Source organism: Mitsuaria sp. BK041 (assembly GCF_014193085.1).
In the GTDB taxonomy this organism is placed as follows: domain Bacteria; phylum Pseudomonadota; class Gammaproteobacteria; order Burkholderiales; family Burkholderiaceae_C; genus Roseateles.
Window position 1 is genome coordinate 2,641,376 of record NZ_JACHYT010000001.1, and the last position, 457,241, is coordinate 3,098,616.

Annotated in this window: 377 protein-coding genes, 3 tRNA genes, 2 pseudogenes and 1 riboswitch (2 of these 383 running past the window's edge); of the genes and pseudogenes, 189 read left to right on the plus strand and 193 right to left on the minus strand. The window is 70.6% G+C overall.

The window, feature by feature from the left end; all coding sequences use genetic code 11:
- Positions 1 to 161: the 5' end (the start) of an MFS transporter gene (locus FHT38_RS11180; RefSeq protein WP_183491805.1), read on the minus strand. The gene continues 1,321 nt to the left of window position 1, outside the view; only the first 161 of its 1,482 coding nucleotides appear in the window; its start codon is at positions 159 to 161; its stop codon lies beyond the left edge, outside the window.
- 59 nt (positions 162 to 220) lie between these two features.
- Positions 221 to 1,009: an inositol monophosphatase gene (locus tag FHT38_RS11185; protein ID WP_183491806.1), complete on the minus strand. Its 789-nt coding sequence runs from the start codon at positions 1,007 to 1,009 to the stop codon at positions 221 to 223.
- Between the two features lie 133 nt (positions 1,010 to 1,142).
- Between FHT38_RS11185 and FHT38_RS11190 the strand changes: the two genes are divergently transcribed.
- Together FHT38_RS11190 and FHT38_RS11195 are read left to right on the plus strand one after the other, a co-directional pair.
- Positions 1,143 to 1,535, plus strand: coding sequence for a FlxA-like family protein (locus FHT38_RS11190; protein ID WP_175538287.1), 393 nt, complete (start codon positions 1,143 to 1,145; stop codon positions 1,533 to 1,535).
- A gap of 64 nt (positions 1,536 to 1,599) precedes the next feature.
- Positions 1,600 to 2,034 carry a response regulator gene (locus FHT38_RS11195; protein ID WP_091724820.1) on the plus strand — a complete coding sequence of 145 codons (435 nt, stop codon included), beginning with the start codon at positions 1,600 to 1,602 and terminating at the stop codon, positions 2,032 to 2,034.
- A 40-nt stretch (positions 2,035 to 2,074) separates the two neighbouring features.
- Here the strand turns inward: FHT38_RS11195 and FHT38_RS11200 are convergent, their stop codons facing one another.
- From FHT38_RS11200 to scpA, 5 genes are read right to left on the minus strand one after another with little or no spacing between them, the layout of a single operon-like run.
- Entirely contained in the window at positions 2,075 to 2,593 is a 519-nt protein-coding gene (locus FHT38_RS11200) for a VOC family protein (RefSeq protein ID WP_183491807.1), read from the minus strand.
- Between the two features lie 11 nt (positions 2,594 to 2,604).
- Positions 2,605 to 4,698, minus strand: coding sequence for an acetyl-CoA carboxylase biotin carboxylase subunit (accC, locus tag FHT38_RS11205; RefSeq protein ID WP_183491808.1), 2,094 nt, complete (start codon positions 4,696 to 4,698; stop codon positions 2,605 to 2,607).
- A gap of 23 nt (positions 4,699 to 4,721) precedes the next feature.
- The gene (locus tag FHT38_RS11210; RefSeq protein WP_183491809.1) at positions 4,722 to 6,254 is read right to left on the minus strand and encodes an acyl-CoA carboxylase subunit beta; all 1,533 of its coding nucleotides are present in this window, start codon (positions 6,252 to 6,254) and stop codon (positions 4,722 to 4,724) included.
- Positions 6,247 to 7,278, minus strand: a complete 1,032-nt coding sequence (meaB, locus tag FHT38_RS11215) for a methylmalonyl Co-A mutase-associated GTPase MeaB (RefSeq protein ID WP_255488789.1) — start codon at positions 7,276 to 7,278, stop codon at positions 6,247 to 6,249. Before meaB ends, FHT38_RS11210 begins: the two co-directional genes overlap by 8 nt.
- Positions 7,279 to 7,331: 53 nt before the next feature.
- Positions 7,332 to 9,539 (minus strand): methylmalonyl-CoA mutase, encoded by a 2,208-nt coding sequence (scpA, locus tag FHT38_RS11220; protein ID WP_183491810.1) that lies wholly within the window; start codon positions 9,537 to 9,539, stop codon positions 7,332 to 7,334.
- 80 nt (positions 9,540 to 9,619) lie between these two features.
- Here scpA and FHT38_RS11225 point away from each other — a divergent pair, with 80 nt between their 5' ends.
- From FHT38_RS11225 to FHT38_RS25635, 7 genes are all read left to right on the plus strand, one after another.
- Positions 9,620 to 10,297 carry a GntR family transcriptional regulator gene (locus FHT38_RS11225; protein ID WP_147241804.1) on the plus strand — a complete coding sequence of 226 codons (678 nt, stop codon included), beginning with the start codon at positions 9,620 to 9,622 and terminating at the stop codon, positions 10,295 to 10,297.
- 612 nt (positions 10,298 to 10,909) lie between these two features.
- Positions 10,910 to 20,365, plus strand: a complete 9,456-nt coding sequence (locus FHT38_RS11230) for a hypothetical protein (protein ID WP_183491811.1) — start codon at positions 10,910 to 10,912, stop codon at positions 20,363 to 20,365.
- A 125-nt stretch (positions 20,366 to 20,490) separates the two neighbouring features.
- A complete protein-coding gene (locus FHT38_RS11235) occupies positions 20,491 to 25,035 on the plus strand; it encodes a heme utilization protein (RefSeq protein ID WP_183491812.1) in 4,545 nt (1,514 codons plus the stop codon).
- A 79-nt stretch (positions 25,036 to 25,114) separates the two neighbouring features.
- Positions 25,115 to 26,269: a glycosyltransferase family 4 protein gene (locus FHT38_RS11240; protein ID WP_183491813.1), complete on the plus strand. Its 1,155-nt coding sequence runs from the start codon at positions 25,115 to 25,117 to the stop codon at positions 26,267 to 26,269.
- A 1-nt stretch (position 26,270) separates the two neighbouring features.
- Positions 26,271 to 27,029, plus strand: a complete 759-nt coding sequence (locus FHT38_RS11245) for a DUF5672 family protein (RefSeq protein WP_183491814.1) — start codon at positions 26,271 to 26,273, stop codon at positions 27,027 to 27,029.
- 61 nt (positions 27,030 to 27,090) lie between these two features.
- Positions 27,091 to 28,098 (plus strand): hypothetical protein, encoded by a 1,008-nt coding sequence (locus FHT38_RS11250; protein ID WP_091724829.1) that lies wholly within the window; start codon positions 27,091 to 27,093, stop codon positions 28,096 to 28,098.
- Between the two features lie 111 nt (positions 28,099 to 28,209).
- Positions 28,210 to 29,778, plus strand: a complete 1,569-nt coding sequence (locus FHT38_RS25635) for a methyl-accepting chemotaxis protein (protein WP_183491815.1) — start codon at positions 28,210 to 28,212, stop codon at positions 29,776 to 29,778.
- 87 nt (positions 29,779 to 29,865) lie between these two features.
- Here the strand turns inward: FHT38_RS25635 and FHT38_RS25325 are convergent, their stop codons facing one another.
- On the minus strand, positions 29,866 to 32,349 hold the full coding sequence (locus tag FHT38_RS25325) for a glycosyl hydrolase family 95 catalytic domain-containing protein (protein WP_255488658.1): 2,484 nt from the start codon (positions 32,347 to 32,349) through the stop codon (positions 29,866 to 29,868).
- A gap of 194 nt (positions 32,350 to 32,543) precedes the next feature.
- On the opposite strand from FHT38_RS25325, the gene FHT38_RS11265 reads away from it, so the two are divergent.
- Complete coding sequence (locus FHT38_RS11265) at positions 32,544 to 35,306, plus strand: TIM-barrel domain-containing protein (RefSeq protein ID WP_183491816.1); 2,763 nt, start codon at positions 32,544 to 32,546, stop codon at positions 35,304 to 35,306.
- A 79-nt stretch (positions 35,307 to 35,385) separates the two neighbouring features.
- Entirely contained in the window at positions 35,386 to 35,610 is a 225-nt protein-coding gene (locus tag FHT38_RS11270; protein WP_147241610.1) for a hypothetical protein, read from the plus strand.
- A gap of 88 nt (positions 35,611 to 35,698) precedes the next feature.
- On the opposite strand, the gene FHT38_RS11275 is transcribed toward FHT38_RS11270, so the two are convergent.
- The 5 genes from FHT38_RS11275 to FHT38_RS11295 form a co-directional block, all read right to left on the minus strand.
- Positions 35,699 to 36,982 carry a patatin-like phospholipase family protein gene (locus FHT38_RS11275; protein ID WP_255488659.1) on the minus strand — a complete coding sequence of 428 codons (1,284 nt, stop codon included), beginning with the start codon at positions 36,980 to 36,982 and terminating at the stop codon, positions 35,699 to 35,701.
- Between the two features lie 120 nt (positions 36,983 to 37,102).
- Positions 37,103 to 38,143, minus strand: a complete 1,041-nt coding sequence (locus FHT38_RS11280) for a TRAP transporter substrate-binding protein (protein WP_183491817.1) — start codon at positions 38,141 to 38,143, stop codon at positions 37,103 to 37,105.
- A 53-nt stretch (positions 38,144 to 38,196) separates the two neighbouring features.
- Positions 38,197 to 39,489, minus strand: a complete 1,293-nt coding sequence (locus tag FHT38_RS11285; protein ID WP_147241587.1) for a TRAP transporter large permease — start codon at positions 39,487 to 39,489, stop codon at positions 38,197 to 38,199.
- Between the two features lie 18 nt (positions 39,490 to 39,507).
- A complete protein-coding gene (locus FHT38_RS11290) occupies positions 39,508 to 40,047 on the minus strand; it encodes a TRAP transporter small permease subunit (protein WP_183491818.1) in 540 nt (179 codons plus the stop codon).
- On the minus strand, positions 40,044 to 40,538 hold the full coding sequence (locus tag FHT38_RS11295) for a gluconokinase (protein WP_183492464.1): 495 nt from the start codon (positions 40,536 to 40,538) through the stop codon (positions 40,044 to 40,046). The genes FHT38_RS11290 and FHT38_RS11295 overlap by 4 nt, the downstream gene beginning before the upstream one ends.
- Positions 40,539 to 40,885: 347 nt before the next feature.
- Here FHT38_RS11295 and FHT38_RS11300 point away from each other — a divergent pair, with 347 nt between their 5' ends.
- Positions 40,886 to 41,908 carry a LacI family DNA-binding transcriptional regulator gene (locus tag FHT38_RS11300; protein WP_183491819.1) on the plus strand — a complete coding sequence of 341 codons (1,023 nt, stop codon included), beginning with the start codon at positions 40,886 to 40,888 and terminating at the stop codon, positions 41,906 to 41,908.
- Positions 41,909 to 41,996: 88 nt separating this feature from the next.
- Here the strand turns inward: FHT38_RS11300 and FHT38_RS11305 are convergent, their stop codons facing one another.
- From FHT38_RS11305 to surE, 9 genes are all read right to left on the minus strand, one after another.
- Positions 41,997 to 45,269: an efflux RND transporter permease subunit gene (locus FHT38_RS11305; RefSeq protein ID WP_183491820.1), complete on the minus strand. Its 3,273-nt coding sequence runs from the start codon at positions 45,267 to 45,269 to the stop codon at positions 41,997 to 41,999.
- A 153-nt stretch (positions 45,270 to 45,422) separates the two neighbouring features.
- Entirely contained in the window at positions 45,423 to 46,577 is a 1,155-nt protein-coding gene (locus FHT38_RS11310; RefSeq protein ID WP_183479898.1) for an efflux RND transporter periplasmic adaptor subunit, read from the minus strand.
- A gap of 268 nt (positions 46,578 to 46,845) precedes the next feature.
- Positions 46,846 to 48,081, minus strand: coding sequence for an MFS transporter (locus FHT38_RS11315; protein ID WP_183491821.1), 1,236 nt, complete (start codon positions 48,079 to 48,081; stop codon positions 46,846 to 46,848).
- A 55-nt stretch (positions 48,082 to 48,136) separates the two neighbouring features.
- The gene (aroC, locus tag FHT38_RS11320; protein WP_183491822.1) at positions 48,137 to 49,255 is read right to left on the minus strand and encodes a chorismate synthase; all 1,119 of its coding nucleotides are present in this window, start codon (positions 49,253 to 49,255) and stop codon (positions 48,137 to 48,139) included.
- Between the two features lie 101 nt (positions 49,256 to 49,356).
- Positions 49,357 to 50,817: a 23S rRNA (uracil(1939)-C(5))-methyltransferase RlmD gene (gene rlmD / locus FHT38_RS11325; protein ID WP_183491823.1), complete on the minus strand. Its 1,461-nt coding sequence runs from the start codon at positions 50,815 to 50,817 to the stop codon at positions 49,357 to 49,359.
- A 55-nt stretch (positions 50,818 to 50,872) separates the two neighbouring features.
- Positions 50,873 to 52,006: an RNA polymerase sigma factor RpoS gene (gene rpoS / locus FHT38_RS11330; RefSeq protein ID WP_183491824.1), complete on the minus strand. Its 1,134-nt coding sequence runs from the start codon at positions 52,004 to 52,006 to the stop codon at positions 50,873 to 50,875.
- Between the two features lie 24 nt (positions 52,007 to 52,030).
- Complete coding sequence (locus FHT38_RS11335) at positions 52,031 to 52,912, minus strand: peptidoglycan DD-metalloendopeptidase family protein (RefSeq protein WP_183491825.1); 882 nt, start codon at positions 52,910 to 52,912, stop codon at positions 52,031 to 52,033.
- A 55-nt stretch (positions 52,913 to 52,967) separates the two neighbouring features.
- Positions 52,968 to 53,813 carry a protein-L-isoaspartate(D-aspartate) O-methyltransferase gene (locus FHT38_RS11340; RefSeq protein WP_091724845.1) on the minus strand — a complete coding sequence of 282 codons (846 nt, stop codon included), beginning with the start codon at positions 53,811 to 53,813 and terminating at the stop codon, positions 52,968 to 52,970.
- Positions 53,810 to 54,565: a 5'/3'-nucleotidase SurE gene (gene surE / locus FHT38_RS11345; protein WP_183479922.1), complete on the minus strand. Its 756-nt coding sequence runs from the start codon at positions 54,563 to 54,565 to the stop codon at positions 53,810 to 53,812. The genes FHT38_RS11340 and surE overlap by 4 nt, the downstream gene beginning before the upstream one ends.
- Before the next feature lie 107 nt (positions 54,566 to 54,672).
- Between surE and FHT38_RS11350 the strand changes: the two genes are divergently transcribed.
- Together FHT38_RS11350 and FHT38_RS11355 are read left to right on the plus strand one after the other, a co-directional pair.
- Positions 54,673 to 55,650 carry an NADPH:quinone oxidoreductase family protein gene (locus FHT38_RS11350; RefSeq protein ID WP_183491826.1) on the plus strand — a complete coding sequence of 326 codons (978 nt, stop codon included), beginning with the start codon at positions 54,673 to 54,675 and terminating at the stop codon, positions 55,648 to 55,650.
- An 82-nt stretch (positions 55,651 to 55,732) separates the two neighbouring features.
- On the plus strand, positions 55,733 to 56,476 hold the full coding sequence (locus tag FHT38_RS11355; RefSeq protein ID WP_091724848.1) for a response regulator transcription factor: 744 nt from the start codon (positions 55,733 to 55,735) through the stop codon (positions 56,474 to 56,476).
- Positions 56,477 to 56,519: 43 nt separating this feature from the next.
- Here FHT38_RS11355 and FHT38_RS11360 read toward each other — a convergent pair whose 3' ends face one another.
- The 8 genes from FHT38_RS11360 to FHT38_RS11395 all read right to left on the minus strand — a co-directional run bounded on the left by FHT38_RS11360 (position 56,520) and on the right by FHT38_RS11395 (position 69,989).
- Complete coding sequence (locus FHT38_RS11360) at positions 56,520 to 58,913, minus strand: TonB-dependent siderophore receptor (protein WP_183491827.1); 2,394 nt, start codon at positions 58,911 to 58,913, stop codon at positions 56,520 to 56,522.
- A gap of 85 nt (positions 58,914 to 58,998) precedes the next feature.
- Entirely contained in the window at positions 58,999 to 59,424 is a 426-nt protein-coding gene (locus tag FHT38_RS11365) for a DUF1828 domain-containing protein (RefSeq protein WP_183491828.1), read from the minus strand.
- 117 nt (positions 59,425 to 59,541) lie between these two features.
- A complete protein-coding gene (locus FHT38_RS11370; RefSeq protein ID WP_183491829.1) occupies positions 59,542 to 60,153 on the minus strand; it encodes a GNAT family N-acetyltransferase in 612 nt (203 codons plus the stop codon).
- Between the two features lie 56 nt (positions 60,154 to 60,209).
- Entirely contained in the window at positions 60,210 to 61,442 is a 1,233-nt protein-coding gene (locus FHT38_RS11375; RefSeq protein ID WP_183491830.1) for an MFS transporter, read from the minus strand.
- Between the two features lie 286 nt (positions 61,443 to 61,728).
- Positions 61,729 to 63,804, minus strand: a complete 2,076-nt coding sequence (locus FHT38_RS11380; protein WP_183491831.1) for a S9 family peptidase — start codon at positions 63,802 to 63,804, stop codon at positions 61,729 to 61,731.
- Positions 63,805 to 63,970: 166 nt separating this feature from the next.
- Entirely contained in the window at positions 63,971 to 65,452 is a 1,482-nt protein-coding gene (locus FHT38_RS11385) for an efflux transporter outer membrane subunit (protein ID WP_183491832.1), read from the minus strand.
- Positions 65,453 to 65,469: 17 nt separating this feature from the next.
- Positions 65,470 to 68,676, minus strand: a complete 3,207-nt coding sequence (locus FHT38_RS11390) for an efflux RND transporter permease subunit (RefSeq protein ID WP_183491833.1) — start codon at positions 68,674 to 68,676, stop codon at positions 65,470 to 65,472.
- Complete coding sequence (locus FHT38_RS11395) at positions 68,676 to 69,989, minus strand: efflux RND transporter periplasmic adaptor subunit (RefSeq protein ID WP_255488661.1); 1,314 nt, start codon at positions 69,987 to 69,989, stop codon at positions 68,676 to 68,678. Before FHT38_RS11395 ends, FHT38_RS11390 begins: the two co-directional genes overlap by 1 nt.
- Positions 69,990 to 70,133: 144 nt before the next feature.
- On the opposite strand from FHT38_RS11395, the gene FHT38_RS11400 reads away from it, so the two are divergent.
- On the plus strand, positions 70,134 to 71,525 hold the full coding sequence (locus FHT38_RS11400; protein WP_183491834.1) for an ATP-binding protein: 1,392 nt from the start codon (positions 70,134 to 70,136) through the stop codon (positions 71,523 to 71,525).
- The gene (locus tag FHT38_RS11405; protein ID WP_255488662.1) at positions 71,518 to 72,264 is read left to right on the plus strand and encodes a response regulator; all 747 of its coding nucleotides are present in this window, start codon (positions 71,518 to 71,520) and stop codon (positions 72,262 to 72,264) included. The genes FHT38_RS11400 and FHT38_RS11405 overlap by 8 nt, the downstream gene beginning before the upstream one ends.
- 75 nt (positions 72,265 to 72,339) lie before the next feature.
- On the opposite strand, the gene FHT38_RS11410 is transcribed toward FHT38_RS11405, so the two are convergent.
- Both FHT38_RS11410 and FHT38_RS11415 read right to left on the minus strand, forming a co-directional pair.
- Complete coding sequence (locus tag FHT38_RS11410; RefSeq protein WP_183491835.1) at positions 72,340 to 74,205, minus strand: GDSL-type esterase/lipase family protein; 1,866 nt, start codon at positions 74,203 to 74,205, stop codon at positions 72,340 to 72,342.
- 137 nt (positions 74,206 to 74,342) lie between these two features.
- Positions 74,343 to 74,822, minus strand: a complete 480-nt coding sequence (locus tag FHT38_RS11415; RefSeq protein ID WP_091724858.1) for a VOC family protein — start codon at positions 74,820 to 74,822, stop codon at positions 74,343 to 74,345.
- Between the two features lie 266 nt (positions 74,823 to 75,088).
- Here FHT38_RS11415 and FHT38_RS11420 point away from each other — a divergent pair, with 266 nt between their 5' ends.
- On the plus strand, positions 75,089 to 77,332 hold the full coding sequence (locus FHT38_RS11420; protein ID WP_183491836.1) for a TonB-dependent siderophore receptor: 2,244 nt from the start codon (positions 75,089 to 75,091) through the stop codon (positions 77,330 to 77,332).
- Positions 77,333 to 77,521: 189 nt separating this feature from the next.
- The gene (locus tag FHT38_RS11425; RefSeq protein WP_183491837.1) at positions 77,522 to 78,565 is read left to right on the plus strand and encodes a GAF domain-containing protein; all 1,044 of its coding nucleotides are present in this window, start codon (positions 77,522 to 77,524) and stop codon (positions 78,563 to 78,565) included.
- Positions 78,566 to 78,598: 33 nt separating this feature from the next.
- On the opposite strand, the gene FHT38_RS11430 is transcribed toward FHT38_RS11425, so the two are convergent.
- Positions 78,599 to 79,603 (minus strand): tripartite tricarboxylate transporter substrate binding protein, encoded by a 1,005-nt coding sequence (locus FHT38_RS11430; protein WP_183491838.1) that lies wholly within the window; start codon positions 79,601 to 79,603, stop codon positions 78,599 to 78,601.
- 623 nt (positions 79,604 to 80,226) lie between these two features.
- A pseudogene (locus tag FHT38_RS11435) lies at positions 80,227 to 81,555 on the minus strand (acyclic terpene utilization AtuA family protein); the annotation flags it as partial.
- A 145-nt stretch (positions 81,556 to 81,700) separates the two neighbouring features.
- Here FHT38_RS11435 and FHT38_RS11440 point away from each other — a divergent pair.
- Complete coding sequence (locus tag FHT38_RS11440; RefSeq protein ID WP_183491840.1) at positions 81,701 to 82,732, plus strand: LysR family transcriptional regulator; 1,032 nt, start codon at positions 81,701 to 81,703, stop codon at positions 82,730 to 82,732.
- A 108-nt stretch (positions 82,733 to 82,840) separates the two neighbouring features.
- On the opposite strand, the gene FHT38_RS11445 is transcribed toward FHT38_RS11440, so the two are convergent.
- From FHT38_RS11445 to bluB, 3 genes are all read right to left on the minus strand, one after another.
- A complete protein-coding gene (locus tag FHT38_RS11445; protein WP_221213760.1) occupies positions 82,841 to 83,629 on the minus strand; it encodes a MipA/OmpV family protein in 789 nt (262 codons plus the stop codon).
- Positions 83,630 to 83,771: 142 nt separating this feature from the next.
- Positions 83,772 to 84,179: a hypothetical protein gene (locus FHT38_RS11450; RefSeq protein ID WP_091724865.1), complete on the minus strand. Its 408-nt coding sequence runs from the start codon at positions 84,177 to 84,179 to the stop codon at positions 83,772 to 83,774.
- A gap of 135 nt (positions 84,180 to 84,314) precedes the next feature.
- Positions 84,315 to 85,040 carry a 5,6-dimethylbenzimidazole synthase gene (bluB, locus tag FHT38_RS11455; protein WP_183491842.1) on the minus strand — a complete coding sequence of 242 codons (726 nt, stop codon included), beginning with the start codon at positions 85,038 to 85,040 and terminating at the stop codon, positions 84,315 to 84,317.
- An 87-nt stretch (positions 85,041 to 85,127) separates the two neighbouring features.
- Here bluB and FHT38_RS11460 point away from each other — a divergent pair, with 87 nt between their 5' ends.
- Complete coding sequence (locus FHT38_RS11460; RefSeq protein WP_255488663.1) at positions 85,128 to 85,682, plus strand: GNAT family N-acetyltransferase; 555 nt, start codon at positions 85,128 to 85,130, stop codon at positions 85,680 to 85,682.
- A 16-nt stretch (positions 85,683 to 85,698) separates the two neighbouring features.
- Here FHT38_RS11460 and FHT38_RS11465 read toward each other — a convergent pair whose 3' ends face one another.
- On the minus strand, positions 85,699 to 86,499 hold the full coding sequence (locus FHT38_RS11465; protein WP_183491843.1) for a DUF4239 domain-containing protein: 801 nt from the start codon (positions 86,497 to 86,499) through the stop codon (positions 85,699 to 85,701).
- A 250-nt stretch (positions 86,500 to 86,749) separates the two neighbouring features.
- Here FHT38_RS11465 and FHT38_RS11470 point away from each other — a divergent pair, with 250 nt between their 5' ends.
- Positions 86,750 to 87,079, plus strand: a complete 330-nt coding sequence (locus FHT38_RS11470) for a DUF4148 domain-containing protein (protein ID WP_183491844.1) — start codon at positions 86,750 to 86,752, stop codon at positions 87,077 to 87,079.
- 64 nt (positions 87,080 to 87,143) lie between these two features.
- Here FHT38_RS11470 and FHT38_RS11475 read toward each other — a convergent pair whose 3' ends face one another.
- Complete coding sequence (locus FHT38_RS11475; protein ID WP_091724869.1) at positions 87,144 to 88,073, minus strand: LysR family transcriptional regulator; 930 nt, start codon at positions 88,071 to 88,073, stop codon at positions 87,144 to 87,146.
- A gap of 111 nt (positions 88,074 to 88,184) precedes the next feature.
- Between FHT38_RS11475 and FHT38_RS11480 the strand changes: the two genes are divergently transcribed.
- Positions 88,185 to 88,958, plus strand: a complete 774-nt coding sequence (locus FHT38_RS11480; RefSeq protein WP_183491845.1) for an SDR family oxidoreductase — start codon at positions 88,185 to 88,187, stop codon at positions 88,956 to 88,958.
- 79 nt (positions 88,959 to 89,037) lie between these two features.
- Here FHT38_RS11480 and FHT38_RS11485 read toward each other — a convergent pair whose 3' ends face one another.
- On the minus strand, positions 89,038 to 89,343 hold the full coding sequence (locus FHT38_RS11485; protein ID WP_091724871.1) for a YMGG-like glycine zipper-containing protein: 306 nt from the start codon (positions 89,341 to 89,343) through the stop codon (positions 89,038 to 89,040).
- A 91-nt stretch (positions 89,344 to 89,434) separates the two neighbouring features.
- Here FHT38_RS11485 and FHT38_RS11490 point away from each other — a divergent pair, with 91 nt between their 5' ends.
- Complete coding sequence (locus FHT38_RS11490) at positions 89,435 to 89,899, plus strand: hypothetical protein (RefSeq protein WP_255488664.1); 465 nt, start codon at positions 89,435 to 89,437, stop codon at positions 89,897 to 89,899.
- 9 nt (positions 89,900 to 89,908) lie between these two features.
- Here the strand turns inward: FHT38_RS11490 and FHT38_RS11495 are convergent, their stop codons facing one another.
- The 3 genes from FHT38_RS11495 to FHT38_RS25640 form a co-directional block, all read right to left on the minus strand.
- Complete coding sequence (locus FHT38_RS11495; RefSeq protein ID WP_183491846.1) at positions 89,909 to 90,202, minus strand: hypothetical protein; 294 nt, start codon at positions 90,200 to 90,202, stop codon at positions 89,909 to 89,911.
- A 500-nt stretch (positions 90,203 to 90,702) separates the two neighbouring features.
- Complete coding sequence (locus FHT38_RS11500) at positions 90,703 to 92,934, minus strand: RHS repeat domain-containing protein (protein WP_183491847.1); 2,232 nt, start codon at positions 92,932 to 92,934, stop codon at positions 90,703 to 90,705.
- 3 nt (positions 92,935 to 92,937) lie between these two features.
- Positions 92,938 to 95,442, minus strand: coding sequence for an RHS repeat domain-containing protein (locus tag FHT38_RS25640; RefSeq protein WP_183491848.1), 2,505 nt, complete (start codon positions 95,440 to 95,442; stop codon positions 92,938 to 92,940).
- A 373-nt stretch (positions 95,443 to 95,815) separates the two neighbouring features.
- On the opposite strand from FHT38_RS25640, the gene FHT38_RS11510 reads away from it, so the two are divergent.
- From FHT38_RS11510 to FHT38_RS11530, 5 genes are all read left to right on the plus strand, one after another.
- Entirely contained in the window at positions 95,816 to 96,703 is an 888-nt protein-coding gene (locus FHT38_RS11510) for a DUF2272 domain-containing protein (protein ID WP_183491849.1), read from the plus strand.
- Complete coding sequence (locus tag FHT38_RS11515; protein WP_091734210.1) at positions 96,700 to 97,311, plus strand: hypothetical protein; 612 nt, start codon at positions 96,700 to 96,702, stop codon at positions 97,309 to 97,311. The genes FHT38_RS11510 and FHT38_RS11515 overlap by 4 nt, the downstream gene beginning before the upstream one ends.
- A 150-nt stretch (positions 97,312 to 97,461) precedes the next feature.
- Entirely contained in the window at positions 97,462 to 98,388 is a 927-nt protein-coding gene (locus tag FHT38_RS11520; RefSeq protein WP_183491850.1) for a sensor histidine kinase, read from the plus strand.
- Positions 98,389 to 98,465: 77 nt separating this feature from the next.
- Positions 98,466 to 99,152: a response regulator transcription factor gene (locus tag FHT38_RS11525; RefSeq protein WP_183491851.1), complete on the plus strand. Its 687-nt coding sequence runs from the start codon at positions 98,466 to 98,468 to the stop codon at positions 99,150 to 99,152.
- Entirely contained in the window at positions 99,143 to 99,991 is an 849-nt protein-coding gene (locus FHT38_RS11530; RefSeq protein WP_183491852.1) for a DUF4239 domain-containing protein, read from the plus strand. Before FHT38_RS11525 ends, FHT38_RS11530 begins: the two co-directional genes overlap by 10 nt.
- A 14-nt stretch (positions 99,992 to 100,005) precedes the next feature.
- On the opposite strand, the gene FHT38_RS11535 is transcribed toward FHT38_RS11530, so the two are convergent.
- The gene (locus tag FHT38_RS11535; RefSeq protein ID WP_183479983.1) at positions 100,006 to 100,485 is read right to left on the minus strand and encodes a hypothetical protein; all 480 of its coding nucleotides are present in this window, start codon (positions 100,483 to 100,485) and stop codon (positions 100,006 to 100,008) included.
- A complete protein-coding gene (locus FHT38_RS11540; protein ID WP_183491853.1) occupies positions 100,482 to 104,009 on the minus strand; it encodes a winged helix-turn-helix domain-containing protein in 3,528 nt (1,175 codons plus the stop codon). Before FHT38_RS11540 ends, FHT38_RS11535 begins: the two co-directional genes overlap by 4 nt.
- Positions 104,010 to 104,286: 277 nt before the next feature.
- Between FHT38_RS11540 and FHT38_RS11545 the strand changes: the two genes are divergently transcribed.
- From FHT38_RS11545 to trxB, 25 genes are all read left to right on the plus strand, one after another.
- Positions 104,287 to 104,865 carry a DUF4255 domain-containing protein gene (locus FHT38_RS11545; RefSeq protein ID WP_183491854.1) on the plus strand — a complete coding sequence of 193 codons (579 nt, stop codon included), beginning with the start codon at positions 104,287 to 104,289 and terminating at the stop codon, positions 104,863 to 104,865.
- 17 nt (positions 104,866 to 104,882) lie between these two features.
- Positions 104,883 to 105,740 (plus strand): hypothetical protein, encoded by an 858-nt coding sequence (locus FHT38_RS11550; protein WP_183491855.1) that lies wholly within the window; start codon positions 104,883 to 104,885, stop codon positions 105,738 to 105,740.
- A gap of 18 nt (positions 105,741 to 105,758) precedes the next feature.
- Positions 105,759 to 107,378 (plus strand): phage tail sheath C-terminal domain-containing protein, encoded by a 1,620-nt coding sequence (locus tag FHT38_RS11555; protein WP_183491856.1) that lies wholly within the window; start codon positions 105,759 to 105,761, stop codon positions 107,376 to 107,378.
- Positions 107,379 to 107,452: 74 nt separating this feature from the next.
- Positions 107,453 to 107,911, plus strand: a complete 459-nt coding sequence (locus tag FHT38_RS11560; RefSeq protein WP_091734226.1) for a phage tail protein — start codon at positions 107,453 to 107,455, stop codon at positions 107,909 to 107,911.
- Between the two features lie 11 nt (positions 107,912 to 107,922).
- On the plus strand, positions 107,923 to 108,441 hold the full coding sequence (locus FHT38_RS11565; protein ID WP_255512067.1) for a phage tail protein: 519 nt from the start codon (positions 107,923 to 107,925) through the stop codon (positions 108,439 to 108,441).
- 34 nt (positions 108,442 to 108,475) lie between these two features.
- Positions 108,476 to 108,643: a DUF5908 family protein gene (locus tag FHT38_RS11570; RefSeq protein WP_183491857.1), complete on the plus strand. Its 168-nt coding sequence runs from the start codon at positions 108,476 to 108,478 to the stop codon at positions 108,641 to 108,643.
- A 1-nt stretch (position 108,644) separates the two neighbouring features.
- Complete coding sequence (locus FHT38_RS11575) at positions 108,645 to 109,376, plus strand: peptidoglycan-binding protein (protein ID WP_183491858.1); 732 nt, start codon at positions 108,645 to 108,647, stop codon at positions 109,374 to 109,376.
- A 1-nt stretch (position 109,377) separates the two neighbouring features.
- Positions 109,378 to 111,171, plus strand: a complete 1,794-nt coding sequence (vgrG, locus tag FHT38_RS11580) for a type VI secretion system tip protein VgrG (RefSeq protein ID WP_183491859.1) — start codon at positions 109,378 to 109,380, stop codon at positions 111,169 to 111,171.
- Between the two features lie 13 nt (positions 111,172 to 111,184).
- Positions 111,185 to 111,484 (plus strand): PAAR domain-containing protein, encoded by a 300-nt coding sequence (locus tag FHT38_RS11585; protein ID WP_091734234.1) that lies wholly within the window; start codon positions 111,185 to 111,187, stop codon positions 111,482 to 111,484.
- A 48-nt stretch (positions 111,485 to 111,532) separates the two neighbouring features.
- Positions 111,533 to 111,958, plus strand: coding sequence for a GPW/gp25 family protein (locus FHT38_RS11590; protein ID WP_091734236.1), 426 nt, complete (start codon positions 111,533 to 111,535; stop codon positions 111,956 to 111,958).
- Complete coding sequence (locus FHT38_RS11595; protein ID WP_183491860.1) at positions 111,955 to 115,884, plus strand: hypothetical protein; 3,930 nt, start codon at positions 111,955 to 111,957, stop codon at positions 115,882 to 115,884. The genes FHT38_RS11590 and FHT38_RS11595 overlap by 4 nt, the downstream gene beginning before the upstream one ends.
- A complete protein-coding gene (locus FHT38_RS11600; protein ID WP_183491861.1) occupies positions 115,881 to 116,681 on the plus strand; it encodes a hypothetical protein in 801 nt (266 codons plus the stop codon). Before FHT38_RS11595 ends, FHT38_RS11600 begins: the two co-directional genes overlap by 4 nt.
- The gene (locus FHT38_RS11605) at positions 116,678 to 119,443 is read left to right on the plus strand and encodes a hypothetical protein (RefSeq protein ID WP_183491862.1); all 2,766 of its coding nucleotides are present in this window, start codon (positions 116,678 to 116,680) and stop codon (positions 119,441 to 119,443) included. The genes FHT38_RS11600 and FHT38_RS11605 overlap by 4 nt, the downstream gene beginning before the upstream one ends.
- Entirely contained in the window at positions 119,436 to 121,376 is a 1,941-nt protein-coding gene (locus FHT38_RS11610) for a contractile injection system tape measure protein (RefSeq protein WP_183491863.1), read from the plus strand. The genes FHT38_RS11605 and FHT38_RS11610 overlap by 8 nt, the downstream gene beginning before the upstream one ends.
- Positions 121,360 to 122,826, plus strand: a complete 1,467-nt coding sequence (locus FHT38_RS11615; protein WP_221213761.1) for an ATP-binding protein — start codon at positions 121,360 to 121,362, stop codon at positions 122,824 to 122,826. The genes FHT38_RS11610 and FHT38_RS11615 overlap by 17 nt, the downstream gene beginning before the upstream one ends.
- Positions 122,827 to 122,831: 5 nt before the next feature.
- Positions 122,832 to 125,759 carry a putative Ig domain-containing protein gene (locus FHT38_RS11620; protein ID WP_183491864.1) on the plus strand — a complete coding sequence of 976 codons (2,928 nt, stop codon included), beginning with the start codon at positions 122,832 to 122,834 and terminating at the stop codon, positions 125,757 to 125,759.
- A 115-nt stretch (positions 125,760 to 125,874) separates the two neighbouring features.
- Positions 125,875 to 126,441 (plus strand): DUF4157 domain-containing protein, encoded by a 567-nt coding sequence (locus FHT38_RS11625; protein ID WP_255488665.1) that lies wholly within the window; start codon positions 125,875 to 125,877, stop codon positions 126,439 to 126,441.
- Between the two features lie 121 nt (positions 126,442 to 126,562).
- Positions 126,563 to 126,961 (plus strand): type II CAAX prenyl endopeptidase Rce1 family protein, encoded by a 399-nt coding sequence (locus FHT38_RS11630; protein ID WP_183491865.1) that lies wholly within the window; start codon positions 126,563 to 126,565, stop codon positions 126,959 to 126,961.
- Positions 126,962 to 126,974: 13 nt separating this feature from the next.
- Positions 126,975 to 129,062, plus strand: a complete 2,088-nt coding sequence (locus FHT38_RS11635; protein ID WP_183491866.1) for a choice-of-anchor D domain-containing protein — start codon at positions 126,975 to 126,977, stop codon at positions 129,060 to 129,062.
- Between the two features lie 41 nt (positions 129,063 to 129,103).
- Positions 129,104 to 129,664 carry a TlpA disulfide reductase family protein gene (locus FHT38_RS11640; RefSeq protein ID WP_255488666.1) on the plus strand — a complete coding sequence of 187 codons (561 nt, stop codon included), beginning with the start codon at positions 129,104 to 129,106 and terminating at the stop codon, positions 129,662 to 129,664.
- 144 nt (positions 129,665 to 129,808) lie between these two features.
- Positions 129,809 to 130,069: a DUF4266 domain-containing protein gene (locus tag FHT38_RS11645; protein ID WP_091734254.1), complete on the plus strand. Its 261-nt coding sequence runs from the start codon at positions 129,809 to 129,811 to the stop codon at positions 130,067 to 130,069.
- Positions 130,056 to 131,282, plus strand: coding sequence for a DUF3570 domain-containing protein (locus FHT38_RS11650; RefSeq protein ID WP_310737371.1), 1,227 nt, complete (start codon positions 130,056 to 130,058; stop codon positions 131,280 to 131,282). Before FHT38_RS11645 ends, FHT38_RS11650 begins: the two co-directional genes overlap by 14 nt.
- Before the next feature lie 10 nt (positions 131,283 to 131,292).
- Positions 131,293 to 132,372, plus strand: a complete 1,080-nt coding sequence (locus FHT38_RS11655) for an FAD:protein FMN transferase (protein ID WP_255488667.1) — start codon at positions 131,293 to 131,295, stop codon at positions 132,370 to 132,372.
- Complete coding sequence (gene dsbD / locus FHT38_RS11660) at positions 132,369 to 134,288, plus strand: protein-disulfide reductase DsbD (protein ID WP_183491867.1); 1,920 nt, start codon at positions 132,369 to 132,371, stop codon at positions 134,286 to 134,288. Before FHT38_RS11655 ends, dsbD begins: the two co-directional genes overlap by 4 nt.
- A 16-nt stretch (positions 134,289 to 134,304) precedes the next feature.
- Positions 134,305 to 135,264 carry a thioredoxin-disulfide reductase gene (gene trxB / locus FHT38_RS11665; RefSeq protein WP_183491868.1) on the plus strand — a complete coding sequence of 320 codons (960 nt, stop codon included), beginning with the start codon at positions 134,305 to 134,307 and terminating at the stop codon, positions 135,262 to 135,264.
- Positions 135,265 to 135,274: 10 nt separating this feature from the next.
- Here the strand turns inward: trxB and FHT38_RS11670 are convergent, their stop codons facing one another.
- Positions 135,275 to 135,955, minus strand: a complete 681-nt coding sequence (locus FHT38_RS11670) for a hypothetical protein (RefSeq protein ID WP_147240563.1) — start codon at positions 135,953 to 135,955, stop codon at positions 135,275 to 135,277.
- A 133-nt stretch (positions 135,956 to 136,088) separates the two neighbouring features.
- Here FHT38_RS11670 and FHT38_RS11675 point away from each other — a divergent pair, with 133 nt between their 5' ends.
- The 3 genes from FHT38_RS11675 to FHT38_RS25645 are packed head-to-tail and all read left to right on the plus strand — an operon-like array spanning position 136,089 to position 138,970.
- Positions 136,089 to 136,709, plus strand: a complete 621-nt coding sequence (locus tag FHT38_RS11675) for an RNA polymerase sigma factor (RefSeq protein WP_091733763.1) — start codon at positions 136,089 to 136,091, stop codon at positions 136,707 to 136,709.
- On the plus strand, positions 136,706 to 137,449 hold the full coding sequence (locus FHT38_RS11680) for a hypothetical protein (protein WP_183491869.1): 744 nt from the start codon (positions 136,706 to 136,708) through the stop codon (positions 137,447 to 137,449). The genes FHT38_RS11675 and FHT38_RS11680 overlap by 4 nt, the downstream gene beginning before the upstream one ends.
- A 3-nt stretch (positions 137,450 to 137,452) precedes the next feature.
- On the plus strand, positions 137,453 to 138,970 hold the full coding sequence (locus FHT38_RS25645; protein ID WP_183491870.1) for a S8 family serine peptidase: 1,518 nt from the start codon (positions 137,453 to 137,455) through the stop codon (positions 138,968 to 138,970).
- A 59-nt stretch (positions 138,971 to 139,029) separates the two neighbouring features.
- Here the strand turns inward: FHT38_RS25645 and FHT38_RS11690 are convergent, their stop codons facing one another.
- From FHT38_RS11690 to uvrC, 12 genes are all read right to left on the minus strand, one after another.
- On the minus strand, positions 139,030 to 139,476 hold the full coding sequence (locus FHT38_RS11690) for an SgcJ/EcaC family oxidoreductase (RefSeq protein WP_091733912.1): 447 nt from the start codon (positions 139,474 to 139,476) through the stop codon (positions 139,030 to 139,032).
- Positions 139,477 to 139,730: 254 nt separating this feature from the next.
- On the minus strand, positions 139,731 to 140,420 hold the full coding sequence (locus FHT38_RS11695; RefSeq protein ID WP_091733757.1) for a response regulator transcription factor: 690 nt from the start codon (positions 140,418 to 140,420) through the stop codon (positions 139,731 to 139,733).
- Positions 140,417 to 142,048 carry a cell wall metabolism sensor histidine kinase WalK gene (locus FHT38_RS11700; protein WP_183491871.1) on the minus strand — a complete coding sequence of 544 codons (1,632 nt, stop codon included), beginning with the start codon at positions 142,046 to 142,048 and terminating at the stop codon, positions 140,417 to 140,419. Before FHT38_RS11700 ends, FHT38_RS11695 begins: the two co-directional genes overlap by 4 nt.
- Positions 142,049 to 142,078: 30 nt before the next feature.
- Entirely contained in the window at positions 142,079 to 143,587 is a 1,509-nt protein-coding gene (locus FHT38_RS11705) for a YXWGXW repeat-containing protein (RefSeq protein ID WP_183491872.1), read from the minus strand.
- A gap of 454 nt (positions 143,588 to 144,041) precedes the next feature.
- On the minus strand, positions 144,042 to 144,554 hold the full coding sequence (locus FHT38_RS11710) for a hypothetical protein (protein WP_183491873.1): 513 nt from the start codon (positions 144,552 to 144,554) through the stop codon (positions 144,042 to 144,044).
- A gap of 66 nt (positions 144,555 to 144,620) precedes the next feature.
- A tRNA-His gene (locus FHT38_RS11715) sits at positions 144,621 to 144,696 on the minus strand.
- A 116-nt stretch (positions 144,697 to 144,812) separates the two neighbouring features.
- Positions 144,813 to 146,723 carry a peptidylprolyl isomerase gene (locus tag FHT38_RS11720; protein WP_183491874.1) on the minus strand — a complete coding sequence of 637 codons (1,911 nt, stop codon included), beginning with the start codon at positions 146,721 to 146,723 and terminating at the stop codon, positions 144,813 to 144,815.
- 147 nt (positions 146,724 to 146,870) lie between these two features.
- Positions 146,871 to 146,946 (minus strand) — tRNA-Val (locus FHT38_RS11725).
- Positions 146,947 to 146,955: 9 nt separating this feature from the next.
- The gene (locus FHT38_RS11730) at positions 146,956 to 147,228 is read right to left on the minus strand and encodes an HU family DNA-binding protein (protein ID WP_067270581.1); all 273 of its coding nucleotides are present in this window, start codon (positions 147,226 to 147,228) and stop codon (positions 146,956 to 146,958) included.
- Positions 147,229 to 147,343: 115 nt separating this feature from the next.
- Positions 147,344 to 147,910 carry a CDP-diacylglycerol--glycerol-3-phosphate 3-phosphatidyltransferase gene (pgsA, locus tag FHT38_RS11735; RefSeq protein ID WP_091733749.1) on the minus strand — a complete coding sequence of 189 codons (567 nt, stop codon included), beginning with the start codon at positions 147,908 to 147,910 and terminating at the stop codon, positions 147,344 to 147,346.
- A 48-nt stretch (positions 147,911 to 147,958) separates the two neighbouring features.
- Positions 147,959 to 148,501, minus strand: a complete 543-nt coding sequence (locus tag FHT38_RS11740; RefSeq protein WP_091733747.1) for a hypothetical protein — start codon at positions 148,499 to 148,501, stop codon at positions 147,959 to 147,961.
- 29 nt (positions 148,502 to 148,530) lie between these two features.
- A complete protein-coding gene (uvrC, locus tag FHT38_RS11745) occupies positions 148,531 to 150,681 on the minus strand; it encodes an excinuclease ABC subunit UvrC (protein WP_183480044.1) in 2,151 nt (716 codons plus the stop codon).
- A 32-nt stretch (positions 150,682 to 150,713) separates the two neighbouring features.
- Between uvrC and earP the strand changes: the two genes are divergently transcribed.
- Positions 150,714 to 151,820 carry an elongation factor P maturation arginine rhamnosyltransferase EarP gene (gene earP / locus FHT38_RS11750; RefSeq protein WP_255488668.1) on the plus strand — a complete coding sequence of 369 codons (1,107 nt, stop codon included), beginning with the start codon at positions 150,714 to 150,716 and terminating at the stop codon, positions 151,818 to 151,820.
- 146 nt (positions 151,821 to 151,966) lie between these two features.
- On the plus strand, positions 151,967 to 152,521 hold the full coding sequence (efp, locus tag FHT38_RS11755) for an elongation factor P (RefSeq protein WP_091733741.1): 555 nt from the start codon (positions 151,967 to 151,969) through the stop codon (positions 152,519 to 152,521).
- Positions 152,522 to 152,622: 101 nt separating this feature from the next.
- On the opposite strand, the gene FHT38_RS11760 is transcribed toward efp, so the two are convergent.
- The 6 genes from FHT38_RS11760 to FHT38_RS11785 all read right to left on the minus strand — a co-directional run bounded on the left by FHT38_RS11760 (position 152,623) and on the right by FHT38_RS11785 (position 157,971).
- Positions 152,623 to 153,054 carry a hypothetical protein gene (locus tag FHT38_RS11760; RefSeq protein ID WP_183491875.1) on the minus strand — a complete coding sequence of 144 codons (432 nt, stop codon included), beginning with the start codon at positions 153,052 to 153,054 and terminating at the stop codon, positions 152,623 to 152,625.
- Between the two features lie 90 nt (positions 153,055 to 153,144).
- Complete coding sequence (locus FHT38_RS11765; RefSeq protein WP_091733737.1) at positions 153,145 to 154,005, minus strand: 2OG-Fe(II) oxygenase; 861 nt, start codon at positions 154,003 to 154,005, stop codon at positions 153,145 to 153,147.
- A 53-nt stretch (positions 154,006 to 154,058) separates the two neighbouring features.
- Entirely contained in the window at positions 154,059 to 154,844 is a 786-nt protein-coding gene (gene yaaA, locus FHT38_RS11770) for a peroxide stress protein YaaA (RefSeq protein WP_147242482.1), read from the minus strand.
- A 120-nt stretch (positions 154,845 to 154,964) separates the two neighbouring features.
- On the minus strand, positions 154,965 to 156,317 hold the full coding sequence (locus FHT38_RS11775) for a TolC family outer membrane protein (RefSeq protein ID WP_091733733.1): 1,353 nt from the start codon (positions 156,315 to 156,317) through the stop codon (positions 154,965 to 154,967).
- Positions 156,318 to 156,573: 256 nt separating this feature from the next.
- Positions 156,574 to 157,227, minus strand: coding sequence for a protein-L-isoaspartate O-methyltransferase (locus FHT38_RS11780; protein ID WP_091733731.1), 654 nt, complete (start codon positions 157,225 to 157,227; stop codon positions 156,574 to 156,576).
- Positions 157,228 to 157,275: 48 nt separating this feature from the next.
- Complete coding sequence (locus FHT38_RS11785; protein WP_183491876.1) at positions 157,276 to 157,971, minus strand: TetR/AcrR family transcriptional regulator; 696 nt, start codon at positions 157,969 to 157,971, stop codon at positions 157,276 to 157,278.
- Positions 157,972 to 158,234: 263 nt separating this feature from the next.
- Between FHT38_RS11785 and FHT38_RS11790 the strand changes: the two genes are divergently transcribed.
- The 4 genes from FHT38_RS11790 to mnmH all read left to right on the plus strand — a co-directional run bounded on the left by FHT38_RS11790 (position 158,235) and on the right by mnmH (position 163,746).
- Positions 158,235 to 159,062: an undecaprenyl-diphosphate phosphatase gene (locus FHT38_RS11790; RefSeq protein ID WP_147243002.1), complete on the plus strand. Its 828-nt coding sequence runs from the start codon at positions 158,235 to 158,237 to the stop codon at positions 159,060 to 159,062.
- A gap of 113 nt (positions 159,063 to 159,175) precedes the next feature.
- Positions 159,176 to 159,994, plus strand: a complete 819-nt coding sequence (gene map / locus FHT38_RS11795; protein ID WP_091733726.1) for a type I methionyl aminopeptidase — start codon at positions 159,176 to 159,178, stop codon at positions 159,992 to 159,994.
- Between the two features lie 16 nt (positions 159,995 to 160,010).
- Positions 160,011 to 162,674 carry a [protein-PII] uridylyltransferase gene (locus FHT38_RS11800; RefSeq protein ID WP_183491877.1) on the plus strand — a complete coding sequence of 888 codons (2,664 nt, stop codon included), beginning with the start codon at positions 160,011 to 160,013 and terminating at the stop codon, positions 162,672 to 162,674.
- Between the two features lie 4 nt (positions 162,675 to 162,678).
- Entirely contained in the window at positions 162,679 to 163,746 is a 1,068-nt protein-coding gene (gene mnmH / locus FHT38_RS11805) for a tRNA 2-selenouridine(34) synthase MnmH (protein ID WP_183491878.1), read from the plus strand.
- Between the two features lie 201 nt (positions 163,747 to 163,947).
- On the opposite strand, the gene FHT38_RS25340 is transcribed toward mnmH, so the two are convergent.
- From FHT38_RS25340 to FHT38_RS11820, 4 genes and pseudogenes are all read right to left on the minus strand, one after another.
- Entirely contained in the window at positions 163,948 to 164,295 is a 348-nt protein-coding gene (locus FHT38_RS25340) for an FKBP-type peptidyl-prolyl cis-trans isomerase (protein ID WP_147241905.1), read from the minus strand.
- A 33-nt stretch (positions 164,296 to 164,328) separates the two neighbouring features.
- Positions 164,329 to 164,673: pseudogene (locus FHT38_RS25345) on the minus strand (FKBP-type peptidyl-prolyl cis-trans isomerase); the annotation flags it as partial.
- A 125-nt stretch (positions 164,674 to 164,798) separates the two neighbouring features.
- Positions 164,799 to 165,791 carry a tRNA glutamyl-Q(34) synthetase GluQRS gene (gene gluQRS / locus FHT38_RS11815; RefSeq protein ID WP_183491879.1) on the minus strand — a complete coding sequence of 331 codons (993 nt, stop codon included), beginning with the start codon at positions 165,789 to 165,791 and terminating at the stop codon, positions 164,799 to 164,801.
- Positions 165,788 to 166,750 (minus strand): LysR substrate-binding domain-containing protein, encoded by a 963-nt coding sequence (locus FHT38_RS11820; RefSeq protein ID WP_091733716.1) that lies wholly within the window; start codon positions 166,748 to 166,750, stop codon positions 165,788 to 165,790. Before FHT38_RS11820 ends, gluQRS begins: the two co-directional genes overlap by 4 nt.
- A 122-nt stretch (positions 166,751 to 166,872) precedes the next feature.
- Between FHT38_RS11820 and FHT38_RS11825 the strand changes: the two genes are divergently transcribed.
- Both FHT38_RS11825 and FHT38_RS11830 read left to right on the plus strand, forming a co-directional pair.
- Positions 166,873 to 167,595, plus strand: coding sequence for a pirin family protein (locus FHT38_RS11825; RefSeq protein WP_183491880.1), 723 nt, complete (start codon positions 166,873 to 166,875; stop codon positions 167,593 to 167,595).
- A 61-nt stretch (positions 167,596 to 167,656) separates the two neighbouring features.
- Positions 167,657 to 168,367, plus strand: a complete 711-nt coding sequence (locus tag FHT38_RS11830; protein ID WP_091733712.1) for a DUF599 domain-containing protein — start codon at positions 167,657 to 167,659, stop codon at positions 168,365 to 168,367.
- Positions 168,368 to 168,422: 55 nt separating this feature from the next.
- Here FHT38_RS11830 and clpB read toward each other — a convergent pair whose 3' ends face one another.
- From clpB to FHT38_RS11850, 4 genes are all read right to left on the minus strand, one after another.
- Positions 168,423 to 171,035, minus strand: a complete 2,613-nt coding sequence (gene clpB, locus FHT38_RS11835) for an ATP-dependent chaperone ClpB (RefSeq protein WP_091733710.1) — start codon at positions 171,033 to 171,035, stop codon at positions 168,423 to 168,425.
- 97 nt (positions 171,036 to 171,132) lie between these two features.
- Positions 171,133 to 172,161 carry a S66 peptidase family protein gene (locus FHT38_RS11840; protein WP_183491881.1) on the minus strand — a complete coding sequence of 343 codons (1,029 nt, stop codon included), beginning with the start codon at positions 172,159 to 172,161 and terminating at the stop codon, positions 171,133 to 171,135.
- Positions 172,158 to 172,538, minus strand: coding sequence for a fluoride efflux transporter CrcB (gene crcB, locus FHT38_RS11845; protein WP_183491882.1), 381 nt, complete (start codon positions 172,536 to 172,538; stop codon positions 172,158 to 172,160). Before crcB ends, FHT38_RS11840 begins: the two co-directional genes overlap by 4 nt.
- The gene (locus FHT38_RS11850; protein WP_183491883.1) at positions 172,535 to 173,029 is read right to left on the minus strand and encodes a molybdenum cofactor biosynthesis protein MoaE; all 495 of its coding nucleotides are present in this window, start codon (positions 173,027 to 173,029) and stop codon (positions 172,535 to 172,537) included. Before FHT38_RS11850 ends, crcB begins: the two co-directional genes overlap by 4 nt.
- A gap of 208 nt (positions 173,030 to 173,237) precedes the next feature.
- On the opposite strand from FHT38_RS11850, the gene FHT38_RS11855 reads away from it, so the two are divergent.
- Positions 173,238 to 173,747, plus strand: coding sequence for a hypothetical protein (locus tag FHT38_RS11855; protein ID WP_183491884.1), 510 nt, complete (start codon positions 173,238 to 173,240; stop codon positions 173,745 to 173,747).
- 142 nt (positions 173,748 to 173,889) lie between these two features.
- Positions 173,890 to 174,615 (plus strand): glutamine amidotransferase, encoded by a 726-nt coding sequence (locus FHT38_RS11860; protein WP_183491885.1) that lies wholly within the window; start codon positions 173,890 to 173,892, stop codon positions 174,613 to 174,615.
- 91 nt (positions 174,616 to 174,706) lie between these two features.
- Here the strand turns inward: FHT38_RS11860 and FHT38_RS11865 are convergent, their stop codons facing one another.
- The 11 genes from FHT38_RS11865 to FHT38_RS11915 form a co-directional block, all read right to left on the minus strand.
- The gene (locus tag FHT38_RS11865; RefSeq protein ID WP_183491886.1) at positions 174,707 to 175,594 is read right to left on the minus strand and encodes an RNA ligase family protein; all 888 of its coding nucleotides are present in this window, start codon (positions 175,592 to 175,594) and stop codon (positions 174,707 to 174,709) included.
- A gap of 347 nt (positions 175,595 to 175,941) precedes the next feature.
- Entirely contained in the window at positions 175,942 to 176,214 is a 273-nt protein-coding gene (locus FHT38_RS11870; RefSeq protein WP_147241639.1) for a hypothetical protein, read from the minus strand.
- Positions 176,215 to 176,310: 96 nt separating this feature from the next.
- A complete protein-coding gene (kdpE, locus tag FHT38_RS11875; protein WP_147241638.1) occupies positions 176,311 to 177,006 on the minus strand; it encodes a two-component system response regulator KdpE in 696 nt (231 codons plus the stop codon).
- Entirely contained in the window at positions 177,003 to 179,747 is a 2,745-nt protein-coding gene (locus FHT38_RS11880; protein WP_183491887.1) for a DUF4118 domain-containing protein, read from the minus strand. The genes kdpE and FHT38_RS11880 overlap by 4 nt, the downstream gene beginning before the upstream one ends.
- A 36-nt stretch (positions 179,748 to 179,783) precedes the next feature.
- The gene (locus FHT38_RS11885) at positions 179,784 to 180,632 is read right to left on the minus strand and encodes a TorF family putative porin (RefSeq protein WP_183491888.1); all 849 of its coding nucleotides are present in this window, start codon (positions 180,630 to 180,632) and stop codon (positions 179,784 to 179,786) included.
- Positions 180,633 to 180,637: 5 nt separating this feature from the next.
- Complete coding sequence (kdpC, locus tag FHT38_RS11890) at positions 180,638 to 181,228, minus strand: potassium-transporting ATPase subunit KdpC (RefSeq protein ID WP_147241470.1); 591 nt, start codon at positions 181,226 to 181,228, stop codon at positions 180,638 to 180,640.
- A 16-nt stretch (positions 181,229 to 181,244) separates the two neighbouring features.
- Positions 181,245 to 183,476, minus strand: coding sequence for a potassium-transporting ATPase subunit KdpB (kdpB, locus tag FHT38_RS11895; protein WP_183491889.1), 2,232 nt, complete (start codon positions 183,474 to 183,476; stop codon positions 181,245 to 181,247).
- A 16-nt stretch (positions 183,477 to 183,492) separates the two neighbouring features.
- Positions 183,493 to 185,286, minus strand: coding sequence for a potassium-transporting ATPase subunit KdpA (gene kdpA / locus FHT38_RS11900; protein WP_183491890.1), 1,794 nt, complete (start codon positions 185,284 to 185,286; stop codon positions 183,493 to 183,495).
- A 1-nt stretch (position 185,287) separates the two neighbouring features.
- Positions 185,288 to 185,377, minus strand: a complete 90-nt coding sequence (kdpF, locus tag FHT38_RS11905) for a K(+)-transporting ATPase subunit F (protein WP_091733683.1) — start codon at positions 185,375 to 185,377, stop codon at positions 185,288 to 185,290.
- A 200-nt stretch (positions 185,378 to 185,577) separates the two neighbouring features.
- The gene (locus FHT38_RS11910) at positions 185,578 to 186,750 is read right to left on the minus strand and encodes a hypothetical protein (protein WP_183491891.1); all 1,173 of its coding nucleotides are present in this window, start codon (positions 186,748 to 186,750) and stop codon (positions 185,578 to 185,580) included.
- 43 nt (positions 186,751 to 186,793) lie between these two features.
- Positions 186,794 to 187,474 carry an AraC family transcriptional regulator gene (locus FHT38_RS11915; RefSeq protein ID WP_183491892.1) on the minus strand — a complete coding sequence of 227 codons (681 nt, stop codon included), beginning with the start codon at positions 187,472 to 187,474 and terminating at the stop codon, positions 186,794 to 186,796.
- A 155-nt stretch (positions 187,475 to 187,629) separates the two neighbouring features.
- On the opposite strand from FHT38_RS11915, the gene FHT38_RS11920 reads away from it, so the two are divergent.
- On the plus strand, positions 187,630 to 188,301 hold the full coding sequence (locus tag FHT38_RS11920; protein WP_147241475.1) for a hemolysin III family protein: 672 nt from the start codon (positions 187,630 to 187,632) through the stop codon (positions 188,299 to 188,301).
- A 43-nt stretch (positions 188,302 to 188,344) separates the two neighbouring features.
- Here the strand turns inward: FHT38_RS11920 and FHT38_RS11925 are convergent, their stop codons facing one another.
- Complete coding sequence (locus FHT38_RS11925) at positions 188,345 to 189,019, minus strand: TetR/AcrR family transcriptional regulator (RefSeq protein ID WP_183491893.1); 675 nt, start codon at positions 189,017 to 189,019, stop codon at positions 188,345 to 188,347.
- Between the two features lie 125 nt (positions 189,020 to 189,144).
- Here FHT38_RS11925 and FHT38_RS11930 point away from each other — a divergent pair, with 125 nt between their 5' ends.
- The 14 genes from FHT38_RS11930 (at position 189,145) to FHT38_RS11995 (ending at position 202,968) form a co-directional block, all read left to right on the plus strand.
- Positions 189,145 to 190,338, plus strand: a complete 1,194-nt coding sequence (locus FHT38_RS11930; protein ID WP_183491894.1) for an MFS transporter — start codon at positions 189,145 to 189,147, stop codon at positions 190,336 to 190,338.
- A 119-nt stretch (positions 190,339 to 190,457) separates the two neighbouring features.
- Positions 190,458 to 190,865, plus strand: coding sequence for a DUF2147 domain-containing protein (locus tag FHT38_RS11935; protein WP_255488669.1), 408 nt, complete (start codon positions 190,458 to 190,460; stop codon positions 190,863 to 190,865).
- Positions 190,866 to 190,889: 24 nt separating this feature from the next.
- Positions 190,890 to 191,810: a TorF family putative porin gene (locus FHT38_RS11940; RefSeq protein ID WP_183480082.1), complete on the plus strand. Its 921-nt coding sequence runs from the start codon at positions 190,890 to 190,892 to the stop codon at positions 191,808 to 191,810.
- Positions 191,810 to 193,414: an FGGY-family carbohydrate kinase gene (locus FHT38_RS11945; RefSeq protein WP_183491895.1), complete on the plus strand. Its 1,605-nt coding sequence runs from the start codon at positions 191,810 to 191,812 to the stop codon at positions 193,412 to 193,414. Before FHT38_RS11940 ends, FHT38_RS11945 begins: the two co-directional genes overlap by 1 nt.
- Positions 193,411 to 194,073, plus strand: a complete 663-nt coding sequence (locus FHT38_RS11950; protein ID WP_183491896.1) for a class II aldolase/adducin family protein — start codon at positions 193,411 to 193,413, stop codon at positions 194,071 to 194,073. Before FHT38_RS11945 ends, FHT38_RS11950 begins: the two co-directional genes overlap by 4 nt.
- 149 nt (positions 194,074 to 194,222) lie before the next feature.
- Entirely contained in the window at positions 194,223 to 195,653 is a 1,431-nt protein-coding gene (locus FHT38_RS11955; RefSeq protein ID WP_255511997.1) for an aspartate aminotransferase family protein, read from the plus strand.
- On the plus strand, positions 195,650 to 196,333 hold the full coding sequence (locus FHT38_RS11960; RefSeq protein WP_183491898.1) for a hypothetical protein: 684 nt from the start codon (positions 195,650 to 195,652) through the stop codon (positions 196,331 to 196,333). Before FHT38_RS11955 ends, FHT38_RS11960 begins: the two co-directional genes overlap by 4 nt.
- 119 nt (positions 196,334 to 196,452) lie before the next feature.
- Positions 196,453 to 197,505 (plus strand): SPFH domain-containing protein, encoded by a 1,053-nt coding sequence (locus tag FHT38_RS11965; RefSeq protein WP_091733659.1) that lies wholly within the window; start codon positions 196,453 to 196,455, stop codon positions 197,503 to 197,505.
- 32 nt (positions 197,506 to 197,537) lie between these two features.
- Positions 197,538 to 199,139 carry a DUF4178 domain-containing protein gene (locus tag FHT38_RS11970; protein WP_183491899.1) on the plus strand — a complete coding sequence of 534 codons (1,602 nt, stop codon included), beginning with the start codon at positions 197,538 to 197,540 and terminating at the stop codon, positions 199,137 to 199,139.
- A gap of 117 nt (positions 199,140 to 199,256) precedes the next feature.
- Complete coding sequence (locus tag FHT38_RS11975) at positions 199,257 to 199,481, plus strand: DUF350 domain-containing protein (RefSeq protein ID WP_091733655.1); 225 nt, start codon at positions 199,257 to 199,259, stop codon at positions 199,479 to 199,481.
- Between the two features lie 91 nt (positions 199,482 to 199,572).
- The gene (locus tag FHT38_RS11980) at positions 199,573 to 200,364 is read left to right on the plus strand and encodes a hypothetical protein (protein WP_183491900.1); all 792 of its coding nucleotides are present in this window, start codon (positions 199,573 to 199,575) and stop codon (positions 200,362 to 200,364) included.
- A gap of 280 nt (positions 200,365 to 200,644) precedes the next feature.
- Positions 200,645 to 201,412, plus strand: a complete 768-nt coding sequence (locus FHT38_RS11985) for a hypothetical protein (RefSeq protein ID WP_183491901.1) — start codon at positions 200,645 to 200,647, stop codon at positions 201,410 to 201,412.
- Positions 201,413 to 201,557: 145 nt separating this feature from the next.
- The gene (locus FHT38_RS11990) at positions 201,558 to 201,995 is read left to right on the plus strand and encodes a PA2779 family protein (protein ID WP_183491902.1); all 438 of its coding nucleotides are present in this window, start codon (positions 201,558 to 201,560) and stop codon (positions 201,993 to 201,995) included.
- A gap of 7 nt (positions 201,996 to 202,002) precedes the next feature.
- The gene (locus tag FHT38_RS11995; RefSeq protein ID WP_183491903.1) at positions 202,003 to 202,968 is read left to right on the plus strand and encodes a PA2778 family cysteine peptidase; all 966 of its coding nucleotides are present in this window, start codon (positions 202,003 to 202,005) and stop codon (positions 202,966 to 202,968) included.
- A gap of 75 nt (positions 202,969 to 203,043) precedes the next feature.
- Here FHT38_RS11995 and FHT38_RS12000 read toward each other — a convergent pair whose 3' ends face one another.
- A complete protein-coding gene (locus FHT38_RS12000; protein ID WP_091733647.1) occupies positions 203,044 to 203,301 on the minus strand; it encodes a hypothetical protein in 258 nt (85 codons plus the stop codon).
- A 473-nt stretch (positions 203,302 to 203,774) separates the two neighbouring features.
- Between FHT38_RS12000 and FHT38_RS12005 the strand changes: the two genes are divergently transcribed.
- Positions 203,775 to 204,506, plus strand: coding sequence for a PEP-CTERM sorting domain-containing protein (locus FHT38_RS12005; protein ID WP_091733645.1), 732 nt, complete (start codon positions 203,775 to 203,777; stop codon positions 204,504 to 204,506).
- A 39-nt stretch (positions 204,507 to 204,545) separates the two neighbouring features.
- Entirely contained in the window at positions 204,546 to 204,773 is a 228-nt protein-coding gene (locus FHT38_RS12010) for a hypothetical protein (protein ID WP_091733643.1), read from the plus strand.
- A gap of 53 nt (positions 204,774 to 204,826) precedes the next feature.
- On the opposite strand, the gene FHT38_RS12015 is transcribed toward FHT38_RS12010, so the two are convergent.
- Complete coding sequence (locus FHT38_RS12015; RefSeq protein WP_091733641.1) at positions 204,827 to 205,519, minus strand: glutathione S-transferase N-terminal domain-containing protein; 693 nt, start codon at positions 205,517 to 205,519, stop codon at positions 204,827 to 204,829.
- Between the two features lie 85 nt (positions 205,520 to 205,604).
- Here FHT38_RS12015 and FHT38_RS12020 point away from each other — a divergent pair, with 85 nt between their 5' ends.
- Positions 205,605 to 206,351: a hypothetical protein gene (locus tag FHT38_RS12020; protein WP_147242151.1), complete on the plus strand. Its 747-nt coding sequence runs from the start codon at positions 205,605 to 205,607 to the stop codon at positions 206,349 to 206,351.
- Between the two features lie 63 nt (positions 206,352 to 206,414).
- On the opposite strand, the gene FHT38_RS12025 is transcribed toward FHT38_RS12020, so the two are convergent.
- Complete coding sequence (locus FHT38_RS12025; protein ID WP_183491904.1) at positions 206,415 to 209,999, minus strand: UvrD-helicase domain-containing protein; 3,585 nt, start codon at positions 209,997 to 209,999, stop codon at positions 206,415 to 206,417.
- Complete coding sequence (locus FHT38_RS12030) at positions 209,996 to 212,704, minus strand: PD-(D/E)XK nuclease family protein (RefSeq protein WP_183491905.1); 2,709 nt, start codon at positions 212,702 to 212,704, stop codon at positions 209,996 to 209,998. Before FHT38_RS12030 ends, FHT38_RS12025 begins: the two co-directional genes overlap by 4 nt.
- A gap of 329 nt (positions 212,705 to 213,033) precedes the next feature.
- Here FHT38_RS12030 and trxA point away from each other — a divergent pair, with 329 nt between their 5' ends.
- From trxA to FHT38_RS12050, 4 genes are all read left to right on the plus strand, one after another.
- Positions 213,034 to 213,363: a thioredoxin TrxA gene (gene trxA / locus FHT38_RS12035; protein WP_088383781.1), complete on the plus strand. Its 330-nt coding sequence runs from the start codon at positions 213,034 to 213,036 to the stop codon at positions 213,361 to 213,363.
- Between the two features lie 236 nt (positions 213,364 to 213,599).
- Positions 213,600 to 214,862 (plus strand): transcription termination factor Rho, encoded by a 1,263-nt coding sequence (gene rho, locus FHT38_RS12040; RefSeq protein ID WP_091733634.1) that lies wholly within the window; start codon positions 213,600 to 213,602, stop codon positions 214,860 to 214,862.
- Between the two features lie 141 nt (positions 214,863 to 215,003).
- Complete coding sequence (locus tag FHT38_RS12045) at positions 215,004 to 215,267, plus strand: type B 50S ribosomal protein L31 (protein WP_091733632.1); 264 nt, start codon at positions 215,004 to 215,006, stop codon at positions 215,265 to 215,267.
- Positions 215,268 to 215,512: 245 nt separating this feature from the next.
- Positions 215,513 to 217,162 carry a hypothetical protein gene (locus tag FHT38_RS12050; RefSeq protein WP_183491906.1) on the plus strand — a complete coding sequence of 550 codons (1,650 nt, stop codon included), beginning with the start codon at positions 215,513 to 215,515 and terminating at the stop codon, positions 217,160 to 217,162.
- Between the two features lie 22 nt (positions 217,163 to 217,184).
- Here the strand turns inward: FHT38_RS12050 and phoR are convergent, their stop codons facing one another.
- From phoR to FHT38_RS12110, 12 genes are all read right to left on the minus strand, one after another.
- Positions 217,185 to 218,564, minus strand: a complete 1,380-nt coding sequence (phoR, locus tag FHT38_RS12055) for a phosphate regulon sensor histidine kinase PhoR (RefSeq protein WP_183491907.1) — start codon at positions 218,562 to 218,564, stop codon at positions 217,185 to 217,187.
- 10 nt (positions 218,565 to 218,574) lie between these two features.
- Entirely contained in the window at positions 218,575 to 219,276 is a 702-nt protein-coding gene (gene phoB / locus FHT38_RS12060) for a phosphate regulon transcriptional regulator PhoB (protein ID WP_091733626.1), read from the minus strand.
- 83 nt (positions 219,277 to 219,359) lie between these two features.
- Entirely contained in the window at positions 219,360 to 220,067 is a 708-nt protein-coding gene (gene phoU / locus FHT38_RS12065; RefSeq protein WP_091733624.1) for a phosphate signaling complex protein PhoU, read from the minus strand.
- Between the two features lie 19 nt (positions 220,068 to 220,086).
- Positions 220,087 to 220,872 carry a phosphate ABC transporter ATP-binding protein PstB gene (gene pstB / locus FHT38_RS12070; RefSeq protein ID WP_091733906.1) on the minus strand — a complete coding sequence of 262 codons (786 nt, stop codon included), beginning with the start codon at positions 220,870 to 220,872 and terminating at the stop codon, positions 220,087 to 220,089.
- A 72-nt stretch (positions 220,873 to 220,944) separates the two neighbouring features.
- A complete protein-coding gene (gene pstA, locus FHT38_RS12075; RefSeq protein WP_183491908.1) occupies positions 220,945 to 221,805 on the minus strand; it encodes a phosphate ABC transporter permease PstA in 861 nt (286 codons plus the stop codon).
- A complete protein-coding gene (pstC, locus tag FHT38_RS12080; RefSeq protein ID WP_404935706.1) occupies positions 221,802 to 222,824 on the minus strand; it encodes a phosphate ABC transporter permease PstC in 1,023 nt (340 codons plus the stop codon). Before pstC ends, pstA begins: the two co-directional genes overlap by 4 nt.
- Before the next feature lie 87 nt (positions 222,825 to 222,911).
- The gene (gene pstS / locus FHT38_RS12085; RefSeq protein WP_147240352.1) at positions 222,912 to 223,946 is read right to left on the minus strand and encodes a phosphate ABC transporter substrate-binding protein PstS; all 1,035 of its coding nucleotides are present in this window, start codon (positions 223,944 to 223,946) and stop codon (positions 222,912 to 222,914) included.
- Between the two features lie 352 nt (positions 223,947 to 224,298).
- On the minus strand, positions 224,299 to 225,633 hold the full coding sequence (gene glmM / locus FHT38_RS12090; RefSeq protein ID WP_091733620.1) for a phosphoglucosamine mutase: 1,335 nt from the start codon (positions 225,631 to 225,633) through the stop codon (positions 224,299 to 224,301).
- Positions 225,634 to 225,781: 148 nt separating this feature from the next.
- Complete coding sequence (gene folP, locus FHT38_RS12095) at positions 225,782 to 226,630, minus strand: dihydropteroate synthase (RefSeq protein ID WP_183491910.1); 849 nt, start codon at positions 226,628 to 226,630, stop codon at positions 225,782 to 225,784.
- Positions 226,631 to 226,849: 219 nt separating this feature from the next.
- Complete coding sequence (ftsH, locus tag FHT38_RS12100) at positions 226,850 to 228,754, minus strand: ATP-dependent zinc metalloprotease FtsH (RefSeq protein WP_183491911.1); 1,905 nt, start codon at positions 228,752 to 228,754, stop codon at positions 226,850 to 226,852.
- Between the two features lie 242 nt (positions 228,755 to 228,996).
- Positions 228,997 to 229,671, minus strand: coding sequence for an RlmE family RNA methyltransferase (locus FHT38_RS12105; protein ID WP_147240355.1), 675 nt, complete (start codon positions 229,669 to 229,671; stop codon positions 228,997 to 228,999).
- A gap of 92 nt (positions 229,672 to 229,763) precedes the next feature.
- Positions 229,764 to 230,582 carry an alpha/beta fold hydrolase gene (locus FHT38_RS12110; protein WP_183491912.1) on the minus strand — a complete coding sequence of 273 codons (819 nt, stop codon included), beginning with the start codon at positions 230,580 to 230,582 and terminating at the stop codon, positions 229,764 to 229,766.
- Positions 230,583 to 230,839: 257 nt separating this feature from the next.
- On the opposite strand from FHT38_RS12110, the gene FHT38_RS12115 reads away from it, so the two are divergent.
- Positions 230,840 to 231,517: a type III effector gene (locus tag FHT38_RS12115; RefSeq protein ID WP_183491913.1), complete on the plus strand. Its 678-nt coding sequence runs from the start codon at positions 230,840 to 230,842 to the stop codon at positions 231,515 to 231,517.
- A gap of 52 nt (positions 231,518 to 231,569) precedes the next feature.
- On the opposite strand, the gene FHT38_RS12120 is transcribed toward FHT38_RS12115, so the two are convergent.
- On the minus strand, positions 231,570 to 232,535 hold the full coding sequence (locus FHT38_RS12120; RefSeq protein ID WP_183491914.1) for a GlxA family transcriptional regulator: 966 nt from the start codon (positions 232,533 to 232,535) through the stop codon (positions 231,570 to 231,572).
- Positions 232,536 to 232,643: 108 nt separating this feature from the next.
- Here FHT38_RS12120 and FHT38_RS12125 point away from each other — a divergent pair, with 108 nt between their 5' ends.
- Both FHT38_RS12125 and FHT38_RS12130 read left to right on the plus strand, forming a co-directional pair.
- Complete coding sequence (locus tag FHT38_RS12125; RefSeq protein ID WP_183491915.1) at positions 232,644 to 232,955, plus strand: putative quinol monooxygenase; 312 nt, start codon at positions 232,644 to 232,646, stop codon at positions 232,953 to 232,955.
- Positions 232,956 to 233,005: 50 nt separating this feature from the next.
- Entirely contained in the window at positions 233,006 to 233,650 is a 645-nt protein-coding gene (locus FHT38_RS12130; RefSeq protein ID WP_183491916.1) for a YbhB/YbcL family Raf kinase inhibitor-like protein, read from the plus strand.
- Positions 233,651 to 233,725: 75 nt separating this feature from the next.
- Here the strand turns inward: FHT38_RS12130 and FHT38_RS25085 are convergent, their stop codons facing one another.
- A complete protein-coding gene (locus FHT38_RS25085) occupies positions 233,726 to 235,117 on the minus strand; it encodes a pectate lyase (protein ID WP_255488670.1) in 1,392 nt (463 codons plus the stop codon).
- Between the two features lie 226 nt (positions 235,118 to 235,343).
- Between FHT38_RS25085 and FHT38_RS12140 the strand changes: the two genes are divergently transcribed.
- Positions 235,344 to 238,505, plus strand: a complete 3,162-nt coding sequence (locus FHT38_RS12140; protein WP_183491917.1) for a hypothetical protein — start codon at positions 235,344 to 235,346, stop codon at positions 238,503 to 238,505.
- Between the two features lie 67 nt (positions 238,506 to 238,572).
- On the opposite strand, the gene FHT38_RS12145 is transcribed toward FHT38_RS12140, so the two are convergent.
- Positions 238,573 to 240,039: a pectate lyase gene (locus FHT38_RS12145; RefSeq protein WP_183491918.1), complete on the minus strand. Its 1,467-nt coding sequence runs from the start codon at positions 240,037 to 240,039 to the stop codon at positions 238,573 to 238,575.
- A 238-nt stretch (positions 240,040 to 240,277) separates the two neighbouring features.
- On the opposite strand from FHT38_RS12145, the gene FHT38_RS12150 reads away from it, so the two are divergent.
- On the plus strand, positions 240,278 to 240,916 hold the full coding sequence (locus FHT38_RS12150; RefSeq protein ID WP_183491919.1) for a GNAT family N-acetyltransferase: 639 nt from the start codon (positions 240,278 to 240,280) through the stop codon (positions 240,914 to 240,916).
- Positions 240,917 to 241,142: 226 nt separating this feature from the next.
- Positions 241,143 to 241,781 carry an OmpW family protein gene (locus FHT38_RS12155; protein ID WP_183491920.1) on the plus strand — a complete coding sequence of 213 codons (639 nt, stop codon included), beginning with the start codon at positions 241,143 to 241,145 and terminating at the stop codon, positions 241,779 to 241,781.
- 12 nt (positions 241,782 to 241,793) lie between these two features.
- Here the strand turns inward: FHT38_RS12155 and FHT38_RS12160 are convergent, their stop codons facing one another.
- Positions 241,794 to 242,186, minus strand: coding sequence for a helix-turn-helix domain-containing protein (locus FHT38_RS12160; RefSeq protein ID WP_183491921.1), 393 nt, complete (start codon positions 242,184 to 242,186; stop codon positions 241,794 to 241,796).
- Positions 242,187 to 242,270: 84 nt separating this feature from the next.
- On the opposite strand from FHT38_RS12160, the gene FHT38_RS12165 reads away from it, so the two are divergent.
- Together FHT38_RS12165 and FHT38_RS12170 are read left to right on the plus strand one after the other, a co-directional pair.
- A complete protein-coding gene (locus FHT38_RS12165; RefSeq protein WP_221213763.1) occupies positions 242,271 to 242,678 on the plus strand; it encodes a DoxX family protein in 408 nt (135 codons plus the stop codon).
- A 180-nt stretch (positions 242,679 to 242,858) separates the two neighbouring features.
- Positions 242,859 to 244,238, plus strand: a complete 1,380-nt coding sequence (locus FHT38_RS12170) for a TAXI family TRAP transporter solute-binding subunit (protein ID WP_183491923.1) — start codon at positions 242,859 to 242,861, stop codon at positions 244,236 to 244,238.
- 252 nt (positions 244,239 to 244,490) lie between these two features.
- Here FHT38_RS12170 and FHT38_RS12175 read toward each other — a convergent pair whose 3' ends face one another.
- From FHT38_RS12175 to FHT38_RS12185, 3 genes are all read right to left on the minus strand, one after another.
- A complete protein-coding gene (locus FHT38_RS12175; protein ID WP_310737372.1) occupies positions 244,491 to 246,248 on the minus strand; it encodes a UvrD-helicase domain-containing protein in 1,758 nt (585 codons plus the stop codon).
- Positions 246,249 to 246,252: 4 nt separating this feature from the next.
- Positions 246,253 to 248,073, minus strand: coding sequence for an ATP-dependent endonuclease (locus tag FHT38_RS12180; protein ID WP_183491924.1), 1,821 nt, complete (start codon positions 248,071 to 248,073; stop codon positions 246,253 to 246,255).
- A gap of 276 nt (positions 248,074 to 248,349) precedes the next feature.
- A complete protein-coding gene (locus FHT38_RS12185; RefSeq protein ID WP_183491925.1) occupies positions 248,350 to 248,871 on the minus strand; it encodes a GNAT family N-acetyltransferase in 522 nt (173 codons plus the stop codon).
- Between the two features lie 148 nt (positions 248,872 to 249,019).
- Here FHT38_RS12185 and FHT38_RS12190 point away from each other — a divergent pair, with 148 nt between their 5' ends.
- Both FHT38_RS12190 and FHT38_RS12195 read left to right on the plus strand, forming a co-directional pair.
- Complete coding sequence (locus tag FHT38_RS12190; RefSeq protein ID WP_183491926.1) at positions 249,020 to 249,655, plus strand: hypothetical protein; 636 nt, start codon at positions 249,020 to 249,022, stop codon at positions 249,653 to 249,655.
- 595 nt (positions 249,656 to 250,250) lie between these two features.
- Positions 250,251 to 251,552 carry a right-handed parallel beta-helix repeat-containing protein gene (locus FHT38_RS12195; RefSeq protein ID WP_183491927.1) on the plus strand — a complete coding sequence of 434 codons (1,302 nt, stop codon included), beginning with the start codon at positions 250,251 to 250,253 and terminating at the stop codon, positions 251,550 to 251,552.
- Positions 251,553 to 251,620: 68 nt separating this feature from the next.
- Here the strand turns inward: FHT38_RS12195 and FHT38_RS12200 are convergent, their stop codons facing one another.
- Positions 251,621 to 252,235 carry a TetR/AcrR family transcriptional regulator gene (locus FHT38_RS12200; RefSeq protein ID WP_183491928.1) on the minus strand — a complete coding sequence of 205 codons (615 nt, stop codon included), beginning with the start codon at positions 252,233 to 252,235 and terminating at the stop codon, positions 251,621 to 251,623.
- A 142-nt stretch (positions 252,236 to 252,377) separates the two neighbouring features.
- Here FHT38_RS12200 and FHT38_RS12205 point away from each other — a divergent pair, with 142 nt between their 5' ends.
- Both FHT38_RS12205 and FHT38_RS12210 read left to right on the plus strand, forming a co-directional pair.
- On the plus strand, positions 252,378 to 253,340 hold the full coding sequence (locus tag FHT38_RS12205) for an alpha/beta fold hydrolase (protein WP_183491929.1): 963 nt from the start codon (positions 252,378 to 252,380) through the stop codon (positions 253,338 to 253,340).
- Positions 253,341 to 253,378: 38 nt separating this feature from the next.
- Complete coding sequence (locus tag FHT38_RS12210) at positions 253,379 to 254,389, plus strand: NADP-dependent oxidoreductase (RefSeq protein WP_183491930.1); 1,011 nt, start codon at positions 253,379 to 253,381, stop codon at positions 254,387 to 254,389.
- 125 nt (positions 254,390 to 254,514) lie between these two features.
- Here FHT38_RS12210 and FHT38_RS12215 read toward each other — a convergent pair whose 3' ends face one another.
- The 3 genes from FHT38_RS12215 to FHT38_RS12225 all read right to left on the minus strand — a co-directional run bounded on the left by FHT38_RS12215 (position 254,515) and on the right by FHT38_RS12225 (position 258,453).
- A complete protein-coding gene (locus tag FHT38_RS12215; RefSeq protein ID WP_183491931.1) occupies positions 254,515 to 255,870 on the minus strand; it encodes a glycoside hydrolase family 27 protein in 1,356 nt (451 codons plus the stop codon).
- Between the two features lie 287 nt (positions 255,871 to 256,157).
- Positions 256,158 to 257,966 carry a type III effector protein gene (locus FHT38_RS12220; protein WP_221213764.1) on the minus strand — a complete coding sequence of 603 codons (1,809 nt, stop codon included), beginning with the start codon at positions 257,964 to 257,966 and terminating at the stop codon, positions 256,158 to 256,160.
- Position 257,967: 1 nt separating this feature from the next.
- Positions 257,968 to 258,453: a type III effector protein chaperone gene (locus FHT38_RS12225; RefSeq protein WP_183491932.1), complete on the minus strand. Its 486-nt coding sequence runs from the start codon at positions 258,451 to 258,453 to the stop codon at positions 257,968 to 257,970.
- A gap of 326 nt (positions 258,454 to 258,779) precedes the next feature.
- On the opposite strand from FHT38_RS12225, the gene FHT38_RS12230 reads away from it, so the two are divergent.
- On the plus strand, positions 258,780 to 260,006 hold the full coding sequence (locus tag FHT38_RS12230; RefSeq protein WP_183491933.1) for a hypothetical protein: 1,227 nt from the start codon (positions 258,780 to 258,782) through the stop codon (positions 260,004 to 260,006).
- A gap of 167 nt (positions 260,007 to 260,173) precedes the next feature.
- Here FHT38_RS12230 and FHT38_RS12235 read toward each other — a convergent pair whose 3' ends face one another.
- A complete protein-coding gene (locus FHT38_RS12235) occupies positions 260,174 to 261,868 on the minus strand; it encodes an HrpF/NolX family T3SS translocon protein (protein WP_183491934.1) in 1,695 nt (564 codons plus the stop codon).
- Between the two features lie 238 nt (positions 261,869 to 262,106).
- On the opposite strand from FHT38_RS12235, the gene FHT38_RS12240 reads away from it, so the two are divergent.
- The 9 genes from FHT38_RS12240 (at position 262,107) to FHT38_RS12280 (ending at position 273,648) form a co-directional block, all read left to right on the plus strand.
- Entirely contained in the window at positions 262,107 to 265,943 is a 3,837-nt protein-coding gene (locus FHT38_RS12240) for a hypothetical protein (RefSeq protein WP_183491935.1), read from the plus strand.
- A 186-nt stretch (positions 265,944 to 266,129) separates the two neighbouring features.
- Complete coding sequence (sctU, locus tag FHT38_RS12245; RefSeq protein WP_183491936.1) at positions 266,130 to 267,287, plus strand: type III secretion system export apparatus subunit SctU; 1,158 nt, start codon at positions 266,130 to 266,132, stop codon at positions 267,285 to 267,287.
- A gap of 24 nt (positions 267,288 to 267,311) precedes the next feature.
- A complete protein-coding gene (gene sctV, locus FHT38_RS12250) occupies positions 267,312 to 269,366 on the plus strand; it encodes a type III secretion system export apparatus subunit SctV (RefSeq protein ID WP_183491937.1) in 2,055 nt (684 codons plus the stop codon).
- 21 nt (positions 269,367 to 269,387) lie between these two features.
- The gene (locus tag FHT38_RS12255) at positions 269,388 to 270,062 is read left to right on the plus strand and encodes a type III secretion HpaP family protein (RefSeq protein ID WP_183491938.1); all 675 of its coding nucleotides are present in this window, start codon (positions 269,388 to 269,390) and stop codon (positions 270,060 to 270,062) included.
- The gene (locus tag FHT38_RS12260; RefSeq protein WP_183491939.1) at positions 270,059 to 271,168 is read left to right on the plus strand and encodes a FliM/FliN family flagellar motor switch protein; all 1,110 of its coding nucleotides are present in this window, start codon (positions 270,059 to 270,061) and stop codon (positions 271,166 to 271,168) included. Before FHT38_RS12255 ends, FHT38_RS12260 begins: the two co-directional genes overlap by 4 nt.
- Before the next feature lie 50 nt (positions 271,169 to 271,218).
- Positions 271,219 to 271,827: a type III secretion system export apparatus subunit SctR gene (sctR, locus tag FHT38_RS12265; RefSeq protein WP_404932682.1), complete on the plus strand. Its 609-nt coding sequence runs from the start codon at positions 271,219 to 271,221 to the stop codon at positions 271,825 to 271,827.
- A gap of 100 nt (positions 271,828 to 271,927) precedes the next feature.
- Positions 271,928 to 272,188 (plus strand): type III secretion system export apparatus subunit SctS, encoded by a 261-nt coding sequence (sctS, locus tag FHT38_RS12270; RefSeq protein WP_091733548.1) that lies wholly within the window; start codon positions 271,928 to 271,930, stop codon positions 272,186 to 272,188.
- On the plus strand, positions 272,185 to 273,189 hold the full coding sequence (locus FHT38_RS12275; protein WP_183491940.1) for a hypothetical protein: 1,005 nt from the start codon (positions 272,185 to 272,187) through the stop codon (positions 273,187 to 273,189). The genes sctS and FHT38_RS12275 overlap by 4 nt, the downstream gene beginning before the upstream one ends.
- Positions 273,190 to 273,192: 3 nt before the next feature.
- Positions 273,193 to 273,648 carry a CesT family type III secretion system chaperone gene (locus tag FHT38_RS12280; RefSeq protein ID WP_091733544.1) on the plus strand — a complete coding sequence of 152 codons (456 nt, stop codon included), beginning with the start codon at positions 273,193 to 273,195 and terminating at the stop codon, positions 273,646 to 273,648.
- Positions 273,649 to 273,655: 7 nt separating this feature from the next.
- Here the strand turns inward: FHT38_RS12280 and FHT38_RS25650 are convergent, their stop codons facing one another.
- Complete coding sequence (locus tag FHT38_RS25650) at positions 273,656 to 274,459, minus strand: response regulator transcription factor (protein WP_091733542.1); 804 nt, start codon at positions 274,457 to 274,459, stop codon at positions 273,656 to 273,658.
- A 474-nt stretch (positions 274,460 to 274,933) separates the two neighbouring features.
- Here FHT38_RS25650 and FHT38_RS12290 point away from each other — a divergent pair, with 474 nt between their 5' ends.
- The 5 genes from FHT38_RS12290 to FHT38_RS12310 all read left to right on the plus strand — a co-directional run bounded on the left by FHT38_RS12290 (position 274,934) and on the right by FHT38_RS12310 (position 279,494).
- Positions 274,934 to 275,446, plus strand: coding sequence for a hypothetical protein (locus tag FHT38_RS12290; protein WP_175538481.1), 513 nt, complete (start codon positions 274,934 to 274,936; stop codon positions 275,444 to 275,446).
- A 1-nt stretch (position 275,447) separates the two neighbouring features.
- A complete protein-coding gene (gene sctT / locus FHT38_RS12295) occupies positions 275,448 to 276,275 on the plus strand; it encodes a type III secretion system export apparatus subunit SctT (RefSeq protein WP_217648510.1) in 828 nt (275 codons plus the stop codon).
- 122 nt (positions 276,276 to 276,397) lie between these two features.
- The gene (locus tag FHT38_RS12300; RefSeq protein WP_183491941.1) at positions 276,398 to 277,207 is read left to right on the plus strand and encodes a hypothetical protein; all 810 of its coding nucleotides are present in this window, start codon (positions 276,398 to 276,400) and stop codon (positions 277,205 to 277,207) included.
- 76 nt (positions 277,208 to 277,283) lie between these two features.
- Positions 277,284 to 277,742, plus strand: coding sequence for a hypothetical protein (locus FHT38_RS12305; RefSeq protein ID WP_091733537.1), 459 nt, complete (start codon positions 277,284 to 277,286; stop codon positions 277,740 to 277,742).
- A 264-nt stretch (positions 277,743 to 278,006) separates the two neighbouring features.
- Positions 278,007 to 279,494, plus strand: a complete 1,488-nt coding sequence (locus tag FHT38_RS12310) for a helix-turn-helix transcriptional regulator (protein WP_183491942.1) — start codon at positions 278,007 to 278,009, stop codon at positions 279,492 to 279,494.
- A gap of 33 nt (positions 279,495 to 279,527) precedes the next feature.
- Here FHT38_RS12310 and FHT38_RS12315 read toward each other — a convergent pair whose 3' ends face one another.
- Genes FHT38_RS12315 through FHT38_RS12325 form a run of 3 tightly spaced genes read right to left on the minus strand, consistent with a single transcriptional unit; the run spans position 279,528 to position 283,410 of the window.
- The gene (locus FHT38_RS12315) at positions 279,528 to 282,251 is read right to left on the minus strand and encodes an ankyrin repeat domain-containing protein (RefSeq protein WP_183491943.1); all 2,724 of its coding nucleotides are present in this window, start codon (positions 282,249 to 282,251) and stop codon (positions 279,528 to 279,530) included.
- 6 nt (positions 282,252 to 282,257) lie between these two features.
- Positions 282,258 to 282,983, minus strand: a complete 726-nt coding sequence (locus FHT38_RS12320; protein ID WP_147240156.1) for a lytic transglycosylase domain-containing protein — start codon at positions 282,981 to 282,983, stop codon at positions 282,258 to 282,260.
- 13 nt (positions 282,984 to 282,996) lie between these two features.
- The gene (locus FHT38_RS12325; RefSeq protein WP_183480182.1) at positions 282,997 to 283,410 is read right to left on the minus strand and encodes a hypothetical protein; all 414 of its coding nucleotides are present in this window, start codon (positions 283,408 to 283,410) and stop codon (positions 282,997 to 282,999) included.
- Positions 283,411 to 283,673: 263 nt separating this feature from the next.
- On the opposite strand from FHT38_RS12325, the gene FHT38_RS12330 reads away from it, so the two are divergent.
- The 16 genes from FHT38_RS12330 (at position 283,674) to FHT38_RS12405 (ending at position 297,163) form a co-directional block, all read left to right on the plus strand.
- On the plus strand, positions 283,674 to 283,904 hold the full coding sequence (locus tag FHT38_RS12330) for a hypothetical protein (RefSeq protein ID WP_091733528.1): 231 nt from the start codon (positions 283,674 to 283,676) through the stop codon (positions 283,902 to 283,904).
- Positions 283,904 to 285,799 (plus strand): type III secretion system outer membrane ring subunit SctC, encoded by a 1,896-nt coding sequence (sctC, locus tag FHT38_RS12335; protein ID WP_183491944.1) that lies wholly within the window; start codon positions 283,904 to 283,906, stop codon positions 285,797 to 285,799. Before FHT38_RS12330 ends, sctC begins: the two co-directional genes overlap by 1 nt.
- 40 nt (positions 285,800 to 285,839) lie before the next feature.
- Complete coding sequence (hrpD5, locus tag FHT38_RS12340) at positions 285,840 to 286,913, plus strand: HrpD5 family protein (protein WP_183491945.1); 1,074 nt, start codon at positions 285,840 to 285,842, stop codon at positions 286,911 to 286,913.
- A 52-nt stretch (positions 286,914 to 286,965) separates the two neighbouring features.
- Positions 286,966 to 287,226 (plus strand): hypothetical protein, encoded by a 261-nt coding sequence (locus FHT38_RS12345; RefSeq protein WP_147240388.1) that lies wholly within the window; start codon positions 286,966 to 286,968, stop codon positions 287,224 to 287,226.
- A gap of 16 nt (positions 287,227 to 287,242) precedes the next feature.
- A complete protein-coding gene (locus FHT38_RS12350) occupies positions 287,243 to 287,665 on the plus strand; it encodes a hypothetical protein (protein ID WP_183491946.1) in 423 nt (140 codons plus the stop codon).
- Positions 287,666 to 287,761: 96 nt separating this feature from the next.
- Complete coding sequence (locus tag FHT38_RS12355) at positions 287,762 to 288,031, plus strand: hypothetical protein (protein WP_091733518.1); 270 nt, start codon at positions 287,762 to 287,764, stop codon at positions 288,029 to 288,031.
- A gap of 80 nt (positions 288,032 to 288,111) precedes the next feature.
- Positions 288,112 to 289,563 carry an HrpF/NolX family T3SS translocon protein gene (locus FHT38_RS12360; RefSeq protein WP_183491947.1) on the plus strand — a complete coding sequence of 484 codons (1,452 nt, stop codon included), beginning with the start codon at positions 288,112 to 288,114 and terminating at the stop codon, positions 289,561 to 289,563.
- Positions 289,564 to 289,602: 39 nt separating this feature from the next.
- Positions 289,603 to 290,403, plus strand: a complete 801-nt coding sequence (locus FHT38_RS12365; protein ID WP_141225464.1) for a hypothetical protein — start codon at positions 289,603 to 289,605, stop codon at positions 290,401 to 290,403.
- A gap of 120 nt (positions 290,404 to 290,523) precedes the next feature.
- Entirely contained in the window at positions 290,524 to 290,994 is a 471-nt protein-coding gene (locus tag FHT38_RS12370) for an HrpB1 family type III secretion system apparatus protein (RefSeq protein ID WP_091733512.1), read from the plus strand.
- 37 nt (positions 290,995 to 291,031) lie between these two features.
- Positions 291,032 to 291,427, plus strand: coding sequence for a hypothetical protein (locus FHT38_RS12375; RefSeq protein WP_183480192.1), 396 nt, complete (start codon positions 291,032 to 291,034; stop codon positions 291,425 to 291,427).
- 57 nt (positions 291,428 to 291,484) lie between these two features.
- On the plus strand, positions 291,485 to 292,369 hold the full coding sequence (sctJ, locus tag FHT38_RS12380; RefSeq protein ID WP_183491948.1) for a type III secretion system inner membrane ring lipoprotein SctJ: 885 nt from the start codon (positions 291,485 to 291,487) through the stop codon (positions 292,367 to 292,369).
- Between the two features lie 101 nt (positions 292,370 to 292,470).
- On the plus strand, positions 292,471 to 293,112 hold the full coding sequence (locus FHT38_RS12385) for a type III secretion protein HrpB4 (RefSeq protein ID WP_183491949.1): 642 nt from the start codon (positions 292,471 to 292,473) through the stop codon (positions 293,110 to 293,112).
- The gene (gene sctL / locus FHT38_RS12390) at positions 293,109 to 294,038 is read left to right on the plus strand and encodes a type III secretion system stator protein SctL (RefSeq protein WP_183491950.1); all 930 of its coding nucleotides are present in this window, start codon (positions 293,109 to 293,111) and stop codon (positions 294,036 to 294,038) included. Before FHT38_RS12385 ends, sctL begins: the two co-directional genes overlap by 4 nt.
- Positions 294,039 to 294,050: 12 nt before the next feature.
- On the plus strand, positions 294,051 to 295,373 hold the full coding sequence (gene sctN / locus FHT38_RS12395; protein WP_091733502.1) for a type III secretion system ATPase SctN: 1,323 nt from the start codon (positions 294,051 to 294,053) through the stop codon (positions 295,371 to 295,373).
- 75 nt (positions 295,374 to 295,448) lie between these two features.
- On the plus strand, positions 295,449 to 296,108 hold the full coding sequence (locus FHT38_RS12400) for a hypothetical protein (RefSeq protein WP_183491951.1): 660 nt from the start codon (positions 295,449 to 295,451) through the stop codon (positions 296,106 to 296,108).
- A gap of 56 nt (positions 296,109 to 296,164) precedes the next feature.
- Positions 296,165 to 297,163, plus strand: coding sequence for a tripartite tricarboxylate transporter substrate binding protein (locus tag FHT38_RS12405; protein WP_183491952.1), 999 nt, complete (start codon positions 296,165 to 296,167; stop codon positions 297,161 to 297,163).
- A gap of 61 nt (positions 297,164 to 297,224) precedes the next feature.
- Here the strand turns inward: FHT38_RS12405 and FHT38_RS12410 are convergent, their stop codons facing one another.
- From FHT38_RS12410 to FHT38_RS12435, 6 genes are all read right to left on the minus strand, one after another.
- Positions 297,225 to 299,693 (minus strand): hypothetical protein, encoded by a 2,469-nt coding sequence (locus tag FHT38_RS12410; RefSeq protein ID WP_183491953.1) that lies wholly within the window; start codon positions 299,691 to 299,693, stop codon positions 297,225 to 297,227.
- Between the two features lie 7 nt (positions 299,694 to 299,700).
- A complete protein-coding gene (locus tag FHT38_RS12415; protein WP_183491954.1) occupies positions 299,701 to 301,485 on the minus strand; it encodes a hypothetical protein in 1,785 nt (594 codons plus the stop codon).
- Positions 301,486 to 301,499: 14 nt separating this feature from the next.
- Positions 301,500 to 302,543, minus strand: coding sequence for a type III secretion system chaperone (locus tag FHT38_RS12420; protein WP_183491955.1), 1,044 nt, complete (start codon positions 302,541 to 302,543; stop codon positions 301,500 to 301,502).
- A gap of 161 nt (positions 302,544 to 302,704) precedes the next feature.
- Positions 302,705 to 303,292, minus strand: coding sequence for an RNA polymerase sigma factor (locus FHT38_RS12425; RefSeq protein ID WP_183491956.1), 588 nt, complete (start codon positions 303,290 to 303,292; stop codon positions 302,705 to 302,707).
- Positions 303,289 to 304,584 (minus strand): esterase-like activity of phytase family protein, encoded by a 1,296-nt coding sequence (locus FHT38_RS12430; protein WP_183491957.1) that lies wholly within the window; start codon positions 304,582 to 304,584, stop codon positions 303,289 to 303,291. The genes FHT38_RS12425 and FHT38_RS12430 overlap by 4 nt, the downstream gene beginning before the upstream one ends.
- Positions 304,581 to 306,875 carry a TonB-dependent receptor gene (locus tag FHT38_RS12435; protein ID WP_183491958.1) on the minus strand — a complete coding sequence of 765 codons (2,295 nt, stop codon included), beginning with the start codon at positions 306,873 to 306,875 and terminating at the stop codon, positions 304,581 to 304,583. The genes FHT38_RS12430 and FHT38_RS12435 overlap by 4 nt, the downstream gene beginning before the upstream one ends.
- A 238-nt stretch (positions 306,876 to 307,113) precedes the next feature.
- On the opposite strand from FHT38_RS12435, the gene FHT38_RS12440 reads away from it, so the two are divergent.
- From FHT38_RS12440 to yhbY, 9 genes are all read left to right on the plus strand, one after another.
- A complete protein-coding gene (locus FHT38_RS12440; RefSeq protein WP_091733484.1) occupies positions 307,114 to 307,866 on the plus strand; it encodes a GntR family transcriptional regulator in 753 nt (250 codons plus the stop codon).
- A gap of 35 nt (positions 307,867 to 307,901) precedes the next feature.
- On the plus strand, positions 307,902 to 309,002 hold the full coding sequence (locus tag FHT38_RS12445; protein ID WP_183491959.1) for a BMP family protein: 1,101 nt from the start codon (positions 307,902 to 307,904) through the stop codon (positions 309,000 to 309,002).
- Positions 309,003 to 309,058: 56 nt separating this feature from the next.
- Entirely contained in the window at positions 309,059 to 310,855 is a 1,797-nt protein-coding gene (locus FHT38_RS12450) for an ABC transporter ATP-binding protein (protein ID WP_221213765.1), read from the plus strand.
- Positions 310,852 to 312,039, plus strand: a complete 1,188-nt coding sequence (locus tag FHT38_RS12455; RefSeq protein WP_183491960.1) for an ABC transporter permease — start codon at positions 310,852 to 310,854, stop codon at positions 312,037 to 312,039. The genes FHT38_RS12450 and FHT38_RS12455 overlap by 4 nt, the downstream gene beginning before the upstream one ends.
- The gene (locus tag FHT38_RS12460) at positions 312,036 to 313,019 is read left to right on the plus strand and encodes an ABC transporter permease (RefSeq protein ID WP_183491961.1); all 984 of its coding nucleotides are present in this window, start codon (positions 312,036 to 312,038) and stop codon (positions 313,017 to 313,019) included. Before FHT38_RS12455 ends, FHT38_RS12460 begins: the two co-directional genes overlap by 4 nt.
- A gap of 14 nt (positions 313,020 to 313,033) precedes the next feature.
- On the plus strand, positions 313,034 to 314,119 hold the full coding sequence (locus FHT38_RS12465; protein WP_183491962.1) for an ADP-ribosylglycohydrolase family protein: 1,086 nt from the start codon (positions 313,034 to 313,036) through the stop codon (positions 314,117 to 314,119).
- Entirely contained in the window at positions 314,112 to 315,029 is a 918-nt protein-coding gene (locus tag FHT38_RS12470; protein WP_183491963.1) for a carbohydrate kinase family protein, read from the plus strand. Before FHT38_RS12465 ends, FHT38_RS12470 begins: the two co-directional genes overlap by 8 nt.
- A 387-nt stretch (positions 315,030 to 315,416) precedes the next feature.
- On the plus strand, positions 315,417 to 320,219 hold the full coding sequence (locus FHT38_RS12475) for a hypothetical protein (RefSeq protein WP_183491964.1): 4,803 nt from the start codon (positions 315,417 to 315,419) through the stop codon (positions 320,217 to 320,219).
- 89 nt (positions 320,220 to 320,308) lie between these two features.
- A complete protein-coding gene (gene yhbY / locus FHT38_RS12480) occupies positions 320,309 to 320,785 on the plus strand; it encodes a ribosome assembly RNA-binding protein YhbY (protein WP_099861797.1) in 477 nt (158 codons plus the stop codon).
- 86 nt (positions 320,786 to 320,871) lie between these two features.
- Here yhbY and FHT38_RS12485 read toward each other — a convergent pair whose 3' ends face one another.
- From FHT38_RS12485 to FHT38_RS12505, 5 genes are all read right to left on the minus strand, one after another.
- Positions 320,872 to 321,309 carry a DUF4149 domain-containing protein gene (locus FHT38_RS12485; RefSeq protein ID WP_183491965.1) on the minus strand — a complete coding sequence of 146 codons (438 nt, stop codon included), beginning with the start codon at positions 321,307 to 321,309 and terminating at the stop codon, positions 320,872 to 320,874.
- An 11-nt stretch (positions 321,310 to 321,320) separates the two neighbouring features.
- Positions 321,321 to 321,800, minus strand: coding sequence for a transcription elongation factor GreA (gene greA, locus FHT38_RS12490; protein WP_091733466.1), 480 nt, complete (start codon positions 321,798 to 321,800; stop codon positions 321,321 to 321,323).
- Between the two features lie 83 nt (positions 321,801 to 321,883).
- On the minus strand, positions 321,884 to 325,150 hold the full coding sequence (gene carB, locus FHT38_RS12495) for a carbamoyl-phosphate synthase large subunit (protein ID WP_183480236.1): 3,267 nt from the start codon (positions 325,148 to 325,150) through the stop codon (positions 321,884 to 321,886).
- A gap of 18 nt (positions 325,151 to 325,168) precedes the next feature.
- Positions 325,169 to 326,329, minus strand: coding sequence for a glutamine-hydrolyzing carbamoyl-phosphate synthase small subunit (carA, locus tag FHT38_RS12500; RefSeq protein WP_091733463.1), 1,161 nt, complete (start codon positions 326,327 to 326,329; stop codon positions 325,169 to 325,171).
- A 432-nt stretch (positions 326,330 to 326,761) separates the two neighbouring features.
- Positions 326,762 to 327,163: a heme-binding protein gene (locus FHT38_RS12505; RefSeq protein WP_091733461.1), complete on the minus strand. Its 402-nt coding sequence runs from the start codon at positions 327,161 to 327,163 to the stop codon at positions 326,762 to 326,764.
- 105 nt (positions 327,164 to 327,268) lie between these two features.
- Between FHT38_RS12505 and FHT38_RS12510 the strand changes: the two genes are divergently transcribed.
- A complete protein-coding gene (locus FHT38_RS12510; protein WP_091733890.1) occupies positions 327,269 to 327,964 on the plus strand; it encodes a Bax inhibitor-1/YccA family protein in 696 nt (231 codons plus the stop codon).
- 67 nt (positions 327,965 to 328,031) lie between these two features.
- On the opposite strand, the gene FHT38_RS12515 is transcribed toward FHT38_RS12510, so the two are convergent.
- A complete protein-coding gene (locus FHT38_RS12515; RefSeq protein ID WP_183491966.1) occupies positions 328,032 to 328,451 on the minus strand; it encodes a hypothetical protein in 420 nt (139 codons plus the stop codon).
- Positions 328,448 to 328,570 (minus strand): hypothetical protein, encoded by a 123-nt coding sequence (locus FHT38_RS25355; protein WP_255488672.1) that lies wholly within the window; start codon positions 328,568 to 328,570, stop codon positions 328,448 to 328,450. The genes FHT38_RS12515 and FHT38_RS25355 overlap by 4 nt, the downstream gene beginning before the upstream one ends.
- Before the next feature lie 328 nt (positions 328,571 to 328,898).
- On the opposite strand from FHT38_RS25355, the gene FHT38_RS12520 reads away from it, so the two are divergent.
- Positions 328,899 to 329,171 (plus strand): hypothetical protein, encoded by a 273-nt coding sequence (locus tag FHT38_RS12520; protein ID WP_310737373.1) that lies wholly within the window; start codon positions 328,899 to 328,901, stop codon positions 329,169 to 329,171.
- Positions 329,172 to 329,261: 90 nt separating this feature from the next.
- Positions 329,262 to 329,477, plus strand: coding sequence for a CsbD family protein (locus tag FHT38_RS12525; RefSeq protein ID WP_091733455.1), 216 nt, complete (start codon positions 329,262 to 329,264; stop codon positions 329,475 to 329,477).
- 168 nt (positions 329,478 to 329,645) lie between these two features.
- Here FHT38_RS12525 and FHT38_RS12530 read toward each other — a convergent pair whose 3' ends face one another.
- Entirely contained in the window at positions 329,646 to 330,944 is a 1,299-nt protein-coding gene (locus FHT38_RS12530; protein ID WP_091733453.1) for an MFS transporter, read from the minus strand.
- Positions 330,945 to 331,089: 145 nt separating this feature from the next.
- Between FHT38_RS12530 and FHT38_RS12535 the strand changes: the two genes are divergently transcribed.
- Positions 331,090 to 331,569, plus strand: coding sequence for a carboxymuconolactone decarboxylase family protein (locus FHT38_RS12535; protein ID WP_183491967.1), 480 nt, complete (start codon positions 331,090 to 331,092; stop codon positions 331,567 to 331,569).
- A gap of 206 nt (positions 331,570 to 331,775) precedes the next feature.
- Here the strand turns inward: FHT38_RS12535 and FHT38_RS12540 are convergent, their stop codons facing one another.
- From FHT38_RS12540 to mltG, 11 genes are all read right to left on the minus strand, one after another.
- Positions 331,776 to 332,324 (minus strand): hypothetical protein, encoded by a 549-nt coding sequence (locus tag FHT38_RS12540; protein ID WP_147239700.1) that lies wholly within the window; start codon positions 332,322 to 332,324, stop codon positions 331,776 to 331,778.
- A 64-nt stretch (positions 332,325 to 332,388) separates the two neighbouring features.
- On the minus strand, positions 332,389 to 332,550 hold the full coding sequence (locus tag FHT38_RS12545) for a DUF1328 domain-containing protein (RefSeq protein WP_091733447.1): 162 nt from the start codon (positions 332,548 to 332,550) through the stop codon (positions 332,389 to 332,391).
- A 303-nt stretch (positions 332,551 to 332,853) separates the two neighbouring features.
- The gene (locus FHT38_RS12550) at positions 332,854 to 333,558 is read right to left on the minus strand and encodes a hypothetical protein (RefSeq protein WP_183491968.1); all 705 of its coding nucleotides are present in this window, start codon (positions 333,556 to 333,558) and stop codon (positions 332,854 to 332,856) included.
- A gap of 27 nt (positions 333,559 to 333,585) precedes the next feature.
- The gene (locus FHT38_RS12555) at positions 333,586 to 334,251 is read right to left on the minus strand and encodes an OmpA family protein (RefSeq protein ID WP_183491969.1); all 666 of its coding nucleotides are present in this window, start codon (positions 334,249 to 334,251) and stop codon (positions 333,586 to 333,588) included.
- A gap of 173 nt (positions 334,252 to 334,424) precedes the next feature.
- Positions 334,425 to 334,691 (minus strand): hypothetical protein, encoded by a 267-nt coding sequence (locus FHT38_RS12560; protein WP_091733441.1) that lies wholly within the window; start codon positions 334,689 to 334,691, stop codon positions 334,425 to 334,427.
- 198 nt (positions 334,692 to 334,889) lie between these two features.
- Complete coding sequence (locus FHT38_RS12565; RefSeq protein ID WP_183491970.1) at positions 334,890 to 335,675, minus strand: ankyrin repeat domain-containing protein; 786 nt, start codon at positions 335,673 to 335,675, stop codon at positions 334,890 to 334,892.
- Between the two features lies 1 nt (position 335,676).
- Positions 335,677 to 336,462, minus strand: a complete 786-nt coding sequence (locus FHT38_RS12570; RefSeq protein ID WP_183491971.1) for a TatD family hydrolase — start codon at positions 336,460 to 336,462, stop codon at positions 335,677 to 335,679.
- 133 nt (positions 336,463 to 336,595) lie between these two features.
- Positions 336,596 to 336,985 carry a PilZ domain-containing protein gene (locus FHT38_RS12575; RefSeq protein ID WP_091733888.1) on the minus strand — a complete coding sequence of 130 codons (390 nt, stop codon included), beginning with the start codon at positions 336,983 to 336,985 and terminating at the stop codon, positions 336,596 to 336,598.
- A 65-nt stretch (positions 336,986 to 337,050) separates the two neighbouring features.
- Positions 337,051 to 338,115, minus strand: coding sequence for a DNA polymerase III subunit delta' (locus FHT38_RS12580; RefSeq protein ID WP_183491972.1), 1,065 nt, complete (start codon positions 338,113 to 338,115; stop codon positions 337,051 to 337,053).
- Positions 338,109 to 338,720, minus strand: coding sequence for a dTMP kinase (tmk, locus tag FHT38_RS12585; protein WP_091733433.1), 612 nt, complete (start codon positions 338,718 to 338,720; stop codon positions 338,109 to 338,111). The genes FHT38_RS12580 and tmk overlap by 7 nt, the downstream gene beginning before the upstream one ends.
- Positions 338,721 to 338,759: 39 nt before the next feature.
- Positions 338,760 to 339,755, minus strand: a complete 996-nt coding sequence (mltG, locus tag FHT38_RS12590) for an endolytic transglycosylase MltG (RefSeq protein ID WP_147242492.1) — start codon at positions 339,753 to 339,755, stop codon at positions 338,760 to 338,762.
- Positions 339,756 to 339,865: 110 nt separating this feature from the next.
- On the opposite strand from mltG, the gene FHT38_RS12595 reads away from it, so the two are divergent.
- From FHT38_RS12595 to FHT38_RS12645, 11 genes are all read left to right on the plus strand, one after another.
- The gene (locus FHT38_RS12595) at positions 339,866 to 340,843 is read left to right on the plus strand and encodes a folate-binding protein YgfZ (protein WP_091733431.1); all 978 of its coding nucleotides are present in this window, start codon (positions 339,866 to 339,868) and stop codon (positions 340,841 to 340,843) included.
- The gene (locus tag FHT38_RS12600; protein WP_183480258.1) at positions 340,840 to 341,184 is read left to right on the plus strand and encodes a DUF4936 family protein; all 345 of its coding nucleotides are present in this window, start codon (positions 340,840 to 340,842) and stop codon (positions 341,182 to 341,184) included. The genes FHT38_RS12595 and FHT38_RS12600 overlap by 4 nt, the downstream gene beginning before the upstream one ends.
- A complete protein-coding gene (gene ybaL, locus FHT38_RS12605; protein ID WP_091733427.1) occupies positions 341,184 to 342,917 on the plus strand; it encodes a YbaL family putative K(+) efflux transporter in 1,734 nt (577 codons plus the stop codon). The genes FHT38_RS12600 and ybaL overlap by 1 nt, the downstream gene beginning before the upstream one ends.
- 128 nt (positions 342,918 to 343,045) lie before the next feature.
- Complete coding sequence (locus FHT38_RS12610; protein ID WP_183491973.1) at positions 343,046 to 344,293, plus strand: hypothetical protein; 1,248 nt, start codon at positions 343,046 to 343,048, stop codon at positions 344,291 to 344,293.
- Positions 344,294 to 344,336: 43 nt separating this feature from the next.
- The gene (locus FHT38_RS12615) at positions 344,337 to 344,867 is read left to right on the plus strand and encodes a GbsR/MarR family transcriptional regulator (protein WP_091733423.1); all 531 of its coding nucleotides are present in this window, start codon (positions 344,337 to 344,339) and stop codon (positions 344,865 to 344,867) included.
- 66 nt (positions 344,868 to 344,933) lie between these two features.
- On the plus strand, positions 344,934 to 345,536 hold the full coding sequence (locus FHT38_RS12620; RefSeq protein WP_183491974.1) for a thiol-disulfide oxidoreductase DCC family protein: 603 nt from the start codon (positions 344,934 to 344,936) through the stop codon (positions 345,534 to 345,536).
- Positions 345,533 to 346,414 (plus strand): NAD-dependent epimerase/dehydratase family protein, encoded by an 882-nt coding sequence (locus FHT38_RS12625; RefSeq protein ID WP_183491975.1) that lies wholly within the window; start codon positions 345,533 to 345,535, stop codon positions 346,412 to 346,414. Before FHT38_RS12620 ends, FHT38_RS12625 begins: the two co-directional genes overlap by 4 nt.
- A complete protein-coding gene (locus FHT38_RS12630) occupies positions 346,396 to 346,785 on the plus strand; it encodes a DoxX-like family protein (RefSeq protein WP_091733417.1) in 390 nt (129 codons plus the stop codon). The genes FHT38_RS12625 and FHT38_RS12630 overlap by 19 nt, the downstream gene beginning before the upstream one ends.
- A gap of 62 nt (positions 346,786 to 346,847) precedes the next feature.
- Positions 346,848 to 347,324, plus strand: a complete 477-nt coding sequence (locus tag FHT38_RS12635; protein WP_183491976.1) for a DUF2269 domain-containing protein — start codon at positions 346,848 to 346,850, stop codon at positions 347,322 to 347,324.
- Positions 347,325 to 347,415: 91 nt separating this feature from the next.
- The gene (locus tag FHT38_RS12640; protein WP_404935707.1) at positions 347,416 to 347,931 is read left to right on the plus strand and encodes a GAF domain-containing protein; all 516 of its coding nucleotides are present in this window, start codon (positions 347,416 to 347,418) and stop codon (positions 347,929 to 347,931) included.
- Between the two features lie 20 nt (positions 347,932 to 347,951).
- Positions 347,952 to 349,895, plus strand: coding sequence for a bifunctional 2',3'-cyclic-nucleotide 2'-phosphodiesterase/3'-nucleotidase (locus FHT38_RS12645; protein WP_183492477.1), 1,944 nt, complete (start codon positions 347,952 to 347,954; stop codon positions 349,893 to 349,895).
- A 39-nt stretch (positions 349,896 to 349,934) separates the two neighbouring features.
- Here the strand turns inward: FHT38_RS12645 and FHT38_RS12650 are convergent, their stop codons facing one another.
- From FHT38_RS12650 to sbcB, 3 genes are all read right to left on the minus strand, one after another.
- Entirely contained in the window at positions 349,935 to 350,240 is a 306-nt protein-coding gene (locus FHT38_RS12650; RefSeq protein ID WP_091733411.1) for a flagellar basal body protein, read from the minus strand.
- Between the two features lie 213 nt (positions 350,241 to 350,453).
- Positions 350,454 to 351,383: a sensor domain-containing diguanylate cyclase gene (locus tag FHT38_RS12655; RefSeq protein WP_091733409.1), complete on the minus strand. Its 930-nt coding sequence runs from the start codon at positions 351,381 to 351,383 to the stop codon at positions 350,454 to 350,456.
- Positions 351,384 to 351,499: 116 nt separating this feature from the next.
- On the minus strand, positions 351,500 to 352,957 hold the full coding sequence (gene sbcB / locus FHT38_RS12660; RefSeq protein ID WP_183480267.1) for an exodeoxyribonuclease I: 1,458 nt from the start codon (positions 352,955 to 352,957) through the stop codon (positions 351,500 to 351,502).
- A 122-nt stretch (positions 352,958 to 353,079) separates the two neighbouring features.
- Here sbcB and FHT38_RS12665 point away from each other — a divergent pair, with 122 nt between their 5' ends.
- The 4 genes from FHT38_RS12665 to FHT38_RS12680 all read left to right on the plus strand — a co-directional run bounded on the left by FHT38_RS12665 (position 353,080) and on the right by FHT38_RS12680 (position 358,570).
- Positions 353,080 to 353,958, plus strand: coding sequence for a CPBP family intramembrane glutamic endopeptidase (locus tag FHT38_RS12665; protein WP_183491977.1), 879 nt, complete (start codon positions 353,080 to 353,082; stop codon positions 353,956 to 353,958).
- Between the two features lie 200 nt (positions 353,959 to 354,158).
- Positions 354,159 to 356,624 carry a penicillin-binding protein 1A gene (locus FHT38_RS12670; RefSeq protein WP_255488673.1) on the plus strand — a complete coding sequence of 822 codons (2,466 nt, stop codon included), beginning with the start codon at positions 354,159 to 354,161 and terminating at the stop codon, positions 356,622 to 356,624.
- 25 nt (positions 356,625 to 356,649) lie between these two features.
- Positions 356,650 to 357,456 carry a transporter gene (locus FHT38_RS12675; RefSeq protein ID WP_183491978.1) on the plus strand — a complete coding sequence of 269 codons (807 nt, stop codon included), beginning with the start codon at positions 356,650 to 356,652 and terminating at the stop codon, positions 357,454 to 357,456.
- A gap of 91 nt (positions 357,457 to 357,547) precedes the next feature.
- Positions 357,548 to 358,570: a ribonuclease T2 family protein gene (locus FHT38_RS12680; RefSeq protein WP_183491979.1), complete on the plus strand. Its 1,023-nt coding sequence runs from the start codon at positions 357,548 to 357,550 to the stop codon at positions 358,568 to 358,570.
- A gap of 17 nt (positions 358,571 to 358,587) precedes the next feature.
- On the opposite strand, the gene FHT38_RS12685 is transcribed toward FHT38_RS12680, so the two are convergent.
- From FHT38_RS12685 to FHT38_RS12695, 3 genes are all read right to left on the minus strand, one after another.
- On the minus strand, positions 358,588 to 361,758 hold the full coding sequence (locus FHT38_RS12685) for a response regulator (RefSeq protein ID WP_183491980.1): 3,171 nt from the start codon (positions 361,756 to 361,758) through the stop codon (positions 358,588 to 358,590).
- A 14-nt stretch (positions 361,759 to 361,772) separates the two neighbouring features.
- Entirely contained in the window at positions 361,773 to 362,786 is a 1,014-nt protein-coding gene (locus tag FHT38_RS12690) for a substrate-binding domain-containing protein (RefSeq protein ID WP_183491981.1), read from the minus strand.
- A gap of 113 nt (positions 362,787 to 362,899) precedes the next feature.
- Positions 362,900 to 364,021: a beta-ketoacyl-ACP synthase III gene (locus FHT38_RS12695; RefSeq protein ID WP_183491982.1), complete on the minus strand. Its 1,122-nt coding sequence runs from the start codon at positions 364,019 to 364,021 to the stop codon at positions 362,900 to 362,902.
- A 246-nt stretch (positions 364,022 to 364,267) separates the two neighbouring features.
- Between FHT38_RS12695 and FHT38_RS12700 the strand changes: the two genes are divergently transcribed.
- Positions 364,268 to 365,245, plus strand: coding sequence for a GMP reductase (locus FHT38_RS12700; protein ID WP_183491983.1), 978 nt, complete (start codon positions 364,268 to 364,270; stop codon positions 365,243 to 365,245).
- Between the two features lie 268 nt (positions 365,246 to 365,513).
- Here FHT38_RS12700 and metE read toward each other — a convergent pair whose 3' ends face one another.
- Positions 365,514 to 367,850, minus strand: coding sequence for a 5-methyltetrahydropteroyltriglutamate--homocysteine S-methyltransferase (gene metE, locus FHT38_RS12705; protein WP_183491984.1), 2,337 nt, complete (start codon positions 367,848 to 367,850; stop codon positions 365,514 to 365,516).
- A 96-nt stretch (positions 367,851 to 367,946) separates the two neighbouring features.
- Here metE and FHT38_RS12710 point away from each other — a divergent pair, with 96 nt between their 5' ends.
- Positions 367,947 to 368,870 (plus strand): LysR family transcriptional regulator, encoded by a 924-nt coding sequence (locus FHT38_RS12710; protein WP_183480283.1) that lies wholly within the window; start codon positions 367,947 to 367,949, stop codon positions 368,868 to 368,870.
- Between the two features lie 98 nt (positions 368,871 to 368,968).
- Positions 368,969 to 369,244: riboswitch (cobalamin riboswitch) on the plus strand.
- A gap of 69 nt (positions 369,245 to 369,313) precedes the next feature.
- Positions 369,314 to 371,206, plus strand: a complete 1,893-nt coding sequence (locus FHT38_RS12715; RefSeq protein ID WP_183491985.1) for a TonB-dependent receptor domain-containing protein — start codon at positions 369,314 to 369,316, stop codon at positions 371,204 to 371,206.
- A gap of 188 nt (positions 371,207 to 371,394) precedes the next feature.
- Here the strand turns inward: FHT38_RS12715 and FHT38_RS12720 are convergent, their stop codons facing one another.
- From FHT38_RS12720 to prpC, 5 genes are all read right to left on the minus strand, one after another.
- Positions 371,395 to 371,829: a hypothetical protein gene (locus FHT38_RS12720; RefSeq protein ID WP_183491986.1), complete on the minus strand. Its 435-nt coding sequence runs from the start codon at positions 371,827 to 371,829 to the stop codon at positions 371,395 to 371,397.
- A gap of 160 nt (positions 371,830 to 371,989) precedes the next feature.
- Entirely contained in the window at positions 371,990 to 372,853 is an 864-nt protein-coding gene (locus FHT38_RS12725) for an oxaloacetate decarboxylase (protein ID WP_183491987.1), read from the minus strand.
- Positions 372,854 to 372,935: 82 nt separating this feature from the next.
- Positions 372,936 to 374,195: a PrpF domain-containing protein gene (locus FHT38_RS12730; protein ID WP_183491988.1), complete on the minus strand. Its 1,260-nt coding sequence runs from the start codon at positions 374,193 to 374,195 to the stop codon at positions 372,936 to 372,938.
- The gene (gene acnD / locus FHT38_RS12735) at positions 374,192 to 376,894 is read right to left on the minus strand and encodes a Fe/S-dependent 2-methylisocitrate dehydratase AcnD (protein ID WP_183491989.1); all 2,703 of its coding nucleotides are present in this window, start codon (positions 376,892 to 376,894) and stop codon (positions 374,192 to 374,194) included. The genes FHT38_RS12730 and acnD overlap by 4 nt, the downstream gene beginning before the upstream one ends.
- Complete coding sequence (prpC, locus tag FHT38_RS12740; RefSeq protein WP_147242378.1) at positions 376,891 to 378,045, minus strand: 2-methylcitrate synthase; 1,155 nt, start codon at positions 378,043 to 378,045, stop codon at positions 376,891 to 376,893. The genes acnD and prpC overlap by 4 nt, the downstream gene beginning before the upstream one ends.
- Before the next feature lie 283 nt (positions 378,046 to 378,328).
- Here prpC and FHT38_RS12745 point away from each other — a divergent pair, with 283 nt between their 5' ends.
- Positions 378,329 to 379,816, plus strand: a complete 1,488-nt coding sequence (locus tag FHT38_RS12745; protein ID WP_183491990.1) for a short-chain fatty acyl-CoA regulator family protein — start codon at positions 378,329 to 378,331, stop codon at positions 379,814 to 379,816.
- Positions 379,817 to 379,828: 12 nt separating this feature from the next.
- Here the strand turns inward: FHT38_RS12745 and mmsB are convergent, their stop codons facing one another.
- The 7 genes from mmsB to FHT38_RS12780 all read right to left on the minus strand — a co-directional run bounded on the left by mmsB (position 379,829) and on the right by FHT38_RS12780 (position 387,194).
- Complete coding sequence (gene mmsB / locus FHT38_RS12750; RefSeq protein ID WP_183491991.1) at positions 379,829 to 380,800, minus strand: 3-hydroxyisobutyrate dehydrogenase; 972 nt, start codon at positions 380,798 to 380,800, stop codon at positions 379,829 to 379,831.
- A gap of 124 nt (positions 380,801 to 380,924) precedes the next feature.
- On the minus strand, positions 380,925 to 382,067 hold the full coding sequence (locus tag FHT38_RS12755; RefSeq protein WP_255488674.1) for an enoyl-CoA hydratase/isomerase family protein: 1,143 nt from the start codon (positions 382,065 to 382,067) through the stop codon (positions 380,925 to 380,927).
- A gap of 10 nt (positions 382,068 to 382,077) precedes the next feature.
- Positions 382,078 to 382,881 carry an enoyl-CoA hydratase gene (locus FHT38_RS12760; RefSeq protein WP_183491992.1) on the minus strand — a complete coding sequence of 268 codons (804 nt, stop codon included), beginning with the start codon at positions 382,879 to 382,881 and terminating at the stop codon, positions 382,078 to 382,080.
- Positions 382,882 to 383,118: 237 nt separating this feature from the next.
- Positions 383,119 to 384,279: an acyl-CoA dehydrogenase family protein gene (locus FHT38_RS12765; protein WP_183491993.1), complete on the minus strand. Its 1,161-nt coding sequence runs from the start codon at positions 384,277 to 384,279 to the stop codon at positions 383,119 to 383,121.
- Between the two features lie 13 nt (positions 384,280 to 384,292).
- The gene (locus tag FHT38_RS12770) at positions 384,293 to 385,801 is read right to left on the minus strand and encodes a CoA-acylating methylmalonate-semialdehyde dehydrogenase (RefSeq protein WP_183491994.1); all 1,509 of its coding nucleotides are present in this window, start codon (positions 385,799 to 385,801) and stop codon (positions 384,293 to 384,295) included.
- A 183-nt stretch (positions 385,802 to 385,984) separates the two neighbouring features.
- The gene (locus FHT38_RS12775) at positions 385,985 to 386,608 is read right to left on the minus strand and encodes a phosphohydrolase (RefSeq protein ID WP_183491995.1); all 624 of its coding nucleotides are present in this window, start codon (positions 386,606 to 386,608) and stop codon (positions 385,985 to 385,987) included.
- A 118-nt stretch (positions 386,609 to 386,726) separates the two neighbouring features.
- Positions 386,727 to 387,194 carry a hypothetical protein gene (locus FHT38_RS12780; protein ID WP_183491996.1) on the minus strand — a complete coding sequence of 156 codons (468 nt, stop codon included), beginning with the start codon at positions 387,192 to 387,194 and terminating at the stop codon, positions 386,727 to 386,729.
- A gap of 197 nt (positions 387,195 to 387,391) precedes the next feature.
- Here FHT38_RS12780 and FHT38_RS12785 point away from each other — a divergent pair, with 197 nt between their 5' ends.
- Positions 387,392 to 388,393, plus strand: a complete 1,002-nt coding sequence (locus FHT38_RS12785) for a family 43 glycosylhydrolase (RefSeq protein ID WP_183491997.1) — start codon at positions 387,392 to 387,394, stop codon at positions 388,391 to 388,393.
- Positions 388,390 to 389,337, plus strand: a complete 948-nt coding sequence (locus FHT38_RS12790) for a hypothetical protein (protein ID WP_183491998.1) — start codon at positions 388,390 to 388,392, stop codon at positions 389,335 to 389,337. The genes FHT38_RS12785 and FHT38_RS12790 overlap by 4 nt, the downstream gene beginning before the upstream one ends.
- 30 nt (positions 389,338 to 389,367) lie before the next feature.
- Here FHT38_RS12790 and FHT38_RS12795 read toward each other — a convergent pair whose 3' ends face one another.
- Positions 389,368 to 390,396, minus strand: a complete 1,029-nt coding sequence (locus tag FHT38_RS12795; protein ID WP_183492480.1) for a threo-3-hydroxy-L-aspartate ammonia-lyase — start codon at positions 390,394 to 390,396, stop codon at positions 389,368 to 389,370.
- Between the two features lie 76 nt (positions 390,397 to 390,472).
- Positions 390,473 to 390,871, minus strand: coding sequence for a hypothetical protein (locus FHT38_RS12800; protein ID WP_404935727.1), 399 nt, complete (start codon positions 390,869 to 390,871; stop codon positions 390,473 to 390,475).
- A 37-nt stretch (positions 390,872 to 390,908) separates the two neighbouring features.
- Here FHT38_RS12800 and FHT38_RS12805 point away from each other — a divergent pair, with 37 nt between their 5' ends.
- The 4 genes from FHT38_RS12805 (at position 390,909) to FHT38_RS12820 (ending at position 394,157) form a co-directional block, all read left to right on the plus strand.
- Entirely contained in the window at positions 390,909 to 391,439 is a 531-nt protein-coding gene (locus FHT38_RS12805; protein WP_183491999.1) for a gamma carbonic anhydrase family protein, read from the plus strand.
- A gap of 89 nt (positions 391,440 to 391,528) precedes the next feature.
- Positions 391,529 to 392,782, plus strand: a complete 1,254-nt coding sequence (locus tag FHT38_RS12810; RefSeq protein ID WP_183492000.1) for a phosphotransferase — start codon at positions 391,529 to 391,531, stop codon at positions 392,780 to 392,782.
- Between the two features lie 136 nt (positions 392,783 to 392,918).
- Positions 392,919 to 393,521: an alpha-ketoglutarate-dependent dioxygenase AlkB gene (locus FHT38_RS12815; RefSeq protein WP_183492001.1), complete on the plus strand. Its 603-nt coding sequence runs from the start codon at positions 392,919 to 392,921 to the stop codon at positions 393,519 to 393,521.
- Positions 393,522 to 393,737: 216 nt separating this feature from the next.
- On the plus strand, positions 393,738 to 394,157 hold the full coding sequence (locus tag FHT38_RS12820; RefSeq protein WP_091733330.1) for a VOC family protein: 420 nt from the start codon (positions 393,738 to 393,740) through the stop codon (positions 394,155 to 394,157).
- On the opposite strand, the gene FHT38_RS12825 is transcribed toward FHT38_RS12820, so the two are convergent.
- Both FHT38_RS12825 and FHT38_RS12830 read right to left on the minus strand, forming a co-directional pair.
- Positions 394,145 to 395,290 (minus strand): alpha/beta hydrolase, encoded by a 1,146-nt coding sequence (locus FHT38_RS12825; protein ID WP_183492002.1) that lies wholly within the window; start codon positions 395,288 to 395,290, stop codon positions 394,145 to 394,147. The genes FHT38_RS12820 and FHT38_RS12825 overlap by 13 nt on opposite strands.
- Positions 395,291 to 395,586: 296 nt before the next feature.
- Positions 395,587 to 396,456, minus strand: a complete 870-nt coding sequence (locus FHT38_RS12830; protein WP_183492003.1) for a hypothetical protein — start codon at positions 396,454 to 396,456, stop codon at positions 395,587 to 395,589.
- Positions 396,457 to 396,784: 328 nt separating this feature from the next.
- Here FHT38_RS12830 and FHT38_RS12835 point away from each other — a divergent pair, with 328 nt between their 5' ends.
- Both FHT38_RS12835 and FHT38_RS12840 read left to right on the plus strand, forming a co-directional pair.
- A complete protein-coding gene (locus FHT38_RS12835; RefSeq protein ID WP_183492004.1) occupies positions 396,785 to 397,153 on the plus strand; it encodes a DUF1428 domain-containing protein in 369 nt (122 codons plus the stop codon).
- 158 nt (positions 397,154 to 397,311) lie between these two features.
- A complete protein-coding gene (locus FHT38_RS12840) occupies positions 397,312 to 398,061 on the plus strand; it encodes a hypothetical protein (protein ID WP_183492005.1) in 750 nt (249 codons plus the stop codon).
- Positions 398,062 to 398,682: 621 nt separating this feature from the next.
- Here the strand turns inward: FHT38_RS12840 and FHT38_RS12845 are convergent.
- Positions 398,683 to 400,461, minus strand: coding sequence for an ATP-dependent endonuclease (locus FHT38_RS12845; protein ID WP_183492006.1), 1,779 nt, complete (start codon positions 400,459 to 400,461; stop codon positions 398,683 to 398,685).
- A gap of 362 nt (positions 400,462 to 400,823) precedes the next feature.
- On the opposite strand from FHT38_RS12845, the gene FHT38_RS12850 reads away from it, so the two are divergent.
- From FHT38_RS12850 to FHT38_RS12860, 3 genes are read left to right on the plus strand one after another with little or no spacing between them, the layout of a single operon-like run.
- A complete protein-coding gene (locus FHT38_RS12850; RefSeq protein ID WP_183492007.1) occupies positions 400,824 to 402,638 on the plus strand; it encodes an ATP-dependent endonuclease in 1,815 nt (604 codons plus the stop codon).
- Complete coding sequence (locus tag FHT38_RS12855; protein WP_183492008.1) at positions 402,635 to 403,912, plus strand: ATP-dependent helicase; 1,278 nt, start codon at positions 402,635 to 402,637, stop codon at positions 403,910 to 403,912. The genes FHT38_RS12850 and FHT38_RS12855 overlap by 4 nt, the downstream gene beginning before the upstream one ends.
- Before the next feature lie 30 nt (positions 403,913 to 403,942).
- Positions 403,943 to 404,530: a hypothetical protein gene (locus FHT38_RS12860; protein ID WP_183492009.1), complete on the plus strand. Its 588-nt coding sequence runs from the start codon at positions 403,943 to 403,945 to the stop codon at positions 404,528 to 404,530.
- A gap of 217 nt (positions 404,531 to 404,747) precedes the next feature.
- Here the strand turns inward: FHT38_RS12860 and FHT38_RS12865 are convergent, their stop codons facing one another.
- From FHT38_RS12865 to FHT38_RS12915, 11 genes are all read right to left on the minus strand, one after another.
- The gene (locus tag FHT38_RS12865; RefSeq protein ID WP_404935708.1) at positions 404,748 to 407,165 is read right to left on the minus strand and encodes a diguanylate cyclase domain-containing protein; all 2,418 of its coding nucleotides are present in this window, start codon (positions 407,163 to 407,165) and stop codon (positions 404,748 to 404,750) included.
- On the minus strand, positions 407,162 to 407,599 hold the full coding sequence (locus tag FHT38_RS12870) for a DUF1801 domain-containing protein (RefSeq protein WP_183492011.1): 438 nt from the start codon (positions 407,597 to 407,599) through the stop codon (positions 407,162 to 407,164). Before FHT38_RS12870 ends, FHT38_RS12865 begins: the two co-directional genes overlap by 4 nt.
- 12 nt (positions 407,600 to 407,611) lie before the next feature.
- The gene (locus tag FHT38_RS12875; protein WP_147240479.1) at positions 407,612 to 408,025 is read right to left on the minus strand and encodes a VOC family protein; all 414 of its coding nucleotides are present in this window, start codon (positions 408,023 to 408,025) and stop codon (positions 407,612 to 407,614) included.
- A gap of 76 nt (positions 408,026 to 408,101) precedes the next feature.
- Positions 408,102 to 408,551, minus strand: a complete 450-nt coding sequence (locus FHT38_RS12880) for a helix-turn-helix transcriptional regulator (protein ID WP_091733320.1) — start codon at positions 408,549 to 408,551, stop codon at positions 408,102 to 408,104.
- Positions 408,552 to 408,642: 91 nt separating this feature from the next.
- Positions 408,643 to 410,160, minus strand: coding sequence for an ATP-binding protein (locus tag FHT38_RS12885; RefSeq protein ID WP_183492012.1), 1,518 nt, complete (start codon positions 410,158 to 410,160; stop codon positions 408,643 to 408,645).
- Positions 410,144 to 410,827, minus strand: a complete 684-nt coding sequence (locus FHT38_RS12890) for a response regulator transcription factor (RefSeq protein WP_183480343.1) — start codon at positions 410,825 to 410,827, stop codon at positions 410,144 to 410,146. Before FHT38_RS12890 ends, FHT38_RS12885 begins: the two co-directional genes overlap by 17 nt.
- A gap of 131 nt (positions 410,828 to 410,958) precedes the next feature.
- On the minus strand, positions 410,959 to 411,597 hold the full coding sequence (locus FHT38_RS12895) for a hypothetical protein (RefSeq protein ID WP_147242869.1): 639 nt from the start codon (positions 411,595 to 411,597) through the stop codon (positions 410,959 to 410,961).
- A gap of 235 nt (positions 411,598 to 411,832) precedes the next feature.
- The gene (locus FHT38_RS12900) at positions 411,833 to 413,155 is read right to left on the minus strand and encodes a cell wall metabolism sensor histidine kinase WalK (RefSeq protein WP_255488675.1); all 1,323 of its coding nucleotides are present in this window, start codon (positions 413,153 to 413,155) and stop codon (positions 411,833 to 411,835) included.
- Positions 413,152 to 413,883: a response regulator transcription factor gene (locus FHT38_RS12905; RefSeq protein ID WP_183480347.1), complete on the minus strand. Its 732-nt coding sequence runs from the start codon at positions 413,881 to 413,883 to the stop codon at positions 413,152 to 413,154. Before FHT38_RS12905 ends, FHT38_RS12900 begins: the two co-directional genes overlap by 4 nt.
- Entirely contained in the window at positions 413,861 to 414,217 is a 357-nt protein-coding gene (locus FHT38_RS12910) for a 4Fe-4S binding protein (RefSeq protein WP_183492013.1), read from the minus strand. The genes FHT38_RS12905 and FHT38_RS12910 overlap by 23 nt, the downstream gene beginning before the upstream one ends.
- Positions 414,217 to 414,972 carry a hypothetical protein gene (locus FHT38_RS12915; protein WP_183492014.1) on the minus strand — a complete coding sequence of 252 codons (756 nt, stop codon included), beginning with the start codon at positions 414,970 to 414,972 and terminating at the stop codon, positions 414,217 to 414,219. The genes FHT38_RS12910 and FHT38_RS12915 overlap by 1 nt, the downstream gene beginning before the upstream one ends.
- Before the next feature lie 281 nt (positions 414,973 to 415,253).
- Here FHT38_RS12915 and FHT38_RS12920 point away from each other — a divergent pair, with 281 nt between their 5' ends.
- The gene (locus tag FHT38_RS12920; RefSeq protein WP_183492015.1) at positions 415,254 to 418,112 is read left to right on the plus strand and encodes a valine--tRNA ligase; all 2,859 of its coding nucleotides are present in this window, start codon (positions 415,254 to 415,256) and stop codon (positions 418,110 to 418,112) included.
- Here the strand turns inward: FHT38_RS12920 and FHT38_RS12925 are convergent.
- Complete coding sequence (locus tag FHT38_RS12925; protein WP_091733303.1) at positions 418,054 to 419,028, minus strand: D-isomer specific 2-hydroxyacid dehydrogenase family protein; 975 nt, start codon at positions 419,026 to 419,028, stop codon at positions 418,054 to 418,056. The genes FHT38_RS12920 and FHT38_RS12925 overlap by 59 nt on opposite strands.
- 84 nt (positions 419,029 to 419,112) lie before the next feature.
- Between FHT38_RS12925 and galU the strand changes: the two genes are divergently transcribed.
- Entirely contained in the window at positions 419,113 to 419,982 is an 870-nt protein-coding gene (gene galU, locus FHT38_RS12930) for a UTP--glucose-1-phosphate uridylyltransferase GalU (RefSeq protein WP_091733299.1), read from the plus strand.
- A 98-nt stretch (positions 419,983 to 420,080) separates the two neighbouring features.
- Here galU and FHT38_RS12935 read toward each other — a convergent pair whose 3' ends face one another.
- From FHT38_RS12935 to cysM, 3 genes are all read right to left on the minus strand, one after another.
- Positions 420,081 to 420,308, minus strand: a complete 228-nt coding sequence (locus tag FHT38_RS12935; RefSeq protein WP_091733295.1) for a sulfurtransferase TusA family protein — start codon at positions 420,306 to 420,308, stop codon at positions 420,081 to 420,083.
- A gap of 57 nt (positions 420,309 to 420,365) precedes the next feature.
- Positions 420,366 to 420,893 (minus strand): NUDIX domain-containing protein, encoded by a 528-nt coding sequence (locus FHT38_RS12940; RefSeq protein ID WP_091733292.1) that lies wholly within the window; start codon positions 420,891 to 420,893, stop codon positions 420,366 to 420,368.
- 95 nt (positions 420,894 to 420,988) lie between these two features.
- Complete coding sequence (gene cysM / locus FHT38_RS12945; protein WP_091733289.1) at positions 420,989 to 421,918, minus strand: cysteine synthase CysM; 930 nt, start codon at positions 421,916 to 421,918, stop codon at positions 420,989 to 420,991.
- 150 nt (positions 421,919 to 422,068) lie between these two features.
- On the opposite strand from cysM, the gene FHT38_RS12950 reads away from it, so the two are divergent.
- Together FHT38_RS12950 and FHT38_RS12955 are read left to right on the plus strand one after the other, a co-directional pair.
- Positions 422,069 to 422,153, plus strand: a tRNA-Leu gene (locus FHT38_RS12950).
- Positions 422,154 to 422,416: 263 nt separating this feature from the next.
- A complete protein-coding gene (locus FHT38_RS12955) occupies positions 422,417 to 423,004 on the plus strand; it encodes a rhomboid family intramembrane serine protease (RefSeq protein WP_091733286.1) in 588 nt (195 codons plus the stop codon).
- A gap of 43 nt (positions 423,005 to 423,047) precedes the next feature.
- On the opposite strand, the gene FHT38_RS12960 is transcribed toward FHT38_RS12955, so the two are convergent.
- Positions 423,048 to 423,971: an NAD-dependent epimerase/dehydratase family protein gene (locus tag FHT38_RS12960; protein ID WP_183492016.1), complete on the minus strand. Its 924-nt coding sequence runs from the start codon at positions 423,969 to 423,971 to the stop codon at positions 423,048 to 423,050.
- A 154-nt stretch (positions 423,972 to 424,125) separates the two neighbouring features.
- Here FHT38_RS12960 and FHT38_RS12965 point away from each other — a divergent pair, with 154 nt between their 5' ends.
- The 6 genes from FHT38_RS12965 (at position 424,126) to FHT38_RS12990 (ending at position 438,645) form a co-directional block, all read left to right on the plus strand.
- Positions 424,126 to 425,163, plus strand: coding sequence for a CDP-6-deoxy-delta-3,4-glucoseen reductase (locus tag FHT38_RS12965; RefSeq protein ID WP_091733282.1), 1,038 nt, complete (start codon positions 424,126 to 424,128; stop codon positions 425,161 to 425,163).
- Positions 425,164 to 425,250: 87 nt separating this feature from the next.
- Positions 425,251 to 425,997, plus strand: coding sequence for a 2OG-Fe dioxygenase family protein (locus FHT38_RS12970; protein ID WP_183492017.1), 747 nt, complete (start codon positions 425,251 to 425,253; stop codon positions 425,995 to 425,997).
- 441 nt (positions 425,998 to 426,438) lie between these two features.
- Positions 426,439 to 427,821, plus strand: a complete 1,383-nt coding sequence (locus FHT38_RS12975; protein ID WP_183492018.1) for a TolC family protein — start codon at positions 426,439 to 426,441, stop codon at positions 427,819 to 427,821.
- Between the two features lie 116 nt (positions 427,822 to 427,937).
- Positions 427,938 to 435,011: a C2 family cysteine protease gene (locus FHT38_RS12980; RefSeq protein WP_183492019.1), complete on the plus strand. Its 7,074-nt coding sequence runs from the start codon at positions 427,938 to 427,940 to the stop codon at positions 435,009 to 435,011.
- A gap of 92 nt (positions 435,012 to 435,103) precedes the next feature.
- A complete protein-coding gene (locus tag FHT38_RS12985) occupies positions 435,104 to 437,305 on the plus strand; it encodes a type I secretion system permease/ATPase (RefSeq protein WP_183492020.1) in 2,202 nt (733 codons plus the stop codon).
- Complete coding sequence (locus tag FHT38_RS12990; protein ID WP_183492021.1) at positions 437,302 to 438,645, plus strand: HlyD family type I secretion periplasmic adaptor subunit; 1,344 nt, start codon at positions 437,302 to 437,304, stop codon at positions 438,643 to 438,645. The genes FHT38_RS12985 and FHT38_RS12990 overlap by 4 nt, the downstream gene beginning before the upstream one ends.
- Positions 438,646 to 438,674: 29 nt before the next feature.
- On the opposite strand, the gene FHT38_RS12995 is transcribed toward FHT38_RS12990, so the two are convergent.
- From FHT38_RS12995 to FHT38_RS13005, 3 genes are read right to left on the minus strand one after another with little or no spacing between them, the layout of a single operon-like run.
- Positions 438,675 to 439,919: a hybrid sensor histidine kinase/response regulator gene (locus FHT38_RS12995; protein ID WP_183492022.1), complete on the minus strand. Its 1,245-nt coding sequence runs from the start codon at positions 439,917 to 439,919 to the stop codon at positions 438,675 to 438,677.
- Positions 439,916 to 440,341 (minus strand): response regulator, encoded by a 426-nt coding sequence (locus FHT38_RS13000; protein WP_091733268.1) that lies wholly within the window; start codon positions 440,339 to 440,341, stop codon positions 439,916 to 439,918. The genes FHT38_RS12995 and FHT38_RS13000 overlap by 4 nt, the downstream gene beginning before the upstream one ends.
- Before the next feature lie 4 nt (positions 440,342 to 440,345).
- Positions 440,346 to 441,794 (minus strand): PAS domain S-box protein, encoded by a 1,449-nt coding sequence (locus FHT38_RS13005; RefSeq protein ID WP_310737374.1) that lies wholly within the window; start codon positions 441,792 to 441,794, stop codon positions 440,346 to 440,348.
- A 235-nt stretch (positions 441,795 to 442,029) separates the two neighbouring features.
- Here FHT38_RS13005 and FHT38_RS13010 point away from each other — a divergent pair, with 235 nt between their 5' ends.
- Positions 442,030 to 443,136, plus strand: coding sequence for a Glu/Leu/Phe/Val dehydrogenase dimerization domain-containing protein (locus tag FHT38_RS13010; protein ID WP_091733266.1), 1,107 nt, complete (start codon positions 442,030 to 442,032; stop codon positions 443,134 to 443,136).
- 46 nt (positions 443,137 to 443,182) lie between these two features.
- On the opposite strand, the gene FHT38_RS13015 is transcribed toward FHT38_RS13010, so the two are convergent.
- Positions 443,183 to 443,662, minus strand: a complete 480-nt coding sequence (locus tag FHT38_RS13015) for a GNAT family N-acetyltransferase (protein WP_183492023.1) — start codon at positions 443,660 to 443,662, stop codon at positions 443,183 to 443,185.
- 192 nt (positions 443,663 to 443,854) lie between these two features.
- Here FHT38_RS13015 and FHT38_RS13020 point away from each other — a divergent pair, with 192 nt between their 5' ends.
- A complete protein-coding gene (locus FHT38_RS13020; protein WP_183492024.1) occupies positions 443,855 to 444,691 on the plus strand; it encodes a hypothetical protein in 837 nt (278 codons plus the stop codon).
- A gap of 40 nt (positions 444,692 to 444,731) precedes the next feature.
- Here FHT38_RS13020 and FHT38_RS13025 read toward each other — a convergent pair whose 3' ends face one another.
- Positions 444,732 to 445,352: an MliC family protein gene (locus FHT38_RS13025; RefSeq protein ID WP_183492025.1), complete on the minus strand. Its 621-nt coding sequence runs from the start codon at positions 445,350 to 445,352 to the stop codon at positions 444,732 to 444,734.
- Between the two features lie 53 nt (positions 445,353 to 445,405).
- Positions 445,406 to 448,336 (minus strand): di-heme oxidoredictase family protein, encoded by a 2,931-nt coding sequence (locus tag FHT38_RS13030; RefSeq protein WP_310737375.1) that lies wholly within the window; start codon positions 448,334 to 448,336, stop codon positions 445,406 to 445,408.
- Positions 448,337 to 448,882: 546 nt separating this feature from the next.
- Here FHT38_RS13030 and FHT38_RS13035 point away from each other — a divergent pair.
- The gene (locus FHT38_RS13035; RefSeq protein WP_183492027.1) at positions 448,883 to 451,108 is read left to right on the plus strand and encodes an ATP-binding protein; all 2,226 of its coding nucleotides are present in this window, start codon (positions 448,883 to 448,885) and stop codon (positions 451,106 to 451,108) included.
- A 25-nt stretch (positions 451,109 to 451,133) separates the two neighbouring features.
- Here FHT38_RS13035 and FHT38_RS13040 read toward each other — a convergent pair whose 3' ends face one another.
- The gene (locus FHT38_RS13040; protein WP_183492028.1) at positions 451,134 to 452,072 is read right to left on the minus strand and encodes an AraC family transcriptional regulator; all 939 of its coding nucleotides are present in this window, start codon (positions 452,070 to 452,072) and stop codon (positions 451,134 to 451,136) included.
- Positions 452,073 to 452,223: 151 nt separating this feature from the next.
- Between FHT38_RS13040 and FHT38_RS13045 the strand changes: the two genes are divergently transcribed.
- Entirely contained in the window at positions 452,224 to 452,796 is a 573-nt protein-coding gene (locus FHT38_RS13045) for a carboxymuconolactone decarboxylase family protein (RefSeq protein WP_183492029.1), read from the plus strand.
- 86 nt (positions 452,797 to 452,882) lie between these two features.
- Here FHT38_RS13045 and FHT38_RS13050 read toward each other — a convergent pair whose 3' ends face one another.
- From FHT38_RS13050 to FHT38_RS13070, 5 genes are all read right to left on the minus strand, one after another.
- Positions 452,883 to 454,322: a catalase gene (locus tag FHT38_RS13050; protein WP_183492030.1), complete on the minus strand. Its 1,440-nt coding sequence runs from the start codon at positions 454,320 to 454,322 to the stop codon at positions 452,883 to 452,885.
- A 131-nt stretch (positions 454,323 to 454,453) separates the two neighbouring features.
- Positions 454,454 to 454,831, minus strand: coding sequence for a response regulator transcription factor (locus tag FHT38_RS13055; protein ID WP_183492031.1), 378 nt, complete (start codon positions 454,829 to 454,831; stop codon positions 454,454 to 454,456).
- Positions 454,832 to 454,971: 140 nt separating this feature from the next.
- Complete coding sequence (locus FHT38_RS13060; RefSeq protein WP_183495083.1) at positions 454,972 to 455,967, minus strand: PAS domain S-box protein; 996 nt, start codon at positions 455,965 to 455,967, stop codon at positions 454,972 to 454,974.
- A gap of 63 nt (positions 455,968 to 456,030) precedes the next feature.
- Positions 456,031 to 456,546, minus strand: a complete 516-nt coding sequence (locus tag FHT38_RS13065) for a pyridoxamine 5'-phosphate oxidase family protein (protein WP_091733865.1) — start codon at positions 456,544 to 456,546, stop codon at positions 456,031 to 456,033.
- A 26-nt stretch (positions 456,547 to 456,572) separates the two neighbouring features.
- Positions 456,573 to 456,902 carry a hypothetical protein gene (locus FHT38_RS13070; protein ID WP_255488676.1) on the minus strand — a complete coding sequence of 110 codons (330 nt, stop codon included), beginning with the start codon at positions 456,900 to 456,902 and terminating at the stop codon, positions 456,573 to 456,575.
- Between the two features lie 71 nt (positions 456,903 to 456,973).
- Between FHT38_RS13070 and FHT38_RS13075 the strand changes: the two genes are divergently transcribed.
- On the plus strand, positions 456,974 to 457,241 hold the 5' portion of the coding sequence (locus FHT38_RS13075; protein ID WP_183492033.1) for a DUF72 domain-containing protein. The gene runs 488 nt beyond the window's last position; the window shows 268 of its 756 coding nt (coding positions 1–268); it begins with the start codon at positions 456,974 to 456,976; its stop codon lies beyond the right edge, outside the window.

Here is a 457,241-nt window from a genome sequence, read left to right on the forward strand (position 1 = left end):
GGTCGCTCCAGCACGGCGCCGACGGAGCCGACCAGCGTCACCTCCAGGCCGTCCAGCACCCAGGCCACGCCCAGCGCGAGCACCACGCGCCAGTGCCAGCGTGACCAGGGCAGCCGATCGAGCCGGCGGGCGATGTCCAGGGAAGCGAGCGAGGCCGTCATCGACGGGTGATGCGGCAATCGGCGTTCCCCGCTCGGGGTGTTCGACGGCGCAGGCTCGGTCAGACCTTCCAGGCCGCCGCGGCTTCGTCCCACACCTCGGGGCTGCGCGCCACGAGCAACCCGGGCTCGCGGTCGCCCGCGCGGTACGGCGCGCCGTCCAGCCGCGCGGCGACGCCGCCGGCCTCGGTAACGAACAGCGTGCCGGGCGCGTGGTCCCAGGCGAGCTTGCGCCAGTAGAGCGTCGCATCGAAGGCGCCCTCGACGAGCGCGGGGTATTCCGCACCCGCGCAGTTCAAGCCCGGCAGGATCTCGACGCCTTGCCAGGTCGCCACACGGGCCTGGTGTTCCTGCGGCAGGAAGCGCGTCTTGACGACCGCGCGGCGCAGCCCGGGTCCCGGCGCCGCCTTCAGCCGCTCGCCCTCGCGCCAGGCGCCCTGCCCGCGCCGCGCGTGATGCAGCACGCCGCCGATCGGATCGAGCATCCAGGCGCCGACCGCCACGCCATCCTCGAGCAGCGCCACCATCGACGACAGCGGCTCGCGCCCCGAGATGAAGTTGAAGGTCCCATCCAGCGGATCGACCAGCCACACCTGACCCTCATCGAGCTGGTCCAGCAGCTCCGGGGTCTCCGCGCACTGCTCTTCCCCGACCACGCGCGAACCGGGCACCAGCGCGCGCAGCTCGGGGGTCAGGAAGGCCTCGACCTCCCGGTCCACCGTCGTGACCCATTCCCCGGGCGCCTTCTGCATCACGTCGCCATCCGCCAGGCGGCGGAAGCGCGGTGCGATGTAGGTGGTGGCGGCGTGCCGCAGCAGCTCGGCGACGGGATCGGGACGGGTGGCGCTCATCCGGCGATGCTACCCGCACGGGCTTGCCCCTCGCGGCGACAGGCGCGCCGGCACGCTGCGCGGCATGCGCCCGGACGACGCTCAAGACCTGCCCCCGGCGGTCGATATCCCGAGGGTTGCCGAAGGAGTTTCCATGCATGTCGCCGTTCCCACCGCCGCCGCCCCCGCCGGATCGTCCACGTCCGCGCCTTCGGGGTCGGGCAGCGATGCGCAGATCGCCCGCCTGCAGGCCCAGCTCAAGCAATTGCAGAAGCAGATGAAGGACCTGGCGACCGATTCGACGATGGACGCGTCCGCCAAGGACAAGCGCCAGAAGCTGCTCCAGACGCAGATGCAGATGGTGATGGAGCAGATCGCGCAGATCCAGAAGGCGGCCGCGGAAGCCGCCCAGGCGAAGGCCGCGGCCCGCAGCGCCCCGCCGACGGCACCGACGGCACCGACGACGGCTCGCGCCGAGGAGGAGCCGGTGGGCCGGCGCTCGCCGGCGACGTCGATGCTGGGCGCGCTGCTGGACGAGGTCGCCTGACGCGCGCCGGGCGCTCGGGCGCGGATCCTGCCGCGCTACGATTCCCCGCCTGAAGAGGTGTCAGATGGTCACGACGATCAAGCGCGAAGAATTCTGTTTCCTGGTGGTCGACGACTTCTCGACCATGCGCCGGATCATCTCCGGGCTGCTGCGCGAGCTCGGCTTCAAAAAGATCCTGGAGGCCGAGGACGGCAAGGCGGCGCTGCGGCAGCTGGAGCTGTCGGCCGAATCCGGCGAGCCGGTGCACTTCGTGCTCAGCGACGTCAACATGCCGGTGATGAACGGCTTCCAGCTGCTGGAGGCGCTGCGCACCAAACCCGAAGGCGACGCGCTGCGCACGATCCCGGTGCTGCTGGTCACCGCCGAGGGCCGCAAGGAAGACATCATCCGCGCCGCGCAGCTCGGCGCGACCGGCTACATCGTCAAGCCGTTCAACAAGGACACGGTCGGCGACAAGATCCACCTGACGCTGAAGAACCGGAACATCCTGGTCGATTGAGTCGCTCCGGCTGACGCCGGGCCGGCCGGGTCCGCCGCGCTCAGCCCCCTCCCAGCGCCTTCACCACGTCCTCCGGCGCCTGCACCAGCTCGATCAGCACGCCCTCGCCCCCGATCGGGAACTCGTCATTGCTCTTCGGATGGATGAAGCAGATGTCGTGGCCGGCCGCGCCCTTGCGGATGCCGCCCGGCGCGAATCGCACGCCGTTGGCCGTCATCCACTCGACCGCCTTCGGCAGGTCGTCGACCCACAGGCCGACGTGGTTCAGCGGCGTCGCATGCACGGCCGGTTTCTTCTCCGGATCCAGCGGCTGCATCAGGTCGACCTCGACCTTGTGCGGCCCGCTGCCGATGGCGCAGATGTCCTCGTCGACGTTCTCGCGCTCCGAGACGAAGTTGCCGGTGACCTGCAGCCCCAGCACGTCCACCCACAGCCGGCGCAGCGCCGTCTTGTCCGGGCCGCCGATCGCGATCTGCTGGATGCCGAGGATGCGGTAGGGCTTCGCCGCGGCGGTCGTGGATGCGGTGGTCGTTGCGGTCGTCGTTGCGGATGCGGTCATGGCCTGCCCCTTCATTCGAAACGCACGATCGGCTGGTCGACCGCCAGACTCTCGCCCACCTTGGCCAGCACCTCGGCGACCTTCACGTCCTGCGTCGCGGTGAGGATGTTCTCCATCTTCATCGCCTCGATCACCGCCAGCCGTTCGCCGGCTTGCACCAGTTGCCCCGGCTGCACGGCGATGTGGACCAGCAGCCCCGGCATCGGCGACAGCAGCAGCTTGCTGGTGTCCGGCGGCGCCTTGTAGGGCATCAGCCGGTGCAGCTCGGCCGCGCGCGGCGACAGCACCGTGACCTCGATCGCGCGCCCGTTGTGCTGGATGCGATAGGCCAGCGGCGCCCTCGGCGTGCCGCGCTCGGCCTGGGCGACGAAGGGCCGTCCGTTCACGGTGCCGAAGAGCCGCGTGTCGTTCAGCCGCGAAGTGCTGACCATGCGGTAGGACTTGCCGCCGCCCTGCGCCTGGCCGCGGCCCTCGACGCCATCCGCGCCCTCGGCGCCGACGCGGATCAACGCCTCGCCCTGCGCGCCGACGTACTCGGTGATGTTGAGCGGATACCGCCGGAAGCTGCCCTGCCCTTCGTTGACCACCGCGACGTAGTCGTGCTCGATGCGGACCTCATGCCCCGGCAGCTGGCCGGTGATGCCGGCCTCGCGCTCACGGGCCTTGCGGCGGATGAAGCCGGCCAGCGCCACCAGGAAGTCCGGATCGTCGTGCGGCACGTCCTCGGCGTGGAAGCCGCTGCCGTAGTGCTGCGCGATGAAGCCGGTGTTGAAGTCGCCCGAGCGGAAGTCCGGATGCGCCAGCAGCGCCGACTGGAACGGGATGTTGCTCGAGATGCCGCGGATCACGAAGCCGTTGAGCGCCTCGCGCATCTTGGCGATCGCGTCGTCGCGGTCGCGGCCGTGCACGATCAGCTTGGCGATCATCGAGTCGTAGAACATCGGGATCTCGCCGCCGTCGAAGACGCCGGTGTCCACGCGCACGCCGAAGCGCGCCTCGCCGGCCGCCTCCATCGAGGTCTCCGGCGGCTGGTACTTCACCAGCCGGCCGGTCGACGGCAGGAAGTTGCGGAATGGATCCTCCGCGTTGATGCGGCATTCGATCGCCCAGCCCTCGCGCCTGATCTCGTCCTGCTTGAACGGCAGCGGCTCGCCCGCGGCGACGCGGATCATCAGCTCGACCAGATCCAGCCCGGTGATGCACTCGGTGACCGGATGCTCGACCTGCAGCCGCGTGTTCATCTCCAGGAAGTAGAAGGACTGGTCCTTGCCGACCACGAACTCCACCGTGCCCGCGCTCTGGTACTTCACCGCCTTGGCCAACGCCACCGCCTGCTCGCCCATCGCGCGGCGCGTGGCCTCGCTGATGAAGGGCGACGGCGCCTCCTCGATCACCTTCTGGTGGCGGCGCTGGATCGAGCACTCGCGCTCCCACAGATAGACGACGTTGCCCTGGGCATCGCCCAGCACCTGGATCTCGATGTGGCGCGGCGACTCGACGAACTTCTCCATGAACACGCGGTCGTCGCCGAAGCTCGCGCGCGCCTCGTTGCGGCAGCTGGTGAAGCCGTCGTGGCAGTCCTTGTCGTTGAACGCGACGCGCAGCCCTTTGCCGCCGCCGCCCGCGCTCGCCTTGATCATCACCGGGTAGCCGATGCGATGGGCGATGGCCACGGCCTCGTCGGGTGATTCGATCGGCTGGTTGTGGCCGGGGATGGTGTTGACCTGCGCCTCGCCCGCGAGTTTCTTGGAGGCGATCTTGTCGCCCATCGCCGCGATCGAGTAATGCTTGGGCCCGATGAAAACCAGGCCTTCCTCCTCCACGCGGCGCGCGAAGTCCTCGTTCTCCGACAGGAAGCCATAGCCGGGATGGATGGCCTGGGCGCCGGTCTGCTTCGCCGCGGCGATGATCTTGTCGGCCACCAGGTAGGACTCGCGCGAGGGCGCCGGGCCCAGCAGCACGGCCTCGTCGGCCAGCTCCACGTGGCGGGCGTCCTTGTCCGCCTCCGAATACACCGCCACCGTGGCGATGCCCATCTTCTTCGCCGTCTTGATCACGCGGCACGCGATCTCACCGCGATTGGCGATCAGGATCTTCTTGAACATGTTCTGCGTCTCCTGCGCGCCGGTCAGAGGGGGATGTTCCCGTGTTTGCGCCACGGGTTCTCGAGCTGCTTGTCCTTGAGCATCACCAGCGAGCGGCAGATGCGCTTGCGCGTCTCGTGCGGCTGGATGACGTCGTCGATGAAGCCGCGCGCCCCGGCCACGAACGGGTTGGCGAAGCGCGCCTTGTACTCGGCCTCGCGCGCGGCCAGCTTGGCCGGATCGTTCTTGTCCTCGCGGAAGATGATCTCCACCGCGCCCTTGGCGCCCATCACCGCGATCTCGGCATTGGGCCAGGCGAAGTTGACGTCGCCGCGCAGGTGCTTGGAGCTCATCACGTCATACGCGCCGCCATAGGCCTTGCGCGTGATCACCGTCACCTTGGGCACCGTGCACTCCGCATACGCGTAGAGCAGCTTGGCGCCGTGCTTGATGATGCCGCCGTACTCCTGCGAAGTGCCCGGCATGAAGCCCGGCACGTCGACGAAGGTGATCACCGGGATGTTGAACGCATCGCAGAAGCGCACGAAACGCGCCGCCTTGATGCTGCTCTTGATGTCGAGGCAGCCCGCCAACACCAGCGGCTGGTTGGCAACGATGCCCACCGTCCGCCCCTCCATGCGGGCGAAGCCGGTCAGGATGTTCTTCGCGTTCTCGGCCTGCAGCTCGAAGAAGTCGCCGTCGTCCACGACCTTGAGGATCAGCTCCTTCATGTCGTAGGGCTTGTTCGGGTTGTCCGGCACCAGCGTGTCGAGCGAATGATCCAGCCGCGCGCCGGGATCGCCGCTCGGGCGGCACGGCGCCTTCTCGCGGTTGTTCAACGGCAGGTAGTTGAAGAAGCGCCGCAGCATCAGGATGGCCTCGACGTCGTTCTCGAAGGCCAGATCCGCGACGCCGCTGCGCGCCGTGTGCGTCGAGGCGCCGCCCAGCTCCTCGGCCGTCACTTCCTCGTGCGTCACGGTCTTCACCACCTCGGGCCCCGTGACGAACATGTAGCTGCTGTCCTTGACCATGAAGATGAAGTCGGTCATCGCCGGCGAGTACACCGCGCCGCCGGCGCAGGGGCCCATGATCATGCTGATCTGCGGGATCACGCCGGAGGCCATCACGTTGCGCTGGAACACCTCGGCGTAGCCGCCCAGCGAGGCCACGCCCTCCTGGATGCGCGCGCCGCCGGAGTCGTTCAGGCCGATCACCGGCGCGCCGACCTTCATCGCCTGGTCCATCACCTTGCAGATCTTCTCGGCATGGGCCTCGGACAGCGCGCCGCCGAAGACGGTGAAGTCCTGGCTGAAGGCGAAGGCCAGCCGGCCGTTGATCATCCCGTAGCCGATGACGACGCCGTCGCCCGGGATCTTGTTGTCCGCCATGCCGAAGTCGACGCAGCGGTGCTCGACGAACATGTCCCACTCCTCGAAGGTGCCGTCGTCGAAGAGCAGGTCCAGCCGTTCGCGCGCGGTCAGCTTGCCCTTGGCGTGCTGGGCCGCGATGCGCTTTTCGCCGCCGCCCTGGCGCGCCTGCTCGCGCTTGTCCTCGAGCATCTGTTGGATGTCATGCATGTCGTTGGTCCTTTGAATCCTCGGGATTCCTGTCTCCGGAAAATCTCGCCAGCAGCTCGCGCGCCGCCGTCGACGCCGCGAGCTGCCCGCCGAGCACCCGCGCCGTGATGTCCTCGAGCGCGCCGCGCACCGCGGGCGCTGCCTTGAACTGCTGCTTCAGGCCCGACTGGATGCGCTCCCACATCCACGCCAGCGCCTGCTGCTGGCGTTTCTCCTCGAAAGCGCCGTTGGCCTGCTGGAGCGCCTGGAACTCGGTCACCGCGCGCCAGAAGGCGTCGACGCCCTCGCCCTTGAGCGCCGACATCCGCATCACCCGCGGATGCCAGATCGCCGTGTCGTGATGGGCGTGGTCGGGCCGGCCATGCAGCCCGTACAGCCGCAGCGAGGACGTGATCTGCGCCTGCGCCCGCGTCGCCGCGGCGTCGTCCAGGTCCGCCTTGTTGATCACGACCAGGTCGGCCAGCTCCATCACGCCCTTCTTGATCGCCTGCAGGTCGTCGCCGGCATTGGGCAGCTGCAGCAGGCAGTACATGTCGGTCATGCCCGCCACCGCCGTCTCGCTCTGGCCGACGCCGACCGTCTCGACGATCACGATGTCATGGCCGGCGGCCTCGCAGACCAGCATCGCCTCGCGCGTCTTCTCCGCCACGCCGCCCAGCGTGCCGCTGGACGGACTGGGCCGGATGTAGGCGCGCGGATCCATCGAGAGCCGCTCCATGCGCGTCTTGTCGCCCAGGATGGAGCCGCCCGACACCGTGCTCGACGGATCCACCGCCAGCACCGCGACGCGATGGCCGCGCGCGATCAGGTCCAGGCCGAGCGCCTCGATGAAGGTGCTCTTGCCCACGCCCGGCACGCCCGAGATGCCCAGCCGCAGCGAGCGCCCCGTGCGCGGCAGCAGCCCGGTGAGCAGCGCGTCGGCCTGCGCGCGGTGGTCGGCGCGGGTCGACTCCAGCAGCGTGATGGCCTTGGCCATCGCGCGGCGCTGGGCCGGTCCGGGCTCGCCCAGCAGCGGCGCGGCCAGCGGGTGCTCCGGGAGGTCGGAAGGGAGCGGCGCGTTCACGCGGTCCGCTCCGCTCAGGCCGCGACCGTCTTGCGGATCTGCTCGAGCACGTCCTTGGCGCTCGCCGGGATCGGCGTGCCGGGCCCGTAGATGCCCTTGACGCCGGCCTCGTAGAGGAAGTCGTAGTCCTGCGCCGGGATCACGCCGCCGACGAACACGACGATGTCATCGCCGCCCTGCTCCTTGAGCGCCTGGATGATGGCCGGCACCAGCGTCTTGTGGCCGGCCGCCAGCGTCGACACGCCGACGGCGTGCACGTCGTTCTCGATGGCCTGGCGCGCGCATTCCTCCGGCGTCTGGAACAGCGGCCCCATGTCGACGTCGAAGCCCAGGTCCGCGTAGGCCGTGGCGACAACCTTCGCGCCGCGGTCATGCCCGTCCTGGCCGAGCTTGGCGATCATCACCCGCGGCCGGCGGCCCTGCTCCTCGGCGAAGGCGGCGATCTCGTCCTGCAGCTTGGCCCAGCCTTCGGCCGAGTCATAGGCCGCCGCGTAGACGCCGGTGACCTTCTGCGTGTCGGCGCGGTGCCGGCCGAAGACCGCCTCCAGCGCGTCCGAGACCTCGCCCACCGTCGCCCGCAGCCGGATCGCCTGGATGCTCAGGTCCAGCAGGTTGCCGGTGCCCGAGCGCGCGGCCTCGGTCAGCGCCGCCAGCGCGGCCTGCACCTTCGCGCCGTCGCGCGTGGCCTTGATCTTCCGCAGGCGCGCGATCTGGCTGTCGCGCACCTTGACGTTGTCGACCTCGAGGATCTCGACCGGGTCTTCCTTCGCCAGCCGGTACTTGTTGACGCCGACGATCACGTCCTTGCCGCTGTCGATGCGCGCCTGCTTCTCCGCGGCGCTGGCCTCGATCTTGAGCTTGGCCCAACCCGAGTCCACCGCCTTGGTCATGCCGCCCATGGCGTCGACCTCCTCGAGGATCGCCCAGGCCTTGTCGGCCATGTCCTGGGTCAGCGACTCCATCATGTAGCTGCCGGCCCAGGGGTCGATCACGTTCGTGATGTGGGTCTCCTCCTGGATGATCAGCTGCGTGTTGCGCGCGATGCGGGCGCTGAACTCGGTGGGCAGCGCGATGGCCTCGTCCAGCGAGTTCGTGTGCAGCGACTGCGTGCCGCCGAACACCGCCGCCATCGCCTCGATGGTGGTGCGCACCACGTTGTTGTAGGGGTCCTGCTCGGTCAGGCTCCACCCGGAAGTCTGGCTGTGCGTGCGCAGCATCAGGCTCTTGGGGTTCTTCGCGCCGAAGCCCTTCATGATCCGGCACCACAGCAGCCGCGCGGCCCGCATCTTGGCGATCTCCAGATAGAAGTTCATCCCCACCGCCCAGAAGAAGGACAGCCGGCCGGCGAAGTCGTCCACGTCCATGCCCTTGGCGATCGCGGTCTTGACGTACTCCTTGCCATCGGCCAGCGTGAAGGCCAGCTCCAGCGCCTGGTTCGCGCCCGCCTCCTGCATGTGGTAGCCGCTGATCGAGATCGAGTTGAACTTCGGCATGTGCGAGGCCGTGTACTCGATGATGTCGCCGATGATGCGCATCGACGGCTCGGGCGGGTAGATGTAGGTGTTGCGGACCATGAACTCCTTGAGGATGTCGTTCTGGATGGTGCCGCTGAGCTGGTCCTGCGCGACGCCCTGCTCCTCCGCCGCGACGACGTAGCCGGCCAGCACCGGCAGCACCGCCCCGTTCATCGTCATCGAGACCGAGACCTTGTCCAGCGGGATGCCGTCGAACAGGATCTTCATGTCCTCCACCGAGTCGATCGCCACGCCGGCCTTGCCGACGTCGCCCGTCACGCGCGGATGGTCGGAGTCATAGCCGCGGTGCGTCGCCAGGTCGAAGGCCACCGACACGCCCTGCCCGCCCGCGGCCAGCGCCTTGCGGTAGAAGGCGTTGCTCTCCTCGGCGGTCGAGAAGCCGGCGTACTGACGGATGGTCCAGGGCCGCACCGCGTACATCGTGGCCTGCGGGCCGCGCAGGAAGGGCTCGAAGCCGGGCAGCGTGTCCGCGTACGGCAGGTCGCGGGTGTCGGCCGCGGTGTACAGCGGCTTGACCACCAGCCCTTCGGGGGTGTGCCAGTTCAGTTTGGCGGGGTCCCCGCCGGGCGCGGACTTCGCCGCCGCTTTGTGCCATTGCTCCAGCGTCGCCGGCGCGAACTCCGGGGGAGTGTTCGTCCCGCTTGTGGCGGACGGCGCGGCGGAGGGGACCTTGTGTTCGTTCGACATGGGGGACTCCTGGAAGCGGCGGATCATAGCGTGGCGCGAATTCATAATTATGAATTTCGGATTCGCTACACTCCCGCGCCATGCCTGTCACTGGCCCGCTCACCGCCCCGCTCGCTCCCCGCGCCCCGCTTTATGAGGAGGTCGCCGAGCGGCTGCGCCAGCGCATCTTCGCCAAGGAGCTCGAACCGGGCAGCTGGATCGACGAGCTCAAGCTCTGCGCCGAGCTCGGCATCAGCCGCACCCCCATGCGCGAGGCGCTCAAGGTGCTGGCCTCCGAAGGGCTGGTCACGATGCGGGTGCGCCGCGGCGCCTACGTCACCGAGATGTCCGAGCGCGACGTCCGCGAGGCCTACCAGCTGCTGTCCCTGCTGGAGAGCGACGCCGCCGCCGTCGTGGCCCGCACGGCGACCGACCCAGAGCTGGCGGAACTTCGCCAGCTGCACCAGGCGCTCGAGGAAAGCCTGGCCGCCGGCGAGGCCGGCCGGGAGCACTTCTTCGCCGCCAACGAGCGCTTCCATCTGCGCATCATCGAGATCGACGGCAACCGCTGGCGGATGCAGATCATCACGGACCTGCGCCGGGTGATGAAGCTCAACCGCCACCACTCGCTGTTCAAGCAGGGGCGGCTGCAGGAATCGCTGCAGGAGCATCGCGACATGCTGGATGCCCTGCTCGCCCGTGACCCGGAGCGGGCGGCGAGGCTGGTCCGGTGTCACTTCGACAATGGACTCAAGGCCACCGGCCGCGCTGCCGATTAGGCGCGCGCACGAACCGGGGCCGCCGCGAAAATCCCTCGGCATTAATTCACCGGCGATATTCCCGGTGTATTTGAGATAACTCCCGAAAACCACTTTCCGGGCCCTCGGAAAACCCGTGAACTTGTCACGGACGACACCTTCCGCGTCCTCGGCACCCCCGCCCGGGCCCACCCGCCAGCGGTGTTCGTTCACACGGCTCACATCTTGTTGCAGCCACCCACGAGGCTCACGCCGGCCTCACCACCGCGGCAAACCCGGGCTCCGCGTGCTTCAGAGTCGCGCCTAAGTGCCGATCACCATTGGATGTCCCGGCCGCGACAAGTGAACGACCGTTCGCTCATTGGCCGCCGGAACCTTGCCCCGGCAAGCATCCCATCCCCCGCGTTCACGGGCTTTACGCGCCGTCTGTAACCGTGAACTGAGGCCGACTCCCGGCCCTTTTGTTCCGTTCAGGTTAAGCGGGGGGCAAATAACATTTCTGGGCTAGCTCAAGTTCGTCATTCCGCGTCCGAAAACCGGATGACGGCATCCGGAAGTCGGGTGCCAAAGCTGACCCAAATCCCCTCGCGCCTATGGGCGCATCCGCCCCCATAGGTTCACGGAGTTCCAAAGATGGCATCGCTGATTACCAACCTGACGACCGACCAGATCGCCGCCCTCACGTCGACGACCCTGGCGCGCCTGACCAGCGAAGACTGGGCAGCGTTTTCCACCGAACAGTTCCAGGCGCTGACGACCTCGCAGTTCGCGACGCTCGGCACCCGGGCGGTGTCGTTCTTCACGACGACCAACATCGCCGCCATCGAGTCCGACGACCTGCGCGCCCTGTCGACGGCCGCGGTCCAGACCTTCACCAGCGCGCAGCTCAATGCGCTGGGCTCCGACCAGTTCGGCGCGATGACCACCCGCCAGGTCGGCGCGATGACCACCCAGCAGGTCCGCAACCTGGAGTCCGACGACCTGAATGCGCTGGCCTCGGACCAGATCCGGGCGCTGAGCACCCAGCAGGTGGCCGCCATCTCCACCAGCCTGATCAACAGCCTGGCCTCCGATGACCTGCAGGCGCTCAAGACCGAGCAGATCAAGGCCCTGAGCTCCCAGCAAGTCGCCGCCCTCGCCACCGAGGGCGTCGCCGCTCTGGGCACCGGCCAGGCCGCCGCGCTGACCAGCACCCAGACCGCCGCGCTGAATTCCGACCAGGCCGCCGCGCTGACCTCCGACGCCGTGCACGCGCTGAGCACCGCCGCCGTCAAGGCGCTGGGCACCGATCAGGTCGCCGCGCTGAACTCGGACCAGGTCGCCGCGCTGACGACCGCCCAGATCAACGCGCTGTCCACCCAGCAGATCCGCCAGCTGGCCAGCGATGAAATCGCCGCGCTGGACACCAACCAGATCCGCGCCATCACCACGCAGCAGATCGCCGCGCTGACCACCGACCAGCTGGCCGGCGTCGACAGCGCCGACGTGCAGGCGCTGTCCACCGCGCAGGTGCGCGCGCTGAGCTCCGCCCAGATCGGCGCGCTGAGCTCCGATTCCATCGAGGCGATGAGCTCCGGCCAGATCGGCGCGCTGACCTCGACCCAGGTCAAGGGCCTGACCACCGACCAGATGGCCGCGATCAGCTCCGACGACATGAAGGCGCTGTCCACCGCCACCGTGCGCGCGCTGTCGACCGACCAGGTCCAGGCGCTGAACTCGGACCAGGTCGCCGCGATGTCCAGCAGCCAGATCGGCGCGCTGACGACCGGCCAGGTCGCCGTGCTGTCCACCGATGAGCTGAACGCGCTGAGCAGCAGCCAGATCCGCGCGCTGGGCACCGCCCAGATCGCCGCGCTGTCGACCGACCAGGTCCAGGGCATGGAGTCCGCCGACGTCCAGGCCTTCACCACCGCCCAGATCGCCGCGCTGAGCTCGGCCCAGATCGCCGCGCTGTCCACCGACGCGATCGTCGCGCTGAGCTCGGCCCAGGTCGCCACCCTCACCTCCCGCCAGCTGGCCGGTCTCTCGACCGACCAGATCGCCGCCATCGAGACCGGCGACCTGCGCGCGCTGTCCTCGACCGCGATCCGCTCGCTGACCACCGACCAGTTCGACGCGCTGAGCTCCGACCAGGTCGGCGCGCTGACGACCGGCCAGGTCGCCGCGCTGACGACCGGCCAGGTCCAGGCGATGGCCAGCGACGACCTGAACGCGCTGGGCTCGGCCCAGATCCGCGCGCTGGGCACCGCCCAGGTCGCGGCGCTGTCGACCGCCCAGGTCAACACCATGGAAAGCGCCGACGTCCAGGCGCTGAGCACCCAGCAGGTGCAGGCGCTGAGCTCGGCCCAGGTCGGCGCGCTGTCCACGGAAAACGTCGCGGCGCTGAGCTCGCAGCAGGTCGCCGCGCTGTCGACCCGCCAGATCGCGGGTCTGACGACCGACCAGATGGGCGCGATCGAGACCGGCGACCTGCGCGCCATGTCCACGGCCGCGATCCGCTCGCTCACCACCGACCAGTTCGACGCGCTGAACTCCGACCAGGTCGGCGCGCTGACGACCGGCCAGGTCGCCGCCCTGACCACCGGCCAGGTCCAGGCGATGTCCAGCGATGACCTGAACGCGCTGGGCTCGGCCCAGATCCGCGCGCTGGGCACCGCCCAGGTCGCCGCGCTGTCGACCGCCCAGGTCAACACCATGGAAAGCGCCGACGTGCAGGCGCTGACCACGCAGCAGGTCGCCGCGCTGGGCTCGGCCCAGGTCGGCGCGCTGTCGACGGACAACGTCGCCGCGCTGAGCTCGACCCAGGTCGCCGCGCTGTCGACCCGCCAGATCGCGGGCCTGACCACTGACCAGATGGGCGCGATCGAGACGCAGGACCTGCGCGCCATGTCCACCGCCGCGATCCGCTCGCTGACCACCGACCAGTTCGACGCGCTGGGCTCGGCCCAGGTCGCCGCGCTGACGACCGGCCAGGTCGCCGCGCTGACCACCGGCCAGGTCCAGGCCATGTCCAGCGACGACCTGAACGCGCTGGGCTCGGCGCAGATCCGCGCGCTGGGCACCGCCCAGATCGCGGCGCTGTCGACCACCCAGATCGCCAACATGACCAGCGAGGACGTGCAGGCGCTGAGCTCCGGCCAGATCGCCGCGCTGAGCTCCGACCAGATCGGCGCGCTGTCGACCGAGAACATCGTCGCCCTGACCTCCTCGCAGGTCGGCGCGCTGTCGACCAAGCAGGTCGCGGGCCTGACCACCGACCAGATGGGCGCCATCGAGACCGGCGACCTGAAGGCGCTGGGCACCGCCGCCGTGCGCGCGCTGACCACCGACCAGCTCGGCGCCCTGGGCTCCGACCAGGTGGCCGCGCTGTCGACCCAGCAGGTGGCCGCGCTGTCGACCGCCCAGGTCAGCAACCTGAGCAGCGATGACCTGAACGCGTTGACCAGCGGCCAGATCAAGGCCCTGTCGACGCAGCAGGTCGCCGCGCTGACGACCGCCCAGGTCAACACGATGGAAAGCGCCGACGTGCAGGCGCTGTCCACGCAGCAGATCGCCGCGCTGAGCTCCGACCAGGTCGGCGCGCTGTCCACCGAGAACATCGCCGCGCTGAGCTCGCAGCAGGTCGCGCCGCTGTCGACCAAGCAGGTCGGCGGCCTGACGACCGACCAGGTCGGCGCCATCGAGACGGTGGACGTCCGCGCGCTGACGACCAACGCGCTGCGCGCCCTGACCACCAGCCAGATCGACGCCCTGAGCTCGGACCAGATCGCCGCGCTGACGACCGCCCAGGTCGCCGCGCTGACGACGGCGCAGGTGCAGGCGCTGGCCAGCGACGACCTGAACGCGCTGGGCTCGGCCCAGATCCGCGCGCTGTCGACCGCCCAGGTCGCCGCGCTGACCACCGGCCAGATCAACGGCATGGAATCGGCCGACGTGCAGGCGCTGTCGACCCAGCAGGTCGCCGCGCTGGGCTCGGCCCAGGTTGGCGCGCTGTCGACCGAGAACGTCGCCGCCCTGACCTCCGCCCAGGTGGGCGCGCTGACGACCAAGCAGGTCGCCGGCCTGACCACCGACCAGATGGCCGCCCTGGAAACGGGTGACCTGAAGGCGCTGTCCACCGCCGCGCTGCGCGCGCTGGGCACCGACCAGCTGGACGCGCTGGGCTCCGACCAGATCGCCGCGCTGTCGACCCAGCAGGTCGCCGCGCTGTCGACCGCCCAGGTCGCCAACCTGTCCTCCGACGACCTGAACGCGCTGACCAGCGGCCAGATCAAGGCGCTGTCGACCGCGCAGGTCGCCGCGCTGACGACCACGCAGGTCTCGACCATGACCAGCGACGACGTCGCCGCGCTGACCACGGCGCAGCTGCAGTCGCTGGGCTCGGCCCAGATCGGCGCGCTGAGCACCGAAGCGATCGTCGCGCTGGGCTCCGCCCAGGTCGGCGCGCTGACGACCAAGCAGGTCGCGGGCCTGACCACCGACCAGATGGCCGCCATCGAGACCGGTGACCTGCGCGCGCTGAACAGCGCCGCGCTGCGCGCCCTGTCGACCGACCAGCTCAATGCGCTGGGCTCCGACCAGGTCGCCGCGCTGAGCACCGTCCAGGTGGCCGCGCTGACGACCGCGCAGGTCGCCGGCCTGACCAGCGACGACCTCAACGCCCTGGGCAGCGCCCAGATCAAGGCGCTGGGCACCGCGCAGGTCGCCGCCCTGACGACCGCCCAGGTCAACGCGATGGAAAGCGCCGACGTGCAGGCGCTGTCCACCCAGCAGGTCGCCGCGCTGGGCTCGGCCCAGGTCGGCGCGCTGAGCACCGAATCGGTGGTCGCGCTGACCTCCAACCAGGTCGCCGCGCTGAGCAGCAAGCAGGTCGCGGGCCTGACCACCGACCAGATGGCCGCCCTGGAAACGGGTGACCTGAAGGCGCTGTCCACGACCGCCGTGCGGGCGCTGGGCACCGACCAGCTCGATGCGCTGAACTCCGACCAGGTCGCCGCGCTGACGACCCAGCAGGTCGCCGCGCTGACGACCGGCCAGGTCAGCAACCTGTCCTCGGACGACCTCAATGCGCTGACCAGCGCGCAGGTGAAGGCGCTGTCGACCCAGCAGGTCGCCGCGCTGACCACCGGCCAGGTCAACACCATGGAGTCCGCCGACGTGGCGGCGCTGACGACCCAGCAGGTCGCCGCGCTGAGCTCGTCGCAGGTCGGCGCGCTGAGCACCGACTCGATCATCGCCCTGAGTTCCGGCCAGGTCGCCGCGCTGAGCAGCAAGCAGGTCGCGGGCCTGACCACCGACCAGATGGCCGCGCTGGAATCGGCCGACCTGCGGGCGCTGTCCACGGTCGCCCTGCGCGCCCTGACCAGCGACCAGCTCGAGGCGCTGAGCTCCGACCAGGTCCAGGCGCTGACGACCCAGCAGGTCGCCGCGCTGACGACCGCGCAGGTCAGCCAGCTCGCCACCGATGACGTGGGCGCGCTGACCTCCGGCCAGCTGCGCGCCCTGGGCACCGCCCAGGTCGCCGCGCTCGGCACCGCCCAGCTCGACGCGCTGAACAGCGACCAGGTCGCCGCGCTGACGACCCAGCAGGTCGCCGCGCTGACCACGGCCCAGGTCAGCAACCTGTCCAGCGATGACCTGAACGCGTTGACCAGCGCCCAGATCAAGGCGCTGACCACGCAGCAGGTCGCCGCGCTGACGACCGGCCAGATCAACACGATGGAAACGGCCGACGTGGCCGCGCTGGCCACCAACCAGATCGCCGCGCTGAGCTCGTCGCAAGTCGGTGCGCTGAGCACCGAGGCCATCGTCGCGCTGACCTCCTCGCAGGTCGCCGCGCTGACCACGAAGCAGGTCGGTGGCCTGACGACCGACCAGATGGCCGCGATCGAGACCGGCGACCTCAAGTCGCTGTCCAGCGTCGCGCTGCGGGCCCTGGGCACCGACCAGCTGGATGCGCTGGGCTCCGACCAGATCGCCGCGCTGTCGACCCAGCAGGTCGCCGCGCTGACGACCGGCCAGGTCAGCAACCTGTCCAGCGATGACCTGAACGCGTTGACCAGCGGCCAGATCAAGGCGCTGACCACGCAGCAGGTCGCCGCGCTGACGACCACGCAGGTCTCGACCATGACCAGCGACGACGTCGCCGCGCTGACCACCGCGCAGGTGCAGGCCCTGGGCTCGGCCCAGGTCGGCGCCCTCGCCACCGACGCGATCGTCGCGCTGGGCTCGGCGCAGGTCGCCGCGCTGACCACGAAGCAGGTCGCCGGCCTGACGACCGACCAGATGGCCGCGATCGAGACGGGCGACCTCAAGTCGCTGTCGACCGCCGCGCTGCGTTCGCTGGGCACCGACCAGCTCGACGCGCTGGGCTCCGACCAGATCGCCGCGCTGACGACCCAGCAGGTCGCCGCGCTGTCGACCGCCCAGGTCAGCAACCTGAGCAGCGATGACCTGAACGCGTTGACCAGCGCGCAGATCAAGGCGCTGTCGACCGCGCAGGTCGCCTCGCTGACGACCACCCAGGTCTCGACCATGACCAGCGACGACGTCGCCGCGCTGAACTCGGCGCAGGTCGCCGCGCTGAGCTCGGCCCAGGTCGGCGCGCTGAGCACCGACGCCGTGGTGGCCCTGAGCTCCGCCCAGGTCGCCGCGCTGAACAGCAAGCAGGTCGCCGGCCTGACCACCGACCAGATGGCCGCCCTGGAAACGGGCGATCTGAAGGCCCTGTCCACCAACGCCCTGCAGGCGCTGACCTCGGCCCAGCTGGAAGCGCTGGGCTCCGACCAGATCGCCGCGCTGTCGACCCAGCAGGTCGCCGCGCTGACGACCGGCCAGGTCGCCAACCTGACCAGCGATGACCTGAACGCGCTGACCAGCGGCCAGATCAAGGCGCTGTCCACGCAGCAGATCGCCGCGCTGACGACCACCCAGGTCGCCGCGATGGAGTCCGCCGACGTGCAGGCGCTGGCCACCAACCAGGTCGCCGCGCTGAGCTCGGCCCAGGTCGGCGCGCTGAGCACCGACGCCGTGGTCGCCCTGAGCTCCGCCCAGGTCGCCGCGCTGAGCAGCAGGCAGGTCGCCGGCCTGACCACCGACCAGATGGCCGCGATCGAAAGCGGTGACCTGAAGTCGCTGTCGACGCTCGCCCTGCGCGCGCTCAGCAGCGACCAGCTGGAAGCGCTGAGCTCCGACCAGGTCCAGGCGCTGACCACCGCGCAGGTGGCCTCGCTGACGACCACGCAGGTCAGCCAGCTGGCGACGGACGACTTCGCCGCGCTGACGACCGGCCAGCTGCGCGCCCTGACCACCGGCCAGATCGCCGCGCTGGGCTCGGCCGAACTGGAAGCGCTGGGCTCCGACCAGGTCGCCGCGCTGACGACCCAGCAGATCGCCGCGCTGACGACCAGCCAGGTCGCCAACCTGACCAGCGACGACCTCAACGCGCTGACCAGCGCGCAGGTCAAGGCGCTGAGCACCGCCCAGGTGGCCGCGCTGACCACCGCGCAGGTCAACACGATGGAGACCGCCGACGTGGCCGCGCTGGCCACCAACCAGGTCGCCGCGCTGAGCTCCGACCAGGTCGGCGCGCTGACCACCGAAGCGGTCGTGGCGCTGAGCTCGACGCAGGTCGCCGCGCTGACCAGCAAGCAGGTCGCCGGCCTGACCACGGACCAGATGGCCGCCCTGGAATCGGGTGACCTGAAGGCCCTGTCGACGGTGGCGCTGCGTGCGCTGACCAGCGACCAGCTGGGCGCCCTGGGCTCCGACCAGGTCGCCTCGCTGACGACGACGCAGGTCGCCGCGCTGACCACCGGCCAGGTGAGCACGCTCGCCAGCGACGACCTGAACGCGCTCACCAGCGCACAGGTCCGCGCGCTGACGACGCAGCAGGTCGCCGCGCTGACGACCACGCAGGTCGCCACGATGGAGAGCGCCGACGTCGCGGCCCTGAGCTCGCAACAGGTCCAGGCGCTGAGCTCGGCCCAGATCGGCGCGCTGAGCACCGAGGCGGTGATCGCGCTGAGCTCGGTCCAGGTGGCCGCGCTGAGCTCGGCCCAGGTCAAGGGCCTGACGACGGACCAGATGGCCGCGCTGGAGACCGGTGACCTGCGCTCGCTGTCCACGGTCGCCCTGCGCGCCCTGGGCACCGACCAGATCGAGGCGCTGGGCTCCGACCAGATCGCCGCGCTGACGACCGTCCAGGTCGCCGCGCTGTCGACCGCGCAGATCGCCAACCTGAGCAGCGACGACCTGAACGCGCTGACCAGCGGCCAGATCCGCGCGCTGGGCAACAGCCAGCTGCAGGCCCTGACGACCACGCAGATCTCGACGATGACGACGGACGACGTCGCCGCGCTGAGCTCGGCGCAGCTGCAGGCCCTGGGCTCGGCCCAGATCGGCGCCCTGAGCACCGACGCGATCCAGGCGCTGAGCTCGTCGCAGGCGGCGGCCCTGAGCTCGGCCCAGGTCGACGGCCTGACCACCGACCAGATGGCGGCCTTCGAGTCGGCCGACCTGCGCAGCCTGAGCACGCTGGCGATCCGCTCGCTGGACAGCGCTCAACTGGAAGCGCTGGGCTCCGACCAGATCGCGGCGCTGAGCACGCAGCAGGTCGCCGCGCTGAGCACGCTGCAGGTGAGCCAACTGGCCACCGACGACGTGCAGGCGCTGACCTCGACGCAGGTCGTGGCGATGAGCTCGGCCCAGCTGAGCGCCTTCACCACCGACCAGGTGCAGGCGATCGACACCGGTGACCTGGCGGCGATCGCCAGCGGCAACCTGGTGGCCTTCGGCTCGGCGGACTTCGAGGCCTTCAGCTCGGATCAGATCCACGCGCTGACCTCGCAGCAGTGGAGCGCGGTGAGCGCGACGCAGGTGGCGGGCATCGAGACGGCCGACATCGCCTCGATCTCCACCGCTGGCATCCACGCGCTGAGCACCGCGGCGATCCACGCCTTCAGCACCGACCAGATCGCGGCACTGACCAGCGACCAGGTCCATGAATTCAGCACCGCGCAACTGCGCGCGCTGGGCACGGACCAGATCGCGGCCATCACCACGGACGACATCGGCGCGCTGACCAGCACGCACTTCGGGACGATGACCTCGTCGCAGCTGCATGCGTTCACGACCGACCAGATCCTGGCGCTGGACTCGAGCGACATCCACGCGCTCACCTCGGTGCAGATCCAGGGCCTGTCGACCGACCAGATCGTGGCGATGACCTCCGACCAGTTCATCGGCTGGGACACGCAGGACCTGGCCAGCATGAGCATGGAGCAGGTGCTGGCGATGACCTCCGACCAGAAGGCCGGCTGGAGCGACGAGCAGATCAACGCCCACTTCATGGCCACGCCGATCATGCTGGACCTGGATGGCAACGGCATCCAGACGCTGGCGGCCAAGGACGGCGTGCACTTCGACCTCAACGCCACCGGTCACAACGACAAGTGGGGCTGGGTCGGCGGCAACGACGGCCTGCTGGTGATGGATCGCAACGGCAACGGCACGATCGACAGCGGCGCCGAGCTCTTCGGCTCGGGCACCACGGTCAACGGCCGCAAGGGCCTGGACGGCTTCGCCGCCCTCGCCTCGCTGGACGCCAACCATGACGGCCACATCAACGCCAAGGACGCGGACTTCAGCCACCTGCAGGTCTGGGTCGACGCCAACCACGACGGCAAGACCGACGCGGGTGAGCTCAAGTCGCTGACCGACCTGGGCATCGTCGACCTGAACCTGGGCGCGACCAAGGGCACGGACGTCGATCACGGCAACCTGATCGGCCTGGTGTCCAGCTACACCAAGGCGGACGGCACGACGAGCGAGATGTCCGACGTGTGGTTCACCAAGGACGGCGCGACGCAGCAGGTCCATGGCACGACGCGGGAAGCCGCGCCGCAGCTGGGCGACCTGCTCGCCCAGCCGGAAGCCAACCTGCTCGGCGGCGCGACGGCGCACACCGCGACGGCGGCCACGGCGGCCACCACCGCGGCGTCCACCGACGCGGTCAACCACGACGTGCTGAGCGCGGCCTACAAGAAGCTGCATGACGACGACCAGAACGGCGCTGTTCCGCTGATCTAAGCGGCAGTCCGGAACCGGGGGCCTCGCGCCCCCGGTTTGCCGTTTGCGGCCCTCGCCCGCGCGCCCCGCCAGCGTGGGCCGCAAACGACAGACCGCCAGGTTCCAGCAGTACCCTCCCATCCCCCATGGCCACCTTCGACGTCGGATCGCTCACTCCCGAGGAGATCGCAGCCCTCACCACCGCGCAGCTCGCCACGCTGACCGGGCCGGAGTGGGCCATGCTGAGCGCCGCCCAGGTGGTGGGCCTGACCACGCTGCAGGTGCATGCGCTGACCGCGCGGCAGCTCAACTACCTGGCCTCGGGCCAGCTCGCGGCGCTGGAGCTGCAGGACGTGCAGGCGCTCAACACCGGCGCGCTGCGGACACTGACCACCGCCTCGCTGGCCGCGCTGACCACCGACCAGATCCATGCGCTGACCACCGCGCAGATCCCGGCGCTGACGGTGGACCGGCTGCGCCGCATGGACAGCGACCAGTTCAGCGCGCTGGACAGCGCGCAGATCGCGGCGCTGTCCTCGGTGCAGGTGCGCGGCCTGGGCAGCGCGCAGATCGGCCTGCTGAGCACCGAGGAGGTGGCCGTGTTCAGCACCGCCTCGATGCAGGTGCTCAACACGGTGCAGATCGGCGCGCTCAGCGTCGACCAGCTCAACGCCTTCAGCACCGCCCAGATCGGCGCGCTGCGCGGCAACCAGACCCGCGGCCTGAGCGGCGACCAGCTCAGCGCGCTCGGCACCGACGCGCTGCAGGCGCTGAGCACCGGCGCGATCCGCGGGCTGACCACGGCCGCGGTGTCGCAGCTGTCCTCGGACGCGGTGCAGTCGCTGGACAGCCGCCAGATCGCCGCGATGACCAGCCAGCAGTTCCGCACGCTGGGCACCGACGCGCTGGTGGCGCTGACCACCGAGCAGGCCGGCGCGCTCAACACGCTGCAGATCAAGTCGCTGAGCACGGCCCAGGTGGCCGCGCTGGAGGGCGAGGACCTGGCGGCCATCGGCACCAAGGGCCTGCGCGCGCTGAACTCGGCGCAGCTCGGCGCGCTGTCGTCCGACCAGTTCGACGCGCTCAGTTCGCGCCAGGTGCAGAGCCTGACCTCGACCCAGCTGATCGGCGTGGGCAGCGAGCAGCTGCCCGCCTTCAGCACCGACGAGCTGCGCCTGCTCAGCAGCAGCGCGCTGATCGGCCTGAAGCCGGAGGTGCTGGGCGCGATGAGCGCCGAGCAGCTCGGCGCGCTCAAGACCCTGCAGATCGCGATGCTGACCACGCGCCAGCTGGCCGCGCTGGACACCGACGACCTGGCCGCGCTGTCGACCGCGCAACTGGCCGCGCTGAGCTCCAAGCAGCTGCAGTCGCTGACGACCGAGCAGTTCCACTCGCTGGGCACCGAGGACCTGGCCGCGCTGAGCAGCGCGACGCTGCGCGGGCTCACACCGGCGCAGATGGCCTCGCTGAGCTCCGAGCAGTTGGCCGTGCTGAGCGGCGCGCAGACCGGCGCGCTGACGACGGCGCAGCTGCGCGACCTGAGCGACGAACAGCTCGCCGCGCTGGGCACCGGCGCGATCCAGGCGCTGTCCACCCGCGTGATCGCGACGCTGACCGACCACCAGCTCGGCGTGCTGAGCTCGGACCAGCTGCAGGCGCTGACCAGCAGCCAGATCCGCGCGCTGGGCACGGCGCAGCTCGCGGCGATGAGCCCGGAGGACCTGAACGCGCTGAGCACCGCGCAGTTCGCGACGCTCACTTCGGCGCAGTTCCGCGGCCTGACGACCGACCAGGTGGCGCAGCTGGAGCCCGAGGATTTCGGCGCGCTGAACGCGACGGTGATCCGCTCGCTCAGCGGCGCGCAGGTGCAGGCGCTGGACGTCACCCTGGTGGCCGCCTTCAGCACTGGGCAGACCGGCGCGATGACCGCGGCGCAGGTGGCGGCGCTGACGCCGGCCCAGCTGCAGGTGCTGGCCCCGGCCTCGCTGCAGGCCATCAGCACGCTGGCGATCCGTGGCCTGAGCGCCGACCAGCTCGACGCGCTCGGCCCGACCGGCCTGGCCTCGCTGCGCGACGGTCAGCTCGCCGCGCTCAGCACGGCGCAGGTGCGCACGCTGGACCATGACAGCCTCAATGCGCTGGGCACCCATTTCGCCGCGCTGACCTCCTTCCAGTTGGCGGCGATCTCGACCGACGAGATCGGCGCGCTCGATCCGGCGCTGCTGGCCGCCGTCAAGCCGATCTACCTGAGCGCGCTGAGCACCGAGCAGATCCATCTGCTGAGCCGCGAGCAGGTCGGCGCCTTCGGCAGCGCGCAGACCGCGCTGCTGGGCACCGGCCAGGTCGCGGCGCTGACGCCCGCCCAGATCGACGCGCTGTCCACCGACGGCGTGCGCGGCCTGAGCGTCCAGGCCCTGCAGGGCTTCACGACCGAGCAGCTGAACGCCCTGGTGCCCGACCAGTTCGCGGCGCTGCGCACCAACCAGGTCGCCGCGCTCACGACGACCCAGATGGCCGCGCTGGAACAGGTCGACCTGAACGCCCTGGATTCGGCGCAGTTCTCGGTCTTCTCGTCCCGGCAACTGGCGGCGCTGGGCACCGACCAGATCGCCAACCTCGAGTTCCAGGACGTGGTGGGCCTGACCACCCGCGCCCTCGCCGGATTGAGCTCGACCCAGATCGCCGCGATGAACGGCGACAGCATCGCCTCGCTGAGCAACGCCCAGCTCGCGGCGCTGAACTCCAAGCAGCTGATGGGGCTGACGGCCGACCAGATCGACCGGCTGGGCACGGCGCAGCTGGCCAGCCTGGGCTCGCAGGCGCTGCTGGGGATGAGCAGCGACCAGTTCGGCTCGCTCGACCTGGACCAGATCGGCGCGCTGTCGGTCAAGCAGATCGCGGCGCTGAACTCGCTGCAGATCGCGGCGATGGATCCGACCGCGCTGGCGTCGCTGACGACGCTGCAGTTCGCGGCGCTGCGCTCGTCGCAGCTGGCGGGGCTGAACGCCACGCAGCTCGCGGCGCTGGAGACCCAGGACCTGGCGGTGCTGCACACGACGGCGCTCAAGGCGATGGGCTCCGACCAGATCGCGCTGCTGAGCGTCGACCAGGTGGCGGCGCTGCGGCCCGACCAGGTCGGCGCGCTCAGCTACCAGCAGGCGGCGGCCATGACCACCGAGCAGATCCAGGCCCTGGGCACCGCCCAGATCCTGGGCCTGACCAACGTGCAGGTGCTGGCCTGGACCAGCGACCAGATCGCCGCGCTGGACGCGCAGGACGTGGCCCTGCTGCCCGGCCGCGCGATCCGGGTGATGGACGCCGGCGACTTCGCCGGCCTCACCACCGATCAGGTCCACGCGATGACCAGCCTGCAGCTGGCCGAGATGACGACGGCGCAGCTGGCCGGCTTCGGCACCGAGGACTACGCGGCGCTGAGCTCCTCGGCCTTCCGGGCGCTGGGGACGGCGACGCTGAACGCGCTGTCGACCGAGGTCTTCGCCTCGCTCGGTTCGGACCAGGTCCACGGGCTGTCGACGCAGACGCTGCGCGGGCTGCACACCGAGGCCCTCGCGGCGATGAACTCGGACGCGATCGCGGCGCTGGACAGCCACCAGGTCGCCGCGCTGAGCTCCCAGCAGGTGGCGGCGATCTCGTCCGAGGGCTTCGCGGCGATGTCCAGCGAGGACCTGGCCGCGCTGGGCCGCGACCAGGCCCGGGCGCTGACGCTGGACCAGATCCATGCGATCGGCACCGACGCGATCGTCGGCTTCGAGACCCGCGACCTGGCCGCGCTGAACATGGACCAGGTGCTGGCCTTCAGCACCGAGGCGCTGCAGGCGATGAGCGGCGCGCAGCTCGACGCGCTGTTCCTGGCCACGCCCATCCTGCTGAACCTGGACGGCCACGGGCTGGGCACGGTGTCCGCGGCGCAGGGCGTCAGCTTCGACATGAACAACACCGGCCATGCCCAGCAGTGGGGCTGGATGGCGCAGGGCAACGGGCTGCTGGCCCGCGACCTGAACGGCAACGGCCAGATCGACTCCGGCGGCGAGCTCTTCGGCAGCGGCACCGTGCTGGCCAACGGCCATCGCGCGGCCAACGGCTACGAGGCGATGCAGGCGCTCGACGCCAACGCGGATCACGTCCTCAATGCGCAGGACGCCGCCTTCTCGCAGCTGCGGATCTGGGCCGACGCCAATGGCAACGGCAAGACCGACGCGGGCGAGTTGAAGTCGCTGTCGGAGCTGGGCATCGTCGAGCTGGACCTGGCCGCCCGCTCGAGCGCGACCGTCGATCACGGCAACCTGGTGGGCCTGATCTCGGGCTACAAGACCGCGGACGGCGTGACCCACCAGATGGGCGACGTCTGGTTCGCCAAGGCCAGCGACGGCACGGCGGACGCCGCGACCGAGGCCACGGGCTCGGCCGCCCGGGCCCACCTGGCCGCGGAGGACCTGCTGGCGGCGCCCTCGGCGTCCACCACCGCCCTGCTGTCCGACGCCGCGCACACGGCCGCGGCGGCCGCCGCGGCAAGCTCGGCGACGGTCGCCCCAGGCGCCGCGGCCGGGGCGGCGCCTGGGGCGGCGGCAGCGCCGGACGAGACCGCCGCCACGGTCCACCACGCCGCGATGGCGGCCCTGCAGGCCACCGCCCGGCGACTGGAAGAGGACGGCGCGGTCCCGCTGCTCTGACCCCTGAGCGCGGGACTGGGCCGGAGCCATCCCCCTTATCGGCGCATGGCCCCCGGGACGAGGGGACACAATCGGCCGGATGAAGACACTCTGCATCGAGGGCTGGCGGGGGGTGAACCACTCCATCGCGATGGTCAACCAGAACCAGATCCTGGAGATGGTGAAGGACCCGCGGTTCGAGCTGTTCCACCGGGACGCGCCCTTCTTCATGCCGCACTGGGACAAGGGCAAGCTGGACTCGGGCTTCGCGCCCGAGGAGCGCGCCATCATCGACGCCCTGCCCGACCCCGGCGACCGGGTGATGGACGTGCGGCTGCGCATCGCCTCGCCGGTGCGGCTGGGCGATCCGGCCGCCGCGCGCCGCAACGCGACCTTCGTCGTCACCGAGTTCGGGCTGTCCGGCAAGAGCTTCGACCCGCCCGAGATGCCGCCCGCCGCGCTGACCCAGGGCGACGACTTCGTCGTCACGCCGACCCGCTGGTCCAAGGCGCGGCTGGTGGACTACGGCTTCGAGGCCGACAAGGTCCTGGTCGTGCCGCACGGCTACAAGACCGACACCTTCTTCCCGATGACGCCCGAGCAGCGCCAGGCTGCCCGCGCGGCGCTGGGCATGCAGCCGCACGAAACGGTGTTCAGCAACGTCGGCGTGGCGACCTGGAACAAGGGCATCGACCTGCTGCTGCTGGCCTTCGCCGAGCTGCGCCTGCAGGGCCTGCCGGTGCGGCTGATCCTCAAGGACCACCAGGGGCTGTACGGCATCGGCGTCGAGCGCCTCTTCGCCGAGCTGGCCACGCGGGCGCCGGCGCTGAACGCGCCGCAGGTGCGCGACGGCATCTCCATCCTGTCCACCAGCCTGAACCTGCCGCAGCTGCGCTCGCTGTACGCGCTGTCCGACGCCTATGTCTCCCCCTACCGCGCCGAAGGCTTCAACCTGCCGGTGCTGGAGGCCATGGGCTGCGGCACGCACGTGATCGTCAGCGGCGGCGGCGCCACCGACGACTTCACCCCGCCCGAGCTCTGCCACCGCCTGCACAGCCGTCCCGGCACCGCGGCCGACGCGCCGCAGCCGGTCGGCGCCTTCGTCGTGCCCGACCTGGACGACCTGCGCGAGGCCATGCTGCAGGTGGTCGAGCAGCGCCTGACTCCGGCGCCGCGCCGCGAGGCCGCCCGCCAGCGGCTGGCGCAGCGCTTCTCCTGGGGTACGGTCACGAAGCAGCTGCTGGACCTGATGTGACATGAGCACTGCCAAGCCCAGCATCGCCGTCGCCATCGTCGACACCGACCTGCATGTCCTGGCGCGCCAGGCGCTGCTGCACAGCATGCGGCAGATGGAGCTGCAGGGCCTGCCCTTCAGCCAGGTGCTGATCTATTCGGACAAGCCGGAGCTCTGGCCCGGCCTGCCGGTGATCCCGGTGCCGACGCTGCGCTCGATCGCCGAGTACAACCTGCTGATCACCCGGGAACTGGCCAAGCACCTCAGCGCCGACCATGTGCTGGTGATCCAGTACGACGGCTTCGTGCTCAACGCCGACCAGTTCTCGCCGCACTTCCTGCATTACGACTACATCGGCGCGCCCTGGCCCAACTACGAGGTCAACGAGGTCGGCAACGGCGGCTTCTCGTGGCGCTCCCGGCGGCTGGTGCATGCGGTCGCCCGGCTGGACTACCCGGACCCGACCGAGGCCGAGGACCTCTACATCTGCCGCACCATGCGCGAGACGCTGGAGCGCGCCGGCTGCCGCTTCGCGCCCAAGGCGATCGCCTCGCACTTCTCCGTCGAGTTCCCCGCGGTGCCCTACCCGACCTTCGGCTTCCACGGCATCTTCCACCTGCCGACGGTCTACCGCGAGATGCCGGACTTCCTGCTGGACCACCTCTCCGACCGCATCGTCAAGACGCGCAGCGGCTTCCTGCTGCCCGGCTTCCAGTCGGTGTCCCCGGCCACGGCCGAGAAGCTCCAACAGCGCCTGGCGGCGTTGAACGCGGCGTCCTGAACGCCCGCGCCCTGCCCCGCCTCTTTTCCCCAAGAACGACACGAGACCCACAAGGCCACCGATGAACGCGAAGCAGCAGATCGTCATCCTGATTCCCCACGGCGTGCAGACCGGCGGGCCGGAGGCCTTGCACCAGCTGTCGGACTCGCTGATCCGCCAGGGCCATGACGCGCGCGTCTGGTACGTGCTGCCCACCGACCTGCCGGCCGTCGACGACCTGTTCCGCCGCAACGGCCTGGGCGCCGGCACGGTGCTCAAGCTGCAGCCGCGGCCCAACACCGTCGCCGACTACGAGAAGTACCAGGTGCGGCTGGCCGAGGAGATCGCGATGACGCCGGACACCTGCGTCGTCCTGGCCGAGACCTATGTGCACTGGCTGCGCTACTTCCAGCCCTGCAAGCCGATGGTCTGGTGGCTGAGCATCGACAACGCCTTCGAGTACCTGTCGGTCAACAAGATCAACCTCAACCTGCTGCGCAGCGAGCGCGTGCTGCACACCTACCAGTCGGGTTACGCGCGCGACGTCATCCAGGCGCTGGGCTGCACCCGCACGCTGCCGCTGTCGGACTACACGCCCGGCAAGCCGGTGCCGGCCGCGGGCGAGCCGGTCTTCGAGACCGCCGCCAAGACCGACATCGCGCTCAACGCCAACCACAAGGTGGTCTACGACGTCGGCGCGATCGCCGCCCGGCTGGAGCGCGAGAACGGCTGCAAGGTCCACCTGATCCGCGGCCTGACGCGGGCCCAGGTCTACGAGGCGCTGGGCCGCAGCAAGCTCTTCATCGACCTGGGCACCTTCCCGGGCAAGGACCGGCTGGCGCGCGAGGCGCTGATGCGCGACTGCTGCGTCTTCGCGCTGGACGTGGGCGCCGCGCGCGACTATGCGCTGCCCGACGAGTGCTACTTCAAGCCCGACCAGGTGGACCAGGTGTTTGCCGGCGCGGCCGGGCTGATGCGCGATTTCGAGCTCTACCTGGAGCTCTCGCGCCCGGCGCGGCAGGCGGTGCTGCGCGAGCGCATGGTCTTCGAGCGCGAGGTGGCCGGGCTGGCCCACGCCTTCGCCGTGTAGGCAATCGCCTCACACCGGCTTTCGCCGGTCGCGCCTTGAGAAGTCGCGACGCACCGCCGAAGATCTGACAGGCCGCCGTAGCGGCCGGGGTACCCATCGGGAGGAACACCAATGAAGCTTTCGGATCTCAAGGTCAAGACCAAGCTGTGGGCGGGCTTCGGCGTGATGGCGCTGATCGTCGCCGCCGTGTCCGGCGCGGCGCTGTACTGGCTGAACCAGTCGAGTTCGCGCGTCGAGGACTACCTGCAGGGCGTGGCCGCGCGCGAACGACTGATCGTCGAGCTGCAATCCGCGGCGAAGTCGCGGGCCATCGCCGCGCGCAACCTGGTGCTGGTGAGCACGCCGCAGGACCGCGCGACGGAGCTGGAGGCCGTCACCCGCTCGCATGAAGCGGTGCAGCAGTCGCTGGACCGGCTCAAGCGGCACCTGGCCGCCGCGGCCGACGCGACCACGCAGGACCGGGCCCTCTTCGACAAGGTCGATGCGATCGAGCAGCAGTACGGCCGGGTCGCGCTGGCGATCGTGGGCCTGGCCAAGGACGGCCAGCGCGACGAGGCCATCAGCAAGATGAACGCGGAATGCCGGCCGCTGCTGGCGGCGCTGCTGACGGCCACCGGCGACTTCATCCGCTACGAGGACGAGCGCTCGACCGCCGACAGCCGCGCCGCGACCGAGCTGTTCGCGCACGACCGGCTGCTGCTGATCGCGACCGCGCTGCTGTCGGCCGGCGTGGCGGGGCTGCTGGGCTGGCTGATCAGCCGCGCGGTCACCCGGCCGCTGAACCGCGCGATCCAGGTCGCGCAGTCGGTGGCCGACGGCGACCTGCGCGACGAGATCCAGGTCGAGGGCCGCGACGAGCTGAGCCAGCTGCTGACGGCGCTCAAGGCGATGAGCGGCAACCTGTCGACGATGGTCACCAACGTCCGCCAGGCCGCGGACGGCATCGCGACCGCCTCGACGCAGATCGCCACCGGCAACCAGGACCTGTCCAGCCGCACCGAATCGCAGGCCGGCGCGCTGCAGCAGACGGCGTCCTCGATGGCGCAGATGACGGAGACGGTGCAGGTCAATGCGGAGACCTCGCGCAAGGCCACCGGCCTGGCGGACGCCGCCGCGCAGGTCGCCGGCCAGGGCGGCGAGGTGGTGGACCGGGTCATCACCACGATGGCGGCCATCACCGGCTCCAGCAAGCGCATCGGCGACATCACCGGCGTGATCGACGGGATCGCCTTCCAGACCAACATCCTGGCCCTGAACGCCGCGGTGGAAGCCGCGCGCGCCGGGGAACAGGGCCGCGGCTTCGCGGTCGTGGCCAGCGAGGTGCGCGCGCTCGCGCAGCGCAGCGCCCAGGCGGCCAAGGAGATCAAGACGCTGATCTCGGACAGCGTCGAGAAGGTCGACGCCGGCGGCGAGCTGGTGCAGGAGGCCGGCCGCACCATGGGCGAGGTGCTGTCGCAGGTGCGCAAGGTCACCGACCTGATGGGCGAGATCAACGCCTCCACCGAGCAGCAGACCCAGGGCATCGTGCAGGTGAACGAGGCAGTGGCGGCGATCGATCGCGGCACGCAGCAGAACGCGGCCCTGGTCGAGGAAAGCGCCGCGGCGGCCGAGAGCCTGCGCCAGCAGGCCCTGGCGCTGACGGAGGCGATCGCGCGGTTCAAGGTGGCCACGCCGATCTAGGCGCCGCGGCATCAACCTGCCCCGCTTCCGCGGGATGCGAACCGGCATCGCCATGCCGCTTCGCACCTGGGCGGCTGGGCATCTGGACTAGCCGATCCCCGGTGGCGACTCGCGGGAAAACGCCCCGACGTCGAGGGTCGCCCGCCCTCGGTGATCCAGCACCACCGTCATCCGGCGACCTCCGTGGCGCAGCAGGACCTTCGTACCGGCCGGCCCCCGAAGCGACAGCCGAACGGGACGGCTGTCGCGCCATTCGATGTCCAGGTCCAGGCCGCCGCGCACGCGCATGCCACGCACGGTGCCCCGGGGCCACGCCTGGGGCAGCGCGGGCAGCAGGTGGACCTCGCCGCCCCACGACTGCACCAGCATCTCGAGCATGCCGGCGGTGCCGCCGAAGTTGCCGTCGATCTGGAATGGCGGATGCGCGTCCAACATGTTGGGGTAGGTGCGCTGCGGCCCGAGCAGCGTCTTCAGCACCTGGTGGGCATGGTCGCCTTCCCCCATGCGCGCCCACAGGCACAGCCGCCAGGCCGTGCCCCAGCCGGTCGCCAGGTCGCCACGCTGTCGCAGGCTGGTCTTGGCCGCGTTCAGCAGCTCGGGGGTGTCGCGCGGATTGATCTGGCTGCTCGGATAGACGGCATACAGGTGCGAGACGTGGCGATGCTGCTGGTCCGGCGCGCCGGCATCCCAGTCCTCCAGCCACTCCTGGAGCTGCCCCTGCCGGCCGATGCGGTCAGGAGCCAGCGCGGAGCGCGCGGCAGCCACGCGGTCCAGGAAGTCCACATCGGCGCCCAGCAGCCGGCCGGCATGCACGGTGCGGTCAAACAGGTCGCGCAGGATCTGCCGGTCCATCGCCGGGCCGGCGCACAGCGATGAGCCGTGCGGGTGCCAGTTCTCCGGCGAGATGGACGGCGAGGTGACGAGGCCGCGGCCCGCCTTGTCTTTCACGAGCGTGTCCAGGAAGAACTGCGAAGCGCCCTCCAGCAGCGGGTACAGCCGCTTGAGCAGCGCCGCGTCGCGCTGGTGATCCCAGTGGTCCCACAGCGTGTTGCACAGCCAGGCGCCGCCGCAGGGCCACAGGCCCCACAGCGGGCCGTCGATCGGGGCCGCGGCCCGCCACAAGTCGGTGTTGTGGTGCGCCACCCAGCCACGCGCGCCGTACATCGTCCTGGCGGTCTGCGCGCCAGTGACGGCCAGTTCCTCCACCATGCGCAGCAGCGGCTCCACGCAGTCGCCCAGCGCCGCCGCGTCGGCAGGCCAGTAGTTCATCTCGGTGTTGATGTTGATCGTGTACTTGCTGCCCCAGGGGGGATTCACGCCCTCGTTCCAGATGCCCTGCAGGTTGGCCGCTTGCGTGCCGGGGCGCGATGAGGCGATCAGCAGATAACGGCCGTACTGCAGGTACAGCGCGGCCAGTGCCGGGTCGTCGGACTTCTCCGCGGCGGCGATGCGCTCATCGGTGGGCCGCCCTGCGGCGGGCGTGCGGCCCAAGTCCAGCGTGAAGCGGCGGTACAGCGACTGGTGGTCGCGCACGTGGTCGCGGCGCAGCGCGGCGTAGGGCCTGGCGGCTGCGGCCTCGGTGTGTCGGCGCACCGTGGCGACGGGATCGCCGCTGGTGTCGCGGAAGTTGACGTAGCTGGTGGCGGCCGCGATCAACAGCGTCACGTTGCGGGCACCGCTGACGCGCAGCCGGCCCTCGGGTGTCACCTCGACGCGGCCGTCGGTGACGACCTTCACGCGCATCGCGTAGGTGAGTCCCGGGGCCGTGTCGGGGCCGGCCTCATTGCGGCCGGTGACGAGCAAGGCCCCCTGGTCGTCGGCAACTTTCACGTGATCGGGTTGCTCGAAGCCAGCCTCTTGGCGCTGCATCCAGTCGACCGGCTGGTCCGCCACCAGCACCGTCGCGGAGCCCTGGTAATCGGGGCTGGCGTACGTCGCCTTGCGCGGCCCGCGGCAGGCGAGTTCGAAGGCGATGCGCCCGCGCGCGGCCTGCAGGTTCAGCACCACGACCTGATCGGGCGCGGACACAAAGGCCTCGCGCCGCATCGAGACGCTCGCGCTCTCGTGGCGCAAGGTGGCGATGGCGGTGTCCAGATCCAGCTCGCGGTGGTAGGTGCGCGGCGCCTCGGCGCCGTCGAAGTCGAGCAGCAGGTCCCCCAGCGAGCCATAGGCCATCTGCCATAGCGGTCGGGCCATCATCCTGGCGCTGGCCAGGTCCGTGGCCTCCTTGTAGCGGCCTTCGTCGAGCAGGCGACGCACCTCGGGCAGCGCGGCCAGGGCCTCGGGGTTGTCGGGCGTGTACGGGGCCCCTGCCCACAGCGTGTCCTCGTTGAGTTGCAACCGCTCCTGGCCCACGCGGCCGAAGACCATCGCGCCGAGCCGGCCGTTGCCCAGCGGCAGCGCCTCCTCCCAGCGCGTGGCGGGACGTCGGTACCAGAGCAGATGGTCGGCCCGCTCCTGCGCGCGCCGCGGCGCCGAGGCGGTCAGGCCAGAAGCGCCAGCGAGCGGCACGGCTACAGCGGCGGCCAGCATGCTGCGGCGGGTGAAAAGGGGGCGTCGTGAGAGGGTCATGTCGTGCTCAAGGGGGTGCGGTTGCGGAGTGATCGGCCCCGGCAGGATGACCGCGGATCCCACCGCGCTCCCTAGGTGTTTGTATTGGTAAGGCCAGATAACCAATTTTCGTACACTGGTATTACCAATCCAACTACAGAGTCCATGGCCGGCGGTGCCGCGCGCCCCGGCTTGCCGCTGAATCGAAGCGCGTCATGAGCGACCACAAAACCAAGTTGTCACGGCGCCAGGCGCTGCAAGCCGCCCTGGCCGGGCTCGCCGTCCCACTGGCCAACGCCTCCGGCGCAGTGGCCGCCGGTGTCCCGGTGTCCGCCGGTGCCGCCCCCGCCTCCCTCCAATCGGACCGCGTGCCTGAATGGGTGTTGACCACATCGCAGGGCACCTTGCGGATCAGCGCGCTCAGCGATCGCGCGCTGCGCGTGCGCTTCCTGCCGACGCAATCCGCGGCGCAGGTCGCCCCGCCCAGCCTCGCGCTGCTGCCCAACCGCACGGCGCCGCTCATGACGCAGGCGCCGGGTACGGCCGTCACCCGCCTGGAGCTGCCAGGCATTCGCTGTGAGATGGACCACGCGACAGGCGCATTGCGCTTCCTCGACCGCCATGGCGCCGTGCTGCTTGGCGAAGCCGCGGGCACCCGGCGCCTCACGCCGTCGCGGCTGGGCGACGAGCCCGTCTTCATCGCCGAGCAGGGCTTTGACTCGCCCGCGGATGAGCGGCTCTACGGCACCGGCTGCTTCCAGGATGGCGCCATGGACCTGCGCGGCCTGCCGCGCCGCCTGACGCAGGTGAACACGCAGATCAGCCTGCCCTTCATGCTGTCCAGCCGCGGCTATGGACTGCTGTGGCACAACAACGGCATGGCCGAGCTGAACACGCCGGAGCAGCGCGTGGCGCTGAACCGCATCAACGCCGAGAGCAAGGCCGAGGTGGTGGACGTGACCACCACCGCCGGCAACGCCCAGGTCGTGCGCAACGTGACGCGCTTCGAAGGCAGCTTCCGCACCGACACCGCGGGGCGTTTCGCCTTCCTGCTGGATGTCGGCCGTCCGATGGGCTCTCGCCATTCGGTGGAGATCGACGGCAAGTCCTGTGTCGAAGTGGCCAATCAATGGCTGCCACCGACGGTGGGCTTTGTCGTCGAGCTGCCGGCGGGCGAGCACCGCGTCCTCGTGCAGGCCGACGAGCACGACGCGCCATCGCTGCAGTTCGGTGCCGTGCAGGCCCGCACGACCTGGCGTTCGCCGGTGGCCGACGCCATCGATTACGTCGTGATCGCCGGCCCCAGCGCCGACGAGGTGATGGCCGGCTACCGCGAGATCTCCGGTGCCACGCCCGTGATGCCGCGCTGGGCGTACGGCTACATCCACTGCCGCGAACGCTTCCATTCGTCGGAAGAGATCGTCGACACGCTGCGCGAGTTCCGCCGCCGCAAGCTGCCCGTCGACGTGATGGTGCAGGACTGGCAGTACTGGGGTCGCCACGGCTGGAACGCGATGCGCTTCGACGAGGATCACTACCCGGACCCCGCGGCGCTGGTTCGCGACATTCACGGCCTGAAGGGCCGGCTCATGCTGTCGGTGTGGGCCAGGATCGCCCGCGATACCGAGCTCGGCCGCAGCGCCGCGGCGGGCGGCCACTACATCGACCAGACCGACTGGGTCGACTTCTTCAACCCGAAAAGCGCCGCCTTCTACTGGAACAACCAGCGCGACCGCCTTCTCAAGCTCGGCATCGATGCCTGGTGGCAGGACGCGACGGAGCCGGAGAACGACGACCTCGCCGGCCGGCGCACCACGGCCGGGCGCGGCGAGCGCGTGCGCCTGGCCTACCCCTGGCATGTCACCCGCACCGTCTACGAAGGCCAACGCCAGGCCCTGCACCACCAGCGGGTGATGATCATGACGCGCTCGGCCTTCCCCGGACAGCAGCGCCACGCTTCGGCCACGTGGTCGGGCGACATCGGCAACGACTGGGACACGCTCAAGCGGCAGATCCCTGCAGGCCTGAACATGTCGGCTGCCGGCTACGCCTACTGGACGGTCGACGCGGGCGGCTTCTTCCGGCCGGGCGACGGCCAGTACACCGACACGGCCTATCACGAGCGCCTGATCCGCTGGTTCCAGTACGCCACCTTCCTGCCGCTGCAGCGCGTGCATGGCTACATGACCAACACCGAGTTCTGGCGCTATGGCGACCGGGTCGAGGCCGTGGCCCGCCAGTACCTGGAACTGCGCTACCGGCTGCTGCCCTACCTGTACAGCGTGGCTCACGAGGTCCATGCCAAGGGCTCGCCCATCATGCGCCCGCTGGTCTTCGACTTCCCGGACGATCCCCAGGCGCTGGACCAGGCGCACAGCTACCTGTTCGGCCGCGCGCTGCACGTGGCCCCGGTCGTGGCACCGCAGGCGTCGACCTGGCCGGTGTATCTGCCGCAGTCCGCGGGCGGCTGGGTGGACTTCTGGACCGGCGAGCGCCGCGCCGGGGGTCGCACGCACGACGTGGCTTCGCCGCTGGAGCGGATTCCCCTGCACCTGCGCGCGGGCAGCATCCTGCCGCTCGGGCCGGTGCTGCAGTCCACCGCGGACGCCACCGGCGAGGTGCTGGACCTCTACGTCGTGCCTGGCCGCGACGGTGCCTTTGACCTCTACGAGGACGGCGGCCTGGACTACGCCTACGAGCGGGGCGCGCGCAGCGTGGTCCGCATGACCTGGGACGACCGCCGCGGCGTGCTGCGTCTGTCGTCGCGCACGGGGCGCTTCGCTGGCATGCGCACGACGCAGCGCCTGCGCATCCACCGCCTCGGCGACGGGCGGCCGGCGCTGCAATCCACCCCGCTGCGCGAGGTGGTTTACACCGGCCGTGCGATCGAAGTAAAGCTGGCTCAGCAGCGACCGACGCCGGCAATCGACACTGGCCACAGCATGCCGGCAGGTGCGGTGACCGAACCCAAGTCATGAAATGCCAGGGTCAAGCCCTTGCACTTGCTGCGATGCCGCATAAAGTCGCGCCGTGTTCGTCCAGCTCGTGAGGTCCAGCATGAGTTCGATCGCCATGACCGTGTTCCTCGACTCGTCCCCCGGGGAACTTGTCGACCTGCCACACGCCGGCTCCGGCCTGGAGCATCCGCTGGTCTTCGACAGCGCCGCGCGCGAGATCCGCCAGCTCGCCGCCGACGGCCGCGTCGAGGTGGTCGAGCAGCGCGTCAAGACGGTGGGGAACGACACGCTGATCGAGGAATTGCGCTTTCGGCGGTTGAGCTGATCTCGAAGGCCTCGCGGCGGTCGCGGTGTCGCGCCGCGGACGGCAAAGTCCGCCGCCGCCGGTCGACCGTCGACCCTGCGTCCCAGGGTCAGGCCTTGCCGCCCTTACCCGCCCTGCCCGGCGCCTTCGCCACTGCCTTCTCCGGCGCCTTCACTGGCGCCTTGACCGCCGGCCGCGCGTTGCGCACCCGGTTGGCCAGGAACACCTCGCCGATGTCCAGTGTGCTGTCGTGGCCGACGTGCCGCGCGCAGGTCGTCAGCCATTTGTCGGCGGCCTCGCGGCCGAGCACGAACAGCGTGGTCAGCAGCCGCGGGTCGGTGTTGAGCTTGCTCGACGCGCCGAAGGGCGCCAGGCCGTCCTCGTCGGCAATGCGGTGCAGCCGCATCTGCTTGTAGCGCGTCGGATCGATGCGCCGGTCGCGCAACAGCCGCTGCACGAAGGCGATCGCGCGCAGCTCCGCCACCAGGCTCGCGTTGAAGGTGATCTCGTTGATGCGGTCGTCGATCTCGGACGCGGTGCGGGGAATGCCCGCGTGCTCGCGCGGATTGATCTGGATCAGCAGCACGTCGTCGGAGTGGGTGCCGTAGACCAGCGGCCACAGCGCCGGGTTGCCCGAGAAGCCGCCGTCCCAGAAGGGCTCGCCGTCGATCACCACCGTCTGCGCGCTGTGCGGCAGGCAGGCCGAGGCCATCAGCGCCTCGATGCCCAGGTCCTCCCCGCTGAACACCCGCGGCTGGCCGGTGCGCACCGAGGTGGCGGTGACGAAGACCTTGATCGGTCCCTCGCGCAGCGCGTCGACATCGACATGGCGTCGCACGATGTCCCGCAGCGGATCGAGGTTGAAGGGATTGAGCTGGTAAGGGCTCCACAGCCGCAGCCAGGCGTCCCAGGCCGCCATGCCGGGCCAGGCGCTGCGGTTGAAGACCCAGGCCGGCGTCTCGCGCCGCGCGGCCTCCTCCGGGCCCTTGGTCTCGCCGACGACGCCGAAGCAGGCCGGCACGCCCGAGACGTCCTGCCAGAAGCGCGACAGCGCCTGGCGCGCGCCGAGCGCCCCGCCGTGGGCGAAGCCGGTGGCCATGACCGCGGCGTTCATCGCGCCGGCGCTGGTGCCCGACACGCCGTCGATGCGCAACCGGCCATCCTCGAGCAGCCGGTCCAGCACGCCCCAGGTGAAGGCGCCGTGCGAGCCGCCGCCCTGCAGCGCGAGGTCGATGGAACGCGGCGCCTCCTGGGCCGGGACCGGCGCGCGCGTGGGCATCGGGACCTCGAGGACGCCCTCGGCGCCGGCACCGCCGGCAGGGTCGCTGCCGCCAGGAACGGCGGCGGGCAAGGCGCGGGAGCCGCGGCGGCGCGGGCGGGAAGACGTCGTCATGGATGAAGCGGTCGGGAAGCGACGCCGGTCGCGTCGGAACCCGCAGCCTATACCGTGACGAGCCGTCCTTGGGCGCTCAGCTGCCGCTCACCCGCCGCTCACGCGCTGCCCACGTGGCGTTCACTTGCCGCCGCGCAGCTTGGCCAACTGGCCCTGGGTCTCGTTCCACAGGTCCATGCCGACCTGCGTCGCCACACCGGCATTCACGCGGGTCAGCTTGTCGCGCATGCGGGCGGTCTCCGCCGGGCTCAGCTCGTTGACCGCCATGCCCTTGGCCTTGAGCTCGGCCAGCGCCTTGGCGGCCTCGTCGCGGGTGTCCTTGCGCTCGAAGTCGCGGCTCTTGATCGCCGCCTGCTGCAGCACCGCCTGTTCGTCCTTGGACAGGCCGTCCCAGAACTTCTTCGACACGGTCACGATCCACGGGCTGTAGACGTGGTTGGTCACCGTCAGGTACTTCTGCACCTCGTAGAACTTGGCCGACAGGATGGTGTTGTACGGGTTCTCCTGGCCGTCGACCGCCTTGGTCTCCAGCGCCGAGAACAGCTCCGAATACGGCAGCGGCACCGCGTTGGCGCCCAGTTGCTTGAAGCTGTCCAGGAAGACGTTGTTCTGCATCACGCGCAGCTTGATGCCGTCCAGGTCCTCCAGCCGGTTGACCGCGCGCTTGCTGTTGGTCAGGTTGCGGAAGCCGTTCTCCCAGTACACCAGGCCGACCATGCCCTTGTCGGCCAGCTTGCCGCGCACCTTGTCGCCGACCGGGCCGTCCAGCAGCGCGTCGGCCTCGCGCACGTTGTTGACCAGGAAGGGCGTGTCCCACAGCGCCATCTCCTTGGCGATGCCCACCAGCGTGGCGGTCGAGCCGACCATCATCTCCTGCGCGCCGCCGATCAGCGCCTGCTGCATCTGGGTGTCCGGGCCGAGCGCGGCGCCGCCGATGGCGCGCACCTTCATCTTGCCGCCCGACAGCCGCGCCACCTCGTCGGCGAAGACCTTCACCGCGCGGCCCTGGTTGCTGTTCTCGGCCAGGCCGTAGCCGAAGCGGATCAGGCGCGGCTTGATGTCGGCGGCCCGCGCCGATGACACGGGCAGCGCCGCGCTCAGCGCGACGGCGGCCAGCGCGACGGCGGCGGCCAGGGTGTTGCGGCGGGTCTTGAAGCTCATGGTTGTCTCCTGGGTACGAGGGTCGCTGAGGATCAGGGAAGGGTCGCGGCCGGTCAGCGCATCCACTTGACGGGCGCGATGACCAGCTCGGGGAACACGGTGAACAGGACGAGGATCAGCGCGTAGGTCAGCAGGAACGGATTCACGCCCTTGATGACCTGGTGCATCGACAGCCGGCCCACGCCGGCCACCACGTTGAGGACCGTGCCCACCGGCGGCGTGATCAGGCCGATCGCGCCGTTGAGCACGAACATCAGCCCGAAGTACACCGGGTCGATGCCCGCCTTGACCGCGATGGGCAGCATCACCGGCGCGAAGATCAGGATCGTCGGCGTCAGGTCGAGCGCCGTGCCGATCACCACGAGGATCAGCATCATCAGCGCCATCAGCAGCCGCGGCGACTCGATCAGCCCGCCCAGCCAGCCGGTGAGCACGCCCGGCAGGTCCGCCAGCGTGATCATGTAGCTCGCCACCTGCGCGCCGGCGCACAGGAACATCACGATCGCCGTCGTCTTGGACGCCCGCACCAGCACGCCGTGCAGGTCACGCAGGCCCATCTCGCGGTGCACGACGAAGCTGATGACCAGCGCGTAGAACGCGGCCACCACCGCGGCCTCGGTCGGCGTGAACACCCCGGTCTTCATGCCGCCGATGATGATCAGCGGCATCAGCAGCGCCCAGAAGGCCTGGGCGGTGGCCTTGAGCCGCTCGCGCATCGGCAGCGCGGTGCCCGGCGGCAGGTCGATCCTGCGCAGCTGCAGCTTCCAGGCGACCAGCAGTCCCAGGCCCATCACCAGCCCGGGCACGATGCCCGAGAGGAACAGCGCCGAGATCGAGGTGTTGGTCGTCACGCCGTAGATCACGAACGGCATCGACGGCGGAATGATGGGCGCGATGATGCCGCCCGAGGCGATCAGCCCGGCGGAGGTCGCCATCGGATACCCATGGCGTCGCATCATCGGCAGCAGGATGGTGGCCAGCGCGGCGGTGTCGGCCAGCGCCGAGCCGCTCATGCTGGCCATCAGCACCGAGGCGCCGATCGCCACGAAGCCCAGCCCGCCGGGGATGTGGCCGACCCAGGCCTGCGCCATCTGGATGATGCGGCGGCTGATGCCGCCCGCGTTCATCAGCTCGCCGGCCAGGATGAAGAAGGGCACGGCCAGCAGCGGGAAGCTGTCGATGCCGGCCACCAGGTTCTGCGCCAGCAGCTGGGTGTCCCAGAACTCCAGCGCCCAGGCCATGCCGGCGCCGGTCAGCACCAGCGCGAAGGCCATCGGGATGCCGATGCCCATCAGCAGCACCATGCCGCCGACGAAGACGATGAAGGACAGTGCCTCGTTGCTCATGATCGACCTGCCCTGCCCTTACTCGACGTCCGACTCGTGCTCGAGGTCCAGCGGCTTGCCGCGGACCAGTTCCCAGGCCGCCATCACGGCGATCGCGGCGCAGGACAGCAGCGCGGGCAGCGGCAGCAGCGCGGTCGGATACCCCAGCACCACCGAGCGGCTGTCCATGCCGACGACCACCTGCTGCCAGGCGCCCCAGCCCACCAGGCCCGCCGCGGCGATGACCGCGACGCGGATCACCCCGGTGACCGCCCGCAGCGCGCCGGGCTTGCCGCGCAGCGGCAGCAGCAGGCTGGTGAAGGCCATGTGCTCGCCCAGCGGATAGGCGGCGGTGGCGCCGATGAAGACCATCCAGACGAAGAGCAGCCGCGACAGCTCCTCGCTGGCCGCTATGCCGCCGCCGAAGCCGTAGCGCAGCACGACGTTGACGAACACCGCCAGCGCCATCACGCCCAGGCACAGCGCCATCGCGGCCTCGCCGGCCAGGAGCAGGCGCGAGCGCGGCGCGGTGGCGTCCGCGCCGGCGGTGGACGAAGGATCGTGGTCGGACAGGCTCATGCGTCGGTCTCCTGGGAGGGGGGCACGGCGAGCAGCGCCAGCGCGCGCCCGACCTGCTCGTCCAGCGGCAGCGCCGCCGGCACGGTCACGACGCCCGGCTCGCCGGTCGGCGGCTCGAGCGTGGCGAACTGGCTGTCCACCAGCGTCGCCGAGAAGAAATGGCGGTCGGCCCGCGCCGCCACGCGCTCGAGCGCCAGCGGCTTGTCGATGTCCATGTAGACGAAGCGCACCGCCGGGCAGGCGGCGCGCAGCCGCTCGCGGTAGGCGCGCTTGAGCGCCGAGCAGCTCAGCACCACCGGCGCCTGCGTGCGCAGCATCTGCCCGAGCTGGTCCAGCCAGCCCCAGCGATCTTCGTCGGCCAGCGGCTGGCCGGCCTGCATCTTGGCGATGGAGGCCGGCGCGTGGTGCGCGTCGCCCTCGATGAAGCCCCAGCCCAGCGCGCGGGCCAGCGCCTCGCCGACGCTGGTCTTGCCGCAGCCCGCGACCCCCATGACGACAAGGGCCGTGGCCGGGATCGGGCCCGGGATCGAAGCGGCGGTGGCGGTCGGCGAAGTCATTGGATAGCGCTATCCCACTGGCTGAAAAGAGACGGCGAGCGGTGGTCCGGTATCGCCGTCGGTCCTCGTCACGCAAGGAAATTTCCCGGTCCGGCAGGCGCCACGGTGGGCCGTCCGACGGTTGGGATAGCGCTATCTTAGGTGGTGCATCCAGGCACCAGGAGAGGGATTACGCGTAGTTTCGGGGCGCGTCGATCGATGCGCGGCCGCGGTTCGCCGGGCCACAGGCCTCGGGTCCGACCCGGCTGGCGACGCAGGGGGATAGCGCTATCCTCCCGCCGATGAACCCGCCCTCCTCCAAACGCCGCCGCGCCACCGGCCGGGCCACGCTGCAAGACGTCGCCCTGGCCGCCGGCGTGAGCCCGATCACCGCCTCGCGCGCGCTGCGCGGCGAGCGCAGCGTGGCGGCGGAGCTGGTGCAGCGCGTCACCGCGGCCGTCGCCCAGCTCGGCTACGTGCCGGATCCGGCGGCCCGGGCGCTGGCATCCTCGCGCAGCAACCAGGTGGTGGTGCTGATCCCGCTGCTGTCGAACGCGCTGTTCGTCGACCTGCTGGACGCGGCGCAGCGCACGCTGCTGGCCGCCGGCTACCAGAGCCTGATCGGCGTGACCCACTACCACCCCGAGGAAGAAGAGGCGCTGCTGCGCACCTACCTGATGAACCGTCCGGCGGGGTTGCTGGTCACCGGCTTCGACCGCACCGACGCGGCCCGGGCGCTGATCCACGGCAGCGGCGTGCCCTGCGTCCACGTGATGGAGAACCGCGGCGAGCCGGGCCTGTATTCGGTCGGCTTCTCGCAGCAGGCGGCCGGTCACGCGATGACGGCCGAGCTGATGCGGCGCGGTTATCGCCGCATCGCCTTCGCCGCAGCGCAGCTGGACCCGCGCACGCTGCAGCGCGCGCAGGGCTATCGGGAAGCGCTGGGCGCGGCGCACGATCCGGCGCTGGAGTTCATGGACGCGGCACCGTCGTCGTTCGCGCTCGGCGCGGCGATGTTCGAGCGCGTCCTGCAGGCCGTGCCCGATGTCGACGCGATCTTCTTCAACAACGACGACCTGGCCCAGGGCGCGCTGCTGCAGGCGCTGCGGCTGGGGATCCGGGTGCCCGAGCGCGTCGCCGTCGCCGGCTTCAACGACCTCACCGGCGGCGGCCAGATGCTGCCGCCGCTGAGCACCGTGCGCACGCCTCGCGGCGAGATCGGCCTGGAGGCCGCGCGCATGCTGGTCGCGCTGATGCGCAACGAAGCGGTCCCCGAGCCCTGCCTGGACCTGGGCTTCGAGCTGGTCTTGCGCGAGAGCTGCTAGGCGCCGACATGAACGACAACGCCGGATCGTTGCCGATCCGGCGTCCGTGTCATCGACGACGGGCGCCTGGCCCGTCGCGCGTGCGGCCTCAGTCGGCGATGCCTGGCGTCGGCGTGCCCGGGCCGATCGCCGGGCCTGCCGGGCGCTCGTCCGCCGTGGCGTCGAGGTCCGCATCGGACGGCGTCGACGTCGCCGCGAAGGTCTTGCGGCCCTTCACCAGGTAGGAATAGATCACCGGCACCACGACCAGCGTCAGGATCGTCGAGGTGATCACGCCGCCGATGATCGCGCGCCCCATCGGCGCCTGGATCTCGCCGCCCTCGTTGAGCGCGATCGCCATCGGCAGCATGCCGAACACCATCGCCGCGGTCGTCATGATGATGGGCCGCATCCGCGTCAGGCCGGCCTGCAGCAGCGCCTCCGGCACCGACAGCCCCTGGTCCTTGCGCGCATGGTTGGCGAAGTCCACCAGCAGGATCGCGTTCTTGGTCACCAGGCCCATCAGCATCACCAGGCCGATCATCGAGAACACGTTCAGCGTCGTCTTCCACAGCAGCAGCGCCAGCATCACCCCGATCATCGCCAGCGGCAGCGAGGCCATGATCGCGATCGGCTGCACGAAGCTGCCGAACTGGCTGGCCAGCACGATGTAGATGAAGATCAGCGCCAGCCCCATCGCGATCAGCAGGCCGTTGAAGGCCTCCGCCTGCTGCTTGCCGTCGCCGTCGACCATGAAGCTGATGCCCGGCGGCAGCTGCGTCTCCTTGATCAGCTTCTGCACGTCGGCATTGACGTCGCCACCGGGGCGGCCCTGCACGCCGGCGTAGACCGCCTCGCGGCGCTGCAGGTTCTGGCGACGGATCACCTCGGGGTTGAACACCGGCTCGATGGTCGCGACCTGCTCCAGCGCGATCGGCGAACCGTCGCGGGCGAAGGCCACCGGCAGGTTGCGCATCTGCTCGATGCTCTGGCGCTGCGCCTTGGGCAGGCGCAGCAGCACCTCGACCTGGTTGCCGTCGGGCGTGGTCCAGTAGGTCGCGATGTCGCCGTTGACGTAGGCCCGCAGCGAGGACGCCACCTGCACCGCGTTGAGCCCCAGCTCGCGCACCGCCGAGTCCTTGAGCTTGACCGCGTAGGCCGGCAGCCCCGGCTTGACCGTGGTGTCCACGTCCACCGCGCCCTTGATCTTCTTGACCTTCTCGGCGAAGTCCTTGGCCACCTGGGTCAGCACTTCCGGATCGGAACCGAGGATGGTCACCCACACCGGCCGGTTGAAACCGACGCTGACCTCGACGCCGGGGATGCGCGCGATCTCGGCGCGGATCGCGTCCTCCACCTGCATCTGGGTGCGCTTGCGCAGCTTGCGGTCGACCAGCGCGATGTCCAGGTTGGCCTGGTTGCGGCCGGTGGCCATGCCCTCCCCGCTGCTGCCCACGACGGTCGCGACGGTCTTGATCTCGGGGAAGGTGGCCAAGATCTCCTCGACCTGGCGCACCTTGGCCTCGCCACGCTCCAGGCTGGTCGCCACCGGCATGCGCAGCGTCAGGTGGGTGAAGCCCTGGTCGATCTGCGGCTGGAACTCGCTGCCCACCGCCGGCACCAGCAGCAGGGCCAGCACGAAGCTGCCGACGCCCGAGCCGGTCACGATGCCGCGCGGCGTGATGGTGGCCAGCCGCAGGCGGCGCGGCGCGCTCGTCAGGCGCTGGCCGTCCGGCCCGAACGGGCGACCGAAGGCCGGCAGCGGCGGCACCAGCATCCGGTAGCGGCGGCCGGAGAACACCCAGCGCAGCGTCTTCTCGTAGACGTCGTGGAGCAGGTCCATGCCGCGGTCGGTCGCGCGCACCAGGTGGCCGATGACCGGCACCTTCTTGATGTAGGTGCTCGGCGGATCGGGCCAGACCGAGGACAGCATCGGGTCCAGCGTGAAGCTGACGAACAGCGACACCAGCACCGCCACCGCGACGGTGATGCCGAAGGGATAGAAGAACTTGCCGACGATGCCGCCCATGAAGGCGACCGGCACGAACACCGCGCAGATCGCGAAGGTCGTGGCCATCACCGCCAGGCCGATCTCGTTGGTGCCGTCCTCGGCCGCGCGGTGGTGGTCCTTGCCCATGCCGACGTGGCGCACGATGTTCTCGCGCACGACGATGGCGTCGTCGATCAGCAGGCCGATGCACAGGCTCAGCGCCATCATCGTCATGAAGTTCAGCGTGAAGCCGAAGGCATAGATCGCGATGAAGCTGGAGATCACCGAGATCGGCAGCGTCAGCCCGGTGATGATGGTCGAGCGCCAGCTGTGCAGGAACAGGAACACGATGGCGATGGTCAGCAGCGCGCCCTCGATCAGGGTGTGGCGCAGGCCGTCCAGCGAATGCTTCACGAAGTCGCTGTTGACGTAGACCAGCCGCAGCTCCATGTCCTTGGGCAGCGTCTTGCGCATCTCCTCGACCGCCGCCTTGACCGCCTCGCCGGTGGCGACGATGTTGGCGTCCTGCTGCTTGAAGATGTTGAAGGTGACGGCGGGCTGGCCGTTGATGCGGGCGATGCTGTCGAGCTCGCGTTCGCGCTCGCTGAGCGTGCCCAGGTCACCCAGCGTCAGCGGCAGGTCGCCGCGGCGGCCGACAACGACATTGGCGAATTCCTTCGGATCCTTGACCTTGCCCTCGACGCGCAGCATCGCGTCATCGAAGCGGTTGGAGATCAGGCCCACTGGCGCGTCGGTGTTGGCGGCGTTGAGCGCCGCCGAGATCTGCGCCGGCGTGATGTTGAAGGCGCGCAAGCGGGTCGGGTCCAGGTCGATGCGGACCTCGCGCACCGCCATGCCGCCGACGTCCACCTTGGCCACGCCCTCGACGCGCCCCAGCCGCTTGGAGACGGTCAGGTCGGCCATCATCGACAGCTCGCGCAGCGTGCGGTCCGGGCTCATCAGCGCGGCCACGATGATGGGCTGCGCGTTCTCGGTCTGGAAACGCTGCACCATCGGCGGCTTCACGTCGCGCGGAAACTGCGCCTGGGCCTGCGCCACGCGGTCGCGGATCTCCTGCATGCCGCGGTTCATGTCGGCGTTCAGCGAGAACTCGACCGAGGCCTGCATCCGGCCCTCGAAGCTGCGCGACTGCACCCGCTCCACGCCGGCGATGGTGTTGAGCGCCTCCTCGAGCGGCTTGGCCACCTCGCGCTCCACCGCCTCGGGCGAGGCGCCGGGGTACTGGATGTCGATCTGGGCACCGGGGAAGGTGATGTCGGGCGACTGCTCGACGCCCAGCTTGGAATAGGCGACCAGCCCCAGCACGCACAACGCGACCATGACCATGGTGGCGAAGACGGGGTTGCGGATCGAGACACGGGTCATCCACATGGGAAGCTCCCTTCGAGGGTTCGGTTCGGTCGTGGCCGGTCGGGCCGGTCGGGCCAGGCAGACGCGCGCGGCACCGGCGGTCGGCCGTTCTTGTCGTTCTTTCCGCCAGGCCCCGGGCGCGGCAGCGCCGCCGCCGCTGGGCCCGGGCGGCGATTACTGGGCGGTCGCGCCGCTCGCGGCGACGCTGGCCATGCTGGCCTTGGGCGCGCGGATCTCGGCGCGCTCGCCTTCCTTGAGGTTGTCGAAGCGCGCGCCCAGCACCTGCGACTGCGGCGTCACGCCGGCCAGGATCTCCACGCGCCCTTCGCGCGGATCGCGCCGGCCGGTGGTCACGATGCGGCGCACCAGCATGCCTTTCTCGATCAACCAGACATGTTCCTGGCCGGACACCGCGCCCACCGCCGTGGACGGCACCGTCAGGCGCGGCTTGTCGTCGGGCAGCTCGACGCGGGCGACGGCGTACTGGCCGGCACGGAAACGCTCGCCGGTGTTGTCCAGCGTCAGCGTCACGCCGATCGAGCGGGTGCCGGGCTCGGCGGCCGGCGCGATGCGGGCGATGCGGGCCGTCACCGGCTCATCGCTGCCCTCCACCTTGACCTGCACCGTCATGCCGGGCGAGAGCTTGCCCACCTCGTGCGTGCCGACCAGGCCGGCGAGCTCCAGCTTGGACAGGTCGACGATGGTCAGCACCTGCTGCTCCGCGGCGACCTTCTCGCCGGGCAGCGTGTGCCGCTTGGCGACGATGCCGTCGATCGGCGAGATCAGCGCGGCCTGGCGCAGCAGGACCTCGCTGGTGCCGAGCTGCGCCTGCGCGGACAGCATCTGGCCGCGCGCGGACTCGAGTTGCGCGCGGGAGTTGTCCAGCGCCGTCGGCGCGATGAAGTTCTGCGAGGCCAGGCCCTGGTTGGCCTTGTACTGGCGCTCGGACTGCTCGTACATGGCGCGGGCCGATTCGACGCTGGCATTGCGCTCGGCCACCTTGTGGCGCAGTTCCTCCAGGTCCAGCTGGCCCAGCGACTGGCCGGCCTTGACCCGGCTGCCCTCGCCCACCGTCAGGCGGTCCAGGCTGCCCGAGGCCTTGGCACGGACGATCACGGTATTGGGCGCGACCAGCGGGCCGGAGAACTCGATCAGGCCCGGCATCGGCGCCATCGTCGGCTTGATGACCTCGCCCGCCTGGAACTCCAGGGCCGGCTTGGCCGCGTCCTTCTTCGCCGCCGGAGCGCTGCTCCCGCTCGTGGCGTACACGCCGGCGCCGCCCGCCAGGACGGCCACCGCCACGCCACCCAACCACCATTGCTTGCGCATGATCTCCCCCATCCGTCGACACGGGATCACCGGTTCGATGATCCTTGAATGCGGCGGAGTGTAGGAATCCCCAAATTGATGCGGGAGACAGACGCGACGAACTGCTGTTTGTGCGTCATGGCCTGCTTATCTCTGGGACTGAAATCGGCCGTCTCAACGACAAATTGCTAGTCGGAGCGACGAAAGCACAGAAGGAGGCGAGGGCGCTCGATTGCCTTTTGGCTTTCAGAACCGGCGAGGCCATAGCGCCGGACCAGGCGGGCGGCGCTCAGGCCGGCTGCAGCGGATCGCGCTTCGCGCAGCGCCAATGACAGACCGCACCGACGAGCGCGAAGGCCGACGCGGCCCAGAAGCAGGCCGCGTAGCCATGACTTTCGGCGAGCCAGGCGCCGCCCAGGCTGCCCAGCACGCCCGAGACCCCGTAGCCCAGCACCGCGTACAGCGCCTGGCCGCGGCCCTGCAGCCGGCCGGGGAAATAGCGCCCGATCAGGCCGATGCAGGCGGTGTGCTGCGCGGCGAAGGTGACCGCGTGGCAGCACTGGAGCAGGACCATCGCCACGAGACTCGCGCCCAGCCCGGCGGTGCCCGCCAGCCGGAACGCCGCCAGCAGCGCCGCGACGATGAGCCAGTGATGCAGGTGCTGCTGCCGGACCCAGCGGCCCTGGAAGGCGAACCAGGCGATCTCCGCCGCGACCGACACCGCCCACAGCGCCCCCACCTGCCCCTTCCCGTAACCGAGCCGGTCCAGGTAGAGGCTGTAGAAGGCGTAGATGGCGGTGTGCGCCAGCACGGTGAAGAACATGCCGAGGAAGAACCAGCCGACTTCCGGTCGGCGCAGCGTGGCGGCGATGGAGACCGGCGCCGCCGCGTCGTGCTGGACGGCGGCTCTGCGCGGCAGCCGCCAGGCGGCGATCACCAGCGTCGTGAGCCCCGCGACGATGGTCCACGGGAACACCGCCATGCCGGCCGCGTCGAACCACCAGCCGCCGCCGACGACGGTCGCCAGGAAGCCGACCGAACCCCACAACCGCACACGGCCGTAGCGCTTCGGATCCATGCCGACGCTGGTGGCCAGCTCATGCGCGATCAGCGCCTCGTTGAGCGGCGTCACGCAGGCGTTGAAGAAGTACATGAGGAACACGACCAGCGTCAGCCCGAGCACCGACGCGCCACTGCCGCTGCCGCTTGGCGACACCAGCAGCAGGCCGCAGGCGCTGATCCAGCAGGCGAGCGCCGCGGCCCGGATCAGCTCGACGCGCCGGCCGCTGCGGTCGGCCACCAGGCCCCACAGGTAGGGCGCGAACAGCCGGGTCCAGCTCTGCATCGACACCAGCAGCCCGATCGCCACCACCGGCAGGCCGAGCGACTTGTACCAGAGCGGCGCGAACGGGTTGAACAGGCCGATGCTGCCGTAATAGGCGCAGCCGAGCAGCGCGCTCGCGCGCAGCACGCGGGCGTCGTCCGGCGTCGCCGGGACGGCCGACGGGGCGATGGATCGGGCCATGAGGCAGTCGGGGGGCGGACGGGGACCGCGCCGGCGTGCGGGCCCGGTCGCGGCTTCAGCCCGCGTCGGGGTGACGCGGAGCGACCGCGGCGATTGCAGGGATGGGCAGCTCGACGTCGCCGCACTGCGCGCGGTCCATCAGCACGTGGTCCATGACGACCAGCGCCAGCATCGCCTCGGCGATCGGCGTCGCGCGGATGCCGACGCAGGGATCGTGGCGGCCGAAGGTCTCGACCGTCGTGGGCTCGCCGGCGCGGTTGATGGATGCCTTGGGCGTGCGGATGGAGCTGGTGGGCTTGATCGCGATCGACACGCGCAGGTCCTGGCCGCTGGAGATGCCGCCCAGCACGCCGCCGGCGTTGTTGCTGGCGAAGCCCGCCGGCGTCAGCTCGTCGCCATGCTGGCTGCCGCGCTGGCGCACGCTGTCGAAGCCGGCGCCGATCTCGACGCCCTTGACCGCGTTGATGCCCATCATCGCGTAGGCGATGTCGGCATCGAGCTTGTCGAACAGCGGCTGGCCCAGGCCGGCCGGCATGCCGGTGGCCTCGACCATCAGCTTCGCGCCGACCGAGTCGCCGTCCTTGCGCAGCGCATCCATGTAGTCCTCCAGCGCCTGGATCTGCGAGGCGTTGGCGGCGAAGAAGGGGTTCTGGCCGACGTGCTCCCAGCCCTCGAAGGCCAGGTCGATCTCGCCCAGCGCCGTCATGCAGCCGCGGAACCGGACGCCCAGTTCCTGCTTCAGCCATTTGCGGGCGACGGCGCCGGCGGCCACCATCGGCGCGGTCAGCCGGGCCGACGAGCGCCCACCGCCGCGCGGATCGCGCAGGCCGTACTTGCGCCAGTAGGTGTAATCGGCGTGGCCGGGGCGGAAGGTGTCGAGGATGTTCCCGTAGTCCTTGCTGCGCTGGTCCACATTGCGGATCAGCAGGCAGATCGGCGTGCCGGTGGTCAGGCCCTCGTAGACGCCGGACAGGATCTCGACCTGGTCGGGCTCCTGCCGCTGCGTGACGTGGCGCGAGGTGCCGGGGCGGCGGCGGTCCAGCTCGGGCTGGATGTCCTCGACCGACAGCGCCAGCCCGGGCGGGCAGCCGTCGATCACGCAGCCGATGGCCGGGCCGTGACTCTCGCCGAAGTTGGTGACGCGAAACAAGCTGCCGAAAGTGCTGCCGGACATCTGGAGAACCTGCCGAGGCGAGAAACCGAAGCTGCCGATTCTACGAGCGCGCCCCGGGTCGAGGACTCATGCTGCGCCCGCGCCGCCCGCCGCCAGCCTCATCAAGCGATGAAGCCAGCGCTCGGCGGCGGCGAGGCGTCGCCCTGCGCCGCGGTCCGGGCCTGGGCCTGGGCCTGGGCCTGCGCTTGCGCCTGCGGATCCCGCTCGAAGACGGCGATCGATTCCACGTGCGCCGTGTGCGGGAACATGTTCACCGCGCCGGCCTGCACGCAGCGGTAGCCGGCGACGTTGACCAGCAGCCCCGCGTCGCGCGCCAGCGTGGCCGGCGCGCAGGACACGTAGACGATGCGCTCGGGCGGCGTCCAGCCGGGTGCCAGCGATGGGTCCTGGACCAGGTCCGCCAGCGCCTTGACCAGCGCGAAGGCGCCTTCGCGCGGCGGATCGATCAGCCAGCGGTCGGCGGCGCCGTCGGCCACCAGCAGCTGCGGGGTCATCTCGAACAGGTTGCGCGCGACGAAGCTGGCCTTGTGGTCGAGCGCATTGCGCTTGGCGTTCTCCCGCGAGCGCTGCACCAGCGCCTCGCTGCCCTCGATGCCGAGGACCTCGCGCGCCTGCGTCGCCAGCGGCAGGGTGAAGTTGCCCAGGCCGCAGAACCAGTCGATGACGCGCTCACCGGCCTGCACGCCCAGCAGCCGCAGCGCGCGGCCGACCAGCACCGTGTTGATGTGGTGGTTGACCTGGGTGAAGTCGGTCGGCTTGAACGGCATCACGACGCCGAACTCCGGCAGCGTGTAGGCCAGCTCCGGTCCGTCCGCATCGAGCAGGTGCACCGTCTCCGGCCCCTTGGGCTGCAGCCACCATTGCACCCCGTGCTCGGCGGCGAAGGCGCGCAGCCGGGCGACGTCGCCCGCGCTCAGCGGCTCCAGGTGGCGCAGCACCAGCGCGATCACCTGCGTGCCGCCGTTGTCGCCGATGGCCAACTCGATCTGCGGCAGGCGGTCGCGGCCGTCCATCGCGCCGATCAGCTCGCGCAGCGGCAGCAGCATCGCGCTGACCTTCTCGGGCAGCACCTTGCAGACCTGCATGTCGGCGATGTAGCGGCTCTTGCGCTCATGGAAGCCGACCAGCACATGGCCCTTCTTCGGCACGTAGCGCACCGACAGGCGGGCGCGATAGCGGTAGCCGGTGGCCGGCCCCTCGATCGGGCGCAGCAGCGCCTCGGCCTTGACCTTGCCGAGGTGCCACAGGTTGTCCTCGAGCACGCGCTGCTTGACCGCCACCTGGGCGCCGGGATGCAGGTGCTGCATCTTGCAGCCGCCGCAGGCGCCGGCATGCAGCCCGAAATGCGGGCAGACCGGCCGCACCCGCTGCGCGCTCTCGCGGCGCATCGCGACCATCGCGGCCTGCTCCCAGTTGTTCTTCTTGCGGCCGACGGCGACCTGGACTTCTTCGCCGGGCAAGGCGCCCTCGATGAACACGACCTTGCCTTCGCTGTTGTGGGCGACGCCCTGCGCTTCAAGGTCCAGCGACTCGACCTTCAGCCATTCCGATACATCAGTCATGGGCGCGCATTATCCCAGCGACGTCCGGCGCGGGCGTCACGGCGAGCGCCGCGAATCAGAAGATCGAATCCCGACTGATGCCCTGCCGCATCATGTTGCGCTTGAGCTTGGCCAGCGCCTCGATCTGGATCTGCCGGATGCGCTCGCGGGTCAGGCCCAGCCGCACGGCGAGGATGTCCAGCGTCTCCGGCTCGCGGTCGGCCAGGCCGTAGCGGCCGGAGAGCACCTCGCGCTCGCGGTCGCTCAGCGAGGCCAGCCCGCTCTTGAGCAGGTCCTCCAGCTCATGGCTGAGCCGGTGGCCCGCCGGGTCGACCGCCTGCTCGTCGGCGACCAGGTCCAGCATCGATTCGCCGCCGTCGCCATTGCGGTCCACCGGCGAATCGAGCGAGCTGGGCAGTTCCGCATAGGCGAGCAGCTCGGCGATCTCGTCGACCGGGCGACCGAGCGCTTGCGCGACATCCTCGGCGCGCACCGCGCCTTCGCCGCCGCGCTGCGCCGCGAGCGCCTCCAGCGCGCGACGCGCCTTCAGCACCTGGTTGAGCTCGCGCACGATGTGCACCGGCAGCCGCACCAGCCGCGCCTGATGCATCAGCGCGCGCTCCACCGCCTGGCGGATCCACCAGCTGGCGTAGGTCGAGAAACGGAAACCGCGCTCGGGCTCGAACTTGCCGATCGCGTGCATCAGGCCGAGGTTGCCTTCCTCTATGAGGTCGCTCATCGGCAGGCCGCGGCCCAGGTAGTTCTTGGCGATGCTGACGACCAGCCGCAGGTTGTGCTCGATCATCGCCTGGCGCGCCTCGAAGTCTCCGGCGCGCGCCTTGACGGCGGTGTCGTACTCCTCCTGAGGCGTCAGCAGCGGGGTGCGCCGGATGTCGCGCAGGTAGGCCTGCAGCGCGTTGGTCGCGTCGCCGTCGGCGGGACCCAGGTCGCCCTTGCCGTTCCTGGACTTGCTCTTGCCGTCCTCGGACTCGGCGCTGCGCAGCGCGCGGACTTCATCGTCCTCGTCGGCCACGACCTCGGGACTGTCCGCCGCATCGCCCTCGGCCGGCGCGGCGGCGTCATGGTCGTCAGCCGGCTCGGCGGACTCGGCCGCCAGCTCGGGCGGCAATCTGAAACGGCCTGGATGACCGGGGCGGTCCAGGCCGTCGGGCGAGAGTCCATCTGACGAAGAGGCGCGTTGCAAGGTCATGTTGCGGCGCCTCCTTGAGCGCCCTCAGCGCGCGGGCAACAGCTTCGACGGATCGATCGGCTTGCCCTGCTTGCGCACCTCGAAGTGCAGCTTCACCGAATCCGCGTCGCTGCTGCCCATCTCGGCGATCTTCTGGCCCTTGCGCACCACCTGGTCTTCCTTCACCAGCAACGTCTGGTTATGCGCGTAGGCCGTCAGATAGTTCGTGCTGTGCTTGATGATGATCATGTTGCCGTATCCGCGCAACCCCGCGCCCGCGTACATCACGCGGCCATCGGCGGCGGCGAACACCGGGTCGCCGGGCTTGCCGGAGAACGCCAGGCCCTTGTTGCGGACTTCGTCGAAGCCCGCGGCCACCGGGCCGGAAGCGGGCCAGCCCCAGCTGATGTCGTCATCGTCGCGGGTGGCGGGTGCGGGCGTCGCGGCGGCGGCGGCGGGCGCCGAGGCGGCGGACGCGCTGCCCGTCGCCGGAGCCGGGGACTTGCCATCCAGCGGCCGGGTCTCGACTTTCGAGCTCGCCAGCGGCTTGGTCGTCACCGCGGTCGGATCCACGCCCGGGGGCGCCACGCGCAAGACCTGACCCACTTCGATCAGGTTGGGGTTGTCCATGCCGTTCCAGCGCGCCACGTCCTTCCAGCCCTGGCCGTTGTCCATGGCGATGCGGATCAGCGTGTCGCCGGGCTTGACGGTGTAGTAGCCGGGCTTGCCGGCGTTCTCGGCGCCGGGCAGCGGTTTCGATTCCGGCGCGGGCGTCACCGCGGTGCCCGGGATCGCGGACTGCGCGGACGCGCCCTTGCCGACGGCGCGGTCCTCCACCGGCGCGCGATGCGGTGTGTTCTGGCAGCCCGTGAGCGCCAGCACCACCACGGAGACCCAAAGCAGCGGAGAACGGAAGAGATGTTGCATGCGCGCGTGTTTGTCGTTGCGAAAGCCGAAGCGCGGGAGCCGTGAGGCTGCCGCGCTACAGGACCCCCGATTTTAGGGGCACGAACAGGACCGCTTCGTGCAGGCTGCGCACGAAGCGCGAGCCCGCCGCGTCACGGACGTGGTCGATGAGCACCAGCACCTGGCCGCGGCCGCTGGGCGCGGTCATCGGCGCGACCAGCCGGCCGCCCGGCGCGAGCTGGTCCAGCCAGGCCTTGGGGATGTCGTCGCCGCCGGCGGCCGAGATGATGCTGTCGTAGGGCGCGGACGGCGGATGGCCCAGCATGCCGTCGCCGTAAACCAGCCGCACCTGGTGGTGGCCGACCAGGTTCGCGCGGGCCTTGTCGTGCAGCGGCCGCAGCCGCTCGACCGACACGACCTGTTTCGACACTTGCATCAGCAGCGCCGCCTGGTAGCCGCAGCCGGTGCCGATTTCCAGCACCTTGCCGAGATGGCCGCGCTGACGCGCGCCCGGCGCGTCCAGCATCAGCGCCATCATCCGACCGACGACCGACGGCTTGGAAATGGTCTGGCCGTGCCCGATCGGCAGGCTGGTGTCCTCATAGGCCTGCGTCGCCAGCGCGGAGTCGACGAAGGCATGCCGGTGCACCGTCGCCAGCGCCTGCAGCACGCGCTCGTCCGTCAGGCCCTCGCGGCGCAGGCGGTCCACCATGCGCTGGCGGACGCCGGCGGAGTCCAGCCCCAGGCCGATCGGCGTCGTCTGCCGCGCCTTGATGGCGGCGGCCTGCTGCCAGTGGCCCTGCGGCTTGAGCGGCTCGCGGGCCTCGGCGGCCGCGGCCGCGGACGGCGCGCCCGGGCGCGCCGGGGCGAGCTTGTCCAGCGACAGCGGGAAGCGCTTGGGCCGGGGCGGCAGCGAGGTCATGGACGGCCGGCGGTCTGCAGCCGCTGGCGCCAGTCGTCCAGCGTCGCGTGTTCGGTGAGGTCGACCTGCAGCGGCGTGATCGAGACGGCGCCGTTGCCGGTGGCGTGGAAGTCGGTGCCCTCGCCGGCCTCGCGCTCGGCGCCGGCCGGGCCGATCCAGTAGATCATGTCGCCGCGCGGGCTGCGCTGCTGGATGGTGGCCTCGCTGGCGTGGCGGCGGCCCAGGCGCGTGATGCGGCGCGGCAGCGCGGCGGCGTCGGCGCGGTTGGGGATGTTCACGCTCAGCAGGAAGGGCCGGTCCAGTCCGCCGGCGATCACGTCCTGGACCAGCGCCCGGACCACGGCGGTCGCGGCGTCGAGGTGGCCCCAGCCCTTCTCGACCTGCGAGAACGCGATCGAGGGCACGCCGAACAGGTAGCCCTCTGTGGCCGCGGCGACGGTGCCGGAATACAGCGTGTCGTCGCCCATGTTGGCGCCGTTGTTGATGCCCGAGAGCACCAGGTCGGGCTTGTAGTCGAGCAGGCCGGTCAGCGCCAGGTGGACGCAGTCGGACGGCGTGCCGTTGACGTAGCGATAGCCGTTGGACGCCGTGTAGACCGACAGCGGCCGGTGCAGCGTGAGCGAGTTGGACGTGCCGCTGGCGTTCTGCTCGGGGGCGATGACTTCCACCGTGCCGAGCCCTTCGCAGGCGCGGACCAGGGCGGCGATACCGGGGGCCAGGTAGCCGTCGTCGTTGGCGATGAGGATGCGCATGGGGCGGCATTGTAGGCAGGCCGTCACCCCGGCGACGCGGGCCGCGCGGCGCGCTGCCTATCATGCGCCCCGACCCTCCGCCGGAGGCCTGGACAAGGAGACGAGAGATGAAGGCTTGGCTGTGCGAGAACCCCGTCGGCGTCGAGGCGCTGCAATGGAAGGAGCTGCCGTCTCCCACGCCCGGGCCGGGCCAGCTGAAGGTGGCGATCAAGGCGGCGAGCCTGAACTTCCCCGACCTGCTGATCATCCAGAACAAGTACCAGATGAAGCCGCCGCTGCCCTTCGTGCCGGGCACCGAGTTCGCCGGGATCGTCGAGGCGGTGGGCGACGGCGTGAGCGGCTTCAAGCCGGGCGACGCGGTGGCGGCCTTCACCGGCACCGGCGGCTTCGGCACCGAGGCGCTGGTCCCGGCCGCGCTGGCCATGCCGCTGCCGCCGGGTTTCCCCTTCGAGGACGCGGCCGCCTTCATCTGCACCTATGCGACCAGCCACCATGCGCTGATCGACCGCGCCGCGCTGCAGCCGGGCGAGACGGTGCTGATCCTGGGCGCGGCCGGCGGCGTCGGGACGGCGGCGATCCAGATCGCCAAGGCGGCCGGCGCGCGGGTGATCGCGGCGGCCTCGTCCGACGAGAAATGCGCGCGTTGCCGGGAGATCGGCGCCGATGCCACCATCAACTACACCCAGGGCTCGCTGCGCGACGAGATCAAGGCCCACACCGAGGGCCGCGGCCCCGACGTCATCTACGACCCGGTCGGCGGCGACCTGGCCGAAGCGGCCTTCCGCTCGATCGCCTGGCGCGGCCGCTACCTGGTGGTGGGTTTCGCCCAGGGCGCCATCCCGGCGCTGCCGCTGAACCTGGCCCTGCTCAAGGGTGCGTCGCTGGTGGGCGTGTTCTGGGGAGAGTTCGCCAAGCGCGAACCCAAGCGCAACGCCGCGATGATGGCGACCCTGGCGCAGTGGTATGCCGCCGGCAAGATCCGGCCGGTGATCGACAAGGTGCTGCCGATGACGTCGCTGCCGCAGGCCTTCGAGCGCATGGCCTCGCGGCAGGTGGTGGGCAAGCTGGTCGTCGTCAACGGCTGACCGCCCGTCGACACCCTGTTTCACGGGGCATGCAAGCCGGGGGGCCGCTGCTAGGATGCGGGCAGCTTTTGCTCCCCACACCATGGCCGTCAAAGTTCTCATCGTCGAAGACAACCCCGTCGCCCGCAGCTTCCTGTGCCGCGTGGTGCGTGAAAGCTTCAGCGATGGCATGGAGATCACCGAGGCCGGCGACCTGGAAGGCGCCCGCCGGCAACTCGCCAAGGTCGAGAGCGACGGCAGCGCCGGCAACGGCTACAAGCTGATCCTGATCGACCTGGAGCTGCCGGACGGCAACGGCATGGAGTTCCTGGGCGAGCTGTCCGGCAAGCCGGCGGTCAAGATCGTCACGACGCTGTACTCGGACGACGACCACCTCTTCCCTGCCCTGCAGCGCGGCGCGGACGGCTATCTGCTGAAGGAAGACCGCTTCGAGGTGCTGGTCGAGGAACTGCAGCGCATCGTGCGCGGCCAGCCGCCGCTGTCGCCGGCGATCGCGCGGCGGCTGCTGTCGCATTTCCGGCCGGGCTCCACCGGCGATTCAGGGCCGATGGGACTGAACTCCGGCTTCGGCAGCCTGACCTCGACGGCCACGCCCAGCGGGCGCGGCGTGACGCTGGATCCGGTGCCCGAATGGGAACGCCTGACCCCGCGCGAGAACGAGGTGCTGACCTACCTCAGCAAGGGTTTCACGATCAAGGAGATCGCGAACCTGATGGGCATCAAGTGGTTCACCGTCAACGACCACATCAAGTCCATCTACAAGAAGCTCAACGTCTCCAGCCGCGCCGAGGCGGCCGTGCTGGCGAGCAAGCAGGGGTTGGTCTGAGGCCCGCGGCCGGCGCTCGCCGGCCGGTTCCGCGCCAGGTGGATCACCACCGATAACCCACCTTCGCGTAGTACTGCCGCCCATTGAAGCCGAAGGGCGAGAACTGGTTGTAGGCCAGGATCCCGCCGATGGCATTGGCGGCGATGACCCGGTCCGGATAGCGGTCGGTGAGGTTGTCGACACCCGCGCTGACCTGCCAGGCGCCCTGCTCCCATCCCGCCGACACGTCCAGCAGCCAGGCCGCGCCGAAGGTCTGGTCGTTCGCCGCGTTGGACTGGCGGATGACGAAACTGCCGTAGCGGCTCGCGGCCACGCGGCCGCTCCACGGTCCCCAGCGATGTTCCGCGCTCGCGACCAGCTTGTCCTTGGGCGAGCCGACCGTCGCCCGCGCCAGCGTCACGCGATCGATCAGCGTCAGGTTGTTGGCGCTCAGCAGCGCCGGGTTGTCGTCGACGTGGCGCACCGAATTCCTGTTGTGGTTGTAGGCCAGCGTGTACTGGCCGCGGCCGGCACGGCCCCAGTCCTGCTGCCAGGTGCTCACGACATCGACACCGCGGGTGCGCGTATCCAGCGCGTTGGTGAAGTAGCGCCCGGCGCTCACCAGCACGCCCTGCGCGGCCAGCTGGTCCCGCAGCGCGGTCGGCAACGAGAGGTTGGCCGACAGCAGGATGCGGTCGTCGATGTCGATCTGGTAGACGTCCACTGTGGTCTGCCACTGCGCCAGCGGCTGCAGCAGCAGGCCCAGGCTGAGGTTGCGGGACTTCTCCGGCTTCAGCGGCTTCGCGCCCAGGGCCGCGGCGGCAGCGGACTCGACCGGGAAGGTGCCCGCTTCCACCAGCGCGCCGTTGATCAGATTGGTCGAGGTGGTGGCGAAGAACCGCTGCGCCAGCGACGGCGCCCGAAAGCCGGTGGACACGGTGCCGCGCAGCGCCACGGCCGGCGACCAGGCATAACGGCCCGACAACTTGGCCGAACTCGCGCCGCCGAAGTCGTCGTAATGCTCGGCCCGCAGCGCGGCCGAGGCGCTGAAGGCCTGCGTCACCCGGCCTTCCAGGCTGGCATAGGCCGCCACGTCGCGGCGCGCATGCGCGCCGGCATTGCCAGGCTGGAAGCCGGGGAAACCCGACGCGCCGCCGCTCTGGTACGACGCGGGCTCGCCGGCGTCGATCTCGTAGCGCTCGCGGCGGGCCTCCGCGCCCAGGGCCAGCGTCCACGGCGCGGCGAGGCCGAGGTCGAGCTCGCGCGAGAGGTCCAGGTTGAGCACCGTCTGCTGGTTGCTCAGCCGGCCCGCATCGAAGCGCGTCGGGCTGGCATTGCCCAGCGAGTAGTTCGCGGTGTCGGTGACGTCGATGTCGAAGCGGTTGCGGCCGTGGTTGAGGCTCGCATCCCAGGACCAGCCGGCGAGTTCGCCCCGCACGCCGGCGATCAGGCCGACGTCGACCGTGGTGCTGCGCTGCAGCGGGAGGAAGCCCTCGGGATACAGGCCGGCGACGTTGTTGGCCACCGCGGTGGCGCGGGTGCGCCAGAAGGCGGCGGACACCGTGTCGCGATGGCTGAGCGTGGCGACGGCATAGGCCTGCAGCGCGCCGGCCAGCGGCAGCTCGGCGTTCAGCACGGCGGCCTGCTGATGGCTGTCCGGATCGCCGAGCCGGTTGTTGACCTGCCCGAAACGCGGCTCGGTCGCTGCCTCACGGGTGTCGACGCCGGCACGGTTGGTCCGCTGCTGATGGCGGTTCTCGAGCGCGAAGCGGATCCATCCGTCCGGCCCCAGGGCGAATCCGGCGCTGGCGGACTCGGTGTGCCGCAAGCCGTCGCCGGCATCGGTCTGGCCGAGCTCGGTATTGACGCCGCCGCCGCGCGCGCCCTTCTTCAGAACGATGTTGATGACGCCAGCGATCGCGTCGGACCCGTACTGCGCCGCAGCGCCGTCGCGCAGCACCTCGATGCGCTCGATCGCGGCCAGCGGAATGGTGTTCAGGTCCACCGGCGCGGAACCCCGGCCCTGCGTGCCGTTGATGTTGACCACCGCGGTGGTGTGGCGGCGCTTGCCGTCGATCAGCACCAGCGTCTGGTCGGGCGAGAGCCCGCGCAGCTGGGCGGGCCGCACCGCGTCGGAGGCGTCGGTCAGCGACGGGCGTGGGAAGTTCAGCGATGGCAGCAGCTGCCCGAGCGCTGTCGCAAGCTCGGTGGTCCCGGTGCGCTGCAGGTCCGCGGCGCTGAGGACGTCGACAGGCGACTCGGACTCGGCGACCGTGCGATTGACACGGCGCGTGCCGGTGACGACGACCTGCTGGAGCTGATCCGCCGATGCCGCCGCCGAAGGCGACGAGCTTTGAGCATGCACCGACGGCGCGAAGCTGGCGATGGCGGCGAGCGCGACGACGCTCAACGGGATGGCGTGGCGGTACGGCGAAGGAAATGGCGAGCGAAGGACCATGGGGCTTTCAAGGATTCATCGATCAAGACAGTTCCGTAGCCTGCGTGAGCCGGCATGCCCGGACAAAGAAGCTCGGCGCAGATGCTCATGCGGAGGGAGTACTCGACAGTGCGAAATCGCGGCCACGGCTTCTAAGCCCTAAATCTTCCAGCCGGCAGATGCACCGCACCAACCGGAACAAGCCTCGCACCAGATCGTTGACGCCAACGATGACGACCAGCTCTCCGTCGTGATCCGAGACACCGCACTCTCGAAGCACCCGCTGAAAATGCTCGCCACATGAGCCGCTGAGAAGCTCCATCAAATCGTTCTCGTAGCTGAGGCGCATCAGCGTATTGGCCGAGTCGCTCAATCGCCAGCCTTCGTTCTCCCGTGCGAGATGGATGACAGGGCTATCGCCGTCCCGCCCTTCGAAAGGCAGCGACACCACAAACTGCCCCCTTCGCTCGACGACGTTCACCTCCCGATAGAACATCGCGAACAGCTGCTGCTCAAAATCGCCTGGTTCCATTGACCACGCCCTCGCTTCACCTGAGACCGAAGGCCAGTCTAGGCACGCTCCAGCAGGTCGATTTCAAGCGAGTTGGCATGAACGCAACGCTTCACAGCGCGCCGGCCGGACTGCCGCTCACGCCACCGGCCGCTGCGTCTCCCCCCACCCCGGATTGATCAACGCGAAGGTCTCGTGGTCGCGCCACGCGCCGTCGATGAACAGGTAGCGCGGGCTGAAGCCCTCGCGCCGGAAGCCCAGGCGTTCCAGCACACGGCGGCTGCGCGCGTTCTCCGGCCTCACCGACGCCTGCACCCGATGCAGCGACACCGCCGGCCCGAAGGCCTGGTCGAGCAGGCACTTCAGCGCCTCCTGCATCAGGCCGCCGCCGACGCAGCCCTGGTCCAGGCTGTAGCCCAGCATCGCGCTCTGGAACACGCCCCGCACCACGTCGGAGAGCGCGCACTGGCCGATCACGCGATCCGGCGCCTCGTGCAGCGACAACCAGAAGCGCCAGATCGTGCCGGCCTCGAAACCGGCCTCCTCGCGCGCCAGGCGTGCGCGAGTGGGCTCGAGGTCCCAATGATCGGCCGGCCGCGTCGGGTCCCAGCGCGCGAAGTGCGCGGCGTTGCGGGACTGGTAATCGATGATGGCTTCGGCCATCGCGGGCGCCGAGGCGCGCATCAGCAGGCGCTCGGTGCGCAGCCGCTTGAGCGGCGATCCGGCTTGGGGTTGGGGTTCGGACGACATGCCGCGACTGTAGGGCTTCGCGCCACGGTCCTCACCGCGAAGCCAGCGACCCAGGCTCAGCGCGGAGGCGTTGCCGACGCTGCCGCGTTTCGCGCCGGGATCCACACGCCCAGCATCCCGGCCGCCAGCAGCGCCAGCCCGCCGGTGACCGCGATGCCGCCGGCCAGCGACGCGGTCGCCACCAGCGCCGAGAGCAAGGCCGGACCGCAGGAGCCGCCCAGGTCCGAGAGGAAGCGCCACACCGCGAGGAAGTAGGCGCGGCCGTGGCGCGGGGCGTGGTCGGCGCCCAGCGTCATGATCAAGCCCGACCCGATGCCGTTGCCCAGGCCGATCGCCGTCGCCGCCGCCAGCAGCGAGACGAACCCGGTGCTGAACGGCATCGCCAGCAGGGCCAGGCCGATGAGGGCCATCGACGGCACCGCCACCCAGCGCCGGCCCTTGAGGTCCATCACGCGTCCGGCCGGATAGAACAGCAGCATCTCGATGCCGCCGGAGATGCCGTAGATCAGCGAGGTCACCGCCGGCGCCAGCAGCAGGTGGTCCGCCCACAGCGGGATCACCGCCTGGCGCGAGGCCCGCACCGCGCTGACCAGCAGCACGCCCAGCCCCAGCGTCAGGAACACGCGGCGATGGTCGGCCAGGATGGCGCCGAGCGTGACCGGCGCCGGCGCGCTCGCGCCCGCCAGGTGCGGCGGCAGCTCCAGGTCGGGCAGCCGCGCGCCGATGGCTGCCGCCGCCAGGACGCCGGCGATGCCCACGCCGAAGGCCGCCGACAGGCCGAAGGCATGGACCGCCGCGGCCGACAGGAAGGGGCCGATGAACATGCCGATGCGCATCACGCCGCCCAGCGTCGACAGCGCCCGCGCGCGATAGACGGCCGGCACCGCCTCGGTGAGATAGCTCTGGCGCGCCAGGTTGTAGACCGCCTGCGACATGCCCACCATGAAGCAGCCGATCGCCAGCGGCACCACGCCCGGCAGCAGCACGCACAGCGCCATGCCGAGCGCGCTCCACACGCCAGCCGCCACGATGGCCCAGCGCTCGCCCCAGCGCATCGTGATCAGCGAGGCCGGGATGTTGTTGAGCAGCGAGCCCAGCCCGATCAGCGTCACCACGAAGGCCGCCATCGACACCGAGGCGCCCAGCTCGCGCGCCATCAGCGGCACGATCGGCAGGATGGCGCCCTCGCCCAGGCCGAAGAGCAGCGACGGCCCGAAGGCCGGCACCGCGATCCGTCGGAACGAGAAGCTGGCGGCGGGATCGGCGTTGGGGGTGGGCGTGGGCGGCATGGCGGAGACGTGCTGCGAGGTCCGGGACGACGATAAGCGAGGTCGGTCCGCACCGATGCCGCCACTCGCCCGTCCCGCGCCGGCCGCCCGGACATCGCACAGCCCTGCGCACCGAGGGCCACGCCAATGGCCATGAACTGGCCGATGGCTTCGCCTACGACGACGTCGGCAGCTTCAGCCCCTCGCCGCACACGAACGCGCCGACGACGGTGACCTGCACCATCGGCTGGTAAGCCGCGCCGCGCCGCGCGGGCACCGGCCTCGCCTCCCGGCGAGGCCGGGCGTCTCACTGCGCGCTGGTCGGGGTCGCGGGATCCCTCGTGGCGAGGTGCTTGGCGAGGAAGCGCTCCATCCGTCCGAAGAAGTCGACGTCCGTGGCCAGCATGCGCCAGCCGTGGCCTTCCCCGTTGTAGGTGACGTACTCGACGTCCTTGTGGCCGGCCCGCTCGAGCGCGCGGCGGAAGTCGGTCGCGTGGTCGATCGGCACGCGGCGATCGTCGATGCCGTGGGCGATCAGGACCGGCGCCTTCAGGTCGGCCGCGCGGCGCAGCGGCGAGGTGCGCCGCAGCCGCTCGGCCTCCTTGACGCGGTCGCCGATCATCGCGGTCATGCCGAAACGGCGCGAGGCATCGCTCGCGTCGCTCCAGTCCAGGGTGAAGAGGTAGTCGAGGTCGGTCACCCCGGCCCAGCTCACGCCGCAGCGGTACTGCCCCGGGTCCTTGATGAGCGCCATCATCGACGCGTAGCCGCCGTAGCTCGCGCCCGCGATGCAGACCCGCTTCGGATCGACCAGGCCCTGCTTGACGGCCCAGGCCAGCGCATCGCTGAGATCGTCGATCATTCCCTCGCCCCATTGCCGCCAGCCGGCACGGAAGAGCCGGTCGCCATAGCCGCTGCTGCCACGGAACTCGGGTTCGATCACGACATAGCCGCGCGAGGCCAGGAACTGCGGCAAGGCGTTCCAGCCCCAGGAGGTGCCGCGCACGAAGGGCCCGCCGTGCACCAGCATGACGGCCGGACGCGGGCCGGCCGCGGCACCGCGGGGCTTGGTGACCATCACCGGGAATTCGAGCCCGTCGCGGGCGCGCACGCGCGACAGGTCGACCTGCGCCATCTCCGCGGCGCGGATCCACGGCCGCGCGGCGCCGAAGGCCAGCAGCTTGTGGGTCCCCTGGTCGTAGAGGAAGTACTCCGGCGGCTGCGTGTCCGACATCGAGGTCACCATCACCCGACCCGTCTTGAGGCAGCGCCGGCAGGCCAGCCGGTTGATGCGGCCCGGCAGCGCGCCGTCGACCTCGGCCTGCATGCGCTTGAGCGTCGGGTCGAACCAGTGCGTCGACGGCGCGTCGTTTTCATAGTGCAGGCCCAGCAGGCGCCGACTCTCGGCGTCGAAGACCGCCTCGCCCTGGAAGTCGTAGCCCTGCACCGAGACCAGCGGCTCGTCCTCCTGCTTCAGCGTCTTGGGATCGATGCGGTACAGCGCCTGCGTGCCCGCCGGCGTGCCGGCCACCACCAGGCGCAGGCCGCGGCCGTCGGAGGCCAGCGGCTCCGCCGTGGGCGAGTTGACCCAGTCGCCGGACTGCGCCAGCGTCCAGGCGCCCTCGGCCGTCTTGAAGTACAGCGCCTCGCGGTCCTCGTCGTGGGTCTGCAGCGCCCAGGGCTCGCCGCCGGGGTCGAGTTCCCAGCGGACCACGTTGGGCGGCGACTTGGCCTCCAGCGTCCGGCGTTGCTGCGTCTCGATGTTCAGGCGAGCCAGTTGGACCGACTTCAGGTCCCAGCGCGCGTCGTAACGGCCGTAGCCGACGATGACCTCACCGCTGTCGTCATCGGGCACGTCATAGAGGAACCATTCGAAGGGCAGCGCGCGCGTGATGATGCGCGACTCGAGCCGGCTCTCCTGCGCGTAGCGCGTCAGGATCAACTGCCGGCGCTCGCTGCCGTCGCGCTTGACGGTCCACAGGCCGGCGCTGTTGCCGTCGCGCCGCCTGCCGGCCTCGTCCTTGCCGGAGGTGTAGACCAGCCGGTCGCTGCCCACCCAGTCGAAGAAGGCGATGTCGGAGTCCGTGAAGCTGGCCACCACCGTGATGCGGTTGCCCTGGTCCGGCTCGATCACCGCGAGCGCGCTGCGCTCGCTCTCCGAGTTGCTGACGATCATCGCGACCGCGCGGCCATCCGGCGACAGCTTGGGGCGACGCACCTGCGGGTCGCGGAAGAAGTCGGCGATCGGCGGTGGTGAGGCGGCCGTCGTGGCCGCCGTGGCCTGCCCTGCGGGCGCGCCTTGCGCCGTTCCCATCAGGCCCAGCGCGGCCAGCGCGCACAGGCTCGCCCAGGCGGTCAGCCGCCCTGCGCGAATTCGATTCATCCCTCGCTCCCTGAAACAAGAATGGTGTGGTTCGTGTCCCCGCATTCTTGGCCAGTTCGCTCCGGCGCGGCACCGGGTCGATCCATGAGGGAAAAGCCTCGGTCGTGATCGACACGACCGGGCCCGCGTCACCACCGCATCACCACCGCGTCACCGCGTCACCTCATCAGGGCGTCCACCGGCCGCCGAGCGCGCGCAGCAGCGCGACGCGATTGACCTGCTCGGTCTGGCGCAGCGTGACCAGCGCGCGCTGGGCGGTGGTCAACTGCCGCTGCGCGTCCAGCAGCTCCAGTTGGCTGCTGCCGCCGAGCCGGTAGCTGCGCTCGGCCAGGCGCAGCGACTGCGCCGCCGCGTCGACCTGCGCCTGCTGCGCATCGAGCCGCTCGGCCAGTTGATCGCGCACCGCGAGCGCGTCCGCGACCTCGCGGAACGCGGACTGCAGCGCCGACTCGTAGTTCGCCAGCGCCTCGCGCCGGCTGGCCTCGCTGACCTCGACTTGAGCGCGCCGGGCTCCGCCATCGAACAGCGGCAGGTCGATCTGCGGGACCAGGCTCCACACGCCGCTGCCGCTCTTGAACAGGCCATCCAGGTCGGGACTGCGCGTGCCGGCGCTGGCCGTCAAGGTCAGGCGCGGGAAACGCGCGGCGCGTGCGGCACCGACGTCAAAGGCCGCCGCGCGCAGGCGCTGCTCCGCGGCGCGGAGGTCGGGGCGCTGCAGCAGCACCTCGGCGGGCAGGCCGCCCGGCAGCTCCGGCAGCGCGGTCACCGTGGGCAACGCGGGCTGCGGGGTCGGCAGCAGGCGATCAGGCACCGGCTGCCCGACGAGCAGCTCCAGCTGCAGCCGTGCCTGCGTGACCGCGCCGACGCTTTCCGCCGCATCGCCCCGCGCCGATTCGAAGGCGGTGCGCGCCCGCGCGCGGTCGAGGCCGGACGCCGCGCCCAGCGCGTACTGCCGCTCCGCCAGGTCGAGGGAGCGCTGCTGGCTGTGGCGCAGCGCCTGGTTGAGCACCAGTCGCTGCTGCGCCGCCGCCAGCGACAGCCACGCGGTCGCGACTTCCGCGGCCAGGCTCAGCCGCGCGCTGCGCTGCGTCTCCTGCTCGGCGAGGAAGCGCGACAACGCCGCGCCCTCGAGGCTGCCCAAGCGGTTGAACAGGTCGATCTCGTAGCTCGCCAGGCCGAGGTTGACGCCGTAGGTGGTTGTCGCGCCCTCGCCGTTGATCGTGCGCTGGCGCGTCGCGGAAGCGCCCAGGCCGATCTCCGGCAGGCGATCCGCCGCCGTGATCCGGTACTGCGCCCGCACCCGCTCGACGGCGGCCGCGCTCGCGCGCAGGCTGCGGTTCTGGTCGAGCGCGAGCGCCACCACCTCGTCCAGCCGAGCGTCGGCGAAGAAGCCGCGCCACTCGTGCGCGGCGGCGGTCGATGCCTCGGTCGAGGCCGCGTTCGCGGTCGGGGTCGCGGTGGGCGTCGCGGCCGAGGCCAAGGCCGAGCCGGCGCCCGATGCCGCGGATGTCGGGGCGGACGCTGCGGACGCGGGACGGAAGTCCTCGCGCAGCGGCGGACGCGGTGTATCGGTCGACGGCACCAGGCTGCCGCAGGCGCCCAGGCCCAGCAGCAGCGCGATCGCCGCGCATCGGGTCGTCAAGCTCATGGATGCACGCGCGCGCCTCATGTCCGCGCCTCCGGCCCGGCCGCATCGCCAGCGGCGTGATGGCCCTCGTCGGTCGGCCTCGTCCCGGCGTCGCCGGCGGTCCCGGTCTTCGTCATGCGGCTGAAGCGCTGCTTGACCCACAGGTAGAACAGCGGCACGAAGAAGATGCCCAGCAGCGTCGCGCTGCCCATGCCGCCGAGCACGCCCACGCCGATCGCGCGCTGCGAGCCCGAGCCCGCGCCACTGGCGTAGGCCAGGGGCAGCACGCCCATCATGAAGGCGAGCGAGGTCATCAGGATCGGCCGCAATCGCTGCCGGCAGGCCTTGAGCGTCGCGTCGAGCAGGCCCATGCCCTGCGCCAGCAGGGTCTCGGCGAACTCGACGATCAGGATCGCGTTCTTCGCCGACAGGCCGACCGTCGTCAGCAGGCCGACCTGGAAGAACACGTCGTTCATCTGCCCGCCGAGGTGGCTGGCCGCGAGCGCGCCGATGATGCCCAGCGGCACCACCAGCATCACGCTGAAGGGCACCGACCAGCTCTCGTACAGCGCCGCCAGGCACAGGAAGATGAACAGCACCGAGACCGCATACAGCATCGGCGCCTGGTCGCCGGAGAGCCGCTCCTGGTAGCTGCGGCCGGACCACTCGAAGCCGATGCCCGGCGGCATCTCGCGCAGCACCTGCTCCATCGCGGCCATCGCGGCGCCCGAGCTCACGCCCGGCGCGACGTCGGCCTGGATCTCATAGGCGGCACTGCCGTTGTAGCGGACCAGCTGGCGCGGACCGTTGGTCCAGCCCGCCTTCGCGAAGGCGCTGAAGGACACCATCTCGCCGCTGGCGTTGCGCACGTACCAGAAGCGCAGCGCCTCGGGATCGGCGCGGTAGGCGCCCTCGCCCTGCACCAGCACCCGCTTGACGCGGCCGCGGTCGAGGAAGTCGTTCACATAGCTGCTGCCCAGCGCGATCGACAGCGTGTCGTTGATCGTCGAGGTCGTCACGCCCAGCGTGCCCGCCTTGTGGTCGTCGATGTCGATCTGCAGCTGCGGCGTCTCGGTCAGGCTGTTGGTGCGGGCGCGGCTGAGTTCGGGCCGCTGGTTGGCCAGGTCGATGAGGCGGTCGCGCGCGGCGATGAGCGCCTCCGAGCCGACGCCGCCCAGGTCCTGCAGGAACAGCTGGATGCCGGCGCTGCCGCCCAGGCCGCGCACCGTCGGCGGCTGCACGACGAAGATGTTGGCGTCGCGCACGCGCTTGCCGAGCTCGCGGCTGAAGCGCTCGGCCAGCGCGCCTGCGCCCTGCGCCTTGCCGGTCCGCGCGGACCAGTCGGTCAGGCGGATGAAGCCCTGCCCCGAGCCCTGGTCGCCGCCGGCGCCGCGCACGATGTTGTAGAACTGGACTTCCTTCTGGTCGGCCAGGTAAGCCTCGATGCTCTGCGCGACGGCCTCCATCCGCTCCGCCGTGGCGCCCGGCGCCATGCGCACCTGGATCTGCAGGCCACCCTGGTCCTCGTCCGGCAGGAAGGAGGTCGGAAGCGTCTTGTAGAGCGCCGCCAGCCCCGCGATCAGCAGCAGGTAGACCATGAAGCCGCGCACGCCGCGCGCCGTCAGCCAGCGCACGCGCGACACATACCGCTCGGTGAAGCGGTCGAAGCCGCAATTGAAGCCGCCGAAGAACCAGTCCAGCTGCTTGCCGAAGGGCCCGCCATGCGCGGCATGCTCGCCCTTGTGGACCGGCTTGAGCAGCGTCGCGCACAGCGCCGGCGACAGGCTCATCGCCACCAGCACCGACAGCACCATCGCGCTCACCACCGTGATCGAGAACTGGCGGTAGATCACGCCGGTGGAGCCGCCGAAGAAGGCCATCGGGATGAACACCGCCGACAGCACCACCGCGATGCCGACCAGCGCGCCGCTGATCTCCTTCATGCTGGCGCGGGTCGCGTCGCGGGGGCTCAGGCCCTCCTCGCGCATCAGGCGCTCGACGTTCTCGACCACCACGATCGCGTCGTCGACCAGCAGGCCGATGGCCAGCACCAGGCCGAACATGGTCAGCGTGTTGATCGAGTACCCCGCCAGCGCCAGCACGCCGAAGGTGCCCAGCAGCACCACCGGCACCGCGATCGCCGGCACCAGCGTCGCCCGCAGGTTCTGCATGAACAGGTACATGATCACGACCACCAGCACCATCGCCTCGATCAGCGTGTGGACCACGCCCTCGATGGAGACGCTGATGAAGGGCGTCGTGTCGTAGGTGAAGGTGACCTTCATGCCGTGCGGGAAGAAGGGCTCGAGCTCCTTGAATTTGGCCTTGACCAGCTCGGCGGTCTTGAGCGCATTGGCGCCGCTGGCCGGCACGATGGCCATGCCGGCGGCGGTGACGCCGCTGCTGCGCACGTTGGTGGTGTAGCTGTCGCGGCCGAGCTCCACCCGGGCCACGTCCTTGAGCCGCAGCGCGGAGCCGTCCGGCTGCACGCGCAGCACGATGTTGCGGAACTGCTCCGGCGTCTGCAGCTTGGCGCGCGCGGTGATGATCGCGGTGAGCCGCTGGCCCTCGGGCACCGGCTGCGCGCCAAGCTGGCCGGCCGAGACCTCGGTGTTCTGCGCCAGCAGCGCGTTGCGGATGTCGCCCGGGACCAGCGCGTAGCGCTGCAGCCGCGCCGGGTCCAGCCAGATGCGCATCGCATAACCGGAGCCGAAGACGTTGATGTCGCCGACACCCTCGATGCGGCTGATGATGTCCTGCAGCGTGCTGGACAGGTAGTCGCCGAGGTCGGCGGAGCTGACATTCGGATCGTCGCTGGTGAGCATGACCACCATCAGCGGCTCGGAGCCCGCCTTGGTGACGCGCACGCCCTGCGCCTGCACCGCCTGCGGCAACCGCGAGAGCGACTGCGAGACCTTGTTCTGCACCTGCATCTGCGCCAGGTCGGGATCGGTGCCGGCGACGAAGCTCAGCTGCGTGTTGGCGCCGCCGGAGGCATTGCTGGTGGACTCGATCGAGAACAGGCCGTCGATGCCCTTGAGGTTCTGCTCGATGACCTGGGTGACCGAGTCCTCGATCGCCTTGGCCGAGGCGCCGGGGTAGCTGGTGTTGATCGAGATGCGCGTCGGCGCGATGTCCGGATAGCGCTCCAGCGGCAAGCCGAGCACCGCGGCGATGCCGGCCAGCATCACGACGATGGCCAGCACCCAGGCGAAGATCGGCCGGTCGATGAAGAAGGCGGCCATCAGAGGCTCCCGCCCGACGCCGGGCCCGAAGCCGCCATGGACGCGGGGACAGACGCGGGGACGGACGCCGCGCTGGCCGCACCGCCGGCCGGGGCGCCCGGCTGCTCGCCGCCCTTCTTCTTGCCGGCGCCGGCTGGCACCGGCGTCACCACCTGGTTGGGCCGCACGCGCTGCAGGCCCTCGACGGCGAGCTTGTCACCCGGCTTCAAACCGCTGGCGACGACCCACTGGTTGCCCATCGCGCGCTTGAGCACGAGGCGGCGCAGCTCGGTCTTGTTGCCCTCGCCGACGACCAGCGCGGTCGCCTCGCCGGTCGGCGACCGGGTGACGCCCTGCTGCGGCACGACGATCGCGTCGCGGTCGACGCCCGCCAGCAGCTGCGCGCGCACGACCATGCCGGGCATCAGCATGCCCTGCGGATTGGGCACGACCGCGCGCAGCGTCACCGCGCCGGTGCCGCGGTCGACGGTCACGCCGCTGACCTGCAAGGTGCCGGGACGGGCGTACACGGTGCCGTCCTCGAGCACGACGCGGATCTGGCGGCTGCCCTGGCCGTTCGGGCCCTCGCCCTCGAGCTGGCGGCGCAGCTGCAGGATCTCGGCGCTGCTCTGGACGATGTCCACATGCATCGGATCGAGCTGCTGCACCGTGGTCAGCGCCTGCGTCTGGTTGGCGGTGACCAAGGCGCCGGCGGTGACGGTGGAGACTTCGATGCGGCCGGAGATCGGCGCCGCGATGCGGGTGCGGTCCAGCTGCACGCGCGCGGCGTCGAGCGCGGCGCGGGCCACGGCCACGTCGGCCTGGGCCTGGCGCAAGGCGCTGGCGCTGTCGTCGGCGCTCTGGCGGCTGAGCGCGTCGGCCTTGAGCAGCTCGGCGTCGCGCTCGGCGCGGGTGCGGGCGACGGCCACCTGGGCCTCGGCCTTCTGCAGCGCGGCCGCGGCGCGCGCGCGCTCGGCCTCGTAGCTGGCGGCATCGAGCTGGTAGAGCGCCTGGCCGGCGCGCACCGTCGTGCCTTCCTCGAAGAGCCGCTTCTGGACGATGCCGCTGACCTGCGGGCGGATCTCGGCGACCTGGCTCGCCGACAGGCGGCCAGGCAGCTCCAGCGCCAGCGGCGCATCCTGCGTCGCGACGATGACCACGCCCACTTCGGGCGGCGCGGGCGCGGCGGCGGCGGTCTTCTTCTCGCCGCAGCCGGCGGCCAGGACAGCCGCGAGGACGGCCGCAAAGGCGACCAGCAGGGACAGCGCGGCGGGACGCGGCATCGACGCGCGCGGACCGGCCGCCCGCGCGCAGGGTGTCAGAATCTTCGGCATGGCGGCGGATGCTGGCCCACGAATGTGGAGACACCTTGAAGATCGCATCCGCCGCGCGGGCTCCGCCCAGACGGCTTGCCTGCCGCACGCGGCGCCGGTCATCATGCGGCCCGCCCCACTCCACTCGCCGCCCCGTTCTCCTGGATGAAGCTCCCGTTCACGCTCACCGCCCGGCTGTTCATCGCCGTCTTCAGCACCGCCATGGCGGTCGCGCTGGCGATGGGCGTGTTCTCGCACATCAACCTGAACCGGGACTTCATCGGCTACCTCAACGAGCAGGCGGTCAACCGGCTGGAACTCGCGCGCACCAGCGTCACCGCTGGTTATCGGGAGAACGGCCGCAGCTGGGACTTCCTGCGCCAGAAGCCGGAGCTGTGGGGCCGGCTGCTGCGGCCGCTGGTGCCGGAGGCGGAGATGCCGGCGGTCAAGCACGGGCCGGCCGACCTGACCGGCGCGACGCGGCGCTTCACGCTCTTCGACGAGAACCGCGAGCGGGTGGCCGGTTATGCCGGCCCGGTCGAGCCGACGATCGAGCGGCCCATCATCGTGGATGGCCTGACCGTGGGCTGGCTGACACTGACCCCGATCGAATCGGTCAGCCCGGGCGCGGAGAAGCATTTCTACGACGCGCAGCTGCGCTCGGCCTGGGTGGTGGGCGGCGCGGCGGTGCTGCTGGCGGCCGGGGTGGCGTACTGGATCTCGCGCCGGCTGCTGCAGCCGGTGCGGCGCGTGGCGGACGCGACGCACCGCCTGACCGCCGGCGACTTCGGCGTGCGGGTGCGGGAGACGCGCGGCAACGACGACATCGCCGGCCTGCAGCGCGACTTCAACCAGCTGGCGCTGACCCTGCAGCGCAACGAGGCGATGCGGCGCGAGTTCCTGGCCGACGTCTCGCACGAGCTGCGCACGCCGCTGGGCGTGCTGCACGGCGAGCTGGAGGCGCTGGAGGACGGCGTGCGCAAGCTCGACGCGCAGGCGCTGCGCTCGCTGCAGGGCGAGGTCGCCATCCTGCACAAGCTGGTCGACGACCTGCACGAGCTGTCGATGGCGGACGTGGGCGCGCTGGCCTACCGCAAGTCCGAGGTCGACCTGCGCGAGCTGATCGGCGTGACGGCCGGCGCCTTCGGCGAGCGCCTGCACGGCAGCGGCCTGTCGCTGCGGCTGGACCTGCCCGAGCAGCCGCTGCGGGTCTTCGGCGACGAGCGCCGCCTGCGGCAGCTGCTGGGCAATCTCTTCGAGAACAGCTGCCGCTACACCGATGCCGGCGGCGCGCTGAGCATCAGCGCCCGGCGCAGCGGCGAGCATGCGGTGATCGACGTGCAGGACACCTCGCCCGGCGTCGGGCCGGAGCACCTGCCGCGGCTGTTCGAGCGCTTCTTCCGCGTCGATGCCTCGCGCAGCCGGCGCGGCGGCGGCTCCGGGCTCGGGCTGTCGATCTGCCAGCGCATCGCCGAGGCCCACGAGGGCCGCATCGAGGCGCGTCCCTCGCCGCTGGGCGGCCTGTGGATGCGGGTGGAGCTGCCGGTCCATGGCTGAGCGCGCGGCAGGCCTGGCGCCGATGCCGATGGAACCGGGGCCCTCGCGGGTGCTGGTGGTGGAGGACGAGCCCAAGCTCGCGGCGCTGCTGGCGGACTACCTGCGCGCGGCCGGGCACGAGCCCGAATGCGTGGCCGACGGGCGCGAGGTGATCCCGGCCTGGACGGCGCGGCGGCACGACCTGATCCTGCTGGACCTGATGCTGCCGGGCATCGACGGGCTGACGCTGTGCCGCGAGCTGCGCGCGGTCAGCAGCGTGCCCATCCTGATGCTGACGGCACGGGCGGACGAGTCGGACCGGCTGGCCGGCCTGGAGACCGGCGCGGACGACTACATCGCGAAGAACCCGTTCAGCCCGCGCGAGGTGATGGCGCGGGTGAAGGCGGCGCTGCGCCGAAGCCGCGCGCACGAAGTGGAAACGGCGGCCGCGGTGGCCGCCTTCGCGGCGGGCAGCGAGCCGCTGTCCATCGATGAATCCGGCTGGAAGGCGAGCTGGCGCGGCCAGCCGCTGGACCTCACGCCGATCGAGTTCCGGCTGCTCCACATCCTGGCGACGCAGCCGGGGCGCGTCTACGCGCGGACCCAGCTGCTGGACCTGCTGCACGTGGACGGCCGCGAGGTCACCGAGCGCGCGGTCGACAGCCACATCAAGAACCTGCGCCGCAAGCTCGAGAAGGCCGGCGCGGGGACGGACCGCATCCGGTCGATCTATGGGGTGGGATACCGGTTCGAGCGATGAAAGGTGGAAGGGCCCCCGAGTCGCCTCAGGAGCCCCGCGCCGATCGCCCCCTCGGGACCGCGCTCGCGACTCGCCTTACTGCTTGTAGAAGGTCACGTCATCGACGTTGAGCCAGCCGGTGCCCGTCGAGTCGCTCGTCCAGAACCCGATCTCGGCGTTCCCGTTGCTCACGTTGATGTTGCTGAGAGTGAGCTGCGTGTAGCCATCGGACGCCACCGTGGCGACGGCCACCTGGCTGCCGCCGAAGTTCTTCACGTACAGCTGGTGTCCGGCCGTGCCTCGCACCCAGGCCTTCACCGTGTACAGCCCGTTCGGGAGGCCCGTGAGGGTCTGGGCGGTGTAGGCCCAATACGCCCCCGTGCCGCTGTGCACCAGGTGGGATGCGCCGGAATTGGGCCGCGTCGTGGCGGTGGACACCGCGCCCGCTTGCGACCCCGTGAACCAGCCGCCCAGCCCGTTCTCGAAGCCAGCGTTGCTCAGCAGGTTCACGCCACCGTCGATCACGTCCACGCGGTCGGCCGTGACGAAGGTGTTCGACGCGCTGGCGTTCTTCATGCCGGTGGCCCGCACCTTCAGCGTGTGGCCGCCCGCCGCCAGCACGGGGCTGCTCCACAGCAGCACGTCATCCTTGCGAGCGGCCGAGTAGGTGTCGATGGCGACTTCCGCGCCGCCGTCGATGGACACCGCGGCGATGCCGTGCGCCGGCGCCTGACCGCCATACAGCTTGACCTGCGTGCCGTTGAAGGGCACCTGGTAGTAGGCGCTGGTCAGCCCGGACCAATGGTTGTCGTTCTGGTAGGCGCCGGTCTGGCTGCCACTGGGCCAGTTCGCGGTGTTGTCGTAGCTGAAGCTCGTGTCGTTGCGCGTCACCCGGCCCAGGTAGGGCAGCAGGATCGGCAGCAGGCGGTTGCTCACCTTGACGTGGCCGGTGTCGCTGGGGTGCAGGCCGTCGGTGAAGTCGGTGGACCCGCTGGACGAATCCAGCCAGCCGGTGGTGTCGATGTAATGCACCTTGGCATCGCCCGCATTGACGCGCGCGGTCACCGCCGCCTGCGTCTCGGCCTGGTAGAAGCCGCCGAAGGTGCGCAGCGCGAAGATGTCCGCGTTCGGATACTTGGCCCGGATGTTCTGCAGGAAGCCGGTGTAGCGGCTCTGGAACGTGGCCGTGGGCACCGAGTTGAACGAGTCGTTGCTGCCCAGGTTCACGACGACCAGCCTGGCCGTGTAGTTGGCGAAGTTCCAGGCCGGGTTGCCGGTGCACGCGACGTCGGGACAGCGGTTGGCCTGCCACAGCTTGAAGTACAGCGACTCCATGCCTGGGAAGGTGTTGTCCGAGTAGTGATACCCGTCCGACAGGGTGATCCCGGGATAGGAGACCTGCGTGTGATCGGCGGCCATCCGCTCGCCGGTGAGCCAAGCGTAGTCCGAGACCGCGACGTCGGTCGTCGTCACGCCGGAGGTGATGGAGTCGCCGACGAACTCCACGAGCGGGAGAGCGTCGGGCCGCACCGTGACGGCGCCGGCGTCCAGCACCAGGCCCTGGAACGGCAATTCCGTCTTCTCGTACTTGGCGACGATCTTGAGCGAGTGCGTTCCGTTGGCCAGCGGCGTGGGTGTCAGGTTGATGGTGCCGACGGCATCCCAGTAGGTGGTGGGAACGCCGTCCACGATGGCCATGAAGACGGTCTTCTCGGCCAGCTTCACCTTCACCGTGGTGCCGGTGAACCTGGTGGACAGGTACGAGCCGTTCCAGTAACTGCGATACGTGGCGCTGCTGCTCTTGTCCCAGCGTCCGACGTAGTTGATGTTGGTGTCCGTGGGGTCACCGTTGCCGGTGGCGGCCAGAACGGAAGCGCTGCAGGAGAACGCCATCCCCATCAGCGCCAGACGAAGGAAATGCGGGGGCGCGATCGCCCGGACTGAACCACGATGACCGGTCATGTCTCGAAACCTTTCAACGCAACGCGCCATCACTTCGGAGTTGATTTAGCGCTAAATCCCGGTGGCATCCTAATTCATGCACCCCACGAACTATCTAGGGAAACACCTGACCGAGGCGTGGGAGGCGCAGCTGTGCCTCAACCGCGCCGCGCCGCCTCGATCTTCGCGATGTCGATCTTCCCCATCTCCATCATGGCGGCGAAGGCGCGCTGCGACGCGGCCCGGTCCGGATCGTGCAGCGCGTCGGTCAGCACGCGCGGCGTGATCTGCCAGTTCACGCCCCACTTGTCCTTGCACCAGCCGCAGGCGCTCTCCGCGCCGCCGTTGTCGACGATCGCATGCCAGAGGCGGTCGGTCTCGGCCTGATCGTCGGTCGCGATCTGGAAGGAAAAGGCCTCGGTCTGCTTGAACTGCGGCCCGCCGTTCAGGCCGATGCAGGCCACCCCGCAGACGGTGAACTCGACGACCAGCACGTCGCCCTGCTGCCCCGACGGGAAGTCGCCCGGCGCCCGCGTGACGCGGCCGACGTGGCTGTCGGGGAAGGTCTTCGCATAGAAGCGCGCGGCCTCCTCGGCGTCGCGGTCGTACCAGACACAAATGGTGTTCTTCGCAAGCATGGGGATCTCCATCAAGGGATTGCAACGAGGATCGGCGAGACATCGTCCGCGGCGCCGGTCGGTCGGGCAACCGGCATACCCCTGGCGAGGCCTCGTCTCCTCCCCCACGACGAGCGGCCGCGTGCCATTTCGACAACAGCTCGCACGCCTCGTCACGCGCTGCGCACGCCCCAAATGAGAATGTTCTCAAATAGGAACTACTATCAACAACTTACCCATTTCCTGACGCCTGCCGGCCGACAAGGCTGGCGAGGCCTCCTGTTGCCATGCGAATCCGATCCCTCCCGCGCCTGGTCCGGCGTCCTGCTGCGCGTTCGAGCTTCCGCCATGCCGGCATCGCCGCGGCGGCGTCCCTGTTCGCGGCGGCCGTCGCCGCCCAAGGGTCGGCCGCTGGCGCCGCCGCCTCGACGGCATCGGCCGCGCCCGCCGATGACGCCGACAAGCCCGTCACCATCGCCCCGGTGACCGTCAGCGGACAGCGCGCCGAAGGGTATGCCGCCTCCGAGACCGCCTCGGCGACCAAGCTGACGCTGTCGCCGCGCGAGACGCCGCAGTCGATCACGGTCATGACGCGGCAGCGCCTGGACGACCAGAACCTGACCTCGCTGCGGCAGGTGCTGGACGTGACGCCCGGCGTCTACTCCAACGCCTACGACACCGAGCGCGTCCTGTTCTACGCACGCGGCTTCCTCGTCGACACCCTGATGCACGACGGCGTGCCCGCCCACACCAACTTCAGCACCGGGTCGGTGGACGAGACCCTGGACACCGTGCTGTACGACCGCATCGAGGTCGTGCGCGGCGCCACCGGCCTGATGACCGGCGCCGGCAATCCGGCGGCGTCGATCAACCTGCTGCGCAAGCATGCGGACAGCCGCACGACCACCGCGTCGCTGAAGCTGACCGCCGGCTCCTGGAGCAACCGCCGCGCGGAACTCGACGCCTCCACCCCGCTGACCGCCGACGGCCGCATCCGCGCCCGCGGCGTCGCGGTGGTCGAGAGCACCGACAACTACCAGGACCTCTATCACAAGCGCCGCAACGTGCTCTACGGCGTGGTCGACGCGGACCTGACGCCGGCCACGCGCGTGTCCGCCGGCTTCGAGTACCTGGAGAACAAGCCGCGCGGCAACACCTGGGGTTCGTTCCCGAAGTTCTTCTCCGACGGCACGCAGGCCGACTGGCCGACCTCGGTGACCACGGCGCCGGACTGGTCCTACTGGGACCGCAAGACGCAGACCGTCTTCGGCGAGCTGCGCCACCAGTTCGGCAACGGCTGGACGCTGCGGTCGTCGCTGAGCCGCCGCGTCTACAAGGAGGACGTCAAGCTGTTCTACGTCTCGGGCTGGCCGGATCCGACGACTGGCGAAGGACTGGCGCCCTGGGCCTACCGCAGCAAGGGCAAGATCACCGAGACCGCGCTCGACGTCCACGCCTCCGGCCCCTTCGAGCTGCTGGGTCGCCAGCACGAGCTGGTCCTCGGCTACAACGGCTCGCGCGCGAAGAACACCGGCACCGAGCAGGCCGTGGCCGGCGACCTGGCCCCGGTGGGCAACTTCTTCGAATGGAACGGCAGCTACCCGGAACCTGCCTGGGCCGATCCCACCCCGCTGAACAACATCAAGACCGACCAGGACGCGGTCTACGCCGCCGCGCGGCTGTCGCTGACGGATTCGCTGAAGCTGATCGGCGGCTCGCGCTACGGCCGCTGGAAGATCGATTCCTTCTACGTCTACGACTCGCCGACGACGTCCAAGTACGACTACACCAAGGCCATCCCCTACGCCGGCCTGGTGTGGGACGTGCTGCCCGAGTTCTCGGTGTTCACCAGCTACACCGGCATCTTCAAGCCGCAGAGCAGCCGCGACGTCAACGGCCATTACCTCGACCCGATGGACGGCAACTCGGTGGAGGTCGGCATCAAGGGCGAGCACTTCAACAAGCGCCTGAACACCTCGCTGACGCTGTTCAAGACCAAGCAGGACAACGTCGCCGCGCCGGTGCTCGACCCGGTGACCGGCGCGCCGGTGCTGCTGCCGGACGGCACCACCGCCTCGCAGGCCATCGACGGCACACGCACCCGCGGCTTCGAGTTCGAGCTGTCGGGCCGGGTGGTCGACGGCGTGCAGGCCTCGCTGGGCTGGACGCGCTACATCACCAAGGACGGCGACGACCAGACCATCCGCACCTTCATCCCGAGCACGATGGTGCGGCTGTTCGCGACCTGGGACGCGGCCCGCTGGGTGCCCGGCCTGACGCTGGGCGGCGGTGTCAACTGGCAGTCGTCCAGCTCGGCGGCCGTCGGCACGCCCGGCGGCGGCACGACGCTGCGCCAGGGCAGCGTGACCAACCTGTCGCTGATGGCGCGCTACCAGGTTTCGCCCAAGGTGTCGGTGCAGCTCAACGGCAACAACCTCCTGGACCGCAAGTACTTCGTGCTGGACCAGTACGACAACACCTACTACGGCGCGCCGGCCAACTACTCGGTCTCGCTGCGGCTCGCGTACTGAGGCGGCTTCGGCGGCGGGCGCCTCCTCTGCGCGGCGGCAGGCCACCCGGCCGCCACGCGCGTCCATCCCGGGATCGGGTGACGCGCGGATGCCGCGCACCGGGAACGGACAGGGATACTCGACGGGCGACCGCGAGCCGGTGAATCACCGGTGGCGGTCGCCCGCCCTGCCCGCTTCCGAAGGAATCCCATGAGTGCAGCGTCACTCCTCGTCCTGCTGTTGGCGGCCTGCATCGCGGGCCTGCTGTGGGGGCTCGCGCGTCAGCGCCGTGCACACCGTGCGGCGCTGGCCCAGGCCGAACGCATGGGCCGCGTGCTGCTCACCATGGCGCGTGCGAATCGCCTGGTGCTGCGCATCGACGATGAACGCGCCCTCTTCCACGAGGCCTGCCAGATCTGCGTCGATGCCGGTGACGCCGCCCTGGCCGCCGTCTACCTGCGCGACGGCGAGCTGGCGCACCGCGTGGCCTTCGCCGGCCCGGCGGCGCAGGTGCTGCGCAACGTGCCGGACCCGCTGGACCTGCGCCTGCCGGAGGTCCAGGGCACCTACACCGCGCGCGTGCTGCGCGACGGCCGCAGCGCCGTCAGCAACAACTACGTGCTGGACGCGCAGGCCGGCCGCTGGCGCGAGGAGGCCGTCGCCCAGGGCATCCGGGCGATCGCCTGGATCCCGATCCGCCGCGCGGGCGAGGTCGCCGGCGCGCTGATGTTGTGCGCGCGCGTGCCCGACTTCTTCGATGACGAGCTGATGGCGCGGCTCGAGGAACTCGGCGCGGACCTGTCGTTCGCGCTGGACAGCGTGGACAGCCGCCGCGCGCGCGAGGCCGCGCTGCGCGAGATCGAGGCCGGGCGGGACCGCTTCCAGCGGCTCTTCGACGCGGCGCCGGTGCCCATGGCGATCGTGTCGGTGGAGGACCGCCGCATCGTCGAGGCCAACCAGGCGCTGTGCCGGCGCTACGGCAAGACGGTGCAGGAGGTGGCCGGCACGACCACCGCCTCGCATGCCTACGGCGTGATCGCCGAGGACCGCGATGTCTTCTACCGCGTGCTGGGCAGTCAGGGCCGCGTGACCGACATGGTGGTCCGGCTGCGCGACGCCGCCGGCGCCATCCATCCGGCCGTGCTCAATGCGGTGCCGCTCGAGTACATGGGGCGCCCCTGCTGTCTGATCATCACCCTGGAGCTGCAGCACCTGCCTGGTCCGGGATGGCCGGAGCAGGCGCCAGCGCGCTGAAGGCGCCGCGATCGACGCGCCCGTCGCCTCGCCTCATTCCGGCTCGATGCCGGCGGCCTTGATGATCTGGCCCCACTTGCGCGTCTCGGCTTCCTGGAAGGCGCGCAGCTCTTCCGGCGTGCTGGACCACGCATCGACGCCGGCGCTCTCGAAGAAGGCCTTCGCCGGCGCGCTGCGCAGCGCCGCGCCGAGCAGCTCGCGCAGGCGCTGGACGACCGGCGCGGGCGTGCCCGCCGGCACGTAGGCGGCGAACCAGTAGCTCATGTCGTAGCCCTTGACGCCGGCCTCGTCGAGCGTCGGCACATCGGGCAGCAGCGGCGAGCGGCGCGTCATCGAGAAACCCAGCGCCCGCACCTTGCCGGCCTTGATCTGCGGCAGGCCGGTGGCCGTGTCGGTGATCATGAAATCGACCTGGCCGCCGATCAGGTCGGTCAACGCGGGCGGATTGCTCTTGTAGGGCACGTGCAGCAGCTGCGTGTGGGACAGCTGCTGGAACTGCTCGCCGGCGACGCGGCTGGAGGCGCTGCCGCTGCCGAAGCTGACCTTGCCCGGCTCGCGCCTGGCGCGCGCGATGACATCGGCGACGCTGCGGTACGGGCCGTCGGCCTTGACCACCATCACCTGCCCGCCCTTGCCCAGGCCGGTGACCGGCGCGAAGTCCTTGACCGGGTCGTAGGACAGCTTGCGGAAGAGATGCGGATTGGCGGCCTGCGTGGTGTTGGTGGCGATCAGCACCGTGTAGCCGTCGGGCGCGGCGCGCGCGACCTGCTGCGCCGCGATCATGCCGCTGGCGCCGGCCTTGTTGTCGACGACGACGGCAATCCGCGTCTGCTCGGTGATCGCCTGGCCCAGCGCCCGCGCCAACTGGTCCGTCGCGCTGGCGGCGGCGAAGGGCACGAGCAGCGTGATCGGCTTGCTCGGATAGGCCGCGGCGCCGGTCTGCGCCTGCGCGAGGCTGGTCCATGCGAGGGTCGCGGCGCATGTGGCGGCGGCGACCAACACCGCCCGGCGGCGGGTCGTCGGTTTCAAGACAGTCATCAAGCAGTCTCCATCGTCTCGTTGTGATCCATGCCCGGGCCTCGCAGCCACGGGACCAGCGTCTCCGGCACCATCAGCGGCATCGCCAGCACGACGAAGGACAAGGCCTTGCCGTGGCTGTCCAGGTTCAGCGCATCATTGACGCCACCGTCGAGCACGCCATCCAGCACGAAGTTGATCGCGCCCAGGCGCGGCAACAGGTGGCGCGTCACCCGCGTCGGGCGGCGGGACGCAAACTGGCGCGCGACAGCATCTTCGGTCAGTTGCTCAACCAGCAGCGGATACAGCGCCGGGTGCCAGGCGATCACGCTGATGTTGGAACGGTCGCCCTTGTCGCCGGTGCGGCCGTGAGCGGCAGCGCGGAGTTCGACTTGGCGGGTGGGGGTTGAGGGCTCCGGTGCTGGGTGTGCTGCGTGTGACGTGGGCGCTGCGGAGGCCGCAGGTCGGGAGGCCAAGCGCGGGCTCTCCACGGGGCATGGGGGATCCCTCCTGGACCCCCAAGCCCCATTCCGGCCCCACCCTCCCTCGCTGCCAGCGGAAGACCGCGTGATCACGCCCTCGCTGCCATCGGGAGACTGCGTGACGGCGCCCTCGTTGCCATCGGACGACAGCGTGACGGTGGCGGGCGCATGTTCTCGGGGGAACAGGCAGGAACGCAGACCGAGGCGGGGGCGGAGATTCGTGCGGACACCGCCACCGCCCGCAGGACCACAGGTGTAGAGCGCGGTGACCTCGCGGGTCAGGCGGTCGGCTCCGGCACGGTCGGGATGGTTCGCGGCGACACGCAGGCGCACGTCGCTGGCGTCGCCCGGCGCGCGCCGCCGCAAGGCATCGCCGGCGTCATCGCCGAGCACGCTCGTCACTCCAATCAGGTCGATCCGCAACGGGCCCTGCCGGTCGCGTGCATCCAATCGCGCTCGAAGCACCTCGCCGGCGAGCCGCGCGCGCGCCTCGGCACCGGGCCCCGCATAGGAAATCTCACCCTCCGCCAACCAGCCGTTGGCGAAGAAGACATTCGCCTTGAAGGTCGCCGGGCGCGGATGACCCCGCACACCATCCAAGCGCACCGCGTCCGGGCCAACCGGCGTCACGCTCGCGGCGCTGATGTCGGCGACGACGTCCGGCGTCAGGTAGGCGGCCGGATCGTGCAGCTCATACAGCAGCTGCTCCTTGACCGTGTGCGTGTCGAGGCGACCACCCGTGCCATCGGCCTTGAAGATCGTGCAGGCGCCGTCGGCGTCGATCCTCGCGATCGGGAATCCGACGCGGCTGAGGTCCGGCACGTCCTTGAAGCCCGGATCGGCGTAATAACCGCCGCAGACCTGGGCGCCGCACTCGAGCAGGTGACCGGCCATCGTCGCGCCGGCCAGCCGGTCCCAGTCATCCAGCGCCCAGCCGAAATGCGCGAGCGCCGGCCCCACGGTCAACGACGGATCGGCCACCCGCCCCGTGACCACGACGTCAGCGCCCCGCCGCAAGGCCTCGGCGATGCCTTCGGCACCGAGATAGACATTGGCGCTGGCGATGGCGCCGTCGGGCAGCGGCGGGCCGTCCTCCTTGAGCGCCGCGGCGAGCCGCGCGCGCTGGTCCGGCGACACCAAGGCATCGCCGGCCACCACCGCCACGACCGGCGGCCGCAGGCCGAGCTCGGCCGCGATCGCGGCCACCCGTCGGGCCGCCGCCGGCGGATTCGCCGCGCCGAAATTGCCGACGATCGGAATGCGATGCGCCAGGCAGTCGGCGAGCACCGGCCGCAGCATCTCATCCAGCAGCGGCTCGTAGCCGGCCTCCGGATCCCGTTGGCGCGCGAGTTGAGCCAGCGCGAGCGTGCGCTCGGCCAGCGTCTCGAAGATCAGTACGGCAGGACCACCGAGCCGGATCAAGGTGTCCACCACCGGCCGGGCGGCGTCGGTGCGGTCCCCGGAAAAGCCCGCCGCGCAACCGACCAGCAAGCCACCAGCGTCGGAGGTCGCGACGGTCGAGAGTGTCGGATCGGTGGCGCTGGTCGTGTCCTGGCGGGTGTCCATGTGGGCGACTCTAGTCGTGCCGGCCTTATCGGAGAATTCGATTGTTTGGATTCATTCATCGAGATTGCCAATGAATCAGCCCGACCCGCTCTCACCCTCCGCGCCGGATTTTCCGCTGGCCAACCTGTCGGCCCGACAGCTCGCGGCCTTTGTCGCGCTGGCGGAGGAACGCAGCTTCACCCGCGCGGCCGCGCGTTGCCATCTGTCGCAGCCGGCCTTCAGCGCGCTGATCCGGACGCTGGAGGACGGCCTGGGCGCGCGGCTGTTCGACCGGACCACGCGCACGGTCGAGCCCACCGCCGAAGGCGCCCTCTTCCTGGAGCCGGCCCGGCGCCTGCTGCAGGACATGCGGCTCGCGGCCGACGACCTGCGCGACCAGGTCGCGCGGCGCCGCGGCCGGGTGGCGCTGGCCGCGTTGCCAGCGCTGGCGGCGGGCTGGCTGCCGCCGCACCTCGCGGCCTTCCGCCGCACCTATCCCGGCATCGAGCTGGACCTGGCCGACGTGCTGTCGGAAAGCTGCGTGGAGCGGGTGCGCTCCGGCCGCGCCGACCTGGCGCTCGCCGCGCTGCGCGCCACCGCGCCGGAGCTGTCCGTGGAGCCCTTCCTGTCGGATGTCTTCTTCCTGGTCTGCCGGCGCGACCACCCGCTGGCACGACGCCGGAGGCCGTCGCTGGCCGAGCTCGAAGGCCAGCCGCTCATCGGCCTGGCGCGGCACAGCAGCGTGCGGCAGGCGCTGGACGCGGCGCTGCCGGGCCGGCCGCTGACCCCGGTACTGACTCTCGAGCAGTTGAGCTCGGTGGCCGGCATGGTGATCGCCGGACTGGGCGTGACGCTGGTGCCGGCGCTGACGCTGTTCCACTTCGCCCATCCGGACCTGGTCGCCCGCCCGATCGCCGAGACCGGATTGCAGCGCCACATCTACCTGATCCGCCGCCGCGACCGCGCGCTCTCCGCGGCGGCCGAGGCGATGGCGCAGTCGCTCTGGCGCTGGGCCGGCGAGGGACCGCGTCGACCGGGCATCACGGTGCATGCGGCGCCAGCGTCGACGCCCGCCCGCATGACCGTCGGGCCGGCTACGGCAACGCCGGGCCGGCGCGGGTGACGACCAGGCGCAGGCCGGGATCCTCGGGCTCCGCCGACAGCGTCCAGCCATGCGCCTCGGCGATCGATGCGGGTTGACGCCCGGCCCCCGGTCGCACGCGGCGCGGCATCAGAAGCGGTACAGGTAGCCGACGAAGACGCGATTCTCGGTCGAGCCATCCACCAGCGGGCTGTCCTTGATGCCGCTGCCCAGGCTCGTCACGCCGACGTCGACGAAGACCGCGTTCTTCGGATTGAACAGGTAGGTGCCGCGCAGGCCCAGCTCGGCGTTGACGGTCGACTTGCCCTGGTAGGCGGCCCGCGTCGCGGTGACCTCGCTCGCGCGGACGCCGTAGTAGTAGTCGACGTATTTCTTGTCGACCCACTGCGCCCCCAGGCGCGGCGTCAGCATGACGTGCTGGCCCAGGCGCCAGGAGCGCTCCAGCGTCAGCGCCAGGCGCTGGCCCTTGCTGTGGCCGGAGGCATCGGCGGTCCACTCGGCGCCCAGCTCGGCGATGTCGCTCTTCCAGCTCGCCTTCGCGCCGGCCCACAGGCCGCCCTTGCGCTCGGCCATGCCGTTCAGGATGGGCGCGTCGCCGGCCTCGTAGCCGCTGCCGTCCCACTTGGCCACGAGGCCGAAGTCGACCTGGTGGCCCGGCGCGACCTGCCAGCGCGGCAGCTTCACCGTGAGGCCCGGACCGAAGACGCGCACCCAGCGGTTCTCGTACTGGATCATCGGCAGCGCCCTGTTCTCGCGGTCGATGTCCTTGTAGGCCTTCTGGGTGCTCACCACGCCCACGCCCAGGCCCCAGGAGGAAGACTCGCCCTCCTGGCCCGCCGGACCGCCGGGCCCCGCCGCCAGCACACCCGACGGGGCCGCGGCGCAGATCACCGCGGCGGAGGACAGGGAGGCGCGCAACAGCGCCGTGCGAACGTGCGGACCTGCAAGCGATCGGGCGAGCGAGAGGAGTCGTTTCTGCGTGAGCATGAGGGTTCCCGGGAGGGCGGTGAAAGGAGGCCGCATCCTCGAAGGGCACGTCTTACTGCGCACTTACCAACGATCACGCGCGCGGGCCCGGCGCGACCGTCCCCACCGCCTTGAGCGCCGCGATGGCTGCCGTATGCGCATGCACCAGCGGCGGCGACTGGTCGAAGCGCTGCGCATACCGCTGCTTGAACGGATCGGCGCTGTCGCGGTCCAGTCCCAGCAGGTCGCGCGCGCGCTGCGCCACCGCCCGCGGCGTGGCGGCCGCGTCGGCGGCGCCGTCAATGGCTTCGTCCAGCATGGTGATCAGCCGGCTCAGCGGCTCCAGCCAGCGCATGTCCTCGCTGAAGGCCATCACCTGCAGGAACTCGCCCGCGCTCTGCGGACCATGCTGTTTCTCGAAGTCGCCGCGCTCCAGGTCGACCAGCGCGCGGTGGAGGTCGAGCAGCGCGCGGCGCAGCTGCTGGCAGGTATCAGTGGTCATGGGGCCGTCCAGTCATGGGAAGGCGCAAGCCTACAGGGGCTTGCGGCGCGGCGCCTGTCCCCTTTGGCAGACGCTTGGCAGAACGCTCGGCGGACGGCTTCGCAGACGGCTTCGCAGCAGGCTCGGGCCGGCGCCTCAGGGCGCCGGCGGCTCCATCAGCATCTCGCGCAGCGGCCGTGCCTGGCGCCAGCCGGTGGCCTCGAGCATCGGCTGCTCGTAGAAGTCGGGGACCGGGCCGAGGCACAGCAGCCCCAGCGGCTCCGCGCCCTCGGGCAGGGCCAGCGCCTGGCGCAGCGCCGCGGGGTCGAACATCGAGACCCAGCCCAGGCCCAGGTGCTCCGCCCGCGCGGCGAGCCACAGGTTCTGGACCGCGCAGGCCGCGGAGCACCAGGCCATCTCGCGCGGCAGGCTCCGGCGGCCGAAGACGGTGCCGTCGTCCGGCGCCAGCACGATGGCCAGCAGTTCGGCGCAGTCGCGCAGGCCTTCGACCTTGAGCCGCAGGAACTCCGCGCCGCGCTCGCCCAGCGCCTGCGCGGTGCGCCGGCGCTCCGCCTCGACGATGGGCATCAGACGCTCGCGCCACGCGGTCGTGCTCAGCCGCATGAATCGCCAAGGCTGCATCAGCCCGACCGACGGCGCCGCATGCGCCGCCTGCAACAGGCGCTCGAGCTGCTCGTCGGGCAAGGGCGCGGACGGCGTGAAGTGGCGCATGTCGCGACGCAAGGCGATCGCGCGATAGACGGCGGCGCGCTCGACGTCGTCGAAACGATGCTGCGGGTCCGGCGCGGCGGTCGGGGTCGCGGATGAAGTCGGGGAAGAGCTCGAGTGGCGCGGCGAATCGGCGGAGGACGGCGGAGTCATGCCGCGATTGTCGGCCGGCGCGCGAGCCATACTGTCGGCCGCTTTGACAAATCCGCGCTGCCGGTCCCGGCTTGCGTCTTTTCCCGAATGCCCGTTTCACCGCCATCGCCCGAGTCCACCGCGTCGACCCTGCGCGGCCCGCTGCGCCTGTCGCCGCTCATCGACACCGACCTCGACGCGATGGCCGCCCTGCTGTGGGACGAGCGCGTCTACCAGCACATCGGCGGATTGCCGGACTCCCCGGCGCTGGTCGCGCTCGGCCTGCGCCGGGCCCTGGCCGGACCGCCCGACGACCATGCCGACCAGCGCTGGCTCAACTACGCGATGCGCCTGGCGGCGACCGGCGAGCTCATCGGCCGGCTGGAAGCGACGGTCCACGACGGCATCGCGGAAGTCGCGTTCCTGCTGGGGACCGCGCACTGGGGCCGCGGCCACGCGACCGAAGGCCTGCGGTGGCTCCACGAGGAAATCGCCCGCGTCAGTCCGGGCGTCGCGTTCTGGGCGACCACGCTGCCGGAGAACGCGCGCAGCGCCCGCCTGCTGACGCGCTGCGGCTACGTGCCGGGGGATCCGGCGACCGCGCCACCGCTGCTGACCTACGACGACGGCGACCTCGTGTTCCGGCGCCCGGCTGCGGAGTGACGTCGGCCCGGGCCGATCAGCGCGGCCCCTGGTCCCAGCTCTCCATGCCCGACAGCGTCCGCTCGTAGGGCCGCGGGCTGATGCTCAGGTCGCCGACGAAGGGCCGGTCCATCTGGGCGATGAAGAAGAACACCAGCCCGGTCGAGAAGGACAGGAAGATCACCGCGGCCCGGTTGAACACCGTGGCCGGCAGCACCAGCAGCGGGATCAGCGACATGACGCCGCCCGCGATCACGACGAACCAGAGCGATGCCGGCACGGTCGACTCGCTGGCGCTGACCCGCTCGCGCCGGAACTTCAGCATCTCGTTGGTGCGGGCCCAGATCTCGTGCAGCAGCGCCTGCTGGGCGGCGGTGCCGGGCTCGATGCGCTGCACCGCGCGGAAGATGCGGTTGACGTGCAGGCCGCCGCCGGCGATGCCAGTGCCGCCGGGCGTGCCCTGCATGTCCTGCCACTCCTCGTCGAGGATGGACCGCGTGTACGCGCGGACCCGCTCGCGCGCCTCGAGCGCCGGCGGCGTGCCCATCACGGCCAGGTCGCGGGACAGCGCGCTCAAGGTCACCGCCTCGTTGCTGACCGCGGAGTCGGCGCTGCGGAACGACTCCCACACGGACACCGCGCAGAAGGCCAGCAGCAGCGAGTTCAGCGTGGCCACCAGCGCCAGCAGCGTCAGGGCCAGGCCCTTGTCCGTGTCATCGAAGCGCGGCTTCCACAGGCGGTGCACCAGCTCGAAGCTGGCGAGCGCCGGGATGATCCAGCCGGCGAGCAGCAAGGATCCGAACTGCCAGACCGGCAGGTGATAGAGCCACAGCGGCATGGGGGGCCTCGCGAAGGATGGTGATGGCCTTCAGCGTAGGAATGCCGCGCGCTCGCGGCCATCGGCAATCGGCGGAAGCGGCGGGGACAAATGACGGAGGGCGGCGATTGTTGCGCCATGCACAACGGCACATTCCGGAGTCCGCCATTTATGCGATCCGGGGCACTGCCTACTCTTCGTCCATCGGCAAACGCAACAGCGAACCGAACGACGACACCCCGATCCACCGCTCTCCTGGAAGGACACCATCATGAATGCCAAGACCCTGATCGCCTCCGCCCTGATCGCCCTGTCGACCGCCGCCGTGCCGGCCTTCGCGCAGAGCTACAGCCACCTGGACCCCATCACCCCGAGTCAGAAGAGCCGCGCCGAAGTGCTGGCCGACCTGGCGATCTATCGCGAGTCCGGCCTGGCCGCCGTCGACCGCACCGAGGACTTCGCGCTGAACGCCGGCCAGCGCGCCCAGGCCGAGGCCCGCTACGCGGCGCTGAAGGCTTCACCCAAGTACGCCGAGCTGGTGCAGCGCTTCGCCGCCAAGGACGCCAAGGGCGCCGCCACCGAAGGCGTCTCGGCCCGCTGATCCCTCGGCCGCGACGATCCGCGGCCTCGGCAGGCCAGTGCCCTGCCTCGTCGCCGCCTCGCGTTCAGCCGGCGGCGAAGCGCTCGGCGTGACCCCGCGTGCGGAATTCCTCGATGACGTGATCGACGAACACCCGCACCTTGGCCGGCACCAGCTTGCGGCTGGTGTAGTAGATGGACAGCGGCCGCGAATCCGCGGACCAGTCGGGCAGCACGCGCACCAGCTCGCCCCGCTCCAGCAGCGGCAGGGCATGCGGCCGCGGCAGCATGGCGATGCCCATGCCGCTGGCCGCCGCGCGCGCCAGCGCCTCGGGATCGTCCAGCACCATCACCGGCCGCACGCTGGCCACGACCTCCTCGCCGGCGCGGCTCTTCAAGGCCCACGGCAGCAGCCGCCCCGAACCCAGCGAGCGGCGCAGCAGGCCGCGATGACGCGCCAGCTCCGAGGGATGCGTCGGCGCCGGATGCGCCGCCAGGTAGCCCGGCGAGGCCACCAGCACGATGCGCAAGCGCGCCAGCTCGCGCGCGATCAAGGCGTCGGTCAGCTCGATGCCACCGCCGATCGCGACGTCGAAGCCCTCGGCGACGAGGTCCACCTGCCGGTTGTCGAAATGCAGGTCGGGCACCACGTCCGGATAGCGCCGGACGAAGCTCTCCATCATCGGCACGAAGTACTCGCGCCCCACGGTGTAGGCCAGCGCGACCTTCAGCGTGCCGGCCGGTTTGCCGGCCCCCTGCCGCAGGTCGGTCAGCGCATCGCCGATCTCCGCCCATGGCAGCCGGACCTGGCCGTACAAGCGCTCGCCGTCGGTCGTCAGCGCCAGCCGGCGCGTGCTGCGCTGGAACAGGCGCACGCCAAGGCGCGCCTCGAACTGGGCCACGCTCTTGCTGACGGCCGCGGGCGTCAGTCCCAGGCGGCGCGCGGCTGCGGAGAAGCTGCCGTCGTCCGCCGCGGCGATGAAGGCGTCCAGGTGGCTGCGAAGTTCGGTGGACATGGGATTCGATAGGAATGGTTGAAGCTGAACGACCCGTTCCGAGACTACCGGAATCAGGTGGCAGCGACCAGACTTCGTTCATCCCAACTCCCTTTTCATAAGGACGACGCCATGAGCACCTCGACTTCCACCTCCGCTTCCACCTCCACGCCGCTGGCCGGCAAGGTCGCTTTCATCCACGGTGGTTCGCGCGGCATCGGCGCCGCGTCGGCGCGCCGGCTGGCGCGCGAGGGCGCCACGGTCGCGATCGGTTATGCGTCCTCGGCGATCGCGGCCGAGGCGCTGGCGGAAGAAATCCAGGCCGCGGGCGGCCGGGCGATCGCCATCAAGGCGGACGCCACCGACGCGCAGGCCCTGGCGGCCGCGATCGACGGCGTGGCCGAGCGCTTCGGCCGCCTGGACATTCTGGTCAACAGCGCCGGCGTCCTGCACGTCGCGCCGACGGAAGACTTCTCGCTGGCGGACTTCGACCGCACGCTGGCGGTCAACGTGCGCTCGGTCTTCGTGGCCTCGCAGGCGGCCGCCCGGCACATGCGCGAAGGCGGCCGGATCATCAACATCGGCAGCACCAACGCGCAGCGCATGCCCTTCGCCGGCGGCGCGGCGTATGCGATGAGCAAGTCGGCGCTGATCGGCTTGGTCAAGGGCATGGCGCGCGACCTGGGGCCGCGCGGCATCACGGTGAACAACGTGGCGCCGGGGCCGGTCGACACCGACATGAACCCGGCCGACACGGATTTCGGCGCCGGCCTGCATGGCCTGATGGCCGTGCCGCGTCACGCCAAGGCGGACGAGATCGCGGCGATGGTGGCCTATCTGGCCGGACCGGAAGCCGGGTTCGTCACCGGCGCCGACCTGCTGATCGACGGCGGATTCGCCGCCTGAGGCGGAGGGCGCCAGTCAAGAGATCGACAAGTCGACGGACCGACGGACCGCCGGACCGCCGGACCGTCGGTCCGTCGGATCAACGGACCGTATGGCGCCGGCCGTCCTCGTCGACCCAGTAGCGGCCGCCCTGGCCATCCGAGTAGACCTGGCGCTCGCGGCCGTCGACGACCAGCCGCCCGATGAGCGCCCCGGCGACCGCGCCGACCGCCGCGCCCGTGAGGGCGTTGCCGCCGGTCGCGGCGCCGATGACGGCGCCGCCCACCGCGCCCACGGCCGCATTGCGCGCGTCGTCACGACGCTGCTGCCGGTCGGAAGCGCAACCGACGCTCAAGGCCGCGCAGGCGATGACCAGCGCAGCGGTGCTGAAGGGGGAGGTATTCATGAGAAGTCTCCTGAAGGGTGATGTTCGTCCGCCCTCCTCCGGCGCGACGAGACCACCGCCTCATCGCGCGGCGGAGGGCAGCGCGCGACTGATGCATCACGCCATGAGCGGCAAGGGGCATGCCCTGTCGGCGGCAGTAGCCGGAACGGCACGGGCGGCAAGGCGTAGCGAGAAGCAACGAGCGGCGGCGGTACGGCGATTGCCGCGCCTGGGTATCCCACTTCAGGAGATCGCCATGCCTCGCGGAGACAAATCCTCCTACACGGACAAGCAGAAGCGTCAGGCCGAGCACATCGAAAGCGGCTATGAGCACCGCGGCGTGCCCAAGGACGAAGCCGAACGCCGCGCCTGGGCCACGGTCAACAAGGAAACGGGCGGCGGCAAGAAGTCGGGCTCGGGCCGCGGCCAGGCCGAGAACCACGAACCCTCGCGCAAGGGCGGGCGCCTGGGCGGCAAGGCCGCGGCGAGCCGCACGGCGGCGGAGCGCTCAGCCTCCGCGAAGAAGGCCGCGGCGACCCGCAAGCGCAATGCGGCGGCGCGCGCGGCCCATCATTGAGAACGAGGGTCAGCGGTCCTCGCGGGAGGAATCGCTGTCCTCACTGCGGTCGTCACGGGACGCCTGGTTGCGCTGGCTGCCGGGCGACTGCTGGCTGGACGGCTGCTGCGAACGCTGGTTCAGCTGTCCCTGCTGACCGCCGGGCTGGCTCTGCTGGGACTGCTGGCGCTGGCCTTGCGAGCCGCCGCCCTGCTGCCCGCCAGGCTGGTTCTGCTGCCCTTGCTGCCCCTGCTGATGCTGGTTCTGCTGGCTGGAACCGCCCTGGGGTTGCGGCGATGACTTCGTGTTGGGTTGCTGGGCCATGGTGATCTCCATGTTGAGCACGCCGGCAACTTCGCCGGCAGCTTGGATGGGCAATGGTCATGCCGGGCGGGGGTGCGCGACAGATCGGCGCGGGCCGCGCCTGTCACGGCAGAGGCTCCATCCCACCCGCCCTGCTAGCAACAGGGCGCGAGGCGCCTTCTTCTGCAGTCACGGGCATGTCACGAGCGCCTTAGGAACGGGTTGGGATCAACAGACTTTCCAGAACGCGTACGGCCCAACGGCACGCCGCTTTGAATAGCTAGCTCCGGCGCGAGATCAACCTTAGATTTTGCTCAGGGGCACTGTAATGGATCAAGCCCAGCGCTTCAAAGAGAATTAGTACGCCACCATTTAGGTGCGCCCAATCATCTCTGGAGTACTCTTCCGAGTACTCGGAGGTATCTATCGAGCACACCAGGATTCCATAGATATCCGCCCCCAGGCAGACGCGATCTCCCAACCTTGCAGTTTGACCGTCGGGATACATCATCACCATTCTCCTAGTTGACGAAGGGTTCAATTGGAATTGCATCCGAAGGAAGGTCACTCGGTCTAACGGCTCCTATTGATTGCCAAAAGCATTGGCAATTTTTTGGATTCTGGTTCGCCTTGTAAATGTTGTAGTGTGGACCGACAATGCCGTGCTCCGGCTTCGAAGGGTTGTCCATGGGCCGATAAGAGATTGTCCCCACTGAGATCACCTTCCCGCTTACTGTTTTGCATGGTGAACAACCAACACAAGCATCAATGATGCTTTTTATTCCTCGCCAAGTACTACTGACGAAGGCGTCGTTTGCAGGAGTGCCAGGAATGAAAATATCAAAGGGGCCCGGCATTCCGGGTGACGGCGCAGGTCGGTCGTAAGGGTCTAAGCCGAAGTGATCGGTTAACGCGGTTGGACGCCCAATGGCATAGGCATACGTGTTGATGCCGCCTTCCAACCCAATCGGGTCGCTTTGCACGTATCTCCCCGTCGTCCCGTCATAGTCCCGGAAGTAGTTGTAGTTCAACCCGGACTCGCTGTCATAGTACTGCCCCGGGAAACGCAGATTGAACGTGATCGGTGAGAGCCCCGCCGGGGCCTGCTCCGGCTGCGTCGTGCCGAAGGGCTCGCTGATCCAGCGCCAGCGCGCGGCTTCGGTCTTGTCGATGAGCACGCGCGGCGCGTTCAGGTGATCCGCGTACGCGAGCAGCGGCAGCGGTGACGCCACCGATCCAACGATCACCGCCACGGGCGTGTCGCCCAGCCAGACGAACTCCTGCACGACGCCCGAGGCGTTGTACTCGCCCAGCAGATGCCCTTCTTGGTCGTACACGAAGTCCCGCAGCCCCGCGCTGTGCTCCTTGTGCACCCGCTGCCCGCCCGCGTCGTATTGATAGGTCGTCGTCAGGCCGTTTTTGGTGAGCGTGCCCAGCCGGTTGTCCAAGCGGTATGTCGTCGTGTACGCCAGGCCCGTGTCGCTGAGCGTGTTGCCCGCCGCGTCGTAGCCGAAGCTGCGCGTGGGATTGGCAACGCTGGTGAGCCGGTTGCTGGTGCTGGCCGTCGTGTAGGTCCGCGTCGTGGCGTTCAGCTTGACGCTGGTCCGGTTGCCGTTGGCGTCGTAGCCGATGGTCCAGGAGTTGGCCGGCGTGACGATGCTGGTCAGGCGCCCCAGCTCGTCATAACCGAAGCTCTGGTTCATCGCCTGCGCGGCGGCGGTGGCTTCACCGGTGCTCGCATCCAGGTGCGTGTAGCTGACGATCCGGTCGGCCGCGTCGTAGGTGATGTCGCGGACGATGGCGCCCAGCGGATAACGGACCAGACGGCCGTAGGCGTCGTACACCCGCTCCTGCAGCTTCGTGCCGCTGTTCATCTGCATCTGCCAGCTGCGCGCGCCGCCGAAGGGCTCGAACTGGATGCCGCTGATCAGCGGCTGTGCGGCGCTCGAGGCGTCCTTGGCCAGGCTCATGCTGACCGGCAGTCCCGCCTCGTACTGGATCGTCAGCACGCGGCCGGATGGGTAGGTGATGCGGGTGATGTGACCGGCGGGGTCGTAGCCGTAGCGCGTGGTCAGCACCGCCGTGCCCACCGTCTGGATGGCCGTCGTCAGTCGCCCGAACGCGTCGTACCCGTACTTGGTGTTGCCCGATGGACTTGTGGCTGTCGTGAGCCGGCCGATGCCGTTGGTGAACTCCCCGCCGGTCTGGTCGTAAGTCCAGCTGTAGTTCAGCGCTGCCTGGCCGCTCTGCGTGTAGATCGCGGAGCTCACCCGGTTGAGGTCGTCGTAGGTGTAGGTGGCCAGCACGCCGCGGCTGTCCAGCCGGGTGAGCAGGTTGCCGTTGGGGTCGTAGGTGCTGGTGGCCGTGCCCGTGTCGGGGCTGGTGAGCTGCGTGAGATCCCCCAGTCCGTTGCGCTGATAACTCGTCACCAGGTTGCGAGGATCCGTGACCTGCTTGAGCTGATCGATGCCGTCGAAACCCAGCGTGGTCACGCCGCTGCGAGCGTCGGTGTTGGTCTTGACGCGGTCCAGCGCGTCGTAGGCAGTGCTGGAGGTGAAGCCGAAACCCGCCACGCCTTTGGCCTTGATGACCTTGGTGGGATTGCCCTTGGCGTCGTACTCGTAGTCGGTGACGGGTGCCGGGGACACCGGCGGAGGCGGTAGCGTCGCTGCGTGCGCGCCGATCCCCAAGCACGCGGCTATCGCAGCCGCGAGTGCGCTCCGGCACTGCCAGTGCCATTTCTTGCCTTGCATGAATTACTCCCTGCCTGTTGTTTGTTGTGCCCGGCCCAGCGCATCGAAGACGCGGCTCATGGTCCGCTTGAGCGCGCCTTGCGGGTCTTTGGCTTGTTCCGCGATCCGATTGCCGCTCTGGTCCAGCGTGTACTCGATGCGATTGCCTTGGCCATCGGCCACAGCGGTCAGGCGATGCGCGTCGTCGTACTCGTAAGTCACGACCGCGCCATCGGGCTGTGTCGTTTTCTTGAGCAGCCCGGTGGGCCAGTACTCGTAGCTGGTGGTTGAACCGCCGGTGGAGGCCGAGGTCAGACGCTGACGCGCGTCATAGCCGTAGGTGGTCGAGACCAAGTTGGCGTCGATGACCTCCAGCGGCTTGCCATAGGCGTTGTAGCGCGGGAACTGCGTCAGGTGGCCGGCGCTATTTGTCGAGGACTTCAAGTCGCCCTTGGTGTGGTCGGCCGTCGTGTCGGTGTAGTACTCGTTGGTCACAACCACCTTGCCGCGCGGATCGGTCTCGGTGAGCACCTGGCCGGTGGCGTTGTAGGTCCAGCTCGTCGCGCGAGCCGGCACGCCGGACTGCAGCGTCGCATCGAAGCCTTGCGCGCCGGTCTCGTCGGTCGTTGCCTGCTCCACGCGTTTGCACAGCACCACGATGGGCTTGCCATCGGGCAGCAGCGCGCTGGCCGGCGCGCAGCTCGCCACCGCATTGCCGTTGAAGGGATCGGGCTGTCCGTTGTAGACGAGCGTCGTGACGCGGCGAGGCTCAGCGGTCCGGATGGTCATTCGCCAATCGGGGTGCCACTGCGAACTGACCATCCGTGCGCCTGCCGGCAGCGACGCCACTGTCACCGACTCGCACGCCGTTGCTGATGACAGGCCTTCGATGCGCTGCGTCTCCACGTTTCGCGCCGGGTCATAGGCCATGCAGCTGCGGTTGCCGTTGAAGTCGTCTCGCTGGGTCGCGTTGCCTGCTGCGTCGTGGACCACTGTCGACGTCGCGGGCTCGCAACCCGCGCCAGCGGGCTGCGAACTCGCAGCCAGGTACGCGGAACTGCCCACAACGACGCTGTCCAGGTCCATCTCCCGTCCGTCGGGTGCGGTGACCCGCGCACGAAGCGGCAGAGGCCGCGGGTACTCGCGAATCACGACATCGAGTTGCGGGTCGTAATACTCGTTGGGCGCGATGTTCGGCCTCTCCGTTCCCCAGGTCGCCGTCCATCCGGGAAGGGAGCCTGTCCGGGTGAGCACCGCATTCCCCGAATCGTCGTACGCGTAGGTACCCACCCGCCGGCCCGATTCATCGATGCGGCCCGTCAGCAGATGCTTCCTCTGCGCATCCTCGTAAACGAACCCGACGCTCGACTGGTCCGTGAAGGTCAGCGTCTCCAGGTGGCCGCCTGCGTCATAGTCCATCGACAGCACGCGCCCCGCAGGATCAGTAACCGAGCGGATGGCAATGTACTTGTCGTCGATCTTCGTGTACTCGAACGAGACGATCCTGCCGCTCTCGTCCTGGATGGCATTCACCTGTCGGCCGTAGGCCAGCGGGTAGCCATTGCCTTGCATGGCGACGCTCGTGTAATCGAGCCGACGCCCATCGGCATAGACGATCGAGGCCAGACTGCCGTCCTCGCGATACATCTCGATGGCTCTCGCGGCCTCGTCGCGATACAGGATGTATGGGGAGGAGTCGGCCCATCGCGGGGGCGGATCTCGCTCGCTGAGGTCGGTACTGGGGCCGTTGCTCGGGAATTGCTTCCAGACGCCGTCCCCGCGCTGAAAGAGTCGCTGCGAGGGGTCGGTTCTCCACGCCATCATCTGACGATGCAGATTGCTGGACCACCAACGTCCGAAGGACTGCGCCCCGCCATCCTCGATCGGATTGCTATCCGGCTTCGGGCGGCTGACGTAGGTCAAGGACAGCGAGTGCCCGCGACCCCAGGTCAGCAACTGCTCGTGCTGCCGCTTGATGCCGGTGAGTGGCTCGATGGGATTGCCGAACCGCGGACAACTTGGCGGACCAGGCGGCGTTTTCGTGCGAATGCCTTTGCAAGTCGCAGGGGAGGATCCGATGGGCGTTGTGTTGAGTGCCGCGCCGCAGGGCATCTGCAAGTCCACGGACGTTTGGCCCGTTTCCGAGGTCACCCGACCGTCGTTCCAATGGAATGTCGCGGTGTAGTTGTACTTGCAAGTCATCCAAGGACTGCTGCCCCACAAGCCCCTGCTGACGCAACCCGTGAAGCTGAGCGCGTACACGGAGCTATACCGCTCCGTTACCGAGGCAAGAACGGGTTCGGCAATCGACTGGACCGGCGCAACCGCCTCTGCAGGGGAATCCTTGCATTCGAAGTGGAGCGGGTTCAGCGCATCGTCCGCCCATCGAAGAATGCCCTCTGTGTCCCAGACGATCCAGCAGTCCCTGGCCGCCATGGCCGGCAGTGCGCAGAGGCCGAGCCCAAAGGCTATCAGCAGATGCCGGATGGCCTTCGCGGCCGAGAAGAATCGATGCGTCGGGTCGCTCACGCGAGAACTCCCTGATGTGGTTTGGCAAGCCATCAGGAAGTCGCACACGCCCCAGGGGAAACCCCTGCGGCCGCACAATGGTCCAACCGGCAAGCGTCTGTCGCGCTCAAGGCCAGGTCGGTCTCACTCCCTGATTCAGGGCGGCGATTCTCCATGATGAAGATGTCGATTGCAGGAATCGCTCCGGACAGTTGCAGGTCTCACCACGGCATCACAGGCATGCGGCTCTCGCGAAGACCAGACCAGCCAGCGAAAGCACGATGCCCGCCTCCGACATTCCTCCCCCCAAGCTCAGCCCCGCGCCGATGCCCTGATCGCCACCGCGCCCCGACGATGAGCGCTCCACGCCGCCCTTGCGGACGCAGGAGCCCGCATGTCCTCGCGCATCCTTCGCTTCCCTCGCCTCCTTGACCACCCCGGCATCGCCGGCCTGGCGCTGCGGCTCCTGGCCGCGCTGTCCATCTCGATCCTGCCCGGCTGCGCGGCGCTGCAACCGCCGCCTGCCGAGCGATGGCCGGCCACGGATCCCGCGCCGGTCTACGCCGTCGAGGACATCCGCCCCGCGCCCGGCCTGGGCGGCGAGCCCGCGCCCGACCCTGCCTCGACCGAGCGCCTGCTGGCGCTGGCGCTGCAGGAATGGCAGCTCTGGGGCCGGGGCCGCTGGGACGCCGCCACCAACCTCACCGAACGCCGCCTCGACGAGCCCCGCGGCCTGGAGGCCGAGCCCTACCTCCACGCCCGGGTGCTGCTGTACTGGCTCGGCGTCAAGGGCGGCGACTTCCCGGTCCAGCGCACCCGCCACGAGGACGGCTCGCTGCGCCCCTGGAGCGCCGTCTTCATCTCCTGGCTGATGCGCGGCGCCGGCTTCGGCGAGCGCCAGTTCGAAGCCGCCGAACTGCACTGGCAGTACATCCGCGCCGCGCTGGACAGCGGCGTCCGCGCCGGCTTCGAGGCCCGCGACGCTGCCGCCACCGCCCCTCGCCCCGGCGACCTGATCTGCGCGCCGCGCGACGCGGCCCCGGACGCGCCGTCGGGTTTCGCCCAGTGGAGCGCCCTCGCCCGCCCGCTGCGCGCCCGCGCCTGGCCCTGGCACTGCGACCTGGTCGTGCAGGTGGACGGTGCCGAGCTCGGTGCCATCGGCGGCAACGTCAGCGACAGCGTCACCTGGACCCGCACGCCGCTGGACGCCGACGGCAGGCTGGTGCCCACGCCCGAGCGGCCCTGGACCGTCGTGCTGCGCCAGAAGGGAGCCCCGCCATGAGCGCCGCGCTGGACGGCCCGCCACCGCGCGGGCGGCGGGCCGCGGTGCTCGGCTTCTGGCAGGGGACGGTCGGCGTGGCCACCGGCCTGAGCGTCATCGCCGGCGTGCTGATCTCGGTGACGCAGCTGGTCGAATGGGTCGACGACAGCAAACGCGCCAACCTGACCGGGCGCCTGCAGTCGCTGCAGCACGTGGCCCACCTGCTCGAGCGCGACGAGCGCATCCGCCTGCGCGCCCGTGCCTTCCTCAAGGAGCGACTGCCGGAGATCCTGCCGCGCCTGGACGAGCTGATCCGGCGCGCCGGCTCCGGCGAGGACCTCTACCTGAGCCAGGACATGGAGGACTACGCCGCCGTCCACTTCCATTACGAGCAGCTCGGCGCGCTGGTGAAGCTCGAGTACATCGAGTTCCCGCTGGTCTACGAGGTCATCCCCTTCCCAGACGACTACCTGGCGGCCGTCGAGCCGCTGCGCCAGGCGCTGGCCGACAACTGGAAAGGCCCCGGACGGCCGCTGCCGGATCTGGGCGCCAACATCGTCTATCTGAAGCGTTGTTACGCCTTCAGCCGCGCGCATCCGGACCAGATGGCGCGATGTCCGCCGCCCTGAGCGGTCGCGCCGGACGCGGCGAGGCGGTCCGCCGGCCTCCGGAAGGTTTCCGGAAGGTCGCGCTCCCCGGTCCCGCCTACCGTTGACGGCACCGATCCCCGGATCGTCCCTTCGACACGACGACGCCGCCATGGCGCACAGGGAGCTCCCATGAACCTCACCCCGCACCGTTGCCCTCCCCCCCCGGCCTCGCCCCCCGCGGGCCGGCCCCGCCAGGGCGGCCTGCCGGCCCGGCTGGCCGCCGAGCACCGGCTGCAGCGCCTCACCCGGCTGCAGGCCACGCTCGCCGAAGCCCACGCCGAGGCCGAGCGCCGCGAGCGCGAGCGCATGGCCCAGCTGCTGCACGACCAGGTCGGCGGGCTGATCGTCCGCCTGCGCCTGGCCCTGGGCGACTGGCGCAGGACGCAAGCGGACGGAGTCGGTGCTGATGCGAGTTGCGGCTCGGGCTCGGACGCCGGCTCCCATGCGGACGCGGCCTCGAGCGCCGTCCGTGGCCTCGGCGGCTTCGGCGGCCGTGACGCCGCGCCGGCGCACCCGGCGACGCGCTTCGGCGAGTTGCTCGGCGAGCTGTCCGAGACGGTGCGGACGCTGGCCTTCGCACTGGCGCCGCCGGACTGGCACGGCGACCTGCCGACGGCGCTGGAAGCGGTGGCGGTGGAACTGGGCCTGCGCGGCACCCTGGAGGTGCGCATCGACGGCCGCGCGCTGTCGGCGGCCGACACCGTCGAGGTGCCGGATGCGCAGCGCGCCGCCGCCTGCCGGGTTGTGCGCGAGCTCTGCCTGAACGTGCAGAAGCACGCCCGGGCGACGCGGATCGAGATCACGCCCAAGATCCGGCAAGGCTGGTTGAGCGTGCGGGTGCGGGACGACGGTCGCGGCCTGCCGGCCGCGCCGCGCGGCGCTCACCGTCCGGAGCAAGCCCGCGAGGACGACTGGCACGGAGCCGCCGATGGCCACGGCCTCGGCCTGGGCGGCGCTCGCGCGCAGCTGCAGGCGATGGGCGGCGCGCTGGTGCTGCGCTCCGAGCCGGGCCGCGGCACCAGCGCCACGCTGCTGCTGCCGCTCGCACCCAAGTGAGGCGACCGCCGGGCGCGGCCACGACGCCCGCGCCCCGTCGCCATCCCCTGCCTTCCCCATTCACCGAGGAGACTCCCATGTCCCTGCGCATCGTCCTGGCCGATGACCACCAACTCGTGCGCGAAGGCCTGCGCGCGCTCCTGTCCCGCGATGCGGCGCTGGACGTCGTCGGCCTGGCCGAGGACGGCGCCGCCGCCGTCAAGCTCGTGCGCCACCTGCAACCGGACCTGCTGATCACCGACATCGCCATGCCCGGCCTCAACGGCCTGGAGGCGACGCGGCGCGTGCGCGCGCAGCATGCGGCGGTGCAGGTGATCTGCCTGTCGATGCACGGCGACCAGCGCAGCGTGGTCACCGCGCTGCAGGCCGGCGCTTCCGGCTACGTGCTCAAGGACGCGTCCAGCGAGGAACTGCTGCGCGCGGTGCGCGACGTGGCCGCCGGCCGCATCTACCTCAGCCCGGGCCTGATGGGCGGCCTGGTCGACGAGATCCGCACGCGCCAGCGCCTGCCCGACGGCGCCGCGTCCGCGCCGGCCGGTCCCGCGCTGACCGCGCGCGAGCGGGAGATCGCCCAGCTCTTCGCCGAGGACCTGAGCACGCAGGAGATCGCCGACCGCCTCAAGCTCAGCGCGAAGACGGTCGCCACCCACCGCGAGAACGTCACCCGCAAGCTGGGCGTGCGCGGCGTCGCCGGCATCACCCGCTACGCCCTGGGCGAGGGCCTGAGCGACGGCGCGCCCCAGGGAGCCGGGTCATGCCGCTGATCGTCCACGCGTGGCCGGCCTGGGTCCTGGGCGGCGCGCTGGTGCTGGCCTGGATGGCGATCGGGCTGGGCGCGCAGGCGCTGTTCCCGCGCCGCTGGCGCGAACGGGCCACCGCGATCGACCACCGCGTCGCGCTCGCGTCGCTGGGCGTGATCGTGACGGTCAACGTGCTGCTGCTGGCGGTCTCGGCGTTGTCGGTCCGGGACGCCTTCAGCGCCGCCGAACAGGCGGTCGAGCGCGAGGCCACGGCGATGGCGCAGCTGGCGCGCTCGCTGGCGGTCTACGGCACGCCCGAGTCGCGCCTGGCGCGCGAGCGGCTGCGCGGCTACGGCCGCAGCGTGATCGGCAAGGAGTGGATCGCGATGCAGCGGGACCAGGCCAGCCTGCCGACGCTCGATGCCTTCGACGACCTCTACCGCACGCTGGGCGACCTGCATCCCGCGGCGGCCTCGGAGGCTGCCCTCCTCGCGCAGATCTGGACCCAGGCGAACGAGCTGCTGAGCCAGCGCCGCGCGCGGCTGATGGCCGCCCGCGACCAGGCGCCCGCGACGCTGTGGGCGGTGGTGCTGGCCAGCTCGCTGCTGACGCTGGCGCCGGTGGCGGCGCTGCCGGTCAGCGCCTGCAGCCGCGGCGCGATCGTGGTGCTGGCGCTGGTGCCGGGCCTGGTCTTGCCTGTCGTCGTGGCGATGGACCGGCCCTTCCTCGGCGCTGGGCGGGTCAGCGCGACGCCGATCGAGAACGCGCTGGCCCACATGCAGCGCTGGGATGCCCGGTGGAGCGCCGATGCCCCGTCGTCGTCGTCGTCGCCATCGCGGCCCGGCGCGGTGCCCCTGCGCTGATGGCCGCGCGACGATCAGTCGTCGCTGCTGCTGCCGTTGCGGATCTCCGGATCGGAGGTCGCGATCAGCGTCTGCGCGTTGCCGGAGGCCGGGCGGCGGAACACCAGCACCACGCCGCGCCGCGTGCCCGGCCCGACCGGCACGGTGACCGTGGTCGCCTGGTCCAGGCCGGTCGCGACGAAGGTGTTGGGCAGCCCGCTCGGCTTCTCCAGGGTCTTGGCCACCGCGACGAACAGCGTCACGCTGGTGTCCGGCTTGCTGTTGCCCAGTTGAGCGAGCACGTCCGGCGACAGCCCCACGGACTGCTGCGCGAACATGATCGCGTTGGTGTTGACGGTGTCCAGCGGCTTGGGACTCGGGATGCGCTCCCAGCGCGCATTGAAGTAGGCGCAGGGAATCACGTTGTCGGCCGGCCCGATCAGGGGCACGACGAAGTACAGCGTCGATTCTTCGGCGTCGGCGCGCGCGAGCGCAGCGGCAGTGAGGTCGTTCATGAGGGTCGCCTTCCTTTCAGGGAGGGAGTTGGGACATCAGCGAAAAGGGCCGCGTGGGCCGGCACGTAGCCGCCCGCCGTCAGCCGCCGGGTCCAGCCGTCGTCCGGCGCCTGCGGGCTCGCGCAGGCGCGCAAGGCCAGCCAGGCCTCGAGCACCAACCCGGCCTGCCCGGCGTCGACCGCCGGCTGGATCTGGTCGCGTTGCCGCGCGCAGCGCGCGCGATCGGGCCCTGCGCCGGCCGCATCGGCCCGCAGGCCCAGCAGCGCCCGGCGCGCCTGCAGTTCATGGTTCTGCCAGTGATGCGGCCGCAGACGCAGCAGCGTCGCCATCGCCTCCTCGGTGGCCGCCAGCCGCGTGCGCACGCCAGCCCAGTCGCCGGCGCGCACGGCGGTCCCGGCCTCGGCCAGCGCCACCCGCATGAGGGCCTCGCGCCGCAGGAAGTCCCGCGCCGGATCGCTGCCGGCGGTGGCCGGCTCACCGGCCAGTTGATCGCGCAAGGCCGCCAGCGCCGCGTCGACGGCCTGACCGGCGTCCAGACGCGCCAGCAGCAGGCTGCCCTCGGCGTGCTGGCGGTCGGCGCGCCAGTAGCGGTTCTCCGGATCGTGCCGCTCGGCCTGGCGCAGCCGCGCGACGCCCTCGGCCATCGTCGCCGCCGCCTCGCCGAGACGCCCCGCCGCGCGCAGCGCCTCCGCGCGGCGCAGCTCCAGCGTGCCCAGGTCGCGCAGGCGCAGCTGCTCGTCGGGGTGGGCGGCCGCCTGCGCCATGCGCTCCGCGCGCGCGGCGTCCAGCGCCGCCAGGGCCTCGATCGGCCGACCCCGCACATGCGCCACCAGGCCGAGCCAGGTCCGCGAGGTCGCGACGCCGTCGCGCAGGTCGGCGTCCGCGGGCGAACGCGCCAGTGCCTCGAGCTTGAGCGCCAGCGAGGCCTGGAACCAGCGCTGCGCGTCCTCCCAGGCCCCGCGCCGGAACGCGATCGAGCCCAGGCTGTTGAGCGCGTAGCCCAGTTCCCCCTGCGCGGTCGCGTCCTCGGGCGCCTGCTGCCGCCAGCGCTCGCTGGCGACGCGGTAGCGGTCCATCGCCCGCGCCGCCGCGTCGAAGTCGCCGGCGTCGAAGGCGATCTGGCCCAGCCAGAACGAGGCCGCGCCGAGGGTGCGGTAGTAGTCGCCGGCGCTGACGCCCGGCACGCGCTCCAGCGGCTCGAGCGGCGCCAGCAGGCGCAGCGCCGCGTTCAGCGCGTCGATGGCGATGTCGGTGCGACCCTTGCCGCGGCTGCTGTTGACCTCGCCGATCACCACCAGCGCCTTCGCGCGTCCCAGCGTGTCGGCGCCATTGGCCACGGTCGCGGCGGTCGCCGCGGTCGCCAGTTCGGCCTCCGTCTCGCCGCCCTCGGCCGGACCGAGCAGCCGCAGACCCTGCTCGCCGATGCGTCCCAGCAGGTCCAGCTTGCCGATCGGCCGCAGGCCGTCCGCCAGCTCGCCGAGCATGAAGGACGCCAGTTGCCGGCTCTGGCGCTCGCGCTCCGCGGCGACCTCGGCCTGCCGCGCATAACCGATCGCCGCCACGCCCGCGACCGCCGCCAGCAGGAAGGCGCCAGCGCTGGCCGCGCCCAGCCCCCAGCGTCGCAGGCGCAGCCGGCGCTGCGAGCGCGCGATGAAGTCGCGGGCCTCGTCGCCGAGCAGCCCGGGCGCCTCGGCCAGGATGCGCGCGGCGTTCCACAGCGTCGTGCCGCGCGGCAGCAGCAGCGCGCTGGCCTGCCCTGCCTCGCGCCAGCGCGCGACCCAGGGGCGCAACTCGTCGCGCGCCGCCAGCGCGGCGCGGTGCTGCGCCACCCAGGCGGTGACCCGCGGCCAGCGCCGCAGCAGCGCCTCGTGGGCGACGCGGTAGCCGTTGACGCCGCCCGCGTGGTCCGCCACCAGCAGCCGGGCCTCGACGAAGGCGGCGACCAACGCGCGCTCGGGCGCGTCGCTCAACTCCGCCGCGGCGACCCAGCGGCCGGTCGGCGACGCTTCCTCGCCGGCCAGCGCCACCAGCCGCGGCAGCAGCCGGGGCAGCGCCTCCTGCTGGTCCGCCGGCAGCTCGCCCAGCAGCGCCTCCGCGCGGCGGCCGATCGCGCCCTCCAGGCCGCCCAGGTCCTCGTAGGCCGACCAGGCCAGCACCTCGCCCGGCGCCCGGTGCAGGTAGAGCTGCTGCAGCGTGTACTGCAGCAGCGGCAGCGCGTCCGGCGCCTGCATCGCGTCGGCGCAGAGCCGGTCGTCGAGCCGGTTCAGCCCGCTCGCGTCGGCGCCATAGCTCAGCCCGGCGGCCCGCGCCGGCAGCCGGATCATCTGCGCGATCGCCGACGCGGCGGGCGGCGCCAGGTCGAGGTGGGCGCCGCTCTCCTTGCCGCGCATCAGCAGCGGCCGCCGCGCCATCGCCGGGTAGAAGTCGTTGCGGCAGACCGCCAGCACCACCAGCCGCGCGCTGCGCACCAGCCGCTCCAGCGCGTCGAACCAGGCCGCGGTGCGCGCGTCGTCCTCCTGCAGCAGGGCCTCGAGCCGGTCCAGCACCAGCAGCGGCGGCGCCTCGGCGCCGCCGCGCAGCGCGCGCGTCGCGTCCAGGCCGATCGCGAGCTGGCGCAGCACCTCCTCCGGCGCCTCGCGCAGCGCCACCGACAGCGTGTCGATGCTGTGGCCGGACAGCAGCGGCACGCCCTGGCAGTCCCAATCCAGCATCGCGCCGGCCAGGCCCGCCCAGGCGTCAAGGCCGCCCAGCGCGCCCAGGTCGACGCTGGCCGCGGCGCAGACGCGCAGGCGGGGGACGTCGCCGTCCACATCGCCGCCCCCATTGCCGCGGCCTTCGTCGACAGGCGGGCGCGCCAGCGCCGGCACCAGTCCCGCCTGCACCAGCGAGGTCTTGCCCGAGCCGCTCGGCCCCAGCAGCAGCACCAGCGGATGACCCAGCCGCCATTGCCGCGTCAAGCGCGCATGCAGCGCGGCGACGGCCTCGTCGCGGCCGAAGAACACGCTCGCATGCGCGGCGTCGAACGGCTCCAGGCCGCGGAACGGCGACTGTCCGCGCCAGCCGCCGGCATGACTGCGCGGCCCCTGCGCCGACAGCACGCCCAGGGGCGCCACCACGCGGTAGCCCTCCTTGCGGATGGTCTCCAGGTAACGCGGCGTCGCGGCGCTGTCGCCCAGCGCGCGGCGCAGGCCGGCCACCACCTTGTGCACCGGGTTGTCGCCCAGCGTCGTCGCCTCGGGCCAGCAGTCCTGCAGCAGCGCCTCGGCGGACACCACCTCGCCGGGCTGGCGGCACAGCGCGACCAGCACCGCCATCGGCCGCGGCTCCAGCACCACGGTCTCGTCGCCGCGGCTCAGCCGCCGGGTCCGTACCTCCACGCGCCAGTCGCCGAGCAGGAACTCGCGCGGCGCGGCGGCAAGCACGCCGCCGGCGACCGATCCGTCCGCACCGGCGACCTTCGGCCGCGATGGCGCGGCCAACGCTGGCATCGCGGGCACCGAGCCCCCGCCGCTGCTCCTGTCCATGGTGATTGCTCCCTGCGACACGCCTCTGCGGGCGTGTGATGGCGCGGAGTCTAGAAGCGCCGGCCGAGCGCGTCAGCCCCTGCGCCCCGGCAGGGTTGACAGCTTGACAGCCGCGCCCGCATCGACATGCCAATACCGAGGCGGATCTCGGCAATCGGGACGGCCAACATCCGCATCCGCCGGATGGGCCGCGGCGGGGCGCGCTCCTATCGTTCATCCCATCGACCCTCCGGCGCCTCGCGGCGTCCGAACCTCCCACCCGCCCTCGGCCCCCACCATGATCGACGCCGTCCTCCTCCACCTCGCCGGCCACCTCAACGCCGTGCTGCGCCGCTCGCACCAGTCGGCGGAGGACCTGGTCGCGGTGACCGCGCTGCACGAGGCCGACGGCGGACCGGCGGCCGGCGCCTCGCACCGGCTCGCGGCCTTCCTGGTGAACCTGGAGCGCGACCCGGTCGCCAGCCTGCCGGCCCAGGCGCTGGGCAGCGGCGAGCGCCTGGCCCGCTCCGCCCCGCCGGTGCAACTGAACCTGCTGGTGATGTTCGCCGCCAACTACGGCGGCACCACCTACCCGGAAGCGCTCAAGCTCATCGCCAGCACCATCGCCTGCTTCCAGGCCACGCCGGTGCTGGACACGCAGAACTCGCCCGGCATGGATCCGCGCCTGGACAAGCTCACGTTGTCCATCGAGCCGCTGAACCTGAACGAGATGGCGACGCTGTGGGGCGTGCTCGGCGGACGCTACCTGCCCTCGGTGCTGTACCGGGTGCGCCTGCTCACCATCGACGCCCGCCAGTCCGATGCCCAACTGCCGTCGGTGCGCACGCCGGGCGTGGGCGTCGGGGCCCGCGGCTGACCGCGAAGGAGCACCTCATGGGCCCCTACCTTCCCCTGCTGCGCATCGACGTCGAGCACGGCTACTACGCCGATGGACGCTGCCGCGGCCTGCGCTTCGTCCCCGCCGGCACGACCGCCGAGCGGCTGCGCCGCGCCGACGCGCTGGTGCGGGCCGACGGCGGCACGCTGCTCGTGCACGGCCCGGCCGAGGCGGTCGAGCGGCTGCGCGCCGACACCGATCCCGACGACGGCGAGGCCGCGCTGGACTGGCTGGTGCATGCGACCGACGACGACTTCGCCTGCGGCACCGAGGACCCCGCCGACCGGCCGCGCGAGCTGCTGTGGGTCGCGCCCGCGGCGCCGGGAGCGCTCGGCGCCGACGACGCGACGCTCGTCGCCTCGCCCAAGGCGCTGGACGCGCCCGAGGTGACGGCGCTGCTCGCGCCGGGCGACCGCTGGCTGCCGCCCTTCGCGCTGCTGCACCTGCCGCTGTCCAGCCTGCCGGCGCATGGCCCGGCCGACGATGCCACCGCCTGGCCGGTGCATCGCCGCTGGCCGCTGGCGCCGCGCGCCACCGTCTGGAAGTACTGCCTGTTCGGCGACTGGCCGGAACCGGCGCTCACGGTCGTCGACCTGGCCGGCGAGACCGAGTTCAGCGCGCCCGCCCCGGACCGCCTGGACAACGGCACGCCGATGCTGGCCATCCGTTCCCGCGTCCGGTTGCCGCTGGCCCAGCGCTCGCCGCGACGTTTCCAGCTGCGCAGCCGTCCCGACGGCGCCGGCAGTCCCAAGGTGCTGATCCGCCGCCTGCCCACCGCGGCGGCGCAACTGCTCGCCCGCGAAACGATCGACGGCCAACCGACGATCGTCTCCGAGATCCACGTGCATCGATAACCCGCAGAGGAGGCCGCCATGGCTATGAAGACACCCGGTGTCTATATCGTCGAGAAGAATGCGTTTCCCAACTCGATCGTCGAGGTGGCCACCGCGGTGCCGGCCTTCGTCGGCTACACGCGCCGCGCCGAGAACGGCGGCAAGTCGCTGCTCAACAAGCCATGGCGCATCAGCTCCATGGCGGAGTACCACACCTACTTCGGCCACGGGCCCGATCCGCGCCTGACCATCACCGAGGCGCCCGCCCCCGCCCCGTCCGACTTCCGCGCCGACGGCAAGGACTACGCGCTGACGCAGGCCGACGGCGCCGACGGCGGTCGCTTCCTGCTGTACCGCGCGATGGTGCACTTCTTCCAGAACGGCGGCGGCCCCTGCTACATCGTGTCGGTGGGCGGCTACGGCGGCCAGGTCGAGGCGCCGGCGCTGGCCGGCGGCATCGAGGCCCTGATCAAGGAACAGGAACCGACGATGCTGGTCATCCCCGACGCGGTGCTGCTGCCGCGCGCCGACTGCGTCTCGGTGCAGCAGGCGATGCTGCAGCACTGCGGCGGCAAGATGCGCAACCGCATCGCGATCCTGGATGTCTGGGGCGGCTACCTGGACCGCAAGGACCCGGCCGGCGATCCGGTCGAGGCCTTCCGCAACGACCTGGGCGTCAACTACCTGGACTTCGCCGCGGCCTACTACCCGTGGGTCAACACCACGGTGGTCCAGGACAAGGACCTGGACTACACCCGCATCGCCAATCCCGCGCTGCTGGCCACGCTGCTGCGCGCCGAGCTGTCGCTGCCCGAGAACGTCGACCCCAGGACCACGCCGCCGCGCATCGCGCAGCAGGCCCAGGCGGTGGCCGACATCCTCAAGACCGACGACGACTGGACCCAGTACGTCACCGGCCTGGTCAACGCCTCGACCAAGACCGACGAGGAAAAGCAGAAGGCGCTCACGCCGGCCGCGCTGGCGGTCGCTGTGGAGACCCACAAGTCGCTGCTGCACAAGAGCCTGGTGTCGATGAGCCCGCTCTACAACGCGGTGATGACCGAGGCGCGCAACCGGCTCAACCTGCTGCCGCCCTCGGCCGCGATGGCCGGTGTCTACACCATGGTCGACAACAGCCGCGGCGTCTGGAAGGCGCCGGCCAACGTCAGCCTCAACGGCGTGGTGTCGCCGCAGGTGGCGATCTCGCACGAGGACCAGGAGGACCTGAACGTCACCACGCAGGGCAAGTCGATCAACGCGATCCGCTCCTTCATCGGCGAGGGCGTGCTCGTCTGGGGCGCCCGCACGCTGGACGGCAACAGCCTGGACTGGCGCTACATCAACGTGCGCCGCACGATGATCATGCTGGAGGAGTCCTGCCGCCTGGCGGCCAAGGCGATGGTCTTCGAGCCCAACGTGGCCAACACCTGGGTGACCATCAAAAGCATGATCGCCAGCTTCCTCACCGGCATCTGGAAGCGCGGCGGCCTGGCCGGCGCGGTCCCCGACGACGCCTTCAGCGTGCACGTCGGCCTGGGCGAGACGATGACGCCCGAGGACATCCTCGAAGGCGTCCTGCGCGTGACCGTGCTGGTGGCCATCAGCCGCCCGGCCGAGTTCATCGAGATCACCTTCCAGCAGCAGATGCAGAAGTCGTGAGGCCGGCCCGGCCCGCGGCCGGCGTCCCGACCCACGACCCCGATTTCCATCCATAACCCTCGCGGAGGCAGGCAATGGCAGACGACGGATCAGCGCAATCGACCACGGTGTGGCCGCTCCCCAAGTTCCGCTTCGAAGTGAAGTGGGACTCGGCGGTGATGTCCTTCCAGGAAGTGTCCGGCCTGGACGTGGAAGCGCAGCCCATCGAGTACCGGCACGGGGACAGCCCCGCGTTCTCGGTGCTCAAGATGCCGGGCATGAAGAAGTACAGCGACGTCACGATGAAGAAGGGCGTCTTCAAGGGCGACAACAAGTTCTGGGACTGGTTCAACGAGATCAAGATGAACACCATCAAGCGCAAGCCGGTGACCATCAGTCTCCTGGACGAAGCCGGCAAGCCGACCATGGTCTGGACCCTGGCCAACGCCTGGCCGACCAAGATCACCAGCACCGACCTGAAGTCCACCGGCAACGAGGTGGCGATCGAGACCATCGTCATCGCGCACGAAGGCCTCACCATCGCCAACGCCTGATGCCGCCGCCCGTGACACGTTCCGCGTCGGCGTCGGCCCCGGCCCCGGGCCCGGCCCGGGCACCGGACGCGCTGCGGGCGCAGCTGCTGTATCCGCCGCCGGCCTTCCACTTCGCGGTGACCTTCGGATCCAACGCGAAGGACCGCGACGGCGCCTTCCGCGAGGTCACCGGGCTGGGCCCGGAGCTGGAGACCGAGACGGTGGTCGAAGGCGGCCAGAACGCCTTCGTGCACCTGCTGCCCAAGGCGGCGAAGCATCCGAAGCTGGTGCTCTCGCGCGGCATCGCGACGATGGAGTCGCGGCTGCTGCTGTGGTGCCAGGCGGTGCTGGAGGGCGGCTTCGCGCAGCCCATCGCGACGCAGCAGCTGCATGTCTTCCTGCTCGACGGCGATGGCGCCCCGCTGCGGGTCTGGGCGGTGAGCAACGCGTATCCGGTGAAGTGGTCGGTCGAGGCCTTCCAGGCCACCCGCAACGAGGTCGCCATCGAGCGCATCGAGCTGGCCTACGCGGGATCGAGCCGGCTGGTGTGAGCGTCACAGAGGACCAGGACCGAGGACGACGAGCATGAGCATCGAAGTGAGACAACTGCTGATCCGCTCCCAGGTGACGCCCGCGCCGGCCCCGCCGGCGCCCGCCCTGGCGCAGCGCGAGCTGCTGCGGCTGCGCGAGCAGCTGCTGGCCGAATGCCGCGCCTGGCTGGTCGACCGGCTGCGCGCGCAGCGGGAGCGCTGAGATGCCGGCCTCCTCCCCCTCCGCCTCGGGCGGCGGCGCCGACGGCGCCTCCACCGAGCTCACCCGGCTGCTGCTCACCCGCTACAGCCTGAGCCGCACCGGCACGGTCCAGCTGGACAAGGCCACCAGCTTCCAGGCGCAGATCAACCCGGCCGAGTTCAGCCACAGCTTCGGCATCCGCTACGACAAGACCAAGGCGCAGGGCTCGTCCGGCGTCGAGCCCAAGTTCAGCACGATGGACGACGAGCGCGTCGCCTTCAACATCGTGCTGGACGGCACCGGCGTCGTGCCGCCGGTGCCCGGCCAGCCGCCCGACGTGAAGGGCCAGCTGGCGCAGCTGAGCAAGGTGGTCTACGAATACGTGGACCTGCGCAGCGAGCCGCCCTACGTGCGGGTGCTGTGGGGCACGCTGATCTTCTTCGGCCGGCTGGAATCGCTGAAGGCGCAGTACACCCTGTTCAAGCCGGGCGGCGACCCGCTGCGGGCCAAGGTGGACCTGAGCTTCGTCGGCGCGATGAGCAAGGAGGAGGAACGCCGCGTCACCCAGCGCGCCAGCACCTCCGAGCAGACACGCACCGTGCGGATGTACGGCAACGAATCGATCGGCCAGGTCTGCGAACGCATCTACGGCGATCCCTCGGTCTTCATGAAGGTCGCCCGCTTCAACGGCCTGACCGACTTCCGCAACATCCCGCCGGGCACCGTGCTGCGGTTCCCGCCGATGGAGAAGTGACATGCCCGGCGTCTCCCCCAACCAGGACACCGTCGGCGTCGTCACCCTGGCCGTGCTCGCGGACGGGCAGCGGCTCGAGGCCAGCGCCGACCTGATGTCGGTGACCATCCGGCGCGCGGCCAACACCGTGCCGTCGGCGCGGCTGGTGTTCAACGACGGCGACATGCCGGACCGCGACTTCCCGCTCAGCGACTCCGCGCACTTCAAGCCCGGCGCCCGGTTGACGATCCGGGCCGGCTACGGCCAGCAGGAGGACACGATCTTCGAAGGTCTGGTCGTGCGCCACGGGCTGCGCGTGCAGGGCGACAACGACGCGCGCCTGGTCGTGGACTGCCGCGACGCGGCGGTGAAGATGACCATCGGCCGCCGCAACGCCAACTACATCGACCAGCTCGACAGCGACATCATGAGCACGCTGGCCGGCGCGCACGGGCTGTCGGCGCAGGTCGACGCCACCACCGTCACCCATCCGGAGCTGGTGCAGCACTTCTGCAGCGACTGGGACTTCCTGCTGACGCGGGCCGACGCCAACGGCCTGCTGGTGATCGCCACCGATGGCGCGCTGGCGGTGACGGCGCCCGCGGCCGAGGGCGAACCGGCCCTGGCGGTCACCTACGGCATGGACCTGATCGACTTCGAGGGCGACGTCGACGCGCGCCACCAGTACGGCAGCGCGATGGCGGTCTCCTGGGACCCGAAGGCGCAGGCCGCGCTCGAAGGCAGCGCCGCCGATCCCGCCACGCTGCCCGCGCAGGGCGACCTGGACAGTACGACGCTGTCGGCCGTCATCGGCCTGGAGAGCTTCCGGCTGCAGGCCGGCGCGCCGCAGTCCAAGGACATGCTGACCCAGTGGGCGAAGGCGCAGCAGGTCAAGTCCGGCCTGGCGCGGATGCGCGGCCACCTGAAGTTCCAGGGCAGCGCCAAGGCGCGCGTCGGCGGGCTGATCGCGCTGCAGGGCGTCGGCGCCCGCTTCAGCGGCACTGTCTTCGTCACCGGGCTGCGCCACCACATCGAGGACGGCGCCTGGACCACCGAGGCCGAGTTCGGCCTCGATCCCGACTGGTTCAGCGCGCGGCCCGACGTGCCGGCGCAGCCGGCGGCAGGCCTGCTGCCGCCGGTGCCCGGCCTGCAGGTCGGCGTGGTGCTCAAGCTCGACGGCGACCCCACCGGCGAGCCCCGCATCCAGGTCAAGGTGCCGGTGCTGCAGGCCGAGACCGAGGGCGTCTGGGCCCGGCTGCTGCAGGGCCACGCGAGCAGCGGCTTCGGCGCCTTCTTCCTGCCCGAGGTCGGCGACGAGGTGGTGCTGGGCTACTTCGCCGGCGACCCCTCGCACCCGGTCGTGCTGGGCAGCCTCTACAGCAGCGGCCGCACGCCGCCCTACGCGCTGGCCGCGCCCAACGACACCAAGGCCTTCGTCACGCGCTGCGGCCACAAGCTGGAGTTCGACGAGAAGGACCAGGTCATCACCGTCGCCACGCCGGCCAACAACCGCATCGTGCTCAGCGACAAGGACAAGTCCATCCGGCTCGAGGACCAGAACGGCAACACCGTCGAGCTCAAGCCCGGCGGCATCGCGCTGGACAGCCCCAAGGACATCACCGTCACCGCGCAGGGCCGCATCGCGCTGGACGCGGTCGGCGCGGTGAGCATCAGCTCGCAGGCCGACGTCCAGGCCACCGGCCTGAACGTCAACTGCGAGGCCCGGATCGGCTTCACCGCCAAGGGCAATGCCGCCGCGGAGCTCTCGGCCTCGGGCCAGACCGTGGTCAAGGGCGCGATGGTCATGATCAATTGAGCAAGGAGCCACCATGCCCCCCGCCGCCCGACTCACCGACCTGCATGTCTGCCCCCTGGTCACGCCGGGGCTGCCGCCGGTGCCGCATGTCGGCGGCCCGGTCATCGGCCCGGGCGTGCCCACCGTGCTGATCGGCCTGCTGCCCGCCGCGGTGCAGGGCGACAACGCGACCTGCGTCGGGCCGCCCGACGCGATCGTGATGGGCTCCACCACGGTGCTCATCGGCGGCCGGCCGGCGGCGCGCGTCGGCGATGCCACCGCGCACGGCGGCAACGTCGCGCTGGGCCTGCCGACCGTGCTGATCGGCGGCTGACGCGCCCCACGACGCCCCTTCACCGCCCCACCCCTCACGGACCTCGACATGGACGGCGAACTCGACTTCCTCGGCACCGGCTGGGCCTTCCCGCCGGCCTTCGACCGGCGCACCCGCGGCGCGGTGATGGTCTCCGGCGTGGCCGACGTCGAGGAGAGCCTGCGCATCCTGCTGACCACCACGCCCGGCGAGCGCGTCATGCATCCGAGCTACGGCTGCGGCCTGCGGCGCATGGTCTTCGAGACGATGAACGACAGCACGCTCACCGAGATCCGCAGCCTGATCGAGAAGGCCATCCTGTTCTTCGAGGCCCGCATCGCGCTGAACGCCGTCGACATCGACACCTCGGGCCTGTACGACGGCGTGCTGCGCATCCGGCTGGACTACACGCTGCGCAGCAGCAACAGCCGCCACAACCTCGTGTTCCCGCTCTACCTGCGCGAGGGCGAGGTGCTGGGGAGCGAACCCGCATGACGACCGGCACCGAACAGCGCGAGCGCTTCCCGATGGCCCTGGAGCCCGGCTACTTCAGGCCGGACGACCTGAGCTTCGAGCAGCGCGTGGACATGATGGCGCGGCTCGCGGAGCAGCTGCGCTTCATCGACCTCGACGACCAGGAGGACGGCGACTGGCGCGGGCTCTTCGCCACCGACCCGACGCTGGTGATGGCCGGCATCGCGGCGCTCGATCCCTGGCCGCTGCAGCAGCAGTTCGGGCGCGACGCGGACTCGGCGCCGCTGGAGCTGCTGGCGCGCCAGGTGCTGGGCCTGGCGGCGCGGCTGGACCACTGGTGGCGCGCGCTCGCCGGCATCCATGACGACGCGCCGCGCGTGCTGCGCGAGCGCATCCAGCAACTGGTGGAGCAGCAGCTCGCCGCCGATCTGCGCTGGGTGGAACGTCGCTTCCTGCGGCGCGGCGACGAGGCGGCCGCGAGCCGGCCGACCGGGCCGGTGGAGCGCGACCTGTCGCGGATGTGGCATCGCACGATCGGCGAAGAGCCGGCGGCCGATGCCGCCGCCGAGCGCGAGGACCGCGAGCGGCTGCGGGAGCGCTTCTTCGCCTTCCTCAGCGCGGTCGAGGAGGTCCGGCGGCTGGCGCGCGAGCTGCTGCCCGACAGCATGGCCACCGCCAACCACGAGCCGGCGGCGGCCTTGTTGATCGCCTTCCTGAAGGTCTGCGACACCGCGCAGCGCGAGGTCAACCGCCTGCCGGCGCGCCACACCGCCTTCTACTACCGCGATTGCCTGGGCTTCGGCCCGGCGCCAGCGCACGCCGACCGCGTCCACCTGGCCTGCCAGCGCGACCCGCGCGCGCCGGGCGACCTGACGCTGCCCACCGGCACCGCCTTCGAGGCCGGCAAGGATGCCGCGGGCCGGCCGGTGCGTTTCGTCAGCGAGGCGCCGATCGCCGTCACCGACACGCGGCTGGCCGCGCTGTGCACGCTGCGGCTGGAGCGGGACCCGCTGATCGCGCCGGAGCGCGACCTCCATTACGTCACCCGCGCGAAGGTGGCGCGTCCGGTCGCGGACGGCCGCACCGTCTGGCCGCTCTTCGGCGCCGCCGGCGGCGCGGGCGCGGAGGACGCGCGCATCGGGCTGGCGGTGGCGTCGCCGCTGCTGGCGCTGCGCGAGGGCGATCGCGAGATCCGCGTGATCCTGCGCCAGACCTCCTCCGGCGCCGCGCCGGACCTGCGCGGCCTGCGCGACGCGGCGCTGCGGGCCGAGTCGGCGTCGGCCTTCCGCGACGCCTTCGGCGACCTGCTGCCGCAATGGCTGCTGGCCGACGGCGCGGACAGCCCGGCGGCCAGCGCGAGCAGCGCGAGCGCCACGACCGGTACGGGCGTGAGCGGCATCGAGATGGACGTCGACGACCTGTCGGAGGCCGACTGGACCGCGCTGCGCCATACCGCGCATCGCCTGACCGGCAACGGCCTGCCGGCGCTGTTCAACGGTCCCGGCCGGCCTCATCGCGCGCTGGTCTTCGACCGGCTGCTGCAGGGCGCCTTCCGCGTCAGCCTGAGCACGCCGTCGGGCTGGCACGCCGTCGAGGCGCGGCTCGAACGCGCCGCCGGCGCCGGCCTGTCGCTGTTCATCCGGCTGCGCGCCGACGCGCCGCCGGTGACCGGCTGCGACCCGGTGGTGCATGGCGCCGAATGGCCCACGCGGCTGCCGGTGCTGCGCCTGGAGCTGGCCACGCAGGCGCGGCTCTATCCCTACTCGCTGCTGGCCCGGCTGCCGCTGGCCGAGGTCGACCTGCGGGTGAAGGCGCGCGGCGTGCGCGACGTGCGGCTGGCCAACAACCTCGGCCGGCTGGATCCCTCGAAGGCCTTCGCGCCCTTCGGCCCGCTGCCGGGCCTGTCGTCCTACCTGGTCGTCGGCTCGCCCGAGGCCGCGCGCAAGACCCTGGACCACCTCTCGCTGGACCTCGAATGGGGCGGCCTGCCCAACGAGCCGGGCGGTTTCGACACCCACTACGCCGGCTACGCCGGCCCGGCCGGCAAGGAGCTGCGGCAGGGCCAGTTCAGCGTCGAGATCGCCTGGCTGCGCGACGGCCAGTGGCAGGACTGCGCCAACCGCTCCGCCCGGCAGCCGCTGTTCGCCGGCACCAATGCCGCCGGCGAGCTGATCGCGACGCAGCACATCGAGCTCGATCCGGGCTCGGTGCGCAAGCTCAGCCGCGCCACCGAGGAGGACTGGTCGACGATGGCGATGCCGCGCAACGGCCTGTGCCGGCTGCAGCTCAGCGGCCCGCGCGCCGCCTTCGGGCACACCGCCTACCCGATCGAGCTCGGCGCGACGGTGGCCGCCAACGCGCGCACGCGCCGGCCGCGTCCGCTGCCGAACCCGCCCTACACGCCGGTGATCGAGCGGCTCTCGCTGAACTACGAGGCGGCCAGCGTCATCGCACTGGACCGCGACGACGACCCGCCCGAGGGCGTCGACGGCGAGCGCCTCTTCCACCTGCATCCCTTCGGCCTGCAGACGCTGCTCTCGGCCGTCTCCGGCGGCGGACACGGGCTGCTGCCGCGGCTGGGCGCCGACGGCAACCTCTACCTCGGACTGAGCGGCTCGGACCCGGGCGGCGTGCTGACGCTGCTGTTCCAGCTGCGCGAGTCCTCCGCGCGCGGCCCCCTCAACGGCGCCCGTCCGCGCGCGCTGCAGTGGTGGACGCTGGCCGACGACGACTGGCGCCCGCTGCCACCGACCCGCGTGCTGGGCGACACCACGCACGGCGGCCTGACCTCCGGCATCGTCACGCTGGACCTGCCGCGCGACATGAGCACCACCCACACCGTGATGCCGGCCGGGCTGTACTGGCTGCGGCTCTCGGCGACGAGCGACTTCGACGGCTTCGGTGGCCTGGTCTCGGTGCGCACGCAGGGCCTGCGCCTGCGTCGCGAGCTGCCCGGCGACGCGGGCGCCCCGCCGCGCGCCACCGGCGCGCCGGCCGCGCCGCCGCAGCCGTTGGTGGACGGCGTCATCACCCGCCCCACCGCGACGCTGGCCGGGCTCGCGTCGGTCGCGCAGGTGGGGCGCTCCTTCGGGCTGCGCGCCGCGGAGGACGAGCGCGCGCTGATCACCCGCGCCGGCGAGCGCCTGCAGCACAAGGGTCGCGCCTCGCTGGGCTGGGACGTCGAGCGACTGCTGCTGGCGCGCTTCCCCGAGGTGCTCAAGGTCCGCTGCCTGCCGGCCCAGGACGGCAGCGGCGGCGTCACGGCGGTGGTCCTCCCGACGCTGCCGCGCAACCTGCCCGCCCTCGCCTGCGCGGCGCCGCGCTTCAACGCGATCGAGCTGGCCCGCATGGCCAGCGCGCTGCGCGAGATCGGCTCGCCCTTCGCGCGCTTCCAGGTCCGCAACCCGGCCTACGACCGGCTGCAGCTGCGCGCCACCATCGGCCTGGCGCGCGGCGCGCACGAAGGCGCCACGCTGCGCCGCGTCAACCAGGAGATCGTCGAGTTCCTCTCGCCCTGGTTCGACGACGGCTACGGGCCGCGCTTCGACTGGCTGGTGCGCAGCGAAGACCTGGAGGCGCGGCTGCGCGGGCTGGAGGGCGTGAGCTTCGTGACGCGCTTGTCGCTGATCACCGTGGCCTGCGACGACCACGGCGTCTACACGCTGGCCGACACGGCGCGCGCGGAGATGGTCGCCGACCTGCCTGACCAGCCGCCCGCCATCGGCGCGGCCCATGCGCACGCGCGGCTGCCGTGGAGCATCGCGCTGCCGATGCCGCAGCACATCCTCACCGCGGTCGACCGCTTTCCGCAGACGGTGGCGCCCAGCGCCACCGGCGTGGACCGGCTGGCGGTCGGCAGCACCTTCGTCATCGGCGGACCGGCCGGACAGGACGCCTCGGGCGTCCCGGCCGGCCCCGCCTTCGTGATCGGCAGGGGCGCGCCATGACGACCCGCAACCGCGACACGCTGAAGCAGTTCTTCCAGGAGGGACGGCTGCCCACCAGCGACCACTTCGGCGACCTCATCGACTCGATGCTCAACATGAGCGACGAGGGTTTCCGCAAGACGCCGGAGAACGGCCTGGAGGTCTCGGCGCCGGTCAGCCACGACGCGCTGCTGAGCTTCTACCGCGAGCAGAGCGGCCGCGAGGCGATCTGGTCGATGAACTACGGCGGCGACAGCGACCAGCTGATGTTCCATCACGGCGACGCGCGCGCCGCCGCGGCGCAGGCGCCGGTGCTGGCGCTGGACACCGCGGGTCGCGTCGGCATCGGCACGGCGCGGCCGCGCCAGACGCTGGAGGTGGCCGGCGTGGTGGCCTCGTCCGGGCGGCTGGGCGACCTGCGGCGCGCCGACCAGAAGGGCCATCCGCTCAAGGCGGACGGCGAGTGGCACGACCTGACCGGCCCGCTGGGCGGCTGCCAGGCCTTCGAGGTGATGGCCGGCGTCGGGCAGAAGGACGGCGGCCGCTTCGCGATGCTGCATGCGATCGCGATGAACACCTACAACCCGCTGCCGGGCTGGCTGGAGTTCCTCTCGCCGCGCAAGCGCATCCGCAGCCAGCACGCGTGGTACGGCCGCCGCTGCGACCGGCTGCAGCTGCGCTGGGCCGGCGACCACGGCCGGCGCGCCAGCTACCGGCTGCAGATTCGCACGCAGTGCGACTACGGCGAGGACAAGCTGATCCAGGCCGCGGTGACGCAGCTGTGGTTCGACCCCGAGATGACCGGAGGCACGCCATGAGCAGCGGCGGCGCGATGCGCAAGCACCCGGTCTTTCCGTCCGACCTGCCGGGGCCGGTGGCCAATCCCGCCGTGCCGGAGATGCCGGTCCGGCTCTCGCCGCCGACCGGCGAGGAGCGCGAACTCGGCTTCGACGGCCTGCGCGCGCGCGGCCTGGAGTGGCTGCAGGCGCTCGGCGGTGGCGTGTGGACCGACCACAACCTCCACGACCCCGGCATCACGCTGCTGGAGCAGCTGTGCTTCGGCCTCACCGACCTGGTCTACCGCGCCGGCTTCCCGGTGGCCGACCACCTGACCGGGCCCGACGGCACGATCGACTACGCCGGCCTGTCGCTGCATCCGCCGGCCGAGGTCTTTCCCTGCCGGCCGACGACGCCGGCGGACCATCGGCGCCACCTGCTCGACGCCGTGCCCGGGCTGGACGACGCGACGCTGATGCCGGACGCGGACAGCGGGATGTACCGGCTGCGGCTGAAGCTGTCGCAGGACGGCGGCGGCGCGCCCGGCACGGCGCCGTCGCTGGCCGCGGACCGCATCGCGGCGGCGCGCGCGGCCTACTTCGCCCGTCGCAACCTGGGCGAGGACCTGGCGCCGGACATCGTGCGCCTGCGCGACGTGCCCTGCGAGCTGCATGCCGACATCGACATCGCCGGGCCGCGCGACGGCGTGGACATCCTGGCCGAGGTCTACGACCGCTGCGCGCGCCACATCGCACGGGCCGCCGTCTCGCGCACGCTGGACGAGCTGCTGCGCGAGGGCCGGTCGCTGGAGGACATCTACACCGGTCCGGCGCCGCGCCATGGCTTCATCGAGGACGCGCCGCCCTCCGAGGCCGGCCACGCGGCCGAGCGGCTGTTCCTGTCCGACCTCACCGCCGTCGTGCTGGCGGTGCCGGGCGTGGTCGACGCGCGCGTGATCGCGCTGCGCGCCGAAGGGCGCGAGGCGACGGCGGGTTCGGTCGAGTGGCGCGGCGAGGACTGGGCGCTGGCGCTGCGGCTGCCCGACCGCGACCAGCCCTCGACGATCACCGTGCGCCGGCGCGGCAATGCGGTGCCGGTGGCCTGGAACGACCTGCGCCGGCGGCTGGAGGACCTGCGCGCCGCCGGCCGCGCGCACCAGGCGCGCGGCCAGGCCGGGCATGCGGCGCGCGCGGCGGCGCTGCTGCCACTGGGCGTGCACCGGCGGCTGGACACCTACGTGTCGGTGCAGGACCACCTGCCGGCGATCTACGGCCTGGGCCGCTACGGCGTCCCGGCCTCCGCGCCGCCGCAGCGGCAGGCGCGGGCCAAGCAGCTCAAGGCCTACCTGGTGATGCAGGAGCAGGCGATCGCGCAGGGCCTGGCCCAGCTGCAGCACCTGCGGGCGCTGTTCTCGGTGGCACCGGGCGCGCGCCAGGGGCTGTGGTCGCAGCTGATCGGACCGGACGCGGTGCCGGCGATCGACCGGCTCTACCGGCAGCCGCCGCAGGCGGTGATGGACACGGTCTACCGGCCCTTCGACCGCTCCGCGAAGCGCAAGAACCGGGCGCTGGACCACCTGCTCGCGCTGCATGGCGAGACCTACACGCAGAACTCGATGCGGCAGTTCCTGGGCCACCTCGGGCCCGAGGAGGCGGAGACGCTGCTGCTCGAGAACAAGGCCACCTGGCTGCGCGACATCGTGACGCTGACGCGCGACCGCGCCGGCGGGTTCGACCCGGGGCGTCCGTCCTGGGACGCGCCGGACAACTGCGGCGGCCTGCAGCGCCGGGCCAGCCTGCTGCTGGGTTTCCGCCTGTGGCACGACCGGCCGCTGACGCGCGTGCTGCGCGAGCAGCGCTTCACGCTCGTCGAGCATCCGGGGCCGGCGCACCAGCCGTGGTTGCTCGATCCGGACGACGACGCGGTGCGCCTGGCGCCGGCGGCCGGCCAGGCGGTGCAGCCGGCCGACCGGGCGCAGGTGCTGGCGGACCTGCAGCGCATGCCCTGGCTGCGGCTGCCGCTGCCGGCCGGCCTGCTGCGCGCCGGGCAGCACGGCGCGCGCTACCGCCTGCTGCCGGGAACGGGCGGCGGTGTCGGCGGTGTCGGCGGTGTCGGCAGCAGCGGCAGCGGCAGCGGCAGCGGCGAGCATGGTCCGCGTCGGCTCGCGCTGGGTCCCGACGAACACGGCCGCTGGTGGCTGCTGGGCGAGTTTCCGGATGCCGACGCCGCGCGACGCGGCGCGGCCAGCCTGCGCCTGTACCTGCGCCACCTGGACCAGGAAAGCGAAGGCCTGCACGTGGTCGAGCACCTGCTGCTGCGGCCCACGCAGCCGGGCGGCCCCGCGCATGCGCGGCTGAGTCTGCCGGAAGACTTCCACCGGCTGCGCGTGACGGTGGTGCTGCCCGGCTGGACGCAGCGCTGCTCGCAGCCGGCGTTCCGGAACTTCGCGGAGGAGACCTTGCGCATCAGCTGCCCCGCTCACCTGACGCTGCGCTGCCTGTGGCTGGACGCGGCGCCGATGCAGCGCTTCGAGGAGGCGTATGCCGCCTGGCTGGAGGCGCGCATGGCCTGGGTCGCGTCGCCGGACGCGGCATCGGCGCAGGCGCTCGCGGACGAGGCGGCCTGCCGCGTGATCGAGTGCCTGCCGCTGCCGCCCGATGAAAAAGCAGCCACCGCGCGCGGCAACGGCAACGGCAACGGCAACGGCAACGGCAACGGGAGTAGCGGTCGCGGGCGCGGGAGTAGCGGCAGCGGCAGCGGCGACAGCGACGGCGACGGACCGGTGGTGCAAGGCCATGCGTGACTCGACCGCACCCATTACGCACCTCGTCGAGCGCCTGACGGTCGACGCCGGCTTCGGCGCGGGCATCGCGCCCGGCGACGCGGAGACCCGCCTGGTCGCGTGCGCCCAGGGACCGCTGCTGCGCGTGATCGACGAGGTGTTCGATGCCTGCTGCCCGCTAGACGAGCAATGGCGGCTGGATGAACTGGAGATCGACCTGGGCGAGCTGCCCGCCGCCGATTGGGAGACCGAGGCACCGCGCCTGCTGCGCGAGCGCCTGCGCCGCGTGCTGGAGGAGCTGCGCGCGCCGGGCGGCGTCAGCGCCAGCGGTCGCGCGACCGGCCTGCGGGTCCGCACGCGGCCCCAGGCGCGGCTGGACGCGCTGCTGCACTTCCTGCGCCACGGCCGCCTGCCCTGGCAGGGCCGCGGCGACGACCCGGCCGCGCTGATGCGCGACGCGCTGCGCGAGGACCCGACCGCCCTCGCCGCCGGGCTGCGCGCCGCGCCGGACCGCGCCGCGCTGCTGCGGCGACTCGCCGCGCAATTCGACGAGGACACGCTGGCCGCGGTGGCCCACGCCTGCATGCCCGGCGAACCCGCCGCCGCGGCGCGGCTGCTGGCCATCGTCGCCCAGGCGCGCCGCGACGGTCGATCGCCGCGCACGCTCGCCGCGCTGTGGGAATCGGTGCTCGGCCAGGCGATGGACCATGCGGTCGCGCCACGTCCGGCGGCGCTGATGCTGCTGCGGGCGCAGCTGCTCGCGGCGCTCGACACGGACGGCAACGCCACGGCCGGCAGCGATCCGCTGCAGAGCGTCGCCCACGCCTGGGCACCGCTGCTGCGCGAGGACCGGGACTGGCTGCGCGCGACATTGCAGCGCGCGGCCGAGACGGTGATGCTGCGCGAGCGCCTGTCGCAGACGCTGCCGGAAGCGCTGCTGCCGCGACTGCTCGCCCTGTGGATGACCGAGCCCGAAGTGCGCGCCGTCACCGACTGGATCGCCGCCGTGGCGGCCGGCGACACGGCAGCGATGTCCATGGCCGCAAGTGCGTCGAGCGCGGCAGGTGCGAGCAGCGCGGCCGGGACGATGGCGGCCGGAGCGACAACGACAGCGACCGCCACGGCGACGCTCGTCGCGGCCCGGCGGCGTCGTCTGTGGCAGGCGACGCTGGGCCACGCCGCCCGGCATTCGTCCGCGAGCTTCGACGCGATCCGCTACGAGACGCAGGTGCGCGAGGACCTGACGCGCCATGCCGGCGCCGGCACCGAGCCGCCGGCGCGCTGGTACGACCGCGCCGTGCGCCAGGCCACCGCGGTGCTCGCCGCGGCACTCGGCGCGCTGCGCCTGCCCTGGCGCAAGGCCGCGCCGCCCGCGGCCACGGCCACGGCCGGTGCGTCCGGGACGGCGACCCAAGCCGCCTCCCCCGCGACCGCCACCACCGAGCCGCTGCCGGAAGTGATCGCCGTCGACAACGCCGGACTCGTGCTGCTGTCGCCCTACCTGCCGCGGCTGTTCTCGATGCTGGCGCTGGCCGACGACCAGGCCTTCACCGGGCCCGAGGCCGCCGCCCGCGCCGCGCTGCTGCTGCAGGCGCTCGCCACCGGCGAGGCCGCGGCGCCCGAGCCGGCGCTGGTGCTCAACAAGCTGCTGTGCGGCGTCCCGCTGGACGCGCCGCTGCCGCGCGAGATCGCGCTCACCGAGGCCGAGCGCACGGCGATCGACGGCCTGCTCGGCGCGGTGATCCAGCACTGGCGGATCCTGGGGTCGACCTCGCCGGCCGGGCTGCGCGACACCTTCCTGCACCGCGCCGCGCGCCTGGAGCGCCGCGACGACGCCTGGCAGCTCGCGGTCGAGCCCGGGCCCTTCGACATGCTGATCGATCAACTGCCATGGGGTTACGCGACGCTGCGGCATCCGTGGATGGAAAGGGTGATTCATGTGGACTGGCGCTGACCCCTCGCCACGCGCGGCCATCAACGCGCGGGCCCTGGAGGCCGAGCTGCGCTGGCTGGACCGCGCGCTGCAGCTGCGACTGGCCGGGCATTTCGGCCACGAGGAGGCCGCGGGCGGGACGCTGCTCCCGACCGCCGCGAGCGGCGCGATCTGCGCGACCGGAGCGACCGCCGCGAACGGCACGACCGCTGCGACCGCCGCGATGGCGCCCCTGCCCGATCCTCCCGCCCTGCCCCGCGAAGGCGCGGCCGACGACCACGACCTCGCGCGCCTGATCCGCCAGGGCGGGCTCGGGCCGGCGGAGCGGCTGGTCCTGGCGCTGGCGCTGGCGCCGCACCTGCGGCCGCAGCTGCTGGACCTGCTGTTCGTCAGCAACCGCAACCTGGATCGCGGCTTCTGCGAATTCGGCGGCTGGAAGGGGCGGCACCACGGCGGCTTCCTGCCGACGGTGGAGACGGCGGCCTTCCTGGTCGCCGGCGAGGACCTGGCGCGGCGCTTCGAGCTGCGCCGCATGCTGGACGAGGCCGCGCCGCTGCGCCGGCTGGGCCTGGTGAGGCTGGTGCACGAGTCGCCGGGCGAGCCGTGGTACGGCGCGGCGCTGGTGGCCGGCGCCGACACGCTGGACCTGTTGTGCACCGGCGAGGCGCACAAGCCTGACTACAGCGCGCAGTTCCCCGCCAAGCTGATCGAGACGCAGCTGGATTGGGATGACCTGGTGCTGGACGCCGAGGTGATGGACGAGGTGCAGGCGATCACCACCTGGGCCCGTCATGGCGAGACGCTGATGCGCGACTGGCGCCTGGAGAAGTCGCTCAAGCCCGGCTACCGCTGCCTGTTCTTCGGGCCGCCCGGCACCGGCAAGACGCTGACGGCGACGCTGATCGGCCGGCAGGTGCAGGCGGACGTCTACCGCATCGACCTGTCGATGGTGGTGTCCAAGTACATCGGCGAGACGGAGAAGAACCTGGCCCAGGTCTTCGACCAGGCGCAGCACCGGCGCTGGATCCTGTTCTTCGACGAGGCCGACGCGCTCTTCGGCAAGCGGACCGCGACCTCCAGCAGCAACGACCGCCACGCCAACCAGGAGGTCTCCTACCTGCTGCAGCGGGTGGAGGACTTCCCCGGGACGGTGATCCTGGCCAGCAACCTCAAGGGCAACATCGACGACGCCTTCGCGCGGCGCTTCCAGTCGGCGGTGTACTTCCCGATGCCCGATGCCGAGCAGCGACTGCGGCTGTGGGAAGGCATGGTGCGGCACACCGGCCGGCTGGACGCCGAGGTGGACCTGCGCGAGCTCGCCGAGCGGCACGAACTGGCCGGCGGCGCGATCGCCAACGTGGTGCGCTTCGGCGCGATCAACGCGATGCAGGCGGGACGCGAACGCATCCTGGCCGCCGACCTGCGCAAGGGCATCGCCAAGGAACTGCGCAAGGAAGGACGCACGGTGTAGCCGCCATGGGGACACGCTCCTTCTTCAGAATCCCACGACTCCCGCGCGCGTGGCGCGCGACCGATGAATGGGCCGGCGCTGCCGGTGACGCGGGCCTCGGCGCGAGGGTCGACGCGGAAGTCGCCACGACACGCGCCGCGCCGGCCGCGGGCGCGGGCTGCCGCCATTGCGCGCGGCTGCGCTGGTTCGTCGGCGGCTCGCTGCTCGCGGCGGGGCTCGTGATCCTGCACGCGGCGGCGCAGGCACCGGCCGGTGGGTCGGCCTCCGCGACGCCGGCGTCGGCCGCCGCCGACAAGGCCGGTGGCAAGAATGGCGGCAAGGGCTCGCCGGTCTACATGGCCAAGCCCGCCGCGCCGCCGGCATCAACGGCATCAACGGCATCGTCAGCGGCATCAACAGCCTCCGCCACCTCCGACGCGACGCTCTACGTCGCGACGCCACGGCCGCTGCCTGAGCGCCCCGAGCGCCCCTGGACGGCGACGGCCGTGCTGGACGCGCCGGCGCCGGCGCCAGCGGCGACGGCCTCGGCGCCCGCTCGCGACGACCTGATGTGGCTGGTCTACCAGACGGTGCCGCTCCCCAACGCCCGGCTCCACCAGCCCTACAAGGCCCGCGACGTGGTGCGCGGCGGCCGCGCGCCCTACCGCTTCAGCGTGGACGGCGCGCTGCCGCCGGGCATGTTCCTGGAGGAGGACGGCGTGCTGGCCGGCACGCCCACCGCCACCGGCACCTTCCGCTTCCTGCTGACGGTGCGCGATGCCTCGCGACCGCCGCACCTGGACCAGGCGATGTACGTGCTGCGTGTCGTCGATCCGAAGCCGGCCGCGGCGACGCCTGCCGCACCACCGGCGACCAAGCCGGCGGCCGCTGCGGCGCGTCCTGCCAAGAGCCGGCCGGACAACACGCTGAAGTCGGTGACCGAGGACCAGACCAACCTCACCGTGCCGCGCGATCCGCCGCTGCCGATGACCTATGTGCTGACGGCCGCGAAGCTGGAGACGATCTTCAAGAACGCCGAGGCCTCGATGGGCGAGTCGCTGATGACTGCGGCCAATGCCGCCAACGCGGCCGACGCCACCGACGGGACCACCGTCGGGAACGAGGCGTCCGCGCCCCGCCCGCTGGCGGTGAAGCCGCCGGTGCTCGGCCCGACGCTGGACCAGCTGCGCGAGATGCTGACGCCGCTGCAGGACGTCGAGCATCCGACGCGCGCGGTGTTCCAGGACTCGCTGCGGGCGCGGCAGTGCGAATACTTCCTGCGCCACGTCAACGCGTTGGCCCTGGAGCAGCACAAGGACGCGATCCGTCGCTGCCCGCGCCGGGAGGACCTCGCCGAGACCGATCGACCGCACCTCGCGGCGAGCGGCAGTGCCGCCACGGTGAAGGCGACGAAGGCGGCCAAGCCCACCTCGCCCACCATGCCCAACTCGGCGCTCGCCCCCGGCAGCCTGCCGGTGATGACCTTCCTGGACATGCTGATGCCGCCGCATCTGCTGGAGGAGATCACCGACGTCGCCGGCACCGAGCATCCGCTGTCGCAGGCGCGGCCGCTGCGGCTCAAGCCCGATGGCTGCGGCTGCAGCCTGCAGGACATCGAGAACGACGTCTTCGGCTTCCTGCCCTACTGGATGGGCGGCGAGACCGACGCGCCCATCCCGGTGCGCTTCGACAAGTTCACCCGGCTGCAGTACATGGGCGTCCTGCTGCGCAACAACGGCGAGTACCTGCGGCCGGCGGGCTGGGACAGCCCCGGCGGCGGCTTCGCGCGGCGGGTGGACCAGCATGGCGTCGGCCTGGACCTGGTGCTCTACCGCCGCGACTTCCGCGCGCTGATGCGCCTCACCGACGAGGAGCGCAAGACGGTGCTGGACACCACCGCGGCGCAGGTCGGCGAGATGCTGGACCTGCGCCACGGCGACCTGCAGGGTGGGCTGGAGGCGCTGCTGCCGCCGGGCTGGCGCGAGGAGGCGCATGTCTACGACGGCCTGACCGTGTTCTTCGAACCCACCGACGACGAGGCCGCGGACCCGCGCTTCGAGCAGTTCCTGCTCGCCTACCTGCATCGCCTGACCGAGACGATGCAGGCCCGCGGCACGCGCGCCTTCCACCTCAACCTGGTGATTCCGCAGCACCTGCTGGGGGAGACGTCGACCGCGTTCCGCTTCAGGAACCTGCTGGCCATCATGAAGGCGGCGGAGCGCCAGCGCGGCGTCGGCGACGACAGCGGCCGCAAGGAACGCAGCGCCGCGGCGGCGACCTACAAGTCCTCGCCGGACTACGTCGGCACCAGCGACATCACGGTGAGTTTCCTCGCGCCACTGGGCACCGGCTCCGACATCGGCAAGATGCAGCTGCGCTCGCGCACCGACTTCAACGACGAGCTGGCCGGCCAGGACCGCATGGCGGTGCTGGGCAGCGTGGTGCCGGTGCTGCTGCACCCGGGTGGCAAGCCCGAGGCGCTGGCGCCAGAGGAGCAGGAGTCGCTGGACCGCGACCTGGTCTACATCGGCTGGTCCTTCGGCGGCGTCGCGCTGTGGCCGCTGCCGGTGGCGGGCCTGGGCGCGGGCGAGAGCGTGCTGACGGCGCTGGACCATCGCTTCTGGTCCTTCCTGGACCAGGACACCGGCTTCTGCCGCATCGTCTGCCCGATGCGCATGCCGCTGCGGCTGGCGCTGGAGGCGCTGATGGTGCTGGTCGGCACGGCGCTGCTGGTCTACGGCTGGAACTGCCGGGTGCGGCGGATGGGCCGCGTCATCCTGATGGGCCTGTGGGCCGGCGCGATCGCCACGCTGGCGGTGGCCTTCGCGATCTTCTCCTGCGACCCGTCGCTCAACGAGCTGCGCAAGGGCAACACGCTGCTGGTCGCGATCATCCTCATCCTGGTGGTGGGCGGACTCGTCGTCACCTTCAAGCCGAGGGTGGAGCCGCCGTGAACGCGACGGGCACCGCCAGCGCCAGAAACGCCAGAAGCACGGAAAACGCGGGAAACGCCGGGCATGCCAAGCGCGCTGCCCCGCGGCGCATCGATCACCTCATGGGGAGCAGACGATGAAGGACTCGACCACGGACAGCGGCACGCGGGAGCACGAGCCCGCGGCAACGACGACGGCGCAGCGGCGCGCCGGGATGGAGGGCGGTGAGCTGTCCGAGGCCATCGACGCATCGCCTCGGCAACTGGCACAGCGGCGGCGGATCGACGCCACCTTCGGGCCGGTGGCCCAGCGCGCGACCGACGCGCTGGAGGAAGACGAAGCGGACACCGCGCAGGCGAAGGCCGCGCCGGTACAGTGGCAAGAGAACCGCACCGGCATGCCGGACGGCCTCAAGGCCGGCATCGAAGCGCTGTCGGGCACCGACCTGTCGGACGTGCGGGTGCATCGCAACTCGGCGCAACCGGCGCAGCTCAACGCGCTGGCCTACGCGCAGGGCAACGACATCCACCTCGGCCCCGGCCAGGACCATCACCTGCCGCACGAGGCCTGGCACGTCGTGCAGCAGCGCGAGGGCCGCGTGCAGCCGACGATGCAGATGGCCGGCGTCGACATCAACGACGACGCCGGCCTGGAGGCCGAAGCGGACCGCATGGGCGACGAGGCGCTGCGACACGGCGGGTGACGCGTCCAGCGCGGGCGTCGCCCCCATGGCGGTGCTCGGCCGTCTGATTCATTTTTTTACGACAACCTTTTTCGAGCCCCCCGGAACACACGCAGAACGTCACCGACTTCCGCCTGTGTCCATGCCGACCTTCCTCCTCGCACTGCCCCCCTGGGAGACGCTGCTGCGGCAGTTGCTGCTGGCGCCGTGTCTGGAGGAGATCCTCTTCCGGCTCGGCCTGCAGGACCTGCTGGCCAACTCCCGCGCCCTCGCGGCGCGCCGTCACGCGGTCACGCTGACGGCGCTCGCCTTCGGCGCCGCGCACGCGCTCGCCCTGCTCGTCGCCGCGGCGCCCGGCCCCTGGCCGACGCTCCCCGCGCTGCTGCTCGCGCTGGCCACCGCCGCACCGGCCTGGTGGATCGGCCACGGCTATCGCCGCCATCGCTCGCTGCCACGCTGCATCGCCTGGCACCTGCTCTTCAACGCCTGCTGGCTGCTGCTTGCGGCGCCCGTGGTCCTTCCGCTTCTCTCCACCTCCTGACGAGGCTCGCGCCATGATGACCCTGCCCCGCTCCCGCGCCCTCCCCGGCGCCCGCTCCGCTGTCGCCACTTCCTCCACGCTCGCCGTCATCGCCGGCGCGCTGCTGGCCGCGCCCGCGTTCGCCGCCGACCCGGTCGCCGGCCAGACCCGGTTCTCGCAGGTCTGCGCGGCGTGCCACACCGTGGCCTCCACCGCCGTGGTCGACCGCGGGCGCAACAACCCCGCGATGATCCAGAACGCGATCAACACCATCCCGGCGATGACCGCGGCCGTCTCGGGCAACGTCAGCGCCACGGACCTGGCCGACATCGCCGCCTACCTGGGCAACTCGCCGGCCTCGATCAGCTTCGCGCAGACCACCGTCGGCCAGACCAGCGCCGTCTCCACCGTCACCATCAGCGCCAGCCGCCTGACCGCGCTGAGCAGCCTCACCGCCGTCGCCAGCGGCGACTTCGCCGTCCAGGGCGGCAGCTGCGGCACCAGCGTCCCCGCCGGCACCAGCTGCACCGTCGGCGTCGTCTTCAAGCCGACCGCCGCCGGCGCGCGCAGCGGCGCCTTGACCATCACCCACAACGGCATCTCGACGGCGATCCCGATCGCGCTCAGCGGCACCGCCAACGGCGCGCTGCAGGCCGGCCTGTCCGCCGACGCCAGCAGCGTCGACTTCGGCACGCAGACCGTGGGCGTCGCCTCCGCCGCGCGCACCGTCACGCTGACCAACACCGGCACCGCCTCGCTGGACTTCGGCAGCATCGGCGTCAGCGGCGCCAACGCCGGTGACTTCACCCGCGGCGGCAGCTGCGCCGTCGGCACGCCGCTGGCCGTCGGCGCGACCTGCACCGTCACCGCGACCTTCTCGCCGGCCGCCGCGGGCGCCCGTTCCGCCTCGATCGCCGTGGCCGCCACCGCGCCGGCCGCCGGCGGCGCCGCCGCCAACGTGAACCTCGCGCTGAGCGGCACTGGCCAGATCGCGGCCGCGCCGGTGTCCAGCCTCTCGGCGACCTCCCTGAGCTTCGGCACGGCCACGGTCGGCACCACGACCGCCGCGCAGACCCTCACCGCCACCAACACCGGCAGCGCCGCGCTGAGCTTCAGCGCGATCGCGGCCAGCGGTCCTTTCGCGGCCACCCACACCTGCGGCGCCAGCATTCCCGCCGCCGGCACCTGCACCGTGTCGGTCACCTTCACGCCGACCGCCGCCGGCGCGGCCACCGGCGCGCTGAGCCTGACGAGCAACGCCGCCGGCTCGCCGCAGAGCGTGGCGCTGGCCGGCAACGGCGCGCTCGCCAACACGGCGATCCTGGGCTGGAGCCCGGCGGCCGGCGCCGACTTCGGCACCGTCACCGTCGGCGCCGACGGCGGCCTCAAGCACTTCACGCTGAGCAACACCGGCACCGCCGCCGCGACGCTGGGCAGCTTCAGCCTGGCGGGCGCCGCGGCCGCGGACTACCGCGTCGACACCGCCTCCACCTGCGTCGCCGGCGCTTCGCTGGCCGTGGGCGCGAGTTGCGACCTGGCGATCGGCTTCAGCCCGCGCGCCGTCGGTGCCCGCGCCGCCACGGCCAATGTCGTCGCCGACAACGCCACGCTGCCCGCCGCGCTGGCGCTCAGCGGCACCGGCCAAGGCGCGCCGCAGCCGGCGCTGCAGCTGTCGGCGACCTCGATCGACCTGAGCGCGGCCGACACCGCCGGCCGTCCGCTGACGCTGACCAACAGCGGCAACGCGGCGCTGCACATCGCCTCGCTGGCGATCAGCACGGCGCGTTTCTCGATCGACGCGAGCGGCACCGGCAGCTGCGGCGCGGCACCGTTCACCGTCGCGCCCGGCGCGAACTGCCAGGTGACCGTGCGCTGGCTCGGCGCGGGCGCGGCGGCCTCCGACGCCGCGGCCACCGACACCGCCACGCTGACGCTGCAGGGCGACATGTCGCCCGCCACGGCCACCGTCGCGCTCAGCGGCTCGGCCGGCAACACGGCGATGTCCAACAGCGGCGGCGGTGGTTGCACGATCGGCGCCGGCACCGGCGCGGCGGATCCGCTGCTGCTGCTGATGGCCGGACTGTCCGGACTGATCCTGTGGCGCCGTCGCGCACGCCGCTGAACACGGCCGCGATCTCCCACCCTCAACGCCCTGGAGCCCCGATGTCCACTCGCCCAACTCCCTCCCACGATGCCGAGCGCCGCGGCGCGTCGTCGCGCGCCCTCACCGCGATCGCCTCGCTCGGCGCCGCGCTCTTCATGACGCTGTCGCCGGTCCACGCCGCCGATGTCGGCCAGGCGCTGCCGGTCGCGAGCGTCCCCGGCGCCGACGGCGCGCCGGTGCCGCTGTACGACGGCAAGGCCAAGCTCACCTACGTCGACTTCTGGGCCTCGTGGTGCGGCCCCTGCCGCGAGTCCTTCCCCTGGATGAACGAGATGCAGGCCAAGTACGGCGCGCAGGGCCTGCGCATCGTGGCGGTCAACCTCGACGCCCGCCGCGACGACGCCCAGGCCTTCCTCAAGGAGGTGCCCGCCAAGGTCGCGCTGGCCTTCGATCCGAAGGGCGGTTCCGCGCAGCGCGTCGGCGTGCGGGCGATGCCGAGCTCGGTGGTGCTGGGCCCCGACGGCCGCGTGCTGATGGAGCACGCCGGCTTCCGCGCCGAGGACAAGGCCGAGCTCGAGGCCCGCATCGCCGCCGCATTGAAGGCGGCCAAAGCGCCCTGAGCGCCATGAATGCCGCCCTGAGCGCCCGAGCTTCCCGAGCGTCCTGAGCGCGCGATGGCGCCCCCCGGCGCCGCGTCCCGACACCCACCGGCGCGGCCACCCGCGCTCCGCCGCTCCCCCTTGCTTTCACCCTGGAGTCCCACGATGTCCCTGCCTCCGACGCCCCGCCGCCGCGCCCCGCTGGCGACGGCCGCCCTGGTCGCCGGCGCGACGCTGCTCGCGTTCGCGACCACCGGCTGCGCGATCCAGCCCCCCAAGCCCTGGGAGAAGGGCGCGCTCGCCCGCCCCGAGATGACGATGGGCGGTGACGTGCTCGGCGACCGTTTCGCCCAGCACATCTACACCAGCAAGGAAAACGCCTCCGGCGGCAACGGCGTGGGAGGAGGCGGTTGTGGCTGCAATTGAGTTCGAACGCGTCCCTGCTGCGGGAGCCGTCGACGCGCCCGCGACGCGCGATGCCGGCGGCCCCGCTGCCGACACGACCGCGGCCCGCGCCGGCGCCTGGGGCGGCGTGCTCGCCGCGGCGCTGCTGCTGCCGGGACTGCAGCCGGCGGCGCAGGCCGAAACCGCGCCCGAACAGGCCGAGGTCGCCGTCAAGCTGCTGTCCTACCGTGACCGCCAGCCCGGCTTCGACCGCATCAAGGTGACCGCGCCGTCGGTCTACCTGATGGTGCCAGTGGCCGGCCGCTGGTCGGTCGAGGGCTCGCTGGTGACGGACAGCGTCTCCGGTGCCTCGCCGCGCTTCCACAGCGCCGTCTCGGGCGCCTCGCGGCTGGACGAGGAACGCAAGGCCGGCGACATCCGCGTCACGCGCTACAACGACCGCGACGCGTGGTCCGTCGGCGCGGCCTACTCGACCGAGCACGACTACCGCTCGCGCACGGTCTCGGCCGACTACCGGCGCTCCAGCGAGGACAACAACACCACCTGGAACATCGGCGCCGCCTTCGGCGACGACTGGATCGGCTCCTCCAACGACCCGACGCTCAGCCGCGGCCGCAACACCACGCAGCTGACCGCCGGCGTGACCCAGGCCTGGACCGCGGTGGACCTGGTGCAGCTGAGCCTGGGCGCGAGCTGGGGCCACGGCATGTACTCCGACCCCTACAAGTTCCCGGACCGCCGCCCGGACCGGCGCGAGCAGTACACGGTGATGGCGCGCTGGAACCATCACTTCAGCGACTGGCGCGCGACGCTGCGCAGCAGCTGGCGCTATTACGCCGACAGCTTCGGCGTGCGCGCCAACACGGTCGAGACCGCCTGGGTGCAGCCGCTCGCCGGCGGCTGGACGCTGACGCCGATGCTGCGCTACACGACGCAGCGCGCGGCCAAGTTCTATTACGACCCGGTCTACGACCCCGCGCTCGGCGCGCCCTTCCCGCCCGGCTACACCGCCACCTCGCCGCAGTACCTGTCCGGCGACCAGCGCCTGTCGGCCTTCGGCGCGATCACCGCCGGGCTCAAGGTCGCCTACGAGTTCGCGCCGCGCTGGACCGCCGATTTCAGCCTCGAGCACTACGAGCAGCGCGCCGCCTGGCGCCTGGGCGGCAGCGGCTCGCCAGGCCTGGACCGCTTCCAGGCCGACTGGCTGCAGATCGGCCTCTCGCACAAGTTCTGAGGCCACGACGATGCTGCGCGACGCCACGACCTCGCCGCCCTCGGCGGCGGCCCCGGCGGCTCCCCTGCCGCCGGACGGCCCCGCCGAACGGGAGCACCGCCACGCCTTCACGGCGATGGCCTCGCCCAACGAGATCGTGCTGGCCGGCGTCCCGCCGGCGCAGGCCGCCGACGCCTGCGCCTTCGCCGAAGCCGAGGTCCGCCGCATCGAGCGCAAGTACTCGCGCTACCGCGACGACAGCGTGATCTCGGCGATCAACGCGCGCGCAGGCCGCGGCGGCGTGACCGTCGACGCCGAGACCGCCCACCTGCTCGACTTCGCCGCCGAGCTGCATCGCCAGAGCGACGGCCTCTTCGACCTCACCAGCGGCTGCCTGCGCCGCGCCTGGGACTTCAAGGCCGGCCGCGAGCCCTCGCCCGACGCGCTGGCCCTGCAGCTCGCGCGCATCGGCTGGCAACGCGTGCAGTGGGACGGCCGCGCGATCGCGCTGCCGCAGGCCGGCATGGAGATCGACTTCGGCGGCATCGGCAAGGAATACGCCGCCGACCGCGCCGTCGCGGTGCTGCGCGAACTCGGCTTCCGCCATGGCTTCGTGAACCTGGGCGGCGACCTGCGCGTGCTCGGCCCGCGTCCGGACGGCCAGCCCTGGGTCTTCGCCATCCGGCATCCGCGGCGCGGGCACGAGGTCTGCGCGCGCATCGCGCTGGGCAGCGGCGCCCTGGCCACCAGCGGCGACTACGAGCGCTTCTTCATCGCGGCCGACGGCCGGCGCTGCTGCCACATCCTCGATCCGCGCACCGGCCAGCCGGTGCGCCACTGGCAGGCCGTCAGCGTGGTCGCGCCGCTGTGCATCGCCGCCGGCGCCCTGGCCACGATGGCGATGCTGATCGGCGCGCCGGCCGCCACACGGCTGAGCACGCCGGGCGTGGGCTTCCTGCTGATCGATGCCGACGGCCACCGCCACACCCACGATCCGCAGCAACTCCTCCACACCCCGGCCGCGGGCCTGGCGACGCCGCCGTCGAACGCGTCCGCGCCGGCCCTGCACGCCACTTCCCTCCCTTCCTCCACTTTCTCCACGCCGTCATGAGATTCCTCGCCTCCTTCCTCGCCGGCGCCGCGACCGCGATCACGCTGGTCCTCGCCGCGCCGGGCAGTGCCCGCGCCGCCACCGATCAGCCGCCCTTCCTCGACGTCGTGCACGCCTTCCCCGGCCAGGCACGCGTCGAGGACGCCGGGCGCGGCCCGCTGCTGGTCCAGTTCGACGTCGCCCCGGGCTACCACCTCTACCGCGAGCGCTTCGCGATCGAGGCCGAGGGCGCAACGCTGCCCGCGCCGAGCCTGCCCGAGGGCAAGGCCGAGTTCGATCGCAACTTCAACAAGACGATGACGCTGTGGGCCGGCGCGGTCCGCATCGCACAGCCGCTGCCCGCCGGCGCGCTGCCCGCATCGTTGACGGTGCGCTTCCAGGGCTGCGCCGACCGCGGCCTCTGCTATCCACCGCAGCAGGCGCTGGTGCACCTGACGCGCGGCGGTGATGGCGCGGTGACGGCCCGCTGGGAGTCGCAGCCCGATGCGCTGACGGCGCCGGTCGATGAGCCGTCCACGTCAGCCGCACCCGCCGCTTCGGCGTCGCCCGCACCGTCCGGCGCCACGACGACGACGGCGACCGGAGCCGCACCGGCCACCGCAGCCGCCTCGGCGGACGCGCCCGTCGACCGCAGCGCCGCCGCGCTGCAGTCGGGCAGCCTGCTGCGCGTCATCGGCATGTTCCTGCTCGGCGGCCTGCTGCTGTCCTTCACGCCCTGCGTGCTGCCGATGCTGCCCATCCTGTCGTCGATCATCGTCGGCCAGGGCGCGCCGGTCTCGCGCGCCCGCGGCTTCACGCTGGCGCTGGCCTACTCGATGGGCATGGCGATGGTCTACACCGCGGCCGGTGTCGTCGCCGGGCTGCTGGGCTCGGGCTTCGCCGCCGCGCTGCAGAACCCGTGGGTGTTGGGGTCCTTCGCGCTGCTGCTGTCGGTGCTGGCGCTGTCGATGTTCGGCGTCTGGGAATTCCAGATGCCCGGCTTCATCCAGGACAGGGTCAACAACGCGTCCAACCAGCTCAAGGGCGGTCGCCACATCGGCGTGTTCCTGATGGGCGGGCTGTCGGCGCTGCTGGTGGGCCCCTGCGTCGCGGCGCCGCTGGCCGGCGCGCTGGTCTACATCAGCCAGACCCGCGACGTGGTGCTGGGCGGCTCGGCGCTGTTCGCGCTGGCCTGCGGCATGAGCGTCCCGCTGCTGCTGCTGGGCCTGTCCGCCGGCACGCTGCTGCCGCGCGCCGGCCGCTGGATGGAGCACGTCAAGACCTTCTTCGGCGTGGTGCTGATCGCGGTCGCGCTGTGGCTGGTGTCGCCGGTGCTGCCGACCGGCGCGCTGATGTTCCTGATCGGCGCCGCGGCGCTGATCCTGGCGATCTGCCTGGGCGCGTTCGAGGCCGGCAAGCCCCGCGCGCTGAAGGCCGGGGGCGCGCTGGTGGCGCTGTGGTCCATCGCGATGATCGGCGGCGCGCTCTCGGGCGGCGACAGCGTGCTGCAGCCGCTGCGCCACCTGGCGCGCGGCACCGGGTCCGCGCTGCCGATGGCCAGCGCGGAGGCGGCCGCCGCCACGCCCACGTTCGAGCGCATCACCACTGTCGCGCAGCTGGACGCGGCGCTGGCCTCGACGGACCGGCCGGTGATGCTGGACTTCTATGCCGACTGGTGCGTCGCCTGCAAGGAGATGGAGCACCTGACCTTCGCCGATCCCGCGATCGCCGCCCGGCTGCGCCAGGCGCGCCTGCTGCAGGCCGACGTCACCGCCAACAGCGCGGACGCCAAGGCCCTGCTCAAGCGCTTCCAGCTGTTCGGGCCGCCGGGGATCCTGTTCTTCGACGCCCAGGGCCGCGAGCTCGCCGCCGCGCGCACGATCGGCTTCCTGCCGGCCGATGAATTCGCCCAGCGCCTGGACCGCGCCAAGCTGTGAATCGACAGGACACCCCATGAGCACCGCCACCCGCCACACCGCCCTCCTCATCCTGGGCTCCGGCCCCGCCGGCTACACCGCCGCCCTCTACGCGGCCCGCGCCAACCTCAAGCCGCTGCTGGTCACCGGCATGGCGCAAGGGGGCCAGTTGATGACGACCACCGAGGTCGACAACTGGCCCGCCGACGTGATGGGCGTGCAGGGTCCCGAGCTGATGCAGCGCTTCCAGCAGCATGCCGAGCGCTTCCAGACCGAGATCGTCTTCGACCACATCAACAGCGTCGACTTCTCCAAGCGCCCCTTCACGCTGACCGGCGACAGCGCCGTCTACACCGCCGACACGGTGATCCTGGCTACTGGCGCCTCGGCGCAGTACCTGGGCCTGCCGTCCGAGGAGTCCTTCATGGGCCGCGGCGTCAGCGCCTGCGCGACCTGCGACGGCTTCTTCTATCGCGAGCAGGAGGTCTGCGTGGTCGGCGGCGGCAACACCGCGGTCGAGGAGGCGCTGTACCTGTCCAACATCGCCAGCAAGGTCCACCTGATCCACCGCCGCGACAAGTTCCGCGCCGAGCCCATCCTGGTCGACAAGCTGATGGACAAGGTCCGGGCCGGCAAGATCGAGCTGCACCTGTTCCACACGCTGGACGAGGTGCTGGGGGACGCCAGCGGCGTGACCGGCGTGCGCATCAGGAGCACGCAGGACGGCGCGACCACCGACGTCAAGCTGCAGGGCTGCTTCATCGCCATCGGCCACAAGCCCAACACCGAGATCTTCCGGGGGCAGATCGAACTGCGCGATGGCTACGTGCTGACGCGCAGCGGCTCCGAGGGCTTCGCCACGATGACCAGCGTGCCCGGCGTCTTCGCCGCCGGCGACGTGCAGGACCACGTCTACCGCCAGGCCATCACCAGCGCCGGCACCGGCTGCATGGCGGCGCTGGACGCGCAGCGTTTCCTGGAGCAGCAGGCCGGCTGAGCGGCCGCGGTCAGAAGGACCAGGCCACGCCGGCGACCCAGCGCTGCTGTGGTGGCACCGAGCTGTAGAGCCGCGACACGGTGAAGCGCCAGGCGCCGGCGGTGTAGCTCAGGCCGCCGTTGGCGAAGCGGTAGGAGCTGCCCTCGCCGCCCCAGGGGCTGACGATGCCCCAGCCCACGTCGGCGGCGAGCGCGCCCCACAGGCGCCGATGCCAGGTCAGCTCGACGATGGTCGCGCCGGGATGGCCGACGGCGTATCCCCGCGAGGACGACGCGGCCAGGTCCGGCGACAGCGACACCGTGCCGCCCCACTGGCCCCAGGCGCCGCCGTCCCAGAGGCTGCCGATGGAGATTTCGCTGTAGCGCAGGCGGCCCGCGCCGGGGCCGGTGTAGTCGTAATAGGCGCCGGACAGCGTCAGCGTCCGGTGGTCGTCGACCTGCCACCAGCGCGTCGCCGACACGATGGCCTCGGCGGTCGCGCCGCCGTCGGGATTGAGCGTACCCAGGCCCAGGCCCAAGGCCCAGTTGCGGTCGTCGCGGTAGAAGAAGTCGGCGGTCGCGCCGGGATGGTCGCCGCTCAGGCTCAGCCCGCGCGAGACCCGCTCCGACACCACCGACAGCGTGCCGCCCCAAGTCTGTGCATCGGCGGCGCCGGGCACCGTGGCGACGGCGGCCAGCGCGGCGATTCCCACCGCCAGCGGCCGGTCCCAGACCCGGGTTCTCCCTCTGACAAGCAGGGCGGTGACGACATTTTTAGGGGGCTCGACAACCATCGGCGGCGATTGTGGCACCCATGAACGACACTTCTGCAGAATTCGTCGCCCCATGTTTCCATCTGTTCCCAATGAGTCGGACACGGCCCTCGAGTCGCGTCTGCGCACCTGGCTGCAGGCCGCCGCGGCCGGCGACCGGTCCGGCTTCGAGCAGCTCTACCGGCATTGCCAGCCGCGCCTGTCGCGCTTCGTGCTGCGCTGCTGCGGCCGGCCCGACCTGGCCGACGAGGTCGTCAACGACGCGCTCTGGATCGTGTGGCGCAGCGCCGGCAACTTCCGCGGCGAGTCGCGCGTCTCGACCTGGATCCATGGCATCGCCTACCGCTGCATGCTCAAGGCGCTGCGCGACGGCGTGACGGCCGAGGAGATCAACGCCTCCGCCGTCCACGAAGCGGAGCTGGCCTCGGCGGAACCCGCCTTCAACGAAGCCGCCGACCGCGAGCAGCGCGACTGGGTGATGCGCGGCCTGGCGACGCTGCCGACGGAGCAGCGGGTGACGATGGAGCTGGCGTATTACCTGGGCGAGACCTGCGAGGACATCGCCCGCATCATGAATTGCGCCACCGGCACCGTGAAGGCGCGCATGTTCCACGCGCGGGTCCGGCTGCGCAACGTGCTGCCCGAGCTGGGCGGCCTCCCCCGACCCGCCAGCGGCACCGAAGGACAGCCATGAGTTCCCACGACACCCCCTCCGACGCCGGCAAGGCCAGCACCGACGCCAGCCCCGTGACACCGAACGAGCACCGCCAGGTCTGGGACACGATCGCCTGGGTCGTCGCGGGCACCGCGACGCCGGAGCAGCAGCGTCTGGTGCAGGCCCACCTGCCGCACTGCGCGCATTGCCGGGACGAACTCGCGCTGCAGCAGCGCATCCACGCGGCGATGCAGGATCCCGCGGGCATGGGCAGCGCTGGCGCCACGGCGGACGCTGACGCGATCCAGGCCGGCCTGGATCGCCTCTGGGCGCGCGACCGGGAGGCCGGACCCACGATGCCGGTCCAGGGGTCACGGGGCCGGGCCGCCAATGACGGCGGCCGCCTGACGCGCTGGCTCAGCGCCGCGGTGGCGGTGCAGGCGGTGGCGCTGTGCGTGCTGGGCCTGCGGATCTGGCCGGGCGAAGCGCCCGCCTCCGACTACGTCACGCTGAGCCAGCCGTCGACGCTGCCTTCCGGCGCAGTCGTGCGGCTGGTGCCGGAAGAGCGGGTCGACATGGGCCGGCTGCGGCAGATGCTCGCGCACCACGGGCTGCGCATCGTCGGCGCGGACGAGGACGCGAGCAGCCTGCTGCTGGCGCCCGCCATGCCCGCGGCATCGGGCGCCTCGATGCCGGCGCACGCGCTGGTGCAGCAGCTGCGCGCGGAACCCGGCGTGCTGCTGGCCGAGCCGGTGGGCAGCGCGGTCGCGGAGCGCTGAGCGGTGGCTGGAAATCGCAAGTACGCGCGACGCGGCGGCGTCGCACGCCAGCTCGTGGCGCTGGCCTCGCTCGCCGTGATGGCCGCGCCGGCCTTGGCGGCCTTGGCGGCCACACCAGGCGACGAGACCCCGCTGGCGCCGTCCACGGAGACGGTCGCGCCCGATGGCCCGTCGGCCGCGGCGAGTGCGCCGCGGGCCGAAACGCGCCGCGTGATCCTGGCCGTCGAGGACCGGGGCGAGCCCTTGTCCGGCGCGGGCGGATCGCCGCGCGGCGACTACCGCCGCATGGCCGGCTACGCGGGCAGCGCCCGCGCTTCGGCGTTGTCGGAAGCGCTGGCGCGCGACTACCACCTGCACGAGGAAGCCGCGTGGACCATCGCGCCGCTGAACCTGCGCTGCATGCTGTTCACGCTGACCGGCGACGACGACGTGGGCGCGCTGCTGACGCGCGTGCGACGCGACGCGCGCGTGAAGCTGGCGCAGCCGCTGAACGAGTTCGAGACGCTGGCCGGGGGGCCGCAGGGCGGCGAGGCCGCGACGCGGCCGGGTGCGACGGGTGGACCGTCGATCGATCCGGGCACGGCCTCGGCGTCCGCCGCGGCAGCGACCTCGCCCGGCACCACGCTCGGCACGCCCGGAGCGCCCTACAACGACCCCTACTTCGGCCTGCAGAAGGGCTTCCAGCAGATGTCCGCCGCCGCGCTGCAGCAGATCAGCGTGGGCGCGCGGGTGAAGGTCGCGGTGATCGACACCGGCGTGGATGCGCGCCATCCGGACCTGTCCGGCCAGGTCGCGCGGCAGCGGGACTACGTCTCCGGCGGCGGTGCGCTCGTCGAGGGCGTGCCCGAGCGCCACGGCACCGAGGTGATGGGCCTGATCGCCGCGCGCGCCAACAACCGCCAGGGCATCGTCGGCCTGGCGCCCGGCGCGGTGATCACCAGCTACCGCGCCTGCTGGACCGAATCGCGCGCGGAGCGGCCCGGGCCGGGCACGGCGCGCTGCAACTCGTTCACGCTGGCGCAGGCGCTGGGCGCCGCCATCGCGGACGGCGCCGACGTGATCAACCTCAGCCTGGGCGGCCCCAGCGATCCGCTGCTGACCCGCCTGGCGCGCCATGCGCAGTCGCGCGGCGCGGTGCTGGTCGCCGCGGCGCCGCCGGAGCGGCTCGGCAAGGGCTTTCCCAGCGAGGTGCCCGGTGCGCTGGTCGTGGCCAGCGCCGGCGATGCGGCCGAGGCGGACGCGGACGGCTGGCTGGTCGCGCCCGGGCGCGCGGTGCTGACGACGGTGCCCAACGGCGGTTACGACATGGACACCGGCAGCTCGCTCGCCGCCGCGAACGTCACCGGCGTCGTCGCGCTGCTGCGCGCGGCCGACCCGGTGGCCGATGCGCCGCGCCTGCGGCGCGCGCTGCTGGGTTCGATGAGCGCGACCGGCGGCATCAATGCCTGCGCGGCGGCGCGGATGCTCGGCGTGTCCGGGCTGCGCTGCGACGGCGAGGCCGCCGCGACGGCAGCCCGCTGAGCGCACTCGCCGCGCGAGGCGCCGCGCCGCTCAAGGCCCGTTGATCACGGGCTCGTCGATCAGGGACGCGTCGCCTCGGGCATCGCCGACGAGTGGTGATGCGCGATCAGCCATTGCCCGTCGCGCCACTGGTACACATAGGTGTAGCGCGCCTTGACCGAGCTGCCGTCGGCGAAGCGGAAGGTGTAGGTGCCGACGTCCTGCGCGACATTGCAGTCGATCTTGATGACGCGCTTGTCGATCGTTCCCTGCGGCTTGTTCTTCAGGAACTTCACGAAGTAGTCACGGATCTCGGCCGGCGTGGTGCGCGGCTCATTGGTGACGGTGGGCAGCAGCACGGCATCGGGCGCGTAGTTGGCGGTGACGCGATCGGGACTGCCGGTGGCCAGCGACGCATTCCAGCGGTCGAAGAGCGCCGCGATCTGCGCCCGGTCCGCGGCAACGCAACTGGCGGTGGACGCGGCCCGGTCCTGGGCCGAGGCGGTGCCGGCGGCGGCGCCGAGCATCAGCGCGGCCAGCGTGGGCACCCAGCGGGCGCGGGACAGCGGCCCCGGGCTCGAGCGGACAGCGGAGGCATCGCGGAGATGGGCGGTGACGGTCATGTAGGAAGGCTCCAGATCGATCGTTGAGAGAAGCGCCTGCTCGGCGCCGCGCCGGAAGACCCGGCGCAGGATCGATTCTGGAAAGCCCGCATGAACCCGAGCCGCACGGAAGATGAACCGAAGCGGCGATCCAGATGAACCGCAGATGAACGGGCCGGCTACTCGGCCGCGTCGTCCATCCGGTAACCCAGGCCCCGCACCGTCTTGAGCAGCGGCAGCGCGTGCCCCTCGTCGATCTTCGCGCGCAGCCGGCGCACGTAGACGTCGACGACGTTGGTGAGCGGATCGACCTGCGCGCCCCACACGTTGGCCAGGATCCGTTCACGGCTGAACAGCCGGCCCGGCGCGCTCATCAGCAGCTCCAGGAAGGCGAGCTCCTTCGCGGTCAGCGTGATGGGCCGGTCGGCGCGGCGCACCTGCATGCGCTCGCGATCGAAGGTCAGGTCGGCCACGCGCAGCACGGCGGCCTCGACCCGCTGCTCGCGCCCGCGGCGCTGCAGCGCGACGAGCCGCGCGAGCAGCTCCTCGAAGTCGAAGGGCTTGACCATGTAGTCGTCCGCGCCCAGGCGCAGGCCGCGGACCTTGTCGGCGGTGCTGTCCATCGCGGTCAGCATCAGGATGGCCGCGTGATGACCCTCGGCGCGCAGCGTCTGGCACAGGTCCAGGCCGCCCAGGCCCGGCAGCATCAGGTCCAGGATGATCAGCGCCGCCTCGCCGGTGCGGGCGCGGGCCAGGCCCTCGGGCCCGGTCGTCGCCACCTCGACCACGTAGCCCTCGGCGCTCAGCCCGCGGCGCAGGAAGTCGGCGATGCGGGCATCGTCCTCGATGAGCAGGATCTGTCGGTTCATTCGTCGTGGGCACCGGCTGTCACCAGCGGCGCGTCGTGGGAGTCGGGAAAGATGAGGTGGACGGTGGTGCCGGCGCCGACACGGCTCTCGATCTCGAGCGCGCCGCCGTGCGCGGTCAGGATGGACCGGGCGATCGACAAGCCGATGCCGGTGCCGTCGGCGCGATGGTCGCGGGCCAGCCGCCCGCGCATGAAGCGCTCGAACACCAGCGGCAGTTCGTCCTCGGGAATGCCGATGCCGGAGTCGATCACGCTGATCCGGTGCTGGCCCTCGCCAGCGGTCCAGGCGACGTGCACCGTGCTGTCCGGGCGGGAGTAGCGGATCGCGTTGTCGATCACGATGACCAGCGCCTGGCGCAGCCGGGTCTCGTCGACATGCACGTCGATGCCATCGGGCACCTCGTCCACCGCCAGCGTCAGGCGATGGACCGCGGCCAGCGCCCTCGCCTGCGCGATCGCGCCGTCCAGCAGCGTCCCCAGCGGCAGCCAGTCGCGCGCGATGTCGAGCTCGTTCGCCTCGGCCCGCGCGATCAGCAGCAGGTCGTCCACCAGGCCGGTCAGCTGCTTGACGGCGGCGACGATGCGCTGGAGCGCCAGCCGGTAGTCCTCGACCGGCAGCGCGGCCGCGCGCAGCGCGACGTCGGCCTCGCCGCGGATCACCGTCGCGGGCGTGCGCAGCTCGTGGCCGAGGTCGGCGAAGAGCTGCCGCCGGCGGTGGTCCAGCTGCTGCAGCGACTGATGCGCGCGCTCGAGTTCGCCGGTGCGGGCGCGCACCTCGTCCTCCAGGCCGCGCCGCACGGCCTCGGCGGCCTCGCGGTGCTGCTGGACCTCCTGGGCCATCGCGTTGAAGCGCCGGGCGACATGGTCGAACTCGTCGCCGCTGCCGACGGGGATGCGGTGATCGAGCCGACCGGCCTGCACCGCCTGGGCGCCCTCGAGCAGCGCATCCAGCGGCCGCTTCAGGCGCCGGCTCAGGTGCAGGCTGAGCAGGACCGCGAGCGCGAAGGTGATGCCGACCATCGCCACCGCCTGCAGCCGCAGCCGTTCGATGCCCTGCTCGGTGGCGGCGCGGGCGATCGGGACCGCCTTGCGCTGGCTCTCGATCGCACCGTTGAGCAGGTCGCGCAGGTCGCGACCGTGGGTCATGTCGAAGACCTGGTTGAGCTGGCGCCAGACGGCCTCGAAGCCTTCCCGGTCCTGGTGCGGCGTCAGCGCGCGCAGCTGGCGCCGCAACTCGACAAGGCTCTCGCCGAGCAGCGCGCTGATGTCCACCAGCTGCGTGGCCTCCGCCGGGACGGGGACGCCGTCGCGCTCGGCGATGTCCTGCCAGGACTCGAGATGGCGGCGCGTCACCTCGTCCAGGCGCCGCACGCTGGCATCCATCGCATCGAGCAGGCGCTCGCGCGCGGCGTCGGTGGCGCCCGCCCCCATCACCTGCTGGGCGGCCCAGTTGCGCAGGCGCTGCTTGTTGGCGGAAAGGTCCAGCAACTCCGACAACAGGTCGCTGGTCAGACGGCTGTGGCGCGCGTAGCCATCCACGCGCACCGTGCCCAGGTAGACGAAGCCGGCCTGGAGGCAGACCAGCGCCAGCATGGCGGACAGCGCGAGCGTGAGTCGGAGTCGGTACATGCGGCGCGATTCTAGGGATGCGCGCGCGCGTCAGCGGTCGCGGTCCTTCTCCTTTTCCTTCTCCTTCTCTCGTTCCTGCTCACGCGACCGGTCCTGCCCGTGGGCGTGCGCCCGTTCGGCGTCGCGGGCATCGCGGCGGTGGTCGTCCGGGCGACCGGCCTCGCGCGACGGCGCACTGGCCGGCGGGCGATGCGGCGCCGCGTTGCCGTCGCGTGCGTCCTCATGGCCCTGCTCGCGCGCTTGCGCCCGTTCCCATTGCTGGCGCTGCTGCTGCTGCTGCTGCTGCTGCTGCTGCAGGCGCTGCTCCTGCAACTGCCGTTCGCGTTGCTGCTGCTCTTGTTGATGCGCTTGTTGCTGGCCCCACTGCTGTTGGCGCTCTTGCTGCTGACGCTCCTGTTGCTGACGCTCCTGCTGTTGGCGTTCTTGCTGTTGGCGCTCCTGCAGCAGGCGTTCTTGTTGCTGGTGCTCCTGCTGCTGACGTTCCAGCAATTGCAGGTCGCGCTCATGCTGCAGGGCGGCGGGATCCGATGTCGGCCGCGTTGATGGCGGCAGGCCGGTCGCTGCAAGCGGCGGTGCCGGATGGCCCGGTGGCATCGGCGTTGACGCCGAGGTCGGCATGGCCTGTGGCGCTGCCCCGAAGGCGGCAGGACGTCCGCCGTTGGCAGTGGGCAGCGGCGGCGTGCTCACAGGCGGCGGCGTGGCCGCGCGGACATGCCCGAAGGTCGGCATGGCCGCGGCCAGGTGCGAGGCCGCGGGCACATCGCCATGGAAGGCCTTGCCGTCGGCGGTCGATCCGGGCGGCGCCACGATCGTGACGTTGGTGATGTTGGTGACATTGCGAACGTTGTTGACGTTCGTCGTGTTGTTCACCGTGTTGTTGATGACCGTGTGATTGATCTGCGTGGTGTTGTTCTGGATGCGCATGCCGATGTTGGTCACCGGCGGCGCGCTGACGACGACCGCCGGCGGCGTGCCGATCGGCGCCGGCACGATGAGCCCCGGACGCGACCCGGGCGGCGGCGGCACGAACACGCCCATCGGGCCGACGGGGCGGGTTCCTCCGCCGATCGCGACCTGGATCGAGAGATGCAGTCCCGGCGGCGGCGGCACGAAGGCCACGCCGCGCGCCGCCCAGAAGCCGGAGACGAACACGACGGCGCCATCGCGATGCTCGTAATAGGGCTGGACCCAGACGTCGTCGGCGCGCGGCGGCGATGCCCACCGCCCCGCGCACCAGACCCAGCGGCCTTGCCAGCCCCAATAACCGCCGGTCCAGACGGCACCGGGATAAGGCTGGGGCGGCGGCACTTCCACCAGCATCGGCGGCGGCGCGACGTCGACGAGGACGGGCGCCGGCTGCACCAGCGGCGGTTCGACCTGGACGCTGATGACGGGTTCCGGAGGGGGCGGTGTCCAGACCGGCGCGACGCGGTAGGAGGCATCGGCATGGACGACGGTGTGCGACGGCGCGACGCATCCGGCGAGGAGCGTGGCGAGCGCCGCGGTCGCCAGCGCGGTGAGACGGAAGGAGATGCGCATGGAGGGACATCCAGGGTGGCTGTGATGTCCCGCCAACGGGGGGTGGGTGCCAGTCGTTGACCCTCGAAATGGCGTTTGGTATCGGGCTGTTAGCCAGATCAAGAGGGGGTCAAGCGGGGGTCGCGCAAGCCTCAGGAAGTCGTCATGCGAGCGCGAATTTCACTTCAATGAAGCGTTGATGAGCGACTTCGCGCGCCAGCGGCATCGGGGCGCCGAAGCGAGGTCGCAATTCCGCAAGATGCAGCCGCGCCACACGAAGTGCGGAGCGCGGAGCATCCCCCTGAATTGGCGATCACGCCCCGCTGATGCCTCCGCTACATTCCTCCGCACAACAAGGTGAGGGATGGACGTATGTCGGGATGGAGCGCGTTGCTCGTGTGCGGTGGAGCGGCCGTCGTGTTGATCGGCCTGTTGGCGTTGAGCGTGCGTCGCGCGGCGCGACATGACCTGAAGCTCAGCGAGGAGGAGTTGATCCAGCGCGACAAGGACGACGCCTGGTAATCCAGGCCGCGGCCCGCTGTATCGCCGGCCGCGGCTTCGTCCGAAGCGTCAGCAGTGCCGACAGCATCGCGACCGGCACCAGGGCAATGAACAGTCCCAAACCGTAGGGCGCCAGGTCAGCGAGCTCCGGCGCGTGCAGCTGGCTGCCGTCCGGGGAGCGCCACACCTCGATTTCGGCGCCAGGGGCGTGCCGGTCGACGAAGGCCTGCGCCCGTTCCAGGTCACGGTCGACGATCCGCAACGCGTGCTGGCCGTCGACCGCGATGACCTCGAGCGCACGAGCACGGCTGCCCTTGCCTTTTCCGAAGGTCGTTTGGATCTCGATCCAGTTGGATTGAATCAAATGAACCTTGCGAAGCCGGAATGACTCCGATCGCGAGACGTGGAGGAACGCGACGATGGCCGTCATGCCAAGCATGACGACGAGCAGAAATGCCAGCAGTCTTCGAAGCGGAATGGAATTCACGGAATGACGAGCACAAAACAAAACGCCCGCAGGACTTGCGTCTTGCGGGCGTTTTCTTCTATTCGGTGGGGTGGCTGATGGGACTCGAACCCACGACAACCAGAATCACAATCTGGGACTCTACCAACTGAGCTACAGCCACCGGAGAAGCCTTAGATTATGGCTGAATTTCTCCTCTGTGGGAAGCACTTTCTGCGATTCTTCTGAAAATCATTCGAATCGCGCGAGTGCCGCCCCGATTCATTCAGCGCGACGCCCTCAGTTCGTCGGCGCGGAGGCCGCCGTCGCCGCCAGCGCCGACGGCTTGATCGTGGCCTTGTACTCGCTCTTCAGCACGTTGTAGTAGCCCGCCATCTCGGCGGCACTCCACGCCCGCGCGTACTGCTCGGCCGCGCGCTTGGGATCGATCAGCGCCGGATCGCGCGGCAGCACCTTCTCGATCTTGACGACCAGGTAGCTGCCATCGCCGACGTCCACGCCCGCATAGGCCGGCAGCTTGGACGCATCCGCGCGCAGGACCTGGTCCAGCGCCTTCTGCGGCAGCACGCCCGGCTTGGCGCGCGACACCGTCACCGGCTCGCCCAGGCCCTTCGCGTCGCCGCCCTTCTGCAGTTCGGCCAGGCGCGTCTCGCCCGCCTTCTTCGCGGCCGCCGCCGACTGGTCCTGCACCCAGGCCGCCGCGACTGCCGCCTTGACCTCGGCCAGCGCCGGCACGCGCGCGGCGTTGTACGCGACCACGCGCGCCGACACCAGTTGGTTGCCGCCCGCCTCGATCGCCGAGGTGTTGCGCTTGTTCTTCAGCGAGTCGGCATCGAACACCGCCTCCAGCAGCTTGGCCGAGGCCAGCGGGCCGGTCGCGTCCGGCGCGGCCTTGCGGCGCACCGTCGCCTTCTGGATGGCCAGCTTGAACTTGTCGGCCGCCGGCTTCAGCGAATCGCTCTGCTCATACACGGTGTTGCCGAAGTCCTCGGCCATCTCCGTGTAGCGCTTCTGCGCCAGCTGCTTGCGAAGCTCGGACTCGATCTCGGCCTTGACCGTCTCGAACGGGCGCACCTGGCCGCCGCGCAGGTCGGTCAGCATGATCACGTGGTAGCCGAAGTCGGACTGGACCACATTGCTGATCTCGCCCTTCTTCAGCGCGTACACCGCGTCCTCGAAAGGCTTGACCATCGCGCCCTTGCCGAAGAAGTCCAGGTCGCCGCCATTCGCGGCCGAGCCCGGGTCCTCCGAATTCTTCTTCGCCAGTTCGGCGAAGCCGGCCGGGTTCTTGCGTGCCTCGGCCAGCAGGGCCTCGGCCTTGGCCTTCGCCTTGGCCTTGTCCGCCGCCGACATGTCGGCACCGGCCTTGATCAGGATGTGGCTCGCGCGGCGCTCCTCGTCGCTGGTGAAGCGCGCCTTGTTCTGCTCGTAGAACTTCTGCACGTCGTCGGCGCTGACCGTCACCCCGCCCTGCAGCGCGGCGGCGTCCAGCACGACGTATTCGATGTCGGCGCTTTCGGGCAGCTGGAACCTGGCCGAGACCTTGGGGTCCTTGTAGTAGGCCTCCAGGTCCGCGTCCTTGGGCACCAGCGTCGCGGCGAAGTCCTTCGCGGCGAAGTTCTGGAAACGCAGCTCACGCTGCTGCAGCAGCGCGTCGAAGGCCAGGCCGGCGCTCGCCTGCGTGGGCAGCGCGCTCTGCGCGATCGGGCCCAGCACGCCGTTCATCTGCAGCTCCTGGCGCAGGCGCTGCAGGAAGCCGTCCACCGTCAGGCCCTGCTGGGCCAGGATCTGCTTGGCTTCCGGGCCGCGCAGCGGCGCCAGCTGAGGATCGGTGCGGACGATCTCCTCCAGTTGCGCGTCGGTGATGTTGCGGTGCTCGTCGGTCACGACCGCAGCCAGCACGCGCTCGCGCAGCAGGTTCTCCAGCACGTCCTTGCGCACTTCCGGCGAGTCGAAGACCTTCGGGTCCATCGTCGGCGCCTGCTGGCGCATGCGCTCGACCTGCTGGCGCAGCGCCGCGTCCCATTCCGCCTGCGTGATCTTGTGGCCGTCCACGCTCGCCACGGCGGTGTTGCCCCCCTCCATGAAGCGGCTGTAGCCCTCCACGCCCACCAGCACGAAGGACGGCAGGATCACGATCAGCAGCAGGAACTGGAGCAGCCGCGTGTGCTTGCGTACGAAATCAAACATCAACAACCTCGGGTCATCTCGGAAGGGTCGACGCGCACGGGCCGGTGCAGGGGCCGGCCTCGCGTCTGGCCGCCCATCGGGCGGCGTCACATACGACAAAGGCGAACCGGGGTTCGCCTTTGCGCCGCGGCATTCTAGCCTCGGGTTTGGTGGGCGCTGACGGTCTCGAACCGCCGACCTACTCCGTGTAAAGGAGCCGCTCTACCAACTGAGCTAAGCGCCCGGGAACTGGTCAGTTCACGGCGTCCTTGAGGGCCTTGCCCGGACGGAACTTCGGCACCTTCGCCGACTTGATCTTGATCGCCTCGTTCGTGCGCGGGTTGCGGCCGGTGCGCGCGGCGCGCTTCGTGACGCTGAAGGTGCCGAAGCCCACCAGCGACACCGTCCCGTTCTTCTTGAGCGTGGTCTTCACACCGCCGATCACGGCTTCCAGCGCACGCCCCGCGGCGGCCTTGGAAATGTCCGCCTGCTTGGCGATGTGCTCGATCAATTCGGACTTGTTCACGAAGGTACCCCCTCATTGGTTTGCCAGGCCGCCGAACGGCGCGGGAAGCGGATTCTAGACGCATTGCCCTCGGGCCCCGACAAGGGGGAAGTCCCGATACAAGCGGGGGGATGGCTCAGCGCACCTTGGCGCGGATCTCGGGCAGCGCCTTCTGCAGGTAATAGACCATCGACCAGATGGTCAGCACCGCGGCCAGGTAGATCAGCCAGGTGCCCCACGCGGCGGTGTTGATCACGCCGAACAGCGTGCCGTTGAAGAGCAGGAAGGGAATGGCCACCATCTGCACCGTGGTCTTGAGCTTGCCCAGCATGTGCACGGCCACCGAGCGCGACGCGCCGATCTGCGCCATCCACTCGCGCAGCGCGGAGATGGCGATCTCCCGCCCCACGATGACCAGCGCCACCAGCGCGTCGACGCGGCCCTGCTCCAGCAGCACCAGCAGCGCCGCGCAGACCAGGAACTTGTCGGCCACCGGATCCAGGAAGGCGCCGAAGGACGAGGTCTGGTTGAGCTTGCGCGCCAGGTAGCCGTCCGCCCAGTCGGTCAGGGCCACCGTGATGAACAGGACGGTGGCCAGCAGGTTTTGATGGGCGGGCGTCATCTGCAGGTGGAACACCCCGACGATCAGCGGGATGGCCACGATGCGGGCCCAGGTCAGCAGGGTTGGCAGCGTCCAGAACATGGGCGGCATTGTGGCCCAGGTTCCAGGCGGCGAACCGTGGGCTGTCGCTTAATCGTCCAGCGTGCGCGGCTTGAAGCGGCGGTCGTCGTCGAAGAGGAAGACCTCGACGAACTTCCAGGGCTTGGGTAGCCGGCTCACGTCGCCGAAAGGCGCGGCACGGCGCACGGCCGCGATGGCGACCTCGATGGTGTCCTCGGCCTGGCTCGGCTTGCGCAGCACGCGGATGTGCCGGATGGAGCCGTCCTGGTTGAGCTCGATCTCCAGCACCGGGATCGCCAGCAGCTGGGGCGGCACCTCGCCCATGTAGGTGCCATCTGGGTTGGCGGCCACCATGCGCTCGGCCGCCTGGCGCCGCAGCGCCTCGTGCGAGCTCACCGCGCGCGGCGCGGGCAGCGGCAGTCCGCGGCGCGCGACCGGCGCGGCGGGCGTCACCACGGCCTCGGGCGCCGGCGCCGCGGCCGGCGGCTGGGCCGGGGGCCGCGACGGCGCCTGCGGCGCGGGCGCCCCGCAGGCGGCCAGCATCAGCGCGAGCGCCACCTTGGCGCCCCAGCGCGCCGCGTCCCTCCCGGGGATCCGATCGATCGTTGTCATGACTCCATTCCCAACCCACCGCGCCGCATTCAATGCAGCGCGCGATAAATGTCCTCGGCGAGCTCGCGCGAGATGCCCTTGACGCTGCACAGCTCCTCGACGCTCGCCCCCGCCACGCCGCGCACGCCGCCGAAACGCTGCAGCAGCTGCGCGCGCTTCTTCGGCCCCACGCCCGGCACGTCCTCCAGCCGCGAGCCGCCGGTGCGGATCGACGCCCGCTTGGCCCGCATGCCGGTGATGGCGAAGCGGTGGGCCTCGTCCCGGATCTGGGCGACCAGCATCAGCGCCGCCGAATCGCGGCCCAGGTAGACCTTCTCCCGCCCGTCGGCGAAGACCAGTTCCTCCAGCCCCACCTTGCGGCCCTCGCCCTTCTCGACGCCGACGATCAGGCTCAGGTCGACGCCAAGTTCCTCGAAGACCTCGCGCGCCATCGACACCTGGCCCTTGCCGCCGTCGACCAGGACCAGGTCCGGCAGACGACCGGTGCCATTCTGTGCGGCCTCGGCCATCTTGCTGTAACGGCGTGTCAGCACCTGCCGCATCGCCGCGTAGTCGTCACCGCCGGTGATGCCCTCGATGTTGAAGCGCCGGTACTGGCTGCTCTGCATCTGGTGGCCCTCGAAGACGACGCAGGACGCCTGCGTCGCCTCGCCGGCGGTGTGGCTGATGTCGAAGCACTCGATGCGGAACTTGTCGAGCTCGGTGACGCTGAGGTCCAGCGCGTCCACGAGCGCGCGGGTGCGCGCCTGCTGGGAGCCCTCCTCCGACAGCAGCCGCGCCAGCGCGATCTCGGCGCCCTTGACGCACATCTCCTGCCAGATGCGGCGCTGGCCGCGCGGCTGCGCCTGCGTGGTGACGCGGTAGCCGGCCTGCGCGCTCAGCGCCTCGGCCAGCGCCGGATCGACCGGCTCCGACAGCACCAGCAGCGAGGGCACTGCCATCTCGAGGTAGTGCTGCGCGATGAAGGCCTCCAGGACCTGGCGCTCCGGGCTCGGCGGCGTGGGGCGCGTGACCGCGGCACCAGCGGCGCCCTCGCCCGCCGCCGAAGCGTCCAGCTCCGGCAGGTCGTCGTCGTCGAGCAGTTGAACCGCCGTCGCGTCGTCGACGTGTTTCGGGAAGTAGGCCCGGTCGCCCAGATGCCGACCGCCGCGCACCATCGCCAGGTTCACGCAGGCGCGTCCGCCCTGCAGCTTCACCGCCAGGATGTCGACGTCGCGATCGCGGCCGGTGGCGCTGTTCTCGTCGACGGCCTGCTGCTGCAGCACCTTCGACAAGGCGGTGATCTGGTTGCGGATGCCGGCGGCCTGCTCGTACTCGAAGCGCTCGGCGTGGCTCATCATCTGCGCCTGCAGCGCGTCCAGGACCTCCTGGGTCTCGCCGAGCAGGAAGCGCTCCGCGTTGCTGACGTTGCGGCGGTAGTTGTCGTTCTGGCCCTCGGGCACGCAGGGCCCGGTGCAGCGGTGGATCTGGTGCAGCAGGCAGGGGCGGCTGCGGTTGTTGAAGACGGTGTCCTCGCAGGTCCGCAGCTGGAAGACCTTCTGGATCAGCTGGATCGATTCCTTCACCGCCCAGGCGCTGGGGAACGGGCCGAAGTAGCGATGGCGCCGGTCGACCGCGCCGCGGTAGTAGCTGATGCGCGGCCAGGCGTGGCCGGACAGGCGCAGGTAGGGATAGCTCTTGTCGTCGCGGAACAGGATGTTGAACCGCGGGTTGAGCGCCTTGATCAGGTTGTTCTCGAGCAGCAGCGCCTCGGCCTCGGTACGCACCACCGTGGTCTCGAGCCGCGCGATGCGCGCCACCATCATCCCGATGCGCGTGCCGCCGTGATCCTTCTGGAAGTAGCTCGAGACGCGCCGCTTCAGGTTCTTGGCCTTGCCGACGTAGAGCACGTGGTCCTGCGCGTCGAAATAGCGGTAGACGCCCGGCAGCGCCGGCAGCGCCAGCACCTCGGCCAGCAGCCGGTCGCGAACCGCGCGGGCGGCGCGCTCCATGTCGGCGACGCGGCGGGACTCGGCCGCCTCGATGGCTTCGGACTGGGCGTTCCACGCCTCGGCGTGGGACGGCGGCGCCGCGTCGGGCGCATCGGTTGCAGCCGGCGCATCGGCGCGCGGGGGCTCCGCGGGGACGGTCGGGGAAGAAGGCTCCGGCACTTCGCTGGCGCCGGCGGGGGTCGTGCTCATGGGGCGCGATTGTGCCGCCGGATAATTCCGCGATGCCCGACGCCCTCGCCGAATCCGCTTCCCCCGCGCAGTCTCCTGACACGATGACCTGGGACATCTTCTGCCGCGTCATCGACAACTACGGCGATCTCGGCGTCTGCCTGCGGCTGGCGCGCGACCTGGCCCGGCGCGGCGAGCAGGCGCGGCTCTGGTGCGACGACTTGTCGCCACTGGCCTGGATGCAACCCGAGGCTGTCCCGGGCCTGAGCTGCCGGCCCTGGGACGAGAGCGTGGGGGCGGCACCGGGCGACGTCGTTGTCGAGACCTTCGGCTGTGAACTGCCCGCGCCCTTCGTCGCCGCGATGGCCGCGCGGCCCGTCCGGCCGGCGTGGATCAACCTCGAATACCTCAGCGCCGAAAGCTACGTCGAGCGCAGCCATGGACTGAAGTCGCCGCAGTTCTCCGGACCGGGCGCAGGACTCGACAAGTGGTTCTTCTATCCCGGCTTCAACGATCGCACCGGCGGCCTTCTCCGGGAGCCGGGACTTCTCGACGCCGTCACCGCGCATCACGGCGACGCCTGGCGCGCGGCGCGCGGCTGGGGCCGCCGGCCCGGCGAGCGGGTGCTGAGCCTTTTCGCGTATCCGCAGGCGCCGCTGGCGCCCTTGCTCGAGGCGCTCGGTCCCGGCTGGCTGCTGCTGCTCTGCCCCGGGGCGGCCCAGAGCGCCGTGCCGGCCTTGCTGCGCGACGGGCAGCGCGCGCTCGCGCTTCCTCATCTGACGCAGGACGGTTACGACCAGTTGCTCTGGTCCTGCGATCTCAACCTCGTGCGCGGCGAGGACTCCTTCGTGCGCGCGCAATGGGCCGGCCAGCCGATGCTGTGGCAGATCTACTTCCAGGACGATGGCGCGCACGGGCCGAAGCTGGAGGCCTTCCTGGACGCCGCGCTGGCGGGCGCCGAGGACCGGTGGGCCGCGAACTGGCGCGCCCTGTCGCGCGCGTGGAACGGGCTCGGGCCGTGGACGCCGGCCTGCGCCGAGGCCCTGCGCGAACGGCCGGCCGCCGTCGCGCAGGCGCGCGCATGGCGTGCCGAATTGGCGGCGCAAGTGGATTTGACCTCGCGGCTACAGGCCTTTGCCCGGCGTGCGAGTGGCGCGTGACAGGCCTTTCGAGCTAGAATGCGCGGCTTTTCGCGTTCTGAACGCGCGGTTCCCCGAACCAGCGCCGAACGCCTCACACCGCCGGAACAGTTCGGATCTCCAAGCATCCAAGTGACTGTGCCCGGACCCAATCTCCCGGAATCATCATGAAGATCGCTCAAGAAATTCGCGCCGGCAACGTGATCATGCACGGCAAGGACCCCATGGTCGTGCTGAAGACCGAGTACAGCCGCGGTGGCCGCAATGCCGCGACGGTGCGCATGAAGCTGAAGAGCCTGCTGAACAACTCCGGCACCGAAGTCGTCTTCAAGGCCGACGACAAGATGGACCAGATCATCCTCGACAAGAAGGAGTGCACCTACTCCTACTTCGCCGACCCGATGTACGTGTTCATGGACACCGAATACAACCAGTTCGAAGTCGAAGCCGAGAACATGGGCGACGCCATCAACTACCTGCAGGACGGCATGGAAGTGGAAGTGGTGTTCTACGACGGCAAGGCGATCTCGGTGGAACTGCCCACCAGCGTCGTGCGCGAAGTGACCTGGACCGAGCCGGCCGTCAAGGGCGACACCTCGGGCAAGGTCCTGAAGCCCGCCAAGATCGCCACCGGTTTCGAGATCCCCGTGCCCATCTTCGTGGCCCAGGGCGACAACATCGAAATCGACACGCGTACCCACGAGTACCGCAAGCGCGTCTGAGCGATGCCGGAGCCGGCACCGGCTCCTCGCCCAACGAAAAAGCAGCCCGAGGGCTGCTTTTTTGTTGCCGCGTCGCGGGTCGTCCCGGTCGACCGCCAGGCTCAGGCGGCGGCCAGTCGCGCCTTGCTCTTCTTCGACTTGGCCGTGGCCAGCTTCTTCGAACCGGTCTTGCCTGCCGACGAAGCGTGCTGCGCCGTCTGCTTGGTACCGGACTTCTTGGCGCCCGACTTCTTCGCGGTGGCGTGCGACTTGCCGCCGGACTTCGCCGTCTTGCCGGCAGTTTTGCCAGCCGTCTTCCCCGTGGCCTTCCCCGCCGTCTTGTGCCGGGTGCCCGACTTCGTGGAAGTCGCGGACTTGTCCGACTTCGCAGCCGTGGCGGCGGGCGCGGCGGCCGGCGCGGCCATGTCGGCGTGCGCGGCGGGGATCGGCGCCGTGGCCGGCGGGACCGGCTGGGGCTGCGTCTGCGGCTGGCCTTGCGCCTGCGCGAGGGTGCTCAGCAACACGGTGCCCAGGGCGGCGATCAACGACTTCATGAAGTGGTCCTTCTTCGAGGCGCGCCGGCGCGCAGGCCGGCGCTCATGGGAATGATCAGCGAGTCTAGCCGCGCGCCGGTCAAGGCCGCGTCAAACGAACTCACCCCGACGTAACCATTTGGTGGCGACCCACTTCTCGCCCTCGACGACCGGCGCGCCGCCATGCAGCGTCAGCGTGCTGGGATCGGGCCGGTCGTAGCTGAAGAAGACCGCATTGCCCTTCTGGGCCATGACGTCGAGCTTGATGTCCGGGAAGACCGTCGCGCCGCCGCGCGCCGGCGTGTTCAGGTACATCACCAGCGTCGCGACGCGCTGGCCGCCGCGCTCCAGGATCGCCTTGCTGCTGGCGTGCCGCGGGTCGAAGTAATCGTAGTGCGGCTGGTATTCGGCGCCGACGCGATAACGCAGCACCTGCAGGCCCTCGCCGTTGCGCAGCGGCCAGTTCAGCAGCGTCGCGATGCGGCGCTCGATGCGGGCGACGACCTCGTTCTCGCCGCGCTCGAAGAACATGCCCTCGCTGGTACGCGCCGAGTTCACTTCGCTGCCCTCGCGCTGCGCCGCCACCGTCTCCGAGCGCGCCAGCCGGGCACCCGCCGAGGCGACCATCGCGTCGCATTCCTGGGCGCTCAGCAGGTTGCCGAACACGATCACCCGTGGCCGCTGCAGCGCCATCAGGATCTCGACGCGGTGGCCGTCGGGCAGCAGCACGCTGCGCTGGTCGGTCAGGTCCGGTTCGGGCAGCGAGCCCGGCTCGATCGCCGGCTCGGGCAGCTCCGGCAGCGTCAGCGGCGGCTCGAAGGGGCGGTGCTCGGCCAGCGCCTGCTGCGCCATGTCGGGCTGCCAGCCGCTGGTCAGCATGGCCTGGTACAGCGCCTCGCGTGTGATGCCGTTGCGCAACTGCGCGGCCACCCAGTCGCGCAGTTCGGGCGTGAGGTATTGCGAATTGCTCATGGCCGCAACGGTATCAAACTGATCGGTGTCTGCCTGTATCCCGGTGTGCCAGCTCAGTCGGCGACGCGGCGGCGGAACACCAGCCGGTCCGGCTCGCTGGCCTCGGGCGCGTAGGCGTAGCCGTCGACCGCGAAATCCTGCAGCCCCGCCGGCGTGCCGATCCGGTGCTGGATCGCATACCGGGCCATCAGGCCGCGCGCGCGCTTTGCAAAGAAGCTGATGATTTTGTAGCGGCCGCCTTTCCAGTCCTCGAACTGGCACTCGATGACCCGCGGCTTCAGCACCTTGCGGGCGGCGGCCTTGAAGTACTCCTGCGAGGCCAGGTTCACGATCACCGGCGCCGACAGCTGCGCGCACTGTGCGTTCAGGTGTTCGGCGATGGTGTCGCCCCAGAAGGCGTAGAGGTTGCCGCCGCGCTCGTTCTTCAGCGCGGTGCCCATCTCGAGCCGGTAGGGCTGCAGCCGGTCCAGCGGCCGCAGCACGCCGTAGAGCCCCGAGAGGATCGCCAGGTGGCGCTGGGCCCACTGCAGATCGTCGACCGACAGCGTCGCGGCCTGCAGGCCGTCGTAGACGTCGCCATTGAAGGCGAGCACGGCGGGCTTGCTGTTCCTGTCGGTGAAGCGCGTCGACCACGCGTGGTAGCGGGCCACGTTCAAGGTCGCGAGCGCCTCGGAGATGTCCATCAGGCCGCCGATGTCGGCCGCCGTCTTCGTTTTGAGGACCCCGATCAGCTCGGCCGCCTGGGACACGAAGTGGGGACGGCCCGCCAACGCGGCCAGCGCCTCGGGCGTGGGGGTGTCGTAGTCCAGGGACTTCGCGGGGGAGATCACATACAGCATGGGGGCGGATTGTCGCGCGTCCGGGGCGCAAGACCTGTCACCAGGCCGCCGGATGAACGAAGGCCGCCCTGGGGCGGCCTTCATCGGTGGTTCGCGACGCCTTGCGACGTCCCGCGACGCTCAGCGGGCGAGCAAGGCGTTGATCGCGGTCACGTCCTCGGGGCGCAGTTGGCCGGACGCCTGGCGCAGCTTGAGGCTATTCACCAGCACGTCATAACGGGCCTTGGCCAGGTCGCGCTGCGTCGTGTAGAGCTGGGTCTGGGCGTTCAGCACGTCCAGGTTGACCCGCACGCCGACCTTGTAGCCCAGTTGGGTCGCCTCCAGCGCCAGCTTCGACGAAGCCTCGGCCGCCTCGTAGGCCTTCACCTGCGCCTGCAGCGACTGCACGCCGAAGAACGCGCGCTTGGTGCCTTCCTCGACGCTGCGGCGGGCGAAATCCAGGTCGTTGCGGGACTTCTCCTCCAGCGCGACCGTCTCCTTGATGCGGTTGGTGATCGCGCCACCGCTGTAGATCGGCATGTTCAGCGCGACGCCGACCGACGCGTTCTTGAGGTTGCCGGTGTACTGCACGCCCTCGCCGGTGGAGCGCTGCACGCCGAGCTGCGCGGTCAGGTCGACCGTGGGCAGGCGCGCGCCCTTGGCGCGCTCGATCTCGTAGCGGGCGATGTCCAGGCCCAGTTGGGCCTTGCGGATCGCCGGATGACCGCCTTCGGCCTGGCTGACCCACGGATCGACCGTCGACGGCGCCACCGGCGGCAGCACCACCGGCACGGCCAGCGGCCGCGGCTCGACGCCGACACGCCCCACCAGTTGGTCCAGCGTGACGCGCTTGACGCGCAGGTCGTTGTCGGCAGCCAGTTCCTGGGCGGTCGCCAGGTCGTAGCGGGCCTGCGCCTCGCGGGTGTCGGTGATGGTCGCGGTGCCGACCTCGAAGTTGCGCTTGGCCGAGGCCAGTTGCTCCGCGATCGCGGCCTTGTTGGCGCTCGAGGTCGAGAGCGTGTCCTTGGCCGCCAGCACGTCGAAATACGCCTGCGCGACGCGGACGATCAGGTCCTGCTCGGCCGTGGCGAGGTCCGACTCGGCCACGTCGACGCCCAGTCGGGCCTGGTCGATCGAGCCCTGGTTGGGACGGTTGAAGACGGCGTACTTGGCGTTCAGGCCGGCATTGGTGACGGTGTTGCCGAAGCGGTCGCGCTGCACGCCGCTGCCGGGCGGGTCGAGTTCCGAGCGCGTCGAGCTGACGCCCACGCCGACCGAGGGACGCGCCAGCGCCAGCGCCTGGCCGTAGCGGTATTGCGCCGATTCCGCCGTCGCCCGCGCCGCCAGGTAGGTGGCGTCGTAGGCGCGGGCCGCGTCGTACAGCTCTTGCAGGCTCTGCGCCTGGGCCGCCCCGGCCATCAGCGCGAGCGCCGCGGCCAGGAGCGAGACCCGCGGCAGGCGGGAGATCGGAGACGTACGGCGTTCAGCGGCCATGAGGCTTCCTCGTATCGATGTGGTGTTCTTCGGAGCGATCCAACTGCGGACCGGCCGCGGACGTGCCGCGGCCGGTATCCAGGTCCAGGGCACCCGCCGGTCGATCGCCGCCGACCCGGCTCCGGTGCCGGGCGAGGTTATAGATCACCTCGCCCCCCTGTCTCGAAAGAAATGCGACGACTTGCAGTCTTCGCACCCCGTGACGGCAATAACGCGCGATGGGCTGCCAGCGCCCCGCCCGCCGCGCGCCTTCCGCTCAGAACGTGAAATGCGATCCGGTGTCGAAACCGTCCAGGCGCTGGACGACGGTCTCGAACAGGTTCTTGGTCGTGAACTCGCGCTCGCCGGTGCGCGTGATGATGCGCGCGCTCATCGCGGGCTCGTCGCCGACGATCACGCCCATGCGGCCGCCGATCTTGAGCTGGTCCAGCAGCGCCTGCGGCGCCTGGGGCACCGAGCCGGACAGCAGGATCACGTCGAACGGCGCCTCGCCGGGCAGGCCCTTGACGCCGTCGCCCTCGACCACCGTCACGTTCAGCACGCCATTGCGGCGCAGCGCGTCGCGGGCGGCGCCGGCCAGCGCCGCGTCCTTCTCGACGCTGAAGACCTGCTGCGCCTTGTGGCCCAGCAGCGCGGCCATGTAGCCGCTGCCGGTGCCGATCTCGAGCACCTTCTCGTGGCGCTCGATCTGCAGCTCCTGCATCCAGCGGGCCTCGACCCGCGGGGGCAGCATCTTCTGGCCATTGGCCAGCGGCAGCTCGACGTCGGTGAAGGCCACGTTGCGGTAGGCGGCGGGCACGAAGTCCTCGCGCTTGACCACGGCCAGCAGGGCCAGCACCGAGGGATCCAGCACATCCCACGGGCGGATCTGCTGTTCGATCATGTTGAAGCGGGCTTGTTCGAAGTTCATGTTCAGTCCTCTGGCGGCCCCCTTGGCGCGCCGAATGCGGGCAGTATTCTAGGCGGGCGACCGGGGTGGGGCCGGATGGCGCGGGCGGTTGAGGAGTCCCTCGAACATCAGCTCGAGCTGCAGCGACAGCACCTGCTCCGGCGTGCACTTGTGGTCGTGGGTCACGCCGGCCGCGCCGATCGAGTGCTCATGCAGCACCAGGTGCAGCATCGGCCCGATCAGCACCATCACCGCCGCGTCCGGATCGACCTCCCGGAACTCGCCCGAGGCGACGCCGCGGCGCACCACCTCGGCCAGCAGCTCGCAACAGGGATCGATGACCTCGTCGTTGTAGAACGCGGCCAGCTCCGGGAAGTTGCGGGCCTCGCTCATCATGATCTTGTGGATGCCGCCGGCCGGCGTCCGGCCCAGGCGCTCCCACCAGGTCCACAGCATCCAGGTCAGCAGCTCCGCCATCGAGCCCTGGTGCTTGGCGAGCTCGGAAATCCCTTCCGCGATCTTGCTGCCCAGGGCCTCGCGCACCACCGCCTTGAAGAGCTCCTCCTTGGAGGGGAAGTAGAGGTAGAGCGTGCCCTTGGAAACCCCCGCCTTGGCGGCCACTTCCTCCGAACGGGTGGCGGCGAAGCCCTTCTCGACGAACAGCGACAGCGCGGCTTCGAGCAGCTCCTGCGGGCGCGCCTCCTTGCGCCGCTGTCGGGCGGAGGACGGCGCGGAGCTGTCGGTCTTGGCGGAAGCGCGAGACATGGGGGATGGAGGACTGCTAACTGACTAACCGGTCAGTAATGTAGCGGCGCGCTTTCAGCCCGGTCAAGCCGGCAGTACCCGCCGCGCGCGGCGTCCCCTGGCCAGGCGACGCCCCGCATGACGACGTGGCGGCACCGTCACGCGCCCCTCACGCCGGAGCGCCCACATCGATGCTGCGCTGCGGCAAACCCTTCCCGAGCCAGGGCTATGATCCGCGCCGACCGCCTCCGGACCCGAGCGAGGCGGCATTCTGGAGTCGTAGTTTGGACACTGTGCTGCTGATCAAGGCCGCGATCATGGGGATCGTGGAGGGCCTGACCGAATTCCTGCCGATCTCGTCGACCGGCCACCTGATCCTCACGGGCGCGCTGCTGGGCGGCTTCGAGGATGCGCGGGGCAAGGTCTTCGACATCGCGATCCAGACCGGCGCGATCCTGGCCGTGATCATCGTCTACTGGCAGCGCCTGCGCGACACGGCCGCCGGACTGGGCAGCGACGCCCGCGCGCGCCGCTTCGTCCTCAACGTCGCGATCGGCTTCCTGCCGGCGGTGGTCCTGGGCCTGCTGTTCGGCAAGGCGATCAAGGAACACCTGTTCACCCCGGTCGTGGTGGCCAGCACCTTCATCATCGGCGGCGTGATCATCCTGTGGGCGGAACGCCGCCAGCAAAGCGCCGTGCGCATCCACGAGGTCGACGACATGAGCCCGCTGGACGCGCTCAAGGTCGGCCTGGTGCAGTGCCTGGCGATGGTGCCGGGCACCAGCCGCTCGGGCGCGACCATCATCGGCGGCATGCTGCTGGGCCTGTCGCGCAAGGCGGCGACCGATTTCAGCTTCTTCCTGGCGATCCCGACGCTGATCGGCGCCGGCCTGTACAGCCTCTACAAGGAGCGCTCGGTGCTGTCGACCGGCGACATCCCGCTGTTCGCGGTCGGCCTGTTCTTCTCCTTCGTCAGCGCCTGGATCTGCGTGCGCTGGCTGCTGCGCTACATCGCCAGCCACAGCTTCGTGCCCTTCGCCTGGTACCGCATCGCCTTCGGCATCGTGGTGCTGGTCACCGCCTACACCGGCCTGATCGTCTGGGCCGAATGAGCGCCGCCCGGCCCGGCGCGCCGCGAAGCTGACGCCCCGATGACGCGTTCCCCCGGATGGGGAACGCGTCCACCCCTGCGGGGGGATGGCCGAACGCCTAAAATGCCGGCCTTATGACCATCACGATCAAGACCGGCGCCGACATCGACGCCATGCGCATCGCCGGCCGTCTGGCGTCCGAGGTGCTGGACATGCTGACCCCGCACGTCAAGCCGGGCGTCACCACCGACCACCTCGACAAGCTGGCCCACGACTACATCGTGAATGTCCAGCAAGGCATCCCCGCCCCGCTGAACTACCAGCCGCCGGGCTACACGCCGTACCCGAAGTCGATCTGCACCTCGATCAACCACCAGGTCTGCCACGGCATTCCCAACGACCGCCCGCTGAAGAACGGCGACATCGTGAACATCGACGTCACCGTCATCAAGGACGGCTGGCACGGCGACACCAGCCGGATGTTCGTCGTCGGCGAGGGCTCGATCGCGGCCAAGCGGCTGTGCTCCTTCACCTACGACGCGATGTGGAAGGGCATCCAGAAGGTTAAGCCGGGCGCGCGCCTGGGCGACATCGGCCATGCGATCCAGACCTTCGCCGAGAACGCCGGCTTCAGCGTCGTGCGCGAGTTCTGCGGCCATGGCATCGGCCAGAAGTTCCACGAGGAGCCCCAGGTGCTGCACTACGGCCGCCCGGGCACGCTCGAGGAACTGGTGCCGGGCATGGTCTTCACCATCGAGCCGATGATCAATGCCGGCCGGCGCGAGATCCGCGAGATGGGCGACGGCTGGACCATCGTCACCAAGGACCGCTCGCTGTCGGCGCAGTGGGAGCACACGGTGCTGGTCACCGAGACCGGCTTCGAGATCCTGACGCAGTCGGCCGGCACGCCGCCGCCGCCGGCCTTCGTCGCGCCGCAGGCCGTCCCGGCCTGATCGCGGCGGACCGCGCATGAACGCCAGGACGCCGGGCGAGGCCGGCGCATCGCCGGCCGCGGCGCCCTCCGACGCCGCCCCGCTGACCGTCGCCGACCTGCGCCAGCGCTTCAAGGCCGGCAAGCAGCAGCTGCTGGAGGACTTCGCGGCCGCCAAGGCCAGCGTCGCCGCCGCCACGCGGCTGATGCGCCTGCTGGCCCGGCATGTCGACGGCACGCTGCAGGCGCTCTGGACGCATTCCGGCATCGCCGCCGCGGCGCCGGAGGCCGCGCTGGTCGCCGTCGGCGGCTACGGCCGCGGCGAGCTGTTCCCGCATTCGGACGTCGACGTGCTGGTGCTGCTGCCCGATGCGCTGCCGGGCGGTTTGACGCCCGACCAGCCCGGCCCGCTGAAGCAGGCGATCGAGGCCTTCATCACCGCCTGCTGGGACATCGGGCTGGAGATCGGCTCGTCGGTGCGCACCGTGCGCGAGTGCCTGGACGAGGCCGCCGGCGACGTCACCATCCAGACCGCGCTGCTCGAGTCGCGCTGGCTGGCCGGCTCGCGGCCGCTGGTCAAGCGCTTCGACCAGGCCTTCCGCGAGGCGGTCGATCCACGCGCCTTCATGCGCGCCAAGACGCTGGAGATGCGCCAGCGCCACACGAAGTACGAGGAAACGCCCTACGCGCTGGAGCCCAACTGCAAGGAAAGTCCCGGCGGCCTGCGCGACCTGCAGGTGCTGATCTGGATCGCGCGCGGCGCGGGCCTGGGCCGGACCTGGTCGCAGCTCGCGGCCAAAGGCCTGATCACGCCCTTCGAGGCCCGCCAGCTGCAGCGCAACGAAGGCGTGCTCAAGAGCATCCGCTGCCAGCTGCACCTGGCGGCGAAGCGGCGCGAGGACCGGCTGGTCTTCGACCTTCAAACGGCGGTGGCGGAGCGCTTCGGCTACGAGTCCACCCGCTCGCTGCGCGCGTCCGAGAAGCTGATGCGCCGCTACTACTGGGCGGCCAAGGCGGTGACGCAGCTGAACCAGATCACGCTGCTCAACCTGGAAGACCAGATCAACGGCACGCGGGGCAACGAACCGCGCCCGGTCAACGACCGCTTCCTGGAGCGCAGCGGCATGCTGGAGATCGCGGCCGACGACCTCTACGAGCGCGAGCCGCACGCCATCCTCGAGACCTTCCTGATCTACCAGCAGACGCCCGGCATCAAGGGCCTGTCGGCCAAGACGCTGCGCGCGCTCTACAACGCGCGCGGGCTGATGAACAGCGCGTTCCGGCGCGATCCGGCCAACCGCGCGATGTTCATGCGCGTGCTCGAGGAGCCGCAGGGCCAGACGCACGCGTTCCGGTTGATGAACCAGACCTCGGTCCTGGGGCGCTACCTGTGGGTGTTCCGGCGCATCGTCGGGCAGATGCAGCACGACCTGTTCCACGTCTACACGGTGGACCAGCACATCCTCATGGTGCTGCGCAACATCCGCCGCTTCTTCATCCCCGAGCACACCCACGAGTACCCCTTCTGCTCGCAGCTGGCGGCGCAGTTCGACCGCCCTTCCCTGCTCTACATCGCGGCCCTCTTCCACGACATCGCCAAGGGCCGCGGCGGTGACCACTCCGACCTGGGCGCGGTCGAGGCGCGGCGCTTCTGCCGCGCGCACGGCCTGCCGAAGGCGGATGCGGCGCTGGTGGTGTTCCTGGTCGAGCATCACCTGACGATGTCGCGGGTGGCGCAGAAGGAGGACCTGTCGGATCCCGAGGTCATCCAGCACTTCGCGCAGCTGGTGAAGGACGAACGCACGCTGACGGCGCTGTACCTGCTCACCGTCGCCGACATCCGCGGCACCGGCCCCAAGGTCTGGAACGCGTGGAAGGGCAAGCTGCTGGAGGATCTCTACCGGCTGACGCTGCGTGCGCTGGGCGGCGCGAAGCTGAACATGGCCGCCGAGATCGAGGCCCGCAAGCAGGAAGCGCGGCAGGAGCTGGCCCTGAAGGCGCAGTTGCCAGGCACCGAGGACGCGCTGTGGAAGACGCTGGACCTGAGCTACTTCGCGCGCCATGACGCACCGGACCTGGCCTGGCACGCGCGCGCGCTGTGGCGCCATGTCGCGAGCGCCGAGCCGGTGGTGCGGGCGCGCCCGTCGCCGGTCGGCGAGGGCCTGCAGGTGCTGGTCTACGCCAAGGACCAGCAGGACCTGTTCGCGCGCATCTGCGGCTACTTCGACGGCGCGGGCTTCAACATCCTGGACGCCAAGGTGCACACCACGCGCAGCGGTTATGCGCTGGACACCTTCCAGGTCATCGCGCCCGAGCTGGACCTGCACCACCGCGACCTGACCGCGCTGGTGGAATCCAAGCTCGGCCAGGCGCTGGTCGCGCAGGGCCCGCTGCCGGAGCCGCGCAAGGGGCGGCTGTCGCGCCGGGTGAAGAGTTTCCCGTTCACGCCACGCATCTCGCTGCGCCCGGACGAACGCGCGCAGCGCTGGCTGCTGTCGGTCAGCGCGACCGACCGCGCCGGCCTGCTGTACGCGATCGCGCGGGTGCTGGCGCGGCACGGCATCAACCTGCAGCTCGCCAAGGTCTCGACCCTGGGCGAGCGGGTCGAGGACACCTTCCTGCTCGACGGCGCGGCACTGCAGCAGAGCCGGATGCAGCTGCAGATCGAGAGCGAGCTGCTGGACGCGCTGTCGGTGCAGTGAGGCGATGAGCCAATACCACGTCATTGCGTCGGCCGAGGCTTTCGCGCGGCTCGACGGTTTCAGCACGGTCATCGACGTGCGCTCGCCGGCCGAGTTCGCCGAGGACCGCCTGCCGGGCGCGGTGAACTGGCCGGTGCTGGACAACGACGAGCGCCGCATCGTCGGCACGCTCTACAAGCAGGATCCGCTGGAGGCCCGCAAGGTCGGCGCCGCGATCGTGGCGCGCAACATCGCCGCCCACCTGGACGCGAACCGGGCGCTGATGCAGAAGCATTGGCGGCCGCTGGTCTATTGCTGGCGGGGCGGGCAGCGCTCGGGGGCGATGAACTGGTTCCTGAACCAGATCGGGTTCAAGTCGCTGCAGCTGGTGGGGGGCTACAAGGCCTTCCGCGGCGAGGTGATCCGGACGCTGGCCGAGCTGCCGGCGCGCTTTGATTTCGTGGTGCTGTGCGGGCGGACCGGCTCGGGCAAGACGCGCTTGCTGCAGGCGCTCGCGGGCGCGGGGGCGCAGGTGCTCGACCTGGAGGCGCTCGCGCGTCATCGCGGATCGGTGCTCGGCGCCCTGCCCGACCAGGCGCAGCCGAGCCAGAAGGCCTTCGACACGGCGCTGTGGCAGGCGATGGTCCGGCTCGACCCGGCGCGACCGGTGTTCGTCGAAAGCGAGAGCCGCAAGATCGGCGGCGTGCAGTTGCCGGAGCCGCTGCACCTGCGCTTGCGTCAGCAGGGGCGCTGCGTGTGGATCGACATGGCGGAGGCCGGGCGCGTGCAGCTGCTGCTGGAGGACTATGCGCACTTCCGGTCCGACGCGGAGGGCTTCAATGCGCTCATCGCGGGTCTGGTGACGCTGCGCGGTCGCGAACGCGTGGAGCGCTGGCAAGGGATGGCGCGGAGCGGGCAATGGGCTGAGCTCTTCGGGGAGCTCATGCGCGATCACTATGACCCTGGCTACGAACGGTCGCTGACCAACCACTTTCCGCAGTTGAGCTCGGCGCCGCGCATCAGCCTGGAAGACAGCGGCCCCGGCAGCACCGGTCAGGCGGTGCAGGCCCTGCTGGCCATTGCTGGCGCATGACCCTCTCTCGCGGCCTGCGATGAGCCCCCTCACCCTAACCCTCTCCCCCTCGCGGGGGCGAGGGGATGACTCACCCTCGCAAAAGGATGGTTCGCGAGGGGATCACTCGGGAAAGGGATAGCTCGCGAGGGGCTGCTGCGTGCCGAGCACTCCCTCGCCCCGCTTGCGGGGAGAGGGCGGGGGTGAGGGGAAACCGTGCCGTCAGACGGCCAGCAGTTCCACCTCGAACAGCAGCGTCGCGTGCGGGGGAATCACACCGCCGGCGCCATACGCGCCATAGCCCAGTTCCGACGGAATCACCAGGAACCGGGTCCCGCCGACCTTCATGCCCTGCACGCCCTCATCCCAGCCCTTGATGACTTCCCCGGCTCCGAGGTGGAAGCGGAACGGATCCCGACGGTCCTTGGACGAGTCGAACTTGCGCCCACGCTGCCCGTCCTTGTAGAGCCAGCCGGTGTAATGCACGGTCACGCGCTTGCCGGCCTCGGCCACGGCGCCCTCGCCGGTAGTGACGTCCTCGAACTCGAGGCCGCTGGCGGTCTTGGTCAGCTGGTTGAGGGTGATCGGCTCGGCGCCGCCGGAGACGCCCAGCAGTTCCACCTCGAACATCAGCGTCGCGTTCGGCGGAATCACGCCACCGGCGCCGCGCGCGCCATAACCGAGTTGCGGCGGGATCACCAGAACCCGGGTGCCGCCGACCTGCATGCCCTGCACGCCTTCATCCCAGCCCTTGATGACCATGCCGCCGTCGAGCTCGAACTCGAACGGCTCGCCGCGGTCCTTGCTGGAATCGAACTTGGCGCCCTTCTGGCCGTCCTTGAACAGCCAGCCGGTGTAATGGACCTTCACGTCCTGGCCGGCACGGGCCGTGGCGCCGGTGCCCGGCGTGGTGTCGTCGTATTGCAGGCCGCTGTCGGTCGTTTTCATCAAAGGATTCCTTGAAAGGGGATGTCCGCGGACATCGGGAACGCAAAGGCGTGATCATGCCAGCCGTCGGGCCGCCCGCCCGTGCCACGGGTTCACGCACCGGTTGGACGCGGCGCGGCGGCGCCTCAGGGCTGGCGGGCCGGCCACGCGGCCACCGCGCGCTCGAACCACTCGGGCATCGTCCGCGCCGCCAGGGCCGGCAGGCCCAGGCGCTCGCCGGCACGGCGCAGCGCGGCAAGCGGGTCGCCCAGGTCCAGCGCCCGGGCGCCGTTCTGCTTGGACAGCTTCTCGCCGTTGTCGCCCAGCACCAGCGGGGTGTGCAGGTAGCGCGGGCGCGGCAGTCCCAGCAATTCCTGCAGCCGGATCTGCCGGGGCGTGTTGTCGGCCAGGTCCTCGCCGCGGACCACGTCGGTCACGCCCTGCCAGCCGTCGTCGACGACGACCGCCAGCTGATAGGCCCACAGCCCGTCGGCGCGCTTCAGGACGACATCGCCCACCTCGTCCGTCAGGTCCTGCGACTGCGGCCCGAGCCGGCGGTCCTGCCAGGCGATGCGCAGCGGCACCGGCGCCTCGCCCGCCTGACCGACCTGGGCCGTGCTGCGCAAGCGCCAGGCGCGCGCCGGCTTGCCGTGCAGGCCCTGGCGGCAGGTGCCGGGATAGACCAGTTCCCCGTGGCGCTCCCGCCGCCCGCCTCGGGCCGCGATCGCCTCGGCGATGTCCTTGCGCGAGCAGCCGCAGGGGTAGGCCCAGCCGGCGGCGACCAGCCGGTCGAGCGCCGCCTGGTAGGCCGCACCGCGCCGGGACTGCCACACCGGCGGCGCGTCCGGCAGCAGCCGCACCTGGGCGAGCTGCGACAGCACCATCGCATCGGCGCCGGCCGGACAGCGCGGCCCGTCGACGTCCTCGATCCGGATCAGCCAGCGGCCGCCATGCGCCCGCGCGTCGAGCCAGCTCGCCAGCGCGGCGACGAGCGAGCCCTCATGCAGCGGCCCGGTCGGCGACGGCGCGAAACGGCCGACATATCGGCCTGCGCGCCGGCCATCGCCGTGATCGCCGTGATCGACGCCAACATCGGCGGCTTGCGCCTCGCCGCTGCCCGAGCGCCCCGCATCGCTCACAGCAGCAGGCCCTCGTGCTGCTCCAGCAGCGAGCGCCGGGTCGCCTCGCTCTTGAGCCGCTCCAGCCACCAGGCCAGCGCCTTGGCGGGCCGGTGGCCGGTGTTGCGCCACGCGTAATGCATCGGCGAGATCCGCTTGCCCTGGAAGGTCTCCTTCCTCACGAGCCGACCGGCGTCGATGTGGCGGCGCACCATCGGCGTCGGCAGGAACCCCACGCCCAGGCCGCGCAACATGGCCTCCAGCTTGGTCGCCATCGAGGGCACGGTCAGCACCTCCTGCCCGGGCACCACCCCCACCGTCATCGGCGCGAGGCTGCGCGCCGTGTCCGCCACCGCGACGATGCGGTGGCGCGCGATCTCGGCCGAGGTCAGCACGCCCTCGAACTCCGCCAGCGGATGGTGCGGCGCGACGCAGAACACCATCTCCATCGGCCCCAGCACCTCGCAGACCACCGAGCTGCCCGGCGGCTGCGCGCTGGTGCCGATGGCCAGGTCGGCCTGGCCGGAGATCAGCGCCTCCCAGGTGCCCGACAAGACCTCGGTGCGCAGCTTCAGGCGGGTGGGCGGCGGCTTGCCGTCCTCCTTCTCCTGGTAGAAGGTCTCCATCAGGTCGAAGATCGCGCGCCGGGCGACCGCGTCGTCGAAGGCGATGGTGAGCTCGCTCTCCCAGCCGGTGGCCACGCGCTTGACCCGGTTCGCGACCGCGTCCATCTCCTGCAGCAGCCGCCGGCCCTCGGTCAGCAGCTCATGGCCGGCGGCGGTCAGCACCGCCTGGCGCGAGCTGCGGTCGAACAGCAGCACGTCCAGCGCCTCCTCCAGCTGCCGCACCGAGTAGGTCAGCGCCGACGGCACCTTCCCCATCTCCCGCGCCGCCGCCGCGAAGCTGCCGCTGCGCGCGATGCTGTCCATCATGGCCAGCGCCTCCGGCGTCAGCACCCGTCGTTTGTCTTGCTGTGACATTCCTTCATCTTATTTGAACGGTGGCTTCAAGCCCCCTCCCCCTCGGCAGAGGCCCTCATCCCTACAGTGAACCCATCGCAACACAACGGCCCGCCACCACAGGCCAGCAAAGGAGCATTCAAATGCGTGAAGTCATCAAGTCCTCGGACCGCGGTTATGCCGATCACGGCTGGCTCAAGAGCTTCCACAGCTTCTCGTTCGCGGACTACTACAACCCGCGCCGCATGGGCTTCGGCCCGCTGCGGGTGATCAACGAGGACCGCATCGCCGGCGGCACCGGCTTCGGCACGCACGGCCACCGCGACATGGAGATCATCAGCTACGTGCTGAGCGGCGAGCTGGCGCACCAGGACAGCATGGGCAACGGCAAGCCGGGCGGCGCGAACGCCGGCGTGATCCGCCCGGGCGACGTGCAGCGCATGAGCGCCGGCACCGGCGTGATGCACAGCGAGTTCAACCATTCCAAGGACGGCGAGACCCACTTCCTGCAGATCTGGCTGATGCCGGACCGGCAGGGCGTGACGCCCGGCTACGAGCAGAAGCACTTCGCCGAGGCGGACAAGCGCGGCCGGCTGCGTCTGGTCGCCTCGCCGGACGGCGCGCAGGACTCGGTGTCCATCCACCAGGACGCGCGCCTGTACGCCGGCCTGTTCAACGGCGATGAACGCGCCGAGCTGCCACTGGCGCCGGACCGGCTCGCCTACGTGCATGTCGTGCGCGGCCGGCTGAGCGTCAACGGCGAGGCGCTGGGCGCGGGCGACGCGCTGCAGCTGGCCAAGGAAGCGGCCATCACGCTCGAGGCCGGCGAGGACGCCGAGGTGCTGGTGTTCGACCTGCCGGTCTGACGCCCGCCGGCGGCGGGGCCGTCCCGGTCCCGCCGCGCACCCCGGCCTCTACACTCGCGCGATGCAATCGCTCCGACAACTGCTGACCGCGCTGCCGCTGCTGGACTGGGCCGCCCTGGGCCTGTACTTCCTGACCTGGGTCGCCTACGCCCACTTCTCCAAGCACCATGCGGAGGGGCAAGGTTCGCTGCTCGCGATCACGAACCGGGTGCGTCGCCAGTGGATGCTGCAGCTGACCTACCGCGAGATGCGGGTGCTGGACGGCGCGGTCAGCCAGGCGCTGCTATCGAGTCCGTCCTTCTTCGCGTCGACGACCATCCTGATCATCGGCGGCCTGCTGGCCGCGCTGGGCGCGAGCGAGCAGACCAGCGCGATGGTGCTGGAGCTGCCCTTCACGGTGAAGACCAGCACCCTGGTCTTCGACATCAAGCTGGCGCTGCTGACCGGCATCTTCGTCTACGCCTTCTTCCGCTTCACCTGGAGCATGCGGCAGTACACCTTCGGCGCGCTGCTGGTGGCCTCCGCGCCGGAGGCGGGCCAGTTCGAGCAACAGGGGCCCGAGGCCCGCGAGCAGTTCGCCGACCGCGCCGGCGCGGTCGTGGGCATGGCCGCCGAGGCCTTCAACGACGGGTTGCGCGGCTACTACCTGGCCTTCCCGGTCGTGGCCTGGTTCTTCTCGCCCTGGGCGCTGATGCTCGCCACGGCCGGCGTGGTCTACGTGCTGTACCAGCGCGAGTTCCGGTCCGAGGTGCTGGAGAAGCTGCGGGCCTGAAACAGGCGCGGGGCGCCTGGGCGCCCCGCGGTCGTTCCGGCGCCCGCCGGCGCGATCAGTGGACGACGCGTCCGAACGAGAACTCGCCCGGCTCGCCGCCGATGGCGTGCTCGACACCGACCGGGATCACGTCCTTTGGACCGAAGCGGCCCTGCAGGATCAGCTTGGACAGCGGGTTCTCGATGCGCTGCTGGATCGCCCGCTTGAGCGGCCGCGCGCCGAAGACCGGATCGAAGCCGACCTTGGCCAGCTCGTCGAGCGCCTCGTCGCTGACGTCGAGCTTCATCTCCAGCTTGTCCAGCCGCTGTTCCAGCTGCCGCAGCTGGATCTTCGCGATCGACTTGATGTGCGCCTGGCCCAGCGCATGGAAGATCACCGTCTCGTCGATGCGGTTGAGGAACTCGGGGCGGAAATGCGCCTTGACCTCGCCCCACACCGCGTCGCGGATCACCTCGTCGGACTCGCCCTGCAGCGCCATGATGTGCTGCGAGCCCAGGTTGGACGTCATCACGATCACGCAGTTCTTGAAGTCCACGGTGCGGCCCTGGCCGTCGGTCAGGCGGCCATCGTCCAGCACCTGCAGCAGCACGTTGAACACGTCCGGATGCGCCTTCTCGACCTCGTCCAGCAGCAGCACGCTGTAGGGCTTGCGGCGCACGGCCTCGGTCAGGTATCCGCCCTCGTCGTAGCCGACATAACCCGGAGGCGCGCCGATCAGGCGGCTGACCGAGTGCTTCTCCATGAACTCGCTCATGTCGATGCGGACCATGTGGTCCTCGCTGTCGAACAGGAAACCGGCGAGCGCCTTGCACAGCTCGGTCTTGCCCACGCCCGTCGGGCCCAGGAACAGGAAGCTGCCCAGCGGCTTGTTCGGGTCGGACAGGCCGGCGCGCGAGCGGCGGATCGCATCCGCCACCGCGACGATGGCCTCGTCCTGGCCGACGACGCGCTCATGCAGCTTCGCTTCCATCTGCAGCAGCTTGTCGCGCTCGCCCTGCATCAGCTTGGACACCGGGATGCCGGTCGCGCGCGAGACCACCTCGGCGATCTCCTCGGCGCCGACCATCGTGCGCAGCAGTTGCGGTACCGACTTGTCCTTGGCCTTGCCGGCCTCCTTGGCCTGGGCTTCGTTCAGGCGCTTCTCCAGCTCGGGCAGCTTGCCGTACTGCAGTTCGGCGACCTTGTTGAAGTCGCCCTTGCGCTTGAGTTCCTCGATCTGGAACTTGATGCGGTCGATCTCTTCCTTGACGTGCGCGGAGCCCTGGGCCTGCGCCTTCTCGGCGGTCCAGATCTCCTCCAGGTCGTTGTATTCGCGCTGGAGCTTGAGCAGCTCTTCCTCGATCAGCGTGAAGCGGCGCTGCGAGCCCTCGTCGGTCTCCTTGCGCACGGCCTCGCGCTCGATCTTGAGCTGGATCATGCGGCGGTCGAGCCGGTCCATCGCCTCGGGCTTGGAGTCGATCTCGATCTTGATCTTGGCGGCGGCTTCGTCGATCAGGTCGATGGCCTTGTCGGGCAGGAAGCGGTCGGTGATGTAGCGGTGCGAGAGCTCGGCCGCGGCGACGATGGCCGGGTCGGTGATCTCGACGCCGTGGTGGACCTCGTACTTCTCCTGCAGGCCGCGCAGGATGGCGATCGTCGCTTCGACGCTGGGCTCGTCGACCAGCACCTTCTGGAAGCGGCGCTCCAGCGCGGCGTCCTTCTCGACGTACTTGCGGTACTCGTCCAGCGTGGTGGCGCCGATGCAATGCAGCTCGCCGCGCGCGAGCGCGGGCTTGAGCATGTTGCCGGCGTCGATGGCGCCCTCGGCCTTGCCGGCGCCGACCATGGTGTGGATCTCGTCGATGAAGAGGATGATGCGGCCCTCGTCGGCGGCGACTTCCTTGAGCACGGACTTCAGGCGTTCCTCGAATTCACCGCGGAACTTGGCGCCGGCGAGCAGGCCGGCCATGTCCAGCACCAGGACGCGCTTGTCCTTGAGGGACTCGGGCACCTCGCCGTTGACGATGCGCTGGGCCAGGCCCTCGACGATCGCGGTCTTGCCGACGCCGGGCTCACCGATCAGCACCGGGTTGTTCTTGCTGCGGCGCTGCAGCACCTGGATCGCGCGACGGATCTCGTCGTCGCGGCCGATCACCGGATCGAGCTTGCCGGCGCGGGCGCGCTCGGTCAGGTCGAGGGTGTATTTCTTCAGCGCCTCGCGGTTGCTTTCCGATTCCTGGCTGTCGACCTTCTGGCCGCCGCGGACCGCCTCGATCGCGGTTTCCAGGGCCTTGCGCGTCAGGCCGTGGCCGCGCACGACGCCGGCCAGGTCGCTCTTCGCGTCGGCCAGGGAGAGCAGGAACATCTCGCTGGCGATGAAGTGGTCGCCGCGCTTGGCGGCCTCCTTCTCCGCGGCCTGGATCAGGCCGATCAGGTCGCGGCTGGGCTGGACCTGCTGGCCCTCGCCCTGCACCTGCGGCAGGCCGGTGAGGATCGCGTCGACGGCCGCCTTCAAGGCCGGCACCTTCACGCCGGCCCGCTCCAGCAGCGCCTTGGGGCCCTCGTCCTGGGCCAGCATCGCGCCCAGCACGTGGGCGGGCTCGATGTAGGGGTTGTCGCGCGTCACCGCGAGGCTCTGGGCCTCCGCCAACGCTTCCTGAAACCGGGTGGTGAGCTTGTCGACTCGCATGGGAAAAACCTCCGTTGCGACCCCAACTGGGAGTGTGTCCCCATATTTCAAGATGCCGGGATCGTGGCAAGGCGGGTGCCCAACGGCGGCAGGCGCTTCAGATCAATCTCTGCTCCAGCACCAAGCGGCCATCCGCCCAGTGCAAGCGGGTGGAAGCACCCTGCACGATCGACCACTGCGGCGCCACGTGGCCGATGTCCATGTCCACCAGCACCGGGCAGCTCAGGCCGCCGAGCGCGCGCCGCAGCGCATCGCGCTCGGTGAAGTCGCCGGCCGACGCGACCGCCTCCGGCACCGCGCTGCGCCCCAGGACCACGCCCGCCGCGTCCTCGAACCAACCCGCCAACCGCAGGCCATGCAGTGCCCGCGCCAACTCGAAGGGCGGCAGCTCGGCCACCTCGAAGAACAGGATCGGCCGCTCGCCGGCGCCGCAGGCGGCCCGGAACGCCCGGATGTCGCCGAACGGCGTGCCCGCCAGCCTCGACACCGAATCCAGGCAGCCGCCGATCATCCGGCCCTCGATGGTCAGCGGCCCGGCGCCATCGTCCAGCGCACGGACAAGCGTCCCCGGTGCCTGCGGCTGCGCCAGTTCGGCGCCGGCGCCACTGGCCCAGGCATCGAAGATCCGTGCCGACACCGCATCCAGCGCCGGATCGGCCAGCTGCATGAGATTCGGCCCATGCAGCGATGCCCAGCCCGCCCGGACCAGCAAAGGCAGCTGGATCGTCGACAGGTCCGAGAAGCCGCTGAACCACTTGGGCGGCGCCGCACGCAGGCGGTCGAAGTCGAGGTGCTCCAGCACCTCGATGGCCAGTTCCCCACCCCAGGGCGGGATGACCGCCGCGACCGTGGGGTCGAGCAGCGCCGCCATCAATTCCGCCGCGCGCTCGGGACCACTCGCGCTCGCGCCCTGCTCCTGCCGGCGCAGCGAGCGGCCCTCGCGGACCTCGAACCCCTTGCCGCGCAGCAACGCCAGCGCCGCATCGAGTCGCTCATGCATCGCGGGCCGGACGCCGGACGACGGCGCCATCACCGCGACGGTGTCCCCCGGCCGCAACGCGCGAGGGAAACGCGGGCGCCCGGCGCTCACGGCGTTGGCTGCGTTCAAGGTGCTTGCAGCGCTCATGCCGAAGTCAGCATCTGCATGAGCTTGAGCCCCGCTGCGGCCGCGGCCAGCGCACCGACGACATGCGCGGCCGAGTGCGACAGCGCCATCAGGAACTCGCCGCGCTGCAGCAGCGACAGCGATTCGCCCGAGAACGAGGAGAAGGTGGTGAGGCCGCCCAGGAAACCAGTGACCAGCAGCAGCTTGAGCAGGTCATCGGGATAGCGGCCGAACCACTCGAGCGCCATGCCGATCAGGAAGCCGCCGACCAGGTTCACCGCCAGCGTGCCCAGCGGAAAGCCCTGCCACTTCGTGTTCAGCCACAGGCCCGCGCCCCAGCGCGCCAGCGCGCCGCCCGAGGCCCCGACGGACACCGCCGCCACTTGCAACCAGCTCATCGACCATTCCCCTCCACATGGATGCCCCACCGGGCGAGCGCCTCGTCGTCGGCGACGCGGGCGTCGACCCAGCGGGCGCCGTCCGGTCCGTGCTCCTTCTTCCAGAACGGCGCCTGCGTCTTCAAGTAGTCCATCAGGAACTCGCAGGCCTGGAAGGCCTGGCCGCGATGCCGCGCGCTGACCAGCACCAGCACGATCTGCTCACGCGGCCGCAGCGGGCCGACGCGGTGAATGACGCGCGCGCCCCGGAGGTCGAAGCGGCGGAAGGCCTCGTCGATCATGGCCTCGATCGAGGCCTCGGTCATGCCGGGGTAATGCTCCAGCTCCATCAGCGACACCGGCGTCCCGTCCGCGCCGTCGCGGACCGTGCCGACGAAACTGACGACGGCCCCGACGCCACCATCCGCGGCGCGCAGCGCGAGCGTCTCGGCGCTGAGGTCGAAGTCTTCGGTCTGGACGGTGACGCGCGGCGTCGCGGCGGGCGAGTTCATCCCGCCATTCTGGCCCATGGCCCGCGGCGCCCACCGGCCCGGCAACCGGCCACCGGGCGGGCAGCGGCGCAGGCGCGTTCCTGGGGAAAACCCACCCCACCGCATCCCCCATCCGATCGATGCGCGTACCGCACCCGCCCTCTAGCTTTGAACCTGGAGTGCGCCGCGCTCCGGCCCGCCGCGCCGATGCGGCCCTGCAGGAGCATTCATGTTCGGTCTGACCCTTCTCGGCGCCGTGCATACGGCCTTCGCGCTGGTGGCCCTCGTGGCCGGCTACGCGATGCTCTTGCGCCACGGCCGCATCGACGGCGCGTCCACCTGGGGACGCCTCTACGTCTGGTGCACCGTCGTCACCTGCCTGACGGCCTTCGGCATCTTCCGGCACGGCGGTTTCAACATCGCGCACACGCTGGCCATCGTCACCCTGGTCACGCTGGCGATCGCCGCCGCCGCAGCCCGCACGCGCTTCCTCGGCGGCTTCTCGCCGTACGCGGAAACACTGGGTTACTCCGCCACGCTGTTCTTCCACATGATCCCGGGGCTCAACGAGACCTTCACCCGCGTGCCCGTCGGCGCGCCGCTGTTCACCGGCCCCGACGACCCGGCGCTGCAGAAGGCCATCGGCGTGGTGCTGCTGCTCTTCCTGATCGTCATGGCGGCGCAGGCCTGGCGCATCCGCAAGGGCCCCGCGGCCGCACGGCAGCCGCATCCCGCCTGAGCGCAGCCGCCAAGCCTGAAGCGCCCATCGGCGAGCCTGTACGAATGGATAGGTCGTCTGGACGATCAGACGATGGCCGGGGCCGGGTGGGCACGGATACTCGGCGCTTCCCCTCCTCCCGCGCGCCGGCCGCGCCCTCACCATGTCCACGCCCAAGACCGTCCTGGCCCTGCGCCACCTGGCTTTCGAAGACCTCGGCCTGCTCGCGCCGGTGCTCGAGGCGCGCGGCTTCACGCGCTTGCTCACGCGGGACGCCGGCGTGGACGACCTGCGGGACGTGGACCTGGACGCGGTCGACCTGCTCGTGGTGCTCGGCGGCCCGATCGGCGCGTATGACGACGCGCTGTATCCGTATCTGAACGACGAGCTCGCGCTGATCCGCCGGCGCCTCGCCGCGCGGCGGCCGCTGCTGGGCATCTGCCTGGGCGCGCAATTGATGGCGCGGGCGCTCGGCGCATCGGTGCGGCCGATGGCGCATGGCCGCAAGGAAATCGGCTTCGCGCCGCTGACCTTGACCGATGCCGGCCACGAATCGCCGCTCGCGCCGCTGTCACATGGCCAGCCGGTGCTGCACTGGCACGGCGACCAGTTCGAGATTCCCGCCGGATGCGCGAGCCTCGCGACGACGCCGCTGTGCCCGCATCAGGCCTTCGCGGTCGAGGACTTCGCGCTCGCCCTGCAGTTCCATCTGGAAAGCGATCCGGCGCGGCTGGAGCAATGGCTGATCGGGCATGCCGGCGAACTCGCGCAGGCGCGCGTCCCGCTGGATGCGCTGCGCAGCGACGCGAAGGCGCACGGGCCGGCGCTGCGCGCGGCTTTGGGCGATGTGATGGACCGCTGGATGGCGGGCTGGCGCGGCCACGCCTGACGCACCGGTCGGGCAGACCATCCACCGAGGCCTCCAACGACGCGCTGCGGGTGCATCATCTGCAGCGCCGGCATCGTCCGCATCGCCGGCATCAGGCGCATCGCCGCTCGGGCGCGCCGGCGGACAGCGCTCGCAGCGCGCCCAGCGAGCGCAGCGTCTTCAGGCCGAGGTCGCGCCAGTGCACCGTCGGCTGAGCCGCGAACAGGTCCGCGCCGCCGGCCAGCGCGTTGGGCAGCAGCGAAAGCAAGGGGCTCGGGCCCTCGTCCGCCGTCTGCACCAGCCGGTAGCGCGCCAGCACCTGCCGGTCGTCCTCGACCTTGACGATCAGCCCCGCCGCCGGGCCGCTGCGGTCGGCGCGCGACTGCCACAGCGCCGCCGGCAGCGACTCGCGGATCGCCACCGCCTCGAAGGCGCGGCGCCAGTCGGTCGAGGCCGCGAGCGACGCGCGCAGCAGCGGCTCCAGCCAGTGCGGGTGGGTCGGCATCGGCCCCGCGTAGAGCACCGGCGCGCTCAGCACCGGTGAGCCCTCGAGCAGCGCCAGCCGACGCGATGTCGACAGGCAGTGGCCGCTGTCGCGATCGACCAGCTCGGTCGCGATGAAGTAATGCGGCAGCCGGTCGTACCAGACGCGACGCATCGCGTAGGTCCAGGCGCCGTGCAGCGCGAGGCGGTCGCCGAGCCGCTCCATCAGCCGATGCTCGTGGGCCAGGGCCCAGATCTTCAGCGGGATGAAGGGGCGCTCACCGAAGCCGCCGGCCAGGGGACGGCCCTTCGAAGCGAGCCGCAGCTCGCCGCGCGCGTCGAAGCCCAGTTCGGCATCGGCCCCGTCGAAGGCTTCCTCGATGACGACTTGTTGCCCGGCCAGCGTCGACAGCGGCAGCCGCTCGACGCTGGGGCCCGTGGGGTCAGGCAGCGGGCTCGGGCCCGCAGGGGTCGCCGCGCGCGCCGAGGGCGGCAGCGGCAGGGAGATGAGATGCATGGATCCGTCGGCCTGTCGCGTTGTTGGCGCGAGCAGGACCTCATGAGGTCAGGGGACCGACGGGGAGCGGAAGGTGGCGCGCCATGCGGCACCGGCATCAGGACCGGTGGGGGCATCGCGGCGAAGGAATCGGAAGGATCCGGACAGCCGTCGGCGATCAGCGAAGGGTGAACGTCGGGTTCTTCATCGGGCACCTCCTGGATGGCAAAGAGGTTGAGGGAGCGCGCGGGCGGTGGGCCTCGGCGGCGTGGGCGCGATTCTTCCACCGCGGCGATGACGGCGTCAACCGCGCGTGACGCCCCTGCTCGCCGCAGGGCCGGGGACGCGGCCACGACGGCCGCGCGGGCTCACTTGCCCTTCTTCTGCACCAGCTTGGCGTAGTCCGCCTGCAGCTTGGTCATGAAGTCGACCGTCGCGCGGAACTGCTGCTCGTGGAAATCGATGAGCTTCTGGAACTCGTCGGCCGCGACCTCGAAGGGCGTGCCCGCCGCGCGCATCGATTCCATGATCGCCTTCTGCGACGCGAGCACCGTGCTCCACGCCGCGTAGTTCTGCTCGAACGCCTTCTTCGACTGCTCGAAGAAGGTCTTGGCGAGTTCGACCTGGGCCTGCTGAATCATGAGATCTCTCCTGTTGAGCGTGTTGTCGAGCCAGCGCCCGGGGCGGGCGTGCGGGCAATGCTACAGGGGACGCGGCCCGCGCGGGACCGCCGGCGCTCAGGGCATGAGCCGGTAGCCGACGCCGGTCTCGGTCAGCAGGTGCCGCGGGCTGGCGGGCTCGGCCTCCAGCTTCTGGCGCAGGTTGCCCATGTAGACGCGCAGGTAGTGGTTCTGCTCGACCTGCGACGGCCCCCACACCGCCTTCAGCAACTGGCGGTGCGTCAGCACCTTGCCGGCGTTGCCGATCAGGTGGCTGAGCAGGCGGTACTCGATCGGCGTCAGGTGCACGTCCTGCGCCGCGCGGCGCACGCGGCGCGCGGCCAGGTCGACCTCGACCTCGCCGAAACGGAACACCGGGTCCTGCTGCTCGCTGGCCCGCGCCTGGCTGCGGCGCAGCGCGACGCGCACCCGCGCCATCAGCTCGCCGACGCCGAAGGGCTTGCTCAGGTAATCGTCGGCGCCATGGTCCAGCGCGGCGATCTTGTCGTCCTCCGCGCCGCGCGCGGACAGCACGATCACCGGCACCTGCGACCAGGCGCGCAGGTCGCGCAGGAAATCCTGGCCATCGCCGTCCGGCAGGCCCAGGTCGAGGATGACCAGGTCCGGCCGCCGGGTGCCGGCGTCGATCAGGCCCTGGCGCAGGGTGCCGGTCTCGTGCACGGACCAGCCTTCGCCTTCCAGGGCCAGCCGCACGAAGCGGCGGATGTTCGGTTCGTCCTCGACGATCAGCGCGATCGGCTGCGGCTCGCTCACGGCAGCGGTTCCCCGTCTTCTTCGAAGGCCGGCAGCGCCGGCGATTGACCCAGGCGCAGCGAGAGGCTGAAGCGCGCCCCGCCCTGCGGCGTCGCGCGCTCGGCCCGGATGCTGCCGCCGTGGGCCTGCATGATGGCACGGCAGATCGCCAGCCCCAGGCCGACGCCCGGCAGGTGCGACTCGGCATGGCCGCGCGCGAATTTCTCGAACAGCGCCTCCTCGCGACCGGGCGGCAGCCCCGGGCCGTTGTCCTCGACGGACAGGCGCATCTCGCCCTCGCCCGCCTGCAGCGCGCGCGCGTCGCCGATCGCGCGCGCGATCACGCGGATCTCGCTGCCCGGCGGCGTGTACTTCGCCGCGTTCTCCAGCAGGTTGACCAGCACGCGCTCGATCAGCACCGCGTCCAGTTCCACCATCGGCAAGGTCGCCGGCACGTCCAGGACGACGCGATGTCGCGCCAGCGTGGTCCCCATCAGCTGGAGGCTGCTGCCCACCACCTCGTCCACCGGCTGCCATTGCCGGTTGAGCTTGAGCGCGCCGCTCTGCAGCCGCGCCATGTCCAGCAGGTTGTGGACCATCGCGTTGATGCGCAGCGACTGCTGCTCGATCGCCCGCGCGGTCTCGGCCGCGCCGGCATCGAGCTCGCGCCGGGCCAGCGTCTCGGCCAGGCCCTGCAGCGCCGCCAGCGGCGTGCGCAGGTCATGCGACAGCGCCGACAGCAGCGAGTTGCGCAGCCGTTCCGACTCGATCTGCAGCAGCGCCTGCTGCGCGACCTCGACGTAATGCACCCGCTCCAGCGCCTGGCCGGCGATGCGCGCGGCGGTCTCGAGCTGCGCGCGGCGCTCGGGCAGCAGCAGCGTGCGCGCGTCGCCGGGGCGCAGCGCCAGCACGCCGCGGGTGCGCATCGGCGCGCGCAGCGGCAGGTAGAACCACTGGCTGCCCGGCAGCGTATCCGTGCCCAGTCCCGCCGCCTGCTCGTGGTCGAGCGCCCAGCGCGCCGTGCCCGCGTCGGAGCGCTCGCCCGGCGGCAGCGCCTGCTCGGTGGGCGACGGCTGCAGTCGGTCGTCCTCGTCGAGCACGTGCAGCAGCGCCTGTCCGCCGAATTGCTGCGCGATCTGCTGCTCGGCCGTCGCCACCACCTGCTCGGTCTGCAGCGCGCCGGCCAGCTCGCGGGTGAGCTCGAACAGACCGCGCGCCCGCGCCTCGCGCTCGGAAGAGACGCGCGCCTCGTAACGCAGCCCCGCCGTCAGCTGCCCGGTGACCAGGCCGACGGCCAGCATGACCGCGAAGGTGATCACGTATTGCACGTCGCTGACCGCCAGGCTGAGCCGGGGCGCGACGAAGAGGAAGTCGAACAACGCGACGCTCAGGAAGCTCGCCAGCACCGCCGGCCCGCGGCCCCAGCGCATCGCCACCCCGACGACGCCAAGCAGGAACAGCATGACGATGTTGTCGTTGGCGATCCGGTGCGACAGCGGCCAGCAGGCCAGCGCCACGCCCACGCAGGCCAGCGTGGCCCAGAGGTAGCGACGCGGCGCGGCGCCGAAGCCGGGGCCGCGCTCGTCGGCGCTGCTGCGCTGCGTGGCCGATGCGCCGACCTGGATCAGGTCCAGCTCCGGCGCGGCGCCGCCCAGGCGGGCCGCCACACCGCGGCGGCCCCAGCGCCGCGACGAGGGCGCGCCGCGGCCCATCAGCAGCTTGGACAGGTTGTGCTCGCGCGCGTACTCGGCCAGGGCCGGCGCCGGGTCCTGCCCCGCCAGCACCGCCGTCGTCGCGCCCAGGTCCTGGGCAAGCCGCACCGCGCGCAGGGTGCGCTCGCGCCGCGCATCCGGCAGCCGGTGCAGCGCCGGCGTCTCGACATGGATCGCATGCCAGCTCACCGCCAGCTGCTGCGCCAGCTGCGCGGCGCTGCGCACCACCGATTCCGCCTCGTCGCCCGGTCCGATCGCGCAGAGGATGGCCGCCTCGGTCTTCCAGACCGGCGCGATGCGCTCGTTGCTGCGCCAGGCCTGCACATCGTCCTCGACGCGATCGGCGGTGCGGCGCAGCGCGAGCTCGCGCAGCGCCATCAGGTTGCCCTTGCGGAAGAAGTGCTGGCCGGCGCGCTCGGCCTGCGCGCCCTGGTAGACCTTGCCGGCCTTGAGCCGCGCGAGCAGCTCGTCGGCGGGCGTGTCCACCAGCACCACCTCGTCCGCGCGGTCGAAGAAGGTGTCGGGCAGCGTCTCCTGCACCCGCACCCCGGTGATGCCGCCGACGACGTCGTTCAGGCTCTCCAGGTGCTGGACATTGACCGTGGTGTAGACGCTGATGCCGTTGGCCAGCAGCTCCTCGACGTCCTGCCAGCGCTTGGGATGCCGCGAGCCGGCGACGTTGGAATGCGCCAGCTCGTCCACCAGGATGAGCGCGTCCGGCTGGCCGCGCAGCCGCTCGAGCGCGCCGTCGAGGTCGAACTCCGGCAGCGTGCGGTCGCGGTAGGCCACCTGCTGCATCGGCAGCCGCGGCAGGCCGTCGAGCAGGGCGGCGGTCTCGGCGCGGCCATGGGTCTCGACGACGCCGACCAGCGGCGCGCGGCCCTGCCCGGCCAGATGCCGCGCCGCCTGCAGCATCGCGAAGGTCTTGCCCACCCCGGCCGAGGCGCCGAAGTAGATGCGCAGGCGACCGCGCGACGCCGCCTCTTCCTGCTGGCGGAGCTGCGCCAGCAGGCTGTCGGGGTCAGGTCTCTCGTCGGGGGCGCTGGGCATCGGGCGATTCTCTCCCTGGATGGCGGGCCGCGGCGGTCAGAAGGTCCGGGAGACGCTCAGCACGACGCCCGTATCGCCCAGCCGTTTCGCGCGCTGCGCCGCGCTGTCGCCCGCCTGGTAGAACGCCGGGTCCGCGTCGGTGCCGACGACGGTCAGCGCCAGCGTCAGGCCCCCGAGCTCCGGCAGCGCCTTGCTGACCGAGAGCTTCCAGTCGGTGTAGGACAGCTCGCCGTAGCGGCGCACCCACAGGCGGCCCAGGTGCAGGCCGGCGCTGACGCCCTGCCCCAGCTCGAGCCCGTAGTTCAGGTCCAGGTAGGCCGTGCCGCGGGACGAGCCCTGGGCGGGCAGCGGGCTGAAGTAGGCATAACCGGCGGTGGCGCCGTCCAAGCCGAAGTAGTCGGTCGCGGCGACCGAGAGCTTGGCCGAGAACGCGCCGGCGGTGACGGCGGCGTAGACGTCGACGTTGTCGTACTTGTGCGCGCTCGGCTGGCCCGGCGCGGCGTTCAGGCGCGCGCCGGGATAGACGTAGGCCAGCGCGCCGAGGTCCAGCGTCACCGCTTCCGCCAGCGGCAGCCTGTAGCCGCCGTACAGGTCCCACTCCAGGCCGGCGCCGTTGTTGTAGCTGTTGCCGGAGACGCTCGAGGCCCAGGTGCCGGCGTACAGGCCGCTGGCGTGGGCGTAGTCGAAGCCGGCCTGCACGGCCGGGCGCTTCCAGGTCTGGCTGATGCCGCGGAAGCGGTAGTCGGACACGAAGGCGACGTTGCCGGTGAATGTGTGCTCCGGTGTCGGAGCCGGCACCGCGGCGGGCGCCTCGCCTTCGGCGCGCGCGGCGGCGTGCAGGCAGCAGGACGAGATCAGGATCAGGGACAGCAGTCGGATCTTCATGACATTCAATGAGCGGATGGCGCCTTGTCGAGAGCGAGGTTGAGCTTGAGCACGTTGACGCGCGGCTCGCCGAGCACCGCCAGGTCGCGGGCCTCGGTGTTCGCCTGGATCAGGCGCTGGACGGCCTCGACCGGCAGGCCGCGCTCGCGCGCGACGCGGGCGGCCTGGTAGCGGGCGGCGGCCATGCTGATGTGCGGATCCAGGCCGCTGGCCGAGGCGCTGACCAGGTCGACCGGCACCGGCGCGCGGTTGTCCGGGTCGGCGGCCTTGAGCGCCTCGACGCGCGCCTTGACCGCGTCGACCAGCGCCGGGTTGGTCGGTCCCTGGTTGGAGCCGCTGGAGCCGGTCGCGTTGTTGGCCATCGGCGCGGTGGCCGACGGACGGCCCCAGAAGTAGCGCGGCGACGAGAAGCTCTGGCCGATCAGCTCGGAGCCGATCACGCGGCCGTCGCGCAGCACGAGGCTGCCTTCGGCCTGGAACGGGAACAGCGTCCTGGCCACGCCGGTGACCGCGGCCGGGTACAGCAGGCCGGTGACGGCGCTGAGCAGCGCGAAGCCGACCAGCGCCGGACGCAGCATCTTGAGAGTCGAATTCATGGTGAGTTCCTCCGCGTCACACGAGACGCAGCGCGACCAGCAGCAGGTCGATCGCCTTGATGCCGATGAAGGGCACGATCAGGCCGCCCAGGCCGTAGATCCACAGGTTGCGCCGCAGCAGCGCGGCCGCGCCGATGGGGCGGTAGGCCACGCCCTTCAAGGCCAGCGGGATCAGCGCCACGATGATCAGCGCGTTGAAGATGACCGCCGACAGGATCGCGGACGCCGGGCTGTGCAGGCCCATCACGTTGAGCGCGGCCAGCTGCGGGTACACGCCCAGGAACATCGCCGGGATGATGGCGAAGTACTTCGCGACGTCGTTGGCGATCGAGAAGGTGGTCAGCGAGCCGCGCGTCATCAGCAGCTGCTTGCCGGTCTCGACGATCTCCAGCAGCTTGGTCGGATTCGAATCGAGATCGACCATGTTGCCGGCCTCCTTCGCCGCCTGCGTGCCGCTGGCCATGGCCACCGCCACGTCGGCCTGCGCCAGCGCGGGCGCGTCGTTGGTGCCGTCGCCAGTCATCGCCACCAGCCGGCCTTCGGCCTGGTAGTCGCGGATCAGCTTGAGCTTGGCCTCGGGCGTCGCCTCGGCGAGGAAGTCGTCGACGCCGGCCTCGGCCGCGATCGCCGCGGCGGTGAGGCGGTTGTCGCCGGTGATCATCACCGTGCGGATGCCCATGCGGCGCAGCTGCGCGAAGCGCTCCTTGATGCCGCCCTTGACGATGTCCTTGAGCTCGACGACGCCCAGCACCCGCGCGTGGCCGTCGGCCAGGTCGGCCACCACCAGCGGCGTGGAGCCGCGGCGCGCGACCTCCTCCGCCACCGCGGTGACCTGCGCCGGCATCTGGCCGCCGTGCTGCTCGACGAAGCGACGGATCGCGTCGACCGCGCCCTTGCGCAGCTGGCGCTTGGGATGCTCGGGATCGCCGAAGTCGACGCCGCTCATGCGGGTCTGCGCGGTGAACGGCACGAAGTGCGCCTGCAGCGCGGCCAGCTCTCGCTCGCGCAGGTTGAAGCGCTGCTTGGCCAGCACGACGATGCTGCGGCCCTCGGGCGTCTCGTCGGCCAGCGAGGCCAGCTGCGCGGCGTCCGCCAGCGCCTGCTCCGGCAGCGCGGGCGCCGGCAGGAAGGCGCTGGCCTGGCGGTTGCCCAGCGTGATCGTGCCGGTCTTGTCGAGCATCAGCACGTCGACGTCGCCGGCGGCCTCGACCGCGCGGCCGGAGGTGGCGATCACGTTGGCCTGCATCAGCCGGCTCATGCCCGCGACGCCGATGGCCGACAGCAGGCCGCCGATGGTGGTCGGGATCAGGCACACCAGCAGCGCCACCAGCGCGGTGATCGACACGACGGTGCCGGCGCCGGCCGCCTCGACCGCGAACAGCGAATACGGCAGCAGCGTCACGGTCACGACCAGGAACACCAGCGTCAGCGCGACCAGCAGGATGGTGAGCGCGATCTCGTTGGGCGTCTTCTGGCGCTTGGCGCTCTCGACCATCGCGATCATGCGGTCGAGGAAGGCCTCGCCCGGATTGACGGCGATGCGCACGACGACCCAGTCCGACAGCACCCGCGTGCCGCCGGTGACGGCCGAGAAGTCGCCGCCCGATTCGCGGATCACCGGCGCGGACTCGCCGGTGATGGCGCTCTCGTCGACGGAGGCGACGCCCTCGATGACCTCGCCGTCCAGCGGCACCAGGTCGCCGGCTTCGACCAGCACGACGTGGCCCTTGCGCAGTTCCTCCGAGGCCACCGGATGCCAGGACGAGCCATGGCGCGGCGCTTCGAGCTTCTTCGCCCAGGTCTTGGCCTTGAGGCCGCGCAGCGAGGCGGCCTGCGCCTTGGAGCGGCCCTCGGCCAGCGCCTCGGCGAAGTTGGCGAAGAGCACGGTGAACCACAGCCACAGCGCGATCGCGAGCATGAAGCCGGGGCCCTCCGCGCCCGCCAGCGCGGGCTGGGCGAAGCTCGCCAGCCACAGGCCGGTGGTGAGGAGGCTGCCGGCATAGACGACGAACATCACCGGGTTGCCCAGCTGCACCGACGGCGCGAGCTTGGCGAAGGACTCGCCGATGGCCGGCTTCACCAGCGCGGGATCCCACAGGCCGCCGTTCCCGCCGGAACGTGACGGTGCCGGGGGTGGATCGTGCGGTGCCGGACCGGAGGGCGTGGCGCCGCCGAGGACCTCGGCGCGCGTCGAGGTCGGCACCGAAGTCGGCGCCGAGGGGTGAACTGTCTTGAGGGGTTGGGTCATGTCAGGCTCCGAAGCTTCACTTCCAGAGCATCAGGTGCTCGACGACGGGGCCGAGCGCGAGCGCGGGCACGTAGTTCAGCAGGCCGACCAGGAGGACGGTGCCGATGAGCAGGACGACGAACAGCGGGCCGTGCGTGGGCAGCGTGCCTTCGCCGACGGGGATGCGCTTCTTGGCGGCCAGGCTGCCGGCGATGGCCAGCACCGGCACGATCACCAGGAAGCGGCCCAGCCACATCGCGATGCCCAGCAGCGTGTTGTAGAAGGGCGTGTTGGCGGACAGGCCGGCGAAGGCGCTGCCGTTGTTGTTGGCCGCGGAGGTGAAGGCGTAGAGGATCTCGCTGAAGCCATGCGCGCCGGGGTTGGCGATGCCGGCCTTGCCGTCGCCCGACAGCACCGCGATCGCGGTGCCCGCCAGCACGACGATGGGCGTGACGAGGATGGCGACGGCGCTCATCTTCATCTCGAAGGGCTCGATCTTCTTGCCCAGGTACTCGGGCGTGCGGCCGATCATCAGGCCGGCGATGAAGACGGCGAGGATCGCGAAGATCAGCATGCCGTACAGGCCGGTGCCCACGCCGCCGAAGACGACCTCGCCCAGCTGCATCATCACCAGCGGCACGGCGCCGCCGATCGGGGTGAAGCTGTCGTGCATCGCGTTGACCGCGCCGCAGGAGGCGGCGGTGGTGACGACCGCGAAGAGCGCGCTGGCCGAGATGCCGAAGCGGGTCTCCTTGCCTTCCATGTTGCCGCCGGCCTGCAGCTCGGAGGCCTGCAGATCGACGCCCTGCGCGGCCACCAGCGGATTGCCGGCCTGCTCGGCGGGCGTGGCGACCAGCACACCGGCGATGAACAGCGCGCTCATCGCGGCCAGGATCGCCACGCCCTGACGGCGATCGCCGACCAGTTGGCCGAAGCTCAGGCACAGCGCCGCGGGGATCACGAAGATCGCCACGATCTGCAGCAGGTTGGTCAGCGGCGTCGGGTTCTCGTAGGGATGCGCGGAGTTGGCATTGAAGAAGCCGCCGCCGTTGGTGCCCAGCATCTTGATGGCCTCCTGCGACGCGACCGGGCCCATCGCGAGCTGCTGTTCGCCGGTGCGTTGGTGCTCCATCACGGGCTGGCCCTGGGCGTCCTTGAGCGGCTGGCCGCCGGCGTCGAGCTTGGGCGTCTGGTAGTCCTGGGCTTCGATCGTCTGCACGGTCTTGTAGCCGTCGAAGTTCTGGATCACGCCCTGCTGGACGAAGACGACCGCGAGCAGGAAGGACAGCGGCAGCAGCAGCCAGAGGGTGCAGCGGACGATGTCGGCCCAGAAGTTGCCGACGTGGCCGGACAGCCGGGAGGCGAAGCCGCGGATGAGCGCGAACACCACGGCGATGCCGGTCGCGGCGGACAGGAAGTTCTGCACCGTCAGCGCCAGCATCTGGGTGAGGGTGCTCATCGTCGACTCGCCGCCGTAGCCCTGCCAGTTGGTATTGGCGACGAAGCTGATGGCGGTGTTGAAGGCCGAGTCGGGCGTCACCGCGCCCAGGCCCTGCGGATTGAGCGGCAGCACGCCTTGCAGGCGCTGCAGCGCATAGACCGCGAGCACGCCGATGAAGTTGAAGACCAGCAGCGCGACGGCGTACTGCTTCCAGCCCATGCCTTCATCGGGCCGGATGCCGGCCAGGCGGAACAGCGGGCGCTCGATGGCGGCGATCCAGCGCGGCACGCGGCCCTGCGCGAGCGCGGTGATCCAGCGGGCGAGCGGCCAGGCCAGCAGCAGCGTGACGGCGAGGTAGAGGGCCAGGTTGGCCCAGGCGAGGTTCGTCATGTCAGAACTCCTCGGCGCGCCAGAGCGCGATCAGGAGATAGACGAACAGACCGGCGCTGAGGAGTCCGGTCAGCCAGTAGAGCGCGTTCATGGCCTGCTCCCCAGCCGGTCACTGGCGACCGCCAGCCCGATAGCGACGAGGAACAGGACCACGCTCAATCCGAGAAAGAGTGCATCCATTTTTTTGAGGTCCCATGCCCTCTGGATTGAGGGCGGGATGGGATGGATGGACTCTAGGAATCAGCGGGTCAAGGGCGTGTAGAAGGTCGGGGCCCGGGTATCAAGATCTCATCAAGAAGACGGTTTGGCCGCCACCACCGGCCACAGCGCATCGACCGGCCGCTCCAGCACCCGCGCCGCGACGGGATGGAACGCGGCCGGAGCCAGCCGGCCGTCGCGGACGGCCCCGGCGAGCCAGCGCTCGATCGACCCGCCCTGCTCCACCCATCGGTCCTGCCGCAACAGGCCGTAGAGCCCGGCGGCGATGACGTGCATGCCGTCATCGGCCTTGCGCCAGCGGTCGGCCGGATTGCGGGCGACGCCCAGGGCCTCGCTGATCAACTGGTCCAGCGCCTGGACCAGGTCCTCGTTCACCAGGCCCTCCAGCGTCGTGTAGCCCCAGCGCGGATCGTGGTCCCGCACGATGCGCATGATCAGCGGATCGCGCTCGAAGGCGGCCAGCGCGGCGGTCGCGGCGGGGCCGTCCATCGGCACCGGCGGATGGAGCATCTCGTGCGCGGCAATGCGGACGGTGGTGGCCGTGTCGTAGTCCGCCGATTGCAGGAAGGTCTGCCCCTGCACCTTGATGCCGTGCGGCTTCGCGAACTGCAGCAGCACGATCTGGATCTCCGGATCGAAGCGCCGGCCGGTCAGCTTTTCCTGCCAGGCGATCACGTCGAAACCGGCCAGCGCGCGGCCGACCTCGGCGATGCGGCGCTCCAGGTCGCCGATCCGCTCCTTGCGGAAGGCCGCGAAGCCGGCATCCCGCAGGCCGACCAGGATCGCCTCGATCCGCGGCGCCGCGCGCTCGAACCAGGCCCAGTCGGCGTCGCTCCAGTAGCTGCTCGCCCGATAGCTCGGGAGGATGGCCGTCCGCCGTGACCGCAGCGCGGTCAGCAAGGTGTCGAGCGTGGCGTCGTTGCCGTCGGCCGAGAACAGCACCTGCAGGTTGGGGCCGAGCAGGCCGAAGCCGTCCTTCGTCGCTTCGTTCCACAGCCGCGCCACGTCGTCCCGGACCGCCGCCGGCAACCGCGGCGAAAAGGCGGCGGCATCGGCTGCATAGAAGTCCAGGTAGAGCTGCGTGCCCGACAGCGGACCGAGGAAGGCGATCGCATCGGCGCCTTCGGAGCCGCGCACCCGCCACCGGGTGCGATTGGGCTTGGTCTGCGCTCGCGCGCGCAAGGCGGGCAGCAGGGACGCGAGGCCCACGATCGCGGGCGCGGAGAGCAAGGTGCGGCGTTTCATGCCGCGATGCTAGGTGGCCGGCCTCGCCCGCTCTTGAACGGACTTAACCCACGAGCCGCTTCGGTGTCTGGCCCGTCAGGGCGACGATGGCGCGCGTGAAATGGGCCTGGTCCGCGAAGCCCGTCTCGGCGGCAAGCGCCGCCAGCGATCCGCGCCAGCCGGGCAGCCGGCGCAAGGCCTGCAGCGCACGCAGCTCCAGGCGGTATCGCTTCGGGCTGATGCCGTAGGCGAGACGGAAGCCTCGGCTGATCGACTGCGGCGCGAGGCCCATCGCATCGGCCCAGTCGGCGATGCCGAGCGCCGGATCGTCCGCCAGCGCCTCGGCCAGCAGGTCGGGCCAGTCCTGGAGCCTGGACTTCACGGGACGAAAGCTGCGCCGCAGCAGATCGGCGGCCTGGACCGGATCCCGCTCGGCGAGGCGGGCGATCGCGTCAACGTCGTCGACATGGCCCAGCGCGTCGCCTCGGGCATCGCTCGAGGCCACCGCGGGCCAGCCCATTTCCGCGATCGGCAGGTTCAACACCCGCGCCCCGCGACCGGAGAACTCGTTGCGATGCGATTCATGCGCCCCGTGGCACACGGCCTGGCCGGCCTCGACGCGGAGCCGGCCCCGGTCGCCGGCTTCCACGTATCCGCCCTCCAGCACGAGCGCGACATAGCCGTGATCGTGGCGGTGCCGGGGCATCCGCTCGAAGGCGCTGTGCATGGAGATCACGGTCGTCATGGGCTGTCCCTCTGGCCAGATCGCAAATCGCGGCGCCGCGCAGCGGACGGCCGAGGCGGTGGAGTATCGCCGCCCGCTCCCGCGCGTGGACAATCGCCCGATCGCCGCCCCCGTCACGCTCACCCGTCACGCTCACCCGTCACGCCCGCCTCGCCATGACCGCTCGCACCGTCCCCGCCGACCGTCCGCAGACCCGCGGCGAAGAGATCGCCAATGCCATCAGCCACGGCCTGGGCGCCCTGCTGGCCGTGGCCGCCCTGCCCATCCTCGTGACGCGCGCGATGGGGCACGGCGAGGTCGCGGACGTGGTGGCCGCCGCGATCTTCGCCTCCACCGGCATCCTGCTGTACGGCATCTCCACGCTGTACCACGCGCTGCCGGCCTCCCTGGCCAACGGCCGGGTCAAGGCCTGGCTGATGCGCCTGGACCACGCCGCGATCTACGTGTTCATCGCCGGCAGCTACACGCCCTTCACCCTCGGCGTGCTGCAGACGGGCCCCGGCGTCACGCTGCTGGTCGCCGTCTGGGCCGCCGCGGCCTTCGGCGTGACGATCAAGCTGCTGAACCGGCTGCGCCACCCGCTGGTGTCCACCGCCCTGTACCTGGCCATGGGCTGGGTGGTGGTCTTCGCCATCGGCCCCCTCGTGGAGCGCACGCCCGGCCCGGGCCTGGCGCTGCTGGTGGCCGGCGGGCTGAGCTACACGCTGGGCGCGGCGGTCTTCCTGCTCGACAACAAGCTGCGCTACGCGCATTTCGTCTGGCATCTGTTCGTGCTCGGCGGCAGCGTCTGCCACTTCTTCGCGGCGCTGTTCTACGCCTACCGCTGAGGACCGCGCCCGGCCAGCGGCCGGCGGCCGCGGCGCGGCGCGCTCAGGCCTTCACCTTCGCCAGGTGGCTCGCCAGCATCCCGGCGGTGATGCGCGCGACCTCCTTGGGCTTGAGGCTCTCGTCGAAAAGCATCTCCACCGTCGCGTAGATCAGCTCCACGACGATGCGGCTCGCCAGCTTGAGCTCCGCGCGCCGGGCCCCGGGCAGCGCCTGCACCAGCAGCTGGGTCTGCGCCTCGGTCACCGCCGCGTGCGAGGCCAGCCGCACCTCCTGCAGCGCCGGCACCGCCCGCATCGCCCGCATGATCCACACGCCGCCGGCGGTCGCGCGCGTCGCCTCGTAGGTGTCCAGCAGCAGGCCCGCCAGCGCCTGCTCCAGCGCCGGCACGCCGCCCTGGATCACCGCCACCGACATCCACTTCGCGACGCATTCGTTCTGGCGCTGCATCAGGCGCTGGCCCAGCTCATGCAGCAGCGCGTACTTGTTGGGGAAGTAGCGGTACAGCGCCGGCGGCGACACCCCGGCGCGCTCGCACACCAGGTTGGTGGAGAGCCGCTCCACGCCCACCTCGATCAGGGTCTGCGCCGCGGCCTCGAGCACCCGCTCGTAGGTCTCGGCGGCGCGCTGCTGCGCCGGCAGCTTCTTGGCCGCGAGCGCTGGCGCGGCGGTCGTGGGCGTGGGCGGAGGAGCGGCGGTCTTGCGGCGGGCAGTGGGCATGGGAATCGAAATGGCGAGGCAACGGCAGGAAGGCTGCGGGATTGTTCCAGGGCGCGAGGCACCCCAGAACGATAGCCATGACTATAAGATCGCCAGCCATCATCCACCGCTCCGCTTGCGCCGAAATGACACACACGCTGCCTCCCGGCCCGACGTCTCCCAGCGCCCGCGGCGCGCAGGTGCTGGCGATCCTCGTCGGCTCCGTCGCCCTGCTGATGCTGGGCCTGCAACCGCTGCTGCTGGGCGCGCTGCTGGAGGGCGGCCAAGTGACGCTGGAGGGCGTGGGCCTCGTCGCCATGGGCGAGATCGTGGCCCTGGGCCTGGGCGTGCTGATCGGCGACCTCTGGTTGTCGGTGCGCTCGCTGCGCGCCGACACCGCCCTGGCCGCGCTGGCGGCCGCGGCGCTGGACCTGGCCACCACGCGGGTCGGCGGCGACCTGGCGCTGGGCCTGGTCCGCGCGGCGGCCGGCATCGCCGAGGGCCTGATGGTCTGGAGCACCACCGCCGTGATCGTGCGCGCCGCCGTGCCGGAGCGGCTGGCGGGCCTCTTCTTCGTCGTGCAGACCCTCGCGCAGGCGACGACCGGCCTGGTGCTGGCGCACCTCGTGCTTCCCGTCGCCGGCTGGCCCGGCGGCTTCGCGCTGCTGGCCGGCCTGTGCGCGCTGGCGGCCCTGCTCGCGGCCCGCTTCGCGCGCCCGCTCGGTCCGCTCACGCCCACGGTGAGCCAGGCCGGCGTGGGCATGCGCTGGACGCGGCCCCGCATCGGCACGCTGCTGCTCGTCTTCCTCCAGCTCGCGACGCTGGGCGCGCTGTGGGCCTATGCCGAGCCGCTCGGCACCCGCGCCGGCTTCTCGCCGACGGCGGTGCAGACGCTCATCGCGGCCGGGCTGGGCATGCAGGTGCTCGGCGGCAGCGTCGGCACCTGGCTGGTCCGGCGCGCGCCGATCCGGCCGGTCCTGCTCGGCTGCTGCCTGGTGCTGGGGCTGAGCGCGCTGGGCATCGCGCGCACCGCCCAGGGCGGGCCCCTGGCCTTCGCCGCGCTGTGCGGCCTGTTCACCTTCACCTGGCTGTTCATGCTGCCCTTCCAGATGGCATTGGCCTTCCGCGTCGACGGCAGCGGCCAGGTCGCCTCGCTGGTGCCGGCGGCGCAGCTCTTCGGCAGTGCCTTCGGGCCGCTGATGGCCTCGCTGGTCGTCACCGGCGAGGCGGTCGCGCCGGTGCCCTTCGTGGCCGCCGGCTTCGCGCTGCTGGCCATGCTCGCGCTGCCGCTGACCCGCGGCGCGCCGCGCCAGGGTTTCTCCGAGCGTCAATTTCGGTAGTCATCGCTATACCATAGCCATCACTATCAACTTGACGCGAGGGCACGCGCCCCTCCGGAAAGCAGGCGATGGCTTCACGACTGGTCCCTCCGCGACGCCGCTGGCCGATGGCCAGGGCCATGGTCGCCCTTCTGTGCGTGGCGGCGCTGTCCGCGCCGGTGCTGGCCGCCGGCCCTGACGACGCCAAGGGCCTGTGGCTGAGCGCCGACGGCGGCGCGGTGATCGAGTTCAAGCCCTGCGGCGACAAGCCGTCCGCGCTGTGCGGTCGCATCGTCTGGGACAAGGACGCCGGCCAGGCCAATGACACCTGCGGCATCCAGGTCGCGCAACTGGAGCGCTATGACAACGAGGCCTGGCGCGACGGCTGGGTCTACGACCCGCGCGACCGGAAGAAATACAAGGGCGCGCTGCGCGTGAAGGGCGGCGACCTGTACCTGCGCGCCTTCATCGGGACCGAGATCCTCGGTCAGACCGAGCAGATGAAGCGCGTGGCCGCCCTGCCGGCGACGCCGGTCTGCAAGTCCTGAACAGCCCTGACGAGGAGACCCGAGATGACCCGCACGACCTCCGCCCCCGCGACCCGACCGGTCCTCGCCGCCTACGCGGTGTACGCCGCATTGGCCGCCCTGGCCGCGCTCGGCCCCTCCGGCGCCCGCGCCGACGACGCCGGCGTGGCCACGATGGCGATCGACACCGAAGTGAAGCTGCTCTCGGACCTGCGCAACCGCGGTGTCTCCGACTCCGGCCGCAAGCCCTCGCTGCAACTGGGCGTGCAGCTCGCCCACGAGTCCGGCGTCATCGGCCTGGCGCAGCTCTCCACCGTCAGCAAGAAGGCCTTCACCGACGGCGACGGCGTCAACCTGCTGCTGGGCACCGGCTACCGCTTCGGCGATCCGGACGCCTGGCACTTCGGCGTCGGACTGGCCAAGGAATTCTTCCCCGGCGCCAAGTTCGACGCGCCGCACGGCATCGACCTGGAAGCCGGCGTGCCGGTGGACTTCCGCCGCACCCGCTACGACACCGCCTACGCGGTGCTGGAGATCGGCTGGGGCCGGCTCGAGGGCCGGGTGCTGCACGTGCTCTCGCGCACCTACCGCGGCGCGGACACCGGCGGCGTCTGCGGCCAGATCCTCGCGGCCGCCGTCGACCCGACGCCGGCGCTCGAGTGCTACGCGCGCGGCGACCAGAACTCGCGCGGCAGCATGCTCTACGACCTGAGCTATCGCCACCCGCTCACGCCGACGACCACGCTGAACCTGCATGCCGGCACCCAGAAGATCCGCCATTTCAAGGAGGCGGACTTCAGCGACTACTCGATCGGCGTCACCCATCAGCGCTGGGGCTTGAACTGGACCGCCGAATGGGTGGCCACCCGCACCCATCGGCCCGAGCTCTTCATGATCCCCGACGGCGACGGCTGGAAGCGGCAGGACAACAACACGCTGGTGGTCTCCGTGTCGCGCAAGTTCTGATGACCACGCCGGGCACTGCGCCGCTGGTACTGGCGGTGGACCTGGGCACCAGCGGCTGCAAGTGCGCGCTGGTGGCGCAGGACGGCACCGTGGTCGCCTGGGCCTTCCGGCCGGTGGCGCTTCATGTCGAGGGCGTGCGGGCCGAGCAGGATCCCGAGGCCTGGTGGCAGGCGCTGCTCGAGGCCGCCGGCGAGGTGCTCGCGGCCGACGCCGGCCATCGAGGCCGCGTGTCGGCGGTGTGCTGCTCCACGCAGACCGAGGTGACCGTCTGCCTGGGCCGCGACGGCCGCGCGATCGGCCGGGCCTTCAGCTGGCTGGATGCGCGCGGCGCCGCCGCCGTGGCCCGGCGCGTGCGCGGCCGCTGGCTCAACATCGAGGGCTATGCGCCGCTCAAGCTGTGGCGCTGGCTGCGCCTGACCGGCGGCGCGCCGTCGCTGACCGGGCGCGACGCGGCCGGCCACATGGCCTTCATCCGCGACGAGCAACCCGCCGTCTACGAGGCCACGCGCTGCTTCCTCAACGCGCTGGACTACCTCAACTTCCGCCTCTGCGGCCGGCTCTGCGCGACGCAGGATTCCATCCTCACCAGCTGGGTGACGGACAACCGCGATCCCTCGCGCATCCGCTACGACGACCGCCTGATCCGCGCGCTCGGGCTGGACGCCGGCAAGCTGCCCGCGATCGTGCATTCCACCGACGTGCTGGGGCCGCTGCTGCCGGCGGTCGCCCATCAGCTGGGCCTGCCGGCCACGACGCCGGTGGTGGCCGGCGCGGTGGACACCTCGGCTGTCGCGGTCGGCGCCGCGGTGCCGGACTACGAGACCCACCTGTACCTGGGCACCTCGTCCTGGCTGGGGGCGCATGTGCCGGGCATGCGGACCGACGTGCGCCACAAGATCGCGGCGGTGCCCTCGGCGGTCGATGGCCGCTACCTCGCGCTGGCGCTGCAGTCGACGGCGGGCGCCAACCTGTCCTTCCTGCGCGACCGCATCCTCTATCACCCCGACGAACTGGCCGCCGACGAGGAGCATCCCGCCGTCTACGAGGCGCTCAACCGCATCGCCGCGCGCGTGCCGCCGGGCTCGCGCGGGCTGATCTACACGCCCTGGCTCTTCGGCGAGCGCACGCCGGTGGACGATCCGCTGCTGCGCGCGGGGCTGATCAACCTGTCGCTGGAGCATTCGCGCGAGGATATCTTCCGGGCCTTCCTCGAGGGCGTCGCGCTGAACACGCGCTGGATGATGGAGCCCTTCGGGCGGCTGCTGGGCCGGTCGCCCGGCACGATCGCGGCGGTCGGCGGCGGCGCGCAGAGCGACGTCTGGTGCCAGATCCTCGCCGACGTCACCGGCCAACCGATCCGGCAGCTGGCGCATCCGATCCAGGCCAACGCGATCGGCGCGGCCTACCTCGCCGGCGTGGGCACCGGCGCGCTTCGTTTCAGCGACCTGCCGGCGCTGCGCCGCACGCGCCGCCTCTACGAACCCGCCGCCGCGCTGCGTCGGCTCTATGGCGACAAGTTCGAAGCCTTCAAGGAAGTCCGCGCGCGCCTGGCGCCGCTGTACCACCGCCTCAACCGCGTGCCCGCGACGGGAGCTGCCGCATGAAGCACGCAGCCGAACGGCGGCAGGTGGTGGCGCTGTGCCTGCGTTTGTCCGAGCGCGGGTACTTCGCCGGCACCGGCGGCAACCTGATGCTGCGCATCGACGACGAGCGGGTCGCGGTGACGCCGTCGGCGACGGACTACCTCGTCATGCGGCCGGAGGACGTCTGCGTGCTGCGCCTGGCCGACCTGGCCGTCGTCGACGACGCCAGCGACGGCGCCCGCCGGCCTTCGGTCGAGACCGGGCTGCATGCGCGGGTGCTGCGGGCGCGGCCGGACGTCGGCTGCAGCATCCACACCCACCAGCCGCTGGCCAGCGCCTGCGCGCTGATCGGCGAGCCGCTGGCGGTGCCGCCGGCGCTGCGCGGCTGGCTCGGCGACGAGGTGCCGGTGATCGGGTATGCGCCGTCGGGCACCGCCTGGCTGGCGGGCAAGCTCGGCAAGGCGGTGCGCCCCGGACGCCAGGCTTACCTGCTGCGCAACCACGGCATCCTGTGCTGCGCCGCGGACAGCGACACGGCGATGGCGGCCGTCGAGCGCCTGGAGGACCTCGCCCGTGACCGCCTCGCCGCGCGCATCGACGAGCGCGTCCGCCGCGCGCCCGATCTCCGGGATCGCCTCGCCCCGGTGCGCGACCTGCTGCTTCATCTCAAGGGACCGTGATGTCTTCGCTCGCCTCTTCCTCGTCTTCCCCGCCTTCTCCGTCTCCCTCGGCGGCGTCGTCGTCCGCGTCGTCCGCGTCGTCGTCAGCCACGCCGTCGCTCGCGACGGACGGTCCCGCGCGAGAGACCGCCGACGCGGACCTGCCCGCCGTGCCCACCTGGCCCGACACGCACGCGCTCTACGAGCGCTTCGCCGCGCTGGTCAACCAGCCGATGCGCCCGATCCGTCCGGACGCGATGCCCAAGGTGCTGCGCTGGTTCGACGAGCACTGCGCCGGCTCCAAGCGCCTGGCCGAGCGCGCCGCCACCGTCATCCCGGGCGGCGTCCAGCACAACCTTGCCTTCAACCATCCCTTCCCGCTGGCGATCGCGCAGGCCCGCGGCGCCCACCTCACCGACGTCGACGGCAACCGCTATATCGACTTCCTGCAGGCCGGCGGTCCGACGCTGCTGGGCAGCAATCCGCCGGCGGTGCGCGAGGCGGTGCAGGCGCTGCTCGACGACTGCGGCCCGGTCACCGGCCTGCTGCATGCCTACGAGGTCGAACTGGCCGAGCGCGTCTGCCGCCACATGCCGGGCGTGGAGATGCTGCGCATGCTGGGCTCGGGCACCGAGGCGGTGATGGGCGCGGTGCGGCTGGCCCGCACCTTCACCCGGCGCCAGCGGGTCATCAAGATCGGCGGCGCGTACCACGGCTGGAGCGACCAGCTGGTCTACGGCATGCGCCTGCCCAAGACCGGCCGCATGGAGGCCACCGGCATTCCCCGCGGCGCGACGGCGCACACGCAGGAATGCCTGCCCAACGATCCGGAGGCGCTGCGCCGGCTGCTGCGCTGGAACCGCCTGCGCGGCGGCACGGCGGCGGTGCTGCTGGAGCCCTTCGGGCCGGAGAGCGGCACGCGGCCGGTGCATCGCGAGTTCAACGCCCAGGTGCGCGCGCTCTGCGACGAGTTCGGCGCGCTGCTGATCTTCGACGAGGTGGTGACCGGCTTCCGCGCCGGCCTCGGCGGCGCGCAGGCCTACTTCGGCGTGACACCCGACCTGACGGTGCTGGGCAAGTGCCTGGCCGGCGGCTACCCGATGGCGGGGGCGATCGGGGGGAAGCGGGAGATCATGATGTCGCTCGTCGGCGGGATCGGCACCACCTCGCGGCGGGCCTTCGTCGGGGGGACGCTGTCGGCCAATCCGCTCAGCTGCGTGGCGGGTTACCACGCGCTGCTCGAGGCCGAGCGGACCAACGCCCCCGGCGTGGCGGCCCGTGCCGGCGATCGCCTGCGCCGCGGGCTGGAGGAGATCATCGAGCGCCGCGGCCTGCCCTACGTCGCCTACAACATCGGCTCGATCGTCCACCTGCAGACCTCCGGCGTGCTGCTGCTCGACACCAGCAGCCTGTGGAAGCTGTTCCGCCTGAAGGACGAGGCGCGGCGGCGCAAGCACATGATGGAAGAGATGGGCGCGGCCTTCACCGCGCATGGCCTGATCTCGGTGGCGGGCAGCCGGCTGTACACCAGCCTGGCCGACACCGACGCGGTGATCGACGACGCGCTCAACCGCTTCGACGACGTGATGGCGCTGACATGAGCGAAGAGCACCTGCTGCGCGATACCTGGCTCGGGCTGCGGCGGCGGCTGCTGGCGCGGGGGCTGATGCCGGGCGCCGTGGACAGCCTGTCGCTGCGCGATCCCGCCAGCGGGGCGATGGCGTGGGGGACGGCGGAGGATGCGCTCGCGCTGGTCGAGCCCCTGGCGCCGGCGACCGGCGCCCGCAGGGAGGGCGCGGACGGCCCGGACCGCGTGGACGGCCACCTGCCCGCGATCGCGCTGCACCGCGCCGTCTACGCCGCGCGGCAGGACGTCTGCGCGGTGCTGATCGGCGGCGGCGCCTTCGGTCGCCAGCTGCAGGCCTTCGGCGGCTGGATGCCGGCGGTCTTCGACGAGCAGATCCGCCAGCTCGGCCACATGGGCCGGCCGACCGAGGCGCTGGCGCGATTGCCGCAGGCGCTGTCCAAGGGCGGCAACGTCACCCTGCATGCGGGTCGGCTGATCGTGCTGGGTATGACGCCGTCGCGGCTGGCGCTCAATGCGGAGCTCTTCGAGAAATGTGCGAAGGCCTGGGTGCCGGCCGTGGCCGGCGGCGCGGCGGTGAGCCTCCTGCCCTGGCTGGTGCGCCACATCGCCAACGGCCGATTGAGGAAGGAACAGGCCCAGGCCCGCGAGCAGGTGCGCCAGGGCCGCTGGCCGGCGGAGACGCGGGGGTACTGACGGGGGTGCGGACGAGGCTATGGAATCTCCCCCCTCGGGGTGACCAAGGTCGTCGCCTCGCTGAGGGATACTCGCCCGCGGCGGTCGGTTTGGATCGCATCTTTTTGTGGAGCTGCGCCATGGGCCTGATGGATTTCATCAAGAAACAGTTCATTGACATCATCCAGTGGACCGAGGACGACAACGGCGTCCTGGCCTACCGGTTCCCGATGCAGGACTTCGAGATCCAGTACGGCGCCTCCCTCACCGTGCGTGAATCGCAGATGGCCGTCTTCGTCAACGAAGGCAAGGTGGCCGACGTCTTCGGCCCCGGCATGTACAAGCTGACCACGCAGACGCTGCCGGTCCTCACCTACCTCAAGAACTGGGACAAGCTCTTCGAGTCCCCCTTCAAGAGCGACGTCTACTTCTTCTCCACCCGCCAGCAGGTGGACCAGCGATGGGGCACCACCCAGCCCGTCACCATCCGCGACAAGGACTTCGGCGCGGTGCGCCTGCGCGCCTTCGGCAACTACAGCTACCGCGTCGTCGACCCGAAGAAGTTCCACACCGAGATCTCCGGCACCCGCGAGCGCTACACCGTCACCGAGCTCGACGGCCAGCTCCGCGGCCTGATGCTGCAGCACATCTCCGACGCGGTCGCCCAGTCCGGCATCCCCTTCCTGGACCTGGCGGCCAACCAGGTCGAGTTCGCCAAGGCGCTGCAGGAAGCCACCCAGCCGGCCTTCGACGCGCTGGGCCTCAAGCTCGAGATGGTCACGCTGCAGAACGTCTCGCTGCCCGAGGAACTGCAGAAGATCCTCGACCAGAAGATCGGCATGGGCATGATCGGCCAGAACATGGGCCAGTTCATGCAGTACCAGACCGCGCAGGCCATTCCCAAGCTCGCCGAGGGCGTGGGCTCGGGCGGCGGCGGCGTGGCCGGCGACGCGATGGGCCTGGGCGCCGGCCTGGCGCTGGGCCAGACCATGGCGCAGCAGCTGCAGCAGGGTCTGACCGGTGCCAATCAGGGCGCCCAGCCGGCCGCGCCGGTTCAGCCGCAACCGGTCAGCCAGGGCGCCGACGAGGTTCTGCTGCTGCTCGAGAAGCTCGGCGACCTCAAGGCCAAGGGCATCCTCACCGACGAGGAATTCGCGGCCAAGAAGGCCGAGTTGCTGAAGAAGCTCAGCTGACGCCGCCAGGCGTGCTCCGCCCCGGGTCCTGATTGGCTACCGCTTCCCCCCAGCGCCGCTGGCAGGCGCAGTGCCCCCATTGCGGCGCGCCGGTCGAGTTCGCCTCGGCCGCGTCGGCCAGCGCCGTCTGCAGCTATTGCCGCTCCACGCTGCTGCGTGAGGGCGACGCGCTGCGCCGCATCGGCACCAGCGCCGAGGTCTTCGAGGACTACTCGCCGCTGCAGCTCGGCAGCGCCGGGCGTTATGCCGGCGCGGGGTTCGTGGTCGTCGGCCGGCTGCAGATGTCCTATGCGGACGGCGGCTGGAACGAGTGGCACCTGCTCTTCGACGCCAGCGCCGACCAGCCGCCCCGCAGCGGCTGGCTGGCCGAGGACAACGGCAGCTTCGTCATCAGCTTCGAGGCGCCGCTGGCCGAGCGCGCGCCCGATCCCGCCACGCTGCGCCCGGGCGGACTGCAGATGCTGGCCGGCTCGGCCTGGCAGGTGGCCAGCATCGTCGACGCGACCGTGGCCGCGGCCCAGGGGGAACTGCCCCATCCGCCGCGGCTGGCCAGCAGCTATCCGGTGGTCGACCTGCGCAACACCGCCAACGAGGTCGCCTCGCTCGAGTACAGCGACCCCGCGCAGCCCAGTTGGTCGGTCGGCCGCCCGGTCAAGCTCGCCGACCTGCAGCTGACCGGCCTGCGCGCCGAGAGCGGCGCGACGCTGCAGTCCAAGGCCCTGCCCTGCCCGAACTGCGGCGCCGCGCTCGAACCGCGGCTCGACACGACGCAGTCCATCGTCTGCGGGCAGTGCAAGTCGGTCGTCGACATCTCCAAGGGGGCCGGCGCGGAGCTGGCCGCCTACCGGCAGAACACCGGCGGCGAGCCGCAGATCCCGCTGGGCACGACCGGCCAGCTCGCGATCTCCGGCGGCGCGCCGCAGCCGTGGCAGGTGGTCGGCTACCTGGAGCGCTGCGACCTGCCCGAGTCCGCCGAGGACGAACAGACCTTCTGGCGCGAGTACCTGCTGTTCAACCGCATGGAGGGCTTCGCCTTCCTCGTGGACACCGAGGACGGCTGGAGCCTGGTGCGCCCGATCACCGGCGCGCCGGCCAATGCGGGGGCGAAGTCGGTCAGCCACCAGGGCAAGGACTTCAGGCACAAGTGGACCTACACCGCCAAGGTCACCTACGTGCTGGGCGAGTTCTACTGGCGCGTCAAGCGCGAGGAACGCGCGCTGGTGCGCGACTACGAATGGCGCAACGGCACGCGGCTCGAGCTGCTGAGCAGCGAGCAGACCGGCAACGAGGTCACCTGGAGCCACGGCCGCGCGATCGACGCCGCCGAGGTGCGGCGCTTCTTCTCGCTGCCCGAGGACCGCATGCCCGCGCTGCAGCGCGATGTCTCCTCCGGCCTGGATCAGGGCAAGCTGCTGCGCAACATCATCATCGCGATCTTCGTGATCGCGGTGCTGTTCGCGCTGCTGCGGGCCTGCAGCAGCGACGACTGCGACCGCTACAAGGACAGCTACGGCGAAAGCAGCGCCGAGTACCAGCAGTGCAAGCGCAGCAGCCGCGGCAGCGGCGTGGGCTACGTCGGCTCCAGCGGCGGCTCGTATGGCGGCTACAGCAGCGGCGGCGGCGGTCACAAGTAGTCGCCATCGTCCCGCCGCCCCGTCCGCATCCACGCCGACTTCCCCGCGACAATCGCCGGCCCGCGCCACCCCCAGACCTTCACCCCCACCGAACGACCGACCGACCAGGAGAACGAGATGGAAGGATTCGAATGGCTCAAGCCCGCCATCGTGCTGGGCTCCATCCTGTATGCCGTCATCGGCGTGCTGGTGTTCTGGATCAGCTTCGTCATCATCGACAAGCTCACCCCCTACAAGCTGTGGGAGGAGATCGTCGAGCACAAGAACATGGCGCTCGCGGTCGTGGTCGCGGCGATGTGCATCTCCATCGGCCAGATCGTGGCTGCGGCGATCCACGGCTGAACGGGCCATGCCGATGCGTCGATCCGCGCGACTGTCCGCCCGCCTGCCCGCCCCCCTGCCCGCTCGCCTCTGCGCCCTCGCCACCTTTTCCGTGCTGGCCCTGACGGCCGCCGGCGGCGTCGCACTGGCCCAGACCCAGCCCTACAAGCCGCCGCCGCCCGCGCGGCCCACCGGTATCGCGCCCAAGGGCGACTTCACCAAGGGCCTCGAGGTGGCCCGGCCCGAGCTCGATCCCGGCCAGGCCGCCGGCAGCGAGGGCTCCGACGAGGCCTTCCGCGCCAAGGCCGAGGCCGACGCGATCCGCAAGGCCAACGTCGGCGGCGGCCACGTGCTCATCAAGCGCGCCGGCTCGCGCCTGATGCTGCCGACCGGCTCCGGCCGGCCCGAGGTCTTCGACAGCGTCTGGCCCAATGCCTCGGGCAACAACGAGGGAGCCTACGAGGATTACCGCTTCGACGGCCTGTCCCCCGACCGCGAGTTCTTCGTCGTCCGCGCCACCTTCTACGAAGGCAGCAATGTCTACTGGGTCTCGCGCAAGGACGGCACGCGCTACACGATGCACGGCGAGGTGCGCCCGTCGCCGGACGGCCGCTTCCTGGTGATGGCCAACGCCTCGGTCGCGCACGACTTCAACGGCATCGTGGTCTGGGAGAACCTCGGCGGGCGGCTGGTCGAGCGTTTCCGCTTCTCGCCCCCGCTGAACGGGATCTCGTTCTACCGCTTCATGCGCTGGAAGGACGGGCGCACGGTGGAACTCGAGCACACCGCCCTGGGCGACGAGATCACCTGCCGCGACGGCACGCAGGAAGCGCTGGCCGTGCTGACCCGCGATGGCGAGCAGTGGGCCGTCAAGGACGTGACGGCGTCGCGCTGCAAGCGCTGACCCGGCAGCCGCATCCCGCCCGCCGAGACCGCTCCGACGGTCGACCTCACGCCACTCTTTCGCTCTCCGCCGTTTCGCTCCCGCGCTTCCGCTCTTGCCCTTCCGCCCGATGACCGCCCGCTCCTCCGCGCGTCCCGACGCCCTGCCCCTCTCCGTCGCGCCTGGCATCGCGCGTCCCATCGTTCTTCGCACGGCGTGGCGCACCGCCCTTCGCCTCGGCCTTCGCATCGCCCTTCGCAAAGTGCCGACCGATCGCCTCGGTCGCGTCCTGAGGCTCGGCGTGACCACCCTCACGCTGTGCGCCGTGATGGCGGGCGAAGCGGCCGCAATCGCACCGCCGCCCCCCCCTGGCCCCGCCGTGCCCCAGGGCATCGCGCCGCGCGGTGCGCTCTTCACGGCGGAGACGGCGCCCGAGGCCGCCGCGGGCGCCGATGAGGACTCCGACGAGGCCTTCCGCGCCCGTGCCGAGGCCGAGGTGCTGCGCCGCGTCGGCGCCGGGGTGCGGCGCGAGGACCAGCGCCTGTGGCTGCCCATCGCCAAGGGACGGCCGGTCGTCCTGGACAGCCGGCGTGCCGATCCGTCCGACCCGGCCTCGCCCGAGGTCGACTTCCGCCTGGACGGCCTCTCGCCGGACCGCGAGTTCTATGTCGTGCGCGCAACGCTCGCCGCCGGCAGCGAGCTGCTCTGGATCTCCCGCGCCGACGGCACCCGCTACGCGATGCACGGCAACGTCCATCCGTCGCCGGACGGGCGCCATCTGGTCGTCACCCATGCGTCGCCGGGCACGGAATTCAACGGCGTCGTCATCTGGCGCCGCGAGGAAGGTCGCCTGGTCGAGCGCTACCGCTTCCAGCCCACGCCGGACCAGACGGCCGTCAGCTTCCGCTTCCTGCGCTGGCGAGACGCGGACACCATCGAACTGGCGCAGTTCGCCGAGGTCGATCCAGCCACCTGCGGCCTGGGCACGCTGAGCGCCACCGCCCTGCTGTCGCGCAAGGGCGAGCGCTGGATCCTGCGCAGCGCCAGCGCCCCGCGCTGCGAGCCCTGACCCCGCGAGCGCGGCAGGCTTAACACGTTCTTCAACTCCCGTCGGACAGCCGAATTGCATCCGATGTGACGCTCGGTAATCGAACTTGTAACAGCGCCGAGGGCGGACCTAGGATTTCATCGATCCTTCAATTTCAGGTCCGCTCATGAACCCACAAGCCTCCCGCCAAGACGCCGTCCGCCCCTCGCTGGCCAAGCGCGCGATCGCCTCGACGCTGATCGTCTCCTGCTCCCTGATGGCGCTGCCGATGCACGCCAGCGCCCAGGTCGTGCCCACCGACGCCCTGGCGCAGCAGGACGCGCCCGCCGGCACCGCCGCCGACAGCCGCGTGCGCGTCAACGCCTTCTTCGCCCGTGAGGACGTGCGCCAGGCGATGGTCAAGGAAGGCGTGAACCCGGCCGACGCCCAGTCGCGCGTGGACGCGATGTCCGATGACGAGATCCGCGCGCTCGACGGCCGCATCGCGCAGGCCCCGGCCGGCGGCGACGTGCTGGGCGTGATCTTCGCGGTCTTCGTGATCCTGCTGGTGACCGACATCCTGGGCTTCACCAAGGTCTTCCCGTTCACCCGCTCGATCCGCTGAGGTCCGCATGCGCGTCGTCCGGTCGTCCCGGTCCCTGCTCCCGCTGGCCGCCCCCGCGCTGGCGCTGGCCCTGCTGCTGGGGGGCTGCGCGAGCACGCCGCCGCAGCTGAAGGCGCTGGAAGCGCAGTGGCCCGCGGACCTGCCGGCGCGCGTGGACCTGTCCGCGAAGACGCCCTTCATCGCGCAGGACGACTATGAATGCGGACCGGCCGCGCTCGCGATGCTGCTGCGCACCGCCGGCAAGACCGCGACCGTGGAGCAGCTCAAGCCGCAGGTCTTCCTGCCGGGCCGCAAGGGCTCGCTGCAGACCGAGATGCTGGTGGCCACGCGCCGCCAGGGCCTGCCCGCCTACGTGCTGCCGCCGCGGCTGGACGCGCTGCTGGCCGAGCTCGCGGCCGGCCATCCGGTGATCGTGTTCCAGAACCTGTCGCTGGACCTGGCACCGGTGTGGCATTACGCGGTCGCCGTCGGCTACGACCGCCAGCGCCGCACCGTCCTGCTGCACAGCGGCAAGACCGAGCGGCAGGAGGTCGAACTGCCGGTCTTCGAGCGCACCTGGGCGCGTGGCGACTACTGGGCGATGACGACGCTGCCGCCGGACCTGCTGCCGGCCTCGCTGGACGGCGCGCAGACGGGCGCGGCGCTGGCGGCGCTGGAGCGCCTGAATCCGGCCGCGGCGCGCAAGGGGTACTCGGCCGCGCTCACGCGCTGGCCCGGCGAGCCGGTGCTGCTGCTGGGCGCCGGCAACACGGCCTACGCCGCCAAGGACCGCCGCACCGCGGCCCGCCATTACGCCCGGCTGACCGACGTGCGCCCCGACCTGCCCGAGGGTTGGAACAACCTGGCGCAGGTGCTGATGGAACAGGGGCAGCGCTACAAGGCCTCGCTGGCGATTGAGCGCGCGGTCGCGCTCGGCGGCCCGCGCCTGGACCAGTACAAGGCGCTGCAGAAGAAGATCACCACCGGCATGTGAGCCGGGCCGGCCCCGCTGGGCGCCCGGTGCCTCAGGGCCTCAGGGCCTGACGACGCTGCTTGGGTCCCTGGGACCTCAGGGCCGGAAGTCGATCGTGCGCTGCGCTGCCTCGAGCGCGGCATCGGCCGCATAACTCCAGGTGTCGAAGCTGCGCTCCAGCTCATGCCAGTAGCCGTTGAGTTCCGGCTGCCCACCCGCTGCCGGATGCGCAGCGATCACCAGGTAGCGCGCCCGGAATGGCGGCGCCTCGCCGACGACTTCACGGACGAACCAGCGCCCGTTGTGACTCTCGACGCCGCCGACGGCATCGGTATGGTCTGGCTTGGCTGACATGGACGCTCCTTTTCGCGTTGTGGCCGCAACCGCGGCCAGAGGATCGACGGGCCGCGCGTTCAGCGCCTGGGCAAGTTTCCCTCCAAGCGTCGTCCGGCGCCACGCGCGCCGACGATGTTTTACCCCCGCATTACAAGGTCACCCGCCAGGGCGATGTACGAAGCAACTTCCGCACCGCCGGTGTCGGGATTCATTACACCGCCTGACCCCTTCTCGGGGGACAGGCCTTGCAAGTGCTTGAGCCAGCGGGACATCCTGCCCCGTGGCTTGGATGTTGCTTCCCCGAGCCGCTTCCGGCCGCGCGCCGGATGTCGCCCGGCCTCCCGCCCAGGGCCTCCACAAGAAATACCGCCAGAGAGATCCCGATGAAGCGCTCGCCCCTCGTTCCCCGACTTCTTTCCTGCCTTCCCCGCCTCCGTGCCTCCCTCGCTGCCGCCGCGCTGTGCGCCCTCGGCGGGGCCGCGCAGGCCTCGGTGCTGATCCTGGGCGCGACGGGCCAGCCCGGCGGGCTGACCGACGTGCAGTCCAAGATCGCCGCCACCGGCGTGGTCAGCGGCACGGTGGACGTGTTCAACGCCAACACCGGCACGCCCACGCTCGCGCTGCTCAAGAGCTACGACGCGGTCCTGGTGTTCAACGACACCTTCAACAAGCCCTTCGCCAGCGCCACGCAGCTGGGCAACGTGCTGGCGGACTACGTGGATGCCGGCGGCGGTGTCGTCGAGGCCGGCCTGTCCCACGCGACCATCCCGTTCGGCGGGCTCACCGGCCGCTTCGTGACCGGTGGCTACGACGTCTTCAACGCCAACAACAACCAGAACTCGTGCGGCAGCCTGGGCCGGGTCGCGGATCCGCAGAGCCCGCTGATGCGCGACATCGACAGCTTCAGCGGCGGCCTGTCGGCGCTGTGCTACCGCGTCACGCCCAAGGCCGGCGCGAGCGTCGTCGCCTACTGGACCAACGACAAGCCGCTGCTGGGCTATCGCACCGACCACAAGGGCATCGTCGTCGGGCTGAACATGTTCCCGGTCTCCGGCGACGTGCAGGCAGGCCTGTGGGACAGCAGCACCGACGGCGCGCGGCTGATGGCCAACTCGCTGGCCTTCGCCGCGGGCGAGCTGCCGGAGCCGGGCTCGCTGGCGCTGCTGGGCATCGCCGCGGTGGCGGCGGGCGTGGCGGGCCGTCGCCGCGCGCGCCGCGCCTGAGCACGCATCGCCTCGCGGGCCTGAGGGATACTTCCGCGCATGTCCACGCCGCCGACCTTCAAGTTCCCCGTTCCGCCTCCCGATCTGGTGATCACCGACGAGGAGCGCGCCGCGCTCTACTTCATCCCGCAATCGCCGGGCGGCATGCCGGTCAGCGAGGAGATGCAGCAGCGGCTGCAGGACAAGGGCCTGGCCACGCCGATCCGCGAGGACGGCCGGCGCTGGCTGACGGAACTCGGCGACCGCGCGCGACTGGGCAAGATCTGACCCCGTGCCGGTGGACGCCGGCAGGCCCGGTGCCCGCGCAGGCGCCTGGCGGCTCAGCGCCGGTCGTACTGGGTCTTGCCGAACAGCACCTCGCGGGCCTTGTCGTCGACCAACGGCCGGCGCTTCTCGGCCAGCACCTCGACGGCGCGCATCACCGCCGGGCGGGCCGCGATCTCGTCGAACCAGCCCTTGAGATGCGGGAAGTCGGCCATCTCCACGCCCTGGTTCTTCGCGCCCCGCAGCCACGGGAAGATCGCCATGTCGGCGATGCCGTAGGCGGGGCCGGCGATGTAGCGGCTGCGCGCCAGGCGGCGGTCGATGACGCCGTACAGCCGCTTGGCCTCGTTGGTGTAGCGGTCGATGGCGTACTCGATCTTCTCGGGCGCGTACATCCGGAAGTGATGGGTCTGGCCCAGCATCGGCCCGACACCGCCCATCTGGAACATCAGCCACTGCAGCGCCTCGTAGCGTCCGCGGGTGTCGGGCGGCAGGAACTGCCCGGTCTTGCCGGCCAGGTACAGCAGGATCGCGCCGGACTCGAACAGCGACATCGGCTGGCCGTCCGGCCCGTCGGGATCGACGATCGCGGGGATCTTGTTGTTGGGGCTGATGGCCAGGAAGCTCGCGTCGAACTGCTCGCCCGCGCCGATGTCCACGGGAATCACCCGGTAAGGCAGCCGGCATTCCTCCAGCATGATGTGGACCTTGTGGCCATTGGGCGTGGGCCATGAATACACTTCGATCATCACGCGTTCTCCCTAGGGGCGCGGGGCCCCGGTCGCCGACACCTCAATGCACGGACACCAGGCCGCTCGCGCATCGTCCCGCCTCATGGTAATCAAACAAATCAAACAGTGGTTGACCGCCCGCGCCAACTCGGCCCGGTGGCGCCCCTTGAGCGAATGGGCCGCTGAACGCGGCGGCCAGTTGCGTCACGCCCGCGACGGCCGCGGCTTCGTGATCGACCTGCCGCGCACCCTGCCCGGCCTGACCCGCATCGAATGGGGGCCCTCGCAACGCAGCTACATCGAGGGCTTCGAGCTGCGCATGAGATGCGAGCTCAAGGTCAATCCCGACATGCAGATGATGCTCATCGAGCGCAAGCTGATGGAGCGCCTGGAGAGCAGCGTCTTCGAGGCCTACACCGACACGCTGCGCACCCGCGTGGACACCGACACGCCGGAGGAGATGCGCTGGCTGGTGATGTTCCCGAAGCAGTCGCAGATCGAGTCCAAGCTCGTGCGGCAACGCTTCGGCGCGGTCGGCATCAATCGCGAGCTGATCATGGCCTGGCTCGACAAGGACCTGTCCGAGCGCCTGGCCCAGGCGACGCAGGACGTGCTCATCGAGGGCCGGCCCTTCGTGCTGCTGAGCCTGCGCGGCAACGTCTATCTGCGCACCGCGATGCCCGAGCCGGCACTGGCCGAGGTCGAGGCCCTGACCCGCGTGCTGGACGCCGCGGCGGGCAGCGCGCTGGCGGTGCACCAGCGCATCGGGGATGGCGGTCCCTGGCCGACGACCACCTCGGTGGCCTGGCACAGCCGGCCGTCCGAAGGCGACTACGGCGCGCCGGTCTGAGCCGCCCTCGCGGCCTGGCCGACGACGGCGGCGCATGCCCCACGGCGGCCCGCGCCGCGCACTTCAGGCGAAGAGATCCGCCGCGCCGGCCACCGCCTCGGTGCAATCGATCAGCCGGCCCTGGCCCGTGATGAAGGCGCAGCGCACCGGCTCGCCGGGCTGCAGCGCCATCACCGCCTCGCGATAGCGCCACAGCTGCTGCAGATAGTCCGGGTTGCGCTGCGGCACCGGATTCAGCTTGTAGTCGAGCACCCACCAGGTCCGCGCGCCCGCGGCGTCCTGCCGGCAGACGAGCCGGTCCAGGCGCATGTCGTGCCCGTTCCAGCTCAGCGGCACCTCGTTGCCGTGCCATACCAGCGCGTCGGCATCGAAGAAGGCGGCGCAGTCGGCGCTGCCCAGGATCGCCTTCACGCTGCGCTGCAAGCGCTCGTCGCGACGCGCGTCGAGCCCGTACATCTGGGCCGCCGCCGCCATCAGGCGCTCGAGCGTGTGATCGCGCCCTCGCGGGCCGCTGTGCCACTCCAGCACGCGGTGCAGCGCCTCGCCGAGCGCGGCGCTTTCGTCGACCTCGTCCGGGCTCTGGCCGACCTCGGCGCCCACCCCATCGACCGCCTCGGCGGGCAGCGGCGCGACGCGCGGCAGCACCTTCAAGCGGGCCACGGCGGCAACGCCATCGGCATGCGAGGCGACAGCGGCACGAGCGGCACGAGCGGCATCCTCAGCGTTGGCGGCATCGACATCCACACTCGCGTCGAGCTCCGGCACCGCCAGCGGCGCCGCGTGCGGCTGCACCCGCGCCCACCAACTCGCCGATGCGCTCTGGCGCTTGGCCGGCGTGCGGCTCAGCAGCAGCCGATGACGCGCCCGGGTCATGGCGACATAGAGCGCGTTCAGCTCCTCGCGCTGGCGCTGCTCCTTTTCGTCGTCGAGCAGCGCCTGCAGCGACGGCGGCGGTTTCGCCTCCGAGACGATGAAGGCCACAGTTCGCGGCACCGGCTCCTGCACCGGCCATGAGATCGCCAGCGCCATGCTTTCGGCGCGCGCCGGCCCGGCTTCCGCGTCCATCAGGACCACGACCTTGGCCTCCAGGCCCTTGGCGCCATGCACCGTCAGCAGCTGCACCGCGTCGGGCTCGGCGGGCGCGGCCAGCTTCAGCGCGCGGCTCTTCAGCGCGCGCACGAAGCCGTACAAGCCGGCGTAGCGCCCGCCGTCGAGCTCCAGCGCCAGCGCCAGCAGCGCCTCGACCGCATGCAGCCGCGCACGGCGCTCGCTGGCCGGCACGGCGGCGGCCAGGCGAGCCATCAGGTCGCCCTCGTCGACGATCGCATCCAGCAGGTCGTGCGGGCTGCGCAGCGCGGCTACCGACGCCCAGCGCGACAGCAGGCCCTGCGCGCGTCGCAGCGCCTCGCTCAGCGACGCCGGCTCGGCCTGCAGCAGGACCTCCCACCAGGAGCGCGTGACCGGCCACGTCGAGCTGACTGCGGATTCGTCACTGTCCGCCGAGCCGTTCGGCGGCGCGTCGTCAGCCAGAGGCGCTTCATCGACCGCGGGCGTCGACCGGCGCGCTTGCGGCGGCTCCTGGCCGAGCCAATGCGCGGAGCGCGACGCGGCCGCGAGCCACAGCAGGTCGGCCTCGGTGGCGCCGAACAAGGGGCTGCGCAGCGCATGCGCCAGCGACAGCTGATGCCCGCTGGACGCCAGCGCATCCAGCAGCGCGAGCAGGTCCCGCACATCCGGCGCGTCGAGCAGCGCCATGTCCTCCGGCGCCGCATGCGCGATGCCCAGGCCCTTGAGCACCTGCGCCAGCACCCGCAGCCCTTCGCGCTTGCGCGCCAGCACGAACACGTCGCCCGGCTGCACCTGGCCGTCCCTCAGCAACGCCGCGATGCAGGCGGCGATGCGCTGGGCCTCCGCTTCACGGCGATGCAGTTCCGGCTCGCGCCGCGGCTCGGTCAGGCTCGGGCGCCAGGTGTCCGCGTCGCGCGTGGCCGCCGCGGATTCCGCGTCGTCCGCCTCGTCGCCCGCGATGAAGTGGACGCCATCCAGCGGATCGCCGCCGCCCGCCTCGGTGGTGTGGGCCCGGAAGCCGGTGTACTGCTGCGCCAGGCTGGCCTGCTCGAACACCGCGTTCACCGCCGCCAGCACCGGCGCCGAGTTGCGCCGCGTGTGATCGCAGGCCAGCAGCACGCCGTCCAGGCCTTCGCGCACGAAGTCCCGCGCCGCGGCGAAGACGCGCGGTTCGGCGCGTCGGAAGCGGTAGATGCTCTGCTTGGGATCGCCCACGATGAACACCGAGGGCGGCCGTTGCCCGCTGGCGCCGCCCCCGGCGCCGACATAACCCGACAGCCACGCGTACAGCGCGTGCCACTGCAGCGGGCTGGTGTCCTGGAATTCGTCGATCAGCAGGTGTCGCACCTGGCTGTCCAGCCGCTCCTGCACCCAACCCGACAGCTCGGCGTCGCCAAGCAGCGCCAGCGCACCGCGCTCGAGGTCGTTCATGTCGACGAGGCCGCGCTCCCGCTTCAGGCGCTCGAAGGCCTCCAGCAGCGTCAGCGCGAGCCCGCACATCTGCTGGTGCCAGGCGCGCGCGTCGGCCTGGTCCAGCGCCAGCTGCAGCCGGGCGAGCCGGTCGCCCAGCTCGAGCAGCAGCGGCGAATCGCCCAGCGCCTTCACCAGCGTGCCCTTCTGCGTGAACAGCTCGGCGCGCACGGCGGCGAGCGCGCGGGCTTCAGCCTGCGGCTCGTCCCGGGGCGCCGACAGCGCCGCCTCCAGCGCCAGCGCCGCGGCCTTCTGCGTCTTGTTCCGCCCTTGCCCCAGCTCGGCGGCGAGCGCCTGCAGCTCGCCGCGCATCGCGGTGAAGGCGTCGATCGGCTCGCCGAACGCGGCCAGTTCGGGCACCACCTCGGCTGCCGTGGGCACGCTGTCCATCAGTCGTCCGTGCGCCTGCGCCAGGCGCAGCTCGACGCGCTTGTCGAAGGCCGCCATCAGCCAGTCCTGCAGCTTGTTGCGGCCGTGGACCAGGCAGAGCTCGCGATAGACCGCCAGCAGCGATTCGTCCGCCAGCACGGCCGCGTGGAAGCGCTGCCACAGCTCGGGCATCAGGTCGGTCTCGTCCTCCAGCAGTTGCAGCTCCGGCGACAGCCCCTGCGCGCGCAGCAGCTCCAGCGGCGCGGCGCGCAGCAGCTGGGAGAACCAGGCGTGGAAGGTGCGGATCTCCACCGGCCGCGCTTCCTGCAGCAGGCGCTGCTGCAGCGTCGCCAGCCGCGGAGCGAGCGCCTCGGCCTGGGCCTGCGGCAGGCCGCGCTGGCGCAGCGCGAGCACGCGGCCCGCGTCGTCGCAATGGGCGAATTCATGCAGCCACTCGTTCAGGCGGGCGCGCATCTCGCCGGCCGCCTTGCGGGTGAAGGTGATCGCGACGATGTCCTGCGGCCGGGCGCCGTCCAGCAGCGCGCGCAGGATGCGCGACACCAGCATCCAGGTCTTGCCCGCACCGGCACAGGCCTCGACGACGACGCTGCGTGCCGGATCGCAGGCCAGCGCGTAGAAGCGCTCGCGCGCGACCGGCGCGCCATCGAGGGTGTAGGCGGCCGCGGTGCCGGCGAAGGCGCCGGTCGCGATGTCGGTCGTCATGTCCGTCGAGCCGGTCACGGCGCGGCTCCTTCCCAATCGTCGCGACGGCACAGGCCGCGCATCTCGCAGTAGGCGCAGGCGACGCCCTCGCCCAGCGCGGGCAGCGGATCGCCCGCGTGGATGGCCATCAGGTCGCCGCGCAGGCCGTCCAGCATGACGGCGGCGGTGGTGGCGACGTCCTCGTGCTCGATCGGGGTGATGCCCTTTGAATCGTCCAGGGCCAGGTATTGCGCGCGGAGCGGTGCGTTGGAGCCCGAATGCCCCATCAATACGGCATAAACGGCGAGCTGCGTATCCTCGAGCGGATTCGCGACCTTGTCCTTGAGGCCCTTGACGCTGCCGGTCTTGTAGTCGACGAGCAACTGCCCCTCGGGCGACTCGTCCACCCGGTCGATGCGGCCCAGCAGCGCCAGGTCCTCCAGCGCCGGCTCGATCCCGGCCCACGGACGCACGCGGCGATCGACCTCGCCGCGCTCGAAGCGCTGTCCCTCGGACTCCCGCTCGGCCAGCCAGTCCAGGTAGGCCGGCAGGAAGCGCGCGAAGCTCGCCGAATACGGCAGGAACTCCGCCGGCGCCAGCCCCAGCTCGCGCATCTGGTCCTGCGCCGCGCGCTGCAGCCGCGCGGCGTCGTCGAGCGCCGGGTCGAGTCCCTCCACCCGCTCGGTGTGGAACTGGTGCAGCACCGCATGCAGCCAGGTGCCGTAGTCGCGCTTGTCGGCCTGGACCTCGAGCTCGTTGGCCTCGCGCAGCCCCAGCAGCACGCGGGCGAAGAACTGGTACGGGCACTGGCGCAGCGCCTCCACCGCGCTGGCGCTCAGCGCCGCGGGCAGCCGCCCGCCGGCGCGCGCCGCGGCGCGGTCCGCCGGCGCGGCCTGCACGGCCACCTCGATGCGAGGATCGCGCCACGCCGGCAAGCTCGCTCCCACCGCCCGCAGCGCCAGTTCGAGCCGCTCCAGCAGCGGACTGGCCGCCAGCGGCTCGCTGCCCAGGTGACCGCGGCGCAGCAGCGTCACCGCCGGCGCCCGCAGCAGCTGCGCGAACTGCCAGGCGAGCGCCTGGCGCTTGTCCTCGGCCGTCGGCAGGCCCAGCTGGCGCGCCAGCCCGTCGCCGATCAAGGCCGGCCCGGGCGGCACCGGCCCGAGCGTCGCGGCGTCCGCGCCGGGCAGCACGATGGCGCCGAACGGGCGCAGCATCGTCCGCGCGAGCGGCGTGATCATGACCTGCAGACCGCCCTCCAGCGGCGGCTTGTACTCGCCCGCCTCGAGCGTCTGCGACACCCAGTCGACGAACTCCGCCGCGCTCAGCTGCGCCTCGCGCAGCACCGCTTCGTGCCCGGATCCCGGCCAGGGCGTCTTGCTCAGCCAGAGCGCATCCAGCACCTGCGGCCCGCCGGCCGGCTGGCGCTTGAGCTGCTCGTCGGCGCCGAGCTGCTGCAGCGTCTGCGTCAGCGCGGCGATCCATTGCTCGAGCGCCTGCGCGCCGCGCAGCTGCAGCGGCGCCAGCGCCTCGCGCGCGGCCGTCCACAGGCGCGCGCTGCCGGCGGGCAGGCGTTCGGCGCGCACCGCCTGCGGCGAGGACCAGCCACGCTTGCGGCAGTGGCCCTCCAGCGCGCTCAGCGACGCGCTGCCGCCGTGTTCCCGCAGCGACGCGGCCAGCGGCGTCTTCAGCCAGGCCAGCCACTCGTCGACCGTCGCCTCGCGCCGCGCCGCGCGCAGCAGCGCCATCAGCTGCGCGGCCGGCGCGGTGGTGGCGAGCGTCCAGCCGGTCTCGTCCTTGATGCCCAGGCCCTGCCGCTCCAGCAGCGCGCGCACCCGGCGCAGCAGCACCCGGTCCTGCGCGATCAGCGCGACCGGCGCGCGCCCGGCCTGCAGGTGGTCCAGCACCGAAGCGGCGCTGCACTGCGCGAGGTCCTCGAAGTCCTCGCAGACCGCCTGTTCCAGCCGCCCGACCGGCGCGCCGCCGTCGAAGGCCGTGTCCAGCGGCAGGTCGGCGTTCAGGCGCAGGCAGGGGATGCCGGCCGCCTCGGCGCTGGCCAGCAGCGCCTCGGCCAGCGCGTCGGGCCCGCCGCATTGCAGGTGGAGCCAGGCGCTGGGGCGCAGGTGGAAGAGCGCATCGGTCGCCGGCGCGCGGCCGTCGGCGGCCGCCCATTCGAGCGCGACCGCCAGCAGCGCGCGCTCCAGGTGACCGACGCCGCCCTGCTGCGCCAGCGCGAGCCGGCCGTCGTCCCAGAACGCCGCGCGCCGCGCCGGATCCCGCAGCGTCGCCTCGCGTGCCAGCGCATGCGCGGACTCGACCAGCCGCAGCACCGCCGCGTCGTGGGCCCGCGGGTCCTGCTCGCGCAGCGCCTCGGCCCAGCTCTGGCTTCGCAGCAGCGCGCGCGCGGCCAGGGCGTCGATGGCGGCGTCGCCGGTGATCTGGCGGGCCTGCGGGAGCGGGCTCGGGCCCAGCGCCGAAGCCAGGCTGCGGGTCGTCTCGATGCGCGGCTGCCAGCGCGAGAGCTTCATCCAGGCCAGCCGCGCGGGCTGCAGGTGCTGCGCGAAGGGCAGCAGCAGCACCGCGTCGCGGGCCGCCAGGCCGTTGGCCTCCAGCCACTGCGCCGCGCGGCGCGCGACGCCGTCCCAGATCGCGGCACTGGTGTGGGCAGGCAGCAACGGGAAGTCGACGGTCGCCGTCGCCCGCAAGTGCGACGGCGGCAGGTCCGGGGCGGACGTCGTCCGGAGCATCGACGATGGCGACGAAGGCTGCTGGGGCGGCGGAGGCGACTGGGGCGTCAAGGCGGTGGCGGGCTCTGGCGAATGAGGGACGGCGGTGGGGGTGGCGGAATTCCGCGAATCGCGACGATAGCGAAATCCTCGGCCCCCGCGCCTTGAGATCCGCCCTGCGCACCGTCATGTGGCTGGAGCGCCTACTCGGGCCGAGGTTTCCGGGCTTGTGTGAGAATCGTCGCTCGCCCTGCAACCCTGGGGCACCCGAGGCGGCACATATTGTCGCCCGGCCGGCCGCCCATCCCGAGGCATCCGCCCGACAGGGACATCACGCAAGGACCATCTCCATGAGCAGCGAACAGATCAAACACATCTCCGACGCCTCGTTCGACAGCGACGTCATCCAGTCCGACAAGCCCGTGCTGGTGGACTACTGGGCCGAGTGGTGCGGCCCCTGCAAGATGATCGCCCCCATCCTGGACGAAGTGGCCAAGGACTACGGCGACCGGCTGCAGATCGCCAAGCTCAACGTCGACGACAACCGCGAGGTGCCCGCCAAGTTCGGCATCCGCGGCATCCCGACGCTGATGCTGTTCAAGGGCGGCCAACTCGCCGCCACCAAGGTCGGCGCCCTGTCCAAGGCCCAGTTGACGTCGTTCCTGGACGCCCACCTATAATCATCCGATCCGCCGGGGCCCATGCGGCTCCGGTGGACAACTTGCCAACACGCCCTCCCGGGCAGCGCGGCGTCCTCGGACGCCGTCGACGTTCCGGGTGAGCGCGTGGACTCGGCGCCCAAGTCTCCACGCATCCTCTCCGTCCGCAGCAACGCGGCAGCGCGTCCCTTGGGCTCGCCGTTGTTTGTGTCCCTGGCCTTGGCAGGCCCTGGACGACAGACCGGGTCAACCCCCCCATGCATCTTTCTGAACTGAAGGCGCTTCACGTCTCCGCCCTGATCAAGATGGGCGAAGAGCTGGAGATCGACAACGTCGCTCGCATGCGCAAGCAGGAGCTGATGTTCGCGATCATGAAAAAGCGCGCCAAGGCCGGCGAACAGGTCTTCGGCGACGGCGTGCTGGAAGTGCTGCCGGACGGCTTCGGCTTCCTGCGCTCGCCCGAGACCAGCTACATGGCGTCCACCGACGACATCTACCTGTCGCCGAGTCAGATCCGCCGCTTCAACCTGCACACCGGCGACATGATCGAAGGCGAGGTTCGAGTCCCCAAGGACGGCGAGCGCTACTTCGCGCTGGTGAAGGTGGACCGCGTCAACGGCCTGACGCCGGAGGAGTCCAAGCACAAGATCATGTTCGAGAACTTGACGCCGCTCTTCCCGAAGGAGCAGTTCAAGCTCGAGCGCGACATCCGCGGCGAGGACAACATCACCAGCCGCATCATCGATCTGATCGCCCCGCTCGGTAAGGGCCAGCGCGCGCTGCTCGTCGCGCCACCCAAGTCGGGCAAGACGATGATGATGCAGCACCTGGCGCACTCGATCGCGGCCAACTATCCCGACGCCCACCTGATGGTGCTGCTGGTGGACGAGCGCCCCGAGGAAGTGACCGAGATGCAGCGCACCGTGCGCGGCGAGGTCATCAGCTCCACCTTCGACGAACCGGCCGCCCGCCACGTGCAGGTCGCCGAGATGGTCATCGAGCGCGCCAAGCGCCTGGTCGAGCTGAGAAAGGACGTGATCATCCTGCTGGACTCGATCACCCGACTGGCCCGCGCCTACAACAACGTGCTGCCCAGCTCCGGCAAGGTGCTGACCGGCGGCGTGGACGCCAACGCGCTGCAGCGCCCCAAGCGCTTCTTCGGCGCGGCGCGCAACATCGAGGAAGGCGGCTCGCTGACCATCATCGGCACCGCGCTGGTGGACACCGGCTCCAAGATGGACGAGGTGATCTACGAAGAGTTCAAGGGCACCGGCAACTGCGAGATCCACCTGGATCGCCGCATGGCCGAGAAGCGGGTCTACCCGTCGATCCTGCTGAACAAGTCGGGCACGCGCCGCGAGGAACTGCTGCTCAAGCCCGAGATCCTCCAGAAGGCCTGGATCCTGCGCAAGCTGCTCTACCCGATGGACGAGATCGAGGCGATGGAGTTCATCCTCGACAAGATGAAGTCCTCGAAGAACAACCACGACTTCTTCGACATGATGCGCAGAGGCGGCTGATACCGCCCCTGGCAAAGGACTTCTCGGAAGCCGCCCTCTGGGCGGCTTCCTTCATTTCAGCTATACTCCGCGTTTTTCCGCTGTCGACAAGTGCACTGCAAGGGGCGGTGTGGCTGGCGGCACTGCAGCGAGGTAAGCGAGATGGCCAAAGAAGGCATTCACCCCAACTACCGTGACGTGGTCTTCGTGGACCAGTCCAACGGCGCCCAGTTCATCATCCGCTCGACGGTGGTGACCAAGGAATCGATCAAGCTGGACGACGGCCGCGAACTGCCGCTGGTCAAGCTGGAAACCTCCAGCGAATCGCACCCGTTCTACACCGGCACGCAGAAGAGCGTCGACAGCCTGGGTGGCCGCGTCGAGAAGTTCCGCAACAAGTTTGCGAACCTGCGCAAGAAGGCCTGAGCGCCCTCCCCGACCGGATGCTCATCCGGTCCCCGCGAAGAAGGCAGCCACACCGGCTGCCTTTTTTCATGGCGCCGCGCGGCGTCACGCCTTCCGGCCCGCCGGCGCCGCGTCGCTCCAGCACGGGACAGCGCGTCGCGGCCCTCGAGCCCTTTACCGTGCGCTGTCAGCAGAGTCGTCCCGAGGGCACCGAAGCTGCGGCATGATGCGCACCGGCATTCACAACGACAACGAGACAGACGCGCATGAATCTGCCCACCCCGGCCGTCGTGGCCGAGCGCAGCACGCACCCGATCCCTCGCTGGGCCCTGCTGCTGCTGTGCGCGGCCTACGTGCTGCCCGGCCTGTTCGGCCGTGACCCGTGGCGCAACGCCGATCTCACCGCCTACGGCTTCATCGCCAGCATCGCGCAGGGCCACGCGCCGTGGCTGCAGCCGGCGATCGCCGGCCTGCCTGCGGATGGCGGCCTGCTGCCCTACTGGGTCGGCGCGCTGGGCATCAAGCTGCTGCCCTTCCTGGAACCCTCGGTGGCGGCACGCATCCCCTTCGGTCTGATGCTGGCGGCGGTGCTGGCGCTGGCCTGGTACAGCTGCCTGCACCTGGCCCGCACCGAGGCCGCCCAGCCGGTCGCCTTCGCCTTCGGCGGCGAGGCCCATGCGGTTGACTACGCCCGCGCCATGGCCGACGGCTGCCTGCTGGCGCTGATCGCCAGCGTCGGCCTGCTGCGCCTGGGCCACGAGATCACGCCCGAGATCCTCCAGCTGCTGGGCATCACCCTCTTCGTCTACAGCCTCGCGGCGCTCCCCTTCCGCAGATGGAAGGCGCGCGCCGCGATGTTCACCGCGCTGCCGGTGCTCGCGACCAGCGGCGCGCCGGCCGTCGCGCTGGCGCTGTCCATCGGCGCGCTGTGGCTGTGTTACCGCTCGACCTACGAGGACGCCCGCAAGTTCCTGCCGTGGATCCTCGGCGCGATGGCGTTGGCGGCGCTCGTGGCCTGGCCGATGCATGGCTGGGCCTGGCGCGTCAAGGCCAGCGAACGCAGCGTGCTGGACTGGCTGCGCCTGCTGGGCTGGTTCTGCTGGCCGGCCTGGCCCCTGGCGGCCTGGTCGCTGTGGCGCTGGCGCTCGCACCTGATGCGGCGCCACCTGTCCGTGCCGCTGTTGGCCTCGCTGGTACCGCTGCTGACCAGCCTGCTGATGGGCGCCGACGACCGCGCCATGCTGCTCGCGCTGCCGCCGCTGGCGGTGCTGGCGAGCTTCGCGCTGCCGACCTTCCAGCGCAGCGCGAGCGCGCTGCTCGACTGGTTCTCGGTGTTCTTCTTCACCGCCGGCGCGATCTTCCTGTGGCTGTACTACACCGCGCTGCAGGTTGGCTGGCCGGCCAAGTTCCTGGCCAACGTCCGCAAGCTGGCCCAGGGCTATGAGCCGGAATTCAGCCTGCTCACCTTCGTGCTGGCCCTGCTGGGCACCCTGGCCTGGTTGTGGCTGGTGCGCTGGCGCACCGCCCGCCACCGCCACGCGATCTGGAAGAGCCTGGCGCTGCCGGCCGGCGGCGTGGCGCTGGCCTGGTTGCTGGCGATGACCCTGGGCCTGCATCCGCTGAACTACGCGCGCAGCAACAAGCCGCTGGTCGACCGCATCGCGGCGCACGTGCCGAGAGATGTCGACTGCATCGCCGCGCCGAGCCTGCCGACGCATGCGCTGGCCGCGCTGGAGTTCCAGGGCCACTGGCGCGTCGATGCCACCCAGAACCTGGCCGCCACCGCCTGCTCGATCGCGATCTCGGTGCAGGCCGAAGGCACGCCGACGCCGCCGAGCGGCTGGAAGGTCCTGGGCGTCGTCCGCCGCCCGACGGACCGCTTCGCCACCTACCTGGTCATGCAGAAGGACCGCTGAGCCTTCCCGACGCCGCCGCGCCTCAGAGCCCTTCGCCGCCCGCCAGCGCCGCCGGGGCGGCCTCATCCCCCATCGCCGGCGAATCCGCCAACCGGACGCGCGTGGCCGGGAACTTGAGCCGGAAGCTGGAGCCCTTGCCCGGCTCGCTGTCGATGCGCAGTTCCCCGCCATGGCGCTGGACCACGTGCTTGACGATGGACAGTCCCAGCCCGGTGCCGCCGGTATCGCGCGAGCGGCTGCCGTCGACGCGATAGAAGCGCTCCGTGAGCCGCGGCAGGTGCTCGCGCGCGATGCCGGGACCGTTGTCGATCACCGAGATCTCGCCGCCATGGTCCTGCGTCCAGCGCCATTGCAGCTCGATGCGCCCGCCTTCCGGCGTGTAGCGCACCGCGTTGCTGACCAGGTTGGCGATCGCGCTGAGGATTTCGGTCTCGACGCCCGCCAGCTCGACGCCAGTCTGGCGCTCGCAGACCAGTTCATGCCGCCCGCTGGACAGCGCCTGCGCGTCGGCGCCGACGCGCGCCAGCAGCGGATCCAGCGCGATCCAGTGATCGGCGGCCGGCCGCGGACTGCCCTCGAGTTGCGCCAGCGTCAGCAGGTCACCGACCAGGGTCTGCATCCGCGTCGTCTGCTGCTGCATCAGGTGCAGCACGCGCTTGCGCTCGGCTTCGGTCAACTGCAGGCTGGCCATGGTCTCGATGAAGCCGGCCAGCACCGTCAGCGGCGTGCGGATCTCATGCGACACGTTGGCCACGAAATCACGCCGCATCGCCTCGTTGCGCTCGCGGTCCGTCACATCCAGCGACAGCACCAGCTTGCGCGACTCCCCGCCGACGCCGTAATCGCGCACCAGCACCTGCAGCGTGGATTTCGCGCGGGTGTTGGTCAGCGTCAGCGGCTGCTGGAAGTTGCCGTTCTGCAGGTAGGACACGAAGGCCGGATACCGGACCAGGTTGGTGATCCGCTGCAGCTTGTCGCGTTGCGGGTCCAGCGAGAAATGGTCGCCGGCGACGACGTTGCACCATTGGATGTGGTCCTGGCCGTCGAGCAGGATCACGCCATTGGGGGAAGCCTCGATCGCCAGCAGGAACTGCTCGAGCTGCTGGCGCTCGCGGTCGTAGCGGCGCTCCCTGTCGCGCAGGCCGCGTTCGACGCGGTAGGCCATCTCGCCCCACAGGCCGCCAAGCCGGGGCGCGTCGTCGTTCTGGTCGCCGCGCAGCCAGGTCACCAGCCGATGCGCCCGCGCCGCGTCCCAGACGGCCATCAGGATGACGGCCGCCGCCGCGGCCAGCGCCGCCGCCAGCTGCGGCATCCGCATCCATTCCCCCAACCAGTAGCCCAATCCCCCCGCTACGCCGGTGCCCAGCACCAGCATCAGCACCCGCGACAACATCCATGCCATGGACGCGTCCTCAGGCCGACAGGGCGCTGCTCTGCTGGGTCAGTCGGTAGCCGGCGCCGCGCACCGTTTCGATCATGCGGGCGCAGCTGACCTTCTCCAGCGCCTCGCGCAGGCGCTTGACGTGGACGTCGACGGTGCGTTCCTCGATGAACACGTGGTCGCCCCAGACGCGGTCCAGCAACTGCGAGCGGCTATGCACGCGCTCCGGGTGCGTCATGAAGAAGTGCAGCAGGCGGAACTCGGTCGGGCCGAGCTTGACCTCCACGCCCTCGCGGCTGACGCGGCGCGTGCCCGGGTCCAGCACCAGGCCGCCGACCTCGACCGCGGTGTCCAGTGCCTCGGGCGCCTTGCGGCGCAGCACCGCGCGGATGCGGGCCAGCAGCTCGTTGGTGGAGAACGGCTTGGTCAGGTAGTCGTCGGCACCGGCATCCAGGCCGGAGACCTTGTCGACCTCCTCCGCGCGCGCCGTCAGCAGGATGATGGGCAGCTCGCGGGTGCGGGTCGCGCCACGCCATTGGCGCGCCAGCGCCAGGCCGGTCTGGCCCGGCAGCATCCAGTCGAGCACGACCAGATCCGGCAGCACGCGGTCCACTTCCAATTGCGCCTGCTCGGCATTGCCGGCCAGCGTGACCTCATAACCGGCGTGGCGCAGGTTGATGGAGATCAGTTCAGCGATGGCGGATTCGTCCTCGACGACCAGGATGCGACTCATGCGGGGTAACTCCTCTTATTCGGTCCCGCCGGTCCTGGCACCCCGATCGGGGCCGGGCCGCACGGGAGGATCGCGATCGGTGCTCAGCGCACCATGTGCTCGACGGCGTCGGGCGTGTTGTGGCGGACGTCGGTGCCCTTGACCACGTAGATGATGACCTCGGCCAGGTTCTTGGCATGGTCGCCCACGCGCTCGATCGCCTTGGCCACGAAGACCAGGTCGATCGACGACGAGATGGTGCGCGGGTCTTCCATCATGTAGGTGATGAGCTTGCGCATCAGGCCGTCGAACTCCTTGTCGATCTGGTCGTCGGCCTTGAGCACCTCCAGCGCGCGGTCCACGTCCAGCCGCGCGAACGCGTCCAGCGCCTTGCGCAGCTGCGCGGTGGCCAGTTCGGCCTCGTACGACAGGTCCGACATCGGCAGGCGCAGGCGGCTGGACACGCCAGTGTTGATCAGGCGCTGCACGGTGCGGGCGATGCGGGCGGCCTCGTCGCCGACGCGCTCGAGGTTGGCGATCGTCTTGGACACGGCGATCAGCAGGCGCAGGTCGCGCGCGGTCGGCTGGCGACGGGCGATGATCGTCGACAGGTCGCGATCGATCTCGATCTCCATCGTGTTGACGATCTCTTCCTGCTTGAGGACGTGGCTGGCGATGTCGCCGCTGAAGGTGCCCAGCGCCTCGACGGCCTGCGCGACCTGCGATTCGACCAGGCCGCCCATCTCGAGCACGCGGGTGGAGATGCCGCTGAGTTCGGCGTCGAATTGGGTGGACAGATGCTTGTCAGTCATGGTCTTCGCTCCCCTCTGATTAACCGAAACGACCCGTGATGTAGTCCTCGGTGTCCTTGCGCTTGGGCTTCATGAAGAGCTCCGCGGTCGGTCCGAATTCGATCAGGTCGCCCAGGTACATGTAGGCGGTGTAGTCCGAGCAGCGGGCGGCCTGCTGCATGTTGTGGGTCACGATCGCGACGGTGTAGTCGTGCTTGAGCTCGTGGATCAGCTCCTCGATCTTGCCGGTCGAGATCGGGTCCAGCGCCGAGCAGGGCTCGTCCAGCAGCAGCACTTCCGGCTTGATGGCGATGCCGCGCGCGATGCACAGGCGCTGCTGCTGGCCGCCCGACAGGCCCGAGCCGCTCTGGTTCAGCTTGTCCTTGACCTCGTTCCACAGCGCGGCCTTCTTCAGCGCCCATTCGACGCGCTCGTCCATCTCCACGCGCGACAGCGTCTCGAACAGGCGCACGCCGAAGGCGATGTTGTCGTAGATCGACATCGGGAACGGCGTCGGTTTCTGGAACACCATGCCGACCTTGGCGCGGATCAGCGACACGTCTTCCTTGCTGGTGAGGATGTCCTCGCCGTCCAGCAGGATCTGGCCTTCGGCGCGCTGCTCCGGATAGAGCTCGAACATCCGGTTCAGCGTGCGCAGCAGCGTGGACTTGCCGCAGCCCGACGGCCCGATGAAGGCGGTGACCTTGTTCTCGGGGATGTCCAGGTTGATGTTCTTCAGCGCGTGGAAGCTGCCGTAGTAGAAGTTCAGGTTCTTCACCGAGAGCTTCGCCTTCTCGGTCACCGGCATGTCGACTTTGACGTCCATGTTGTTTCTCGATTCGTGGGATTCGTTGATCGTGAGGCGCCGGAGCCTGCGGCTCCGGCGGCAGTCAGCCGGTCAATGCTTTTCCTTGAACAGCACGCGGGCCGCGATATTGAGCAGCAGCACGCCGATGGTGATGATGAAGACGCCGGCCCAGGCGAGCTTCTGCCAGTTCTCGTAGGGGCTCATCGCGAACTTGAAGATGGTCACCGGCAGGCTGGCCATCGGGCTGCCTAGCGAGCTGGTCCAGAACTGGTTGGACAGCGCGGTGAACAACAGCGGCGCGGTCTCGCCCGAGATGCGGGCCAGCGCCAGCAGCACGCCGGTCACGACGCCCGCGCGGGCGGCCTTGAGCGTGACGGTCAGGATGACCTTCCACTTGGGCGTGCCCAGCGCGTAGGCGGCTTCGCGCAGCGCATTGGGGATCAGGCTCAGCATGTTCTCGGTGGTGCGGATGACCACCGGGATCACGATCAGCGCCAGCGCCAGGATGCCGGCCAGCGCCGAGAACGACTTCATCCGCGTGACGACGACCGTGTAGATGAACAGGCCCACGACGATCGACGGGGCCGACAGCAGGATGTCGTTGATGAAGCGCACGCAGGCGCCGAGCCAGGTCTTCTGGCCGTACTCGGCGAGGTAGACGCCGGCCAGCACGCCGATCGGGGTGCCGACGCAGGTGGCCAGGCCGACCATCAGCAGCGAGCCGTAGATCGCGTTGGCCAGGCCGCCCTCTTCCGCCATCGGCGGGGGCGTCATCTGGGTGAAGGTCGCGATCGTCAGGCCGCCGACGCCCTGGATCAGCGTCTCCAGCAGGATCCAGATCAGCCAGACCAGGCCGAAGCCCATCGCGGCCAGCGACAGCGTCAGCGCGATCCGGTTGACGCGCTTGCGCTTGTTGTACATCGCCAGGCGCTTGGCGTTGGTGGCGCTCATGTGCGGGCTCCCTCGTTCTTCTTGAGCTTGTTGAGCAGGACCTTGGAGAACGCCAGCACCACGAAGGTGATGAAGAACAGCACCAGGCCCAGGTAGATCAGCGAGGCCTGGTGCAGGCCGGCGCCGGCTTCGGCGAATTCGTTGGCCAGCGCCGAGGTGATGCTGTTGGCGGCCTCGAAGACCGACAGCGAGTTCAGCTGGTTCATGTTGCCGATCACGAAGGTGACCGCCATGGTCTCGCCCAGCGCGCGGCCCAGGCCCAGCATGATGCCGCCCACGACACCGGTCTTGGTGTACGGCAGCACGACCTTCCAGACCACTTCCCAGGTCGTGGAGCCCAGGCCGTAGGCCGATTCCTTGAGCATCGCGGGCGTGACCTCGAAGACGTCACGCATCACCGAGGCGATGAACGGGATGATCATGATGGCCAGGATGATGCCGGCCGAGAGGATGCCGATGCCCACCGGCGGGCCGAACACCAGCGCGCCCAGGTAGGGCACGCCGCCCAGCAGGGACTGCAGCGGCTGCTGCACGTAGGTCGCCAGGATCGGCCCGAACACCAGCAGGCCCCACATGCCATAGACGATCGACGGCACCGCGGCCAACAGCTCGATGGCGATGCCCAGCGGGCGGCGCAGCCAGCCCGGCGCGAGCTCGGTCAGGAACAGCGCGATGCCGAAGCTCACCGGCACCGCGATCAGCAGCGCGATCAGCGAGGTCATCAGCGTGCCGTAGATCATCACCAGGCCGCCGAACTTCTCCTGCACCGGATCCCAGTCCGCGGTGATCAGGAAGTTCAGGCCGAACTGCTTGATCGCGGGCGCGGCTCCGATCAGCAGCGAGCCGATGATGCCGGCCAGCAGCGCCAGCGTGAGCCAGGCCGCGCCGTGCGTCAGCGCCGAGAACACGGTGTCGGCCCAGGGCGCGACGCGTCGGCGCTGCGGCGGACGACCGTCGGGCTGGGCGCGCTCCTGGCCGCGATCTCGGTCGATGGAATTGGCTGGAAGTATTGCGGCCACGGGGCCTCCGCTGGGAGTGTCTGGAATTCTTGTGCGAAAGCCCGGTGGCCGCGACGCGGGTCACCGGGCTGTGTCGTCAGGCGAGGATCACTTGAAGCTGACGGCCTTGCCCGAACCGTCCTTCACGTGATCGGCCCACTGCTTGCGGACCAGGTCCTTGACGGCGGCCGGCAGCGGCACGTAGTCCAGCTCGTCGGCGGTCTTGTCGCCCTGGGTGTAGGCCCAGTCGAAGAACTTCAGCGCGGCGGCGGCCTGGGCCGGCTTGTCCTGGGCGGCGTGCATCAGGATGAAGGTCGCGCCGGTGATGGGCCAGCTGTCCTTGCCGGCCTGCTCGGTCAGCACCTGGTAGAACGATTCGTTCCACTTGGCACCGGCGGCAGCGGCCTTGAAGGCGTCGTCGCTGGGGCTGACGAAGTTGCCGGCGGCGTTCTTCATCAGCACGTAGGTCATCTTGTTCTGCTTGGCGTAGGCGTACTCGACGTAACCGATCGAGTTCGGCAGGCGGGTCACGAAGGCCGACACGCCTTCGTTGCCCTTGCCGCCAGCGCCGGTGGGCCAGTTCACGGCGGTGCCTTCACCGACCTTGGACTTCCACTCGGCATTGACCTTGGACAGGTAGTTCGTGAACAGGAAGCTGGTGCCCGAGCCGTCGGCGCGGCGAACCACGGCGATGGCGGCGTCCGGCAGCGCCACGCCCGGGTTCAGGGCGGCGATGGCGGGGTCGTTCCACTTGGCAACCTTGCCCAGGTAGATGTCGCCCAGGATCTGGCCGTTGAGCTTGAGCTGACCGGGGGTGATGCCCTTGACGTTGATGACCGGCACGACGCCGCCGATCACGGTCGGGAACTGGACCAGGCCGTCCTTGGCCAGTTGCTCGTCCTTCAGGGGGGCGTCCGACGCGCCGAAGTCGACGGTCTTGGCCTGGATCTGCTTGATGCCGGCGCCAGAACCCACCGACTGATAGTTGATGCGGACGCCGGTGGCCTTGTTGTAGGCGTCAGCCCACTTGGCGTACACGGGGGCCGGGAAGGAGGCACCCGCGCCGGTCACCTCTTGAGCATGGGCCACGGAGAACATCGCGGCGCAAGCGGCGAACAGCAGGCCAGCACGCAGTTGATTCATGGTCATTCAGTCCTATCGCTTGGTTGGTTGGCGAACGGAGCGGATGCTATGACCTCAATGTGACACATCCGTGACGCTGACCCCGGGTCGGAAAAATCTCGTTACGGAGAGCGCCTCAGAGGAGAAATGGCGCTTGGGCGGCCGGGTCGCGGCCATTGTCATATTCGATTCACCCCGCTGTCATCTTCGTTCCAGGGCCCGCCAGACCGCGCAGAAAACCCTTTCGACGACGGTGTGGGCCCGTGCTGGGGCGATGAGTCGGAAAAAAGCCGCCGACGCTTTCGCGCCGGCGGCTCTCTTTTTCACGTTCCGGACTGCCCGGAGCGGCGCGTGCCGCCCAGGCTTACGAGGCTCAACTGCGGATCGCGTCGGCCAGACGTTCCGCGCAACGTTGCGCCAGCCCGGCATCGCTCGCCTCGACCATGACGCGCAGCAGCGGCTCGGTGCCGGACTTGCGGATCAGCACCCGGCCACGATCGCCCAGTTCGGCCATGACTTCGGCCTCGGTGCGGGCGAGCGCCGGGTTGCTCTTCCAGTCCTGCTGGTCGGCCTGCAGGCGCACATTGATCAAGGTCTGCGGGAACAGGGAGACGCCGTCCAGCAGGTCGACGAGGCGACGGCCGCTGCGGCAGACGGCTTCCAGCACCAGCAGGCTGCTGACGATGCCGTCACCCGTGGTGTGACGGTCCAGCGCCAGCAGGTGACCGGAGCCCTCCCCGCCGAGCTGCCAGCCGCGGGCGGCCAGCTCCTCGAGCACGTACCGGTCGCCCACCTTGGCGCGCACGAACTCGACATCCCGCTGGCGCAGCGCCAGCTCGACCGCCATGTTGGTCATCAGCGTGCCGACGGCGCCCGGGACGCGCTCTCCGCGCGCCAGGCGATCCGCCACCATCACGTACAGCAGCTCGTCGCCGTTGTAGAGACGGCCGTCGCCGTCGACCATCTGCAGGCGGTCGGCATCGCCGTCCAGCGCGATGCCGTAGTCGGCCTGATGCTCCTTGACGGCGGCGACCAGGGCCTCGGGCGCCGTGGCGCCGACCTTGTCGTTGATGTTGTAACCGTCCGGCTTGTTGCCGATGGTGATCACTTCCGCGCCCAGCTCGTGGAACACGGACGGGGCTACCTGGTAGGCGGCGCCGTGCGCGGCGTCGACCACCAGCTTCATGCCACGCAGGCTGAGGTCGCCGCTGAAGCTGGCCTTGCAGAACTCGATGTAGCGGCCCTGTGCGTCGTCCAGGCGGCGCGCCCGGCCGAGGCTGGCGGAATCCACCCAGACCGGCGGCTCGTCCAGCACGGCCTCGACGTCGAGCTCCCAGGCATCGGGCAGCTTCTCACCCTTGGAGGAAAAGAACTTGATGCCGTTGTCGGCGAAGGGATTGTGGGAGGCCGAGATGACCACGCCCAGGTGCTGCCGCAGCGCCCGGGTCAGGTAGGCGACGCCCGGGGTCGGCAAGGGACCGGTCAGGAGGACGTTGACGCCGGCGGAGGCAAAGCCCGCCTCGAGCGCCGACTCGAGCATGTAGCCGGAGATGCGGGTGTCCTTGCCGATCAGGACACTGGGCTTGGCATAGCTGCGCTTGAGCACCCGGCCCACCGCATGGCCCAGCCGCAACATGAAGTCAGGCGTGATGGGGGTACGGCCAACGGTCCCGCGGATGCCGTCGGTCCCGAAATACTTGCGGCTCATTGAAGCAACCTCCTGAGACTTCCCAATCGTGAATCCGCGGATTGTCGCCGAAGCCGTATCGGGCCCTCCTCGCCCAGGATGGGGCCCGCAATCGGGGGGATGGGGGATGCGGGATGGGGGGGGGTGGACCGGGAACGGCGCGGGCCGTTCATCCTTGTGGGGCGCCGAAAGCCTGCCAGACCTTGAGCGCGTCGACCGTGGCGCCGACATCGTGGACGCGCACGATCCGCGCGCCCAGGGCCACCGACGCCAGCGCCGCGCCAATGCTGGCCGGCAGGCGCTCGTCGACGGCCCGCCCCGTCACGGCCCCCAAGGTCGATTTGCGCGACCACCCCACCAGCAGCGGCCGCCCCAGCGACAGCAGCTCGCGCTGCCGGCACTGCAGGCTCAGGTTCTGGTCGACCGTCTTGGCGAATCCGTATCCCGGATCGAGCGTGATCCGCTCGGCCGCGACGCCCTGCGTGATCAGATGCCGCATCCGTTCATCCAGGAACGCCGACACCTCGGTCACGACATCCGCGTAGTCGGTCAGCTGCTGCATGCCGGCGGGCTCGCCGCGCATGTGCATCAGGCAGATGCCGGCGCTGCCATGTTCCGCGAGCAGCGCATCGGCGCCCTCATCCCGCAGCGCCTGCACGTCGTTGATGATGTCGACGCCCAGGTCCAGGGCCCGGCGCATCACCTCGGTCTTGCAGGTGTCGACGGAGACGGGGACGCCGAAATTCAGCACCGCCCGCATGACCGGCTCCAGGCGACGCCATTCCTCGTCGGCGTCGAGCCGGGGAGCGCCGGGCCGCGTCGATTCGCCGCCCAGGTCCAGGATGTCGACGCCCTCGCCCAGCAGCCGCTCGCAGAAGTCGATCGCCTTGGCCGCCTCGGCATGCTGACCGCCGTCGGAGAACGAATCGGGCGTCACGTTCACGATGCCCATCACCAGCGGGCGCTCCGTCAGGTCGAGATCGAAGCGGGTGGTTTTCCAGATCGAGGCAGCAGTCATGGGCGGCAGGACATCGGGCGCGCGGCGGCACGCTAGATCGCGCTGGGAACTGCCACGCCAAGCGGACAGTATGACGGAAGCTGCGGAGGTGCGGCGCTAACGGTCCGCTAACGGCCCGCCAATGGTCCGTCGTGAATTTCGCCGGGCTGAAAGCAGAAAGGCCGGTCTCTCGACCGGCCTTTCAAAGGGATATCCCCTGGTGCGCTGACTGCCCGACGATCAGGCGGCGGCGGGAGCGCTGCCCGTGTTCACCGCGGGGGAGCCGCCGCTGTCCGACTTGTTGGCCGGCGGCGTCCAGTCCTTGGGCGGACGCGGGGGGCGGTTGTCCATGATGTCGTCGATCTGGTCGGCGTCGATGGTTTCCCATTCGAGCAGCGCCGTCGCCATCGCGTGCATCTTGTCCTTGTGCTCCTCGATCAGGTTGCGAGCGATGGTGTACTGCTCGTCGATGATCTTCCGGATCTCCTGGTCGACCTTGCGCATGGTCTCTTCCGACATGTTGGTCGTCTTCGTCACCGAACGGCCGAGGAACACCTCGCCTTCGTTGTCCGCGTAGACCATCGGGCCCAGCTCATCGGTCATGCCGTAGCGGGTGACCATGTCGCGGGCGATCGCCGTGGCGCGCTCGAAGTCGTTGCTGGCGCCGGTCGTCATCTGGTTCATGAAGACCTCTTCCGCGATGCGGCCGCCGAACAGCACCGAGATGGTCGAGAGCATGCGCTCCTTGTCCATGCTGTAGCGGTCGCCTTCCGGCAGCTGCATCGTCACGCCCAGCGCGCGGCCGCGCGGGATCACCGTCACCTTGTGGACCGGATCGGTCTTGGGCAGCAGGCGCGCCACCAGCGCGTGGCCGGCTTCGTGATAAGCGGTGTTCTTGCGCTCTTCCTCGGGCATGACCATGGACTTCCGCTCGGGGCCCATCATGATCTTGTCCTTGGCCTTCTCGAAGTCCTGCATGTCGACCACCCGGCCATTGCGGCGGGCGGCGAACAGCGCGGCTTCGTTCACCAGGTTGGCCAGATCGGCACCGGAGAAGCCCGGGGTGCCGCGCGCCAGGATGTCGGCGCGGACGTCCTGGCCGACCGGCACCTTGCGCATGTGCACGTTCAGGATCTGCTCGCGACCGCGGACATCCGGCAGCGTGACGTACACCTGACGGTCGAAGCGGCCCGGACGCAGCAGCGCCGGGTCGAGGATGTCCGGACGGTTGGTCGCGGCCATCACGATGACGCCCAGGTTGGTGTCGAAGCCATCCATCTCGACCAGCATCTGGTTGAGGGTCTGCTCGCGCTCGTCGTTGCCACCGCCCAGGCCGGCGCCGCGATGGCGACCGACCGCGTCGATTTCGTCGACGAAGATGATGCAGGGCGCGCTCTTCTTGGCCTGCTCGAACATGTCGCGCACGCGGGCCGCGCCGACGCCGACGAACATCTCGACGAAGTCCGAACCGGAGATCGTGAAGAACGGCACCTTGGCTTCACCAGCGATGGCCTTGGCCAGCAGCGTCTTGCCGGTGCCGGGAGGGCCGACCAGCAGGACGCCGCGCGGGATGCGGCCGCCCAGCTTCTGGAATTTCTGCGGGTCCTTCAGGAAGTCGACGAGCTCCTTCACTTCCTCCTTGGCCTCGTCGCAACCGGCGACGTCGGCGAAGGTGGTCGTGTTGTTGGCTTCGTCGAGCATGCGTGCCTTCGATTTGCCGAAGCTGAACGCACCGCCCTTGCCGCCGCCCTGCATCTGGCGCATGAAGTACACCCAGACGGCGATCAGCAGCAGCATCGGGCCCCAGCTGAGCAGGATGCTCATCAGGACCGACGGCTCTTCGCGGGGCTTGGCGTCGAACTTGACGCCGTAGTTGATCAGGTCGCCGACCAGGCCGCGGTCCATGTAGGGCGCGGTGGTGCGAAGCTTGTTGCCGTCACCGGTCGTTGCCTGGATCTCGGTGCCGGCAGGGGTTTCCTGCAGCACCACCTGCTTGATGCGCTTGGCGCGGACTTCTTCAAGGAAGTCCGAGTAACCGATCTGAGTCCCCTGGGTTGCGCTGCGATCGAACTGCTTGAAGACGGTGAACAGCACCAAGGCGATCACCATCCACACAGCCACTTTCGAGAACCACTGATTGTTCACCGCGACTCCTTTGTCATTCCATCACCGCCGACCCATGGAAACAGCCTCGGGCAGCGGACTTTCACGGCATATGGGGCGGATTCTAGGCCAGTCAAGTCCCACGACTTGATTGGCATTCCCACACGCCACGATAGATATTGCCATGCATGCCTCAAGGCAAGCGCCCGAAGCGGCCCCGACTTTGACGCTTGATCGCGGCTTCAGCCGGGGCCGAACCGGCCCGCACGGCCGCTTGCGCCCGCTCAGCCCTTCTTCAGGCCGATGCCGACCAGGAAGTTTTCCGCGGATTTGTCGCGGGAGGCCTTGGGTTTGGCGGTCTTCACGCGCTTGAATTGCGCCCGGAAGGCGTGCACCAACTGGTCATAGCCACTGCCGTGGAAGACCTTGGCAACCAGCGCGCCTTCCGGCTTGAGGTGCTGCTGGGCGAAATCCAACGCCAGTTCGATCAGGTGTTCCATCCGCGCCGCGTCGGTGCTTTCGATGCCCGACAGATTGGGCGCCATGTCGGAGACCACCAGGTCCACCTTCGCCCCGCCCAGCGTCGCCTCCAGCTGCGCCAGCACCTCCTGCTCGCGGAAGTCGCCCTGGAGGAACTCCACGCCCTCGATCGGTTCGAAGTCCAGCAGGTCGAGCGCGATGATGCGGCCGTTCAGCGCGCCCACCGCCGCGCCGCCGGCGCCCGCCTCCTTGGGCGCGAAGCGCCGGCGCAGGTACTGGCTCCACGCGCCGGGCGAGGCCCCCAGGTCCACGACCACCTGCCCGGGCCGGATCAACTGGAATTCCTCGTCGATTTCCTTGAGCTTGTAGGCGGCGCGCGACCGGTAGCCCTCTTTCTGGGCCTGTTTCACGTAGGGATCGTTGACATGGTTGTTCAACCACGCCTTGTTCACCTTCTTGCTTTTGGTATCGACTTTCATGGCACGGATCACGGCAGCTTCCGGCGGGATCGCCTGGACGCAGGCCGCACCATATCACCTCGGATACGTATGCCTGGACTGCACGGCGCCCATCAACGCCCGATCTGCCGCTCCAGCCAAGCCTCCAGTGCCCGCGTGACGAACGCGGGTTGTTCGAGATTCGAGATGTGACCCGCGTCGGGCACGATGACCTGCTCGCAGCCGATGAGTTCGGCCATCCGGGTGGTTTCGGCCGGCGGACGGGGGATGTCCAGCGCGCCGCACATCAGCAAGGTGCGGTCCGGATCGAGCGCCGCCAGGCGCGGCAGCGCCTCCGGACGGCCGAAGATCAGCCGGCCCAGCGGCACGATGGCGTTGCGCAGCTGCTCGGTGGAGAAACCCTCAAGCGCGCGCCGGAAGGCCGTCGGCAAGGGTCCGCCCAGGTCGGCGCCACTGCGGAAGAACAGCGGGACCACCGCATCGAGGATGGGCGGTGGGAACCGGCCCAGCGACTCGATCGTGTCCAGCATCTGGAAGTAGCGCGCGCGGGTCGCCTCCGGCTCGGCGCCGAGGTAGGTGTCCATCAGGACCAGCGCGCGGACCCGCTCCGGTTCGCGCAGGGCGAGCTCGGCGCCCCACATGCCGCCGACCGACAGGCCCACCACCGCGCATTCGCGGATGCCCAGCGCGTCCAGCAGCAGCCCGGCCTGCGCGGCGAGGTCACCGAGCGTGCGTGTGCCCTCGGGCGGCGCATCGGATCGTCCATGCCCCCAGAGGTCCGGCGCGATGACGCGATAGGACCGCGACAGCGCCTCGATCTGCGGCGCCCACATGGCGGAATCCCACAGGTAGCTGTGTCCGAGCAGAAGCGGGAATCCGGTGCCGCGGTCCTGGAAGTGCAGGGAACGGCCGGCGATGTCGATGACAGGCATGGGTGTACGAGGAAAGATCGGGGGAAGGTCGGCGGAGGTGCCAGGTCTTGCCCGCCACCGCGCAAGGCCCGGGCGGAATTGTAGGAAGCGCACCGGAGGCCCCGGAGCGCAGCGTGCGAAGGGCGGTGCGCGGGAACGAAGCCTTTCGCCCTGCCCTGCTCCGTTTCGCACCGGGCGTCGCATCGGGACTCGCCCGCCCTAGATTCGGCGGACAACCACAACCACAACCATAACCACAACCGCGACAGGAGACACCCGTGTGGAGACGCCCCCTCACCAATTCGCCACCGATCCGCGCCGCGCTGGGATCGGTCCGCGACAACGCCGGCAAGTCCGGCGCCGAGTCCACGTCCACATCCAACCTGCCCAGCGGGGCGCTCGCGGACCTGCCGCAGCGGGGTTCCCGCCCCATCTCGACGGTCATCGACCCCACGCGCACGCGCGAGGCTGACGGAGAGACCAAGATCCTCACGCCGGGCCATGTGCAGTTCCAGCCATCGGCCGAGGATCTGCGGCTCAATCCGAGACTGGCGCCTGCGCTCGGGCATTCGCCACAGTTCGTGGCGGGCCAGCGACCAGACTCCTTCCTCGTGCAGGGTGAATTGAGCGATGGCCGCAAGTTCAAGGTCATGGGCGTGCGCGCGGAGGCGAAGCTCGCCGGCGAGGACAAGCCGCTTCCCATCGGCCCGTCGACGCTGGTGATCGACCACGGCACGATGACGCCAGAGCAGTCGCGTCTCTACGAGACCATGCAGGCGGGCACGGTCTTTCCGCGCTACGAGACCAGCGGCCTGGAGGGCAGCAACTGCGTGCATGCCCATGCCGAGAACGTGAGGCAGCTCCTCGACCACGATGTCGGCCCGCTGCCGGCGCATCTGATGCCGCAGGAAATGCAGCCGCTGCTGAAGGACGTCAAGACCGAGCCGGAGCGCTGATCGCCGGAGCCTCCGGGGCGGAGGACCGCCCGCAAGCACCACCGCGAAGGACTCAGTCGCCCGGCCGTCGCAGTTCCCGCACGCCGCGTCCCAGCTTCCTGCGCAGCAGGGTGCGAAGGGTCACGCCGTCGGCGTAGCCCACTTCGGCGGCGATGGCCTCCAGATCCTGCCGGCTGGTGCGCAACAGGTGCACGGCGCGTTCCACGCGCAGGTCCTGGAAATACGACAGCGGGGATTTGCCCAGCACGGCTTCGATGCGCCGCTGCAGCGTGCGCTTGCTGGTGTGCATCGCCGCCGCCGCAGCGTCGAGCGAAAACCCATCCCGCAACCGGCCGCGGGCCCAGCCCTCGAACCGCTGCACCAGCGGGTCCGCTTGCGCCAGATGCACCGGGATCATGTAAGGCGCCTGCGACGGGCGGGTGTCCACGAGCAGGTAGCGCGCCGTCATGTCGGCCAGCGCGGGACTGCTCTGCCGGACCAGCCACAAGGCCAGCTCCAGATGCCCCATCGCCGCGCCCGCGGTCACCAGCCGGCCGGACGGCACCAGCATCCGCTGCTCGTCGAGCCGCACCTCGGGGTAGCGCTGGCGGAACAGCGGGCCGAGCCACCAGGCGGTCGTGGCCTCATGCCCGTCGAGCAATCCGGACTCCGCGAGCAGGAACCCGCCGATGCAGGCAGCGCCGATGCGGGCGCCACCGGCATGCCAGCACCGCAGCTGCTCCGCCGCGTCCTGCGCTTCCCGCCGCCCCAGCGCCTCCTGCAGGGGCTCCGGCATCTTGGTCCCCAAGGCCGGCACCACGATCCAATCGGGCCGCCTGAGCGTCGATACCGCCTTCACCGGCACCCGCAGGCCCAGCGACGTGCGCACCCTCTTGCGCACGCCGACAACGTGGACCTCGAAGCGCGGCGACGGCATCCGCTGCAGCTCGGCCAGTTCGTTGGCCGTGGCGAAGGTGTCCAGCACGGCGGCCAGGCCGGTATCGAAGACGCCGTCGACGGCAAGCACCGAGATCCTCATGGCGCGAATGATATCGATGTTGTCATTCGCGGCAATACGCCACCACGCGGTGAAAACCTACATTGGCCGCTGTCGGATGTCCGGCATCAACCGAAGAGGTGTCCCACCATGATTCAGTTTGCACTTTTCGCGCGTCTCGAAGCCAGGCCCGGCAAGGAAGCCGAAGTGGCCGAGTTCCTGCGCGCCGGCCTGGCGATGGCCCTGGACGAGCCATCGACGCCGATCTGGTTCGCGCTGCGGCTGTCCCCCACGAGCTTCGGTATCTTCGACGCGTTCCACGACGAGGCGGGCCGGCAGAACCATCTGGCCGGCCCGATCGCGCAGGCACTGATGGCCCGGGCGGACGAGTTGTTCGCGGTGCCGCCGTCGATCGAATCGATCCAGGTGCTGGGCCTGAAGAACGCCCCGGTCCCGGCCTGATGGACAAGTCCTCCCTCCTTCCCCATTCATCCCTGCCGACAAGGAAGTCCATGTCTCCGAATGTCTTGCCCCGCCGGTCGCTGCTCGCGACCTGCGCCGCCGCCCTGGCCTGCGTCGCGTCCCTGCCCGCCACCGCCCGGCCGGCGGCCGCCCCGCCAAGCGACGGGTTCTCGCTCTCCAGCCCGGACATCGCGCCGGGCGGCGGGATCGACAACCGGTTCGTCCTGAGCGGCTTCGGCTGCTCGGGCGACAACGTCTCCCCGGCGCTGGAATGGAGGAACGCCCCGGCCGGCACCAAGTCCTTCGTGGTGCAGGTCTACGACCCGGATGCCCCGACGGGCAGCGGCTTCTGGCACTGGACCGTCTACAACATCCCGGCCTCGGTCACCCAGTTGCCGCGCGGCGCGGGCAACGCCGCGGCACGCCTGCCCGCCGGCGCCCATGGCGGCGCCAACGACTTTCTCGACACAGGCGTCACCGGCGAGAACGGCAACTACGGCGGCCCCTGTCCGCCAGCGGGAGAGAAGGCGCACCGCTACGTGTTCACCGTCTACGCGTTGGCCGTGGCGGACATCGACGCGGCCGCCGGCGTCCCGAAGACCGGGACCGCGGCCCTGCACGGCTTCGTGCTGAACCGGGGGCTGGGCCGCAAGATGCTCGGGAAGGCCTCGTTCACCGCGCTGTACGGTCGCTGACGCGCCGGCGCGGGCCATGCCGAGGTTGAGGACGACCGCCCGCCGGCGGTTCGTCCTCGTGGCCATGGCGCCGGCTCAGTCGTTGCCGCCCGCCGGGCTGGAGGACGGCATCACCACCGTCGCCCCGCTGGCATTGGCCGGCGTGCCCATCATGACCTGGAGGCGTCCCGTGTCGGTGCTGACGTTCGGACCGAGCCGCAGCGTCGAGTCGCGATCGTCCAGCCGCACCAGGTGCGAGCGCACGCCGCTGAACTGCGAGTCGTCGATCGACACGTTGGCCTTGATCGGCTGGCCGCCCAGCGTCACCAGCAGCTGGCCGACGTCCTCGGCGTAGACGCCGCTGAGCTTCACGTTGGCATCGCCGTTGACCTGGATCGCCTTGTCATGCGAGTGCCGGAACGAGGAATTCCTGATCTCGACCTCGGCGGGCCGGTCGTTGGGAATCGACGCCGGGGAGATCCCCGCCAGCTGGGCGTCGTGGGCGCGGTTGCCGGGCCCGTCGATGGTGATCATGTCGTCCGGGCCGCCGTGCACCGCGTGCACGTTGTCGATCTTGGCGTCGCCCAGCAGGTGCACGCCGTCACCCCCCTGGAACTGCACGTTCTTGAGCGTGGCGCCCGGGCCGAGGATGAAGACCGGCTGGTACGTCTCGGCCGAATTGCCGCTCAGCCCCGACCCGGCGGTGAACAACTGGTTCTTGCCGTCGAAGGTCTCGCCCGGGCCGACGACGATGGGCTTGTTCACCACGACCTCGCCGCGATGCGGCGGCAGCACCGAGGTCGCGGGGGTACTGCTGGACACCGGACCCGCGTCGTCGGGCTTGGCGGGAGCGCCGACCGAAGGTGCCGGCGCCGGTGCGGGCGCGAGCAGCGGATCGGGCGTCGCCGGAGCCGGGGCATGGCCGTGATGGTGGTGGTGATGGCCATGAGCTGGAGCTGGAGCGGGCGCGGCACTCGGGCTCGGGCTCGGAACAGGACTTGGACTCGGAGCAGGACTCGGACTCGGACTCGGGCTCGGAGCAGGACTCGGCTCTGGGGAAGCGGGCGCCGGCGCAGGCGGAGCCTCACCGAAGCCGCCGAGGCCTGGACTCCCGCTCCCCGCGCCACCGAAGCCGCCGGCGGGACCGAATGGATTGCCTCCACCGCCGCCTGGCCCGCCACCGGCGGCGAACGGGTTCCCGCCTCCGCCGCCGGGCGCTCCGCCGAGCCCCCCGCCCGCGCCGCCGCCTCCGCCGGGGATGCCCTGCTGCCCTTGCTGCCCCTGCTGCTGGGCCTGCAGCGACTGCAGGAGCTGCTGCACCAGCATCGCGATGATCTGCTGGACCAGCATGGTCATGAGCGGCGCGATGACGTTGGCCGGGGATGCGGGCTGCGGGTCCGCGTAGAGCTGCTGCTGGTACAGCTGCTGCATCGGCGACAGGCGCGGGCCGCTGCCGTTGAGGGAAGAGATCGGATCGATGGCGCTCATGGACGATTCCTGTGCGAGGACATGGGGATTCACCCCTGACTCTCGGGACCGGACCCGGGCGACGGTCGACAGCCGCCGAACCGCCGTCCGGCGAAGCGAAGACATCGCCTTCCGCGGCGGCATGCGCCCGTCGCGCCGGCGCCCCTTCGCGCCCGACGCCAGTCCTTCGCCCCGGCGCGGCTGGCCGTCATGACCGCTCGCCACGATCGGGACGAAGGAGCAGTCCATGTCCTTCACCACTCGAATCGCGCGCCAACTCGGCCTCTCTCGTGTCGCCATCGACACGCCGCTCTCCCAGGAACAGCGCACGCCGCTGCTGCCCAGCACAGCAATCCGCCCGCTGGATGCTCCGCCGGCCCGGCCGCAGCCGGAGTCCGCCACCGCGCCGCGCGCTGCGCTGCCGGCCCGGCCGGTCGAGGCCGGCGACGCCGCCGCGGCCGCCGTGTCGCCGCCCGAGACACCGTCCCGCGCCGCACCCACCGGCGCGGTGCTGCTGGACACGATGCGCGTCGACCGGCCCGACCTGGCCCCGCTGATCGCGACGCTGTTCACCCGCGACGGCACGATGCCGGAAGACCTGGCGCGCCTGTCCGGCCAGTTGTCGCGCCTGGACCTGTCCGGCGTGCCGCCCACGCCCGACCTGCCGTCCGCGCCGGTGGTGCTGCTCGCGCAGTCGCTGGCCGCGGCCTGCGATGGCGACGCGCGGCTGGCGCTGGACGCCCTGGACTCGCTGGCCGCGCTCGACGCGGAGGCGGAACTGATCGCGGCCTGGCAGGCGGGTGCGAACCGCACGCCGGCGGGATCGCCGCTGCTGTCGGCATCGGCGTCGCCATCGGCCGCGCTGCTTGGCAGTCCCGGTCGGCTCACCGACGTCGGCCGTCGCCGGCGCCAGGACGGGCTGCGCAACAACCGGCTGGGCTGGGGGCCGATGCTGATCGAGCACGCGGCGGCGGACGAGCTCGCCGCCCGGCAGGCCGCGTGGCGGACCTCCTCCGCGCTGGGCGGCACGCCGGCCGGCATGGACGTGCTGATGGCCGTCACCGCGCGACCGGTCGATCCCGCGCGGCGACGCGATTTCGCGCTGCTGCTGAAGGCGTCCGAAGGCGCGCCGCGCGGGCTCGATCACCACGGCGATCCAACGGCGCTGCTGCGTGATCCGGCCACGTTGCGGACGCTCACCGGCGAAGCGGTCTTCTGCGCCGCCGCGCGGATGGCGGGCGACGTGGCAGCCGCGGAGCCGCATCGATGGGCGCTCGCGGCGGTGCGCAACGACCTGCACGAGACCGGTCCCGGCACGCGGTTCGCGGCGCTGGACGCACGGCTGATGAAGATGGGCCGCTGGATCGACCGCGCCGCGCCGCGCGGCGCGCTGCGCCCGCGCAATCCGTTGATCGGCAAGTCGCCGTTCCGCGCGCTGCGGCACGGCGTGCAGGGCGTGGAACGCGGGCCGGCCGCGGCGCGCCATCGCCCGGCGCGCGAGCGGGCCCTGACCGAAGCCGCGAGCGCGCTGCGGGACGGGCTGCTGGGGGCGTCGGCGGGCCGGTCGAGCGGCCCGGCCGCGGTGCCGGCCCACCTGTTGCGCGCCTCGGTCCTGTCGCACTGCCTGGAGGAGGCCGGCCCGTCCTTCGAGCGCGTGGGCTTCGATGCCGACGCGCGCAAGGCGATCGGGGAGCGGCTGGCGCGACTGATGCTGTCCGAGGCGGCCGCCGCGGATCCGCCGGTGCTGAGCGCCCTCGCCCGCCGCCTGGACGAATTGCCCGACCTCAAGGCGTTGGCCGGCTTGCGACTGGACGCCGCGACGCTGGCGGACTGGGTGGCCGACGCGCGCTCACAGGGCGCCAGCGGAGCGCCCCCGGCGCGTCCGACCGACCTGGCCAACCCGGCCAACGCCGGCAACGCCGACGTGACCAGCGCCGCCAACGCAGCGCCGGCGAGCTCCGCGTCCCTGCTCCTCACCGCGTCGGCCGCGCTCGCCCGTGCCGAGGACGAGGCCAACGGCCGCGACACGCGCGTGAAGGCGGTCGACCGCGAGACGCTGCGGACCGCGCTGAAGGACATCGTCGCCAACATCGAGGGCTCCTCGCGGCTGCGCTTGACCGGCGGCGGCATCGCCGGCGTCGGGCTGCGGCAGATCACGGCGTCGATCAGCGCGGTGGCCTCGGCGCTGTTCGTGCGGGGACGCGTCGATGCACGCGCGCAGCGGGCCCGGCATGCCGTCTTCGAGATCGCCATGCCGCCCTACGACATGGAGATCGTGCTCGGGACGCAGCGCCAGACCACCGGCCAGGTGGGGCTGGGCGTGAGCGTGGGGCCGGACCTGGGCGCGTTCAAGGTCGGCGGCAACGTCGACGCGCTGCTCCTCGGCCACGACCGGTCCGAGATGCAGGGACTGTCGCTGCGCCTGCCGCGCGTCGGCCGGCCCGTGTCCGAGCTGCGCGGAGACTTCTCGCGCCTGATCGACCGGATCATCGACCACAGCGCCGGCGGTGCCGCCCGCAACCCCGGGGATCCGCCGCTGCTGCGCCAGCTGCTGCAGGAATTTCCGGATGTGACCATCAACGAGATCGGCGACGCGGGGGACGCGCGTCGGCGGCACGGCCTGGGGGCCGACGTCACGGCGTCGCTGGGCAAGTGGCGGCTCAAGGCGACGGCCAGCGCGGGCGGCTACGTCGAGACGCAACGCGACGTCACGCGCCGCTACGGCGATGCCAGCGGCGCGATGCGTGTCGAGCGCCGCATCGACGGCCACGCCAGCCGCGCCGGCGTGGCGCTGCGGGCCTCGCTGGGCGCGTCGCAGACGGTGGCCGGCTCGGTCGGCGATGCCGGCAAGGCCGACCTCACGATAGGCGCGCTGCAGGCGGGCCTCGGCGCGGAGCGCATCCTGGGCGGCGTCTTCGAGCGGCGGGAGGCCGTCTACGAGGACGGCCGCCTGCATCCGCTGTCCTTCGTCGAGACCGAGTACCAGGACCTCGACGCCTTCGCCGAGCAGGTGAAGCCGCAACTCGGCGACTGGGTCGCGGCGGGCGCGGACCGCCAGCGGCTGGAACAGCTGGTGACCGACATCCAGCGCCATGCCAGCCCGAATCACAGCGCCGCGGCGCGGGTGGTGGTCGGCACGGAGATGCGATTGCGCGACGACGCCTACCGCTCCGCGATCGCGCTGTGCGAGCGGCAGCCCGGCGGCCTGCCAGCGGAAGCGGCCGCGCTGGAACGCGAGATCGAATCGCAGTGGCGGGATTCCGCGGCGATGCGGCCTTACTCGATGCGCTCCTACGAGCGCAACATGGCGCAGCGCACGCACGGGCTGGACCTGGTCGTCCAGCTTGGCAGCGTGACCGCGGCCGAGGCCTCGCACATCGACGCGCGAGTCGACGTGCCGGCGCGCTGAGACCGCGCGCCTTCCTTCGAGAGCCTTCGTGCGCGAAGCCCCGGCGCCAGGCCGGGGCGGTTCGCGATCAGCCGCTGTAGGGCTTGTATTCCCAGGCGCCGACGCCTTGCACGTCGGCCGTCGGGGGCGCGAGCACCTTGTGCGGTGTGTTCTCGATCACCACGTCCGAGGCGATGTTGATCTTCGCGTCCTTGGCATCGCTGCGCACCACGGCCTCGTCGCCGTTGCGGAAGACCGAGTTGCGGATGTCGATGCTGATCGGGAAGTCGTGCCCGCCGTTGGTGCGCACCGCCTTGCCGAAGCCGTCCGCGGTGAAGCCGTCGATCGACAGCGAGCCCGGCGCATTGATCTGGAAGATCTTGTCGGTGGCCGCGTAGGCGCCGCCGCCGATCACCTTCACATTGCCCGGCCCCTTCATCGTCATCGCGTCCTCGCCGACGTCCTTCCACCAGACGTCCTTGAGCGTCGCGTCGCCGCGGGTGTGGATGCCATCGCCGCCAGCGACCTGCACGTTCTCCAGCTTCGCGCCGGGCTCGAGGATGAAGACCGGCTTCTGGGTCTCGCTCTGGCCGCCGTCGCCCAGCGACGGGCCGGCCTGGTAGAGCTTGCCCTCGCCGTTGAAGGTCTGGCCGGCCTTGACGACGATGGGCTCGTTCACGATCACCTTGCCGGTCGCCGGCGGGATCTCGGTCGGCTTGCCCGCGCCCGAGGCCGGTGCGGTTCCGGAGGACGAGGACGGCGAGGACGGGGACGGCGGCGCGGACGGCGCACTCGGCGCCGACGGCGCGGACGGGCTGGCCGGCGTCGAGGGTGCGCTCGGCGAGGACGGCCCGGACGACGGCACCGACGGGGTCGAAGGCGTCGACGGCTTGCCCGGTGGTGATGACCAGGGCGAGAAGGGATCGGACTCCGGCGAGGAAGGCATCGACGGGATCGAAGGGATGGACGGGGCCGAGGGCATCGACGAGAACGGCGAGCCGCCGCCCGGTCCACCCGCGCCCGGGCCCATCGACGGTCCGCCCATGCCACCCATGCCGCCCATGCCACCGAATGGCGAGCCGCCACCGCCACCGCCGCCGCCCGCTCCGCTACCGAAGCCGCCGCCTCCACCCCCGCCGCCACCGCCGAACTGGTTGGCCAGCTGATTGGCGGCGCTGGTGGGCTGCAGGCCGTTCTGCGCGAGCGACTGCAGCAGCGGCAGCAAGGCCTGCAGCAGCTGGAGGATGCTGTTGATCAGCGCGAGCTGGCCGGCCTGCGGGTTGTTGCCCGCGGTGCCCGGGCCCATCGGCCCGGCCGGGCCGGCGGTCGATCCGGGGCCGGCGGCGGTGTCGGGCCAGGGGCTGCCGCCGCCTTGCTGCGGCTGGGCGGCGGCCATGAGGCTGTAGACCAGCATGGCCATCAGCTGCTGGCCGGGCGACCCACCGCTGGCGGGCCCTTGCGGCTGCGCCATGGGCGCGTTGAGGAACTGGTTGTAGAGGTCGAGCGCCGAGGGGCGCTGCACGGACGAGGGACGATCGATCGCATCGATGGACATGGCTGCTCCTGGGTAAGGCCGGGATGGCGCGGTGCGCCGCGTGTTATCGATTGGTGAGGGTAGGCATCGCCCTGCGCCCGGCGCGCCCCTGGGCGAAGCGACGTGCCCGGCCGCGAAGCGCCGCGCGGGGCGGACTTCGTTCCCTTCGCGCGTCGGCGCGCCGCTTCGCGATGCGTGCCATGACGGCTCCCGGTCCTTCCTAGATTGCGGTCATCCCAGACTTCAGCGCCGAACCGCCATGACTGCGACGACCGATGCCCTGCCCGCCTCCACCGCGTTCACCGTGGCCCTGGCGGCGATCACGGGCGAGCCGCCCATCGCGGCTGCGACAGCGATCGCGATCCGTCCGGCGCTGGACGGCGACCTCGCGGCCATCACCCGGATCTACAACGAGTCGCTGCCGCCATTGCCCACGCCGCTGCCTGGCGTCGATGCGCGCGCCGGCGGCCGGCCGGTGCTCGGCAGCTGCCTGGCGCAGTTGCCGGCCGACGGCCTCGCGAACTGGATGGCGTCGCATCGCGCCAATGGCCGGCCGCTGTGGGTCGCGCAGGCCGGCGTGGAGGTCGTGGGATGGCTGAGCCTGCTCGGCTTCGCCGACCGGCCCGCCTGCATGCCGGCGGCGGAGGTCGCGATCTACATCGCCAGCGGCTGGCGCGGATGCGGCGTCGGACGGCGCCTGCTGTCCCACGCGCGGATCGAGGCGCCGCTGTGGCACATCGACCGCCTGATGGCCTTCATCTGGCACGACAACGCGGCCAGCCTGACGCTGTTCCGCGCGCAGGGCTTCAGCGCCTGGGGACGCCTGCCGGGCATCGTGTGGGCGGACGCGAAGAGCCGGGACATGGTGATCCTCGGCCAGGTGCTGCAGGCGGGCTGAGGCCGGGCCGGACCGGGCTCTCGCGCTCAGCGCATCCGCTCACGCCGCGGCCGGCGCCGCGAGCTCGCGAGCGTCGCTTGCGTCCGCGTTCATGTCCTGTTCATCGTCCCGCGAGCGTTGCATTCATTCCCGCCACGGAGAATTTTTCGCACGCCGCCATCCACCGGCCACGGCGGCGCGGCGTCCGGTCTGGACGCCTGGCTTCTCCCATGAACACAAGGTTTCCATGACCGATCGCGCTTTCGCTCTCCCGACCCGCCCCGTCCTTGCCGCCGCGTCGCTCGCGGCGCTCCTGGCCGCCACCGCGATGCCGGTCCAGGCGCAGGATTCGCCCTGGCAGCTGCGCGTGCGCGCCGTGAAGATCGACCCGGCCGACAAGGACCGCACCGGGCTTGGCCTGTCGCTGAGCCAGAAGACGATTCCTGAAGTCGACATCAGCTACTTCCTCACGCGCAACATCGCGGCCGAGCTGGTGCTGACGGTGCCGCAGCGTCACACGCTCTACAGCGAGGGCACGCGCATCGGCAGCGTCAAGCAGCTGCCGCCGGCGCTGCTGGCGCAGTACCACTTCAACCCGGAAGGCAGCTTCCGTCCCTACCTCGGCGCCGGCCTGAACTACACGCTCTTCTCCGGCGTGAACTTCGATCCCGCGGTGCAGGCGGCGCTGCAGCCGAGCATCAAGACGCACAGCGTCGGCCTGGCCGCGCAGGCCGGCTTCGACTACATGCTGGACAAGCGCTGGTCGATCAACGTCGACGTGAAGAAGATCCAGATGTCGACGGACGTCCGGTCGGCCGGCGCGTCGGTGGGCAAGTTCAAGATCGATCCGCTGCTGGTGGGCGTGGGCGCGGGCTACCGGTTCTGATCGGCTCCGGTCTCACGGCGCTGCGGGGCCGGGCCTTGCCGGGCGGCCTCGCGGCGGCCCCTTGACCGGCACGCTGTCGCCGTACTCCGCCCACCAGGCCTGCAAGGCCGCCATCATCGGACCCAGCCCGCGCGCCTTCGGCGTGATCTCGTATTCGACGCGGGGCGGCACCTCGGCATGAACCGTCCGGGAGACCAGCCCGTCCGCTTCAAGCTCTCGAAGTTGAACGGTCAGCATGTGCTGCGTGATGCCGGGAATGGCCTTGCGGAGTTCGCCGAAACGATGCATGCGCTGGTTGAGCAGCCACATGATCTCCAGTTTCCATTTGCCCGAGAGCAGCGCGAATGCGCGCCGCATCTCCTCGTGCATGTTGACGCCGCTGCGGTCATTGGTCTGCATTTCCATACTGGCCCCGACGAATTCATCCTACTTGCGCGCTTGATGGCTGGCCGACATTCTCCCGGCTCCCGATTCACCCTGGAGAAGCTTTTGACCGCATCCACCGCTTACTGGATCAGCACGGCGCTGTTGTCCCTGCTCTACCTCAGCTCCGCGACGCTCTACCTGCTCAAGACCGCCTGGGTGAGGACCCAGCTGTCCGCGCTCGGTTATCCCGGCTACCTCGTGCCGCTGCTCATCGTGCTGAAGGTGCTGGCGGTCGTGGCCGTCCTGTCGCGCATCAACACGCCATTGAGCGACCTGGCCTATGCCGGCATGTTCTTTCATCTGCTGCTGGCGGCGATCGCGCATGCCGGTGCCGGCAAGCCGAAGGACGCACTGCCGGCCGCGATCGGCCTGATCCTGCTGGTCGCCTCATTCGCCACGCAGAACGTGGCTCGAGAGATTCCTTCTCCCCATGGCGACGTCCAGGCATGGACCCGGGCGGCCTCTCATTGATTCCGGCCCGCGCGCCTCGAATACGATGCGCCGTTCCTCCATCGGCAAAGACAAGCCCATGCGACGCGCCGGCATCACGATCATCTTCACCCTCGCCGCCACCACCCGTGCGGATGCCCTGGACCGCGAACGACGTCGCGGCGCGCAGACCCGGAACTCTCGCGCACAGGGCGGCCGGCCATGACCCCGATCCAGCAATGGCATGCCACCCGCAGCCTGCGCCTGCTGCTGCAGACGCTGCGCGACATGATGGTCTCGATGGGGCCGCTGCTTCTGCTCGGCGGCGGGTTGCTGATCGCGGCCTACTGGTGGCTGGACCCGCAGCCGCCACGCCAGGTGCGGCTGGCCACCGGCCCGGCCGGCAGCGCCTACGCCGGTTTCGGCGAGGGTTATGCGAAGGCGCTGGCGCGCGAGCGCATCCAGGTGGAGCTGATCGCCAGCGAAGGCGCGCAGGACGACCTGGCGCACTTGCGTGCGGGCACGGCCGATGTGGGCTTCGTCCGCGGTGGCATGGCCGATCCGGCGGCCGATACCGAGGCCGGCATCGTCTCGCTGGGCAGCCTGTTCTACGAGCCGATCTGGATCTTCTATCGCCGTGATCTCGGCATCGCGCGCCGCCAACCCGGCGGCGAATTGCAGCGCCTGACCCAGCTGCGGGGCCTGCGCGTCAACGTGGACCAAGACGGCAGCGGCGTGCCGCAGATCGTCGAGAAGCTGCTGGCGCTGAACCAGATGACACCGGCCGATCTGAGGCTGTCCAATCTCGCGCCTGACGCCGCCGGCGCTGCGTTGCGCGAGGGCCGGCTGGACGCCGCGGTGCTGATCTCGGCGCCGCAGGCGGGCCTCATCCGCGCGCTGCTGCGCGACCCGGCCATCGGGCTGATGGCCTTCGAGCAGAACGAAGCCTATTCGCGCCACCTGCCCTTCCTGTCTACCGTGACGCTGCCGCGCGGCGTGGTGGACCTGGCGGCCGACCTGCCGCCGCACGACGTGCCGCTGCTGGCGACCACCACCGCGCTGCTGGCGCGCGAGCAGACGCATCCGGCGCTGCGGCAGCTGTTCGCGCAGGCGGCGCTGGGGCAGCACAGCGGGGCGGGCTGGTTCAATGGCGCGCGCGACTTCCCCAACACCCGCACCAGCGAGTTGCCCGTCAGCGCCGAGGGCGACCGCGCGATCAACGGCACGCCGCCCGCGTGGGCGCGCTACCTGCCCTTCTGGGCCGGCAATCTGCTGGAACGCATGTGGCTGGTGGTCGGCGGCCTGCTGGTGCTGATGCTGCCGTTATCGCGCGTGGTGCCGCCGCTGTACACCTTCCGCGTGCGCTCGCGGGTGTTCCGCTGGTATGCGCGGCTGCGCGAGGTGGAGGCGAAGCTGGAAACCAGCACGGGCGAGCGGGAGGCTTTGCTCGATGAGCTGGATGAGCTGGACCGCGTCACGCATCGCATCGCGGTGCCGCTGTCGTATGCGGAAGAGCTTTACGCGCTGCGGAACAACATTTATGCGGTGAGAAAGCGCTTGCTGGCGCAGCGGTCGCGGCCGGCGGAGGCGGCGAGTGACTGATTGAGGAGCGGCGCGGCCGGCGGTGGCTTGTCTTTCCGTCATTCGGTCCGGTGCTGCGCATGCACGTGGCATTGGGGGGTGGAGCGCGAGTCCGATGCGGAGAGGGCTTTGAGAAGAGCTCTGTCGGAGTGGAGGACAGGTCAGCAGCGTTCTCGGACGGTCGGTGCTGTGCGTCGAGAGACCGGTCTTCAGCTCTTACCGGTCTTCCAGGCGCTATGAGAGATCATCCGAGAGACTCAGTGCCTTCAAGCACTACAAGTTGTGCCCCGCCATGATCGGGCAGGCCGGGAAGGCATGCTCCAGGATCAACGTGTGACTCCTAGCCCTGGTGACCCCGACGCGCAGAATCTTCCTGCTTCGCCAGTACGGCGGTTGGTCATCCCACCAAACGAACGAAGAGACCAGGCCCTGACCATTGTGCCGACCCTCGCGGATCACGATTACACCGTCGAATTGTTTGCCCTTTGACTTGTGAATGGTCATAACCTGCACTCCGGGCGGATCGTCCACGCCCCCGAGTATCTGGTCCTGTGCCAGCGCGATATCGAGCGCTTCACGCGCGCCGGTGTATCGGCCGTCTCTAGCCCAGATCGCTCCGAGTCCGGCACCAATCCGCCGGCCGCGATTGAAGGCAACCAGGTAGTCAAGGCTCTTGGCTGCGGCGAGCAGTTCCGGATCACCGGTATCTCGTAGCAGTCGCTTCACCAGAGACCAGTCCTTCGCAGGGTCTCCGGTGAACGGCGTCTCTCGCACCGCATCGATCACGCCTGCTACGGCCTGGACGAACCCTGCGCGGGGCTCGCGTCCTTCGCGAACACGCGCAGCCCAAAGCCGCCACTGAGCTGCGGCGGCAAGCCCAGCTGCCGCCTTCGAAGTCGCGAGGAGTTCAAGACCAAGCGAGATGTCATCGCGACGCGAGGCCTCGGACTTCGGCTCCAGCAGGAAGGCCGCGAAACGGGCTGTCAGCATTGCCTCGGCTTCATCGAAGGCAAGCTTGTGCCGTACCGGCTTGGGTTCGGCATTCAGGGCCGCAGATACCTTCGCCGCCGAGGCACCAGAGTGCGTCAGGATCGCAACGTTGCGGCCGTAGCGGCCGGTAGCAGCCCTGATTGATCGCTGCAGGATGCCAAGTGCCATCCTCAATGCCGTCTTCTGTGGCCTGCGCCGTGGGTCGTACCCGAATGACGAGACACCTGCATATGGTGCCCCTCGGACCCTACCCGTGAGGATGTCCTGGCCGAAAATCGCGATCTCGGTGCCGCCGCTGCGATGGTTCTGCGCGCCTAGATTGATTTCCAACGGAGCCAGTGTCTGTCGGATGGCTTCGACTCGCTCTGGGCCAATGCCAGGCAGGTGGTCGAAGATTTGCTGGTCAAGGTCAGCGAGACAGACGATCTGGGCAGAAGCGGACAGCAGGTCAATACACCGCCAGGCATGAGCATCCGTGTCCTGCGCCTCGTCCACGATGATCAGTGGGTGGCGTTGCGTGATCAGTCTGCGGATGTGCTGGCTCTGGGTCAACAGAGCCTCCGCATTTCGGGCGAAGAGATCGAAGGCGATGCGCCCGTCTTGCCGAAACATCTCCTCGCGTCTAGCGAGCCACGCGCGCCAGTCTGCGTTCTGCTCATTCCGTTCGCGAGGTCTGATGGACCCGAACTGCACCTGCTCGTCTTGAGGCAACAGGATTCGCAGCTTTCGTGGAGCGCCAAGCAGATAGGCGTGTGCCGACAGCAGCATCCAGAAGAACGAATGGAAGGTCTGCACGTTCAGCTGGCTGCGCTGAGCCCTGGGGACCTCCTGCTTCATTGCCTCGCCCAACCGCGCGACGGCTGCCCGCGAGAAGCTGAGGAACATCACCGACTGCCCGGGATCGAGGCCGGCGTTAATCCTAACTACAGCCTTCTTCAGCGCAATCGTGGTCTTGCCGCTGCCTGGACCGCCGAGCACAAGGGCATGCCCTTGGCATTCGAGCAGGCTTTGCCTCAACTCGCAGATTTCCACGGCAATCACCTCTTCAGGCTGGGGCGCCGGGCTCAGCTGGAGGCTCGGCCTCGGCAGGTTCGGCTACCGCCGCCACCTCGATAGGCTTCGGAAAGGCCGCATAGATGGGCGTCAGAAACCCGGTCACCGTAACTGGCAGTTCGTGGACCGCGCACCCTTCGAGCAACCTTGCAGCCCAACCTGCGCCCTTGTGCCCTTTTAGGGCGGACTTCACCAGCTCGCGCACCGCATCATCGGCTGGTCGTGCCGCAGGGATTGCGAAGTTGCCGCAGTCGCCGGTCTCACGCAAATCGTCGAGGAACGCCCATTGCCGATCGACGGGCACCTCCGTGACCACGAGCGCCTCGAATCCAGCGTACTGGTGCTCGCAGTCGATGTCGTAGGCGTCGACCAGTTCCTGCTTCTTCTGAGGTGAACGCGCAGCGAGGTCGTAGAAGCCGAAGGTCCTAAGGCCCAGGCTCTTGAAGAAATTGCCGAACTTGGGCATCTGGCCCTCGGATTCGGCATCGAAGAAGGCGACGCCTGCAATGTCTAGCGGCTGCAGGTCCTCGTCTGATTCCTCCATCTTCCGCGCGACGACGGGCAAGGCGTTGAACTCGGTCAGCCCCTCGACGACGATCGCACCTTTGCCGAGCATGCACTCGGTTAAGCCTCGGCGTGCGTACCTGCGGAAGTCGTTGCCCTTCAGACCAGAGGAATCCGAGACGCGCTTGCCGACCACGCTGGAGTCAGGACCGCGAGACAGAAGGAGTGTCTGCTCGGGTTCGAACCGCTCGATGACAAACGGCGAGTGGGAAGTGGCGAAAGCCTGCGTGGTCTTGTGCAACAGGTAGTCGGCGATGCGTCGCTGTGTGTGCGGCGGCAGGGCGATCTCCGGCTCCTCCATCGCAAAGATGACAGAGGACGGCTTCAGCTCGGCGATGAACGACAGCAGTGCCAGCACCAGGACGTTGAGTGTGCCTGTACCGACCTGCTGGAAGGGAACGGGCTGCTGATCCTGCGAGATGGCAAGGAAGAAGGCCATCGTCTTGCGCAGGTGCTCCCGCGTGAGTTGCGAGACGTGTAGCTTCGTCGTCCGCCCCGGAACGTCAGTGGCGATGTACTTGCCGAGCCGGGACTCGATCGACTGTAGGACTGGCTGCAGGTGCGTGGCATCACGTTCGATGTCCAGACCGCGCAAGCGCTCGATCGCCTTCTCCCAGAGCCCGGCACGCGTACCCCTAAGCCGCAAGATGACATCCAGCAGGGAGCCTCGCTCCAGACTAAGTGCCCGAGACCCGGTTCGAACGGCGCGGAGGTAGATGAAGCCAAACAGGCGCTTGATGTCCTTGCCAACCCGATCCAACTCACCGGGCTCGGCGTTCGGGCTGTGAGTGAAGTAGGTCTGTGCCTCGAATTCGTCTTCCTCCGGGTTGTAATTGGCCCGGGTCTCCAGGCGAAGACAACTGACGACCAAAGGAGGATTGGCCTCTGCCACCTCGCCTGGACCGAGCACGCGGCGTTCAACGGTGTTCCAGAACTCCAGGTGCTGTCCACAGCGGTTCTCGACCTCGGCGTTGATGTCGATCAGCACAACAGCGACCTGGATCGGGACCGGCGTCGGCTCGCCGCCTTCTTCTGCCGGAGGCTGAAGGTAGTTGGCATTGTGGAAGTCGAACTCCTCGACCGGCGGGAACCGTGAGACTCGGTCGGGTCCGAGCACGAGGTCGAGCGCCTCGCAGATCGTGCTCTTGCCGACGTTGTTCGGGCCTACGAGCAGTGTGTGGCCATCGAACTGGAGGTCCGCAGACTTGATGCTGCGGAAGTTCGTGATGCTGAGCTGGACGACCTTCATGGTTCTTCGACTCCCATTGATTCACATTGTGTCGCGAACGGATATGCCGAGATTCGTGAAGCATCAACGGGAAAACCCGCTCAATCAAGGTCGATCTGCGACAGGCCCGACTGGCGGATCAGGGGGCGTTGCCGGTCAAGCTGTTTCGGTCAGTCGACTGCTTTAGGCCACAGCGGTCACTGGAAGTCCCATGGTCCAACGTCCGAGACCAGCCTGAAGCCGCAGTTCTCGACAGCCCAACAGACGGCCGGGCGACCTTGCGTCGTGCCGCCGCCGTCAGATCTCGCGGCGGAACACTCGGTTGCCGTATCTCCGACCTTCGATCACGTGGACCGTCTCGCCGATGTCGGCGTAGCCGCGCGCGGCGTAGAAGTCGCGTGCGCGTTGATTGCCGTCCCACGCTGTCAACCACAGCGCGGGCAAACCCATGGCCCTGGCGACGTCCTCCGCCGCGGCCAGCAGACGCTGTCCCACCTTCACACGCTGGAAGGCGGGCTGCACGTACAGACGGACCAGCTCAGCGCCGGCGCTCGTGGTGCCGGGGCATGGCGTAGCGAAGGCATCGACCTCCGCGAATCCGATGAGCGCCGTGTCGATCTCCGCGAGCACGAAATGACAGCCCGGGCGATTGATCCGCTCCTGGAAGGCTTCGGACGAGTATTCGCGGAAGACCTCACGGGCGAGATCGGGGCGAATGCCTTGCGTCGCGTACGTGTCGAGAAAGACCTGAATGGCCAGCGCTGCAATCGTCGTGGCATCTTGCAGCGTCCCCGGCCGCAGGTGAGACAGTTGGTGCATGCGCGGGAATATAAGGCCGCTCTGACCGACTTGCTGCGGTCATGGCGAGACGAGGGAAGTCTGTTCAAGGCTGGGGAGCAGACGTGCCAAATGTCTTGAAGCGCAGCTCGTACTGAAATGCAAACCAGCCGACGATTGAGAGTCAAGAATGTCGAGGTCGATCGCTTTGGCTGCGATCCGTCATACCGTTTTTCTCCTTTGCATGCCTCGTTCCCTACAGGTCACCGACACCACCGTCGTTATCCGCCCCGCGACGACGACGATGTGGTTGTGGTTGTTCGTGTTCGCGACCGGCTTGAGCTGGATGTTCTGGAAGTTCACGTTCTACGACACCAGTCCGAAGGCGCTCTTGCTCCTGTTGTTTCCTTCGATGATGTTGTTCGCAGTGCTTGTGGACTTCGTCCAGACGCGCGCATTCGTCACGACCATCGATCGGGCTCGCAATCTCGTATTGATCGAGCGTCTGCCACGATTCGGTCTGTCGGCGAAGCAGCAGAAGTTTGTGCTGTCCGACTTCGCTGCCGTCGAGTCGCATTCGGTTGCGGTCGGTCGCTCGCTGGCGTGCCGGGTGTCCCTGGTCACGCCCGGATTGCGATCGCTGGTGCTGCTGAATGGCAGCGGCGGCTACGGCGCCAAGTCGTTCTGGCGCGCGCCGATGCCCGCTGAAACGGAAGAAGCAGCATCTGTGCGAGTCGCTGTGGCGAAGGTCTCGGGACTGACGGACATGGGGTATCGAGGAACGATCGGGCTGAGCGTGGTGGCGTATGAGCCGATCGACGCGTAGGAATGCCGATCCAAGATGCCCGCTGTCCTTTCTAGCCTGCTGCTGATCTGAAAGCTGCTTCGATGCAGAACCACACACCCCGTCGTTTAGAGTCCCCCGCCCAACACTTCAACAATCACCTCACATGTCCGCCCTGACGTCCTCAGCCCATTGACCTGAGACAGATGGCCGACACCCGCGAGTGGGCCGATGACACATCGCGTTCACGGCGCTCGACTTCTCGCCGGCCATGCATGAACTTGCAGCGGAGCGAGTCGGCGCGGAGAGCTCCCGCATCCGCTTCATCGAGAAGAGCTTCCGCGCCCCCGCGTGAGGAGCCGGCAAGGCGGCGGCGAAGGAGGCTGGCAGCCAGTTCGCCAAGGAGGTCGGCGGAGAGATCATCAAGGACAGGCTGCCGTGACAGTCATGGCGGCGAGTCTGCGCAGACTCCCCGCGAAATATCGACGTGCGTGTCTTCTTTCTCATCCACCGTGCAAATGGCGGGCGGATGGCAATTCACAGACAGATACATGGATCTTCTCCGGATCGTCACGCTGCGGTGACGACCACCGGCGTGGACTCCTGTTTAATGGATGCTCCGCATTGATCTGTCGACATGAAACACAAAAGAATCTTCACAGTGCTTGCGCTGAGTACTGCCACGGTCGCCGCATTTGGAGAAACCTACTATGTCGCGCCAAATGGAAGCGATACCGCGGCGGGATCTCGCGATGCGCCATGGGCTTCGATGGCGTACGCGCAGATCAGGGCGCAACCCGGTGACACCGTGTATTTTCGTGGCGGCACCTATGCCTATCACAAGGGCACCACTTCGTGCCAAGACGCCTACGACACTGTGAGCGGGATCGATCTCAAGAAGAGTGGCGCCCCGCAGCAGCCGATCCGCTACTGGGCTTATCCCGGCGAAACCCCGGTTTTCGATTTCGAAGGCATTCGGGACAACTGCCGGGTCAAGGGATTCAACGTGACGGCCGATTGGGTTCATCTGAAAGGGATCGAAGTCACGCATGTCCGGCAGAACAACAACCTGAACCACGAGTCCTGGGGGATCTGGATCCACGGCAGTCACAACATCTTCGAGCGGCTCGACATCCATCACAACATGGGCCCGGGCCTCTTCATCAAGGATGGCGGCGACAACCTCGTCCTGAATACCGACTCGCATCACAACTACGACCCCCTGACCTCCAATGGAGCGGGTCAAAGCGCGGACGGCTTTGGCGCCCACATTTCCGCCAATCATCCCGGGAATATCTTTCGAGGCTGCCGCGCCTGGTTGAATTCGGATGATGGTTTCGACCTCATCAACGCCTACTCCTCGGTGACGATCGAGAACTCCTGGGCTTGGCTGCAGGGCTACGTGCCAGATACCATGAAGCCGGCCCGGTACGGCAATGGCAATGGTTTCAAGGCCGGCGGATATGGAGGCGTCTATGTACCCAACGCGGTGAAGCACACGGTCCGCTTCTCGGTCGCCTTCAACAATCGGGCCTCGGGTTTCTACGCCAACCACCATCCGGTGGCCAATGACTTCTTCAACAACACGAGTTACGGCAACTACGCCGACTTCAATATGCTGGGGATCGATGCGAGCGGCGCGGCGATCAATCTGGGGAACCTGCGCAACAACATCGCCTATACGGGGACCTTGGTGTCGAATGTGTCGGGCGCCAATGACGCCCACAACTCCTGGAATCTGCGCGAGATCATGTCGGATGCCCAGTTCGAAGATGTCTCCACCACGGGATGGGATGCGCCGCGACAAGCTGACGGCAGCCTGCCGCGGCTGAATCATCTGCATCTGACGTCGCACAGCACCTTGATCAACAAGGGCACGGACGTCGGCCTGCCCTACAAGGGGACCGCGCCCGACCTCGGCGCCTTCGAGCGCCATTGATGCCCAACAGCGACCTCCCGCAGGAGGTCCGGACTTGCGAGTCCACAAGTCACGCGCCGGCCGATCAGCTACTCGCGTTCAGCCCGCTTGCGTCGAGCCGCCGGCACGCGCGATGGCGGAGCGAGCGACGCCAGAATTTCCTTCCGGCAGGCGGTCAGGATCTCATCTGCCAACGGCGATTCGTCCGGACAGGCGCGTGACATGACGATCGCGCCCACGACGTGCGCCAGCAGATCAAGCCCTTTTGCGCGGGCCTGCTTGGCATCCGCTGATTCGAGCGTGGTGCCGTCGCGGTTCAGCGCCGCCAGGATGTCTTCAATGCCGTCGGCAAACGCGGCTCGCACCGCATCCGACTGACGCGCCGCATCGCCGCCGAGTGCGGCCATGGTGCACCCCTGCGCTCGATCGCCCCGATGCTCGCGCGATACGTAGGCCTTGACGAAGTCCGCCGCCGACATCCCTTCCGACAGCTCCACGGTCTGCGCGATGCCGCAGGCGGCCGACTCCGCCATCAATTCGGCCTTGGATTGGAACTGCTTGTAGAAGCCGCCATGCGTGAAGCCCGCCGCGGCCATCAAGTCGACAACGCCGACCCCGTCGTAACCCCGCTCCCGAAACAGCGTGGAGGCGGTGCGGACCACATGCTCCCGATTGGCTTGCGCTTGCGCTTTGGTGACCTTCATGGCTCGCTCGTGCGTGGATGCGTGAATGGCCGCAACTATAAATAGATGCCGACCATAATCAAATCATTGACTTTTTGGATGACGAACATCATCATTGAGGTCGGTTGCTTCATCGCCCCCACACCCCTCCCCCGGAGACACCATGTTCACCCGCTCGAGAATCAGACTAGGCCTCCTTGCGCTTTCCGCTGTGCTGCTGACGGCGTGCGCCTCGGTCGACAGACCTTCCTCAGCCGCGAGCGGCGCCTCCACCGGCGCCTTGTCTCAGAAGACAACCTGGCAGAACGTGCCGACGCGGGTCGTCTCCGCGGATGGCGTGGACTTCGCCTACCGCGAGCTCGGCCAGCAGAACGGCGGCACGCCGGTCGTCTTCCTTGCCCACCTGGCCGCCGTGCTCGACAACTGGGATCCCCGCGTGGTGGACGGCATCGCCGCGAAGCATCACGTGGTCGCGTTCGACAACCGCGGGGTGGGTGCCAGCACCGGCTCGCCGGCCAACACCATCGAGCAGATGGCGGACGATGCGATCAGCTTCATCAAGGCCAAGGGCTTCAAGCAGGTCGACCTCTTCGGGTTCTCGATGGGCGGGATGATCGCCCAGGAGATCGCGCTGAAGGAGCCGCGGCTCGTTCGCAAGCTGATCCTGACGGGCACTGGTCCGGCGGGCGGTCCCGGCATCAGCGAGGTGGCCGGCGTAGCGAATTACGACCTCCTGCGGGCGACCCTCACGGGTCAGGATCCGAAGCAGTACCTCTTCTTCACCCGCACGCCGAAGGGCATCGAGGCGGGCAAGGCCTTCCTGGCGCGTCTGCAGGAGCGCACCGAGAACCGTGACAAGGGGATCGCCGCGGGTGCGTACGTCGCGCAATTGCAGGCCCTCAGCGCGTGGGGGAAGAAGCCTGCTGCGGACCTGTCGCTGGTCAGGCAACCGGCGCTTGTGGCCAACGGCGACGACGACCGGATGGTGCCGACGATCAACACGTACGACTTGGCCAAGCGTCTGCCCAACAGCGAACTGACCGTCTACCCCGATGCGGGCCACGGCGGAATTTTTCAGTACCACGAGGACTTCGTGGCCAAGGCCCTGGCGTTCCTCGCCAGATGAGCGCCTGATCGCTCGTTTCGCCACGCATAAGGAAAACCATGAAAGCTTTTGTCCTCGAGCGCTATGGAAAGCGCAGCGCGCTCGTACCGACCGAGATGCCGCAGCCCGCGCTGCGGGACGACGAGGTCTTGATCGAGGTCCATGCGGCCAGCGTGAACGTGCTGGACTCCAAGATCCGGGATGGCGAGTTCAAGTTGATCCTGCCCTATCGCCTGCCGCTGGTGCTCGGACATGACGTCGCGGGCGTGGTGATCAAGACGGGACCGCATGTCCGGCTCTTCAAGCCTGGCGACGAGGTCTACGCGCGCGTGGACGACTTCAGGATCGGCACCTTCGCGCAATTCGTGCCGGTGAAGGAGACGTCTCTCGCCCTCAAGCCCGGGAACCTCTCCATGGAAGAAGCAGCGTCGATTCCGCTGGTGGGATTGACGGCCTGGCAGGCGCTGGTCGAACGGGCTGGCTTGAAGCGCGGGCAGAAGGTCTTCATCCAGGCGGGATCAGGTGGCGTGGGCACCTTCGCGATCCAACTGGCCAAGCATCTCGGAGCGACGGTCGCGACCACGACCGGCACGAGCAACGTCGCCCTCGTGAAGGGGCTGGGCGCCGACGTGGTCATCGACTACAAGCAGCAGGACTTCGACGGCATCCTGCGTGACTACGACGTCGTGCTCAACAGCCAGGATGGCGACACGCTCAAGAAGTCCCTTGGCGTGCTCAAGCGCGGCGGGCAAGTGGTCTCGATCTCCGGTCCGCCCGATCCCGAGTTCGGCAAGACGATCGGAGCCCCTGGCTTCGTGCGGCTGATCATGCGTCTGCTGAGCTCGGGCATCCGCCGCAAGGCGACCAGCCAAGGCAAGCGGTTCTCCTTCCTCTTCATGAAGGCAGACGGCGGCCAGTTGCGGGAGATCACGCGGCTCATCGACGCCGGCGCGATCCGGCCGGTGATCGATCGGGTCTTCCCGTTCGAGTCGACCAACGAAGCGCTCGAGTACGTCAAGTCGGGCCGAGCCAAGGGCAAGGTCGTGATCAAGGTCAAGCAGGCGCGTTGACGGTTCCAGGGGTTGTCGTGCGACACCCGTCGCACGCAACTCATTCACCCCAGACGGAAACGTCTGGGGTTCTTTTCACAACTGCGCGCCCGAATCGGCGGATGCGTTCGTCGTGTTCAGGGGCCCTACCCGATCCGATAAAGCCCCGCCCCATGCGCCGGCAAGGTCTGCGCGAACCGCCCTGAGGCCTCGCCCAGCGGGCGTCGCGCCCACAGGTCACGCACCGGCTGCGCGCCTTCCAGCGCCAGCTCCCGCAACGCGACGCCAACCTCTCGCGCCTTGTCACCGGGATTGAAAAGCGCCACGTAACGCCCCTTCCCATCCGCCGGCCGCGCCGACCAGATCCGCACGCCGTCCTCGACGAAATGCGGCCGGTTGTCCGAGCTCGCCTGGTCCACGGCCAGCACCTCCGGATTGGTGAGCAGCTGCAGCGTCGCCTCGTCCAGATGGCGTAGATCCCCGCCCATGATCAGCGGCGACCGCGTGATCGCCCACAGCGTCATCAGCGTGCGCTGCTCATCGGCGGTGAACTTCGTATCCCGCTCGCCCAGCGCCAGGCGCCCCAGCGGCAGCATGTCGGGATCCGGCCAGGCGCCCGGCCGGCGCCACGGGTTCCAGTTCTCGAGCCGCGTGAACTGGGCCTCCAGCATCTTCCAGTCGTCCCAGAAGTCGTCCGAGATGCGCCACATCTGCGCGTACTGGCGGACGTGCTCGCCGCGGATCACCGGCGTCTCGCCCGGCGACAGGCTCAGCACCATCGGCCGCTTCGTGCGCACGATCGCGCGATGCGCCGCTTCGATCTCGGGCGCATGCGCGTCGTAGGGACGGCTCATGTCGTCCATCTTGATGAAGCCGACGCCCCACGACGCATAGAGCGCGAAGACGCTGTCGTAATACGCCTGCGCGCCCGGCTTGCGCATGTCCACGCCGTACATGTCGGGATTCCACGAGCAGACGCTCGACGTGTCGGCGATGTCGGCGGCCCGGTACGACGTGCCCAGGATCGGCAGGTTGCGCTTGACCGCGAGCCGCGGAATCCCGCGCATCAGATGGATGCCGAACTTCAAGCCCATCGCGTGGACATCCGCCGCCAGCGGCCCGAAGCCGCGGCCGCCGGCGCTCGACGGAAAGCGGTTCACCGCCGGGATCAGCCGGCCGTTCCCATCCATCGCGGGCTCGGGATTGTCGCTGTACGTGTAGCTCGACGCCGTCGGCTCGTACCACTGGATGTCGATGGTGAAGATGTCGTAGCCGGCAGGCCGCAGCTTGTCCGCCATGATCAGCGCGGTCTCGCGCGCCTGCGCCTCATTGATGGTGGTGGCGAAGCTGTTCCAGCTGTTCCAGCCCATCGGCGGCGTGGGCGCCAGCACGCGCTGCGCCGACCTTTGCGCGGTGGGCGACGCCTGCGCCTGCAAGGTCGAGGCCGCGGCACCGGCCATTCCCGCCATGCCGGTGCGGATCATTGCGCGACGACTGAGCATTCCTGTCTCCGTGATTCGTTCTTCTGACGCCGTCGCCGCGCCCTCACGCGTGAATCCGCGTCGGGCGGCCGCGACAGCGCGGCGGAAGGTATCACGGGCCATCGAAGCACCGACCTGCGGCTGCGATCACAAGTTGTCGCCGATCGATATCGAGATCGACATCCCGGGTCGCAACCGCCGGTGGCCCCCGGTTGAACCGCTGGTGGCAGGCGCTGCTGAGGCCCCCGGATCGCCGAAGTCATGGGCCAGACGTCCGTGCCTGGCCCACGATCGGCGACGCGGGTCGCTCAGCGCTGCGCCGCTGCCAGTTGCTCCTGCGCCTGCGCGTTGACCACCTCCAGACGATTGGTCTTGATCTTCGCGTCGCCGGCGGGAATGTCCTTGGCCGACGAATCGAACCACGGCTTGATGGCCGTGTGGATGCCGATGGCGCCGCCGATGGCCATCGCCACGCGCTGATCGGCCTGCGCGAGCGGCCGCGCCACCGCGGCCGTCACCGTCGAGATCACGCCGAGCGCCGTCGTCGCCTTGACCATCTCGCCCGCGCGATTCAGCACGCTCGCGCCGATGTTCGACAGCGTATGGCCCGCCACGCTCAACGTGCTGCGCGGTGGCGCGCCCTCGACGGTCGGTTGCGGGTCCATCAGCGGACCGGCCTTGAAGGCCGCGCCGATCGCGTTCAGCGGCGTCGTCACGACGCTCGCGACGGCCGACACGACCTGGCCGGCCTTCGCCGCGGTGGACAACGGCGGCGCCTGCGTCGTCGCCGGGCCGCCGGACTCGATGTCGCCTGCCGCCGCCGATGTCGACGGCGTGGACGTCGACGGCGCCGGGGCCGTCGCGTTCATGTGCTTGGCGAAGAACAGCGGGACCTCGTTGCCCTTCTTCATCAGGTCCTGCAGCGCCTGCGCGCCATCGGTGCGACCCGAGGCCACCAGCTCGCTCAGTTGCGCCGCGTCCGGCACCTTGACGGTCGCCACCGACTGGCGCACGCCCATCACCGCGCCGATGACGCCACCGGCGGTGGCGGACACGCCCAGGCCGAAGCCCACCTGCCCCGCCACGCCCAGCGGCGTGGTGCCGAGCGCCGCCGCCCGCGCGGCGGTGACCGCGTCGAACGCGACCTGCCCCAGCGTGACGTTGCTGTCGCTGCTGATGTTGGTGATCTCGGCCTGCTGGACCTTCACCGACGCCCGCAGCTGGTCCCCGGATCCGGGCAGCAGCGTGTTCATGTCCTTCACGACCTGGTCGGGCACGACGGCCTTGTCGTCGATCGGCGCGAACTGCCGCGGCATCAGGTTGATCACCGGAGCCACCACGGTCTGGCCCAGCAGGTTGCCGGCGGCGCCGGCGGTGGAGCCCATGAACAGCTGCGTGACGGTCGACACGACCATGGACTTCAGCGACGGCGGGCCCGAGGGGGCGGCGCCCGGGGCCGGCGCGCTGTTGTCGAAGACGGCGCCCGATTGCGGCCGCCCCTGCTCGGCGCGCGCCGCGGCATCGCCCGCCGCGAGGCCGCTGTTGCGCCCGACACCGAAGGCCATCGACGTGCCCGCGAGACCCACGCGCATGATCGAGGTCGCGAGCGGCTGCAGGCGGTCCATCCATTGCGCCGACCCCTGGCCGTACTTGATGGCCTCCTGATGCGCCTTGATCTGGTTGTCGCCAGCCTGCCCACGGTCCTCGGGCGCCAGCTTGGCCGGATCCAGCTCGGCCCGCAGCGCGTTCTGCAGAGGCTGGCTGGAGACGGGCTTCTGGGAGAACTGCTTCACCGCCTTGACGCCGGTCTTGATCACGGCGCCCACCGTCGACAGCGTCGGCATGGCGGCGTCCTTGATCTTCGACCCGGTGGTGTGGGTCACGCTCGTGTTGGCCGCAGCCTCCACGACCTGCGGCAGGCCGACCCGGCCCGCCAGCTGGCTGGCGCCTTCGCCAGCCGATTCCAGGCCGCTTCGGACACGCCGGCGCAGGCCCTGCGGCTGCTGCAGCTCCTCCTGGCGCGGCGGCTCCAGCGGCGTGGTGGGGTTGGAGCTGGTGCTGCCGGTGACCAGCGGCGCCGGGCTCTGCGACGGACTCTGGATCTTGCTCATGCTCATGTCATTGCTCCTTCGGCGTGGCGGCGTCCTGCAGCAGCAGCGCCAGCTGGCGGGCGGTGAGCATGTCCTGCACCAGACTTTCCGAGGACGCGGTCTCCGCGTCGACGACGCGATGCAGGGCCAGCATGCCGTCGGGGTCGCTGCCGATGGTCATCCCGTGCACCGCGAGCAGCCCCGGCGCCTGGGCCAGCAGCGCGATCAACGCGGCCGGCGGCATCTCGCCCAGACGCAGCCCCAGCGTGACCGACACCACCAGCTTGCTCTCCTGCGCCGACGCCAGCGCGACCGGCGACAGCAGCACCGCCTCGCCATCGAGCACCAGGCCGCCATCGCGCGCCGCCTGCTCCGCCGCGTCGGCGTCCATGCCGAGCGCGCGGGCGGCGGCGCGGGTCAGTCCGTGCACGTGCGCCAGCAGCGGACCGACATGGGCCGGCAAGGCGGCGCTGAGGTCGGAGGTCGGGGCCGAGGTGTCGAGGGGCGTGGTCATGGGTTCATCTCCTGGTGGCTGAATGGCGCATCGCTGGCGCCGCGCGGCGTCGACCGAGGCGTCGGACGGCCCCGGGAACCCGCAGGTCGCGGGAAGCCTGGACCGTGCGCCGGGCGGCTGGAATGCTCATCGACGAGGCTAGTGCCGGGACGGAACGCGATGCGGTCCAGGCACGAAGCGGCATGCCGATGCGCGAAGCGCCGCGGACCGCGATGGCACCGGGTCGCCACCCCTTCGGTCCGAAGGGGCCGGCTTCGCATCACCTGCGCGGGCGCGCGGGCGCCTCGCGATGCTTCGGTCACCACGCATAGATGGAGACAACGGCCATGCCGAACCGCCCGCTCACGTCACTGGTCTCGACGCTCGCGCGCGCCGGCACCTCCCTGCTGAATCCGGCCGGCGCGGCCGCGACGGCCGCCGCGAACGCGACGACCACGACCGCGCCGGTCGCGACGCCCGGCAGCCAGTCGTTCTCCGCGCTCGCCACCCGGCCGTCCACCGCGTCGGCGCAGCTCGCACCGCGGCGTGAACTGTCCACCTTGCCACCGGGCGCCGACGTCGCCGGCAGCACGGCGGCGCTGGACGCGCTCGCGCTCAAGGGCGTGATGCGCGATGGCGACGCGTGGCGCACCGCCTGGCGCGAGCTGCAGCAGCTCCCCGCCGGTGAATGGGCGCCGGCGCTGCAGCAGCTGGAGCGGCTCGAGCAGAAGACCGCCCTCGCCTTGCGCGGTTGGGAGGCGCAGGACCAGAAGTCGCCGCTGTCGCCCGAACAGCGCGACCACATCGTGGCCTTGCAGGACCTGCTCTGGGGCGTCCGCGATGGGCAGGCGCTGCTCGCCGCCGCGAGCGCCGGGGGACCGGTGACGCCGATGCAGCTGGCGCGGCAATTCGGCCTGAGCCCGGATGCGGCCTCGCACAGCCCCGTGGCGGAAGGCGCCGCGCCGCTGGAACTGCCCGAGCGGATGGCGCTCAGCCTCTACAGCGTCAACAGCCAGGTGCAGATGCTGCGCGAGCCGGTGTTGAGCCGCGCCTTCCACGCGATCAACGCCGCGCTGCGTCATGACCAGCCCGAGATGCAATGGGCGCTGCAAGGCCTGACGCAGCCGCTGCTCAGCGGCCTGGCGCGTCTGCCCGCGGTGCAGGAACCGGTGATGCGCGGCCTGTGGCTGCCCGGGCCGGATGCGCTGGCCGCGGTGGCGGACCGCATGCAGCCGGGCGCCACGGTCGACACGAAGGAGATCCTCACCGGCAGCCGCGAGGCGCCTTATCCGGGGCAGGTCGTCTTCACGATGACACCGCTGGCGGAAGGCACGAAGGCGCGCGACACGTCGGCCTTCAGCTATGCCGAGGAACAGCGGGAGGCGGCGTTCGCGCCCGGCGCGCGCTTCGCGGTCGCGTCCGCGGAGGTGTTCGAGCCGGGGCGCAAGGGAGAGGCGAAGCTGGACCTGTCCGATGCGCTGACCGCGTCCTCCGGCCGGTCCTGGCAGGCGCTGCGCGACCAGCCGCTGCTGAAGGTGGCGCTGCAGGAGCTGCCGCCGGCCGATCGATCGTGAGGGGTGGCGGGGCTTTCACTCGCGCGCGGGAGCCGCCCTCCCCCCGCCCTCTCCCGCAAGTGGGAGAGGGAGTCTCCTGGCACCGAGCGATGAACCACGTCCGCCTTCGAGCACTGGCAGCGTTCAAGGATCTGGCAGTTCGCCACACCGCTGGGTCGCGGCCCGAGTTACTCCTTCTCCCGCGGTGCGGGAGAGGGTTGGGGTGAGGGTCGTCGCAGCATCAGCTCCTCGGCCTTGGGCTTCACCACCTCGTTGAACACCTGCTTGCCGGTTTCCTTGACCGCCGCCTTCGCGGCCGTCTTCCCGACCACGCTGGCACTCGCGGTGACTGCCTTACCCGCCCCGGGCGCGGTCAGCACGCTCAGCGCATTGCTGCCGAAGCTCTTGCCCGCATTGGCCGCGGCCTTCTTCACATCGCCCCCGTCGATCGCCGTGCGACCGACATCCAGGCCACCGGCCACCGCGTTCGACACCATCGAGCCGACCGCCGCCACCTGGCTCACCAGCGGAATCTTCAGCGCCGCGATCGCCCCCAAGGTCGTCGAGCCGATCTTCTCGAAGATCGACAACCCCTTCATCACCCCCGTCACGACGCGCCGCAACTTGCCGCCCTTCTCCGTGCGCGGATCGGGCTGGTTCCAGCGGCCATCGACCATCTCGCGCACCGCCGCCGGATCGCGCCAGGGAAAGGGTCGCACGGGCGGCTCGATGTCCACCTCGCCATCAGCCGGCCGCTCCGCGCGCCGCTCCACGGCGGGCGGCGCCACCGGCGGCGGACCCTCGGTCCGATCGACGCGCTCCAGAAACCGGCGCAGGTCGTTGCGCCCGATCCGGCCATCGTCCGAGGAGCGCCAGGCGTTGCTCTTGTGCCCCCGCTCGGCGTTGTCGAGCAGCCCGAACAGCACCGGATCGCCCAGCAGCACCAGCGCCGCCTCGGTGTGCGCGCGCGGCCGCTGCGGGTCCTCGGCGATGCGGCGCAGCTTGTCGCGGTCGAACAGCCGGCCGTCGAAGAAATCATCGGCATGGCGCTCGATCGTGCGCACCGCGCGGCGCTCCTCGGGCCGCAGCCGGATGTGGCCGGCCAGCGCGTCGGCGAGCGCGGCGCGCGGGATCGCCTCGTCCTGTGGCCGCCCGGTGATGCACTCCCATTCCTCGGGATGGCTCGCCAGGTAACGCGCCGCGGCGATCACCTGCGGCGGCCGCCGGTCCATCGGCAGCGTGCCGTCGACCAGCTCCCGCAGCGTCTCCAGCGAGGTGGTCTTCGGCAGGTAATCGGAATACTTGTAGAGCTCACGCGCCGCGTCGTGACGGGTCATCTCCCGCACCGTCCCGCCGCCATCGGACGGCAGGTAGTTGTGGCGGAAGCTCTCCGCGCGGCGGCGGTTGTAGCGGATCAGCTCGGTGGACTCCGCGACCGTGTGCAGGTCGGTCCTGCCGATGCGGCCATCGGTGCGCCCATTGCTCGCGCTGTCCAGGCCATCCTTCAGTTCCTCGTCCGACAGCACCGTGCGCAGCGCGCGACCGAGCTCCGGCGCGGTGCGCGGATCGTCGGCGATGCGCTGCAGGTCCGGGACGGACTTGGGCTTCTCGAACAGGCGTTCGTTGCGTTGCAGCGTGGACACCGCCTGCAGGCGATTCATCGGCACCGGCACCGGATCGGAGAACTCCGGCGCCGGCGCCGGGCTCGCGCTGTCCGGCTCATCGCCGGACCGTCGCAGCGAGAGGGTCACCGCGGCATCCAGCCGCTGCCGCCACTCCGGCGACAACCCCGGCCCATGCTCCGACACCGGCTCCGGCACCGCGCCGAAGTTCGGCGGCAAGGGCATGGCGGGCAGTCCCTGGTTCGCGATCGACGGGGGCATGAAGGTCTCCAGAAGCTGACGTCATTGGGGCGGGCGGCCGGGCGCCCGATCGATGCATGGTCCCGGGCCGCGTCATCGCGCTTTCGCGATGGGCCGAAGCGCCGGGCGGGCAGACGAAGCGGCCCGCGCGGCGACCGGGCGTGTTTCGCATCGACGGTCGCGGCTTCGCGCGCTCCCCGCGCTGGTGCCCGTTCGCACCGAACCTGGGCGTTTCAACAACAACACCAGGAAGGCCCCCATGTCCTCGGACACCTCGATCACCCGCAGCCCCGCGACCCTGTTGCCGCCCGGCGCCTCCACCAGCTCGCAGCCGTCGACGCCGGAGCCCGCCGCCCTCCCCCAGCCCGCGGCGGAGTCCTCGACCTTCACCGGCCTGCGCCGTCGCCGACAGCCCCAGGGGGACATCGAGACCGGCGACCTGCGCGGCGGCGACGGGTCCATCGGCGTGTCCACCGCCGTGGCGCCGCAACTGCGGTGGCGCCAGGTGCCCTATGGCTCGGAGAAGCACCACCCCCTCACGACCACGGTCACGGTGCCCGGCTATCAGGTGAAGAACCACCTGTCGGCGGGCGGGCCGCCCGGCGAGATGCCGCTGGCGCCGAAGTTCCCGTCGCTGGAGGCGGACCGGTTCGACTTCTCCGTGCCCGCCGGACGCGACGCGCAGCTGAAGACCGCGGCGAGCCTGCTGGAGACGCCGGCGCTCGACCGGTGGCTGGGCGCGGAAGCCGCTGCGGCGCCGCTCGCCGACGCTCCCTCCGGGTCGGCCGGGGCCGCGCTGCTGAAGGTGGCGGGCGACGCGACCCGGACCGCGGCCGGCGTGGCCGTCGCGGCGGTGCAGTCGGTGGGCCTCTGGGCTCGCGCCACGCCCACGCTGTCCGACATGGCGCCCGCCGAGGCCCGCGCCGCGGCCGCTGCGGGGGCACCGCGCCTCGACACCCGCGTGAATGAGCAGAAGGCCTTGATCGCCTTGGCTGGAGCCCAGTACGCGGCGCGCGGCATCGAGGTCGAGGTCGACAAGTCCGTGTTGTGCCTGCAGGCCGCCGCCGAGGACAAGGGCCCCGCCTTGCGCGACTTCGTCGACGGCTTCAAGCCGCTGCTCCATGCGCTGCACGGGTTGCCCGGGGAGGCGTCCGGCCCGCAGCGCGATGCCGCCCGGCAGGCGGTGGACGCCCACAAGGCGATGCTGCCCGCCCTGGATCTGCCGGGGGACGTCGCGCCCTTGCTGGGCCGTGTGCTCGACAAGCTCGACCGCGCCTGGGCCGGCGAGGCCCAGGCGCTGCATCGCCACGCGACGGCCCTGAGCGAGCTCCATGCGCTGCAGGACCGGCAGACCGGCGTGGTGCTCGGGCGGGCCGCCGCCATCGATTCCTCCCTGGGCGAAACGCTGGGATCGGTGGCCGATCGGCTCCGCGCGCGGCCCGCCAAGGAGGACCAGTTGCCGCGCGACATGGCGCTCGAGAACATCTTCAGCGCCAGCGTCGTCGCCTTCGGCCAGCGGGGCGAGACGGACCGCCTCGCCCTGGACGGCCCGCAGGGACAACAGGCGGCGCAGGCGCTGCAGACGCTCGGAACGCTGGACATCCGGCGGCTCGCCGATGCGGCGGCATCGCCCGAATCGCGCTCGCCCGCGGAGTCCGCCGCCGTCGCGCTGGCACGGGAGGTCGCCGTGCTGCCGCGCGGCATCGAGATGCTGTCCGCGCTGATGGCGCCGCCGGCGCCTGGCGCGCCCAAGCTGGACAAGGAAGCGGTCGCCCGTCGCGACGCCGCCTTGCGCGTGCTGTTCTCGGCCGACGCCACGCTCGATTCGTCCGGCGCGCCGGCTGCCGCCACCGGCATTCCCGCGCAGGCGCGCACCGCCGCCGCGGCCGTGCTGCAGACCTCGGACTTCAAGCTGGACGGGCTGGATACCGACCTCCGGCGCGCGTTCAATGCGGTGCGCAACGCCTTCTTCGACGAGGGGCCGGGCAGCTCGCTGCAGAAGGCCGACGACTACCTGAAGGGGCTGACGACCGACATGCTGTCCAGCGTGTCGCGCGAGAACGGCGTGATGGGCGCGCTCGCGCGGGCCCTGCCCATCGGCGGCGCCACGGCACTGAACCCGTCGGCCGTGGGCTCGGCGACCCGCACGCTGGCGCAGGCCGGCCTGATCACCGGCACCCAGGAGGCGGTCGACGCCATGAGGACCGCCATCGACACGCTGCGCGGCAACGACACGGCGCTACCGGCGGAACGCGCGCTCAAGACGCTGGCGCGGGCGCTGGACGCCGCCGTGCCGGACGGGGCGCCGGAGCAGATCGTCAACGCCGCGATCGCCGAGGTCCAGGTCCCGGAGCGCTTCGGTCTGGATGAACGCACGCTGGCGCAGCATCCGGCGCTGTCCAGGATGTGGGAGAGCTATGCCGCTGGCCAGGTAACGCCCGCGGAAGCGACCCACCAGCTGGCGCGCATCGCCGCCGCCGACCTGACCGAGGCCAAGGAGCCCGTTGCGGCCAAGGCGGTGGGCGCGTTCCGCAAGACGCTGGACCGCGCCGTCGGCTCCGCGATCTGGAACCGCGGCCAGATCGACGACAAGCAGCAGCTGCTGGACGGCCTGATCTCGATCGGCCGGCTGATGTCGCTGCGGGACAAGTTCAAGTTCAGCGGCGGCAACAGCTACGGCTTCGACACCTCCAAGGTGCAGCTGGGCTTGAGCCAGGCCGGCATGCCCGATCCGATGTCCTTGACCCTGCGGCTGGCCGCGGCGGGCAAGTACCAGCACGACCTGGTGATGGAGATCGGCATGACGACGCAGGCCTACTACCTCACCGTCGGCACGCAGAGCACGGTGGGCGCCAAGCTCGGCGGCGGGGTCGGCATGTCGCTGAAGCAGGACTTCGACCTGGTGTCGGCCGGCATGCGCATGGCGGACCTGACCGCCACCGGCAGCTACGAGAACCAGTGGCAGAACGGCCTGCTGGCCCGCGTGCCGCGCGACAAGACGACCGAGGCGACGAACCAGCGCGAGTTCGAGGACATGCTGCGCAGCGCGGTGCTGTGGCAGGAGAAGGGCCATGCCGGTCCCGTCGACGCGATCCTGTCGACCGTCGACGCGGCCTCGCTCAACCTGCTGGGCCAGTACAACCGCGAATCCAAACGGGGCGAGCTCGCGGGCAACGTCCTCAGTCCGCAGCTGGCCATTTCCCGGCCCGTGCCGGGGCAGCCGCAGGAGGCGGCGGCGCCGGTCGCTGGCACGGCGGCCGCGCCCGGGCCCGCCGCGGTGCCGGACGACACGGCGCAGGTCGCGCAGGCGCGCGGGGCCTGGCTGCAGGGCCGCAGCCAGGGCGAGGTGCGCCAGACCGTGGCCGAGGAGGCCTCGGGCCATTACCGCTACCAGGAGGTGAAGGCCGGCGTGCGGACCCTGCGGCAGACCGGCGCGGCGGCCAGCCTCAGCGTGCGGCTGAAGGACCTGGGCGACGGCAGGACCGTCAATGCGGGCGACGTGGCCGGCGCCAGCCGGAGCGCGGACCGGGTCGGTGGCGTCGAGGTGACCAAGCGGCTCGTCACGATGGACGGCGTGACGGCGCCGATGCGCAGCCGTCGCGTGAGCGAGTTCCTCGACCTGCCGCGCTTCGAGCAGGCCGCGGAGGGCGACCGGGCGCGCTGGATCAACCACGGCAACACGTACACGAAGTTCCCCAGCGACTTCAAGCCGGCGCCGGAGGACTTCCGCCTCCGGCAGCAGGCGTCGGAGGCCGACTTCAAGCAGTTCTTCCAGGATGCGGCGGTGCTGGACAACCAGTTCAAGCAGTACCTGGTGGTGGACTGCCTGCAGGTGCCGGCCGCGGCGGCGGTCGACGGCTACGACGCGAGCATCGCGCTGGCCCGCAAGCTCGGCCAGCACGAGGAAGCGGCGGCCATGCACGCCGAGCGCGAGGCCTTCCTCGCGGACGAGTCGACCTGGCAGCCGCGGCGGCTGGTGATCAACAACGTGTTCAACACCGCCAACCAGCCGGGCGTGTCGCTGCTCGGCCTGGAGATGCGCGTCTCCGACAACTCGGAAGGCGCGCACAACGACGTGCTGTTCCCGCGCGGTTGAGGGAGGCGGCCTGCGCAGGCCGCTCGCCCTCACCCCCGCCCTCTCCCGCAAGCGGGAGAGGGAGCAATACCGGCTTCGCGCCCGATCGCATCGCTTCGCCTCGCCCCGCGGCGGCGATGGATCCGGCCTCTAGATTGACCCCTGTCGCAGCGGCCGCGCTGCTCCTGCCCGCGAGGCCCGCCCACCATGTCCGGCGAAAAGACCGAAGAGCCGACAAAGAAGAAGCTCGACGACGCCCGCAAGAAGGGCCAGAGCCCCAAGAGCCAGGACGTCAACGCGGCGCTGGGCCTGGTGGGCCTGCTCATCGTGCTGATCGTGATGGCCGAGTCCACGCTCGACCAGCTCTCCGGCCTCATCGTCCGCGCGCTGCGCGAAGGCGTCGTCGCCAAGAGCAACGAGGAGCTGCTCGCGCTCACCGTCGACATCACCCGCTCCGGCTTCCTCGCCACCCTGCCCTTCGTCGCCGTGTCCGTCGCGCTGGGCGTCATCGCGTCCTTCGCGCAGGTCGGCTTCAACCTGTCGTTCGAGCCGCTCAACCTGCAGTTCGACAAGCTCAACCCCGCCGAGGGCGTCAAGAAGCTGTTCTCGGTCCGCTCGATCATCGACTTCCTGAAGATGGTGGCCAAGGCCATCGCGCTCGGCGCGGTGCTGTGGGTCATGATCCGCGGCCTGGTGCCGCTGCTGGTCGGCGCCGCCTACTTCGACGCGGTCGGCGTCGGCGTGCTCGGCTGGAAGGCCCTGATCAAGCTGATCTCCGCCGGCTGCCTCGTCTTCATCATCGTCGGACCGGTCGACTTCGGCCTGCAGCTGTGGCTGTTCAAGCGCGACCAGAAGATGTCCAAGGACGAGATCAAGCGCGAGCACAAGGAGAGCGAGGGCGACCCGCAACTCAAGGGCAAGCGCAAGGAGATCGCCCACGAGATGGCCACCTCGCCGCCCGAGCAGCGCGTGCCCGGCTCCACCGTCGTCGTCACCAACCCGACCCACTACGCGGTGGCGCTGCGCTACGAGCCCGGCGAGACGCCGCTGCCGGTCATCGTCGCCAAGGGCATGGACGCCGAGGCGCTGCGCATCCGCGCCATCGCCGAGAAGTCCGGCGTGCCCATCGTCGGCAACCCGCCGCTGGCGCGCGCGCTGCACAAGCTGCCGGTCGACGACGCCATCCCCGAGGAACTCTTCGAGGCCGTCGCCGCCGTGCTGCGCTGGGTCGCCTACCTGCACACGCTGACCTCGCCGGCGCCCCTCCCCGCATCCGTCGCATCCGGCGCACCCGGCGCTTCCACCGCGCCCGCCGCCTCCTCCACCGAGCCGCCGCGGCCCGCCGCGCCACCGCCCACTCCCTGATCCCTCCCGGAAGGACCCGCCGCCATGGCCGCCCTGCGCCTCAGCCCCACCATGGGCAACGACCTCACGATGGCCGCGCTCATCGTCGCCATCGTGGCGCTGATGATCCTGCCGCTGCCCACGATGCTGATCGACACGCTGCTGGCGATCAACATCGCCGTCAGCGTGCTGCTGCTGATGACGACCCTGTTCATCCCGAACGCGGTGTCGCTGTCCTCGTTCCCGTCGCTGCTGCTGTTCACGACGCTGTTCCGGCTGTCGCTCAACATCGCCTCGACCAAGGCCATCCTGCTGCATGCCGACGCCGGCCATGTGATCGAGAGCTTCGGCAACCTGGTCGTGGGCGGCAACCTGGTGGTGGGCATCGTCGTGTTCATCATCATCACGGTGGTGCAGTTCATCGTGATCTCCAAGGGCTCGGAGCGCGTGGCCGAGGTCGGCGCACGCTTCACCCTCGACGCGATGCCCGGCAAGCAGATGAGCATCGACGCCGACCTGCGCGCCGGCATCCTCACCGCCGAGGAAGCCAAGCGCAAACGCGCCATGCTGGCGATGGAAAGCCAGATGCACGGCGGCATGGACGGCGCGATGAAGTTCGTCAAGGGCGACGCCATCGCCGGCCTGATCATCACGATGGTCAACATCCTGGCCGGCATCGTGGTCGGCGTGCTGTACCACGGCATGACCGCGGGCGAGGCCTCGACCCGCTTCGCCGTGCTGTCCATCGGCGACGCGATGGTGTCGCAGGTGCCCTCGCTGTTCATCTGCGTGGCCGCCGGCGTGCTGATCACCCGCGTCGCCGACGAGCAGGAGAAGAAGCCGCGTTCGCTGGGCCAGGAGATCGGCGCGCAGCTCTCGCGCAATCCGCGCGCCATCTACCTGGCCGGCGGCCTGACCATGGCCTTCGCGCTGGTGCCGGGTTTCCCGGCGCTGCAGTTCCTCGGCCTGGCGATGGGCCTGGTGGCCATCGCCCACTGGCTGGGCAAGCGCCAGCGCAAGGAGGAAGCCACCGTGCTGTCCAAGCCGATCAGCGCGCTGCAGCGCGAAGGCGGCAAGGGCGACGCGCCCGCGATCCTGCAGCAGCCGCCCCACTTCGCCAAACCGCTGGCGATCCGGATGTCGCGCCCGCTGGGCGAGCTGCTCGAGGCCGACCGCCTCGACGAGGCGCTCGAGTCCGAACGCCACAAGCTGCAGGCCCACCTGGGCCTGCCCTTCCCCGGCGCGGCGATGTGGGTGTCGGCCGACCTGCCGGAGCACCGCTTCGACGTGCTGCTCAACGACGTGCCCGCCAGCCAGCACACGGTGCCCGGCCGGCTGCTGCTGCTGAACGACCCGGCCAGCGCGCTCGCCGGCGCGGCGCAGCGCCACGGGCCGATCCTGCATCACGCCGAGTCGCTGTGGCTGCCGCCGGCCGCGGTGCCCGAAGCGCAGCGCGGCGCGTGCATGGACCTGGAGTCGGTGATCGCGGCGCAGGTCTTCGGCGTGCTGCGCCGCCACGCCCATCTGTTCATGGGCGTGCAGGAGGTGCAGTGGGTCATCGACCGCGTCTCGCCCGAGTACCCCGGCCTCGTCGCCGAAGTGCAGAAGGTGCTGCCGCTGCAGCGCATCGCGGAGGTGTTGCGCCGGCTGCTCGAGGAGCAGGTGCCGATCCGCAACGTGCGCTCGATCTTCGAGAGCCTCATCGCCTGGGGTCCGAAGGAGAAGGACATGCTGCTGCTCACCGAGTACGTGCGCGGCGACCTGGGCCGCTACCTGGCCTTCGAGGCGACTGCGGGTCGCGGCCACCTGTCGGCGGTGCTGCTGGATCCCGCCATCGAGCAGGCGATCCGCCAGTGCATCAAGCCCACGCCGGCCGGCAACTACCTGGCGATGCCGCCGGAGAACGCGATGGCCTTGACCGACCGCATCGCGGAACTGGCCGGCGCGCCGTCGCAGGGCGTGGCGCTGGTCACCTCGATGGACATCCGCCGCTACGTGCGCAAGATGATCGAGGGCCGGCTCGAGTGGCTGCGCGTCTACTCCTTCCAGGAACTGGGCAGCCTCGTCGAGCTGCGGCCGATCGGTCGCGTGAGCGGCTGAGCGCGCGGACCACCGGGCCCCATGTCGCGCACCGAGCCCCGCCGTCCCTTGCGGCTGCTGCAACCCGCCGAGGTCGCGGGACGCCCCGCCGCGGCCGCGCAGGCGGCGGCGCAGCAGTCGGCGGACCGGTTCAGGCGCACGCTCGGCGCGCCGCGCAGGCAGGAGACGGCCGAAGCCGCCACGCCGGCGTCGTCGAGCGCCTCGACCGCGCCGGACACGAGCGCGCCCGCCACACCAGGGGCTGGCTCCAAGGCCTCCGCCGACCGTCACGGCGCGCTCGCCCAGCTGGCGGCACCAAGGGCCACGTCGCGCGCCGCGGCGGTCCTGCATGTGCTGCCGTCGCAGGACGAAGGACAGGCGCCGGAGGCGCTCGATGTCCCCGCCGATGGCGACGGACCGGACACGCCGGCCGCCGCCGCGGACGACTGGCCCGAGCGCATGGCCGCGTCCATCGCCACCCTGTGCGCCCGCGCCGATCCGGCCATCGTGAACTGGACCGTCACGATCCCGATGGATCCGGCCGTGCTGCCCGACACGACGCTGCAGCTGAGCCTTTCGCAGCACTGGCTCGCGCTTCGCTTCTCGACGCAGTCGCCGCAGTCGCACCACCTAGTCTGCCGATACCGGCCCCGGCTGCTCGAGCAGCTCGAGCGCCTGCCCCAACTGCCCCATGGCATCGACATCGAAGTCCTATGACGCCTGAGCTGCTGACCGCCCCGACGCCGACCACCGCCCCGCCCCCGCGTGGCGCCGTGGCGCGCGCGGAGAGCCTGACCGGCCGCCTGCCGGCGCTGCGGCCGGCGGCGGCGCGCGCGGCGCGCCTCGGCTTCGACGGCCGCTTCCCGCGCTGGCTCACCGAGCGTCTGGGCCTGGCCACGCAGGTGCATGCGGCGCGGCCGCCGACGGAGCTGCTGTCGCTGGACCTGCGCAGCGCGGCCGGCCGCGCCGACGTGGCGCTGGATCCGGCGCAGTGGCCCGCGCTCGCGATGGCGGCCGAGCTGCCCGATGCCGAGCTGGCCCGCGAGGTCGCCGACGCGCTGCTGGCGCCGCTGGCCGCGCGACTGGCGCCGCTGTTCCCCGGCCTGCGGGTCGGCGCGGTGCGCCGTTATCCGTCGCAGGCGCTCGGCGATGGCGGCCTGCCGGCGCTGAACGTCGGTGCCGGGCAGCTGTCGCTGGCGCGGCTGGATCGCGCGCTGGCGGATCACCTCGATGCGCTGATGCGCGACGGCACGGCCTCGCCGCTGGGACGGTTGGCCGCGCTGCGGGTGCCGATGCGTCTCGCGCTCTTCGAGCGACCGCTGGGCCAGCGCGCGCTGCACGGCCTGACCCCCGGCGACGTGGTGCTGGCCGGCGCCGCGCGTCGCGCCGGACCGCGCTGGCGCGTCACCTTGAAATTCGGACTGGGAATCACGATGCAAGCCATTGCCGACCTCGACCTCGATGCCTCCCGCGCCCACCTCGCGGCCCCGCCCCGCCTCGTCGACGAGGCGGCCGCGGCGCCGCTGGCCATGCCGCCGGCCGAAGGGCTGGAGCATCTGCAGGTGCCGGTGTCCTTCGAGATCGACAGCGCCCGCATCGCGCTGGGCGAGCTGGCCAGCCTCGGCGAAGGCGCCGTCATCGAGCTCGACGTGCCGCTGCCCGAGGCGACGGTGCGCCTGGTCTGCCATGGGCAGACGCTCGGCCTGGGTCAGCTGGTGGCCATCGGCGACCAGCTCGGCGTGCGCATCGTGCGGATGGGCCTGGGCGTGACGTCCGGCGGCGCCGCGGCCTCCACCGGACTGACCCCGGGGCTGTCGTCATGATGCCGTTGCCGAGCACCGATCCGGTCTCGCTGTTCCTGGTGCTGGCGGCGATGGCGGTGCTGCCGTTCGCCGCCATGGTGGTGACCTCGTACACCAAGATCGCCGTCGTGCTGGGCCTGCTGCGCAACGCCATCGGCGTGCAGCAGGTGCCGCCCAACATGGTCCTGAACGGCGTGGCGATGATCGTGTCCTGCTACATCATGGCGCCGGTGCTGATGGAGGCCTCGGAGCAGATGCGCGGCGCCTCGACCTCGGCGACGCAGTCCAACGCGCAGCAGCTGCTGGGCGCCGCCGACGCCGCGCGCGAGCCCTTCCGCCGCTTCCTCGACAAGCACGCCGATCCGGCCGAGAAGGCCTTCTTCCTGAAGTCCGCCGCCGCCATCTGGCCGGCCGAGCGCGCCGCCCAGCTCAAGAAGGACGACCTGCTGGTGCTGGCGCCGGCCTTCCTGCTCACCGAGCTCTCGGCGGCTTTCCGCATCGGCTTCCTGCTCTACCTGGCCTTCGTCGTCATCGACCTGGTGATCGCCAACGTGCTGCTGGCGATGGGCCTGTCCCAGGTCACGCCGACCAACGTCGCAATCCCGTTCAAGCTGCTGCTGTTCATCGTGCTGGACGGCTGGCCCAAGCTCATCCACGGGCTGGTGCTGACCTACCGCTGATCTGCCGCTGCCCAGCGCCGATGGCCGCCCCACGGACGTCCCTCGCGTGCCTCGCGCCTCCTGGCGTCCCCGCTCCGGGACGCTCCGACCGGAACCCGCCATGCATTACGAGAACATCATCCGCCTCACCTCCGAAGCCCTCATGATGTGCCTGATGCTGTCGCTGCCCGCGGTGGCGGTGTCGGCCATCGTCGGCCTGCTGATCTCCTTCGTGCAGGCGATCACCTCGCTGCAGGACTCCAGCATCTCGCAGGGCATCAAGCTGCTGGCGGTGACGGTGGTGGTGGCGATCTGCGCGCCCTGGGCCGGCTCGACGCTGCTGCGCTTCTCCGAGAACCTGCTCGCGGCGATGTTCCTATGAGCGCCGGATCGATCCGCCGCCAGCTGGCCGCAGACGCCGCCGCCGCGGCGGCGCGCGTGTCCGAGGCCAAAAGCGCCGCCGTGGCGCACCGCCACAACCTGGATCCGCACGACGCGCTGGCGCAGGCCGGTCATGGGCACCGGGGGCAGTTCCGCGGTTATGTGTTCCGCACGGTCCGCGCGCCCGCGCCGCCGCCGCCCCGCCGTCCGACGCCCCTGCGCCGCCGCCCGCCGTCGCCGCCCGGTGCCGGCGCGGCGGGGCCGGACCATGAGGAGCACGCCAACGCGCCGCCGTTGCCGTCGATGCCGGGCTTCGCCGCGGCCGAGCAGGCGGAGCGCGCGCCCGGCCTGGACCTGGGACCGCTGACGCGCCACGACGATCCCGGCGAGCGCGAGCAGGATGACCGCCGCGAGGAGGCGCGCCACGACCGTCGCTGGCGCATCGGCGCGCGTTCCGCGCCGCCATCCGGTGCCGCCAGCGCCAGCGCCGGCGCGTGGCAATCAGCGTTCGAGGCCCTGGCCGGCGCCAACGCCCGGGCGCTGGCGCCGGCCTCGCCGGACGCGATCGCCGCCGCGTCGCCCGAGTACCGGGCGATGGCGCTCGTCGGCGCCTTGCTCGAACTCGAGGCGGCGGCGGCCGGACGCGGCTCCCCGACGGCTCCCGGCGAGCCGGTGGGTCTGGTCACGCAGTTGGCCGCGCTGCGCCTGGTGGCGGTGCGCGCCTACCTGCAGTCGCGCCCGGAGCCGGGACCGCTGGCGACGCTCGCGCGGGTCAAGCAGGCGCTGCTCGACCAGCGTTCCGAACCGGGCCCTCGGGTCGCGGCGCCGACCGATCCCGCCGCTTCCGCCGATCCTGCCGAGGAAGCGCGCCAGAACCGCCACGCCCTGCTGCCCCTGCTGCTGCTGAACGCGGACCGTCCGCGGACGCCGCAGCAGACCCGCCTGAGCTGCGACCGCATCGAGATGGTCTGCGCGACCTCGATGGCCGCGCCGGCCGCGTGACCCATGAGCCAGGAACGCTTCCAGTCGCTGGTCCGCGACCTCTGCCAGCTCATCGAGCTGCCGGATGCCGACGCCGTGCTGCGCCGCGGCACCATCGAGGTCGAGGGCTTCGAGGTCAACCTCGCCAACTTCTCGAACGATCCCGGCGCGATGTACCTCAACTTCCATTACGGCATCGTCACCGCCGGCCGCACGCTGCGCGTGTTCCGGCTGCTGCTGGAAGCCAACCTCAGCGTCTACGCCCAGGACCAGGCGCAGCTGGGCCTGCATGCGGACACCGGCGGCATCGTGCTGATCGTGCGCGTGCCGCTGGGCGACAGCATCGACGCGCCCTGGCTGGCCGAGACCCTGACCCACTACGCCGAGCACGGTCGCTACTGGCGCGACAACATCGCCAATGCGACCGAGGAGATGTTCGCCGGCATCTGCGCCGGCGACTACTTCTGGATCCGCGCCTGAGGCGCGCTCAGAACTCGCCGGGCCAGAGGTGGCGCAGGTAGCCCGGCGGCTGCTCCTGGGGCAGGCCGCGCGCATGCAGCGGCAGCTGGGCGGTGGCGGCGCTGCCGTAGTCCGGCATGGCCCAGGCCAGCGGCTGCTCATGCAGCAGGTCGAGCCGGTAGCCGATGCTGTAGATCGCCTGGATCCGCACCACCGCCCCGGTCGCGCCGCCGCTCAGCTTGCGCCGCAGTCGGTAGACATGCTGCTCCAGCGTGCGCTTGCAGATGTCGGTGCCGCCGCCCCAGACCCGCGCGGTCAGGCTGGACGCGCTGACCACCCGCCCGGCATTGGAGAACAGCACCCAGGCCAGCGCGAACTCGCGCGCGGTCAGGCTGATCTCCTGGTCGTCGCGCCGCACCGCCGACGCGGCCGCATCGAGCGAGTACGGGCCGACCTCCAGCCCCATGCGCCGCAGCTGCTGCGGCCGGCCGACGCGGGCCCGCAGCCGGGTCAGCAGCGGCTCGACCGAGTCCACGTAGTCGGCGTAGTCGGTCGCGCCATGCGCCATCGCGTCGACCATGCCGACAGCGTTGTCCCCACCGACGACCAGGATCGGCACGACGCCGCCCAGGCGCAGCTGCAGCATGGCGAGCCAGTCGATCAGACTGGTGTCGGCATCCTCCAGCAGCACCGCCTGCGCCTCCCCGCGCTTGATCGCCTGCAGCAGCGCCGCCGACGACGGCATCGGCCGGAGCTCCACGCCATGCGCCGACAGGTCGCGCACCAAGGCCGCCTGCCGGGCCTTGTTGATGAACAGTCCAACGAGCTTCACTGAATTTCTCCTGTGCCACGACGGTGGAATGTGTCTTCCATTGCAGGCCGGCGTGACGGCTGGGAACGGCTCCCCGTTCCGAAATGACGGCCCATCCCGAAGCCGTCGCCTTGAGCGAAATAGTTCATTTCCTGATCTATCAGGGTTCCAGTTTGGCTCACGTTCAGTTGCGTCTCGATGGCCCTTGTTGTGACAAGAAGCACATCCTGAGGCGGTTCATACAGGGTTCAGGTCAACGCTCTGTAACGTTCACGTCCGGTTCATCTCCTGTTCATTTCCGTCTCATCACCAACTTATCTCCATGAATTCCGCCACCCGCCCCGAACGCCTCCAACGGTGATGCGAATCGGCGCTTCGCGGTCGCGCGGACGGCTTCGCGCCGCGCGCCGGATGATGCCCTCGCGCGGCGCAAGCTCGCCAGCGGCTGTCCCGACGCGGCATGGCCACCCCTTCCCATTCACGGAGGCCCGACCCATGAGCAGCACGCGCGGATGGCGCACCCTCGTCCGGCTGAAGGAGCGCCGGCTGGAACAGCTGGACGCGGCCCTCGATGCCGCCCGGGCCCAGGCGCGCCAGCGGCAACAGCAGCTGGAGGCGCTGACGGCCGAGGCCGACGGCTGTCGCGCGCGCGAGGACGCGCAGCGCGCCAAGCTCGAGGCCCTGGCCGGCACCGCGGCGGGGTTCCGCCCCAGCGACCTGGTGACGCTGCAGCACCTGCTCGAGGAAGCCACGCGCACCACGCTGGCCGCGGCCAAGCGGGTGCAGGACGGCGAGCGGCAGGTCGAGGCGGCGCAGCAGGCCGTCGTGTCCGCCCAGCACGCGCGCCGGCGCGGCGAGCAGCAGCTCGACGGCTGCCGGCAGCGGCTGGAGACCACGCTCCGCACGCAGCAGGCCGAGCAGGACGACCAGCAGGACGAGGAGGCCGAGGAGGCCTCGGTCGCGCGCCTGCTGGCCGCGCGACCCGACCGTCAGCCGGAGGCGGCCTGAGATGGCGGCCCCGGATCCGCTGGGCGGCACCGAGGCGCTCATCCACCTCGGCGAATCGGTCAAGAGCCTGCTGACGCTGCTGGCGCTGTGCAGCCTGCGCGGCTACGTCGCGATGCTGGTGCTGCCGGTCACCAACGACCAGGTGCTGCAGGGCGTGGTGCGCAACGGCCTGGCGCTGACCATCGGCATCTTCATCGCCTGCGGCCAGCCGCTGCAGGTGGTGGACAACCTGTCGACCTTCGCCCTGTGCGTGCTGATCGCCAAGGAGGGCCTGATCGGACTGCTGCTGGGCTACGCGGTCTCCACCGTGTTCTGGGTGGCCGAGGGCATCGGCGTGCTGATCGACAACCAGGCCGGCTACAACAACGTCCAGCAGACCAATCCGCTCAGCGGCGAGCAGAGCACGCCGGTGGGCAACCTGCTCTCGCAGCTGGCGATCTGCGGCTTCTACCTGCTGGGCGGGCTGCTGGCGCTGGTGGGGCTGCTGTTCGAGTCCTTCCAGTGGTGGCCGCTGGACCGCGCGATGCCCGAGTGGTCCAACCTGCTCGAGCGCTTCCTGCAGGCGCAGATCACCGGCTACCTGCAGGCCATGATCAAGATCTGCAGCGCCGTCGTGATGGTGCTGCTGCTGATCGACCTGGGCATCGGCCTGATCTCCAAGACGGCCGACAAGCTCGAGCCCAACAACCTGAGCCAGCCGATCAAGGGCGCGGTGGCGCTGCTGATGCTGGTGCTGCTGGTGGCGGTGTTCTTCGACCAGGTCAAGCCGCAGCTGGCGCTGCACACGATGGCGCGCGACCTGGGGGCCTGGTTCCAGTCGGCCCATTGAGGCGCCGCGCGCGGCTGTTGCGTTTCGTATCCTTCCGTGCCGCTTCGCCTGCGAGGCGCGCGCCGCCGCCGCGAGGCGGATGCTGTCCCCACCCAAGCTGTCCCTTGGAAGGAGGACCCGTCATGACCTTGGCTTCACCATCGACCGCCCTGCGCGGCGCCGCGGCAACGGCCGCGCACGCGACGCTGACCCCGCACCTGATGCTCGACCCGCCGCTGCCGCGGCGCGGCCGCGACGACGCGGCCCAGGGCGGCCTGTTCGACGTCGACGTCGGCACGGTCTGGAAGACCGCCCGCGCGGCCGAAGGCGGCGACACGCTGCTGACCGTGCGCTGCTTCAGCGTCGAAGGCCTGCAGCTGCGACTGGCTCAACTCGTGAACGGCCACGCCGGCGTGCTGTCGCCGTCGCTGGCGCTGTTCCTGCGCGGCGGGCTCGACCAGGCCTATGTGGACGCCCTCGCCTATCGCCGGCTGGTCGATGCCGCGCCGCGCGTGCTCGGCGATCTCGGGGCCCATCCGCTGCACGTGGACACGCTGTCGCGGCGGCTGGTGGTCGACACCTCGCGCTGCTTCGTCGCGAAGACCGCGCGTCTGACGGCCGAAGCGATCGCCGGCCTGGCCGCGCTCTCCGAATCCCCGCAGTGCCTGACCGTGGTGAAGCGCCTGCGCTGCGCGCTCGGCGCGACGGCTTCGGAGGCCGAGGTGGCGCTGGCCACGCGGGCGCTGCTCGAGGCCGCGCGGCGCGTTGCCCGCCACGTGCTCAACGAGCCCGGGCTGGAGCTCGGCGAGACCGCGGAGCCGCTGGCGCGCGAGGTCGGCCCGCGCCTGGTGGCGCGCGCCTTGTTCACCGGCGCCGAGGGCGACACCGGCGCGGTCGCCGCTGCCTTCGCGGCCCGGTGGAAGACCGGCGCGCGGCCCTTGCCCAAGGATTGATTTCCCCGTCCGCGCGCCCGGCCAGGACGCGCACCTCCCCACCCGGCTGCCACGCAGCCATCCCCAGGAGCTCACCATGCCCGAAATTTCCGGCATCAATACCCCGCTGGTCCGGCCGTCGGACTTCCAGCCGACACCGCTGAAGCCGTCGGACCTCCAGGCACCGCCCCAGACCCAGGACGCGCCGATCGGCCTGCAGACGCGCGCCTCCGCGGACACCGGCATGGCGCCGCGCGCGAGCATCGGCGAAAAGTTCGGGCTGGTGCCGCAGAGCCCCGGCGGCCCCGACGGTCCGAACAAGCCGGGCCCGCACAACGAGAGCTCCAACAGCATCCTGGCCAACGGCGGCAAGGAGTCCACGACGCAAGCCAAGGAGGACGCCAAGACCTCGATGGACAACCTCCGGGAGATCAACGAGATCAACATGAAATTCCAGATGGACATGGCGCAGCTGCAGATGGTCAAGGGTTTCGTCGAGGCGCAGGCCAAGGCGATCAAGGACATCGGCACGAAGATCGCGCAGGCGGCCGGCTGACGCCGGCGCCTCTTGTCCTGCGCGGCATCCGCCGCTCCCCCGGGCCCGCCCGTCGACAGACGCGCGGGCCTCGTCGCTTTTGCACGCGTGCCACGCACCGGCAAGCGCTGTTGCGTCCGTTCACGAATGACACGGCAACACCGTGAAACTGTCGGGAAACGAAAAGAGGATTCGTGAGGATTTCGCCGAGGCCTTGTGATCCATCGTCGAGGGGCTCCCTCCTAGCATGAGCGTCATTCCGTTCACGACCCCGATGGAGATTCCATGCTTCTGCTTGCAATGACCTCGCTGCGCGCCGCGCCCCTGCATGGCGAACTGGCCCGCCTGGCGCTGGAGGGCCAGTTGCCCGCCGCGCTGCGGATGGGCGGCGACCACTTCGAGCGCCTGCAGCGCACGCCCGACGCCGCGCCGCAGCGTGCGGCCCTGGGCCAGTTGCTGGGCCGCGCGATGCTGGCCTGCGGCCGCGAGGAGGACGCCGAGGAGCTGTTCCAGCGCCAGCTGCGACATTACGAAGCGATGTCGCGCCACATGGTGCGCTGGTACGGCGCGATGGACCAGGGCGCGATGCTGCTGCACCTGAACAAGCCCGGCCGCGCGATCGACTGCCTGGGCCCCGTCGGCGACGACGCCCGCGCGCCGGTGGCGGCCCGCGTCGAGGCGATGGCCGGCGTCGCGCAGGCGATGCTGCGCGCCGGCGACTGCGGCAGCGCGATGCGCTCGCTGGACGCGGCGCGCAACCTGGCCGCCTCGCTCGGCGACCCGCGCTTCGCGCAGCTCGTGGACTGCATGGCGCTGGAACTGGCGACCCTGCACCGCGAGCGCGGCGGCGACGCGCTCAACGACCACGCACTGGGCTCGGTCTACCGCGAAGGCGCGTCCGAGGCGCCCGACAACACGCTGATGCATCAGCAGCTCGGCGCGGCCGCGGACGCGGTCCGCAGCTGGTCGCCGCTGGTGGCAGCGCGCATGGATCACCTGCGGCGCATGCTCGCCGCGGACTGCACAGGCCCGGCCGCCGCGGCCCAGGTCGCCCACCAGCTGGCCTGGCTGCGCGACCGCCGCCTGAGCGAGTTCGAGACCCAGGCCCGCATCGAGGGCGCGCTGATGCTGATGGGCCGCGGCGCGTCGCACGCCGCCTCGGAGCTGCTGGCGCCGCTGACCTTCAACGAACAGCAGATGCACCGCAGCCGTCACGCGCTGGAGCTGCAGTACTGCCAGGCCAAGCTGCACCAGCAGCAGGGCCGCCACCTCGACGCGCTGCGGCTGTACCGCCTGCACACGCAGCACGCGGTGCAGTCGCTGCGCACCTACGCGGCCGCCGGCCGTGCGCCGGGTTTCCTGCAGCAGGCCAAGGCCGGCGCGGACGCCGGCGATCCGGCCAAGCTGCGGCTGCCGCTGCGTTATCGCCGCGCCTATCAGTTCATGATGGATCACCTGACCGATGAGCATCTGTCGGTGCGCCAGGTCGCCGCGCATGTCGGCGTCACCGAGCGCGCGCTGCAACTGGCCTTCCGCACCCACCTGGGCGTCACGCCGGCGGAGATGATCCGCACCCGCCGCGTCGAGCGCATCCACGGCGACCTGCAGGCCGGCGGCGGCGAGGCCGGCGTGCTCGAGGTGGCCTCCCGCTGGGGCGTGAAGAACCGCTCGACGCTGGTCCACAACTACCGCAGCCGCTTCGACGAGACGCCGACGCAGACGCTGCGCGGCACGACCGAAGACGAAGCCACGGCGACGCGCCTGCACGGCTGAGCGGCGCCCGGGGCCTTCACGGTCCCGGGGAGATCACAGGTCGTTCATGAACGCCTTCGTCCGGTCGAGCTCGGGCCGCACGGCGGCCGGGCTCCAGCCCCGGCGCTCGACGAGCTCGCCGACGACGGCCGCCTCGAGCAGGTCCTGCTTCAGCTGGATCACCAACTGCTCGTCGATCGGCCGCTGGCGCTGGTAGCGCGCGATGAGCTTGCGCTCCTTCGCGCTCAATGGCGTGCCATCGGCGCAGGCCTTGGCCACCCCCTCGCCCTTGGCCTTCAGGTCGGCCTCGCTGTCGCCGTAGAGCGCTTCGAACCGGTTGTTCACCCGGCCCGCCAGCGTGCCGATTTCGTCGCGGATGAGCTCGGCGGTCGGCTCCGCGGGCAGCAGCGAGAGGTCGATGCCGTCGACGCAGTAGAGGATGCGCTGCACGCAGCCGGTATCGCAGTAGCCCGCGCTCATGTCGACCATGCTGTCGAGCAGCGAGCGCGTCAGCGCGCCGTGCAACGCCCGCCGCCGTGCCGCGTCGGCCTCGGACTCGTCCGGCGATGCGGGCGCGGCCTGCGACGCGATGTGGTTCCACATCGTCGTCAGCGCCTCGCCGACCGTGGTGTCCAGGCCTTCACCGACCCGCGTGGTGTGCGCGAGGGCCTTGTCCAGGCCGAGCGCCGCCTGGCGCCGCCAGTCGGCATCGACGTCCGGCGCCGCTTGAATGGCGGCGCGCACCGCGGCGATGCATTGCGCTTCGGTCAGCCGCTCGGCGGGAAGCCGCTCGCGGATGGCCTGCATGATCAGGTGGCCACGCGCGGTCAGGCCGATGTTGTGCGCATTGGCCAGCCCGGCCTGCGCGACGCGGGCATCGATCAGGCGGTTCACGCCGCCCTCCGGCAGCTTGCCCGCGGCCCAGGACTCGATCTCGGTGCGGGACACCTCCACGCCTTGGAGGTTGAAGGCGCGCTGGCCGGCGGGCGCCTGCGCCAGCAGCGCGGCCGCCCGCTCGGCCAGCGGCCGATATTGCTGCGTGTCCAGGCACTGCTCCACCGCGAGCGACAACCGGAACACGGCGCCCTTGGCGCAGTCCGCCGGCGGCGCACGGCCCGCCGCCAGGTCGGCGCGTTCGCGCGCGGCCAACCGCGCGCCCAGCGCGGCATTGGCGACATGGGCCAGGCGGTTGCGCCGGCCCGAGGCATCCGGCTTGTCGGCCCACTGCGCCAGGGTGCTGTCGACGAAGCGCTCGAGCTCGGCCCGCGACAGTCGCTGGCCATGCGGATGCAGCCGCCGATGGGCCTGCTCCGGCGAGGCCGTCAGCCAGCCCACCAGCACGTTGGGATCGGCCCCGGCGTCCTTCAGCAGGAGGCGCAGCAGATCGGCGTTGCCCGTGTTGGCCGCATTGCCCGCGTTGCCCGCGTCGGCGGTGTCGGCCGTACCGGCCGCGACCTCCAGCGGCGTCCTGCCATGGGCGTTGGCCTTGTTCAGGTCGAGCCGGCCGTCGCTGCGCTTGAGCAGCTCGGCCAGCGTGGCCGATGCGAGCGCCTGCCCGCCACGCGGATCGTCGCCCGCGGGCCGGGCGCACAGCTGGGTGAGCAAGGTCTCGCCATTGGCGAAGATCTCGTTGGGATCGATGGTGCGCGCGTTCATCAGCACCCGCAGCGTCTTGATGCGGCGGTCTCGCTGATGGCCCGCGGATGTTTCGGCGATGCGCTCCAGCGCCTGCTGCAGCGGGCCGCGGAGCTGCTCGTCGAGCCGTTCGGTCTCGACCCGGTCGCTGCCCAGCAGCGCGGCCAGCGCCGCATGCTGGTCGTTGGCGATGGCCAGGTCCAGCGGCGTATGGCCGTGGCCATCGGGGCGATTGGCCAGCAGCGGATGCGACGCCAGCAGGGTCACCAATGCCGGCTCGAAGCCGCCCTCGGCCGCCATGCGATGCAGGAGATGCGTCCCCTGCGGCCCTTCCAGCGCGTCGACATCGACCCGCCAGTTCTCGAGCAAGGCACGCGCCGCCTCCAGCTTGCCGGTCTCGATCGCGAGCCGCAGCGGCGATTGCCCCCGGGCATTGGCCGGATTGACCGCCACCCCGGGCGCATCGAGCAGCAGCTCCAGGCACAAGGCGTCGTCGCGCGCGGTGGCGACATGCAAGGCGGTGTCGCCCTGAGCGTCGCGCAGGTCCGGACGGATCGCCTCGTGCGCCAGCAGCGCGCCGACGATCAGCGCGTTCGAGCGCTCCACCGCCTGGTGCAAAGGCGTCCTGCCCTTGGCATTGGTCGCGTTGACGTCGAGGGTGGACGCGGACAGCAGCAAGAGGACCACGTCGACATCGCCGCCCGCGGCCGCGAGGCCCAGCGCGGTCTCGCCCTTGGCATTGCGGTGATTCACCAGGGCCGCTTCGCCGCCGGGGAACAGGCCGCTGTAGTCGAGCAGCACGCGGATCGCATCGACATGCCCGCCGCGCACCGCGGCCCCGAGCAGGTTGTCGCCGTGCACGTCCTGCGCCACGGCGAGCGCCGGCTCAGCGACGAGCACCTGCTCCAGCCGTGTCATGTCGCCCTGGCGCATGGCCGCGCGGGCCTCGCTGGCGGGCGACCGGGCCGACGGTGGCCGACCGATCCGCAGCAGGCCGTTCAGCAAGCCGCAGGCCGGCATGCCGCCGGGATCCGAGGAGGACGACGCGCTGGACGCCCCTCCGGTCGACGCGCCGGCCTGCGCACCGACCGTCGCCGGTGTCGTCGGCAAGCGCGGCGATGGCGGCAGGCGGTGGATGCCCATCGCCGCTCACTCCCCTTCGTAGAGCTTGAGGATCTTGCGCACGTAGTCCTGCGTCTCGCGATACGGCGGGATGCGGTTGCCATATCGCTTCACCGCGCCCTCGCCCGCGTTGTAGGCGGCCAGCACCAGGTCGACGCGTCCATCGAACATCTCGTTGAGGTCGCGCAGGTAACGCGCGCCGACGTCGATGTTGGTGGCCGGGTCGAGCAGGTCCTGCCTGGACGCGACGCCGTAGCGCGCGCCCGTTGCCGGCATGATCTGCATCAGGCCGAGCGCGCCCTTGGGCGAGCGCGCCTGCGTCTGGTAGGCCGACTCCACATGCACCAGCGCGCCCACCAGGCGCGGATCCAGCCCATGCTTGCGACTGGCCTGCTGCACCATGCGCTGCAGGTGCGGCGCGCCGAGCGCCAGGGGCTGCGGGTTGGTCCGCCAGGTCAGCGGCGCGGGCGACGGCCTCGGTCGCGTGAAGGCGAGCGTCGTGAACTCGGTCTCGATGCGTGGCCCCGGCAGGTCGGCGACCTCGAAGGCCGTGCATCGACGCACCGCCGCGCTGAACCGCGCCGACAGGTCCTCCAGCGCGACCCGCTCGCTGCCGTCCAGCAATTCGCAGCGATAACGCACGCCGGCGTCCGCGGGGCCGGCGACCATCGCCGCGGCGCACACGGCCGGCCAGAAGGCGGGGCGGAAGGCGGGCCGGAGGGCGGGTCGGAAAGCGCGAGGTCCGGCTGTCATCGCCGGGACTCCATCAGGCCTCGCCGCGCAGCGCGGCCAGTTCCTCGCTCGCCTGCGCCAGCAGCAGCTCGGCCTCGGTCGAGGCCAGCCGGGTGCGGCTCAGCAGCGAGGAGAACTCCGCCATCGCGCCGTCCAGGTCGATCGCGTCGCCGTCGGCGGCAGCGGTGGCGGCACCGGTCGTCGCGTCCTGCGGCTGCGCCATCAGCGCGCCACCGAACAGCAGCGTGTGCACGCGATGCAGCTTCAGCGCGATCTCGCCGGCGCGGCGCAGGCTCTCGTCGTCCTGGCGCGCGGCGCTGACGCGCTTGATCTCCAGCATCAGCGCCTGGAAGCGCTCGACCTGCGTCTGCACGGTCATCTGCACCGTTTGCAGCGAGGCGAAGAAGTCGTTGTATCCGGCGGCGGCCAGCGAGGGGGCAGTCAGCATGGGGGCTCCTGTTGAGGCTTGAAGGAAGGCGCGGGACGCCAGCGCCATGCGCGCGGCCCGGTCCCGTCGCAGTGTCCGCATCGACCGCAGGCCCGGCCGGCGCCGGGCGAAGGCCCGTCCGCGCATGCGAACGCGGGCTGCACCGATCGCAACCGCCCCCCGCCCGCCACCGGTTCGCGGTCACGGACGCCGCTTCGTGTCACCGACCTCTCACCGCCGACCCGCGCCCTAGCCTCCTCATCGTCAACAAGAAGGAGCTGACCATGTCGGTGAATGGTGTCAACGGAGTGGGCGGCCCCAGCCCCTCGACGCCCGGCAGCACGCCGGTGCCGCCCAGCGATGACGGCGGCGGCGACATCACCCAGTCCAAGGCCTTCCAGCAGGTGGTGAGCGGCATCTTCCAGGGCGGCCAGGGCATGATGAAAGACGCGCTGGGCAAGTTCTTCGAGGAAGAAGAGCCCGACGAGGACGACCCCGACGCGGAGCCGCTGTGATGCGGGCGCCCGACTTCCAGCGCCGCGCGCTCGCGGCCTGCGTGGCGATGGCCGTCGCGGGCTCGGGCAGCGCGCCCGCGACGCTGCTGGCGCAGGACGCGCGCGGCGCGGCACCGGCCGCGTCCAACGCATCCGCCACGTCCGCCGCCTCCGCCGCATCCCTGATGGCGCCCGCTCCGGCGGGCACCTCCGCGGCCCCATCCACGGCGACAGCCGCCGCCAAGCCTCGCACCCGCGCGGCCACCAGCGACCGCCGCCTGGAGCGCCGCTTCGTCTACCGCGCCGAGAGCCGCCGCCTGTCCGACGTGCTGCAGGACTTCGCCGCGAGCCAGGGCGTGCCGGCAGTGGTCGGCGATGGCGTCGACGGGGTGGTCAACGCCAGCTTCGACAGCTCGCCGCAGGTCTTCCTCAGCGCCATCGCCAAGGCCTACGGCCTCATCTGGTACGACGACGGCACCGCGCTGTACTTCTATCCGGCGCGCGCGGTGCAGAGCCGCATGTTCCGGCTCAAGGGCTACAGCCGCCGCGAGGTCACCGAGCTGCTGAACTCGCTGAACCTGGGCGACAAGCGTTATCCGCTGCGCTTCAACGACGCGCAGCGCACGCTGCTGGCCTATGGCCCGCCGCGCCACATCGACCTCATCGCGCAGGCGCTGGACTCGCTGGACCTGGGCGCCGCCGAGGGCAACGAGCGCGTCGTGCGTGTCTTCCCCCTGCGCTTCGCGTCCGCCAACGACCGCCTGCTCGGCGAGAGCAACGTGCCCGGCGTCGCCTCCATCCTGCGCAACCTCTATGCCGCCCAGAGCCTGCAGCCCGACACCGTGAGCGGCCAGCCGGCCAATCCGGTCGACCAGAAGATCAAGGCGATGCAGTCGATGTACGGCGCCGGCAAGCTGGTGCCGGAACTGCCCTCCGCCGGGCAAGGCCACGGGCCGGGCGGCGGCGCCGACAAGCCGGGGCAGAGCGCGCGCACGCTCAAGAGCCCCGTCAACTTCGAGGAGGACCAGCCCCGCTTCGAAGCCGACGAGGGCACCAACGCCGTCATCGTGCAGGGCCGCGCGTACCGCATGCGCGAGTACGAGGCGCTGATCCAGCGCCTGGACCAGCGCCCGGTGCTGGTCGAGCTGCAGGCCATGATCATCGACGTCAGCGAGGACAACGCGCGCTCGCTGGGCATCGACTGGTCGGTGCAGGGCAACCGCGGCCAGTTGTCGGTGACCTCGCCCGGTGGCGGTCCGCCGCAGACCGGCGGCGGGCAAGGGATGCTGGGCAACGGCACCTACACCATCGGCACGCTGGTCGCGGATGCCGGCCGGCAGCTGATGCTGCGCATCAACGCGATGCAGGGCGAAGGCAAGGCCCGCGTGGTCTCCAAGCCCTCGGTGCTGGGCGTCGCCAACCGGCCCGCGGTGATGAAGGAGAAGCGCGTGGCCACGGTGCGCGTGGCCGGCAACCTCGATGCGAAGCTCTACCAGATCGAGGCCGGCACCCTGCTCCAGGTCACGCCGCAGGTGGTGTCCAGCGGTGGCGTCAACCAGATCAAGCTCTCGCTCTACATCGAGGACGGCAACTTCGAGGCCACCTCGGTCGACGCGGTGCCGGTGCTCAAGAAGACGGAGATCCGCACCGAGGCCCATGTGCGCGAAGGCGAGAGCCTGCTCATCGGCGGCCTGATGGTCGAGGCCAGCACCGACCAGCAGTCCGGCGTGCCGCTGCTCAAGGACGTGCCGCTGGTCGGCGGCCTGTTCCGATGGAGCGGCAGCCGCGCCACGCGCACCGAGCGCCTGTTCCTGATCACGCCCAAGCTGGTCGGCGGCAACGCCGCGCCCGCCCTGTCGCAGCCCCCGGCCGGCGACGTGGATCCGGGCGCGCCGACCGCGCCGCTGGCCCGTTGAAGCGCCCCGTCCGCCACCCCCGCGCAGGCATTCGCAATCCATGAAACAGCTTCGTGTCCTGACCGGCGTGCATGCGGGGGTCCACCTACCGTTGAGCGCATCGACATACCGCATCGCCGCGGACGAGCAGGCCGACATCCAGCTCGTCGACTGGCACGCGGAACCCCTGGTCCTCGAACTCACGGAGAACGGTCAAGTGCTAGTCCTCGCCGCCCCGCTGAACGGCTCGCTGAATGGCTCGCCGATCGCCACGCCCGGCGCCACGCTGAACGCAGCGTCCGGCGCCGCCGTGGACGATGCCGCCGGCGCGGCCGCGTCGATGGCCGACTTCGAGCCGCGCCGCTTCGCTGACGTGGTGCTCTGCGTCGGTCCGGCGGACGACGCGGCCTGGCCCTCCGACATCGAGCTGATGGAACGGCTGATGCGTCCGGTGCAGGCGGTGGTCGAGGCCGCCGCGCCGGTGGTCGAGGCCGCGGTCACCGGCGGCCGCCGGGTGCTGGCCTGGGGCCTGGTGGCCGCGCTCACGCTGGGTGGCCTGCTGGTCACGGTGATCTCGCGGCATGCGCAGGCGGCGCGGGCCGCGGTCAAGCCCGAGCCGCTGGTGGGCCAGGTGTACCGCGCCATCGCCAGCGCCGCGATCCCGGAGATCACCGTGCGCGCCGCCGGCGAGCGCGTGATCGTCGAGGGCCTGCTGCCCGACGCCGCCGCCGCGCAGACGCTGCGCCAGCTGCTGGACCGTTTCCCGGTCGAGCGCATCGAGCATCGCTACGCCTCGGCCGCCGACATCGCGCAGAGCATCTCCGACGCGCTGGACACGCCCGGCCTGGTGGTGCGCTACCGCGACCGCGGCGTGTTCATCGTGGGCGGCCGCGCCGCGCATCCCGACCGGGTGCGCGACGCCTCCACGCGCGTGGCCGCCGACCTGGCGCCGCTGGTGCGCGGCATCGAAGTGGCCGTCGCCCCCGCGCCGGTCCCCGAGAGCGTGCCGGTGGGGGCGATGCTCGCCACCGACGGCCTGCAGTACGTGCAGACGCGCGATGGCGCCAAGCACCTCTCCCTGATCCCGGAGTCCATCGGCGAGCTGAGCGATCCGCCGACGCCGCCGGCCCGTTGATCCCTTCCGGACTTCCACCCGACCCTCCCCTTTTCACGGAGCAACTTCGACCATGAACGAGCAACTCGAGCAAACCGTCTTCGGCGACCTGGCCAACCTGGAGAAGTCGCTGGCCGAGGACGCCACCGGCGACCGCGCGCGCGCCATGCTGTCCTACTTCGCCGACGTGGCCAAGAGCAGCGAAGGCCTGCTGCAGACCGCCGCCGCCGCCGAGCGCCAGCTGATCTCCCAGCTGATCGAGGCCTTCCACGCCGCGCAGCGCATCGTGCGCCACATCTGGGAGACGCTGCACAACGCGTCGCTCGCCGTCTGACCCGCGGAGGCCCTCCATGCAACACACCCAAGTCAGCAGCGGCGGCGCGCCGGGCGCGCAGTACCCCGAGGTCTACCGCAACCTGATGGCCATCGGACTGCTGGGCGCGATCTATCGCGCCAGCGAGGACGCGGCCATCGTGCACGAGGCCGTCGAGATGACCCTCGAAGACCCGACCATGTACGTCATGCACCGCGCCATCGCGGTCGCGATGGGCGGCGACGCGGCCTATGCCAAGACCTCGCTGGGCCGCCGCATCGAGCAGCAGCCCGACGACGACAACTCCAAGGTGGCGCTGGGCGTCTCGATGATGCTCAGCGGCGACCCCGAGTGGAAGCACTGGCTCAACAACGTGCTGGCCACCAGCACCGACCAGCAGGCCCGCGAAGCCGCCAACGGCGTCCTCGCCTACCTGGCCAGCCTCCGGACCTCCCACTGATTCCCCCGGGAGCGCTGTCCCGGCTCCCTTCTCGAGCAGGCCGCACCTCGCGGCGCACCCCAACGCGGACCTTCCGCATTTCCTCAGGAGCAGACGATGTCAATTCCCAGCACCAGCAGCAGCACCGGCGCGAGCATGGGCAACTCCATGAACATGTTCCAGTCCGGCGCCGCCGGCCTGAGCGCGCAGGGCACCCAGGCCGCCGGCCAGGACGGCTCGGCCATGATGGACCAGATCCAGCAGACGGCTGCGATGCAGATGCAGTTCCAGACGCAGATGGGGATCATCCAGATGATCGTGAAGATGAATGAAGCGCTGGCCAAGCTCTTCAAGGCCATCGGCGAAGCGATCAAGGGTCTCGCGTAAGCACCACCACACCCCTCGCACCCCTTCTCATCCCTCCGAATCCGTTCTCGATTCATTCCTCATTCCCACGGGAGATCTTCATGAGCGTCAATTCCACGCAGCAAACCCAGGTCAACAGCTACAACATGCGCCTCGGCCTGGGCAGCACCGCTTCCTCCGCTGTGTCCAGCCCGCTGGGCAACGTGCCCCTGTCGCTGGACCCGACCCGGCTGGGCAACGTCCTGAGCTCGATCGGCGACGTGCTGGCCGCCGTCTCGCCGCTGCTGATGGCGGGCATGCAGCGCATGCCGATGCTGCCGACCCTGCCGGCCAACGCCTTCGGCGCCTACCCCTTCGCGCAGCAGCCGATGCCCGGCCTGCAGCGCTTGCCGCAGTCCTACGTGCCGGCCATGGGCAACCCCATGATCGGCAATCCCATGATGGGCAACCCGATGATGGGCAACCCGCTCATGGGCAATCCGCTGATGGGCAACCCGGCCCTGGGCCTGCCCATGACCACGCCCTTCGCCCCGGCGATGAACCCGACGCAGGCCAATGCGTTCAGCGCGCTGCAACAGGTGTTCCAGCTGCTCAGCGGCAGCGGTGCCGTGCCCCAGGGCGGCCTGCCCCCGGGCGGTGTCTACAACGGCGCGGGCCTGCCCAACGCCAACCTGCCGAACGCGCCGCAGACCAACGCCTACGGCAGCGCGCCCAACGTGCCGACCACGGCCGCGCCGACCGGTGAGGTCAAGTTCGACGCCGCCGGCAACGTGCAGATGGACAAGGACCGCGCGACCCGCGAGATCGCGCGCAACTTCGACCAGCTGACCGCCGGCAAGGACAACTTCATCACCAAGGATGACCTGAAGGCGATCGCCAACGGCGAGATGCAGCGCTTCCAGGTCTCGGCGAACTACACGCCGGAGCTGCGCGCCGCCGCCAAGTACCTGCTCGACCATCCGGACGACTTCAAGTCGCTGGAGACGGCCGACTCCAAGGCCCAAGGCTTCAAGGGCCACGCCGACGGCAAGATCGGCAAGGGCGACACCACCGCCGCCATGCAGCAGGTCAGCTTCAGCGTGGGCGAGAAGGAAGCGCTGCAGACGCTGGCCAAGTACGGCAACAGCTTCTTCACCTCGGGCGACAAGATGGTCAGCAAGTCCGACCTGGACGCCATCGTGAAGACCGGCAAGATGCCCGACGGCACCGCCGCGCCGCAGGACATGAAGGACGCCGCCAAGCTGATCCTCAGCCAGCCGGAACTCTTCGACAAGATGGACAACGCCTTCAAGGTGCGCGTCAAGCATCGCGGCGACCAGCGCGGCGACGGCCTGGTCAGCGCCGACGACCTGCGTGAAGTGCTCAAGGGCGCCGACACCCAGCCCGGCCCGAGCGGCCTGAAGGGCGAGATCTTCGGCAACGTGCGCGCCGATTCGCTCGCCGGCCTGCTGCTGCGCGGCCTGAATGACAACGTGCCGCAACCGTCGCAAGCCTTCAAGGACAACGTCGCGACGACCTTCCAGAACGTGCCGACCTCGGTCCGCCTGTACTGATCGGAACGCTCGCACCAACCGCTTGAAAGGACTCACACCATGAGCTTCTCGATCCCCCCGACCTCCTCGGTCCCGTCGTACGCGGCGCCCCAGTCGCCGCTGGGCTCGGCCCTGTCCAGCACGATGGACATCGCCTCCACGCTGATGCAGTTCAGCACCGGCCTGCTGCAGAACCTGCTGCAGGCGCAGCAGAGCCAGTTCGGCGGCGGCCTGCCCGGCTCGGGCATCCCCGGACTCGGCACGCCGGGTCTTGGCACACCGGGTCTGGGCACGCCCGGACTGGGCGGCCCGCAAGGCGCCGGCCAGGGCCTGCAGGGCATCCTGCAGAGCGTGGTCCAGCTGCTGCAGGCGCTGACCCCGCTGCTGCAGGCGCTGGGCGGCGGCGGCCTCGGCGGCCTGGGCAACGCCAATCCGCTGGCCAGCTCGGTGGCCAACCAGCTGGGCGGCGGTCTCGGCGGCGGACTGGGCGGTGGCCTCGGTGGCGGCTTGGGCGGCCTCGGCGGCGGCCTGGGTGGCCTCGGCGGTGGCATCCCCGCCTACCAGCAGCCCTTCGGGCAGCAGCCGTTCGCGGCCTCGCCGTACGCCTCGCCCTACACGCAGTCGTACGCGCAGCAGCCGTTCACCGCTTTCCAGCAGCCCTACGCCGGTGGCGTGGCCTCGCCGTACAACGCGTCCTTCGCGCAGCAGCCGTTCACCAGCCTGAACCAGCCGTTCACCCAGGTGGATGCGCTGAACTGGGCCCAGACCTACGGCGGTCCCAACCTGTCGCAGAGCGAGCTGACCCAGGGCGTGAACCTGTTCAACATCTTCAACGGCCGCACCACCGGCATGTTGTTCTGATGTCCATGCGCGGGGGCCGTTCGCGGCCCCCGCCAGGCACGCCGCGTCCTCGCACGCGACGTGCCTGTCCCGAGCGGACACGCGTCCGTTCAGGACAGGCACTTCCCCAGGAGCACACAGATGGATCCGACCTTTCATCGCAAACCCTTCGTCCGCGCCCTCATCGAGATCGTCAGCCTCGGCATCACGCACAAGCGCACCGAGGACGCCGAGACGGTGCTGGTGGCGGTGCGCCAGCTGCGCCCCCACCTGACCGAGCTCGACACCTTCGAGGCCTGGATCGCGATCAGCCGCGGCCACTGGCACGACGCGATCCGCACGCTCAACAACCTCGACGCCAACACGCGCAACTGGAGCCTGGGCCGCGCGCTGATGGCCTTCTGCCAGTTCGCCGTCGGCGATCCGGCCTGGAGCGTCAGCGCCAACGAGGTCATCGAGGGCGACTCCACGCAGGAGGCGCGCAGCCTGGTGCGGCTGCTGCTGGGCAAGGACGTCAATGTCGGCGAGCCCGAGCCCGAGGCCCCGGCCGCCACCAGCTTCGCCGACTACGACCCGCGCTCGCTGCCGCACGCGCCGCTGCTGCGCGCCTGAAGCGACGCGCATCCGAAGTCACCCGCAGGAGATCCGCATGACTGTTCCCGCCATCGGCGCCGTGTCCGGCGCCGCCCCGACGCAGGTCCTGGATCGCGCCGCCGCCGCGCCCGATGCGCTCGGCGGCCTGTCCGACCGCTTCCAGCGGCTGATGATGGAGCATCCCACCGCGCCCGCGCCGCACGGCACCGAGGTCGGCGAGCGCTCGCCGGTCTCGCATTTCATCGAGGCGCAGGAAGGCGTGCTGCGCCAGACCTTCGACAGCGTGCGCGCGTTCTCGCAGGAGGCGCCGGCGATGAATCCCGGCGAACTGGCCTCGCGCCACATCGCGCTGAGCTACCAGCTGTCGATGGTGCAGGTGCAGTTCAACGCCGGCGTCTATGTCGCGCAGAGCAGCAAGAGCGGCCTGCAGACCTTGATGAAGAACCAGTGACGTGTCCCGGCGGCCGGCGCAGTCCGGCCGCGATGAACGGACCCAGGGAGTTCCGACATGCCTTCCACGATCAACGCCCACGCCCCGCGGCCCTGGCGACTGCTGCTCGGCGCCGTGCTGGCGCTGTGCCTGGCGGCCTGCGACACCGACCTCTACACCAAGCAGACCGAGGCCGACGCCAACCACATGGTGTCGGCGTTGCTGGAAAGCGGCATCACCGCCAGCAAGCAGACGCCCGACAGCGGCAAGACCTGGAGCGTCAAGGTCGACGAGGCCGACGTGGTGCGCGCGCTGGCGGTGCTGCGCGCGCAGGGCCTGCCGCAGGACAAGCACGTCAGCCTGGGCGACATGTTCAAGAAGGAAGGCCTGATCTCCTCGCCAACCGAGGAGCGCGTGCGCTTCATCCACGGCGTCTCGCAGGAGCTCTCCGAGACGCTGAGCCAGATCGACGGCGTGGTGACCGCGCGGGTGCACATCGTGCTGCCCAACAACGACCCGATGGCCCAGGAGGCCAAACCCTCGAGCGCGTCGGTGTTCGTGAAGTACCGGCCGCAGGCCAACCTCACCGCGCTCACGCCGGCGATCAAGAACATGGTGGCGCGCAGCGTCGAGGGGCTGTCCTACGACAACGTCTCGGTGACGCTGGTGGCCGGCGCGATGATCGCGCCGCCACCACCACCCGCGCCCGGCGGCATGGGCATCTGGATCGCGGCGGCGCTGGCGCTGCTAGGCCTGGGCGGCGCCGCCGGGGTCGCATGGAAGAAGCCGGAGTGGCTGCCCGAGCCGCTGGCGCGCCGGCTGCGGCCGGGCACCGTGGCCTCGGTCACCACCGCAGGCGCCGCCGACGGGCAAGCCAACGCCGCACAGGGCGGCGGCGCCCCCGGCGCGAGCGCGGGCTTGAACGGCGGCAGCCCCACCGCGGCGCAGGCTTCCGCGACCTGAGGTCGGCCATGGACGCCGCCCTGACGACACCGAGCCCCATCGCGCCGGCGACGCCCACAACGGTCGATCGGCCTGCCAGGGCCGCCCCACCCGGATCGCCCATGTCGCCCGTATCGCCGGTGGATCCCGGCGAACTGGCCCGACTCGCGCTCGTGTTCCAGCGCCGCCTGGATCGGCTGCCCGACGACATCGACGACGGCTGGGCGGCGCTGAATGCGCTGCGGCCGGCGCTCGACCAGATGCCAGACGGCCCCTCGCGCCGCCGCCTGATGCTCACGCTGTACCGGCGCTGGTGCGGGCCGCTGCCGGACCCGCGCCTGCTCGCGACACCGGGCGGTCGCCTGGCGCTGCACGGGCGGCTGGGGCTGCTGTCGCGCCTGTGCGCGGTGGCGCTGGCGGGCCGGCCCGGCGTGCTGCGCTGCTGCGTCGAGATCCGCGCGCGGCGGGCGCTCGAAGGCGCGCTCGGCCCGGCGATGGCGGCCCTGCGCGAATCCGCGCGCCAGGGCGCGGTGGTGCCGGCGCAGGTGGCGGCCTGGTCGCCGATCCAGTGGGCCTGCGTCGGCTACGCGGACCTGGCGCTCGCGGGCGCCTGGCCGCATCGCGGCCTGCGGCGCCTGGTGCGCCTCGCGCTGCCGGCGCGCTGGCCGGTGCCCGACGGCCGCCATCAAGTGCCGGTGCGTCACGCCTGCGCGCTCGATGGCCTGGCCCGCCTGGACGCGCTTTTCGCGAAGGAACCGACATGATGATCTGGCTGCAGGGCGGCGGCGCGGACCGCCTGGGCGGACTGGGGGCCGAGGACGGCATCCTGCGCGCCGCCGAAGTCGACGGCGCCGCGGAGCTCGACGCGCTGCGCCGCGCGATGGACGAGCAGCGCGATGCGGTGCTGGCGCAGGCGCGCGAAGAGGCCTCGAAGCTGATGACCGATGCGCGCGAGCAGGCGGACCGTCTGCTGGCCGAGGCTCGCACCGAAGCCGAGCGGCTGCGGGTCGAGGCCTGCGAGGCCGGCCGGCGCCAGGCCGCGCTGGAATGGCATGAGCGCCAGACGGTGCAGGTGATCGACAACGCGCAGGTGCTGCGCGGCATGCACGAGAAGCTGGCGACCATCGTCACCGGCGCCGTCGAACGCATCGTCCACACCGAGGAGCGGGCGGCGCTGTACCAGCGCGCGCTGCGCAGCGTGCGCAGCTTCGCGCGCGGCGCGAGCACCCTGGCCCTGCGCGTCAGCGCCGATGACCACGCCCACGCGCGCGCCGCGCTGGATTCGCTCAAGGCGCTGCAGACGCAAGGGGTTCACATCGAGGTCAGCGTCGACCCGGCGCTGCGGGCCGGCAGCTGCGTGTTCGAGTCGGAGGTCGGCATCCTCGATGCCAGCCTGCAGACGCAGCTCGACGGCCTGCGCGCGGCAATGGACCGCGCGGTGCGCAAGGCGCTGGCGAGCAGCCTGCCGCTGGCCGATGCCGGCGACCACGAAGCCACCGACCACGGCTTCGATGACGGGCCGGAAGACGGCGTCAGCGACCGCGGCGTCAGCGACCGCGGCGTCAGCGACCGCGGCATCGACGCCCAGGCCCACGCGTCCTTCGGATTCCCGCACACGGACGCGGGCGCGCGGGCCGATGCCGATGACGCCGAGGACATCCTTCACGCGCACGACCTCGCCGAACACTGACCAGGAGCGCCGATGAAGGCATTGCAGGGATTCACCGACCTGATGGAGGCCGAGCTGGCCTCGGCCACGATGGTGGGCCGCACCGGCAAGGTCACCGAGGTGATCGGCACGCTGATGCGCGTGAGCGGCCTGGACGCTCGCCTGGGCGAGCTGTGCGAGGTGCTCGACGACGACGGCGCGGTGCTGCAGACGGCCGAGGTGGTGGGCTTCGCCGGCGGGCGCAGCATCCTCTCGCCCTTCGGCTCGATCCTGGGCGTGCGCGGCGGCACCCGCGTGGTCGGACTGGGCCAGGTCTTGTCGGTGCCGGTCGGCCAGGCGCTGCTGGGCCGCGTGATCGACAGCCTGGGCCGGCCGATCGACGGCAAGGGCCCGGTACGTACCACCGAATCGCGTCCGGTGTTCGCGCTGCCGCCCACGCCGATGGAGCGCGAGATGATCGAGCGCCCGCTGCCCACCGGGGTCAAGGTGATCGACGGGCTGATCACGCTGGGCGAGGGGCAGCGCATGGGCATCTTCGCGCCGGCCGGCGTCGGCAAGTCCACGCTGATGGGCATGCTGGCGCGCGGCACGCAGTGCGACATCAGCGTCATCGCGCTGATCGGCGAGCGCGGCCGCGAGGTGCGCGAGTTCATCGAGCTCATCATGGGCGAGGCCGGCATGGCGCGCTCGGTGGTGGTGTGCGCGACCTCGGACCGCTCGTCGAGCGAGCGCGCGAAGGCGGCGCACGTGGCCACCGCGGTGGCCGAGTACTACCGCGACCAGGGCCTGAAGGTGCTGCTGATGATGGACTCGCTGACCCGCTTCGCGCGGGCGCAGCGCGAGATCGGCCTGGCGGCGGGCGAGCCGCCGGCGCGGCGCGGTTTTCCGCCGTCGGTGTTCGCCGAGATCCCGCGGCTGCTCGAGCGCGCCGGCATGGGCGCGCGCGGCTCGATCACCGCGCTCTACACCGTGCTGTACGAGGACGAGAGCGGCAACGACCCGATCTCCGAGGAAGTGCGCGGCATCCTGGACGGCCACATGATCCTGTCGCGCAAGATCGCCGCGCGGAACCAGTACCCCGCGATCGACGTGCTGGGCAGCCTGTCGCGGGTGATGTCGCAGATCGTGCCCAAGCCGCACCAGGCGGCCGCCGGCCACCTGCGGGCGCTGATGGCCAAGTACGACGAGATCGAGCCGCTGGTGCAGATGGGCGAGTACAAGCCCGGCAACGACGCGCTCGCCGACGAGGCCATGCGCAAGCTGCAACCGGTGCGCGAGTTCCTGTGCCAGGCCACCGACGACCTCTGGGCCTTCGACCGCACGCTGGGGTCGCTGGGCCAGGTCGTGGCGGGATGAGGACGGCACGCGCGCGTTCCGCGCCCTGCCCCGCCGGCCCTGCGGCCGGCTGTTTCAACGATCCGGAGTGACCCGATGAATGCCTCCCTTCACCGTCATCACCGCCATCGCGCCCACTGCCTCGGCCCGCGCGGTGCGCTCGCGATCGCGCTGCTCGCGCTGGGCGTCGGCCTGACCGGCTGCGCCTCGCGCCGCCCGCCGGAGCCGCTGGCCGTCGTCGCGCCGGCGCCGGTCCCCTTGCCGCCGCCGGGCTCGGCGCTCGACGTCAAGGACGGCCACGTCTGGTCGCCGGACATCGCGGCCGTGGCGCGGGAGCTGCAGCAGCTGGCGCTGGACAACGGCCAGGTGGAGGTGATGCGCACGGCCGGCAACCAGGTGCGCGTGCGCATCGACGCGGCCGATGCGGTCGATCGCCGCGATGCGCTGCAGCCGCGCTTCCGACACTTCGTGGAGCGCGCCGCCGAGGTGCTCGCGCGCTCGCCGGCGGTGCGGGTGCGCGTCGAGGCAGGCATCCGCGTCAACTCGCCCGCCAATTCCCCTGCGGCCGCGAAGGGTCGCAACCAGGCGCTGGGCTGGGCCCGCGGCACCGAGGCGATACTCGCCAGCCGCGGCATTCCCGCCGACCGGTTGACGTCCGAGGCCCGCGCCGGCGGCGACGCCGAACCGGCGGGAAGCTTCGACGCCGGCCCGCGGCGCTACATCGAGCTGCTGGCCGCCGACCCGATCGCGCAGTAGCGCAGGTGGGGCCGGGTCCGCCGCGCTTGCACCGACCCTTCATCCAGCCTTCATTCATGACCGTCCCCCTGGCCTCCCGCCGCGCCTTCATCCGGGCGTCGATCGCCGCGGCGTCGGCGCCCATGGCGCTGCTCGCTCCCACCGCTCAAGCGCAAACCGGCGCCTGGCCCAGCAAGCCGGTGCGCATCGTCGTGCCGTATGCGCCGGGCGGACTGAGCGACGCCGTCGCGCGCCTGCTGGCCGAGCGGCTGGCGCTGGGCCAGCCGGTGATCGTCGACAACAAACCGGGCGGCGGCGGCGTCATCGGCATGGGCGTGGTGGCCAAGGCCGCCGCGGACGGCCACACGCTGGCCTTCTCGGCGATCAGCCCGCTGACGCTCAGCCCGCACACGCACCAGGTGCCCTACGACGCACTGACCGACTTCGCGCCGGTGGCGCGAGTGATGGTGTCGCCGGTGTACCTGCTGGCCACGCCGGCCTTCGCCGGCAAGACCTTCGCCGACGCGATCGCCCAGGCGCGCGCGCAGCCGGACCAGGTCACCTTCGCCACCAGCGGCGTCGGCAGCCTGGGCCACCTGATGCTCGAGCAGATCTCGCGCAAGGCGCAGGTCCGCTTCACCCACGTGCCCTACAAGGGCGGCGGCCAGATCGCCACCGACGCCGCCGGCGGTCAGTTCCAGCTGTTCACCGCCAATCCCGGCGCGGCGCTGAACGCGCTGGTCGAGCGCGGCAAGCTGCGCGTGCTGGCCGTGGCCGCACCGGGCCGCATGCCGGGCCTGCCCGACGTGCCGACCATCGATGAACTGGGCCATCCGGAGGCCAACATGAATTCGGTGTTCGGCGTCTTCGCGCCGGCCCGCACGCCGCCCGAGGTGATCCAGCGCCTGCACGAGGCCATCAACCGCGTGCTGGCGGAGCGCGACGTGCAGGAGCGGCTGCGCCAGCTCGACTACCTCGTGAGTCCGGCGACGATCGCGGCGTTCACCGACCAGCTGCGGCGCGAGCACGCCGCCAACGGGCGGCTGCTGAAGGAGACCAGCATCCGGCTGGAGTGACCGGCGCGTGCACGCCGGCGCGTGCATGCCGGCGCGCGGAGGGCCCCTCGGGGCCCTCGCTTCATTTCAGCGCCGCCACCTGCAGCGTGCGGCGCGGCACATGCGGATGCAGGTGCGACACGACCACCCTGCCCTGCACGAAATCCAGCGAGTAGCTGCTGTGCTGCAGCGGCGTCGCGCGCTCGGTGCGGTCCAGCGCGTTGCTGAAGCCGCGTCCCACCTGGCGGCCGTGGTCGAACACCAGGTCGGTGACGCCGCCCGGCACGCGGGCCACGGCGCTGTCGAACTCGCGGCGGTTGCGTGCCGCGAGCACGGGCCGCAGGTCGGCATGGCCGGACACATGGGCGTGCAGGTCGGCGACCACCTGGGACAGCGTCGACAGCGAGTCGTAGCTGCCCACATGGCCGGTCTCCGGCGCGCGCTCCCGCATGGCCTCGTCGCTGATGCCGACGTGCCGCTCGACGGTGCGTTCCCAGGCCAGGTCGCTGATCGCGGCGCGGCGCGCCGGCGCTTGATGCAAGGTCTCGCGCAGCTCGCCGATCCGCGCCTCGGTCACCGCCAGCCGCTCGCGCAACCCGGCCTGGGCGGCACGGACTTCGTCGTGCTCGCGGCTGGCGTTCGCCGCCTCCCGCGCCAGCGCCGCGGCGGCCGCCTCGTGCGCTTGCGCGGAGCGGCGCAGCTCGGCCTGCGCTTCGCCGATGTCGCGCGCGGTCTGGTCGACGCGGCTGCGCGCCTCGTCCGCCTGGGCGCCGTGGCGGTCCACGTCGCCGCGCAGCCGCATCCGGCGAGCGTCGACATCCGGCGACGAGGACCCGGCCGCCGCCGGGAGCTGCGGAATGGCCGCATCCGGCGCGGCATCGCGCGAGGCAGGCTGCGCTGATTGCGCTGAGGGCGACGACTGCGCGGCGTCCCGCTGCCGGCGCTCGTCGCGAAGGCCGCTGAGCGCCGCCTGCGCGGCGCCGAGCTCGCTCGTCAGCTGCTCACCGCGCTCGACGAGGGCTGTCTGGTCCTTCAGCGCGCCGTCAAGCGCGAACTGGGATCGCTGCACGTCGCCCGACGCCGCGCGGTAGTCATCGGCGATGGTTTTCATCATCGACGTCGCCTGCTGGATCGCGCCCAGGACGATGCGGCCGCGATGCGCCGGCAGCTCCTGCAGCGGCACCAGATCGCGGGCTCGCGCGCGACCTTCGGCCAGCGCCGTCTGCGTGACCCGGTTGCCGCTGGGCATCCTCACGCGGCGCGCCGTCGTGCCGTCGGGCGTGCCCATGGCGGCGGCCGCGCTCGCGCAGCCTCTCATCTCCTCCGCGAACTGGGCCACCACATGCCGACCAACCTCCTTCCCCAGGCCTTCGCCGCCCGCGCGCACAGCCGCCATCACGGCGCTCATGTCGCCGCCAAGCAGATTCCTCAGCAGGCTCTCGTTGACGCGGCCGGGCCACAAGGTGCTGTACAGCGCGGAGAACGCCGAGAAGCTGTGCGCCGGGTTCTCCAGCAGCGGCTCGTCCAGACGCCGCGGACCCTGGTCGACGTTGGTGAACATGTCCAGGTAGCTGGCATGCCGCGTGTCCTCGCCCTGTGGCACCCGATCGATGGCGGGGAGCTCGTAATGCGCCAGGAACCGGTTGAGGTTGGTGGCGACGGCCTCATCGATCCGCGGCTCGTAGGAACGCGGATCCAGCACCAGCGCCGCGAAGTCGGTATCGCGCTTCAACGCCGCGCGCGCCTCCGCCACGCGGCGACTGGCCGCCTCCATCTGCGTCTTGAGGCTGTCGCGTTCCCCCTCCAGCTGCTTGATGCGCGCCTGCGCCTCGACCTCCGCGGGGCTGCGGGGATCCGGTTTCGCGGCCGCCGGCGTCGCTTTCGTCGCGCTCGCCGCCTTGGCGCCGCCGCGCCGGCCCGTTCGCGTGCGCGCAGGACGAGCCGGTTGAGCCGGCCGCGACTCCGCCGCCAGCGTCAGGCCCTCAAGCTGCCGCCGGGCGGACGCCAGCTTGCGCTCGGCATCCGCCAGCTCGCCAGTCTCCTTCTCATGCCGGGCCTGCAGCGAGGCCAGCTGGCCTCGCGCTTGATCGGTGCGCGACTGAAGGCGGCCGACCTCGTCGCCCCGCTCGCCCGCGCCGGGAACGCCCGCGTCACGACGCCGCGCCTGAAGTTCGTCGAGGCTCGCCTGCAGCGTCGCCCGCTCCGCCTCCAACTGGGAGAGATCTTCCGCCAGCGACCTCAGCTGGGCGGACGGTGACATCGCGACCCATGCCGCCCCGCTCGATGAGGCTCCCATCGATGCCAGGGCCCCCGTCCCCGTCGGCATCGGCAGCGACGCGCGTCGCTGCGAGGCGCTCGATGCGCTCTCGGTCTCGCCGGTGCCGGACGTGCCCGGCGCGCCGGCCGGCCGCGCCGGCGGCCGATCCAGATCAGCAAATCCCGCCGCGGGACGGGCCTGCGTGGTGGACGCCGGCACCGGCTGCCGGCCGCTGGCCGGTACGGTGGCTCGCGAGGGCACGCGGCCCGCGGTGGAACGGATCGGACCGGTCATGGCACCTTCAATCGAGTTCGTCGACGTTGACGCGGGGCCGGCGCTGCTGCGGCACCGGGATGTCCGCCACCGACGAGGCCGAGCTCGACGGCAGACGCGGCGAGTCCGGACGCAGTGCCAGCTCCAGATCGACAGGCGCGTCCGGCACGGGCCTGGCCCGCACCGCCTCCTGCGCCTGCCACAGGCCTGTGATCGGCGAATCGAGCATCGCGCCCAGCGCCGCGGCCCCGACGTTGCCGATGAACTGCTGCACGGCCGGCGGCAGCTGGCTGTGCGCCATGCCCTGCCCCGCCGCGGTCAGCGCCGAGAAGAGCGTGTTGGTGAGCGAGGTCCGCGCCTGCGCCTGGTCCAGCACGCGGCTGCGGTCCGTGCCGGTGAGCACCGGCGCCCACTCCTGCTTCGCGCCGGGCGTCTGGTTGGCGAAGAGCTGCAGGCGCTGGAACCAGTCCGTCGTCTCGCCCAGCGTGTTGGTCAGCGTGCTGATCGCCGCCGTCCCGGCCGCGACGCGCCAGGCCTCGCCCGCGCCCATGGCCGTGGATTGCCCGAGCAGCACCGCGGCCGCCGTGCCTCGATCAGGCACCCACGCGCCCTTCAGTGCATCGCCCAGGAAGCCGTTCACCACGTTCACGCCGGCGTAGGTGGCCACGGCGGCGGCCTGCGCAGCACCGGACATGCCGGCCGCCAGCTCCGGCTGCGGGCCGCCGCCCGCAGGCGCCGGCGGCTTGTTCACCTTGACCATGCTGAAGCTGGCCTGCAGGCCGTCCCGCATCGCGGCGTAGACGCCGACCTTCAACTCGTTGGCCAGCGGCTGCAGCGCGGCCGCCCGGTCGCCCTGCTGGAACCCGTGATGCATCAGCATCAGGTTGGTGAAGGACGAGGACACCTGCATCACCGTGAACAGCCGCGAGACCTTGAGCGTGTGCTCCCGCATCGCCGTCTGCTCGCGGGGCGTCTTCGCCTGCCACTGCTCGGGGGTGAGCGAGTGGTAGGCGCGCGCCGCCTCGTCGGGGTTGCGCCGCTCGCGCAGCTCCCGCACCACTTGCAGGACCACGTTGGTCATGCCGACCGTCGCCTGCAGGCCCATCACGGCCGGCGCCGGCGTGGCCCGCAGCGCGTGGGTCACCGCGCTGGCGAGCATCTCCCGCGCGAAGGTGGGCAGCGCCACCGCGACCGTCTGGTGGATGGCGTGTCCCGCCACCACGCCGGCCAGGCGGGCCTCGGGCATCGGCGGAACGACGGACCCGAGCGTGCGCACCACCTCACTGCCCGCCACGCCGGCCAGCCGGGCGACCTCGCTGGAGATCGCGTTCGCGACGGAGCGCCAGTTGCGCTCCGGCGCGGCGGGACGGGACAGGTTGAAGGTTGGCTCGGCCCGCAGTTGCCGGCCGATGTCCGATGCGGTGGCCGAGAGCGGGCCGCTCAGGCCGCGCTCCCGCGCCAGGGTGTCGAGGCGCCGCGACGACCACTCGCGCGAGTCCGACATGCTGTGCGAGTCGTCCAGCAACGAGCGACCCGGACTCGTGCCGACGAGCTCCGGCAGAGGCCGGCGCTCGCGCAGCTCCTCGCCGCTGGAGGATGCCAGCGGCGCGGAGGTTCGCGACGACGGCGCGTTGTGCGGCCGCTCAAGCGTCGGGGCAACGACGCCGGCCGCCGAGCCCGTCGAGCCAGCAGTACCTGCTGTACCTGAAGGACCCGCGGTCGCTGTGGCGCCGGGCACGGACGTGCCGGCCTCGGCGGGCAGACGGAACGATTCGATGCGGTTGGATGTCGAAGGGGGGATGGATGCAGGCATGTCGGCTCCCTCCTTCAATGCGCGGCCGCGGTGGCGCGGGACGTCGATGTGGCACGGGCCAGGCGCGCGAAGTCGCGCAACCAGGCGGCGAAGCCGTCGGCGAAATCGATGGCGCTGCGGCCGTCGACCGGGCAGCGCGACATCAGCCGTGCGCGGCCGCGCTCCCGGGCCACGGCGACGCCGGCGAAAACCATCAGCGTCGTGTTGGCCTGCAGCGCGAGCCGCCGGCGCTCGAGCGTGTCGAGCGCTTCGGCGCCGAGGTCCGACACCAGCACCAGCGTGTCGGTCCCGTCCTCGCAGGCCAGGCCGATCGACACGCCGTCCAGCGTGAACGATCCGCTGCGCGCGCCGGCCAGCGCGTCCGCGGCGGGCAGCCCCGCTTGCAGCAAGGCCCCATGCACGCGCACGAGCACGCGCTCGGGGGCTTCCAGGAGCGGCGCGTCGACATCGGCCGCAGCGGTCGCATCGACACCGCGGCGCTGTGCCGCATTCGCAGGCCCCGCGGCAGCTTCAGCCGTTCCGGACATGCCGGCCGTTGCCGCCGTCCCGGCCGTTGCTGCCGCTTCAGCCGCTCCGGCCCGCGCCGTCACGCCCTCGAGCAGTGCCTGCCGCAGCTGCAGCAGCCCGGCCAGTTCGACGGCCAGCAGATCGGGATGCGCATGCCCGGCGGCGGTGCGCAGGATCAGCACCGCCTCGCCGTCGTCGTTCAACCCGAAGGCCGCGTGGGTGGCGACCAGCGCCTGCCCGGTGGCGAGCAGCAACGCATCGCACCAGGCCGCCTCGTCGACCGCGGCCGGACGCGCGGCGCGCGTGACGGCCAGCCAGGACCCCGTCGGTTCGTCGTGCAGCGGATGCAGCGACAGCGGCTGCCCGGCGAGCTCGATCAGGCCGGTGGCGCCGAAATGCCGCGCCACCTCGGGGCTGGCGCACAGCCGCAGCGCGGCCTCGCGGCGCCAGTCGGCGATGACGTCGGCGGACGTGCCGGCTGAAACGGTGTCGGCATGAGCGGGGATCGTCCCGTTCGCCGGAGGTGTCGTAGACGCAAGGATGGTCGTCATGGAAGCTCCCTGGCCGAGTTGTTGGGTGATGGGTTCGGCCGGCGATGACGATAGGCACGTCGCGATGACGGCAGCGAGACGGACGCGAAGCGGGGGGCGCCGAAGCGAACGCGCCGACGCGGTCGACCGCGGGGCCCGACCGGTCGTCGGGCTCAGTCGGCTCAGTAGCCGCGCGTCCCGACCGCCGCTTCCGCCAGCGCCGGCAGCACGTCCTTGAGCTTCTCCCGCGCGCGCACCAGGCGCGCCTTCACCGTGCCCGAGGGGCAGGCCATGATCCGCGCGATCTCCTCGCAGGATTCGCCCTGGCAGTAGGCCAGCTCCACCGTCGTGCGCTGCTCCAGCGACAAGGTGGCGAGCCCGTGACGCACCCAGTCGCGCAGCTCGCGGTCGGGGCCGTCGTCGAAGAACGGCTCCGCCTCGGCGAGTTCCGCCTCCGGCACCGCCGAGGCATTGATCTCCTGACCGACCTCGCGATCCCGCAGCGCCTTGAGCATGCAGCGATACGCGATGCCATGGGCCCAGGTCGTCACCCGCGAGTCGCCGCGGAAGTTGGCGGCGCTTTTCCAGACCACCCACAGCGCGTCGTTGACCGCCTCTTCCACCACATGCGGGCGCGAGCAGCAGCGCTGGATGAAGCGCGTCAGGCGCGGCTGGAAGTGGCGGTACAGCTGCTCGAACGCCGCGCGGTCCCCCGCGCCGGCCGCCTGCAGCCAGGCTCCCAGCAGGCCTTCCATGTCCTCGTCCCTCATGGCGCCACCTCGAAGGCCAGGACCTGCGTCACCTGTTGCGGCGAGAAGTTGTCGTCGGCCACCATCACCAGCGTGCGCCGGCCGTCGGGCCGCACCGGTCCCCAGGCCATGCCTTCGAGGTTGTCGATCGGTCCCCGCGCGCCGGCGGCCTGCAGGTCGAGGATCAGCCGCTTGCGCATCGGCACGAGCGCCGCGTCGCGCAGCGAGGCCACGGCCGAGACGTCGGTGGCGCCATCGACGCGGGCCTCGTACAGCCGCACGCGGAACTTGAAGACCCGCTCGGCGACTTCCCGGCCCGAGCGCTCCAGCACCAGCAGCGTGCCTGCCGGCGTGACCAGCACATCGCTGACGCCGTTGTCGGACCGGCGCTGGCCGCCGGTGGGCGCCTCCGGGATCGGCTCGACCGGATAGGCGTACTGCCCCAGCACCCGGCCCTGCCGGTCCAGGTGGGTGAAGCGGGCCAACGCGCCCGCCTCGCGCGTCGGCGGTTCGCCGTCCTCGATCAACGGCGCCTCCATGCTGGCCCACACGGAGCCATCCGCGGCCAGGGCCAAGCCTTCCAGGCTGAGGTTGTCCCGGGCCCCGCGCGGCTCGTCGGGATGCACGCGCAGGCGCTCGGGCAGCGGCAGCTCGCCGGCGAAGCGGCCGTCCCGCTCCGACCAGCGGATGAAGGGCTGCAGGCCGCGCGGGCGGTCGCCCTCGCTGGACCAGAGCAGACGCCCGGTCCGCGGGTCCAGCCGCAAGGCCTCGGGATCGGGGCTGTCGGGCGGCGGCTCGCCGGGCCGCGTCGGCGCGCGGACATTCGGATAGGGCTGGCCGTCCCGCTGCAACAACGGGGTGAGGCCGGTCACGCGCAGCTCCTCCAGGCCCTGCGCGTTCCAGCGGATCCTGGCGGTGTAGAAGCGCGCGGGGGCGTGCTCCGACCGGTCGTCGCTGAGCAGGTACCAGGTGTCCTCGACGGGGTCGTAGTCGAGGCCGGAAATGCCGCCGAGATGGCGCAGCAGCGGATCGGTCGCCACGCGCGGAATGACGGTCTCGCCGATGAGCCGCAGGCGCATGGGCGGCTGCGCCCAGGCGTCCGTGCCCGGCGCACCTGCCGCCGCACCTGCCGCCGCATCTGCCGCCGCACCCGCCGCCGCACCCGCCGCGGCGTCCACCGAAACGCGTGCTGTCGCGCGCGCATCGACCGTCGAGGTCACCGGCGCGCAGCCGCCCAGCAGGAGCGCGACCGCGGCCACGGCCCCGGCGAGGACCGCCGTGCCGCCAGGGCGGGTCACCGGGGAGCGCGTCACAGCTCCATCCTCACCCACAGCACCACCGTGCGCGGCGCACCGATGAAGTAGCGCCCGATGCTGGAGGGGCTCGTCATCAGCTCGGGCGCGACGCCGGAGAGGTAGTGCTTGTTGGTGATGTTCTCCAGGTTCAGGCCGAGGGTCAGGTGATCCCACTGGTACGACCCACTCGCGCCGAGCAGCGTGTACGCCGGCATGCGCTCGTCGACGCCGCTGTTCGCCACCCGCGGATTCGCGTAGTAGCCGGCCTGGCTGGACACGTGACGGAGATTGGCCCCGAGCCGCCAGGCATCGCCCGGCCGCCAGGTCGCTTCCAGGAACAGGTTGCGCGGCGCGATGCCGACCAGGTCCGCGCCGTCGCGGATGAAGCCCTTGGCCGGATAACCCTGCGCATCGACGTCGCCCAGCGCGTAGCGCGCCTTCTGGTAGGTGAAGGCGCCATACAGGCGCCAGGCCGCCCCCACGCGCGCGTTGCCGCTCAGCTCGATGCCATCGATGCGGCGGCCCTGGTCCACGTTCTCCGACTGCAGCGTGCCGGCGATGTCCGCGGCCACCGTCTCCTTCGAGCGGATCGAAAAACCCTGCACGCTCAGCGCGTAGCCGTCGCCCTTGTGGCGCAGGCCCAGGTCGAAGGCCTTGGCGGTGTCCATGTCCTGCGGACGCAGCGCCGCCGCCATCGTGGTGGCCGCGCCGCCCTCGAGCGTCGCGTCGGTCATCGTGGCCGCGTTCTTGGCGTAACCCGCGAACAGCTCGGTGTTCGCGCCCAGCGGCACCAGCGCGCCCAGCTTGGGCAGCACGCCGGAGTTCACCCGCGCCTGGTTGACGAAGTCCAGCTTGCCGGTGCGCGAGTCCTGGATCGGCGCGCGGTAGTCGACCCGGTTGTCGAGGTAGGTGACGCCGTAGTCCAGCTTGAGCCCGCCATCCAGCAGGCTGCTGCGGTTGGCCAGGTAGACCATGGTGGAGCGGTTCTTCCAGTGCTTGTCCTCGCTGATCGCGACCGGCGTGTCGGCAAGGGCCGGCCCCGCGGACTCGTCGAGGACCGGATACCAGCGCCGCACCTGACCGCGCTCGTAGCTCTCGTACCAGGCGCCGGCCCGCCAGTCGAGCAGGTCGCCGTGCCGCGCGCCCACTTCCACCAAGGCGCCGTTGCGCGAGAGGTCGTAGTCATTGCCGCGGAAGTACAGGCTGCGGGCCGAGCCATCGAGCCCCGGATAACCGCCGTTGCCCAGGCCCGTTTCCTTGCCGGTCCCGTCCTGCCCGTGGTGATAGGCCTTGGCCGAGACCTTCAGGCCGCCCAGCGTGGTGTTCAGGCTGAGGTAGCTCAGCCGGTCCTCGCGCGGGTTGCCCTTGAGGCCGCGGTAGTTGCGGTCGACGCCGGGCACGCCGATCCAGTGGTCGGTGTAGCCGTCCTGCTTGGGATCGGTCTGGAACTGCCTGAGCGTGACGATGTTGCTGGCGCTCGTCTCCTTGCGCTCGTTGAAGCTGGAGTAGAGCTTCAGCGTGGTGTCCTGGCCCAGGCGCCAGGCCAGCTTCAGGTCGGCATGGTCGCGGCTGTCGTGGCCGGAGGGATCGTCGACGTAGGAGACCTGCCACTGCTGCCGAGACACGCTCAGGTAGGCGGTGAGCCCGGGCGCCAGTTCGCCGCTGTCCACGCGGGCATAGAGCCGGCCGAGCTCGGCGCTGCCCGCGGCGGCTTCCACGCGCAGGCCGAAGGCACGGCCGGGATCCTGGGTCAGGTAATCGATGTGGCCGGCCAGCGCCTGGTGGGACGGCGCGCCGACGATGCCGGCCGACTGCGACACATCGATCGCCGCCAGGTTGCTGCTGTCGAAGAAGCGCGTGGGTACTGAGCCGCCGCCCAGCGTCGTGCGGCCGTTGGGGATGCCGTCGATCGAGAAGCCGATGCTGTCCTTGCCGAAGCCGCGCATGCTGATCGTGCTCTCGAAGCCGTCGCCGCCGAAGGCGTTGGACGAGCCGACCTGGATGCCGGACACGCGCTCCAGCAGCTTGTCGGCCGAGACGCCGGTCGGGTAGTGCTCCAGGTCGGCCGCGGTGATCTTCACGTTGGCGCGCGACTGGCGCAGGCCGATGGATTCGCCGGTCACCGTCACCTGGCCCAGCGACTGCGAGCGGGCGGGCACCGGCGCGGCCGAAGGCGCGGTGTCGCCAGCGGCTTCGCTGGCGGGCCGGGCCGGCGCGGCGGCCTCCTGGGCCAGGACCGGGGCGTGGACGGCGACGAGCAGGGCCGCCAGGGGCAGCGGCGCGAAGGGAAGGCGGGCGAGAGAGCGCATGGTGGAGGAGCTTTCAGCGGAAGGACCGGGAACGGGGTGGAGGGGTACTGCGCGGATCGGGCCGGATGATCATCCACTGGTACGTACCACGTCAATCTGGTCACAGCATGTTTTCCGCAGAACCTCGGGTTTTCCTTCGGAAGCAACAGCTGTCACAGCCTCGTAAAACGGCCATGCGATGCGGACTGGGAGCAACCCTGTTGACCATCTGGTACGTACCATGAGAGCATTGCCAGACATGAGCAAACGACCCGCCGAGGCCTCCGCGCCCCCTCCCCGCTACCGCCAGGTCGCCGACGCGCTGCGCGCCGCCATCGACGACGGCCGCCTCGCCGACAACGAGGCCCTGCCCTCCGAGCGCGAGCTCACCGAGCAGCACCAGGTCAGCCGCGACACCATCCGCAAGGCGGTGCGGCTGCTGGAGGACCATGGGCTGGTCTACAGCGACCACGGCCGCGGCACCTTCGTCGCGCCGGCGCTGGTGCGCCGCATGTCGCGCTACATCGACGGCTTCTCCGAGGACACGCGCCAGCGCGGCGGCCTGCCCAGCCAGCGCATCCTCAACCTCGAGTTCAGCCCGGCCACCATGGCCATCGCCCAGCTGCTGCAGCTCGAATCCGGCCACCCGCTCACCCGCGTGCGGCGCGTGCGCCTGACCAACGGCGTGCCCGTCGGCCTGCACGACGCCTACTTCCCGCTGCCGCCAGGCGTGAAACTCGAGCTGCAGGAGGTGGAACGCGCCCGCTCGCTGTACCAGCTGCTGATGGAACGCGCCGGCTTCGCGCCGGTGGAAGCGGTGGAGAACCTGTTCGCCGCCAGCGCCGACGCGGAGGAAGCGCGGCTGCTTGGCGTGCCGGAAGGCGCGCCGCTGCTGGTCTGCGAGCGCATCACGCTGTCCGAGCGGCGCGAGCCCATCGAGTACTGCCTCATGAAGTACGTGTCCAGCTACCGGTACAGCGCGCGGATCACGCAGTCCAGCCGGCTCGCCTGAGCGGGCCCGGCCGCCCCCTCCCGGCACCGCCGTCGATGCGCCCCGCCCTCCGCTTCCTCCTGCGTCAGCTCCTGTGGCTGCTCGCGGCCGTGGCCGTGCTCTACGGCCTGAAGGCCGCGGGCGAGCGGCTGCTGCCGCGCGCCCAGGCCGGCCACGCGGTGCGCGCCGTGCTCTTCATCAACGGCACGCTGGGCGACAAGTCCTTCTTCGACGGCGCGGCCAAGGGCATGCGCGAAGCGGCGCGGCAGTTGCCGGTCACCGTCAAGATCGTGGAGGGCGGCACCGACCCCACGCGCTGGCTACCGGCTCTGACCGCGCTGGCCGACAGCGGCGACTACGACCTGATCGTCACCGGCACCTACACGATGGCGCCCTATGTCGAGCAGTTGGCGCGGGCCTATCCGGAACGTCGCTTCGTGCTCTACGACGCCGCCGTGGACGCCGGACGCTGCGCCTGCCGCAACGTGCGCTCGCTGCTGTTCCGCCAGAACGAGGGCGCCTACCTGGCCGGCTGGCTGGCCGCGCGGCTCGACCGGGCCGGCCTGCCGGGCGTCGCGCCCGGCGGCGGCCTGGGGGTGATGGGCGGCATGCAGTTCCCCGTCGTCGACGACTTCATCGTGGGCTTTCGCGCCGGTGCCAAGGCCGCGGATCCGGACCTGCCGGTGGCGACCCAGTACGCCAACTCCTTCTCCGATCCGGCGCTGGGCAAGGAGATCGCCAAGACGCTGTTCGGCCGTGGCGCCGGCATCGTGTTCCATGTCGCGGGCGCCAGCGGCCAGGGCGTCAACGAGGCCGCGCTGGAGACCGGCCGCTATGCCATCGGCGTGGACGTGGACCAGTACGCGCTCTACCGCCCGCGCCAGCCGGCGCTGGCGGCGCGCATCCTCACCTCGGTGGTCAAGAACGTCGACGTCGCGGTGCTGGAGGCGCTGCGCGCGTCCCTGCGGGAACCCACGGCGCCGGGCGGCGTCGTGTCGCTGGGCCTGGCGGAGCGCGGCGTGAGCCTCGCGCCCCGCGCCGGCCTGCTGGCGCAGTGGCCGCCGGCGCTCTGGCAGGAACTCGAGCAGGTGCGCGCGGAGATCGTCGCCGGCCAGCGCCGCGTGCCGAGCGCCTTCTCGGCGAGGACGCCCGGATGAGCGCCGCGATGAACACGTCGTTGAACACCGCAACGAGCGCCACAACGAGCGCCGCGATGAACACCGCAATGAACATCGTGATGAGCGCCTCATCGGGCACCCCGCCCGGCATCGCGCCGATCGGCGCCGCCCCGCCCGGACGGCTGTCGCTGCACGGCGTGTCCAAGCGCTACCCGACCGGCACGCTGGCGGTGGACCAGGTCAGCCTGTCCATCGCGCCGGGCGAGGTGCATGCCATCGTCGGCGAGAACGGCGCCGGCAAGTCCACCGTCATGAAGATGCTCTACGGGCTGGAGCAGCCCAGCGCCGGGGAGATCCGCTTGGATGGCCGGCCGGTGCGCTGGCGCACGCCACGCGAGGCGATCGCCGCCGGCATGGGCCTGGTGCCGCAGCATGTGACGCTGGTGCCCTCCTTCACCGTCGCCGAGAACGTCGTGCTCGGCCAGGAGCCGCGCCGCGGTCCGCTGCTCGACACCCGCGTCGCGATCGAGCAGGTCGCCGAGACGGCGCGCCGCTTCGGCCTGCCGCTGGATCCGCGCACGCCGGTATCGCGGCTCTCGCTGGGCGAGCAGCAGGCGGTGGGGCTGCTCAAGGCGCTGCACCAGGGCGCCCGCATCCTGATGCTGGACGAACCGACGGCGGTGCTGGCGCCGCAGCAGGCCGCGGCCTTGATGACCGCGCTGCGGCGCTACGCCGACGACGGCTTGGCGGTGATCCTGATCACGCACCGGATCGCGGAGATCCGCGAGGTCTCGGACCGCTTCACCGTGCTGCGCGGCGGCCGCGTGGCCGGCAGCGCGGCGACGCGGGACGTCGGCGAGGCGGAGATCGCCGCGATGGTGGTGGGACGCGCCGTCGCGCCGCGGCGGTCGCGGCCGTCGCCGGCGCCGGAGCGCCGCACGCCGGTGCTCAGCATGCGCGCGGTCGCGGCCACGGACGCCGGCGGCCGCCAGACCCTGGAGGACCTGACGCTGGAGATCGCCGGCGGCGAGATCCTCGGCATCGCCGGCGTGGAAGGCAATGGGCAGGGACTGCTCGCCGACGTGCTGGCCGGCCTGGTGCGCGCGGAGCGCGGGCAGGTCTCGGTCGACGGCGTCCCGCTGCGCGGCCAGGGGGACGCCGGCATCCGCGCGGCGCGGGCGGCAGGCGTCGCGGCGCTGCCGGAAGACCGGCTGCACGACGGCGTCGCGCCGGACATGAGCATCACCGAGAACGCGATCGCCAACCGGCATGCCGAGCCACCCGTGGTCCGGCGCGGCGTGCCCGGCTGGTTCGGCGCGCTGGATCTGGGAGGGGCGGCGCGCGAGACCGCCCGCCTGCTGCGCGACTTCGGCGTCGTGGCCGCGTCGCCCGAGGTCCCGATCCGCTCGCTGTCAGGCGGCAACATGCAGAAGGTCGTGCTGGCCCGCGAGATCGCCCTGGCCCCGCGACTGCTCGTCGCGAGCCAGCCGACGCGCGGCGTCGACATCGGCGCCTGCGAGTCGCTGCACGAGCGCCTGGCCGCGCTGCGGGACAGCGGCGCGGCCGTGCTGCTGATCTCGGCCGACCTGGACGAACTGCTGGCGCTGTCCGATCGCATCGCGGTGATGTCGCACGGCCGACTGGTCGGGCATTTCGCGGCCGCCGAGGTCGATGCGCGGCGGCTCGGCCTCTACATGACCGGCGTGTGCCACGACCCGGCCGCCCGCGCCGACCTGGACGCGCCCTTCACGCCCGCCGAGCCCTGCTCGCCCTCTGCCTCCGTCACGCCCTCCGCACCCGTCGCGCCCTCCGCACGCTCGGCGCTCTCAGCGCCCTCCACGCCCTCCGCCCCCTCCATGCCGTCCGCCCCCGACGAGGAACGCCTGCCGTGACGTCCGCCGCCCCTCCCGCGCCCCGGGCCTCGCGCCGCGCCGGCCTCACCGTCCTGCTCCGGCGCGTCGGTGCCGGCATCGGCACGCTGCCGCTGTCGCTGGCCGCGGCGCTGCTGGTCGGCTTCGCCCTGACCGCGCTGGTCAGCGATGAGCCGCTGCGCGCCTGGCTGGCGCTGCTCACCGGCCCGCTGCCGGAGTTCCACCTCGGCACGCAGGGCTGGGAGCTGCGGCGCGTGGTGCTCTTCGGCGCCGCGATCGAGGACGCCATCACGCTGGCGCTGCTGGGCCTGGCGATCGCGCTGCCCTTCCGCGCCCGGCAGTTCACGCTCGGCGCGGACGGGCAGATGTTCCTCGGCGCGCTGGCCGCCGTGGCTACCAGCCTGGCGCTGGCCGCCTGGCCCGCGGTGGTCGTCCTGCCGGCCTCGCTGCTGGCCGCGATGCTCGTGGGCGGCGCCTGGGGGCTGCTGCCCGGATGGATGCGGGTGCGCCATGGCGCCAGCGAGATCGTCACCTCGCTGATGCTCAACCTGGTCGCGGTGCAGCTGTTCCGGCTGATCCTCAGCGAATGGATGAGCGATCCCGGCGCGGGTTTCATCGCCACGCCGCTGCTGCCGCCGGCCGCGTCGCTGGGCGCGCTGATCCCCGGCACGCATGTGAGCGCGATGCTGATCGCGGTGCCGCTGCTGGCCTGGGCCGCGCAGGCGATGCTGGACCGGACCAGTGCCGGTTATGCGCTGCGCGCCGTCGGCCAGGCGCCGGACTTCGCGCGGCGCATGGGACTGCCGGTGGCGCGCACGGTGATGCTCTCGACCGCGCTGGGCGGGCTGTTCGCGGGACTCGCGGGGCTGCATGTCAGCCATGCGCTGCTCGGGCGGCTGCCGGTGGACCTGCCCGCCGGCCTCGGTTATGAGGGCCTGGTGGTGGCGCTGCTGGCGCGCAACCAGCCGCGCGCGATCCCGATGGCGGCGCTGCTCTACGCCTACCTGCGGGCCGGCGGGCAGGCGATGGAGCGCGGCACCGATGTCCCGCGCGAGATGGTGCTGGTGATCCAGGCGCTGATCATCCTGTTCGTCGTCTCCGAGCGCCTGTGGCCGCGGCTGGCCGAGGGCCTCGCGCGCTGGCGGAGCCGGCGCGGCGCGCCCGCCGTCGAGACCGTCGAGCCCTCCCCTGGAGTCGCCTCATGACCGACACCTGGACCCTCGTCGTCGCCGGGCTGGTCGTCGCGCTGCTGCGCGCCACCACGCCCATCCTCTTCGCGGCGCTCGGCGCGCTGGTGTCGGACCTGGCCGGCTGCGTCAACGTGGCGCTGGAGGGCCTGATGCTGGTCGCCGCGTTCTTCGGCGTCATGGGCGCGGTGCAGGCCGCCGAGCTCTGGCCGGCGCTGCCGGTCTGGGCCCATGCGCTGATCGGCGGCGGCGCGGCGCTGCTGGCGGCGCTCGTGCTCGCGCTGCTGCTGGCGGTCTTCCATCTCGAGTTCGGCGCCGACCTGATCGTCGCCGGCATCGCCATGAACCTGCTGGCCGCCGGGCTGACCGTGTTCCTGATGGCCAGCTGGGTCGGCGACAAGGGCTCCACCGCCACGCTCGTCAGCCCCGCGCTGCCCGCGCTGCGGGTGCCCGGCCTGGCCGGCTGGCCGGCGCTGGACCTGCTGGTCAACGGCGAAGGCGGCCGCGGCCATCCCCTGCCGCTGCTGCTGGCGCCGCTGGCGGTGGCGGCGGTGTGGCTGCTGCTGCAGCGCACCCCCTGGGGCCGCTGGCTGCGCGCCACCGGCGAGAACCCGGCCGCCGCGCTCGCCGCCGGCATTCCGGTCAAGCGCATGCAGTACCTGGCGCTGCTGGCCAGCGGCGCGCTGGCCGGGCTGGGCGGCGTCTACCTCAGCATGGGCTACGTGACCCTGTTCCAGGCGGACATGAGCGCCGGTCGCGGCTTCCTGGCGCTGGCGGCCGTCTTCCTCGGCGCCCGCGCGCTGGCGGGGACCACCGCGGCGGCGCTGCTGTTCGGCGCCAGCGCGGTGCTGGCCACCCAGCTCGGCGCGCTGGCCTGGCGGCCCCAACTGCCGCAGATGCTGCCGCCCATCGTCACCCTGCTCGCCATGGCCGTGGCCGGCGCGCGCCGCGCGCGGCGGCCCAGGCCCGCCGCGCCCGAGATTTCCCAGAGACCTTGAAGGACCTTCCCAGGATGAACCAAGAGCAACTGCGCGAGCGCATCCAGGCGTCGCTGACGCTGGCCGGCATGGGCGACGCGCTCGGCGCGCCGACCGAGCAATGGAGCATCGACGAGATCGCGGCCCACTTCGGCGGACTGGTCACGCGTTTCGAGACCCCCACGCCGGACACCTTCGCCGGCGTGAATGGCGGCCTGCGGGCCGAGGTCACCGACGACGCGAGCCAGATGTACTACCTGGCGCGCGCGCTGGTGGCCGCCGAGGGCCGGCTGGACCAGGCCGGCTGGGTCGAGTGCCTGCTGGACTGGGTGCGCACCAGCCCGAAGGCCGGCTTCATGGGCCCCAGCACCGCGGGCATCGTCAAGGCGCTGCAGGAGGGCACGGACCTGGCGAGCGTCGGCGTGATCGGGCAGTCGCGCCGCAAGCTCACCGGCATGGGCACGACCAACGGCGCGGCGATGCGCGTCGCGCCGGCCGGCCTGATCCACCCCGGCGACCTGGCCGCCGCCTGCGAGCAGGCCTTCGTCACCTGCATGCCCTCGCACGACACCGGTGTCGCGATCTCGGCGGCCTGCTCGATCGCCGCCGCCGTCTCTCGCGCGCTGGTCACGCCGCCATCGCCCGACGCGCTGGGCGAGGTGCTGGCCGCCGCGGTGGAAGGCGCGACCCGCGGCGAGGCGATCGCCCGCCAGCGCGCCCGCGACGTCGCCGGCCCCCGTTACCTGGCGCGGCTGGAGGCGGCGCTGGCGATCGCCGCCCAGGCGCCGGACGACCGCAGCTTCATGTCGCGGATGGAGGGGCTGGTGGGCAACTCGGTGCTGGCGGCGGAGTCCGTGCCCGCGGCCGTGGGCATCGTGGCCTACACCGGCGGCGATCCGATGCGGACCATCGCCATCGGCGCCTCGATCGGCAACGACACCGATTCCATCGCGACCATGGCCGGCGCGATCGCCGGCGCCTGGCGCGGACTGGCCGGCGTGCCGGCGGCGATGCGCGCCGAGTTCGAGACCGCCAACCGCGCCGACTTCGACCTGGACGCGATCGCGGCCGGGCTGGGCGGGCTGGCCTGGCGCCACTGGCAGGAGCGCGGCCATGGCTGAGCGCCGTCGCTGGGACCTGCTGGCCTTTGGCGATCCCTGCATGGACCTGAGCCTGGACGTCGACCAGTGGCCTGAGGCAGGCGGCAAGGTGATGGCGCGCGCGGCGGGCCATTCGGCGGGCGGCACCACGGCCAACGCAGCCTGCGCGCTGTCGCGGCTGGGCGGCCGCGCGGCCGTGTTCGGCCGCATCGGCGCCGACCTGTTCGGCGAGCAGCTGCGGCGCTCGCTGCGCGACGACGGCGTCGATGTCGAGCACCTGCAGGTCGTGGCCGGTGTGGCGTCGGGCCTGGCCCTCTCATTACTGCCGCCGGGCGGCGACCGCGGCCTGGTGGTCGCGCCGATGGCCGCCGCCCCGCCGCCCTTCCCCGTACAGCGCCTGCATGACGCGCTGCTGCAGTCGCGCGTGCTCTACGCCATGCCGCGCGACCTGGCGGAGCTGACGCGCATCAGCCAATTGGCGCGGCGCACCGGCACGCGGGTGGCACTCGACCTCGAACCCTCGGTGGTCGGCGACGCGCGGGCGTTGGCGCAGCAGCTGTCGCTGGCCGACCTGGTGTTCTTCAACGAGGCCGGCTTCCGGGCCGGCACCGGCGAGTCGCCCTCGGCCGACGGGCTCCGCCGCCTGCTCGACCAGGGGCCGTCCTGCGTCGTCGTCACGCTGGGCGCCCAGGGCGCGATGGCGGCCGACCGCGACGGCGTGGTGCGGCAGGCCGCGTTCGACGTGCCGGTGCGCGACACCACCGGGGCGGGTGACGCCTTCAATGCCGCCTTCGTGCTCGCCCGGCTCGAGGGCCAGTCGCTGGCGGCCAGCCTGCGCTTCGCCTGCGCGGTCAGCAGCTTCGTGATCGCGGAGGTCGGCGCCCGCGCCGGCTTGCCCTCGCGGGCGGCGGTCGACGCGCGGCTCGGGTGACTCACAAGACCCTCACCCCGACCCTCTCCCGCAAGCGGGAGAGGGGGCAAGACCCTCACCCCTGCCCTCTCCCGCAAGCGGGAGAGGGAGCTCCTCTGTCCTCCCACCAGCGTGAGAGGGAGTTCCTCTGCCCTCCCGCCAGCGGGAAAGGGAGTTCGAAGCGCCGCACGGCGCAGTCGCCCCCTCGCCCCCTTCGGGGGAGAGAGAGGGGTGAGGGGGCTCGTGCCACCGCGCTGCTCTCCCGCAACCGCGCCGACGCTGCCCATCCGGGCACCACTTCGCCTCCCCGCTCCGCGCTGCGCATCCGTCGCCGACCCGACGCGGCCTTGACCTAGCCTGCGTTCCAGCGCGCGAGTCCTCGCGCATCGCATCCTGGAGCGCCCCGCCATGGTCACGCTGACGCCCGTCGGTCCGACAACCTCTTCGTCCACCGCCGTCGAACTCACGCCCCCGCCGGGCGCCACCACGGGCGCGCCGCCCCGCCCCGACACCTCCGGTTCGATGCCCACCGGCTCGGGCGGCCAGGCGCTGGAGCCGAACCCGCGGGCGTCGTCGCAGTCCATGCAGCCCCCGCCCCGCGCCGACGTGACCACGCTGGCGCAGTTGCTGACGCAGAACCCGCCCCCCACGACACCAGCGCCCGCGACGTCATCCACCGCCGCCGTGGCCCAGGCCCAGCCCATCCAGCGCACCGACCCCGTCACCGCGCTCGAGGGCGTGCTCGCCACGACCCCGGCCGATCCGGCGCGGCTGGCCCAGCTCAAGACCGAGTACGGCGCCACCCGCGAGGACATGACCCGCTTCCTCGGCCGCTTCGAGGCGGCGCTGGTGCCCTCCGCGTCGGCGGGCGCGCAGCTGGCGGACCTCAACGACCACAGCCACGTGCTGAAGCTCACCGCCCACGGCCCGCACGGCATGACGGTGGCCGAGCGCCTGCCGGTCATCAGCCAGACGCTGCCCGGCGAGGCCGAACCGCGCTTCTTCGTCAAGGGCTATGGCGACCGGCTGATCAAGCTGGCCGACCTGGAGGCGCTCGAAGGCACGGGCATGCTCGCCCACCGCCCGCCGCGCGGCGGCGCCGAGCCCGATCTGGAGGCCGGCCCGCCCCGCGCGGACCGCCCCTCGCTGCCCCGCGGCGACATGGAGACCTCGCTGCGCTCCTCGATCAAGCAGCTGTCGATGGATTCGGCGCTGCACGCGCGGCGCTCCCTGGCCGAGTCCGACGACCCGATCATGCAGATGCCGCCCAACCCGAGCGCGATGCCCAAGGAAGCGCAGTGGTGGTCCAGTCCCGAGACCGCGACGCTGCCCGGCTTCGGCCCGACGCTCGCGAATGGCCTGACCGCGCTCACCCCGCATTTCTACAAGTCGGAGCGCCTGTTCCTCATCACCGCGATGGAGGGCTACGAGGAGTTCCAGGGCCGCCCCACCCCGCCGTCCGACCGGCCGCCCGCCCTGCGCGCGCAGACCGCCGGTGACCTGGAACATCCGCCCTCAGCGGTGAACGTGGGCGGGCCGGTGCTGGCCAAGATCCGGGGCGTCAAGCAATGGGAGGTGGTCGGCCCGGCCGAGTTGACCGGCGTGAAGTCCGCCAAGGGCGCGCGCGCCTTCGAGGCGCTGATGGACACGCTACGCGAGCAGCTCGGCCAGGCCCGCGCGGAGGGGGCGAGCGCCAAGCCCGTCGTCATCCGCTTCACCACCGACGACCAGGCGGTGCACGAGCTGACGGCCAGCACCCAGGGCGCCCGACTGCGCTTGGTCAACCCGACACCGAGCTTCGGACACAGCGACAGCGCCGGGATGATGCAGGCCGGCCATGGCGCCGCGGCCGACATCGACCTGTACTCCTACGAGGGCCAGTACAACGGCCTGCGCGCCAGCAAGTCCGGCACGCCCGAGCCGGCGCTGGTGCTCTCCACCGGCGAGGCGCTGCCGGCCGGGCCGCTGATCAAGGGCGCCGGGCCCCTGGTCCCCACGGTCCTCAAGCGCACCCTGCATGCCGCGAGTCGGCTGGCGACCTCGCAGCCGGCGTTCGGCCTCGGCAACCAGCGCCCACTGGACTACACGATCAACACCGCCGTCAAGGTGGCCGCCAAGACCGGCGTGGTCTACGGATTCAACATGCTGGGCCGCATGGCGGCCGCCGGCATCGGCGTCGCCGGGCTCAGCAGCCAGGGCGGCGGCAACATCGGCTTCGACGGCCTGGCCAAGGCGGTGGGCTGCATGGTGGCGGCGCAGGAGGCCACCACCTTCGCGATGGCGCAGTTCGGCAAGATGATGCCGGCGCACTTCCAGTGGCCCGAGGGCCGGATGGGCCGGTTCGCGATCCGCGCCATGCTGCCCAGCGCCGAGGAGATGCTGCGCCTGTCCCTCAACATGAAGCTGCAGCAGGCCTTCGGGCTGCACCGCGGCAACGCGGTCGACGTGATGGCGCTGGCCTCCGCCTCGGTCGCCAAGGGCGGCGTCGAATGGATGAAGTCGCGCGCCGGCGATCCCGCGAACCACGCCGCCGCCCACCTGTCGCTGACCCTGCTCTACAACACGATCTACAACGTCGCGCGCGGGGTCTCCAACGCGTTCACGCTGCCGGGCGGCGACGGCCATCCGTCCGCGCGCACCGTCGGCGCCACCCTGGCCGCGCGCGCCATCGGCCGGCTCGACACGATGTACGAGCCCATGCTGACCACGATGCTCAACAGCGCCGGCTTCGTGGGCGACAACGCCAGCGCCTACGACCACCAGATGAGCCGCGAGACCCGCGGGATGGGCGACCCGATCTCCATCATCGACCGCGCCATCACCGACGTCTCCAACGCTGCCGCCGGACTGGCGGGGCGCAAGCTCGAGGAGAACCGGACCGCGATGATGATGCTGCTGAACGTGCGCGAAGGCATGGAGGGCGTGCGGCAGTACCTGAGCCGCTTCCCGCTGGAGCACGAGGCCGGCCGCTTCAGCGAGATCGGCGCCGAGCTGGCGGCGGTCCACGATTCGATCCAGCATGCCTCGCATCCGCTGCATCCCGAGCGCGAGAAGGAGATGGACCTGCGCCTGCAGGAGAAGCTGGACGCGCTCATCGAGGCGGCGGATGGCGGGCCGGCGGCCGACGAGGCGCAGGACCGCCCCGAAGCGCTGCGCTACGACGTCGCGCTGCTGGATGCCAAGGACCGCGAGACCTTCGAGCGCCAGAGCCGCGCCGCGCGCGAGCAATGGTCCTCGCGCGGCAGCCTGCCGCAGACCAGCCAGTTCCACGAGATCGTCAACGACTACAGCAACCGCGGCCGGCCGGTCGACGCGCGCCCGGGGCTGCTGCTCGACTCGGCGGAGGTGCCGCGCAACGTGACCACCTGGACGCGGCGCGGCCAGGCGGCGGCGTGGCCCACCACCCAGCTGATGGCCGGCGCGCCCGGCATCCACACGCCGCGCACCGATGCCGGGCTGCCGCCGGTGTCCGAGCTGCTGCAGAAGCGGGCCACCAACTCCGCGTTCCTCTACACCGTCGAGTCCGGCATGTTCCACCTGCCGCTGCGCTTCGACTATGTCGGCCAGCTGCAGTACCAGCCGATCCGCCCCAAGAGCGCGATCAGCGTGCCGCACATGGTGCTCACCGCCTCGGCCCACAAGCCGGACGGCGGCGAGGGCCTGGTCGATCCCAGCGCCATCCTGGACGTCAACCTGGCGGCGCGTTACGCGCCGAAGTTCCCCGCCAACCTGGACCGCGCCGCGGTGACCGAGGCGTCCTACATCGCGCCCGGCGGCCAGACCCGCTTCGGGCAGCCGGTGGAAGCCGGGCAGTCGCCCAACAAGACCGTCACCGAGGGCGAGGTGGTCGCGCTCACCGAGATGTATTCGGCCACCACCTCCAGCCGCATGGCGGCCTACTTCGGCGCCGGCATCAACGCCGGGGCGACGCGCGACCGCAGCCTGCGCATCCACGCCAAGCTGCTCAGCGGCGTGAATTTCGCCAAGGTGAGCGACCTGGCCCAGGGCGAGGTGGTGGCCGTGCCCGGCGTGCTGATGCGGGTCCGCAAGATCGACGCCAACGCCGGCAAGGGCTCCGCCGTCAACGCGCCCGGCAAGGACGTGCAGGACCTGGGCCAGGTGGTCTATTTCGAGCAGGTCAACACCTACGAGCTGGAGCAGCGCTTCCAGGCGAAGAAGGCGCAGCCGTCGGTGGACCTGCGCGAAGGCGAGGAGGCGATGGAGCCGCGCTCGGGCCATCTGCTCAAGGCCACGCGCCAGCCGGCGCCGGACGCCTGGGTCTTCGACCTCGGCGAGGACCGCTTCCGCCGCCTGGACGCCGTGAAGGACGCGGGCCGGCAGGTGCTCGAATGGTCCAACAACAAGAGCTACTTCCTCGGCCGCGGCCTGGAGGACATGGACCGCGCCGGCGAGCAGGGTCCGCCCGAGCGCGCGCGCTGGCTGCATCCCTACAGCGGCGACCAGTCGATGCGCGCCATCAAGGAGGCGACGCATGCGCTGATCCTGGGCAAGGACCCGCTGGTGTCGGAGGGGCTGCTGGACCTGGCGACGGAGAACGTCCATCACGCCCACTTCCGCGAGGCCGGCGGTTATGCCGCCACCGACGCGGCCCGCGAGGCCGCCGCGCAGCGCCAGGCCATCCGGGAGCAGGCGGGCGCCGTGGCCGACGCCATCGGCGAGAAGTCGCTGTCCAGCCCGCTGTCGACGCAGGACGCCGCGTCCTTCAGCTGGCTCATGACCAGCCTGCTGCGCAAGCGGATCGAGCTGGTGGTGCTCGACGCGGCCGGCCAGGCCGAGCACACCCCCTTCGACATGACCTACGACAAGATCGACCTGAAGCGGGAAGCCGCGCTCAGCGACCTGTCGGACAAGCGCCACGAGCCGGCGCATGTGATCGTGGTGTCGCCCGATGGCGTCTTCACGCCGCAGGTGCGCGGCGGGCGCCGGGAGATGGTCCGGATGGACGAGGCCGGCGACGGCCCGACGCTGGGCGGCCTGGTGCACGCGCTGGTCCGGCAGGCCTATCCGGAGGCCGGCCACTACGCGGAGGACGCCGCCGGCCGACTGCGGCCCGACAAGGCGGCGCAGCGCAGCGCCCAGGACATCCTCGACACCATGAAGGACGCCGCGCGCGCCGACTACCGACCCCTGCAGGAAGCCTTGGTGAAGCAGTTCGGCGTGCCGCAGGCGGCGGCCGAGGCGCCGCGCTGAGCCACGCGGAGGCGTGTCGCAAGCCCGCCTTTTCGCGGGAAACCCGATGCGCAATGCCATGGAGCGGTCCGCTCACGGATAATGCGCGGATGCCTGCTATTCAACTGACCCCCGCCCAGCGCAAGGAAAAGCGCGCCGACGCCCACCATCTCGACCCGGTCGTGATGATTGGCGCCGATGGCCTGACGGCCGCCGTCACCAAGGAGGTCGACGCCGCGCTCAAGGCCCATGGCTTGATCAAGGTCCGCGTGATGTCCGACGACCGCCAGGGCCGCGAGGAGATCCTGGCCACGCTGGCCGAGCAGCTCGACGCCGCCCCGATCCAGCACATCGGCAAGCTGCTGGTGCTGTGGCGCCCGGTGCCGGAGAAGGAAAAGGCCGTCAAGGAGGACGCCCGCTCCGCGCCCAAGGTCGTGAAGATCGTGAAGTTCTCGAAGAGCGGCAACAACCGTCCGCAGATCAAGAAGGTCACCGTGCTGGGCAACCAGCGCGTCACCCAAGGCGGTGAAGTCAAGCGCGCGAAGAAGCCGCGTCAGACCAGCCTCAAGAAGTCCAGCCAGGGCTGAAGCCGACGCCGCCACGCGCGGGCGGCCAGGTCCGGCACCAACGAAAAGACGGCCCGCGGGCCGTCTTTCCTTTTTGTCCCTTCCGATCAGCGGGGCTGGGGTCCGCTCACGCGCCACGCCAGCGCAAGCACGGCGATCGTTCGTAGCCCGAAGAACACCAGCGACACCGCATGCAGCTGCAGGAAGGTCCAGCTGCCCTGCCCCTGACGCGCGGCGTCCATCATCGGCTGCAGCGCGTAATAGCCGGCTGCGGTGAAACCGATCGCCAGCAAGGGCAGCCAGAAGCCCGGATTCATCGCCGATCCGCCGACCACGCCATCCCGGTGCAGGCGCCGTTCCATCAGGATCAGCAGCACGCCCGCGGCGAGCGCGAAGCGGGCATCCATCTCGAACAGCCGCGCGACGTACTTGCCGGCCATCGCGCGGTCCAGCGTCGCGAACGCGTTCGGCGCGGCCAGCAGCGCCACCGCCAGCAGCTCGCCGGCCCACAGGGCGGCCAGCAGCGCACGGATCCGGAGCAGCATCGGCGAAGGCCTCAGATGTAGCGGACCTCGACGATCTCGTAGCGCTTGATGCCGCCCGGGGCCACCACCTCGGCCACGTCGCCGGCTTCCTTGCCGATCAACGCGCGGGCGATCGGGGAGCTGATCGAGATCAGGCCCTGCTTCAGGTCGGCCTCGTCGTCGCCGACGATCTGGTAGGTCACCTCGTTGCCGGACTCTTCTTCCTCGAGGTCCACGGTGGTCCCGAACACGACCTTGCCGCCCGCGTCGACCGACGCCGGGTCGATCACCTGGGCCGACGACAGCTTGCCCTCGATCTCCAGGATGCGGCCCTCGATGAAGCCCTGCTTGTCCTTGGCGGCCTCGTACTCGGCGTTCTCCGACAGGTCGCCCTGCGCGCGCGCCTCGGCGATGGCGTTGATCACGGCATGCCGCTCGACCGTCTTGAGCCGATGCAGTTCTTCCTTGAGCTTCTCAGCGCCGCGCTTGGTCAATGGAATCGTCGTGGCCATGTCTCTAGAACCTTGAAAAACAAAACAAACCGCCGCTGCCGCTCAGGGTCGCTGAGCAGCGGCGGCGGAATGGATGGCGCAGTTTAATGCAGTTCGGCGTGCAGTTCCTGCAGCGATTGCACCAGCAGGCCATCCTTGTGCTTCATGCCTTCGACCGCGGCTTCGCAGCCGGCCATCGTCGTGTAGTAGGTCACCCGGTTGGCCAGCGCCGCCTGGCGGATGTGACGGCTGTCGGCAATTGCCGTGCGCGTCTCGTCGACGGTGGTGAACACGAGCTGGATGTCCCCGCCCTTGATCATGTCGACGATGTGCGGGCGGCCGTCCTTGACCTTGTTGACGACGCGCACCGGCACGCCGGCGGCCTCGATCGCCGCGGCGGTGCCCTTGGTCGCCACCACGCCGAAGCCCAGCGCCGCCAGGTCACGCGCCAGCGCGACGGCCCGGTCCTTGTCGTTGTTCTTCACGGTGATCAGCACATTGCCCTGGCGCGGCAGGCGCGAGCCCGCGCCCAGCTGGCTCTTGAGCATGGCCTCGCCGAAGGTCCGGCCGGCGCCCATGACTTCGCCGGTCGAACGCATTTCCGGGCTGAGGATGGGATCCACGCCAGGGAACTTGTTGAACGGGAAGACGGCCTCCTTGACGCTGAAGTAAGGGGGCTGGATCTCGACCGGCGGCTTGCCGCCGGCGGCCTTCTGGTCCTTGAGCTTGACGCCGGCCATGCAGCGCGCGGCGATCTTGGCCAGCGGCTGGCTGGTCGCCTTCGAGACGAAGGGCACCGTGCGCGATGCGCGCGGGTTCACCTCGAGCACGTACACCGTGTTCTCGGCCAAGCCCTTGGTCACGTCGCCCTGGATCGCGAACTGCACGTTCATCAGGCCCACGACCTTCAGCGCCTTGGCCATCGCCGCGGTCTGGCGGCGCAGTTCGTCCTGCAGCTCCTTGGACAGCGTGTACGGGGGCAGCGAGCAGGCCGAGTCGCCGGAGTGGATGCCGGCCGCCTCGATGTGCTCCATGATGCCGCCCATCATCGTGTCCTCGCCGTCGCAGATGCAGTCGACGTCGACCTCGACCGCGTCCTCCAGGAAGCGGTCCAGCAGCACGGGGGACTTCTCGCTCACGCGCACGGCCTCGCGCATGTAGCGCTCCAGGTCCTTGTCGCCGTGGACGATCTCCATCGCGCGGCCGCCCAGCACGTAGCTCGGACGCACGACCAGCGGGTAGCCGATCTCGTTGGCCAGCGCGACGGCCTGGTCTTCATTGCGCGCGGTGCGGTTGGGCGGCTGCTTGAGGCCCAGCTCATGCAGCAGCTTCTGGAAGCGCTCGCGGTCCTCGGCGATGTCGATCGAATCAGGCGTCGTGCCGATGATGGGCACGCCGTTGGCCTCGAGGTCCAGCGCCAGCTTCAGCGGCGTCTGGCCGCCGTACTGCACGATCACGCCGACCGGCTTCTCCTTGGCCACGATCTCCAGCACGTCCTCGAGCGTCACCGGCTCGAAGTACAGGCGATCCGACGTGTCGTAGTCGGTGGAGACGGTCTCCGGATTGCAGTTGACCATGATGGTCTCGTAGCCGTCCTCGCGCATCGCGAGCGCCGCGTGGACGCAGCAGTAGTCGAACTCGATTCCCTGGCCGATGCGGTTCGGACCGCCGCCCAGCACCATGATCTTCTTCTTGTCGGTGGGGTTGGCCTCGCACTCCTCGTCGTAGGTCGAGTACATGTAGGCGGTCTGCGTCGCGAATTCGGCGGCACAGGTGTCGACGCGCTTGTAGACCGGACGCACGTTCAGCGCGTGACGCGTCTTGCGCACCTCGTGCTGGTTGGTGCCCAGGAGCTTGGCCAGGCGCTTGTCCGAGAAGCCCTTCTTCTTCAGCAGGCGCAGCTCGTCGGCCGACAGGCCGGCCAGTTCGCGGCCCTTGAGGCTCTGCTCGATCTTGATCAGCTGCTCGATCTGGGCCAGGAACCACGGGTCGATCTTCGTTTCCTCGAAGACTTCGTCCAGCGTCATGCCGATGCGGAAGGCGTCGCCCAGGAACAGGATGCGCGACGGGCCGGGCTCGCCGATCTCCTGCACGATCTCCTCGCGATCGGTGCTGATCTCGCTGAGGCCGTCGATGCCGGTCTCCAGGCCGCGCAGCGCCTTCTGGAACGATTCCTGGAAGTTGCGGCCCATGGCCATCACCTCGCCGACCGACTTCATCTGCGTCGTCAGGCGCGAGTCGGCCATCGGGAACTTCTCGAAGGCGAAGCGCGGGATCTTCGTCACGACGTAGTCGATGCTGGGCTCGAACGAGGCCGGCGTGATGCCGCCGGTGATGTCGTTCTTGAGCTCGTCCAGCGTGTAGCCGACGGCCAGCTTCGCGGCGATCTTGGCGATCGGGAAACCGGTGGCCTTGGAGGCCAGCGCCGACGAGCGCGACACGCGCGGGTTCATCTCGATGACGATCATCCGGCCGTTGTCCGGATTGATCGAGAACTGCACGTTGGAGCCGCCGGTGTCCACGCCGATCTCGCGCAGGATTGCGATCGAGGCGTTGCGCAGCAGCTGGTATTCCTTGTCGGTCAGCGTCTGGGCCGGGGCCACGGTGATCGAGTCGCCGGTGTGGATGCCCATCGGGTCCAGGTTCTCGATCGAGCACACGATGATGCAGTTGTCCGCCTTGTCGCGGACCACTTCCATCTCGTATTCCTTCCAGCCGATCAGCGATTCCTCGATCAGCAGCTCATTGGTCGGCGACAGGTCGAGGCCGCGCTTGCAGATCTCCTCGAACTCCTCCGGGTTGTAGGCGATGCCGCCGCCGGTGCCGCCGAGCGTGAAGCTGGGGCGGATGACCATCGGGAAGCCGCTGCCGCCGATCTCGGCGTGGATGCGCTTCTGCACCGACCACGCCTCTTCCAGCGAGTGCGCGATGCCCGACTTCGCGGAATCGAGACCGATCTTGGTCATCGCGTCCTTGAACTTCAGCCGGTCCTCGGCCTTCTCGATCGCCTTCTCGTTGGCGCCGATCATCTCGACCTGGTACTTCTCCAGCACGCCGTGCTTGTGCAGGTCGAGCGCGCAGTTCAGCGCGGTCTGGCCGCCCATGGTCGGCAGGATCGCGTCGGGGCGCTCCTTGGCGATGATCTTCTCGACCACCTGCCAGGTGATGGGCTCGATGTAGGTGACGTCCGCCGTATCGGGGTCCGTCATGATAGTCGCCGGGTTGCTGTTCACCAGGATGACCTTGTAGCCCTCCTCGCGCAGCGCCTTGCAGGCCTGGGCGCCCGAGTAGTCGAACTCGCAGGCCTGGCCGATGATGATCGGGCCGGCGCCGATGATGAGGATGCTCTTGATATCAGTACGCTTGGACATGTGCAGTCTCCCCCTTCATCAGGCCTTGGACATCAGACCGATGAAGCGGTCGAACAGATACGAAATGTCGTGCGGGCCGGGGCTCGCTTCCGGGTGCCCCTGGAAGCAGAAGGCCGGCTTGTCGGTGCGGGCCAGGCCCTGCAGCGTGCCGTCGAACAGGCTGACGTGCGTCGCGCGCAGGTTGGCGGGCAGCGTGTCGGGATCGACCGCGAAGCCGTGGTTCTGGCTGGTGATGCTGACGCGGCCGTTGTCCAGGTCCTTCACCGGGTGATTCGCGCCGTGGTGGCCGAACTTCATCTTGAAGGTCTTGGCGCCCGAGGCCAGCGCCATGATCTGGTGGCCCAGGCAGATGCCGAAGGTCGGGATGCCGGCCTCGATCAGCTGCGCGGTGGCCTTGATCGCGTAGTCGCAGGGCTCCGGATCGCCGGGGCCGTTGGACAGGAACACGCCATCGGGCTCGAGGTCGAAGACCTCCGAGGCCGGCGTCTGCGCCGGCACGACGGTGATGCGGCAGCCGCGCGAGGCCAGCATGCGCAGGATGTTGCTCTTGACGCCGAAGTCGTAGGCGACGACGTGGAACTTGGGGGCGGTCTGCTCGCCGTAGCCCTTGCCGAGCGTCCACTCGGTTTCGGTCCAGGTCTCCCGTTCGGTGCGGCTGACGACCTTGGCCAGGTCCAGGCCCGCCATGCTGGGCGCGCCCTTGGCGGCGGCGATGGCCTCGTCGATGTGGGCCTGGGTGATCTGCTCGCCGGCGTTCAGCGCCAGAATGCAACCGTTCTGGGCGCCCTTCTCGCGCAGCACGCGCGTCAGGCGGCGCGTGTCCAGGTCGGCGATAGCGACGGTACCCTCATCCTTCAGATACTGTCGCAGCGTGCGGCCCTTGCGGAAGTTCGAATCGAGGACCGGCGCCTCCTTGATGATCAGGCCAGCGGCAAAGATCTTCGACGCCTCGACGTCCTCATCGTTCACGCCATAGTTGCCAATGTGCGGATACGTCAGGGTGACGATCTGCCGGCAATAGCTGGGGTCGGTGAGAATTTCTTGGTAGCCGGTGAGCGAGGTGTTGAACACCACTTCACCAATGGTCCGGCCGGCGGCGCCGAGCGCGGAACCCTTGAAGACCGTGCCGTCTGCCAGGGCAAGAATCGCGGGGGGAGCGGAAAGCAGATCGGGCAGCACGGGAAACTCCGTTGTTGTGCGCGCGCCCGGCTCTGCTTCAGGGCCCTGGACCGCCGCCGGCACGCGCCGTGGACGACTGGCGCGCGGGTGCGACCGGGTCTCCTGTGCGGGAGTCGATCCGTGTGGGATCCGATGCGATCGGGGGTGAAGTGTGCGGGACGCGGTAGGTTGCGGGTAAACCTGCTGAGTATAACCCGTCGGGGTATCTACGGAGAAGATTTGCGCAAACCGGTGGTGGTGGGGGAACCTGGACTGCCACCTTCAGAGCGCTTGGCCGCCAAGGCATGAGGCCCCTGCGTCAAGCGCAGAAACCTCACGCCTTGCCGTCCCCGATCCACCGAGGACCGCGCCACGCAGGACTGCGGGGATGAAGTGGACTGGGGTCGGTCGATGGCGCGGGTCGGAAGTCTGAATCCGGGCCGCGCCGGGGCTTCAGCCGAGGGCGGCGATGCCTGCCTTCGCGACTTGCGCATCCTCGTTGGACTTCACGCCGCTGACGCCGACGGCGCCCACGCAGAAGCCCTCGACCATCACCGGCACGCCACCCTCCAGCAGCCCTTCCAGCGGCACGCTGAGGAAGGCATTGCGGCCGTTGTTGACGATGTCCTCGTAGACCTTCGATTCACGACGGCCCAGCGCCGCCGTCTTGGCCTTGGCCGGCGCGATCACCGCCGAGGTCGCGGCGGCATTGTCCAGGCGCTGCAGCCACAGCAGGTGACCACCGTCATCGACGATCGCGATCGTCACCGGCCAGTTGTTCTTGAGGGCTTCGGCCTCGGCCGCGGCGGCGATGCGCTTGACATCGTCCAGGGTCAGGAAGGGCTTCTGTTTCATCTGCGGCCTCGTGGCGGTGATTGAAGGAAAGACGATCACTTTAACGAAGCCTTAAGGGCCGTGCCTACAATCGACGCCAACTCTCACTTCATGGGGCGCACGCACATGAACGACCGCATCATCGACCTGAACCCGGGCGGCTACGGCTCCTCGCTGTCCGCCGACCGCCAGCGCGTCCTGCGCAACACTTACGCGCTGCTCGCGCTCTCCCTGATCCCCACCGTCCTGGGCGCCTGGATCGGCGTGGCCACCGGCTTCCTGGCCGCGATGGGCACCGGCGCCAGCATGATCCTGTTCTTCGTCGGCGCCTTCGGCCTGATGTTCCTGGTGGAGAAGACCAAGCATTCCGCCGTCGGCGTCGCCGCGCTGCTGGGCTTCACCTTCTTCATGGGCCTGATGCTGTCGCGCCTGCTCGCGGCCATCCTCGGCTTCAAGAACGGCGGCACGCTGATCATGACCGCCTTCGGCGGCACCGCCGCGATCTTCTTCGCGATGGCGTCGCTGGCCACCGTGGTCAAGCGCGACCTGTCCGGCCTGCAGAAGTTCCTGTTCGTCGGCGCCGTGATCGCGATGATCGCCGGCATCGCCAACGTGTTCCTGCAATCGACCGGCGTGCACCTGGCGCTGCTGGTGGCGGTGCTGGGCATCTTCTCGGCCTTCATGCTGGTGGACGTCAAGCGCGTCGTCGACGGCGGCGAGACCAACTACATCAGCGCCACGCTGAACATCTACCTGGACCTGTACAACGTGTTCACCGCGCTGCTGCAGCTGCTGGGCATCTTCGGCGGCGACCGCGACTGACCGGTCACCCTCCCCAACGAAAAACGCCTCGGAGTTCCGAGGCGTTTTTTCTTGCGTGGGCGCAGCGTCAGTGCGGCGTCCGGCCCTGGGCCTTGTCCAGCTCCGGATGGGCGCTGGGGGCGACGCCATCACCTTCGCCAGTGCTTTCGCCAGCGCCCTCCCCGGACGCCTCCGGACGATGCACGACCACCGGCTTGATGGCGCCGCTGCCGATGAAGCGCGCGTATTCGCTGCGCGGCACGACGGCGCTCAGCCGGGCATCGCCGTCGTCCCAGCCGATGGTCACGTCGATCTCGTTGATCTCCACGGCCACCGGCCCCGGACGGATCGTCACGAGCGGACCGTCGCCCGTCCGGTAGGTGACCTCTCCGCAGACGAAGGCCTGCTGGCTCAGCGGGTGCTCGTTGAGCGATTGGCGCTCGGAGGACGCGTCGCCCATCGAGGCGTCGGCGGGATGTTCGGGGGGCAGCGGGGGTCGGGCGCTCATGGCAGGTCCTCCTGGGAATCGTCCCGCCCCAGTTCATCGAGCCACTGCCACATGCGCAGCGCCAACGCGGTGGCGGTGCAAGTGGACAGCGTCATCAGCATCAGCATGTTGTCGTCCATGATGGGCCTCGAACCGGAGCGGAATCAGGTTGCGATGGACGCATCCTCGCCGCGGCGGCGGCCGGGACGAAGCAGCGGGCACCGCGAGGCGCTGTAGGTGCTGTCCCACAGCGGGCGCGACGCGCCGGGGCGCGTCCCCAACCACCAGGGAGCAAGGCGCTCGCCAGCCCCTTTTGCAAAGCTGGGTGAAGTCCGGGGCGGCCACCGCGCGCGCCGTCAACGTCGAGGAAACACCTTCCGTTGAGCCCACACGCTGTAGGACGACACCCGACATGGCCCACCGTCCGGCACCGACATCGCGCACCGAGTTGCGCTTATGGGAAGGACCATGGCCAACGCCGATAGTGAAAGCAAAGGAACTCACCAGGAGAACGACATGAGCCTCCTCCAAATTGCCGCCGACGCCGCCGCCCCGCAATTCGAAGTGCGCTTCGAATCGATCTTCGACGCCGGCCGCGCGATGTCCTTCCCATGCGATCCCCAAGGGCATGTCGACCTCGACAGCCTCCCGGCTCGCGCCCGCAACAACTACTTGTTCGCCCGCGCCATGGTCGGCAAGGATTACCTTCCGCCCGCGGTGCGCGGTCGCACCAACCACTGATCCGTTCCTGCGGACCCGACGCCGCTGCGGCACCGGGTCCGGTAATTGCCAAGTCCCATCGTCACTTACTCGCTTCTGAAAGGAGTTCGTATGAATTGGGATCGCATCGAAGGCAACTGGACCCAGCTCAAGGGCAAGGTCCGTGAGCAATGGGGCAAGCTGACCGACGACGACATCGACGTGATCGCCGGCAAGCGCGATCAGCTGTCCGGCAAGATCCAGGAGCGCTACGGCATCGCCAAGGACGAGGCCGACAAGCAGCTCGACGACTGGCAGACCCGCGCCGATGACCGCTGGCTGAGCTGATTCCGCTCCGGGTCCTTGACTGCGCCGGCACGGTCCGGCGGAACGCCCGGGGCACCCGCCCCGGGCGTTTGATGATTGACTGCTTCCTCCCTGTTGCCGCGCTGCACCTCCAGGTCGGCGCGGCTTTTTTGCGCCAGCGCGCTCTGCAGCGAGCGCGGCGGAGCGCGCTCAGCGTGTGACGGCCGGGGTGGCTTCCTCGAACCGGTCGACGGTGCGCAGCGGCTTGAACAGGGCCGCCCAGCCGGCGACGACCCCCAGCGTGCAAACCGCGCCGGTCACGGCCGCGGGTACCGCGCCCAGCGCGGCGGCGGCGCTGCCGGCGCGGAACTCTCCCAGTTCATTCGACGAGCCGATGAACAGCATGTTCACCGCGTTCACGCGGCCGCGCATCTCGTCGGGCGTCGAGAACTGCACCAGCGCGCCGCGGATGTAGACGCTGACCATGTCCGCCGCGCCAGCGATCGCCAGCGCGCCGAAGGACAGCCAGAAGGTCGTCGACAACGAGAACACCAGGTTCGCCAGCCCGAACACGGCCACCGCCGCGAACATCGCCTTGCCGACATGGCGGTTGAACGGCCGCAGGCTGAGGTAGAAGCCCGCCGTGACCTCGCCGACAGCCATCGCGCTGCGCAGCGCGCCCAGGCCTTCCGGCCCGGCGTGGAGCACCTCGTGCGCATAGATCGGCAGCAGCGCCACCACGCCGCCCAGCAGCACCGCGAACAGGTCCAGCGAGATCGTCCCGAGGATGATCGGTCGCGACCGGATGAAGTGGATGCCGGCGCCGAAACGCTGCCAGATCGTGCCGCCGGCCGGCGACGGCGGTGCGGCGAAGCGCACCGGCACCGCGCCGACCAGCAGCGCGGTGCCCAGGGCGAAGCAGACCAGGCAGACCAGGTAGGTCAGCCCTGCCCCGCCGAAGCCGTACAGCAGGCCGCCGAGGAACGGTCCGCCGATGCTCGCGACGCGCAACAGCATGCTGTTGGCGGCGATGGCCTGGGCCAGCTGCTCACGCGGCACGATCTGCGGCAACAGGCTCTGCAAGGCCGGGCCGGAGAAGGCCCGCGCGCAGCCGAACACCACCAGGACGGCGTAGATGCCGGTCACGCCGGCATGGCCGTGCCCGGCCAGCCACCACAGCGCCAGGCTGCAGGACGCGCTCACGCCCCAACTCAGGGCCAGGATGGGCTTGCGGCTGAAGCGGTCGATCAGGTCGCCGGCCGGCAGCAGCAAGAGCAGCATCGGGATGAACTGCGCCAGGCCGACATAGGCCAGCGCCAGCGGCTGGCGCGTGAGGTCGTACACCTGCCAGGCCACGACCACCGCCTGGATCTGGCCGGCGAACACGGCGGCCAGGCGGCACACCAGGAAGGCGGTGAATCCCGGATGCCGGAACACGCTGACCCGCGGGGCTGGCGAAGCGTCGGACGGGGAGGCGGGATCGGGGGTGGAAGCAGGTGGAGCAGTCACGGCGGCGGTGTGTTCGGGGCCTTCTTGGTCGGGCGCCGGCCAGTTTAGCCAGCCGGTCCACCCGCCTGGGCGCAGGGCGATGTCACACGTGCGCGGGCTGTTTCGTCTTGTCGTTACCAACCCTCTTTTCACCCCGGAGCCCACGATGAGCCAACGCTTCAACTACATGCAACAGTCCGCCCCCGCCTTCAAGAAACTGGTGGAGCTGTCCATGGGCCTCAAGGAAAGCGGCCTGGAAACCGGCCTGCAATACCTGATCGAGATCCGCGCCTCGCAGCTCAACGGCTGCGCCTTCTGCCTCGACATGCATGTCAAGCAGGCGGTGATGGGCGGCGAACGCGCCCTGCGCCTGCACCACGTCGCCATCTGGCACGAATCGCCGCTGTTCTCCGCCCGCGAACGCGCCGCGCTGCGCTGGACCGAGGTCCTCACCCGCATTCCGGACGGCGGCGTGTCCGATGCCGTCTACGCCGAAGTGCGCGAGCAGTTCAGCGAGAAGGAACTGTCGGACCTGACCTGGCTCGTGGCCTCGATCAACGCTTGGAACCGCTTGAATGTCGCGGTCCGCAGCGTGCCCGGCACGCAGGACAAGGCCTTCGGACTGGACAAGGCCGGCCTGGCCTGATCCGCGCCGGCAAGATCCGCGTCGGCAAAAGAAAACGGCGCCCTTCGGGGCGCCGTTGCAACAGGTGTCGACAGGGGGATCCGGGCGATGTTCGAGTTGTTGGCCCGGATCCGCCGGTTCAACGACAGCGCGGTCCGGACCTGGCCGGCTCGCGCCCCCACCGGGGTTGTCGGGTTGAGCGGGATCAGCGCTGGATCAACGCTGGATCAACGCTGGCTGTAGCGGGCCTTGGCCGAGTTCACACACACGTCCTTGGCGTCGCCGGACAGGGTGTTGCACTTCTCGGAAGCCAGCTTGTAGTCGGCCTTGACGCGGGTTTGCTCGGCGTCATCGACGGCCTCCGCGACCTTCTTGTTCATCTTGAGTTCGGCCTTCGCCTTCTCGTAGGCGGTCTTGGCCTCGCGCTGGCAGACGTCCTTGGCCTCGCCCGAGCGATCGTCGCAGCGCTCCTTGGCCACCTCGTAGCGGGCCTCGTAGCGGGTCTCGATCAGCTTGGCCTCGTCCTTGGCGTTGCCGCTGTAGTTGTATTCCAGCTGGGCCAGCGCCACGTCCTCGCGACCCTTGGCCTCCTTGACGCAGATGTCCTTGGCGTTGCCGGACAGCTTGTCGCAGGCATCCTTGTCGACCTTGTAGGTCTTCTTGATGTCGTCCTTCGCGCCGTCGTAGACCGACTTGGAGAAGTTGGCGGCTTGCGCCATGCCGGCGCACAGGCTCAGGGCGGCGGCGATCAGGGCGGCGGTAGCGGGCTTGTTCATGGCGATCCTTTCTTTGTTGTGGAGGGCAGCGTTCAGTCAGCAGTTCGAGCGATGACGGGGATCGTCACTTTCGCAACAGGCTCATCACGAAGGTCGCGACGGCCATGATCACGAACACGAAGAACAGGATCTTCGCGATGCCGGCGGCACCGGCGGCGATGCCGCCAAAACCGAACAACGCGGCGATCAGGGCGATGACGAAGAAGACAACGGCGTAGTGCAGCATCTTGGTTCTCCTGCGCGGCACCGTGCCGCGATGGAATGACTGTAGGGACTGGCCCGGCCGCCGCGGGCAGTCCCGCACCGCAACCCCGCGTCGGAGCGCCAACCGCCGCGCTGTAGGAGAGGACCTACCGCGCCGGACTGCGCGGAACCGCGCCCCCGGCGCGGGCCCAAAACGGCAGCGCCAATGCAAAAGCCGGCTGACGCCGGCTTGCGAAGAGAAGGAAAAGCGGTGGTGGGAGGGGGCCGAAGGTTGTCCGCGGATCACCGCGCGCGAGCCTCGTGCCCGCCGCGCTTCAGCAGAGCCTCACCAGATCTTCTGGAAGGTCACGCCCACGCGGCCGCCACGCGGCCGGAAGGTCAGCGAGGACTGCCCGCTGAGCTCCATGCGGAAGCCCTTGCGCAGGTCCGCATAGGGCTTGCGGGTGTTGAAGACCATGCCCACCCGCAGCTGGCGCTGATCCCGGTTGTTGATGCCGGGGACCGTGAGTTCATCGATCTGCGCGCGCTGCGCATCGACGAGCGGCGTCTGCACGTAGGCATGCGAGCGCGGCCCGGTCGGCAGCGCCAGGCCGACCAGCACGCCGGCGTCGCCGGCCGCGCCCGGCCTGGCGTTCTGGTACGGCGTCGAATACAGGCCGCCGCCGATCGCGGCGCCGCGCTGCTCGACACCCACGCCCAGCCGCAGCCCGCTGCCGGACCAGGGACGGGCCCACAGCATCGTCTGCGTGGCCTGCGGCGCGCGGCCGTACCAGGCGGCGGCGCCGGCGGGCTGATTGGCGGTCGCCAGCGGCTCGGCGGCGTGCTGCGTCACGGTATAGCGGCTGCTCGCCGCGGCACTCCGGCTGGTCGCCGCCTGTCGCGACCGCTCGGACAGGCTTCGGCCGGTCAGCTCGACATGGTCATCCAGCGAGGTCGGCGACAGCTCGCTGGCGGGGCCGGCCTGGGCGAAGCTCAGGGCGGCCGGGGCCAGCACGGCCATCAGCAGCAGGCGGGGGCAGCAGGCATTCATGACTCAACTCCCGTACTTGATGACAACTTAGGACGCGGGTTGCGACAGGAAAATCTCGATCCGACGATTGGCGGCCCTTCCGGCCTCGGTGGCATTGCTGGCCACGGGCTGGCGTCCGCCGCGCCCCTCCACCAGCAAGCGGCCGCGCCGCACGCCGTGGTGGACCAGGTATTCGCGCACGGTCTCGGCCCGATCCAGCGACAGCGGCCCGTTCACCGCATCGCCGGCCGAGCTGTCGGTGTGCCCGACGATGGTGATGCGGACCTGCTCGTCCAGGTCGCGGCTGGCTTCATCCAGCGCGGGGCGCATCGCCGGCTTGAGCTCGGAACGACCCAGGTCGAAGGCCGCATCGGTGGGCAGGGTCAGCTTGAGCTGGTTGTCCGCGGTGCGGACGACGCCGATGCCGGTGCCTCCGCTGGCTTGCACGACCGCCAGGCGGCGCTCCTCCATGCGGGGGGACCACAGATTCCCGCCGATGACGGAGCCGGCGGGAAGCGCCGGCGTGACGGTGGTCAACGGTGAGGTGGAGGGGGCACCCGAGTGGTCGCCCATCGAGGCACAGCCGCCCAGCAGCATCAGGGCCAGCGCCAGGACCGGCAGGCTGGTCGCCGCGAGCCACCGCCAGCGCGGTTCGGCGAGGACGCCTGGCGCGGCTTCGACGACGTGACGGGAGCGGACTCGGGGGCGGCGCATGACAGTCTCCAGGCGGGCTGTGGGCTCGGTCACACGATAGAGGGACCTCGGTTGAGCGTCATGCTAGGGAGATCGCGGGGGGCCGGGTGTAGTCGGCTGGCGGAAGCGCGGGTCAGACAGCACCGACAAGCGCTGCGCCGATTCGTTCCGGACCCTTGCCCCGGCAGCGAATCTCAGGCGCTCAGTTCGGTGCCGATGGACGGCTGGTCGTCCAGCGGGAGCAGATCGGCTTCGGACAATTCGGCCGCATCGACTTCCTCGTCGTAGGCGGCCTGGTCGCCGGCGTCGCGGTGCGCGATCAGCGGCTTGTCCAGCGGGCGGTAGATGCGGCTGCGCAGGCGCGCCAGGCGTTCGGAACCGGCCACTTCCAGGGCGACGCGCTCGGGATCCAGCAGCATCGCGAACGGGTTGGCGGCGAAGTCTTGGGTCGTGGTCAGCATCTCGGTCTCCGGCGCCGACACCGTGTCGGCATGGGATGAACTGTAGAGACCGACCCGGGCCGCCAACAGTGGGCGGGCCGCCAAACCGCGTGTCAGACGGATTCCTAGGGGAATGCCAGCAGCTGCCTCACCGCGCCGTGCGGCGTGTGACCGATGCCTCGGAAAGGCGCGGGAAAGCGTCGCGCCGGGGGGCGCCGCCTACGGCGCCGGCGTGGCGGCGGCCTTAGCACGCGCCCGGGCGAGCTGGTCCAGCTTGTCGGCCATCTCGTCCTGCCCGGCGCGACGGGCGAAGTCGGCCGCGCTCAGCTGATGGTCGTTGCGCAGCGCGACGTCCGCGCCAGCGGCGATCAGGATCTCGGCGCCGCTCAGCCCGCCGTAACCGGCGGCCATCATCAGCGGCGTCGTCCCGTTGGGCGACCGCGCGTCGATGTCGGCGCCCTGCCCGACCAGCCAGCGCACCAGGTGCTCGTTCGGCCCGGCGGCCGCGTAATGCAGCGCGGACCACCCCGGCTCGTTGACCAGCGCGCCGCGCTTGACCAGCTCGCGCGCGATGTCCAGGTTGCCCTTGATCGCGGCCAGCATCAGCGGCGTCTCGCCGGCCTGGTTGATGGCGTTGACGTCGGTGCCGGGGCTCTTGAGCAGCGCCTCGACGGCCTTGCCGGACTCCTCCCGGATCGCCACGTGCAGCGCCGTGTTGCGCTGCGCGTCGCGGACGTTGGGATCGGTGCCCGCCAGCAGCAGCTTCATGACGGTCGCGGCGTGGTCGTTCCGCGCGGCGACGTGGAGTTCGGGCGGCGCGACGGCCTCCGACGCCACCGTCGCGGGCGCCCGGGCGTCACGCCCCTGCGCCCACACCGGCGCGAGCAGCCCCGCGGCCAGCGTCAAACCGCCCACCGCCGCGAATGCCTTGAATGCCTTGAACGCTGCCAGCTTCGCCGGCACCGACCACCGGCCGCGACGCGGCCCGCTCGATCGCCCCGCCATCTCAGGCCGCCTCCGGCAGCCGGAACAGCCGCCGCGTGTTGGCCGTGCATTGCGCCGCCAGGTCCTCGACCGGCACGCCGCGGACCTCGGCCACCAGCTTGGCCACATGCGGCACGTAGGCCGGCTGGTTGAGCTTGCCGCGGAACGGCACCGGGGCCAGGTAGGGGCTGTCGGTCTCGATCAGCAGGCGGTCGGCGGGCACGATCTTCGCGACCTCACGCAGATCGGCCGCGTTCTTGAAGGTCACGATGCCCGAGAACGAAATGTGGAAGCCCAGGTCCAGCGCCGCCCTGGCGACGTCCATGGTCTCGGTGAAGCAGTGCACGACGCCGCCGGGCTGGCCGGCGTCCTCCTCGCGCATCAGCCGCAGCGTGTCCTCGGCGGCCGAGCGGGTGTGGATCACCAGCGGCTTGCCGGTCCGCTTGGCGGCGCGGATGTGGTTGCGGAAGCGCTCGCGCTGCCATTCCATCTGCTCGACGGTGCGGCCGTTGAGGCGGTAGTAGTCCAGGCCCGTCTCACCGATGGCGACGACCTTGGGCTGCGCCGCGCCCGCGACGAGCTCGTCGACGCTGGGCTCATGGACCTCGTCGCTGTCCGGATGGACGCCGACCGTCGCGAACAGCGGCGCGTGCGCGGTGGCCAGGGCCTGCACTTCGGGGAATTCCTCCATCGTCGTGCAGATGCAGATGGCCTGGGTCACCCGGGCCGCGTCCATGGCGGCCAGCAGGTCGGGGAGCTGGGACTGGAGCTCGGGGAAGCTCAGGTGGCAGTGGGAATCGATGTACATCGCGGGAACTCTGGGCCGGATCGCGACGCGGCGCAGCGCCCGGCGGAAATGCCCTTGGCAGGCAGAGGCGCGGAGCGCGCCGCGCGGGGTCAGCCGGACGCCGTCCGCTGGGCGCGGCCGGCGATCGCGGCGTTCAGATGGTCTGCGTCGGCTTGGCCGAGGAGATCGCCGTGCCCAGCAGTTCCTCGATCTTCAGCTTGATCAGCCGGGTCTTCTCGTCACCGGGGAACCGCACGCCGACGCCCTGGGTGCGGCCGCCCGACGCGTTGGCCGGCGTCAGCCAGGCGACCTTGCCGGCGACCGGATAACGGTTGGGATCCTCGGGCAGGGTCATCAGGAGGTAGATGTCCTCGCCCAGCTTGTATTCGCGCGTGGTCGGCACGAACACGCCGCCTTCCGAAAAGATCGGGATGTAGGCGGCGTAGAGCGCGCCCTTCTCCTTGAACACCAGCTGGATCACGCTGGGTCGGGCACCGCCGGCGGGGGCCGGGACGGGAGCGGACGCGGGCGGAGTGGTGCTCATCGGTTTCAGGCTGAGTTCGCTCATGGGCGCCGAGTCTACTCGCCGCGCCCGCGGGTCAGATTCGGTTACCGCGCCGGCCGCATCGCCTGTTGCCCCTGGGCCACCAGCGATTCCATCAGCAGGCCGGCATTGAGCGGATGGTCCGCATGCCGCGCCGCCTGCTGCAGCGTGCGGGCCCACTGGTCGAGCGCCGCGCGCACCGCCGGCAGCTTGGGCAGCGCGTCGCGCGGGAAGTAGGCCGGCCCGGCGCCATGGGCGATGCGCATCAGGTCATGCACCAGACGCTGCATCGCGGCGATCGCGCGCGGCACCGGCCAGTCGGTCAGCGCGCTGGCCTCGCCCCGCGCGATGCGGCGCGGCAACTCCAGCCAGGTCTTGGCGCCGACGCCCTCCTCGCTCCACAGCAGCGCCTCCTGCGGCCGGCCGCCGGTGGCGTCCAGCAGCACGCCGGGCTGGTCGACGCCCTGGGCCGTCAGCCAGGCCAGCGCCGCCTCGCGCGCGGGCAACGCCATCTGCAGCGGCTGGCAGCGGCTGCGGATGGTCGGCAGCAGCTGCTGCGGCGCCGCACTCGCGAGCACGAAGCGCAGCAGCCCGGCCGGCTCCTCCAGCGTCTTGAGCAGCGCATTGGCCGCGATGGTGTTCAGCGCCTCCGCCGGGTAGACGACCACGACCTTGGCCCGCCCCCGCGCCGCGCTGACCTGCGCGAACGCGAGCATCTGGCGGACCGCCTCGATCTTGATCTCCTTGCTGGGCTTGGTCTTGGCGGCCTTGGCCGAGCCGCCGCCCTCGCCGTCCGCCTCCATCGCGCCGAAACCCAGCGGCTCCCGCAGCGCGTCGGGCAGCAGCACCTGGAAGTCCGGATGCGAGCGCGAGCGCAGCAGGTGGCAGCTCGCGCAGCGGCCGCAGCCGGGCTGATCGGGCGCGGGGCGCGCCTCGCAGAGCCAGGCCTGGGCCAGCAGCAGCGCCAGGTCGAACTGGCCGACGCCGGCGGGCCCTTGCAGCAGCAGCGCGTGGCTGCGTCCCTGGGTCAGCGCCTGGTGCAGCGGCGCGGCGAGCCAGGGCAGCGGCAGTTGGCCGCCATCGGCCAGCGCGGCGGCGCCGTCGGCGGTCACGGAGGATTCGATCACCATCCGCGGCGCTCCAGCTCGGCGCGGATCTGGGCCGCGACGCCCTCGATGGTGTCGCCGGCATCGATGCGGACGATGCGGCCCGGCGCCGCTTCGGCGCGGCGCTGGTAGCCCTCGCGCACGCGGGTGAAGAAGTCGAGGTCCAGCTGCTCGAGCCGGTCGGCATCACGCGCCTGGGCGCGGCGCCCGGCCGCGATGGCGGGGTCGACGTCGAACCAGAAGGTCAGGTCCGGCTCCCGGCCCTGCTGCACCCACTGCGCCAGCGTGCCCAGCACCTGCAGGTCCATGCCGCGGCCGCCGCCCTGGTAGGCGAAGCTGGCGTCGGTGAAGCGATCGCAGAGCACCGTCCGGCCCGCGGCCAGCGCCGGCGCGATGACGCGCTGCACATGGTCGCGGCGCGCGGCGAACACCAGCAGCGCCTCGGTCAGCCCATCCATGTCCTGGTGCAGGAACAGGTCGCGCAGCGACTCCGCCAGCGGCGTGCCGCCCGGCTCGCGGGTCTGGACCAGGTCCGCGCCGCGCTCGCGCAGGCGCTGGGCCACGGACTCGACATGGGTGGACTTGCCCGCCCCGTCGATGCCCTCGAAGGTGATGAATCGGCCGCTCACGCGTGGATGCTCTCTCGGAAAAAAGCGCAGCGCGGACGCTCAGCGGCCGCGCTGGTACTTGTTGACCGCGCGATTATGCGCGGCCAGGTCCTCGCTGAACTGGCTGGTGCCGTCGCCGCGCGACACGAAGTACAGCGCCTTGGACGGAGTCGGGTGCAGCGTCGCCTGCAGTGCCGCCAGGCCCGGCATCGCGATCGGCGTCGGCGGCAGCCCGCCGCGGGTGTAGGTGTTGAACGGGGTGTCCGTCTGCAGGTGGATGCGGCGCAGGTTGCCGTCGAAGTCGGTGCCCAGCCCGTAGATCACCGTCGGATCGGTCTGCAGCGGCATGCCGGCCTTGAGCCGGTTGATGAACACCGCCGCCACCAGCCCGCGGTCCGCCGCGGCGCCGGTTTCCTTCTCGACGATGGAGGCCAGGATCAGCGCCTCGTCCGCGCTCTTGAGCGGCAGGCCGTCGGAGCGGCCGGACCAGGCGCTCTCCAGACGCTTCTGCATCAGCGCATGGGCGCGCTTGAGCACCGTCAGGTCGCTCACGCCGCGGCTGTACGCGTACGTGTCGGGGAAGAAGCGGCCCTCCGGCGCCTGGCCGGGCGCGCCCAGCGCCGCCATGATCTGGGCGTCGGTCATGCCGGCGGTCGTCTGCTTGAGCGCCGGCGCGGCCGCGATCGCGGCGCGCAGCTGACGGAAGTTCCAGCCCTCGATCAGGCGGAGCTGCTCCAGCACCTGGTCGCCGCGGACCATCTTGTCCAGCAGCTCGCGCGGCGTGATGCCGGCATGGACCTCGTAGCTGCCGGCGCGGATCTTGCGCGCCTGTCCCGAATAGCGGAACCACGCGTAGAGGAAACGCGGATCGGTCTGCACGCCCGCCCCGACCCAGGCCTGCGCGACCTGCTGCGGCGGCGTGCCGGGTTCGATCGAGAGCTCCAGGCTGTCCTTCTCCAGCGCCAGCGGCGCCTGCAGCCACCACCAGACGGCGCCGCCGGCGCCCGCGGCCAGCACCGCCAGCGCGACCAGCACGGACAGCAGCCAGCGTCCGATCCGGCCCGATTGCTTCTTCGATTTCCTCGCGGCGCGGCGAGGGTTGTGCTTCGCGCGTGACAAGACCCGGGGCCCTTCGTGAAATGCGGGGGCTGATGATAATCGGCCCCATGATCGAAGACCTCCACCACGCCCCGCCGCCCGTGCCGTCCTCGGCCCTGGGTGCCGTCCGTCTCGCCGACTGGGGCGTCATCCGCGCCCAGGGCGAAGAAGCCGCCAAATTCCTGCACACGCAGCTGACGCAAGACCTGGCCCTGCAGACGCCGGTCCAGGCCCGCCTGGCGGGTTACTGCTCGGCCAAGGGCCGGCTGCTGGCCACGATGCTGGCGGTCAAGCCGGACGAGCAATCGGTGCTCCTGGCGCTGCCGGCCGAGGTGCTGCCGGCGACGGTCAAGCGGCTGTCCATGTTCGTGCTGCGGGCCAAGTGCAAGCTCAGCGACGACAGCGCCGCCTGGTCGGTCTGGGGGCTGTCCGGCGCCCAGGCGCGCGACTGGCTGGGCGCCGCCGCGCCGGCCGGGGTCTGGACGGTGGGCCGCCTGGCGCTGGCCGATGGCCGCGAGGCGCTCGCCACCCGACTGCCCGACGATGGCCTCACGCCGCGCTTCCTGCTGCTGCAGCCCGCCGATGCCGCCGCGCCGGCGCTGCCGTCGATCGATCCGGAGGAATGGCAGGGGCTGGACGTCACCGCCGGCCTGGCCTGGATCCGCCAGGCGACGGTGGAACAGTTCGTGCCCCAGATGCTCAACCTCGAGCTGCTGGGCGGCGTGAACTTCCAGAAGGGCTGCTACCCCGGCCAGGAGGTCGTCGCGCGCAGCCAGTACCGCGGCACGATCAAGCGCCGCACCCACCTGTTCGCGATGGACGGCAGCGATGCCGATGCCACGCCGGGCCAGGAGATCTTCCACAGCGCCGATCCGGAGCAGCCCGCCGGCATGGTCGCCGGCTTCGGCCGCCTGGAAGGCCGTCCGCTGCTGCTGGCCGAGGTGAAGCTGGCCGCGCTCGAGTCCGGCACGCTGCACCTGGGCAGTGCGCAAGGCGCCGTGCTCACGCCCCGTCCCCTGCCCTACGCCATCGGAGAACCGGAATGACCTCGTCGCCGCCAACGCGGGCCTCGGCCCCTGGGACCGCTTCGCCCGATCGCCCGGCCGGCGCGCCGGTCGAGCTCTACGTCTACTACCGCGTCCACACGGACGACCTGGCGGCCGCCCTGGCCGCCTTCGAGCAGGCGCGCGCCGGCCAGCCGGTGCGGCTGCTCCAGCGCCATGACAACGATCCGGTCTTCCAGACCTGGATGGAGATCTACGGCCCCGCCCTGCCCGACGCGGCGGACGCGGAGCGCCGCATCGCCGCCGCCCTGGGCGCCTTCGCGCAGGGTCCCCGCCACCGCGAGGCCTTCGCCGCCGTCGCCGGTCCGGGAGCGGCGCGCTGATGGAACACAACGTCTCCCTCATCTCCACGCTGGCGGCGGGCTTCGGCCTGGCGCTGATCCTCGGATTCATCGCCGAGCGGCTGCGGCTGCCGGCGCTGGTGGGCTACCTGCTCGCCGGCATCGCGATCGGGCCGGCCACGCCGGGCTTCGTCGCCGACGTGGGCATCGCCGCGCAGCTGTCGGAGATCGGCGTGATGCTGCTGATGTTCGGCGTCGGGCTGCACTTCTCGCTCAAGGACCTGATGGCGGTCAAGCGCATCGCGCTGCCGGGCGCGGTCGTGCAGATGGGCGCGGCCACGTTGCTGGGCCTGGGCCTGGCGATGTGGTGGGGCTGGAGCACCGGCGCGGCGCTGGTGTTCGGGCTGTCGCTGTCCTGCGCCAGCACGGTGGTGCTGCTCAAGGCGCTGGAGGCGCGCGGCACGCTGGAGTCGGTCAACGGCCGCATCGCGGTGGGCTGGCTGGTGGTGGAGGACCTGGCGACGGTGCTGATCCTGGTGCTGCTGCCGCCGCTGGCGCCGGTGCTGGGCGGCGCGACGCAGCCCGGCAGCGCCGACGTGCCGCTGTGGCGCACGATCGCCGAGACGCTGGCGCAGATGGCGGCCTTCGTCGTGCTGATGCTGGTGGTGGGCCGGCGCGTGCTGCCCTGGCTGCTGTGGCAGGTGGCGCGCACCGGCTCGCGGGAGCTGTTCACGCTGATGGTCATCGCGGTGGCGATCGGCATCGCCTACGGCGCCGGCGTGCTCTTCCACGTGTCCTTCGCGCTGGGCGCGTTCTTCGCCGGCATGGTGATGCGCGAGTCCGAGTACAGCCACCGCGCCGCGCAGGAGTCGCTGCCGCTGCGGGATTCGTTCTCGGTGCTGTTCTTCGTCTCGGTGGGCATGCTGTTCGACCCGATGACGCTGGTGGACCAGCCGCTGCACCTGCTGGGCGTGGTGGCGATCGTGATGCTGGGCAAGGCGATCGCGGCGACGGCCATCGTGCTGCTGTTCCGCTACCCGCTGAACACGGCGATGACGGTGTCGGCGAGCCTGGCGCAGATCGGCGAGTTCAGCTTCATCCTCGCGGGCCTGGGCCTGCAGCTGGGCCTGCTGCCCAAGGCCGGCATGAACCTGGTGCTGGCGGCGGCGCTGGTGTCGATCGCGCTGAACCCGGTGATGTTCGCGATGATCCAGCCGCTGCAGCGCTGGGTGCTGAGCCGCTCGGCCTTCGCGCGCAAGCTCGAGGCCCGGGACGATCCCTATGCCGAGCTGCCCCAGACCACCGAACGCCAGTACCTGGAAGGCCAGGTCGTGCTGGTGGGCTTCGGACGCGTGGGCCGGCGCATCGCCGACGCGCTGGCCGAGCGCGACATCCCCTTCGTCGTCGCCGACCAGAGCCGCGAGACCGTGGAAGCGCTGCGCAAGCGCGGCCTGGCGGCAGTCAGCGGCGATGCCAGCGACCCGATGGTGCTGGTCCAGGCCCACATCGCCAATGCGGCGATGCTGGTGGTGGCGATCCCCGACTCGATGCGAGCCCGGCAGATGGCCGACACGGCCCGGCAGCTGAACCCGGGCATCGAGATCGTGCTGCGCACCCATGGCGAGGAGGAGTCCGCGCTGCTGCGCAAGGAGCAGCTGGGCACCGTGTTCTACGGCGAGGAGGAACTGGCCAAGGGCATGAGCCGGCATGTGCTGCGGCGCTTCAATGCCGAGCTGCCCGAGAACCTCGCGCCGCTGGCCACGCCCGCGCATTGAGCGCCCGGGCCGGGCGTGGCAAGCGGCCCATCGGGGACGCTTGCCGCAACACAACGCACCACGGCGCCCAGCGCGCCCTTCCCGGCCAGCAATCCCGGCTTTACATCGCCCGCTTAGCGTCGCCGCCCATGATCGACCCGACCCTCGACCGTCCCGCCCCGTCGCCCGCACCTGGCCTGCGCGCTGGCGCCTTCGCCCGGACCGCTGGCGCCCTGCTCACCGCTGCGCTGCTGCTCAGCGGCTGCGGCGGCGGACCGCCGAAGGCGCGACTCGAGGAGCAGCAGCAACAGCGCGAGTTCGCCGCGCGCGGCTACGCGCCGTCCGGGGATGCGGTCACGGTGCAGTCGCTCGCCTGGCGGCTGCGGGGCGACGACGTGCGCCTGAGCCTGGCGCTGCCGGCCGGTGCCGCCGACGGCGCTTCACCGCGCCCGGTCGTGCTGTACCTGCCGGGACTGGGCGAGTCCGAAAACGCCGGCCTGGTCTGGCGCCGCGCCTGGGCCGCCGCCGGCTACGCGGTGCTGTCGCTGCAGCCGCTGGACGACGACGCGATGGCATGGTCCTCCGACCTGGCCCGCTCGGCCGAGTTCACCGAGCTGGGCCGCTGGCATTACGCCGAGGCGCAAATGCGTCGGCGCCTGGCGCGGCTCGACGAGCTGCTCGCCGAGGCCCAGCGGCTCGGCCGCCAGGGCGGGGCGCCGTGGCGCGCGCTGGACTGGTCGCGCACCACGGTCGCCGGTTATGAGCTCGGCGCCCAGATGGCGATGGCGCTTGCGGGCGAGCGCCAGACGGATGGCGCGATGCTCGCCCTCAAGACCGTCCGGCCGGTCGCCGCGATCGTGATCAGCCCGCAGTTGTTCGCGACGCCAGATCCGGCGCGCTACCGGGACGTCGCCGTACCAGTGCTCGGCCTGACCGGCCCGGACGACAGCGACGTGCTGCAGCTGGTGCGCGACCTGGCCTGGCGCCAAGCCCCCTTCGCCGCGATGCCGCCGGGCCGCGGCTGGCTGCTGAGCGCCAACGAGGTCCGCCATGCCGCGTTCGGCGGCAATGAGCCGCGGCCGGAAGACGCCGAGCGCGAGCGCAAGCGGATCCAGGCGGCGGAGGACCAGGCGCAGTCGCAACCGCAGCCCCAGGGCCGCCGAGGCGCGGGTCGCGGGCAGCGCGGACAGGACGCGCCGGTGCGGATGGCGCCGGTGCCGCCGATCCCGGACTACCGCCAACGCCACGCGCAGCAACTGGGCCTGATCGCCGCGCAGCAGGTGAGCGTCGCCTTCCTCGACCACGAGGTGAAGCGCTCCGAAACCGCCCGCGTCTGGCTGGCCGGCCCGGCGCAGGCCTGGATAGGACGGGTCGGCAGCCTGAGCTCGTCGCGTTGATTTCTGTATTGACAGAAAATTCTGTCCGGCTACAGTCGCGACCATGGAACTCAGCAACACCGCCCGCCGCTTCGTCCTGCACTGGGGCGAGATGGGCAGCGCCTGGGGCGTGAACCGCACCGTCGCCCAGATCCACGCCCTGCTCTACTTCCACGGCCGCCCGCTCAATGCGGAGGAACTGGCCGAGACGCTGTCGGTGGCGCGCTCCAACGTCAGCACCAGCCTCAAGGAACTGCAGAGCTGGAACCTGATCCGCGTCACCCATGTGCTGGGCGACCGGCGCGACTACTTCGAGACGACCGCCGACGTGTGGGAACTGCTGCGCACCATCGTGCGGGAGCGCAAGCATCGGGAGTTCGATCCGACCGTGCGGATGCTGTCGGAGCTTGTCGCCGAGGACGGCTTCCAGGACGAGTCGCCCGACGCCCAGGACCGCGTGCGCGAGTGCCTGCGGCTGATGCAGACGCTGGGCGCCTGGTCGGAGGAAATGATGCGGCTGTCGCCGTCGACGCTGGAGAAGGTGCTCAAGCTCGGCGCCAGCGTGCAGCGCTTCGTGCGCGGGGACGGATCCTGATCCGCCCCTTTTTTTGGCAATGAATTTCTGTCTTTACTGAAATATCGAGCAACGAAGGAGGATGCGATGCGCTTCACCCCCGAATCCGGCCGGCATGCCACCCAGCGCGACCCCGGCGCCTATCCGCTGACGCTCTACTTCGACGGCGCCTGCCCGATCTGCAACGGCGAGATGCGCAACCTGATGCTGCGCAACACGGCCGGGCTGCTCCGCTTCGTGGACATCTCCGAGCCGGGCTTCGCGGCCTTCCCGGCCGGCACCGACATGCCGGCGCTGATGGGCACCCTCCACGGCGTGCGGGCCGACGGGCGCCTGTCGACGGGCTCGGAAGTGCTGCGCCTGGCCTACCGCGGCGTCCAGCTCGAGAGGCTGGTCCGCTTCACCGAATTGCCGGGCCTGCGCTGGCTGTTCGACCACGCCTACCCGCTGGTCGCGCGCCATCGCTACCTGGTGCCGAAGCCGCTCGCGCGGCTGGTGCTTGAGACCTCGCTGCGCCGTGCCGCTGAGCGCCGCGCCGGCGCCTCGGCCTGTCATGCCGGTGCCTGCTCGATCGCGTCCGAACACGCGGCTTCGACGCGGCCGGACGGCCCGGCGCACGGGGCCTCGGCCGCGCCGGCAACGTCGGCAACGTCGGCCACGTCGGACCGCCCCGCCGGAGTCGCGTCATGAGCGCCGCTCCGATCCGCTCCGTCCTGGTCTGCGGCGCCAGCGGCTTCGTCGGCCGGCGCGTCGTGCGCGCGCTGCGCGAGGCCGGCCTGTCGGTCACCGCCGGCGACTCCCGCACGCAGGACTTCCAGCGCGACCTCAGCCCCGAGATCTGGCTGCCGCGCGTCACCGGCTTCGATGCCGTCGTGAATGCGGTGGGCCTGCTGCGCGACACGCCGCGCCGCCGGCTCGAGACCGTCCACCACGAGGCGCCGGCCGCGCTCTTCGAGGCCTGCGCCCGGGCCGGCGTCGCGCGCGTCATCCAGGTTTCGGCCAATGGCGTGGCGCACAGCCCGACCCGCTACGCCACCACCAAGCGCGCCGCCGACGAGGCCCTGCTGCGCCTGCGCGCCCAGGGCCGCCTCGACGCCACCGTGCTGCGCCCCAGCATCGTCTTCGGCCGCGGCGGCGCCAGCGCGGCGCTGTTCATGAACCTGGCCCGGCTGCCGCTGCTGGTGCTGCCGCGGGCGGCGGTGCAGGCGCGCGTCCAGCCGGTCGCGGTGCAGGACGTCGCGCAGGCGGTGCTGCGGCTGGTGCAGGACGGCGGGCCCGAACTGGTCACCGCCGTCGGTCCGCGCGCGCTCAGCCTGTCGGCCTTCATCGGCGAATTGCGCCGCCAGCACGGCCATGCGCCCGCCCGGGTGCTGCCCTTGCCGGACGCGCCGAGCCGCTGGAGCGCCCGGCTGGGCGACCTGGTCAGCGCCCAGCCCTGGAGCAGCGAAGCGCTGGCGCTGCTGGAGCAGGACAACATCGGCGACGGCGCCGCCTTCGAGCGCGTGCTCGGGCGCCCGGCCGTTCCGGTCGAACGATTCGTGGAGGCCGCATGGGCATCGGGCGAGTGAACTTCCGCCACCGCCGCACCCGGGTCGTGGCGCGCGCCGGACTGATCGCGCTGTGGCTCGCCACCGGCGTGGTCAGCCTGATCGGGCTCGACGGCCAGAGCCGCGCGCTGATGGTGTCCGCCGGCACGCCCGAGGCCTGGATCGCGCCGGTGATCGTGGCGGGCGCGCTGGCCGACCTGCTGATCGGCCTGGCGATGTGGCGCTGGCACCGCCGCTGGGTCTACCGGCTGGCCGGCGCGGTGATGCTGCTGATGACCGCCGTGGCGACGATCATCCTGCCCACGCTGTGGCTGGATCCGCTGGGCAGCCTGACCAAGAACCTGCCGATCGCGATCCTGCTGCTGATCCTGGACGAGGACGCGCCGGCCTGAGGCCTGGCCAGTCCGGCGGCAGGCTTCGACATCCAACAACAAGACCTCAGGGGGAAAACACCATGAACACCTATCTCGTCATCAAGTGGCTGCACATCGTCTCGAGCGTGCTGCTGGCCGGCACCGGCTTCGGCTCGGCCTTCTACCTGTTTTTCGCCAACCGCAGCGGCTCCATCGCCGCGCAGGCGGTGGTGGCGCGGCTGGTCAAGCGCGCGGATTACTGGTTCACCACGCCGGCGGTGATCGTGCAGCCGCTCACCGGCGTGTGGCTGGCGATGCAGGCGGGCTGGACGCTGGACACGCCCTGGCTGGCGCTGTCCATCGGGCTGTACCTGCTGGCGGGCGCCTGCTGGCTGCCGGTGGTGTGGCTGCAGATCCAGCTCTCGAAGATGGCGGACGCCGCGCTGGCCAGCGGCCAGCCGCTGCCGGCGCTCTACTGGCGCTACGCCCGCTGGTGGGAGGGCCTGGGCTACCCGGCCTTCCTCGCGGTGCTGGTGGTCTTCTACCTGATGGTGAACAAGCCCGCCCTCCGGGGGTGAGCGCGGGGCGACCCCGGGGTGCCCCCGGGTGAAGCCGGGGATCGCCCCGGCGCGGGAGCAGGATCGGCGACTCCCGCCACAATCCCGCCCCATGAGCTTCGAACCCACCCCGCTGCTGGACATGGCCAGCCCCGAGGCCAAGCGGGCCTCCTACGACACCCTGGTCGCGCAGACGCAGGCGCTGCTGCATGGCGAGCGCGACGCGATCGCCAACCTCGCCCAGTTCGCCGCGCTGGTCTTCAACGCCGTGCCGACGCTGAACTGGGCCGGCTTCTACCTCGTGAACCCGAAGAACGACCAGGAGCTGGTGCTCGGCCCGTTCCAGGGCAAGGTCGCCTGCGTGCGCATCCCGTTCAGCCGCGGCGTGTGCGGCGCCTGCGCCCGCACGCGCGAGACCCAGCTGGTCGAGGACGTCCACGCCTTCCCCGGCCACATCGCCTGCGACGCGGCCTCGCGTTCGGAACTGGTGCTGCCGGTGGTCGCGGGCGGCGCGCTGCGCGCGGTCTTCGACCTCGACAGCCCCGAGCCCGCGCGCTTCGACGCGATCGACGCCGAGGGCTTCCGGCGCGCGCTGGACCTGCTGGTCGCCGGCACCGACTGGGCCTGAGCCGCATGCGCACGTGCACGATGCGCGCCCTCGCGGCGCTGGGCCTGGTCGCCGCCTCGGCCCTGTCGGTCGTGTCGATGCCGGTGTCCGCGGCGGAGCTCAAGCTCCGCCTGCTGGAGACCAGCGACATCCACATGAACCTGCTGAGCTACGACTACTACCAGGACCGACCGGTCCAGGAGTTCGGCCTGGCTCGCACCATCACGCTGATCCATCGCGCCCGCGCCGAGGCGCCCAACAGCCTGCTGTTCGACAACGGCGACCTGCTGCAGGGCAATCCGCTGGGCGATGTCGTGGCCCGGGTCCGGCCGCTCGCGGCGGACCAGGTCCACCCGGCCTACAAGATCCTGAACCTGCTGGACGTGGACGCCGCCAACCTCGGCAACCACGAGTTCAACTACGGCCTGCCCTTCCTGCGCCAGGCCATCGCCGGCGCGGCCTTCCCTTACCTCAACGCCAACGTGATGGAGGCCGACGGCCACCGCCACGCCTTCACGCCCAGCGTGATGCTCGAGCGCGAGATGCGCGACGAGGCGGGCCAGGCCCATGCGCTCAGGATCGGCGTGGTCGGCGTCACGCCGCCGCAGATCCTGGAATGGGACCGCCAGCACCTGGCCGGCAAGGTGCGGGTGCGCGACATGGTGGAAGCCGCCACCGAGCAGGTCACGGCGCTGCGCCGGCGCGGCGCCGACCTGGTCGTGGTCATCGCCCACACCGGCATCGACCGCACCGAGCTGCCGCGGCTGTCCGAGAACATGGCCGCCCAGCTCGCGCGGGTGAAGGGCGTGGACGTGCTGCTGCTGGGCCATGCGCACACCGAGTTCCCCGGCCCGGGCTTCGCCGGTTACCCCGGCGTGGACCTGGCCAAGGGCCGGCTGTACGGCACGCCAGCGGTGATGCCGGGACGCTGGGGCGACCACCTGGGCGTCGTCGACCTGACGCTGCGGTCCACCGGCCAGGCTGGCCCCGGCGCGCGCTGGCGGGTCGCGGACAGCCAGTCCAGCCTGCGGCCGATCTTCGACCGCGCCGCGCGCCGGCCCCTGGCGGACGCCGACCCGATGCCGGCCATCGTCATCGCCGAGGAACACCAGGCGACCCTCGACTACGTCCGCAGCCAGGTCGCGGTCGCCGACCAGCCGATCCACAGCTACTTCTCGCAGGTGCTGGACGGCAGCGCGGTGCGGCTGGTCGCGCAGGCGCAGCTGGCCTATGCGCGCAAGGCCGTCCAGGGCACGGCGCTGGAGCAGCTGCCGATGCTCAGCGCGGCGGCGCCGTTCAAGTCGGGCGGCCGCCAGGGCTGGACGCAGTACACCGACATCCCCGCCGGCCCGGTCGCCATCAAGCATGTGGCCGACCTGTATGTCTACCCCAACACCATCAAGGTGGTGAAGCTCACCGGCGCCCAGGTGCGCGACTGGCTGGAGATGTCCGCCGGCCAGTTCCGCCGCATCGATCCGCAGGGGCCGGCGCGGCAGGACCTCGTCGATGCCGCTTATCCCAGCTTCAACTTCGACATGATGCTCGGCCAGGATGGCGCACTGCGCTACGAGCTGGACCTGACCCAGCCGGCGCGTTTCGACAAGGACGGCCAGCGCCAGGGCGACGGCCACCGCGTCGTGAACCTGAGCTGGCGCGGCCAGCCGCTGGACGAGCGTGCCGACTTCCTGGTCGTGACCAACAACTACCGCGCCTACGGCGGCGGCCACTTCCCGGCGCTGGCGGCGGACAAGGTGGTCGTGGACGCGCCGGACGAGACCCGCGAGGCGGTGGCCCATTTCCTGGCCGCCCAGCCCTCGCTGAGCGCGGCGGTGGCGACGCCGTCCTGGCGCATCCGGCCGGTGCCGGGCGTGGCGATGCAGTTCGTCTCGGGCAACGGGGCGCTCGCCCACCTGAAGGAGACGCCGCAGGTGCGGCAGGTGAAGGACAACGGCGACGGTTCGTCGCTGTTCGAGCTCGCGCCCTGACTGGACGCCTTTACCGGGCCTCAGGCGCCCGGGCGGGGCTCAGACGTGGATGTCGAGCAGCGCGCCTTCCGCGCGGAGCTGCGTCTGCAGCACGCGCAGGTTGGCGACGTAGGCGTAGGTGGCGGACTTCTGCTCGACCAGGTCGGTCGCCAGGTCCTCGCCCGGGGTGGGCAGCTTCTCCACCCGGGTCGTCACGCCGTTGCCGTCGGCGGCGGTCTCCGCCTCGATGCGCTCGCGGTGGTAGCCCGGCGTGGCGACATTGGCGATGTTGTTCGCCGACGCCCGCAGCCGTTCATTGGCGGCGGACATCCCGGACAAGGCGGTCGACAGGCTGACGGTGGACATGGGTTTCTTTCCAGTAACCCGGCCTCAAGCGCGCGGGCATGCCGCCGTCATCGGCAGATTCCGAGCGATCTTTAGAAAAGAAATGGCTTCCCCCGCCATTTCTTTTGATTGCCGATCCGCTATTCGCCCAAATCCGCAGGATCACCGCCCGCCAGGCGGGGTCCTCGGGCCGCGCGAGCGGCTGGCCCCAGCCGGTGGACGCGCCTGGAGCGCTCAGGCGCCCGCCAGTTCCTCGAAGCTCCCGCTCGAGATGAACACGCGGACCGAGTCGCCGCCCGAGGCTTTGGCCTCGGTGCAGGCCAGCTGACCGGCGCCGAGCACCGCATCAACCGTGTCCAGCGACGGCTGCAACTGCACGACGCCCAGGCTGGCCTTGACCCGCGCCCGGTGCAAACCCCAGCGCAGCCGGAAGCTGGCGATCGACGAGCGGATCTTCTCGGCCACGATCTGCGCGTAGTGCTGGTCGCAATCGGGCAGCAGCACGACGAAGTGATCGTTCTCCATCCGGGCGACGGTGTCCGACGCCCGCACCTTGGTGATCAGCATCTGGCCCAGACCGTACAGGAAGTGGTCGGCGACCTCGGCGCCCATGCCCTGGATGACCTCGGTGAAGCGGTCGATGTCGACGAACAGCACCGACACCGGCTCATGGCGGCGGCTGCCGACATGCTCAGCCAGGCGGCGCTCCATCTCGCGGCGATTGGCGAGTTCGGTGACCTCGTCGTGCTTGGCGGACCAGGTCGGCTGCAGGCGCTGCTGGCGGGCGGCGGTGACGTCCTCGACGATCCACATCGCCTCGCCGGCCGGCTGTTCCCAGTGCACCGGCGTGGCCTGCAGCCGGCCCCAGAAGCGCGACCCGTCGCGGCGCACGAACTCGACCTCCTCGTCCAGCGGCCGCCCGGCGCCGAAGGCGGTGCCCATGCGGGTCTGCAGCGCCTGGTGGGCGGCGTCGGACACGACCGAGCCGCGCTGGTCGGTGCCGCTCAGGTCGGTGTCGTCCCCATGTCCGAACAGGTGGTTGAAATGCTCGCTGACCACCTCGAAACGGCCGGCGGCCACGAAGGCCACGGCCAGCGGCGCCCGCACCAGCAAGGCCCGCATGCGGGCGGCGATCGGGTCGGCGGCGTCGTGTTGGGATTGCATGTCGTCTCCTGGCGTATGGCGCAGGTGTACCTGTTTTGATCAGGCCTGGGAACCCCGGACAGGCCCCCGTTCCGGCGCCGGACGGCCGCTTCGGGGCGGCGGCGCCCAAGGCGGCATCAGGGTGGCGGCGGTGCGATCTGCTCCGCCCAGTCGTACAGGGCCGACAGGATCTCCCCGGCGCGTTCGTCCTCCGACTCCTCCGCCGCCTGGGCCAGCGTGTCGATGCGCTCGAAGAAGGCCTCCAGCGTCTGGGCCCCGCCCTCGCCCGCGTGCAGCCGCGCCGCGCGGTGGTGCTCCCAGCGCGCCGCCTCGTCGCCGCTCAGGCTGTCCGGGAAGTTGCGGGCGCGGTAGCGGAACAGGATCTCCTCCAGCCGCCCGTCCTCGAACGCGACCTTGCCCTGCGCGACGCGATCGGCCAGCGCCTCGGGCGACAGCCCGCGCAGCCGCTCGAGCGCGCGCCGGTCGTCGTTGGAGACGAAGCCGCCGTACAGGTCCTCGTCCACGTCGACGCCGCCCTCGCCGGCCGGGCGCTGGAACACCTCGGGCCAGCGCTCGGCCAGTTCGCGGCCGCGGGAGGCCAGCAGCTCCGCATGCGCCAGGCCGCGGGCGATGTCCAGGCCCCAGCGGGCGGCCATCTCCGGCGACAGGATCTTCAGCGACGAGATCACGATCGGCGACTTGTTGACATGGATGGTCTTGATCGGCAGCCGCGTCACGCCCTCGGGCAGGGCCTCCTGCTTGGTGTAGAGACGCAGCCGGATCGCCTCGGCGTCGAGGCCGAGCAGCTCCGCGGGATCGCTGCCCAGGTCCCAGACGATCAGCTCGTTCTTGTTGGTCGGATGCGGCGCCAGCGGCCACACCAGCGCGATGCAGCCGCGCTCCGGGCCGTACATGCCCGACACGTGCAGGAAGGGCCGGTTGGTGCCGATCTCGGCCCAGACGGCGTCCTTGCGGCGCAGCTTCAGGCAGAAGTCCCACAGCCGCGGCTGCGCCTGCCGGATCAGCCGCGCCAGCGCGATGGTGGCACGCACGTCGGACAGCGCGTCGTGCGCGGCCTCGTGGGCCAGGCCGTTGGCGGCGGTCAGGTGCTCCAGCTTGAAGGACGGCCGGCCGTCCTCGTGCCGCGGCCACTGGAGGCCCTCGGGCCGCAGCGCGTAGGCGCAGCGCACGACGTCCAGCAGGTCCCAGCGGCCGCAGTCGTTCTGCCACTCGCGGCCGTAGGGATCGATCAGGTTGCGCCAGAACAGGAAGCGGGTGACCTCGTCGTCGAAGCGGATGGTGTTGTAGCCCAGGCCCACCGTGCCGGGGCGCGACAGCTCGGCATGGATGTCGGCGGCGAAGCGGTGCTCGGGCAGACCGTGCTCGGCGCAGGTCTGCGGCAGGATGCCGGTCAGCAGGCAGGACTCGGGATCGGGCAGCGTGTCGGTGGGCGGCTGGCAATAGACCATCAGCGGCTCGCCGATCTCGTTCAGCTCGGCATCGGTGCGGATGCCGGCGAACTGCGCCGGGCGATCGCGGCGCGGCACGCGCCCGAAGGTCTCGTAGTCGTGCCAGTAGAAAGTCATCTCATGCATGGGGCGGCACGATACCTCAGACCTCATGGATACTTCGGCGCCCTGGCGTGGGCCTTCCGAGGGGGGAACTTCGGGGGGAACCGCCCCCGCGCCCTCCCCCAAAGATCGGACGAAGACCCGAGATGCCGCTCAGCCACCTGCTCCTGTGCCTGTCGATCCTCGCCACCCTGCTGCCGGTGAGGGCCCCGTGGCCCTGGCTGTCGCTGCTGATCATGGCGGTCACCGCCGGACAGATCCACGGCCAGCTGACGATCGCCGCGCTCGTGCCGGTGGCCGCGATGGCGGCCCTGGCCTGGATGGCGATCGCCGCGCGCCACCGGCCCCGGCGCGAGGCGGTGCTGATGGCGCTGATGCTGGTCATCGGCCTGGCGCTGGCGCTGCATCTGCTGCCGGGCTTCCTGAACCCGACCTACCTGGTGGCGGCCTCGGACACGCGCCCGCCGACGCTGCGCTACCTCAACTTCGACAAGGGCGTGGCCGGGATGCTGATGCTGGCGGTGCTGGCCGCGCAGCAGCGGCGGCGCGACGAGGGCGTCGGGCTCGCGTCCCCATCGGCAGTCGCGCCCGGCCTGCCGGCCGTCGCGCTCTGGGCGACGGTCGCGGCGACGCTGGCGCTGCCCTGGCTGCTGGCGGTGGCCGGCGGCCTGGGCCGGCCGACGCTGCGCTGGCCGGACAACGCCGGGCTGTTCCTGGCGTCCAACCTGTTCCTGACCTGCGTCGCCGAGGAAGCCGCCTTCCGCGGCGTCATCCAGGGACTGCTGGCGCGGCGCCTGGGCACCGACCTGCGGACCGTCAACGGCTGGCTGCCGGTGCTGCTGGCGGCGGTGCTCTTCGGCTTGGCGCACGCGGCCGGCGGGCCGCTCTACGTCGGGCTGGCGATGCTGGCCGGGCTCGGCTACGGCCTGGCCTATGCGCTGAGCGCCCGCATCGAGCTCGCCATCGCGCTGCATTTCGCGCTCAACGCGCTGGTGTTCCTGACCCTGGACCTGCGCATCGGCTGACGCCGCCAGGGCCGCCAGCGCCGCGACGGCCCCGTGCCGCGCGGGCACGGCGCCTGCCCTGGGCCGGTCCACCGCCGCCGTCCGCCGGGCGCGTACGCGGTTCGTGTGTCTCCCGTGTACGGATTGTTGCCGTCCGCACGCGGCCCCGGACAGGCCAGCATGTCTGACGATAATCCGCCGACCTGAACTCGGCGCCCCGCATGCAGCAGCTCGCTCAATTCGCTCGCACCGTCGCCACCGCCGTGGCCGGCTTCTTCCAGGCGCTGTGGCGCCGCACCGCGCCGATGCGGGCCTCGCTGCGCACGCTCCCGGCGTGGAAGCGCATCGCGGTCTGGTCGGGCGCGGGCGTGCTGGCCGTGGTGCTGCTGCTGGCGGGCGCGGCGGCGGTGGTCTGGCCGGGCCTGCCCGACCTGGACCGGCTGACCGACTACAACCCCAAGCAGCCGCTGCGCGTCTACACCGAGGACGGCCAGCTGCTGGCCGAGTTCGGCGCCGAGCGCCGCAGCTACCTGCCGCTGGACCGCATCCCCAAGACCATGCAGCAGGCGTTGCTGGCGGTCGAGGACGCCAGCTTCTACGAGCACCAGGGCGTCTCCTTCACCGGCATCTTCCGGGCGGCGCTGGCCAACCTGTTCTCGTCGCGCAGCCAGGGCGCCTCGACCATCACCCAGCAGCTGGCGCGCGACCTCTACCTGACCAAGAAGAAGCTCTACACCCGCAAGTTCGTCGAGATCCTGCTGGCCTTCAAGATCGAGAGCCAGCTGTCCAAGGACAAGATCCTGGAGGTCTACATGAACCAGATCTACCTGGGTCAGCGGGCCTACGGCTTCGAGGCGGCCGCGCATGCGTACTACGGCAAGCCGCTGAAGGAGCTGTCGATCGGCGAGACCGCGATGCTGGCGGGCCTGCCGCAGAACCCCTATTACGCGAACCCGATCATGAACCTGCCGCGCGCGCAGCGCCGCCAGGCGGTGGTGCTGCAGCGGATGGTGGACGTGGGGATGATCACGCCGGCGCAGGCGCAGCAGGCGCGCGACGAGCCGGTCCGGCTGCGCAGCGCGCAGGAGCAGCGGCTGCCCTACGGCCAGTACGCCGCGGAGATGGTGCGACAGGTGGTCCACGCCCAGTACGGCGACGAGGCCTACAGCCGCGGCCTGCGGGTGACCACGACGCTGCGCATGGACGACCAGGTCGCCGCGTACAAGGCGCTGCGCCGCACGCTGATGGACTACGAGCGCCGCAAGGCCTGGCGCGGCCCGGAGGGCGAGGTCGACCTGCCCGAGGGCATGGACGCGCAGGACCAGGACACCGCGATCGCGCAGGCGCTCAACGAGCATCCCGACAACGACGACCTGCGCGCCGCCGTGGTGACGCAGGTCGCGGCCAACCGGCTCCAGGCGACGCTGGCCGATGGCGAGGACATCGAGATCAAGGGCGACGGTCTGCGCTCGGTGCAGTCGGCGCTGTCGGCCAAGGCCAAGCCGGAGCTGCGCATCCATCGCGGCGCCATCGTCCGGGTGCTGCGCGGCAACCCGACCAAGGAGTTCCCCAAGGGCGCCTGGGCGGTGACGCAGTCGCCGGAGGCCGAGGGCGCGCTGGTCTCGGTCGAGCCCGACAGCGGCAAGATCCTGGCGCTGGTGGGCGGCTTCGACTTCAACCGCAACCAGTTCAACCACGCGACGCAGGCTTGGCGCCAGCCGGGCTCCAGCTTCAAGCCCTTCATCTACTCGGCGGCGATGGAGAACGGCGCCAGCCCGGCGACGCTGGTGGACGATGCGCCGATCTCGGTGGGCGACTGGAGCCCGCGCAACTCGGACGGCAACTTCGACGGTCCGATGACGCTGCGCCAGGCCCTGGCCAAGTCCAAGAACATGGTCACGATCCGGGTGCTGGAGCAGCTGACGCCGGCGCGCGGCCGCGCCTGGGCCGGCAAGTTCGGCCTGGATGTCGACAAGCAGCCGGAGAACCTGACGCTGGCGCTGGGCTCGGGCTCGGTGACGCCGCTGCAGATGGCCAGTGCGTACTCGGTCTTCGCCAACGGCGGCTACCTGCTCAAGCCGCTGCTGGTGACGAAGATCGTGGACGCGCAGAACCAGGTGCTGTTCGAGGCCGAGCCGGAGAAGCTCACCGACGAGCGCCGCGCGATCAGCGAGCGCAATGCGTTCATCACCGGCTCGCTGCTGCGCGAGGTGGCGATCCGCGGCACGGCCTACCGGGCGAGCCAGTCGCTCAAGCGCTACGACCTGTACGGCAAGACCGGCACGACCAACGACGCGGTGGACGCCTGGTTCGCCGGCTTCCAGCGCCGCGTGGCGACGGTGGTGTGGATCGGCTACGACCAGCCGCGCAGCCTGGGCGCCAGCGAGACCGGCGGCGGCATCGCGCTGCCGGCGTGGATCGACTACATGGCCGTGGCGCTGCGGGACATCAAGCCTTCTGAGATCGAGCCGCCCAAGGACGGCGGGCTGGTGCAGGAGGAAGGGCCGTATGGACCGGACTGGGTGTACAGCGAATTCGCCGGCGACGCCGGGCTGAAGACCATCGGCCCGATGCCGCCGCCCTTGCCCGCGTCCGACGCGGCGTCCGGCGCCTTCCCGGGAGCGCCTGGCGCCTCCGGCGCGCCGCCGTCGTGGTGGATGGGCGGCGAGCGCAGCGGCGGTCAGTGATCCGCATCGACAGGGAGCTTCCGACATGACCTCCAGCCTGCTGCGCGGCGCCGCCACCGCCCTGCTGATCGCCGCCGCATCGATGTCCGCCTGGGCGGCCGACGAGGCCGACGCCATCGAGCCCGACCAGCCCGGCATCGTCGAATCGAGCAGCACCGTCGGCAAGGGCCGCGCGCTGCTGGAGACGGGGCTCGGCTACCAACGCGACAAGAGCGACGGTGTGCGCAGCCGGCTGTGGTCGACGCCGACGCTGCTGCGTTTCGGCTTCGCCGAGGACTGGGAGTTCCGCGTCGAGACCGACGGCTACCAGCGCCTGCGCGCGACCGACGCCGACGGCACGACGCGCGCGAGCGGCTGGGCCGACACGGCGCTCGGCGTGAAGTGGCACCTGCAGGACAGCGATGGCGAACGCGGCAAGCCCGGGCTGGCGTGGCTGCTGCACATGGACATGGACAGCGGCTCGGCGGCGTTCCGGGGCCAGGGCTTGCGGCCGTCGCTGCGGCTGACGGCGGAGTGGGACCTGCCGCGCGACTGGTCGGCCGGTGTGATCGGCGGCCTGTACCGCGACCGGCGCGAGGACGGCGGGCATTTCGTCGGCGGCATCCTGGGCGCCTCGCTGGGCTGGCCGATCGCCGAGCGCTGGAAGGGCTACGTCGAGATCGCCGGCGACCAGCTCGCGTCAACGCGCAACGGCGGCCGCAGCGTCTCGGCCGGCACCGGCGTCACCTGGCTGGTCGACCGCCGCGTGCAGCTCGATGCCTCGCTCAACCGCGGGCTGACGAAGCAGACGCCCGACTGGGTGCTGGGGCTGGGGGTGTCGGTCGGGTTCTGAACCACGCGACGCCCTCCCCTCGCTGGATGATTCCCGGCGCCCCCGGGATGACGTACAAAGCCGGCTGTCGTTTCAGCCTTGCTGGATGCCCATGCGCCTCGCTCTCCGCTCCGTTCTTCGCTCGACGCTCCTCTCGCTCGTCTGCTGCGCCCTGCCCGCTTGGGCGGTGCCCGCCAGCGGCACCTTCACCGCCTCGCGCGCCTGCGAGGCCTTCCAGTCCTTCCGCAAGAGCACCAATCCCGACGGCGCGAAGCTGTCGCCGGGCATCGGCTACACGATCCTGGAGACGCATGACGCGGGCTGGACCCGCGTGCAGGTGCCGGGCGCGCGGCCGTCCGAACGCTGGGTGCAGAACGACTGCGGCAGCGCGGGCGGCGGGTCGGACGTCTCCGCCGCGGCGAAGTCCGGCCGCGCGCCGGCCGAAGGCAATGGGCCGTCGATGTCGGGCCGCGGCGGCATGTGCTCCACGGCCAACGAGTACGACAGCTTCGTGCTGGCGATGTCGTGGCAGCCCGGCTTCTGCGAATGGACGGCGGGCGGCAAGCGCGGCAAGCCGGAATGCGAGGCAATGGAGAGCGGCAAGCTCAAGGTCAGCAACCTGACGCTGCACGGGCTGTGGCCCAACCGCCAGCAATGCGGCATCAGCTACGGCAACTGCAGCACGGCGCCAATGACGCTGTCGAAGGAGACGATCGCCTACATCGGGCCGTGGATGCCGAACTTCCTGTACGAGAAGGACTTCGGCGAGCACGAGTGGCGCAAGCACGGCACCTGCCAGGCGATGAATCCGGACGCGTATTTCCGCCGCGCAGTGGACCTGGTGAAGCAGTTCAACGATTCGGGCGTCGGGCAATACATCCGGCAGAACATCGGCGGGTCGATCTCGCGCCGCGCGTTCTACGACAAGCTGAAGGCGGAGACCGGCAGCGACGCGTACCGGGACAGCGTCAAGCTGATGTGCTCGGGGCAATACCTGACGGAGATCCAGGTGAAGCTGCCGCGCGATTACCAGGCCGGCGGGTCGCTGAAGCAATTGCTCGGCGACCAGCCCGGCGGCAGCGGCGGCGGCACCTGCCGCGGGGATGACATTCGGATCGAGGCGAGCGGGCGCTGAGAGCTTCGGATTCAGGTTCATCCATTCGGCGGGTCCCGTTTCAACGAGACCTCGTCCCCCAGCACCTGCAGGCCGGCCAGCACCGGCGTCAGCACGCGATCGACCGCCTGGGCCAGCGGCCCGAGCGCGGCCTCGTCCGCATCGCGCAGACACGCCTGCTCGAGCGCCTGCGCCGCGGCGTGGACCTCCTTCATGCCAAGCGCCGCCGCCGCGCTCTTGAGGTCATGCGCCATCCGCATCGCCGCCGCGTCGTGCGCGGCGCGCAGGGCCAGGAAGCGCGGCAGGAAATCGGTCTCGCGGTCCCGGAACAGCCGTAGCAGGCGCCGATACAGCGCGCGGTCGCCCATCATGCCGGCGAGCCCCACCTTCAGGTCGACGCCCGGCAGCGCCGGCAGGTCCGACGGACCACTCCCCGCGGACGCGTCCTTCCCACCGGCTCGCGCCGCCCCGGCATCGCGACGGATCCAGCGGGCCAGCGTCGCGAACAGCTCCTCCATGTCGATCGGCTTGGCGACGTGGTCGTTCATGCCGGCCGCCAGGGCCTTTTCCCGGTCACCGACCATCGCATTGGCCGTCATCGCGATCACCGGCAGGTCGCGCCATTGCGGCTGGCGCCGCAGCGCCTGCGTCGCGGCATAGCCGTCCATCACCGGCATCTGGCAGTCCATCAGCACGCCGTCGAAGGGATGGCTGGCCAGCATCGCCAGCGCCTCCTGGCCATTGGCCGCCACCCGCGTCTCGATGCCGGCCCGCCCCAGCACGTCCAGCGCGAGCTCCTGGTTGAAGGCGTTGTCCTCGACCAGCAGAAGGCGCGCGCCCCGGAGCGCCGCCCGGTCCCCCTGCAGCGACTCCTCGCGCCGGGCGCGCCGCGTCGTCGGCGCCACCGCCAGTCCGAGCGCGGTCGCGCAGGCGTCGAACAAGGTCGACGGCGTCACCGGCTTGGTCAGCAGCGCCCCCACCGTCACGCCTTGATCGTCCAGCTGCTGCTGCACCTCGTGCCGGCTGAAGGCCGTCAGCATCAGCACCGGCGGCGTCGGATGGCGTGGACGCTCGCGCTCGGCCAGCAGCCGCGCGCACATGACGCCATCCATGCCAGGCATCCGCCAGTCCAGCAGCAGCAGGTCGTAGGGCTCGTCGCGCGCGTCCGCGAGCGCCACCTGGCGCAGCGCCTCCATCCCGTCCGCCGCGGTGTCGACCTTCAGCCCGAGCGCGCGCGTCATCGCCGCCACCACCTCGCGCGCGCAGGCGTTGTCGTCGACGATCAGCGCGCGCGTGCCCTTCAGCCCGGTCCGGTCGGGCGCGGCACGGCCCGCCGCCGCGGCGCTCCGGTCGGCGGCCGCGTCGAGTTCCAGCCGCACGCTGAAACGGAACCGGCTGCCCTGCCCCGGCTGGCTCTCGACCTCGAGCTCGCCGCCCATCAGCCGCACCAGGTGGCGGCTGATCGCCAGGCCCAGGCCGGTGCCGCCATAACGCCGGCTGGTCGACGCGTCCGCCTGGGTGAAGGGCTCGAACAGACGGCCCTGCTGCTCCGCGCTCATGCCGATGCCGGTGTCGCTCACCTCGAAGCGCAAGCGCACCGACGCGTCGTCGCGCGCCAGCACCGCCACGCCGATGACGACCTCGCCGCGCTCGGTGAACTTGACGGCGTTGTTGCCCAGGTTCAGCAGCACCTGCCCCAGCCGCGACGGGTCACCGACCAGCGCCTCGGGCAACTCCGGCGGCTCGACGAACAGCAGCTCCAGCCCCTTCTCCTCCGCCTTCAGCCCGATCAGGTTGGCCAGGTTGTCCATCACGTCCGACAGGTTGAACGGGATCGCCTCCATGTCCAGCTTGCCGGCCTCGATCTTCGAGAAGTCCAGGATGTCGTTGATGATCCCCAGCAGCGATTCGGCCGAGGCATGCACCTTCTGGATGTAGTTGTGCTGCTGCGGATTGAGCCCGCTCTGCAGCGCGAGGTAGGACATCCCCAGGATCGCGTTCATCGGCGTGCGGATCTCGTGGCTCATGTTGGCCAGGAACTCGCTCTTGGCGCTGCTCGCCGCCTCGGCCACGCGACGCGCGTGCCGGTCGGCCTCGGCCTGGCGGCGCTCGCTGAGGTCGACGATGAAAGCCACGCCCTGCCGCGTCGAGTCGCTCAGCAGCGCGCCGCCGATCAGCACCGGCACCCGGTGCCCGTCCCGGTGGAGGTAGTGCTTCTCGTAGGACGCGCAGCGACCGGTGGCGCGCAACTGCTCGATCGCCCGCCGGTCGGCCTCGGCCTCCTCCGGCGGCGTGAGCGCCGTCCAGTCGATGCGCCCCGCCTCCAGGTCCTCGCGGGTGTAGCCGATGATCTCCAGGAAGGCGTCGTTGGTCTCGGTCACCGCGCCCGACACCTCCCAGAAGAAGATGCCGATCATGCTGGACTCGATCACGCGGCGCAGGCGCGCCTCGCTCGCGCTCAGGGCCTGTTGCGCCTCGTGCTGCGAGACGGTGCGTTCCTCGATGCGCCCGGCCATCGCGTTGATGCCGCGCTGCAGCTCGCCGATCTCGTCGTCGACGCCCGCCTGCGCCACCCGCGCCGTCAGGTCGCCGTGCTCGATGCGCTCGACGCAGTCCAGCGCCACGCGCACGCGCCGCATCAGCCAGCGGCCGAACAGGTGAATCACCACCCCGCCCAGGCACAGGGCGACGAAAGTGATGCCACCGATCGCCTGCATGAACCGGACCATCGGCGCGTACATCTCCTGCTGCGACACCGCCACGCCGATCACCCATCCGACGGGCTCCAGCCCATGGAACACCGCCATGCGGCGGTCGCCCAGGTAGTCGTACTCCAGCGAGCCGGTCCCCTGCCGCACCATCTCCGCGACGAAGGCGTGCCGGGCGCGTTGTCCGATCGGCCCCTGCGGGTGGTAGACGACGCGCAGGTCGTTGCGCTCGACGATGAAGAGCGTGGCCGAGGCGAAGCCCTCCTTCTGGCGCAGCTGACGCAGTTGCTCCTCGGCCTCGCGGGCGGCCGCGCGCACGCCGGAGCGGTACAGCTGCTGCCGGATCGCCTGGGTCGCGCCCTGCAGTTCCAGCTGCATCAGGCGCTCGCGTGACTGCCGCAGGTCGGACTGCAGGAACACCACCGCCGCGCCCAGCACCAGGGCCGTCATCGCCAGCACGATGAGCAGCGACAGCAGGTTGAGTCGCGTCGAGACCTTCACGGCCGGTCCTCGCCTCAGAACCTGAACTGGTCCACGTTGTCTTTCGTGAACACCATGACGGGCAACGCCACCTGCAGGCTGATCGCGTCCTTGCGCGGCGTGAAGCGGCCGAGCCGGCCGGCGTCGAAGGCCTGCCCCGCCTTCAGGCCGCCGGTGAGCAGTTGGCGCGCGCAGTAGACGGTGAGGTAGCCGTGGTCCGGCGCGTTCCAGAGCAGCACCGTCCGGACCGTGCCGTCCTTGAGGAAGCTGCGCATCAGGTTGGGCGTCGAGTTGCCGATGACGGCCACCTGGCCGACGCGCCCCGCATCCCGGACCGCGCGCGCGACGCCGGGCAGGTTGGGCGCGCCCAGCGCCACGATGGCCTTCAGGCCGGGCATCGACTTCAGGTAGTCCTGCGCGATCCGGTAGGCCTCCTCGGTGCTCTCGCCCGCGGGGCGGATGTCGACGATGCGCAGCTCCGGATGCTTGCGGTAGATCGTCCGCTTCATCGCGTCGATCCAGCTGGTCTGGTTCGGCGCGGTGAAGCTGGTGGTGACGAGGGCGATGTCCCCCTTGGGGCCGATCTCGCGCACCACGGACTCGACCAGCCGCGCGCCGAATTCCTCGAAGTCCACCAGGTTGACGAAGAACTCGCGCTGCTGGCTGTCGCCGTCCCAGCTCATCACGCGGATGCCGGCGCGCTGCGCCTTGGCCAGCACCGGCGCGATCGCGACCGGGTCGTTCGACGCGACCGCGATCAGGTCCGGTTTCGTGGGGATGAGCCGCTCGATCATCTCGATCTGCTTCTCGACCTGGTCCTGCGTCGGCCCGGTCCAGGTCACCGACACATCGGGCAGTTCGCGGGCGGCGGCGTCGATGCCGGTCTTCACCGCGTCGTAGTACGCGATGCCCACCAGCTTGGGCATGATCACGATCCGGTGACGGGGCGGCGGCTCAGGTTGCGCGGACGCCGACGCCGGGACCGACAGCAGCGCGGCGCCACAGGCCAATCCACACAGCGCACGCAGCACGCGGAGCAACGGGACCATGGTTCGCTCCTTGGTGAACGGCGCGACCGCCCGACAGGGGCGGCGCTCCCGCCGCAATGCTGCGCCGTTCCGCCGGGGGAGCGGGCCACCTGTTCAGGGGGCCCGGTGGGGTCTCAGCGCTTCCTGACGATCACGCTGCCCACCGAATACCCCGCGCCGAACGAGCAGATCACGCCCAGGTCGCCCTGCTTCAGGTTGGCGCGGTGCTCGTGGAAGGCGATCACCGAGCCGGCCGAGGCGGTGTTGGCATAGGTGTCCAGGATCAGCGGCGCGATCTCCGCGCCGGCCTCGCCGCCGACCAGCTTCTTGATCACCAGCTGGTTCATGCCCAGGTTGGCCTGGTGCAGCCAGTAGCGGCTGACGTCGGTGGGCTGGATGTGCAGCGCGGCCAGGTGCTGCTCGATGTGCGCGGCGGCGATGGGCACCACTTCCTTGAACACCTTGCGGCCTTCCTGGCGGAAGGTCTTGTCGCGCGCGTCGGGATCGCTGTCCTCGGCCTTGTTCATGAAGCCGAAGTTGTTGCGGATGTTGTTGGAGAACTGCGTCGCCAGCTTGGTGCCCAGGATCTCCCACTGCTCCGGGGCGACCGCCAGGTCGGCGCGCTCGACAAGGATGGCCGTGCAGACGTCGCCGAAGATGAAGTGGCAGTCGCGGTCCTTCCACTCCAGGTGGGCCGAGGTGATCTCCGGATTCACGATCAGCACGCACTTGGATGCGCCCGAGCGCACCGCGTTGTAGGCCTGCTCCAGCGCGAAGGTCGCCGACGAGCAGGCCACGTTCATGTCGAAGCCGTAGCCGCCCGCGCCGAGCGCCTGCTGGATCTCCACCGCCATCGCCGGATAGGCGCGCTGCATGTTGGCGGCGGAGCAGAACACCGCGTCGACGTCTTCCGGCTGGCGCCCCGCCGCGGCCAGCGCCTTGCGGGCGGCGTCGACGGCGATCTCCGCCATCAGCGACAGCTGGTCGTCGGCGCGTTCCTGGAAGCGCGGGTACATGCGCGTCGGGTCCAGCACGCCTTCCTTCTCGATCACATAGCGCTGCTTGATGCCGGAGGCCTTCTCGATGAACTCGACGCTCGAATGCACCAGCGGCTGGCGCGTGCCGGCAGCGATGGCTTCGGCGTGCTCGGCGTTCTGCAGGTCGACGTAGCGGTTGAAGGCCTCCACCAGCTCGGTGTTGGTGATGACGTGCGGCGGTTGGTACAGGCCGGTGCCGCTGATGACGACGGAATGCATGGGGCTGGTCTTTTGAGGTCGCCCGGTGAGGGGCCAAGGGGGCGAAGTTTAGCGAACTGCGCTCAAAAGCCCCCGATCCGTGCATGCTGCACCGCAAGGTGGCGAGACCGTCGCCGGGGCATGCGTAGAATGAGCCACCGGGCCCAAATTTTGGGACCCGGTTTTTTTTGGCCGGGTCTCAAGTCAAGCGCTCGCAGCCCAGGGCATGCACTGCATCAACGCAGCCCGACTTTGCGACTTTGGACCATGGAAATCTTTGACTACGACAACATCCTGCTGCTGCCGCGCAAGTGCCGCGTGACCAGCCGCAGCGAGTGCGACACCTCGATCGACTTCGGCCCCCGCCGCTTCAAGCTGCCGGTGGTGCCGGCCAACATGAAGACGGTCGTCGACGAGTCCATCACCGAATGGCTGGCCGCCAACGGCTACTTCTACGTGATGCACCGCTTCGACCTGGACGCGGTCGCCTTCGCCCGCACGATGCGGGACAAGGGCCTGCTGGTCTCCCTCAGCGCCGGCGTCAAGGAAGCCGACTACGCGCTCGTCGACCGCCTCGCGGCCGAGGGCCTGGGCGCCGACTACATCACCATCGACATCGCCCACGGTCACGCCGACGCGGTGCAGCGGATGATCGCCCACATCAAGCAGAAGCTGCCGCAGACCTTCGTGATCGCGGGGAACGTCGGCACGCCGGAGGGCGTCATCGACCTGGAGAACTGGGGCGCGGACGCGACCAAGGTCGGCATCGGCCCGGGCAAGGTCTGCATCACGCGGCTCAAGACCGGCTTCGGCACGGGGGGCTGGCAGTTGTCGGCGCTCAAGTGGTGCGCGCGCGTGGCGACCAAACCCATCATTGCCGACGGCGGCATCCGCCATCACGGCGACATCGCCAAGAGCGTGCGCTTCGGCGCGGCGATGGTGATGATCGGCTCGCTGTTCGCGGGCCACGAGGAGTCGCCGGGCAACACCGTCGAGGTCGACGGCAAGCGCTACAAGGAGTACTACGGCTCCGCGTCCGACTTCAACAAGGGTGAATACAAACACGTCGAGGGCAAGCGCATCCTCGAGCCGGTGAAGGGCAAGCTGGCCGACACCTTCCGGGAAATGGAAGAAGACCTGCAGAGCTCGATTTCCTACGCTGGCGGTCGCAGCTTGGCGGATCTGCGCAAGGTGAATTACGTGGTGCTAGGCGGTGAGAACGCCGGAGAACATTTGTTCATGTAACACATCGCTGCCCGCTGGTTGACGAGGAACCTGAAACGAGAAACCCGGCTCAAGCCGGGTTTTTCTTCAGCCGAAATCAATGACGACAGTGGAAATATTGGTGATGCCATCGTCCGGACGCGCCCCCGTGTCGAACTTCAAGGAAAGCCTCCGGAGCGCAGTTCTTCAACACGTCCGGCGTGCCCTGAAATGAGCGCCCGTCGCCCTTCCAGCCCCTCATCGAGGTGGGCCACCCCCACTGCGAAGTGGTCGTCCCCCGCGTCGTCGCTCAGCGGACGAGCCCTTCGCCGCGCAGCGCCTTCGCCGCCTCCACCATGTGCCGCAGCGCCGCCTCGGTCTCCGGCCATCCCCGCGTCTTCAGGCCGCAGTCCGGATTGACCCACAGCTGATCCGCGGGAATCACCTCCGCCGCCTTGCGCAGCAGCCGCAGCATCTCGTCGCTGCCGGGCACCCGGGGCGAATGGATGTCGTAGACGCCGGGGCCGATCTCGTTGGGATAGCGGAAGCCGCCCCCTTCCCCGCCGAAACCGCGCAGCAGCTCCATGTCGGAGCGGCTGGTCTCGATGGTGATGACGTCGGCATCCATCGCGGCGATGTCCGGGAGGATGTCGTTGAACTCCGAGTAGCACATGTGCGTGTGGATCTGCGTCGCGTCGCCGACCGGTGACGCGGCGACTCGGAAGGCGCGCGTCGCCCAGGCGAGGTAGCTGGCCCGCTCCGCCTGGCGCAGCGGCAGTCCCTCGCGGATCGCCGGCTCGTCGATCTGGATGACGGCGATGCCGGCGGCCTCCAGGTCGGCGACCTCGTCCCGGATCGCCAGCGCGATCTGCAGCGCCGTGTCGGCGCGCGGCTGGTCGTCGCGCACGAAGGACCATTGCAGGATCGTGATCGGCCCGGTGAGCATGCCCTTCATCGGCCGCTCGGTGAGGCCCTGCGCGAAGCGCGTCCACTCGACCGTCATCGGCGCTGGCCGCGCGACGTCGCCGAACAGCACCGGCGGCTTCACGCAGCGCGAGCCGTAGGACTGCACCCAGCCGTTGGCGGTGAACGCGAAACCGTCCAGTTGCTCGCCGAAGTACTCGACCATGTCGTTGCGCTCGGCTTCGCCATGGACGAGCACGTCCAGCCCGAGCGCCTCCTGGCGACGCACCGCGTCCTCGATCTCGCCGCGCATGGCGGCACGGTAGGCCTGGGCATCGAGCTCGCCGCGCTTGAAGGCCGCGCGCGCCGCGCGGATCGCCGGCGTCTGCGGGAACGAGCCGATCGTCGTCGTCGGGAAGGCGGGCAGGCGCAGCCGCTCACGCTGCGCGGCCTGGCGCCGCGGGAACGGGGACGCGCGCCGGTCCGCATCCGCCGGCAGCGCCGCGACGCGCCGGGCGATGTCGAGCCGGCGCACGCGCGGACTCGCCAAGCGCGAGGCGCGCGCCTGACGCGCCTCGATCAGCGCATCGGCCACCGCCGCCTCGTCGCCCCACAACGCGCGCTTGAGCACTCGCAGCTCCTCCAGTTTCTCGACCGCGCCGGCCAGCCACGGCCGCACGTCGGCATCGACCACCGGGTCGTCGCGCAGGCTCATCGGCACATGCAGCAGCGAGCACGACGCCGCCAGCCACAGCCGCCCGCCGCGCAGCTCGCGCACCTCGCGCACGGTCTCGAGCGCCGCGTCCAGATCGGCGCGCCAGACGTTGCGGCCGTCGACGATGCCGACCGACAACTCCCGGTCCAGCGGCAGCGTCCGCGCGACGTCCAGCAGCTCACCGGCGGCGCGCACCGCGTCCACATGCAGCCCGGCCACCGGCAGCCCGCAGGCGAGCGCCAGGTTCCCCGCCAGCGGCGAGAAGTAGCTCGCCAGCAGCACTTGCTGGTCGACCTGGCCGAGCCGCTCGTAGGCGCGGCGCAGCGCGTCCTGCCAGGCCGGCGCCAGATCCAGGCCGAGGATGGGCTCGTCGAGCTGCACCCAGGTCACGCCGCGCGCCGCGAGCTTCACCAGCAGTTGCTCGTACACCGGCAGCAGGCGCTCCAGCAGCGCGAGGCGGTCGAAGCCTGCCTCCTTGCTCTTGCCCAGGAACAGGAAACTCACCGGCCCGAGCAGCGCCGCCTTGGGACTCGCGGGGAGCGCGATCGCCTCGTCAACCTCGGCCAGCAGCCGGTCGGCGTGCAGCGTGAAGGCGGTGGCGGCGTCGAACTCGGGAACCAGGTAGTGGTAGTTCGTGTCGAACCACTTGGTCATCTCCAGCGCCGCCGCGCCCTCGCCCGCCGAAGCGCCGCAACCGCAGCCCTCGCCATGCTCATGCGCCGCCACGCCCCGCGCCATGGCGAAGTAGCGCCGCAGCGGCGACTCCTCGCCGGTGAAGCCGAAGCGTGCCGGCTCGCAGCCGAACAGCTGGATCAAGTCGGCCACCTGGTCGTAAAGCGCGAAGTCGCCCACGGTGACGTGGTCCAGCCCGGCGCCGGCTTGCAGACGCCAGTGCCGGGCCCGCAACTCGGCGGCGACGCCCTGGAGCGCGGCCTCGTCGATCTCGCCGCGCCAGTGGCGCTCCAGGGCGAACTTCAGCTCGCGGTTGGCACCAATGCGGGGGAAGCCCAGCACATGAGTCCGAATCATGTTGTTCTCTTCGAAATTGAATGGGATTCGGAATGTTCGCTGCCGGCGAACTATGATTCAAACGAAAGTTTTTTGCCTTCGTCATTAGGATCGCTCATGCAGACACCTCTGGAGCTGCGCCACCTGCGCACGCTGCTGGCCCTGCGCGAGGCCGGCAACCTGTCCCGCGCCGCCCAACTGCTGAACCTCACGCAGTCGGCGCTGTCGCACCAGCTCAAGGGGCTGGAGGACCATTACGGCACCGAGCTCTTCGAGCGCAAGTCCTCCCCACTGAGCTTCGGCGTGGCGGGTCAGCGGCTGCTCAAGCTCGCCGAGCTGGTGCTGCCGCAGATCGACGAGGCGGACCGCGACGTGCGCAAGCTGGTCGAGGGATCGGCCGGACAGCTGCGGATCGCCGTCGAGTGCCACACCTGCTTCGACTGGCTGATGCCGGCGATGGATGCCTTCCGGGAGCGCTGGCCGGAGGTTGAGCTCGACATCGTGTCGGGCTTCCAGGCCGATCCAGTCGGACTGCTGCACCAGGACCGCGCCGAGTTGGCGATCGTCTCGGATGTGGACGCGGAGGAAGCGGGCGTCGCCGTGCATCCGCTGTTCAGCTTCGAGATCGTGGCGCTGCTGCCCAAGGGGCACCCGCTGCTGGCCAAGCCATGGCTGGAGGCCGAGGACTTCGCCGCGCAGGCCTACATCCATTACCCGGTGCCCGACGAGATGCTGGACCTGGTGCGCAGCGTGCTCAAACCCGCCGGCGTGACGCCGCCACGCCGCACCAGTGAGCTCACGGTGGCGATGCTGCAGCTGGTCGCGAGCGGGCGCGGCTTCGCGGCGCTGCCGCTGTGGGCGGTCGAGGGCTACCTGGCGCGAGGCTACGTCGCGCGCCAGCGCATCGGGCCGTCGGGCCTGACCGGCCGCCTCTACGCGGTGAGCACCGGGCGGCTGGCGGCCAAGCCCTTCCTGGCCGATTTCGTGCGGATCATGCGCGAGACCTCGCTGGTGAACCTGGGCGGCGTGAGCCTGTTGTGAGCGCGCGCCGAACCGGTGAGGCCGGTGAGGCCGGCGGCGTGCCGAGCGCCCCGCCCCGTGGTCAGGCCCGGATGCGGCATCGGCGCCACGGGGCCGCCGCTATGATGCCGCCCGTTGGTGCTCGCGCCCGGCCCTCCGCCGGCGCAGTTCAACGGGAATCAGGAAGGGTCGCCCGCCCGCGGCCACGGCCCCAACCTGAGCTGCCCCCGCAACGGTAAGCGGAAGGCGCGCCCGGCCGACGCCGTCGACCCCCGATGGCCTCGGCCCCAGCGGCGCGCGACTCGTGGCTGGATCCACTGGACGGTCGTCCGGGAAGGCACCACGGGTTCGTTCTTCCGACAGCCCGGATACCGGCCAACAGGCGGACCCATCGCCCCGCGATGGGTCCATTCCGCATGCGGCCGCGGGGAAGCGGCCGTCTGCCGCCGCTTTGTGATTCCGACATGCAAGCCTCCCGTCCCCGCGCCGCGCTGCGCGCCGTTGCCCGTGCCGCGCTGATCGCCGCCCCGGTCCTGTCCACCGTCCCCTCCGTCGCCGTCGCGCAGTCCTCGCTCGACCCGGTCATCGTCATCGGCACCCGTGAGGCGCAGCCGCTGAGCCGCAGCGTCGCGGACGTCGTGCTCATCGACGCCGACACCCTGCGCGACAGCGGCGCCGGCAGCGTCGCCGACGTGCTGCGCCGCTACGCCGGCCTGCAGCTGGCGGCCAACGGCGGTCCCGGCCAGACGGCGGGCTACTTTCTGCGCGGCGCCAACACCAGCGCCACGGTCGTGATGATCGACGGCGTGCGGGTCGGCTCGGCGACGCTGGGCCAGGTGTCCTTCGAGGCCATGAGCCTGGCCAACATCGAGCGCATCGAGGTCCTGCGCGGTCCTGCCTCCGGCCTGTACGGCGCCGATGCGGTCGGCGGCGTGATCCAGATCGTCACCCGGCAGGGCCAGGGCCCGCTGGACCTGCGTGCCGGTGCGGCCGTGGGCGAATACGGCTCGCGCCAGGGCGACGTCTCGGTCAGCGGCGCGCGGGCCGGTTTCGACTACGCAGCCAGCCTCAGCCGCGACACCAGTGACGGCACGACCGCGATCCGCGGCGACCGCGGCAACAGCTCCTACAACCCGGACAAGGACGGCTTCACCCGCACGGTGGCGTCGGCCCGGCTGGGCTTCACGCCGGCCGAGGGCCACCACATCGGCGTCAGCGCGACGCAGAGCCGCCTGAACGCGCAATACGACAGCGCCACCTTCGACGACCAGTTCGTCGCGCATCCGGAAGGCGACTTCCGCAACCGGCTCAAGACGCGCCAGGCGGCGCTCGACTACCGCGGCACGCTCTCGCCGATCTGGACGACGACGCTGCAGTTCGCGCGCGGCACCGACGACTCGGTCAGCGGCCTGACCGACGCGACGCGCTTCAAAACCACCCGCGACCAGGCGACCTGGCAGAACGCGCTGCGCCTGGCGCCGGACCAGCAACTGGTGCTGGCCTACGAGCGCCTCGAGGAAAAGGCGGACGGCGTCACCAGCGACACGCTCAAGCGCACCAACAACGCCTACATCGCGGGCTACAGCGGCCTGTTCGGCCCGGCCGCCCTGGAGGCCAACCTGCGCCGCGACGAGAACTCGGTCTACGGCGACAACACGACCGGCAGCCTGGGCGGCAGCATCGCGCTGAGTCCGACGCTGAAGCTGCGGGCGCTGGCTGGCAAGACCTTCCGCGCGCCGACCTTCAACGACACCGACTTCCCCTTCTACGGCCACCGCGACATCCGTCCCGAGCAGGGCCGCAGCGCGGAGATCGGCCTGAACTGGCGCTCCGGCGCGAGCAGCGCGTCGGCGACGGTCTATCGCAACAAGGTCAAGGACCTGATCATCTACAACCCCGATCCGGCCCTGTGCCCGCCGGCACCGGACTTCGCCTTCGGCTGCGCGGCCAACGTCGGCCGGGCCAAGCTCACCGGCGCGACGCTGACCGGCGCGCACCGCATCGGCAACTGGAACCTGGCCGCGAACGTGGACTTCCTCGATGCGAAGGACACCGACACGGGCGCGCGGCTGATCCGTCGCGCGGCGCACCAGGAAAGTGTCTCCGTCGATTACGACACCGGCGCCTGGAGCGCGGGGGCGACGCTGACCGACATCGGCAAGCGGCCGGACACCGGCGCCACGCTGGGCGGCTACGCGCTGCTCGACCTGCGCGCCAGCTGGCGCTTCCTGCCGCAATGGCGCCTGGAGGCCAAGGTCCTCAACGCGGCGGACCGCGATGTCGAGCCGGTCTACGCCTACCAGGGCCTCGGCCGCCAGGCCTGGGTCGGCGTGCGCTATGACATGAAGGGCTTCTGAGCCGGGCCCTCCATGCGGCATGGGCGCCAGCGGTGAGCGGGCTGTCCATGCGCGCTCCGGAGGCGCGACTGGCGGCAACACGTCGCCAGGTCTCACCGTCCTTGTTCATCAAGGCGCGGGACACGTACAGGAAGTCTTCGGCGCTCACGCTCATGGCAACTCTCCGGGACTGGATGCGGCCTGGCCGTTCAGGCCGCCGAGCGGCCGCAGAAGCTGACCATGAAGAAGCCCTTCAGCAGGTCCTGGTCGGCGAGGCGGGAGAGAAATCGCTCGTCCCAGGCCAGCGACCGCTTGGGACTCATGTCGAGGGGCACGACATACATCGCCCCGGCGGCGACATCCTCCACGCAGGTGATGTCCAACCAGGGGGGCCCGGCCAGGCGCAGCGAATGGCGCCGGACGAAGCGCGCGGCGCGCTTCAGTATCAGCCGCATGTAATCCACCGAAGCGCCGTGATGCGCCAGCACGCGCCTGAGTTCATTCGGCACCTCGTGCCAGTCCGCATCCTCGCATCGCGCTTCGAGACCGTCATCGGCCATCGCCCCGAAGATCGTGCTGGGGAATCGCAGCGCCCTCGACAGGTCCTCGATGCCCGCGCCCTCGTCGCTTGTCGTCCTCGTCATGAAACTGCTCCTTCTTGCCCAAGTCCTGATGGATGGGCTGCAGTCTCCACGTGGAGCCGGCGAACGTCATTCCTCCGAAATGTGGTCTTGAGGGGGGAAGTGATCGACGGTGGTCATCCCCCCCATCGATACTGACCAGAGCCATTGGCAGCCAGCCCCCTCAGCTGTACCTCTTCTCCAATTCATCCCAGCCGGGCTTGCCCACCAGTCGCTGGCGCTCCGCGAAGGGGGCGACCAGCGCCGGGTCTTCGTCGATCCGGCGCTGCGCCTTCAGCACGCCGAGCGCCTTCTGCATGCCCGCCACCGCGCCTTGGAGCGCCGCGTTGGCGTAGAGCACGATGCCGTAGCCGAGCGACTCCAGCTCCTGCGCATCGGTGATCGGCGTCCTGCCGCCGATCACCATGTTCATCAGCTGCGGCACCGGCAGGCGCCCCGGCAGCGCGCGGATCTGGTCCGGCGTGGTCACCGCCTCGACGAACAGCAGGTCCGCGCCGGCCTCGGCGAAGCGCAGCGCGCGTTCCACCGCGGCCTCGAAACCCAAGGTCGCGCAGGCGTCGGTGCGGGCCATGATCATCAGGTCCGGGTCGCGTCGCGCGTCGACCGCCGCCTTGATCTTGCCCACCGCCTCCTCGGTCGGGATCACCTCCTTGCCGCTGAAGTGACCGCAGCGCTTGGGCGCCACCTGGTCCTCGAGCTGGATGCAGTCGGCACCGGCCCGCTCCAGCGTGCGCACGGCATGCCGCACGTTGAGCGCGTTGCCGAAGCCGGTGTCGGCATCGACGATCAGCGGCAGCGCCACCGCGTCGCGGATGCGGGCCGTGTGGTCGGCGATCTCGGCCAGGCCCATGAAGCCCTGGTCCGGCAGCCCGAACCACATGTTGGTCACGCCGGCGCCGGTGATGTAGAGGGCCTCGAAGCCGAGGTCCTCGATCACCCGGGCGGACAGCGCGTTGAACGCGCCGGGCACGAGCACGCCGCGGCGGGCTTGCACCAGCGTGCGCAAGGTCTGGCGGGGAGAGGTCATGGGTCTGCTCTTGTCGATCTGAAAGCTGGAAAGGGGAATGGGGAAGGAAGGTGGTCTCGATCCGGCCTGCGGGACGCCGGCATCAGGCGCCGGCGAGCACGTCGCCAGGCACCCGCACGACGCCTTCCATCAGCACGCGCGCGCTGCGGCTCATCACGGCGCGCGTCACGCGCCATTGGCCATCGACGAGCGCGGCCTCCGCGCCCACGCGCAAAGTGCCTGAGGGATGACCGAAGCGCACCAACGCGCGCGGCGCGCCGCCGGCCGCTTCGCACACGACGGTGCCGGGGATCGCCGCGGCGGCGCCGATGGCCACGGCGGCCGTGCCCATCATCGCGTGGTGCAGCCGGCCCATCGACAGCGCCCGCACCAGCAGGTCGATGTCGCCGGCCTCGACGAGCCGGCCGCTCGACGCGCGATAGGACTGCGGCGGCGCCACGAAGGCCAGCTTGGGCGTGTGCTGACGGGAGGCGGCCTCATCGAGCGCGCCGATCAGCCCCATACGCAGCGCCGCGTGCGCGCGGATCGCCTCGAGCCGCCGCAGCGCCGCCGCGTCGCCGTTGACCGCGTCCTGCGCCTCGATGCCGGTGTAGCCGAGGGCCGCCGCGTCGACGAAGACGGTGGGAATGCCAGCGTTGATCAGGGTTGCGCGCAGACGGCCGCCAGCGACCAGGCTCTCGGGCAACGCCAGTTCGTCGACGACGCGGCCAGTGGGAAACAGCGCGCTCGCGCCCCGCCCACCGGCACCGGCACCGGCACCAACACCGGCAGCAGCACTGGCACCGTCGCCCTCCTCGCCCGGATCCAGGAACGCCAGCTCGATCTCCGCGCCCGGAAAAGCCACGCCGTCGAGTTCGAAGTCGCCGCGCTCCAGCACCTGCCCGTCCTGCATGGGCACCTGCGCCACGATGGTCTTGCCGATGTTGGCCTGCCAGATGCGGACCGTCGCCCGCCCGTCGCGCGGCAGCGCCGCCGCGTCGATCAGCCCGGCCTCGATGGCGAACGGCCCGACGGCCGCCGACAGGTTGCCGCAGTTGCCGGACCAGTCCACCAGCGCCCGGTCGATCGCCACCTGGCCGAAGAGGTAGTCCACGTCATGGCCGGGCCGCGCGCTGCGTGACACGATCACCACCTTGCTGGTGCTGGAGCTCGCGCCGCCCAGGCCGTCGATCTGCTTGCCATAGGGATCGGGGCTGCCGATCACCCGCAGCAGCAGCCGGTCGCGCGCGGCGCCCGGGCGCCGGCAATCGGCGGGCAGGTCTTCCAGCCGGAAGAACACGCCCTTGGAGGTGCCGCCTCGCAGGTAGACGGCGGGGATCTTCAAGGCAGGTGGAAAGCTCATGTCGTTGCGTGGCGCATTGGCGGCGTCGCGGCCGCGAGGAAGTCCTGGGCGAAGCGCTGCAGCACCCCGCCCGCCTGGTGGATCGACAACTCCTCGGCGGTGTCGATCCGGCAGCGTACCGGCACTTCGGTGCGGACGCCGTCACGGCGATGCAGCACCAGCGTGATCACCGCGCGCGGCGCCGGCACGCCCAGCACGTCGAAGCGCTCCGAGCCGTCGATGCCCAGCGTGCGCCGCGTCGTCCCGGGCAGGAACTCCAGCGGCAGCACGCCCATGCCGATGAGGTTGGTGCGATGGATGCGCTCGAAGCCCTCGGCCACGATCGCCTCCACGCCGGCCAGCCGCACGCCCTTCGCGGCCCAGTCCCGCGACGAGCCCTGGCCGTAGTCCGCGCCGGCGATCACGATCAGCGGCTGGCGGCGCGCCAGGTAGGTCTCGATCGCCTCCCACATCCGCATCACGGTGCCGTCGGGCTCCAGCCGCGCCAGCGAGCCCGGGATGACCTCGCCCGACGCGTCGCGGACCATCTCGTTGCACAGCGTCGGGTTGGCGAAGGTGGCCCGCTGCGCCGTCAGGTGATCGCCGCGGTGGGTCGCGTAGGCATTGAAGTCCTCCACTGGCACGCCCATGCGCGCGAGGTATTCGCCAGCCGCCGAGTCGACCTCGATCGCATTGGACGGCGACAGGTGGTCGGTGGTGATGTTGTCGGGCAGCACCGCCAGCGCGCGCAGGCCGCGCAGCGTGCGCGCGCCCGCCAGCGCACCCTCCCAGTACGGCGGCCGCCGGATGTAGGTCGAGCGGGGGCGCCAGTCGTAGAGCGGCGCTGTCGCCCCGGCCGCCCCGGCCACCTTGTTGGCTTCGGTCGCGGCCGGCGCGATCGGGAACATCGGGTCGTAGACGCGCCGGAACTGCGCCGGCTTCACGCAGCGGCGCACCAGGGCGTCGATCTCCTCGTCGTCCGGCCACAGGTCCTGCAGCCGGATCTCGCGCCCGTCGACGACGCCGAGCACGTCGCGCTCGATGTCGAAGCGGATCGTGCCCGCCAGCGCATAAGCCACCACCAGCGGCGGCGAGGCCAGGAAGGCCTGCCGCGCGCGCGGATGGATACGGCCGTCGAAGTTGCGATTGCCGGACAGCACCGCGGTCGCATAGAGGTCGCGCTCGACGATCTCGCGCTCGATCGCCGGGTCCAGCGCGCCCGACATGCCGTTGCACGAGGTGCAGGCATAGGCCACGACGCCGAAGCCCAGCGCTTCGAGGTCCGCCAGCAGGCCGGCCTCCTCCAGGTAGAGCGTCACCGCGCGCGAGCCCGGCGCCAGCGAGGTCTTGACCCAGGGCTTGCGGACCAGCCCCTGCCGCCGCGCGTTGCGCGCGAGCAGGCCCGCGGCGATGACGTTGCGCGGATTGCTGGTGTTGGTGCAGCTGGTGATGGCCGCGATGATCACCGCCCCGTCGGGCAGGCGACCGGGCTCGTCCACCCAGGGCGCCGCGATGCCGCGCTCGCGCAGCATCGCGGTCGGGAGGCGCCGATGCGGGTTCGACGGGCCGGCCAGCGCGCGCTCGACCGCGCCGATGTCGAAGCGCAGCACACGCCGGTAGGCCACGTCGTCCAGCGTGCCGCCCACGCCAGACCACAGGCCCGCCGTCTTGGCATAGGTCTCGACCAGGCGCACCTGGTCCTCGGCGCGGCCGGTCAGGCGCAGGTAGGCCAGCGTCTGCTCGTCGATCGCGAACAGCGCGGCAGTCGCGCCGTACTCGGGCGCCATGTTGGCGATCGTCGCGCGGTCGCCCAGCGTCAGCCCGGCGACGCCGTCGCCGAAGCATTCGAGGTAGGCGCCGACGACCTTCTCGCGACGCAGGAACTCGGTCAGCGCCAGCACCAGGTCAGTGGCGGTGATGCCGGGCCGGCGCCGCCCGGTGAGCTCGACGCCGATGATCTCCGGCAGGCGCATCCACGAGGCGCGGCCCAGCATCACGCTCTCCGCCTCCAGTCCGCCGACGCCGACGGCGATCACACCCAGCGCGTCAACATGCGGCGTGTGGCTGTCGGTGCCGACGCAGGTGTCGGGATAGGCGATGCCGCCGCGCGCGTCGCGCTCCACCTGCACGACCGGCGACATCCGCTCCAGGTTGATCTGATGCATGATCCCGTTCCCCGGCGGGATCACCTCGACATTGCGGAACGCGCGCCGGCACCAGTCGATGAAGTGGAAGCGGTCCTCGTTGCGGCGGTCCTCGATGGCGCGGTTCTTGTCGAAGGCGCCGGGATCGTCGCCCCCGCACTCGACGGCCAGCGAGTGGTCGACGACCAGCTGCACCGGCACCACCGGATTGACCCGCGACGGATCGCCGCCGCGCGCCGCGATCGCGTCGCGCAGGCCGGCCAGGTCCACCAGCGCGGTCTGCCCCAGGATGTCGTGGCAGACGACGCGCGCGGGATACCAGGGGAAGTCGCGCTCGCCCAGGCCGTCGGCCAGCTGCAGCAGACAGGCGTCGAGCAGCGCCGGATCGCATCGGCGCACCAGGTTCTCGGCATGCACGCGCGCCGTGTAGGGCATGCGGGTCCAGGCGCCGGGGCGCAGCGCCTCGATGGCCGCGCGGGCATCGAACCAGTCCAGGTCGGTGCCGGGCAGCGGTCGACGCCAGGCGGCATTGACGGGCGCGGCGGCGGTGATCGTGGCAGCGGGTGCGAGGCTCATTGACGCGCCGCCAGCGGCACGAAGGCCTGGTCCTCGGGGCCGGTGTAGACGGCGCTGGGGCGGATGATCTTGTTGTCCTGCCGCTGCTCGATCACATGGGCGGCCCAACCGCTGGTGCGCGCGATCACGAACAGCGGCGTGAACATCGCCGTCGGCACGCCCATCAGGTGATAGCTCACCGCGCTGAACCAGTCGAGGTTGGGGAACATGCGCTTGACCTCCCACATCACGCGCTCGAGGCGCTCGGCGATGTCGAACATCTTGGTCGTGCCGGCCTCGACCGAGAGTCGCCGCGCCACCTGCTTGATGATCTCGTTGCGCGGATCGCTGATCGTGTAGACCGGATGGCCGAAGCCGATGACGACCTCGCGCGCCTCGACACGGCGACGGATGTCGGCCTCGGCCTCATCCGGCGAGTCGTAGCGCTTCTGCACCTCGAAGGCCACCTCGTTGGCGCCGCCATGCTTGGGTCCGCGGAGCGCGCCGATCGCGCCCGCCACGGCCGAGTACAGGTCGCTGCCCGTGCCGGCGATGACGCGCGCGGCGAAGGTCGAGGCGTTGAACTCATGCTCCGCGTACAGGATCAGCGAGGTGTGCATCGCGCGCTCCCAGCCGGCATCGGGCCGGCGGCCGTGCAGCAGGTGCAGGAAATGCGCGCCGATGGACTCGTCGTCGGTCTCGACCTCGATGCGGCGCCCCTGCGTCGCCCAGTGGAACCAGTACAGCAGCATCGAGCCCAGCGAGGCCATCAGCCGGTCGGCGATGTCGCGCGCGCCGGGCAGCGGGTGGTCGTCCTTCTCCGGCAGCACGCAGCCCAGCGCGGACACGCCGGTGCGCATCACATCCATCGGATGCGCGCCGGCGGGCAGGCGCTCCAGCGCCTCCTTGACGCTGGCCGGCAGGCCGCGCAGCGCCTTGAGCTTGGCCTTGTAGGCGCGCAACTCGGCGGCGTTGGGCAGCTTGCCGTGCACCAGCAGGTGGGCGACCTCCTCGAACTCGCAGGCCTGGGCCAGGTCGACGATGTCGTAGCCGCGGTAGTGCAGGTCGTTGCCGCTGCGGCCGACGGTGCACAGCGCGGTGGTGCCGGCCGCGACGCCGGACAGCGCGACGGATTTCTTGGGCTTGAAGGCGGGGGCGAGGGTCTCGCTCATGGGGTCTCCTCCTGGGGATCTGGGAAATGCGGGCGGGCGCGGCGGCGAGCCATCGACCGGCGTGACGGTCCAGGCCTTGATCCCGTCGACGGGTGCATGGGATAGTCGCGTCATTCGCAATCTTTGCAGCCACTTCGCTGGGCCTCAATGGCTGAATTGGCAATGAAATGCGAAGGTGATTCGCGCATTCTGCAAACTTTGCGAATCACAGATCAGCAGTCGCCCTCGCCGGCCGCGCTCACCAGCCGCCGTCTTCGTCCTTCCATCTCCCGACGCGAAACCGATGCGCAAGACCTTCCTCGGCGTGAAGCTCAAGACCCTGCGCGAGCAGCGCGGCCTGACCCAGGCGGCGCTGGCGCAGGCGCTCAAGCTGTCGCCCAGCTACGTGAACCAGCTCGAGAACAACGAGCGTCCGCTGAGCGTCGCGGTGCTGCTGCGGCTGCAGTCGGCGCTGGGCGTGGACCTGCAGTTCTTCTCGGAGGACGACGAGGCGCGGCTCTTCGCGCAGTTGCACGAGATCGTCGCGGAGACGCCGGTGCCCGGCGGCGTGCCGGAGTCGGAGCTGCGCACGCTGGTGCAGCAGATGCCGGGCATGGCGCAGCTGATGCTGCGGCTGCACGGCCGGGCGCGCGGCGCGGAGCAGCGCGTGAGCAACCTCGGCGGCCACGAGCGCGGCACCGGCGTGATCGCGGGCCCCGGGCCGCACGAGGAGGTGCGGGACTTCTTCTACGCGCACCACAACCACATCGACGCGCTCGACCGCGCCGCGGAGGCGCTGGCGATGGTGCTCGCAGGCGAGACGGCCACCGCCGCGGGTGCGGGCACGGGCACGACCACCGCGCTCACCGCAGCCACTGCGCTTGCTGCGGCAACGCCGGCGCTGCCCCTCTCGCAGCAGGACCTGGCGCAGCGGCTGCAGACCCACCTGATGACTGCCCATCGGATCCAGGTGCAGGTCGTGCCCGACGAGCGCCTGCGGCGCTACGAACCCGCGCAGCGATTGCTGCTGCTGTCGGACTCGCTCTCGCCGGGCCAGCGGGCCTTCCAGCTGGCCACGCAGCTGGCCTACCTCGAATGCGGCGCGGAGATGGACCGGCTCATCGCCTCCGCCAGCTTCAGCCCGGAGGCCGCGGCGCTGGCGCGCATCGGGCTCGCGAGCTACTTCGCCGGCGCGGTGGTGCTGCCCTATCGCGCCTTCCTGTCGGCGGCGCAAGCGCTGCGGCACGACATCGCATTGCTGGCCAAGCGCTTCGGCGTGAGCTTCGAGACCGTGTGCCATCGCCTGTCGACGTTGCAGCGACGCGAGGCGCGTGGCGTGCCCTTCTTCTTCGTGCGGGTGGACCGGGCGGGGAACATCTCGAAGCGGCAGTCGGCGACGGACTTCCACTTCTCGCGCAGCGGCGGCACCTGCCCGCTGTGGAACGTCTACGAGGCCTTCGGCCAGCCGGGCCGCGTGCTCACGCAGGTGGCGCGGATGCCCGATGGGCGCAGCTATCTCTGGATCGCCCACTGCGAGCTACGCGCCACCGGCGGCTACGGCTCACCGGCGCGCGAGTTCGCGATCGGCCTGGGCTGCGACCTGCGGCACGCGGAGCAGCTGGTCTATGCAAAGGGGCTGGACCTGGGCGATCCGGACAGCGCCACGCCGATCGGCCCCGGCTGCAAGCTCTGCGAGCGCGAAGGCTGCGCGCAGCGGGCGTTCCCGGCGCTCGGGAAGCACCTGCGCATCGATGAGAACGAGCGCACGGCGGAGCCGTATGGGACGAGGTGAGCGCGCGCGATCTCACCCCAGCGGCCCGCCATCTCCCGCCACGAGCTGCTGCACGCTCGAGAAATCCAGCCTGCCCCGCCCTGCCCGGCTGTTGAGCGCGTACAGATTGCGCGCCAGCTCGCCGAGCGGCACCGCGGCGCCGACCTGCAGCGCCGCCTCCACCGCCAGACCGAGGTCCTTGAGCATCAAGTCATTCCCGAAGCCGCCCGCGTAGCCGCGTGAGGCGGGCGCTTCCGGCTTCACGCCCGGCCAGGGATTGCAGACCTCGGTCGCCCAGCTCCTGCCGGTGCTGACGGCCATCATCGCGGACAGGGCCTGCGGATCGAGTCCGTGCGACACGCCCAGCGCCAGCGCCTCGCCGGTGACCGCCATGATCACGCCCAGCGCCATGTTGTTGCACAGCTTGGCCACCTGCCCCGCGCCCGCGCCGCCCATGTGGAAGACGTTCTTTCCCATCGCGCCCAGCACCGGCCGCGCGCGCTCCAGCGCCTGCGCCTCGCCGCCGACGATGAAGGTCAGCGTCCCCGCCGCCGCGCCCGCCGTGCCGCCCGACACCGGCGCATCGAGCATCGCGATGCCGCGCGTCTCCGCGGCCAGCGAGACGCGCTGCGCGCTCGCCGGCGCGATGGTGCTGCAGTCGATGACCAGCGCACCCGCGGCCAGATGCGACAGCAGCCCGCCCTCGCCCAGGTAGAGCGCCTCGACATGCCGGCTCGCCGGCAGCATCGAGATCACCACCGTCGCGCCCTCCACCGCCGCCGCGGCCGATGGCGCCGCCATCACGCCCGCCTGGCCGGCGCGCTCCAGCGCGGCCGGGCTCACGTCGAATGCGGTGACGGCGTATCCCGCCTTCGCGAGATTCATCGCCATCGGCCCGCCCATGTGGCCCAGGCCGATGAAGGCGATGCGCTCCTCCACCGCGTTCGTGCCGCTCGTCGTGCCGCTCGTCGTGCTGCTCGTCGTGCTGCTCGTAACGTTGCTCATCGCACTGCTCATCGCGCTGCTCATAGCGTTGCTCGTCACACCGTTCGTGGCGCTGTTCGTCGGGTTGCCTGTTGTGCTGTTCGTCGTATTGCTCATCGCGTGGCTCCTCGAAATCGGTGAAGGCTCAGCGCAGATCGGCGAGCGGGTGCGCCCCGTCGAAGCGCGGCGCGAGCAGCGCATCCACGCGCGCCTCGCCGGATTCGTCGATCGCCGCCGGTTGCCAGCGCGGCGACTTGTCCTTGTCGATCATCAGCGCGCGCACGCCCTCGGCGAAATCCGGATGCACGCAGCAGCCCACCGAGGCCTGGTACTCGAGGCGCAGCACCTCCGCCAGCGAGGCATGTCGCAAGCGCCGCTGCAGCGACAGCGCCAGCGCGGCCGAGGTCGGCGAGCCCTTGAGGAAGGCCGCGCCGGCCGCGGCCAGCCACGGATCGGCGTCGCCCGCGAGCGAGCGCAGGCGGGGCGCGATCGTCGTCAGCCCGTCATGGGGACCGATCAACGCGTCGATGCGATCGCGATGCACCGTCAGCGCCGAAGGCGCCAGCGCCGCCGCGGGCAATGCGCGCAGCAGGTCGTCGAGCGTTTCGACGTCGCTGGCGCGCTCGCCGGTCCAGCGCGTGCGGGCAACGGCCTCCAGCAGCGCGCCGCGATCCTCCGCGCGCGCCGCCCGATCCGCGAGGCCGGCCCACAGCGCATCAGCCGCGTTCAGCGGCGCGCCGGTCAGCGCGAGGAACAGACCCACGCGGCCTGGAAGGCGCGACAGGAACCAGCTCCCGCCCACGTCGGGATAGAGCCCTAACGTGATCTCCGGCATCGCGAGCCGGCTGCGCGGCGTCACCACGCGATGCGACGCGCCCGCCATCAGACCGATGCCGCCGCCCATCACGATGCCGTGGCCCCACACGAGCAGCGGCTTCGGATAGCGATGGATCGCGTGATCGAGGCGGTACTCGCGCTCGAAGAAATCCGCCGCGTCCTTCGGCACGCGGCCGGCGCCGGCTTCGCGCATCGCGCGGTACAGGCCGACGACGTCGCCGCCCGCGCAGAACGCCTTCTCGCCGCTGCCATCGAGCAGCACGCCGGCGATGGCGGGATCCTCGGCCCACTGGTCCAGTTGCGCCTGCAGCGCGTCGACCATCGTCAGCGTCAACGCGTTGAGGCTGTCCGGCGCGTTCAGCGTCGCGTGGCCGAAGCGGTGTCCGGACGCCGTCACCAGCGTGCCAAAGCGCACTGGCGCGTCGTCCGCGCTCTTCATCAAAGAAGTCATCGTGCCCTCCTCACGCGTTGCGCCATTGCGGCTTGCGCTTGTCGAGGAAGGCCTGCACGCCTTCGCGCTGGTCTTCCGAATCGAACAGCGCGACGAAGGCTTCACGCTCGGCCGCCAGCTGCGATCGCGGCGGCGCCGTGCGCGCGCCCTGGATCAGCTGCTTGCAGGCGGCGACGCTGGTCGGGCTCTGGCCCTGCGCGCGCTCGGCCCATTGCAGCGCGAGCGTCAGAGCCCCGCCCTTGGGCGCCAGTTCATCCACCAGCCCGATGCGCAGCGCCGTCTCGGCGTCGACACGCTCGCCCAGCAGCACCAGGCGCTTGGCCCAAGCCTCGCCAACCGTCCAGCTCAGCCACTGCGTGCCGCCCGCGCAGGGCAACAGGCCCACGGTCGCCTCGGGCAGCGCCATCAGCGCATGCGGCTCGGCGATGCGAAGGTCGCAGGCCAGCGCGCATTCGAGGCCGCCTCCCATCGCGTAGCCATTGAGGGCCGCGATGCTCACTCCGCGGAAACCCGCCAGCGCGTCGAAGGCTTCGCCGAAGCGGCGCGCCATCGTTGCGGCGACGCCCTTGTCGCCATCGGCGAAGAGCTTCAGGTCGGCGCCGGCGCTGAAGAACTTCTCACCCTCGCCCGTGATGACGAGCGCGCGGATCTCGCGGTCGGCGTTGAGATCGGCCACCAGGCGCGTCAACGCCGCGAGGCTGTCCGCGGTCCAGGTGTGGGCGGGCGGGTTCGTCAAGGTGACGACGGCGGTGTGGCCGCGTCGCTCCAGGCGCAGCCCGGCGTAATGGATGTCGCTTTCGGTTGAGAGGGGCATGGTGATGAATGGAAGAAGAAGTGTGGTTGGCGACGGCCGCTGGCCCTCACCCCTGCCCTCTCCCGCAAGCGGGAGAGGGTGTAAGAACGAGCGATCGCTGCCGGGTATTACTCCCTCGCCCGCTTGCGGGAGAGGGTTGGGGTGAGGGCCAGCGGCGGTGGCAGTGCAAGAGCGCTGGACATGGCCGCTCTCTCGCAAGCGGGAGAGCAAGAGGCGCAGGGAGCGAGAGCGCCGTGGTCACCGAATCGCTTCAGGCGCGTGGTCCTGCAGCATCCGCCGCGCGACGATGACCCTCATGATCTCGTTCGTGCCTTCGAGGATCTGGTGCACGCGCGCGTCGCGCAGGTAGCGCTCCAGCGGGTACTCGCGGATGTAGCCGTAGCCGCCGTGGATCTGCAGCGCCTCGTTGCACACGCCGAAGCCGATGTCCGTCGCCAGCCGCTTGGCCATCGCGCAGTACACCTGCGCGTCGGGCGACTTCGCATCCAGCTTGGATGCGGCCAGCCGCACCATCTGCCGCGCGGCGACCAGCTCGGTGGCCATGTCGGCGAGCTTGAACTGCAGCGCCTGCATGTCCGCCAGCGCCCGCCCGAACTGGCGCCTCTCGTGCATGTAGCGCTGCGCCGCAGTCAACGCGCCCTGCGCCGCGCCGACCGAGCAGGTCGCGATGTTGATGCGGCCGCCGTCCAGCCCCTGCATCGCGATGCGAAAGCCCTGCCCTTCCTCGCCGAGCAACTGCGCCGCGGGCACGCGCACCCCATCGAAGGCGATCGCGCGCGTGGGCTGGCTGTTCCAGCCCATCTTGTCCTCCTTGCGGCCGTACTCGATGCCCGCGGCATCGGCCTCGACCAGGAAGGCGGAGATGCCATCCGCGCCCGCCCCGCCGGTGCGCGCCATCACGACCAGCACGTCGGTCGCGCCCGCGCCGGAGATGAAGGCCTTGCCACCGTCGAGCACGTACGCATCGCCGTCGCGCCGCGCCGCCGTGCGCAGCGATGCCGCATCCGACCCCGCGCCCGGCTCGGTGAGGCAGTAGGACGCGAGCTTGCTCCCCGCGCACAGCGCCGGCCCCCATTGCGCCGCGACCTCGGGCCGCGCGAACGCCGTCACCATCCACGTCGCCATGTTGTGGATGCTCAGGAACGCCGTCGTCGACGGGCAGGCCGCGGCCAGCTCCTCGAAGACCAGCGTCGCGTCCAGCCGCGGCAGTCCAAGCCCGCCCGCCGCCTCATCCGCATAGAGCCCGCAGAAGCCCAGCTCGCCCGCATGCCGCAGCGTGTCGCGCGGGAAGATCCTGCCCGCGTCCCACGCCGCCGCCTGCGGCGCCATCTCGTCGCGCGCGAAGTCCCGCGCCGCCTGCTGGAAGGCCCGCTGCTGCTCGTTCAACTCGAAGTCCATGGGCGGCTCCGCCTCACTTCAGGCTGATCGTCGTGTTGACGCCGCCGGTGGACGCATCGTCGAACCAGCGCGCCGTCACCGTCTTCGTCTGCGTGTAGAAGAGCACCACCTGCTTGCCGTAAGGGCCCAGGTCGCCGAGCTTGGACGCGCGCGATCCCGTGAACGAGAACAGCGGCACCGGCACCGGAATCGGCACGTTGATGCCGACCTGGCCGACGTCGATCTCGTCCTCGAAGCGCCGCGCCGCCGCGCCGGACTGCGTGAACAGCGCGGTGCCGTTGCCGTTGGGGTTGGCGTTGATCATCGCGATCGCCTCGTCGAGCGTGGCGGCCTCCGCGACGCACAGCACCGGGCCGAAGACCTCCTGCTCATAGATGCTCATGCCGGGCTTCACGCCGCTGAACACCGTCGGGCCGACGAAGTTGCCCTCCTTCAATTGACCGCTCAGCGGCGGCAGCCGGCCATCGAGCGCCAGCGTCGCGCCATCCTCGATGCCGCGCGCGATGAGCCGCTCGACCCGGTCGCGCGCCGCGCACGAGATCAGCGGCCCCACGTCCGTCGTGGCCGAATCGCCGGCGCCGACGCTCAGGCCCTTGGCCTTCTCGATCAGCTCGGGCAGCCAGTCGCGCGCCGCGCCGACCAGCACCGCCACCGACACCGCCATGCAGCGCTGCCCCGCCGCGCCGAAGGCGGCGCCCACCAGCGCGTTGAGCGTCTGCTCCTTGTGCGCATCGGGCAGCACGACGGCGTGGTTCTTCGCGCCCATCATGCATTGCACGCGCTTGCCGGCCTTGGTCGCGCGGTCGTGCACCAGCGTGCCCACGCGCGTCGAGCCGACGAAGGACACCGCGCGGATGTCCGCGTGGTCGCACAGCGCGTTGACCACGTCCTCGCCGCCATGCACGACGTTGAGAACGCCCTTGGGGATGCCGGCCTCCAGCGCCAGTTCGACCAGCCGCATCGTCACCATCGGATCCTGCTCCGAGGGCTTGAGCACGAAGGTGTTGCCGCAGGCGATCGCCATCGGGAACATCCACAGCGGGATCATCGCGGGGAAGTTGAACGGCGTGATGCCGGCGCACACGCCCAGCGGCTGCAGCAGGGTGTAGGTATCGACGCCGCCCGCCACGTTGTGCGCGCGCTCGCCCATCTGCAGCGAGCCGATGTTGGCCGCGTGCTCCACCACCTCCAGGCCGCGGAACACGTCGCCCTCGGCATCGGCCAGGGTCTTGCCCTGCTCCGCCGTCAGCGTCGCGGCCAGCGACTTGAGGTGGTCGCGGATCAGCTGCTGGTACTTGAGGAAAATGCGGGCCCGCGCGCCGATCGGCGTCTTGCGCCAGGTCTTGAAGGCCTCGCGCGCGGCGGCGACGGCGGCCTGCACTTCGTCGGGCGTGGCCATCGGCACGCGCGCCAGGCGCTGCTGCGTCGCGGGATTGATCACGTCGCGCCATTCGGCGCTGCGGGATTGAACGAACTCGCCGTTGATCAACAGCGGAATGCGCGGCACATCGTCGCGGGTCATCGTGTCTCCTGGTGCTCCCCTCGGTCAGGGGCTCCAGAAGAATCTATCGGCGAACGGCCCGCGCGGCGCGCCCGCGCCCCGCTGTGAAAAGGAAAAGTGGCGAAGCGCTTCGCAGCCCGGCGACCTGTCCCGCGAAGTTTGCGAATCAGCGGACCGCGCAGCGGGTCGCGCCACGCATGACGCTCAATCGGCCAGGCGCCTCAGCTCATCGAGGAATCTCGCCGCCGCCACGTCCGACGGCCACGGCTCCCACGGCGTGCCGCCGTACTGTGCCTGCAAGGGATCGGTGTCCAGCACGGGATGCGTGATGCCGAGCACCTCGCGCACCTCGCGCTCGGACCAGCCGGTGCAGTGCACCGCCTCGGTCGCGGCGGCGATGCTGTCGGCGCGCTTGTGCAGCGCATGGGTGTCCGGCGTCCAGTCCGGCATCCGGTAGCGCGTGGCGATGGCCTGCATCAGCCGGTCGCCGACGATGCGGAAGGGCTCGCCCAGCACGCGCTTGAGCGGCGAGATGCAATCGAAGCCGAGGAAGCCTTCCTCGGCGTCATGCAGCAGTTCAGCGCGTTGCAGTGCGAGGGAGAGCGGCGCGTCGGCCTCCTGCGCCCATTGGCGCCGCAGCGCCAGCACCAGCAGCGAGTGCTGCGCGACGGACAGCGGCCAGGGCCAGGTGGATTCGCCGCCCCAGCGGTAGGTGCGCGCCAGGCGCAGCGCGAGGTCCTGGTCGGTCCAGGCCTGCGGCGACGGATTGATCAGGTCGAGCGCCGCCCCGGAGGGCAGGCGGATCCAGGCGCGGAGATGGTCGGTCATGCGGCCGACTGTAGCGAGCCGCCCCGGCCAGGATTGGCAGCAACGGCGGCTGGGGTTCAGTCCGTCCGGCGTTCAGCGCAGCCGCCGTTCAGTGCAGCCCGTTCAGTCCAGCCGGCGTTCAGTCCATCTGCTCGCGCAGGGCCTTGGCCTTGGCGCGATAGAACTTCGCGGAGCCGGCGTTGCCGGCCTTCTCGAAGCGGTCCGCCGCGGCGGTGGCCGCCTTGGCCGCCTCGTCGAAGGCCTGGATGATCAGTTGGCGGTCATCGCTCGGCTGCAGCTTGCCCGCCGCGAAGCGGCCAGCCATGTAGCCCTCGTCCGGGATATCGACGACGCCCAGCGCCAGTTCGCCCTTGGCCGCGCGGCCCAGGAACATGCGCTTCACCGCGGCGCCCTGCTGCTCCTTGAGCACGCCCAGGCCATCGGCCTGGCCGCCGGCGCAGGCGCCGTCCCAGCGGGCCGAGCCGGCGGCCCAGCCTTCGGGCGGGGTGGTCACGGTGCAGGCCGCCAGCGTCGGCTGGCAGGCGACGGTGAGGGTCAGGCCGGCCAGCGCCAGCACGCGGAGAAGAGCGAAGGAACGGAGCTTCATGACGGCGGAGTATCCATGTCCGCCGGCGCGACCGCGCGTTTCCCCTCGATGCCGGAACCGGCATCAACGGCCCTGCCGATTTCATTGGTGCGGCCAGCGCCCGCTTCCTAGCATCCTCCGCGGGTTCCAAGACCGCCGCGGCACGACCCGCGGCGGCGCGAACCCGGTCACGACAACCACAAGACCGGAGACAAGACATGACCCTCACCCCTTCGCGCCGCGCGAGCGTGTCGCGCTGGCTGCGCCACGCGCGCGCCGTCCTCGCCCTGGGTGCCGCCGTCGTCGGCGGCAGCGTCGCCGCCGCGCCCTGGACGCTCACCGGCTCCCTGGGCACGCACGATCCCAGCATCTACAAGACCAGCACGACCTGGTGGATCTTCGAGACCACCGACAACAACGGCATCGGCGTGAAGTACTCCAGCGACGGCCACGCGTGGACGCAAGGCGTGCCGATCTTCGGCAGCGGGCTGTCCTGGTGGCAGCAGTACGTGGCCGCCGGCAAGCCGGCCCAGGTCTGGGCGCCGGGCTGCGGCGAATGGGGCTCGATGGGCTACTGCTACTACGCGGTGTCGAGCTTCGGCTCGCAGAAGTCGGCGATCGGGCTGACGACCTCCGCTGGCGGCATCGCGGCCGGCAAGTGGGTGGACCAGGGGGCGGTGATCACGTCGGCGCCCGGCGACAACTTCAACGCGATCGACCCGGCGCTGGCCAAGACGACGAGCGGCAGTCCCTATCTGGTCTACGGCTCGTTCTGGAACGGCATCTTCATCCGCCCGGTCAGCAGCACCACGCTGAAGCCCTCGGGCACGCCGGTCAACATCGCGCGCGACAACGTCAACGGCATCGAGAACGGCTTCGTGATCTCGCATGCGACGAACGGGACGACCTGGTACTACCTCTTCGCGTCCAAGAACGCCTGCTGCAAGGGCGCGGACAGTACCTACCGCATCGTCGTCGGGCGCTCGAGCTCGATCACCGGGCCCTATGTCGACAAGGCCGGCGTGGCGATGATGTCGGGCGGCGGCACGGTGCTGGCGTCCAGCGGCTCGCGCTTCAAGGGACCGGGCGGGCAGTCGCTGCTGGCCGATGGATCGGTCATCGCCTGGCATGCCTACGACGCGCAGAACAACGGCGCGCCGGTGCTGTTCATCAACAACGTGACCTGGGGCTCGGACGGGTGGCCGCAGCCCGTGTGGTGAGCGTCCGCCGCGTCGCGGTCCTCGCGGCGGTGCTGGGGGCGCTGGCCGGGCTCGTGGCCGGCTCGCTCGTCGGCCCTGGCCGCGAGCCCGTCACGCTGGCCCGGCTTCTCGCTCCAACAACGACGGCGCGTCCAGCGCAGCCGGATCCCGCCTTCGCGGCGGGCGCCGCCTCGGCGCCCCGGCTCGCGCCGCTGCCGGCCGGCGCCGACCTCGGCGCGCTGCTGCGCGCTCCGCTGTCGGAACTCCGGACCAGCGTGTTGACCGCGCTGCGGCACCGGTCAGAAGGCGGCTGGCTGTACGCGCGCGCGCTGGCGCGGCAGTGCTCGGTGCTGGAGATGATCGAGATGCGCGACCGCCTGGTGCCCGCCGCCTTCCAGCCGGCGATCGACCTGAACCAGCCGGTCGCGCAGCACGCGATGGCGCTGCGCGACCAGCTCGCGGCCGGCTGCTCGCAGCTGCAGCCGGACGAGCTGCGTGAGGCGATGAACGTGCCGCCGGGCGCGATCGATCCGCTGATCGCGGTGATGGACCAACCGGCCCGCCCCGGCAGCGCGCAGGCCCGCGAGCGCCTGGCGGCGATCCTGTCGCGGCCGGACCCGTTGATGCTCGCCGAGCTCGGCCCCAGCCTGCTGGCGCGCGACGGCGAGGCCATCGTCTTCGACGGCAAGCGCATCGAGGGCGATGAACGCCAGCTGCTGGAGGCCGCAGCGATCCTGCTGCCCTGCTCGCTTGGGCTGGTCTGCGACGGGCAGGACGTGAACGTCTGGGGGCCCTGCCTCATCGACGGCATGTGCCAGGCGTCGTCCCGCGAGGACTTCGTGATGAACAGCCTCCAGGCCAGCGAGCATCCGGAGCGCCGCCCGGCGGTACTCGCCTGGGTGGAGCGGCTGCGCGCGGCGGTCGTCGCGCGCGACGTGGATCGCTTCCTCAAGCCGCCGACATGAGCGCCGGCCCGGGCGGCGATATCCGCGTGCTCAGGCGGCGGCGGTCCCGGCCGGCGAGGCCCCGACCAGCTCGCAAAAGCGCGCCAGGTCGACATTGCCGCCGCTGATGACGATGCCGATGCGCTGGCCCTGGAGCTGGTCCTTCATCGCCTGCACTGCGGCGAAGCCCAGGCAGCCGGTCGGCTCGACCATCATCTTCATGCGCGTCGCGAAGAAGCCCATCGCCTCGACCAGCGCGGCATCCGGGACGGTGACGACGTCATCGACCAGGCGCCGGATCAGCGCGAAGGTCAGGTCGCCGAGCTGCTGCGTCTGGACGCCGTCGGCGATGGTGCGCGGCGTGTCGATGTGGACCAGCTTGCCGCTGCGGAAGGACTGCTGGCCGTCGTTGCCCGCATCGGGCTCGACGCCATAGACCTTCGCGGCCGGCGACAGCGCCCGCACCGCCAGCGCGGTGCCCGACAGCAGCCCGCCGCCGCCCAGCGGCGTGAACACGGCGTCCAGCGGGCCGACCTCCTCGATCAGTTCCTTCGCCGCGGTGCCCTGGCCGCTGATCACGTCGGCATGGTCGTAGGGCGGGATCAGCGTCAGGCCATGCTTCTCCGCCAGGTCGCGGCCGATCTGCTGGCGGTCCTCGGTGTAGCGGTCGTAGAGGACGACTTCGCCGCCGTAGCCGCGCGTCGCGGCGATCTTCGCGGCGGGTGCGTCCTTGGGCATCACGATGGTGGACGGCATGCCCAGCAGGCGCGCCGACAGCGCGATCGCCTGCGCATGGTTGCCCGAGGAGAAGGCCACCACGCCGCGCCGGCGCTGCTCGGGCGTGAAGCGCGACAGCGCGTTGAACGCGCCGCGGAACTTGAAGGCGCCCATGCGCTGGAAGTTCTCGCACTTGAAGAAGACGCGGGCGCCCAGCCGCTCATCGACGGTGCGGGACGTGAGCACCGGCGTGCGGTGCGCCTGGCCCTCGATGCGACGGGCGGCGGCCTCGACGTCGTCGAAGCTGGGGAGGTGCCGCGACGCGTCGGCGGATGCGGGGGCGGATACGGAGGCTGAGGGCATGGCGGGCGTGGCGGTCAATCTCGGCTCCTGGTCGATGGGACGCGCCATCATGCCTGCGCGCTGTACCGCAACAGGCTCAGGCCTGCCATACACCGTAGCCAGCCTCGCGCAGGCCGATGGCCAGTTCCACCTCCATCTCGCGCGCGGCCTCGTAGGGCATCGGGTTGTAGACCTCGTAGAGCCGCGGCAGCAGGCGCAGGCCGTAATCGAAGACGAAGCGGTTGGCCTGGATGCCGGCCTTGTGCTTGTCGAAGCGCAGGTCCGGATCGAGGCCCGTCATGCCGACGTAGACGAAGGGCATGCCGAGCCGGTAGTCCGGGTTGGCCTTGCGAAAGCGCGGCTCGTTCCAGACCTGGTCCGCGAGCTCGACGACGTAGACGTGGTGGTGATGGCGCTTCTCGCGCGGCGCCTTGGGTGCAGCGGCCGTCTTCACCTTCCTGGCGGGCGCGGCCGCGGCCTCGCCGCCTGCCGCCACAATCGCCTTCTTCTTCCGTTTCCCGACGCCATCCGCCATGCCCTTGTCCTCTTACCTCTCCACCTCGCCGGACGTTGCCGAGCGCGTGTTCATCCACGACTCCGCGCAGGTGATCGGCGACGTGACGATCGGCCCCGACAGCTCCGTCTGGTGCAACACCGTGCTGCGCGGCGACGTGAACCGGATTGTCATCGGCACCGGCAGCAACATCCAGGACTTCGCGATGGGCCATGTCTCGCACAAGTCGGCGAAGAAGCCGGAGGGCTCGCCGCTGATCATCGGCGACCACGTGACGGTGGGTCACTCGGTGATCCTGCATGGCTGTCGCATTGGCAACGAGTGCCTGATCGGCATGGGCTCGATCGTGATGGACGACGTGGTCGTCGAGGACCGCGTGATGATCGGCGCCGGCAGCCTGGTGTCGCCAGGCAAGGTGCTCAAGAGCGGCCACCTCTACATCGGCCGGCCGGCGGTCGCGGTGCGCGAGCTGACGGCCGAGGAGATCGCCTACCTGAGGTACTCCGCCGAGCATTACATCCGGGTCAAGGACAACTACCTGGGCGGCTGATTGGCGCTGCCGCCGACTCCGCAATGCTGAAGCGGAAACTCCGCCTGCCACCGATGGCCGCGCAGGCGTAGCGTCCGCATCCTTTGGTGATGCAAGCCAAGGTTGCGGCGTCGATCGCCCGAGATACCGAACGTGCCGAACGCGCGGCGAGCCGAAGCCCGCCAAGCGCCACGCCAGCTCGCCCCCCGGGCGCACTGCCTCGGCAGAACGCCCTTCAGCGCCAAGTCGACGCCAGCCCGCGCATCCGGGCGCAACAGCAGCAGATCGATCGGCTGCTCAGTCCGCCGCTGCGCGTGCCCCAACGCGCCGAGCGTGCCCTGCCAGTCGCTTCAACGGGAACGGTCGGGGCCGTCGTGCAGCGGGCTCGGTTCACGCTGAGCTTCCCCCAGGTCGGGCAACTGCAACTCGCGGGGCCGCGTCAGCACCTCTTCATCGACTTCCTGGCAGGCGCTGGCTACACCTACGACAGCCGCAGTCGCGCCGTCAACACCGGCGCGAACGGCGCCGCCGACTTCGCCACCTTCAAGCAGCAGTTCGACGCCTACGTCCTGCAGCACCAGGTGGTCGAGCTCGGGCCCGAGGAACGACTGGCGGGGATCCGGTCGGCGGGGGAACGACGGGTGCGAGAGAAGTATCCGGGCGCCGAGATCGAGACGCTGGCCAAGGAGGGCAAGAACAACTGCGGGATCTATCGCGTTCAAGCGAAGGACGCGGCGGCCATCGTCATCAAGGTGCTCTCGAAGGGCCTGCCCGCAGCGGCAGGCGCGGCGACGCGCGTCCCCGCGCTTCGCGAGCGCTTCATTGACCCGGATGAAGGCGCCCCGATCGACATCGGCATTCCCCTCGCTTTCGAGGAGATCCAGGAAGGACCGCTCTCCTTCGGTCTCGCGACCTACCAGGCGCATGGGGTCATGTCGCTGAATGCGGCGTTGGAAGTGCAGGACCTCCCCGTCGAGCGGCTACGAGGGGCCGCTCGCGGGCTGGGTTGGCGCATCGCGGCATTCCATGTCGCGCCGATCGAGCGCAACGACGTGAAGGACGGTTCGTACCTGGTGCACGGCGACCTCAATGCCTCCAACCTGATGCTGTCCATGGATGGCGTGGTCGGGCTGGTCGACGTGGACGACCTGAAGCTGGGCGACATCGGCCACGTGAAGTGGGATCTGGACAGTCTCCTGGGCAGCCTGCGCACGGTGCTGGTGGCGCGATACGGAGCGCCCGCGGCGGAGAAGGTCGCGGCGCAGATGAAGCAGGGTTTCGTCGAGGGCTATACGGCGCGCCTGGCGAGCGTGCGTGGCAGCGACGACATACTGCGGCAGTTGTCCGGCACCCTGTCCGGCTGACCCCACGCACGCTGCACGGCGTCAACAGCGTCAACGGCGAGGCCTCACCCGGCGGCCCATCGCGAGAACCGGATGGCTGCTGCCTTCGCGCTGCTTCCGAGACGGTGCAGAAGTCCTTCCTGCAATACTCCCCCGCATGTCTCCCAGCGCCGATCAGCCCTCCCTCTTCGACGACTTCGATCCGCCGGCCGACGCCCTGCCCGGCGGCATGCGTTATGAGTCCGCTTTCCTGTCGCCCGAGGAGGAGCACGCGCTGATCGCGCTCATCGGCGCGCTGCCGCTTGAAGCGGCGCAGTACAAGCAATACACCGCGCGCCGCCGTGTCGTCAGCTATGGCGGCAGCTTCGACTACGACGCCAACCGCCTGCGCCCCGCGCAGCCACTGATCGAAGCGCTGCATCCGCTGCGCGAGCGCGTCGCGCAATGGGCGGGGATCGCGCCGGATGCCCTCGTTCACACGCTGGTCGCCGAATACGCGCCCGGCACGCCGCTCGGCTGGCACCGCGACGTGCCGGACTTCGAGGACGTGTTCGGCGTGTCGCTCGGCGCCCCGGCGACGCTGCGATTCCGCCCCTACCCGCCCGATGCGCCCAAGCGCGCCGACGTCCTCAAGCTCACCGTCGAGCCGCGATCGATCTACGCGCTGCGCGGTCCTTCGCGCTGGGCGTGGCAGCACAGCGTCGCGCCGGTCGAGCGGCTGCGGTGGTCGATCACGTTCCGGACCGCGCGAGCGAAGTGATCGATGAACACGGGGCCTGCGTCGAAGGCCCCACGCGACGCCGGTCCTTTGCGTCAGGCCGCTTGACCGTCCTCGCGCCTCGCCCCTACGATCGCGCCCGCTTCGCAGTCATCGCCATGACCTGCACCGAGCCGTAAGCGTTTACGTCAGCCAACGCGCAACCCCGCCGGTTCCCCGACGCAGCAGCGTCGCGCCGGCTTGCGCATAGGCATTGCAATGACCACGCACTCCACCACGGTTCGTTCCACTTTCAACCACCTCAGCTTCCCCTCCCCCGACGCTCCCGCGACGGCCGCGTTCTTCGAGCATTTCCTCGGCTTCTCCGTGGCCGTCTTCGGCCACAGTCGCATCGTCAAGAAGGACCAGCTCGACATCGTCATCGAGGACGGCCGCGACCGCGATTGCACCTGGCCGCGCAACTTCCATGTCGGCGTCGAAGTGGCAACGCGCGCGGACCTCGAGCGCATCCATGCCGACATGCTCGCGGCGGGCATCCGCATGGAGACCGCGCTGATCACGCACGTGCGCGGCTCGCGTTTCTTCTGCTGGATGCCGGGGGGCGTGATGCTCGAGGTCAATACCCGCGAGGACGCGGCAGTGGAGTTCCGTGGGACGTTCGCGAGTCAGCGGGGTTGACGGGCCGGTGAGCGGGGCCGGCTGACGCCGGCCTGGCCGCAACAGGCGGTGTGCGCGTTCTTCGACGCGTGCGACCGCCTGCGGAAGTTGCGAAAGATGTACTGATCAAGAGGCTCGCGCTCAGGCGTAGTCGCGTGTGCCTCCGCACTGGGCAGGTTCGCAGCGATGATGCGCTCCAACTGTTCGTCGGGCTTGCCGTAGCGCAAGGCCAGGATCTGCCAGAACACGAGCTGAGTGATGAAGCGATACGAGCTGTGTACGACAGCGAGCACGCCATAGTCGTACGGCACATAGATCTCGGCATTGCCGGAATTCGCCACATCGCCAGAATCGATGAACACCACGTTCGGCGTCGCCGGCGAGATCGGTTGCTGTGGACCGCGATAGCCCAGGACGTACCAATCGCCCGCATACTCATCGGCCTCCAGCACCTCATCGTTCCAGGTCCAGAACACCCAGACCTTGCCGTTGGCCATCTGGTAAATCGCCTTGCCTTGATTCTCGACCGAGCTTCCCTTCGTGAAGATGGCATGGTCCACGTCAGGCGCCAGCATCAACACCCAATCCACTGCGCCCGCGTAGTTGGGCACCTTTCCGCTGGCGAGCGTCTTGCTCATGAGGTAGTTGCCCATCGAGTGCGTGATGATCGCCGTCATGAGTTGCGGAGCGCTCTTTCCGTACTTCGCATTGAGCTGCTTCCTGACCATCGTGATCGCCTCGATCATCGCCGCCATGAGATTGGCGGATTGCTCGGCGTACTGCCGCGCCGAAGACGGCAAGTCGCAGTTCGACGGCCAACTCGCAGCGACGATCAAACTCTGACCGAGTCCCGTCGCGTTGAGCCGCGAGCCGTAATACGCATGTGCGATTCGTGCGTCCGTCGCCGAGGTGTCGAAGCCATGCACGTAGAACGCCAGCACCACGGGATGCTGCTGATCCGTGCAGACCCGATGGAGATCCTCGGCAAGCTGGGCGATCCATGTCGTCTTGTCGAGGGTCTGCTGATCAAGAAGTTCGTTGTACCCCTGCAATGGAAAGTTCATGTTGCTCAGGTAGACCACGGGCCCCGGCGGGGAGCAATCCGCTCCGTTGACGCGGTTCGACAACATGTAGGTATGGATGGGAAAGCTCATGATCACCTGCTGAGGTTTTGATGGCCCTGCTCAATGGGGGTGAGGCCACAGCGTCCGTCGCCTCGTCTCGTGACCTCGCGTTCGAACGCCCGCAAAGCCGCTGGATTCACGCTGAGGTGAGCGGAAGACAGTTTCGGCGGAGCGCACCATCACCACATCATCAAGATTGGTCAGATAGGGCAGGCTCCAGCGATTCAGGCGTCGTGCGCGGCCCAAGTGAGGTCACCAGCCCGCGTGCCATTCAGGTAGAAGGCGGGAGCGCGAGCGCCCGAAGCCCTCAGGTCCCGCAGGGAGGCTCAAGCCGTTCCATAGAGCCGGTCTTGCGTTGAGTCGAGATGAACTTCTTCGTCGATCTCCGAAGCTGGTTGCTCGTTCTGGCACAGTTCCGACGCATGGGAGACTGCGGCCAGGGCCGTACCCAGCATCGCGAACGCAGCCGTGGAGTAGACGCCGAAATTCCAACTGCCGGCGCTACTCACGCTGTTGCTGATGGCGCCGATGGCCTTGATGCCACCAGCTGCGACCATGGTGGCGGTGTACTTGTTGTAGTTGTAGAAGGTGTTGCACGCTTCCGCGGTGGCCCATATCAAGTTGGGCAGAACCCCCACGACGCTTGCCGCGCCGTCATACCCCGTGGCCTGCAACGCGCCTTGGCTGAGCTGTGTTGCGGCCGCCGCGGCATTCGCCGCAGCCTGGATCTTTTCGACCCCGTCTTTTGATGTCCAGTACTGATACCCCGCAGAACCCAGCAGCGCGGTGCCGGCCACGATGTTCACAACGGGCTGCGCTTCCTTGGGCAGGTAATTTGGAACGACCGCCAGGAAGTTGAAGGCCTCACCGATCATCCCCGCCAGCTTCTCGCCCATGATGCCGGTGCGGCCGCCGCCTTGCGCCTCCTCCTCCCCATCCTGCAATTGCACGACGGCTCGTCGCGTCACCAAGGCTGGGGACCGATGTTCCGCGGCTTCGGTTGCCGGGCTCATGCGCCAATCCGTGCTGGCCCAGTTCGCCATCGTGCGGCGCTGCGCCTGCATGCGCGGCGAGCAGTGGATGTGGTCGGCCAGCAGTTGCCGGGCGGCCCTCGGCACCGAGGCTTGGTCCGCAGGCAGCGCCGCGGGCTTACGGAGCCAGGGGGCGTCGAGGCGGGCGCTGCGATTTGTTGTCATGATGGATCCAGGTTGGCGCCGAGCTTCAAGTTCCGGCAAGTACAGCCTAAAGGGCCGCGCTGTGATGCTCCATCAGCACATGACAGACAAAGGCCTGCTGTCATGCTGAGATGTGACTTCAGGAAATCGACGTGCAAAGAGCCTTCTGGCTCGCCGATTCATGTGTTCCGGTGGCTGACGAAGGTTGCGGGTACTGTGTCCGTTCGGAGGGAGTAACGCCCCACCTTGCCAGCCAACAGCATGTCGATCCAGCTTCCCGTCGTTCGTCGATGGGATACGGCGTCCTCAAGCCGTTGCGCCGGCCAATCAACCCACCAGGAGAGACGACATGTCCTACATCGATGGTTTCGTGATCGCGGTCCCCACCGCCAACAAGCAGAAGTTCATCGAGCACGCACGCCATTTCGACAAGATGTTCATCGAGTTGGGCGCCATCCGTGTGGTCGAGGGTTGGGGTGACGATGTTCCAGACGGAAAAGTCACCGATTTCCGCCGCGCAGTGCAGGCGACTGCCGAGGAGACGGTGGCCTTTTCGTGGGTGGAATGGCCCGACAAGGCCACGCGCGATGCCGGCATGAAGAAAATGATGGAAGACCCTCGCATGGATCCGGCTACACCCGGCAACCCGCCCATTCCTTTCGATGGCAAGCGCATGATCTTCGGGGGCTTTGAACCGGTGGTCGAAGTGGGGGCTTGAGCGGCGCGGGCCACGGAGTTCTTCTCGACACTGCGAAGCGTTGATTCACCCGAGCCTGGCTCTGCGCATGCGTTGGTCTTGGGTTGTCCTGGCCGCGGGCGACAAGGACGCCGACGTCGACAGCATCACCAAGGTCATCAATCTCCACACCGAGAGCTATGGACAACGGCACCCCCATTTCAAGACCGCTTACAAGGCTTTCGAATGACGGTCATGGCCTCGCCCAACGCCGCGGTGGATGGCGCGACGGAGCACGCGGCTACCTTTTGGCGGCGCTGCTGAGCATTGCGGCCGGCACGTCAGCTTGCGCTTCCGGGGCGGTGAAGGCTCCGAGGACTTCCGGCGGCGCGTCTGGAGGCACATCCGGCTCGACCGCTTCAGCCGCAGGGAGCGCCCAGTCCAGCGGCACGCTGTGCCAGGCCGACGAGGTGGTCGCCTTCTCCTGCCCGACAGCGACCAAGATCGTCTCGCTGTGTGCCAAGCCCGAAGCCGGCCCGGCCTCGAAGCAACTGGCCTACCGCTACGGCACGGCGAAGAAGGTGGAACTGGAATACGTCGCCACGGCCGACAACGGCAAGCGTTTTGGCGCCACCGTCTCGCCAGCGGCACCGGGCGCGTCGGTGCATCAACTCTGGTTCAACCGCGGCGACATTCGCTACCTGCTCACCGAGTGCGTCGGTGGCAGTTGTCCCCACGGCGCCGGCGTGGCAGTGCTCAATCCGGAGAAAGTGCTGATGAGCGCGCGCTGCGTGGCCGGCGATACGCCGAGCCAAGCCTTCTTCTCCCGCTCACTGATCGAGTTCGGCAACGGCGCGGACGACACGCGCTCGCGCACCGAGCTGATCAAGACCGAGGACTCGGACAACAGCCTGGACCAGATCTACAAGACGGAGCGCCAAACTCGGTGAGCGTTAGACGCGGATGGAGGCATTCAGGACGACGAACGGCCTCGTCGTCTGCGATCCCCGCTCGATCCGAATTGCTGGTTAATCGACGATGGACTTGTCGGGCCAACAGAGGTGGAGGCGTTCTCTCGCGTGTTGCTTGATGACTTGAAGGGGCTCACTTCCGGCATGTGACCCAAGCGGTGCGACTGTGCGTCGCTAATGTCCACTTCCGCGGAGCTGCCACTCGGCGGCTGACTGCTGCTTTAGGCTGATCTCGGTCGCTCGCGGTATGGTCCTGAGCGACTGCTCTAGCCAAGAGCCGTCGTCGCAGTTGACGCACCCCGCGCGGTCGTCAACCCGAAGCGCGCGTACCCCGAGGCCCATCTGCCGCTGCCCAAGGCCCCGCGCCGGCCGCAGTCCGGCCGCAGGCACGAAGATTAGGTGGCGATGAACGCGAGCGACGCGAGGTGGCGCTCAGACGGCTTCGAGATCAAGTGCGGCTCGAGCGGGGCCGTGACTGCAGTCCACCTTTGCCCAGCGATGAGCAACGCATGCGGCGAGCGTTTGTTCGGCAAGTTCGGGTGACGCCGCCAAGCCTACGGTCGCGCTTAAGAGTTGAACGCTATGACCCGCTCGGATAGCTCACGTCTCAGGGGGATCGGTCATGCCGAAGCGATCAAGCGTGCTAAGCAAATCGCGGAGGTCGGATGGCATGGACGTCTTAGTGAATTGATTGGCGATCTGTGAGTCGGTGATCGTTACGCCGACCAGATCTTGCAACTTTGAGTTCAGCCTGGCCAAGACCTCTTTGCCTGGCACCAAAGTCTCTGGACCGCCAGCTTCGTTCCAGCGTTGCTCGAACTCCTTCGACAGGGCGGCATTGACAGTCGCGGAGTCCAAATGGCTGGCCGTCCGCTTCTTGAAGTCCTGGAAGCGCGCGAGTCGCTGAGCAAAGACGTCGTGCCGAAAATGCCCCATCGCCTCCGCCAGCATCGGCTGAACATCAGGCGCTTTTGCTTGGGCCGTTCCCCCCCGACGAGCCTTTTCTCTCAGGCGGCTTTCCAGTGCGGCTTGGAGGCACGATGGAACCAGTAGGTAGTTCTCGATCTCCTTGCGGCCGTGAATGTGGACCTTGAATCCGTTCTTCTCCAGTTCAGCCTTCACGTCAGCTATCTCGGCATCGCTACGGTAGTCACGATCCAGGACCACAGCTCTGAGGACCTTTGACCCCACGGTCTTTTCGATGCCGGCCGCTAGGTCAACGGCTCGACGGGGATTGAACCCTTCTGTCTGCACGACAGCGAAATCAGATCGATTCGCCAACCGTTGCAGTCCCTGGCTCCTGGCGAAGACGGAAAGCAGTTGGAAGTCCAACCCTTCGACAAACACGACGCGCTTGGTCTTCGCGAGCTGGGTGAGAGTGGGGTTGAGGTTGGAGCCGAGAGCTGTAAACACGCGCTTGAGCTGCGAGACGTCTTTGACCCGGCTCGCCATGTTCTTGCGCTTATTGATGTTCAGAAGGCTTGTCGGCTCGCACTCCGCAATGATCTCCGTGGAGTGGGTGGCAATGAGGATGTCAGGGCCAAGTTCTCGCAGCAGCGCCACAAGCTGACGTTGAAGATCCGAGTGGAGATAGATGTCTGGCTCGTCGATCACGAGCAGGCTCGCACTCGACGCCTTGACAATGAAGGTGAGCATTTGGCACCAGACCTGGAAGCCGTATCCTGACCAGCAAATCTCTCGGTGATACCTCTCCTCAGGGCAGTACATGTTGAGCTGGCGCCCATCACTGATCTCGGGCCTCAAGATGTCCATCCCCGGCCAGCTGCGCTGCACCAGTTCTCGGAACCTGTCGAAGTCCTCGGGATAGTGGTACCAAATGTTCCTGAAATTGCGTGAAGCGCCGTTGGTCATCAACGCAAGGCGGGCGGCCTCCCTGGCGAACAGTGGCTCGCGCTGATCGACCGGTCCGAGGATGGGAACAAAGGCGACATCGAGATCAAACTTCGACCGAAAGTCCTTTGGCGACCTCACGTCACCAGTCTTGGGCTCCGCCACCATGATGCAAGACCCACGCTCGGGAAAGTGGAGCTTGAGCGAGCTGTCGTTCGACAGCTTGAAAACCACCGAGGCCGGGCGACTCTCGTCGTAGTTGTGGAAGATGTTCTCCGAAGCAACAGGCAGCTCTTCGATGTTGAGCCTGTAGCCCAGCGTCAGCAGACCGTCGACTTCAAGGCGCTCCGGACTCTTTGCTTTTGCCTTCCTCAGTCCCTCATGAAGGATCCGGAATGCGCTCACGATTGTCGACTTGCCAGAGTTGTTGGGCCCGACCAGTACGTTGAACTCCTGCAAGTGAATTGCGAAGGAGCTAAACGCCTTGTAGTGGCTGAACCTCACAGATGTGATGTGCAGGCTAGCCATTGGCGTGATCCGTTCCTAAGGTATTGATACTTGTACCCATGCTCGCTTCCCGGCGCTGCACTCATGGGCTGCAGCCGGACCGGGCCTCCCTTCGTCTGTTAGCTGTTCTCGTGGCCTCTTTGGGCGATGAAGGACGATCTTTTGCTGATGCGCAGACCATTGCTATAGGGGCACACCCGAGCGAGACATCGATGTGACGCCTAGCGCAACGGTTAGGCTATGGGTGCTGAAGAACTGAGCGCAACGCGAGCCGATTGCATCGAGTTCAACGAAGCGGTGACGAAGCCGGCAGTGTTGACCTTGCCGATCGGACACAGGACAAAATTGGCGCACATTGAGAATTCAACAAGCGGAGGGGCGCTATGCAACTGGCGTCGTTGAGCATTCGGAATTTCCGTGGCATTCGGGAAGCGGAGCTCGCGCTAAATGAGCACAACGTATTCATCGGCGCGAACAATAGTGGCAAGACAACGATCATCGAAGCACTTGCGCTGCTGTTTGGCCGCGAACGGATGGTGCGCGGTCTGACCGAGCACGACTTCTACGGCGGCGACCCGGGGCCAACGGATCGCATCAAACTGACGGCGACTATCGTCGGGTTCAAAGGCAACGACGCGTCCAAACACACCGACTGGTTCGGGCCCGATCGAGCGGTGCCAAAGTGGGTTCACGAAGACTCTGGCGAGATCCTTCCTGAGCCCAACAGCATCAAGTCCGCGCTGGCCTGCCAGGTTGGATTTGCCGCACGCTTCGACCGCGCTTCGCTCGAAGTCGATTCGGTACGCTACTTCGTTGATGACACCGATGTAGACGTGTTTGAGGACGATGCATATCAGTCGGTACCGGCGCGCCTGCTGCGCGAACTGGGCTTTTTTCTTGTCCCGGCGAGCCGGACCTGGGATCGGGTCATCTCATTCGGCAGCGAGCTGTTTCGACGCGTCGTCACGAGTGGCGACGGCTTGCCAGCACAAGCCATCCTGGCAGAACGCGACAGGCTTCGCCAGCCGGCCAACCCAGTCGAGGCCGACGACAAGCTGGTGCCCATTGTCGAGGCGCTCAACACGGAACTGCAGGGCTTCTTCCCTCAGGCGCCCAACCTCCGGCTCCGGCTGACCAGCACGGACAGCGATGGGGTCATGGAGGCCCTCGTCCCTCACTTCGCATTCGGTGACGAGGGTCCGAGCATCCCCGCGCGGCGGCATGGCACCGGGTTGGTGTCCATGCAGAGCATGCTGCTGCTGTTCCATTTCGGCCGAAGACGCTCGGAGGCTGGCCAGAGCTTCTGGATGGCCTTGGAGGAGCCGGAGCTTCACATCCCGCCGCCGCTGCAGCGGCGCGTCGTTCAGCGCCTGCAGTCGCTGTCGGTCCAGACGTTCATCACCTCCCATTCGCCAACCGTCGCCGGCATCTCTGATCCCAAGGCGCTGCACGTCCTCAGGAATAGCGCCGGAAAGCTCACAGCCACGCCGCTGAGCTCCGCTTCATCGTTGGCAACGGACGCGAACCCAGTGCGGCGGCTATTCGAGATCCACCGCCAGGAAACCATTGCGGCGCTGATGCACGACTGCCTGCTGATCCCGGAAGGCTCGATCGATGTAGAGCTGCTGAGCCTGATGGCAACCGCCGTCGATTCCGGCCAAACCTGGGAAGCAGGATCCGACTCGAAGTTCCTGACTCACGTCGGGATCGTCAGGACTACCGATGCTCAGGTAGTTCCGACGTTCAAGCGGTTGCATCCGCTACACCCTCAAATCTCCTGCCTGGTGGATGGCGACGACGCGGGTGACGGCTATATCACCGCCCTCGCGGTCCTGCCATCGAAGCCGGCTAGAGCATTGCGATGGCCGGACGGCTGGGCAGTCGAGGATGCAATCGGCTGGATCGTTGATGGCGATCCAACTCTTGCAAGCGCCATTGAGGGTATCGTTCCCGCTGCCGCGAATACAGCAGAGTTGGTGACGCGGCTAAAGTCAAAGGACAGAGCCGCGGGCGGCCTGAAGCAGGACCGGCCTGTCTATGAAAGCGTTGCACAGGCTATCAGAGGTTCCGAGCCCGCCCGTCTCAGGGGTCTGATCCTGCTGAACGCGATGGCCTCTGAATGTCTTGGAGTCGACAGTGACAAGTTCACCAAGCACTCCGTAGTCAACGGCATGCGCGTCCGGGTCTTCACGCCATGACGGTCTGGGCCGTGAATGGCGCGGCTGGCTTTGGCAAGACTTACCGGCTTCTACAGCGAACTGATGAAGACCTGAAAGCCTGTCCCTTGGGGGAGGGCCAGCAGGTCCTGGCGCTCACTTTCATGCACGGTGCACGGCAGCGCCTAGAGCAGAAGCTGCGCGCCATGCCAGAGCTGCGCGGCAAATACCAATGCCTGACGGTCGATGGCTTCGCGCGCTCGCTCCGCTGGCGCTGGCGCTCCCTGGCCCAGTCCATCTCGCAAGCCAGCACGGACGCGGTGTCGTTCGACGAGCAATGTTCCCTTGCCGCAGAATTGATCCGGCGGCCCGTGGTGGGCAACTGGTTGGCTATGGGCTATTCCTGCATACTGCTGGACGAAGGCCAAGATCTCGACTCCCATAGGTTGCGGCTCATCGAAGCCCTGGCGCTGTGGACCCGCGTCCTGATCGCATACGACGAATTTCAGTGTCTCAAGGTGGAGTTGCGACCAAGCCCCGTGTCTGTGTGGCTACCGACCGTATGCAAACCAGAGGAGCTCTCCAAGCCTCAGCGCTGCAGCGTCCCGGCGCTGCTAGATGCTTCATCCGCGTTGCGATCAGGTCTTGCGCCGGTTGCCGGCCAGGGATTCAAAATTGCAGCGTGCGCGAGCGCCGCACAGGCCGCAGCCCTGCTCGCCTCCACCATCCACTTCGCGAGAATCAAGACGCCGAAATGCAGCGTCGCCGTCATCACGCCGGCACGCAAGGGCGGGTATGCGGACGAGGTCGTCGAGATGGTGACGACCAAGGCTTGCGGGTCGAAAAAGCTCGGCCCCTTCAAGCTGAGATGGGAGATGGCCGAGTCTCCACTTTTGGAGGCCGTCGAGCAGATGACGTTCGATGGAGAAATGCCGTGCGGTGAGGTCGCGCACAAGATCCTTGCCGAAGCCGACGATGGCACGGCGCGTGATGCGCTGATCCGTTGGACCCTCCGGCAGCGCGACGTGGCTGGTCGCGTCGGCATCAACTTCCAAGAGCTCATCGGCCAAGCGCGCAGGGTCATTGCGGTCACGCGCGCGCGGGCAAACCGGACCGATAGCGGCAAACGTGCTCTCACCGTGCACCAGGCCAAGAATCGTGAGTTCGACGTCGTCATCGTGATCTGGCCCTACACGGTTGCCCAAGACGACGAAGGGAAGCGCCGCCTTCTCTACAACGCCATCACCCGCGCCAAGCTGCAGTGCACGGTGATCGTGCAAGGCGCCGCCAGCACAAGCAAACCCCCCTTCAAATAGCGGCATCTGGTCGAGTCTTCAGGAGACTGCATGAACAACTATGGCGAGGCCTGGGCGTATTGGTATCTGAGGCTCAACGGCTTCTTTCCACTCGGAAATTTCGTGGTGCACAGAGACTCCGTCGTCAGGCATCGCGCTGATGTCGACCTGTTGGGCGTTCGCCCGCCTCACGTCTTTGAAGAGGTGGGGGGGCAACCGGATGACTGGGACCCCGCGCTGAGGCACTGGTTTGACCCGTCGCAGACGCTTGCGTGGATATGCGAAGTCAAGACGGGCAGGTTCGACGAAGAGAAGCTGTTCCTGCCCGACATCGTCTGCCGCGCCGTAAGGCGATTGGGCTTGGTGCGATTGGAGGAAGCCGACACTGTTGTCGACACCCTACGCGATGCCGCCACTGCGACCTTGGGAGCCGTGACTTTCGCGAAGGTTCTCTTCTCTGCTGAGCCGCGGAATGACGGTCCTTACCTGAACATCCCTGAGGGACACATCGACAAGTTTGTCGAAGGCCGCATTCGCCGGTATCCCTACGAAAAGTACAAGTCCCGTATGTTCTTTCCGTCGGACCTGTTCCAAGACGCCATTCGGCGGGTCTACCGTCAAGTGGATGGCCGCGGCTAGCCAGTTGGTCGCCTGGCCGGCCGAGTCTGCCAATGACAGCTATGTGCCCAAACAATGGACCCGACTCTCAGTCGCGGATGACGGCAACCGCTGCACAGCCGACATCGCCCTCAAGGTGGAGGGCAGCCATTTCCATCCAAGGCATTCAGCTGAACTAGAAGCACGCTGCAGTTTGATCACCCGCTCGTTTCACTCCGTCATTCCGTCTTTCGAGCCCCTACACCCCCGCCAACACAAACCTCGACTTCCCCGACTGCTTCGCCTGATACATCGCCGCGTCGGCCTGTTCCAGCAGTGCGTCGCAATCGGCGGGCTCCTCCGCCGGCGACGACGGCGCCGACGCGCCGCCGATGCTCGCCGACACCGATACCCGCAGCCCACCAAGCTCAAAGGGCTCCGACAACGCCTGCACCAGCTTGGCCGCAACCTTGGCCGCACCCCGCTGTCCGGGGTGCACCAGCGCGACCGCGAATTCATCGCCCCCCAACCGCGCCACCAAGTCCCCTGCCCTCACCGCCGCGCGCAAGCGCTGCGCGGCCTCCTTCAACAGCAGGTCGCCGACCCCATGTCCGTGCGTGTCGTTGACCTCCTTGAAGCCGTCCAGATCGACATAGAGCACCGCCACGCTGGTCCCGTTGCGGCGCGCGAGCGCCAGCTGCTGCTGCACCATCTGCCGGAACAGCGAGCGATTCGCCAGCCCCGTCAGCGCGTCGTGATTCGCCTCGTGCTGCGCCGCGTCCAGCAGTCGCGCCGCGTGCGTCAACGCGCGCCCCACCCGATCGACTTCCACCACGCCCAGTGGCGGCACCTCCACCGCCGCGCCCGTGCCCAAGGCCAGCGCCGGCTGCGTCAAGGCCTGGACCGCGCCGGCGATCCGGCCGCCGATCCGCCACGCCAGCAGCAGGCTGCCCGCGATCGTCAGCATGAAGCCGCCCACCAGCCACGCCAACGCCCGCGTCAATGGCAGCCGCAGGCTCGCGCTCGGCACGCTGATGCCCACCGCCCACCCCGACGATTCCGTCCGCACGAACGCCGTCTGCACCGCGACCCCATCGAGGCTGGTCGTGTCCATCAGCCCCTCCCACTGCCCACGCAGCTTGAGCAGCAGGTCCCGCGGCGCCTCGACGCCGAAGTAGCGCTCCGCGCCCCGCGTGCGCGCCACGACGCGACCCTCGCGGTCATACACCGTCGCGAGCCAGTCCGGGTCCATCTGCTGCAACGCCAGCAGGTCTCTCAAGCGGTCCGGCGCGAGCCGCGCGCGCAGCGCCGTCGCGCCTTGAAGCAGCGCCACCTTGTCCGCCGGCAAGGGCACCGAGACCTCGATCAACTGCTCTGGCGAAGGCTCTCCTGAAAGCGGCGCCTTCGCCTCGGTGGGCGCCGACACCGGCCTCGGCGCCACCGCGGGCGACGACGCGCCGGACGCGCCCGCGACCACCGTCGAGCCATGCCGGGGCTGGCGGATGTCCATCACCAGGTTGCCGGCGGAATCCTCCAGCCGCAGCCCGGAGGCGTGCAGCAGCGGCATCGCCTCCCGCGCCTCGAGCGAGAACGCCGCGAGCCCGTCGCCCGGCGGCAGCTGCGAGGCCGCCAGGACGCGCAGGCCCGATTCGACCCCGCTCAGGTCCCGGTCCACCGCGGCCGCGATGGCGCGCGCGGTGTTCAGGCGGTCGCCGGCCTTCACGTCCCGCACGCGCTGGAAGTCCAGCAGCACCAGCGCCAGCGTCATCACGGCCACCGGCATGACGGCGGCGATGACCAGGAACACCAACCGCGACCGGATGGTCGGCGGCGTCGCCTCATAAACGGAGCTGAGCAGCGTGGTCAGCAGGAACAGCGTCGCCAGCCCCGCGATCACGAAACCCAGCCAGGCGCCGCCCATGCCATCGGCCAGCGCGCCGCAGACGCCGCCCTCCGGGAAATTGGCCGCCGCCATGCCGGTGTAATGCATGCCCACGATCGCCGCGCCCATGACGACGGCGCTCGCCGACTTCTTCCAGGGCCCGGTGACGATGGTCTCGTGCCGCAGCCGGAAACAGATCAGCAGCGCCGCCGTCGAGGCCGCCACCGCCAGCACCACGGACAGCGCGAACAGCGCCGGGTCGTAGCGGATGCCGGGCTGCATCCGCATCGCCTCCATGCCGAGGTAATGCATGCAGGCGATGCCCAGCCCCATCAGCGTGCCGGCGATCAGCAGCCGCCGCCGTCCCAGGCTGGGCCGCGCGATCGTGTGCAGCGCCAGCGCCGAAGACAAGGCCGCCACCGCGAGCGACGCCAGCGTGACCGGCACGTCATAAGCCAGCGCGATGGGCAGCGAGAACGCCAGCATGCCCACGAAGTGCATGGCCCAGATGCCGGTGCCCATCGCCAGCGCGCCGCAGGCGAGCCACAGCGCCATGCGCACCGGCGACCCGGCGGCCGCGACCACCCGCGTCGCCATGTCCAGCGCGACGAACGAGGCGATCACCGCCGTCACGATGGACAGCGCCACCAGCTGCGGGTCGTAGACGCCCGTCACGGTGTCAGGGCACCGGAAGCCCGGGACGCCCGTGGAATCGATGCATGACTGGTCCTCCCCCCTGGCATGCCGCCCGTCGCCGGGCCCTCGAAGGTTGATCGGGGCCCAGGCCGGCGTCACGCCGCGCGCGTCGCCTTTTTCGGCTTCGCCGCCGTGTCGTTCAGCGCAGCGGCGGCCTTGAACAGCGCCTTGAGCGCCTGCTCGTCCACCGGGTCGCCCTGGCGGATGTCGATGGCGCGGCGCACGTTGCCATCGAGGCTGGAATTGAAGAGCCGGGTCGGATCGGCCAGCTTCGCGCCCTTCGCGAAGGTCATCTTCACGACCTCCTTGTAGGTCTCGCCGGTGCAGATCTGGCCGTTGCGTTCCCAGACCGGCGTGCCCCGCCACTTCCAGGTCTCCTCGACGCCGGGCACCGCCTCCTTCATCAGCCGGCGCAGCCGCGCCAGCATCTCGCCGCGCCAGTCGCCGAGCTCGGCGATGCGGGCATCGATCATCGCGGCGGCATCGACGGCGCCAGCCGCTTCGGTCGTCGGGCTCGGGGTCGTGGTGGGCATGTCGTCCTCCGCTCAGTTCTTCAGCTGCTGGATACGGATCATGTTGCCGGCCGGGTCGCGCACGCCGAAGTCGCGCACGCCGTAGGGCTGGTCGGTGGGCTCCTGCACGATCTCCGCGTCCTGCGACTGCAGGCGCTGGAAGGTCGCGTCCAGGTCCTTCGCGCCGAGCAGCAGCATCGCGAAGGTGCCCTTGGCCATCATCTCGGCGATGGTGCGCTTCTCCTCGTCGGTGACGCCGGGCGTCGCGTTCGGCGGGAACAGCACGATGGAGGTGTCGGGTTTGCCCTTGGGGCCGATGGTGATCCAGCGGTTGCCGCCGAAGGCGACGTCCTTGCGGATCTCGAAGTCCAGGCCGTCGCGGTAGAAGGCCAGCGAGGCCTCGGCGTCGGTGTGCGGCAGGAAGGTCGAGTGGATGGTGATGTCCATGTGAATCTCCAGATCGGTTGCGGTCAGCGTAGTCGGCGGCCGTCGCCGCCGGGGTTCCGGACCCATGCGACGCAGTCTAGGTGGGCTGTTTCTCCGGCGCTTCTCGATTCCTGATCGGACGCGTCACCTGCTTGGCCACGCAGGACGGCAGGCCCTCGCCCTCGCGCGCTGCGTCGCGGCGGTAGGCGCTCGGCGGGACGCCGACGAGCTCGGTGAAGCGCGTGCTGAAGGTGCCCAGCGAGGCGCACCCAACCTCGAAGCAGACCTCGGTGACGCTGAGGTCGCCGCGGCGCAGCAGCGCCATGGCGCGCTCGATGCGGCGGGTCATCAGGTAGGCGTAGACGGACTCGCCGTAAGCCAGGCGGAACTGCCGGCTCAGGTGACCGGAGGACATGTGCACGCCCGCGGCCAGCGCCTCGACGTCCAGCGGCTGGGCGTACTCGCGATCGATCCGGTCGCGCACGCGGCGCAGGCGGGCGAGGTCGCGCAGGCGGGTGTCGGGCGAAGGGTCGGCGGCGGCAGGCATCCGGGCATCCTACCCAGCGCCACGCGAGGAACTCAAACCGGGAGCTCGGGACCATCCCGGAGGCGCCCGTGCCGGAAGTCAGACGGTCCCGTCAGAACAGCGCCCGCCGCATTGACTGCGCATAGTCCGCCTGGAATCCGCGGGCAGCGGCACGCCCGGGCGGCGCGATGTCCAGCACCGGCACTCGCGGCGGCGCGTCCGCCGGCGCCTCGGCCGACGGCGCCTCGGCCGACGGCGCGGCGGGCTCAGCGGTCGCGGTCGCGGTCATGTCGCAGCGCAGCTCCAGCCCCGGCGAGCGGCGGTGTGCGCTCAGCCGCCAGCCGTGGGCCGCGGCGATCTCGGTGCAGATCGCCAGGCCCAGGCCTGCGCCCTGCTCGCGCCGGTCGACGCCGCGCCAGAAGCGCTCGAACAGCCGCGGCAGATCTTCCTCGGCCACGCCCTTGCCGCAGTCCAGCACCGAGAACCCGTCGGGGCTCACGGCCAGCGTCACCACGCCGCCCGGCGGGCTGTGCTGGATCGCGTTCTCGACCAGGTTCTTCAGCAACGTGAACAGCGCGCCCCGGTCCGCCTGCCAGAAGCGCAGCTCCGGGCTCAGCCGCAGACCCAGCGTCACGCCACGCTGCCCGGCCACCCGCTCCATGAAGTCGAAAACCTCGCGCACGGCGGGCTTGGGATCGATCGCCTCGACCCGGTAGTTGCGCTGCTCGCTGGCTTCGGCCAGCAGCAACAGCTGCTGCACCTGGCGCGCGACACGGTCGACGTCCTCCAGGATCTGCTCGCGCCACACGCCCGGCTCCGCCAGTTCCACCTGCGCGCGGATCAGCGCCAGCGGCGTCTTCAACTCATGCGCCGCGTTGGAGAGGAACTCCTGCTGCGTCTTGAAGCCCCCCTGCAGCCGGTCCAGCGCCGCGTTGAAGGCCTCGACCAGCGGCCGCAGTTCGCGCGGCTGGCCGGCGGCCGGCAATCGCTGATCGAGCGTGCGCGGCGCGATGCGGCGTGCCGCGCTGGAAGCCTCGCGCACCGGCTGCAGCGCCTGCCGCAGCGCCAGGTGAATCGTCACGAAGAAGACCAGCACGAAGGTCGCCGCCAAGGCCATGAGGCCCTGGCGCAGGACGTCCAGCCCGATCGACTCGCGCATCTGCAGCACCATGCGGTCGCTGACCGCGAACTGGACGAACAGCCGCTTGCCGGCGTGCTCGCGCGGAATCGTCACGCCATGCATGGCCACGCCGCGGTGCGTGAAGGTGAAGGACTGGCGCCAGGGCTCGAAGCCCTTGCCGTTCCGGGTGAGCACCGCCGTCTCGCCGTCGGTGGCATAGATGGCGCGGCCGTTGGCGTCGATGACCCGCAACAGGACCTCCGCCCGGAAGCTCTCGAAGAGCCAGGGCTCGATCTTGGCCTCGTCGAAACCGCTCGGACGCCCCGCGGCATCGAAGCGCATGTGCCGGGCCAGCGCGGCGCCGTTGTCCTCGATCTGATCGCGCAGCACCCAGCGCGTGAACGGCTCCCACAGCACGGTGGACGCCAGGCCCACCAGCAGCGCGCTGAGCACCATGCTGGCCGCCAGCACCGCCAGCACCCGGTTGCGCAGGCTATTCGGCCACCGCATCTTGAAGCGCATATCCATGGTTCCGGAGATTGACGATGCGCAGGCTCGATCCGAGCGACGCCAGCTTCTTGCGCAGACGATGCAGCGCGACATCGAGCGCATTCGGCGTCACCGCGTCGGACAGCCCCCAGGCCGCCGCCTCCAACGCCGCGCGCCGGACCGTGCGCCCCTGCTGCTGCACCAGCGTGATCGCGATCTGCAGCTCCGCCGGCGCCAGCGCCACCGAGGCGCCCCCGCGCAGCAGCAGCGCCTCGCCGACGTCGACCTCGATGTCGCCGAACAGGGCGCGCGGCGGGCGCACCGCCGCCGGGCGGCGCATCAGCGCCCGCACCCGCGCCACCAGTTCCTCCATCGGAAAGGGCTTGGCGAGGTAATCGTCGGCGCCGGACTCCAGGCCCTCGACCCGGTCATGGAGCGCATCCCGCGCGGTCAGCATCAGGCAGGGCGTGCCCTGCCGCTCGGCCCGCAGGCGCTTGACCAGCGCCAGGCCGTCGCCGTCGGGCAGGCCCCGATCGATGACCAGCGCCGCATAGCCGACCTCGCGATGCGCGACCCAGGCCGCCTCCATCGCATGGAAGACGTCCGTCGGGATGCCGGCGGCCTGCAGGGCCTGACGGATCAGTCCGGCAAGCCGGACGTGATCCTCCACCAGGGCGATTCGATTCATGGGGAGAGGGGGCCGAAGCGGCACATGGTAAGGGAGGCAGGGAGGCAAGGGATGGCCATCGTCCGCTCCAGCGCCTTACCCGTGTCTTACCGGAGCGACACGGCGGCCGCTCCCCTCTCCCCGGTCGTCGCTCAAGCGACCTCGGCCGGCACCCGCTGGTGGTACTGGACGACGGCCACCCCGTCGCGGATGGCCTGCTCGTAGACGCCGAGCATGCCCAGCGCCTCGCGCAGGTCGTCGCGGATCGCGGCGGAGGCGATGACGGCCTCGTCGTCGTTGCACAGCGCGCCGTCCTCGTCATCGTCGCGCTTGAGGCGGTAGACGAGTTCGGCCACGACCGCCGCATGCTCGATGCGCTCGCGCAGCGTCTTCATCGCCAGGCCGACGGTGATGTCGCTGCGCGGGACGAAATACTCGACGCAGGCGGGCTCGAAGCGGCTCAGCGAGGGATACATCCGCGAGCTGTAGAGGAAGGCCTCGAACTCCTCGCGCGTCATGCCCTCCAGGGGGCGGATCTGCTCGAGGACCTCCTGCATGAACAGCAGCTTCGGGGGACGCGGGGGCGGCGGCGGCGGTGCCGGCGGAGGCGCGCTGGCGCCGCGGGCCGCCTTGGGCAGGTCGCGCTCGTCGAGCCCGTCGGACTCGTTGCGCTCGTCAGGCTCGTCGGCCTCGTCGAGCAGTGCCGCGGCGGCGGTGACGGGACAGCCGGACGGCGTCATCGGGACGGCCGGAATGGCCGGGGCGGAGGGAGAGAGGGACATCGTGGACATGGACAGCTCCAGTTCGGATCGGATCAATGCATAGGCATCACCTTCGTGGGGATGACAGGGACCGCATCAGCGACGCGGGGGATGCATCTTCAGCGTGGCCGGCGCAAGACCTGGCACGAAAAGATCAATGAAATCGATTCGATGAAACCGTCGGCATGAGCGCCACACCAGTCCTCGTGGGGCGACCGACTTGTCTCGGTGGGACCTGCGACGAGAGCCACTCGCTTGAGGCGGCTCAGCGGAATCGCACGACCGCCTCGAACCCCGGTTCGGCATTGCGCAACTCGAGCCGGCTGCCGTGCGCCTCGGCCACGAGCCGGCACAGCGACAGTCCCAGGCCCACGCCGCCTTCGCTGCGCGCGCGCGCCTCGTCGGGGCGGAAGAAGGGCTGGCCGAGCTGTGGGAGCGCCTCGGGCGGCACGCCGGGGCCGTGGTCGCGCACGGTGAGCCGCACGCCGTCGCCATCGCGCTCGACGCTGACCCGCACCGGGCCGCTCGCCGCGTCGTTGTGACGCAGCGCGTTGTGCACCAGGTTGCGCAGCAGCAGTTGCACCCGCATCCGGTCCAGCTGCAGCACGGGCAGGTCGGGATCGATGCTGAGCGTGACGCCCAGCTGGTCCTGCTCGCGCGCCAGCGCGCCGAGGTCGCAATCGCCGACCTGCAGCGCGCGATGCCCGCTGCCCAGCCGCTCGCTCTCCAGCAGGGCCGAGATCAGCTCCCGCATCTGCGCCAGCTCGTCCAGCAGCGCCGCCTTCGAGGCCCCCTCGTCGACCAGTTCCGCATGCAGCCGCGCGCGCGTCAGCGGGCTGCGCAGCTCATGGCTGATCGCCAGCAGCAGGGCGCGCTTGCCGTCGAGCATCGCCTGGATGTCCTGGGCCATCTGGTTGAAGCGGTGCGCCAGGTCGCCGATCTCGTCGCGGTGGCGGATGGGCACGCGATGCGCGAGGTCGCCGCGCCCGAAGGCCTCCGCGCCCGCCGCCAGCTCGCGCAGCGGCGCCACCAGGCGGCGGATGCCGCCGTAGGCCAGGCCGGTCACCAGCAACAGCAGCGGCACGGCCCAGAGCCACCCGTACTCGACCTTCATCGAGCCCCACAGGATCGCGCTACCCGCGCAGGCCAGCACGACGAAGATCGCGATCAGCCGCGCGCCCAGCGAATGCTTGAAGTGCGCATGGTGGCGATGCCACCGCTGGTGCCAGCGGTTGCGCGCCCGCATATGCCAGCGCCAGCCGCGGCCCCGCGGGAACGGGCCGCCCATGGCCTCCATCTCCGCCCAGCGCCGCATCTTGTCCAGGCGCTTGCGGTGGTGCCTGAGCCGTTCCTCGTGCAGGCGCAACCACCAGGCGTCGCGCGGCGCATGCCAGCGCGGATCGCCGCAGCGGGGGTCGCCCCACTCGCCGGGACCGCCGGGACCGTCCGGGCCGGCCGCGCCGCCCGGGCGCCGTTCCCACGGCGCATCGCGGTCGTTGCCGCCATTGCCGTCATCACGATCGCCGCGCCGGTCCCGCCGGTCGAGCCGGTCGAGCCAATGGTCGTAGGGATGACGCGGTCCCTTCATGACCCGCCCTCCCCGCCGCCGGGCGCCGCACCGCCCGCCACCGGCAACGCGAAGCAGTAGCCCGCGTTGCGCAGCGTCTTGAGCGCCTCCAGCGGCTCGAGCTTGCGACGCATGCGGCTCACCAGGATGTCCACCGCCCGGGTGAACAGGTCGGCCTCCTGACCGCGCAGCCGGTTCAGGATCTCGTCGCGGGAGAACACCCGCCCGGGCTCGCGGGCGAGCATCACCAGCAGCTCGTATTCGGTACTGGTCAGCTCGACGGGGCCGGTGCCGGCCGTGACCAGGCGGCGCGCGGTGTCGATCTCCAGCCCCTCGAAGCGCAGCAGCGTCGCCGGCGCGACCGCCGCCGGCGCCAGGCGCGTGCGGCGCAGGATGGTCTGCAGGCGCGCGGCCAGCTCGCGGGGCTCGAAGGGTTTGGCCAGGTAGTCGTCCGCGCCCAGCTCCAGGCCCACCACCCGATCGGTCAGGTCGCCCCGCGCGGTCAGCATCAGGATCGGGATCTCGCGCCACGGCTCGCTGCCGCCGCGCACGCGCTTGCAGAAGGCGAAGCCGTCCATCTCCGGCAGCATGCCGTCCAGGATCAGCGCGTCGAAGCGCTCCTCGGCCAGCCGCGCCAGCGCGGCGCTCGGCCGCGTCACGGCGCTCAGCGCGAAGTCGAAACGCGCCAGGTAGCTCGCCAGCGGCGCGGCCAGCGCCTCGTCGTCGTCAATCAGCAGCAGTCGGTGCATCGTGCCGTCCATTGTGCCCAGCCGCCTGGCCCGGGGAGCCTGCGGCGCGCGTGTGCCTGACCAGCGTGATGGCGCGCTCCGGGCATGCCTTCACGCAGTGGCCGCAGGCCCGACAGGCGTCGGCATTCGGCGTGAAGGCCTGCTGCCAGCCGTGCGCATAACCGCGCAGCTTGCCGAAGAGGCTCAGGTCCTTGCGGCGCTCCGCCGGCAAGGTGCCGACCGAGAACACGCCATAGGGGCAGACCTCGACGCAATCGCCCTTGCCTTCGCAGCGGTTGCGGTCGATGACCGGCCGCAGCAGCCCCGGAGGCTGCCGGCAGTCGCGGCCGTCCATCAAAGGCCCCGGTCGTTGGCAGCGCCGTGATCGTCGCGACGGTCGTGGCCACCCCGGCCGCCGTCGCGTCCGGCGCGGCGACGCAGCCGGCGCAACAGGAAACGCAGCATCTGCTGCTGGTCGAAGTCGAGCGCGTCGAAGAAGTCGCCGACGGCCGCCAACAGCGCGGGACCGGTCGCCCGCAGCGCCTCGACCTGGCCGTCGAAGAGTTCCTGCGCCTCCTCGCGGCGGAAGTTGTCGCTCTCGATCAGCCGGGCGACCTCCGGACCACGGGCCAGCGCCTTGACCGCGCGCCGCGCCGTGCCGAGCTGGTCGACCAGGCGCTCCAGCAGCTCGGCCTGGCTGTCGCTCAGGTCCAGAAAGGCGCGGGCCCGGGCTTGCAGCCGCCCGCCGCGGCGACCGTGGGCATCGGGTCCCAGGCCCCCGCCGAAGCCGCCCCACCCATCACCGCCGTGGTGACCAGGGCCACCGTGGTGGCGGTGGCGGCCGTGTCGGAATTGCTCGCGTCCGAGCCCGCCCCAGCCCCACGGGAAACCGCCGAAACCGGCGAACCGGTGCCAGGGGCCGTGGACGGGCAGCGGGCCGTAGAAGCCATCGTCACACACAGGGCCGAAAGGACCGAAGCGACCATCGTGGCCGAAGTGAGCGTGCTGACGTTCATGGTGGTGGCTCCAGCGTCGAAACAGGTGCATGGTGCAGTTCCTCGGTAAAGCCCGGTTGTCCGGGCGGTGAATCCATGTCGCCATGATTCCCATGCCGCCTCGTCGGGGCATCTCACCGCGGTATCGCTGCTTTTCGTTTTGTATCGCCCCCTGCCCACCCGACGGAATGCCTCCAAGGGGGAGGCAGCGCCTCTGCTGACACGACGCGTCAGGGGTCTGGTTTTCGACATCCCCCGCCCGGGCGACTGTTCTCCCCCCTCGGCTGTCCCCCGTTCCGCGCGCCCGGAACGGGGCTCGCCGGAGCCATGGCCCTCTACAATCGCCGGCTCCGTGTCCCTCGCCTAGATGACACCGCCTCGCGGCGGAGCGCCCCCATGACCGAACTCGCCAAGTCCTTCGAACCCGCCTCTCTCGAAGCCCATTGGGGCCCGCTGTGGGAGTCCAAGGGCCTCTACGAGCCGACGCTCGATCCGGCCAGGCCGTCGTTCAGCATCCAGCTGCCGCCGCCCAACGTCACCGGCACGCTGCACATGGGGCATGCGTTCAACCAGACCATCATGGACTCGCTGACGCGCTACCACCGGATGCGCGGCCACAACACGCTGTGGGTCCCCGGCACCGACCACGCCGGCATCGCCACGCAGATCGTCGTCGAGCGCCAGCTGCAGGGCCAGGGCCAGAGCCGCCACGACCTGGGCCGCAAGAACTTCGTCGCCCGCGTCTGGGAATGGAAGCAGCAGTCCGGCTCCACCATCACGCAGCAGATGCGCCGCATGGGCGACTCGGTGTCCTGGGGCCACGAGTACTTCACGATGGACGACAAGCTGTCGACCGTCGTCGTCGACACCTTCGTCAAGCTCTTCGACGAAGGCCTGATCTACCGCGGCAAGCGCCTGGTCAGCTGGGACCCGATCCTGAAGTCCGCCGTCTCCGACCTCGAGGTCGAGAGCGAGGAGGAGGAAGGTTCGCTGTGGCACATCCGCTATCCGCTGGCCGAGGGCGGCGAGTCGCTGGTCGTGGCGACCACGCGGCCCGAGACCCTGCTGGGCGACACCGCGGTGATGGTCCATCCCGAGGACGAGCGCTACAAGCACCTGATCGGCCAGCAGGTGAAGCTGCCCATCACCGGCCGCCTGGTGCCGGTGATCGCCGACGAGTACGTCGACAAGGCATTCGGCACCGGCGTCGTCAAGGTCACGCCGGCCCACGACACCAACGACTACCAGGTCGGCCAGCGCCACCAGCTGCCGATGCTGACCATCTTCACGCTGGACGCGACCGTCGTCGACACGATGGACGAGATCCCGGCCGAGTACCGCGGCCTGGACCGCTTCGCGGCGCGCAAGGCGATCGTCAAGGCGCTGGAGGAGCAAGGCCTGCTGGTCGAGGTCAAGAAGCACAAGCTGATGGTCCCGCGCTGCACGCGCACCGGGCAGATCGTCGAGCCGATGCTGACGGACCAGTGGTTCGTCGCCACCAGCAAGCCGGGCAAGGACGGCAAGTCCATCGCGCAGAAGGCCATCGACGTGGTCGCCAGCGGCGAGGTCAGGTTCGTGCCCGAGAACTGGGTCAACACCTACAACCAGTGGATGGGCAACATCCAGGACTGGTGCATCTCGCGCCAGCTCTGGTGGGGCCACCAGATCCCGGCCTGGTTCGGCACGGGCGGCGAGATCTTCGTCGCCCATGACGAGGCCGAGGCGCAGGCCAAGGCCACCGCCGCCGGCTACACCGGCCCGCTCAAGCGCGACGAGGACGTGCTGGACACCTGGTACTCGTCGGCGCTGGTGCCGTTCTCGACGCTGGGCTGGCCCGCCAAGACGCTGGAGCAGGACCTGTTCCTGCCGTCGTCGGTGCTGGTCACCGGCTACGACATCATCTTCTTCTGGGTCGCCCGGATGATCATGATGACGACGCACTTCACCGGCAAGGTGCCCTTCAAGCATGTGTACATCCACGGCCTGGTGCTGGACGCGCAGGGCAAGAAGATGAGCAAGTCCGAGGGCAACGTGCTGGACCCGGTCGACCTGATCGACGGCATCGAGCTGGCCCCGCTGCTGGACAAGCGCACCCAGGGCCTGCGCAAGCCCGAGACCGCGCCCAAGGTCCGCAAGGCCACCGAGAAGGAATTCCCCGAAGGCATCCCCGGCTACGGCGCCGACGCGCTGCGTTTCACCTTCGCGGCGATGGCGACGCTGGGCCGCAGCGTCAACTTCGACAGCAAGCGCTGCGAGGGCTACCGGAACTTCTGCAACAAGCTGTGGAACGCCACCCGCTTCGTGCTGATGAACACGCAAGGCCAGGACTGTGGCCTGGTCGAGCACACGAAGGAGCAATGCGCGCCGGGCGGCAGCGCGCACGGTTACCTGCAGTTCTCGCAGGCCGACCGCTGGATCGTCAGCGAGCTGCAGCAGGTCGAGCAGGCCGTCGCGCAGGGCTTCGCCGACTACCGCCTGGACCAGGTCGCCAACGCGATCTATTCCTTCGTGTGGGACGAGTACTGCGACTGGTATCTGGAGCTGGCCAAGGTGCAGCTGCAGACCGCGCAGGCCGAGGGCAACGAGGCTGCGCAGCGCGGCACGCGCCGCACGCTGATCCGCGTGCTCGAGACCATCCTGCGTCTGCTGCACCCGATCGCGCCCTTCATCACCGAGGAACTCTGGCAGACCGTCGCGCCGATCGCCGGCCGCAAGTCCACCGACTACCTGGTGACCGCGCCCTACCCGGTCGCGCAGCCCGAGCGCATCGACCCGCAGGCCATCGCCTGGGTCGAGCAGCTCAAGGCCGTGGTCGGCACCTGCCGCAGCCTGCGCGGCGAGATGGGCCTGAGCCCGTCCGACCGCGTGCCGCTGCTGGCCGGCGGCGACCTGTCCTTCCTGCGCGAGGCCGCGCCGGCGCTGAAGGTGCTGGCCAAGCTGCAGAGCGTCGAGCTGATCGAGGACGAGGCCGCATTCAACCAGCAGAGCGCGATGTCGCCGGTGCTGGTGCATGGCGCGGCGCGTCTGGCGCTGAAGGTGGAGATCGACGTCGAGGCCGAGCGCGCCCGCATCGCCAAGGAGATCGCGCGCCTGGAAGGCGAGGTCGCCAAGGCCAATGCCAAGCTGGGCAATGAGAGCTTCGTGGCGCGCGCCCCGGCGGCCGTCGTGGAGCAGGAACGTCAGCGCATCGCCGACTTCAGCGCCACCGTGGTTCGGCTAAAAGATCAGGCAGCGCGCCTGGGTGGGTCGGCCTGAACTCGGCCTGCGTCGCGGGCGTGGACAGGATCTCCGAGATCCGCCGCGCCACGCTCCACGCGGCGCGCATCCGTGACTCGCGGGTCGTCGCCGCCACGCGCGGCGTGACCTGCAGACCGGGCGCCCCATGCAAGGGGCGCCCGGCTTCCATCAGGCCGGGCTCCATCAGGTCCAGCCACGCGGCCAGCAATCGGCCCCCATGCAGCGCGTCCGCCAGCGCCTGTTCGTCGAACAGGGCCGAGTGCGAGGTCGATACCAGCACCTGAGACGGCTTGCAGAAGTTCAGCACCCGCTCGCCGATCAGGCCGCGGTAGCGCGGGAAATACGCGAGCTGCACGCTGACGCCGTCGGCGGCCTGCATCAGCTCGCGCAGCCCATAGGGTTCGATGCCCCACTGCGCCCAGAGCGGATCGGCATGGTGCAGGCTGGGGTCATAACCGATCACGCGCGCACCAAACACCGGCAGCAGCGTGGCGAGCTGGCGCGCCGAGGGCGTCAGGCCCACCAGGCCGATGGTGGCGCAACCGAGCTCGCGCCCCACCCACTGGCCGTCCGCGCCCTGCACCGGCACGCGGCGCAGCAGCGCGAGCAAGGCGCCGATGACGAACTCCGCTTCGGCCGAGGCCGCCGCCGTCGGCGCGCGCACCACTTCGATGTTGGCGGCGCGGCAGGCTTCCAGATCGATGTTCTCCGCGCCGGCGCCGATGCGCCCGACGGCACGCAGTCGCGGCGCGCGGCGGACGGTGTCCGCGTCCAGCGCGACGGAGGCGGGCAGGAAAATTGCCTGGGCCTGCGCAACATGCTCTCTCAGCGTCAGCGGCGCGTCCGCCGGCTCGGGGGCGACCTGCACGGCATGGCGCTCCGCCAGCCATTCCAGGACGTCTGCCTCCAGCGGTTCCAGGACTAGCACTGACATGAGGGGTTTGGAGAGGATTGTTTGATTTTCTTTCAGTAGCGCCATGCAAGAATGCCGGCGCAATTACCGTTGGAGTGTACGTAAATGGCCCTCATCAACAAGGCAATCTTCCCGGTTGCTGGACTTGGCACTCGCTTCCTGCCCGCCACCAAGGCGCAGCCCAAGGAGATGCTGCCGGTGGTCGACAAGCCGCTGATCCAGTACGCAGTGGAGGAGGCCTACGCGGCCGGCATCCGCCAGATGATCTTCGTGAATGGACGTAACAAGCGCGCCATTCCCGATCACTTCGACACCGCATTCGAACTCGAGACCGAACTCGAGGCCGCCGGCAAGAAGGAACTGCTCGCGCTGGTCCATTCGATCAAGCCCGACGACATGGAGTGCATCTACATCCGCCAGCCCAAGGCCCTGGGCCTGGGCCATGCGGTGCTGTGCGCGCAATGCGTGGTCGTCAACGAGCCCTTCGCGGTGCTGCTGGCCGACGACCTGATGGTGGGCAAGCCACCGGTGCTCAAGCAGATGGTGGACCAGTTCTCCGAATGGCAGGCCTCCATCCTGGCCGTCCAGGAAGTGCCCGCCGAGCACACCAAGCGCTACGGCATCGTGGCAGGCTCTGCCATCAGCGACCGCCTGATGGACCTGACCCACATGGTCGAGAAGCCCAATCCCGAGGACGCGCCGTCGCGCCTGGGCGTGGCCGGCCGCTACATCCTGACGCCGGGCGTGTTCCGCGAGATCGCCACGCAGCCGCGCGGCGTCGGCGGCGAGATCCAGTTGACGGACGGCATCGCCGCGCTGATGCGCCGCGAGAAGGTCTTCGCCTTCCGCTATGACGGCAAGCGCTACGACTGCGGCAGCAAGGAAGGTTTCCTGCAGGCCAACGTCGAGCTCGCGCTGGACCATCCGCAACTGGGCGCCAGCTTCCGCGAGTACCTGAAGTCGCTGGAAATCTGACCGCCCTGAACTTCTGACGGCAGGACTTCCCGTCACTGTCCCGTCATGACGCACGAAGGCCACGCAACGCGTGGCCTTCTTCGTTTCCGGATCCGCGCTCAGCGGCGCTTGAGCACGTGGATGAACTCGTCGCCGGCGCTGGTCTGTTCGACCAGCTCATTGCCGGTCTGGCGCGAGAAGGCCTGGAAGTCGCGCATCGATCCCGGGTCGGTCGCGACCACCTTGAGCAGCTGGCCGCTTTCCATTTCCGCCAGCGCCTTCTTGGCCTTGAGGATGGGCAGCGGGCAGTTCAGTCCGCGGGTGTCGAGTTCCTTGTGGATGTCCATGTGTGTGTCCTGACCGGCGCGCGCACCGGCGATGTGGCGGATTCTAGTCAGCCCGGCTCAGCTGCGCGGCGCCATCCACTTCGGCTCGAGGCCGCGGCCGCGCAGCCAGTCCGCCAACGCCTGGCCGGTGCCTGCGGGCCAGCATTCGAGCTGCTCCGGTGGCGTCAGCGAGTACTCGACCAGCTCCGGCGACAGCGTGACCTCGCCGCGCGCCGGCACGTGGTACGCGATGATGACCTGGTTCTTCTTCTGGAAGTCGTAGACGCCGATCAGCGTCGCGCCCAGCGCCTCAAGCGAGGTCTCTTCCAGCACCTCGCGCCGGATGCCCTCTTCCGGCGACTCGCCGGCCTCCATGAAGCCGGTGATCAATCCGAAGAAGCGCCCCGGCCAGGCGGCGTTGCGGGCGAGCAAGACCTGGCCCTCCCGGTCGACGCACTCGACCACCGCCGCCAGCACCGGTGTCGGGTTGTTCCAGTGGGTGAAGTCGCAGCGGGGGCAGCGCAGCCGGGTCTTGGGGCCGCCGTCCTCCGGCAGTTCGATCCACGCCAGTTCGCTGGCGCATTGCGGGCAGAAGCGGAAGGTCATGGGCAAAGGCGCGCGGCGCCGTCGGATCACGATCCGGCGATCATCCCCGATCGCCGGCCGCCCGTCAGGCAGTCAGGCCCTCAGCCCTCCGACCATCAAGCCGGGAACACGCCGGTCGACAGGTAGCGGTCGCCGCGGTCGCAGACGACGAACACGATCGTCGCGTTGCTCACCTGGCGCGCGATCTGCATCGCTACCCAGCAGGCGCCCGCGGCCGAGATGCCGCCGAACAGGCCTTCCTCGCGGGCCAGCCGGCGGGCCATGTCCTCGGCATCGGACTGGCCGACCAGCACCAGCTCGTCCACCGTTTCCGGGCGGTAGATCTTGGGCAGGTAGGCCGGCGGCCACTTGCGGATGCCGGGGATGCGCGAGCCTTCCGCCGGCTGCGCGCCGACGATGCGCACGTCCGGGTTCTGCTCCTTCAGGAAGCGCGACACGCCGGTGATGGTGCCGGTCGTGCCCATCGCGCTGACGAAGTGGGTGACGCGGCCGCCGGTGTCGCGCCAGATCTCGGGACCGGTGGTCTCGTAATGGATGCGGGGGTTGTCGCCATTGGCGAATTGATCGAGCACGCGGCCCTTGCCGTCGCGCTGCATCTGCTCGGCCAGGTCGCGGGCGTATTCCATGCCGCCGGAGCGCGGCGTCAGGATCAGCTCGGCGCCGAAGGCCTTCATCGTCTGGGCGCGCTCGACCGACAGGTCCTCCGGCATGATCAGCACCATCCGGTAGCCGCGGATCGCCGCGGCCATCGCCAGCGCGATGCCGGTGTTGCCGGAGGTCGCCTCGATGAGCGTGTCGCCGGGCTTGATCTCGCCGCGCTCCTCGGCGCGCCGGATCATGCTGATGGCCGGACGATCCTTGACCGAGCCCGCCGGGTTGTTGCCCTCCAGCTTGGCCAGCAGCACATTGCCGCGCGCGGCCAGCGCCGGGCCCAGCACGCGTTGCAGCCGCACCAGCGGCGTGTGGCCGATGACGTCTTCCAGGGTCGGATAGCTCGTGGGATCGAAGGCGCTTGCATCACTCATAGCCGCGCATTCTCTCAGTCGGCGTATGGCTGTGGTGGCATAATGCCTTTTCTTTCGCGGCCCCTCTGGCTCTGTCCACGACGAAGCTTCAGTTGATGGCCCGCACAGCGGCCCCAGCGTCGATCCGACCGGGGCCGCGTTGCTGATGACGCCCGGATGGCGAAATCGGTAGACGCAGGGGACTCAAAATCCCCCGCCGCAAGGCGTGTCGGTTCGAGTCCGACTCCGGGCACCACTCTGGAAAGTGGTCAGCTCTCGTCTCAGCAACGCCCCATCGTTCCGCATTCGTTCCGCATTCGCGGCTCGGCGTCGCCGCGCCCCCCGCGACATCGGCGCGGCCGTCGCTCGCACTGCGGTCGCGCCGATGGGGGCCAGTGCTTGCCCTCATCAAGCTTGGATACACTCGCCCGATCGTCCTGCCCCCAACGACGGGGGTCAGGATTCGCCGGTGGCGCCGCAGGGCGCCTTTCCTTTGTCTCCCCCCGAAGACGCGCCGCGATGCCATTCATTCCACCGGTCACCAAGGCCTTCATGCTGATCTGCGTGGGCCTGTTCTGCCTGCCCATCGTCGTGCCCTCGCTGGCGATGCTGAACTTCCAGATGGCGCTGTGGCCGCTGAACACCGGCCGCTTCGAGCCCTGGCAGCCGCTGACCTACGCCTTCCTGCACGGCGACGCCTGGCACCTGTTCTTCAACATGCTGGGCCTGTGGATGTTCGGCTCGGAGCTGGAAGCGCTGTGGGGCGGCAAGCGCTACGCGCAGTTGCTGGTGGCCAGCGCGCTGACGGCCGCCGCCGCCCAGCTCGTGTTCACGCTGCTGATCGGCTCGGGCGCGCCGACGGTGGGCGCCTCGGGCGCGCTCTTCGGCCTGCTGCTGTCCTACGGCTTGATGTTCCCGGACCGGATCATCATGCCGCTCTTCCCCCCGATTCCGATGAAGGCCAAGGTCTTCGTCGCCATCTTCGGCGCGATCGAGCTGGTGCTCGGCATCACGAGCTCCAGCGGCATCGCCCACTTCGCCCACCTGGGCGGCATGCTGGGCGCCTGGCTGATGGTGAACTACTGGCGCGGCGGACGGCGGCGCTGAAGCCGGCCGGGACGCTCAGCCCTCGGCGACTCCCCCGCGGCGGTCAGCGCTCGACCGCCAGCAGGCCCTCGCGCGGCGTCGGATAACGCAGCCGCAGGCGCAGTTCGCGCTTGAGCCGGCGGTTGTCCATCCGGCGCGATTCATTCATGAAGCTCATCTGCATCGGCGAGAACACCGCCGATGCCTGCGCGCGCGCGACCCGCGCCGGCGGCGCCAAACCGCACAGCGCGGCGGCCAGGTCGAAGTAGTCGCCCATCAGCAGCTCGCTGTCGTCGCTCGCGTGGATCACCCGCAGCGCCGGCCCGCGCATCAGCGCCAGCAGGCAGGCGCGCGCCAGGTCATCGGCCTGGATGTGATTGGTGTAGACGTCGTCCTCGCGCGCCAGCACCGGCAGGCCCTTGCCCAGCCGCTCGCGCGGATGCCCGCCGGCGCGGTCGAACGCATAGATACCGGGCACCCGCAGGATCGTCACCGGACAGCCGGTCACCCGCCCCCACTGGCGCAGCTGCGACTCGGCATCGACGCGGCGCCAGGCGCGCTCGTTGGACGGATTCGGACGGCGCGTCTCATCGATGCGCGTGCCGCCGCAGTCGCCGTAGACGCCGCTGGTGCTGGCATAGACCAGGTGCCGCGGCGCCCCCGAGCGCGACAGCGCCTGCAGCAGGCGTCGCGTGCGTTCGTCGGTGCGCCCCTGCGCGGCCGGCGGCGCCAGGTGCAGCACCCGGTCCGCCAGGCCGGCGAGGCGGCCGAGCGTCGCCGCGTCGTCCAGGTCGCCGATCAGCGGGATCGCGCCCGCGGCGTGCAGCGCGTCGACGCGCGCGGCGCTGCTGGTCAGCGCGAAGACGGTCCAGCGCCCGGCCAGCAGCCGCAGCACGCGCAGGCCGACGTCGCCACAACCGACGATCAACAGGCGGCCGCGGCGGGCGCGACGGGGAGCGGCGGACGAAGCGGACGGGGAACCAGGCATGACGAGGGGCGCTGCGAGGCTGGGGCAAAATGGCGGGCCAGTTTACGGCTGGCACGGCTCGCGCCCCGGTTTCCGGACCGCGCGGGCCGTGTCGCTTCCGCCGCCTTCCTTTCCCTCTCGACATGACGCGGGTCCGCCCGCGCCGCCCCGCACCATGAGCTTCCAGGTCACCGTCCTGCCCGCCGGCCGCAACTTCACCGTCGACGACGACGAAACCGTGCTGGCCGCCGCCATCCGCCAGGGCATCGGCCTGCCCTACGGCTGCAAGGACGGCGCCTGCGGTTCCTGCAAGAGCAAGCTGGTCGAGGGCCAGGTCGTGCATGGCGAGCACCAGTCCAAGGCGCTGCCGCCGGCCGAGGAGGCCGCCGGCATGATCCTCACCTGCTGCGCCAGACCGCAGACCGATTGCGTCGTCGAGGCCCGCACGGTGCCCGGCGCCGGCGAGTTCCCGGTGCTCAAGCTGCCCAGCCGCGTGATCACTATCGAGAAGCCGGCCGGCGACGTCGCCGTCGTCCGGCTGCAGCTGCCGGCCAACCAGAACCTGCAATACCGCGCCGGCCAGTACGTCGAGTTCATCCTGCGCGACGGCGCCCGCCGCAGCTACTCGATGGCCAACGCGCCGAGCCGCCTGGGCACCCCGCCGGCCATCGAGCTGCACATCCGCCACATGCCCGGCGGCAAGTTCACCGACCACGTCTTCGGCGCGCTCAAGGAAAAGGACATCCTTCGCATGGAAGGCCCCTTCGGCAGCTTCTTCCTGCGCGAGGACAGCGACAAGCCGATCGTGCTGCTGGCCTCGGGCACCGGCTTCGCGCCGATCAAGGCGATCCTGGAGCGCATCCAGGACCAGGGCATCACCCGCCCGGTGACGCTGTACTGGGGCGCGCGCGGCCAGGCCGACCTCTACCTGCACGACTGGGCGGTCCAGGCCGCCGCGGCGATGCCCACGCTGAGCTACGTGCCGGTGCTGTCCGAGCCCAGGGCCGAGGACGGCTGGACCGGTCGCACCGGATTCGTCCACCAGGCCGTGATGGCCGACCTGCCGGACCTCTCGCGCCACCAGGTCTACGCCTGCGGCGCGCCCGTCATGGTGGAGTCGGCGCAGCGCGACTTCGTCGCCCGCTGCGGCCTGCCGGCGGAAGAGTTCTACGCCGACGCGTTCACCTCCGAAGCCGACAAGCACGCCGGCTGAGCCGGCGGCAGCGCTTTGCGCACCGCGAATCCCGTGTTGCCGGCGTGACATGCGCCAGGGCGGGTGAGGCGTCCGATACTCGCGGGCATGAAGCATTTCCCGCCGCCCTACTCCAGCGCCGCGCAGTTCGAGCAGCAACTGCAGGACCTCGGTCACACCGTCATCGCGCCGGAGAGCCTGACGCATTGGTTGCACTGCCAGGCGAGTGACCTGCGCGGGCTGCAACCCTTCTGGAACGACCTGCCGCCCGACGCCTACCTGCGCGACGGCGGTCGCTACCGCTTCCGGCGGCACGCGAGCTTCGTCGTCGACGCGCAGGCCGACCCGTCGGTGCGCCTGGCGCCGCACCGCGCGCACTGGCAGCCGGTGGACTACAACGCGCTGCACGGCGGCATCGAACGCTGGTTCGAGCCCATGGAGCCCGCCGCCGTGGGGCTGCCCATCTGGCCGCGCCTGCTGCTGGGCCTGGCGGGGGTGGCCGACCGGCTCAAGGGCGCGCGCCCGTGGTTCGTCGAGGCGCACCAGTTCCGCATCGACACCGCCGGCGGCATCGGCCGCCCGACGCCCGAAGGCGCGCACCGCGACGGCGTGGACCTGGTGGCCGTCTTCATGCTGGCCCGCCATGGCATCAAGGGGGGCGAGTCGCGCGTCTTCGAGGCCGACGGTCCGCGCGGCCAGCGCTTCACGATGATGGAGCCCTGGACGCTGCTGCTGCTCGACGACGAGCGCGTCATCCACGAGACCACCCCCATCCAGCCGATGGAGCCCACCCATCCGGGCCACCGCGACACCCTGGTGGTGACCCTGCGCGCCGACGCCTTCATGGGCCGCTGAGCCACCCACTCCCTTCTTTTTGCTAGCCCGCCGGCGCCCGGTGCCCTGCATCGCGCGCCGGCTTTCGTTCGTCCGCGAAAAGCCGCGAATCGCCGATGGTGTCTGGCTTCGCGGAGGGTGGGCGCGCCCGACGCCAAGCCAATCGGCGCCGGGATTTGCTGGAATACCCACTCAAATTAACTAGCAAACATTAGTAGTTTCTCAACGCGTCAATAACATATTCAGGCGCCCCACCCATTCGGGTGATTGGCCTCAACAAAATCACCAGAATCAAGACACTTGAATCCCTTGAATTGATCAATCGATGATCGGTTCGGCCGCCGCCGAAACACATTGACGGAATCGACATCCAGAGCCCCCTCCGCTTCCTAAACTGCCCTGGCGAATTGAGATTTTCACCGTGACCCAGCAGTCCGCCGGGCCAGTTTCCAGGGAGTTTTCATGCGGTCGATCAATCACCACTGGCTGCGGCCGATACTGGCCTTTGGCATCGGCGGCGCCATTCAAATGGGCGCCCTGGCGGAAACCCCGCCGGATTGCACGACCACGATCGACGCCCAAACCCTGGTCACGCTGAGCGCCGCCGTCGACAGCGCCCTGTGCCGGGATACCCGCACCGCCACGGCCTGGGTTTCCATCAAGGCGCAGAAAATCCAGCTGGCCGCGGCCAAGGCGGCTTATCTCCCGACGGTCAATGCCTCGCTGACGGCGCAAAGCAATACCAGCCAGAGTGCCCAGTCGCCGGGCGGCAACCAGCGCGTCACCGGCTACAGCAGTTATCTCGGCCTGAGCTGGCGACTCTTCGACTTCGGCGAGCGCGCCGCCCGCGAGGAAATGGCCGAACGCCTGCTGACCGCAGCCACCAGCACCTACGACGACGCCGTGCGCCGGACCGTCTCCGACACCATCCAGGCCTATTTCTCCGCCCTGCAGGCGAGCGCCACGCTGGGCGCGCGCCAGCAGTCGGTGGCGCTGGCGCAGCGCACCCGCGACGCCGCCCGCGACCGGGAGCAGAAGGGCGCCGCCAGTCGCGCCGACACCCTGCAGGCCGAGGCCTCGCTGGCCCGCGCGCGCTTGAACCTGCAGCGCGCCAAGGCGGAGCTGGACAAGGCCACCGCGGTGCTGGTCCAGACCATGGGCGTGCCGGCCGGCACGGCGCTGCGCCTCCCCGACAAGAGCCCCATCCCGTCGCGCGCCGAATTGCCCGACCTGGGCCAGCTGCTGGATGAGGCCAGGACCCACCACCCGGCCATCCTCGCCGCCCGCTATCAGCGCGACGCGAGCCAGGCCGGCGTCGCCGCCGCCCGGGCGGCCGGGCGCCCCACCATCGACTTCACCGCGGCCAACTACCGCAATGGTTATCCGAACCAGAGCGTCCAGGCCTCGCGCTCGAGCACCTTCACCGTCGGCGCCACGATCACGATTCCGCTGTTCGATGGTGATTCCCGTCGCAACAAGATCCAGGAAGCCCAGGCGCAGGCGGAGAAATCCGAACTGCAGGTGACGGACACCGAAAACCGCGTCCTGCTGGAGCTGGTCAAGACCCACGCGGAATTGGCGGCCTCGCTGGACAACATCGACGCCGCGAATCAATTGCTCCAGGCCGCGCAATCGGCCATGGATTCCGCGACGAATCGATATGAACGCGGCGTCTCGGACATCCTGGAACTGATTTCCGCCCAAGGCACCCTGGTCGACGCGCTCGATGCACGAGCCCAGTGCGAATACCAGTGGAACGCGGCCCGGCTGAAATTGATGTCGGACCTCGGCGAAATGAATAGAGACGGCATCGCCGCGCTCGACGGCCCGCTGCCCACCCCCTGATTCCCCCCAAGCCCGCGCGACTCCCGGAAGGACCGAGGAGAAGCGCCCGCTGTTGTCCCGCGGCCGACCTTTTCCGGCCATTCCCACCCTCGAAAGAGCCACCAGCTCACCACACCATGACCACCCTGAATACCCTGACCAAAGCCCAGTTCACCGCCCTGACGGCCGCCCAGATCGCGGCGCTGGCGCCCGCCGACCTCGCCGGCCTGGACATCCCCCACTGCCAATGGCTGACCGGCACCCAGGTCGCCGCCTTCACCGGCGCCATGGTGTCCGCGATGAGCGCGGCCCAGTTGAGCGCCATCGCGCCCCTGAACTATCTGAAGGGCGCGGCGGTCCAGGGCATGACGGCCGATCAGGTGCGAGCGCTGAGCCCCGCCCAGGTCGGCAAGCTGATCAACATCCACTGGCTGGGCGACAGGGCCGCCGCGGCGCTGTCGCCGGAGCAGGTCGCCGCGATCGGCATCGACGGCAAGTACCTGTCGGCGCGCTGGCTCAACGCGCTGTCGCCGCAGGCCTTCGCCGCCATCACGCCGGCCAAGGTCGCGCAATTCACCAGCGCCGCGCTGACCGGGCTGAGCGCCTTCCGCGTCTCGGAGCTGAGCGCCGACGCGGTGGCCGCCCTGAGCGTCGAGCAACTCCTCTCGATCACCTCGCTGGGCAGCCTGGACGCCGGCGTCGCCGGCTTGTCCGCCAGCGCCGTCCGGGCGCTGAGCCCGGAACTCATCAGCGGCATGGCAGGCCTGGATGCCCTGCGTCCGGACGCGGTCGCCGCCTTGTCCGTCGCGCAGGTGGCGGCCATCGATGAGGGCCGCTGGAGCGACTTCTCCGCCGACTGGATCAACGCGTTGTCGAGGGACGCCTTCACCACCGTGCCGGCCGGCGGCCTCGCGCAACTGGGCACCTCGGCCCTGAGCGGCCTGAGCGCCGCCCGCGTCGCGCAGCTGACCGCCGACGCCATCGCCGCGATGAGCGTCGAGCAGATCGTCGCCATCACCGCCCTGGGCGCGCTGGACGCGGGCGCGGCCGGGCTGTCCGCCGACGCCATCCGCGCGCTGAGTCCGGAGGTGATCGGCGGCTTGACCGGCATCGCCGCGCTGCAGCCGGCGGCGATCGGCGCGCTGTCGGCCGCGCAGGTCGCTGCGCTGGACAACGAGCGATGGAGCGAGCTCCCCGCTGAATGGATCAACGCCTTGTCGCGCGAGGTCGTGGGCGGCCTGACGACGGCGCAGATCGCGTCGATCCCGGCCGACGTCGTGCCGGGCCTGAGCACCGCGGTCGTGTCCGCGATGAGCGCGGCCCAGCTGGCCGCGATCCCCTCGCCGTCGCTGTTGTCGCCCGAGGCGGCGGCCATCCGCACCGCGGCGCTGACGACAACGGACTGGAGCAAGGTCACCGCGGACTGGCTCAACACGCAGACGCCCGAGGCGCTCGCCGCGATCGCGCCGGCCGACATCGCCAAGCTGTCGCGCGCCGCCGTGCAGGGCCTGTCGAGGACCGCGCTCGGCAACCTGTCCGGCCCGCAGCAGGCGGCCATCGCCTGCCTGGACGTGCTGTCCACCAGCCAGACGCCGGCCCTGCGTCCCGACGCCGTGGCACTGATGACCCCGCAGCAGATCGGCCAGATCAAGCGCATCGATTACCTGAGCGCCGCTGCCGCGTCGCAGCTGTCGCCCGCCCAGGTGCAGGCGATCACCACCGACTTCTCCCTGATGTCGCCCACCTGGCTGAACGCCCTCACGCTGGACGCCGTGCGCTCGATCTCGACGGTCGGCATGGCGCAGGTGCATCCGCAGAGCTTGAACGCGACCCGCGCCGCCGTCCTGAGCGCCACGCAGACGGCCGCCATTCCCATGCTGAACAGCGTCTCGGCCAGCTGGCTGGCGGCGCTGTCGCCGTCCGCCTTCGCGGCCCTGAGCCCGATGGCGCTCTCCACCTTGTCCGCGACCACGGTCGCCGGACTGAGCGTGGCCCTGGTGTCCGCCATGTCGATCGACCAGCTGGCGGGCCTGGCTTCGCCGTCTTCGCTGTCCGCCGCCGCAGCCCAGATCCGCAACGCCGCGCTGGGCGCGAACGCCGCGATCGACTGGTCGACGATGTCGGCCGCGACCCTGAACGCCATGACGCCCGACCAATTGGCGGCGATCCCGGCAGGCGCCTTCGCCCGGCTGTCCGCGACGACGGTCGCCGGCATGTTGCCGGCCACCGTCACGGCGCTGTCCGCCGCGCAGGTGGGCGCGCTGCGCTGCGCGCCGCAGCTGTCAACCGCCGCGGTGGCCGCGTTGTGCCCCGCTCAAGTGGCCGCCATCCAGCTCGGCTGGTCCGCGGTCAATGCCGACTGGCTCAACGCCTTGTCGCCCGCCTCGATCGCCGCCATCCCTCCCACCGGAATATCCCAGCTCAGCAGCGCTGCCGTCGGCGGCCTGACGCCGACCACGCTCGCCGCCCTGGGCGCGAGCCAGCTCGCTGCCCTGAGCAACATCCAGGCGCTGTCGCCGGCCTGCATCTCCAGCCTGTCGGTGGAGGCCGTCCGCAGCCTGGCACCCGCTCAGCTCGCCCGGCTCTCCAACGCGCTGCTGTTGAGCGCTGACGTCATGGCCACGCTGACCGGCGACCAGATGCGGGCGCTGAATCTCAATTGGGGCAAGGTCAGCGCCACCTGGATCGACACGCTGAGCGTGGAGGCCCTGGGCGCGATCACGCCGCGACAGCTGGCCGGCCTGACGCGCGACGTCATCCCGGCGCTGTCCACCCGGACCGTCTCCCGCTTGAGCCCGGACCAGCTCGCCGGCCTGCCGTCGCTGACGCTGCTGAGCACCGACGCCGTCGCCGCCCTGAGCGCCGCCCAGGTCGCCGCGCTATGCCCACGCCTGGGCGAGGTCTACGCCGACTGGCTGGACAACCTGTCGCATGACGCGCTGCCGGGCCTCGATGCGGCCGCCATCTCGCGCCTGTCGGCCCGGGTGCTGAACGGGCTGGACGCCGACACGCTGCAGTCGCTGTCGACGCGCCAGCTCGCCGCGATCAGCCAGCCCAATGCCCTCGCGCCGAGCGCGCTGTCCAACCTGTCGAGCGCGCAGATCGCCGCCCTGCCGCTGGACGCCGCCCGCATCGATGCCGCCTGGCTGAACGCCTGCCCGGCCTCGGTCATCGCGCTGCTGCCGGCGACGCTGGTGAGCCAGTTGCCCGACGCCACGCTGCGCGGCCTGAGCGCCACCACGCTGGCGTTGATGACGCCCGCCCAGCTGTCCGCGCTGCCGCATCCGGAGCTGCTGGCCGCGACCGTCGTCGCCAGCCTGACGTCGACCCAACTGAGCAGCCTGCGCATCGACTGGACCCGCGTCGACGCGGCCTGGATCAATGCGTTGTCTGGCGAGGCGAAAGCCGCGCTGCCCGCCGCGGCGATCGGCGCGCTGAACGCGACCACGGTGGCCGGCTTGTCGGTCGCCACGATCCTCGCGATGAGCCCGCAGCAGTTGGCATCGCTCGCGACGCCTGACGCGCTGAGCGCCGACGCCGCTTCGGTGCGCGGCCTGCTGCTGGCGACGCCGGACTGGTCGACGGTCAGCGCCGCGACCTTCAACGCGCTGGGCCAGGCGGCGATCGCGATCCTGCCGGCCTCGGCCATCGCGCAGCTGCCGAGCGCCACGGTCCAGGGGCTGAACGCGGCGACCCTCGCCGCGATGAGCGCCACGCAGCTCTCCGTGCTGCCCACGCCCGAGCAACTGGCGCCGAGCGCGCTCGCCGGCCTGAGCGCCGCGCAAGTCGCCGCGCTGCCCATCGCCTGGAACAACGTGACGGCCGACTGGCTCAACGCGCTGCCCGCGAGCGCCATCGCGGCGATCCCGACGGCCTCGATCGGCAAACTGTCCACCGCCATCGCGCCGACGCTGAGCGCCGACGCGGTCCGCGCGATGACTCCAGCACAGGTCGCGGCCCTGCCCGCGCTCAACAGCCTGGCGCTCACCGCCGTCGCCGCGCTGACTCCGGCGCAGACGACCGGCCTGACGGTCCGGATGAATGCCTACAGCGCCGACTGGATCAACGCCCTGTCGCCCGCCGCGATCTCGGCGCTGCCGCCGTCCATCATCGAGCCGCTGTCGGCCGCCGAGGTCGCCCGGCTGTCGCCCGCTTCGGCCGCCGCACTGACGCCCGGCCAGATCAAGGTGATGGACAACGTGTCCCGCTTGTCGCAAGCCGCGGTGGCCGCGCTGACACCGACGCAGACGCCGTGGTTCATGTCCTCGGAATGGAACACGCTGAAGCTCGACGCGCTGTCGCCGGCCGCGCTGGCCGCGATCCCGCCGAGCATCATCGCGGGCCTGTCCACGTCGATGACGCCCAAGCTCACCCCGGCGGTGGTGGGCCGCATGACGCTGGCCCAGATCGCGTCGCTGCCCGCGATCGGCACCTTGCCCGCCGCCACGACCGCGACGCTGACGCCGGCTCAGGCGGGCGCGCTGCTCAACCTGGCCAGCGTCACGCCGGCCTGGCTGGCGGCCCTGTCGCCCACGGCCTTCACGGCACTGGCCCCGGTGGCCCTCGCCACCCTGCCCGCGACGACCGTCGCAGCGCTGACCCCGGCGCAGGTCGCGTCGATGAGCGCTGACCAGTTGAGCGGCCTGCCCTTCGCCGAGCGGCTGTCGGCCGACGCCTCGGCCGCGCGCACCGCGCTGCTGGGCCAGGTGGCCACGATCAACGGCGCCACGTTCACCGCGGACCAGCTCAACGCGATGTCGGCCGAATCGCTGGCCGCGTTGCCGGCCGGCGCTTTCGCGCTCGTGCCGCCGACGGTGATCCAGGCCTTGCTGCCGGCCACGGTGGCCGTGATGACGCCCGCACAGGTCGCGGCGCTGCGCAACCCCGAGATGCTCTCGACCGCCGCCGTCGCCGTGCTGAGCGCCGACCAGGTCAGCGGCATCCGCGCCGGCTGGAACGCCGTCGGCGCGGCGTGGCTGAATGCCCTGTCGCCGGACGCCGTGGCCGCGCTGCCCGGTCAGGCGATGGCCCTGCTTTCCGTCACGGCCGTCAAGGGCCTGTCCGGCTCCACGGTGAGCGCGTTGTCCGCGGCGCAGTGCCGCGCGATGACCAACATCACGTCCATCCCCACCGGCTCGCTCACCGCTACCGCCATCCAGGCGATGACCCCGGCGCAGATCGCCTGCATCGGCAACTTCGACTGGCTGCCGGCGGCCGCGATCGCCGCGCTGTCGCCGGCCCAGGTGCCGGCCATCGCGACCGGCATGAGCTGGATGTCGGCCGCCTGGCTGAACGCGCTGACGCCCGAAGCATTCGCCGCGCTGTCCGCGGCGCAGATGAAGCTGGTGTCCAAGTCGGCCGCGCAGGGATTGGATGCCGCTCATGTCGCGGCACTGAGCCCGGCGCAGCTGGCGGTCTTCACCAACCTGGGCTCGCTGTCCGCCGCCGGCATGACCGGTATGAGCGTGGAACAGGTCGCGAGCCTGTCGCTCCAGCAGATCGCCTCGCTCACCCATGCCGAGGGCTTCTCGGCGGGCGTCGTGGCGTCGCTGAGCGCGGACCAGGTGCGAGCCGTCAATGCGGCCGTCTGGGGCCAAGTGGGTCCGGCCTGGATCAACCACCTGTCGTCCGGCGCGTTCCAGGCCATCCCGATCAGCACCTTCAGCCACCTCGCCGCCCCAGCCCTGCGCGGGCTGTCGGCCGACGCGGTCGGGCGCATGAGCGCCGAGCAGTTCGCGGCCCTGACCAACATCGGCTGGATCCCTGAATCGGCCGTGGGCAGCATCCGCGCCGACCAGATGCGCCTGGTCAAGGACTTCGACACCGTCAGCGCCCGCTGGCTCAACGCCCTCTCGCCCGAGGCCTTCGCCGCCATCCCGGACGAAGGCTTCAACCAGATGTCGCTCGCGGCGCTGCAAGGCCTGGACGGCGCACACCGCGCGATCGCCCAGGGTCGGCTCGACAAGATCCATGCGGGCTACCTGGCGATGGCCTCGTCGGACGCGTCGATCAACTACGACTCGGTGCTGTCGATGCTGGGCAGGATGGTCTCCAGCGTCGGCGCGGACGGCCTGTCCACCGACCAGGTGGGCACGATCAACGCGATGCTGGCTGGCGCCCGCGCCGTCAACGGCGGCACGACCTACGTGTCCTCGCTGCTGTCCAGCATGTTCGACGAGGGCCTGACCGTCGGCACCAGCGCCCAGACCTTCTCGGGCCTGGTCGACAAGTGGTTCCTGGGCACCAACAACCCGACGCTGCGCGACGGCGCCGCCTACATCGACGTCGGCGACAAGGCGCTCTTCGGCGGCACCACCGACATGACCGCCACCACCGTCGGCCAGGGCAGCATCGGTGACTGCGGCCTGATCGCCTCCTTCGTGGAGTTCGCGACCGTCGCCTCCGACCGCTTGAACGGCCTGATCGGCGCCAACGGCAACGGCACCTACGCGGTGAAGTTCTACCGCCAGGGCGTGGACACGCCCTTCTTCGTGACCGTCGACTCCAAGGTCGCGAACTACGGGGTGTCGTCCGGCGCCGGCGCCTGGGCCCGCCTGCTCGAGGAGGCCTACGTCGAGGCGCTGGCCAGCACCAAGGAATGGGGCATCCGCGACAACGACCTGAGCGTGCTGGGCGGCACCGGCAACAACACCGCCACGCGCCGCATGACCGGCGGCGCCCCCAAGCGCTTCGAGACCGCGGCTTCGGCCTACGACTCGATCGTGCAGGCGCTGCGCGATGACGACGGCTACGTGACCTTCACCTCGATGACCAAGAGCTCGACCGATGCGAACGGCCAGGCGCAACTCGTCGGCTCCCATGTCTTCGCGGTGACCGGCATCAACGAGACGAACGGCAACCTGATCATCCGCAACCCGTGGACGTCGAGCCTGACTTTCGAGATGTCGGCGGCCCAGATCGACGCGGTCCCCGGCGCCTGCCACTTCTACGTGACGCAGCTGCCGGGCGACTACGGCTCCGGCGCCGTGCCCACCGAGCCGTCGGTGACGCAGCAGGACGAGGAGGCGGTCTCCCGCGCCGCCCCGGCGCTGGCGCCCGCCCCGACGATCGCGCCGGCCGCGCCGCAGGCCGACCTGTCGAGCCTGGTGCAGGCCATGGCCACCTTCGACGTCACCCCGCCGGCCGCGACCTCGCTGCCGTCGGCGGACGCGATGAAGCCGCAGACGCCGAACCTCGCCACCTCGCATTGAGCGCCACCGTCCGCGCGGGCGGCTTCCACCGCCCGCGCTCCTTCCGCCCCTCGCCGCGCGCCCCGCCGCGCGGCGCTTCCACCGAGCCCATCATGGACACCACCCTGCCTCTGGACCGACCGGCACCCGCCGCGCCGGTGCCCGCGCCGGCCACCCCGACCGACCCCGCCCTCGCCTGCCTGCTCTCCATCGCCGCCCTGCACGGCCTGCCCGCCGACGAGGCGCAGCTGCGCCACCAGTTCGGCGGCGAGGCCTTCGACGACCAGACGCTGCAGCTGGCCGCCGGCCACCTCGGCCTGAAGGCCAAGCTGCTGCGCCAGCCCGCGGAGCGCCTGGACAAGGCACCGCTGCCGGCCATCGGCCGCGACCGCGAGGGCCGCCGCTTCCTCCTCGCCCAATGCCGCCAGTCCCCCGACGGCGGCCGCCAGGTGCTGATCCAGTACCCCGGCCAGGCGCCGCGCGTGCTCGGCACCGACGAGTTCGTCGCGCTGTGGACCGGCACCCTGATGCTGTTCACCAGCAAGGCCAGCTTCGCCGGCGAGATGGCCAAGTTCGACTTCACCTGGTTCATCCCGGCCATCGTCCGCTACCGCCGCATCCTGGGCGAGGTGCTGCTCATCTCGCTCTTCATCCAGCTGATCGGCCTGGTGACGCCGATGTTCTTCCAGGTCGTGATGGACAAGGTGCTCGTCAACCATGCGATGAGCACCCTCAACGTCGTGGCCGTCGGCCTGATCTGCGCCACCGTCTTCGAGGTGGTGCTCACCGGCATCCGCTCCTGGGTCTTCTCGCACACCAGCAACAAGCTGGACGTGGAGCTCGGCGCGCGTCTGTTCCGCCACCTCGTGGCGCTGCCGCTGTCCTACTTCCACGCGCGCCGCGTCGGCGACTCGGTCGCCCGCATCCGCGAGCTGGAGAACATCCGCTCCTTCCTCACCGGCAACGCGCTGACGCTGGTGCTGGACCTGCTGTTCTCGGTCGTCTTCTTCGGCGTGATGCTCTGGTACAGCCCCGCGCTGACGCTGATCGTGGCGCTCTCCATCCCGCTCTACCTCATCGTGTCTGTGGTCCTGACGCCGGTGCTGCGCGCCCGGCTGGACACCAAGTTCAACAAGGGCGCGGAGAACCAGTCCTTCCTGGTCGAGACCATCAGCGGCATCGACACGGTCAAGGCCATGGCCGTGGAGCCGCGCTGGATCCAGAAGTGGGAGAAGCAGCTGGCCGGCTACGTCACCGCCGGCCAGTCGGTCACCAACATCGCCACCGTCGCCAACGCCGGCATCACGCTGATCAGCAAGCTGGTCACCGCCGCCATCATGTGGCTGGGCGCGCTGCTGGTGATCGACCAGAAGCTGAGCGTGGGCGAGCTGGTCGCCTTCAACATGCTGGCTGGCCAGGTCTCCAGTCCCATCCTGCGCCTGGCGCAGCTGTGGAACGACTTCCAGCAGGTCGGCATCTCGGTGGCGCGGCTGGGCGATGTGCTCAACGCCCGCCCCGAGGTCGCCGGCCAGAAGACCCGCCTGCCGCGCCTGTCCGGCGCGATCGAGTTCGACAACGTCGCCTTCCGCTACCGCCCCGACGCGTCCGACGTGCTGCGCGGCGTGAAGCTGCGCATCGAGCCGGGCCAGGTCATCGGCATCGTGGGCCGCTCCGGTTCCGGCAAGAGCACGCTGACGCGGCTGGTCCAACGCCTGTACGTGCCCAATCGCGGCCGCGTCCTGATCGACGGCCAGGACATCGCCGTCATCGACACCGCCTCGCTGCGCCAGCAGGTCGGCGTGGTGCTGCAGGACAACGTGCTCTTCAACCGTTCCATCCGCGACAACATCGCGCTGGCCGATCCCACCCTGTCCATCGAGGCCGTCATCCAGGCCGCGAAGCTGGCCGGCGCGCACGACTTCATCTGCGAGCTGGCCGACGGCTACGACACCATCGTCGGCGAGAGCGGCACGGGCCTGTCCGGCGGCCAGCGCCAGCGCATCGCGATCGCGCGCGCGCTGGTCGGCGATCCGCGCATCCTGATCTTCGACGAGGCCACCAGCGCGCTGGACTACGAGTCCGAGAAGGTCATCCAGGACAACATGCGCTCGATCTGCCAGGGGCGGACGGTGCTGATCATCGCCCACCGCCTCTCGGCGGTCCGCGACGCGCATCGCATCGTGGTCATGGAGCGCGGCGAGGTCGCCGAGTCCGGCACCCACGACGAACTGCTCGCCAACCCCGACGGCATCTACACCCACCTGAACTCGCTGCAGCAGACGCTGCGGGACACCTCCCGGGAGACGCAATCATGAGCCTGCGACACCGATTCCAAGCCGCGGCCGAGCTGCTCGGCCGCTACGCCCAGGTCACCGGGCACGCCTGGCGGCTGCAGTCCGCCCAGGGCACGCCCGACCTGAAGGCCCACGAGGCCGAGTTCCTGCCCGCCGCGCTGGCGCTGCAGGCCAGCCCGGTCTCGCCGGCCGGCCGCTGGGTCGCGCGCGGCCTGGTGCTGATGATCCTGGTCGCGCTGGCCTGGGCCACCTTCAGCCATGTCGACGTGGTCTCGGTCGGCCAGGGCAAGATCGCCGTCACCGGCGAGACCAAGACCATCTCCTCCACCCAGGTCGCCTCGGTGCGCGCCATCCACGTGGTCGAGAACCAGCGCGTGCGCGCCGGCCAGCTGCTCATCGAGCTCGACGGACGCGAGGCCGGCAGCGAGTTCGACAAGGCCGACGGCGAGCGCCAGACCGCCACCGTGCAGGTGGCCATCCAGCGCGCGCTGATCGATGCGCTGGGCACCGGGCGCGCGCCGCGGCTCCCGCCGCTGGAGGACATCACGCCCGAGCGACGCCGCGACGGCGAGCTCTTCCTGGCCGACGCCTGGAGCGAGTACACCGCCCGGAGCGACCGCCTGGCCCGTGAGATCGCGCGCTACGCCGCCTCGCTGCCGCTGGCCCAGGACCGCGAGCGGGACTACGAGGCGCTGGCCGCCACGCGCGACGTCTCGCGCGACGCGTGGATGCAGCGCAAGACCGCGCGGCTGGAGCTGGAGGGCCAGATCGCCCTGGCCCGCGCCCAGCAGGCTGAGCTGCGCGCCAGCCTGCGCAAGACGGCCCAGGACCGCCTGGCCGAATCGCAGCGCATCGCGCAGGGGGCCGCGCAGGACGTGGCCCGCGCCAGCGCCCATCGCGCGCTGCTGCAGCTGCGCTCGCCGGTGGACGGCACGGTGCACCAGTTGACGGTGCACACCGAGGGCGCGGCGGTGCCGGCCGCGCAGGCGCTGATGCAGATCGTGCCCGCCAGCGACCGCATGCAGTTCGAGGCCTTCATCGAAAACCGCGACGCCGGCTTCGTCCATGCGGGCGACACCGTCGCGGTGAAGATCGACGCCTTCGACTACACCCGCTACGGCACCGTGCCGGGCCGCGTGCTGCACGTCTCTCGCGACGCCGTCCATGACGACAAGCGCGGGCTGCTCTTCGCGGTCACCGTGGAGCTGGCCCGCAACCAGGTCATGGTGGAAGGCAAGCCGGTCCCGATCAGCGCCGGCATGTCGGGCTCGGTGGACATCCGCACCGGCCGCCGCCGCGTCATCGAGTACGTGCTCTCGCCGCTGGTCCAGCACCGAGAGGAAAGCCTGCGCGAACGCTGAGCGCCGGGCACCGACCCGCGTCGCCCTGGTCAACGCGCTTCGGCGGGCCCGGCCGGCGGCGACGCCTCGCCGGGCGCCTCGGGGTCGGGCAGCTCCGCGAAGAAGGTGGAGCCCCGCCCGACCTCGCTGCTCGCGCCGACGCGGCCGCCCTGGGCCTCGACGATGCGCTTGGTCAGCGCCAGGCCCAGCCCCGTGCCGGGGTACTGGCGGCGGGCCGTCGAGGGCAGCTGCGTGAACTCGGTGAACAGCCGGGCCAGGTCCTCCTCGGCGATGCCCGGCCCGGTGTCCTCCACCTCGACCCGGAAGCGCTGGTCGCCGCAAGGCGCCGCCCGCACCGTCAGGTGTCCGCCCTCGGGCGTGAACTTCCAGGCGTTGGACAGGTAGTTGTAGAGCACCTGCCGCAGCCGCAGCGTGTCGGTCCAGACCAGGCCCAGCTGATCGTCGATCTCGATGTCCACCGCCAGCGGCTTGTCGGCGAAGCTGCCGGTCACCACGTCCACCACCTCGCGCGCCACCTCGGCCACGTTGGTCCGGTCGGGATGCAGCTCCAGGCCCACCGCCTCCAGCCGCGCCAGGTCCAGGATGTCGTTGATCAGGTCCAGCAGGTGCCGGCCGCTGGACAGGATGTGGCCCGCGTAGTTGCGCACCCGCTCCGCCGGCAATGTGGCCGCGCCGTCCGCCATCAGCTGCGAGAAGCCGATCACCGCGTTCAGCGGCGTGCGCAGCTCGTGCGACATGTTGGCCAGCAGCCGTCCCTTGTGGCGGCTGATCTCCAGGATGCGCTTGTTCTCCAGTTCCAGCTCGGCGCTGCGCAGGCGCAGGGCCTGGGCCCGCATGCGCACGCGCGCCTCGCGGCTGCGGGCCTCGGCATAGTCGATCGCCCGCACCAGCGTGCGCGGCCGCACGTCCTGCTTGGACAGGTAGTCCTGCGCGCCGGCCGTCATGCAGGACATCGCCAGCGCGTCGTCCTCCATGCCGGTGAGCACGACGATGGGCGTGTCGCGCGCCTGCGCGCGCACCGCGCTGACGCATTCGATGCCGGCGGCATCGGGCAGGTGCAGGTCCAGCAGCACGGCCGCGACGCGGTGCCGCTCCAGCAGCGCCACCGCCTCGGACAGCCGCGTCGCCCGCATCACCGGGCGCGGCGCCGCGGGCGTGGCCTCGGCCAGCAGGTCGGTGATCAGGTCGGCGTCGCCGTCGTTGTCCTCCACCAGCAGGATGGGCAGCGGCGCGCGGCGCGGCTCCCGGCCCAGGTCGTCGGGCAGCGCGCTCATGGCAGCTTCACCACCGTGAACCAGAAGCCCTCGATCGCCTGCACGATGGACTGGAAGGCCACCAGCCCCACCGGCTTGGTGACGTAGCAGTTGGCGCCCAGTTGATAGCTCTTGACGATGTCGTGCTCGGCGTCGGAGGAGGTCAGCACCACCACGGGGATCTCCTTGAGCTCGGGCTCGGCCTTGATCCGCGCCAGCACCTCGCGCCCGCTCAGCTTGGGCAGGTTGAGGTCCAGCAGGATGAGGTCGGGCCGCTCGGCCGCCTCATACGGCGGCTCGCGCAGCAGTCGCGACAGCGCCTGCGCGCCGTCCACCGCGACCGCGATGTCCAGGCGCAGCCGGCTGTGCTCCAGCGTCTCGGCCACCAGGTCGGCGTCGCCGGGGTTGTCCTCGATGAGCAGGATGTTCAGCGGTTGGCTCATGGGCTCAGGCTCCTTCGGGACGGGCCGCCAGCAGGGTGAAGGACACGGTGCTGCCCTGGCCCGGCGCGGAGTCGATCCAGATCGTGCCGCCGTGGCGCTCGACGATGCGCTTGGCGATGGCCAGGCCGATGCCGCTGCCCTCGTAGCGCCCCAGTTCATGCAGCCGCTGGAACATCTGGAACACGCGCTGCGCGTACTGCATGTCGATGCCGATGCCGTTGTCGCTGACCTGGAACAGCCAGCGCTGCCCCTGCGGCTGCGCCGTGATCCGCACCTGCGGCGGCGCCTGCGACCGGAACTTGATCGCGTTGCTGATGAGGTTCTGCAGCAGCTGGTGCAGTTGGCCCTCGTCAGCCTGCACGCGCGGCAGCGGGTCGCTCTCGACGAGGCCGCCCGACTCGCGCAGCAGGCGCTGCAGCGCATGCGTCACCGCCTGCAGCACCTGGTCCGCCTCCACCGGCACCAGCGGCTTGCCCTGCGAGCCCACCCGCGAGTACGCCAGCAGGTCCGCCACCAGGCGCTGCATGCGGCGCGCGCCGTCGGAGGCATAGCGGATGTACTTGTCGGCGCGTTCGTCGATCTGCCCGGCGTAGCGCTGCGCGAGCAGCTCGGTGTAGTTGGCCACCATGCGCAGCGGCTCCTGCAGGTCGTGCGAGGCCACGTAGGCGAACTGCTCCAGCTCGGCATTGCTGCGGCGCAACTCGTCCTCGCTGCGGCGGCGCTCGGTGATGTCGATGATGGAGGCGACGACGTAATGCCCATCGGGCGCGTCGATCGGCGTCAGGCCGATCTCCACCGGCATCTCCGACCCGTCCTTGCGCAGCCCGAAGAGCTCGCGGCCCGCGCCCATGGGCCGCGCCTCGGGTCGGCTGGAGAAGGACGCCACGTGGCCCGGATGCCCGGCCCGGTAGCGCTCGGGGACCAGCATCTCGATCGGCTGGCCGAGGAATTCCGCCCGCGCGTAGCCGAACATCTCCTCGGCCCGCCGGTTGACCAGCCGGATGCGGCGCGCCGCGTCGATCATGATCATCGCGCTGGGCGAGGCCTCCACCACCAGCTCGAAGCGCTCCTGGGCGCGCTTGCGCTCGGTGATGTCGATGATGGCGGCCAGCGTGCACAGGCCCTCGGCGGTGTCGATGGGGCTCAGGCCGATCTCGATCGGCACTTCCTCGCCGTTCTTGCGCCGGCCGAAGAGGTCGCGGCCCGCGCCCATGGCGCGCGTCTCGGGCCGCGTGAAGAAATCGTCCACCTGGCGGGGATGGCCCTCACGGAAACGCGTCGGTATCAGCGTCTCGACCGTCGCGCCCAACAGGTCCTCGCGCGCGTAGCCGAAGAGTTCCTCGGCCTTGCGGTTGACCAGCCGGATCCGGCGCTCCCGGTCCACCAGGACGATGGCGTTCGGGATCGCCTCGACGATCGACCGGAACCGGTCGTCGGCGGGGTTGTCTGACACGGTGCCCTCCCTGGGCGTGCGTTTTGCGCACAAGTTGTGCGCGCAGGTGTATCACGGGCCCGGGGGACCCGCCAAGGGGGTGCCCGTCCCCAGGAGGGGGCGATGGGGCGCGACATCGGTCTCGGCGGGGGCACCGCTTACACTGGCGGCCCCCATGCGCCACAAGCGCCTGCGGGCCGCACGGCGCCCTCCGCGGCGCCGGTTTCCTTCAAGCATCACAAGTGCAGGTTCACCCATGAACGCCCTGACCGACATCGCCCGCGCGCTGGCCGCCGGCTCGTCCGATTCCCTCCCCTCCTCGCTCTTCGGCCTGCCCGACCAGGCCCCGCACGAACGCGTGCTGCTGGCCGCCGACCCGGTGACCGGCCTGAAGGCGATCCTGGCGGTGCACAGCACCGCGCGCGGCCCGGCCTTCGGCGGCTGCCGCTTCTGGAGCTACGACAACGAGCTGGCCGCGCTGAACGACGCGCTGCGTCTGTCGCAGGGCATGAGCCTGAAGAACGCACTGGCCAACCTGCCCTTCGGCGGCGGCAAGGCGGTGATCCTGAAGCCGCAAGGCGACTTCGACCGCGCGGCGCTGTTCGCGGCCTTCGGCCGCGCGGTGCAGTCGCTGCAGGGCGCCTACATCACCGCCGAGGACGTCGGCACGACGACGGCCGACATGAAGGGCATGATGGCCCACACCTCGTATGTGTCGGGCATCCCGCGTGACGGCGCCTTCGGCGGCGACCCCAGCCCCAAGACCGCCTACGGCGTGTTCGTCTCGATCGACGAAGGCGTCAAGCGCGTGCTGGGCCGCGACTCGCTCGAGGGCGTGCGCGTGGCGCTGCAGGGCTTGGGCGCGGTGGGCTGGCATCTGGCCGAGTACCTGCACCGGGCCGGCGCGAAGCTGGTCGTCGCCGACGTCAATGCCGAGAAGGTCGCGCGCGCGCAGGCCGAGCTGGGCGCCACGGCCGTCAGCGTGACCGAGATCCTGGCGGCGGACGTCGACGTGGTCGCGCCCTGCGCGCTGGGTGCGACGCTGAACGCGCAGTCGATCCCGGCGCTGAAGGCCCAGCTGATCGCCGGCGCCGCCAACAACCAGCTGGCCACCGCCGCCGACGGCGATGCGCTGCAGGCCCGCGGCATCACCTACCTGCCGGACTACCTGGTGAATGCCGGCGGCATCATCAGCGTCGCGCGCGAGTTCCGCAACGAAGGCGAGGAATCGGCGGTGATGGCCGAGGTCGGCCAGATCCGCGGTCGCGTCGCCGAGCTGCTGGACCGCGTCAAGACGAGCGGTCAGACGCCGGCCCGCGAGGCGGACGCCTGGGCGCGCTCGCTGCTGGTCAAGCCGGCTTGAGCGGACGGCTCATTCGACGCAGCGGCGCCCCGAGGGGCGCCGTTTTTCATGGTGCAGCCGTCACTCGCCGCCGCATTTCAGCCGGGTACTCGACGAAGCCGAGCGATCGATAAAGGCCCTTGCCCTCCGGCGTCGAGCCGAGGTTGAACTCGCGAACGCCGAGCGCCTCGCAGGCGGCCATCGCGCGCGCGACGAGATCGGTCGCGATGCCGCGGCCGCGGAGCGCTGCGTCGGTGAAGACGTTGGCGACTCGCCCCATCTGCCCAGCGGGATTCGCCCGCGTCGGGCCCCAGTCCAGCAGCACGACGCCCGCGCCGCCGATCACCCGGCCCTCATGCATGGCGAAAAAGCCGATGTAGCGGCGGCTGCCAATGCGAGGCCGTACCCATTCCGCATAGCCAGCGCGCCGCGCGGCGTCCTCTTCCCGATAACACGCATGCGCGGCGATCTGCTCGGCATCCGAGGGCAGCGCGCGGCGCACCGCCCAAACCTGCTGCTCCACGGCGGAGTCCATCTGAACCGTCATCTCACTCCTTCGGATGCCACCAGTCGAAAAGGCGACGCAGTCTACGCGATTCGGCGCATCGATATTTAACCCATTAGTCACCGGCGCAGGCAGCGATCACGACAAGCACTTGACACCGGATATCGCCTTTCCGATTAGCATCCATTCCCAGCGCCGAGCCAGCGATTCAGCAAAGCGATTTCCGAGAAGAAAATGAAAGCTCTTCAATTATTCCTTTTCCTGAGCGCCCTCTCGATGCTTTCCCCAGGCGTTTCAGCGACGACGGATGAAACAGCGAGGATTCATGTCGGACTCTGTGGTCAGTCTCCGCCGACGGATTTCGAAATCCCCAAGAGGATTCACTCCTTCCAGCAATCGGCGGGCGGCACATCGGCCACACGCGAGTATTTCCAGGCCATTCGTCCAGTCGCCCGCCTGAGCAGTTTCAAGTCCTCAGGAGACGACGTCATTCGTCTCGAAGGCCGAATCGACGCGAGCACTCCGCAGGCCTTGACAAATAGAATCCAGGAAACTCCTGGAATCCAGGTTCTGGAAATCAACAGCTTCGGTGGCGATGCAATTGCCGCCATGCGCATCGCCCAGATCCTGGAAACTTCCCGGCTCTCGCTGCGGATCGCTGGATTCTGCATGTCCGCCTGCGCCAATTACCTGCTGCCGGCGGCCAAGGCGGTTATTCTCGTCAATGCAACCATTGGATTCCACGGCAGCCCATGGGCTTGTTTCCAGCAGTCGTCAGCCATCGACGGCGTCATGCGATGGGGGCTTTCAAATTATTTGACCCTTTGGCGGGTGGCGCGTCAGGACAAGGAATACATGTCCAAGTATCCGCGCCTCAAGGAAATCATCGTCCGCTCGCAGCGGCCCGACCGCGGCGCCAACGATGGAAAACCCCGGGATTGGTTGCTCGTGAGGCCTGAGGATCTGTCGATATACGGTATCCGGCTTCAGGCGTCGACAAACTCAGCGACTTTCGACCGGCTCGCCGCCGACCCCTCGGACGGACTGCTCGGACCGGTCTTCGTCCCATAAGGATCGCTTCAGCGCCTGAACCCCTTCCGCCAGCGCGCGCTCAGCGCGCCGCGGCGTCGGTGCAGTCCGCGGCGGGCCGGCCGGGCCGTTCCAGGCGGAACTCCCGGCCCTTGTTCCACAAGAGGTAGTCGCCGTCCGCGAGCCGGCCGCCGTAGCGCGCGCCCGAGGCGCTGACCTCGTGGTCGAGCACCACGCGGCCCTGCGCGGTCTTGAGCACCGCGGCGCCCGGATCGCTGTTGACGAAAGTGACAGTGACCTCACCGTCGACAGTGGGGCAGCGCAGCGGCACGGGCCCGACCGCGATGCCGCGCCGGTCCTCGCGCCGCGCGTCCGGCAGCGCGCGCAGCTCGGCGATGCGCAGCGCGTATTCATCGCGGACGCAGCGCCGCGGGTCGTCGCGCTTCCAGCAGTCATCGCGGCCCTTGAGCCAGCCGCGCTGCATCGCCTTCAACTCCGGATGCCGCCGGGCCTCGGGGCCGGTGCTCGCCAGGCCGTACAGCCGCGCGACCTCCCGGTCGAGCTGGGCGAGCTCGGCGTCCTCACACACCAGGCGCTCGGCCTGGCCGGCCGGCTTGGCGCACGAGAAGCTCGGGCCGGCGGCCCAGGCCGCCGGCGCCGCGGCCAGCGCCAGCGCCATCAGCGTCAATCGGAAAGGCGTCATCAGGGTCTCCTGTTCCACGGAACTTGATCCGGAGGCCCATTCTCCGCCCCGCCTCAGAGCGAATTGAGGAAGGCCAGCAAGGCTTCCCGGTCCGCGGTGCTGAGCTTGACGAAACGCTGGCGGCTGGCCGCGGCCTCGCCGCCGTGCCAGACGATGGCCTCGGTCAGCGTGCGGGCGCGGCCGTCGTGCAGGTAACCCACCTTCACGGCGGGACCGGCCACCGCCTCGGTATAGCCGATGCCCCACAGCGGCGAGGTGCGCCACTGGCTGCCGCTGGCCTGGTCTTCCGACAGGTTGTCGGCCAGATCGCTGCCCATGTCGTGCAGCAGCAGGTCGGTATAGGGCTTGATCGTCTGGTTGCGCATCTCCGCGAGCTCGCTGGCCAGGCCGGTCTTCATCTCGGCGACGTGGCAGGCGGTGCAGCGGATGCTCGCGAACACCTGCGCGCCCGCCGCGACCTTGACCGGATCCACCGCCAGGTAGGACAGCGGCGTCACGCCCTTCGGGAAGCCGCTGACCAGGCTGCGCTGCGCCGGCACGCCGAGCTGGGCGACGTAGCGCGAGATCAGCTGCAGCTCATCCTCGCTCAGGCCCTTCTCCACCTTCTTCTTGTCGCACTGCGCCGGGCCGGCCAGACAGTCGCGGTTCGGATAGATCGGCGAGGTCACCGACATGTCCAGCAGCGCCGCATTGGCCGTCTGGTGGCGCAGGCTGACCTTGGTCGCCTTCCAGCCGTAGCGGCCCACCCGCACCTGGCCGGTCTCCGGGTCGTAGACCAGGTTGGCCTGGCCCTTGACGCCGTCCTCGTCCGGCGTGCTGCGCACACGCGCCAGGATGTCCGCGTCGGGGACCGCCTCCAGCAGCCCGAGGCCGATCACCGGCTGCGCGCTGCGCAGTGAATAGGCCGCCGGCGTCGGGCCGTCGAAGCGGATCCGCGGCTTGCTCAGCGTCACCACCGTGCCGTCGGCCAGCGTGACGGTCCGGGTGTCGAAGCCGGCCACGCGCACCGCGTTGCCCCAGTCCTGCGCCGCGCCCGTGGTGAGGGAGCGCGCATTCATCTGGACCGCCAGCCCGTAGACCGGATGCGCCTGCTGCTTGCCGTCCGCGCCGATCGCGGCGGTGCGCACCGCCATCGTGTCCAGGCGCTGGTTGATCACCTGCGGCGCCAGGCTGCGGCCGTTGTTGATGTGGCAGCCGAAGCAGTTGGTCTGGTTGAAGCGCGGCCCCTGCAGCTTCACCGCGGCGGTGTTGCGGTCGTTGCCGGCCTCGTTGTGGTCGCCGGTCCACATGTTGGTGTGGAACCAGCGCCGGCCCTCGACGAAGCGCTGCATGTTCTGCATCCCGATCTGCGTGTTGGGCTGCTGGAACATGAAGGTCGCGTTGTCGGCGTAGTCGTAGGAGATCGAGCCGGTGCCGCCGAGCAGTGTCTCGGCCGGCAGCGGCGCGTTCAGCAGCCGCGGCTGCACGCCGTACCAGGGGCGCAGGCCGGTGCCCACGACATAGGTCACTTCGTTGGTGTAGTAGCGGAAGTTGCCGTTGTCCCCGATCGCGTCCATCGACGCGCGGCTCGCGAAGAAGGAGCCGGTGAACTCGATCGCGTCGCCGATCTTCAGGTCGCGCGAGGGCACGTTGACGCCGTTGGGCACCAGCACGCCATTGGCGTTGGCGGCCACGTCCTGGTGGCCCGGCACGTTGTCCAGCACCACCGAGCAGCCGTCATTCGCGCCGATGACGCCGGCGAAGCCGGAGGTCGGCTTGAGCAGCGCGCCCTCGGGCGGCTTGGGCACCACCGGGCAGGAGGTCAGGTCCTTGAAGCCGTCGGTGTAGGTGGTGTTGTCCAGCAGCCGGCCCGGCGACATCCAGCCATAGCCGGTGACGCCAGCGTCGTCGAAGCGGCGGAAGAAGGAATGGCCGCCGCCGCGCTGCGCCTGCTGGTAGTACTGGTTGACGATGATGCGGGGCTTGGTGACGCCGGCCACGCGGCTGTTGTCGATGAACTCGACGCCCCAGGTGCGGTTCTTGAAGTAGTTGGAGATGAAGTTCAGGTAGGCGCCCGGCCCTTTGTCCTGCGGCTTGCCGTTGGCGTCCACGGTGTCGTTGGGACCGAAGCCGACCTCGTTCCAGTCCTCGCCGCGCTCGCGCGCATGGCGCGAGCGGCCGACGAAGCCGAAGCGGGTCACCAGCGTGCCGTCCGGCAGCGTGAATTGCACCTGCTCCAGCAGCGCCGGCGCGGCGGGCGTCACCGGCGTCGCGCCCGCGGGCGGCACCGGGAAGGCCGAGGTGCTCAGCGTCGGCAGCGTGTTGTCGCTGCCGGGCGCGGCGAAGCTGACCTCGAACAGCGAGTAGCCGTACTGCGTGGCCCGCGCGACGCCCTGCAGCCGCAGGTAGCGCGCGTTGGCGTTCAGGTTGAAGAATTCCTCGGTGCCGCCCTTGCCGCCGGCCACGTAGCGCAGCTGGTACCAGGTTTCGCCGTCGTCGGACACCTGCAGCGCGTACTCCTTGCCATAGGCGTTCTCCCACACCAGCTTCAGGTAGCCGAGCGGCTTCTTGGCGCCGAAGTCGAACTGGATCCAGGCCTTGTCGTCGGGCTTGCTGGACCAGCGGCTGGCCAGGTTGCCGTCGATCGCCTTGTCCGGGCCGTTGGCGTCGTTCTCGGTGGCGCTGGAGCTCGCCTTGACGACCGCGACCGCGGCGCCGGGCTGGCTCAGGTCCAGGCCGGCGGGCAGCTGCAGCGCCGGCGGCAGCGCGGGCGCGGCGTTGTCGGTGCCGGTCGGCAGGGTCGGCGGGGCCGGCGCGGCGGGCGGCAGCTCGGGTTCATCGCTGCCGACGGGCGCGGAAGCCGGCGGCGCGGGCGCAGCCGGTGGCGGTGCGGCGGGCGTGCCCGACACGGGCGGCGTGCCGGTGGAATCCCCGGAGGAGCCGCCTCCGCCGCCGCAGCCCGCCAGCGTGCCGGCGGCGCTGAGCGCGACCACGGCGGTGAACACGAGGCCCCACGGGCGCGGGGGGGACGGGCAAGCCAACTTCGGGTCAGCCTCTGAAACGGGGTGGCGCATGACGCTCCTGCAGATCCGGAAAACGAAATACCGGAGCGCGGAACTCCGGTGGACTTTCGCCTCGTTCATGCAGAGAACGTGCCGGTTGCAGACGGTCACAACCGACGTCCAAAAACACATTCATCACCATCCGACAACGAAAACGTTAATTCGAAAGAGGTAGCCGCCGGCGCTTGCCTCCGGAATGAGGGTCAGGTTTTGTCAGGCGGAGGGGACAAATAATGTCACCCCGTGCGAGGCCCGCCCGGCCGGGCTTTCCTCCGCACGGCGCCCGGGAGGCCGCCGCGAGCGCGGCGACGCGTCGGTCGAGTCTCCCCCTTCAGAGACTGCGACGGTACGGCGCCCCACCCGCCCGTTGATGTACGGGGCACGGAAGTTGCCCCAGCGACCGTTATGCTGCGGACCGCGTCGCCGCCCGAGGCGGGACGTTTCGCCCGTGCCGGCCGTCGCCGGACGTCCCAGCCCGGAGTCGGTCCCATGGTCATCGAGAGGCACTGGTTGCGCTGGCCCGCCGCCGCGCTCGTCTTCGTCGCGGCGACGTGGCTCAACCTGCAACTGCAGCCCGACCTGAACAGCCGCGCGCCGCTGCTGCCCTACTTCCCGTCGCTCGTGCTGGTGGGCCTGGCCTGCGGCCTGGGGCCCGCGCTGGCCGTCCTCGCCGCGTCCGCCCTGGCCGTCCTCTACTTCTGGATCGAGCCCGTCGGCCAGATGTTCCCGGTCAACTCGATGGCCGACGCGGCGCTGGTTGTGCTCTATCTGTTCGCCGGCGCGCTGGTGGCCTCGGTCTCCGCCTGGGCCGGGCGGCTGATGCAGAAGGAGCGCAACAGCCGGCGCCGCCTCAACCTCGCGCTGGCCGCCGGCCGCATGGTCACCTGGGACTGGGACGTGGTCACCGGCTTCGCCAACACCGCGGGCGGCGCGAAGCAGCTCTTCGGCCGCCATTGGTCGACGATGGAGGACATGCTGGCCGACCTGTCGGCCGAGGACGCCGGGCGTTTCCGCGAGCGCTACCGCTACGCGACCGAAAGCGGCGGTCGCTTCAGCCTGGCCTGCCCGATCACGCGGCCGGACAACGCCGAGGTCGTCTGGACGCAGTTCGACGGCTACGTCAGCCTCGACGCCAAGGGCCGCGCGGCGCACGCCTACGGCGTCGCGGTCGACGTGACGGCCCAGCAGGAAGCGCTGCGCGCCAGCCAGGCGGCCGAGGAGCGCTTCCACCTGGCGCTGCACAGCGGCAAGGTGATGGCCTGGGAATGCGACCTGCAGGGCCGCTACACCTGGGCCTTCAACACGCCGATGGGCTTCTCGCGCGAGGCGCTGATCGGGGCCGAGGTCGGCAGCCTGGTCGGCGAGCCGCAGTTCGCCGAGATCGTCCGCGAGGCGGTGGCGACGGCCCGGCCGATGAACCTGGCGCAGCAGGTGTCGCATGGCGGCCGGACCTACCAGTTGCTGACCTCGCTGCGCCCCGTCCAGGCCCACGACGGCCAGGTGCAGCGCGTGATCGGCGCGACGGTCGATGTCTCCGAGCTCTCCGCCGCGCAGGAGGAACTGCGCCGCGAGAGCCAGCGCAAGGACGCCTTCCTGGCCACGCTCGCGCACGAGCTGCGCAACCCGATGGCGCCGATCCGCTACGCGGTGGCGATGCTGCGGCAGTCCGGCACCGAGGCCACCCGCGCCCACGCGACCGACATCATCGCGCGCCAGTCCGCCCACATGGCCCGGCTGCTGGACGACCTGCTCGACATGAGCCGCATCACCCGCAACGTGGTCGAGCTCAAGCGCCAGCTCATCGACCTGCGCACCGTGGTGCGGCAGGCGCTGGAAGCGGTGGAGCCGCTGTACAGCGAGATGAAGCACCGGGTCTCGCTCTCGCTGCCGCCTCGGCCGGTGCTGATGGACGGCGATCCGACGCGGCTGCAGCAGGTGCTGGGCAACCTGCTGGACAACGCCGCCAAGTACAGCCCCGAGCCCGGCGAGGTGATGGTGCACGTGGCCGCCGAGGCCGACCGGGCCCGCATCACCGTGACGGACCGCGGCATCGGCATCGCGATGGAGATGCAGCCGCGCGTCTTCGAGCTGTTCACGCGGATCGATGCGCGCGGCGCCGCGCCCTCGGGACTGGGCATCGGGCTGGCCGTGTCGAAGCAGCTGGTGCAGCTGCACGACGGCAGCATCGCCGTGGAGAGTGAAGGCGTCGGCCACGGCAGCCGCTTCATCGTCGAGCTGCCCCTCGCGCCGGGCGGGACGGTGCGCGCCGAGGACCCGGCGGGGCCCACGGCGGTCGCGGAGACGGCGGTGGGCGCGGAGACCGCGGCCGCCGAGGCGCCCTGCGTGATGGTGGTCGATGACAACGTGGACGGCGCCAACACGCTGGCCGAGGTGCTGCGCGGCGCGCACTACCGCGCCTCGGTGGCCTACAGCGGCGAGGACGCGCTGCGGCACTTCGAGCGCCTGCGCCCGCGGGTGATGCTGCTGGACATCGGCCTGCCGGGCATCTCCGGCACCGAGGTCGCGCGGCGCCTGCGCGCGATGGCGCCCAGGGACGAACTGGCGCTGATCGCCATCACCGGCTGGGGCCAGCGCTCCGACCGCGAGGCGACAGCGGCCGCAGGCTTCGACGCCCACCTGGTCAAGCCGGTGGAGTTCAATGAACTCGAGCGGGTGATGCAGCAGTTGCTGGGCGCGCCGCGCGCCGTCTCCTGAGGCGCGAGGCCTTGGCGCGCCGGACTCAGTTCGACGCCGGATCGCTGGCGCCCAGGGCCTGCTTCCATTCACGCGGCGAGCGCCCGACGCGCTGCGTGAACACGCGTGACAGCGCCGACGCATTCGCGTAGCCCAGCTGGTCGGCGATCTGCTTGATCGGCCGTCCCAGCCGCAGTTGCTCCTGCGCCAGGCTCAAGCGCCAGTCGGCGAGGTAAGCCGCTGGCGCCTGCCCCACCAGGTCGCGGAAGCGCGCCGCGAAGGCGCTGCGCGACATGCCCGCCCGTTCGGCCATGCGCGCCAGCGACCAGGCCTGCCCCGGCGCCTCGTGCACCGCGGCCAGCGCCAGCGCGATGCGGGGGTCCGACAGTCCCGACACCAGCCCGGGCTGCACGCCGGCCTCGGCGGGATGGTCGATGAGCCAGCGCAGCAGCTGGATCAGCACCACCTCGAAGAGCCGGTCCGCCAGCAGGCGCTGACCGCAGCGCGCGCGCTCCGTCTCCGAGAACAGCAGCTGCAGCGACAACTCCAGGCCCCGCACCTTCGCCAGCGGCAGCAGCACCAGCGGCGGCAAGGCGCGCACCAGCGGATTGAGCGCGCCGCCGTCGAACTCGAGCTCGGCGCAGGTGAAGTCCGAGCCGTCGCGCGGCGGATTGCGGAACTCATGCGCGACCGGCCGCGGATAGAAGAGCAGCGAGGGCTCGTTCACCCGCAGCTTGCGCGGCAGGCCCGCGCCGGCCGGGTGGCGCAGTTCCATCTCGCCGCGCTGCATCACATGCAGGAAGCCTCGCCCCGGCAAGGGATCGAAGGGGCTGATGCCGCAGAGCGGTCCGACATGGAACAGCCGCGCGCGCACCCGGAAGTGCTCCAGCAGCGACGACAGCCGGTCGACCGGCGCGGCGGCGGGACTGGCGACGACGGCGGCGGTCGCAGGGGCCGGGCTCGGGATTCGGACCGGGGCGCTCATGGACGCTTGGGTATGTTTATCGGATGAAACGCGGCCAATGCTACGACATCCTCACCCACACTGACGTCCAGCGGCACACGCTGCGAGATCCCCGGAAGGGCCGGACCGGTCTCGCCAACGACCTCTTCTCCTACTTCTGAAAGGACTTTCCATGACTGCCACCTCCACCGCCACCTCCACCGTTTCCCGCGTCGCGCTCGTCGATCCCAAGCAGGCCCAGGGCGATGTCAAGGTCGTGCTCGACGAGATCCAGGGTGCCTTCGGTGCGACGCCGGCGATGTTCCGCGCGGTCGCCAATTCCTCGGCCGCCCTCAAGAGCCTGTGGGGCAGCTTCGGCGCGCTGGGCGGCGGTGTGATCCCGGCCCGGCTCGGCGAGCAGATCGCCGTGGCGGTAGCCGACCGCAACGCCTGCGAGTACTGCCTGGCCGCGCACACGATGCTGGGCCGCAAGGCCGGCGCCAGCGCCGAGGAGATGGCGGCGGCGCAGGCCGGCGAGTCCGCCGATCCCAAGACCGCCGCGGCGCTTCGGTTCGCGCTGAAGGTCGTCAACGACCGCGCGCAGGTCACCGACGCCGACGTCCAGTCGCTGCGCGAGGCGGGCTTCGATGACGGCGCCATCGTGGAGATCCTCGCCCACGTCGCGCTCAACCTGTTCACGAACTACGTGAACGTGGCCTTCGCCGTGCCGGTCGACTTCCCGTCGGTGAAGCTGCGCCGCGGCTGATCGACCGGCGCCGCGCGCGCGGCGCGAGCACCGGGCCCCGGCCGCGCGCTCCGTGCGCCGGCGCGCTCGGGGCTCGAGGCCAGGACTCAGCCGCGCAGCGCCAGCAAGGCGTTGCGCACGCCCTCGCCATAGGCCGGGTCGGCCAGGGTGCAGTGGTCGATGTGGCGCTGCTGCACGTCCGGGCTGGCGCCGTTGATGGCGCGGGCGGTGTTGTCGAACAGCGCCTGCCGCTGCGCCGGGCCCATCAGGCGGAACAGCAGGCCCGGCTGGGTGAAGTAGTCGTCGTCCAGCCGGTGGTCCCAGTGCGCGGCGGCCCCGTCGATGGCCAGCGGCGGCTCCTGCAGCTGCGGATGGTCGGCCCAGTCGCCGCGGCTGTTGGGCACGATGGCCGGCGCCGCGCCGGCGTTGCCGTCCACCCGCATCGCGCCGTCGCGGTGGTACAGGTGGTAAGGGCACTTCGGCGCGTTGACCGGGATCTGATGGTGATTCACCCCCAGCCGGTAGCGATGCGCGTCGCCATAGCTGAACAGCCGCGCCTGCAGCATCTTGTCGGGCGAGAAGCCGATGCCCGGCGCCACGTTGGCCGGCGAGAAGGCGGCCTGTTCCACCTCGGCGAAGTAGTTCTCGGGGTTGCGGTTGAGCTCGAGCTCGCCCACCTCGATCAGCGGCGCGTCCGCATGCAGCCAGACCTTGGTCAGGTCGAACGGGTTGTAGGGCAGCGCGCGCGCGGCGGCCTCGCTCAGCACCTGCACGTAGAGCGTCCACCGCGGGAACTCGCCGCGCTCGATGGCCTCGAAGAGATCGCGCTGCGCGCTCTCGCGGTCGCCGGCGATGAGCTGGCCGGCCGCCTCGTCGGTCAGGTTGCGGATGCCCTGCCGCGACTTGAAGGTGAACTTGACCCAGTGGCGCTCGTTGTCGGCGTTGATGAAGCTGAAGGTGTGGCTGCCGAAGCCATGCATGTGGCGATAGCCGTCGGGCAGGCCGCGGTCGCTCATCACGATGGTGACCTGATGCAGCGCCTCGGGCAGCAGCGTCCAGAAGTCCCAGTTGTTCTGCGCGCTGCGCAGGTTGCTGCGGGGATCGCGCTTGACGGCGTGGTTGAGGTCGGGGAAGCGCAGCGGGTCGCGCATGAAGAACACCGGCGTGTTGTTGCCCACCAGGTCCCAGTTGCCTTCCTCGGTATAGAACTTGACGGCGAAACCGCGGATGTCGCGCTCGGCGTCAGCGGCGCCGCGCTCGCCGGCGACGGTGGAGAAGCGCAGGAAGACGTCGGTCGTCTTGCCGATGCGCGAGAACAGCTTGGCGCGCGTGTAGCGGCTGATGTCGTGGGTGACGGTGAAGCGGCCATAGGCGCCGGAGCCCTTGGCGTGCATGCGGCGCTCGGGGATGACCTCGCGGTCGAAGTGGGCGAGCTTCTCCAGCAGCCAGATGTCCTGCAGCAGCGCGGGGCCGCGCGGGCCGGCGGTCTGGATGTTGAGGTTGTCGACCACGGGCGCGCCGTGGGCATGGCTGATCGGTCGGTTCATGAGCGGGGACTCCCTGGCGTGACGGTCCGCGGGCGCGGACGAAGTCGCCACGATGCGGGTGCCGCCTCCCCCTGTCATCCCCCAGGTGGCCGAGTCCGGATCCCTCCGCTGGGCCTACCCGCGGGCCGCGCTCACTCGGCCATCCAGGCGCTGTTGGCCAGCATGCCGAGCTCGTCCACGAGACGGTCGAAGTCGCTGGCCTTGTCGTAGAAGCCGTCGGCGCCGCAGGACAGCACCCGCGGCTCGTAGGCGGCCCGGTCCTGCGCGCTCAGCACCAGGATGCGGCCGCGGAAGCGCGCCGCGCGCAGGCGCTCGATCACGCCCAGGCCCGAGCCGCCGTCGATGCCCAGGTCCACCAGCACCACATCGGGAGCGCACAGCGCGATGGTGCTGAGCGCGGCGTTCTCGCTGCAGGCCTGGCCCACCACGGTGATGGACGCCTCCGCCTGCAGGCGGGTCACCATCAGCCGGCGCAGCAGCGCGTTGTCTTCGATCAGTGCGACTTTCATGGTGATCTCCCTGTTTGAACGAATCATGGGAGATCGATCACGGCCTGGCGAGGCCGGCGTGACGCCAGTGCGGGTGAGCCCGCGCGCCGACCGGCCGTCGGGCGAAGGACTACAGGCGTGGGCGGCGCGCCGCGGGGGCCTCAGGGATCGCCCGCCGCGGCGTCCTCCAGATGAATGAGGAAACCATCCGGCGTGCCGTGCTCGTCGCGGCGCGGCGTGACGCGGACCGTCATGGCGCGGTGCCGGCCGCCCAGGCGCAGGTCCACCTCGAAGCTCACCGGCTCACCGCCGATCGCGCGCTCGATCGAGGCCTCGGCCGCGCGCCGGACGCTGACATCGCGCACGAAGGCCGTCGCGCCGGTGCCGCCGGCCATGCACAGCGGCGCGACGAACAGCTCGATCGGCACCCGGTGGCCGCGCTTGTGGATCGCATCGACCTCGAATCGCCGCCCCAGCACCGGACCGTCGCCGGTGCGCTGCAGCCGCGACATGCCACGCAGGTGCGCGCTGCGCATCTCCGGCGGAATGATCAGCTCATGCAGCGGGCGGTGGATGGCCTCGGCATAGCTCCATCCCAGCGTCGCCGTCGCCTGCGGATTCCACTCGGTGATGAGGCCGTCGGGATCGATGCTGATGAAGGCGTCCGGACTGCTGGCCAGCGCGCTCTGGAAGGCCGCGTCGGATTCGGCCCGCGAGCGCCCGGTCGGTGCGTCGCCGGGCGCCGGTTCAGCCGTCGGCGAGGGAGCGTCGGCCTCGTGCTGCGCCAGCGTATGCCGCGCATCCCACAGCGGCCGCTCGTTCACGAAGGCGCTGTGGGTGCTCTTGACCAGCTTCTGGTCGTCCAGCGTGCCGGCGGCGACCTTGATCTCCGGCGGCGCATCGTCCTCGAGACAGAACAGCTGCGTCGCGCAATGCGGGCAGAACTGGCGCAAGGCATGGTCCGAGGACCGCCAGGTCTGCAGCGCGCCGTTGACCCGCAAGGTGGCGCGGTCGGCGGTCAGCCAGGCCATCCCGGCGCCCCCCGAGGATCGTCGGCAGGTGGCGCAGTAGCAGACCGCGGCGTCGAGCTGGGCGGCATGCACGGCGTACTCGGCTCGCCCGCAGGCGCAACGACCGCGAAGGACCAGGGGGCTCATCATCGGGCCATCCTATCGGAGGCAAATCCGGCGCGTCGAGCCCTGCGACCCCGGGGGAAGCCCTCACCGCATCCGGACCTGCCCCGTCTCGCCCAGGTCCTTCGGCGGCTGGCCGGTCACCGCCGACTTCGCCATCGCATACAGCTGCATCAGCTTCGAGGCCTTCACGTCCCAGTAGCTGGCGTGGTTGATGCGCACCCGCAGCAGCGCGAGGTCGGGGTCGTCCACGCCCTTGGGGAACCAGGCCTCGGCGGCCGGATTCCAGAGGGCCTGCTTGCGCGCCCTGTCCTCGTCGAGTTCGGCGGTGCCGGACACCGAGACATAGGTGTCGTCATCGGCGTCGGCGAAGGCCACGTTCACCTGCGCGGCGCCGACGATGTCCTCGTAGGCTTCGCCGCCCCGGGACATGAAGAACCACAGCGAATCGCCCTCGTCGACGCCGCGGTTCTGCAGCGTCATCGGACGCGCGTGCAGGTGACCGTTGGGATGCTGCGTCGTCAGCATGCCGAAGCGCATGTCCTTGATGAGGTGCCAGAGTTTTTCGCGTCGTTCGGTGTCGCTCAGCGCTTGATCGCTCATGTCGTGCTCCTTGGCCATGTGCCTCCTCACAGCAAGCCTCGCTCCCGGGCCCGCGCTCGAGCGGTGCGCTCGCCTGTCGCGTCGTCGGGAGCGCGGGTGGCGGAGCGATCGACGCCATCGTCGGCCTGCCGGTTCTTCCGCACGCCGCGCAGGTTGAGCAGGAACAGCCCGACCTGCAGCACGATGAGCGCGTAGGCCTGGGTGTGCAGGCCCCAGGCGCTCCACAGCAGGTTGCTGGCGACGAAGACGCCGAAGCCCCAGCGGCGGCGCGCGGCGCTTCGCGCGGCCACCAGCCAGGCGGCCAGCAGGGTCACGGCCATCGCGGGCCATTGCAGGGCATCGAGGAAGGCGTCCATCGGTCGGGAGCGTTGTCGGCGACGCGGGCGTCGATCCCCGACCAGGGCAAGCCGCTTGCCGGCAGACGCCCATGTCGCAATCAACGCCCTTGCACATCGGCACCGCGGGCTGGAGCGTGCCCCGCGCCGTCGCCGCCGCCTTCCCGCCAGAGGGCAGCCAGCTCAGCCGCTACGCCGCCGTGCTGAACGCGACCGAGATCAACACCACCTTCAGCCGCACGCACCGGGCGGACACCTTCGCGCGTTGGGCCGCGCAGACGCCGGCCCACTTCCGCTTCTCGGTCAAGCTGCCGCGGGCGATGACGCACGACGCGCGACTGAAGGTGCCGCGGGCCGAGG

Excerpts from the sequence above, each read along its gene's own strand:
- FHT38_RS11185 (WP_183491806.1), bottom strand. The coding sequence starts at position 1,009 with ATGAGCGCCACCCGTCCCGATCCCGTCGCCGAGCTGCTGCGGCACGCC.
- FHT38_RS11190 (WP_175538287.1), top strand. The coding sequence starts at position 1,143 with ATGCATGTCGCCGTTCCCACCGCCGCCGCCCCCGCCGGATCGTCCACG.
- FHT38_RS11195 (WP_091724820.1), top strand. The coding sequence starts at position 1,600 with ATGGTCACGACGATCAAGCGCGAAGAATTCTGTTTCCTGGTGGTCGAC.
- FHT38_RS11200 (WP_183491807.1), bottom strand. The coding sequence starts at position 2,593 with ATGACCGCATCCGCAACGACGACCGCAACGACCACCGCATCCACGACC.
- accC (WP_183491808.1), bottom strand. The coding sequence starts at position 4,698 with ATGTTCAAGAAGATCCTGATCGCCAATCGCGGTGAGATCGCGTGCCGC.
- FHT38_RS11210 (WP_183491809.1), bottom strand. The coding sequence starts at position 6,254 with ATGCATGACATCCAACAGATGCTCGAGGACAAGCGCGAGCAGGCGCGC.
- scpA (WP_183491810.1), bottom strand. The coding sequence starts at position 9,539 with ATGTCGAACGAACACAAGGTCCCCTCCGCCGCGCCGTCCGCCACAAGC.
- FHT38_RS11225 (WP_147241804.1), top strand. The coding sequence starts at position 9,620 with ATGCCTGTCACTGGCCCGCTCACCGCCCCGCTCGCTCCCCGCGCCCCG.
- FHT38_RS11230 (WP_183491811.1), top strand. The coding sequence starts at position 10,910 with ATGGCATCGCTGATTACCAACCTGACGACCGACCAGATCGCCGCCCTC.
- FHT38_RS11235 (WP_183491812.1), top strand. The coding sequence starts at position 20,491 with ATGGCCACCTTCGACGTCGGATCGCTCACTCCCGAGGAGATCGCAGCC.
- FHT38_RS11240 (WP_183491813.1), top strand. The coding sequence starts at position 25,115 with ATGAAGACACTCTGCATCGAGGGCTGGCGGGGGGTGAACCACTCCATC.
- FHT38_RS11245 (WP_183491814.1), top strand. The coding sequence starts at position 26,271 with ATGAGCACTGCCAAGCCCAGCATCGCCGTCGCCATCGTCGACACCGAC.
- FHT38_RS11250 (WP_091724829.1), top strand. The coding sequence starts at position 27,091 with ATGAACGCGAAGCAGCAGATCGTCATCCTGATTCCCCACGGCGTGCAG.
- FHT38_RS25635 (WP_183491815.1), top strand. The coding sequence starts at position 28,210 with ATGAAGCTTTCGGATCTCAAGGTCAAGACCAAGCTGTGGGCGGGCTTC.
- FHT38_RS25325 (WP_255488658.1), bottom strand. The coding sequence starts at position 32,349 with ATGACCCTCTCACGACGCCCCCTTTTCACCCGCCGCAGCATGCTGGCC.
- FHT38_RS11265 (WP_183491816.1), top strand. The coding sequence starts at position 32,544 with ATGAGCGACCACAAAACCAAGTTGTCACGGCGCCAGGCGCTGCAAGCC.
- FHT38_RS11270 (WP_147241610.1), top strand. The coding sequence starts at position 35,386 with ATGAGTTCGATCGCCATGACCGTGTTCCTCGACTCGTCCCCCGGGGAA.
- FHT38_RS11275 (WP_255488659.1), bottom strand. The coding sequence starts at position 36,982 with ATGACGACGTCTTCCCGCCCGCGCCGCCGCGGCTCCCGCGCCTTGCCC.
- FHT38_RS11280 (WP_183491817.1), bottom strand. The coding sequence starts at position 38,143 with ATGAGCTTCAAGACCCGCCGCAACACCCTGGCCGCCGCCGTCGCGCTG.
- FHT38_RS11285 (WP_147241587.1), bottom strand. The coding sequence starts at position 39,489 with ATGAGCAACGAGGCACTGTCCTTCATCGTCTTCGTCGGCGGCATGGTG.
- FHT38_RS11290 (WP_183491818.1), bottom strand. The coding sequence starts at position 40,047 with ATGAGCCTGTCCGACCACGATCCTTCGTCCACCGCCGGCGCGGACGCC.
- FHT38_RS11295 (WP_183492464.1), bottom strand. The coding sequence starts at position 40,538 with ATGGGGGTCGCGGGCTGCGGCAAGACCAGCGTCGGCGAGGCGCTGGCC.
- FHT38_RS11300 (WP_183491819.1), top strand. The coding sequence starts at position 40,886 with ATGAACCCGCCCTCCTCCAAACGCCGCCGCGCCACCGGCCGGGCCACG.
- FHT38_RS11305 (WP_183491820.1), bottom strand. The coding sequence starts at position 45,269 with ATGTGGATGACCCGTGTCTCGATCCGCAACCCCGTCTTCGCCACCATG.
- FHT38_RS11310 (WP_183479898.1), bottom strand. The coding sequence starts at position 46,577 with ATGCGCAAGCAATGGTGGTTGGGTGGCGTGGCGGTGGCCGTCCTGGCG.
- FHT38_RS11315 (WP_183491821.1), bottom strand. The coding sequence starts at position 48,081 with ATGGCCCGATCCATCGCCCCGTCGGCCGTCCCGGCGACGCCGGACGAC.
- aroC (WP_183491822.1), bottom strand. The coding sequence starts at position 49,255 with ATGTCCGGCAGCACTTTCGGCAGCTTGTTTCGCGTCACCAACTTCGGC.
- rlmD (WP_183491823.1), bottom strand. The coding sequence starts at position 50,817 with ATGACTGATGTATCGGAATGGCTGAAGGTCGAGTCGCTGGACCTTGAA.
- rpoS (WP_183491824.1), bottom strand. The coding sequence starts at position 52,006 with ATGACCTTGCAACGCGCCTCTTCGTCAGATGGACTCTCGCCCGACGGC.
- FHT38_RS11335 (WP_183491825.1), bottom strand. The coding sequence starts at position 52,912 with ATGCAACATCTCTTCCGTTCTCCGCTGCTTTGGGTCTCCGTGGTGGTG.
- FHT38_RS11340 (WP_091724845.1), bottom strand. The coding sequence starts at position 53,813 with ATGACCTCGCTGCCGCCCCGGCCCAAGCGCTTCCCGCTGTCGCTGGAC.
- surE (WP_183479922.1), bottom strand. The coding sequence starts at position 54,565 with ATGCGCATCCTCATCGCCAACGACGACGGCTACCTGGCCCCCGGTATC.
- FHT38_RS11350 (WP_183491826.1), top strand. The coding sequence starts at position 54,673 with ATGAAGGCTTGGCTGTGCGAGAACCCCGTCGGCGTCGAGGCGCTGCAA.
- FHT38_RS11355 (WP_091724848.1), top strand. The coding sequence starts at position 55,733 with ATGGCCGTCAAAGTTCTCATCGTCGAAGACAACCCCGTCGCCCGCAGC.
- FHT38_RS11360 (WP_183491827.1), bottom strand. The coding sequence starts at position 58,913 with ATGGTCCTTCGCTCGCCATTTCCTTCGCCGTACCGCCACGCCATCCCG.
- FHT38_RS11365 (WP_183491828.1), bottom strand. The coding sequence starts at position 59,424 with ATGGAACCAGGCGATTTTGAGCAGCAGCTGTTCGCGATGTTCTATCGG.
- FHT38_RS11370 (WP_183491829.1), bottom strand. The coding sequence starts at position 60,153 with ATGTCGTCCGAACCCCAACCCCAAGCCGGATCGCCGCTCAAGCGGCTG.
- FHT38_RS11375 (WP_183491830.1), bottom strand. The coding sequence starts at position 61,442 with ATGCCGCCCACGCCCACCCCCAACGCCGATCCCGCCGCCAGCTTCTCG.
- FHT38_RS11380 (WP_183491831.1), bottom strand. The coding sequence starts at position 63,804 with ATGAATCGAATTCGCGCAGGGCGGCTGACCGCCTGGGCGAGCCTGTGC.
- FHT38_RS11385 (WP_183491832.1), bottom strand. The coding sequence starts at position 65,452 with ATGAGCTTGACGACCCGATGCGCGGCGATCGCGCTGCTGCTGGGCCTG.
- FHT38_RS11390 (WP_183491833.1), bottom strand. The coding sequence starts at position 68,676 with ATGGCCGCCTTCTTCATCGACCGGCCGATCTTCGCCTGGGTGCTGGCC.
- FHT38_RS11395 (WP_255488661.1), bottom strand. The coding sequence starts at position 69,989 with ATGCCGAAGATTCTGACACCCTGCGCGCGGGCGGCCGGTCCGCGCGCG.
- FHT38_RS11400 (WP_183491834.1), top strand. The coding sequence starts at position 70,134 with ATGAAGCTCCCGTTCACGCTCACCGCCCGGCTGTTCATCGCCGTCTTC.
- FHT38_RS11405 (WP_255488662.1), top strand. The coding sequence starts at position 71,518 with ATGGCTGAGCGCGCGGCAGGCCTGGCGCCGATGCCGATGGAACCGGGG.
- FHT38_RS11410 (WP_183491835.1), bottom strand. The coding sequence starts at position 74,205 with ATGACCGGTCATCGTGGTTCAGTCCGGGCGATCGCGCCCCCGCATTTC.
- FHT38_RS11415 (WP_091724858.1), bottom strand. The coding sequence starts at position 74,822 with ATGCTTGCGAAGAACACCATTTGTGTCTGGTACGACCGCGACGCCGAG.
- FHT38_RS11420 (WP_183491836.1), top strand. The coding sequence starts at position 75,089 with ATGCGAATCCGATCCCTCCCGCGCCTGGTCCGGCGTCCTGCTGCGCGT.
- FHT38_RS11425 (WP_183491837.1), top strand. The coding sequence starts at position 77,522 with ATGAGTGCAGCGTCACTCCTCGTCCTGCTGTTGGCGGCCTGCATCGCG.
- FHT38_RS11430 (WP_183491838.1), bottom strand. The coding sequence starts at position 79,603 with ATGACTGTCTTGAAACCGACGACCCGCCGCCGGGCGGTGTTGGTCGCC.
- FHT38_RS11440 (WP_183491840.1), top strand. The coding sequence starts at position 81,701 with ATGAATCAGCCCGACCCGCTCTCACCCTCCGCGCCGGATTTTCCGCTG.
- FHT38_RS11450 (WP_091724865.1), bottom strand. The coding sequence starts at position 84,179 with ATGACCACTGATACCTGCCAGCAGCTGCGCCGCGCGCTGCTCGACCTC.
- bluB (WP_183491842.1), bottom strand. The coding sequence starts at position 85,040 with ATGACTCCGCCGTCCTCCGCCGATTCGCCGCGCCACTCGAGCTCTTCC.
- FHT38_RS11460 (WP_255488663.1), top strand. The coding sequence starts at position 85,128 with ATGCCCGTTTCACCGCCATCGCCCGAGTCCACCGCGTCGACCCTGCGC.
- FHT38_RS11465 (WP_183491843.1), bottom strand. The coding sequence starts at position 86,499 with ATGCCGCTGTGGCTCTATCACCTGCCGGTCTGGCAGTTCGGATCCTTG.
- FHT38_RS11470 (WP_183491844.1), top strand. The coding sequence starts at position 86,750 with ATGAATGCCAAGACCCTGATCGCCTCCGCCCTGATCGCCCTGTCGACC.
- FHT38_RS11475 (WP_091724869.1), bottom strand. The coding sequence starts at position 88,073 with ATGTCCACCGAACTTCGCAGCCACCTGGACGCCTTCATCGCCGCGGCG.
- FHT38_RS11480 (WP_183491845.1), top strand. The coding sequence starts at position 88,185 with ATGAGCACCTCGACTTCCACCTCCGCTTCCACCTCCACGCCGCTGGCC.
- FHT38_RS11485 (WP_091724871.1), bottom strand. The coding sequence starts at position 89,343 with ATGAATACCTCCCCCTTCAGCACCGCTGCGCTGGTCATCGCCTGCGCG.
- FHT38_RS11490 (WP_255488664.1), top strand. The coding sequence starts at position 89,435 with ATGCATCACGCCATGAGCGGCAAGGGGCATGCCCTGTCGGCGGCAGTA.
- FHT38_RS11495 (WP_183491846.1), bottom strand. The coding sequence starts at position 90,202 with ATGGCCCAGCAACCCAACACGAAGTCATCGCCGCAACCCCAGGGCGGT.
- FHT38_RS11500 (WP_183491847.1), bottom strand. The coding sequence starts at position 92,934 with ATGCAAGGCAAGAAATGGCACTGGCAGTGCCGGAGCGCACTCGCGGCT.
- FHT38_RS11510 (WP_183491849.1), top strand. The coding sequence starts at position 95,816 with ATGTCCTCGCGCATCCTTCGCTTCCCTCGCCTCCTTGACCACCCCGGC.
- FHT38_RS11515 (WP_091734210.1), top strand. The coding sequence starts at position 96,700 with ATGAGCGCCGCGCTGGACGGCCCGCCACCGCGCGGGCGGCGGGCCGCG.
- FHT38_RS11520 (WP_183491850.1), top strand. The coding sequence starts at position 97,462 with ATGAACCTCACCCCGCACCGTTGCCCTCCCCCCCCGGCCTCGCCCCCC.
- FHT38_RS11525 (WP_183491851.1), top strand. The coding sequence starts at position 98,466 with ATGTCCCTGCGCATCGTCCTGGCCGATGACCACCAACTCGTGCGCGAA.
- FHT38_RS11530 (WP_183491852.1), top strand. The coding sequence starts at position 99,143 with ATGCCGCTGATCGTCCACGCGTGGCCGGCCTGGGTCCTGGGCGGCGCG.
- FHT38_RS11535 (WP_183479983.1), bottom strand. The coding sequence starts at position 100,485 with ATGAACGACCTCACTGCCGCTGCGCTCGCGCGCGCCGACGCCGAAGAA.
- FHT38_RS11540 (WP_183491853.1), bottom strand. The coding sequence starts at position 104,009 with ATGGACAGGAGCAGCGGCGGGGGCTCGGTGCCCGCGATGCCAGCGTTG.
- FHT38_RS11545 (WP_183491854.1), top strand. The coding sequence starts at position 104,287 with ATGATCGACGCCGTCCTCCTCCACCTCGCCGGCCACCTCAACGCCGTG.
- FHT38_RS11550 (WP_183491855.1), top strand. The coding sequence starts at position 104,883 with ATGGGCCCCTACCTTCCCCTGCTGCGCATCGACGTCGAGCACGGCTAC.
- FHT38_RS11555 (WP_183491856.1), top strand. The coding sequence starts at position 105,759 with ATGGCTATGAAGACACCCGGTGTCTATATCGTCGAGAAGAATGCGTTT.
- FHT38_RS11560 (WP_091734226.1), top strand. The coding sequence starts at position 107,453 with ATGGCAGACGACGGATCAGCGCAATCGACCACGGTGTGGCCGCTCCCC.
- FHT38_RS11570 (WP_183491857.1), top strand. The coding sequence starts at position 108,476 with ATGAGCATCGAAGTGAGACAACTGCTGATCCGCTCCCAGGTGACGCCC.
- FHT38_RS11575 (WP_183491858.1), top strand. The coding sequence starts at position 108,645 with ATGCCGGCCTCCTCCCCCTCCGCCTCGGGCGGCGGCGCCGACGGCGCC.
- vgrG (WP_183491859.1), top strand. The coding sequence starts at position 109,378 with ATGCCCGGCGTCTCCCCCAACCAGGACACCGTCGGCGTCGTCACCCTG.
- FHT38_RS11585 (WP_091734234.1), top strand. The coding sequence starts at position 111,185 with ATGCCCCCCGCCGCCCGACTCACCGACCTGCATGTCTGCCCCCTGGTC.
- FHT38_RS11590 (WP_091734236.1), top strand. The coding sequence starts at position 111,533 with ATGGACGGCGAACTCGACTTCCTCGGCACCGGCTGGGCCTTCCCGCCG.
- FHT38_RS11595 (WP_183491860.1), top strand. The coding sequence starts at position 111,955 with ATGACGACCGGCACCGAACAGCGCGAGCGCTTCCCGATGGCCCTGGAG.
- FHT38_RS11600 (WP_183491861.1), top strand. The coding sequence starts at position 115,881 with ATGACGACCCGCAACCGCGACACGCTGAAGCAGTTCTTCCAGGAGGGA.
- FHT38_RS11605 (WP_183491862.1), top strand. The coding sequence starts at position 116,678 with ATGAGCAGCGGCGGCGCGATGCGCAAGCACCCGGTCTTTCCGTCCGAC.
- FHT38_RS11610 (WP_183491863.1), top strand. The coding sequence starts at position 119,436 with ATGCGTGACTCGACCGCACCCATTACGCACCTCGTCGAGCGCCTGACG.
- FHT38_RS11615 (WP_221213761.1), top strand. The coding sequence starts at position 121,360 with ATGTGGACTGGCGCTGACCCCTCGCCACGCGCGGCCATCAACGCGCGG.
- FHT38_RS11620 (WP_183491864.1), top strand. The coding sequence starts at position 122,832 with ATGGGGACACGCTCCTTCTTCAGAATCCCACGACTCCCGCGCGCGTGG.
- FHT38_RS11625 (WP_255488665.1), top strand. The coding sequence starts at position 125,875 with ATGAAGGACTCGACCACGGACAGCGGCACGCGGGAGCACGAGCCCGCG.
- FHT38_RS11630 (WP_183491865.1), top strand. The coding sequence starts at position 126,563 with ATGCCGACCTTCCTCCTCGCACTGCCCCCCTGGGAGACGCTGCTGCGG.
- FHT38_RS11635 (WP_183491866.1), top strand. The coding sequence starts at position 126,975 with ATGATGACCCTGCCCCGCTCCCGCGCCCTCCCCGGCGCCCGCTCCGCT.
- FHT38_RS11640 (WP_255488666.1), top strand. The coding sequence starts at position 129,104 with ATGTCCACTCGCCCAACTCCCTCCCACGATGCCGAGCGCCGCGGCGCG.
- FHT38_RS11645 (WP_091734254.1), top strand. The coding sequence starts at position 129,809 with ATGTCCCTGCCTCCGACGCCCCGCCGCCGCGCCCCGCTGGCGACGGCC.
- FHT38_RS11655 (WP_255488667.1), top strand. The coding sequence starts at position 131,293 with ATGCTGCGCGACGCCACGACCTCGCCGCCCTCGGCGGCGGCCCCGGCG.
- dsbD (WP_183491867.1), top strand. The coding sequence starts at position 132,369 with ATGAGATTCCTCGCCTCCTTCCTCGCCGGCGCCGCGACCGCGATCACG.
- trxB (WP_183491868.1), top strand. The coding sequence starts at position 134,305 with ATGAGCACCGCCACCCGCCACACCGCCCTCCTCATCCTGGGCTCCGGC.
- FHT38_RS11675 (WP_091733763.1), top strand. The coding sequence starts at position 136,089 with ATGTTTCCATCTGTTCCCAATGAGTCGGACACGGCCCTCGAGTCGCGT.
- FHT38_RS11680 (WP_183491869.1), top strand. The coding sequence starts at position 136,706 with ATGAGTTCCCACGACACCCCCTCCGACGCCGGCAAGGCCAGCACCGAC.
- FHT38_RS11690 (WP_091733912.1), bottom strand. The coding sequence starts at position 139,476 with ATGCTCGGCGCCGCCGCCGGCACCGCCTCGGCCCAGGACCGGGCCGCG.
- FHT38_RS11695 (WP_091733757.1), bottom strand. The coding sequence starts at position 140,420 with ATGAACCGACAGATCCTGCTCATCGAGGACGATGCCCGCATCGCCGAC.
- FHT38_RS11700 (WP_183491871.1), bottom strand. The coding sequence starts at position 142,048 with ATGTACCGACTCCGACTCACGCTCGCGCTGTCCGCCATGCTGGCGCTG.
- FHT38_RS11705 (WP_183491872.1), bottom strand. The coding sequence starts at position 143,587 with ATGCGCATCTCCTTCCGTCTCACCGCGCTGGCGACCGCGGCGCTCGCC.
- FHT38_RS11720 (WP_183491874.1), bottom strand. The coding sequence starts at position 146,723 with ATGTTTGATTTCGTACGCAAGCACACGCGGCTGCTCCAGTTCCTGCTG.
- pgsA (WP_091733749.1), bottom strand. The coding sequence starts at position 147,910 with ATGTTCTGGACGCTGCCAACCCTGCTGACCTGGGCCCGCATCGTGGCC.
- FHT38_RS11740 (WP_091733747.1), bottom strand. The coding sequence starts at position 148,501 with ATGACAACGATCGATCGGATCCCCGGGAGGGACGCGGCGCGCTGGGGC.
- uvrC (WP_183480044.1), bottom strand. The coding sequence starts at position 150,681 with ATGAGCACGACCCCCGCCGGCGCCAGCGAAGTGCCGGAGCCTTCTTCC.
- earP (WP_255488668.1), top strand. The coding sequence starts at position 150,714 with ATGCCCGACGCCCTCGCCGAATCCGCTTCCCCCGCGCAGTCTCCTGAC.
- efp (WP_091733741.1), top strand. The coding sequence starts at position 151,967 with ATGAAGATCGCTCAAGAAATTCGCGCCGGCAACGTGATCATGCACGGC.
- FHT38_RS11760 (WP_183491875.1), bottom strand. The coding sequence starts at position 153,054 with ATGAAGTCGTTGATCGCCGCCCTGGGCACCGTGTTGCTGAGCACCCTC.
- FHT38_RS11765 (WP_091733737.1), bottom strand. The coding sequence starts at position 154,005 with ATGAGCAATTCGCAATACCTCACGCCCGAACTGCGCGACTGGGTGGCC.
- yaaA (WP_147242482.1), bottom strand. The coding sequence starts at position 154,844 with ATGCTGTATGTGATCTCCCCCGCGAAGTCCCTGGACTACGACACCCCC.
- FHT38_RS11775 (WP_091733733.1), bottom strand. The coding sequence starts at position 156,317 with ATGGCCGCTGAACGCCGTACGTCTCCGATCTCCCGCCTGCCGCGGGTC.
- FHT38_RS11780 (WP_091733731.1), bottom strand. The coding sequence starts at position 157,227 with ATGAACTTCGAACAAGCCCGCTTCAACATGATCGAACAGCAGATCCGC.
- FHT38_RS11785 (WP_183491876.1), bottom strand. The coding sequence starts at position 157,971 with ATGTCTCGCGCTTCCGCCAAGACCGACAGCTCCGCGCCGTCCTCCGCC.
- map (WP_091733726.1), top strand. The coding sequence starts at position 159,176 with ATGACCATCACGATCAAGACCGGCGCCGACATCGACGCCATGCGCATC.
- FHT38_RS11800 (WP_183491877.1), top strand. The coding sequence starts at position 160,011 with ATGAACGCCAGGACGCCGGGCGAGGCCGGCGCATCGCCGGCCGCGGCG.
- mnmH (WP_183491878.1), top strand. The coding sequence starts at position 162,679 with ATGAGCCAATACCACGTCATTGCGTCGGCCGAGGCTTTCGCGCGGCTC.
- FHT38_RS11820 (WP_091733716.1), bottom strand. The coding sequence starts at position 166,750 with ATGTCACAGCAAGACAAACGACGGGTGCTGACGCCGGAGGCGCTGGCC.
- FHT38_RS11825 (WP_183491880.1), top strand. The coding sequence starts at position 166,873 with ATGCGTGAAGTCATCAAGTCCTCGGACCGCGGTTATGCCGATCACGGC.
- FHT38_RS11830 (WP_091733712.1), top strand. The coding sequence starts at position 167,657 with ATGCAATCGCTCCGACAACTGCTGACCGCGCTGCCGCTGCTGGACTGG.
- clpB (WP_091733710.1), bottom strand. The coding sequence starts at position 171,035 with ATGCGAGTCGACAAGCTCACCACCCGGTTTCAGGAAGCGTTGGCGGAG.
- FHT38_RS11840 (WP_183491881.1), bottom strand. The coding sequence starts at position 172,161 with ATGAGCGCTGCAAGCACCTTGAACGCAGCCAACGCCGTGAGCGCCGGG.
- crcB (WP_183491882.1), bottom strand. The coding sequence starts at position 172,538 with ATGAGCTGGTTGCAAGTGGCGGCGGTGTCCGTCGGGGCCTCGGGCGGC.
- FHT38_RS11850 (WP_183491883.1), bottom strand. The coding sequence starts at position 173,029 with ATGAACTCGCCCGCCGCGACGCCGCGCGTCACCGTCCAGACCGAAGAC.
- FHT38_RS11855 (WP_183491884.1), top strand. The coding sequence starts at position 173,238 with ATGTTCGGTCTGACCCTTCTCGGCGCCGTGCATACGGCCTTCGCGCTG.
- FHT38_RS11860 (WP_183491885.1), top strand. The coding sequence starts at position 173,890 with ATGTCCACGCCCAAGACCGTCCTGGCCCTGCGCCACCTGGCTTTCGAA.
- FHT38_RS11865 (WP_183491886.1), bottom strand. The coding sequence starts at position 175,594 with ATGCATCTCATCTCCCTGCCGCTGCCGCCCTCGGCGCGCGCGGCGACC.
- FHT38_RS11870 (WP_147241639.1), bottom strand. The coding sequence starts at position 176,214 with ATGATTCAGCAGGCCCAGGTCGAACTCGCCAAGACCTTCTTCGAGCAG.
- FHT38_RS11880 (WP_183491887.1), bottom strand. The coding sequence starts at position 179,747 with ATGCCCAGCGCCCCCGACGAGAGACCTGACCCCGACAGCCTGCTGGCG.
- FHT38_RS11885 (WP_183491888.1), bottom strand. The coding sequence starts at position 180,632 with ATGAAGATCCGACTGCTGTCCCTGATCCTGATCTCGTCCTGCTGCCTG.
- kdpC (WP_147241470.1), bottom strand. The coding sequence starts at position 181,228 with ATGAATTCGACTCTCAAGATGCTGCGTCCGGCGCTGGTCGGCTTCGCG.
- kdpB (WP_183491889.1), bottom strand. The coding sequence starts at position 183,476 with ATGACCCAACCCCTCAAGACAGTTCACCCCTCGGCGCCGACTTCGGTG.
- kdpA (WP_183491890.1), bottom strand. The coding sequence starts at position 185,286 with ATGACGAACCTCGCCTGGGCCAACCTGGCCCTCTACCTCGCCGTCACG.
- kdpF (WP_091733683.1), bottom strand. The coding sequence starts at position 185,377 with ATGAACGCGCTCTACTGGCTGACCGGACTCCTCAGCGCCGGTCTGTTC.
- FHT38_RS11910 (WP_183491891.1), bottom strand. The coding sequence starts at position 186,750 with ATGAAACGCCGCACCTTGCTCTCCGCGCCCGCGATCGTGGGCCTCGCG.
- FHT38_RS11915 (WP_183491892.1), bottom strand. The coding sequence starts at position 187,474 with ATGACGACCGTGATCTCCATGCACAGCGCCTTCGAGCGGATGCCCCGG.
- FHT38_RS11920 (WP_147241475.1), top strand. The coding sequence starts at position 187,630 with ATGACCGCTCGCACCGTCCCCGCCGACCGTCCGCAGACCCGCGGCGAA.
- FHT38_RS11925 (WP_183491893.1), bottom strand. The coding sequence starts at position 189,019 with ATGCCCACTGCCCGCCGCAAGACCGCCGCTCCTCCGCCCACGCCCACG.
- FHT38_RS11930 (WP_183491894.1), top strand. The coding sequence starts at position 189,145 with ATGACACACACGCTGCCTCCCGGCCCGACGTCTCCCAGCGCCCGCGGC.
- FHT38_RS11935 (WP_255488669.1), top strand. The coding sequence starts at position 190,458 with ATGGTCGCCCTTCTGTGCGTGGCGGCGCTGTCCGCGCCGGTGCTGGCC.
- FHT38_RS11940 (WP_183480082.1), top strand. The coding sequence starts at position 190,890 with ATGACCCGCACGACCTCCGCCCCCGCGACCCGACCGGTCCTCGCCGCC.
- FHT38_RS11945 (WP_183491895.1), top strand. The coding sequence starts at position 191,810 with ATGACCACGCCGGGCACTGCGCCGCTGGTACTGGCGGTGGACCTGGGC.
- FHT38_RS11950 (WP_183491896.1), top strand. The coding sequence starts at position 193,411 with ATGAAGCACGCAGCCGAACGGCGGCAGGTGGTGGCGCTGTGCCTGCGT.
- FHT38_RS11960 (WP_183491898.1), top strand. The coding sequence starts at position 195,650 with ATGAGCGAAGAGCACCTGCTGCGCGATACCTGGCTCGGGCTGCGGCGG.
- FHT38_RS11965 (WP_091733659.1), top strand. The coding sequence starts at position 196,453 with ATGGGCCTGATGGATTTCATCAAGAAACAGTTCATTGACATCATCCAG.
- FHT38_RS11975 (WP_091733655.1), top strand. The coding sequence starts at position 199,257 with ATGGAAGGATTCGAATGGCTCAAGCCCGCCATCGTGCTGGGCTCCATC.
- FHT38_RS11990 (WP_183491902.1), top strand. The coding sequence starts at position 201,558 with ATGAACCCACAAGCCTCCCGCCAAGACGCCGTCCGCCCCTCGCTGGCC.
- FHT38_RS11995 (WP_183491903.1), top strand. The coding sequence starts at position 202,003 with ATGCGCGTCGTCCGGTCGTCCCGGTCCCTGCTCCCGCTGGCCGCCCCC.
- FHT38_RS12000 (WP_091733647.1), bottom strand. The coding sequence starts at position 203,301 with ATGTCAGCCAAGCCAGACCATACCGATGCCGTCGGCGGCGTCGAGAGT.
- FHT38_RS12010 (WP_091733643.1), top strand. The coding sequence starts at position 204,546 with ATGTCCACGCCGCCGACCTTCAAGTTCCCCGTTCCGCCTCCCGATCTG.
- FHT38_RS12015 (WP_091733641.1), bottom strand. The coding sequence starts at position 205,519 with ATGATCGAAGTGTATTCATGGCCCACGCCCAATGGCCACAAGGTCCAC.
- FHT38_RS12020 (WP_147242151.1), top strand. The coding sequence starts at position 205,605 with ATGGTAATCAAACAAATCAAACAGTGGTTGACCGCCCGCGCCAACTCG.
- FHT38_RS12030 (WP_183491905.1), bottom strand. The coding sequence starts at position 212,704 with ATGCTCCGGACGACGTCCGCCCCGGACCTGCCGCCGTCGCACTTGCGG.
- trxA (WP_088383781.1), top strand. The coding sequence starts at position 213,034 with ATGAGCAGCGAACAGATCAAACACATCTCCGACGCCTCGTTCGACAGC.
- rho (WP_091733634.1), top strand. The coding sequence starts at position 213,600 with ATGCATCTTTCTGAACTGAAGGCGCTTCACGTCTCCGCCCTGATCAAG.
- FHT38_RS12045 (WP_091733632.1), top strand. The coding sequence starts at position 215,004 with ATGGCCAAAGAAGGCATTCACCCCAACTACCGTGACGTGGTCTTCGTG.
- FHT38_RS12050 (WP_183491906.1), top strand. The coding sequence starts at position 215,513 with ATGAATCTGCCCACCCCGGCCGTCGTGGCCGAGCGCAGCACGCACCCG.
- phoR (WP_183491907.1), bottom strand. The coding sequence starts at position 218,564 with ATGGCATGGATGTTGTCGCGGGTGCTGATGCTGGTGCTGGGCACCGGC.
- phoB (WP_091733626.1), bottom strand. The coding sequence starts at position 219,276 with ATGAGTCGCATCCTGGTCGTCGAGGACGAATCCGCCATCGCTGAACTG.
- phoU (WP_091733624.1), bottom strand. The coding sequence starts at position 220,067 with ATGACTGACAAGCATCTGTCCACCCAATTCGACGCCGAACTCAGCGGC.
- pstB (WP_091733906.1), bottom strand. The coding sequence starts at position 220,872 with ATGGACGTCAAAGTCGACATGCCGGTGACCGAGAAGGCGAAGCTCTCG.
- pstA (WP_183491908.1), bottom strand. The coding sequence starts at position 221,805 with ATGAGCGCCACCAACGCCAAGCGCCTGGCGATGTACAACAAGCGCAAG.
- pstS (WP_147240352.1), bottom strand. The coding sequence starts at position 223,946 with ATGAATCAACTGCGTGCTGGCCTGCTGTTCGCCGCTTGCGCCGCGATG.
- glmM (WP_091733620.1), bottom strand. The coding sequence starts at position 225,633 with ATGAGCCGCAAGTATTTCGGGACCGACGGCATCCGCGGGACCGTTGGC.
- folP (WP_183491910.1), bottom strand. The coding sequence starts at position 226,630 with ATGACTGCTGCCTCGATCTGGAAAACCACCCGCTTCGATCTCGACCTG.
- FHT38_RS12105 (WP_147240355.1), bottom strand. The coding sequence starts at position 229,671 with ATGAAAGTCGATACCAAAAGCAAGAAGGTGAACAAGGCGTGGTTGAAC.
- FHT38_RS12110 (WP_183491912.1), bottom strand. The coding sequence starts at position 230,582 with ATGCCTGTCATCGACATCGCCGGCCGTTCCCTGCACTTCCAGGACCGC.
- FHT38_RS12120 (WP_183491914.1), bottom strand. The coding sequence starts at position 232,535 with ATGAGGATCTCGGTGCTTGCCGTCGACGGCGTCTTCGATACCGGCCTG.
- FHT38_RS12125 (WP_183491915.1), top strand. The coding sequence starts at position 232,644 with ATGATTCAGTTTGCACTTTTCGCGCGTCTCGAAGCCAGGCCCGGCAAG.
- FHT38_RS12130 (WP_183491916.1), top strand. The coding sequence starts at position 233,006 with ATGTCTCCGAATGTCTTGCCCCGCCGGTCGCTGCTCGCGACCTGCGCC.
- FHT38_RS25085 (WP_255488670.1), bottom strand. The coding sequence starts at position 235,117 with ATGAGCGCCATCGATCCGATCTCTTCCCTCAACGGCAGCGGCCCGCGC.
- FHT38_RS12140 (WP_183491917.1), top strand. The coding sequence starts at position 235,344 with ATGTCCTTCACCACTCGAATCGCGCGCCAACTCGGCCTCTCTCGTGTC.
- FHT38_RS12145 (WP_183491918.1), bottom strand. The coding sequence starts at position 240,039 with ATGTCCATCGATGCGATCGATCGTCCCTCGTCCGTGCAGCGCCCCTCG.
- FHT38_RS12150 (WP_183491919.1), top strand. The coding sequence starts at position 240,278 with ATGACTGCGACGACCGATGCCCTGCCCGCCTCCACCGCGTTCACCGTG.
- FHT38_RS12155 (WP_183491920.1), top strand. The coding sequence starts at position 241,143 with ATGACCGATCGCGCTTTCGCTCTCCCGACCCGCCCCGTCCTTGCCGCC.
- FHT38_RS12160 (WP_183491921.1), bottom strand. The coding sequence starts at position 242,186 with ATGGAAATGCAGACCAATGACCGCAGCGGCGTCAACATGCACGAGGAG.
- FHT38_RS12170 (WP_183491923.1), top strand. The coding sequence starts at position 242,859 with ATGACCCCGATCCAGCAATGGCATGCCACCCGCAGCCTGCGCCTGCTG.
- FHT38_RS12180 (WP_183491924.1), bottom strand. The coding sequence starts at position 248,073 with ATGAAGGTCGTCCAGCTCAGCATCACGAACTTCCGCAGCATCAAGTCT.
- FHT38_RS12185 (WP_183491925.1), bottom strand. The coding sequence starts at position 248,871 with ATGCACCAACTGTCTCACCTGCGGCCGGGGACGCTGCAAGATGCCACG.
- FHT38_RS12190 (WP_183491926.1), top strand. The coding sequence starts at position 249,020 with ATGTCGAGGTCGATCGCTTTGGCTGCGATCCGTCATACCGTTTTTCTC.
- FHT38_RS12195 (WP_183491927.1), top strand. The coding sequence starts at position 250,251 with ATGAAACACAAAAGAATCTTCACAGTGCTTGCGCTGAGTACTGCCACG.
- FHT38_RS12200 (WP_183491928.1), bottom strand. The coding sequence starts at position 252,235 with ATGAAGGTCACCAAAGCGCAAGCGCAAGCCAATCGGGAGCATGTGGTC.
- FHT38_RS12205 (WP_183491929.1), top strand. The coding sequence starts at position 252,378 with ATGTTCACCCGCTCGAGAATCAGACTAGGCCTCCTTGCGCTTTCCGCT.
- FHT38_RS12210 (WP_183491930.1), top strand. The coding sequence starts at position 253,379 with ATGAAAGCTTTTGTCCTCGAGCGCTATGGAAAGCGCAGCGCGCTCGTA.
- FHT38_RS12215 (WP_183491931.1), bottom strand. The coding sequence starts at position 255,870 with ATGCTCAGTCGTCGCGCAATGATCCGCACCGGCATGGCGGGAATGGCC.
- FHT38_RS12220 (WP_221213764.1), bottom strand. The coding sequence starts at position 257,966 with ATGAGCATGAGCAAGATCCAGAGTCCGTCGCAGAGCCCGGCGCCGCTG.
- FHT38_RS12225 (WP_183491932.1), bottom strand. The coding sequence starts at position 258,453 with ATGACCACGCCCCTCGACACCTCGGCCCCGACCTCCGACCTCAGCGCC.
- FHT38_RS12230 (WP_183491933.1), top strand. The coding sequence starts at position 258,780 with ATGCCGAACCGCCCGCTCACGTCACTGGTCTCGACGCTCGCGCGCGCC.
- FHT38_RS12235 (WP_183491934.1), bottom strand. The coding sequence starts at position 261,868 with ATGCCCCCGTCGATCGCGAACCAGGGACTGCCCGCCATGCCCTTGCCG.
- FHT38_RS12240 (WP_183491935.1), top strand. The coding sequence starts at position 262,107 with ATGTCCTCGGACACCTCGATCACCCGCAGCCCCGCGACCCTGTTGCCG.
- sctU (WP_183491936.1), top strand. The coding sequence starts at position 266,130 with ATGTCCGGCGAAAAGACCGAAGAGCCGACAAAGAAGAAGCTCGACGAC.
- sctV (WP_183491937.1), top strand. The coding sequence starts at position 267,312 with ATGGCCGCCCTGCGCCTCAGCCCCACCATGGGCAACGACCTCACGATG.
- FHT38_RS12255 (WP_183491938.1), top strand. The coding sequence starts at position 269,388 with ATGTCGCGCACCGAGCCCCGCCGTCCCTTGCGGCTGCTGCAACCCGCC.
- FHT38_RS12260 (WP_183491939.1), top strand. The coding sequence starts at position 270,059 with ATGACGCCTGAGCTGCTGACCGCCCCGACGCCGACCACCGCCCCGCCC.
- sctR (WP_404932682.1), top strand. The coding sequence starts at position 271,219 with ATGGCGGTGCTGCCGTTCGCCGCCATGGTGGTGACCTCGTACACCAAG.
- sctS (WP_091733548.1), top strand. The coding sequence starts at position 271,928 with ATGCATTACGAGAACATCATCCGCCTCACCTCCGAAGCCCTCATGATG.
- FHT38_RS12275 (WP_183491940.1), top strand. The coding sequence starts at position 272,185 with ATGAGCGCCGGATCGATCCGCCGCCAGCTGGCCGCAGACGCCGCCGCC.
- FHT38_RS12280 (WP_091733544.1), top strand. The coding sequence starts at position 273,193 with ATGAGCCAGGAACGCTTCCAGTCGCTGGTCCGCGACCTCTGCCAGCTC.
- FHT38_RS12290 (WP_175538481.1), top strand. The coding sequence starts at position 274,934 with ATGAGCAGCACGCGCGGATGGCGCACCCTCGTCCGGCTGAAGGAGCGC.
- sctT (WP_217648510.1), top strand. The coding sequence starts at position 275,448 with ATGGCGGCCCCGGATCCGCTGGGCGGCACCGAGGCGCTCATCCACCTC.
- FHT38_RS12300 (WP_183491941.1), top strand. The coding sequence starts at position 276,398 with ATGACCTTGGCTTCACCATCGACCGCCCTGCGCGGCGCCGCGGCAACG.
- FHT38_RS12305 (WP_091733537.1), top strand. The coding sequence starts at position 277,284 with ATGCCCGAAATTTCCGGCATCAATACCCCGCTGGTCCGGCCGTCGGAC.
- FHT38_RS12310 (WP_183491942.1), top strand. The coding sequence starts at position 278,007 with ATGCTTCTGCTTGCAATGACCTCGCTGCGCGCCGCGCCCCTGCATGGC.
- FHT38_RS12315 (WP_183491943.1), bottom strand. The coding sequence starts at position 282,251 with ATGGGCATCCACCGCCTGCCGCCATCGCCGCGCTTGCCGACGACACCG.
- FHT38_RS12320 (WP_147240156.1), bottom strand. The coding sequence starts at position 282,983 with ATGACAGCCGGACCTCGCGCTTTCCGACCCGCCCTCCGGCCCGCCTTC.
- FHT38_RS12325 (WP_183480182.1), bottom strand. The coding sequence starts at position 283,410 with ATGCTGACTGCCCCCTCGCTGGCCGCCGCCGGATACAACGACTTCTTC.
- FHT38_RS12330 (WP_091733528.1), top strand. The coding sequence starts at position 283,674 with ATGTCGGTGAATGGTGTCAACGGAGTGGGCGGCCCCAGCCCCTCGACG.
- sctC (WP_183491944.1), top strand. The coding sequence starts at position 283,904 with ATGCGGGCGCCCGACTTCCAGCGCCGCGCGCTCGCGGCCTGCGTGGCG.
- hrpD5 (WP_183491945.1), top strand. The coding sequence starts at position 285,840 with ATGAAACAGCTTCGTGTCCTGACCGGCGTGCATGCGGGGGTCCACCTA.
- FHT38_RS12345 (WP_147240388.1), top strand. The coding sequence starts at position 286,966 with ATGAACGAGCAACTCGAGCAAACCGTCTTCGGCGACCTGGCCAACCTG.
- FHT38_RS12350 (WP_183491946.1), top strand. The coding sequence starts at position 287,243 with ATGCAACACACCCAAGTCAGCAGCGGCGGCGCGCCGGGCGCGCAGTAC.
- FHT38_RS12355 (WP_091733518.1), top strand. The coding sequence starts at position 287,762 with ATGTCAATTCCCAGCACCAGCAGCAGCACCGGCGCGAGCATGGGCAAC.
- FHT38_RS12360 (WP_183491947.1), top strand. The coding sequence starts at position 288,112 with ATGAGCGTCAATTCCACGCAGCAAACCCAGGTCAACAGCTACAACATG.
- FHT38_RS12365 (WP_141225464.1), top strand. The coding sequence starts at position 289,603 with ATGAGCTTCTCGATCCCCCCGACCTCCTCGGTCCCGTCGTACGCGGCG.
- FHT38_RS12370 (WP_091733512.1), top strand. The coding sequence starts at position 290,524 with ATGGATCCGACCTTTCATCGCAAACCCTTCGTCCGCGCCCTCATCGAG.
- FHT38_RS12375 (WP_183480192.1), top strand. The coding sequence starts at position 291,032 with ATGACTGTTCCCGCCATCGGCGCCGTGTCCGGCGCCGCCCCGACGCAG.
- sctJ (WP_183491948.1), top strand. The coding sequence starts at position 291,485 with ATGCCTTCCACGATCAACGCCCACGCCCCGCGGCCCTGGCGACTGCTG.
- FHT38_RS12385 (WP_183491949.1), top strand. The coding sequence starts at position 292,471 with ATGTCGCCCGTATCGCCGGTGGATCCCGGCGAACTGGCCCGACTCGCG.
- sctL (WP_183491950.1), top strand. The coding sequence starts at position 293,109 with ATGATGATCTGGCTGCAGGGCGGCGGCGCGGACCGCCTGGGCGGACTG.
- sctN (WP_091733502.1), top strand. The coding sequence starts at position 294,051 with ATGAAGGCATTGCAGGGATTCACCGACCTGATGGAGGCCGAGCTGGCC.
- FHT38_RS12400 (WP_183491951.1), top strand. The coding sequence starts at position 295,449 with ATGAATGCCTCCCTTCACCGTCATCACCGCCATCGCGCCCACTGCCTC.
- FHT38_RS12405 (WP_183491952.1), top strand. The coding sequence starts at position 296,165 with ATGACCGTCCCCCTGGCCTCCCGCCGCGCCTTCATCCGGGCGTCGATC.
- FHT38_RS12410 (WP_183491953.1), bottom strand. The coding sequence starts at position 299,693 with ATGACCGGTCCGATCCGTTCCACCGCGGGCCGCGTGCCCTCGCGAGCC.
- FHT38_RS12415 (WP_183491954.1), bottom strand. The coding sequence starts at position 301,485 with ATGCCTGCATCCATCCCCCCTTCGACATCCAACCGCATCGAATCGTTC.
- FHT38_RS12420 (WP_183491955.1), bottom strand. The coding sequence starts at position 302,543 with ATGACGACCATCCTTGCGTCTACGACACCTCCGGCGAACGGGACGATC.
- FHT38_RS12425 (WP_183491956.1), bottom strand. The coding sequence starts at position 303,292 with ATGAGGGACGAGGACATGGAAGGCCTGCTGGGAGCCTGGCTGCAGGCG.
- FHT38_RS12435 (WP_183491958.1), bottom strand. The coding sequence starts at position 306,875 with ATGCGCTCTCTCGCCCGCCTTCCCTTCGCGCCGCTGCCCCTGGCGGCC.
- FHT38_RS12440 (WP_091733484.1), top strand. The coding sequence starts at position 307,114 with ATGAGCAAACGACCCGCCGAGGCCTCCGCGCCCCCTCCCCGCTACCGC.
- FHT38_RS12445 (WP_183491959.1), top strand. The coding sequence starts at position 307,902 with ATGCGCCCCGCCCTCCGCTTCCTCCTGCGTCAGCTCCTGTGGCTGCTC.
- FHT38_RS12450 (WP_221213765.1), top strand. The coding sequence starts at position 309,059 with ATGAACACCGCAATGAACATCGTGATGAGCGCCTCATCGGGCACCCCG.
- FHT38_RS12460 (WP_183491961.1), top strand. The coding sequence starts at position 312,036 with ATGACCGACACCTGGACCCTCGTCGTCGCCGGGCTGGTCGTCGCGCTG.
- FHT38_RS12465 (WP_183491962.1), top strand. The coding sequence starts at position 313,034 with ATGAACCAAGAGCAACTGCGCGAGCGCATCCAGGCGTCGCTGACGCTG.
- FHT38_RS12470 (WP_183491963.1), top strand. The coding sequence starts at position 314,112 with ATGGCTGAGCGCCGTCGCTGGGACCTGCTGGCCTTTGGCGATCCCTGC.
- FHT38_RS12475 (WP_183491964.1), top strand. The coding sequence starts at position 315,417 with ATGGTCACGCTGACGCCCGTCGGTCCGACAACCTCTTCGTCCACCGCC.
- yhbY (WP_099861797.1), top strand. The coding sequence starts at position 320,309 with ATGCCTGCTATTCAACTGACCCCCGCCCAGCGCAAGGAAAAGCGCGCC.
- FHT38_RS12485 (WP_183491965.1), bottom strand. The coding sequence starts at position 321,309 with ATGCTGCTCCGGATCCGTGCGCTGCTGGCCGCCCTGTGGGCCGGCGAG.
- greA (WP_091733466.1), bottom strand. The coding sequence starts at position 321,800 with ATGGCCACGACGATTCCATTGACCAAGCGCGGCGCTGAGAAGCTCAAG.
- carB (WP_183480236.1), bottom strand. The coding sequence starts at position 325,150 with ATGTCCAAGCGTACTGATATCAAGAGCATCCTCATCATCGGCGCCGGC.
- FHT38_RS12505 (WP_091733461.1), bottom strand. The coding sequence starts at position 327,163 with ATGAAACAGAAGCCCTTCCTGACCCTGGACGATGTCAAGCGCATCGCC.
- FHT38_RS12510 (WP_091733890.1), top strand. The coding sequence starts at position 327,269 with ATGAACGACCGCATCATCGACCTGAACCCGGGCGGCTACGGCTCCTCG.
- FHT38_RS12515 (WP_183491966.1), bottom strand. The coding sequence starts at position 328,451 with ATGAGCGCCCGACCCCCGCTGCCCCCCGAACATCCCGCCGACGCCTCG.
- FHT38_RS25355 (WP_255488672.1), bottom strand. The coding sequence starts at position 328,570 with ATGGACGACAACATGCTGATGCTGATGACGCTGTCCACTTGCACCGCC.
- FHT38_RS12520 (WP_310737373.1), top strand. The coding sequence starts at position 328,899 with ATGGCCAACGCCGATAGTGAAAGCAAAGGAACTCACCAGGAGAACGAC.
- FHT38_RS12525 (WP_091733455.1), top strand. The coding sequence starts at position 329,262 with ATGAATTGGGATCGCATCGAAGGCAACTGGACCCAGCTCAAGGGCAAG.
- FHT38_RS12535 (WP_183491967.1), top strand. The coding sequence starts at position 331,090 with ATGAGCCAACGCTTCAACTACATGCAACAGTCCGCCCCCGCCTTCAAG.
- FHT38_RS12540 (WP_147239700.1), bottom strand. The coding sequence starts at position 332,324 with ATGAACAAGCCCGCTACCGCCGCCCTGATCGCCGCCGCCCTGAGCCTG.
- FHT38_RS12545 (WP_091733447.1), bottom strand. The coding sequence starts at position 332,550 with ATGCTGCACTACGCCGTTGTCTTCTTCGTCATCGCCCTGATCGCCGCG.
- FHT38_RS12550 (WP_183491968.1), bottom strand. The coding sequence starts at position 333,558 with ATGAATGCCTGCTGCCCCCGCCTGCTGCTGATGGCCGTGCTGGCCCCG.
- FHT38_RS12555 (WP_183491969.1), bottom strand. The coding sequence starts at position 334,251 with ATGCGCCGCCCCCGAGTCCGCTCCCGTCACGTCGTCGAAGCCGCGCCA.
- FHT38_RS12560 (WP_091733441.1), bottom strand. The coding sequence starts at position 334,691 with ATGCTGACCACGACCCAAGACTTCGCCGCCAACCCGTTCGCGATGCTG.
- FHT38_RS12565 (WP_183491970.1), bottom strand. The coding sequence starts at position 335,675 with ATGGCGGGGCGATCGAGCGGGCCGCGTCGCGGCCGGTGGTCGGTGCCG.
- FHT38_RS12570 (WP_183491971.1), bottom strand. The coding sequence starts at position 336,462 with ATGTACATCGATTCCCACTGCCACCTGAGCTTCCCCGAGCTCCAGTCC.
- FHT38_RS12575 (WP_091733888.1), bottom strand. The coding sequence starts at position 336,985 with ATGAGCACCACTCCGCCCGCGTCCGCTCCCGTCCCGGCCCCCGCCGGC.
- FHT38_RS12580 (WP_183491972.1), bottom strand. The coding sequence starts at position 338,115 with ATGGTGATCGAATCCTCCGTGACCGCCGACGGCGCCGCCGCGCTGGCC.
- FHT38_RS12595 (WP_091733431.1), top strand. The coding sequence starts at position 339,866 with ATGATCGAAGACCTCCACCACGCCCCGCCGCCCGTGCCGTCCTCGGCC.
- FHT38_RS12600 (WP_183480258.1), top strand. The coding sequence starts at position 340,840 with ATGACCTCGTCGCCGCCAACGCGGGCCTCGGCCCCTGGGACCGCTTCG.
- ybaL (WP_091733427.1), top strand. The coding sequence starts at position 341,184 with ATGGAACACAACGTCTCCCTCATCTCCACGCTGGCGGCGGGCTTCGGC.
- FHT38_RS12610 (WP_183491973.1), top strand. The coding sequence starts at position 343,046 with ATGATCGACCCGACCCTCGACCGTCCCGCCCCGTCGCCCGCACCTGGC.
- FHT38_RS12615 (WP_091733423.1), top strand. The coding sequence starts at position 344,337 with ATGGAACTCAGCAACACCGCCCGCCGCTTCGTCCTGCACTGGGGCGAG.
- FHT38_RS12620 (WP_183491974.1), top strand. The coding sequence starts at position 344,934 with ATGCGCTTCACCCCCGAATCCGGCCGGCATGCCACCCAGCGCGACCCC.
- FHT38_RS12625 (WP_183491975.1), top strand. The coding sequence starts at position 345,533 with ATGAGCGCCGCTCCGATCCGCTCCGTCCTGGTCTGCGGCGCCAGCGGC.
- FHT38_RS12630 (WP_091733417.1), top strand. The coding sequence starts at position 346,396 with ATGGGCATCGGGCGAGTGAACTTCCGCCACCGCCGCACCCGGGTCGTG.
- FHT38_RS12635 (WP_183491976.1), top strand. The coding sequence starts at position 346,848 with ATGAACACCTATCTCGTCATCAAGTGGCTGCACATCGTCTCGAGCGTG.
- FHT38_RS12640 (WP_404935707.1), top strand. The coding sequence starts at position 347,416 with ATGAGCTTCGAACCCACCCCGCTGCTGGACATGGCCAGCCCCGAGGCC.
- FHT38_RS12645 (WP_183492477.1), top strand. The coding sequence starts at position 347,952 with ATGCGCGCCCTCGCGGCGCTGGGCCTGGTCGCCGCCTCGGCCCTGTCG.
- FHT38_RS12650 (WP_091733411.1), bottom strand. The coding sequence starts at position 350,240 with ATGTCCACCGTCAGCCTGTCGACCGCCTTGTCCGGGATGTCCGCCGCC.
- FHT38_RS12655 (WP_091733409.1), bottom strand. The coding sequence starts at position 351,383 with ATGCAATCCCAACACGACGCCGCCGACCCGATCGCCGCCCGCATGCGG.
- sbcB (WP_183480267.1), bottom strand. The coding sequence starts at position 352,957 with ATGCATGAGATGACTTTCTACTGGCACGACTACGAGACCTTCGGGCGC.
- FHT38_RS12665 (WP_183491977.1), top strand. The coding sequence starts at position 353,080 with ATGCCGCTCAGCCACCTGCTCCTGTGCCTGTCGATCCTCGCCACCCTG.
- FHT38_RS12670 (WP_255488673.1), top strand. The coding sequence starts at position 354,159 with ATGCAGCAGCTCGCTCAATTCGCTCGCACCGTCGCCACCGCCGTGGCC.
- FHT38_RS12675 (WP_183491978.1), top strand. The coding sequence starts at position 356,650 with ATGACCTCCAGCCTGCTGCGCGGCGCCGCCACCGCCCTGCTGATCGCC.
- FHT38_RS12680 (WP_183491979.1), top strand. The coding sequence starts at position 357,548 with ATGCGCCTCGCTCTCCGCTCCGTTCTTCGCTCGACGCTCCTCTCGCTC.
- FHT38_RS12690 (WP_183491981.1), bottom strand. The coding sequence starts at position 362,786 with ATGGTCCCGTTGCTCCGCGTGCTGCGTGCGCTGTGTGGATTGGCCTGT.
- FHT38_RS12695 (WP_183491982.1), bottom strand. The coding sequence starts at position 364,021 with ATGCATTCCGTCGTCATCAGCGGCACCGGCCTGTACCAACCGCCGCAC.
- FHT38_RS12700 (WP_183491983.1), top strand. The coding sequence starts at position 364,268 with ATGGAAATCTTTGACTACGACAACATCCTGCTGCTGCCGCGCAAGTGC.
- metE (WP_183491984.1), bottom strand. The coding sequence starts at position 367,850 with ATGATTCGGACTCATGTGCTGGGCTTCCCCCGCATTGGTGCCAACCGC.
- FHT38_RS12710 (WP_183480283.1), top strand. The coding sequence starts at position 367,947 with ATGCAGACACCTCTGGAGCTGCGCCACCTGCGCACGCTGCTGGCCCTG.
- FHT38_RS12715 (WP_183491985.1), top strand. The coding sequence starts at position 369,314 with ATGCAAGCCTCCCGTCCCCGCGCCGCGCTGCGCGCCGTTGCCCGTGCC.
- FHT38_RS12720 (WP_183491986.1), bottom strand. The coding sequence starts at position 371,829 with ATGACGAGGACGACAAGCGACGAGGGCGCGGGCATCGAGGACCTGTCG.
- FHT38_RS12725 (WP_183491987.1), bottom strand. The coding sequence starts at position 372,853 with ATGACCTCTCCCCGCCAGACCTTGCGCACGCTGGTGCAAGCCCGCCGC.
- FHT38_RS12730 (WP_183491988.1), bottom strand. The coding sequence starts at position 374,195 with ATGAGCTTTCCACCTGCCTTGAAGATCCCCGCCGTCTACCTGCGAGGC.
- acnD (WP_183491989.1), bottom strand. The coding sequence starts at position 376,894 with ATGAGCCTCGCACCCGCTGCCACGATCACCGCCGCCGCGCCCGTCAAT.
- prpC (WP_147242378.1), bottom strand. The coding sequence starts at position 378,045 with ATGAGCGAGACCCTCGCCCCCGCCTTCAAGCCCAAGAAATCCGTCGCG.
- FHT38_RS12745 (WP_183491990.1), top strand. The coding sequence starts at position 378,329 with ATGCGCAAGACCTTCCTCGGCGTGAAGCTCAAGACCCTGCGCGAGCAG.
- mmsB (WP_183491991.1), bottom strand. The coding sequence starts at position 380,800 with ATGAGCAACGTTACGAGCAGCACGACGAGCAGCACGACGAGCGGCACG.
- FHT38_RS12755 (WP_255488674.1), bottom strand. The coding sequence starts at position 382,067 with ATGACTTCTTTGATGAAGAGCGCGGACGACGCGCCAGTGCGCTTTGGC.
- FHT38_RS12760 (WP_183491992.1), bottom strand. The coding sequence starts at position 382,881 with ATGCCCCTCTCAACCGAAAGCGACATCCATTACGCCGGGCTGCGCCTG.
- FHT38_RS12765 (WP_183491993.1), bottom strand. The coding sequence starts at position 384,279 with ATGGACTTCGAGTTGAACGAGCAGCAGCGGGCCTTCCAGCAGGCGGCG.
- FHT38_RS12770 (WP_183491994.1), bottom strand. The coding sequence starts at position 385,801 with ATGACCCGCGACGATGTGCCGCGCATTCCGCTGTTGATCAACGGCGAG.
- FHT38_RS12775 (WP_183491995.1), bottom strand. The coding sequence starts at position 386,608 with ATGACCGACCATCTCCGCGCCTGGATCCGCCTGCCCTCCGGGGCGGCG.
- FHT38_RS12780 (WP_183491996.1), bottom strand. The coding sequence starts at position 387,194 with ATGAAGCTCCGTTCCTTCGCTCTTCTCCGCGTGCTGGCGCTGGCCGGC.
- FHT38_RS12785 (WP_183491997.1), top strand. The coding sequence starts at position 387,392 with ATGACCCTCACCCCTTCGCGCCGCGCGAGCGTGTCGCGCTGGCTGCGC.
- FHT38_RS12795 (WP_183492480.1), bottom strand. The coding sequence starts at position 390,396 with ATGCCCTCAGCCTCCGTATCCGCCCCCGCATCCGCCGACGCGTCGCGG.
- FHT38_RS12805 (WP_183491999.1), top strand. The coding sequence starts at position 390,909 with ATGCCCTTGTCCTCTTACCTCTCCACCTCGCCGGACGTTGCCGAGCGC.
- FHT38_RS12810 (WP_183492000.1), top strand. The coding sequence starts at position 391,529 with ATGCAAGCCAAGGTTGCGGCGTCGATCGCCCGAGATACCGAACGTGCC.
- FHT38_RS12815 (WP_183492001.1), top strand. The coding sequence starts at position 392,919 with ATGTCTCCCAGCGCCGATCAGCCCTCCCTCTTCGACGACTTCGATCCG.
- FHT38_RS12820 (WP_091733330.1), top strand. The coding sequence starts at position 393,738 with ATGACCACGCACTCCACCACGGTTCGTTCCACTTTCAACCACCTCAGC.
- FHT38_RS12825 (WP_183492002.1), bottom strand. The coding sequence starts at position 395,290 with ATGAGCTTTCCCATCCATACCTACATGTTGTCGAACCGCGTCAACGGA.
- FHT38_RS12830 (WP_183492003.1), bottom strand. The coding sequence starts at position 396,456 with ATGACAACAAATCGCAGCGCCCGCCTCGACGCCCCCTGGCTCCGTAAG.
- FHT38_RS12835 (WP_183492004.1), top strand. The coding sequence starts at position 396,785 with ATGTCCTACATCGATGGTTTCGTGATCGCGGTCCCCACCGCCAACAAG.
- FHT38_RS12840 (WP_183492005.1), top strand. The coding sequence starts at position 397,312 with ATGGACAACGGCACCCCCATTTCAAGACCGCTTACAAGGCTTTCGAAT.
- FHT38_RS12845 (WP_183492006.1), bottom strand. The coding sequence starts at position 400,461 with ATGGCTAGCCTGCACATCACATCTGTGAGGTTCAGCCACTACAAGGCG.
- FHT38_RS12850 (WP_183492007.1), top strand. The coding sequence starts at position 400,824 with ATGCAACTGGCGTCGTTGAGCATTCGGAATTTCCGTGGCATTCGGGAA.
- FHT38_RS12855 (WP_183492008.1), top strand. The coding sequence starts at position 402,635 with ATGACGGTCTGGGCCGTGAATGGCGCGGCTGGCTTTGGCAAGACTTAC.
- FHT38_RS12860 (WP_183492009.1), top strand. The coding sequence starts at position 403,943 with ATGAACAACTATGGCGAGGCCTGGGCGTATTGGTATCTGAGGCTCAAC.
- FHT38_RS12870 (WP_183492011.1), bottom strand. The coding sequence starts at position 407,599 with ATGCCCACCACGACCCCGAGCCCGACGACCGAAGCGGCTGGCGCCGTC.
- FHT38_RS12875 (WP_147240479.1), bottom strand. The coding sequence starts at position 408,025 with ATGGACATCACCATCCACTCGACCTTCCTGCCGCACACCGACGCCGAG.
- FHT38_RS12880 (WP_091733320.1), bottom strand. The coding sequence starts at position 408,551 with ATGCCTGCCGCCGCCGACCCTTCGCCCGACACCCGCCTGCGCGACCTC.
- FHT38_RS12885 (WP_183492012.1), bottom strand. The coding sequence starts at position 410,160 with ATGCGGTGGCCGAATAGCCTGCGCAACCGGGTGCTGGCGGTGCTGGCG.
- FHT38_RS12890 (WP_183480343.1), bottom strand. The coding sequence starts at position 410,827 with ATGAATCGAATCGCCCTGGTGGAGGATCACGTCCGGCTTGCCGGACTG.
- FHT38_RS12895 (WP_147242869.1), bottom strand. The coding sequence starts at position 411,597 with ATGTCCACGATGTCCCTCTCTCCCTCCGCCCCGGCCATTCCGGCCGTC.
- FHT38_RS12900 (WP_255488675.1), bottom strand. The coding sequence starts at position 413,155 with ATGAAGGGACCGCGTCATCCCTACGACCATTGGCTCGACCGGCTCGAC.
- FHT38_RS12905 (WP_183480347.1), bottom strand. The coding sequence starts at position 413,883 with ATGCACCGACTGCTGCTGATTGACGACGACGAGGCGCTGGCCGCGCCG.
- FHT38_RS12910 (WP_183492013.1), bottom strand. The coding sequence starts at position 414,217 with ATGGACGGCCGCGACTGCCGGCAGCCTCCGGGGCTGCTGCGGCCGGTC.
- FHT38_RS12915 (WP_183492014.1), bottom strand. The coding sequence starts at position 414,972 with ATGGGAATCATGGCGACATGGATTCACCGCCCGGACAACCGGGCTTTA.
- FHT38_RS12920 (WP_183492015.1), top strand. The coding sequence starts at position 415,254 with ATGACCGAACTCGCCAAGTCCTTCGAACCCGCCTCTCTCGAAGCCCAT.
- FHT38_RS12925 (WP_091733303.1), bottom strand. The coding sequence starts at position 419,028 with ATGTCAGTGCTAGTCCTGGAACCGCTGGAGGCAGACGTCCTGGAATGG.
- galU (WP_091733299.1), top strand. The coding sequence starts at position 419,113 with ATGGCCCTCATCAACAAGGCAATCTTCCCGGTTGCTGGACTTGGCACT.
- FHT38_RS12935 (WP_091733295.1), bottom strand. The coding sequence starts at position 420,308 with ATGGACATCCACAAGGAACTCGACACCCGCGGACTGAACTGCCCGCTG.
- FHT38_RS12940 (WP_091733292.1), bottom strand. The coding sequence starts at position 420,893 with ATGACCTTCCGCTTCTGCCCGCAATGCGCCAGCGAACTGGCGTGGATC.
- cysM (WP_091733289.1), bottom strand. The coding sequence starts at position 421,918 with ATGAGTGATGCAAGCGCCTTCGATCCCACGAGCTATCCGACCCTGGAA.
- FHT38_RS12955 (WP_091733286.1), top strand. The coding sequence starts at position 422,417 with ATGCCATTCATTCCACCGGTCACCAAGGCCTTCATGCTGATCTGCGTG.
- FHT38_RS12960 (WP_183492016.1), bottom strand. The coding sequence starts at position 423,971 with ATGCCTGGTTCCCCGTCCGCTTCGTCCGCCGCTCCCCGTCGCGCCCGC.
- FHT38_RS12965 (WP_091733282.1), top strand. The coding sequence starts at position 424,126 with ATGAGCTTCCAGGTCACCGTCCTGCCCGCCGGCCGCAACTTCACCGTC.
- FHT38_RS12970 (WP_183492017.1), top strand. The coding sequence starts at position 425,251 with ATGAAGCATTTCCCGCCGCCCTACTCCAGCGCCGCGCAGTTCGAGCAG.
- FHT38_RS12975 (WP_183492018.1), top strand. The coding sequence starts at position 426,439 with ATGCGGTCGATCAATCACCACTGGCTGCGGCCGATACTGGCCTTTGGC.
- FHT38_RS12980 (WP_183492019.1), top strand. The coding sequence starts at position 427,938 with ATGACCACCCTGAATACCCTGACCAAAGCCCAGTTCACCGCCCTGACG.
- FHT38_RS12985 (WP_183492020.1), top strand. The coding sequence starts at position 435,104 with ATGGACACCACCCTGCCTCTGGACCGACCGGCACCCGCCGCGCCGGTG.
- FHT38_RS12990 (WP_183492021.1), top strand. The coding sequence starts at position 437,302 with ATGAGCCTGCGACACCGATTCCAAGCCGCGGCCGAGCTGCTCGGCCGC.
- FHT38_RS12995 (WP_183492022.1), bottom strand. The coding sequence starts at position 439,919 with ATGAGCGCGCTGCCCGACGACCTGGGCCGGGAGCCGCGCCGCGCGCCG.
- FHT38_RS13000 (WP_091733268.1), bottom strand. The coding sequence starts at position 440,341 with ATGAGCCAACCGCTGAACATCCTGCTCATCGAGGACAACCCCGGCGAC.
- FHT38_RS13010 (WP_091733266.1), top strand. The coding sequence starts at position 442,030 with ATGAACGCCCTGACCGACATCGCCCGCGCGCTGGCCGCCGGCTCGTCC.
- FHT38_RS13015 (WP_183492023.1), bottom strand. The coding sequence starts at position 443,662 with ATGACGGTTCAGATGGACTCCGCCGTGGAGCAGCAGGTTTGGGCGGTG.
- FHT38_RS13020 (WP_183492024.1), top strand. The coding sequence starts at position 443,855 with ATGAAAGCTCTTCAATTATTCCTTTTCCTGAGCGCCCTCTCGATGCTT.
- FHT38_RS13025 (WP_183492025.1), bottom strand. The coding sequence starts at position 445,352 with ATGACGCCTTTCCGATTGACGCTGATGGCGCTGGCGCTGGCCGCGGCG.
- FHT38_RS13035 (WP_183492027.1), top strand. The coding sequence starts at position 448,883 with ATGGTCATCGAGAGGCACTGGTTGCGCTGGCCCGCCGCCGCGCTCGTC.
- FHT38_RS13040 (WP_183492028.1), bottom strand. The coding sequence starts at position 452,072 with ATGAGCGCCCCGGTCCGAATCCCGAGCCCGGCCCCTGCGACCGCCGCC.
- FHT38_RS13045 (WP_183492029.1), top strand. The coding sequence starts at position 452,224 with ATGACTGCCACCTCCACCGCCACCTCCACCGTTTCCCGCGTCGCGCTC.
- FHT38_RS13050 (WP_183492030.1), bottom strand. The coding sequence starts at position 454,322 with ATGAACCGACCGATCAGCCATGCCCACGGCGCGCCCGTGGTCGACAAC.
- FHT38_RS13055 (WP_183492031.1), bottom strand. The coding sequence starts at position 454,831 with ATGAAAGTCGCACTGATCGAAGACAACGCGCTGCTGCGCCGGCTGATG.
- FHT38_RS13060 (WP_183495083.1), bottom strand. The coding sequence starts at position 455,967 with ATGAGCCCCCTGGTCCTTCGCGGTCGTTGCGCCTGCGGGCGAGCCGAG.
- FHT38_RS13065 (WP_091733865.1), bottom strand. The coding sequence starts at position 456,546 with ATGAGCGATCAAGCGCTGAGCGACACCGAACGACGCGAAAAACTCTGG.
- FHT38_RS13070 (WP_255488676.1), bottom strand. The coding sequence starts at position 456,902 with ATGGACGCCTTCCTCGATGCCCTGCAATGGCCCGCGATGGCCGTGACC.